The sequence below is a fragment of the Desulfonatronovibrio hydrogenovorans DSM 9292 genome, from assembly GCF_000686525.1.
In the GTDB taxonomy this organism is placed as follows: Bacteria; Desulfobacterota; Desulfovibrionia; order Desulfovibrionales; family Desulfonatronovibrionaceae; genus Desulfonatronovibrio; species Desulfonatronovibrio hydrogenovorans.
Map to the genome: position 1 here is coordinate 402368 of NZ_JMKT01000008.1, position 334790 is coordinate 737157.

Annotated in this window: 322 protein-coding genes, 4 tRNA genes, 1 other RNA gene and 1 pseudogene (1 of these 328 cut by a window edge); 161 read left to right on the forward strand and 167 right to left on the reverse strand. The window is 50.4% G+C overall.

Features of this window, described 5'->3' with window-relative positions; genetic code table 11:
* From P771_RS0103240 to P771_RS0103335, 20 genes are all read right to left on the reverse strand, one after another.
* A protein-coding gene (locus P771_RS0103240; RefSeq protein WP_028574000.1) for an ATP-binding protein crosses the window boundary here: on the reverse strand, positions 1-1881 show its 5' portion. The gene continues 204 nt to the left of window position 1, outside the view; only the first 1881 of its 2085 coding nucleotides appear in the window; its start codon is at positions 1879-1881; the stop codon falls past the left edge of the window.
* Positions 1874-2794: a phosphate/phosphite/phosphonate ABC transporter substrate-binding protein gene (locus P771_RS0103245; RefSeq protein ID WP_028574001.1), complete on the reverse strand. Its 921-nt coding sequence runs from the start codon at positions 2792-2794 to the stop codon at positions 1874-1876. Before P771_RS0103245 ends, P771_RS0103240 begins: the two co-directional genes overlap by 8 nt.
* Before the next feature lie 42 nt (positions 2795-2836).
* Positions 2837-4456, reverse strand: coding sequence for an FmdE family protein (locus P771_RS0103250; RefSeq protein ID WP_028574002.1), 1620 nt, complete (start codon positions 4454-4456; stop codon positions 2837-2839).
* A gap of 4 nt (positions 4457-4460) precedes the next feature.
* Positions 4461-5102: a hypothetical protein gene (locus P771_RS0103255; RefSeq protein WP_028574003.1), complete on the reverse strand. Its 642-nt coding sequence runs from the start codon at positions 5100-5102 to the stop codon at positions 4461-4463.
* Between the two features lie 153 nt (positions 5103-5255).
* A complete protein-coding gene (locus tag P771_RS0103260) occupies positions 5256-6419 on the reverse strand; it encodes a sulfite exporter TauE/SafE family protein (RefSeq protein WP_028574004.1) in 1164 nt (387 codons plus the stop codon).
* A gap of 464 nt (positions 6420-6883) precedes the next feature.
* Positions 6884-8038 (reverse strand): sulfite exporter TauE/SafE family protein, encoded by a 1155-nt coding sequence (locus P771_RS0103265; RefSeq protein ID WP_028574005.1) that lies wholly within the window; start codon positions 8036-8038, stop codon positions 6884-6886.
* A 28-nt stretch (positions 8039-8066) separates the two neighbouring features.
* Positions 8067-8582: a 4Fe-4S dicluster domain-containing protein gene (locus tag P771_RS0103270; protein WP_028574006.1), complete on the reverse strand. Its 516-nt coding sequence runs from the start codon at positions 8580-8582 to the stop codon at positions 8067-8069.
* Between the two features lie 73 nt (positions 8583-8655).
* Complete coding sequence (locus P771_RS0103275; RefSeq protein WP_035243930.1) at positions 8656-10029, reverse strand: NADH-quinone oxidoreductase subunit N; 1374 nt, start codon at positions 10027-10029, stop codon at positions 8656-8658.
* Between the two features lie 114 nt (positions 10030-10143).
* Entirely contained in the window at positions 10144-11688 is a 1545-nt protein-coding gene (locus P771_RS0103280) for a complex I subunit 4 family protein (RefSeq protein ID WP_028574008.1), read from the reverse strand.
* Between the two features lie 59 nt (positions 11689-11747).
* Positions 11748-13526 carry a Na(+)/H(+) antiporter subunit D gene (locus P771_RS0103285; protein WP_028574009.1) on the reverse strand — a complete coding sequence of 593 codons (1779 nt, stop codon included), beginning with the start codon at positions 13524-13526 and terminating at the stop codon, positions 11748-11750.
* Complete coding sequence (locus P771_RS0103290) at positions 13516-13770, reverse strand: hypothetical protein (RefSeq protein WP_028574010.1); 255 nt, start codon at positions 13768-13770, stop codon at positions 13516-13518. Before P771_RS0103290 ends, P771_RS0103285 begins: the two co-directional genes overlap by 11 nt.
* A 36-nt stretch (positions 13771-13806) precedes the next feature.
* The gene (locus P771_RS0103295; RefSeq protein ID WP_028574011.1) at positions 13807-15288 is read right to left on the reverse strand and encodes a monovalent cation/H+ antiporter subunit D family protein; all 1482 of its coding nucleotides are present in this window, start codon (positions 15286-15288) and stop codon (positions 13807-13809) included.
* A 2-nt stretch (positions 15289-15290) separates the two neighbouring features.
* Positions 15291-15599 carry an NADH-quinone oxidoreductase subunit NuoK gene (gene nuoK / locus P771_RS0103300; RefSeq protein ID WP_028574012.1) on the reverse strand — a complete coding sequence of 103 codons (309 nt, stop codon included), beginning with the start codon at positions 15597-15599 and terminating at the stop codon, positions 15291-15293.
* Entirely contained in the window at positions 15596-16105 is a 510-nt protein-coding gene (locus tag P771_RS0103305; protein WP_028574013.1) for an NADH-quinone oxidoreductase subunit J family protein, read from the reverse strand. Before P771_RS0103305 ends, nuoK begins: the two co-directional genes overlap by 4 nt.
* Positions 16106-16645 carry a 4Fe-4S binding protein gene (locus tag P771_RS0103310; protein ID WP_035243840.1) on the reverse strand — a complete coding sequence of 180 codons (540 nt, stop codon included), beginning with the start codon at positions 16643-16645 and terminating at the stop codon, positions 16106-16108.
* The gene (nuoH, locus tag P771_RS0103315) at positions 16642-17616 is read right to left on the reverse strand and encodes an NADH-quinone oxidoreductase subunit NuoH (RefSeq protein ID WP_028574015.1); all 975 of its coding nucleotides are present in this window, start codon (positions 17614-17616) and stop codon (positions 16642-16644) included. Before nuoH ends, P771_RS0103310 begins: the two co-directional genes overlap by 4 nt.
* Entirely contained in the window at positions 17613-18773 is a 1161-nt protein-coding gene (locus tag P771_RS0103320; RefSeq protein WP_028574016.1) for an NADH-quinone oxidoreductase subunit D, read from the reverse strand. The genes nuoH and P771_RS0103320 overlap by 4 nt, the downstream gene beginning before the upstream one ends.
* A 14-nt stretch (positions 18774-18787) precedes the next feature.
* On the reverse strand, positions 18788-19312 hold the full coding sequence (locus P771_RS16305; RefSeq protein ID WP_051617078.1) for an NADH-quinone oxidoreductase subunit C: 525 nt from the start codon (positions 19310-19312) through the stop codon (positions 18788-18790).
* A gap of 2 nt (positions 19313-19314) precedes the next feature.
* Positions 19315-19851, reverse strand: a complete 537-nt coding sequence (locus tag P771_RS0103330) for an NADH-quinone oxidoreductase subunit B (RefSeq protein ID WP_028574017.1) — start codon at positions 19849-19851, stop codon at positions 19315-19317.
* On the reverse strand, positions 19827-20207 hold the full coding sequence (locus tag P771_RS0103335) for an NADH-quinone oxidoreductase subunit A (RefSeq protein ID WP_028574018.1): 381 nt from the start codon (positions 20205-20207) through the stop codon (positions 19827-19829). The genes P771_RS0103330 and P771_RS0103335 overlap by 25 nt, the downstream gene beginning before the upstream one ends.
* A gap of 191 nt (positions 20208-20398) precedes the next feature.
* Here P771_RS0103335 and P771_RS0103340 point away from each other — a divergent pair, with 191 nt between their 5' ends.
* Complete coding sequence (locus tag P771_RS0103340; RefSeq protein ID WP_028574019.1) at positions 20399-22483, forward strand: molybdopterin-dependent oxidoreductase; 2085 nt, start codon at positions 20399-20401, stop codon at positions 22481-22483.
* 133 nt (positions 22484-22616) lie between these two features.
* Here P771_RS0103340 and P771_RS0103350 read toward each other — a convergent pair whose 3' ends face one another.
* Together P771_RS0103350 and P771_RS0103355 are read right to left on the reverse strand one after the other, a co-directional pair.
* Entirely contained in the window at positions 22617-26969 is a 4353-nt protein-coding gene (locus tag P771_RS0103350; RefSeq protein WP_028574020.1) for a translocation/assembly module TamB domain-containing protein, read from the reverse strand.
* A 5-nt stretch (positions 26970-26974) separates the two neighbouring features.
* Positions 26975-28780 (reverse strand): autotransporter assembly complex protein TamA, encoded by a 1806-nt coding sequence (locus P771_RS0103355; protein WP_028574021.1) that lies wholly within the window; start codon positions 28778-28780, stop codon positions 26975-26977.
* 337 nt (positions 28781-29117) lie between these two features.
* On the opposite strand from P771_RS0103355, the gene P771_RS0103365 reads away from it, so the two are divergent.
* On the forward strand, positions 29118-29729 hold the full coding sequence (locus P771_RS0103365; protein ID WP_028574022.1) for an FmdE family protein: 612 nt from the start codon (positions 29118-29120) through the stop codon (positions 29727-29729).
* A 20-nt stretch (positions 29730-29749) separates the two neighbouring features.
* Positions 29750-30547, forward strand: coding sequence for a sirohydrochlorin cobaltochelatase (locus tag P771_RS16310; protein WP_161635938.1), 798 nt, complete (start codon positions 29750-29752; stop codon positions 30545-30547).
* 13 nt (positions 30548-30560) lie between these two features.
* Here the strand turns inward: P771_RS16310 and fliQ are convergent, their stop codons facing one another.
* The 11 genes from fliQ to P771_RS16315 form a co-directional block, all read right to left on the reverse strand.
* A complete protein-coding gene (gene fliQ, locus P771_RS0103375; RefSeq protein ID WP_028574023.1) occupies positions 30561-30830 on the reverse strand; it encodes a flagellar biosynthesis protein FliQ in 270 nt (89 codons plus the stop codon).
* Between the two features lie 96 nt (positions 30831-30926).
* The gene (gene fliP / locus P771_RS0103380) at positions 30927-31586 is read right to left on the reverse strand and encodes a flagellar type III secretion system pore protein FliP (protein ID WP_244147292.1); all 660 of its coding nucleotides are present in this window, start codon (positions 31584-31586) and stop codon (positions 30927-30929) included.
* A gap of 61 nt (positions 31587-31647) precedes the next feature.
* Positions 31648-31998, reverse strand: coding sequence for a flagellar biosynthetic protein FliO (fliO, locus tag P771_RS0103385; protein ID WP_028574025.1), 351 nt, complete (start codon positions 31996-31998; stop codon positions 31648-31650).
* Entirely contained in the window at positions 31991-32545 is a 555-nt protein-coding gene (gene fliN, locus P771_RS0103390; protein WP_028574026.1) for a flagellar motor switch protein FliN, read from the reverse strand. Before fliN ends, fliO begins: the two co-directional genes overlap by 8 nt.
* A gap of 13 nt (positions 32546-32558) precedes the next feature.
* Positions 32559-33536: a flagellar motor switch protein FliM gene (fliM, locus tag P771_RS0103395; protein ID WP_028574027.1), complete on the reverse strand. Its 978-nt coding sequence runs from the start codon at positions 33534-33536 to the stop codon at positions 32559-32561.
* Between the two features lie 37 nt (positions 33537-33573).
* The gene (locus tag P771_RS0103400; RefSeq protein ID WP_028574028.1) at positions 33574-34077 is read right to left on the reverse strand and encodes a flagellar basal body-associated FliL family protein; all 504 of its coding nucleotides are present in this window, start codon (positions 34075-34077) and stop codon (positions 33574-33576) included.
* Positions 34078-34155: 78 nt separating this feature from the next.
* Positions 34156-34878: an OmpA/MotB family protein gene (locus tag P771_RS0103405; RefSeq protein ID WP_028574029.1), complete on the reverse strand. Its 723-nt coding sequence runs from the start codon at positions 34876-34878 to the stop codon at positions 34156-34158.
* 84 nt (positions 34879-34962) lie between these two features.
* The gene (locus P771_RS0103410; RefSeq protein ID WP_028574030.1) at positions 34963-35793 is read right to left on the reverse strand and encodes an OmpA/MotB family protein; all 831 of its coding nucleotides are present in this window, start codon (positions 35791-35793) and stop codon (positions 34963-34965) included.
* Between the two features lies 1 nt (position 35794).
* Positions 35795-36556 (reverse strand): motility protein A, encoded by a 762-nt coding sequence (locus P771_RS0103415; protein WP_028574031.1) that lies wholly within the window; start codon positions 36554-36556, stop codon positions 35795-35797.
* 176 nt (positions 36557-36732) lie between these two features.
* Complete coding sequence (locus tag P771_RS0103420) at positions 36733-37476, reverse strand: YggS family pyridoxal phosphate-dependent enzyme (protein WP_035243842.1); 744 nt, start codon at positions 37474-37476, stop codon at positions 36733-36735.
* Positions 37463-38287: a tRNA (adenine-N1)-methyltransferase gene (locus P771_RS16315; RefSeq protein WP_084301633.1), complete on the reverse strand. Its 825-nt coding sequence runs from the start codon at positions 38285-38287 to the stop codon at positions 37463-37465. The genes P771_RS0103420 and P771_RS16315 overlap by 14 nt, the downstream gene beginning before the upstream one ends.
* A 186-nt stretch (positions 38288-38473) precedes the next feature.
* On the opposite strand from P771_RS16315, the gene P771_RS0103430 reads away from it, so the two are divergent.
* The 6 genes from P771_RS0103430 to P771_RS0103455 all read left to right on the forward strand — a co-directional run bounded on the left by P771_RS0103430 (position 38474) and on the right by P771_RS0103455 (position 45031).
* On the forward strand, positions 38474-39415 hold the full coding sequence (locus tag P771_RS0103430) for a radical SAM protein (protein WP_028574033.1): 942 nt from the start codon (positions 38474-38476) through the stop codon (positions 39413-39415).
* 84 nt (positions 39416-39499) lie between these two features.
* Positions 39500-40960, forward strand: a complete 1461-nt coding sequence (locus P771_RS0103435) for an Rne/Rng family ribonuclease (RefSeq protein ID WP_035243935.1) — start codon at positions 39500-39502, stop codon at positions 40958-40960.
* Positions 40926-41531 carry an epoxyqueuosine reductase QueH gene (locus P771_RS0103440; protein WP_244147283.1) on the forward strand — a complete coding sequence of 202 codons (606 nt, stop codon included), beginning with the start codon at positions 40926-40928 and terminating at the stop codon, positions 41529-41531. Before P771_RS0103435 ends, P771_RS0103440 begins: the two co-directional genes overlap by 35 nt.
* Before the next feature lie 28 nt (positions 41532-41559).
* The gene (gene hemW / locus P771_RS0103445; RefSeq protein WP_028574036.1) at positions 41560-42687 is read left to right on the forward strand and encodes a radical SAM family heme chaperone HemW; all 1128 of its coding nucleotides are present in this window, start codon (positions 41560-41562) and stop codon (positions 42685-42687) included.
* Between the two features lie 102 nt (positions 42688-42789).
* Entirely contained in the window at positions 42790-43263 is a 474-nt protein-coding gene (gene rfaE2 / locus P771_RS0103450) for a D-glycero-beta-D-manno-heptose 1-phosphate adenylyltransferase (protein ID WP_028574037.1), read from the forward strand.
* Positions 43256-45031: a GspE/PulE family protein gene (locus P771_RS0103455; RefSeq protein WP_035243844.1), complete on the forward strand. Its 1776-nt coding sequence runs from the start codon at positions 43256-43258 to the stop codon at positions 45029-45031. The genes rfaE2 and P771_RS0103455 overlap by 8 nt, the downstream gene beginning before the upstream one ends.
* A 71-nt stretch (positions 45032-45102) precedes the next feature.
* Here the strand turns inward: P771_RS0103455 and cobM are convergent, their stop codons facing one another.
* The 8 genes from cobM to flgB all read right to left on the reverse strand — a co-directional run bounded on the left by cobM (position 45103) and on the right by flgB (position 51845).
* On the reverse strand, positions 45103-45876 hold the full coding sequence (gene cobM, locus P771_RS0103460) for a precorrin-4 C(11)-methyltransferase (RefSeq protein ID WP_028574039.1): 774 nt from the start codon (positions 45874-45876) through the stop codon (positions 45103-45105).
* 4 nt (positions 45877-45880) lie between these two features.
* The gene (locus tag P771_RS0103465) at positions 45881-47206 is read right to left on the reverse strand and encodes a FliI/YscN family ATPase (protein ID WP_028574040.1); all 1326 of its coding nucleotides are present in this window, start codon (positions 47204-47206) and stop codon (positions 45881-45883) included.
* Positions 47203-47931, reverse strand: a complete 729-nt coding sequence (locus P771_RS0103470; protein ID WP_028574041.1) for a FliH/SctL family protein — start codon at positions 47929-47931, stop codon at positions 47203-47205. Before P771_RS0103470 ends, P771_RS0103465 begins: the two co-directional genes overlap by 4 nt.
* Positions 47918-48928, reverse strand: a complete 1011-nt coding sequence (fliG, locus tag P771_RS0103475; protein WP_028574042.1) for a flagellar motor switch protein FliG — start codon at positions 48926-48928, stop codon at positions 47918-47920. Before fliG ends, P771_RS0103470 begins: the two co-directional genes overlap by 14 nt.
* Entirely contained in the window at positions 48929-50527 is a 1599-nt protein-coding gene (gene fliF, locus P771_RS0103480) for a flagellar basal-body MS-ring/collar protein FliF (protein WP_028574043.1), read from the reverse strand.
* 61 nt (positions 50528-50588) lie between these two features.
* The gene (gene fliE, locus P771_RS0103485) at positions 50589-50900 is read right to left on the reverse strand and encodes a flagellar hook-basal body complex protein FliE (protein ID WP_028574044.1); all 312 of its coding nucleotides are present in this window, start codon (positions 50898-50900) and stop codon (positions 50589-50591) included.
* A 97-nt stretch (positions 50901-50997) separates the two neighbouring features.
* Complete coding sequence (gene flgC / locus P771_RS0103490; protein ID WP_028574045.1) at positions 50998-51435, reverse strand: flagellar basal body rod protein FlgC; 438 nt, start codon at positions 51433-51435, stop codon at positions 50998-51000.
* Complete coding sequence (gene flgB, locus P771_RS0103495) at positions 51435-51845, reverse strand: flagellar basal body rod protein FlgB (protein WP_028574046.1); 411 nt, start codon at positions 51843-51845, stop codon at positions 51435-51437. Before flgB ends, flgC begins: the two co-directional genes overlap by 1 nt.
* Before the next feature lie 188 nt (positions 51846-52033).
* Here flgB and P771_RS0103500 point away from each other — a divergent pair, with 188 nt between their 5' ends.
* The 3 genes from P771_RS0103500 to hflX all read left to right on the forward strand — a co-directional run bounded on the left by P771_RS0103500 (position 52034) and on the right by hflX (position 54996).
* Positions 52034-52594 carry a tetratricopeptide repeat protein gene (locus tag P771_RS0103500; RefSeq protein WP_028574047.1) on the forward strand — a complete coding sequence of 187 codons (561 nt, stop codon included), beginning with the start codon at positions 52034-52036 and terminating at the stop codon, positions 52592-52594.
* Positions 52595-52721: 127 nt separating this feature from the next.
* Positions 52722-53312 carry an IMP cyclohydrolase gene (locus P771_RS0103505; protein WP_028574048.1) on the forward strand — a complete coding sequence of 197 codons (591 nt, stop codon included), beginning with the start codon at positions 52722-52724 and terminating at the stop codon, positions 53310-53312.
* 67 nt (positions 53313-53379) lie between these two features.
* Entirely contained in the window at positions 53380-54996 is a 1617-nt protein-coding gene (hflX, locus tag P771_RS16320; protein ID WP_150112119.1) for a GTPase HflX, read from the forward strand.
* Between the two features lie 111 nt (positions 54997-55107).
* On the opposite strand, the gene plsY is transcribed toward hflX, so the two are convergent.
* Positions 55108-55704: a glycerol-3-phosphate 1-O-acyltransferase PlsY gene (gene plsY, locus P771_RS0103515; protein ID WP_028574049.1), complete on the reverse strand. Its 597-nt coding sequence runs from the start codon at positions 55702-55704 to the stop codon at positions 55108-55110.
* A 259-nt stretch (positions 55705-55963) separates the two neighbouring features.
* Here plsY and P771_RS0103525 point away from each other — a divergent pair.
* Positions 55964-56039, forward strand: a tRNA-Phe gene (locus P771_RS0103525).
* Positions 56040-56235: 196 nt separating this feature from the next.
* Positions 56236-56793 (forward strand): chemotaxis protein CheD, encoded by a 558-nt coding sequence (locus P771_RS0103530; RefSeq protein WP_028574050.1) that lies wholly within the window; start codon positions 56236-56238, stop codon positions 56791-56793.
* Positions 56794-56803: 10 nt separating this feature from the next.
* On the opposite strand, the gene P771_RS0103535 is transcribed toward P771_RS0103530, so the two are convergent.
* The 3 genes from P771_RS0103535 to P771_RS0103545 all read right to left on the reverse strand — a co-directional run bounded on the left by P771_RS0103535 (position 56804) and on the right by P771_RS0103545 (position 59740).
* Positions 56804-59110 (reverse strand): PAS domain S-box protein, encoded by a 2307-nt coding sequence (locus P771_RS0103535; protein WP_028574051.1) that lies wholly within the window; start codon positions 59108-59110, stop codon positions 56804-56806.
* Positions 59111-59244: 134 nt separating this feature from the next.
* The gene (locus tag P771_RS0103540) at positions 59245-59622 is read right to left on the reverse strand and encodes a DUF2628 domain-containing protein (RefSeq protein ID WP_028574052.1); all 378 of its coding nucleotides are present in this window, start codon (positions 59620-59622) and stop codon (positions 59245-59247) included.
* A gap of 41 nt (positions 59623-59663) precedes the next feature.
* Positions 59664-59740 (reverse strand) — tRNA-Arg (locus P771_RS0103545).
* A 480-nt stretch (positions 59741-60220) separates the two neighbouring features.
* Here P771_RS0103545 and P771_RS0103555 point away from each other — a divergent pair.
* From P771_RS0103555 to P771_RS0103565, 3 genes are read left to right on the forward strand one after another with little or no spacing between them, the layout of a single operon-like run.
* Positions 60221-61501 carry a TolC family protein gene (locus P771_RS0103555; RefSeq protein ID WP_051617082.1) on the forward strand — a complete coding sequence of 427 codons (1281 nt, stop codon included), beginning with the start codon at positions 60221-60223 and terminating at the stop codon, positions 61499-61501.
* Positions 61502-61544: 43 nt separating this feature from the next.
* Positions 61545-62807 carry an efflux RND transporter periplasmic adaptor subunit gene (locus P771_RS0103560; RefSeq protein WP_028574054.1) on the forward strand — a complete coding sequence of 421 codons (1263 nt, stop codon included), beginning with the start codon at positions 61545-61547 and terminating at the stop codon, positions 62805-62807.
* A gap of 49 nt (positions 62808-62856) precedes the next feature.
* On the forward strand, positions 62857-65916 hold the full coding sequence (locus tag P771_RS0103565; RefSeq protein ID WP_028574055.1) for an efflux RND transporter permease subunit: 3060 nt from the start codon (positions 62857-62859) through the stop codon (positions 65914-65916).
* 78 nt (positions 65917-65994) lie between these two features.
* Here P771_RS0103565 and P771_RS0103570 read toward each other — a convergent pair whose 3' ends face one another.
* A complete protein-coding gene (locus tag P771_RS0103570) occupies positions 65995-68418 on the reverse strand; it encodes a Lon protease family protein (RefSeq protein ID WP_028574056.1) in 2424 nt (807 codons plus the stop codon).
* Positions 68419-68659: 241 nt separating this feature from the next.
* On the opposite strand from P771_RS0103570, the gene P771_RS0103580 reads away from it, so the two are divergent.
* The 14 genes from P771_RS0103580 to P771_RS0103650 all read left to right on the forward strand — a co-directional run bounded on the left by P771_RS0103580 (position 68660) and on the right by P771_RS0103650 (position 78730).
* On the forward strand, positions 68660-68926 hold the full coding sequence (locus tag P771_RS0103580; protein ID WP_028574057.1) for an AtpZ/AtpI family protein: 267 nt from the start codon (positions 68660-68662) through the stop codon (positions 68924-68926).
* On the forward strand, positions 68910-69320 hold the full coding sequence (locus tag P771_RS0103585) for an ATP synthase subunit I (RefSeq protein ID WP_035243847.1): 411 nt from the start codon (positions 68910-68912) through the stop codon (positions 69318-69320). Before P771_RS0103580 ends, P771_RS0103585 begins: the two co-directional genes overlap by 17 nt.
* Positions 69321-69344: 24 nt before the next feature.
* The gene (gene atpB / locus P771_RS0103590) at positions 69345-70004 is read left to right on the forward strand and encodes a F0F1 ATP synthase subunit A (RefSeq protein ID WP_028574058.1); all 660 of its coding nucleotides are present in this window, start codon (positions 69345-69347) and stop codon (positions 70002-70004) included.
* 55 nt (positions 70005-70059) lie between these two features.
* The gene (atpE, locus tag P771_RS0103595; RefSeq protein ID WP_028574059.1) at positions 70060-70380 is read left to right on the forward strand and encodes an ATP synthase F0 subunit C; all 321 of its coding nucleotides are present in this window, start codon (positions 70060-70062) and stop codon (positions 70378-70380) included.
* Positions 70381-70451: 71 nt separating this feature from the next.
* The gene (locus P771_RS0103600; protein ID WP_028574060.1) at positions 70452-71105 is read left to right on the forward strand and encodes a redox-sensing transcriptional repressor Rex; all 654 of its coding nucleotides are present in this window, start codon (positions 70452-70454) and stop codon (positions 71103-71105) included.
* 111 nt (positions 71106-71216) lie between these two features.
* On the forward strand, positions 71217-71609 hold the full coding sequence (locus P771_RS18150) for a rhodanese-like domain-containing protein (RefSeq protein ID WP_161635939.1): 393 nt from the start codon (positions 71217-71219) through the stop codon (positions 71607-71609).
* An 80-nt stretch (positions 71610-71689) separates the two neighbouring features.
* Positions 71690-73084, forward strand: coding sequence for a sigma-54 interaction domain-containing protein (locus P771_RS0103610; RefSeq protein WP_028574062.1), 1395 nt, complete (start codon positions 71690-71692; stop codon positions 73082-73084).
* Positions 73085-73570: 486 nt separating this feature from the next.
* Positions 73571-74197, forward strand: coding sequence for a NifB/NifX family molybdenum-iron cluster-binding protein (locus P771_RS16325; RefSeq protein ID WP_150112120.1), 627 nt, complete (start codon positions 73571-73573; stop codon positions 74195-74197).
* A gap of 96 nt (positions 74198-74293) precedes the next feature.
* Positions 74294-74647: a NifB/NifX family molybdenum-iron cluster-binding protein gene (locus P771_RS0103620; RefSeq protein WP_028574063.1), complete on the forward strand. Its 354-nt coding sequence runs from the start codon at positions 74294-74296 to the stop codon at positions 74645-74647.
* A gap of 80 nt (positions 74648-74727) precedes the next feature.
* Positions 74728-75594, forward strand: coding sequence for a nucleotide-binding protein (locus P771_RS0103625; protein WP_028574064.1), 867 nt, complete (start codon positions 74728-74730; stop codon positions 75592-75594).
* Positions 75587-76465 carry an ATP-binding protein gene (locus P771_RS0103630; protein WP_028574065.1) on the forward strand — a complete coding sequence of 293 codons (879 nt, stop codon included), beginning with the start codon at positions 75587-75589 and terminating at the stop codon, positions 76463-76465. Before P771_RS0103625 ends, P771_RS0103630 begins: the two co-directional genes overlap by 8 nt.
* Positions 76466-76556: 91 nt before the next feature.
* Positions 76557-76937 carry a NifB/NifX family molybdenum-iron cluster-binding protein gene (locus P771_RS0103635; protein ID WP_028574066.1) on the forward strand — a complete coding sequence of 127 codons (381 nt, stop codon included), beginning with the start codon at positions 76557-76559 and terminating at the stop codon, positions 76935-76937.
* Positions 76938-76967: 30 nt separating this feature from the next.
* Entirely contained in the window at positions 76968-77339 is a 372-nt protein-coding gene (locus P771_RS16330; protein ID WP_051617085.1) for a response regulator, read from the forward strand.
* A gap of 173 nt (positions 77340-77512) precedes the next feature.
* Positions 77513-78730 carry a M24 family metallopeptidase gene (locus P771_RS0103650; RefSeq protein WP_028574067.1) on the forward strand — a complete coding sequence of 406 codons (1218 nt, stop codon included), beginning with the start codon at positions 77513-77515 and terminating at the stop codon, positions 78728-78730.
* Here P771_RS0103650 and P771_RS0103655 read toward each other — a convergent pair.
* On the reverse strand, positions 78720-80582 hold the full coding sequence (locus tag P771_RS0103655) for a protein-disulfide reductase DsbD family protein (RefSeq protein WP_028574068.1): 1863 nt from the start codon (positions 80580-80582) through the stop codon (positions 78720-78722). The genes P771_RS0103650 and P771_RS0103655 overlap by 11 nt on opposite strands.
* A 77-nt stretch (positions 80583-80659) precedes the next feature.
* On the opposite strand from P771_RS0103655, the gene P771_RS0103660 reads away from it, so the two are divergent.
* From P771_RS0103660 to P771_RS0103680, 5 genes are all read left to right on the forward strand, one after another.
* Positions 80660-80735 (forward strand) — tRNA-Lys (locus tag P771_RS0103660).
* A gap of 332 nt (positions 80736-81067) precedes the next feature.
* A complete protein-coding gene (locus tag P771_RS0103665; RefSeq protein ID WP_028574069.1) occupies positions 81068-81613 on the forward strand; it encodes a hypothetical protein in 546 nt (181 codons plus the stop codon).
* 119 nt (positions 81614-81732) lie between these two features.
* Positions 81733-82998, forward strand: coding sequence for an efflux RND transporter periplasmic adaptor subunit (locus P771_RS16335; protein ID WP_161635940.1), 1266 nt, complete (start codon positions 81733-81735; stop codon positions 82996-82998).
* Positions 82995-86060: an efflux RND transporter permease subunit gene (locus P771_RS0103675; RefSeq protein WP_028574070.1), complete on the forward strand. Its 3066-nt coding sequence runs from the start codon at positions 82995-82997 to the stop codon at positions 86058-86060. The genes P771_RS16335 and P771_RS0103675 overlap by 4 nt, the downstream gene beginning before the upstream one ends.
* Positions 86061-86148: 88 nt before the next feature.
* On the forward strand, positions 86149-86445 hold the full coding sequence (locus P771_RS0103680; protein WP_028574071.1) for a PG0541 family transporter-associated protein: 297 nt from the start codon (positions 86149-86151) through the stop codon (positions 86443-86445).
* Position 86446: 1 nt separating this feature from the next.
* Here the strand turns inward: P771_RS0103680 and P771_RS0103685 are convergent, their stop codons facing one another.
* The 13 genes from P771_RS0103685 to pyrG all read right to left on the reverse strand — a co-directional run bounded on the left by P771_RS0103685 (position 86447) and on the right by pyrG (position 96714).
* Positions 86447-87133, reverse strand: coding sequence for a PTS sugar transporter subunit IIC (locus tag P771_RS0103685; RefSeq protein ID WP_084301641.1), 687 nt, complete (start codon positions 87131-87133; stop codon positions 86447-86449).
* Positions 87134-87143: 10 nt separating this feature from the next.
* On the reverse strand, positions 87144-87608 hold the full coding sequence (locus tag P771_RS0103690) for a PTS sugar transporter subunit IIB (RefSeq protein WP_028574073.1): 465 nt from the start codon (positions 87606-87608) through the stop codon (positions 87144-87146).
* A 3-nt stretch (positions 87609-87611) separates the two neighbouring features.
* Positions 87612-88037, reverse strand: a complete 426-nt coding sequence (locus tag P771_RS0103695) for a PTS sugar transporter subunit IIA (RefSeq protein ID WP_028574074.1) — start codon at positions 88035-88037, stop codon at positions 87612-87614.
* A gap of 29 nt (positions 88038-88066) precedes the next feature.
* Positions 88067-88996 (reverse strand): RNase adapter RapZ, encoded by a 930-nt coding sequence (gene rapZ / locus P771_RS0103700; protein WP_084301643.1) that lies wholly within the window; start codon positions 88994-88996, stop codon positions 88067-88069.
* Entirely contained in the window at positions 88972-89421 is a 450-nt protein-coding gene (locus P771_RS0103705; protein ID WP_028574076.1) for a PTS sugar transporter subunit IIA, read from the reverse strand. The genes rapZ and P771_RS0103705 overlap by 25 nt, the downstream gene beginning before the upstream one ends.
* A 110-nt stretch (positions 89422-89531) precedes the next feature.
* Positions 89532-90077 carry a ribosome hibernation-promoting factor, HPF/YfiA family gene (hpf, locus tag P771_RS0103710; protein WP_028574077.1) on the reverse strand — a complete coding sequence of 182 codons (546 nt, stop codon included), beginning with the start codon at positions 90075-90077 and terminating at the stop codon, positions 89532-89534.
* Between the two features lie 33 nt (positions 90078-90110).
* On the reverse strand, positions 90111-91553 hold the full coding sequence (rpoN, locus tag P771_RS0103715) for an RNA polymerase factor sigma-54 (protein WP_028574078.1): 1443 nt from the start codon (positions 91551-91553) through the stop codon (positions 90111-90113).
* 115 nt (positions 91554-91668) lie between these two features.
* A complete protein-coding gene (gene lptB, locus P771_RS0103720; protein ID WP_028574079.1) occupies positions 91669-92406 on the reverse strand; it encodes an LPS export ABC transporter ATP-binding protein in 738 nt (245 codons plus the stop codon).
* Positions 92399-92911: an LptA/OstA family protein gene (locus P771_RS0103725; RefSeq protein ID WP_028574080.1), complete on the reverse strand. Its 513-nt coding sequence runs from the start codon at positions 92909-92911 to the stop codon at positions 92399-92401. The genes lptB and P771_RS0103725 overlap by 8 nt, the downstream gene beginning before the upstream one ends.
* Before the next feature lie 111 nt (positions 92912-93022).
* Entirely contained in the window at positions 93023-93559 is a 537-nt protein-coding gene (gene lptC / locus P771_RS18155) for an LPS export ABC transporter periplasmic protein LptC (protein ID WP_028574081.1), read from the reverse strand.
* Positions 93552-94091: a KdsC family phosphatase gene (locus P771_RS0103740; protein WP_028574082.1), complete on the reverse strand. Its 540-nt coding sequence runs from the start codon at positions 94089-94091 to the stop codon at positions 93552-93554. Before P771_RS0103740 ends, lptC begins: the two co-directional genes overlap by 8 nt.
* 66 nt (positions 94092-94157) lie before the next feature.
* Complete coding sequence (gene kdsA, locus P771_RS0103745; RefSeq protein WP_028574083.1) at positions 94158-94961, reverse strand: 3-deoxy-8-phosphooctulonate synthase; 804 nt, start codon at positions 94959-94961, stop codon at positions 94158-94160.
* A 112-nt stretch (positions 94962-95073) separates the two neighbouring features.
* On the reverse strand, positions 95074-96714 hold the full coding sequence (gene pyrG / locus P771_RS0103750) for a CTP synthase (RefSeq protein ID WP_028574084.1): 1641 nt from the start codon (positions 96712-96714) through the stop codon (positions 95074-95076).
* Positions 96715-97104: 390 nt separating this feature from the next.
* Between pyrG and P771_RS0103755 the strand changes: the two genes are divergently transcribed.
* Positions 97105-97776, forward strand: a complete 672-nt coding sequence (locus P771_RS0103755) for an adenylate kinase (protein WP_028574085.1) — start codon at positions 97105-97107, stop codon at positions 97774-97776.
* Positions 97777-97850: 74 nt separating this feature from the next.
* Positions 97851-98336: a hypothetical protein gene (locus tag P771_RS0103760; RefSeq protein ID WP_028574086.1), complete on the forward strand. Its 486-nt coding sequence runs from the start codon at positions 97851-97853 to the stop codon at positions 98334-98336.
* A gap of 118 nt (positions 98337-98454) precedes the next feature.
* On the opposite strand, the gene aat is transcribed toward P771_RS0103760, so the two are convergent.
* The 5 genes from aat to mnmL all read right to left on the reverse strand — a co-directional run bounded on the left by aat (position 98455) and on the right by mnmL (position 103458).
* Positions 98455-99141: a leucyl/phenylalanyl-tRNA--protein transferase gene (aat, locus tag P771_RS0103765; RefSeq protein ID WP_028574087.1), complete on the reverse strand. Its 687-nt coding sequence runs from the start codon at positions 99139-99141 to the stop codon at positions 98455-98457.
* A complete protein-coding gene (gene clpA / locus P771_RS0103770; protein WP_028574088.1) occupies positions 99138-101369 on the reverse strand; it encodes an ATP-dependent Clp protease ATP-binding subunit ClpA in 2232 nt (743 codons plus the stop codon). Before clpA ends, aat begins: the two co-directional genes overlap by 4 nt.
* On the reverse strand, positions 101370-101684 hold the full coding sequence (clpS, locus tag P771_RS0103775) for an ATP-dependent Clp protease adapter ClpS (RefSeq protein WP_028574089.1): 315 nt from the start codon (positions 101682-101684) through the stop codon (positions 101370-101372).
* 71 nt (positions 101685-101755) lie between these two features.
* Positions 101756-102520: a tRNA pseudouridine(38-40) synthase TruA gene (gene truA, locus P771_RS0103780; RefSeq protein ID WP_035243854.1), complete on the reverse strand. Its 765-nt coding sequence runs from the start codon at positions 102518-102520 to the stop codon at positions 101756-101758.
* The gene (mnmL, locus tag P771_RS16345; RefSeq protein ID WP_051617087.1) at positions 102517-103458 is read right to left on the reverse strand and encodes a tRNA modification radical SAM protein MnmL/YtqA; all 942 of its coding nucleotides are present in this window, start codon (positions 103456-103458) and stop codon (positions 102517-102519) included. Before mnmL ends, truA begins: the two co-directional genes overlap by 4 nt.
* A 98-nt stretch (positions 103459-103556) precedes the next feature.
* Between mnmL and P771_RS0103790 the strand changes: the two genes are divergently transcribed.
* The 21 genes from P771_RS0103790 to thrC all read left to right on the forward strand — a co-directional run bounded on the left by P771_RS0103790 (position 103557) and on the right by thrC (position 123015).
* Entirely contained in the window at positions 103557-104597 is a 1041-nt protein-coding gene (locus tag P771_RS0103790) for a rod shape-determining protein (protein ID WP_028574091.1), read from the forward strand.
* Between the two features lie 7 nt (positions 104598-104604).
* The gene (gene mreC / locus P771_RS16350; RefSeq protein WP_051617088.1) at positions 104605-105453 is read left to right on the forward strand and encodes a rod shape-determining protein MreC; all 849 of its coding nucleotides are present in this window, start codon (positions 104605-104607) and stop codon (positions 105451-105453) included.
* Positions 105454-105459: 6 nt separating this feature from the next.
* The gene (locus P771_RS18160) at positions 105460-105930 is read left to right on the forward strand and encodes a hypothetical protein (RefSeq protein ID WP_051617089.1); all 471 of its coding nucleotides are present in this window, start codon (positions 105460-105462) and stop codon (positions 105928-105930) included.
* Positions 105908-107701, forward strand: a complete 1794-nt coding sequence (gene mrdA, locus P771_RS0103805; RefSeq protein WP_028574092.1) for a penicillin-binding protein 2 — start codon at positions 105908-105910, stop codon at positions 107699-107701. Before P771_RS18160 ends, mrdA begins: the two co-directional genes overlap by 23 nt.
* A 103-nt stretch (positions 107702-107804) precedes the next feature.
* Entirely contained in the window at positions 107805-108911 is a 1107-nt protein-coding gene (gene rodA, locus P771_RS0103810; protein ID WP_028574093.1) for a rod shape-determining protein RodA, read from the forward strand.
* 50 nt (positions 108912-108961) lie between these two features.
* Positions 108962-109306 carry a bactofilin family protein gene (locus P771_RS0103815; RefSeq protein WP_028574094.1) on the forward strand — a complete coding sequence of 115 codons (345 nt, stop codon included), beginning with the start codon at positions 108962-108964 and terminating at the stop codon, positions 109304-109306.
* Positions 109307-109523: 217 nt separating this feature from the next.
* Complete coding sequence (locus P771_RS0103820) at positions 109524-109946, forward strand: F0F1 ATP synthase subunit B (RefSeq protein WP_028574095.1); 423 nt, start codon at positions 109524-109526, stop codon at positions 109944-109946.
* A gap of 28 nt (positions 109947-109974) precedes the next feature.
* A complete protein-coding gene (locus P771_RS0103825) occupies positions 109975-110544 on the forward strand; it encodes a F0F1 ATP synthase subunit B (protein WP_244147284.1) in 570 nt (189 codons plus the stop codon).
* Positions 110541-111092 carry an ATP synthase F1 subunit delta gene (gene atpH / locus P771_RS0103830; RefSeq protein WP_028574097.1) on the forward strand — a complete coding sequence of 184 codons (552 nt, stop codon included), beginning with the start codon at positions 110541-110543 and terminating at the stop codon, positions 111090-111092. Before P771_RS0103825 ends, atpH begins: the two co-directional genes overlap by 4 nt.
* Positions 111093-111096: 4 nt before the next feature.
* Positions 111097-112605, forward strand: coding sequence for a F0F1 ATP synthase subunit alpha (gene atpA, locus P771_RS0103835; RefSeq protein ID WP_028574098.1), 1509 nt, complete (start codon positions 111097-111099; stop codon positions 112603-112605).
* Between the two features lie 12 nt (positions 112606-112617).
* Positions 112618-113493 carry a F0F1 ATP synthase subunit gamma gene (locus P771_RS0103840; RefSeq protein ID WP_028574099.1) on the forward strand — a complete coding sequence of 292 codons (876 nt, stop codon included), beginning with the start codon at positions 112618-112620 and terminating at the stop codon, positions 113491-113493.
* A 16-nt stretch (positions 113494-113509) separates the two neighbouring features.
* On the forward strand, positions 113510-114919 hold the full coding sequence (gene atpD / locus P771_RS0103845; protein WP_028574100.1) for a F0F1 ATP synthase subunit beta: 1410 nt from the start codon (positions 113510-113512) through the stop codon (positions 114917-114919).
* Between the two features lie 23 nt (positions 114920-114942).
* Positions 114943-115371, forward strand: a complete 429-nt coding sequence (locus tag P771_RS0103850) for a F0F1 ATP synthase subunit epsilon (RefSeq protein WP_028574101.1) — start codon at positions 114943-114945, stop codon at positions 115369-115371.
* Between the two features lie 116 nt (positions 115372-115487).
* Positions 115488-116870: a bifunctional UDP-N-acetylglucosamine diphosphorylase/glucosamine-1-phosphate N-acetyltransferase GlmU gene (gene glmU, locus P771_RS0103855; RefSeq protein ID WP_150112132.1), complete on the forward strand. Its 1383-nt coding sequence runs from the start codon at positions 115488-115490 to the stop codon at positions 116868-116870.
* A gap of 22 nt (positions 116871-116892) precedes the next feature.
* A complete protein-coding gene (locus P771_RS0103860; protein WP_028574103.1) occupies positions 116893-117072 on the forward strand; it encodes a hypothetical protein in 180 nt (59 codons plus the stop codon).
* Positions 117072-117344: a cell division protein ZapA gene (locus tag P771_RS0103865; protein WP_028574104.1), complete on the forward strand. Its 273-nt coding sequence runs from the start codon at positions 117072-117074 to the stop codon at positions 117342-117344. Before P771_RS0103860 ends, P771_RS0103865 begins: the two co-directional genes overlap by 1 nt.
* Positions 117345-117368: 24 nt before the next feature.
* Positions 117369-117552: non-coding RNA, 6S RNA (gene ssrS, locus P771_RS18630), on the forward strand.
* A 210-nt stretch (positions 117553-117762) separates the two neighbouring features.
* Positions 117763-119322 carry a ribonuclease Y gene (rny, locus tag P771_RS0103880; RefSeq protein WP_028574105.1) on the forward strand — a complete coding sequence of 520 codons (1560 nt, stop codon included), beginning with the start codon at positions 117763-117765 and terminating at the stop codon, positions 119320-119322.
* Between the two features lie 25 nt (positions 119323-119347).
* Positions 119348-120547 (forward strand): tyrosine--tRNA ligase, encoded by a 1200-nt coding sequence (gene tyrS, locus P771_RS0103885; RefSeq protein ID WP_028574106.1) that lies wholly within the window; start codon positions 119348-119350, stop codon positions 120545-120547.
* A 9-nt stretch (positions 120548-120556) separates the two neighbouring features.
* Positions 120557-121423, forward strand: coding sequence for a 4-hydroxybenzoate octaprenyltransferase (locus P771_RS0103890; protein ID WP_028574107.1), 867 nt, complete (start codon positions 120557-120559; stop codon positions 121421-121423).
* Positions 121424-121563: 140 nt separating this feature from the next.
* Positions 121564-123015 (forward strand): threonine synthase, encoded by a 1452-nt coding sequence (gene thrC / locus P771_RS0103895; RefSeq protein ID WP_028574108.1) that lies wholly within the window; start codon positions 121564-121566, stop codon positions 123013-123015.
* Here the strand turns inward: thrC and P771_RS16360 are convergent.
* On the reverse strand, positions 123012-124061 hold the full coding sequence (locus tag P771_RS16360) for an elongator complex protein 3 (RefSeq protein WP_051617090.1): 1050 nt from the start codon (positions 124059-124061) through the stop codon (positions 123012-123014). The two genes, thrC and P771_RS16360, sit on opposite strands and share 4 nt — an antisense overlap.
* 106 nt (positions 124062-124167) lie before the next feature.
* Here P771_RS16360 and P771_RS0103905 point away from each other — a divergent pair, with 106 nt between their 5' ends.
* Positions 124168-124578, forward strand: a complete 411-nt coding sequence (locus P771_RS0103905) for an HIT family protein (protein ID WP_028574109.1) — start codon at positions 124168-124170, stop codon at positions 124576-124578.
* Positions 124579-124676: 98 nt separating this feature from the next.
* Positions 124677-124967: an HU family DNA-binding protein gene (locus P771_RS0103910; protein ID WP_035243857.1), complete on the forward strand. Its 291-nt coding sequence runs from the start codon at positions 124677-124679 to the stop codon at positions 124965-124967.
* Here P771_RS0103910 and P771_RS0103915 read toward each other — a convergent pair.
* Positions 124954-125718 (reverse strand): septal ring lytic transglycosylase RlpA family protein, encoded by a 765-nt coding sequence (locus P771_RS0103915; protein ID WP_244147285.1) that lies wholly within the window; start codon positions 125716-125718, stop codon positions 124954-124956. The genes P771_RS0103910 and P771_RS0103915 overlap by 14 nt on opposite strands.
* Positions 125719-126153: 435 nt before the next feature.
* Here P771_RS0103915 and P771_RS0103925 point away from each other — a divergent pair, with 435 nt between their 5' ends.
* The 9 genes from P771_RS0103925 to P771_RS0103975 all read left to right on the forward strand — a co-directional run bounded on the left by P771_RS0103925 (position 126154) and on the right by P771_RS0103975 (position 137680).
* Positions 126154-129231 (forward strand): FAD-dependent oxidoreductase, encoded by a 3078-nt coding sequence (locus tag P771_RS0103925; protein WP_150112121.1) that lies wholly within the window; start codon positions 126154-126156, stop codon positions 129229-129231.
* A 19-nt stretch (positions 129232-129250) separates the two neighbouring features.
* Positions 129251-129685: a hydrogenase iron-sulfur subunit gene (locus P771_RS19045; RefSeq protein WP_150112122.1), complete on the forward strand. Its 435-nt coding sequence runs from the start codon at positions 129251-129253 to the stop codon at positions 129683-129685.
* 45 nt (positions 129686-129730) lie between these two features.
* Positions 129731-130663: an NADH-quinone oxidoreductase subunit B family protein gene (locus tag P771_RS0103935; RefSeq protein WP_028574114.1), complete on the forward strand. Its 933-nt coding sequence runs from the start codon at positions 129731-129733 to the stop codon at positions 130661-130663.
* A 9-nt stretch (positions 130664-130672) separates the two neighbouring features.
* Positions 130673-132025, forward strand: a complete 1353-nt coding sequence (locus P771_RS0103940) for a Ni/Fe hydrogenase subunit alpha (RefSeq protein WP_028574115.1) — start codon at positions 130673-130675, stop codon at positions 132023-132025.
* A 268-nt stretch (positions 132026-132293) separates the two neighbouring features.
* The gene (locus P771_RS0103950) at positions 132294-132785 is read left to right on the forward strand and encodes a hydrogenase maturation protease (RefSeq protein WP_028574116.1); all 492 of its coding nucleotides are present in this window, start codon (positions 132294-132296) and stop codon (positions 132783-132785) included.
* A gap of 79 nt (positions 132786-132864) precedes the next feature.
* Positions 132865-134667 carry a translation elongation factor 4 gene (lepA, locus tag P771_RS0103955; protein ID WP_028574117.1) on the forward strand — a complete coding sequence of 601 codons (1803 nt, stop codon included), beginning with the start codon at positions 132865-132867 and terminating at the stop codon, positions 134665-134667.
* 157 nt (positions 134668-134824) lie between these two features.
* A complete protein-coding gene (gene lepB / locus P771_RS0103965) occupies positions 134825-135424 on the forward strand; it encodes a signal peptidase I (protein ID WP_028574118.1) in 600 nt (199 codons plus the stop codon).
* Between the two features lie 66 nt (positions 135425-135490).
* Entirely contained in the window at positions 135491-137035 is a 1545-nt protein-coding gene (locus P771_RS0103970) for a YifB family Mg chelatase-like AAA ATPase (RefSeq protein WP_028574119.1), read from the forward strand.
* A gap of 69 nt (positions 137036-137104) precedes the next feature.
* Positions 137105-137680 (forward strand): flavodoxin family protein, encoded by a 576-nt coding sequence (locus P771_RS0103975; protein WP_028574120.1) that lies wholly within the window; start codon positions 137105-137107, stop codon positions 137678-137680.
* A gap of 83 nt (positions 137681-137763) precedes the next feature.
* On the opposite strand, the gene P771_RS18165 is transcribed toward P771_RS0103975, so the two are convergent.
* Positions 137764-138495 carry a zinc dependent phospholipase C family protein gene (locus P771_RS18165; protein ID WP_051617091.1) on the reverse strand — a complete coding sequence of 244 codons (732 nt, stop codon included), beginning with the start codon at positions 138493-138495 and terminating at the stop codon, positions 137764-137766.
* A gap of 384 nt (positions 138496-138879) precedes the next feature.
* On the opposite strand from P771_RS18165, the gene P771_RS0103990 reads away from it, so the two are divergent.
* The 3 genes from P771_RS0103990 to P771_RS0104000 all read left to right on the forward strand — a co-directional run bounded on the left by P771_RS0103990 (position 138880) and on the right by P771_RS0104000 (position 140603).
* Positions 138880-139344 (forward strand): periplasmic heavy metal sensor, encoded by a 465-nt coding sequence (locus P771_RS0103990; protein ID WP_028574121.1) that lies wholly within the window; start codon positions 138880-138882, stop codon positions 139342-139344.
* Between the two features lie 616 nt (positions 139345-139960).
* The gene (locus P771_RS18170) at positions 139961-140359 is read left to right on the forward strand and encodes a DUF4168 domain-containing protein (RefSeq protein ID WP_051617092.1); all 399 of its coding nucleotides are present in this window, start codon (positions 139961-139963) and stop codon (positions 140357-140359) included.
* 25 nt (positions 140360-140384) lie between these two features.
* The gene (locus P771_RS0104000; RefSeq protein WP_028574122.1) at positions 140385-140603 is read left to right on the forward strand and encodes a hypothetical protein; all 219 of its coding nucleotides are present in this window, start codon (positions 140385-140387) and stop codon (positions 140601-140603) included.
* Between the two features lie 82 nt (positions 140604-140685).
* On the opposite strand, the gene selD is transcribed toward P771_RS0104000, so the two are convergent.
* From selD to P771_RS19100, 3 genes are all read right to left on the reverse strand, one after another.
* Complete coding sequence (gene selD, locus P771_RS0104005; protein WP_150112123.1) at positions 140686-141735, reverse strand: selenide, water dikinase SelD; 1050 nt, start codon at positions 141733-141735, stop codon at positions 140686-140688.
* Positions 141736-141906: 171 nt separating this feature from the next.
* Positions 141907-144357 carry an endopeptidase La gene (gene lon / locus P771_RS0104010; protein ID WP_035243860.1) on the reverse strand — a complete coding sequence of 817 codons (2451 nt, stop codon included), beginning with the start codon at positions 144355-144357 and terminating at the stop codon, positions 141907-141909.
* A gap of 84 nt (positions 144358-144441) precedes the next feature.
* Positions 144442-144990: a methylated-DNA--[protein]-cysteine S-methyltransferase gene (locus tag P771_RS19100; protein WP_051617093.1), complete on the reverse strand. Its 549-nt coding sequence runs from the start codon at positions 144988-144990 to the stop codon at positions 144442-144444.
* A gap of 306 nt (positions 144991-145296) precedes the next feature.
* Here P771_RS19100 and P771_RS0104025 point away from each other — a divergent pair, with 306 nt between their 5' ends.
* Positions 145297-147003, forward strand: a complete 1707-nt coding sequence (locus P771_RS0104025) for an FAD-dependent oxidoreductase (protein WP_028574125.1) — start codon at positions 145297-145299, stop codon at positions 147001-147003.
* 81 nt (positions 147004-147084) lie between these two features.
* Here the strand turns inward: P771_RS0104025 and P771_RS0104030 are convergent, their stop codons facing one another.
* The 16 genes from P771_RS0104030 to P771_RS0104110 form a co-directional block, all read right to left on the reverse strand.
* Positions 147085-147537 (reverse strand): SoxR reducing system RseC family protein, encoded by a 453-nt coding sequence (locus P771_RS0104030; RefSeq protein ID WP_028574126.1) that lies wholly within the window; start codon positions 147535-147537, stop codon positions 147085-147087.
* Positions 147534-148007, reverse strand: a complete 474-nt coding sequence (locus tag P771_RS0104035; protein ID WP_028574127.1) for a universal stress protein — start codon at positions 148005-148007, stop codon at positions 147534-147536. Before P771_RS0104035 ends, P771_RS0104030 begins: the two co-directional genes overlap by 4 nt.
* 84 nt (positions 148008-148091) lie before the next feature.
* Entirely contained in the window at positions 148092-148889 is a 798-nt protein-coding gene (locus P771_RS0104040; protein WP_028574128.1) for an RnfABCDGE type electron transport complex subunit B, read from the reverse strand.
* A gap of 66 nt (positions 148890-148955) precedes the next feature.
* Complete coding sequence (locus tag P771_RS0104050; RefSeq protein ID WP_028574129.1) at positions 148956-149534, reverse strand: electron transport complex protein RnfA; 579 nt, start codon at positions 149532-149534, stop codon at positions 148956-148958.
* Positions 149535-149537: 3 nt separating this feature from the next.
* Complete coding sequence (gene rsxE / locus P771_RS0104055; protein ID WP_028574130.1) at positions 149538-150164, reverse strand: electron transport complex subunit RsxE; 627 nt, start codon at positions 150162-150164, stop codon at positions 149538-149540.
* Positions 150165-150175: 11 nt separating this feature from the next.
* Positions 150176-150772 (reverse strand): RnfABCDGE type electron transport complex subunit G, encoded by a 597-nt coding sequence (locus P771_RS0104060; protein ID WP_051617094.1) that lies wholly within the window; start codon positions 150770-150772, stop codon positions 150176-150178.
* 139 nt (positions 150773-150911) lie between these two features.
* Positions 150912-151892, reverse strand: coding sequence for an RnfABCDGE type electron transport complex subunit D (locus P771_RS0104065; RefSeq protein WP_028574132.1), 981 nt, complete (start codon positions 151890-151892; stop codon positions 150912-150914).
* Positions 151889-153184 carry an RnfABCDGE type electron transport complex subunit C gene (locus tag P771_RS0104070; RefSeq protein ID WP_028574133.1) on the reverse strand — a complete coding sequence of 432 codons (1296 nt, stop codon included), beginning with the start codon at positions 153182-153184 and terminating at the stop codon, positions 151889-151891. Before P771_RS0104070 ends, P771_RS0104065 begins: the two co-directional genes overlap by 4 nt.
* Before the next feature lie 310 nt (positions 153185-153494).
* A complete protein-coding gene (locus P771_RS16385; protein ID WP_051617095.1) occupies positions 153495-154511 on the reverse strand; it encodes an FAD:protein FMN transferase in 1017 nt (338 codons plus the stop codon).
* A complete protein-coding gene (locus P771_RS16390; RefSeq protein WP_051617096.1) occupies positions 154486-154977 on the reverse strand; it encodes a hypothetical protein in 492 nt (163 codons plus the stop codon). The genes P771_RS16385 and P771_RS16390 overlap by 26 nt, the downstream gene beginning before the upstream one ends.
* A 4-nt stretch (positions 154978-154981) precedes the next feature.
* Complete coding sequence (locus P771_RS0104085; protein ID WP_028574134.1) at positions 154982-156085, reverse strand: NADH:ubiquinone reductase (Na(+)-transporting) subunit F; 1104 nt, start codon at positions 156083-156085, stop codon at positions 154982-154984.
* A gap of 12 nt (positions 156086-156097) precedes the next feature.
* Positions 156098-156706 (reverse strand): electron transport complex protein RnfA, encoded by a 609-nt coding sequence (locus P771_RS0104090; RefSeq protein WP_051617097.1) that lies wholly within the window; start codon positions 156704-156706, stop codon positions 156098-156100.
* On the reverse strand, positions 156707-157312 hold the full coding sequence (locus tag P771_RS0104095; protein ID WP_028574136.1) for an Rnf-Nqr domain containing protein: 606 nt from the start codon (positions 157310-157312) through the stop codon (positions 156707-156709). It abuts the gene before it with no gap.
* A 2-nt stretch (positions 157313-157314) separates the two neighbouring features.
* Entirely contained in the window at positions 157315-157956 is a 642-nt protein-coding gene (locus P771_RS18180) for an FMN-binding protein (RefSeq protein WP_051617098.1), read from the reverse strand.
* Positions 157953-158978, reverse strand: coding sequence for an RnfABCDGE type electron transport complex subunit D (locus P771_RS0104105; RefSeq protein WP_028574137.1), 1026 nt, complete (start codon positions 158976-158978; stop codon positions 157953-157955). The genes P771_RS18180 and P771_RS0104105 overlap by 4 nt, the downstream gene beginning before the upstream one ends.
* A 151-nt stretch (positions 158979-159129) precedes the next feature.
* Positions 159130-159582: a metal-dependent hydrolase gene (locus tag P771_RS0104110; RefSeq protein ID WP_028574138.1), complete on the reverse strand. Its 453-nt coding sequence runs from the start codon at positions 159580-159582 to the stop codon at positions 159130-159132.
* 169 nt (positions 159583-159751) lie between these two features.
* On the opposite strand from P771_RS0104110, the gene P771_RS0104115 reads away from it, so the two are divergent.
* On the forward strand, positions 159752-161125 hold the full coding sequence (locus tag P771_RS0104115) for a sensor histidine kinase (protein ID WP_028574139.1): 1374 nt from the start codon (positions 159752-159754) through the stop codon (positions 161123-161125).
* Between the two features lie 107 nt (positions 161126-161232).
* On the forward strand, positions 161233-164865 hold the full coding sequence (locus P771_RS18185; RefSeq protein ID WP_051617099.1) for a response regulator: 3633 nt from the start codon (positions 161233-161235) through the stop codon (positions 164863-164865).
* A gap of 52 nt (positions 164866-164917) precedes the next feature.
* Here P771_RS18185 and P771_RS0104125 read toward each other — a convergent pair whose 3' ends face one another.
* The 14 genes from P771_RS0104125 to P771_RS16410 all read right to left on the reverse strand — a co-directional run bounded on the left by P771_RS0104125 (position 164918) and on the right by P771_RS16410 (position 174356).
* Positions 164918-165202, reverse strand: a complete 285-nt coding sequence (locus P771_RS0104125) for a GYD domain-containing protein (RefSeq protein ID WP_028574140.1) — start codon at positions 165200-165202, stop codon at positions 164918-164920.
* A gap of 85 nt (positions 165203-165287) precedes the next feature.
* Positions 165288-165929 (reverse strand): thiamine phosphate synthase, encoded by a 642-nt coding sequence (gene thiE, locus P771_RS0104130; RefSeq protein ID WP_028574141.1) that lies wholly within the window; start codon positions 165927-165929, stop codon positions 165288-165290.
* 252 nt (positions 165930-166181) lie between these two features.
* On the reverse strand, positions 166182-166706 hold the full coding sequence (locus P771_RS0104135; protein ID WP_028574142.1) for a type 1 glutamine amidotransferase domain-containing protein: 525 nt from the start codon (positions 166704-166706) through the stop codon (positions 166182-166184).
* Between the two features lie 131 nt (positions 166707-166837).
* Positions 166838-168553 carry a Na(+)/H(+) antiporter subunit D gene (locus tag P771_RS0104140; RefSeq protein WP_028574143.1) on the reverse strand — a complete coding sequence of 572 codons (1716 nt, stop codon included), beginning with the start codon at positions 168551-168553 and terminating at the stop codon, positions 166838-166840.
* On the reverse strand, positions 168546-168764 hold the full coding sequence (locus P771_RS16405) for a hypothetical protein (RefSeq protein WP_035243863.1): 219 nt from the start codon (positions 168762-168764) through the stop codon (positions 168546-168548). Before P771_RS16405 ends, P771_RS0104140 begins: the two co-directional genes overlap by 8 nt.
* The gene (locus P771_RS0104150; RefSeq protein ID WP_028574144.1) at positions 168761-170287 is read right to left on the reverse strand and encodes a monovalent cation/H+ antiporter subunit D family protein; all 1527 of its coding nucleotides are present in this window, start codon (positions 170285-170287) and stop codon (positions 168761-168763) included. Before P771_RS0104150 ends, P771_RS16405 begins: the two co-directional genes overlap by 4 nt.
* A gap of 8 nt (positions 170288-170295) precedes the next feature.
* Positions 170296-171804, reverse strand: coding sequence for a proton-conducting transporter transmembrane domain-containing protein (locus tag P771_RS0104155; RefSeq protein WP_028574145.1), 1509 nt, complete (start codon positions 171802-171804; stop codon positions 170296-170298).
* Positions 171801-172169 (reverse strand): cation:proton antiporter subunit C, encoded by a 369-nt coding sequence (locus tag P771_RS0104160; protein WP_028574146.1) that lies wholly within the window; start codon positions 172167-172169, stop codon positions 171801-171803. Before P771_RS0104160 ends, P771_RS0104155 begins: the two co-directional genes overlap by 4 nt.
* Positions 172170-172173: 4 nt before the next feature.
* A complete protein-coding gene (locus P771_RS0104165) occupies positions 172174-172602 on the reverse strand; it encodes an MnhB domain-containing protein (protein ID WP_028574147.1) in 429 nt (142 codons plus the stop codon).
* Positions 172599-172892 (reverse strand): hydrogen gas-evolving membrane-bound hydrogenase subunit E, encoded by a 294-nt coding sequence (gene mbhE, locus P771_RS0104170; protein ID WP_028574148.1) that lies wholly within the window; start codon positions 172890-172892, stop codon positions 172599-172601. The genes P771_RS0104165 and mbhE overlap by 4 nt, the downstream gene beginning before the upstream one ends.
* A complete protein-coding gene (locus tag P771_RS0104175; RefSeq protein WP_028574149.1) occupies positions 172889-173134 on the reverse strand; it encodes a Na(+)/H(+) antiporter subunit B in 246 nt (81 codons plus the stop codon). The genes mbhE and P771_RS0104175 overlap by 4 nt, the downstream gene beginning before the upstream one ends.
* A 2-nt stretch (positions 173135-173136) precedes the next feature.
* The gene (mnhG, locus tag P771_RS0104180; RefSeq protein WP_028574150.1) at positions 173137-173454 is read right to left on the reverse strand and encodes a monovalent cation/H(+) antiporter subunit G; all 318 of its coding nucleotides are present in this window, start codon (positions 173452-173454) and stop codon (positions 173137-173139) included.
* Between the two features lie 3 nt (positions 173455-173457).
* Positions 173458-173724: an MrpF/PhaF family protein gene (locus tag P771_RS0104185; RefSeq protein ID WP_028574151.1), complete on the reverse strand. Its 267-nt coding sequence runs from the start codon at positions 173722-173724 to the stop codon at positions 173458-173460.
* A gap of 2 nt (positions 173725-173726) precedes the next feature.
* Entirely contained in the window at positions 173727-174356 is a 630-nt protein-coding gene (locus tag P771_RS16410; RefSeq protein ID WP_051617101.1) for a Na+/H+ antiporter subunit E, read from the reverse strand.
* A gap of 295 nt (positions 174357-174651) precedes the next feature.
* On the opposite strand from P771_RS16410, the gene P771_RS16415 reads away from it, so the two are divergent.
* The 19 genes from P771_RS16415 (at position 174652) to P771_RS16430 (ending at position 191240) form a co-directional block, all read left to right on the forward strand.
* Complete coding sequence (locus P771_RS16415; protein WP_035243865.1) at positions 174652-175575, forward strand: M14 family murein peptide amidase A; 924 nt, start codon at positions 174652-174654, stop codon at positions 175573-175575.
* Positions 175576-175774: 199 nt separating this feature from the next.
* Positions 175775-176296, forward strand: coding sequence for a ferritin-like domain-containing protein (locus tag P771_RS0104200; RefSeq protein ID WP_028574152.1), 522 nt, complete (start codon positions 175775-175777; stop codon positions 176294-176296).
* 13 nt (positions 176297-176309) lie between these two features.
* On the forward strand, positions 176310-177986 hold the full coding sequence (locus P771_RS0104205; RefSeq protein WP_028574153.1) for a 2-oxoacid:acceptor oxidoreductase subunit alpha: 1677 nt from the start codon (positions 176310-176312) through the stop codon (positions 177984-177986).
* Positions 177987-178067: 81 nt separating this feature from the next.
* Positions 178068-178916 (forward strand): 2-oxoacid:ferredoxin oxidoreductase subunit beta, encoded by an 849-nt coding sequence (locus P771_RS0104215; RefSeq protein ID WP_028574154.1) that lies wholly within the window; start codon positions 178068-178070, stop codon positions 178914-178916.
* Positions 178903-179502 (forward strand): peroxiredoxin family protein, encoded by a 600-nt coding sequence (locus tag P771_RS16420; RefSeq protein WP_084301659.1) that lies wholly within the window; start codon positions 178903-178905, stop codon positions 179500-179502. Before P771_RS0104215 ends, P771_RS16420 begins: the two co-directional genes overlap by 14 nt.
* A 17-nt stretch (positions 179503-179519) precedes the next feature.
* A complete protein-coding gene (locus P771_RS0104225) occupies positions 179520-180107 on the forward strand; it encodes a peroxiredoxin (RefSeq protein WP_028574155.1) in 588 nt (195 codons plus the stop codon).
* A 67-nt stretch (positions 180108-180174) separates the two neighbouring features.
* The gene (locus P771_RS0104230) at positions 180175-180669 is read left to right on the forward strand and encodes a DUF2062 domain-containing protein (protein ID WP_244147286.1); all 495 of its coding nucleotides are present in this window, start codon (positions 180175-180177) and stop codon (positions 180667-180669) included.
* Positions 180666-181442 carry a 16S rRNA (adenine(1518)-N(6)/adenine(1519)-N(6))-dimethyltransferase RsmA gene (gene rsmA, locus P771_RS0104235; protein WP_028574157.1) on the forward strand — a complete coding sequence of 259 codons (777 nt, stop codon included), beginning with the start codon at positions 180666-180668 and terminating at the stop codon, positions 181440-181442. Before P771_RS0104230 ends, rsmA begins: the two co-directional genes overlap by 4 nt.
* Before the next feature lie 213 nt (positions 181443-181655).
* Positions 181656-181928 (forward strand): HU family DNA-binding protein, encoded by a 273-nt coding sequence (locus P771_RS0104240; RefSeq protein ID WP_028574158.1) that lies wholly within the window; start codon positions 181656-181658, stop codon positions 181926-181928.
* A gap of 46 nt (positions 181929-181974) precedes the next feature.
* Positions 181975-182157 (forward strand): hypothetical protein, encoded by a 183-nt coding sequence (locus tag P771_RS0104245; protein WP_028574159.1) that lies wholly within the window; start codon positions 181975-181977, stop codon positions 182155-182157.
* Between the two features lie 182 nt (positions 182158-182339).
* Positions 182340-182540, forward strand: coding sequence for a 30S ribosomal protein S21 (gene rpsU / locus P771_RS0104250; protein ID WP_028574160.1), 201 nt, complete (start codon positions 182340-182342; stop codon positions 182538-182540).
* A 2-nt stretch (positions 182541-182542) separates the two neighbouring features.
* The gene (locus P771_RS0104255; protein ID WP_028574161.1) at positions 182543-182992 is read left to right on the forward strand and encodes a GatB/YqeY domain-containing protein; all 450 of its coding nucleotides are present in this window, start codon (positions 182543-182545) and stop codon (positions 182990-182992) included.
* Between the two features lie 127 nt (positions 182993-183119).
* A complete protein-coding gene (locus tag P771_RS0104260) occupies positions 183120-185426 on the forward strand; it encodes an endonuclease MutS2 (RefSeq protein WP_028574162.1) in 2307 nt (768 codons plus the stop codon).
* A 129-nt stretch (positions 185427-185555) separates the two neighbouring features.
* Positions 185556-187253, forward strand: a complete 1698-nt coding sequence (gene dnaG, locus P771_RS16425) for a DNA primase (RefSeq protein ID WP_035243866.1) — start codon at positions 185556-185558, stop codon at positions 187251-187253.
* A gap of 54 nt (positions 187254-187307) precedes the next feature.
* Positions 187308-189074, forward strand: coding sequence for an RNA polymerase sigma factor RpoD (gene rpoD, locus P771_RS0104270; RefSeq protein WP_028574163.1), 1767 nt, complete (start codon positions 187308-187310; stop codon positions 189072-189074).
* 112 nt (positions 189075-189186) lie between these two features.
* Entirely contained in the window at positions 189187-189837 is a 651-nt protein-coding gene (locus P771_RS0104275; RefSeq protein ID WP_051617103.1) for a thermonuclease family protein, read from the forward strand.
* Positions 189838-189932: 95 nt separating this feature from the next.
* Positions 189933-190118, forward strand: a complete 186-nt coding sequence (locus P771_RS0104280) for a hypothetical protein (protein WP_028574165.1) — start codon at positions 189933-189935, stop codon at positions 190116-190118.
* A gap of 7 nt (positions 190119-190125) precedes the next feature.
* Positions 190126-190461 (forward strand): SHOCT domain-containing protein, encoded by a 336-nt coding sequence (locus P771_RS0104285; RefSeq protein WP_035243867.1) that lies wholly within the window; start codon positions 190126-190128, stop codon positions 190459-190461.
* The gene (locus tag P771_RS16430; protein ID WP_051617104.1) at positions 190458-191240 is read left to right on the forward strand and encodes an HD domain-containing protein; all 783 of its coding nucleotides are present in this window, start codon (positions 190458-190460) and stop codon (positions 191238-191240) included. Before P771_RS0104285 ends, P771_RS16430 begins: the two co-directional genes overlap by 4 nt.
* On the opposite strand, the gene P771_RS0104295 is transcribed toward P771_RS16430, so the two are convergent.
* The 3 genes from P771_RS0104295 to metX are packed head-to-tail and all read right to left on the reverse strand — an operon-like array spanning position 191207 to position 194334.
* On the reverse strand, positions 191207-192472 hold the full coding sequence (locus tag P771_RS0104295) for a BPL-N domain-containing protein (protein WP_028574167.1): 1266 nt from the start codon (positions 192470-192472) through the stop codon (positions 191207-191209). The genes P771_RS16430 and P771_RS0104295 overlap by 34 nt on opposite strands.
* Before the next feature lie 30 nt (positions 192473-192502).
* A complete protein-coding gene (gene metW, locus P771_RS0104300) occupies positions 192503-193165 on the reverse strand; it encodes a methionine biosynthesis protein MetW (RefSeq protein WP_051617106.1) in 663 nt (220 codons plus the stop codon).
* Entirely contained in the window at positions 193162-194334 is a 1173-nt protein-coding gene (gene metX, locus P771_RS0104305; protein WP_028574169.1) for a homoserine O-acetyltransferase MetX, read from the reverse strand. Before metX ends, metW begins: the two co-directional genes overlap by 4 nt.
* 521 nt (positions 194335-194855) lie before the next feature.
* On the opposite strand from metX, the gene P771_RS0104315 reads away from it, so the two are divergent.
* Both P771_RS0104315 and fdhD read left to right on the forward strand, forming a co-directional pair.
* A complete protein-coding gene (locus tag P771_RS0104315) occupies positions 194856-196166 on the forward strand; it encodes an O-acetylhomoserine aminocarboxypropyltransferase/cysteine synthase family protein (RefSeq protein ID WP_051617107.1) in 1311 nt (436 codons plus the stop codon).
* A gap of 164 nt (positions 196167-196330) precedes the next feature.
* On the forward strand, positions 196331-197092 hold the full coding sequence (gene fdhD, locus P771_RS0104320) for a formate dehydrogenase accessory sulfurtransferase FdhD (protein ID WP_028574171.1): 762 nt from the start codon (positions 196331-196333) through the stop codon (positions 197090-197092).
* Between the two features lie 6 nt (positions 197093-197098).
* Here fdhD and P771_RS0104325 read toward each other — a convergent pair whose 3' ends face one another.
* Together P771_RS0104325 and P771_RS0104330 are read right to left on the reverse strand one after the other, a co-directional pair.
* Complete coding sequence (locus tag P771_RS0104325; protein ID WP_028574172.1) at positions 197099-198370, reverse strand: dihydroorotase; 1272 nt, start codon at positions 198368-198370, stop codon at positions 197099-197101.
* Positions 198371-199318 (reverse strand): aspartate carbamoyltransferase catalytic subunit, encoded by a 948-nt coding sequence (locus P771_RS0104330; RefSeq protein WP_028574173.1) that lies wholly within the window; start codon positions 199316-199318, stop codon positions 198371-198373.
* Between the two features lie 409 nt (positions 199319-199727).
* Between P771_RS0104330 and P771_RS0104340 the strand changes: the two genes are divergently transcribed.
* From P771_RS0104340 to P771_RS19005, 11 genes are all read left to right on the forward strand, one after another.
* Entirely contained in the window at positions 199728-200870 is a 1143-nt protein-coding gene (locus P771_RS0104340; protein ID WP_028574174.1) for an ABC transporter substrate-binding protein, read from the forward strand.
* 47 nt (positions 200871-200917) lie between these two features.
* Positions 200918-201799 carry a branched-chain amino acid ABC transporter permease gene (locus P771_RS0104345; protein WP_028574175.1) on the forward strand — a complete coding sequence of 294 codons (882 nt, stop codon included), beginning with the start codon at positions 200918-200920 and terminating at the stop codon, positions 201797-201799.
* Positions 201800-201801: 2 nt separating this feature from the next.
* Positions 201802-202773: a branched-chain amino acid ABC transporter permease gene (locus tag P771_RS16435; protein WP_035243868.1), complete on the forward strand. Its 972-nt coding sequence runs from the start codon at positions 201802-201804 to the stop codon at positions 202771-202773.
* Entirely contained in the window at positions 202766-203542 is a 777-nt protein-coding gene (locus tag P771_RS0104355; protein ID WP_035243869.1) for an ABC transporter ATP-binding protein, read from the forward strand. The genes P771_RS16435 and P771_RS0104355 overlap by 8 nt, the downstream gene beginning before the upstream one ends.
* Before the next feature lie 94 nt (positions 203543-203636).
* Complete coding sequence (locus tag P771_RS0104360; protein ID WP_028574177.1) at positions 203637-204371, forward strand: ABC transporter ATP-binding protein; 735 nt, start codon at positions 203637-203639, stop codon at positions 204369-204371.
* Between the two features lie 59 nt (positions 204372-204430).
* The gene (locus P771_RS0104365) at positions 204431-205726 is read left to right on the forward strand and encodes a phenylacetate--CoA ligase family protein (RefSeq protein ID WP_028574178.1); all 1296 of its coding nucleotides are present in this window, start codon (positions 204431-204433) and stop codon (positions 205724-205726) included.
* 5 nt (positions 205727-205731) lie between these two features.
* A complete protein-coding gene (gene rimO / locus P771_RS0104370) occupies positions 205732-207036 on the forward strand; it encodes a 30S ribosomal protein S12 methylthiotransferase RimO (RefSeq protein ID WP_028574179.1) in 1305 nt (434 codons plus the stop codon).
* A 228-nt stretch (positions 207037-207264) separates the two neighbouring features.
* Complete coding sequence (locus tag P771_RS0104380; protein ID WP_028574180.1) at positions 207265-209013, forward strand: 30S ribosomal protein S1; 1749 nt, start codon at positions 207265-207267, stop codon at positions 209011-209013.
* Positions 208991-209887, forward strand: coding sequence for a signal peptide peptidase SppA (sppA, locus tag P771_RS0104385; RefSeq protein ID WP_035243870.1), 897 nt, complete (start codon positions 208991-208993; stop codon positions 209885-209887). The genes P771_RS0104380 and sppA overlap by 23 nt, the downstream gene beginning before the upstream one ends.
* On the forward strand, positions 209880-210962 hold the full coding sequence (mqnE, locus tag P771_RS0104390) for an aminofutalosine synthase MqnE (RefSeq protein WP_028574182.1): 1083 nt from the start codon (positions 209880-209882) through the stop codon (positions 210960-210962). The genes sppA and mqnE overlap by 8 nt, the downstream gene beginning before the upstream one ends.
* Positions 210963-211104: 142 nt before the next feature.
* The gene (locus P771_RS19005; RefSeq protein WP_162832163.1) at positions 211105-211248 is read left to right on the forward strand and encodes a hypothetical protein; all 144 of its coding nucleotides are present in this window, start codon (positions 211105-211107) and stop codon (positions 211246-211248) included.
* A 168-nt stretch (positions 211249-211416) separates the two neighbouring features.
* Here P771_RS19005 and P771_RS0104400 read toward each other — a convergent pair whose 3' ends face one another.
* The 11 genes from P771_RS0104400 to P771_RS18655 form a co-directional block, all read right to left on the reverse strand.
* On the reverse strand, positions 211417-211755 hold the full coding sequence (locus P771_RS0104400) for a cupin domain-containing protein (RefSeq protein ID WP_028574183.1): 339 nt from the start codon (positions 211753-211755) through the stop codon (positions 211417-211419).
* A gap of 54 nt (positions 211756-211809) precedes the next feature.
* A complete protein-coding gene (locus tag P771_RS0104405) occupies positions 211810-212604 on the reverse strand; it encodes a PhzF family phenazine biosynthesis protein (protein WP_028574184.1) in 795 nt (264 codons plus the stop codon).
* Positions 212605-212756: 152 nt separating this feature from the next.
* The gene (locus P771_RS0104410) at positions 212757-213935 is read right to left on the reverse strand and encodes an ATP-grasp domain-containing protein (RefSeq protein ID WP_028574185.1); all 1179 of its coding nucleotides are present in this window, start codon (positions 213933-213935) and stop codon (positions 212757-212759) included.
* A gap of 357 nt (positions 213936-214292) precedes the next feature.
* Positions 214293-215027 carry a M48 family metallopeptidase gene (locus P771_RS0104415; RefSeq protein WP_035243871.1) on the reverse strand — a complete coding sequence of 245 codons (735 nt, stop codon included), beginning with the start codon at positions 215025-215027 and terminating at the stop codon, positions 214293-214295.
* A gap of 324 nt (positions 215028-215351) precedes the next feature.
* The gene (locus tag P771_RS0104425) at positions 215352-216512 is read right to left on the reverse strand and encodes an ATP-binding protein (RefSeq protein ID WP_028574187.1); all 1161 of its coding nucleotides are present in this window, start codon (positions 216510-216512) and stop codon (positions 215352-215354) included.
* 597 nt (positions 216513-217109) lie between these two features.
* Positions 217110-217511 (reverse strand): type II toxin-antitoxin system HicB family antitoxin, encoded by a 402-nt coding sequence (locus P771_RS0104435; RefSeq protein WP_028574188.1) that lies wholly within the window; start codon positions 217509-217511, stop codon positions 217110-217112.
* 4 nt (positions 217512-217515) lie between these two features.
* Entirely contained in the window at positions 217516-217704 is a 189-nt protein-coding gene (locus tag P771_RS18645) for a type II toxin-antitoxin system HicA family toxin (protein ID WP_084301665.1), read from the reverse strand.
* 133 nt (positions 217705-217837) lie between these two features.
* Positions 217838-218884, reverse strand: a complete 1047-nt coding sequence (locus tag P771_RS0104440) for a virulence RhuM family protein (protein ID WP_028574189.1) — start codon at positions 218882-218884, stop codon at positions 217838-217840.
* Between the two features lie 167 nt (positions 218885-219051).
* On the reverse strand, positions 219052-220023 hold the full coding sequence (locus P771_RS0104445) for a hypothetical protein (RefSeq protein ID WP_028574190.1): 972 nt from the start codon (positions 220021-220023) through the stop codon (positions 219052-219054).
* 85 nt (positions 220024-220108) lie between these two features.
* Positions 220109-220447 (reverse strand): HigA family addiction module antitoxin, encoded by a 339-nt coding sequence (locus P771_RS18650; protein ID WP_422614945.1) that lies wholly within the window; start codon positions 220445-220447, stop codon positions 220109-220111.
* Positions 220437-220730, reverse strand: coding sequence for a type II toxin-antitoxin system RelE/ParE family toxin (locus P771_RS18655; RefSeq protein WP_084301667.1), 294 nt, complete (start codon positions 220728-220730; stop codon positions 220437-220439). Before P771_RS18655 ends, P771_RS18650 begins: the two co-directional genes overlap by 11 nt.
* Before the next feature lie 805 nt (positions 220731-221535).
* On the opposite strand from P771_RS18655, the gene P771_RS16445 reads away from it, so the two are divergent.
* The gene (locus tag P771_RS16445) at positions 221536-222309 is read left to right on the forward strand and encodes an ATP-binding protein (protein WP_035243873.1); all 774 of its coding nucleotides are present in this window, start codon (positions 221536-221538) and stop codon (positions 222307-222309) included.
* Here P771_RS16445 and P771_RS0104465 read toward each other — a convergent pair.
* The 5 genes from P771_RS0104465 to P771_RS0104485 all read right to left on the reverse strand — a co-directional run bounded on the left by P771_RS0104465 (position 222269) and on the right by P771_RS0104485 (position 226098).
* Positions 222269-222769: a phosphatidylglycerophosphatase A family protein gene (locus P771_RS0104465; protein ID WP_028574192.1), complete on the reverse strand. Its 501-nt coding sequence runs from the start codon at positions 222767-222769 to the stop codon at positions 222269-222271. The two genes, P771_RS16445 and P771_RS0104465, sit on opposite strands and share 41 nt — an antisense overlap.
* Positions 222769-223425, reverse strand: a complete 657-nt coding sequence (locus P771_RS0104470; RefSeq protein ID WP_084301669.1) for a Maf family protein — start codon at positions 223423-223425, stop codon at positions 222769-222771. The genes P771_RS0104465 and P771_RS0104470 overlap by 1 nt, the downstream gene beginning before the upstream one ends.
* A gap of 17 nt (positions 223426-223442) precedes the next feature.
* Positions 223443-224096 carry a class I SAM-dependent methyltransferase gene (locus P771_RS0104475; protein ID WP_028574194.1) on the reverse strand — a complete coding sequence of 218 codons (654 nt, stop codon included), beginning with the start codon at positions 224094-224096 and terminating at the stop codon, positions 223443-223445.
* Positions 224093-224710, reverse strand: a complete 618-nt coding sequence (locus tag P771_RS0104480) for an HAD family hydrolase (protein ID WP_028574195.1) — start codon at positions 224708-224710, stop codon at positions 224093-224095. The genes P771_RS0104475 and P771_RS0104480 overlap by 4 nt, the downstream gene beginning before the upstream one ends.
* 215 nt (positions 224711-224925) lie before the next feature.
* On the reverse strand, positions 224926-226098 hold the full coding sequence (locus P771_RS0104485) for an aminotransferase class I/II-fold pyridoxal phosphate-dependent enzyme (RefSeq protein ID WP_051617108.1): 1173 nt from the start codon (positions 226096-226098) through the stop codon (positions 224926-224928).
* A 45-nt stretch (positions 226099-226143) separates the two neighbouring features.
* Between P771_RS0104485 and rfbC the strand changes: the two genes are divergently transcribed.
* The 6 genes from rfbC to P771_RS16450 all read left to right on the forward strand — a co-directional run bounded on the left by rfbC (position 226144) and on the right by P771_RS16450 (position 233184).
* Complete coding sequence (gene rfbC / locus P771_RS0104490; protein WP_028574197.1) at positions 226144-226695, forward strand: dTDP-4-dehydrorhamnose 3,5-epimerase; 552 nt, start codon at positions 226144-226146, stop codon at positions 226693-226695.
* A gap of 262 nt (positions 226696-226957) precedes the next feature.
* On the forward strand, positions 226958-227512 hold the full coding sequence (qrcA, locus tag P771_RS0104500; protein WP_028574198.1) for a menaquinone reductase multiheme cytochrome c subunit QrcA: 555 nt from the start codon (positions 226958-226960) through the stop codon (positions 227510-227512).
* 13 nt (positions 227513-227525) lie between these two features.
* Positions 227526-229577 (forward strand): menaquinone reductase molybdopterin-binding-like subunit QrcB, encoded by a 2052-nt coding sequence (gene qrcB / locus P771_RS0104505; protein WP_028574199.1) that lies wholly within the window; start codon positions 227526-227528, stop codon positions 229575-229577.
* A gap of 36 nt (positions 229578-229613) precedes the next feature.
* Positions 229614-230384, forward strand: coding sequence for a menaquinone reductase iron-sulfur cluster-binding subunit QrcC (gene qrcC, locus P771_RS0104510; RefSeq protein ID WP_161635944.1), 771 nt, complete (start codon positions 229614-229616; stop codon positions 230382-230384).
* 3 nt (positions 230385-230387) lie between these two features.
* Positions 230388-231617 carry a menaquinone reductase integral membrane subunit QrcD gene (qrcD, locus tag P771_RS0104515; RefSeq protein WP_028574201.1) on the forward strand — a complete coding sequence of 410 codons (1230 nt, stop codon included), beginning with the start codon at positions 230388-230390 and terminating at the stop codon, positions 231615-231617.
* Between the two features lie 175 nt (positions 231618-231792).
* Positions 231793-233184: a UDP-glucose dehydrogenase family protein gene (locus P771_RS16450; RefSeq protein ID WP_051617109.1), complete on the forward strand. Its 1392-nt coding sequence runs from the start codon at positions 231793-231795 to the stop codon at positions 233182-233184.
* A gap of 1 nt (position 233185) precedes the next feature.
* Here P771_RS16450 and P771_RS0104525 read toward each other — a convergent pair.
* A tRNA-Pro gene (locus tag P771_RS0104525) sits at positions 233186-233262 on the reverse strand.
* Positions 233263-233510: 248 nt separating this feature from the next.
* Between P771_RS0104525 and P771_RS0104535 the strand changes: the two genes are divergently transcribed.
* The 10 genes from P771_RS0104535 (at position 233511) to P771_RS18195 (ending at position 244689) form a co-directional block, all read left to right on the forward strand.
* The gene (locus tag P771_RS0104535; protein WP_028574202.1) at positions 233511-235019 is read left to right on the forward strand and encodes an HD domain-containing phosphohydrolase; all 1509 of its coding nucleotides are present in this window, start codon (positions 233511-233513) and stop codon (positions 235017-235019) included.
* A 78-nt stretch (positions 235020-235097) separates the two neighbouring features.
* Complete coding sequence (locus P771_RS0104540) at positions 235098-236174, forward strand: protein-glutamate methylesterase/protein-glutamine glutaminase (protein ID WP_028574203.1); 1077 nt, start codon at positions 235098-235100, stop codon at positions 236172-236174.
* Positions 236175-236209: 35 nt separating this feature from the next.
* Complete coding sequence (locus P771_RS0104545) at positions 236210-238138, forward strand: HEAT repeat domain-containing protein (protein WP_244147288.1); 1929 nt, start codon at positions 236210-236212, stop codon at positions 238136-238138.
* Positions 238139-238141: 3 nt separating this feature from the next.
* On the forward strand, positions 238142-239023 hold the full coding sequence (locus P771_RS0104550; protein ID WP_028574205.1) for a CheR family methyltransferase: 882 nt from the start codon (positions 238142-238144) through the stop codon (positions 239021-239023).
* A gap of 4 nt (positions 239024-239027) precedes the next feature.
* Positions 239028-239426 (forward strand): PilZ domain-containing protein, encoded by a 399-nt coding sequence (locus tag P771_RS0104555; protein ID WP_028574206.1) that lies wholly within the window; start codon positions 239028-239030, stop codon positions 239424-239426.
* Between the two features lie 20 nt (positions 239427-239446).
* Entirely contained in the window at positions 239447-240223 is a 777-nt protein-coding gene (locus P771_RS0104560) for a ParA family protein (protein WP_028574207.1), read from the forward strand.
* A gap of 2 nt (positions 240224-240225) precedes the next feature.
* The gene (locus P771_RS0104565; protein ID WP_028574208.1) at positions 240226-240939 is read left to right on the forward strand and encodes a chemotaxis protein CheW; all 714 of its coding nucleotides are present in this window, start codon (positions 240226-240228) and stop codon (positions 240937-240939) included.
* 53 nt (positions 240940-240992) lie between these two features.
* On the forward strand, positions 240993-241361 hold the full coding sequence (locus P771_RS0104570; protein WP_028574209.1) for a response regulator: 369 nt from the start codon (positions 240993-240995) through the stop codon (positions 241359-241361).
* Between the two features lie 43 nt (positions 241362-241404).
* Positions 241405-244092 (forward strand): chemotaxis protein CheA, encoded by a 2688-nt coding sequence (locus P771_RS0104575; RefSeq protein WP_028574210.1) that lies wholly within the window; start codon positions 241405-241407, stop codon positions 244090-244092.
* Between the two features lie 78 nt (positions 244093-244170).
* Positions 244171-244689 carry a tetratricopeptide repeat protein gene (locus tag P771_RS18195; RefSeq protein ID WP_028574211.1) on the forward strand — a complete coding sequence of 173 codons (519 nt, stop codon included), beginning with the start codon at positions 244171-244173 and terminating at the stop codon, positions 244687-244689.
* 45 nt (positions 244690-244734) lie between these two features.
* Here P771_RS18195 and P771_RS16465 read toward each other — a convergent pair whose 3' ends face one another.
* Positions 244735-245226 (reverse strand): hypothetical protein, encoded by a 492-nt coding sequence (locus P771_RS16465; protein ID WP_051617110.1) that lies wholly within the window; start codon positions 245224-245226, stop codon positions 244735-244737.
* Positions 245227-245605: 379 nt separating this feature from the next.
* Between P771_RS16465 and P771_RS0104590 the strand changes: the two genes are divergently transcribed.
* Positions 245606-246001, forward strand: coding sequence for a Ros/MucR family transcriptional regulator (locus tag P771_RS0104590; protein WP_028574212.1), 396 nt, complete (start codon positions 245606-245608; stop codon positions 245999-246001).
* A gap of 58 nt (positions 246002-246059) precedes the next feature.
* Here P771_RS0104590 and P771_RS0104595 read toward each other — a convergent pair whose 3' ends face one another.
* The 8 genes from P771_RS0104595 to P771_RS0104630 all read right to left on the reverse strand — a co-directional run bounded on the left by P771_RS0104595 (position 246060) and on the right by P771_RS0104630 (position 256888).
* The gene (locus tag P771_RS0104595; RefSeq protein ID WP_028574213.1) at positions 246060-246257 is read right to left on the reverse strand and encodes a heavy-metal-associated domain-containing protein; all 198 of its coding nucleotides are present in this window, start codon (positions 246255-246257) and stop codon (positions 246060-246062) included.
* Positions 246254-248263, reverse strand: coding sequence for a PAS domain-containing hybrid sensor histidine kinase/response regulator (locus P771_RS16470; protein WP_051617111.1), 2010 nt, complete (start codon positions 248261-248263; stop codon positions 246254-246256). Before P771_RS16470 ends, P771_RS0104595 begins: the two co-directional genes overlap by 4 nt.
* Positions 248232-249395: an alcohol dehydrogenase-like regulatory protein ErcA gene (ercA, locus tag P771_RS0104605; protein WP_028574214.1), complete on the reverse strand. Its 1164-nt coding sequence runs from the start codon at positions 249393-249395 to the stop codon at positions 248232-248234. Before ercA ends, P771_RS16470 begins: the two co-directional genes overlap by 32 nt.
* A gap of 226 nt (positions 249396-249621) precedes the next feature.
* Positions 249622-254487: a pilus assembly protein gene (locus P771_RS18200; RefSeq protein ID WP_051617112.1), complete on the reverse strand. Its 4866-nt coding sequence runs from the start codon at positions 254485-254487 to the stop codon at positions 249622-249624.
* A 17-nt stretch (positions 254488-254504) separates the two neighbouring features.
* On the reverse strand, positions 254505-255056 hold the full coding sequence (locus P771_RS0104615) for a pilus assembly PilX family protein (protein ID WP_028574215.1): 552 nt from the start codon (positions 255054-255056) through the stop codon (positions 254505-254507).
* Positions 255057-255058: 2 nt separating this feature from the next.
* Positions 255059-255475, reverse strand: a complete 417-nt coding sequence (locus P771_RS0104620) for a type IV pilus modification PilV family protein (protein WP_028574216.1) — start codon at positions 255473-255475, stop codon at positions 255059-255061.
* Positions 255465-256463 carry a PilW family protein gene (locus tag P771_RS0104625; RefSeq protein ID WP_028574217.1) on the reverse strand — a complete coding sequence of 333 codons (999 nt, stop codon included), beginning with the start codon at positions 256461-256463 and terminating at the stop codon, positions 255465-255467. Before P771_RS0104625 ends, P771_RS0104620 begins: the two co-directional genes overlap by 11 nt.
* Positions 256445-256888: a GspH/FimT family pseudopilin gene (locus P771_RS0104630; RefSeq protein ID WP_028574218.1), complete on the reverse strand. Its 444-nt coding sequence runs from the start codon at positions 256886-256888 to the stop codon at positions 256445-256447. The genes P771_RS0104625 and P771_RS0104630 overlap by 19 nt, the downstream gene beginning before the upstream one ends.
* Positions 256889-257270: 382 nt before the next feature.
* On the opposite strand from P771_RS0104630, the gene P771_RS0104640 reads away from it, so the two are divergent.
* The 8 genes from P771_RS0104640 (at position 257271) to P771_RS0104680 (ending at position 265362) form a co-directional block, all read left to right on the forward strand.
* Complete coding sequence (locus tag P771_RS0104640; protein WP_028574220.1) at positions 257271-257996, forward strand: pyridoxine 5'-phosphate synthase; 726 nt, start codon at positions 257271-257273, stop codon at positions 257994-257996.
* A gap of 47 nt (positions 257997-258043) precedes the next feature.
* Complete coding sequence (locus tag P771_RS0104645) at positions 258044-258424, forward strand: holo-[acyl-carrier-protein] synthase (protein ID WP_028574221.1); 381 nt, start codon at positions 258044-258046, stop codon at positions 258422-258424.
* Between the two features lie 27 nt (positions 258425-258451).
* Positions 258452-260029, forward strand: a complete 1578-nt coding sequence (locus tag P771_RS0104650) for a bifunctional ADP-dependent NAD(P)H-hydrate dehydratase/NAD(P)H-hydrate epimerase (RefSeq protein WP_028574222.1) — start codon at positions 258452-258454, stop codon at positions 260027-260029.
* Between the two features lie 79 nt (positions 260030-260108).
* Positions 260109-260564, forward strand: coding sequence for a CBS domain-containing protein (locus tag P771_RS0104655; RefSeq protein ID WP_028574223.1), 456 nt, complete (start codon positions 260109-260111; stop codon positions 260562-260564).
* 43 nt (positions 260565-260607) lie between these two features.
* A complete protein-coding gene (gene tsaE, locus P771_RS16480) occupies positions 260608-261084 on the forward strand; it encodes a tRNA (adenosine(37)-N6)-threonylcarbamoyltransferase complex ATPase subunit type 1 TsaE (RefSeq protein ID WP_244147290.1) in 477 nt (158 codons plus the stop codon).
* A 59-nt stretch (positions 261085-261143) separates the two neighbouring features.
* Positions 261144-262379: an aspartate kinase gene (locus P771_RS0104665; RefSeq protein WP_028574224.1), complete on the forward strand. Its 1236-nt coding sequence runs from the start codon at positions 261144-261146 to the stop codon at positions 262377-262379.
* 60 nt (positions 262380-262439) lie between these two features.
* A complete protein-coding gene (gene cimA, locus P771_RS0104670; RefSeq protein ID WP_028574225.1) occupies positions 262440-264065 on the forward strand; it encodes a citramalate synthase in 1626 nt (541 codons plus the stop codon).
* A 94-nt stretch (positions 264066-264159) separates the two neighbouring features.
* Positions 264160-265362, forward strand: coding sequence for a replication-associated recombination protein A (locus P771_RS0104680; RefSeq protein ID WP_028574226.1), 1203 nt, complete (start codon positions 264160-264162; stop codon positions 265360-265362).
* A gap of 81 nt (positions 265363-265443) precedes the next feature.
* On the opposite strand, the gene radA is transcribed toward P771_RS0104680, so the two are convergent.
* From radA to P771_RS0104715, 6 genes are all read right to left on the reverse strand, one after another.
* The gene (gene radA, locus P771_RS0104685; RefSeq protein WP_028574227.1) at positions 265444-266772 is read right to left on the reverse strand and encodes a DNA repair protein RadA; all 1329 of its coding nucleotides are present in this window, start codon (positions 266770-266772) and stop codon (positions 265444-265446) included.
* A 6-nt stretch (positions 266773-266778) separates the two neighbouring features.
* The gene (locus P771_RS0104690; RefSeq protein ID WP_028574228.1) at positions 266779-267609 is read right to left on the reverse strand and encodes a DUF3426 domain-containing protein; all 831 of its coding nucleotides are present in this window, start codon (positions 267607-267609) and stop codon (positions 266779-266781) included.
* Positions 267610-267730: 121 nt separating this feature from the next.
* Complete coding sequence (gene hpt, locus P771_RS0104700; RefSeq protein WP_028574229.1) at positions 267731-268249, reverse strand: hypoxanthine phosphoribosyltransferase; 519 nt, start codon at positions 268247-268249, stop codon at positions 267731-267733.
* Between the two features lie 53 nt (positions 268250-268302).
* Positions 268303-268770: an N-acetyltransferase gene (locus tag P771_RS0104705; protein WP_028574230.1), complete on the reverse strand. Its 468-nt coding sequence runs from the start codon at positions 268768-268770 to the stop codon at positions 268303-268305.
* A 2-nt stretch (positions 268771-268772) separates the two neighbouring features.
* On the reverse strand, positions 268773-269240 hold the full coding sequence (locus P771_RS16485; protein ID WP_051617114.1) for a TlpA family protein disulfide reductase: 468 nt from the start codon (positions 269238-269240) through the stop codon (positions 268773-268775).
* Positions 269237-271648, reverse strand: coding sequence for a homocysteine S-methyltransferase family protein (locus P771_RS0104715; RefSeq protein ID WP_028574231.1), 2412 nt, complete (start codon positions 271646-271648; stop codon positions 269237-269239). Before P771_RS0104715 ends, P771_RS16485 begins: the two co-directional genes overlap by 4 nt.
* 297 nt (positions 271649-271945) lie before the next feature.
* Here P771_RS0104715 and P771_RS16490 point away from each other — a divergent pair, with 297 nt between their 5' ends.
* The 7 genes from P771_RS16490 (at position 271946) to tkt (ending at position 279302) form a co-directional block, all read left to right on the forward strand.
* Positions 271946-272905, forward strand: coding sequence for a sigma-70 family RNA polymerase sigma factor (locus P771_RS16490; RefSeq protein ID WP_051617115.1), 960 nt, complete (start codon positions 271946-271948; stop codon positions 272903-272905).
* The gene (locus P771_RS16495; protein WP_051617116.1) at positions 272898-273671 is read left to right on the forward strand and encodes an HD domain-containing protein; all 774 of its coding nucleotides are present in this window, start codon (positions 272898-272900) and stop codon (positions 273669-273671) included. Before P771_RS16490 ends, P771_RS16495 begins: the two co-directional genes overlap by 8 nt.
* Before the next feature lie 98 nt (positions 273672-273769).
* Positions 273770-275476 carry a tetratricopeptide repeat protein gene (locus tag P771_RS0104735; RefSeq protein ID WP_028574232.1) on the forward strand — a complete coding sequence of 569 codons (1707 nt, stop codon included), beginning with the start codon at positions 273770-273772 and terminating at the stop codon, positions 275474-275476.
* Positions 275473-276243: a hypothetical protein gene (locus tag P771_RS0104740; RefSeq protein ID WP_028574233.1), complete on the forward strand. Its 771-nt coding sequence runs from the start codon at positions 275473-275475 to the stop codon at positions 276241-276243. The genes P771_RS0104735 and P771_RS0104740 overlap by 4 nt, the downstream gene beginning before the upstream one ends.
* Positions 276244-276405: 162 nt before the next feature.
* Positions 276406-276780, forward strand: coding sequence for a hypothetical protein (locus tag P771_RS0104750; protein WP_150112125.1), 375 nt, complete (start codon positions 276406-276408; stop codon positions 276778-276780).
* Between the two features lie 16 nt (positions 276781-276796).
* Complete coding sequence (gene rpiB / locus P771_RS0104755) at positions 276797-277240, forward strand: ribose 5-phosphate isomerase B (protein WP_028574235.1); 444 nt, start codon at positions 276797-276799, stop codon at positions 277238-277240.
* Positions 277241-277325: 85 nt separating this feature from the next.
* Positions 277326-279302: a transketolase gene (tkt, locus tag P771_RS0104760; protein ID WP_028574236.1), complete on the forward strand. Its 1977-nt coding sequence runs from the start codon at positions 277326-277328 to the stop codon at positions 279300-279302.
* Between the two features lie 112 nt (positions 279303-279414).
* Here tkt and ahbA read toward each other — a convergent pair whose 3' ends face one another.
* The 18 genes from ahbA to rpsB all read right to left on the reverse strand — a co-directional run bounded on the left by ahbA (position 279415) and on the right by rpsB (position 295171).
* Positions 279415-279888 (reverse strand): siroheme decarboxylase subunit alpha, encoded by a 474-nt coding sequence (gene ahbA, locus P771_RS0104765; RefSeq protein WP_028574237.1) that lies wholly within the window; start codon positions 279886-279888, stop codon positions 279415-279417.
* Positions 279889-279891: 3 nt separating this feature from the next.
* Positions 279892-280974, reverse strand: coding sequence for a heme b synthase (gene ahbD, locus P771_RS16500; protein ID WP_035243875.1), 1083 nt, complete (start codon positions 280972-280974; stop codon positions 279892-279894).
* On the reverse strand, positions 280975-281958 hold the full coding sequence (gene hemB / locus P771_RS0104775; RefSeq protein WP_028574238.1) for a porphobilinogen synthase: 984 nt from the start codon (positions 281956-281958) through the stop codon (positions 280975-280977).
* A gap of 2 nt (positions 281959-281960) precedes the next feature.
* The gene (ahbC, locus tag P771_RS0104780; RefSeq protein WP_028574239.1) at positions 281961-283145 is read right to left on the reverse strand and encodes a 12,18-didecarboxysiroheme deacetylase; all 1185 of its coding nucleotides are present in this window, start codon (positions 283143-283145) and stop codon (positions 281961-281963) included.
* 32 nt (positions 283146-283177) lie between these two features.
* A complete protein-coding gene (locus P771_RS0104785; protein WP_028574240.1) occupies positions 283178-283513 on the reverse strand; it encodes a hypothetical protein in 336 nt (111 codons plus the stop codon).
* Positions 283514-283546: 33 nt separating this feature from the next.
* Positions 283547-284434, reverse strand: a complete 888-nt coding sequence (locus P771_RS0104790; RefSeq protein ID WP_028574241.1) for a YIP1 family protein — start codon at positions 284432-284434, stop codon at positions 283547-283549.
* 188 nt (positions 284435-284622) lie between these two features.
* A complete protein-coding gene (gene fliS / locus P771_RS16505) occupies positions 284623-285003 on the reverse strand; it encodes a flagellar export chaperone FliS (RefSeq protein ID WP_035243876.1) in 381 nt (126 codons plus the stop codon).
* 97 nt (positions 285004-285100) lie between these two features.
* Positions 285101-286783, reverse strand: coding sequence for a flagellar filament capping protein FliD (fliD, locus tag P771_RS0104800; RefSeq protein WP_028574242.1), 1683 nt, complete (start codon positions 286781-286783; stop codon positions 285101-285103).
* A 146-nt stretch (positions 286784-286929) separates the two neighbouring features.
* Positions 286930-287856 carry a flagellin N-terminal helical domain-containing protein gene (locus tag P771_RS0104805; RefSeq protein ID WP_028574243.1) on the reverse strand — a complete coding sequence of 309 codons (927 nt, stop codon included), beginning with the start codon at positions 287854-287856 and terminating at the stop codon, positions 286930-286932.
* Positions 287857-287941: 85 nt separating this feature from the next.
* Complete coding sequence (tsaB, locus tag P771_RS0104810) at positions 287942-288661, reverse strand: tRNA (adenosine(37)-N6)-threonylcarbamoyltransferase complex dimerization subunit type 1 TsaB (protein ID WP_028574244.1); 720 nt, start codon at positions 288659-288661, stop codon at positions 287942-287944.
* Complete coding sequence (rseP, locus tag P771_RS0104815) at positions 288662-289729, reverse strand: RIP metalloprotease RseP (RefSeq protein WP_028574245.1); 1068 nt, start codon at positions 289727-289729, stop codon at positions 288662-288664.
* 4 nt (positions 289730-289733) lie between these two features.
* The gene (locus P771_RS0104820) at positions 289734-290936 is read right to left on the reverse strand and encodes a 1-deoxy-D-xylulose-5-phosphate reductoisomerase (protein WP_028574246.1); all 1203 of its coding nucleotides are present in this window, start codon (positions 290934-290936) and stop codon (positions 289734-289736) included.
* Between the two features lie 9 nt (positions 290937-290945).
* Positions 290946-291749 carry a phosphatidate cytidylyltransferase gene (locus tag P771_RS0104825; protein ID WP_028574247.1) on the reverse strand — a complete coding sequence of 268 codons (804 nt, stop codon included), beginning with the start codon at positions 291747-291749 and terminating at the stop codon, positions 290946-290948.
* Positions 291746-292435, reverse strand: coding sequence for a polyprenyl diphosphate synthase (gene uppS, locus P771_RS0104830; RefSeq protein ID WP_422614944.1), 690 nt, complete (start codon positions 292433-292435; stop codon positions 291746-291748). The genes P771_RS0104825 and uppS overlap by 4 nt, the downstream gene beginning before the upstream one ends.
* Positions 292436-292448: 13 nt before the next feature.
* Entirely contained in the window at positions 292449-293003 is a 555-nt protein-coding gene (gene frr / locus P771_RS0104835) for a ribosome recycling factor (protein ID WP_028574249.1), read from the reverse strand.
* A 1-nt stretch (position 293004) separates the two neighbouring features.
* The gene (gene pyrH, locus P771_RS0104840) at positions 293005-293727 is read right to left on the reverse strand and encodes a UMP kinase (RefSeq protein WP_035243877.1); all 723 of its coding nucleotides are present in this window, start codon (positions 293725-293727) and stop codon (positions 293005-293007) included.
* Between the two features lie 56 nt (positions 293728-293783).
* Entirely contained in the window at positions 293784-294380 is a 597-nt protein-coding gene (tsf, locus tag P771_RS0104845) for a translation elongation factor Ts (RefSeq protein WP_028574251.1), read from the reverse strand.
* A 2-nt stretch (positions 294381-294382) separates the two neighbouring features.
* On the reverse strand, positions 294383-295171 hold the full coding sequence (rpsB, locus tag P771_RS0104850) for a 30S ribosomal protein S2 (protein WP_028574252.1): 789 nt from the start codon (positions 295169-295171) through the stop codon (positions 294383-294385).
* A 262-nt stretch (positions 295172-295433) separates the two neighbouring features.
* Here rpsB and rpmE point away from each other — a divergent pair, with 262 nt between their 5' ends.
* The 11 genes from rpmE (at position 295434) to P771_RS0104905 (ending at position 304573) form a co-directional block, all read left to right on the forward strand.
* Positions 295434-295661, forward strand: coding sequence for a 50S ribosomal protein L31 (gene rpmE, locus P771_RS0104855; RefSeq protein ID WP_028574253.1), 228 nt, complete (start codon positions 295434-295436; stop codon positions 295659-295661).
* Between the two features lie 3 nt (positions 295662-295664).
* The gene (prfA, locus tag P771_RS0104860; protein ID WP_028574254.1) at positions 295665-296732 is read left to right on the forward strand and encodes a peptide chain release factor 1; all 1068 of its coding nucleotides are present in this window, start codon (positions 295665-295667) and stop codon (positions 296730-296732) included.
* A 28-nt stretch (positions 296733-296760) separates the two neighbouring features.
* Positions 296761-297582 (forward strand): peptide chain release factor N(5)-glutamine methyltransferase, encoded by an 822-nt coding sequence (gene prmC / locus P771_RS0104865; RefSeq protein WP_028574255.1) that lies wholly within the window; start codon positions 296761-296763, stop codon positions 297580-297582.
* A 209-nt stretch (positions 297583-297791) separates the two neighbouring features.
* The gene (lpxC, locus tag P771_RS0104870; RefSeq protein WP_028574256.1) at positions 297792-298715 is read left to right on the forward strand and encodes a UDP-3-O-acyl-N-acetylglucosamine deacetylase; all 924 of its coding nucleotides are present in this window, start codon (positions 297792-297794) and stop codon (positions 298713-298715) included.
* A gap of 173 nt (positions 298716-298888) precedes the next feature.
* A complete protein-coding gene (locus tag P771_RS0104875) occupies positions 298889-299566 on the forward strand; it encodes a DUF554 domain-containing protein (protein WP_028574257.1) in 678 nt (225 codons plus the stop codon).
* 149 nt (positions 299567-299715) lie between these two features.
* Positions 299716-301026: a BPG-independent phosphoglycerate mutase family protein gene (locus P771_RS0104880; RefSeq protein ID WP_028574258.1), complete on the forward strand. Its 1311-nt coding sequence runs from the start codon at positions 299716-299718 to the stop codon at positions 301024-301026.
* 69 nt (positions 301027-301095) lie between these two features.
* A complete protein-coding gene (gene era, locus P771_RS0104885) occupies positions 301096-302031 on the forward strand; it encodes a GTPase Era (RefSeq protein WP_279614507.1) in 936 nt (311 codons plus the stop codon).
* A gap of 1 nt (position 302032) precedes the next feature.
* Positions 302033-303100 carry a M24 family metallopeptidase gene (locus tag P771_RS0104890; RefSeq protein ID WP_028574260.1) on the forward strand — a complete coding sequence of 356 codons (1068 nt, stop codon included), beginning with the start codon at positions 302033-302035 and terminating at the stop codon, positions 303098-303100.
* Complete coding sequence (locus P771_RS16510; RefSeq protein ID WP_051617117.1) at positions 303100-303372, forward strand: DUF4911 domain-containing protein; 273 nt, start codon at positions 303100-303102, stop codon at positions 303370-303372. Before P771_RS0104890 ends, P771_RS16510 begins: the two co-directional genes overlap by 1 nt.
* A gap of 47 nt (positions 303373-303419) precedes the next feature.
* Positions 303420-303818 carry a hypothetical protein gene (locus tag P771_RS0104900; protein ID WP_028574261.1) on the forward strand — a complete coding sequence of 133 codons (399 nt, stop codon included), beginning with the start codon at positions 303420-303422 and terminating at the stop codon, positions 303816-303818.
* Positions 303818-304573 (forward strand): cyclic nucleotide-binding domain-containing protein, encoded by a 756-nt coding sequence (locus P771_RS0104905; RefSeq protein ID WP_028574262.1) that lies wholly within the window; start codon positions 303818-303820, stop codon positions 304571-304573. The genes P771_RS0104900 and P771_RS0104905 overlap by 1 nt, the downstream gene beginning before the upstream one ends.
* Here the strand turns inward: P771_RS0104905 and P771_RS0104910 are convergent, their stop codons facing one another.
* From P771_RS0104910 to carB, 7 genes are all read right to left on the reverse strand, one after another.
* Positions 304574-305428 carry a TatD family hydrolase gene (locus P771_RS0104910; RefSeq protein WP_028574263.1) on the reverse strand — a complete coding sequence of 285 codons (855 nt, stop codon included), beginning with the start codon at positions 305426-305428 and terminating at the stop codon, positions 304574-304576. It abuts the gene before it with no gap.
* Position 305429: 1 nt separating this feature from the next.
* Positions 305430-305630 (reverse strand): Trm112 family protein, encoded by a 201-nt coding sequence (locus P771_RS0104915; RefSeq protein WP_028574264.1) that lies wholly within the window; start codon positions 305628-305630, stop codon positions 305430-305432.
* A complete protein-coding gene (locus tag P771_RS16515; RefSeq protein ID WP_035243878.1) occupies positions 305627-306616 on the reverse strand; it encodes a hypothetical protein in 990 nt (329 codons plus the stop codon). Before P771_RS16515 ends, P771_RS0104915 begins: the two co-directional genes overlap by 4 nt.
* The gene (locus P771_RS0104925; RefSeq protein WP_028574265.1) at positions 306616-308964 is read right to left on the reverse strand and encodes a penicillin-binding protein 1A; all 2349 of its coding nucleotides are present in this window, start codon (positions 308962-308964) and stop codon (positions 306616-306618) included. The genes P771_RS16515 and P771_RS0104925 overlap by 1 nt, the downstream gene beginning before the upstream one ends.
* A gap of 539 nt (positions 308965-309503) precedes the next feature.
* Positions 309504-310502 (reverse strand): KpsF/GutQ family sugar-phosphate isomerase, encoded by a 999-nt coding sequence (locus P771_RS0104935; protein ID WP_028574266.1) that lies wholly within the window; start codon positions 310500-310502, stop codon positions 309504-309506.
* Between the two features lies 1 nt (position 310503).
* The gene (gene purF / locus P771_RS0104940; protein ID WP_028574267.1) at positions 310504-311889 is read right to left on the reverse strand and encodes an amidophosphoribosyltransferase; all 1386 of its coding nucleotides are present in this window, start codon (positions 311887-311889) and stop codon (positions 310504-310506) included.
* A complete protein-coding gene (gene carB, locus P771_RS0104945; protein WP_028574268.1) occupies positions 311886-315137 on the reverse strand; it encodes a carbamoyl-phosphate synthase large subunit in 3252 nt (1083 codons plus the stop codon). Before carB ends, purF begins: the two co-directional genes overlap by 4 nt.
* A gap of 422 nt (positions 315138-315559) precedes the next feature.
* On the opposite strand from carB, the gene P771_RS0104955 reads away from it, so the two are divergent.
* The 7 genes from P771_RS0104955 (at position 315560) to P771_RS0104995 (ending at position 326369) form a co-directional block, all read left to right on the forward strand.
* Positions 315560-317209 (forward strand): NAD+ synthase, encoded by a 1650-nt coding sequence (locus P771_RS0104955; RefSeq protein ID WP_028574269.1) that lies wholly within the window; start codon positions 315560-315562, stop codon positions 317207-317209.
* Between the two features lie 167 nt (positions 317210-317376).
* The gene (locus tag P771_RS0104960) at positions 317377-318507 is read left to right on the forward strand and encodes a class II glutamine amidotransferase domain-containing protein (RefSeq protein ID WP_028574270.1); all 1131 of its coding nucleotides are present in this window, start codon (positions 317377-317379) and stop codon (positions 318505-318507) included.
* Positions 318471-320108: a glutamate synthase-related protein gene (locus P771_RS0104965; RefSeq protein ID WP_028574271.1), complete on the forward strand. Its 1638-nt coding sequence runs from the start codon at positions 318471-318473 to the stop codon at positions 320106-320108. Before P771_RS0104960 ends, P771_RS0104965 begins: the two co-directional genes overlap by 37 nt.
* Before the next feature lie 256 nt (positions 320109-320364).
* A complete protein-coding gene (locus P771_RS0104975) occupies positions 320365-322734 on the forward strand; it encodes an FAD-dependent oxidoreductase (RefSeq protein ID WP_028574272.1) in 2370 nt (789 codons plus the stop codon).
* Positions 322735-323135: 401 nt separating this feature from the next.
* Positions 323136-323930, forward strand: coding sequence for a universal stress protein (locus P771_RS0104980; RefSeq protein WP_028574273.1), 795 nt, complete (start codon positions 323136-323138; stop codon positions 323928-323930).
* Between the two features lie 111 nt (positions 323931-324041).
* Positions 324042-325538, forward strand: coding sequence for a glycine betaine uptake BCCT transporter (locus tag P771_RS0104985; protein ID WP_028574274.1), 1497 nt, complete (start codon positions 324042-324044; stop codon positions 325536-325538).
* Positions 325539-325760: 222 nt separating this feature from the next.
* Positions 325761-326369: a nitroreductase family protein gene (locus P771_RS0104995; RefSeq protein WP_028574276.1), complete on the forward strand. Its 609-nt coding sequence runs from the start codon at positions 325761-325763 to the stop codon at positions 326367-326369.
* 216 nt (positions 326370-326585) lie between these two features.
* On the opposite strand, the gene P771_RS0105005 is transcribed toward P771_RS0104995, so the two are convergent.
* On the reverse strand, positions 326586-328424 hold the full coding sequence (locus P771_RS0105005) for a methyl-accepting chemotaxis protein (protein WP_028574277.1): 1839 nt from the start codon (positions 328422-328424) through the stop codon (positions 326586-326588).
* A 465-nt stretch (positions 328425-328889) separates the two neighbouring features.
* Between P771_RS0105005 and P771_RS0105020 the strand changes: the two genes are divergently transcribed.
* Together P771_RS0105020 and P771_RS16525 are read left to right on the forward strand one after the other, a co-directional pair.
* Positions 328890-330434 (forward strand): sigma-54-dependent Fis family transcriptional regulator, encoded by a 1545-nt coding sequence (locus tag P771_RS0105020; RefSeq protein WP_028574278.1) that lies wholly within the window; start codon positions 328890-328892, stop codon positions 330432-330434.
* 8 nt (positions 330435-330442) lie between these two features.
* Entirely contained in the window at positions 330443-332200 is a 1758-nt protein-coding gene (locus P771_RS16525) for a methyl-accepting chemotaxis protein (protein ID WP_084301673.1), read from the forward strand.
* On the opposite strand, the gene trkA is transcribed toward P771_RS16525, so the two are convergent.
* The 3 genes and pseudogenes from trkA to P771_RS19105 form a co-directional block, all read right to left on the reverse strand.
* Positions 332145-333521 carry a Trk system potassium transporter TrkA gene (gene trkA / locus P771_RS0105030; RefSeq protein WP_028574279.1) on the reverse strand — a complete coding sequence of 459 codons (1377 nt, stop codon included), beginning with the start codon at positions 333519-333521 and terminating at the stop codon, positions 332145-332147. The two genes, P771_RS16525 and trkA, sit on opposite strands and share 56 nt — an antisense overlap.
* Before the next feature lie 374 nt (positions 333522-333895).
* Positions 333896-334450, reverse strand: a complete 555-nt coding sequence (locus tag P771_RS16530; protein ID WP_337833570.1) for a cation:proton antiporter — start codon at positions 334448-334450, stop codon at positions 333896-333898.
* A gap of 43 nt (positions 334451-334493) precedes the next feature.
* Positions 334494-334790: pseudogene (locus tag P771_RS19105) on the reverse strand (IS3 family transposase); the annotation flags it as partial.

Genomic DNA, 334790 nt, shown 5'->3' on the forward strand with positions numbered 1-334790 from the left:
AAGGCCGGTTCCTTTGCCCACTTGCTTGGTGGTGAAAAAGGGATCAAATATCTTGCTTAAATTTTCATCCTCAATGCCCTTGCCGGTGTCAGCGATGCTGACCACCAGTCTCTGTCTGTGGGCACAGAGCTTGGATTTGATGTAGATGGCACCATCCTGTCCTATGGCATCGGCTGCATTATTGAGCATGTTGAGCCAGACCTGCTTGAGACGTTCCTTGTCTCCGGTCAGGGGGGGGATGTGTCTGTCCAGGTCGTTAAGGATTTTGATATGGTTGAGGGAAAAGATGTGTTCCACCAGCTTTATGACTTCCTGGATGGATTCATTGACATCCACGGTTTCTGTGGCTGACTGGGAATATCTGGAAAAGCCAAGGAGATCAGCCACGATCTTGCGGCAGACCTTGGTCTGTTTTTCAATTATTTTCAGGTCATCCAAAAGGTCTTCATCTTCAATGTCTTCCATGAGCAGCTGGGCGTAGCCGAGGATGATTCCAAGGGGAGTATTGATTTCGTGGGCCACACCCCCGGCCAGACGGCCCAGGTCCTCCATCTTCTGGGACTGGATGAGCTGTTCCTGATATTTTTTAAGCATGGTTATGTCCCGGGCAGTCAGCAGCAGCCCGATAATGCTCTCATCCTGATCATATACCGGGACCTTGATCACATGCAGCCATTTCCGGCCTTCGGGACGATCAAAGGTTATTTCTTTGGACAGGGCCTGTCCGGTAATGAGGATCTGCATATCCTCATGATAGTTGAGGTCAGCCTGTTGTCCGGAAAAGATATCAAAATCGGTCTTGCCCACCACCTCGTTTTCCTTGAGGTGAAAATAATCGCAAAAGGCCTTGCTGGCGAACTTGTACCTCAAGTCTTTGTCCTGCAGGGTGATAAAATCCGGGGTTACATTCATGATGGTCTTTAAAAGCCCCTGCTGCCTGGCAATGGTCTTTTCCCGCTCAGTCAACTCCTCAATATGGGTTTTTATGGTGATGGCCATTACGTCAAAGGCCTCGGCCAGATCCTGGATCTCATCTCCAAAATTATGCTTGTACACTGGACAGGACCTGCACGAATCCATCTTATACGGGTATTCACGGTCCTTGCAGTCCGGGCAAAGGGTCCCGGCCAGATACCAGCAGCGGCGCTTGACATCTCCATAGGCCGGACATTCTTTGCGCTGGCAATTCATGATTTGCCAGCAGTTTTGATCAAGATTGAACCCGGCCTGGACATCAAGGTTGCCCATGACCACTTCTTCGGCCGACTCCCTCAGTCTGTTCAGACGATAAGTAACTGTGCGGGAAAACCAGGAAGCCAGAAGAACTCCAAGGCCCACCACTCCCAGGGTGCTGAACAGGCTGGTAAGTCTTTGACGGTGGATCTGGGCGTCCATTTCACTCCTGGACAGGCCCAGCCGGACCGTACCAAGGTTCCTCTCTCCCAAGGCCACTTTGGCGTTAAAGTCATAAATCAGCCCCTGTTCAGTGGACAAAAGAACCGGCTGGGTCTCGTTACCGTCCAGGTTGACAGTGAGCAGATCAGTGGGAAACCCACCGGAAAAAGTGTGAGACAGGATGTTGTCGCTGGCATCGGTCAGAAATACGTAAACAACGTCCTCATACTGGCCATGGACATTGTCGATGAGATTCTTCATCTGCAGGAAGTCCATGGCCAGTATGGGTTCAGCCATGCGGAAGGCCAGCCCGGAAGTCAGGGCCATGCCTCTTTTTCTGCCTTCCTCCAGAAGGGCTTTAGAAGACATGTTGGACAGGATGATACCAATGCCCAGTCCGCAGAAAACCAGCATGCCTGCCACACCCAGGGTAATTTTGGTCCTGAATTTCAGACCATGCAGAAAGTCGGGCAATAGTCTAGTCAAGTTCCAGTCCTACTTTTTGGCTCAGTTCTCTGACCGGATCAAAATCCTGATCATCAGAGGGAATAAAGCCGATAAATCTGGCAGCCTCCAGAATGGCTCTGTGTTCGTGGTCATGCTCGTAGTCCAGGTTGAGCATGGCGTCCCTGATCTGCTGGACAATCTCTTCAGGAAGCCAGGGACTGTAGGCGTAGACCCATCCGGGGTAAGACCTGGTGTTGTCGATGATTTTAATCTGGTTGATGTCAATTTTATCCTCAACAACGCTCAAGGAACCTTCCCTGATGGACCCAATATCGTGGAGTCCGGCCAGTACGCCCAGGATCACATTTTCCTGCCTTCCACCTGCAAAGACTACTTCTCTGAAATCATTTAGTTCTATGCCGTGGTCCACAAAATGCCCTAGAGGGAACAGATAGCCGCCTGCTGACGAAGGATCAACAGCAACCCATGATTTACCCCGGCAGTCTTCAATGGTGTTGATGTCATGGTTGTCAGCCCGGGCAATAATCTGCCCCCGGAATTCCGCCTGTCCGTCTTCTTCGATGATTCTGGTCATGGCTCTGGCTCCGAACCGGTTGGCCAGCTTGACGTAAATAAATGGGTTGGAATAGGAGATATCGATCTTTCCCTGACCGAACATATTGATATGATCGTCAAAGGTGTCTGGAAAAACCTGCCTGATGGGCAGCCCGGTCTGTTCTGACAGGTATTCCACCAGCCGGTGATGGCGCTGAAAGGATTCGGTATGGGAGTACTGGGGGAGATAGGCATAGGTCAGAGCCGGGAGTTGGGGCCTGAAAGTAATCTCCTCTCTTTTTTCCAGAGACACCTTGGTTGCCTCTTCCCTGTCCGTGCAGGAAGAAAAGATGAAGACAGACAGGAGGATAAAAAAATACGGCAGCTTGCCGGGCATGGTGATCCCCATCTGGGTTTTGAGTTTTTCCCTGGTTTAGACCTATTTTCCGAACGGACACTTGGGGTATGTGCAGGACTTGCAGGCCAGGCACAGTCCACCGTCCGCCATCTGAGCCAGATCCAGCCTGGTTAATTTGATTCCGGCCAATATCCTGGGCAAAAGCAGGTCAAAGCTGGTCGTCTTGAAATAAAGGGCACAGGCCGGAACCCCAATGACAGGCACAGAGTCTATCCTGGTAAGCATGGTCATGGCTCCGGGCAGGATGGGCGCACCGTAAAGGATATCCTGGGCTCCTGCATCTTCAATCCCTTTCCTGGTCACGTCATCAGGGTCCACTGACAGGCCGGCTGTGGTGACAATGAGTTCAGATCCAAAAGCAAGAAGATCCTTGATGGAATCTTTGATCTTTTCCCGGTTGTCAGGGCAGATGACGGTTTTGATTACTTCTGAACCCAGCTTCTGGACCTTGTCTGTGATGATGGGTTCAAACCGGTCCTTGATGATGCCTTCATATACTTCTGTCCCGGTTATGAGCAGCCCAGCCTTGACTGAGGGCAGGGGCAGGACCTGAAGCAGGGGCCCGGCTTCAAGGACCTGCATTGCCTTTTCATAGCTGGATCTGGAAAGATACAAGGGAATTGCCCTGGTCCCTGCAATGACAGTATCCTTATTGACCATGACATGGTTTTGTCTTGAAGCGCAGATGACCTGAGGAACCAGGTTAAAGGCCAGGAGGTTGTCCTTATTTATAACCAGCAGTCCGTTCTTTTCTGCCTTGAAATCAATCTTGCCTTCCCTGGGAGGCAGATCATAGACAACACCGGGTCCAGCCATGGCCCGGGCAAACCCCATGGCTGCCTGGTCTTCATGAATCCATTTTTCCTGGTCTGGAGGAGGGCCGGAGAATATGTTCTGCCTGCCAATCTGCTGCAGCCTGCACATGTCGCCGATACTTATCTCCTGTCCTCTCTTGATGACCGGCCCTTTAAAGTCTGCTTCCGGATCAATGCCGGTCATGTCATGGACTGCTTCCCGGCCGACAGCCTTTTCCAGGGGGATTTTTTCCAGGTCAGGCTCGGGAGGGCATTCCATCTGCTCCAGGTAGGGACTGTCTCCGTGGCATCCTCTGCAGGCGGCACCATCGTTGCCGGGAAAGGGCTCTTGGCAGATGGGGCAGATGACGATACCAGCCATCTTCTTCCTGGAAAGCTGGTCTAGGTCCACCTGGACGGGGCTGGCTGAAAACATGCCCTGACCAGCCTCTTTGATCTGAGACATGAGCTGGTCAAAGTCCTGATCTTTCTTGGGCTTCAATTTCAGGAGCCAGGCATGTATTTCAGGCCATTTTTTCAGTTTTTCCAGGTCAATGTAAACCCGGATCCCTTTTCCATTGTACTTGTCGTAAAAAGTCAGGGCGTATCTTCCCAGATTGATGATCTTCAGCCAGCCGTTGCCGATGGTGCACAGGGTCAAAATCTGGATGGCGTCGGGCAGACATTTGGGGGTCTCGGCAATGGCATCGAAAATGGTGTCCGGGGGGAGGTTTTCCCGGGCCATGTCCACCATCATCCCGCCAATGATTATCCCTGGAGCCGGGCTTCCGTGAAAGTTTCTGACAACCTCAATAAATTCATCAAAATTATAAGTTCCGATCTGCATCTGGTTACCTTTTGTTTAGTTCGGGTTTATCCTGATTCTGCCAGAATCTTTCAGGCAGGCCCCGGTATTTATTAATGTCTTCCCACTTGATCATTTCTTCTTCGCCCTGATCCAGACCTATTCCCGGGTCCTTGTTGAAAAAGAACAGATGCGGCTTGAGCTTGCCCCAGAATATCCGGCACAGGATATACATGGGAATAAGTACAGCAGCGAAACCAACTGTGTTTCCAATAAGAGGAAGGCTGAAGAGCAGTTCGAATTCAACCCCGGTAAACCTGGTGGCCATCCAGCCCAGGGCAAAGGGGACCGGCCATAAGAAAGCCGCTCCCTGGGTAATCATGTTAAAGAAATATTTGCCAAATGCTTCATTGGCTTCCTTGTTGCAAGCTCGGAAATTATCCTTGTCCTTGAGGACGATGGCCTTGATGGACAGGTTGTGCATTCTGACGGCCTGAGCACGCAGCCTGTTCATATAAGAACTGTTGACCAAGGCTGCCAGTCTAAAGGTCAGCTCTCCAAGGAGGATGCACCAGATGCAGAGGATCAAGGTTCCGAAATAAAAACCCAATATCGGGATCTCAAAGACCCTGAACGGGGCAATGAGCATGGAGTCGATCCAGACGTAGAGCTGATTCCAAATGTCCATATCTGTTCCCTGTAAAAAAAGGTTTTGGTCCCTGAAGCAGCAGGTGGCTGATCATTTCTGAATTATTTTATTATAATTGATAGTCTCTCAAATTAAAAGGGGCAACCCCACAGTTTGTGGAGTCGCCCCTGATTGATCAGGGATCAGGCTGACTCAGCCGAAGATGAGGCCGATGATATCTTTACCCAGAAAGCCTCTGGCCATGTAGTTCAGGCCGACATAAAAGGCCAGAATTATAAAGATTCTGGTCAGGATTTTGTCTGGAATGTATTGGGATGTCCTGGGTCCGACCATGGAGCCTGCAACAATGCCCACCAGCTGAGTTCCGATAAGGGGCCAATGGACCATCACTCCCTGCAGCATGTAGCTGGTGATGCTGGTCAGCATGCCAATGAGAACGGCCATGGCTGATGTACCTGCAGCCAGATACATGGGCAGGCCTGCTACACTGGTTAAAAAAGGCACCAGGATGAAACCTCCGCCCACTCCGAGAAAAGCTGCAATGGAGGCAATGGCAAAGCCTCCCATTACCGGAAGCAGCGGATTAAAGGAAAATTCAACTCCAAAGAAAGTAAAGACAATCTTTTTCAGGTTCATGCTCATGACCTTGACTCCTAGTTCTTTGGTGTCAATGGTCTGACCGGATCTTTTCTTTTTCATGGTTGCTTCAAAGGCCTGGGCAGCCTGTTTGGCCTTTTTCTTTCTCTTCTGACCGGAAGGAGTTGTTTCGTAAAGCATCCAGCAACCGAGAAGAAGGACAAAAAGTCCGAAATATCCTATATAGTCCCTGAAGGACACTTTGCCTGCAGTCAGGGTGGGCACAAGGTAGCTTCCGAGGATGGAGCCCAGGGCCAGAGCCAGGCCAACCGGCCAGACCAGCCTTCCCAGCTTTAGGTAATTTATGGTTGAGACCAAAGCTGACAATCCTCCCATGAATTGGTTTGAGACCCTGATGGAATCGGTGATGGTTCTGTTCAGGCCGGGAGATGTATTTCTGAAGCTGTCAGCATAGTTGCCAAGCCCATATATGGTTATATGCCCTATGCCGGCCATGATTCCGCCAAAGGCTCCCACCGTGGAAAATATCCAGCCAACCCAGATGGCCCAGAAAAAAGCCAGAATCAGGTTGACCTGAGGCCCACCGGGAATCCCAAGATAACCTGGCTCTGCTTTTGGATCAATCTGTCCTGGCCCGGTTCCAGATGGTGTCTCCAGTATGGCCTGGGTTAGTGCATCGGCATTAACCATGTCCGGAACAGCAATAATAGATAAAGCCATTAGAATAACAGCAGCTGCAGTTGCTGAAAGTAAGCGCATGAGTCCTCCAGAGTTGGCTATAATTTTTTAAAAATAAAGTACTTACTAATTTGAGTTGTCCAGGACTTCCTGGAAATGTCACAGGAAGGGATTTTTCCGATTCGTTATTTGAGACATTCCTTGAAGGTGGTAATAACAATTACAATCAGACTATGCCATTAACTTTCCTGTGCTAAGTGATTACTGAGTGATCACAAAGGATATCAGGAAGGCCTTCTCAGTGAAGGCTGACGGAAGATTGCCATTTAAACTTATAAAAAAAGACTTGACCGTCACCTTGACTGGGGAGTCATGCTTTGCCAGAGGTAGCGGCCAAGTCCATTTTTATTTAAGCATTTATTTAGTATAATTTTCAAAAAAAAGGACTGTTGTCCATTTTGGGCTGGGGCGGCCAAATGGTCGCCCCAGCCTTGATTATAAGTTAAGATACCCTTGTAAAGACAGTTTTTTTACTAGGGGCTTTGTTAGCCTCCGGTAATGAGCTGGATAAGGTCCTTGCCGATGAAACCTCTGGCCATGAAGTTAAGACCTACGTAAAAGGCCAGAACTATGAAGATCCTGGTCAGGACCTTGTCAGGGATATACTGAGAGGTCCTGGGGCCAATCATGGACCCGACCACAATGCCCACCAGCTGGGTTCCGATTAGGGGCCAGTGAACCAGAACCCCGGCCACCATATAGCTCAGGATACTGGTTATCATGCCGATGAGAACGGCCATGGCTGATGTGCCTGCAGCCAGATACATGGGCAGACCGGCAATGCTGGTCAGAAACGGCACCAGCATGAACCCGCCGCCGACACCCAGAAAGGCTGCAATGGCAGCGATGATAAATCCGCCCACAATGGGAAAAATAGGATTAAAAGAGAATTCAACACCGTAAAAGGTGAAGGCGACCTTTTTCAGGTTCATGGAAATTACTTTCACGCCGAGTTCAGTGGTATCTACGGCTTCGCCGGCCCTCTTTTTCTTCATTGTGGCTTCAAAGGCCTGGGCTGCTTCCTTGGCTTTTTTCTTTCTCTTCTGACCGGCCGGAGTGGTTTCATAAAGCATATAGATACCAAGGACCAGGACAAAAATACCGAAGTACCCGACGTACTCTCTGAAGGAAATTCTGCCAGCAGTAAGGGTGGGGATCAGCCAGCTGCCCAGGATTGACCCGGCTGCCAGAAAGATACCCACAGGCCAGACCAGCCGGCCGAGTTTGAGGTAGTTAAAAGTGGAAACCAGGGCGCTCAAGCCCACCATGAACTGGTTGGAAACCCGGATGGAGTCTGTAACCGACCTGTTAAGGGTGGGAGCGGTTTCTCTGAAGCCCTGAGCATAGTTGCCCAGTCCGTAAATGGTGATGTGTCCGATACCGGCCATGATTCCGCCAAAGGCTCCCACAGTGGAGAATATCCAGCCAACCCAGATGGCCCACAAAAAAGCCAGAATCAGGTTGATCTGGGGACCTCCAGGGATACCCAGATAGCCGGGTTCATCCCCTGGGTTGACAACACCAGAGGCAATTCCCTGGTTGATGCCTTCAGTCAGCCGGTCGGCCAGGGCTGTTCCACCCAAGGCCAGGGTAAGCATTACGAGCACGAGAAAGCTGATTAAAAAAAGTTTTTTGGGCATGACTCCCTCCTTAATAAGATGTGAATGATTAACCTCTTTCCTGTTCAGACAAAAGAATCTGGGTGGCATAATCCAGTCGGGTCTGGGACGATGCCTCATTGGGCTTGATAAAAGAAAGGGCGTGAGTGGTGCAGCCGGTTACGCATGCAGGCTTTAACCCCTGGTCCACCCGGTCCCGGCAGTAGTCGCACTTGATGGCCCGGCCGTTGACCTCGTCCCATTGAGGTATTTTCCAGGGACAGGCTACTATACAGGCCTTGCAGCCCACGCAGAGCTCCTGGTTGACAAAAACAATTCCGTCCTGTTCTCGCTTGGTCATAGCGCCGGTGGGGCAGGCAGATACGCACCAGGGGTTCTCACAATGAAAACAGGGCATGAACAGGGTCAGATACCTGGGCTGATCCTTTTTTTTGACCGGACCTACTGAAATCAACTGGCCAAACCTTGCTCCTGCAGGAACCTTGTTCTTGGCCTTGCAGTGCACTTCACAGGCCTTGCAGCTGATGCACCTTTTCTGATCGATTTTAATGAAATAGTTACTCATGGTTACCTCCTGATTACCCCTCTTTTATGTAAAGATCAATTAGCATCACAAAAAAATGCACTCCCTGGGCAGGTCAATAAAGAAGAAAATTGCCGGCCCGTAAAAGCAGGTTAAAGATGTTCTGGGGGAGCAGACCCAGGTACAGAACTCCAAGGGCCAGAGCCATGGCAATGGAGGTTCCGGCCGGAGAAATGTTTATTTTTGCTGGTACAACCTGATCCAGGGTGTAGGCGTGACGGACCAGATTGAGATAATAGTATATGGCCAATGCAGTATTGATGGCTGCCACAATGACCAGCCAGTAAAAACCTTCGCCCCAGGCTGAATTAAGCAGGAAGAGTTTGCCGGTAAACCCAGCAGTAGGCGGCAGGCCTACCAGGGCAAAGGCAGCCACTGCCAGAACAAAGGCCAGGACCGGTGAACTTTTATACAGTCCCCTGAGATCGTTGACATATACGTTGCGTCCATTGTCCGAAAGTCTGGTTATGACCCAGAAAATGGTCAGATTCATTATCATGTAGACCAGGGCGTAATAAGAGGCCGCAGCCAGGCCGTAACTCCCTCCGGCCACCAGGCCCATCATGACGAAACCGGCGTGGGACACACTGGAATAGCCGAGAAGTCTTTTGATGTCCCTCTGGTTCAGGGCGGCCAGGTTGCCAATGGTCATGGAAAGAGCTGCAAAGATGGCCAGCATTGTCTTGACTTCCATTCCAGGGTTAAAGGCCATGAGCCTGACCAGGACAATAATGGCCCCCAGTTTGGGCAGGGTGGCGGCAAAAGCAGCGGTTTCATTGCTGGCACCCTGGTAGACGTCGGCAGCCCAGAAATGAAAGGGGAAAAGGGCCAGTTTATACACAAAGGCCAGCAGAAACATTCCCAGTCCGATCAAAGCCATGGGCTGTTCAGAAAAGGACCAGCTCATGGTGGCCAAAGCATGAATGTAAGTGGTGTGCTGTCCGGCAATGATATAGGAGATTCCGTAAAGTCCTATGGCTGTAGCAACGGCTCCGAAAAGGGCGTATTTTATGGTGCCTTCCACTGCTCTGGGATCGCTGTTGCGTAAAGGCAGAAGAATATACAGGCTGAATGAAGCCAGTTCCAGAGAAATGTATATGGTGAAAAGTTCAACAGTGCTGGAAAGGAGAAGCAGGCCAAAGGAGCTCATGAACATGAAAAAGAAGTAGTCGGCCCGGTTGGCCTTGCCCATGGACTGGTTTTTTATGGCGTTGGCACTGCAGATGGCTAGGCCCAGAAAAATCATGAACTTGAAGAACTGGGAAAGACCGTCAATTTTATAGGAGTGATAGAACATGAAGTCTGACTGGCCAAAGGAGAACAAGGCAATGAACGCACCTGCAAAAGCTGCATAGGGCACCCACTCGGTCTTGTCCTTTAGTCTTTGGCTTATACTCTGCACAAACAGGATGCTCAGCAGCCCGACCATGTACAGTTCTGGAATTATGAGTTGGGGGTTGAAATTCAGCAAGGTCTTTCTCCTTTTATCCTTCTGAGATCATTATATTCCCTGTGTCTTTAAGGCGGATTCGGCCCAAAGAGTTCACTCTTTTAGGCTCAAGTTTTTTTCCTCCAGCAATCCGGCCAGACTTGTCTGATGCTCTGCTTCCAAGGTAATATTATCATTGCTGGCCTGGATGTAGCCCAGGACTTTTTCAATGGACGGAGTCATAGTCTTGAGGGCCAGGGTCGGAGCCAGACCGATGTACAGGACCAGTACACCCAGGGGAAGCAGATAGGCCCACTCCCTGAAGTTCAGGTCTTTCCATTGTCTGGCTTTTTCCACCACTGGTTCTCCATAAGCCAGTTTTTGCAGTAGCCTCAGCATGTAGGCTGCAGCCAGAAGGGCTCCAGGCACCGCTAAAAGCCCAATGATCAGGCTGTGTTCAAAGGCTCCAATCAGGACCAATGCTTCACCTACGAAGCTGTTGGTTCCTGGAAAGGCCAGGGAGGACAGGGAAAACAATCCAAAAAAGAAGATATAGGCTGGCAGAAACCTGGCTATGCCCATGTTATCCTTTATCTCCCGGCTGTGGCTGCGTTCGTATATGGCTCCCACCAGCATGAACAGTGCTCCGGTGGTAATGCCATGGTTGATCATCTGGATAACCGCGCCTTCCAGCCCGCGGACGTTGAGGACAAATATGCCTAGAGTTACGAACCCCATATGGGCGACTGATGAATAAGCAATGAGCTTTTTCATGTCGTTCTGTCCCAGGGCCACCAAGCCGCCGTAAATAATGGAGGCAATGGAGATCCCGATCATGAGGGGGGCAAAGTAGACGCTGGCATCAGGGGTCATGGACAGACAGAACCTGATGAATCCATAGGTTCCCATTTTCAGCAGAACAGAGGCCAGAAGGACTGAGCCGGCTGTGGGAGCCTGGACGTGAGCTGCCGGCAGCCAGGTGTGGAATGGAAACATGGGTACTTTGATGGCAAAGGCCAGGGCCATGGCCAGAAAGGTCCAGGCCTGAAACCTGAATGAAAAGTCCTTGGCAATTAGTTCAGGAATGGAGAAGGTGCCTCCTGCCACGTAAAAGGCGACAATGGCTACCAGCAGAAGAGTACTTCCGGCCAGGGTGTAGATGAAGAATTTCAGAGAAGCGTATTTCTTTTCCGGGCCGCCCCACACTGCTATCAGCAGGAACATGGGGACCAGCATCACTTCCCAAAAGATGTAGAACAGGACAAAATCCAGGGCAACAAAGACTCCGATACAGGCTGCAGTCATGAGCAGCATGCAGATGTGGAATTCTTTGACCCGCTGTCCAATGTAAGTCCAGGAGCAGAGTACACAAAAGGGCAAAAGCAGGACGGTCAGCAGGACCATAAGGAAGCTTATGCCGTCAATCCCGATATGGTAGTTTATATTCCAATGGGGTATCCAGGAATATAGCTCCACAAACTGGAAGTCTGCATATCCCAGCCTGAATTTCAATAGTGGCAGGGCCAGGAGAATTTGCACAAAGGCCACTGCCAGCGACACCTGGCGGACTGCCAGTTCCCTGCGGATGAACACCAGAAGAACTGATGCAGCCAGGGGGAAGAAAATCAAGGTGCTGAGTACCGGCCAGCTTGAATTCATTGGTAACGGCTCCAAGTTTAAGGTATGTTGATCAGTCCATTAAACATTGATCATGATTGTTATAAAAAGAAAACAAAGGCAGCCACAATAAGGGCCAGAAATACGGCAATGCCTAGATATTCCTGAATATATCCGGTCTGGGTCCTGTTAATGTTTTTCCCTATCCTCAAAACTCCATAAGCGGTCCCGTCAACAACCCGGTCAATATCATCCCGGTCAAACTGGGATGAACCTTTGGCCAGGCCCATAAGGCCAGCCAGCCCGATCTTTCTATATACCTCTGACCAGACAGAGTCGGTGGAAGCTACCGGCTTGTTGGCCAACCCTATGAACTTTCTGGAACCGATCCTGTAGAACCAGTCCAGGTCAATGCTGATGGTTGGTTCAGGGGCCAGTTTTTTGATGAGCAGGAAAAATCCCAGGGCCGTGAAAAGCAGGATCTGCATCACTTCCATGAAGTGGTACATGGTGTACGGCTGGAAATCGATCCCGTAGGGAAGCATGTTATAGAGATAAGGGGTGTAAATACCGATGAAAATGCAGAGCACTGAGGCGATAGCCATGGCTGCGTTCATGTTCCATGATGGATCCTTGGCTTTTTCCCAGGTTTCCTTGCTGCAATTGTTTTTACCGAACCAGATGAAATAAGGAACCTTGAGTCCGGTATGCAGGAAGGTCCCAGCCGAGGCCAGGGTCAGCAGAAATGCAGCCCAGTAGATGTGTTCATCAAAACTTGCAGCAACGATTATGGATTTGCTGACAAACCCGCTGAACAGTGGAAATGCGGATATGGACAGCCCGCCGATCAGGGTGAAGACAAAGGTCCAGGGCATCTTTTTGTACAGACCGCCCAGGTCAGAGAATTTGCTCTTGCCTGTCATGTGCAGGACCGCGCCGCAACCCATGAACAGAAGTCCTTTGTACAGGATATGGGCAAAGGCGTGGGCTACGGTTCCATTGATGGCCAGCTGGGTCCCTATTCCCACTCCTGCGACCATGTACCCCACCTGGCTGATTACATGGTAAGCCAGCAGCCGGCGGCAGTCATTTTCCAGAACAGCATAAACAACTCCGTACAAGGCCATGATTACGCCCAGAGGAATCAGAATTTCCATGCCAGCAAAACCTCTGGCCAGGGCGTAGACCGCAGTTTTGGTGGTGAAGGCGCACATGAAAACCGATCCCATCACAGTGGCTTCGCCGTAGGCGTCAGGCAGCCAGGCATGCAAGGGGGGAACAGCAGCGTTGAGGATGAATCCGATCATGATCAGATAAATGGCCAGGTTGGGTTCAGCCACGTTGAGATGAACAAAGGAGAGGTCTCCGGTGTTCTGATAGTGGATGACTATCCCGGCCAGAAGGACCACGCCGCCGAATCCGTGAACCAGCAGATACCTGAATCCTGAAGCCAGAGCAGAATCGGTTTTTCGGTACCAGACCAGGAAGACCGAAGAAAAAGCCATGACTTCCCAGAACAGGAACAGGCTCAAAAAATCGCCGCAGAAAATCACCCCAAGGGAACCTGCCACGTAAAGCCAGGCAGTTATATGCTGACCGTTGTCTTTGACATGCAGCCCGTACAGGGTGCCGATGATACACATGAGGGTCATGATATAGCCAAAGACCAGGCTGAGCCGATCCACCCGGCCAAACACGACTTCCCATTGCATGTAGTGAAATATGCCGTAAGTTCCCTGGCTCATGGAGAGGACTGCGCCAAAGGCCAGGATGGGAACGGCCAGCAGAAACACTGATCTGGCCTGGCCTTTGAACAGAGGGAGGAGCAGAGCACCCAGGCCGAGGATCACAGCCGGGTGAACAAAGATCTCACTTGTCATAGTAGTCCTCCCTGGTCATGATCCCCAGATGACCGTACCATTTGGAAAGAATTATTATCAGCACACAGGCAACAAAACCAAAAATCGACCAGAAGCCGGGCAGCTTTTCCATCCATGTGTGCGCCTTGGCCTTGTCCAGGAACAAGGCGTCAAAAACCACCAGCAACCCCAGTACTGCATAGGATATTCTGATCAGGGTTTTTTGCCTGTCTCTCAGATAGTCGATCAGTTTGACCAGATCCATGTCATTAAACTCCCTTGTGAATTTTCTTTCCAGAGTCTAGCCGCCCAGCAAAGCGATAAACTGGTGAAATATTTGTGGGTAGACACCCAGGATGACTGAGATAGTCGCAGTCAGACAAAGGGGAACCACCATGGTCATGGGGGCTTCACGATATTCATCCAGGTTGACCCCAGACACCGGCTTTTCAAAGAAAGCCTTATAGATGATGGGCCCGAAATAAGCAGCATTAAGAACAGTGCTGGCCATCAGGGCAAAAACGATAATGATCTGTCCTGCTCCCATGGCTCCTGTGATCAGGTACCATTTTGAGGCAAATCCAGCCACAGGCGGGACCCCGATCATGCTAAGGGCGGCTATGCCAAAGGCACCGAAAGTCCATGGCATTTTCCTGCCAAGTCCCGACATCATGCTGATTTTTTTATGATGGGTAGCTACATATATGGCCCCAGCTCCAAAAAAGAGGGTGATCTTGCTGAATGCGTGGTGGGCAATGTGCATGGTTCCACCGGCAACAGCCAGGGGAGTGAGAAGGGCAACCCCCAAAACCACATAGGAGAGCTGACTGACGGTTGAATAGGCAAGCCTGGCTTTAAGGTCATCCTTGGTTAAGGCTATGATGGATGCGACCACAATGGTGAATGCAGCCACGTATGCAGTGGGAATGCCCAGGTACAAGGAATCCATGGTTTCCAGACCGAAGCCGGAAAGGATGACCCTGCAGATGGAGAAGACACCAGCCTTGACAACTGCTACAGCGTGCAGCAGGGCGGATACTGGAGTAGGTGCAACCATGGCCGAGGGAAGCCAGTTGTGCAGGGGAATGATGGCAGCCTTGGCCAGTCCTGCTATGTAGAGGATATAGGTCAGGACGACCCAATGAGCAGGAGCGTCATCAGGGAAAATACCCTGCACCATATCGCCCAGGTGGAAATCCAGTGTTCCGCACAGGACATAAGTCATAATCATGGCCGGCAACAGGAAAAGCTTGGAGGTACCCATGAGATAGACCAGATATTTTCTGGCCCCACTGTAAGCCTCTTTATCCTGATGATGGGCGACCAGGGGGTAGGTGAAGACAGTGATGATTTCGTAGAAAAGATAAAGGGTGAAGATGTTGGCACTGAAGGCCACGCCCATGGCGCCGAAAATGGCCACAGCAAAACAGAAATAATATCTGGTCTGGGCGTGTTCGTTCAGGGAGCGCATGTATCCGATGTTGTAGCTTGTGGCAAATATCCACAAAAAGGAAGCAACCAGGGCGAAAATCAGGGCCAGTCCGTCAGCTGCAAAGGATACGGTTATCCCTGGAAGAATGGTGAACAGGGTGTAGGTATATATGTTTCCGGCCAGAACCTTGGGGACAAGATACAGAACAGAAAGAAAAGTTGCTGCACCGGCAATGAAGGATACCGACTCCCTGTGGTTGATGTTCGTTCTGAAGTACCAGACGGCAAAAGGAGCAATCAGGGTGATCAGCAGCGGGAGAAGCACATAGGAAGATGAGCTAATCTCAGTCATTACTATCCTCTCATGGTGGTTAGTTTTGCAGCCTCGACACTCTTGAACCGTTTGGAAACCACCAGCAGTATGGCCAGGAGCAGGGTGGCCTCTGCAGCTGCTATACCCATTACCAGAAGGGTTCCGATCTGACCGATTTCATTTGGTGTTGGGGTGAGCTGGGCAGAAGCCATGATGCTTAAGCCTGCTCCGTTGAGCATAAGTTCAATTCCCAGGATCATGCCCACCAGAGTCCTTCTGTACATTATTCCGAACAGTCCCAGGCAAAGCAGGAAAATCGCAACAAGGTGATAGATGGTCATGGGGCTCATCTTTGTTTCCTCCTCTCAAAGCCGAGGATGACTGCGCCGGCCATGGCCACTGTTAGAAGCAGGGAAATAAGCTCAAAGGGCAGGATATAGGGTTCCAAGAGAAAGCGTCCCAGTAATTTTACATCGGTTTCTTCAGGAGTAAAAATTGATGGCGGAGATGTCCTAAGAACTGCCATGCCCAGAAATACGGCAGGAGCTATGGCCCCCATCAGGGCGTAGACAAAAGTCTTTCTGGATTTTGGTTTGGCTTCGTCTCCGCCTGACCAGGCCTGGGTGAGCATGATGGCAAAGAAAATCAGGACACTGACTGCCCCCACATAGATAAGTATCTGCATGAGTCCGATAAACGGGGCGGCCATGAGGAAGTAAAGTCCGGCAACACCAAACAAAGTCATGATAAGCCCCAGCAGGGCCCGGACAAGACTCTGGGCCAGCACCGTCATAAACCCGCCGACAACAATGAATGTTATGTGTCCGAAAAGGACTATGTAGGCCAGGTTTTCCATTTAATTCTCCTTTTTTTGGGCCTGATACCGTAATCTGGCCAGAAGATCGTATTCAAATTCCTGCCTGCTGTATCCGGCCAGGTAGACGTCACTGGAAAAACGCAGGGCATTGGCCGGGCAGTTCTGGACACACAGGCCGCACAGACTGCAGTAGTTGTAATCCAGGTGAAAGGACTCCGGTTCCCGGACCACTTCATGGGGATGGATGAATTTCTGCTTTAGTTCCAGAGGCAGAAAAGCCATGTCCGGGTGAGGAGGAAGCATCTGCTTTGATCCTGAAGGCTGCTGCCTGGTTCGCAGGTTGATGCAGCTTGAAGGACAAAGCTGGTAGCAGGTCCCGCAGGCAATGCATTTAGTGGCAGCGGGATCATCATCTTTAGGAACCAGTTCAATGTGTCCCCTGTATCCTTCAAGAGATTCAACAGTTTTTCTTGGATAGTGAACTGTGATCTGGGGCTGAAAGAAGTTTTTTCCGGTGATCTTGAGTCCTACCAGCATGCTCCAAACGCCGGTCAGGGCCTCACGCAGAGTTTTGATCATAAAGCCACCACCAGGGCTGTAATTAGAAGGTTGATGACTGTCAGGGGGATCAGCCATTTCCAGCAGAGATTCAGAAGCTGGTCAAAGCGGACCCTGGGATAGGTCCATCTGAACCACATCATGACCAGGAGCAGCAGGTAAACCTTGGCCAGGAACCACCACCATCCCGAGATTACCGGTCCGTTCCACCCACCCAGAAAAAGGGCGGTTGCCAGGCTGCAGGCGATGATCATATATGCATATTCAGCCAGAAAGAATACTCCAAATCCCATTCCCGAGTATTCAGTATGAAATCCGGCTGTAAGCTCACTTTCAGCCTCGGGCAGATCAAAGGGAGCCCTGTTGGTTTCTGCTAAGGCACAGATGAAAAAGATCACAAAGGCCAGAGGCTGGGTGAAGACGTGCCATTGCCAGGGCCATGAACCCTGTCCGGCTGATATTTCGTACAGATTGAATGTGCCGGTCATAAAAACAATGGGCAGGACTGAAAGAAGGAGCGGGATTTCATAAGCAACGGACTGTGAAATATCCCTGGCCGCGCCGAGCAGGGCGTATTTGTTCTGGGAGGCCCATCCGGCCAGACAAAGGGCCAGGACATTTATGCCGGTAAAGGCCAGGATCAGGATCAGTCCGACGTTGAGATCACTGAAAATGGCCAGGTGCGGACCAAAGGGAATGGCCAGAAAGCAGACCAATACCGGGGCCATGGACAGCATGGGTGCCAGCCAGTAAAGGAAGCTGTCCGCTCCAGAGGGAGTGAACATCTGTTTGCCCACCAGTTTGAGACCGTCTGCCAGGGGTTGAAGAAGGCCGTATGGTCCTACCTCGTATGGTCCTGGCCTTCGTTGGATGAATCCGGCGACCTTTCTTTCCAGGTAGACCAGGACCAGCCCGTTGAGCCCGATGAAGGCCATGATGGCGGCCAGACCTACAGCAATGATAATCAGCTGGGTTGGAATTAACTCAATCATCTGTCTATCTCCGGGATGACCAAATCCAGGCTTCCGAGTATGGACACGGCATCCGACAGAAGGGTGCCTGCAGACACCTCGGCAAAGAGGCTCAAATTGGAAAAGCTCGGAGCCCGGAGTTTCAGGCGATAAGGTGATTCGCCGCCATGGCTGACCAGGTGGATTCCCACCTTGCCTCGTCCGCTTTCAACTGCAAAATATATATCCCCTTTTGGTGGACAGGGTCTTCTGGGGGCCAGAGGGTTGATGTGCTGGCCCTGGGGCAGGGCGTCCAGAGCTTGGGTAATGATGTTGATGCTTTCCTCTATCTCTTCCATCCGGACCATGTATCTGGCCATGGCATCGCCTTCATCGTAAGTCGGTACTTTGAAGTCAAAACGGTGGTAAACCGAATAGGGTTCGGCTCTCCTGATGTCGTATTCAATACCAGACCCTCGAAGGACCGGACCTGTTGCTCCGTATAGTCTGCAGGTCTCAGCATCGATGTGGCCGATATCCTCCACCCGTTTACGCAGAATGATGTTGTCAGTGACCAGGGATTTGAAAAGTTTGAGCCTTTCTTCCATATCCAGACAGAATTCCCGGACCTCGGTAATAAACCGGTCATCAATGTCGGCTGAGACCCCTCCGAACCTGTAGTAACAGTATGTTAGTCTGGCTCCGGTAATCCGCTGAAGGATATCCATGACCCTTTCCCGGTCGGCAAAGGCATACATGATGGGGGTGAAGGCCCCCAGATCCAGAAGGTAGGCTCCCCACCACAGCAGATGAGAGTTGATTCGGTTAAGTTCACAGGTAATGACCCTGATGAACTCGGCCCGTTCCGGGACATCGATCCCCATAAGTCTTTCCACGGCCCCTACATAGGCCCAGTTCCAGGCCAGGGCGTGGAGGTAGTCAGCCCGGCCCATGTTGGGCAGATACTGGACATATGTCCGGACCTCGGCCATTTTTTCGTGCATGCGGTGGATATATCCCAGTACAGGCTCGGCCCGGACAATGTACTCACCGTCAATTTCCAGCAGTACCCGCAGAACTCCGTGGGTGGATGGGTGTTGAGGGCCCATGTTCAGGATGAGGGTGTCCTCTCGCTGAGTGGGCTGAAATTTTCTTGCGTAGTAATCTCCGCTGGTGTTTAAACGCAGATCCAGATTCATTACACTATCCTGTTTTAGGGCGTTGTTGAAGTTTTGCTTATGGCCTGGGCGAACTCCTCACTGTCCGGCTGCACAGGGGTTCCTGTCCATCCAGGGAAGAGCTGAAACATATCCTTTCTTTTGGCTTCAGTTTTTATCAGGGGGGGAGGACCGTCGTGATCCGGATCCAGCAGCAGGGGGATCAGATTTGGGTGGCCTTTAAAGGTGATCCCAAAAAAATCATAACACTCCCGTTCATGCCAGTCAGCACCAGGAAAAATCGATGCAATGGATGAGATTTCCGGGTTACTCCGGCTGATCATGACCCTCAGGCAGATCCTGCCTGGCTTGTCGTAGCGGTCAAAATGATAGACCACCTGAAACCCTTCCTTCATGTCCAGACAGGAAACATCCTCCAGAAAAAAGCCTGAGTCTCTTATCTTTGCTGCGGCATCAGTCAGGTCGTCAGGGGCCAGAAAGAGATTTTCCCTGTATCCTGTGTTGCTCTGGCCGCCAAGTCCGCAACATGCTTCCATAAGATCCGGATTAACAGCTGCCATGCCTATGACTCTCCTCCCTGGGGCAAGGGCCACCAGCGTTTATTGGTAATCTTTTTCTGGAGTTGAAAGAGTCCTTCCAGAAGACCTTCGGGTCTTGGCGGGCAGCCTGGAACATAGACATCAACAGGTATAAGCCTGTCGATGCCTTCCACGATACCATACTGGTCCTTGTACCGGAAAGGTCCCCCGGATATGGCACAGTTGCCCATGGCGATGACCCACTTGGGAGCAGGCATCTGTTCATAAAGTCGGACAATCATGGGGGCCATTTTTCTGGACACAGTGCCGGCAACAATCATGAGGTCGGACTGTCTGGGGGAAGGTCGGAAAACTTCAGCACCAAATCTGGCCACATCAAACCTGGCCATGCCAATGGCCATCATTTCTATGGCGCAACAGGCAAGACCAAAGGTCATGGGCCATAAGGACATTGATCGGCAGAGGTCAACATACTTCCGGACCAGCGTCATGTTGACTATGGGCTGGTCTATTTCTGTGTCAGCCGGTTTAAGTCCTAGAATTTGATTCTCTTGGGCCATGAAAAAACTCCTTTCTTCCAGAAATAGATAACAGATGCAAAGAGTATTACAATAAAGATTAAGAGCTTGATAAAAGGCACCATGCCTGAACTGTCTGCATAATATGTCGCTACAGGAAACAGATACAGTACATCAACATCAAATGCTAAGAACAGTAATGCGTAAAAGTAATAATTTATTCCAAACTTGACCCAGGCCGAACCATATGGCGACATTCCACATTCATACGGCATGGCTAGTTCTTTAGATTTAACTCTTGGAGATACAAGAATAGACAGTATGAATGGTGCAGCAGCAAAGATAATACCATGAATAAAGAAAAGGATTATCGCAAAGTGCAGCCAGGACAAGCTCATGACGGACCACTTCCTTAGAAATAGGTTTAGCAACATGAAATAAAAGGATATTTAAATTGTGTAGGAGTATAAACCCTATTTGCAAGTTTATGTCAAGAAGAAAAATGCTTGATATTTTTTTCCCAAATAATTTTTTTGCTTGTCATAAAAATTTAGCTTTGGTAACAGGAAAAAAAAATCGGGAGGAATCTATGGCCACCAAAAGTATTTTCAGTGTCTGCGGAATGTGTACGGTCAGATGTCCCATCCAGGTGGATCTGGATGGAGATGATCTGAAATTTATACAAGGCAACCCGCACTCCCCGCTCAAGGGAGCCCTGTGCGCCAGGGGTGCGGCAGGACCGGGCCTGTTAAAGGATTCCGACCGGATTCGCCATCCTCTCATCAGGGAAGGAGAAAGGGGGGAAGGCAAATGGCGCAAGGTCACCTGGGACGAGGCTTTTGACTATGTTGCTGAAAGACTGCAGGCCATTACCCAGGAGTACGGAGCCAAATCAATTCTCTGGTCGGACCGGTCGGGTCCCTTTGCTGATCTGCATAAGGCCTTTGTAAAAGGAATGGGCTCAGTCAATTACTGCAACCATGACGTAACCTGCGGTCGAAACGTCCATCACGCTGCCCAGTCCCTCATGGGCCTGGGTCGGAAGGGAACTGTATATGACTATAAGAATGCCAAGCATGTTATCCTTCAAACAAGAAATATTTTTGAAGCCATCAATGTCAAGGAAGTCAATGATCTGCTTGATGGAATGGCTGCCGGGACAAAGCTGACCGTCATCGATATCAGGGCGACAATAACAGCTGGTAAGGCTGACCGGTTTTTCCAGATCAGGCCGGGAACTGATTATGCTTTTAACCTGGCAGTGATAAATGAGCTGATTAATAAGAATCTGTATGACTCAGAATATGTAAAAAAATACGTGGACGGTTTTGACAAACTCAAGAGTTTTGTCAGCGATTACACTCCAGAATGGGCAGAGGAAAAGACCGGAGCCAGGGCCAGAGACATAAGGGCTTTTGTGGCTGAGCTGGGTAAGGCTGCTCCTGGTGTTATCTGGCATCCTGGATGGATGTCCGCCAGGTATGATGATTCGTTTTACGTTGCCAGGACAGCCTATATCATCAATGCCCTCCTGGGCAGTATCGGCACCAAAGGCGGACTGCCTCTTTTGGCCAAGCCCGGTGATTGTGATCGCAAGGGCTTGAACTCTCTGGCCGGGCAGTTTCCAAAACCCGAGGACAAGAGGGCCGACGGAGTGGGATGGAAATACCCTCATCTTGATGCAGGCCCGGGTTTGCTGAATCTGGCCTTTAAGGCCATTGAGACCGGAGACCCTTATCCGGTCAAAGCCTATATTGTTCACCGCCATGACCCTATGATGGCCCTGCCTGATCCTGAAGCCATGAAAAAGATTTTTGCCAACCTGGATCTCATGGTCTCAATTACTTTTTCGTGGTCCACCACGGCCTGGAATTCCGATGTGGTCCTGCCCATGTCGCCCTATCTTGAAAGGGAGAGCATCATGGCCTGTAAGAATGGTCTTAAGCCCTTCTTTTTCGTACGCAAAAGGGCAATGGAACCATCCCTGGATACCAAGGCCGACTGGGAAATCCTGACCGGGATCGCCAAAAAGATGGGCATAGATAAACTGGCTTTTGATTCGATTGAAGATATCTGGAAATTCCAATTGGAAGGCACTGGAGTAAGCCCAGAAGATTTTGATGCCACCGGAATGGTCGGACTTACGGACAAGCCCATTTACTTTGACCGGGATAATCTCAAATTCAAGACCCCTTCAGGCAAGATTGAGATTATTTCCGCCAAATGGGAGGAAAATGGCATTCCATCTCTGAAGCCTTATGAGGATAAGCCGGTCCCTGAGGAAGGAAAGTTCCGGATCGCCTTTGGCAGATGTGGAGTCCACACCCAGGGTCATACCATGAATAATCCGATCTTGCATGAGCAGATGCCGGAAAATGTGGTCTGGATCAACAAGGACAAGGCTCAGGAGCTGGGTATTCAAAATGGGGATACAGTTGTGGTGTCCGGTACAAACGGCTATTCTGGAAAGACCAGGGCCTTTGTGACGGAGTTCATTCATCCTGAAGCCGCCTTCATGGTCCATGGCTTTAATAGCGGTGTACCTGCTGAAACCAGGGCCAGGGAAAAAGGAGTGGCCGACCACAGACTCATGGTGGGAGGACTGGAGAAGTGGAGCAAAGCTGGAGGAGGCCTTTCTCTGCAGGAACATTTTGTGACAATTGAAAAGGTCTGACAGGACAGGAACGAAAATAAAACTTAATAAGAGCAGACAGCCAGCATGCCATGCTGATCAAAAAGGCCGGTCAGATTGTTGACCGGCCTTTGCTTTTGGTTTCAGGATCCCTGGGATTAAAAGAGATCAATGGTCAATAGTCATGTTTCCAGAAAATGCCGATGCCTCCTTCACTGTCCGAGTCAACATTGCTTTCCAGACTGATGCGCGGGGAAAGTTCCACTTCCACTGATACGGAATCAGTCCCAGGTGCAGTTCCTTTTTTTACCTGGACATAGACCCTTTCATGGACATATTTTCCCAGGCCGAACTGGGTATAGCCCTCTTCCGGGTCCCTGGTGATGTCGATGTCATCCACTCCAATGATAGTCCTGACTTCGCCCATCAGGTCCGGACCGGTCTGGCCCAGGGCTAGAACCCTGGCTGCATTGGCCAGCTGGATGGCCTGAAAAGGAGTCAGGGTACTGAGGTCTCTGCCAAACAGTGTCCAGGCCAGGATTTCATCCTGGGGCATTGGGGGATCTGAGGAGAGCAGGAGTTCGGGATTAAGGGCCGGCCCGAACACCCGGACATTGATGATCCGGTCCCGTTGCCGGTATTCAGCGCTGATGTCAATATTGGGATCCGGCGGAAAAGAACCGTCGAGGTTGACATAGGATTCCCGGACCAGATTGAACCGGCGGTCCAGGAGCATGAGCCTGCCCCGGACAACATTCAGGCTGCCCCGGACGGATGGAGAAGAGGTCTGACCGGTGATCCTCAGATTGCCTTCCCATTCAGAATCCAGGCCCCGTCCCCGGACAAATACTCTGGAAGGAAAGATCAGGTCCAGGTCCAGGCTGATGGGATAGCCAGGCTGAACTGCACTCCTGGTAACAGGGTGTTCCTGGTCAGGAAGATTGATTTCAGTCACGTCCAGATCCACCACCCCCGGAGGGGCCTGGTCTGGCAGGGAAGCTTCCACACTGCTGAAAACGATCCTTCCGGCCAGGTCGGCCTCTGACTTGTCCCCGGATATTTTCAGGGCAGCGCTGGACACCGTCACTACAGCCAGGCTGTGGTTGGCAACCCTGGCATTCTCAACGGCCAGTTCCATCTGCCAGGGCATGTTTCCTTCAGGAGCGAACTCCAGGTAGCCGGAACCATTGATCCGTCCGCCTGCACCGTCAGATCCCCTTAGAATGTCCAGGTCGATCCGGTTTTGATGGGTTTCAGCCCGGATGTCCAGGTCGGTCAGGAAGAGTCCGGTATCAATATGCTCAAAGGAGGCACTGGTAATGTTTAGCATACCCTTTAACTCCGGAGCCTGGAGAGAGCCGGCAATGCTCAGGTCGGCTGTTAGTTCTCCGGTCAGGATCTGATCAGGAGGCAAGGCAATGGCAGAGACACTTTCCAGGTCCAGACCGGCTGTAAAGCTGCCGGACAATGGAACAGGCTGGTCCAGACTTAAGCTCAGCGGGACAATTGAAAACGAAACAGGCAGCTCAAGATTAAGCACTGCCAGACTGGCAGGTTCCTGTTCCAGGTCCGCCTGGAGTTGAAGCCGGCCAGATGAGGAAAGAACAGAGGCTGTTAAAATCATTGGGTCAAAATATTCCAGATCAGGCCCGACAGGAGTCAGTCCGTTCAGCTGCAGCCGGGCTTCCAAAGCCGGTTCATCAGATCTTCCAGAGATTTCCAGGTCCATACTGACCGTCCCCTTGATTCTCTCTGAAACGGCCAGTGGAATTTCCCTGGCTGAAACATTATCAAGGTTGAAGTTCATCTGAACCAGATCCTGGTTCAGATGAACACTGGTCCGGAGAGTACCAGAGCCAACTGAGAGCTCCAGCTGGTCAAGGAAAAGAAGATCAGGAGCATACTCAAGGCTTGCAGGCTTGTTAAGCAGGAATTCTTCATAGGCATAGAAGCCGGAAAAAGTATTAAGACTGAGGATGTGCGTCAGGTCCTGCCGAGTGTACTCTCCTTCCAGGACCACCTCAACAGGATGGACAGCCTTACCCTTAAGGTCGCTTTTGAACTGCACATGGTCTGGAGTTCCCAGGATGTCCATTCTGGCTGTTTGCAGAACAGCCCCGGGTGTCCTGACCCCGGACAGTTCCAGGGAACCCTGGAAAGAAGGGCTGGTAAAAGCCTGATCCACCTCTCCAGATATGTTCAATCCGGCCACGGTCAAATCCTGGATGACAAGATCCCGGCCGGACAGATAAGCCTCTACATACTGCTGGCCCGCATGGGGTCGGAGATGGATCCGGGAAGAGATTGAGCCGGAAAGGTCAAGATCAAAAAGTTTCCCCAGTCTGTCCAGTTCATTAAGGTCGGTTTTAATTTCTCCCTGAATGATATTCTGGGCAAAACGGTAATCCATTTCTCCGGCCATGGTCAGGCCGGGACCTGCTGCCCTCAGCTCTTTGACCAGAATTTTTTCGGAATCAACAGCAAAGTCCGAGGTCAGGTTCAGGTGGATGCCGTTCCGGACTACTGCCAGATCAAGATCACCAGTGGGAAGCCCCTGTTCCAGAACAGCCTCTGCTCTGAGGTGGGCGCTCAAAGCGTTAATGCCTTCCCACTGTAACTCTGGGATCTGGGCAACCAGATAAATTTGCGGAGCTTTCAAATCCCCATGAGCTTCAAAGTCCACTGAGGCAGTCCCGGATATTTTCTGGCCAACGGCCAGACCGGCATTGACTAGGCCATGAATGTCCAGCAGAGCTTCAGCATCCAGGTCCCCGGTCCTCAGACCTATGCGGCCTGAGCCATCCAGATTGAATTCACCGGCCACGACCTCTGCCTCAAGGATCTGCAGATCAAGGTGTTCATCAAGGCTGATTTTGGCATTCAGCCGGGGATTTGGTCCAAGCAAAACAGCCACAATTTCCTGATTAGAATTCAGCTCGGACAGGGAGATATTTGCCTTGGCAAAATGCGAGTGATGCTGGACACTCCCATGGGCTTCAATGTGTGCTGCAAGATGGGACTTGAAAAAAGGATCTTCCGGTCCAGGGATGAAGTTCTGGACGTCATTAACACTTATTTCCAGTTCTGCAGCGTAGTCGAGGGTCTCTGGGTCAAAATAACCCTGCAGGTCTGCATTTAGGTCCTGGCTGGTCAGAGTGGCTACATCAGCCAGGAGGATTTTTTCAGATGTATAGGAAAGGTTAAGATCGATCCCGAATTCCTGAGGCAGCTCCTGGTATTGTTCCAGTTCAGCACCGCGTACTTTCAGACTGGCCAGAAGACTGGCCGGAAGGCTTGATTCATGACCCAGGCTGAGATGACTTGTAAGGTCTAATTCATCCAGGGACAGGCCGTGTCCGGAAATTCCACCCAGACGGGCCTGGGTATTGACGGCCAAACGGGTTGCCGGTCCTTTAGCAGCTGCAGAAAGGACCAGGGGCTGAGAAGAAGTGAAGTCGGTATGCTGAAGAAAAGGATTTATGTCCTGTAACTCCAGGTCAAGGTCGGCCCGAAGCTCCATGTCGGATATGGCAAGATCAGCCGAAGCTGCCAGCTTGATGGCAGGAGAGGTTATGTCCAGCCGGTCCAGGATGATGCGTTCACCAGATTTAAATCCAGTCTTGAAGTCCAGCTTCATTGCATTCCCTGTTAAATCAAAGCCATGCATTGGAACGAGTTCCGGGTTGACATAGACCTCGCCCAGGCCGGTGAGGAAATAGAGATCTTCTTTTTCCAGGCTGAGCCCCAGATCAGCATGAAAGGCATCTTGCCCGTCCAGGAAAAGATGAGCTTCCCATGTATCCACAGGACCTGATCCCGCCAGGGTCAGCTCCACTTGATGGGGCCATCCCGGGATGTCCAAAAAAGAATTCAGGGTTCCAGCATCAAAAATATGCAGATCAAGGTCCAGGTAGTAAGGATCCCTTGTCAGGGCAGCCTTGAGCTTTACCAGGGTGACAGGCTGATCTGTTCTGTTCAGCTCAAGACCGGCCAGGGAGAATCCCTGACTGTCGGCCACAAGCTCAGCCTCAAGGTTGAGGGACATTTGTTCATCCAGAATGCTGTCTGAAATCAGTATTTCTTCCAGGTAAAGCCTTTCCATGGTCAGAGGGGGCAGAGGCCAGGTCCACCTGGGTATTTCCGGAGACCAAGGCTCTCTTTCCCTTTCCACAGGAGAAGGTGATCTTTTCAGGTCGATCCAGGCGGCCCCTGCCTCATGGATATGAATGCTACCCTTGAGCAGCTGCCAAAGGGACCATCTGAGACGGGTCTGGCTGATGGAAAGCCAGGTACCCTGGTCGTCTTTGACCTCGATTTTGTCAACAGAAAGGTCAAATGGTATCCGTCCGGAGATCCCAGTGACAACCACCTGGACCGGCTCCCGGTCCAGAGCCCTGTTCAGGGTATTCTCCAGAATCTTCTGACCTGGTCCGGTCTGGATCAGGATGAGCACAAGGCAAAACAGGGTCACCAGCAGGGCGACTCCTGTTGCAAAGAAGATAAGAATGGGGCGGATGGATCTGATCATGGCCTTTAAAATGCCTGTCCAAGACTGATATATATTTGAAAGCTGTCGTCAATGCCTTTTCTTCGGTTCAAGGGAAAAGCCACATCAGCCCGGATAGGGCCGAAATCGGTATAAAACCTGTAGCCAAGCCCCCAGCCCCAGTAAAACCTTTCGTCAAAGTCGGGATAAGTACTTTCGTAGGCCCGTCCACCATCCAAAAAAGCTACCAGTCCGGATCTTCTGGTCATTTTAAGCCTCAATTCACTGTTTATCTCTGCCATGGACAACCCTCCCACAGGATTGTCGTCTTCCAGAGGACCAACGGATTGATAGGAATATCCCCGGATCGAGCCTCCTCCTCCTGTATAGTATCTTTCATCAGGAGGGACTTTTGATTTGCTTTCAGCATTTATGGTGCCTATTGCCGCCCTGTTGGCCAGGACCACCCTTTTGTCCGGAACGAGTTCAAGGTAGGTGTTAAGGGAGGCATAGGTTTTCAAAAACCTGGTTTCAGTGTCAAGGGTGTCAAAAAAAGGAATGAGTCTTACATTCAGCCTGATTCCTGTACCCGGATCAAGGATATCGTCCCGTCCGTCCCAGGTTAGATCGGTGGGGAAAAAAAGCAGTCCCAGGTCGCTTTTTTTATCCAGCTGTTCCACCCTGGCCAGACGATATCCTACTCCGGCGGCCACGGAAAGTTCGTTGGTAAGGATACGTTCAAGCATGGCCGTTGTGAAAAGACTCTTGGAATCATAAGCATCCTGTTCTTCCTGGACAAGCCCGGCCTTTAAGCGAAGGTTTTGATCAGGCCGGATGAAGCCGGGAATAGTGTAGCTTCCTTCAAGGGACTTTAAAGTGTCGGACAGGCCAAGATCAAACTCCAGGGTTTCTCCCTTTCCAAGCAGATTTCGATGGGTCCAGCCCAGTTTCAGTTCCGGCCCGATATCGGTCTGGTATCCCAGGCCGGCCCGGACTGTCCGGGGCTTTCTTTCGGTGACCACAACCTGCATGGGCAGAAAATCTTCATCCAGAATCTCGTGCCCGTGGTTGACTTCAACCACAGAAAAGAGTCCGCCAGCTGTCAGACTTCTTCGCAGGTCATCCATAAGAGGGGCCTTAAAGGGGTCACCTTTTTCCCAGGTCAGACGGTCCAGTACATATTCTGGCCTGACCCTTGAAAGGCCGGATATTTCTGTGTCTCCAAACCGGGCCGATGGACCAGGATCTACTGCATAGCTGATGGAAGCAGAATGGTCCTGGTGGTCGATTATTACCTGGCTTATTTCCACCAATGGAAATGGATAACCCTTGGCCCGCATGTCTCTGACAATGGTCTGGCGGGCTTCCAGGACCCGGGCAGAACGAATTCTTTGGCCTGGCTCAAGGTTAAGGTCTGCCGGCTCCGGCATGGCCACCCGTTGTTGAGACACAGGGCAAATATTTACAACTGAAACCTCCCGGATCAGGTAGGCAGGGCCGGTGTTCACGGTAAAGGTCACCCTGATGGGGGTGATGTCCTGATCAATGGCATAGCTGATGTTCGGAGAATAGTAGCCAAAGGACCTCAGGGCTCTGCTGAACTCTGCCGTGTCAGACCTTATCCTCCGAACCAGCTGAGCCATGGTCATGGGAGGGCGGTTTTGCAGACTCACAGTATCGGACATGGCAATCAGGGTCTGGCGAAGATTTGTGTCCAGATCTCCGGTGACTGTAGTCTGGTAGACCATGGCAGAGCTGGTTCCGGCCTGTTCACCTTCCTGTCCGGGGACCTGATCGGGGAAGGCAAGGACCAGAATAATTAGGATGAAAAATATATATAAATTTGAGCGCATAACAGGTCTTTTTTGGAGATGACTATTAATCTTTTGTTGCAGATTATTCTGATGGTCACTGGGAACAAATGCAAATTGGTGCACCAGACCAAAGTTAATGCCTGGATTAGCGCTTTAAAGACAGATAAAGACTTGGGCCAGAATTTCCACTTTGGTATTGCAGGGACAAGCCCTGCCTGACGAATTGGGTTGCGGACAAAGGAATGTGCTCATCCGGATCAGGCCCGGTCTGGTTCGAACCTTAGTCCGCCCTCAAGGCAGTTCTCTTTACCTGCAGGTGCAAAAAAGTTATAAATTTTTTTTTAACTGCCAACAATCAGTTTATAAAGGAGAACATATGTCCTGCTCAATTGATCCCCATGTTATTGAAGATACTATCTTATTTCATGGCCATAACTGCCCCGGGCTGAGTATCGGGATCAGGGCTTCAGAAATGGCTCTGCAGAGCCTTGGACGCCAAAAGGGCGACCAGCTGACTGTGGTGGCTGAAACAGACATGTGCGCCGTCGATGCCATTCAGTTTTTAACCGGATGCACCTTGGGCAAAGGCAATCTCATTCACAGGGATTATGGAAAAGTTGCCTTTTCTTTTTTTGATCCTCTTGGCCAGCGGGCAGTCAGGCTGACTCTCAAGGCCGGCTGCTTCGGACCTGGTCGAGAAGAAATGCGTTCGCTTATGAAAAAGTCCCAGGCTGCCATGTTTTCTGCACAGGAGAAGGAAAGGCTGGTAACCCTCAGGCAGGATCAGATCAGAGAAATTATGACCAAAGAGCTTACAGATCTTTTTGAATTGACCGAACTGGACCAGTCCCCCCCGAAAGGTGCAAAAATCCTGGACAGCCATGAGTGCTCATCCTGCAAGGAGTCGACCATGGAGTCAAGGGTGAGGCTTTATGACGGACAAACCTACTGCATCCCGTGCTTTGAATTGATTGATCAGAAAAAATAAACATTAAACGGAGTATGAATGTGAATAAGGACGGAAATTCAGCTATTCTTCTGGCTGCATTCGGGACCTCTGTGCCTGGAGCAGACCAGGTTTATGCAGACATGGAGAAAAAGGTCCGGGCCGATTTCCCCGGATTAGAAATATACTGGGCGTATACTTCCAAAGTCATTCGGGAAAAGCTGGCCAGACAGGGTAGGACCTTTCTTTCTCCTGTCCAGGCCCTTGGTCTGATGGCTGAGCATGGCTTGGCCAGGGTGGCCATGCAGTCCCTGCTGATAATCCCCGGTCTTGAACATCATGACCTGATCAGGACCAGGGCCTCGCTGCAGGGCCTTCCCAAGGGTATTGAGAAGATCAGCCTTGGTGCTCCGCTTTTGAATTCAAGTCTTGATATCCAAAGATTCACCCGGGCAATGCTGGACAATGTTCAAAGCCAAAGGAGTCCTGAGGAAGCAGTCATCTTCATGGGACACGGCAGTACCCATCCGGCCAATGTGTTTTATGCAGGTCTTCAGTATCAATTCTGGCTTCATGATGAAAATATTTTTGTTGGAGCAGTTGAAGGCACTCCAGCCCTTGAAGACATTCTGCCCCTGCTCAAAAAAAGAGGAGTGTCAAAAGCTCTGCTGTTGCCCCTGATGGTGGTGGCCGGAGATCACGCCATTAATGACATGGCTGGAAAGCAGACCGGATCCTGGATGTCTACTTTGGAAGACAATGGCGTTGAAGCCCGGGTCCTGATGCAGGGCCTGGGGTCTTTCGACAATGTCGTGGACATCTGGATGGACCATTTAAAGGAAGCAGTGGCTTCCCTCTGACCCCGGACAGACCCTACCCGATATAGTTGGGAAGGTTTATGAATATCTGGGTGGTGAAGTTGATCATTTTGTTCATGATCCAGGGGAAGGCAAAAAGCAGGACCAGGAAAATGGAGATGATCTTGGGCACAATGGTCAGGGTCATTTCCTGAATCTGAGTTGCTGCCTGGATGATACTGACAGTCACCCCGACCAGCATTCCAACTCCAAGCATGGGCAGTGCAATCATCAGGGTGGTCTCAATGGCCTGTCTGGCAAATCCGATGACAAAGTCGGGGGTCATGTTTTCTCCTGGTCAAACTATCGATTTATCTTGATGAACTGGTCCTGGTAAGGGGCATCATCAGTATTAACTGCCGGCAGTGTTCCCGGGCCTGGGTCAGGCAAAACTGTTTACCAGGGACCCCACCAACAGATTCCAGCCGTCAACCATTACAAACAGCAGCACCTTGAAAGGCATCGAGATCATGACCGGTGGAAGCATCATCATGCCCATGGACAAAAGGATGCTGGCTACCACCATATCCAGGATAAGAAACGGAATATAGATCATGAATCCGATTTGAAAGGCAGTCTTGAGTTCACTGATCACAAAGGCCGGGATCAAGAGCATGGTTGGGACGTCCTCCCGGGTTTCAGGACGGTCTTTGCCAGTAATGGAATAAAAGATGGACAGGTCTTTTTCCCTGGTGTGCTTGAAGAGGAATTCACGCATGGGTTCTTCAGCATTGGCCAGGGCTTCCCGGTAGTCAATATCCTCGTTGAGGTAAGGCTGCAGGGCTTCGTCATTTATCTGTTTGCCTATGGGAGCCATAATGGCCACAGTCAGAAAAATGGCTAGGGCGGCAAGGACCTGGTTTGGAGGCATCTGCTGGGTGCCCATGGCGTGGCGGATGAATGAAAAAACTATAATGAGCCTGGTAAAACAGGTTGCTGTCAAAACTATGGCCGGGGCTACCGACAGCACTGTCAAGAGAAAGATGATTTCCAGGGTCACAGCCACCTTTTCAGGTTCAGCCTGACTTCCTGAGAATTGCATGGAAAGGGTGGGAATTATTGGTTCCTGGGCCAGGACGATTCCCGGGATCAGAACAACAAGGCTAGGAACTGCTGTCCATATCAGCTTTTTTAGCCAGGACCCGGGCAAATTTCTGGTCGCTTTCTTCATCAACCTGTATCTCCGTCAAGAGGTTTATCCGGGAGTCGGTGACCCCCAGTACCAGGTCTTTATTCAAAAAGCGGACCACTACGATGCTCTTTTTGGGACCAATACCCAGGGTGGCCACGATCTTGAGCATGTTTCCCGAGCCCATTCCCAGGCCAGCCTTATGGCCGAAGCGCTTGAGCAGATAAAAGCCTAAGAAGATAAGGCCCAGGATAATGAGCAGGGCAGAGGCCATCTTGACCCCGGCCAGGCCCATATCCAGGGAACTGTTGACTGCGTTATCCAAGCTGCTTGATCCTCTCAATGGGGCTGATGATGTCTGTTAATCTGACCCCGAATTTTTCATTTATGACAACAGCTTCTCCCCTGGCCACCAGTTTTCCGTTGACATGAATCTCCAGGGGCTCTCCAGCCAGCTTGTTGAGTTCAATGACCGAACCCTGGCCCAGTTGCAAAAGCTCATTGATCAAAAGCTGAGTGCTTCCCAACTGGGCAGTGACAGTCAGCGGGATATCCAGAATGAACTCCAGGTCTCTTTTGGTTCCTTCTGGTTTTTTCTTAGCCTCAGCTGTCATGTCTTTGAACTGGGGCTCTTTGCTTTGGGCGGAAATGGACTGCTGGGTCTTTTCATCCTTGATCTTTTCTTCTTCCTCAGCTGCCAAGGCTTTGGCCCATTCATCGGCAAGATTGTCGTCCTCGGCCTCTTCTTCTGACTGCTGGTCAACCTCGGCCAAGTCCTCCTGGGGGTCTTCCTGATCGCCGAGGGCAGCAGCCCATTCTTCAGCCAGCTTATCCTGATCTTCAGTTTCTTTTTTTTCGCGTTCTTGGTTCATGTCAGCATCCTTGCTAAAAATTTGTTTCTTCTTCCTTGATCACCTGAAAGGCCTTATTTCCTTTTACAAATCCTGGAATTCCATGAAATTTGACCACACCCTGGACCTGGGCCTTGAGTAGATCTTCTTCGTCTGTGTCCAGAACCAGGATATCCCCTACCTCGAGGTTTAAAAGCTGGCGTCCGGTTATCTGGCTGTGTCCAAGGGTTATATTGACGTCAACAGGTATCTCCATGAGTCGCTCCTTGAACCTGGTCAGCCAGGCGTGGTCTACTTCCAGCCTTTCTGACTGGTAGGCTGCGTAAAGTTTAGAGCGGATGGGTTCAATGGTGGCGTATGGGAGGCAGATGACCAGGGAGCCAATGGCATTTTCCAGTTCCACCTCAAAACTGACCACAACTACAACATCGCTGGGCGGGACTATGGTGGCGAACTGGGGATTAACCTCGGAACGACTGAGTTCTATTCCCACCTCATGAACCGGCCGCCACGCATCTTCCAGGTTGTCCAGAAGCATCTTGGCCACCTTGGTAACAATGCTTTGCTCTATGGGGGTGAAATCCCGGCCCTCGATTTTGGGCTGGGAGCCGGCACCACCGAAAAAATTTTCCACCAGTGCAAAAACCAGTCTGGTGTCGATGATCATCAGGGCGTTCCCCCTGAGAGGGTCAATTTTAAAAATATTGATGCTGGTGGGTACTGGAAGTGACCGCATGAAATCGCCAAACTTGGACATGTCAATGGAAATGGGATTGACATCCACTCTTTTGCGCATGGAATTGGCCATGGCATTGGTGGAAAGCCTGGCAAAACGGTCATTGATGATTTCCAGGACCGGCATTCGACCCCGGATGATCCGGTCCTGGTTGGAGATGTCGAAGTCAACCACACCGGAGTCATCCTCCATGATGTCGGTTTCAGTTTCGATCTCCCCACCGGTGAGTCCCCGAAGCAGGGCATCAACTTCGTTCTGGTCGAGTATTTTGTTCATATCTGCCTGGTGATGGTTTTTGTGGTCTTAAATATGCTTACTGGACCACGAATTCGGAAAAATAAACCTTAACCACCCTGCCGGGTCCGATAATCTGATTCAAGCGTTCCACTATCTCGTTGCGCAACTGGATCTTTTTCTCCATTGTATCCAGGTCGGAGTAGGCCTTGCTGGACAGCAAAAGCAGGATAGCGTCCCGGACCCTGGCCATGTGGTTTTCCACATCCCTGGCTGCCCGGCGGTCAATAACATCCACCTGCAGGGTGGTCCTGAGATATCTGCGGCCCAGGGGGTCGGCCAGGTTAACCACAAAGGGATCAAGGGGGACTACAACGGTGGAACCCAGATCTACTTGCTGTTCTCTGGGTGCTGTAGGATCTTCTGCTTCTCCGTTATCCGGCCCCAAAAAATAATTATAGCCAAAATACCCTGCTCCAGATAATAGGGCCAGGATTAACAGCAAGATGATCCACTTCAGAATCCCTGATTTTTTTTTGACTTCTTCAGTGTTTTTTTCCTGGTCTTTTTTCTTGGGGGGCATTTGTAATCTCCGATGATAGTAATGTATTGTTGGAGCCGGATTATATCATATCGGCTGCTTTATCAATGTTTCATATCTTCAGATATAAGCTCCGGCCTTGGTTTTCAATAATATTTCCACCCTTCGGTTCTGAGATCTGCCCTGTTCGGTCTCATTGGACGCCACAGGGAAGTGAGGTCCGTACGCGGAAATGGAGAGCCGTTCATCAGGAACTCCGTTTATGATCAGGTATTCCATGACAGCCGTGGCCCTTTCTGCTGCAAACTCATAGTTATCTTTGTGTATCCCTGGAATGTCGTCGGTATAACCTGCAATATTCACGGCTGACGGCCAGGCCATGACCAGGGGGACTATCTGGGCCAGGACCTGCCTGGCTGCAGGATTCAGAGTGGTCTGACCAAAGGGAAAGAGCAGCTCATCGGTCAGCATGAGGGCTATGCCTTCAGGTCTGGCCAGCACCCTTAAATTTTCCTGCAGGGTACTTTTACTGATTTCCGGGGGCAGAACGTCATCTGGAAAGAGAAGATCCTTGATGCGATTTTCTTTTTCCAGTATTTCCCAGGGTTTTTCCAACAGGTCCTCGAATATCAGGAACCGGTCTGGAACTCTGCCGGCCGATCTTGGCGAAATAAAGGCAATGTCTTCCTGAAAAACCGTTATGACCTCCCGGATGATTTCCCTGTCAAGGGAAGCCATGCTTAAAAGCAGGATGAAAAAAGTCAACAGGATGGTGACCATGTCGGCAAAGGTGACCATCCACAGGGCTTCAATGGGTTTTCGCTGTTTTTTTTTCCTGGCCAAGACGTTCTCCTGCTGTCTTCAGGCAGTCATCCCTTTATCCGGACCTGCTTACCGGGACTCCTGAAAAAATGACAGTGAAAAGGCTCACCGCTCAGGACGGGGCCCGATATCAAAAATGAAATCCCGGTATATAAAGCCTTCTTCATCCCTGGGTGCCGGCATAACAGCCTCATCCACCCTGGCGTGGGTCCATTCAGGATTTCGTCTGTCCAGAACGATTTCCACTCTGCGATTGTTTCTCCTTCCGTCATCTGTCCTGTTGCTGTATCTGGGCCAGAATTTGCCAAAGGCTTCAAGCCTGATCATGTCTGGATCAACTCCGGATTCTAAAATATATCTGTAAACATTGAGCACCCGGTGTAAAGACAGCTGCCAGGACGGGTTTATGATTTCCCTGTCCCTGAGGGCTTCGTGTTCAAGGCCGAATTCATCCCGGAGCGGAGAGGTATGCCCGGTAATAAGAACAGGGTATTCAAGCTGCTGCAGAACAGGAATTACCTGGTCCAGCAGATTTTCACCGGCCGGAGTCAGATTTACCTGTCCGGGATGATACAGGATGTCGGTGTTGATGGAAAAAATCTGGACAAACCTGTTTTCCACAAAGTTGAGATCATCGGTCTTGTCGTCCCATAGTAGAGGCTTGAGCTGCTGCAGATCTCCTTCGTCCGGCATTGGGCCAGGTTCAAGGACCCAATCCCGCTCTGTCCGGCTAAGGACATCCTGTTTGGCCGTACCTACGCCAAATGTGCCGGTTATGGAGCCCAGAACCAGCTTGACCCGTCTTGGATCAATGAATGAAGCAAAGGTGATGATCAAGACGAAAAAGGTCAGCAGCAGGGTCATGATGTCAGTAAAGGTCACCAGCCAGGGTGCAAGGCCGCTTCTGAACTTTTTTTCTTTTTTCTGCCGGGGCATGTCAGTCTGTGATCCGCCTTATTTTTGGAGGCAGATAACTGTTGAGTTTTTCTTCGATTATCCTTGGGTTCTCTCCTTTGGAGATGCAGAGAATTCCTTCCAGCATCATTTCTTTGGCCAGAATTTCTTCCTTGCTCCTGGCCCGTAATTTGCCGGACATGGGATTGAAGACCAGGTTTGCCAGAAGGGCGCCGTAAAAAGTGGTGATCAGCGCCACGGCCATGGCAGGCCCGATGGCGCTGGGATCGTCTAAGGCCTGGAGCATCTGGACCAGCCCGATGACCGTCCCGATCATGCCCATGGCCGGGGCAAATGACCCCATGATTCCCAGAATCTCAGCACCTGTCTCGTGCCGTTCCTCAAGATAAGATATCTCTGTTTCCATTATTTCCTGGATGGTCTGGGGTTCCAGCCCGTCCACTGTCAGCTGCAGCCCTTTTTTCAGGTACTGGTCGTCTATGTTTTTGAGCATGGGCTCCAGAGACAGGATCCCCTCCCTTCTGGCCTTGTTGGCATAATCCATGAATTGCTCAATGATCCTGGAGGGGTTGTCCACTTTGGTCATGAAGGTATTTTTTACAATTCCGATCACCCCGAGGACATGGCCCATGGGATAGTTGACCAGAGTGGCTCCGATGGTTCCGCCCAGAACAATAAGGGCTGAAGGGGCGTTCAAGAAGATCAGCGGACTGCCCCCGAATAGGATGGCCGCACTAACCAGTCCAAAAGCGATGACCAGGCCGAGTATGGTTGCCAGATCCATTTACATATCCTGAATGTTTTATTGGTGCAGATGTATTGAATGTTATCGGCAACAAAGGCCGGGATGTTTAATCTTTCCGGCCAGGACAAACCAGGCAGCCCTTAGCAGGTCTTAACACCAAAAATTCCGGGCTGCAGTGAAAAGACAGCATGTTGGCCTGAATCAGGAAAGACGGTTTATCCCTGGACTTTGCACTCCGGCCTTGGTCCGAACAGGGCTGTGCCCAGCCTGATCAGTGTCGCCCCTTCTTTAATGGCAGCTTCAAAGTCTCCGGACATGCCCATGGAGAGATGAGGCAGTTTAACCCCTAAACGTTTTTTCAGCAGATCTCGTTCACTTCTCAGTGCGGCAAAATAAGGCCTTGATCTTTCCGGGTCATCAAAAAAAGGGGGCATGGTCATCAGTCCTTCCAGCCGAAGATGGTTCATGGCCAGGATCTTTTCAGCCAGATCCGGAAGCTGCCCTGGTGAGGTTCCGGATTTCTGGCTTTCACCGGCCAAGTTGACCTGAATGAGCACAGGCTGGATTATATCCAGACTCTTGGCTTTATTATGCAAGCCCTGAGCCAGTTTTTCAGAGTCAACAGAATGGATCAGGCTGAACCTGCCGCTGACGTATTTGGCCTTGTTGGACTGAAGTCCTCCAATAAAGTGCCACTTTAGGTCCTGGTGGGCCAGCTTTTCCATTTTGGGAAGTGCTTCCTGGACATAATTTTCTCCAAAATTCAGGTGGCCGGCCCGGGCCAGGGCATCAATTTTTTCCAGAGGCTGCTTTTTGGATACGGCAATCAGGGTGACCAGCCGGTCCGGGCTGCCAGCAGCGGCCAGGGCCTTGCGGATTTTTTGGTTTAGTTCATCCAGGTTCTTCAGCAGCCTGGATTCCAGGCTGCCAGCAGCAGATTGTCCTTCAGCAGGGGTCACATTCGTCTCCCAGACAGTCATCTTCTTCAGGATAAGAAGCCATGGGTCCATCAACAGCCAGTCTGGCAAAAACCAGATATCCGGTGTGAGCCACCATTCTGTCGTCAGGTCTGAGTCTTTCGGGTACGGGCTTGTATCTTCGGACCAGTATCTCCAGGACCTCGACAGAGGTGAAAGGTCCACGTTCCAGAGCATCCAGCAGGGTGCTGACCTGATTGGCGGTGGGCAGCAAAAAGCCTATGGGCCCTCCGGCTAATAGGGTACCGGGGATATGTTCAAGATAATCCCACGGAGTCCGTACATCTAGAAATAGCGCATCAACATTATTCTGGTCAAATCCCAGGGAGATATCCCTGGCAATATTTTCAACCCTGGCTGCCAGGCCGTTTTTCTCCAGGTTGGATCGGCAAAGGGTGGCAAATTCTTCTCTTCTTTCGTATGAATAGACCCTTCCTTCATTACCAACAAACCAGGCCAGGGCTGTAGTCATGGCACCTGATCCTGACCCGGATTCAATCACTCTGGAACCGGGTCCGATACCCAGTTTGACAATGATGTAGCCTATATCCTTGGGGTAGATGATCTGAGTCCTGCGTTTTACTGACTTGATGAGGTCGTAAAGAGTGGGCTTGAGAACAGTGTAGGTCCTGCCCAGATGAGTGTCGATACGACTGCCGAAACCCCTTTCCATGACTTTTTGCATTTGAAGCTGTCCGTCATTGGTGTTAATGGTCTCCTCAGGGTTGGAAATCCTAAAGTAACGCTTGCCCTTTGGACTGACCAGCATTACCAATTGTCCAGGGTTTATCATAATTATGCTTTCTCCTTGACCGGTTGGAGCTGAAGCTTTCCGGCTTTAGGGGATTAACAGATGGTTGCAGGGAAATCGATTCCAATTGTCTGGTCCCGGGGCAAATAAGCCGGGGTTTTCTTGCCAATCAATTTTCTTAAGGGTTTTTATACAAGCAGTAAAGAGGCAGATAAACGGTACTGGTTAATGTTTGAATTCATATTCGGACCTGTCTGGTCCTCAAGGCTCGGATCTTCCCTGGGCATTGATCTGCTGGGAAGCAAAACATGCAGTTTTGACTGTCTATACTGTGAGTCCGGGAAGACCGAAGCAAAGACAGTGGCTAGAAAGCCTTACGTTCCCCTGGAAAAAGTTGAACAGGAGCTGACACGGTGGTTCAGCTGTGATCTCCAGATTCCTGACCACATCACTCTGGGCGGGGAGGGAGAACCCTGTCTGAACAGTGAGCTGGGCACCATACTGGATATCGTTAAGAAGCTCAGACCAGACATACCTGCAGCTGTCTTGACAAACTCATCATTGTTGAACGATCCCGGAGTCAGAAAGGAGCTTTTAAAGGCGGATGTGGTCCTTCCATCCCTGGACTCCATGGTAGAGGAGGAGTTTCTCAGGATTAACCGCCCCCATCCCGGTATTAAGCTGAAACAGATCATTCAGGGCCTGATGGACTTCAGGCAGGAATTCAGTGGGAAATTGTTTCTGGAGGTCCTGATTCTGCCGGGAATCAATGATTCCCTCAGGAACCGGGAACTGTTGCTGGATTTTTGTACTGTACTTAAGCCGGACCGGGTGGATCTGACGACCATGACCAGGCCTGGAGCCCACATCGGCCCGGATATGCCTGACAAATTGTTTCTTGAAGCCTGGAACAGGGATTTCAGGGCTTCTTCCAAACAAGAAGTTACAAGGGCAAGTCAGGCATGCATAACCGGACCAGCTGTGGAGCAGAGAATAAGGGCTTCTGTCCAGAGAAGACCACAGACCATGGAACAGCTGGTCCAGGCTCTGGGGATTCACAAGGAAGAAGCACTGGCTGCCCTGGCAAGTCTGGAGTCCTCAGGGAAAATCAGGGCTCTGACCGATCAGGCTCAAAGCCAAATATTTTATGCTGAGGCGGACCGATCATGAGTGGAAAGGGAAGATACCTTTTCAGAGACAGTTTTTGAGCGGTCCACTTCAAAAGAAACTTTTTTAAAATATCAAGAGGAAAGAATGGCGGTTAAGAAAAGAAGAAGAAAGATGTTCATCAGTGTTCTGCCTGGAGAACAGATCGAGCTGATTCTGGCCCTGGACGGGGTAATCCAGGAGTACTATGTTGAAATGTTAAATCAGTCCAAGACCAAAGGAAATATCTACAAGGCCAAGATCCACAACATTGATCAGGCCCTGCAGGCTGCTTTCATCAATTACGGGGCTTCCAAGAACGGCTTTCTCCAGGTGGATGAAATCCATCCGGAATACTATCAGAGCGACATCAAGCCGCTTAGAGGAAACAAGTATCCTCCCCTGCAGAGGGTGCTCAAGCCCGGACAGGAACTTCTGGTTCAGGTGGTCAAAGAGCCCACGGGCAATAAGGGGGCTTTTTTGACCACTTACCTGTCTTTTCCGGGTCGGTACTTCGTGCTTACCCCGGGCCGGGAACAACTGGGCATATCCAGGAAGATCGAGGATGAAAAAGAGCGGGAGCGGTTGAAGTCCATAGTTCAGGAACTGAAGCTTGATGAGGGGCTGGGAGTGATTGTCAGGACTGTGAGTGAGGCCCGCAACAAGACCTGTCTGTCCAGGGATCTCCAGTTTCTTAAGAGGTTATGGAAGGAGGTCCGGAAAAAGGGCATGGCTGAAAAGGCCCCCTCCCTGGTTTACGAGGAAAAGGACCTGGCTTTCAGGGCGATCAGGGATTACCTGACCGAGGATGTCTCTGAGGTCTGGGTGGACCATGAACAGACCGCTGCCCAGGTCCAGGAGTTTGCAGCCCTGGTTTTCCCGAGACGCAAGAAAATGGTACGCATTCACTCTGATCCTGAGCGGACTCTTTTGGAAAGGTTTAATCTGGAAAAGCAGTTGAGCCAGATATTCTCCAGAGAGGTTGATCTGCCCAGCGGAGGGCAGCTGGTCTTTGACCAGGCCGAGGCCCTTATGGCCGTGGACATCAATTCTGGTAAAATCGGCGGAGAAAAAGACTTCAAAGAAATGGCCTTCAGAACCAACCTGGAAGCGGCCAGGAGCATTCCGCATCAGTTGATGCTCAGGGATGTTGGCGGCCAGGTGGTCATTGATTTTATTGAGATGAAGGATAAAAAACATGTCAATGAAGTGGAAAAGGCCCTGAAGACTGCAGTCAAGGCGGACAAGGCCAGGACCGACGTTAACAAGATGTCCAGGTTCGGCCTTGTGGAGATGGTCAGACAGAGGCTGGGCACCTCAGCCCTTTCAGTGACCATGCGCAGCTGTCCGGTTTGTGAAGGAACCGGAATGGTCCGGAACATGGAGTGGCAGGCCCTCCAGTCCCTGAAGGAAATCTACCGGCTGCTGAGGAGGAAGAATTGTCCTTCACCCCTGGAATATACGGTGGACAAGGAATTGGCTGTTTATCTTCTGAATAGGAAGCGGGACAAGCTTTTCAAGTTGGAAGAAAAGTTTGACCGTCAGATATTCATTGTTCCCCATGAATAAAACCGGTCCGGCCAGAGTGCTGGTTCATATCTGCTGTGCTCCTTGCGCCCTGTATCCTCTGGAACTCCTGAAAAAAAGAGGATATGAAATAATGGGACTTTTTTTTAATCCTAACATCCATCCCTTGAGGGAATATCTGAAAAGACGACAAGCAGTTGCCGAGGCAGCCAGGGCTCTGGAGATTGAAGTTGTTTATCTGGACAGGGAGTACGATTTGACCACCCATATGCGGAGGATGGTGTTCCGGGAAGACCAGAGATGTTTTCTCTGTTACCATCTAAGGCTGGAAAGGACCCGGAATATAGCCCTGAATGGAAGGTTTAACTATTTCACATCCACTCTTTTGTACAGCAAAAGACAGAAGCACCAGCTTATCAGTAAGGCTGGCGAGTCATTGAGTCTGGAAAAGTGCTCGTTCATGTATGAGGATTTCCGTCAGGGATGGAATCAGGGGCAGGAAAAAGCTGAGGCAATGGGCGTTTACAGGCAGGACTATTGCGGGTGCATCTACAGCGAGTTTGAGAGGAACAGAGCTGATCTGGAAAGGCTGATAAAACAGGCTGATAAGTAGTTGCTGGTGGTAACAGATCTTTTGGAACATGCTGCTCTACATTCATATTCCATTTTGCATCCGCAAATGCCATTATTGTGCTTTTTCTTCCCAGGAGCATATTCCAGACCTTGAATATCTGTATCTCGAGGTGCTCAAAGAAGAAGCGCAGCGCAGAAAGGCCCTGGCTGAGGACAGGGTTATTACCAGTGTTTTTCTAGGCGGTGGCACGCCAACGCTTTTTTCCACATCATCTATAGCCAGAATCACGAGCATCATTGCTCGGAACTTTTCCCTGGCCTCTGGGGCCGAGTTCACCATTGAGGCCAATCCGGAAACCATAATTGAAAAGACATATCCCAGTGCTTTAAAATCCCTTGGAGTTAACCGGATAAGCCTTGGCGTTCAAAGTCTTGACGATGAAGTCCTGGCCAGTATCGGAAGGGAGCATGATTCAGGACAGGCTCTGAAAGCAATGAGACTGATCCGGGAAGCTGGCTTTGAAAACTTTGGTCTGGACATGATCTGGGGCCTGCCCGGCCAGACCCTTAAGGGGTGGCTTGATGGTCTGAAGGTTCTGACCAGGTACAGACCCAAGCATGTTTCATGCTACGGTCTGACTCTGGAGCCGGGAACCAAAATGCAGGGCTGGGTGAGTAGCGGAGAGATGTTCCTCCCGGAGGAAGAGGTGCAGGCCAAGATGTATATCTATGGTGCCGAGTATCTGGAATCCGAGGGAATTCTTCAATACGAGGTTTCCAATTTTGCCAGGATGGGCTACGCATGTCTGCATAATACTGGTTATTGGGAAGGAATGGATTTTCTCGGCCTTGGGCCGTCGGCTGTAAGCTCCATGGATGGCCAGAGGTGGCGTAATCCTGTTTCGGTCCGGGACTATGCACAGATGGTCAAGGGATCTTTCAGAGATCTTGAATTTGAGAACCTGAATTCCAGAGACACCATTAATGAAAGGGTCATGCTTGCCCTCAGGACCTCAAGAGGGCTTAATCTCAAAGACTACAGAGAGCTTACAGGTCAGGACTTCTGCTCCAGGTACAGATCTGTTATTGGAGTTCTGCACAAGAACAACCTGATCAGACTTGCCAACGGCTATTTGCGTCTGACTAAAAACGGGATGCTGGTGAGTAATTCCATTATTGAACAGTTTATTTTCTGACCCAGGGCAGCCGGGTGAAGACCGGGCCGTCTTAATGAATGGATGGGTGAGCTTAAAAGAGAGTTGCACAAAAATAGTCAGGTCATCACCAGGAACAGTTATATGGACACACGGGACAAAATTTTGAATGTTGAGGATTTTGTCCAGATCCGAAGTAACCGGGATCTGGGCAGGATAGTCTTTACCAATGGCTGCTTTGACATCCTCCACCCTGGACACGTGGACTATCTGGAAAGGGCTTCATCCCTGGGGGATACGCTGGTGGTGGGCCTGAACAGTGATAAGTCAGTCTCCAGACTCAAAGGACCCAAGCGTCCTGTTAATCCAGCCAGGGACCGGACCAGGGTCCTTGCCGGCCTGGCGTGTGTGGGATTTGTACTGGTCTTTGAAGAAGACACTCCCTATGAGCTTATTTGCAAGGTCCGGCCTCATGTCCTGGTCAAGGGAGGAGACTGGCCAGTGGAAAAGATAGTGGGACGGGACATCGTGGAAGAGACGGGTGGAATGGTTTTGAGCCTCGAACTTACTCCGGGACATTCAACATCCAGGATCATTGACAGGATCAGCAATGGCTGAGCAGAAAGTGTATCAGCACAAAAGACTAGACTATACCCTGGATGAACTGCTGGAAATCCTGGGAAGGGAAGGGGTGCTGTCCCTGGATCAAATCGGATGGATCAGATCCAGATACAGGCTGTCCCGGCCTGAACAGGGAAAAGATCTTGATTTCATCATCTCTCTGGGGCTTAAGATCCAGGGGGACAGCCATGAGTTCAAGCTTGATGAAGAGAGGATCCTCAGAACCCTGGCTGACCACTTCAAAATGGAGTTCAAGCGGGTCGATCCGGTGGAGTCGGATATTGAGGTCACCACCAGGACCATTTCCGAAGGATTCGCCAGACAGAACATGCTGGTTCCATTGCGGGTCCTGAACGGCTGTCTTGAGGTCCTGGCCTTCAACCCTTTTCAGCCGGAAATTTGGGAGGATATGGAAAAGGTATCCAGCCTTCCGTGCAAGGTTTTTTTAGGGACCAGACATGATATTCTCAGGCTGATCGATGATTTTTATCAATTCAGATTGTCGATTCTTGAAGCAGAAAAGGAGTTTGCATCAGGACGGGGACCTGGCAACCTGGAGGGTCGGGTCAGAATATCCGACAAGATTGATCCTACATCCCAAAGACATATAATAAAGGCCGTGGATTACCTTATGCGTTCCGGCCTCAGGGAACGGGCCAGTGATATCCACATGGAACCCAGGCGAAACCATTGCCAGGTCAGGTTTCGTATTGACGGAGTTCTGCACAGCCTGTACCGGCTGCCACCCATGGTTCACCAGGCCATGCTCAGTCGGATTAAGGGTTTGTCCGGCATGGACATAGCTGAAAAGAGGAGGCCCCAGGACGGCAGGATCCAGCTGGTTCTGGACCAAATTCCTACTGATGTTCGAGTGTCCACGGTTCCAGTGGCTTTTGGCGAGAAAATGGTTTTAAGGCTCCTGTCCGGGGAAACCACCCTGAAAAAGCTTGATCAACTGGGCATGGACAATGATCAGCTGAATATATTTCGATCCTTCATAAGCAGGCAGAACGGTCTAATCCTGGTAACAGGGCCGACTGGCAGCGGTAAATCCACTACCCTTTACTCCACTTTGAAGGAGCTGGTTCATCCGGGCATAAACTTGGTTACCCTTGAAGACCCCATAGAGATGGTTACTGAAGACTTTAATCAGATCGGAATCCGGCCCAGGATAGGCGTGGATTTTGCGGGTATGCTCAAATATGTTCTCCGCCAGGACCCGGATATCATCATGGTGGGCGAGATGCGGGACTCAGAAACCGCCCATCACGCTGTTCAGGCCGCACTGACCGGACACCTTGTTTTGTCCACCCTGCACACCACAGATGCCTCTTCCTCCCTGACCAGGCTTCTGGATATGGGCCTGGAGTCTTACCTCATCAATGCCGCAGTGGTGGGCACAGTTGCCCAGCGTCTTGTAAGAACCATATGCCCCCATTGCCGGGAAAAAAGAGAATTGCCCCTGGATGAGAAAAGGGGACTGGGGCTTGAACACGAGCTTGCAGGACTTGGGGAACTGCATGAGGGTAGTGGTTGTGAATACTGCCGCAAAACAGGATACTTGGGGCGGATGGGAATTTATGAAATAGTTGGTTTTGACCAGGAACTGAAGGAAATGATCAGAACCGGACAGGACCTGGGGGCCATAAGGGAAAAGGTCCGGCAGCAGGGCGTGCCCAGTCTGTTCCAGGCCGGAATCAATGCGGTCAGGCGTGGTCAGACAACGATCGAAGAAGTGTTGAGAGTGGTGGGTGTTGAGCAGTAATCTGAAGCAGGGAATATAAAGCGGAAGATGGTGGCGGTTTCGAAGTTCAGGTTTGCGCTGAATGTTTTGGTTCAGGCCGGATCATGATTCTTGCTTCTGAAGCCATGGCTGAAATTTGGATGATAAAGTCTTGATCTTCTGGCCTGCTCCGTTGCTGGCAGGATCAGAAACACTGCCTGGCCGGTAATGTTGCGCTCAGATACTGTCTGTTCAAGTTTCTCCAGGTCGGTCCAGATGATCTGTTCGTCACTCCAGCCTACTTTCCAGCCTATTGCTATCAGGGTGTTGGGGGGCAGTCCTGCCTCAAGCAGATCAGCTCTGATCTTTCCGGACAGCCCGGCTGAAAGATAGATTGCCATGGAGCTTTTGGAAGCAGCAAGCTTCTTGATTTCCTGACTGGAGGGAACTTTTGTCCGGCCTGAGACCCGGGTGATGATGAGGGTCTGGTTTGTTTCGGGCTGGGTAAAGGATATCCCGGCCTTGGCTGCCCCAGCAAAGGCTGCAGTTACGCCTGGAATGATTTCATAAGGGATTCCCTGTTGCTCTAAAAGAAAGGTCTGCTCCTGGATGGTCCCGAAAATGGAGGGATCACCGGTATGGACTCTGGCCACTGTGTTCCCGGCCTGAAACCCTTCAGTCATAATGGTGTGAGTCTGCTCCAGGGTCAGTCCTGCACTGTCGATTATTGATGAAGCTGATGAATTTTTAAAGAGCGCTGCTGGAACCAGAGAGCCGGCATAGATGATCAGATCAGCTTTATTGATGATGTTCAGACCCTTGACAGTAATCAGTTCCGGATCTCCTGGACCAGCCCCGACAAAATAAATCTTTCCCGTTGAACTCATTGGGCTATTTTTCCTTTTTAAGGATGGAACTCATCAGGGAAAAACTCTGGTTCAAAGTGAATTTTTCAGAAATGTCCTGACGCAGAAAATCGTTGATGGGCTTGATGAGTTTAATGGCCTGGTCTATTTCGGGATTGCTGCCCTTGACGTAGGCTCCGATATTGATCATGTCTGCAACCCGGTTGTAGGCAGCCAGCAGTCTGATGATTTTCTGGCCGTGCTTGATGCTGTCTTGTGGAGCCACATCGCTTTTAAGTCTGCTGACGCTTTTGAGGACATCAATGGAAGGGTAGTGTCCCTGGTCAGCCAGTTCCCTGGTCAGGACAATATGCCCATCCAGAATTGATCTGACCGCATCGGCAATGGGTTCATTGAAGTCGTCTCCTTCGACGAGAACCGTGTAGATGCCGGTGATGCTGCCGGTGCTGTTCTTGCCGGTTCTTTCCAGTAATCTGGGCAGCTGGGTGAACACGGTGGGGGTATATCCCCTGGTGGTAGGCGGCTCACCCGCGGCCAGTCCAACCTCTCTGGCTGCCATGGCAAAGCGGGTGACTGAATCCATCATGAGCAAAACATCTTTGCCCTGATCCCGGAAATATTCTGCCACTGCAGTGGCAGCAAAGGCAGCCCGCATCCTGATCAGGGGCCCCTGGTCAGAAGTGGCTACCACCAGAACTGATTTGGCCAACCCGTCAGGGCCAAGGTCCTTTTCAATAAATTCAACAACTTCCCTGCCGCGCTCACCAACCAGAGCAATGACATTGACATCGGCTTCGGTATATCTGGCCATCATGCCCATAAGGGTGCTTTTGCCCACACCTGACCCGGCCATGATGCCCACCCTCTGTCCTTTACCCAGGGTAAGAAGGGAGTTGATGGCCTTGACCCCTACATCCAGAGGTTCATTTATCCTTGGTCTGTCCAGAGGGTTGATGGGCTCGGCATATAAGGGATAATATTTTTGAGGAACCAGGGGGGCTTCTTTTTGCAGCGGCTGACCAAAGGCGTTGATGGCCTGGCCGAGGTATTTTTTCCCCACCGGGATCAAGGGGGGCATGGAGGTGTTTTTGATGAGAGTGCCTGGCTTGATGCCGCGCATGTCTTCATAGGGCATGAACAGGACTGATCCGTTTCTGAATCCCACCACCTCCGCATTGATGGAATTGTTGTGATTATTTTCATCTGGCAGGAGTCTGCAGATGGAGCCTAAAGGTGCCTTGATGCCCTGTCCTTCCACAACCAGCCCGATGACCTTGGATACTTTGCCGTAAGTAAGGACCGGGTCCATATCGGAGAGAAGCTCCAGGCAGGTCTTGGCGTCCAGGGTCATGATTCGTCCTCATCCAAAGATATCCGATCCACTATCTCCTTGACCTGTTTATATCGACTGTCCAGGGTATTATCAGCTACTCCGCTGCCGTTTTCCAGGATCAGGCCGCCTTTTTTAATTTTTTCCGAAACCTTGACCCGGCAATTTCCAATGTCTGGATGCTTTTCCCTGGCTCTTTCCATCAATTCTTCAATAAGTTCCTGATCCTTTGGACTTACAGTGAGGCTGAGTTCCTTTCCCCTTTCAACCAGTTCCAAAGCTTGGTCCATGAGAATGCCAAGGATTTCAGCCCTGTTTTTCTCTATCTCTATCCCCAGGATCCTTTCCAGAGAGGTCCTGAGCACCAGAACCATATCCTGGCGGTACCTGGTCCATATTTTATGTTTTTCCTGTTTTAAATTGGCAAATATCCGGGCCACGTCCTTGCTCAGGCTTTCCTTGACAGTGTCAATTTCCCGGCGGGATTTGGAAAGGCCCTGCTCAAAGCCTTGTTCAGAGGCTTTTTGTTTGATCTCTTTGGCCTCAGCCATGGCTTTACTGATTATTTCCGAGGCTTTCTGTCCGGCTCGTTCCCTGACCCGTTCCAGGAATTTCTCCTCTGTTTCGGGAGTAGCCAGGCGAATCGAGTTCCTGGCTTCTAGATCCATTTCATCCAGGGCTCTGGACTGGAGGCCTATGATCACTCTGCCTCCCTTGAATTTAGGGGAAGCATCAGACAAGGACATCGCCACCTCCCTTGCCAGTGATAATAATCCGGCCTTCGGCTTCCAGCCGGCGGATTATCTTGACTACATTCTGCTGGGCACCTTCAACGTCACTTAATCTTACCGGCCCCATTATTTCCAGGTCTTCCCTGATCATGTTGGCAGCACGTTCAGACAGGTTTTTGAAGAATTTCTCCTGAAGGTCTTCAGTGGCCGTCTTCAGGGCAAGGGTGAGGTCCTCATTGCTGATTTCTTTCAGAACCTCGCGCACAGCCCGATCGTCAAGTTCCTGAATGTCCTCGAATACAAACATGAGCTGTCTGATTTCATCAGCCAGCTGGGTGGATTCCTCTTCAATATCGGATAGTACCTCTTCCTCAATGCTTCTTTCTACAGCATTCAGAATCTCAGCAACCGACTGGACTCCACCGACTTTACGTCCTTCCTTGGCACCCATGGCTATGAGCTGATTCTGCAGGACCTTGTCCACTTCCATCAGCATGTCTTCGGGAACAGCTTCCAGCTTGGCCAGACGCATGAGCACTTCAGCCCGGATTCCCGGAGGCAGGTTCTGAAGAAGTTCTCCAGCGCTTTCCGGAGGCAGGTGGCCGGCTATGAGAGAAAGGGTCTGGGGATGTTCGTTGCGCAGGATCTGGGCCAGGATCTTGGGACTGACATTGATCAGTTCTTTGAATGGCGTTGGCCCGGTTTCCATGTCCAGGGCCTCCATTACGTACTTGGCAGTGTCAGGATCCAGGAGCTTGGTCAGGAGCCGCTTGACCTGATCAGGTCCACCCATGAGCATTTCTTTGCCCAGGAGCAGGGTCTGGTTGAACTCTTTAAGAACCTCTTCAGCGGTCTCCTTGGGTACGCTCTCCATCTCCAGCATGGCTTTGGAGATCTTGGTGATCTCATTTTTATCCAGTTTCTTGAAGACATCTGATGTAAAGTTGTCTCCAAGGGCCAGCAAAAGAATGGCTGTTTTCTGGACGCCGCTCAGTCTACCGGGTGCAGCCACTTACGCCTTCTCCTCTTTAAGCCATTTTTTGACCACTGCAAAGGCCTGGTCAAAGTTTTCCTCAACCAGCTGGGCGGCAAAAGCCTTGATGTCCTCAATCCGTTTCTGGGCCTGCATACCTTCCAGTTCTTCTTCACTCATGGATGCGCCGATGGCCTCTCGTTCCTCACCCTGGGGCAGGCCGGCCATTTCCTCGTCTTCCTCGGCAACCTTGGGCTTAAGGATGGCCATGACTATAGGTCTTACCACCAGGAGAAGGAAAAGTAAAACCAGCAGGGCGTTAAGCAGGGGTTTGCCTATGGTCTGGAAGTAGTCACCCATAGTGTCCATGAAAGTTGGGGTGGGTTCAGGATCCGGGATTCCAAAGGAGATGTTGCTGACTTCGATATTGTCGCCTCTGGCGTTGTCAAAGCCCACGGCCCGTTCAACCAGCTGTCTGATTCTTTCCATTTCTTCCTGGCTGAGGGCTTCGTATACCATCTCGCCGGCCTCGTTGGGGACATATTTACCGTCCACAAGAACAGCCACGTTCAGTCGACTGACGTCACCCACGGAGCCGATTATATTCTGTTCTTCCCGGCTGATTTCAAAATTGGTGGTCCTGGTTTCCCTGGATGTTTCCTGAGATGTGGCCGGACCTGTGTATCCATCTCCGTGAAACGGGGCTTCTGGAACACCGGCTTCCATATGGGTTTCGCCTCGACTTTGCTCCTCTGAACGCTGCTCACTGCGAACCACGGAGCTGTCGGGATCGAACAGTTCCTTTCGGATGGTTCGGCGATTAAAGTCCAGATCTGCGTTGACTTTGGCTATAACCCGTCCCGGACCGGTAATGGGTGTAAGCATGTGTTCGATTCGGCGTTCAAGATTCTGTTGAAAAGCAAGCTGATACTCCAGCTGAGTGCTGCTCAACCCCTCCAGAGTGTCTGCCCTGGGCTGATAGAGCACTCTTCCCCGGGTGTCTGAGATGGTAACCCGGTCTGGGTCCATTCCTTCAACCCCGGTAGTGATCAGGTTGACAATGCTCTGGACCTGTCTGGAATCAAGGGTGCGTCCTGATCTGAGCTGCAGGACAATAGAAGCTGAGGGAGGGGTCTGTTCTTCTATGAACAGACTGCGGCTGGGAAGAACAAGATGGACCCTGGCCTGCTCCACTTCTTCGAACTCAGCAATGGTTCGAGACAACTCCCCCTGGAGAGCGCGTTGATAATTAATCCTCTGGACAAAATCGGTCTGGCCGATTCTGCTTTCATCAAACAGTTCAAATCCTATTCCGGAGCCGTGGAGAACACCCTCTCCGGCCACCACCAGCCTGAGTCGATGGACATCGTCTTTGGGAACCATCACGGTAGTCCCTCCATCAGTCAGACGATACCTGGAACCTTCCCTGTCCAGGATATTCATTACCCTTGAGGCGTCTTCGGTGTGTAGGTTGGCATACAATACCTGGTAATCAGGCCTGGCCAGGAAAAACATGAGCAGAATAAAAGTCAGGATGACTGATGCTCCCAGTCCGGCCATAAGAATTTTCTGAGGCAGAGAGCTTCCCGTCCAGACGCTGGTGACCTTGGCCGTAATATTATCTAAGAATGGAGGCATGTTCGACCCCGTTTAAAAAGTTTTATTTTTTCAAGGAATTACCAAAATATCCCATATTTGACTAAAACGGCATGTGCATGAGTTCCTTATATGCCTCCATGACTTTTCCCCGGACTGCTGTGGTCATCTGCATGGCCACTCCAGCTTTCTGCATGGCAATCATCAGTTCATGGACGTTCTGATTTTCGCCTGAAGCAAAGGCCTTGATCATCTGGTTTTTTTCCGTCTGCATGGAGTTGACCTTGTTCAGGGATTTTTTCAGGGTGTCCGTAAAGTCATCATAGACCATGTTCTTTTTCTGGGACTCCTTGAGTTCGTTGCCTGATTCAAGGGCGCTGGTATAAGCTTTGATGGCCATGGGGGATATGCTCATTGGTAATGCTCCTTAAAAGAAAGATTCCGGTAGCTGACTTTGCTCAGGTAAAAAAAGAGCCGGCTATTAAACAGGTTATATGGCTGATGGTTTTAGATCAGCGGCCAATTTCAAGGGCCTTGTTATACATGCTCTTGGTAGTTGTTATGGCTGAAACATTGGCTTCATAGGTCCGCATGGCTGTAAGCATATTGGCCATTTCCTCGACCACGTTGATGTCAGGCAGGCTGACATAGCCCTCCTGGTTTGCATCAGGGTGGCCCGGGTCATAGACCTGTTTAAATGGCCTGTTATCGTTGAGGACAGCCTTGGCCTTGACGCCGCGAAGCTCTCTTTCAAGTTCGGTCTGCATGGCTTTGGCAAAAGGAGTTTCCACTGGCACGGCCTTGAATAATACGGTCTTGCGTTTATACGGTCCCCCCTCTGGTGTGCGGGTGGTGTTGACGTTGGCCAGATTCATGGAAATGGTATTCAGGTGGGTTCTTTCAGCACTTAAGGCTGAAGCTCCGATATCAAGGGATTTCATAAAGCTCATTATCTTCCTCCTTCAGTGATGGCCGTTTTCAGGCCTTCGAAGTTTTTCTGCATCACCTGGGTAAGGGCATTATACATCAGGGTATTCTTGGCCATGATGGCCATTTCCTTATCCAGATCCACAGCATCTTCCCCCTGGTAGACCCTGGGTTCAATGCTTTTGAAAAAGTCCGGGCCAAAAGTGTTGGGATCAAACTTGGCTGGGAGATGCATTTTGTCGGTCCTGGTGACCCTTCCTTTGGAATCCAGGTCCAGAGCGGCCTGGAGACGCTCCTCGAATTCCACCCGCCTGGCCTTGTAGCCCGGTGTTTTGACATTGGCCAGGTTGGACGAGACAACATTTTGACGTTTGAGACGCATATCCAGAACCCTGCCGGTCAGGTGGATATGGGTTCCAAATAATGATTTCATGCTTTACTCCTGATATGTTTTGATCTGGTCGCTATTTTTGTTTTTAATACCCTAGCAACTCCTGTTCCATGTCCGGAGGATAAAGGGATAAGGCGACGAATTTCAGGATAAAAAATGTACATAGGGATGTGGCATGTTTGTTGCTTCTGCCTATGCAGAATGTAATTGATAACTTGCGGAGGAGAATTATGAGCAACAGTCTTGATTATGAAATCAACAAGGAACTTGGAGAATGCTATCTGTTCATGGGTGAGCTGGACAAGGCCGAACAGTATTATCAGAAGGCTGCCGGATCCAACGGGGTTCATGCCGATCCATTTATCGGACTGGCCACTATAGCGGTTCAAAAGGGTGAGTTAAAAAAGGCAGGAACCTTATATGAGAAGGCCTCAAAGGTCGAACCCAATGACAAGGCTTTTGCCGGGCTTGGGCTTATCGAGTCTGAGATCGGTTCCAAAGAGCGGGCCTATGGGCTGTTTGAGGAATCTCTGAAGCTTAATCCCGGTAATCTCATTGCTCTGTACGGCCTTGTTCAGGTCGGGCACTCCCTGGGGAGGATTGAGTCAGTCATTGAATATCTGGAAAGAGCTCTGGAAATGGACCCTGGAAAGATAGATGTTCGCTTTTCTCTGGCTGGTTGTCTTAAAAGCCTTGGAAGGATCCAGAATGCCAGAGAGCATATTGAAATAATTCTGGAAGCTGATCCGGAAAATCAGGCAGCCAAAGAGCTCCTGGCTGAAATTTCCTGACAGAACTCTCCTCCCGGTAAACAGCCGGTCCGGGCATCAGCCTGAAACCGGACCGGCTGAAATTGCCTGAAATATCTTGCCAGGCAAGATATTTTTTGGCATTTTTTTGTCTTCAGGGAGGAAGACGATGCAAATTTTGCCTGTTAAAAGAGCTTTGATCAGCGTGACCCATAAGGACGGTCTTGCAAAACTGGCCCGGTTTCTGGATGAGAAGGGTGTTGAGATTGTCTCTACCGGGGGCACTGCCAGACTTTTGCAGGAGCAAGGCATAGCTGTGACCAGAGTAAGCGATGTTACCGGATTCCCGGAAATTCTGGGCGGCAGGGTCAAGACTCTGCACCCTCATATTCACGCCGGCATCCTTGCTGACAAGGATGATCCGGATCATTCCGGAACCATGAAGGAACTGGGGATTAATTTTTTTGATCTGGTTTGCGTCAACCTGTACGATTTTGCCCGAGCAGTTGCTGATGATGCTGATGCCAGAGAAGCAGTGGAAAAGATCGACATAGGCGGCCCTGCCTTGCTGCGGGCCTCGGCCAAGAATTTTCACAGTGTATGCGTTCTTCCAGATCCAGGTTTTTATGATCCGTTCATGGAGATGGTTCAGAAGAAAGACGGTGTTGATCTTGCCTTCAGGCAGGAAACTGCTGCATATACCTTTGAAATGACCTCCAGCTATGATCAGATGATATCAAGGTATCTGCGAAAAAAATAGCTGGCAGGGAGGATTATCCATAGCTAAAAAACCTCATGGGAACCTGACCGGCCTGAAACCGAGCCAGGTGAAAGCGTTATCCAGGCTTTACTTCAGGGTCTATCCCTCCTGTCCCGGATTTACCCCTGAGCAGTTGTACGAGCTGGCAGGGATATCCCACCAGCTTAAGAGACAGGTCGGTCTGCTTATAGATCGTCGGGGTCATGTACTCATGGTCCTGGTGGGTGACCATGAAGGGATTCTCATCCCCAGGCTGGAAAGATTTCGTCAAAGTTCCGGCAGGCTCCGAGGGATAAGGCTCATTCATACCCACATCAATTCGTCTCCCCTGACCAGGGAAGATCTCATGGACATGGTCTTTCTGCGTCTGGATTCAGTTTCTCTTCTGACCCTGGACCGGAACGGAGAGCCAGACCTGTTTCAATGGGCTCACTTATTGCCCCCTAACCCCAAAAATGATCCCTATCTGGTGCATGATCCGGTTCATTGGACCATGGTGGACTTTGATTTCCGGGAAAACGCCGACTCTCTGGAAAAAGAGCTGGACCGGACTGGTGCAGTCCTTGCTCCTGGGTCCGGAGGCGAGGGCCGGGCCATTCTGGTTAGCGTGGACACTGCTCCCAGGAAGGAGCAGGAAAAGTCACTGGCTGAGCTGGCGGCTTTGGCTCAAACCGCAGGGCTTGAGGTTGGAGAAACCATGATTCAGAGGGTCCCCAGGATTAACCCCAGGTTTATAATGGGCAAGGGCAAACTTTCGGAACTGGAGGTCATGGCCCTCCAGCACGGTGCCTCCATAATCGTGTTTGACCAGGAACTTACTCCTTCCCAGCTCCGGAACATTGTTCAGGTTACTGATCGTAAGGTTCTGGACCGGACTCAGCTTATCCTTGACATATTTGCCCAGCATGCCACCACTAAGGCCGGCAAGCTGCAGGTGGAAATGGCCCAGCTCAAATACACGCTGCCAAGACTCATCAAACAGGACAGGGCGTTGAGCAGACTGGCCGGAGGGATTGGTGGCCGGGGTCCGGGCGAAACCAAGCTGGAGTTGGACAGACGGAAGATCAGAGACAGGATTAAAAAAATCAAGGATGATCTCAGAGCCCTGAGAAAGCACAGGCAGAACACTAGATCAAAAAGACAGCAGGCTGATGTTCCGGTGGTGTCCCTGGTTGGCTACACCAATGCAGGCAAGTCCACCCTGCTCAACACCCTCACCCACAGCCATATCCCGGCTGAGGACAAACTTTTTGCCACCCTTGACCCCACCAGCCGGAGGATTCGTTTTCCAGAAGACATGGAGGTGATTCTGACCGACACTGTTGGGTTTATCAGGGATCTGCCCCAGGATCTGCAGGAGGCGTTCATGGCCACTTTAGAAGAGCTTTCTCAGGCCAGGGTGCTTATCCATGTGGCAGATGCCTCCCATGCTGATGTCCAGGAACAGACTCTAGCCGTAGAAAAGATCCTTGAAAGCCTGGATCTGGATTCCAAAGATCTGATTCTGGCCTTGAACAAATGGGACCAGGTCAGTCCTGAACAGCGTATTGCTCTGTTAAGGAACCATCCTCAGGGGATACCGGTTTCAGCCCTGGACAGAGCCAGCCTGACTCCTCTGGTGGAGGCTGTGTCCAGGCTGATAAAGACCGGACCGGATATTTCTGGTAAACAAGAGGTGAATTAATAGTTATTTTATGGTTAAATAAACTGATCAGAAAGTTGAATGGTTATCAGCCACAAAAAAAGGACCCCTCTTAAGAGGAGTCCTTTTTTATTTATTTGGGTGGAAAAGGCGCTATTCTTCAGTTTGAGTGCGACGCCAATTGCTTTCTTCACCGCTCAGAAGACGATGGATATTCTCTTCATGTCTCCAGAATACCAGGCCAAGAATTATCAGGGAAACCAGAATATAGGCAAAGTTGCCTGTAATAAGAAACAGGACCGGAGCCGAGCTGACCAGTGCCAGGGAACCGAGAGATACAAAGCCGGTCAGGTAGATTACAGCCAGACAGATTCCAATGGCCCAGACTGCGGCACCCGGAGCAAGGGCCAGGAATACTCCAACGGTCGTGGCCACGCCCTTCCCGCCTTTGCCATACAGGAATACGGAGTACATATGTCCAATGATAACAGCTAAGGCTGTCAGGGAGATGAAAATGGCCGAGGAACTGAACTTATAGGCTATCATGATGGGCATGTAACCTTTGAAGATGTCCAGCAGCAGTACGGCGAATCCGTATTTGAACCCGCACAGCCTGGCCACATTGGTAGCACCGATGTTTTTGCTGCCTTGCTGGCGGGGATCGATTTTGCAGAAGGACTGGGCTATCAGGATGCCGAAGGGCAGGGAACCAAGGATGTAGCATAAGCCAAGCCAGATTATGGTTACCATTATTTACTCCTTGTTATTTTAGCTGTGATCAGCGATTTATGTTTACTGATGGTCATGCTGCCAGGAAAAGAAACTTGCCATTGTCTCAGAATCAATGTGTAATAATGATTACTGTCAGTTCAGTCCCGGCAGTTGGATGATTTGCAAAATCCCATAAAATATAACCGGAGCAGTCGAAAAAGTAAAATTTATTTTTTCGGGAAAAACTTCTTGCCAATTTCATGACCCTCATATATAAGCCTTTACTCGTGCTTAGTCAGCCGAGGTAGCTCAGTCGGTAGAGCAGGGGACTGAAAATCCCCGTGTCGGCGGTTCAATTCCGTCCCTCGGCACCATGAATTTTTAAAAAGCCTGTACCTTTGTGGTGCAGGCTTTTTTTTGGGCTGCTTTAGGGGTTCTGGATTTATGGCCATTCGATGCATTACCGGCTAGATTAGTTGAGGTGGTTTTAAAAGTAGGATACTGATAACCTGGCAAAGGCAGCCACTTTTAAGGCTGCAGGCATTTTTTTGCTGAGGCGGTCAGGGACTCATGAGAAAACATATTCACATCCATATCGGTGAATGCAGAGCCAGCAGAGAGCCGGCTGTTCTTCACACCATCCTTGGATCCTGCGTGGCTGTCTGCCTGTTTGACTCTGTCCGTCGGATCGGAGGGATGAATCACATCCTTTTGCCGGGCAAGGCCGATCTGAAAAAATTTGACGTATCCGCCAGGTACGGGGTCAATGCCATGGAGATACTCATCAACGAGATGATGAAGCTGGGGGCGGCGCGAAAGGACTTTATTGCCAAGGCTTTTGGAGGGGCGCACATGATTCCTTCCATATCCAGGGACAATGGCGTGGGCAGGAAGATCGCATCCTTTGTCCTGGAGTTTTTGCGAAATGAGCATATCAGAATAGTGAGCAGTGATTTGGGAGGTGTTGAGTCCAGGAAGATACTCTTCTATACTGACACTGGAGAGGTTTTTCTCAAAAGGGTTCCTTCCGGCTATGTCAGCAGACTGGCTCAAAGGGAACAGGCCGAGTCAGCCCGGATCAGGCAGGAGTCTCAGCAGGCAGGGGATATTACCCTGTTTGATAAGTAACTGAGTCAACTTAATTGTCAAAGCTGGTTTCGAGCACTTTTTGCAGTTTGCTGAGCAGATCCTGGAAAGAATATGGTTTCTGGAGGTATCCTTTGATTCTGGTTGAGTCGAGGCGCATTTCCTTATCCGGGTTATAGCCGCTGGAGATGATCACCTTGACTGCAGGGTCAAGTTTTGACAGGCGGCTGTAGGTTTCAATTCCATCCATCCTGGGCATGGTCAGGTCAAGAAGCACGCAGGCAATATTCTGGCCGTACTTCTGGTAGGCGGAAATGGCTTCTATGCCGTCAACAGCAGTGATGACCTGGTAGCCGGCATCCCTTAGCAGTTCAGCAGTAACCTGTCTGATGCCCTCTTCATCATCCACCACCAGGATGGTCTCTCCTCCATCCTGCCTGGCTGCTGGATACTCTACTTTCTGGGCCGGAGTCTTGGGGTCGGGTATCTGGTCCGGCAGGGGAATGAGGAGCCGGACTGTTGAGCCCCTTTCCGGGCTGCTGCTGATGGTCAGGGTACCATTATGCTTGCGGGCAATGGTTTTGACTGCAGCCATGTCCAGCCCTCTACCCTCGGCTTTGGTGGAGAAAAAAGGGTCAAAAATTTTTTCCCGGCACTCTCCATCCATGCCTGCACCATTATCCTCAACCTGAATAAAGGCATAATGGCCCGGACCAGCTGGACTGGCAGAAAAGCTGGCTGATTCTCCCCCGGAAGAATGCAGGTAAAGTCCTGTACTGATCCGGATAAAACCATCAGGATGCTTTATAGCTTCACAAGCGTTGGAAAAGATGCTCTTTATTGCCTGTCGAAGCAAATCCCTGTCCGCCCGGATCCAGGGGATGGACTGGTCCAAATCAAGATCCAGCCGGCAGTTTGAACCGCACATTTGGAGCAAAACATCCTTGAGTTCAATAATTGTCCGGTTCAGATTAATAAGTTTTGGAAAGAATTTGCCTCTTCCTGAAAAACTAAGCATTTTTCCGGTCAGCTTTGAAGCCCGTTCAACAGCTTTTTCAGCCTGTCTGACTATGGTAGCCAGGTCTTGGGGGATGTGGCCAGCCTGAAGACAGGCATCCAGGTTGTTCCTGATAACCTGAAGCAGATTGCTGAACTCGTGGGCTATTCCTCCAGTCAGGACTTCAAGGCTTTGCCGGGAGGTGGAGTGCTGAATGTCCTGCTGTGCCTCGTCTCTTTTTTCGTTGTCTGAGTGTCTGCGGTGTGTAATATCTCTGACTATGACAAAAAAGCTTTCATGCGTTCCGATAAAGCCAAGTCTTATGCTGACCTCCACCCAGAATAGAGAGCCGTCTTTTTTTCTGGCCTGCCACTCCAGGGTGGTGAACTTTTCCTGCCTGACCCTGTCCATGAGTTTTTGGAGCATGGCTGGATTGTATGGGGGGATGCCTGAACTGAGGTTGGTCACAGAAAGGCTCAGCATTTCTTCCTTTGAATAACCATACATTTCACATGCCCGTTCATTGGCGTCCAGAATCCTGAAGGTCGGGCCATCATGGAGGATGACTCCGTCGTGAACCATGTCAAATATGGTTTTCAGGTACTCCTTGCTCTGCTGCAGCTTTTCCTGGGTATCTTTCCGGCGCAGGCACTCTACTTCCAGCTGTCTGACGGTTTTTGACAATTCCTGGGTTCGCTGAAGGACATATTCTTCCAGCTGATGCTGATTTGTGATCAATGATCCTTCCAGGGCCCGACTTTCGGTTATGTCCAGGATGATTCCACAGACCTGAGTTATTTCCCCTGACGAATCCCTGAAAATATCCAGGTGCTGTATTGCGGTCCTGAGACGGCGATCCCTGGTGGTAAACATGAATTCCACATCAGCGACTATTTTTCCGGCGCAGGCCCTGGAGATCTGTTTTTTCAGGGATTGAACTGAGGTTGAAGAGACATGGCTCAGGAAGAAGTCAAAGTCGGGTTCAATGGAAAAAGAGGGGTATCCCAGGAGATTGTACAGGTTGCAGGACCAAAGGTATGAGCCGGTGGCCAGATCTTTTTCCCAGAGGCCTTTCCAGGTGACGTGTCTGGTCCAGTCCAGGGATGTTTTGATGCTGGCTGAAAATTCCGGGTCCTGGGGGATGGGAGCTTTTGCAGAGGTAAAAAGGAAGAGTGAGGCTGGCTCGGTGTTTAACGCCCGACAAATTTTATGGATTACCTTAAATGACGGTGAGGAGATGCCTCGTTCAATTCTACCCAGGTACTGAAGGGAAATGCCGGCCTTTTCAGCCAAAACCGCCTGGGTCATGTTTTTGATGGAGCGCAAGAATTTCAGGCGGTTGCCGAATTCCATGGTCAGCATGCACATCTCCTGGTATGGTATCCTTTAGTCCTTAAAAAGCATAACCAGGAAATGTTTAAAACAACCTTTAAGGTTTCATTTTGCCTCCCAAAGGCATGCAGTAAATGGGACAGGAAGAAGGTGGTGAAGAATCGTCAGGATGATTGACCGGCCTGTTGGGCTTGGTCCGGGGTAGAGGCTTTAACGGTTTTTTCCAGGACGTAACCCTTTTCAAGAAGTCTTGTCTGTCTCCAGGAGTTGCCCTTGAATGCCGGAATGAGCATTATGAGCAGGTAGCCCATGAGGATCATTATGTCATAGGTGGCCTTCATGCCGGAATCAACGCCACCTGATTTGACTGCATTCTCAACAAAGGCCAGGGTGATGTAAATGGCGAACCATATCCCTGCGTACTTCCATAATTTTTTGTAGACCATCCAGATGATGCCAAAGAAAAAAGCCGGCCAGGAAAAGCCTTCCTTGACCGCTTCTAGGCCCAGTTCAGGATGTCTGTACAGATTGAAAGTCTTCATGCTGGTGTCATCTTGGCAGGTGGATTAAATATTCATAAAGATGGCGCGCCCGGAGGGATTCGAACCCCCGGCCTGCGGATTCGAAGTCCGACGCTCTATCCGGCTGAGCTACGGGCGCCCGGTGGGCCAGACGGCTTGGCAAACCTTTCAACTATCCCGGCCCAACAGTGTGAAAGACTTAATGATTGTTGTTTTCCTTGTGCGGGCCGTGTTCGCTGTGGAAACCTTTAAGAATCAGGCCCAGTACAATTAAAGCCAGAGCCAGGATAAAACCTTCAAACATAATGCCTCCCCTGGTAAATTTTTATGCTGCATGGTTAAGACGTATCAGGCAAGTTAATTATTTTTGCATTGTTATGCAACAGTTTTTTATTTGGGCCGATTTGGTTTTTTAATGGTACGTAAATTGAAAAATCTTGAGCTTGAGTACATTGTGGGTTAAGAATTTCAGAACAGGTCTGGTTGGGGAGCATATATCTTTTGTTTTATAGTGCAGCTTTTGGCAGGGCTCCCGACCTGTCCAACAGTTTATTCACGGGGGATTTTTGTGCGATTTATCAATGTATTTCATATAATTTTATTGACTGGGCTGCTATGGATGCCTTTTAGCAAAGTTTCGGCCCAGGAGATCATTGATCTTGAGGATGCGGTCATAATGGGACTTGAACGAAATCAGTCCATTCAGGCGGTGCGCGAAGCCCTTAAAGGGTCAGAGTATGGAGTAAAGTCTGCCCGGGGGGCTTTCGGTCCAAGGTTCAGTACCAGTTATGCCTATACAAGACTGGATGAACACCCGTCAGGAAGAGATCCGGTTACCCAGAGAACCATCCGGGACTCCAGGGATGTCTGGACGTTGAATTTTAACATCCATCAGCCCCTCTTCACTGGATTCAACATTCTCAGCAGCTACCAGAAGGCCAGGCTGGGCAATGAACAGGCTGAATCCCAGCTGGATCGGGCTGAGCTGGCGCTGGTCCTGGAAGTGCAGAGTACCTTTCTGGATCTGCTGGCAGCCAGGGAATCGGTCCGGGTGGCCAAGGATTCCCTGACCCGGCTGAAATCTCATCTCCAGGTCAGTCAGTCCTATTATGAAGTCGGGCTAGTACCTAGACTTGACGTGCTTCAGGCCCAGGTGGACGTGGCCCAGGCAGAGCAGGATCTTATTTCTGCAGAAAACAGTGTGGACAATCTCACTGCCAGGTTGAACATGCTTCTTCATCTTCCTCTGGAACAAGAAGTCTTTTATCAGGGTGAACTGGAGTATATTCCTTTTGTCCTGGACCTGGAACAATGCAGGCAAAGAGCCCTTGCAGCCAGGCCGGATATCTTTATTGCTGATAAAAGCGTCCAGATGGCTTTAAGGGACGAGAAAATCACGGCCAGTTCGTTTTATCCCCAGGTGGGAGCCAATTTTGACTATTACCGGCGAGGAGATGATCCATCAGTCAGCGGAAGCACTCTTCAGGACCGCAGCGAGTGGAGGGCTGGAGTTCAGATGCAGTGGACTCTCTTTGAATGGGGCAAGACCTATTATGCCCACAAGCAGGCCGGACAATACACAAAGCAGCTCATGGCTGAATATGAACACCTGCTGAAAAGTGTGGTTTTTGAGGTGAAATCTGCTTATCTCCAGATTGGCGAGAGCCGTAAAAGGATTGCTGTTGCCAGGCAGGCCCTGGAGGAAGCCAGAGAAAGCTATCGGATGGCTGTGGCCAGGTATGAAGCCCAGGTGGGTACTAACACCGACGTCCTGGATGGCCAGGCCAGACTTTCCAGTGCTGAGGGCAATCTGATCAGAGCCAATGCCGACTATCTCAAGGCCCTGGCTTCCATCTACAATGCCATGGGAGAGAAGAATATCTCATTGGCAGGCCATTAATTCTTCCTGCTGTGCTTTGTTAAAATCAGAAAAAGGCGGGCTTATGTTTGAGTACGTGTTGAAAATGGTAGCAATAGCTATTTTGCTGGTTGTTTCAGGCTGCCAGCAGCCCGGAGAGGTTGAAGAAGTGCTGAGGCCGGTCAGGATAATGGAGGTTTCAACAGCCCAACAGGCTTACTCCAGGGTTTTTCCAGGTAAGATGAGCCCAGTTCAGGAGGTTGATCTTTCCTTCAGGGTTTCCAACCAGCTGCGTGGCTTCCCGGTGAAAGAGGGGCAGTATTTGCGTAAAGGCGAGGTTATTGCCACCCTGGATTCCAGGGACTTTGAAATAGCTGTCAGAAATATTTCAGGCAGGCTGGACGAAGCCAGAGCCAATCTGAGGGCCATGCTTGCCGGGGCCAGGGAGGAAGACGTGAAAGCCCTTGAGTCTCAGGTTCAGGCGGCCAGGGTGGCTTATGAAGAGGCTGTCCTTCAGTATGAACGACATGTCAGGCTTTACGAAATGGGGGCAGTGGCCAGAGCCATGCTGGACAATGTCCGCAGCAGCAAGGAAAGCGCACGCAGCAAGGTCCGTTCTCTGGAGATGGAGTTGGAAAAAGCCCTTGTAGGGGCCAGGCCGGAAGATATTGAGGCAGCAAGGGCCAGGATTGCTTCCCTTGAAGCCGGTCTGGACGAGGCCAGATCTGCTCTTGAAGATTCGATCCTGAGAGCCCCCTTTGATGGACATATAGCTGAAAGATATGTTGAGGATCATGAAAATATTGCAGCTGGACAGCCAGTGGTCAGGTTCCAGGACAGCACCAGAATGGAGGTGACCATAGGGCTGCCTGAGCAGCTCCTGGTTCAGAAAAATCTGATCAAGAGCATCCATGTCCGGCTGGAAACTTTTCCCAGACATTATCTTCCGGCCAGGATCAAGGAGATCAGCACTGCTGCATCGCCCATGACCCTGAGTTACAGGTTGACTGCTGTTCTGGACAGGCCCGCTGATATTCCTGTGTATCCCTCTATGGCTGCGGATGTTTACATAGCCTTTGGATTACCCCGGGAATATTCAGGATTTGTCTTTATTCCCGAAACAGCTCTTGTTCCCGGAGAAGGTTTTGAAAATAAGGTCTGGATCTTTGATTCTTCTACAAAAGAGGTCAGGTCCAGAAGGGTGACCCCGGGTCAGATAAGTGGACAGGGCATTCAGATTCTTGATGGTCTCGTGCCTGGGGAGATGATTATTGTTGCAGGAGCCGAATTTCTTGAAGAAGGACAGCAGGTCAGGCCAGTAAATAATTATGTTCAAAAAGGAATCTGAAACCAGGGGAGATTTTGCCCAAACCCGGAAGCCAAGTTGATTTTAGCCTATGAATATTGCTGAATTCTGTATCAGAAAAAAAACCTTTTTCATTTTTATCTCCGTGGTTCTGGCGGTGTCCGGAGTGGTTTCCTATTTCAAAATGGGCAAGCTGGAGGACCCCGAGTTCACCATTAAGACCGCCATTGTGGTAACCCCTTATGCCGGAGCTTCTCCCCTGCAGGTGGAAGAAGAGGTTAGTGAGAAGATTGAAAAGGCTGTTCAGAAGTTGGATCGCCTTAAATACGTTCAGACTGAATCCCGGGCTGGTCTTTCAGTTGCCCATGTCCATCTCCAGGAAAATGTGCCTTCCAGGGATGTGCCCCAGGAGTGGGACCACCTTCGCCGCAGGATTAGTGATGTTCAGGCAGACCTGCCCCCAGGGGCAGGTCCATCTGTGGTCAAGGATGATTTCGGAGATGTGTTCGGAGTTATAGTCGCCCTTACCGGTCCGGGCTATTCTTATGAGGAACTGCGCAACCAGGCTGATCTGATCCAGAAAGAACTTCTTCTGGTGGACCAGGTGTCCAGGGTTGAACTCTGGGGTGAGCAGACTGAGTGCGTGTATGTGGATATCTCCAGATCCAGGCTGGCAAAGATGGGGATTCCACTGGGAAGGGTGCTTGCCCTGCTGGAACAGCAGAATATGGTGACTGATGCAGGCAGTGCAGATCTGGGCAGAGAAAGGGTCAGGTTCGCCTTGAGGGGTGAATTTTCACAGGTTGAAGATATCGGGAGTGTGGTCCTGGGGGGGATTGATCCTGTCAGCGGCCAGGAGCAGACTATTTTACTGAGAGATGTAGCCAGCATCAGTCAGGGCATTTTGGAGCCGCCCACAAACATGATGCGGTTCAACGGCCAGCAGGCCTTGGGAATAGCCATTTCCACCGTTAAAGGAGGAAATGTCATTGAGATGGGTCGCGGAGTTACAAAGAAGCTTGAAGATATCAAAGAAATGCTTCCTCCAGGCATTGAGACCCATTACCTGGCCTTTGAGCCGGACCAGGTTGACCAGGCCATTAATTCCTTCATGCTCAACCTGATGCAGGCAGTCAGTATAGTGGTCGTCCTTCTCCTTTTATTCATGGGGTTCAGGAGTGGGTTGATCATCGGCAAAGGCCTGGTGCTGACCATCCTGATCACCTTTGCTCTGATGCGTTACCTGGGCATGGATCTGGACCGGGTATCCCTGGGAGCGCTGATCATTGCCCTGGGCATGCTGGTGGACAATGCCATAGTCATTACCGAGGGCATGCTGGTCAAAATGCAGACCGGAATAAAGAAAATGGAAGCAGCCAGGCAGACCGTGAAGGAAACCGCCTGGCCCCTGCTGGGGGCGACTCTGGTGGCCATATTTGCTTTCATGCCTATTGTCCTGGCCGGGGACGACACCGGGGAATACACCAGGGGATTGTTTCTGGTCATTGCTGTTTCTTTGCTGACCAGCTGGTTTCTGGCAATGACCGTCACCCCTCTCTGGGGATACATGTTTCTGGGCAAGGACCTGGATGAAAAGGGGGGCAATAAAGATCCCCATTCTGCAAAGGTATTTGGCATGTACCGCAGTCTACTGGACTGGAGCATGAATAAAAAAATCCTTGTCTTGTCTGTGATGGGCGGTCTGTTTGTTATTTCCTTGGCAGGATTTACCCAGGTCAACAAATCTTTTTTCCCGCCATCAACCAGGCCCCAGCTCAAGCTGGATTACTGGCTGCCTGAGGGTTCCAGGATAGAGTCATTATCCAAGGATATGGCCCGGATTGAGGAGAAACTCCTGGAACACCCCAATGTGGTGTCAGTAGGTTCATTCATCGGTGAGGGAGCGCCCAGGTTTTATCTGCCCATGGAGCCCCGTTTTCCAAACAGGAGTTTCGGCCAGATGATCATTAATATTGACGATGCCTCTAACCTGGACAGGGTTAGGGAATTTTCCCAAGGATACCTGGCACAGGACTTTGCTTATGCTGAACCAAGGGTTCGGAAGTTTCCCATGGGGCCTCCGGTGGAATTTTCCGTGGAGGTCCGGTTCAGCGGCCATGACCGGGAAGTGCTTCGATCACTGGCTGACCGGGCCAAGCAAATCCTGAAGGCTGATCCCGACTCCAGAGAAGTGCGGGATGACTGGCGGCAGATGGTCAAGATTCAGACCCTGGAGTATTCCCAGGCCAGGGGTATCCGGGCCGGAGTGGATCGTCAGGACGTGGCCAGGGCTCTGAAATTGAATTTTGACGGTATAAGTATTGGAATGTACCGGGAAGGGGACAAACTCATGCCCATTATTCTCAGGCCGCCCCTGGAGCAGAGACAGCGGCTTGAAGATATTTACTCCGTTGACGTGCGTCCCCTGGGAGCTGAAAGAGGGGTGCCCCTGGGGCAGGCAGTTGTCGGAGGCTCTCTTGAGTGGGAGGATTCCATCATCATCAGAAGGGATCGGCTCCGGACCATCACAGTCCAGGCGGAAACCGCAAGCGGGACTGCCCAGGACATGATGTCCAGGATTCGAAATGAAATGGAGATGATGGAGCTTCCTCCGGGATACAGGATGGAGTGGGGAGGGGAATATGAAAAATCCAGGGATTCTCAGGCAGAAGTCTTTGCTGGAGTACCCATCAGCTTTATGCTTATGGCCATTGTTGTTGCAGGCCTGTTCAGTACCTTAAAACAGCCGTTGATCATTACCATGGTCCTGCCCCTGGCCATGATCGGGATTACAGCCGGCCTTCTGCTTACAGGTCAGCCCTTTGGCTTCCTGGCTCTGCTGGGCGCCTTGAGCCTGTCTGGCATGCTCATAAAAAACGTAGTGGTTCTCATCGATCAGATAGATATGTACATTGAGTCGGGCAAGGAGAGATATCAGGCTCTTATGGATGCATCGGTCAGCAGGCTGAGACCGGTAATGATGGCCACCCTGTCCACGGTCATGGGCATGACCCCGCTTCTTTTTGACGATTTCTGGGTTTCCATGGCCATAACCATTGTGTTTGGCCTGACCTTTGCCACAGTCCTGACTCTGGTGGTGGCACCTATTCTCTACAGTATTTTATTCAGAATCAAGGCCCCTGGTCAGTAAAGTCTATTCCGGCCAGTTTCCTTGGCCCCGGTCCTGTCTTAAAAGATAATGGCCCCGGGGAAATGCAGCAGGAAAACCTTACTTTTTTTTCCTGACGCAGGACCGCCTGACTTTCTGATCGGCCAGGTGGGCCAGCTGGCGCAACCTTTCGTTGGCTTTGTGATAAATGGAGCCTGGAGAAAAGCCTCCATTGGCAAGCTTTTTCCCGGCCCGGATACCGGTAAGGATTTCCAAAGCCTGTTCAATGTTTTCTACTGCAAAAATATGAAAGCTGCCCTGTCTGGCAGCCTGGACTACTGCATCACTGAGCATGAGGTGAGTCACATTGTCTACAGGGATGATCACCCCCTGGTTACCGGTCAATCCTTTTCTCCTGCACACCTCAAAGTATCCTTCAACTTTTCTGGTTACCTCGCCCACGGCCATGATCGCCCCGGACTGGCTTACTGCACCGGTGAAGGCGTAGGAGAGGTTGATGGGGACTGAGGAAAGGGCTGAGAGAAGAGCGGCCAGTTCAGCGCCTGAAGCTGAGTCACCATCAATGTGGGCGTAACTCTGTTCAAAGCAGAGGCTTCCTGAAAGGACAAGGGGTTTGTCCTGGGCAAAAAGGTTCTGCAGGTAGCCTTTGATGATCATCATGCCCTTGGTGTGGATGGGGCCCCCAAGTTCGGCCTCCCGTTCCAGATCCATGATCCCGCCGTGGCCCACCCCGGTGGTGCAGGAAATCTGGTGCGGCAGAGCCAGGATATAGTCGCCATAGGCAGAGACCGACAGACCGTTGGCTCTGCCTATGGCATGTCCCTGGGTCTGAACTTTGATGGCTTCCCGTTCGTATTCGGCCAGGAATTCATCTTCATAAAGGTTAAGGCGATACTTCCTGGCTTCCAGGGCCTGGTGAACGGATTGAGCAGCGACCATTTCACTTTTGGCCATGGAGGCAAAGGCGTCAGCCTCTACCATAAGCTCGGCTAGCAGAGAAAATTTCAGGGACAGCTTCTGCTGGTCCCCGGCCAGCCTGGATGAGTGATCAATAAGAGCAGCAACTGCTTCCCGGTGAAAGCTTCGCAAATCGTTGTCCCTGGCCATGGCAGCCAGGATCAGGCTCTGTTCCCGGACTGAATCATTGTTCCTGGGCATGGACTCCTGCATATGGGCTTTGATCTTAAAGAGCTTTGCAAATCTTTCATCAGCATCCAGGAGGATCTCATAAACCTCATCTGAACCGATAATTATGATCTTGATATCCAGGACAATGGGCTCAGGACGGATGGTCCTGGTCCGGACAGTGTCATAGTGATCAGAGGGATCATCAATCTCAGCCCGGCCTGACCGCAGACACCTCAGGAGTCCTTCCCAGGACTGAGGCTGAGACAGGATGTCTTCGGCCCTTAGAACCAGAAAGCCTCCGTTGGCCTTGTGCAGGCTGCCGGCTTTGAGCAGAGTAAAGTCAGTGTAATAAGTGCCCATTTCAGATTCGCGTTCTATACAGCCCAGCAGGTTGAAATAGACTGGATTATCTTCAATGAGTACCGGAGCTCCTTTTCTGGAGGAATTGTCTACAAATATATTGACCTCATACCTGGAAAAAAAACCCTCATGACCAGCGCCGAAAAGGTCGGCCGGATTGTCCTGGGGCTGCTCTCTGGGCTTGAAGTGTTCCAGGTTGTCCAGGACGTCGTTTTTTAAATCCTCCACAAACTGGCTGATCCTGGGTATACCGGAATATTTAGCAATGATTTCCTTGAGGCAGGAGTCGACTTTTTCTGCGGCAACTTCGCGATCCAGCTGTTTTTCGTTTTCCCGAAGGTCCTGTTCCTTCTTGCTTATCTGTCTGGACAGGCCAAGGAGGGCCTCCATAATCCTTGAGCTTTCATCCTTAAGACTCCTGCGGAGATCAGGATTTAACTTTTCAAACTCTTCCGGGGTCAGGACCTTGCCCTCCACCAGAGGAAAAAGAGTCAGAGAGCCGCTCTCATCCACGTTGAGGCTGAAGCCGTTTTTGTGGGCCTGATTCTCCATCCTGCTGAGAAGGCTTTCTCTGGCGTCATTATAATCCTTGATAAGATCGCCGTGTTTTCTGACATAGAAGTCCTGCTCAAATCCTGAAGGAATTGATTCCCGGATTCTTTTCACAGCAGCAGCCAAATCCCGCTTGAAGCCCTTGGCCTGGCCAGGGGGCAGAGAAATGGCCAGGGGCTGGTCAGGGTCCTGGAAGTTGTTGACATAAACCCAGTCGCTGGGGGGCTTCTTGGAAGCAGCCCTGGGATCAAGGAAATCCCTGACAAACCTGGTCCTGCCCAGGCCTTTTTCGCCTGAAAGATAGACATTATAGCCGGGACGCTCTATGGTCAGAGCCAGTTCCAGGGCCTCGTAAGCCCTTTCCTGACACTTTTTGAAGTCAACTGATCCAAAACGAACAGATCCGGAATGGGAAAAGCCGAGCCTTGACGGAGCAAGGGATACGCTGAGTCTCGAAGCAGGCAGCGCTTTCACTTTTTTCATTGTTTCCTCTGATAAGAATCTTTGATGACAGAATTTATTATTCTATCTTCAAGCAAATCCAATGGCAAGGATGTACTTTGCAGGGCAGTTCATGGGACAAGTCATTACTCAGGGAAAAAACTTTTTCATTATCAATAAATTCAGACAGGGATATGGATTGACTTGGAACAAGAGTGTGTGATAGTCAACTTTGACATTGTGAATGATTGCACGAACTCAAGCGGGAACAGATTTAAAGCCGATGTTTTTCAGATCCAAAAAAAAACAGGCCCTATGGGGCGACCTGGGGAAAGCCAGCCTTTTAGGGATCCATCTGGTATCCTGCACTTTTGTGGGCTTTGCCATTGGTTACTTTTTGGACAAATGGCTTGGAACCCAACCTTGGTTTCTAATCAGTTTTCTGTTTTTTGGGATTGCAGCCGGATTCAAAAACATGTATCTGGAAGCCAAGAAAATTCACGAGGAAGAAAAAAGGAAAGATAAAGGGGTTGATGAACAAAAGGGTTGAAGCTTTCCTCTATCGCAGAGGACTGGTCCTGCCGCAGGTGCGTCTGCTGGTTCGCAATCAGATCTACCTGAGTGTTCTGGGCTCCATCTTTTTTTTAGTAATTTTTTCCGGGCCGGTTCTGACGGGGTTTTTGACAGGTGCGATTCTAGGGACCTTAAATTTTTATTTTCTGGCCAAGCTCATTCAAGAACTGGTGCATATTAAAAAGGGTGCAGTTACACCTTTGCTTTTCAGCTTTTATATCAGGCTGGGCCTGATCGGCCTGGTTTTATATTTTGCCATAGTCCATTGGGGAGCAAGCATTTATTCTTTATTAATCGGTTTAAGTATTGTTTTGCTGAATGTTTTTATATTTGGCGTCACTCTGGTTGGTCAAAAACTCAAGGAGGCTTAATTAATGGAAGATCTATATCAATGGATGTTTTTAAAGGAGTTTTTCTACTATATTGGGTTGCCCATGCCCCAACATGTTCTCTACTCCTGGTTTTTCATTATCCTGCTGTTGTTGCTGGCGTGGACGGCTACCCGGAGGATGACCCTGGTGCCCAGAGGAGTTCAGAATTTTTTTGAGTTTTTGATCAAGGCGGTTGAGGATTTTGTTGTAGCCAACATGGGTGAGCCCGGGCGGAAGGTGTTCCCGGTTCTGTTCACCCTGCTCATATATATTTGGGTACTCAACGTGTCTGGATTGATCCCCAGTATTGACGCTCCAACAGCAAACATAAACACCACTGCCAGTATGGCTATTTTTGTGTTTTTGTACTATAATTACTGGGGATTCAAGTTGCATGGCCTGAAATACATAAAACACTTCATGGGACCCTACTGGTGGCTGGCTCCGATCATGTTTCCCATTGAAATCGTCAGCCATCTGGCCAGGCCGCTGTCATTGACCCTCAGGCTTTTTGGAAACATCAGGGGAGAGGAAATCGTTATCGCACTCATGTTCCTCCTTGCTCCTCTGCTCGGGTCTTTGCCCATCTTTATTTTGTTCCTGCTCATGAAGACAATGCAGGCTTTTGTCTTCTTCATGCTGTCCATGATGTATCTCAAGGGCGCTTTTGAAGAAGCTCATTAATTTAGGGGGAAATGGTCTTTTGACCAAATAAATAACACTTTAGGAGGTTTTTGTAATGCGTAAGACTTTTTTGGTGCTCCTGAACACAGTTCTGTTGGTTGGCCTGGCCAGTGTCGCTTTTGCCGCTGAAGTTGCTCCAGAGGTAATTTCCAATATCGCCCTGGCAACCGCCATTGGTATGGGTATTGCCGCCTTTGGCACAGGTATCGGACAGGGCCTGGGTCTTAAGGGTGCTTGTGAAGGTACAGCCCGTAATCCTGAAGCAAGCGGCAAGATCACCGTAACCATGCTTATCGGTCTGGCCATGATCGAATCCCTGGCCATTTACGCCCTGGTTATCAACCTGATCCTTCTGTTCGCCAACCCGTTCATCTAGTTTTACTCAACCAAAAAGGGGGGGAGAAATCCCTCCCTTTTTTAAAGACGGATATTGTTAATAATTTCACTATGAGCCACCATAAATACGACCGTATTCCCAGAGCCACCATCTCCAGGCTGGCAATATATGTCCAGGAGCTGGAAGGCATGGAACAACAGGGCGTAAAGGTGGTTTCCTCAGAAAAGCTTGCCGTGTCCTGCGGCGTGAATCCTTCTCAAATTCGTAAAGATCTTGCTTACTTCGGCGAATTCGGTGTTCGTGGTGTCGGTTATTATGTCTTTGAGCTGAAAGAAGCCATCAAGCAGAGCCTTGGTCTGGACCGGACCTGGAATGTGGTTCTGGTCGGGGTTGGAAACCTGGGACGGGCTTTGTTGAGGCACGGTGTCTTGAGAAAGCGGGGCTTCATCATTGTCGGAGCCTTTGACTGCGACCCTTTCAAAATCGGGGAAGAAATCGCCGGTCTGGAAGTAATCTGCTCAAGCAAACTGCCGGACAAGACCAAAGAACTCTCAGTTGAAATCGGTATTATAACTACACCGCCTGAAAGGGCTCAAAGGGCTGCCAATTACCTGCTGGAAGCAGGCATCAAGGGCATTGTCAACTTTGCTCCAGCTCGCATTAACACCCCTCCCAACGTGTCAGTAGAATACGTTGATTTCATCCACCATCTCTTTTCTGTTGCCTTTAACATCAGCCAGAATCAAGCCAAGGGCCTCATATAGCACCCTGTCTGGATCCGGCTTTTTGAGAACAAGCAGGTTCAGGCAAAGAAGGATCTGGTGGCGGATGACCTGTCCTTGTATTTCATGACTGGTTCTAATAAAGAGACTCTGATGTACTTCAAAAGCATCGTGAGCATTATGTCGGTAATTTTGCTCCTTATCTCCTGTACTGCTGGGGATGACGGGCCCTTTATTGATCAGGACGGGCTGGAAAAACTGCTACTCAGCCATGATGATCTGATAATAATTGATGTACGCGAAGTCTTTGAAAGGACTGGTCCTTTGGGAAAGATCAGAGGTTCGATGAACATCCCCCTGGCAGAGATCAGGCAGACTTTGCCGGATGCAGGATTCAGCAAAAACAAGCCCATTGTCCTCCTGTGCAGGACTCAGAACAGGAGCATGGCTGCCTATAACATGCTGCAGGAAATGGGGTATACCAGGGTCTATGTGCTCATGGGCGGGATGGCCGATTATGAGCATCAAAGAACTTCTGGTTATTGAAAGGGCCAGGCCCGGGTCATTCCTTGAACCAGGGTCAAGTTCCAGTGCAACTCAAGATGATAAAAGCATGAATGGGTGCCATGGGTAAGAAAGATAAATCAAAACCCTTTACTATTTCCGGCGGAACAGAAGCCATTCTGGAAAGCATTTCCGACGGAGTGTTTACCGTTGACCTTGAGTGGAAAGTTACCTCATTCAACAGGGCTGCTGAAGTCATTACAGGCATTAGCAGGGATGAAGCCCTGGGCAGGCCATGTTCAGACGTGTTTCGTTCCAGTATGTGTGAAACTGGATGCGCTCTGCAGGAGACCCTCAGATCTGGCAAGCCGGTTATCAACAGATCCGGCTATATCATTAATGCCCAAGGAACAAGCATACCCATAAGCGTGTCCACTGCTGTTCTCAGGGACGAGCATGGCAGAATCACTGGAGGAGCTGAAACATTCAGGGATCTGACCGAGGTTGAGGGGCTGAGGAAAGAGCTGGAGAGCAGATTCAGTATCGGGGATCTAGCCAGTCGCAGTCCGTTGATGGAGAACATTTTTCAGGTCATGTCAGCAGTGGCGGACAGCCCAAGCACTGCCCTGGTGCTGGGTGAGACTGGTACTGGCAAAGAACTGGTGGCCAGGACTATTCATGCTTTGAGCCCGTGGGCAGAAGGTCCTTTTGTTGCCATTAATTGTGGCGCTCTGCCTGACAATCTGCTTGAGTCTGAACTTTTTGGCTACAAGACAGGAGCTTTCACTGGAGCGCTCAAAGACAAACCTGGTCGTTTGTCCGCGGCAAGAAACGGTACGATATTCCTGGATGAAATCGGTGAAGTAAGCCAGGCAATGCAGGTACGCTTGTTGCGTGTGATCCAGGAGAGGACTTTTGAGCCCCTGGGGGCGACTGGGTCTGAAAAGCTTGAGGCCAGGATCATTGCCGCTACCAATAGAAACCTTGAAGAACTTGTGGAGCAGAATATCTTTCGCCGTGATCTCTATTATAGAATAAATGTGGTCAGGCTGGAGATTCCTCCCCTTAGGAAGCGTAAAGAAGATATACCCCTGTTGGTAGACAGTTTCATCAAAAGGTTCAACAGGATCCAGAAGAGGAATATCACCGGTATGGACACTCAGGCCCTTTCACTTCTTATGGCCCACGACTGGCCGGGAAATATCAGAGAGCTGGAGAACGTTATTGAACGGTCTTTTATTATGTGCAGATCCGGATTGATAGGCTTGGAACATCTTCCTCCTGAACTAACCATGAGTGGCCAAAAAACAGGCCAGGCCCAGGACATGCGAAGCGTCAGAAAACAAATGGAAGCCCAGGCCATCCTGGGGGCCATCCAGCGTCATAAGGGCAACAGGCAGTCTGCAGCCAGGGAGCTGGGAATACATAAGAGCACCTTGTTCAGAAAGGTCAAAGATCTGGGCATCCTGCTGCCAGAAGAGGACGGCAGATCCAAGCAAAAAGGCGAGTTGCATTGATCCGTCAATATTGTCCTGGCTGATAGGTTAAAGATCCTGGCTATTAGCGTCTCATATTCGACACCCCGCATTTCGACACCGTCTTATATCTAAGACGGAACTGCTGGTGTTCACCAGCTCTCATTTTCAGTTAAATCCATTTATTCAAGGCAGTTGTTTTGGCAAAACGGCCTAGGCTGAAAGGTGGCCCAAAGGTTGCTAATGGAGGACTGCAGGCTGCCTGGGTCTGAGCCGGCACCAGCCTGTAGATCAAGAGCTTTGAAAGATAACATCCGGAACAGTCCGTAGCTTCAGTCTGCTGTTTTACTCACTGGGTTAAGCTGGGGCAGGAGACCTGTCCTATATTGCAGGCTGAAATAATGTGCTGCTTGGTTGAGCACAGGCAGTTGGGCAGTTGCAGGATGATGCATTGCAGAAGGCTGATTAGTGGGGGCGATGTTTTAAAGGTTATGGCCTCTAAATTTGGAATGGCTTTTGGTTCTTGTTATGATTGCAGCATTTTCAACCTGGAGAAAACGGATTGCTCCGGTATTTGACGTGTCCAGGGAGGTACGCCTGGTTGAGGTTTGCCCGGACAGAAAAACCCTGGACCAGAGTTTGAAAAAAATTCCTGGGCCAACTAGGGACAGATGCTTGTGGCTTGCAGGAGAAAAAGTACAAGTCCTGGTCTGCGGGGCTATTTCCAAAGTCCTGCAAAAAAAACTCGAATTGATGAAGATTCAAGTTGTGCCTTTTGTGGCCGGACAGGAAGCTGCTGTTATCCAGGCCTGGCTGGAAAACAGACTGATTAATGAGAATTTTATTATGCCGGGCTGTTGCTGCCGGATACAGGGAGCACTCAGGCTGGATAAGGAGGTGACTCAAGTGAGAAACAAAAATTTGAAACAGTCCTGCTGCAAAGGAGCAGGCAGGAGTCAGCAGGGACAAGGTCAGGGTTCAGATGAAAAATTTAATGGTATAAATCGACCTGTAAAAAAAGGTAGCTCAACCAAAGACAATTCTTCCTGGTGTACCTGCCCCAGTTGCGGATGCCAGGTAAATCATGAAAAGGGAACTCCCTGCAGGGACAAAGAGTGTCCTGAGTGCGGTCAAACCATGCGGGGCAGGACCTGATTCATTAAGATAACTATGAAGGCCGGGGAGCAGCTGTGATGTTTTTTCTGGAATTATCCTGCTGCCTAAGAAGAACCAACTTAAAAAGGATTAAAGATGAACAAGATTGCAATAACCAGTGAGGGCCCAACCCTAAAAGACAGAGTTGATCCAAGATTTGGCCGGGCAGCAGGTTTTATCATTATTGATCCTGAAACAGAGAAACATGAATACGTTGACAATGGAAGTTCCCAGACCATGGCGCACGGGGCTGGGATTCAGGCTGCCCAGCAGATAGCCGATAAAGGTGCAGCTGTCCTTTTGACCGGGTACGTCGGCCCCAAGGCCTTCCAGGCATTACAATCAGCTGGGGTCAAGATAGTCCAGCATTTGGACAACATGAGTGTGCAGGAAGCTCTGGACAGGTATCTGGCGGGCGGTCTGGACTACGCTGATGAGGCCAACAAATAAATATTCAGGCAATCTAGTCCGGCAGAGGTGTCGCAGTGATGAGCTGGCTTCTGTAATCTGAAAAACAACAGGCGGATAAAGTGATAATCTCTGTTGCCAGCGGCAAAGGTGGAACAGGAAAAACAACAGTAGCCTCATCATTGGCGTCTGTGTGGAAAAAGCCGGTCATGGCTGCAGACCTCGATGTTGAAGAGCCAAATCTTCACCTTTTTATAAAGCCGGTCATCAGTCACAGAAAAAAGGCTTTTCTTGGTGTTCCTCTGGCTGATGAAGCCAAATGCACCCTGTGTCGGATGTGCTCGGATCTCTGCCAGTTCAAGGCCATTAATGTGCTTGGTTCAAATTTAATTACCTTTCCAGAGATGTGCCACAGCTGCGGTGGTTGCGTGGCTGTCTGCCCGGAAGGAGCCCTTTCCTGGGGAAAGCGGGAACTCGGAGAGATAGTAACTGGCACGTCGGGCAATATCAGCTTTATCATGGGCAGGCTCAGAGTTGGGGAGGCCATGAGTCCACCTTTGATGAACATGGTCAAGCAAGAAATATGTCAGGTGATGAAACAAGGAAGTATTGACGTGATCGTAGATTCCCCTCCGGGGGTGAGTTGCCCGGCTGTTTGCGCGGTTATGGACAGCGATCTGATAGTTCTGGTTACTGAGCCCACACCTTTTGGGTTTCACGATTTCAAACTGGCTTGGGAGGCTTTTTCCCCGCTGAAGAAACCGGTTGTTGTGGTCATAAACAGGTCCGGCCTTGGAGACGGAAGGGTTTATGAATTCTGTCGGGATAAGAGGCTGCCAGTTATTTCTTCTATACCGTTTAATGATGACATAGCCAAAGCATACTCCAAAGGCCAGCTAGTGTCCGGCTTGAATCCCGGTTTGAGGAGAATCTTTTCCGACTTGGCCAGGGCAGTTCAGGAATATAGACCAGAGGGCATCCATGCGTGAGGTAGTGATAATCAGCGGGAAGGGAGGTACTGGCAAGACTTCATTGACCGGAGCCTTTGCCCATGTCTCAGAAAACAAAATAATCTGTGATCTTGATGTAGATGCTCCAGACCTTCACATTCTTCTTGATCCGATTAATGGACAGACCCATGATTTTTACTCAGGTCACCTGGCGGTCATTGATAATTCAAGGTGCCGGGATTGCGGGATCTGTCTTGATATGTGCAGGTACAAGGCAATCCTTTACCAGGAAGACAGGTATGTGGTTGATGGCTTGCGCTGTGAAGGATGCAAGGTCTGCGTGAGTTTCTGTCCTGATCAGGCCATTGATTTTCCAGCCAGACATTGCGGACACTGGTTTGTGAGCTCAACCAGGTTCGGAACCATGGTTCATGCCCAGCTAACCCCTGGAGCTGAGAATTCTGGACGCCTGGTCAGCCTGCTCAGGCAAAAGGCCAGAGAAAAAGCTGAGCTGGAGAGAAGCAAGCTGATACTGTGCGATGGAGCGCCAGGCATTGGATGTCCGGTGATCAGCTCCCTGTCAGGAACCGACCTGGCAGTAATTGTTGCCGAACCAACTCTGTCTGGAGTTCATGACCTGAAAAGGGTGGCCAGTCTGTGCACTCATTTTAAGATAAAGACAGCGGTTTTGGTTAACAAATTCGATCTGAACCTTGAGCAATTTCAAAACATCAGGGAATATTGCCTGAAAAACAGCTATGTATTCCTGGGCGGTCTAGTCCATGATCCAGCTGTAACCAGGTCCATGGTGGAGAGAAAAGTAATAACCGAGTGTAATGAATCACCAATGGCAGGGGCTGTCAGGCAGGTCTGGAAAAGGATTGAAGATCTTTTGCAGGAGAGCAGATAAGAAATCCTGAAAGGTAGTTCAGAAAGGACCGTCCTGAGACTGACAATACAGAAATGGTATCTTTGCTATGACGAAAAAGGAGAAATAGTTTATGGAAAAGACAAGGATTGCTGTGCCGTCCACTCATCCAGGCGGTATGGATTCAGAACTTGGACAGCACTTTGGACATTGTGATCTGTATACCATCGTTGACGTGGAAAATGGTCATATCACCCAGGTTGGGACCCTGCCTAATGTTCCACATGTCCAGGGTGGGTGTATGGCTCCTGTCAACCACTTAGCTGGTAATCAGGTCCAGGTGCTTATTGCCGGCGGCATGGGCATGAGACCTTTAATGGGATTCAGCCAGGTTGGGATTGACGTGTTTTTTGGAGGTAACTCCGGGAAAGTATCAGACGCAGTCAGTGCTTTTCTGCAGGGAAGGCTGACCAGGTTTAGTGCAGAGAATACTTGTGGTGGCGGACAGATATAGTTGTCATTTAGAAACGGTCTGGAGGTGAACGTGAGGATATTGATTGCCAGCCCTGAACCTGCCTGGCAGGAAATTCTTGCTTCAAGTCCGGGACAGTCCGGATGGGTGGTTAGATCGGCTGAGTCTGGAAGTCAGGTTATGGAAATGCTGAAGGACACCAGGCCGGATTTGCTTATTGTTGATGAAAGACTTCCAGATTGCAGCTCCCTGGAACTGATCAGAAAGGTCGTCCTGGCCAACCCCATGATCAACACCGCTGTTGTCACCGATATGAACAGGAAAGAGCTTCATGAAAAGTTTGAAGGTCTAGGAGTGCTGGCAGCACTGTCTCATGATCCGGGGCCTGATGAAGCAGCTGAACTGTTAATGGCCCTGAACAGGGTCCTGGCCTCATCTGACTGATTTTTGCAGGGTCAATAATACCCCCATAAGGACCCGGCTAGCAGCGACAGACCAGATCGCCTGCTGCCGGGTCCTTATGGTTTGGGGTCTAGACAGGCCCGGAAGCAAGGGCAGCTTGTTTGATTTTACCTTGGAAGGAAGGTATGTTTTTAAAAAAATGAAAGGAGCAATGCATGTTTGAGAGTCTGGAAAGGCTGCCGGCCCTGGAGATGGAAAAAAGACTGGTCTCATTCAGGTCCAGGGTTGTGGAAGCCGGTATTGATTGTGATGCGGTTCTGATCTTTTCCCGGTTGAATATATATTACTTTACTGGATCTCTTGGTAACGGAGTCCTATGGATACCCATGGATGATGACCCTGTCTTCATGTGCAGAAAGGGAATGGAAAGGTTTAAGCTGGAATCTCCTGTCAGGCGGATTGCTCCATTCAGATCATATGGAGATATTCCAGGAATACTGAGTGAATTCGGCCAGAGCTTTCCACAGGTTATTGGAGTGGAGAAGACAGGCATCAACTGGGCCCTGGCCGACAACCTCAAGAAGAGATTGTCCGGAATCGAGTTTGTCCCGGTTGACCAGGCAATCTCCAGAACAAGGATGGTCAAGACCGGGTGGGAGGCAGATAAGATCCTGATCTGCGGAAAAAGGCATCATGAGGCCCTGTACGGAGTTTTGCCCGAGCTTATTTATCCCGGCATGACCGAAAGGGAGATAAGCATCAAAATCTGGGACTGTTTTTTTTCCCTTGGTCATCAGGGAATGATGCGCATGCAGAATTATGGGGAAGAGGTTTTTCTAGGTCATGTATCCGCAGGTGACAGCGCCAACTATCCCAGTGTGTTCAACGGGCCAGTGGGATTGAGAGGAGAGCATCCAGCCATCACCCAGATGGGATATTCCGGCAGGGTCTGGCAGGACAAGGACCCCTTGACTGTGGACTGCGGATTTGCCCTGGAGGGATATGTCACTGATAAGACTCAGGTTTATTTTCCTGCTGCTGCAAGAGTTCCAGATAGTGTCCAGAAGGCTCATGACCTGTGTATTGAAATTCAGGCCCGGGCTGCTGAACAACTTAGGCCAGGCGTTCTGGCAGAGGAAATCTATGAAAAGGCACTGGCTAAGGCAAAGAAGGCTGGTTTTGCCGACGGCTTTATGGGGCTTGATGGGAATCAGGTCCCTTTTCTGGGTCACGGCATTGGCCTGGCAGTGGATGAGTACCCCCCATTGGCCAGAGGTTTTAAGGAGCCACTGCAGAATAATATGTTCCTTGCTTTGGAACCCAAGATCGGGATCAGGGGGGTTGGCATGGTTGGCGTTGAAAACACTTTCCAGGTTAGTGATGGCGGGGGAGTATGCGTTACTGGAGACGCATTTGATATGGTCAGGGTTTAGAGGACCGGAATTCGTTGTCCAGGGCGTTCAGCAACTGGTTTCTGGTGAAAAGGTCCCTGAGGATAAGGGGACTGTGGGGCTCATCCTTCCTGAATATGGCCACCAGAGGAATACTCATGCTGTCCAGGGCTCTTAGCATTTCTTCTCCTGCCGGATTCTTATAGGTGAGATCCACCTTGAGAAAAACCAAGTCGTAGTCCTGACCGATTCTGTCCAGAAACGGGGGAGTGAGTACTGTTTTTTCCAGGAATTTGCAATTGGGACACCAGTCTGCAGTGAATTCAATTAAAAAATTTTCTTCCCCCCAGACCTGGTGAAACTTCTGTTCATCAAAGGCCATCCAGATCGCCGGGTAATAGGTTCTGGGCTTGAACAGAAAAAAGGCGGCCAGAATCATCATGGATATGGCAATGCCCCGGATCAAGCCTCTTTTGAGTCTGGTCTGGCTTAAGCTGGTCCATTTGCCCCACATCCAGGCGCCTAAGCCAATAATCCAGAACATTATCAGGGTTTGCATGATCAAGGTTTCCGGAAGCAGGGCAATCAGATAGATGCAGGTGGCCATGAGCAGGAAACCCAGTCCTTTTTCCAGGTAAAGGGTCCAATTACCGGGTTTGGGCAGAAATTTGACCATGAAGGGGAAAAAAAACATTAGAATGTAAGGTGAAGCCATGCCAAGGCCTACACACAAAAGGACAAAAGCGATGGTGGCCGGAGGCTGGGTCAGAGCCCAGGCAAGTACGCCGCCTAGAAAAGGTCCGCTGCACGGAGTAGCCAGCAGAGTAGCCAGCATGCCTGTGGACAGGGCTTCCAGATTAGGGTTTTTCTTTGGGGAACTGCTTCCGGCTTTCAGGTCGATGATCGGGAGGTCGTAAAGTCCAAAAAGGCTGAGACCCAGACCAAAGACGACAGCGGCCAGAATAACGATGGCAATGGGATTCTGAAAGACCTGTCCCCAGGCCATACCTGTCAGGGAGATGATTACGGACAGGATTGAAAAGAATAAAAGCATGCCCAGAGCGAAAAAAAGGTTATGAATCCGAAAAGCTTTTCTTTTAGCTGCTGCATCCTGGTCATGGGCGCTGTCCGGGATCATACCCCGCAGCTTGAGGCTGATGACAGGCAGGACGCAGGGCATGAAGTTCAGGATAAGCCCAGCCAGAATGGCCAGCAAAGCCGCTTTGGCTGCACTGCTCACCTCAAGGCCTGGAGTAAAAGACCTTGTTTCAAAAAGAAATCCTTCTTCCAGCAGGGGGGCTGCTGGTTCACTGTTCCCGGTCCAGGGTGCCGGAGATTCTTTTTCACCGGGAACTGATGCAACCCACCTCGGCCACCATGATTCTTCTTCAGGATTGGGCAGGGATTCCAGGGCAAGCCTGTCAAGATCGTACTGGACTTCTTTACTGACCGGCCAGCAATTGCGGTCTGAGCAGAGTAGGAAGGAAGCCCTGGCCTCAAGGGTCTGGCCGGAAGTCAGGTCTTCCGGGACAGGAATGAAAACAGGGGTCGGACCAAGGTACAGGGATGAAAGTTCCTGGGGTTCAAAGGGGTCAGGCAGCATTTTCCCGGGAGGATAATAAACCGTAAGTTCCTCGGAAAGAACCCCGAGTATCTCCAGCGCAGTGGGATAACCGCCTGGACCTGGATCATGTGAATAGGTGTAAATATCCTGGTCCGGGATAATCCAGAAAATCAGGAGGCCCTGGTATCCAGGTCTGTGATCAGATGGGAGTTCAAAGGCCTGCCAATGGGTCCGGGCTGGCGGGCCTGATGCTGATGAATGTCCCGGCAGCACACAGCAGCACCCGGCTACAACCAGGAAAATCAGGATCTTCAGAAGATGTTTTTTCATGTCCAGGGCGGTATTCTTTTGACTTGACAATTGCGTCTTGTAAGCATTAAAAAGGCAATCTTCTTGTTGTTGAACATGGGCCACTAGCTCAATTGGCAGAGCAGCGGACTCTTAATCCGGAGGTTCAAGGTTCGATTCCTTGGTGGCCCACCAAATATTTCAGGGTCGCGTTATGCGCGACCCTATTTTTTTGTCTTTGGTCAGCCCTCCGGCAATACAGACATACCCTGTCTATTTATACCTACTATTGCAGCCCAGAGCAAGGATAATATCTTAATGTCTGCTATAATGTTGAGCAGGTATAGGGCAGTGGTGGAGAACAGCTTTACTTTCACTTAAGGTTGGCTTTAAGATAAACGGGAACCATTGGTCTATTGCTGAGAGCAGAGTTTTGGGAAAGGCTTTCAGGTCAATGGGCCTCTTGTCAATGACAGAGCATCACTTTAAAGTAATTATAAACAAACATGAATGAAGAGGAGGGAGATATGAAGCCTGAGAATTTTATTTTGTACAGTGGCGGAGCCAGAGGTGCTGAAGCATGTTTTGGAAGTCTGGCTGAAAAGAACGGTCTGGACGAAGTCAATTACAGCTTTGAGGGGCATTCCATTGAAAGGTCCAGGGGAGTGCGCTACCTGACCAACGAGGAGCTGGCCAGAAAAGACGTGAGCATCACCTATGTCTCCAATCTTATGCATAGGAGTTATTCCAGGGCTCCAATCTTCCGCAAGGTTCTGCAGACCATTTGCTGGCAGGTTTCCAGCGGCATGGAGATATTCGTAGTTGGCGAGATTCTTGAAGACATGACTGTCAAGGGAGGAACCGGCTGGGGGGCTGAGTACGCTAAGATCTGCAACAAGCCTCTTTTTGTCTTTGACCAGGTCCGGGACGGCTGGTTCAGGTGGACCGAAGGCAGCTGGCAGGAGGTGAAAGCTCCGATGATCACCAAGCAGCATTTCACAGGAACTGGAACAAGGTTTTTGGCTGATAACGGCCAGAAAGCCCTTGAAGATCTCTTTAAAAGATCATTTTAAGGCCGGGTCCACAAGATGCTGTTCAGCCTGGCCTATGAGCCATCAGTACGTTTGGATCTGAATGCATTGACAGGGCCGGCCTGATATTTTTCAGTCTTGGCCCCTGCATGGGAGAAGAAATGCACCGGGAAGACAATAATCAGCCTCTTATTTCAGAAAAAAATAAGGGTCTTTTTCAGAAAATTATCAACCCCTGGTCGATTTTTATCGCACTGGTGGCGGCAGGGCTGCTTTATTTTGTTAACACATCCAGGCAGGTTCAGGATGGGGAACAAGAGGTCCAGCGTCCGGCAACAGCTGTAGAGGTGGCCCCGGTTGTTTCCATGACCCTGATGGATACGGTCAGAGGACTGGGTACTTTGAGACCTGTTCAGGAAGTGGACCTTAAGCCTGAAGTAGACGGAAGGATAAAGGCGGTTCATTTCCAGGAGGGAGGTTTTGTAAGCAAGAATCAACTGCTCTTTGAAATTGAGGAACAAAAGCACCTGCGCCGTCTTTCTTCAAGCAGGGCTGCTCTGGAAGAAGCCAGGGCAAGACAGGCAAATATCCAGCGTAACCATGACCGGTTTGCACTTCTGTTTGAACAGAGTGTTGTTTCTGAAAATGAGTTTGACCGGGTCAAAACAGATCTTGAGGCTGCTCAGGCAGAAGTCAGAAGGCTTGTTGCCCAGGTGGAGCTGGTCAAGGAAGAACTGGCTGATACTGTGATCCGGGCTCCTTTTTCAGGCTATGTGTCAAGACGGTTGATGGATCCCGGAGCCTTTGTAACCACAGGGCAGATCCTGGCCAGTATTTACCAGACAGAGTTCCTGGAAATATTGTTCATGGTTCCTGAAAAGTATTCGGCCCGGGTCAAAATGGGACAAACGGTTATAGTTGAAACCGCTGCTCATGAAGATGGAGTATTCAGGGGCAAGGTCAGTTTTGTGAGTCCGTCGGTGGAAGAGTCCACCAGGAAACTTGAAGTCAAGGCGTCCATTGATAACAGTGACAACGGACTGAAGCCCGGATCCTTTGCTCCAGCTGTTCTTGTCCTTGGCCTGCTGGAAGACACCATGGTCATCCCGGAAAGGGCTTTGGTGGCTACCAGAGATGGATATCTGGTTTTTGTTGTGGACGGACAACAAGAGCAGGTCGAAAGCAGGAAGATCAGTTCCGGGCAGCGTAGACCCGGACTTGTCGAAGTCCTTGAAGGGCTTGAGCCAGGCGAGAAGGTAGTTGTTTCCGGGCATATGAACCTGAATCACGGCTCCAGGATCAGGGTGGTGGAGGATCTGGGTCCTGACTGGACAGGATCAGATCTTGGTAATGACGCAGCCTTTCTTCATTATTCTGAGCACAATGATCACAGTAGATCCGGAGCTTTGAGGAGTGGCCAGCAGTGATCTGGAATCTTTGCATTCGACGACCTGTACTGACCATTGTCATTTTTCTGGTCTTCGCCATCTTTGGCGGATACGGTTATCTGCAGATGCCTGTACAGGAGAACCCGGATGTGGAGTTCCCGGTCATCAGTGTTTCAGTTGTCCTTGCCGGGGCTGCGCCAGAGATTATTGAACAGGAGATAATCGACCCGCTGGAAGCAGAGATCAATGCTATAGAAGGGCTTAAGGAACTGGTGTCAACAGCAGGTGATGGTCTTGGTCAGGTAGTGGCTGAATTTGAACTCTGGCGGGATCAGGATCTGGCGGCTCAGGATGTGCGGGATGCAGTAGAGCGGGCCAGAAGAATGCTTCCCCAGGATGCGGAATCCCCAATAGTCAGAAAGCTTTCCATTGATTCCCAGGCCATAATGTGGATAGCCTTGGTTGGTGATGAGCGCTGGGATGAAGTCCGTTTAACCGAGTATGCGGACAATATCCTGAAACCCCAGCTGGAAACTCTGCGCGGGGTCGGGCAGGTTATGGTTGGAGGGGCCAGAAACTATGCCGTCCGGATCAGGATAGATCCGGAAAAGCTGGCTGCCCGTGATTTGGTGGTTCAAGATGTTGTGGATGCGGTTCAAAGGGAGAATGTTGATATACCCTCAGGCAGGATTGAGGGTGTTTCCAGGGAATTCCTGATCAGAACCAGAGGTCAGTTTTCCGAGGCTGCCCCGTTCAACGACCTGATCATTGCCTATCAGGACGGCTCTCCGGTCAGGCTTTCGGATGTAGGTCAGGCTGTGGACGATGTTGAGAGTGACCGGCAGATAGCAAGATTCTCAGGAGAGCCGTCAGTTGGTCTGGGCATTGTCAAACAGACCGGAGCCAATACGGTAGCCCTGGCTGACCTGGTTCGGGACAGGGTCCAAGAGCTGTCCGCCAACTTTCCGCCCGGCCTGGAATACCGCCAGGCCATGGATGCTTCCGTCTACATCAAGGAAAACATCAGGGACCTGCAGGTCACGATCCTGATAGCAGCTTTTCTGGTGATTTTTGTTGTTCTGGCCTTTCTGCGCAGCGGACGGGGCACCATTGTGGTGGCCCTGGCCATCCCGACTTCCCTGCTGATCGGACTGGCCTTTATCAATGTCATGGGATTCAGTATAAACGTGCTGACCATGCTGGGCCTTATTCTGGTCATCGGCATCGTGGTTGATGACGCCATTGTGGTCCTTGAACGCAGTTTTTATCACATGGAGAACGGGGCTGACGCAATGCCTGCAGCCAGAGTCGGGACTACCGAGGTTGCTTTTCCGGCCCTGGCCAATTCCCTTTCCCTGGCCGCGGTCTTCATTCCAGTGGCCTTTACCGGTGGGATTGTGGGTCGGTTCTTTTTTGAATTCGGACTGACCGTAGCGGTTACAGTCTTTGCTTCAACCTTTGTGGCCCTGACCCTTACCCCCATGCTCTGCTCCAGGCTGCTCAGATACAAGAAACGCCGTAGTTTTCTTTTTGATCTGTCCGAGCGTCATCTCAAACGTTTTGAGTCAATTTATGTATGGATACTGAAAGGGGCCTTTAAGAGAAGAGGCTTGGTGGTGGTCATTGCTCTGATGGCCTTTGGTCTGGGAGTGGCCGCCTTGATGAGCATACCTCAGGAATTTCAGGCAGACGAGGACAGATCCAGATTCATGCTGGTTTTTGAAACCCCTGAAGGTTCCACCATCAGAGAAACCGATAGATTTGCCAGAAAAATCGAGGCTGAACTGGCCAGGGATCCTGATGTAAGCCATCAGTTCCTGGCCGTGGGTATGGGACCGGCAGGGCCGGGCCAGCCCAGCAGGGGTATTTCCTTTGTCACCCTTACTCCCAGGCAGGACAGGGAGCTGCATCAAAGCGAAGTCATGCAGAAATTCAGGGGGATATTGAGTTCAATACCTGATGGTCGAGCTTTTGTACTGGAACTCACCCCGGGCGGGGTTGGAGGTTCTCCCATCGAAATAGTATTGAAGAATCCGGATCTGGTGGAACTGGATCAGCTGCAGGATCAGGTTATGGGATGGATGCGTCAGAAACCGGAGTGGTTCGTAGGGGTGAGGACTAACCTTGAACTCAATAAGCCTCAGATCGACGTCAGGATTGACCGGGAACGAGCTGCTGAAATGGGAGTTTCTGTAACTCAGATTTCCAATACCCTCCGGTATCTCCTGGGTGAAGTTGACATTTCCAAAATTGAGAGGATGGCTGAGCGGTATGATGTCATCACCGATGTCCTTGGACGGGGAAGCATGAGTCCAGATTTTCTGCGAAGCATTTATGTCCGCAACAGCAGCCACCAGCTGGTCTCTTTGGATAGCTTGATCAGCTATGAAGAGACCGTTGGCCCCAGCGAGATTCACAGATTCAACAGAATCAGGTCGGCCACGATTTCCGCATCCACGCCTCCTGGCGTTGCCATGGGCGATGCAGTCAACCTTTTGTCCGGCTATCTTGATCAGGAACTCCCTCCCCAGGCTGACTATGAACTGGCAGGCATGTCTCAGGTGTTTGAGGAATCATTTTACTATTTGACCATTACCATTATTTTTTCCATTATCTTCATATACCTGGTCCTGGCGGCCCAGTTTGAATCCTTTATCTACCCCCTGACCATCATGACCTCTCTGCCCCTGGCCACGGTCGGAGCATTTGGTTCTCTATGGCTTATGGGCATGAATTTCAATGTTTATGCCTTTATCGGACTGATAATGCTCATGGGGCTGGTGACCAAGAACTCCATCCTGCTGATTGACTATACCAACATTCTGGTGGCCAGAGGAAGGAAACCCTTTGACGCTGCTCAGGAGGCTGCCAGGGAGAGGTTCAGGCCGGTGCTGATGACTGCCTGTTCTACCATTCTTGGAATGATGCCCATTGCCATGGGTTTTGGAACCGGTGGAGAAGCCAGAGCACCTCTGGGGATTTCAATCGTGGCCGGTTTGTTTACTTCCACGGCCCTGACCCTGATAGTCATCCCGGTAGTCTATACCCTCTATGATCAGCTCCAGAATTTCCTGCTGGGGAAAATGGGCAGAAAGGCATGAGCTTGTGCTGGTCAGATATCCTTGGCCGAAAATTATGGCTTGAGTCCGAGCCTGATGGCCGCAACCCGGCAGTAAAGGAAGGATGGTTGTGAAGCTGGTTCAGATAAGCTTTCGCTTTGAATATACCGACGTTATTGAAGCCATTCTGGATGAATGTGATGTCCAGGATTACATCCGCTATCCCATGGTGGAGGGCAAAGGGTCAGATGGAAAGCACTTTGGGACTCAGGTTTTTCCAGGCAGTTTTACAGTGGTCCAGGCCAGAGTTGACAACGAAGAGATTGAAGGCCTGCTAAAAACACTTCAGGCATTCAGGCTGGAAAAAAAAGCTCATCACCATGTTCGAGCCATGGTAATTGCTGTTGAAGATGGTCTGGGCTTCTGAATCAGGCCAGGAATATCTGCCAGGCAAGATAGCCTGATACCAAGGTCAGCCCCAGCACCAGCGAGAAGTAGGCCTTTCTGATGCGCAGGGCGGCCAGGGCGCTGATGGAGGCCATGAGCAGCAGAAGGGGCCAGGAGAGGTAGTCCCTGTGGACCAGGTATGGGCTCAAATGCTCATAAATAAAGACCAGGCCGTATATCGCAGCAGTTCCCACGGTCAGATAAATCAGCAACAGCTGGATCAAGGATGAATTGATCATTGACTGGGGATTATAGCGCGCAGCAGTCTTTCTACTCTGCTGGAGAATGATATTGTAGTTCTTGTTCTGGGCTTTACGCTGTTTGCCTTCAAGAATTGAGAACAGGATGGCCACGGGTATGGTCATGACCATGATCGGGAATATCTGAGAAGTGTCTGACAGGCTGTATATTTCCACCACCACCATGGTGGCTGCCACGCAGAAAATGGCATTGGGAGGAATAAAAGTTCCGGCCGGGATCAGGTCAATCCAGAGCAGTTCAAAAAAGGCTGCCACATACATGGTCGGAAAGATTTGACCTGTTAGCAGGATTATGAAAAAACCCACCACCAGAGGCCGGTCCAGGAAGCCTAAGTTTAATGAAAATCTGGTCAGGGAAAACAGAGCAAAAAAAAACCGCTCAGAAATATCGTCCAGTGGGGGCCTAATACTTCATAATCTACCATTCATCCACCTGGATCTGTTTATGGGGTACACATCTGAAATCAAGTTTAACCCCCTTTTTGCTGAAGAATTTCAGGCAGGAGGAGTCGTCCCGGCTCAAAGCGATATGGGAACATATTTGTTTTTTGCCTGGTCCGTAATGAAGATTGCCGATGTTGATGGAAGAGAACATGAGCCCCTTTTCAAAGGCTTGTCTGGCATCGGAACACTTGGAAAAAAGAATGAACAGCGAGGACATCCTGTCATTGAATTCTTTTCTGATCAAGTCAATGGACTCATTAACCTGGGCAAAGATAATCTCAACCCCCTGAGGAACTGCCAAACCCATTATTTCCTGTCTGATCGGGTCTGAAGCTAATTCGTCATTAACTACCAACAGGCTTTTGGTCCTGGTGAAAGGGATCCAGGTTTCAATAACCTGTCCATGAATGAGACGATTGTCTATGCGGACCCAGAACATGACTCATCCGGCCTTTTTGGCTGTCCCTGGGATCTGACGTTTCAAGACGTCACCTGCCACCAGGATGCCCTGTTTGCCGGCTCCTTTTATTTCCTGAGCCAGGTCCTGCAGTTTTCTGGTCCTTCCGCCCAGAGCCTTCAGGAGCATGGGCAAGTTGACCCCGGTAATGACCTCTGTTTGTCCGTGGCTTAAAAGAGACAGGCTGATATTGGTAGGGGTTCCGCCAAACATATCGGTTAGAATGAGGACTCCATCACCCCTGTCCAGTTCCCTGACTTTTTTCTTTAATTCTTCAATGATTTCGTCCATGGGTCTGGAAACGTCCACACCAAGGGCATGGCAGCTTTCTTTGTCCCCCATGATCATTGAAGCGGCACTGAGCAGACTTTCACCGAAATTGCCGTGTGTAACCAGAATTATCCCGATCATATCCTTTCCAGAAAAGATTATCCGGCACGTCAGCCCAGGTTGAGATGCCGGTGTTCGATGGAAACCAGATATCCAAGATTCTTGAGAAAAGGGGAAAGAGCTTCGACCACAGCCACTGAGCGATGTCTTCCTCCTGTACAGCCCATGGATATGGTAAGCCTGTATCTTCCTTCATCAGCGAACATGGGCACAAGGAAATTCAGATACTCCTTGGTCCTGGTCAGATATTCCGCTCCAGGGTTCCGGGCCAAAACATATTCTGCGATGTTTATGTCCTTACCTGACATGGGCCGCAGGTCTTTGTCAAAAAAAGGGTTTGGAAGAAATCGGAGATCAAAAACCATATCTGCCTCTGAAGGGACTCCGTATTTGAAGCCAAATGAGATGAGATGGACCCTCATTCCTGCAAAGCTCTGATCAAGACACTCCCATTTTTCCTGGATAACCCGGCGCAGATCATGGATGGAGAATCCGGAAGTGTCAATGACTAGATGGGCATCGTTACGCATCAGCTCCAAGACATCTCTTTCCTGATCCAGGGCCTGCTCAAGGCCAATATTTCTGGACTCTAAAGGATGTGGGCGCCTGGTGGTGGCGTATCTCCTGACCAGGACGCTGGCCGAGGCTTCAAGAAAGATGATCTGAAGGCAGGTCCCGGCGTGGTCCAATTCCTGTCTGACCTTTATCCAATCTGTGGCAAAGTCAGGTTGACGCAGATCCATTCCAAGGGCAAGTCCCCGGTAATTTTTGGGATTCTCCCGGGCAAAAAGAGCAAGGATGGACGGAACAAGACTGACTGGCAGACCGTCCACAGTGAAAAATCCCAGGTCTTCAAAGACATTGAGGGCAGTGCTTTTGCCGGCCCCGGACAGCCCGGTGACAATGAGCAAAGGATATTGGCCAACAACAGACGTTTGCTGCAGGCCGGGCTGAGTCATGCCTTGGTTATCAGATTCCATAGCTCTTCCCTGTCTTGAGCCCGCATAAAGGACTCTTTGAAAGTCGGATCCTGCAAAAGTCTTGATATGTAGGCCAGGATTTTCAGATGCTTGCCAGCGCTTTTTTCAGGAGCCAGGACCATGAAAAAAATGTGGACCGGTTTATGGTCAAGGGCTGAAAAATTCACTCCCCTGAGGCTTCTTCCAGCCACCAGCAGGACCTCTTCCAGGTCGTCAAGCTTGCCGTGCGGTATTGCTACGCCTTCTCCAATACCGGTAGTACCAAGATTTTCCCTGGTCAGCAGGACATCATACACCTTGTCCAGGCTTAAAAAGTCATATTTCTGGACAAGCGGGGCTATCAGCTCGGCCAGGATCTCGTTTTTGGAGCCAGACGATAGTTCCGGGATGATCTGGTCTATATGGATGTATTTATCTAAGTTCATTTATATCTCAATAAGCTATGCGCCTGTCGCAGACCATTTGTCTGCGACAGGCGAACTGTTGGGATGATGGTTGACTGGTCTGGTCAAGACAGAAGGCGTCCTTGATTCTTTTATGCCCCGGGATCAATAAAGCCGAAATCACCGTTTTTGCGCCTGTACACCACATTGATCCTGTCTGTATCAGAATTGAGGAATACCAGGAATTCGTAGTTAAGGGATTCCAGCTGCATGGCCGCTTCATCCAGAGACATGGGTTTGGGCTCGTAGTGATCAGTTGCCACTATGCTGGGTTCTCTTTTGCCGCTGTCAACCGGGCCGAAACTGACAATGTCCATTCGGACCTGCTTTTCCCTGGCCTTTTTCTTTTTGTCTTTGACTTTGCCCCGCTGTTTTCTAAGCTGGGCCTCAAGCTTGTCCAGGCTCAGGTCAACGGTTGAATACATGTCTTCAGTATCTTCAGTGGCTGAAATATGGATGTCCTTGGCTGTGAGGATTACCTCAGCGATGTGTCTGAATTTTTCTACCTCAAGGTTGACCTGAAGCTCCGCAGTATTGATCTCGCTCAGGTACTTGGACAACTTGTCATATCTTTCACGAGCGTATTTTTTCAGATGTTCAGAAGGCTCAAAATTCTTGAAGTTGAATTTGATCTGCATGCTGATCCTCCTTTCTGTATGGATTGATAAAAATCAGAAAAATTTTTTTCGTCTGGAAGATGAAGGGATTTTCAGGGCAGCCCGGTACTTGGCCACGGTCCTTCTGGCAATATTCACATCCAGTTCTTTTTTAAGATTGGTGGCAATGGCATCATCGCTCAGGGGCTTTTTGGGATCCTCCGAAGCCACCATTTTCTTGATGGCAGCCTTGACGCTCTCTGAACCTACTGTTCCGCCACTATCCATGCTCAGGGCACTGTTGAAGAAAAACTTGAGCTCAAACAGGCCAAAAGGGGTGGACACATACTTGCTGGTGGTGATCCTGCTTACAGTGGATTCGTGCATACTGATATCTTCGGCCACTTCCTTAAGGATCAACGGTTTGAGCCTGGTGACTCCGTGAACAAAGAATTCTTTCTGAAATTTGAGGATGCTTTCCATAACCTTGTAAAGAGTTCTTTGACGCTGGTGCAGGCTTTTCATCAACCATATGGCTGAGCGGGTTTTTTCCTGGAAGTAGTCGATTTCCTTTTTGTTCTTCCGGTCTTTTGGGGCCTGGTTCAATGACTCGTAAAAAGGGCTGAGCTGGATTGATGGAAGGCCGTCCTCATTAAGGACAATTACAAAGTCGTCCTCGTATTTGTATACATAGATATCAGGGCTGATATATATTACATCTTCGCTTCCGTAACTTGAGCCAGGGAAGGGATCCAAACTCTGCAGGACTTCAATGTACTCCTTCATGAGTTCCTTGCTGATCCGGAATTTCTTCAGCAGGGGAGCCAGACGGTTCCTTTCAATGTCTTCCAGGTGTTCGGTAACAAGCTCGATAAGAATCGGGTCAGTTTCATTTAAGGCTTTGAGCTGAATAATCAGACATTCCCTGAGATCCCTTGCCGCAACCCCAACCGGGTCAAAATTCTGGACCTTGGCCAGGACTTGATCCACCAGAGATTCCTGAACACTGCAGGACCGGCCGATTTCCTCGACAGTGGCCTTCAGATAGCCCCTGGAGTCAATGTTGCCGATAATTTCCTCTCCGATCCTGGTTTCATCAGGAGTCAGGTTCTGGAGATGAAGCTGCCACATGAGATGACCCTCAAGGGATGGTTTGGCAGAGTACCTTGCTTCATAGCTCTGCATTTCCTCTGGTACTTCCCATTCCCTTGAACCGGACTGCTTGGAGGTACTGGAAAATTCTCCCAGATAATCTTCCCAGTCAGCGTTATTAATGATCTCTTTTTCTTCGCTGGTCAGCTTGGCTCCCTGGTCCTTGTCGTTGAGGGCCTGTCTTTCCTGCTCTTCCTCGGAAACTGGCTGTAATTCTTCCAGCATGGGATTTTCCAGCAGTTCCTGCTGGACAACCTCCAGCAGTTCCAGCCTGGAAAGCTGTAAAAGTTTGATGGCCTGCTGGAGCTGGGGAGTCATGACCAGCTGCTGAGTGAGCTTGAGGTTTTGTCTTAGTTCCAGGGCCATAGATTCATCCGGAAAATAAAAGGTTGATTAGTGATCCGCTTCTGGTTCTTTAGGATATGTTCAGGCATCAAGAGGCCGGCGGAATAATTATATATTATGATGATCCATCTTGGAATTACAAGCAAAAAGATTCCCCCAGGTAAATGCTTCTGGCCCTGGTATCGGCAATGATTTCTTCAGGCACTCCATCCAGAATGACCTGCCCGTCATGTACGATGGAGGCTCTGTCGCAGATGCGCAGGGTTTCCCTGACGTTGTGATCGGAAATGAGGATGCCGATATTCTTTTCTTTCAGCCGGAGGATTATTTTCTGAATGTCGTCCACTGCAATGGGGTCGATACCGGCAAAAGGTTCGTCAAGCAGAATAAATTTCGGGTCCTTGATCAGGGCCCTGGCGATTTCCAGACGCCTGCGCTCCCCGCCGGATAAAAAGGAGGCTTTTTGATGGGCAAGTTTAGAGATTCCCAATTCATTCATCAGTTCTTCAGCTTTTTCTGTCCGTTTTTTTTTATCCTTGTGAGTGTATTCAAGAATCAGCATCAGGTTCTCCTGCACAGTCAATTTCTTGAAAATGGAGCTTTCCTGGGGCAGATAACTGATGCCAAGGCCGGATCTCCTGGACAGCGAAAGATTGGTTATGTTTTCTTTGTCAAAAACAACCGAACCCTTGCTGGGGGAAATAATGCCCACCAGCATGTAAAACGTCGTTGTCTTGCCAGCTCCGTTCGGGCCCAAAAGGCCGACTATCTGACCCCGTTTAATGTCAAGGGAAATTCCTTTGACCACCAGTCTCTTGCCGTATTGCTTGTGAACGTCAACAGCTCTGTAACTATGAGCCTGATTCTTATTCATCATTATCTGAACCCGAGTGAAAAATAACCCTGACCCTTCTGGACGGCCCACTGAGTACTTCTGATGTATTGTCTTGCATGTTGAGGATGATGACTTCACCTTCAACACTGTTCTGGTTCTCCAGCAGAACCGGATTTCCTTCCAGTCTGGCTGTTTCGTGGTCTGGGTGATAAGTCAGGGTCTGGCTTCGGCCCTCCCTGTTTTCGCTTTTAATGAGCACATCTCCCTTGGCAATTATCTTTTCAATATTGTCCTGCTGGTCATCTCCAGCCTGGCCCGAATCCTGGTCAGGCTTTAGAAAAACGTGCAGCTCGTTGGACCAGAGTTCGAAGTCGGGTCTGACAACATGAACATTGCCACTGAAGATCACAATGTTTTCCTGACCGGCGTAGGTCATCTTGTCCGATGTTATGTCGGTGGCAGATCTTTGCTCAGCCATGGCCGGAAGTGCAAATAAAAAACTGGTTAGACCTGTGATGAGCAGAAATAAAAAATTTTTTTTCATTGGATTTCCTGAACAAGCCGGACAAGATCCGGTTTTCAGCCGCTGCAGGGAAGCTGCATCAGTCTGATGCCTTAATGTTTAGGATATTGGAGAAGTTTTTGCAACAGGTCATCAGTGCAGGCGGGTGCTGACCCCACCCAGAGCAATTACCCGGTCCTCATCCAAAAAGACGTGCGCCACAGGACTTTCCATCATGATTCCTCTTCCTCTGAACTTTACGTTGTTTTCCAGAAGGATAAAACTGTCATCAGCCCGGTAGGTGGCCTTGTCTGAATCCACAACCATACCATGATGCTCGGCCCGGACACTTTCCCTCAGATGGATCACCTCTTCTGTCTGGTCGTACCGCCCATGAACAGCCCTGATAACTAGAGGCCCATCATCATTTCCGGCAAAATAAGTTATCTCCGGGCTGGTAAGGATCAAAACATCTTCATCCCTGAGATAGCCGGCTTCAGCAGAAACCAGTTCCCAAAGGGACTTTCCCTGTTCACCCCGGACCAGATGAAGATCAAGGATATTCAGGTCAACCTCCATCTGTCTGCTGATGTCAGTGATTCTTGGTCCTGGTCCCTGCTGCCAGAAGAGCACAAAAAGAAAGAACAGGACCCCAATGCTGAAAATGGCAGGCGCAATTTTTTTAATCATGAAATGATATCCAGTTCTGCCATTGGTTTTCAAGGTCGCCCCGAGATTCAAGGATGAACATGATTGCCTCCCTGACTGCTCCGTTTCCTCCTGGAGCCGAACTGATCCATGCTGCCAGGTTTTTTATTTCCGGCTGGGCATTGGCCACAGCCATGGGCAAACCAACTTCCAGCATGGGGGAAGCATCTACCCAGTCATCGCCGAGATAGGCCATTTCATTGCAGGAAATGCCTGTATCCCTGGCCAGGTTTTGAATCAAAGGGAGTTTTCTAGTGAATCCGTGAAAGTAGTGTTCAATGCCCAGTTCCCTGACCCTGGTTTCCACGGCTGAGGAACTGAGGCCGGTCATTACAGCCAAGCCCAATCCGGCCGACTGCGCAAGCTTTATTCCCAGTCCGTCCTGGACGTTGAAACGTTTGGTAATCTTGCCCTGGTGGTCATAATAAAGACCTCCATCGGTCATGACCCCGTCCACATCCAGGATCAGGATCTTTATTCTGGCTGCAACAGCCCTGATGCCCTGTTTGGTCATAGGTTTCCTGTTCCGGCACTGTTTTGATCAACCGGACTCCGTAAAAGTCTGTTTTTGGTGACAACCTCAGGATTGAGCAGCATGCCTTATGTTGAGCAAAGTTTTGACCAAAGGTTTCAGACGGTCCAGGGGCCATGAATTTGGTCCATCGCACAAAGCCTGATCTGGATCGGGATGGACTTCCATGAAGATCCCCCTGGCCCCGGCAGCAGCAGCTGCCTTGGCCAGAACCGGAACAAATTCCCTCTGACCGCCAGAGGAACTGCCTTTGCCCCCTGGAATCTGGACTGAATGGGTGGCATCGAAAATCACAGGAAATCCCAGGTCCTCCATAATCTTCAGGGACCTGAAGTCCACCACCAGGTTGTTGTATCCAAAGCAGGTTCCCCTTTCTGTGAGCCAGATCCGCTGGTTCCCGGCAGAACTGATCTTGTCCACAGCCTGACTCATATCCCATGGCGCCAGGAATTGTCCTTTTTTAATGTTGATGATTTTTCCGGTCCTGGCAGCAGCCAGCAGGATATCGGTCTGCCTGCATAAAAAGGCCGGGATCTGGATTATATCTGCAACCTGGGCTACAGGCTCAGCCTGGTCCGGTGAATGGATGTCAGTTATTACTGGCAGCCCGGTTTTGGATCTGATCTTTGAAAGCCACTCCAGTCCCTGGTTTATTCCGGGACCGCGAAAGCTCTGTCCTGAGGTCCGGTTGGCCTTGTCAAAGGAACTCTTAAATACAACCGGTACCTGCAGGCTCCGGCTGACTTCAGCAATGGTCTGGGCTATGTCCAGGGCTTTTTCCAGGCCTTCCAGGACACACGGTCCCAGGATCAGGAAAAAGTTTCTCCGGCTGGCAGTGAAAATATCAAGCATATCGTGGTTCACCTCAATTTATCCGGGCTATGAACGGGATACTTCCCAGCTTTGTTGTCGATATTGTCAGATGCAGGGCTTGAGGCTTGGTTCATTGGTCCTGCAAGGGGTCTTAGCCAGCCTTGCCAGTCAGACTTGAGGCCCGGACAAATTCCCTGAATAAAGGATGAGCATGCATGGGATTGGACTTGAATTCCGGATGAAACTGGCAGCCCAGAAACCATGGATGATCCTTAAGTTCAATTATCTCCACTAGGCACTCATCTGGAGACTGGCCGCTGAAAACCATCCCATGTTCCTCAAGCCTTGAAGCATACTCTTTATTGAATTCGTATCGATGCCTGTGTCTTTCCATAATATGATCGGTCTGATACGCTTCAAAGGCCCTGGTATCCGGTTTGATTACACAGGGGTATGCTCCCAGACGCATGGTACCGCCTTTTTCGCTCTTTTCACATCTTTTCTGGAGGACATTGTTCCTGAAATCGAACCATTCTTTAATCAGATAAATGACCGGATGAGGGGTGACAGGATCAAACTCCTGGGAATTGGCCAAGTCCAGCCCGAGCACGTTGCGGGCATATTCAATAACTGCGCACTGCATGCCCAGGCAGATTCCGAAAAATGGGATCTTGTTTTCCCTGGCGTAACGGATGGTCAGGATCTTTCCTTCAACTCCCCTGGATCCAAATCCTCCGGGGACCAGTACTCCCTGCAGTCCTGCCAGTTGATCAGCAACATTTTCCGGGGTGATGCCATCTGAGTTGACATATCTGAGCACCACCTCCCGCTGATTCTCCAGTCCGGCATGTACCAGGGATTCGTGCAGACTCTTGTATGATTCCTTGAGGTCTACATATTTCCCGACAATAGCTATGTTTACCTTGGGACCGGGGTTGTGCAGGCGAAGCACAATATCCTCCCATTTCTGGAGGTTTGGATTTTTAGCTGGCAACTTGAGCATGATGGCTATCTTCTGGTCAATTCCCTCTTCATAAAAAGCCATGGGGACTTCATAGATGCTCTTAACGTCTTTGGCTGTAAACACGGCATCCCGGTCCACATTGCAAAACAGGGCGATCTTGGATTTTATGTCTTGATCCAGGTCCACTTCTGACCGGCAGAGGATTATATCGGCCTGGATTCCGATGCTTCTCAGTTCTTTGACGCTGTGCTGGGTGGGCTTGGTTTTAAGTTCCCCGGCGGCCTTGATGTAAGGGACCAGAGTCAGGTGGATGTACAGTACATTTTCTTTTCCCAATTCCCCCCGCAGTTGCCTGATGGCCTCCAGAAACGGAAGGCCTTCAATGTCTCCGACAGTACCTCCGATTTCAATGATGGCCACGTCTTCACCGTTCTGGGCTACGCTCTTGATGGCATCTTTGATTTCATCGGTCACATGGGGGATGACCTGGACAGTGCCGCCCAGATAGTCGCCCCTGCGTTCTTTGGTGATGACCGAGTGGTAGATGCGGCCGGAGGTGAAATTGTTAATCTGGCCCATGGGCTGATCCAGGTAGCGTTCGTAATGGCCCAGATCCAGATCGGTTTCAGCTCCGTCATCGGTGACGTAGACTTCTCCGTGCTGGAAAGGATTCATGGTTCCAGGATCGACATTGATGTAGGGATCAAGCTTCTGAATGGTGACCTTGAGCCCCCTGGCCTTAAGCAGGGCTCCGATGGAAGCCGCAGCCAGTCCTTTGCCCAATGAAGAAAGAACCCCTCCAGTAACAAAAATAAATTTGGTTTTCATCAGCTCACTCCACCTTTAACTTGAAAGTTGTTTCTGACTATATTTTAGATGCTGAGTCGTAAAATAAATTAGTCCAGATCAGAATCAGGCTGCACTCAAGTCCGATATTGCAGGGCTGAGCCTGGCTCGGCCGTATCTGATATGGCTGGCTGGTTGTTATCAACGGCTGGTTGAAGCAGGAAGTCCGCAGGAAATCATGCTCTTGTTCCCGGCCCGGGCAATGAATAATTAAAACACCCAGCGACCGGAATTCTTTTTATCCCAACAGGAACTAATTGCCAAGCACGAGATTTTCAAGGGTAAAGTAAAAAATGAAAACTATGGTGTTTATTGACAGACAAGCCTGCAGCAGGTACCTTTTGTGAAATTTTTTTCAAGGAGGTTTTTACATTGAACATTCTAATTTTTGGTCCCAATGGAAGCGGCAAAGGCACACAAGGATCCCTGGTCAAACAGAAGTACGATCTGGCCCATATTGAGTCCGGAGCGATATTCAGACAGCATATCGGTCAGGGAACCGAGCTGGGCAAGAAAGCCAAAGAATACATTGATAGAGGCGAACTGGTGCCGGACGACATTACCATCCCCATGGTCCTGGCGACTCTCCAGGAAAAAGGGAAGGGCGGCTGGCTTTTGGACGGATTTCCCAGAAATATCGTTCAGGCCCAGAAACTCTGGGAGGCTCTGGCTGAAGCCGGAATGAAGCTTAATTATGTGATTGAGATTCTGCTGCCCAGGGAAGTTGCCAAGAACAGGATTATGGGACGCAGACTCTGCGCTAATGATCCCAATCACCCCAACAATATCTTTATCGACGCTATCAAGCCCGACGGAGACAAGTGCCGGGTTTGCGGTGGAGAACTCAAGTCAAGATCAGATGACCAGGATGAGCAGGCCATCGATAAGAGACATGGTATTTATTATGATGCCAAGACCGGTACTCTGGCGGCATCATACTTTTACAAGGACCTGGCTCCCAAGGAAGGCTTTAAATACATTGAACTGGACGGAGAAGGAACCATTGATTCCATCAAGGACACCCTCCTGGCCCAGCTTGACTAGTGTACCCAACTGATTTTTGAGAAAGGGTCCTGTTTTCTGCGGGGCGCCATGGCGCCCCTTTTACCGGAGATTCCATGAAAAAAAATATTGCTGCTGCCAGGAAGACTCTGCCTCTGGATCGGGCCTATGTTGTAAGCGTGGTGATCAAGTCCTTCAAGGGAAGGAGAAATGTGGAAGTACATCTTTACCGGCCGACATGGAAAAGATCCGAGGAGGACAGCTGTAATTGGGAACTCATCCTGGGCGGATCTCTTCAAGGCAAAGAATCTGATCTGTCCAAGTCCAGAAAGGTAGTGATGGAATCTTTTACCGAGGAAGAACGTGATATCCTTGTGGATTACCTGGAAGGCCGATATTCGGCCAAGCTGGCCGCAATCAACAGCATGCCCCTGTCATTTCCGGTTCCTCCAGGTCTGAATCCCTTGTCCGGGATGCCGGAAAACGAAAATCTTGGAAGAATCAGGTTTGACCAGATTCCCAACTATCCTCTTTCCTTTGCTGTGCATGGGGTTTATGATTTGAGCATGCACTCGCCAATCCTGACCAGCGAAGAAGTTTAACCTCCTTTTTTCTGCGAATCCAGTGAACAGCTACGATTGAGGCAGGTTAAGGCCTTTTTTTGCGATGGACCATAGTTGTATATGGTTCAGCAGTGGTTGAGAAGTTTGGCGCAAAAAATCAGGCTCGATATGACCATTTGCCGGGAGCAGGATTCTTGATGATGGCTTGACCGAGTAAGGTGAGAAAATCGTTTCTAGGAATTTCCTTTGCCCCGAATCTGAGCATGTGTTCAGTGGTCTGCTGACAATCCATAAAATGAAATCCCAAGGCTTCAAGAAACCGGACAAGATGGATCAGGGCAACCTTGGAAGCATTGGATTCCAGATAAAACATGGATTCGCCAAAAAAGGCCCGGCCCAGAGCGACCCCGTACACCCCGCCCACCAGTCTGGACCCATTCCAGGCTTCAAAAGAGTGGGCAATTCCGGCCCGGTGCAGGCCGACATAGGCGCTAATCATTTCAGGAACCAGCCATGTGCCGTGTCCGTCGGATCTGGGGACAACTGCACAGGATTGAATGACCTCTTGAAATGATGTGTCCGCGGTAATGCTGAATTTGCAGGAATTAAGAGTCCGGCGCAGGCTTCTGGGAATGTGGATTTTGTCGGGGTACAGGATCAGTCTTGGGTCTGGAGACCACCACAATACTGGCGAATCAGGGCCATACCAGGGAAAGATTCCCTTGGAATAAGCAGCCACCAGTCGAACAGGGCTTAAGTCCCCGCCAATGGCCAGAAGGCCGTCAGCATCTGCCAGGCATGGATGTGGAAAGGTCGGATCCCTGGAAAGAAAAAATACACTCACTTGATTTTCAGCCGATGATTCTTTCGGTCCATTTCCACTTTGATGGTGGATTTTTTCTTGATGCTTTCTAAAAGCAGTCTTTCGGCCAGAACATCCTTGATTTCCTCTTGGATAACCCTGGACAGAGGTCTGGCCCCGAAAATCGGATCAAACCCTTTTTTGGCCAGCCAGGTTCTGGCCGGTCCGGAAAGACTCAGAGTGACCTTTTTCCCCTTTAGTTGGGCATTGAGCTCATCAATGCTCTTGTCAACAATAAGCTCCATTACCTTGAGACTCAGAGGTTCAAAAGGTACTATGGCATCCAGGCGATTCCTGAATTCCGGGCTGAAAAGCTTTTCCACGGCCAAAAGGCCTTTGGCTGTCAAATCTTCCCTGCCTTCTTTGCCAAATCCGATATTTTTGGAACTCATCTCCCTGGCACCGGCATTGGATGTCATCAAGAGAGTAACGTGCCTGAAGTCGGCCTTTCTGCCGTTATTGTCCGTCAGAGTGGCGTAATCCATAATCTGCAAAAGGATATTGAACATGTCGGGATGGGCTTTTTCAATTTCGTCCAGGAGCAGAACGCAGTAGGGACTTTTACGGACAGCCTCAGTGAGGAGCCCTCCCTGGTCAAAGCCTATGTAACCCGGAGGAGCACCAATAAGCCTGGCAACAGCATGTTTTTCCATGTATTCGCTCATGTCAAAGCGAAGAAATTTGATGCCCAGGACCTGGGCCAGCTGTTTGGAAAGCTCGGTTTTACCCACTCCTGTGGGGCCGATCATGAGGAAATTACCAACAGGTTTGTTTGGTTCCCGTAATCCGGCCCTGGAGCGTTTGATGGCCTTGGAAAGCATCTCCACTGCCCGGTCCTGGCCGAAGATGACCTTTTTTAGCTCCTGGTCAAGCTCCAAAAGCCGGTCTTTGTCTGAGGCTGATATCTGTCGGGCCGGTATCCTGGCTATGCTTGCAATGACCTTTTCGATATCTTTGGGTGTGACCTGTTTTTTTCCCTTTGAAGCCCCTTCAAGGACATGGATGGATCCGGCTTCATCCATCACATCAATGGCCTTGTCAGGGAGAAAGCGGTCATTGATGAATCTAGCAGACAGGTCTACAGCAGCCTCAATTGCTGAAGGCATATATTTAACCTGATGAAATTCTTCATAATATGGCTTGAGTCCTTTCAGGATGTCGATACTTTCCCTGATCCCTGGTTCCGGGAGTTCGATTTTTTGAAAGCGTCTGGAAAGGGCCTTGTCTTTTTCAAGGTGGTTTTTGTATTCTTCATAGGTGGTGGATCCAATGCACCGGATTTCTCCTGAAGCCAGCACAGGCTTCAGGATATTGGACGCATCCATTGACCCGCCGCTGGTGGCCCCGGCCCCGACAATGGTATGGATCTCGTCAATGAAAAGGATGGCCCCATCTATCCCTTTGAGTTCGTTGATTACGCCCTTAAGTCTGGCTTCAAAATCTCCCCTGAATTTGGTTCCGGCCAACAGGGCACCCATGTCCAGGGCAAAAATTCTGGTCTCCAGAAAAGAAGGCGGAACCTTGCGACTGGAAATTTGAAGGGCGAGTCCCTCAGCCATTGCAGTTTTTCCCACTCCTGGATCTCCGACAAAGATGGGATTGTTTTTTCTGCGGCGCAGCAAAACCTGGATGACCCGCTTCATTTCCTTTTCCCGGCCTACAAGGGGATCGATCAATCCCTTGCCAGCCTTTTCAACCAAGTCTTCAGTATACTTGGCCAGGAAGTTTTTTTCACTCTTTTCCTTGGGCTTGCATCCCGGGCAGGAGGATCCAGGCTGATCAGACTCCATTTCATGGGAAATATATTCCAGAACATCCAGGCGGGTCAGTCCCTGGGTGCGAAGATAGTATACGGCAAAGGCCTCCTCCTCTTCAAACATGACCGCAAGAAGGTCTCCCACCTGGATCATATTTTTTCCGGCCGACTGAACATGACCCAGGGCTTTGTGCATAACTCGCTGGACACCAATGGTCTGAACAATTTCCCTGTCTCCAGATGGAGGCATGACCTCAAGGTGATCCAGGAAGAACCGCTCAAGCTGATTTTTGAGCTTGAACATGTCAATTCCGCAACCGGTCAAGACCTCTTTGCCCTTGTCATCCAGAAGGTATGCATAAAGGATGTGTTCAAGGGTCAAATATTCGTGATGCCTGACCTTGACCTCGCGGATGGCCCTGGCGATTATTCTCTCTAGTTCCTTGCTTAACATTTAAACCTCTTCCATTGTGCATTTCAAAGGGTAACCCTCTTTTCTGGCCATGTTTTTAACCGCAACAACCTTGGTTTCAGCCACTTCGGCCGTGTATACTCCACAGACTCCGATTCCGTTTTTATGGACATTGAGCATGATCTGGACAGCTTCGCCTTCGGTCTTGTTAAAGACCGTCTTCAGGACATGAATCACGAAGTCCATGGTAGTGTAATCGTCGTTGTGCAGTAAAACCTTATACCTGCGGGGCTGGGCTATTTCGTCTTCAGAGGTTGTGTCCGGCGATGTTCCGGCCTCGGTGATCTCTTTAGTCATGGTAAGAAAGCGTAATATTTTTTGGGAAAAAGTCAATGTGAAGCCGGGGCATGGAGTGCAGGTCAGACAGGTCAAGTTTTCTTTTTCTGGTGGGCGGGAGGGTACTCAACTCTTTCCAGGCAGAGGCCCCTGGCCGGAGCTGTGGGAGGAGCAAGGGACCTGTTTCTGAAGTCCAGAATTTCTGCCATATGTTCAGGGGGAAATTTGCCCCGGCCTATGGCCACTAGAGATCCAACGATATTTCTTACCATCTGTTTTAAAAAACCGTCTGCTTTGATCATGAATACAAGCTCACAGGGATGAAAACCCTCGCAGAGCCCGGCACTGAAGACCCTCCGTCTGGTGTTTGCAACCGGTGTCCCGGCATTCATGAAAGATTTGAAGTCGTGGATGCCTGTTATATGGCGGCAGGCCAGAGTCATGGCCTCCATGTCCAGCGGACCGGTCTTCCAGACATATCTTCTTCTATGGGGATAAACAAAATCCTGTTCAGTCCACAAAGTGTAGGAATAAGTCTTGGAAAGGGCACTGAACCGGGCGTGGAACTCTCTGTCAACCTGGCAGGATTTCACTACCCGGACTGATTCAGGAAGAACCGAGTTCAAAGCTCGTTGCCAGGGAATGTGGGCCTTGCTGTCCGGAGGGTCAAAGTGGGCAACCTGACCTAAGGCATGGGTGCCGGCATCAGTGCGTCCGGATCCATGGACCCTGATCTTGTGATCACAGATTTTTGCCAAAGCCTGTTCAACAACCTCCTGGATGGTCATTGTGTCTTTCTGAAGCTGCCATCCATGATACCGGGTGCCTTCATAGGCCAAAACGAGCTTGATTCTCATGGCTGATCAGTCACAGGCCAGCCGAGTTGGCTGACTGGCAGGAGACTGCCCTGCCAGAGACCGTCCCTGACCATGCTCTGGTTTATCTTATTCAGGATAAGATTTTTTTGAACAGCCCAGTCCGGAGCCAGGAGTTCACCCTTGGCCGGATCACCGGTAAGCCGGTGGATGACCAGGTCCGGCCTGAGAAAACATATGGCCCTGACTATCCAGGAAACATACTGATCAAGGGTCAAAGGGGTGTATTCTTTTTTCGACCAGATTCGGGCAAGCTCAGTTTTCTTGCATACATATAGATTGTGGAACTTGATGCCGTTAACCGGCAGGTTGTTCAAAAAGGCGATGGTTTCCAGGAAGTCCTTGAGGTCTTCCTCAGGAAGCCCGGCAATGACATGGGCACAGACCTTAATGTCTAGCTGATGAGCCAGGTGGCAGGCCCTGGAGAAATCTTCGGCTAGGTGTCCTCGGTTTATAAACCTGAGAGTGGTTTCCTTGGAACTTTGGAGTCCCAGGTCGAGCCAGATTTCCCGGCATGGAAACGAAGCGATTATACGGAGCTTTTCTTTATCCAGACAATCAGGTCTTGTCCCTATACAAAGTACATCCAGGTCAGGAAGTTCTTTGAGCTGGTCCAGAATGTCCTGCAGCCTGTCCGAATCACAGTGGGTATTGGTAAAGGATTGCAGGTAGGCGGCGAACCTGATGGGTCCATATTTCTGGAGCAGCTTTTTTCTGAATAGATTATATTGATCTTTCAAAGAGACGGAATTACGTTGAAGGCCTGTTCCTGACCCCTGTTCGTTACAAAAGATGCAGCCTTTGTATGAAATAGTACCATCCCTGTTGGGACAGCTCAAACCTGCATCCAGAGGAATCCTCTGGATTCTTGTTCCAAATTTTTTTTTCCAGTATCTGGAAAGGGATAGATATGGGTGCATGAAAAATTGGCCTCATGCCATGTTGCTTGGGCGCTATTAATCTGATATTATTTTAAGATTGATCGTGGTAGATATTTTAACATTAATAAGAGGAAAGTATGCCTAGAATACTGGACAAGATATTCGGCGCGGTTTCCAATGACCTGGCCATTGACCTTGGTACAGCCAATACCTGTGTTTATGTCAAAGGTAAAGGGATTGTCTTAAGGGAACCCTCGGTGGTTGCGGTCAAAAGGGATTCCCGCGGCAACAACAAGGTTCTGGCCGTTGGCAGCGAGGCCAAGAAGATGCTGGGAAGGACCCCGGGCAATATTACCGCCATCAGGCCCATGAAGGATGGAGTTATTGCTGACTTCGAGGTGACCGAAGCCATGCTCAGACATTTCATCACCAAAGTTCACAACAGTCGAAGGCTGGTCAGACCCCGGATTATTATCTGTGTTCCCACCGGTATTACCCAGGTTGAAAAAAGAGCGGTCAAGGAGTCTGCCCAGAGTGCCGGAGCTAGAGAGGTCTACCTTATTGAAGAACCGATGGCAGCGGCTATTGGTGCCAATCTGCCCATTACCGAGCCCACATCAAACATGGTGGTGGACATTGGGGGCGGAACCACTGAAGTTGCTGTGATTTCCCTGTCCGGGATTGTCTACAGCCGTTCGGTCCGGGTAGGAGGAGATAAGATGGATGACGCCATCCGCCACCATGTCAAGCGCAAGTACAACATGCTCATTGGAGAAGGCAGTGCCGAACTCATCAAGACCACTATTGCTTCAGCCTATCCAATGGAAGAGGAGCAGGAGATGGTAGTCAAGGGACGGGACCTGGTGTCAGGCATACCTCAGAATATCACCATTACTTCCGAGGAGGTCCGCAAGGCCATTTCCGAACAGGTGGACAGTATTGTTCAGGGTGTCAGGGTTGCTCTAGAGCAGACCCCGCCGGAGCTGGCTGCTGACATTGTTGACAGAGGAATTGTGCTGACCGGAGGCGGAGCCCTTTTAAAGGGGCTGGACCAGTTGCTCAGGGATGAGACTTCACTGCCCATCACCGTTGTCGACGACCCCCTGTCCACGGTTGTGATAGGATCCGGCAAGGTCCTGGACAGTCTGGATGTTCTTAAGGAGGTAACAATAGATTAGCCTTGAAGTGACTCCCAAGAAAATTCTGGGGCTTTTTTTCATCTTTATTGTTTTCTATCTGAGCCTCTATACCTGGAATTCCCGAACCCATTTCCTGGATCAACTGGCCACTTCAACCGGGCTTGAGTTTGTGGGCTGGACTGTTAAGCCTGGTAAGCTGATTCATTCAGGTGTCAGGGATTTCTGGGACAGGTACGTACAGCTGATGGAGGTACATACAGAAAACCAGACCCTGAGGCAGCAGGTGGAAGATCTCCAGGCCAGAGTAACCGAGTTGAATGAGCGGTCTGCCCAGGCTGACCGTCTGGAGCGGTTGCTGGACTTTTCTCCTCCACCCCGCTGGAATGGACAAGGGGCTAGAGTTGTGGCTCATGATTTCGGCCCATTAGGAGCCCTTAACTCCATCGTCATTGATAAAGGCAAGTTTCAGGGTGTCACTCCCAATCTGCCCGTGGTTACTCCAGACAGCGTTGTTGGCCGGACCTTTAAAACCGGACTGAATTTTTCTACAGTCCTACTCACATCGGATCCCAACAGTCGGATTCCAGTGATAAGTTCTGAAACCAGGGTGCCTGGAATCCTTGCCGGACAGGGCTACAGCAAGCCTTTTTCAGTTCAATACGTGCATCTGAATTCCCCCCTGCAAAGTGGCGAACTGCTGGTGACTTCCGGCCTGGCCGGTATTTATCCTAAAGGCCTTCCTGTGGCCAGAGTCAGCGGAATACTTCGTTCCGAAATATCCCTGTTCCTGCTGGTGGAGGCAGAACCCCTTGCAGATTTCAGAACCAAGGAAGAGGTCATGATTCTGGAGAATAATTCCTTTCTCAAAATTGAAAAGCTGGGCTTCGAGGAATAGCCTAAATTGAAAAAGGCTTTTTTTCTGCTTATATACACTGTTCTGGGTGTCTGGGGACAATTTGCCCTTCCCTCGGTGGATTTTTTGACTCCAGCTTTGGTTGTGCTTCTGCAGCTGGGCTTTTTCAGTTATGCTTTCTGGGCAGGACTGTTCTGGATGCTCATTCAGGAGGGTGCCGGTGACCTGGCTTTTGGTACAGCCATTCTTTTTTATTCAGGCTTGCTGATCTTCTTTTTTACAGGCGGGGCTTTTTTTGAAGTCAGCAATATCTTGTTTTCATTATTTCTTTTTTTATTCCTGTCAATTTACAAGCCGTGGATAGTCACGGTGATGGCTTCACTCCAGGATCTGTCCCTGACAGGGCAGTACAGCTTGCAGGGCATGGCGATTCAATGGGGCGTATATTTCTGCCTTTGGTGTCTAACTTATAATTTATGCAAAAAGTATTTTGTCAATGAGTCTGTTCAAGGGAAATAGTCATTTTCATGAAAGATTCGGCCCGTATTTTCTGCTGTTTCTTATTGTTTCTCTGTTCTGCGTTTTTTCGATCAGACTCTGGTACCTTCAGGTTTACCGGGGTGAATACTTTTCCCAAAAGGCGCAAGATAACCTGCAGCGCAGGCAGCCCATCTATGCCCCCAGGGGGCTTTTTCTGGACAGAAACGGAGAGCTGCTGGCCGTAAACGAACCTTCCTACAGCCTGGCACTGATTCGTGAGGATTGTCCGGATATTCCGTCTACCCTTGATCAGATCAGCAAATGGACAGGCATCCCGTCTGAAGAGATTCATGGAGAGTTTCAAAGAGGGCGAAGCATGGTCAGGTCCTTTGAGAACCAGATCATAGTTTCCAACCTTACCTTTGATACATTGACCAGGGTGGAAACTGAGGCTCCTCACTGGCCAGGGGTCAAGGTTGTTGTTCAGCCCAGAAGGAAATATCTTCAGGGTGAAATTCTTTCCCATGTCCTGGGTTACGTGGCAAGGGCCAACGAAGAGGAGCTCAAGGCTGATCCTGATCTCAGGCTGGGCGATAACGTTGGCAAGCAGGGCCTGGAGTTCACCCTGGAAAGAATTTTAAGAGGCAGCAGAGGGCTAAGGCGGATGGAGGTAGACGCTTCTGGCAGGGTGTTGCACCAGGAAGTCCTTGTTAAGCCTCAGTCCGGCCAAAATGTTCAGCTCAGCATCGACCTGGGTATGCAAAGCAAAGCTTACGAGCTTATGCAGGGCAGGTCCGGGTCTGTGGTGGTCCTTGAGGCTGACACAGGACAGATCCTGGCCATGGTCAGTGCTCCCGGCTATGACAACAACAAGTTTGTATTTGGGTTGTCCCACGCCCGCTGGCAGGAGCTTTTGAACAATCCCCACCACCCGCTGCAGAACAGAAGTATTCAGAGCACCTACCCTCCCGGATCGGTATTCAAGCTGGTAATGGCGGGCATGGCCCATATGGATCCGGACATTCGGGAGTCGGACAGGGTTTTCTGTCCTGGTTCCTTCAGGCTGGGCAATAGAGTCTTCAGGTGCTGGAAGGGTCATGGCTGGGTTGATATGACCAAGTCCCTGGTTGAGTCCTGTGACGTTTACTATTATCAGCTGGGAGACAGGCTGGGTGTGGACAGGATAAGTGAATTCGCCATTAAAAGCGGATTTGGACGCTTGACCGGCATAGACCTGCCCCACGAAAGGGCTGGCTTGATTCCCACCAGGGAGTGGAAGAGGCAGCGTTTCAATGAAGGATGGCGTGGTGGAGACAACCTCAATCTTTCCATTGGCCAGGGCTTCACCCTGGTCACTCCCTTGCAGACTGCCAGATTTGTGGCGGCCCTGATCAATGACGGGCATCTCTATAAGCCTTCACTTCTTTTGGGAGAAGATCAAGTTGACCCTTTGCCTCTGCCCTGGAGCAAGGCAGCAAGGGATTTTGTTTATCAAACAATGATCGAGACCGTTGAAGGAGAAAGGGGTACTGCCAGGAGACTGCGCAAGCCCGGAGTTGTGGTTGGAGGAAAAACAGGCACAGCCCAGGTGGTCAGGCTTTTGCCCGAACACATGGAGGACGATGTCGAGGCAGTTGAATACTGGCTCAGACACCATGGTTGGATGGCCGGTTTCGCCCATGCTGGTGATCAAAAATACGCCATTGTGGCCCTGGTGGAGCATGGAGGCTCGGGCAGCGCAGCAGCTGGTCCGGTGGTCAGGGGAATGATCGACTATATCTTTGACGAAACCCAGGAAAAAGGGCAGTGATTGCAGATAATAATTCATCAAGCTTTTCAAGTGCCCCTGAAGTCTTATCCGGTCTGAATGGATTTTGATCCAGATACGTCTCAAGGGAACAGTAATACTTTTTATGATTGATCGGCAGCTTTTTCTTTATATCAACTGGCCCATGCTGGCGGTGATTTTTCTGTTATTTTCAGCCGGGGTGCTGAACCTTTATTCGGCCAGCGCCTTCAGAGTAGGTGATGGCACAGCTTTGACCTCGTTTTACAACAGGCAGATCATCTGGGGCGGGATTAGCCTGACAGCCATGATCGTGGTTATGGCCTTTGATTACAGACACCTTAAAACCGGATCCTGGACAGTGTACGGACTGTCTCTGGTTTTTCTAGTGGCTGTAATTTTCTGGGGCAAGTCTATTTATGGTGCCCAGAGATGGCTGGATCTGGGCTTCTTCAGTTTTCAGCCCAGTGAGGTCGCCAAAATAGGAGTTCTGCTTATGGCTGCGGCTTTCCTGGCCAAAATCGCTCCTCCACTTGGACTCAAAGATTTGCTTAAAACCCTTTTGGTGGCTCTGGTCCCAGCTTTTCTTATTGCCAGGCAGCCGGATCTGGGTTCGGCTCTTCTTCTGGTTTTTCTGGTTGCCGGTATGGTTATTTATCATGGCATCAGGAAAAATGTATTCAAAGGTCTTGTTGTGACAGTACCGCTACTTCTGCCTGCGGGCTGGTTTTTTTTGAAGGATTACCAGAAGACCAGGCTGCTGACTTTTTTGAATCCGGGTCAGGACCCCCTGGGGTCGGGCTATCATGTCATACAATCCCAGATAGCAATCGGATCCGGGGGATTCTGGGGAAAGGGTTTCATGGAGGGTACCCAGAGCCAGTTGCGATTTCTGCCTGAAAAACATACAGATTTTGCCTTCTCTGTATTTGGTGAAGAGTGGGGATTTTTCGGGGCAATAATTCTTTTATTTCTTTTCTGTCTGTTTTTATACCAGATATTCATTTGTTCCAGGGAGGCCAAGGACAGGTTTGGCTCGTTGCTCTGCGTAGGAGTATTTTTTTACTTTTTCTGGCAGATCCTCATCAACATGGGCATGGTTCTTGGGTTGATGCCGGTCGTGGGTATTCCGCTTCCATTCATCAGTTACGGTGGAACCTCGCTGCTTGTAAACTTTATCATGATCGGGCTGGTGCTGAACGTGTCCATGCGCAGATTCATGTTCAAAGGATGATGGACATGTCTAGTCTATTTGAAAGACTGTTAAAATCAAAAGGAGAGAAAATGGCTAAAGATGAAATAAACGCATTCATGGGCATGGGTACCACTTATCAGGGAAAATTAGTTTTCAAGGGGACTGTGCGCATCGATGGCGAGTTTGAAGGTGAAATTGAATCGGACGGGACCCTGATAGTGGGCAATGAAGCCCATGTCAGGGGCACTATTAATGTTGGACAGCTGGTTCTCAGCGGAGCCCTTGAGGGTGATCTCAAGGCCCAGGCCAAGGTTGTCCTTTATAAGCAGGCCAATATCAGTGGCAAAATTACAACTCCGACTCTGGTGGTGGAGGAGGGTGCTGTGGTCAAGGGAGAGATCAATATGAGTCCGGAAACGCCAGAAGTTGAGTAACAACGTTATGCTGAGGGGTCATGGTCCGATAAATCCATAAAAACTTAGCCAGTCAAACAATGTGAAAACATTAACAAACCAGGTTTCGTCATGTTTGGTTCTGGTAAAAAATGGTAAAAAGGTTTTGACACAAACTCTTAAATTGGCTAAATGCTCAGTGTCCTTAACCATCAAACCGCAACTTTGAACAAAATTTCACATTCTCTCGGGAGGCGCCATGATTGATATTAATGTCACTTTTTTTATTCAACTTGTTAATTTTCTGATCATCCTGTTGCTGCTGAACCTGATTTTGTACAAGCCCATCCGCGGAATGCTGAAGAAGCGGGCTGAAATCATGTCCCAAAAGGTCGATGAGATTGAGGAATTCACCAAGTCTTCCCAGGATAAGATGCAGGCTTACAGACTGGAGCTGGACAAGGCAAGGGTCCAGGCCCAGGAGATCAGGTCCGAGTTCAAAGAAGCAGGTTATCATGAGGAAAGGAAGATAATAGATGCTGCTTCAGAAGAAGCCGGAGGCATTGTCAAAAGCGCCAGGGAAGGGGTGTCCAAAGACAAGCAGTCTGCAATTTCGATTCTGAAGAAGGAAGTTGAGAAGTTTGCTGCCAAGGCAACGGACAAGATTCTGAGCAAGGCATAATCATAAATATTTCTTTAAGGAGGGCTGTGTGTTGAAAGGAAACAAGACCGTGCCGCTTATTTTGGCGCTCCTGCTGGTTGCCGCTGGAATTTTTACCATGGTTGACCCCATTGGGATGCATCCGGATCTCAAGAATCAGGCCTGGAGGGTGATCAACTTTGTAATATTCCTGGCCATCCTCTACTATGCCGGCGGTAAAAAACTGTTCACGTTTTTCCCTGGTCGGAGCAAGGAAATTGAGACAGAGCTCAGCGATCTTGATGCCAGGCGCAAGCAGGCAGAACAAAAACTGGCTGAAGTGGAGCAGAGCATTGCCGACCTTGAGAATGAAAAACAGGCGATTCTTGCCCAGGCCAAGGCCCAGGGTGACGCCCTCAAGGCCGAAATTATTGCCAAGGCTGAGTCGGCTGCTGTGATGATCAAACAGCAGGCCAAGGTCAGTGCTGAGCAGGAGGCAAAACTGGCCCTTGATGAAATCAGGACGGAACTTGCCGAAAGCGTGACTCAGGCTGCTGAAGCCATGATCAAGAAGAAGTTGAAGGCCGAGGACCATAAAGCTTTGATCAACGATAGTCTAACAAGGGTGGTGCTAAATTGATAGGAAATATTGTTGCCCGAAGGTATGCCCGGGCTCTGTTCGCCCTTGGCCAGAAGCAAGGGGATAAGGAGCTGAAGGCTTATGGGGAGGATCTGGCAAAGATCATCAGTGCACTGGAAGGCACGCCCGAGCTGGTCAGGGTATTCAGGAATCCCATCTTTACGGTTGCTGAAAAGAAGGGGATCCTGAAACAGATTCTGGCCAAGCTCAAACCCGGACCAGTGATTAGTAACTTTTGTTACCTGCTGGCTGATAAGGGCAGGCTGGATTGTCTACCAGAGATTCAGGTCTATTATTCCAAGCTTCTTGATGAATTCGAGGGTATTGTCAGGGGTGAGATTGTCACAGCCGTCAAGCTGGCTGACAATATGAAGCAGGAAATTGCCGGAAAGCTGGAAAAGCAGTCGGGCCGGAAAGTCGTCATGGACTACAACGTAGACCAGGACATCATTGGCGGTCTCATGCTGAAGGTTGGTGATAAGGTTTTGGATGCCAGTATCAGGGCGCAACTTCAAATTCTCAAAGAAAACATAAAGAGGGGTGAGTAGGGCTATGCAGATAAAAGCAGAAGAAATCAGCCAGATCATTGAGGGTCAGATCAAGAATTACGAAAAACGCGTTGAGATGAGTGAAACCGGTGTGGTGCTGTCGGTAGGTGACGGTATTGCCCGTGTTTACGGCGTTGAAAACGTAATGGCCATGGAACTCCTGGAATTCCCCGGCGGGGTAATGGGGATGGTGCTCAACCTTGAAGAAGACAGCGTCGGCTGCGCCCTTCTTGGTGAAGATACAGAGATTAAGGAAGGAGACCTGGTAAAAAGGACCGGTAAGATCGTCCAGGTGCCAGTGGGTGAGGGAGTCCGCGGACGGGTAATCGATCCTCTAGGAAGGCCTCTGGATGGACAGGGTCCGATCCAGGGTTCCGAGACCAGGCTGGTTGAAATCAAGGCTCCAGGTATTGTTGAGAGAAAGTCGGTTCACGAGCCCATGTATACCGGTCTTAAGGCTGTTGACGCCATGACACCCATCGGACGGGGCCAGCGTGAACTGATTATCGGTGACCGGCAGGTGGGCAAGACCGCCATCTGCGTTGATGCCATCCTTGCTCAGAAAGAAAGCGATGTTCATTGCATATATGTGGCCGTAGGTCAGAAAAAGTCTACTGTTGCCCAGGTTGTTGACGTACTTAAGCAGCATGGAGCCATGGAATACACCACCGTTGTTTCAGCTACTGCTTCTGATCCGGCATCTTTGCAGTTCATTGCTGCCTATTCAGGCTGCACCATGGGCGAATACTACCGTGACAGCGGTAAGCACGCCCTGATCATTTATGATGATCTTTCCAAGCAGGCCGTTTCTTACAGGCAGATGTCCCTGCTCCTGAGGCGCCCCCCGGGACGTGAGGCCTTTCCTGGAGACGTTTTCTATCTTCATTCCAGACTGCTTGAACGTGCAGCCAAGATGAGCGATGATCAGGGTGCGGGTTCACTGACAGCTCTGCCTATCATTGAGACTCAGGCCGGTGACGTTTCCGCTTACATCCCGACCAACGTTATTTCCATTACCGACGGCCAGGTTTACCTTGAGCCCAACCTCTTTTACGCTGGTGTGCGCCCGGCCATCAACGTCGGCCTCTCAGTATCCAGAGTTGGTGGGGCAGCCCAGATTAAGGCCATGAAAAAAGTTGCAGGGACCCTGCGTCTTGATCTGGCCCAGTATCGTGAACTTGCCGCATTCGCCCAGTTTGGCTCGGACCTGGACAAAGGTACTCAGCGGCGTCTGACCCGCGGTGAGCGTCTGGTTGAGCTTTTGAAACAGCCTCAGTACCAGCCCATGAGCGCAGAAGAACAGGTTATTTCCCTTTATTGCGGAACCAAGGGTTATCTTGATGACATCCCAGTGGATGCCGTAGCCAAATTTGAGTCTGAAATTCTTGAGTTCATGCGCAGCCAGAAGTCTGAAATTCTCAAGGAAATCAAGGAAAAGCAAGATCTGGACAGTGATCTGGACAGCAAGATTGCAGCCGCCATTGATGAATTTAAAAAGACTTTTAAGGCCTAACGGGAGAGTTAAATGGCATCATTAAGGGACATACAAAGAAAAATCGGCGCGGTCAAAAAGACCAAGCAGATAACCAAGGCCATGAACATGGTGGCCTCGGCCAAATTGCGCAATGCTCAGCAACGAATCGAGCGCTTCCGTCCCTATGCAGAAAAATATACCGAAGTCCTTTCTGACCTGGCTTCCAGGGTGGACTCGGGTGTGCATCCACTTCTTGAGAAAAGAGAGGAGATTAAGGCTGTGGGGATCATTCTGGTCACCTCGGACAAGGGCCTTTGCGGCAGCTTTAATGTAAATCTCTGTCAGACGGCTTTTAAGCTGGCTAATAAAAAGAAGGAGGAGGGCAAAGAGGTCAAGTTTGTTTGCATAGGCAAAAAAGGACGGGACTTTATCAGCAAGCGCGGTTTTGAAATTCTGAAAAGCTATCCGGACGTCATGAACACCTTTGACTTTCAGCTTGCCAATGAAACGGGCACCATGGTCATTGACAAATATTTAGAGGGTGAACTTGACGAGGTCCAGATCGTTTTCGGGCAGTTTGAATCCATGGTCAAGCAGCTACCCATAGCCAGCCAGGTCCTTCCTGTTGAACAAGAACAGACAGAGGCCCAGCCCGGCGGTTCCGGCGAGTACATCTTCGAGCCTTCCATAGAAGGGCTGTTAACTGAGCTCTTGCCCAGGTATGTCAAAGTGCAGATGTACAGGGGAATGCTTGATACCTCTGCCAGTGAGCACGCAGCCAGGATGACAGCTATGGATAATGCTACAAAGAACTGCGACGACCTGGTCGGACAATTGACCCTAGTTTACAACAAGGCCAGACAGGCAACAATCACTACTGAACTAATGGATATAGTAGGCGGTGCAGAAGCACTGAAACAAGGATAATAGGGGGCGATAAAACATGAGTGCACAGAACACAGGAAAAATCGTTCAGGTCATCGGACCTGTTGTTGACCTTGAATTTCCGGAAGGTAAACTTCCCAACATTTTTAATGCCGTCACCATCTCCAACCCGACCATTTCCGATGAAAAGGACAATCTGGTGGTTGAAGTAGCCCAGCATCTGGGGAACAATGTAGTTCGCTGCATATCAATGGATTCCACCGATGGTCTGGTCAGGGGCATGGAAGGTAAAGACACTGGTCAGGCCATTTCTGTTCCCGTTGGAAAGCCCTCTCTGGGAAGAATCCTTAATGTTGTCGGCAAGCCTGTTGATCAGAAAGGTCCTGTTAAAGCGGACAAGTACTATCCCATTCACCGGCCTGCACCTTCTTTTGTTGAGCAGAGCACCAAGATTGAGCTTTTGGAAACCGGCGTAAAAGTTATTGACCTGCTGGTTCCCTTTCCCAAGGGCGGAAAAATGGGCATGTTTGGCGGTGCCGGTGTTGGAAAGACAGTTGTTCTTATGGAAATGATCAACAATATCGGAAAGGAACACGGCGGTATTTCCGTGTTCGCCGGTGTTGGCGAAAGGACTCGTGAGGGTAACGACCTTTACCATGAAATGATTGACGCAGGAGTTATTGACAAGGCCGCTCTTATTTACGGTCAGATGAACGAGCCTCCAGGAGCCCGGGCCAGAGTTGGCCTTACTGCTCTGACTTGCGCAGAGTACTTCCGGGATGAGGAAAACCAGGACGTTCTGCTCTTCATCGACAATATCTTCCGTTTCACCCAGGCCGGATCAGAAGTTTCCGCGCTTCTGGGGCGGATGCCGTCAGCTGTTGGATATCAGCCCACTCTGGGAACAGACCTTGGCGCGCTGCAGGAAAGAATCACATCAACCACCAAGGGCTCCATCACATCGGTCCAGGCTGTTTACGTGCCTGCTGATGACTTGACCGACCCTGCTCCTGCCACCACCTTCTCGCATCTGGACGGAACCATTGTTTTATCCCGTCAGATTGCAGAGCTTGGAATATACCCTGCGGTTGATCCCCTTGACTCCACATCCAGGATTCTCGACCCCAATATTCTGGGGGAGGATCACTATATGGTAGCCCGTGAAGTTCAGATGATCCTTCAGAAGTACAAGGATCTTCAGGACATCATCGCCATTCTGGGTATGGACGAGCTTTCAGACGAGGACAAGATCACCGTATCCAGGGCCAGAAAGATTCAGCGTTTTCTGTCTCAGCCCTTCCACGTGGCCGAGCAGTTTACAGGAAAGCCGGGACGTTATGTAAAGCTTGAAGACACAATTCGCGGATTCAAGGAAGTAATCGAAGGCAAGCACGACGACGTACCGGAAGGAGCGTTTTATATGGTAGGCGGAATAGACGAAGTTCTTGAGAATGCCAAAAAAGATTAATACTCAAGCTATAAGGTGAAATTATGGCTAATTTGATTAAGCTGGAAATTGTAACTCCGGACCGTAATCTGCTCAGCGAAGATGTTGAGTATGTTGGCGCACCCGGGGTACAGGGTGAGTTTGGGGTAATGCCCAGCCACATCCCCTTTCTTTCCGCCTTAGGTATAGGCAGCTTGTTTTATAAGCAAAACGGGAAAAAATATTTTGTATTTATTTCCGGTGGGTTTGCCGAGGTCACTCCTACTAAAGTGACTGTCCTGGCCGAGGTTGCGGAAAAAGCGGATGAGATCAGTGTGGAAAGGGCCAGAAAGGCCAGAGAAAAGGCAGAGCAGAGGGTCAGTCAGCAAAAAGATCAGGTTGACTATGCCAAGGCCAAGGCGGCAATGGCTAGAGCCATGCACAGAATGAAATGCAGGGAAAGCGCAGTAAGTGCCGGAACCTGCTCCATGTAATTGAAAATGGTTTAGATCTAAAAAAAGCCCCGCCAACGCGGGGCTTTTTTTATGTAGACAGGACCTGGAGATTAAATTATTTTTTAGTCAAACCAAGGAAGAAGATGCATAAGTCCATTGTTGGGAACACCTGCGCCCTTGTTCTAGCTGCAGGCAAGGGAACCCGAATGAGATCGGAGCTGCCCAAGGTCCTGCATGAGTTGCTGGGCAAGCCTATGCTCTGGTACCTCCTTAGCACTTTAGAAAGAGTGAAATTCAAAAATAAATTCCTGGTGGTCGGCCACGGACGGGAACATCTGGCTGAGGCCTTTCCCAGGGAAGAAGAAAACTTTGTTTTTCAGGAGTATCAACAAGGTACTGGACATGCCCTGCAAATTGCATGGGAGCGAATCAGAGCTTCCGGCTCAAAGTGGCTTTTGGTCGCCAACGGCGATACTCCTCTGGTCAGTCAGGTGCAGCTGGAGATGCTCATATCCGCAGTATCTTCGGAAAATGCCGATATAGCACTGCTAACCCTGAATCTGGATGATTCATCCGACTATGGCCGTCTGGTCAGGGACGGGGCAGGAAGAATATGTGCAGTTGTGGAGGCCAAGGATTACAGGCCTGAACTGCATGGTCCATGCACCGGTGAAGTTAATTCAGGGATTTATATGTTCCGGGTCGAGGCCCTGGAAGACATTCTGTTTAATCTGGACCGGAATAACAAGCAGGGAGAACTCTATATTACCCAGCTCATTTCTCTTGGGGCTGCATATAATATGAAGATAGTGGGGGTTGCGGCCGGGAACTGCCCGGAGTTGCTTGGCATTAATACTCCAGGGCAGCTAGTGGTTCAGGAGGAGTTCCTGGTCAGAAAGAGGATCGATCATCTTATAGATAAAGGGGTAATCATCAGGAACCGCCAGCAGGTCAGGATAGGGCCTGAAGTGGAATTGGAAGCTGGAGTGGATATAACCGGACCATGCGAGATCTACGGCAAATCATACATTGGCCAGGGCACAGTAATAGACTCGCACTGTGTAATCAGGAGCAGCAGGCTGTCAGGATGTAAAGTGTTATCATTTTCGCATATCGAGAATTCTGATATTTCTAATGATGCAGTAGTTGGCCCGTTTTCAAGGCTCCGGCCAGGAACGGTTCTTGAGCGTGAAAGCAGAATTGGAAATTTTGTGGAAATCAAAAATTCCCGGGTGGGGCAGGGCAGTAAGGCCAGTCACCTGTCATACATAGGTGATACCTTGATGGGCAACAAGGTCAACGTGGGTGCCGGTACCATCACATGTAACTATGATGGCAGGAAAAAGCATAAGACCATTATTGAAGACGGAGTATTCATCGGCAGCAATTCAGCCCTGGTAGCTCCGGTGAAGCTCAAGCAGGGGAGCCTGATCGGTGCGGGGTCAACTATTACCATGGACGTGCCGGAAGAGTCATTGGCTGTGGCAAGAACAAGGCAGAAAAACCTTCCTGGGAAAAATCCCTTGAAAAAAAATTAGATTAAAATTAGAAGTAAAAATAATGGACGCAATAGAACAGCTATCCCTTAAAATTGACGATTTGCTGGAAATCAAGCATAAGCTTGAACAGGAAAACCTGGTTCTTAAAAAGGATTTGGAGAGCGAACGTCATAAAAACAACCTGGTTTTGGGGAAAGTTAACGATCTGTTGCAAAAGATCGACGATGAAACAGCATCTTAATGCCTGGATATAATATAAATATTTTGGGGCTTGATTTAACTTTCAGGACTGATGCCGGACCTGAAAGGGTTGAACAGGCGAGCAAATTGCTGGAGGAGCGTTTTGCCGAGCTTGAAAAAAGAGGAAGTAAGCTGAGCAAAGAACGGCTTCTGGTCTTTCTGGCCCTCAGCCTAGCCGATGATTATCTGCATTCCGACCAGAGGCTTGCCGAGTTGCAGGCCAAAGTTGATGAACAACTACGGAAAATTGACCGGCTTGAGACCAAAAAGTGATAAAGACAGAGATGTTTATCAAGATAATTCCTGGCAGGTTCGTGATGAAGGCAATTTATTTTGAGCCAACACTAACCTCATGGGAGCCGTTGCGCGGTCCTGGTGTGCATACCCTGGTTACCCCAGGGGAGCCTGAAGGGACTGCTTTGGCGCCCACCTATAATTACGAGGTTCAAAATAAGTTCCCACACGGCCTGCTGGGGAACTTTCACCCGTCTCAACTCAGACCAGCCGGGTCTCATCAGTTTCCTTTTCCGGATTCAAGGTAATCCTCAAGGCCCTCCTCTCCCATCAGGTTCAAGGATTCAAAGACCTTTTGCATGCTGATTATCAGTGCCTCAATTTCCCATGGCGGTCATGCTGTACTATGATTTGTCATGTGCAAGGGAAAATAACATATAATTAAGGAGAAACTGCCATGTGGAGCGCCGTTGTCATAACCGCCTTTATCGCCATTGGCGTTGGAGCCGTCATTGGATTTGCAGCGCAGAAATATTTCATCAACAAAGAGTTGCGCGATAACCAGGAACTGGCCAGCAAAATACTGGAAGAGGCCAGAAAAGAAGCAGCTGCTCAGAAAAAAGAGCTTCTGCTTCAGGCCAAGGACGAAATCTTCAAACAGAAGAAAGAGTTGGAAAGAGAGGCCAGAGAAAGGGAAAAAGAGCTGAAAAGGCAAGAGCAGAGGCTGCAGGAAAAAGAGGAACGCCTGGAGAGAAAGCTGGAAAAAGTGGCTCAGAAGGAGAGCGAGGTCGTATCCTGGGAAAACAGGGTGGCCAAGCAGGAAAGGGCCCTGGAAGACAAGGAACAGCAGCTAAAGACCATAATTGAAAAAGAGACTTCAAAGTTAGAGGAGATTTCTGGGTTGACCAGAGAAGAGGCCAAGGCCAGGCTGGTTGCGGATATTGAGAGCCGGACTAGGCATGAGGCTGCAAAGATGATTCGCCAGATTGAAATGGAGGCCCAGGAAGCAGCCTCTAAAAAGTCCAAGGAGATCCTGGCACTGGCCATTCAGAGATATGCCGGAGACTATGTGTCAGAGCATACTGTTTCTACAGTGGAATTGCCCAGTGAAGATATGAAGGGCAGAATAATAGGCAGAGAAGGAAGAAATATCAGGGCTATTGAGGCTGCCACAGGCGTAGACCTGATTATTGATGACACCCCTGAGACAGTTGTCCTGTCGGCCTTCAGTCCTCTTCGCAGGGAAGTAGCCAAACAATCCCTGGAACGTCTGATCAGTGACGGACGAATTCACCCAGCCCGGATTGAAGATATTGTAGAAAAAGTCAAGCAGGAAATGGACGTGAAGTTGCGTGACATCGGGGAACAGTCAACCTTTGATGTGGGGGTCCACGGCATCCATCCGGAACTGATCCGCCTGCTGGGGCATCTGCATTATCGGACCAGCTTTTCCCAGAATGTCCTGCAGCATTCCATTGAAGTGGCCTTTCTCTGTGGGATAATGGCGGCTGAACTGGGCATTGACCAGAAAAAGGCCAAGCGGGCAGGGCTGCTTCATGATCTAGGTAAGGCTGTGGACCATGAAGTAGAAGGTCCCCATGCTGTGATTGGGGCTGATTTGGCTAAAAAATACAGTGAATCAAAAGAAATAGTCCATGCCATTGCAGCCCATCATGAGGATGTTCAGCCGTCCTCCATACTGGCGGTTCTGGTCCAGGCAGCGGATGGATTATCCGGTGCAAGACCTGGAGCCAGAAAGGAGCTTTTGGAGAATTACGTCAACAGACTTGAGGACCTGGAGAAGATCGCCACGGGTTTTGACGGGGTAAACAGGTCTTTTGCCATCCAGGCCGGACGGGAAGTGCGGGTGATGGTGGACTGCGACCAGGTGGATGACGACAAGACCCATCTTCTTTGTAAGGATATAGCCAGAAAGATCGAAGAGAACATGACCTACCCAGGACAGATCAAGGTCACGGTGATCAGGGAAAAACGGGCCGTGGGATACGCTAAATAGTCAATGTCAAGGAAATACTGTAAAAATGGGATCTGATCTTAATAAATCACTGGAGCTCATCAGGCGGGGAAGCGCTGAGATCATAGATGAGCAGGAATTGGCCCACAAGCTGCAAAAAAAGACACCACTCAGGGTCAAGGCCGGCTTTGACCCTACTGCCCCGGATCTTCATCTGGGACATACCGTCCTGATTCAAAAGCTTAAACATTTTCAGGACCTGGGGCACAAGATCGTTTTTCTGATCGGCGATTTTACCGGAATGATCGGTGATCCTTCAGGTAAATCCGAAACAAGAAAGAAATTGACCCGTGAGCAGGTGATGCAGAACGCTGAAACCTATAAGCGGCAGATCTTCAAAATTCTGGATCCTGATAAAACCGAACTTGCTTTTAACTCATCCTGGATGGACAAGTTCGGGGCTGCAGACTTTATTGAACTGTGTTCCAGGTACACAGTTGCCAGAATGATGGAACGGGACGATTTTGAGAAGAGGTACAAGGACAACCGGCCCATTGCCATCCATGAATTTTTGTACCCTCTGGTCCAGGGATATGATTCCGTGGCTCTGCAGGCTGATGTAGAGCTGGGCGGAACCGACCAGAAATTCAATCTGCTCATGGGCAGGGTCCTGCAGAGAGAATACGGACAGGAGCCCCAGGTCATTTTGACCATGCCGATTCTGGAGGGAACCGACGGTATCCAGAAGATGAGCAAGTCTCTGGGAAATTATATAGGCATAGATGAGTCGCCCAAAGACATGTTTGGCAAGCTTATGTCCATCTCTGACGACCTCATGTGGCGTTACTATGAGCTGCTTTCCGATCTGGAAATGTCAGAGGTGTTGAAACTCAGGGCAGATGTGGAGTCAGGCGTTCTTCACCCCAAGGTCTGCAAGGAAGATCTGGCCCAGGAGATAACAGCCCGGTTCCATGGTCTGGAGGCTGGCCAGCGGGAACGGGACAACTTTAATCAGGTCTTTTCCAGACACAATGTTCCCCTGGATCTGCCGGAGTTTTCTGCTCGATCCAAAGAGATCAGGCTTGCTGATATTCTTGTCCAAAGTGGACTCTGCTCTTCTAAAGGAGAAGCCAAAAGGCTCTGCAGGCAAAATGCAGTCGGCCATCATGATGGTGAAAAAATAACGGATCCGGACCATGTTTTTGAGCCTGGTGTCCATGTTCTCAAGGTAGGTAAAAAAAGATTTTTAAAAGTCAAAGTGGATTAGGGACCAGTCATGAAAAAAAAGTTCTGGGATAAGACCAGGAAATGGGCCGCCATGATCAAGATTGAACACTCGGTGTTTGCTCTTCCCTTTGCCTACATGGGGGCATTCTGGGCTGCCCAGGGATGGCCTGGCTGGAAAGTCTTCTTTTTCCTGACACTGGCCATGGTGGCGGTCCGTTCCTTTGCCATGACCTTCAACCGGATTGCTGATCTTGAATATGACCGGGAAAACTCCAGGACCAAAAACAGACCCCTGGTCACGGGGGAGATAGCCCTCAAGGACGCATACTTTTTTCTGGGGATCACAGCCGTATTGTTTATTGTTTCCTGTGCATTCCTGAATGTCCTGTGCTTTTTCCTGTCTTTTCCTGCCCTGGCTTGGTCAGCCTTTTACAGTTATACAAAACGGTTTACCAGTTCCTGTCATTTTTTCCTGGGTTCAGTGCTGGGGCTGGCTCCCCTGGCCGGATGGATAGCATATGACCCAAGTTTTAACCTGGTGCCCTTTCTGCTTTTCCTGGGTGTTCTCTTCTGGGTGGCCGGGTTTGACATCTTATACTCAAGTCAGGATGTAGGTTTTGACCAGGAAAAAAAACTGCATTCCATACCGGGCAGGCATGGTCTGAGAACAGCCTTTGCATTGGCGGGTTTCAGCCATCTCAACGCAGCCCTGTTTTTCGGCCTGGCCGGGATAGCAGCTGGTGCATCCTGGCCTTACTTTGCAGCCTGGATGATAGTGTCCGGTGTTTTGTTTGCCGAACACCGGATAATTTCGCCCGATAATCTGCACAGGCTCAATGTTTCTTTTTTTACTCTGAACGGTGTTGTGGCGGTGATACTCCTGGCAGGGGTCCTGGCAGACATTGCTGTAGCCTAGGCAGGAGAGGTCAACCCGGGATTTAAACCGACCGGGAATCAGCAGCTAAGGTCTTCCAAGCAGAAGTCAGTCTTATGGGCCGCACTTCCAGCCCGGCGTCATTACTGCTTCTATCTGCGCTGAATTGTTTTGAGGTAAAGATGAAAAATGAAAATTTTCCTGTATACAGGGGAAGTCTCGAGTACTCCTGTCTGGGATGCGGTAAAAGGTTTTCCATTGAAAAGCTTCATTATACCTGTCCTGAGTGCAGGGGGGTCTTTTTACTGAGGAATAGTTCTTTTGATGACCTGAAAAAAACACCCGGTTCAAAATGGCGGGAAATATTTGATGCCAGGGCAGCCCTCAAAGTTCCAGAGCTGCGGGGCATATTCAGGTTTTATGAGCTTATGGCCCCAGTGCTGGAGCAGCAGGACATTGTCTACCTGGGTGAAGGCAATACCCCGGTGATCCCGGCCAGCAGAGATCTGCAGTCCAGGCTGGGCCAGAAGTTCTCCTTTAAGAATGATGGTCAGAATCCCAGCGCATCTTTTAAGGACAGGGGCATGGCCTGTGCTTTCAGTTATTTGAAAAAGCTGGTCAGAGAAAAGGGGTGGGACCAGGTCCTGACCATCTGCGCTTCTACAGGAGATACTTCGGCTGCTGCTGCCCTGTATGGAGCCTACATTGGCCCTCCCATCAAGTCGGTGGTTATTCTTCCCCAGGGCCGGGTCACCAGTCAGCAGCTTTCCCAGCCTCTTGGCAGTGGAGCCTGGGTGATAGAGTTGCCCGGGGTCTTTGATGATTGCATGAAGGTAGTTGAGTATCTGGCGGATAATTTCAGGGTAGCCCTGCTCAACTCGAAAAATGCCTGGAGGATTCTGGGCCAGGAGAGCTATGCCTTTGAAGTGGCTCAGTGGTATGATTGGGATATGTCTGGCAAATCTCTGTTCGTTCCCATAGGCAATGCAGGAAATATTACCGCTATAATGGGCGGGTTTCTCAAGTTAATGGACCTGGGCATTATAGATTCACTTCCCAGGATCTTCGGAGTCCAGTCCAGCCATGCTGATCCGGTTTTTCAATATTATCAGGCTAATCCGGAAAAAAGAAGTTTTTCGCCGGTCAAAGTCAAGGCCAGTGTGGCCCAGGCAGCCATGATCGGCAATCCTGTATCTTTTCCCAGGGTCAGGGCCCTGGCTGAGGAGTACCAGAAAAAACAGGGCTCGGGCAGTTTTCAGGTAGTCCAGGTCAGTGAGCAGGCCATTATGGAGGGCATGCTTCTGGCCAACCGTAACGGACATATTGCCTGCACCCAGGGTGGTGAGTGCCTGGCCGGGATGATCAGGGCCAAGGAGATGGGCATTCTGGACAAGGATGAAACAGCAGTGCTGGATGCCACCGCTCATGCCCTTAAATTCAGCGGTTTTCAGGAGATGTACTTTGCCGACAGTTTTTCCCGGGAGTATGGTATTACTCCTAGAAAAGAATACATTAACCTGCCGGTCCAGATACTCAATCAGCAGGACCGGGAAGGGATGTCTGAGGAAGAATTCACCAGAGCTGCCGCGGACAGGATAGTTGAGACTCTGGGACTGGACCGGGAAATGTTTTAGTCTGCAAAGAAGATCTGAAAGTAGTCTTTTTTCCAAGGGGTAACCATGGATCTGGCTATCTCCTGGCGGGCATAGAAGATACTGTTTCTGCCCTTGTATCCCCAGAAATCGCTGGCGTACCTTGACGGAATATAAACTTGCCGCACTTTTTTACCTGCCTTGGCCAGATTCCAGGCAATGTAAGTCTTTAATGCTTCAGATCTGCAAATTGAGCCCAGAGCCGGATGCCATGGACCCGCCAGGATGCTATTTATAAGGGAAGGTTCCGGGGCGAGTCCGGTTCGAATGACCTGAATTCCGTTCTGCCACAGGGTCAGCAATGCCCTGGACAGCAATGCTATGCTGCTTTTCAGGCTCCATGGCCTGTACCTTCCTTTTGCCAGCATCTCCTCAAGTAAGGTCCCTTTCAGTACCAGGCATGGATAGAGCCGGACGACGTCCGGAACTATATTTGCAGTTTGCTTTATATCCCTGAGATATTGGGATGGCCCGGAACCTGGCAGACCAGGCATGAGCTGGATTCCGAGTTCAAACTTCCGGGATTTGACAAGCGAGCAGGCCTTAAGTGCGGAGTCTGATGAATATCCTCTTGCCGAGGCTCTGAGGACGTCATCCTGAAAGCTCTGTACTCCCAGTTCAAGCATATCCAGGCCATAATACTCAAGGATGTCCAGTACTTCCTGGCCCAAACAGTCCGGCCTGGTGGAGCATCGAATGTGATTCACAGCTCCGGCTTTTTTGAGGGAACAGGCCTGGTCAAGAAAAACCAGTATGTCCTTGAGAGGCATGGCCGTAAACGTCCCACCGAAAAAACCAAGAGATACCGGCTGACCGGTCTTATTAAATCGCTCCAGGATTCTTCGACTCATGCTTTGTGCTGTCTGGCTGGGGGAGCTGCCCCTCTGGCCGGTCTGGACGTACTGAGAGCAGTAGACACATTTGAAAGGACAGCCGGCAAAAGGAAGAAAGACTGGCCAGACAGGGCTTGCAGACCTTTTTGGTTCGGGATGGGTAAATCTGATGGACAAAAGGCGGTCTGATCTCATATGAATAAAAAAATCCGGGGGTTGCAAAATTATTCAAGGTTAGATAAAAGATTTTCTACCATCGTATTTTTTCCAGCTGCAACGAAATCTTTTGGAGGCCAAAGCAGTGAAGGATTGTATTTTTTGTCGAATAGTGGCGGGTGAGATCCCCTGCACCAAGGTTTATGAGACTTCCAACGTGCTGGCTTTTCTGGATATAAATCCAGTGATCAAAGGTCATACCCTGGTAATACCTAAAGAGCATGTGGTCAATATAATGGATATCCCGGATGACTTGGCTTCTGAGCTGCAACAGGCCCTGCGCAGGATCGGCAATGGCTTGCTTCAGGGTTTGGACGCGGACGGATTCAACCTTGGGATGAATAATTTCGAATCAGCTGGTCAGCTGGTCATGCATGCCCATTATCATTTGATTCCCAGATACAAGGGGGATGGACTCAAGCTCTGGGCTCAGGGCTCCTATGAAAGCAATGAACAGATGCAGGATATCGCCGGAAAGATTAAGTCGGCAGTATAGTCGTTCTTAATGGCCGGTTATTATGTCTTGTTTTTCAGTCTGCCCGGCGTTGCCAGTGCAACTATTTGCAATTTTACCAAACTAAAAGGGGGAGGGAAATGATCAACACTCTTACCAAGGCACATCTGGTTGATAAGATTTATGAGAAAAGCGAACGAAAGAGATCTGAGGTAAAGGATCAGGTTGAGCACCTGCTGGCTCTGGTTAAAAAGGCCATAAAAAAAGACCACGCCTTGCTGGTCAGCGGGTTTGGAAAATTTGAAACGTACGAAAAAAAGCCCAGAAAGGGGAGAAACCCCCAGACCAGCGAAACCATTATCCTCCCAGGCAGGAAAGTTGTTGTTTTCAGACTGTCCAGAAAGTTCAGGGCGGATATCAATCAGCAATAATGAATGCTCCGGGAATCTCTTCCAAAAGGGTGTCATGGGCCTTTTCTGCAGCCAGAACATTGGTGAAAGTTCCAGCCTGAACCCGCCAGAGTTTCTGGTCATCCCTGAAGAATTCCTGGAGCCTTGATTCCTTATAACCCTTACTTTGCATTTTCTGTTTGAGTTTGGTTGCGTTTTCTTTTGAAGAAAACGATCCCACCTGAACATAGAAGATTCCAGTCAATTCCTCTTTGGGAACTGCGCCAAGGGCTTCCACCCGTACTCTGGCGGTTCCCGGACCGATCATGTCGATTTCTCTGGCAGCTGCAAAAGAGAGGTCGATGATTCTGTTGCCCACAAAAGGCCCACGGTCGTTGATCCTGAGGTCAATCTCCTTGCCATTGTCCAGGTTGGTGACCCTGACAATTGTATTCATGGGCAGGAGTTTATGGGCAGCTGTCTTCTCATACATGTTAAATATTTCTCCATTGGAAGTCCTTTGACCGTGAAATTTTGGACCGTACCACGAGGCAACTCCCTCTTCAGCATAGCCCTCGTGGGTGCTCATTGGGGTGTAGGTCTGACCCATGACTGAATACTGCCTCTGGGTGGCTGGTTCAGGTCTTGAAACCTGGGGGGTGAGAGCTGGTGGATGACTGACCGCCGGTTCTCTGGGCTTGGCCGGAGGAGGATGGATTGTCTTGGTGCAACCGGATATGCCCATAAGAGCCAGCAGGAAGAATGTTGTTATATAGGTTAAAGGATTCCTCATAATGTACCTGTCCTCCGGGTAGGTGCCGGGCCAGATAAGTGTCCTGGCCCGGCAGAGTTTAGCAGAAGCTTTTAAAGCACGATTCATAACGGGTAGTCAATATCCGTAACAGCCCGCCCTGCTTACTATGCTTTTCCAGGTATTCACAAAGGTCTTGACTTGTCTTGTCTTAGTCAGTCTGAATCTTGAATGTGAACTGTACGTGTTACTAATTCTCTAAAATTGCTATCATTTTTTTCAAATTTCAAACTATAAGTACTAGCAATTTTTTTGAACTTGAGCTATTAATTCAATAAATAACATGTGCGGTGAATTGCATTATTTTTTTGGTTTTTGAACTGTAATACCTTTGTACTTTAGGCGAGTCCCGGTCCCTGCAACAGGCCGGGCAGTTAAGGGCAAACCTTTTATTACCATTTGGCAAAGGGGGTCAATATGTCACAAGAAAAAGTAGGCGCAGTCATGGTTGTCGGCGGAGGTATTGCCGGCATTCAATCCGCTCTGGATTTGGCTGATGCCGGCTATTATGTCTATCTTGTGGAGAAGTCATCCGGTATTGGAGGGGTCATGTCTCAGTTGGACAAGACTTTTCCCACCAATGACTGCTCCATGTGAATTATCTCGCCAAAACTGGTCGAGTGCGGTCGGCACTTGAATATCGAGCTTTTGACTTTGGCCGAGGTAGAGAACATCAGCGGCAGTGAAGGCAATTTTACTGTAAAGGTTCGGCAGAGGCCCAGGATTGTGGACATGGAAAAGTGCATAGCGTGTGACCTTTGCGCACAGAAGTGTCCCAAGAAAGTGCCTGATGAGTATAACGAAGGGCTGGTGCCCAGGAAGTCGGCCTATATTAAATACGGCCAGACCGTTCCCCTCAAGTATGCCATTGAGCAGGAAAGCTGTATCTTTTTTGTCAAGGGAGGCAACAAGGGAAAAAAGGGCGGTGGAAAATGCCGGGCCTGTGAAAAGTACTGTCCTACAGGGGCCATAGATTTTGATCAGGAGTTCAAGGATGAGATCAAGGAGGTCAATGTCGGTTCGGTCATTCTTACTCCTGGATTCAAGTCCTTTGATCCCTCGGTTTTTGATTATTATGAATATAAAGATAATAAAGATGTTGTAACCGGCCTTGAATACGAAAGGCTTCTGTCATCCAACGGTCCCTGCATGGGGCACCTGACCAGGCCGTCCGATGGGAAGGAGCCCAAGAAGATCGCCTGGCTGCAGTGCGTAGGATCCAGAAATATCAATAAATGCGATAATGGATATTGTTCATCGGTTTGCTGCATGTACGCCATTAAGCAGGCCATTGTGACTGCTGAACACACCACCGGCGACATTGAACAGACTATTTTTTACATGGATATCCGTACCCATGGCAAGGAATTTGAAAAGTATTATGAACTAGCCAAGGAAAAGGGCATCAAGTTCATTCCAAGCAGGATTCACAGTGCCAGCCCAGTCAAGGAAGGCGGAGTCGAAGTCGAGTACTTTGATGAGGAATCAGGCAAGAGAAAAACAGATACCTATGACATGCTTGTCCTTTCAACGGGTCTGGAGGTCAGCAAGGGCGTCCAGGAGCTTGCCGGTAATCTTGGTGTAAAGCTGGACAAATATAAATTTGCAGACAGCTCAAGCTTCACCCCCTCAGCCACCTCAGTTCCAGGCGTCTTTGCCAGCGGGTGCTTCCAGAGCCCCAAGGATATTCCTCAGTCGGTCACGGATGCTTCTGCAGCAGCAGCTTCGGCATCCATCGCTCTGAGCAGTAAGCGGGGAACTCTGGCCAAAGAAAGGACCTTCCCGGCGGAAAAGGATGTTGCAGCTGAGGAACCCAGAGTGGGCGTTTTCGTCTGTTCATGCGGGATAAACATAGCCGGGACCATTGATGTCAAGGAGCTTGCCGAATACGCCAAGGACCTTCCCAATGTGGTCTTTGTGGACAACAACCTGTTCTCCTGCTCTCAGGATACTCAGGTATTGCTTAAAGAGAAGATTGCCGAGCATAACCTGAACCGGGTGGTTGTGGCTGCCTGCACCCCCAGGACTCACGAACCTCTTTTCAGAGAAACCATGAAGGATGCCGGCCTGAACGAGTATCTTTTTGAGATGGCCAACATCCGTAATCAGAACAGCTGGGTCCACTCCAAGGAGCCGGAAAAAGCTCTGGACAAGGCCAAGGATCAGCTGAAGATGGCCGTGGTCAAGGCTTCCATGCTGACTCCCCTGGAACACTTGTCAGTCAATGTCAATCAGACTGCACTGGTGATCGGTGGTGGTATATCCGGAATGGTTACGGCCTTGGGTTTGGCTGACCAAGGTTTTGAAACCATTCTTCTGGAAAAGACCGACAGGCTGGGTGGAAACGCCTGGAGCTTGGCTTCCACCTGGCGGGGTGAAGCTGTAAAGCCTTACCTTGAGGACCTGATTTCCAAGGTTGAAAACCATTCCAATATCAAGCTCTTCAAGAATGCTCAACTCAAGACCAGTAAGGGTGCAGTGGGCGATTTTGTGAGCGAGGTGGAGATCGGTGGCGAGAAAAGGGCCATAAAGTATGGAATTGCCGTGGTCTGTACCGGGGCCAAGGAATTCAAGCCTGCCGAGTATCTCTACGGTGAAGATGAAAGGGTCTTTACCCATCTTGAATTTGATAAAGAACTCATCGAGCACAAGCCTGCCCTGGAAAAGGCCAAAGGGGCGGTATTTATTCAGTGTGTGGGATCAAGGGAGCCGGAAAGACCATACTGCAGCCGGGTCTGCTGTACCCATACCATGCATTCAGCCATTGAACTGAAAAAGGCCAACCCCAAGATGCCGGTATTCGTGCTTTACCGTGATATTAGAACTTATGGTGCACGGGAAGACCTGTACCGGGAAGCCAGGGAAAAAGGCGTACTTTTCATCAAGTTCAGCCTTGAAAACAAGCCCAGAGTGACCAAAGACGGTGCTGACATCGTGGTCACGGTCAAAGACCATGTTCTGCAAAGGGATGTTGAGATCAGGCCTGGTTACCTGGTTCTGGCTTCAGCCATTGTCCCTGGCCAGAACAAAGACTTGGTTGAGCTGTACAAGTGCGGTCTCAATAGTGAAGGGTTCCTGCAGGAAGCCCATGCCAAGCTTCGTCCGGTAGATCTCAGCGTGGACGGGATGTTTCTGGCTGGACTTTGTCACTATCCCAAGCCCATTGATGAGGCCATTGCCCAGGCTCAGGCCGCTGTTTCCAGAGCCACCACTATCCTTTCAAGGGCGGTCATGCCGCTGGATTCCATCAAGTCCTATGCCACTGAAAATTGTGACGGCTGCGCCATATGCGTGGACACATGTCCCTACGGCGCCATCACCTTGACAGGCTATGAAGAGGACGGTGTGGCTCACAAGAAGATCGAAACCAATAAGGCCCTGTGCAAAGGGTGTGGAATATGCGAGGCGACCTGCCCCAAACAGGGTGTCTATGTGCATGGCTTCACCAACGAACAACTCAAGGCCCAGTTGTATGTGGCTTTGGAAAATGTTTAAAGTATAAGGAGAAATTTCGATGGCTGAAAAATACGAACCCGTCATTGTCGGATTTCTCTGTAATTGGTGCGCATATGCCGGAGCTGACTTGGCCGGCGTTTCTCGCCTGCAGTATCCGACTAATATGCGCGCAATCAGAGTAATGTGTTCCGGGATGGTTCATCCCAATTTGGTTGTTGAGGCACTGGAAAAGGGCGCTGACGGCGTCCTTGTGCTTGGCTGACACCTTGGTGAATGTCATTACCTGGATGGTAATCACAAAGCATTTGCCAGGGCTCAAGCCATTAAGCTGGTATTGGAAGATTTGGGAATTGATCCTGAGAGGTTTAAGCTCGACTGGGTTTCTTCTGCAGAAGCCCCGAGGTTTGCCAAAGTCGTGACTGAATTTACTGAAAAAATCAGGTCACTTGGCCCCAATCCCGTAAAAGCCCCGAAAGAGGCTGTCAACGCCTAATGGCAGCGGGAGCGGGTCGCTCCCGCACCTAATGGAGGTGCTTATATGACCAAGGTAACAGTAGCCGAAGAGTGGTTGAATGCCTGTGCCGGGTGTGAGATCGCTATTTTGAATGTTGGAGACGTCCTGGTGGACCTGCTGGTCAATAACCTGGACTTTGTTCATATACCGGTGTTGATAGATAAGAAGTACTTCGGTCAAACCGGTGAAGAGAAAGAATTGAGCATTCCCGAAGCTGTGGTGGGCATAGTGTCCGGTGGTGTGCGCAACGAGGAGCATAAAGAAGTACTCCTTGAGATGCGCAAGAAGTGCCAGATTCTCATTGCCCTGGGGACCTGCGCTACGGACGGAGGAATCCCTGCCCTGATCAACATGTATTCAGATGAAGACCTGAAGCAGTTCTACTACAAGGACTCACCTACTACAGATCCAGCGGATTATCCCACTGAACACATTCCGCCTCTTTTGGATAGATGTTATGCCCTTGATGAATTTGTCAAGGTGGATCTGTCCCTGCCTGGCTGTCCCCCTCACCCTGATTGGATAGCCGGGGCGATTCTGGCCCTTCTGGATGGCAAGACCGAATTCAAGATGCCGGAAAGATCGGTTTGTGATGCCTGTCCCACAGTAAGGGAAAGCAAAAAAGGCATTGAAGATATCAAGCGCCTGTATGAGGCCGCTGAATACGACCCAGAGAAACCCCTTAACGAGATGCGCTGTCTGCTGGAGCAGGGCCTGTTGTGCCTTGGCCCGGTAACCGGCGTTGGATGCGGCGGGACCAAGGGGGCTCCCAGGTGTATTTCAGCCCGGGTCCCTTGCCGGGGTTGCTATGGCCCCATCAGGAAGGGTGCTAAGCCTCTGGTTGATTATATGGGAGCTTTGGCTTCAGTTGGCTTTGATCCGAACAAGATGCTCGATCGCCGCGGGTATCTGGCCCGTTTTTCCGGTGCTCACGGCGTACTTAAAAAGATCGGTTAGGAGGATAATATGGGAAAGACTCTGAATATAGCTCCCATTACCCGCATTGAGGGACATGCAAGTGTGGCCATCCATCTGGATGATTCCGGTAATGTATCAGACGCCAAGATGCATGTCCTGTCCCTGCGCGGTTTTGAGCAGTTTGTACTGGGGAGGCCAGTGGAAGAAGTACCACGCATTGTGCCTCGTATTTGCGGAATTTGCCCGTGGCACCACCATCTGGCTTCCAACAAGGCTGCGGATGCCTGTTTAGGAGTTGAACTTCCACCTACTGGAAGAAAGCTGCGCGAACTCTGCCAGATGATGGCCTATATCCCGGATAAGATCCTGCATTTTTACTTTCTGGCTGCTCCAGATTTTGTCCTGGGACCGGATGCTGATTATTCGGTTCGTAATGTGGTCGGGATAGTCGGAGCTAACCCGGAACTGGCCAAAAAAGTGGTGCACATGCGCTACAAAGGCCAGATGTTGCTGGAAAAATTTGCCGGTAAGGTGATCCATCCCATTGCCGGTGTTGTGGGAGGCTTTTCCAAGCCCCTTCTGGAAGATGAACGCAAGGAGATCCTGGCCGGAATCCAGGAACTCAAGGATTTCTGCGTGTTCACCATTAAATTCGCCCGGGAGGAAGTATTTCCTAAATATCTTGATGCCGTCAAAATCCTGGGTGTATTTCCATCCGGGTACCTCGGAACAGTCAGGCCGTCCGATGGAGCCCTGGAGCTTTATGACGGTGAACTGAGGATGATGGACAAGGACGGCAATTTTGATCAGTTCACCTATCCTGAATATGTGGACCATATCGGTGAGCACACTGAACCCTGGTCATACCTCAAGTTCCCTTATGCCAAAAAGCATGGAGCCTTGAAGTTGGATGAGAATGATCCGGTGGGTGTTTACAGGGCGAACTGCCTGGCTAGGATCAATGTCTGTGACAAGATGGCCACGCCACTGGCTCAGGAGGAGCTGGACATATTCCGTAAGGAATTCGGCCGTCCCACTCATCTGACCCTTTTGTATCACTGGGCCAGGCTTATTGAGCTTGTTCAGGCCTGTGAAAAGGCAGAAGAGCTGCTCAATGACCCAGAGATCACCGGGCGCGAACATCGGGCCAAGAATATCCAGCCTAGAGCAGGCGATGGTGTCGGATGCGTTGAAGCCCCCAGAGGGACTTTGATTCATCACTACAAGACCGACGACAATGGCCTGGTAACCATGGCTAATTTGATTGTGGGCACCACCCACAACAATGCCCCCATGAATTTGTCTGTGAAGCAGGCTGCCAAGGCCCTGATCAAGGACGGCAAGTACGACCAGGGAATCCTGAACCGGGTGGAGATGGCCATACGCGCCTATGACCCGTGAATGAGCTGCGCTACACACCGCCTGGATGGCGGCATCAATGTTAAGCTCAGCATCTATGATTCCCAGGGTAACGTCATTGACACCATGGGCGAATAGATTAGACAGTTATAAAGAAATAGTTTAAAACAGGCCGTCTCCGGTGAAAGGGAGACGGCCTTGTTTTTTAGTTATGGTAAGCTAAAAAAAGTGAACCTGGACAGGCATAAGGTTAAGATTTTTAAGATGTGCCTTCAAAAAATAGTTTTGTCAGATGCAGGATGGAGATGATATGGAATGGTCTCAAATGTTCAGTTCCAGGGTGGTGGTGTTCGGATGTGGAAACACCCTTTTCGGAGATGACGGCCTGGGGCCTAAAGTGATAGAAGTTCTGCAAAAGGAGGGTTCACTTGGGGACGATGTGGCCCTGATTGATGCTGGCACTTCCATCAGGCCCCTTTTATTTGATCTGATTTTGAGCGACAGACAGCCTGAGCAGATAATAGTGGTTGATATTTCCACGGATCAGGACATCGAACCCGGTGAGGTCAAGGAGATCAATGTTGACCAGGTTGATCCCAAAAAGATTGCTGACTTTTCCATGCACCAGTTTCCTACCACCAATCTTCTGAAAGAACTTCAAGACACAACCAGCATTAAGCTGCACATTCTGGTGTCCAGGCCTGTTAATGTTCCCGAACTGATGGAAGAGGGTCTGAGTCCAGAAGTATCCAAGGCTGTTGACAGGATTGTCAGCAAAATTAAAGAAATATGCAGGACATAAGCCTGCCTGCCAAACTTGTCTGGTCCATGGCCGCCTTAATAATAATTCGACAACAAATATGACCGGTAAATCATAATTAATGATTGATCAGAAAAAAATACGAAATTTCAGCATAATAGCTCATATTGATCATGGTAAGTCCACCCTGGCTGATCGGATCCTGGAGATTACCGGTCTTTTGGGAGACCGGGATAAAAAGGACCAATACCTGGACAGACTGGAGCTTGAGCGGGAGAGGGGTATTACCATCAAGGCCCAGACCGTCCGTATTCCGTATAAGGCCGGCAATGGACAGGAATACACTTTGAATCTCATTGATACACCAGGACATGTGGATTTTTCCTATGAAGTTTCCAGAAGTCTGGCAGCGTGCGACGGAGCGCTGCTGGTGGTGGATGCCACCCAGGGAGTGGAAGCCCAGACCCTGGCCAATGTTTACCTGGCACTGGACCATGACCTGGAAGTGATTCCGGTGCTAAACAAGATCGACCTGCCCAGTAGCGAACCGGGGCGGATAGCCCGTGAGATTGAGGAGATTATTGGTCTTGACTGTACTGATGTCCTGGAGGTCAGTGCCAAGACCGGTCAGGGTGTGGCTGATCTCATGGAAAGGATAGTCAGCCTGATTCCTCCGCCCGGAGGGAATCCAGACAATCCTCTAAGGGCCCTGATATTTGACTCATGGTATGACTCCTACCTGGGAGTTGTTGTCCTGTTTCGGATCCTGGACGGAAGGATCAGGATGGGCCAGGAAATCATGATGTTCTCCAATAAAAAGAAGTTTGAGATCACCAAGTTGGGTGTGTTTTCTCCTGAACCCAGGGAAATTGACATGATGGGGCCCGGGGAAGTGGGCTTTTTGTGCTCAGGGGTCAAGGATCTCAAGGATGCCAGAGTCGGAGATACCATTACTTCAGGGGATCGTCCCACTGACGCTCCCTTTCCTGGGTTTAAGAAGATAAAGCCCATGGTTTTCTGCGGACTTTATCCGGTTGAGTCAGCAGAATATGAGGACTTGAAAAACGCTCTGGAAAAACTCCAGCTCAATGATGCAGCCCTGGACTACGAACCTGAAACTTCCCAGGCCCTGGGTTTTGGATTCAGGTGCGGTTTCCTGGGTCTCCTGCATATGGACGTAATTCAGGAAAGGCTGGAAAGGGAGTTCAAGGTCAATATCATTGCCACTGCCCCCTCGGTAATTTATAAAGTGGTAAATCTTGAAGGGGTGGAAACCGATATTGACAACCCTGCCAAGCTGCCGTCTGCTCAGGAAATTTCCTGTATTAAAGAGCCGTTTGTGAAAATGGAGATTCATGTGCCCAATGAATATGTGGGCAATGTGCTTGGGCTTTGCGAAGAAAAAAGAGGGATGCAGAAGGATATGCGCTACCTGTCCTCGACCCGGGTGATTATTACCTATGAACTTCCCTTTGCCGAGATAGTTTTTGATTTCTTCGACAGGCTCAAATCAGTGACCAGAGGATTTGCTTCCCTGGATTATGAGGTCATGGACTTCAGGGAGTCCGATCTGGTTAAACTGGACATCATGATCAATTCCGAGCCGGTTGACGCAATGTCGGTCATCGTGCACAGGGATAAGGCTTACCACAAAGGACGGGCTCTGGCTCTTAAACTGAAAAGGGCTATTCCCAGACAGCTCTTTGAAGTGGTGATTCAGGCGGCCATCGGCAACAAGATCGTGGCCAGGGAAAGGACTGCTCCTTTGAGGAAGAATGTCACTGCCAAGTGTTACGGCGGGGACATTACCAGAAAGAGAAAGCTTCTGGAAAAACAGAAGGAAGGAAAGAGACGCATGAAAAGGATGGGCAGCGTGGAGATTCCTCAGGAAGCATTTCTGGCTGCTCTTCAAACCGGTGACTAGATCTTCAGAGACAGGTTGAAACAGGTCTTTTGACTTTTATTGTGTAAACCAGGACCAGTTCAACCGGTCTGCTTCTTCCAAAATTTCCAAAATTCGGGTGGCCAGGCAGGCCCATGAAAATCATAACTTAAACGAGCAACAAGGACGGAAGACATAAATGAATCCACGCTGGCAAACCATGCTCAAAGAGTATGCCGAGGCTTTGATCATCGCCTTGGTACTGGCTCTTTTCATCAGGACATTTGTGGTCCAGGCCTTTAAAATACCATCAGGGTCAATGCTTCAGACTCTCCAGATCGGAGACCATCTTTTGGTGAACAAGTTCAAGTACGGCATTCAGATGCCTTTCATGGACAGATATATTTTCCAGTTTGACGGACCAGAGCTTCAGGACATTATTGTATTTGAATTCCCAGAGGATCCCTCCAAAGATTTTATTAAAAGAGTTGTGGGCACACCCGGGGACGTAATTGAAGTCAGGGACAAAGTGTTTTACCGTAACGGTGAACCAGTGCATGAAGAATACATCCAGCATACAGACGAGAGGGTGGCTGACCGAAGAGATAACTTTGGCCCTTATACAGTACCGGAGAACAGTTATTTCGTCCTTGGCGACAACAGGGACGAATCCTATGATTCTCGGTTCTGGGGAGTGGTGGAAAGGGAGAAAATCTTAGGCAAAGCCTGGATAATATACTGGTCCTGGGAAGGATTCTCCAATGTCAGATGGAGCAGGATAGGTAACAGGATCAATTGACTGGCTGCTGCCCAAGGCTTTTCAGGTTCTTTTGGTCAGCAGGACCCGGGATGAGCGGGGTATGCTATGATCGCCAAAGTAACAACAGCAGCGCTTCTTGGAATTGACGCCTTCAGGATTGAATTGGAGGTGGACTATTCCAGGAGCGGCCTTCCTGCTTTCACTATGGTTGGGTTGGCTGAGGGAGCTGTCCGGGAAAGCAAGGAACGGGTATTTTCTGCCCTGAAAAACAGCGGGTACAAGCTTCCTCCGGCCAGGATAACTATAAACCTGGCTCCAGCTGATGTACGCAAGGAAGGTTCAAGTTATGATCTGCCTCTGGCCCTGGGCCTTTTGAGTGCTTCAGGAGTTATCCCACAGCGCAGACTGGAAAAAGTTTTTCTGGCTGGCGAACTTTCTCTGACCGGCGAGCTCAAGCCCATCAACGGTGCCTTGCCTCTAGCCATAAAAGCCAGAAATGAACAGGCAGGTATGGTCATGGTTCCTTATCAGAATGCTCAGGAAGCTGCAGTGGTCAAAGAGATGCAGGTTTTCGGCATCAAAACCCTTGGTCAGGCCGTAGAATTTCTTCTGGGCGATGAAGAGCTTGAGCCGGTCCAATTCGACCTGGACGAGTTGTGGCGCCAAGGCAGGAATTTTTTCAGTGATTTTTCAGAGGTCAAAGGCCAGGATCATGCCAAGAGGGCCATTGAGATTTCAGCTGGCGGGTCACACAATCTGCTGTTAATCGGACCGCCAGGAAGCGGCAAGACCATGCTTGCCCAGAGAATACCCACTGTTTTGCCCCCTCTTAGCTTTGAAGAGGCCCTGGAAGTAACCAAGGTCTACAGCGTGTCCGGACATCTTAAGCCGGGTCAGGCCATGGTTGTCCAGAGGAACTACAGGAGCCCTCACCACACCATTTCCGATGCCGGCCTCATCGGAGGAGGCCACTACCCAAGGCCTGGGGAAGTCTCTCTGGCCCATCGGGGGGTGCTTTTTCTTGACGAGCTGCCTGAGTTTAAGAAGCATGTCCTGGAAGTGTTAAGACAGCCTCTGGAAGACGGAGAGGTGACAATATCCAGGGCAGCCATGTCCTTAAAGTACCCTGCCAGCTTCATGCTTGTAGCAGCCATGAACCCCTGCCCGTGTGGCTACCTGACTCATGACCAGCATCCCTGCGTATGCACTCCGGCCCAGATCCAGCGTTACAGATCCAGACTGTCCGGTCCCCTGCTGGACAGAATTGATCTTCATGTCGAGGTGCCGGCTGTACCCTATAATGAACTCAAGAAAAAGAAAAGTGGTATTGATTCGGCTGTTATGAGTCAGAATATTGCCAGGGCCAGGGAGATCCAGCAAAACCGCTATCAGGACCTGCCTTTTTTTACCAACAGCCAGCTGTCTGGCAAGTGGCTGAATAATTTTTGCGCTCTGGGCAGCAAAGAACATGCTTTTCTGGAAACAGCCGTGACCAGTCTGGGGCTTTCAGCCAGGGCCCATGTGCGTATTCTGCGCCTGGCCAGGACAATAGCCGACCTGGAAGGTTCGGGAGAGATTTCCGTAGACCATTTATCCGAAGCAGTTAACTATAGGTGCCTGGATCGTCAGGATCAGGCTCTCGGGTTTTGAGAGAAAATGGCTAACCGGGTAAACGATACCCGTTCATACGAAATAAGCAGCAGTCAGGAGGTTATGCAGATGAAGGTAGTGGCATTTAACGGTAGCGCCAGAAAGGACGGAAATACGGCCGGGTTGATCAGACATGTTTTAGCCGGGCTGGAGGCCGAGGATATTGCCACAGAACACGTTCAGCTGGGAGGCCGACAGATCCAGGGATGTATAGCCTGTTACAAGTGTTTCAAGAACCAGGATAGGCAGTGTTCAGTGAAAAAGGACATCCTCAATGAATGCATTGATAAGATGCTTGAAGCTGACGGAATTATCCTTGGTTCACCCACTTATTTTGCCAATGTCAGCACCAATATCAAGTCCCTCATCGACCGGGCCGGACTGGTAGCCAAGGCCAACAGCGATATGTTCGCCCGGAAGACCGGTGCTGCAGTAGTGGCTGTTCGCAGGGCAGGGGCTATCCATGTGTTTAATTCCATTAACCATTTTTATTTCATCAGCCAGATGGTGGTACCCGGCTCCAGTTACTGGAACATCGGCCAAGGTCTTAACCCTGGGGATGTTGAAAAGGATGACGAAGGACTGACAACCATGCAGAATCTTGGCAAAAATATGGCATGGCTCATGAAGAAGCTGTACTTGTAAGAGGGGAGTGGTCTGCTCCAAACAAAAAAGGCTGGCCTGAGGCCAGCCTTTTTTGTTTGGGTTCTGGAAATGTCAAAACAGCTTCAGGCCAGGATATTCTGGAGCCTGGCGGAAAACTTCCGGCCCTTTTTAATGTTCGGATCATGATGGACAAACTTGCTGTCCTCTTTCTTGTTGATCACGTCTATGGCTCTGATTACTGACATTCTGTGGTAGCCAGCAAAGTCCTCCTTGTAAAAATTGGTCCACCTCCTGGAATTCAGCACTGACATGTGGATGCTCATCCTGTAGATCTGCTGAAATCCCCTGGATCTGCAGGCCTGAGGATCAATGACAAGCCTGGCCAGTCGATCGTTGGATTTGAGCCGGTCCTTGTCAAGACCTACCACGGCTTTCCAGCACGATTTGGCCATGAGGCTGTCTGACTCCATTTCTATCCAGGCATGCCCGAGCTTGCTCTTGGCACCCAGATCCATCTGGCCATGAGCAACTGTATCGGCTGCCAGGTGGGTCAGAAAACCGTAGGCAAAAGCAGCATCGGTATTTTTCCTGGCATGGCTCAGAAGCAGGAAGCCTGTTTCCCAGTCATGAGGATTTTTGTGTCCAGGCTTGCCCAGGAAGTTGTCGGCTGCAATGGATCCGTAGATGAAGTTGGTGGAATAAGCAGTCAAAAGAGTATAAACTGAAGCGGACAGCAGGCTGGCCGCTCTGAGAACCTCATGGGCAAAGTAAGTATGGGTCATGGGACCCCAGGCAAAACAGACGTCTGGTATGCCGAAAAAAATGATTCCGAACAAGATGAAGATTTTTTTCATATTAAACTGGTCCAGCCTTTTGAAAGAGTAAACCTACTTATACAGCAAAAGTATGTCTAGTCAATAAAGAATATGTTAAAATCTGATCAAGCGCAAAAGGCCACCACGAAAAGCAAGGCTGGGTCAGCAAGATCAGGCCATGCCAGGAAATGAACTGTCAAGATGTGAGTACGGCCTGATGATATTTCCTGCAGCAACCATCAGGGCGGTCCAGGAGCAGGCAGGACACCTGGCATTCTTTGCACATCAAGTGCAGATGGTTGCACTTTAAGGAATGAGGGTTTGCTGGTTTTTTTGATAACATGCTTGTTTTTAAGTTTATTTTCTTTGGCATGCTGATTGCTTATTATATGCCAACGACCACAAACATAATAGGAGGTTATCATGAAAAAAATTACTATTATCGGCTTGAGTGCAGCTTTGGTTTCGATCCTGATCTTTGCTTCGCTGGCTATGGCCAGGGGAGGAGGTCCGGGATTTCAGGGCGGTCCCAGAGACCAGGGATGCCCTGTTTTTTCAGGGATGACAGAAGAGCAGCAACAGGAAGTTCTGGGGCTGATCCGCAGCCACAGGGAAGAGATTTATCCAAAGATGCAGCTGATGATTGCAAGGGGGGCAGAACTTAATGCCCTGCTGGCCACTGATGGGCCTGATTCTGCCGAGCTGGAAAGGATAAGGGGGGAGATGTCTTCCTTGAACCAGGAGATATTTGAAGCCAGGCTGAATCAGAGGATTGAACTGAACCGCAAGTATGGTATTCAATCCGGAAAAGGCATGTTTGGGGAAAGAAAAGGTTCTGCTGGTTTTGAGAGGCGTTCAGGCAGGGATTGTCCTAGATTTGCCAGGTAAGAGTATGGGTTGACTTTTCCAGGCAAACTACTTTGAAGGCCGATGTCCGCTAGCGGACATCGGCCTTTTATCTGGAATCTATGTTGGCATTGGTGAAGCTGGTCAAGCTGAACAGCTTTTTGGTCTACAGCTGACCGGGCAGCTTGTTCAGTTTCAGATGCTGTCCAGCTCTGTCTTTACATCTGAGTTCGACTTAAACACTGCTCTTCAGGCTCTTTTCTGCTGTTATTTCTTTATCATTTCCTTTGTCTAAGCTCCTCTGTGATCATCAAAGATCTCCTAACCGGTAGGCGCAAGGAACGATAACTTGCTCGTCAGTCTAGGCCTGTTGCACTCAAAGTATGAAAAAAAACGCTCAGGGACATAGTCCTGGATCAGCCTGTTCCCATTCTGGAAGATTATAGATGGGTCGTTAAGGTCCTATGTGTCTGTATGACACGGTTTTTTTGCTTGATCAGACACGCTGTGGTCTGTCAGTGAATTCCAGGAAAGTGCGGCAAGACTGCAGCGGCGGGCTATAAACCGGATATGGGTACCTTTCGGCACGCATGATGCTAAGAAGTAAGTCAAGGCTTATTTTGGTATTGAATAATCAAAACGTAACCGGAGGTATTAAATGAATTACCCAAAAACTTTAAAAATTTTCTTTACCCTTTTGCTGGGCCTCATACTGGCAGGGGCAGTTTCAGGGGGCCAGGCTCAGGAAGGTTATTACGAGGAAGAAATGATGCAGCAGCCTGATGCCGGAATTGAGGTCAGCGATGCAGAACTGGATAAGGTGGCTCAGGCTTATATTGATATATCCGAGATCAGGGAGAATTTCCAGGAGTCTCTGGTTGAGGTGTCAGATCCTGAAATGGCTCAGCAGCTTCAGGAACAGGCTGGCGAAGCCATGGTTGAAGCAGTGCAGAACAACGGCCTGGATGTCCAGACTTACAATGAAGTAATGGAAGCTGCCCAGGTGGACGAGGAGCTGAGACAACAGCTGCTGACTCGCCTGGAAGAACTTCAGTAAATAGCTTAAATAAGGAGGAGTGCATATGAAGATGAAGAGTCTGATTGTTACATTAGCTGCTGTATTGATGCTTGGTATGACCATGGCCTGCGATCCTCCTGAGGATCAGCAACAGGTCCCGCCTCCAGCACCAGGTGAAGCTCCTGGTGGAGGATATGAACAGCCAGGTTCTCCAGGTACTCCTGGTGAAGAAGGAGGGTTTGGAGAACAGCCCGGCCAGGATCAGCAGCCAGGTGGATTCTAAAAGGCTAAGCCCAGCTGACTTCCTTCCATAGCGGTTTGGTTGAAAAGACCGAATAAAAAAGCCCCCAGCACTGGGGGCTTTTTTATTCGAGAAATATTTTTTCTTCAGAATTACTGGTTACCATTCCAATATTCCTGGCCTGATCAAGACCTCTGGACTTGAGATCAGCCAAAAGTGCCCCGGCCTGGTCTTCAGAACAGCAGATGAGCAGCCCTCCGGATGTCTGGGGATCAAAAAAAATATCATTTGTCACATTGGAGACATTGGAAGAAGCCTGAACCATGCATTGCCTGAACTGGCGATTTTTATGGGTACCCGCCGGGACAAGGCCCATGGAGGCGAACTCAATGGCTTCAGTCAGGACAGGAACGTTATTGCTGTTGATGATGACGCTTTTACCGGATCCCTGAACCATCTCAGCCAGATGGCCCAAAAGGCCGAATCCAGTGATGTCGGTGCAGGCGTGCACTTCATATTCGGCCATGACCAGGGCCGGTATCCTATTCAACTCTGCCATAATCCGGCTGATGCGGTCAATGGTTGCCGGAGAAGCAAGTCCTCCTTTGACTGCAGTATTGATGATGCCGGTTCCCAGGGGTTTGGTCAGGATCAGGCAATCCCCGGTCTGGAGGTTCTTTTTGGTCAGAACCCTGGACGGATGAATAAATCCGGTAACAGAAAGGCCGTATTTTAGCTCCCTGTCCTCCACGCTGTGCCCGCCCACAAGGATCACCCCGGCTTCGTTAATCTTGTCCAGACCCCCCTGGATGATTTTTCGCAGCACCGAGATATCCATTTCTCCCAGAGGAAACCCTACCAGGTTCATGGCGGTCTTTGGTGTGCCGCCCATGGCATAGACATCGCTTAGAGCATTTGCTGCGGCTATTTGGCCGAACCAATAGGGATCATCCACAATCGGCGTGAAGAAATCAACGGTCTGAATCAAAGCCAGGTCTTCAGAAACTTTGTAAACTCCGGCATCATCAGCCCGGTCAAGCCCGACCAGGAGATTTTCATCAACAGGGAATTTGATTCCCTGTAAGGCTCTGTCCAGGTCCCCTGGAGAAAGCTTGGAAGCTCAGCCTGCGCCTTTGACGGTCTCAGTCAGGCGCATGGTATTTAATTTTTTCATAAGTTAGATTGTGCAATGGGCTGGTTTAAAAATCCAATAGAAATTACCTATGGTTATCTTAAGAATCAATTAAATTTTTCAATAAAAGGGCCAGGTGTGGTCTTAAATGCAAAAAAGCCCGGGAAAACCCGGGCTTTTTCAAGTGAGAAGCTATTGCTCTGATTTTCCGGATTACTGAGTCTGGGCTCGGTATTCGTCCTTGATGAGCTTGGCAGATACTGGAAGGCAGCTCTCCCGTCCGCAGAAGAGTTCTTCGGGAGTCGTGCCCAATAGAGCCTTGGACAAGACATCATCCATGTTTTTAACCGGAATAATCTCCAGGCCCTTAAGCACATTGTCCGGAACCTCTTCCAGGTCTTTTTCATTGCCCTCGGGGATGATCACGGTGTTGATCATGGCCCTTCTGGCAGCCAGCAGCTTTTCCCGCAGTCCTCCTATGGGCAGAACCCTGCCCCTGAGAGTGATTTCACCGGTCATGGCCACATCATTGCGTACCGGAAGGTTCAGCAGGGCAGAGATTAGGCTCGTGCCCAGGGTGACTCCAGCGGAAGGTCCATCTTTGGGCGTGGCTCCTTCTGGGACATGGACATGAATGTCAATTTCTTTGTAAAAATCCGGCTTCAAGCCGAAGATTTCGGATCTTGAACGGAGATAACTCAAGGCAGCTCTGGCACTTTCCTGCATGACATCTCCGAGTTTGCCGGTTATTTCTACTTTACCTGTACCCGGCATGAGGGCTACTTCCACCAACAGAATTTCACCTCCCACCTCTGTCCAGGCCAGGCCGGTGGTCACTCCGACCAGTGGTTTTTCCTCGCGTTCACCGTGTCTGATCTTGGGCACTCCAAGGTATGAGGGAATGCTGGTCTTGGTAATTGAGACTTTCTTATCCTGTCCCTGGTCCTTTTCCACCAGCCTCTTGGCCACCTTACGGCAGATGGAAGCTATTTCCCGTTCCAGATTTCTGACTCCGGCCTCCCTAGTGTAGAGTCTTATGATTTCAGTAATGGCTCCCTCGGAAATGGATACTTTTTCTGGATCGAGCCCGTGAAACTCCAACTGTTTGGGACACAGATAATCCTTGGCGATCTTAGATTTCTCAGTTTCCAGATACCCGGGAAGTTTGATTATCTCCATCCTGTCCTGGAGGGGCAGGGGGATAGTGTGCAGATAATTGGCCGTGGTTATGAAGAATATGTTGGAGAGATCATAATCCAAATCTAGGTAGTGATCGTTAAATGCATAGTTCTGTTCCGGGTCAAGGACTTCCAGCAGGGCTGAGGATGGATCCCCCCTGAAATCAGTGCTCATTTTGTCCACCTCGTCCAGGCAGAAGACAGGGTTGTTGGTTTTGACCCGCTTAAGGCTCTGGATAATTTTCCCGGGCATGGCCCCAACATACGTTCTCCTGTGCCCCCTTATCTCAGCCTCATCCCGGACCCCCCCCAGGGAGAGTCTGATGAATTCTCTTCCAGTGGCCCTGGCAACGGACTTGGCCAGGGAGGTCTTGCCTACGCCAGGAGGTCCCACCAGACAGAGGATGGGGCCGCGCATTTTCTCCACCAGACTCTGGACAGCCAGATATTCAAGTATCCTCTGTTTAGGCTTTTCCAGGCCGTAGTGATCATCATCCAGTATTTTTCGAGCTGCATTGATGTCAATGTCCGAACGCTTGAGCTCGGTCCAGGGCAGGGCCAGGACCCAGTCTATATAGTTCAAAAGAACGCTGTATTCCCCGGCATTGGGAGGCATGGTCCGGAGCTTTTTCAGCTCTTCAAAGGCCTTGTCCTTGGCCTGCTGGGGCATGTTTTTCTGGTCAATTTTTTCCTGGAGATGGTCAAGTTCGGCCTTGGGATCGTTGTCCCGCCCCATCTCTTTGTGGATAGCTTTGAGCTGTTCAGACAGGTAATATTCACGCTGATTCTTCTCCATCTGTTTTTTAACTCGGGACTTAATCTTCTTTTCCAGGGAAAAGACCTCGATCTCTCCCTGCAGATGCGCATAAGCCATCTGCAGCCTTTTAAATGGGTCCAGCTGTTCCAAAACGCTCTGCTTATCCTGAAAGTCGACCTTGAGGTGAGGCATTACAGCATCAGCAATGGCTCCTGGCTTGTTCAGGCTCAGGATGGAAAGGACTGTTTCCTTGGCCATCCTGGTATTTACTTTACCATACTCGTCCAGGGCCTGGTGGACCGCCCGGATCAGGGCCTCTGATTCAGGACTGGAAACATCATTCTCCACCAGGGTCTGGGTGAAAACAACGGGCACTTCAACTGAAAAGTCCACTGACTCAGGTTCAACTGCACCCCGGTGCAGTCCCTCGAATAGGACCTTGATGGTGCCGTCAGGAAGACGGAACATCTGAAGTATCCTTGCCACACAGCCAAAGCTGTAGATGCTTTCCTGGGTGGGAACCTCCAGTTTTGGTTCGTTCTGAGTCACCAGGAATATTTTTTTGTCAAATTTGTTCAGGGCGAATTCAATTGCTTTGATGGATGCATCTCTGCCCACCAGCAGAGGTATGATGGCCTTGGGAAACATAACCACTTCCCTTAAGGTCATCAGGGGAAGTTCCACTCCCTGGGAAATAAAATTTTTCGGATATTTTTTTTTGTTTATCATTAAATTTACCTCATATTATTTGGGAAGAAGCCTGGCAAAACCTTTGCCTGAGCAGATTTTAACTAGAATTTATGATTAATCATTTCATAGACGCTTGGCAACAGACTCTGAGAAAAACCATCCTTCCAGACCAAGCAGAGCGGTTTTGATCTCTGTTCCGGATGAAAAACCGCCTATGGTTTTTCTGGCAGTCAGAACCCGGTGGCATGGAATTATCAGGGGCCAGGGATTTGTGGCCATGGCCCTGCCCACTGCCCTGGCCGCTCTGGGACTGCCGGACAGTGCAGCCAGTTTTCCATAGGATATGGTTTGGCCGAACCCGACCTGTTCTACAAGAGTTGTCAGGACTTTTTTATGGAATGTAGAAGTTATTATCGACCAGTCAAGGGGAGGATCGGGCCAGGAGAAAACGGTTTTTTTCTCGTACAGGACCATGGCCTGGTTAATTATCCTGGAATATGGACGGGACTTTGAGCTAACGTGGCCGACCTGACCTGGGCCAAGGCTGATGTGGTGGATAAGATCGTCTCTCCAGGCCACGGTCAGGGAAAAATATCTGTTGGCGAAATATTCATCCTCCAGGTCAATCCGGGTCTTTTTTTCATTATTTTTTGATGAAACAGAATCAAGCATAGTTATTGGTAATTACTTTTGGGTCGGAAGTAAATATCCACCAGACCCATTCATATGAGGAGACTGAAGCAGGCAGGCAGGGTAGAATAGAATCTTCTGACTGGTATATTAAATTTGGGCAGCCACCGAAGAGTTACTTTTGTTTTGACCTGAAAAAGTATAGGTAAGGGCAGAGATTGTGGCAGGGTTGCCGGGGCATGCTATTCCCGGCCAGTTTTTATTCGTGGTTTCCTGGATCAAGGCTGTTTTTTCAAAACAGGTCTGGGCAGGGAAGGACCGAGGTTCATTACTTATCCGGAGCAAATAATGGCAAAACAGGTAGTGGTTATCGGGGCCGTGGCCCTGGGCCCCAAGGCAGCGTGCAGATTCAAAAGGCTGGAGCCTGAGTCTTCAGTGATCATGATTGATGAATCCAGGATTATTTCCTATGGAGGATGCGGAATTCCATATTATATTTCCGGAGATGTGAGTGACGCCAGGGAACTCCAGTCCACCACCTTTCACATGGTCCGGGATGCCCGTTTTTTCGAGCAGGTCAAGGGAGTTCATGTCCTGACCCGGACAAGAGCACTGGAGATCGACCGGGCAGCCAGGCAGGTCCTGATCAAAGACCTGGAAAGCGGCAAAGAGGATCGGCTGAATTATGACAAGCTTGTTCTGGCCACTGGAAGCAGCCCCAGAAAAATTTCTCTGCCAGGCAGCAATCTGGAAAATGTGTTTACAGTCTCAGGCCTGGAAGAGGCGGTAAAGATCAAGGACAGTATCAGCCGGGGCTCTATAAACAGAGCAGTGGTCATCGGAGCGGGATTTATTGGTTTGGAAATGGCTGAAGCCCTGATCGATCTGTGGGGAATTGATACCACGGTTGTTGAGATAGCCCCCCAGATCCTGCCGGGATTCACAAGCATGGCCATGTCCAGGATGGCCAAAAAGGTCATGGAGGACAATGGAGTCAGGTTTCTGCTTAATGAAAAGGTGCTGGAACTTGCAGGAGAAAACTCAGTATCCGGGGTGGTGACTGACAAAAGAGAGCTGGAGGCAGATCTGGTGGTCATGGCTGTGGGAGTTCAGCCCAATTCCGAACTTGCTCGCCAGGCCGGACTGAAGATTTCAAATCAGGGTGCGATCATTGTGGATGAATACATGCGCACTTCTGATCCGGACATATATGCCGGAGGAGACTGCGTGGAAATTGCAAACCTGGTCACTGGGAAGGCTGGATATTTCCCTTTGGGTTCCATGGCCAACAGACAGGGCCGGGTCATTGGGACCAACCTTGCCGGTGGGCAAGATGTCTTTCCTGGTGCAGTGGGTTCCTTTGCAGTGAAGCTGTTTGACCACGGAGTTGTTGGAACCGGTCTTAGCCTGGAAAAGGCTCGGGAAGAAGGTTATGATGCTTTAAGCACCTTTGTGGTCCAGTTTGACAAGTCCCACTTTTACCCGGACAATGATTTAATCTACCTGGAGCTTGTCTTTGAGAACAACACCGGGCGGATACTTGGCCTTCAGGGGATCAGTACCAACAAGGACGGCCTGAAGGGCAGAGTTGATGCAGTGGCTGTTCTGCTCCCTCACCAGCCCACCACCAAGGATATCAGCAACCTTGAACTGGCTTATTCTCCACCATTCAGCTCGGCCATGGACGCTTTGAACAATCTGGGGCACACAGCAGAGAACGTCCTTCAGGGCAGAAACAAAGAGATAGGGCCAGAGGATTTTGTCCGTCTCTGGGAGACCAGAGACCAGCAAGACATTATTTTTCTTGACTGCAGGGATCTGGAGAATGCAGCTGAATACCTGCAGAAGTATCCAGACAAGTGGAGAAATGTATCCAATGAATCCATGAGCTCCAACCTTGACAAGGTGCCCAGGGCTGAGACCATTGTTCTGGTCTGCAACACCGGGGGGCGATCCTACGAGTCCCAGCTCCGGCTCAGAAAAATCGGCATTGATAACACCCTTAATGTTTCCGGAGGAATGAAGCTTCTGAAAAAATGGGGGCTGGATATCTAGACTCTCGGAGAATGCCCTGCATGACCTGTCTGACCAGGATTAACAGCAGGCTTTGGAAAGGTCCCTGGTTCTGAACTGGTCCTATGTCTCCTGATGATCTCTGGCAAGGATCTCCTGGATAACGGGTGTGAAGCTCTTGAGATTTTGGTATTTTTTTCTGGAATAGGCCCTGATGACCAGATAAGTCAGACAAAGCAGACCGAACCCGCCTGTCACTGAAGACAGATCCTGATTGTCCAGGGGATCAAGCCAGGCCCCGGCTACGGCTCCAAGAATCAGGCTGAACAGGGGGATGATATACAGGATGAAGGAAGCTTTTAATTCGTCTTCCATTTCATAGGTGACAACCACTTCCTGTCCCTGGCTGGCCCCGGCCATGTTTCTGGCTTCAATGACCATCCAGTCTTTACCGAAAGGGCTGCAGATCCCTGCACACGAGCAGGTTGCGCAGGAACTGGTTCTTTTGACCCTGACTCTGGCCAGGCCATGGTCTGTTGATATCACTTGTCCGGTTTTTCGGTCAAAGATGCTCATTGCTTGTCAATGACCCAGACTGAACAGTTTTTTATGGATTTAACAATCTTGTTGGAGATGCTGCCCAGAAAAAGTTTTTCCATTCCAGAAACCCCTCTTCTGCCCATAACCAGGGTGTCGTACTGACCTTCCTTGGCTTCGGAGATGATGTCCTTGGCAGTGCCTTCTCTGGTTTTGAGGATTCTGGTCTGAATGTTTTCACCAGGAATGCCGGCCTGGGTAAGTATGCTACAGTAGTCACAAAGTACCTGCTCCATCAGTTTGAGCTGAGTTCCGCTCTGTCCCCGTAATTCCTGCAGCTTGCTTTTAAAGAACGGATGAATGGTGGGCTGTTTTTCCAAATCAGGCGGAGTGTCCAGGATGTTGAGCAGGGTTATTGTAACGTTGTCCGGCCTGACAATATTGGCCACATACTGGACGGCACTCAGAGAATTCCTTGATTCATCAACCGCAATTAATACTCTGTGCATGTTGCCCCCCTCCCTGTAAAAAAGCGTAAAAATAAAACGGCTTCCCTTATGCAGGATAACCACCAGAAATTAGCTCAAAAAAAATCAAATCACAAGCTTATGTATAACTCCAGTAGGGCATTTTTCATAACATATGCCGCATCCAGTGCACTTGGCCGGATCGACCACAGCCAGGGAGTCAACCATGTTTATGGCGTCTTCCGGGCATACTTTTTTGCACAGTGAACACCCGATGCACCCGACTGAACAGATTTTATTAACCACCTTTCCTGGATCATGGGATTGGCAGAAGCAGACGCTTTTCTGACTTATGGGCACCAGTTTGGGAATTCCCTTGGGGCACACCTTGACACAGTTTCCGCAGGCAGTGCATTTTTTTGCTTCAACAATAGGCAGACCGCTCTTGAGCATGGTTATGGCACCAAAAGCGCAGACTTTTTCACAGGTTCCCAGGCCCAGGCAGCCGTAGCTGCAGGACTTGTCCCCGCCTGAAACCAGTTCAGCGGCCCGGCAGTCGTGAATGCCGGTATAGATGAATTTGTGATCGGAAGAGTGCTTGGTCCCGCTACAGAACATCTGGGCCACCATCTGCTCATCTGCATCAACTTCCACCCCCAGTATCTTTGAGATCAGGGCCAGGGTTTCGCTCCCACCGGCCTTACAGGCTTTGGGTTCAGCATGACCGGATACAATGGCCGTGGCCAGGTCCGAGCATCCAGCCAGGCCGCATGCTCCGCAGTTTGCCCCGGGCAGAGCGTCGTTTATCCTGGCTATCCTTGCATCAACCGGGACATAAAAGGCCCTGGCCGTAATCCCTAGAATCAGGCTCAGGAGCAGTCCGATTATGCCCATGGCTGCAATGGCTATTATGATCTGTTCCATGGCGTTATCCTCAAGTCTTTTTAATGAAAAAAGAAAATACAGTCCTGGAAACAGGGAGAGTCATTTTTAATCAAGCCCCAGTAGACCGGCAAAACTAAGGGCCATAATGCCGGCTGTAATCAAGGTAATGGGAACTCCCTGTAAGACTCCTGGCACTCTGGCAGTGGCGGCCATCCGTTCTCTAATGGCAGCCAGGATTATCAGGACAACAGCAAAGCCCATGGCTGCTGAGACCGAATATACCAGGGTCTCCATAAAGCTCCTCTCAGCCTGGATGTTGAGCAGAGAAATTCCGAACACCATGCAGTTGGTGGTGATGAGGGGAAGATATATCCCAAGGGCTCTGTACAGGGGAGGGGAGACCTTCTGGACTACCATTTCAGTGATCTGGACATTGGAGGCGATGACCAGGATGAAAACCAGGGTCTGCAGATATTCCAGATTAAAGACTTCAAGTACGGCCTTTTGAATTATCCAGCAGGTGGTTCCAGCCAGGGTGGTGACGAAAATAACGGCAAAGGACATCCCCACTGCACTGCTCATGGAGCTGGACACCCCTACTATGGGACAATTACCCATGAATCTTATCAGGGCAATATTATTGATGAACATGGCTGAGACCATCATCAACAGATAATCTTCCATGATCTAACCCATCCTTTTTTTGATTTTATTGTCTTCGATCTTTGATGAAATAAGGTTCATCCCGGCCAGGACAAGGCCAAAGACCAGAAAGGCCCCAGCCGGCCGAAGAAGATAATCGAATCCGGGATAACCTTGGGGCATGATCATGAATCCGAGCCAAGTCCCGTTTCCCAGCACTTCTCTGATGGAAGAAATGACCACCAGGGACATGGTGAATCCCAGGCCCATGCCCACGGCGTCGGCCAGGGACAGGTGGACTGGATTCTTTCGGGCAAAGGCCTCTGCCCGGCCAAGGACCAGGCAATTTACTACTATCAGAGGGATCCAGATGCCCAGGACCAGGAACAGAGGATAAAAATAGGCCTGCATCACCAGTTCTACAATAACCACCCCGGTTGCGATGATACTGATGAAGACTGCAATCCGGACTTTGTCCGGAACAATGTTGCGGATGGCGGAAACCAGACCGTTACTGAGAAGCAGTACGAAAAGCACTGCCATGCCCATGCCCAGGGCACTTTCCACATTGGTGGAAACAGCCAGGGCCGGGCAGATTCCCAGGGCGAAACGCAGAGGGGCCACTTCTTTCCACAGCCCCCGGGAAAAGACTTTGAGGATGGAATCAGCCATGATCAACTCCTTTAATCCAGTTCCAGGTGCTCTTTGATTTCGTCGAACAAGGACACCCCTTTGTGCACGGCATTGGCCATGGCAGCAGCTGAAACAGTGGCCCCGGTGATTCCCTGGATGGTCCCTCCATCGGAGCGCAGCCTGAAATCCTGGTCCAGGGGTCTGTCTTGAAACTGGAGGCCGAAACTTGGCACATCAATAATCCTTGTTCCCAGGCCTGGTGTTTCCGAGTGGGTGGTCACGGCAGCTCCCTGCAGTTCGTTTCCCACTGGATCAATGGCCAGCATCACCCCTACAGGCCCTGCGTATCCAGGGGCAAAGCTTTCAAAGGCCACTGATATAACTTTGCCTGCCCTTTTTGCAGTGAAAACCGTGAGTTCGCCATTGTTTTCCCGGATATTCAAAGGGATGGTCAGCCGGTCGGAAATGGGGTCGTTATCATAATCCAAAGGAAGGATCCTGTTCAGGGCCGGTTCCTTGATGAATCTGATCTGCTGGTATTCAATCTGGTCCCTGGTGGTCATTTTGACCATGGCCAAGGCTCCGCCGCACATGGAGGTTACCAGGGTCATGATGAAAATCATTCGGATAAGGTCTTTTCTGGTCACGAATATCTCTCCTGTAGCAAGCCGCTTCCATGCTTTCTGAAAGGAGCTTTCCATTGCTGAACGCAGTGAACAGAGTTAGAAAAATCAATCGATCCGGAAAGGTCTCCTGAATCCCAGGGCATCTCTTTTGGGTCCACCGTCATCGTCTGGTTGGTATTTTAAAGAATTTTTTCTTGCCAAAGACTGCCGGTCTGATCTTATCCATAAGAGGAGTCAGGAGACTGGCCATAAAAACAGCAAAATAAACTCCTTCGGTCCATTGGGACCAGGTCCTGAGGATAACAGTCAGGATTCCGGCAAAGATTCCAAAGGCCACCATGCCCGGTTTGGTTACCGGAGAGGAGCTGAAATCCGTGGCCAGGAAAAACGCAGCAATGAATGTCCCTCCAGCCAGGAGATGAAACATGGGAGAAGGGTACTCGTGGGGGTTCAACTGCCAGAATACCGCTGAAAAGGCAGCCACCCCGGCGAACATGGCCAAGGGTAAGTGCCAGAATATGGTCCTGGTGACAATGAGCCAGATCCCGCCGATAAGCAGAGCCAGCTTGGATGTTTCTCCAATGGGCCCGATGACGTCCAGCCCCAAAAAAAGAGTGCTCAAGGGGTAAAACTCCTCAACCATGAACAGTCCGTCATACCTCAGAATGTCCAGGGCAGGCATATCTGCAAACAGGTCCCTGTCAGGAAAGGGCCAGTCCTCCATGGCCATGGGGTATGATATTTTCAGAGCCACCCATGCAATTAAAACTCCGTTAAAGGGATTACACCCCAGTCCTCCATAAATTTCCTTGCCCAGGAAAATCATCATAAAGGTTCCAACGACAATCATCCACCAGGGCAGGGTAGGAGGCAGCAGAAGAGCCAGCAGCAGGCCTCCGGCCACGGCGCTCAAATCGGCGATGGCAATCCTTCGCTTAAACAGTCTTTGTAAAAGGACTTCCCAGGCCACTGCTGAGGTAATGGTAATGGCCAGGAGCCTTACCGCCTGCATTTCGTAAAGGTATACTCCCACCATGGTCACCGGAATCAGGGCGATGATCAGGTTGAGCATCATCCTGGATATGGAGTTTCCACTGTGGATATGGGGACTTGCTGCGGCGACCATCCGGGAAGTGTTCACAGCTTGCTCCTTTGTTTGAAGATTTCAAATTTTCCAAATTGAATCCAATGCAGCAAAGGTATGTTGGATGGACAGACATAAGTGCAGCATCCGCACTCAAAACAGGATGAAAGCTGGTACTTCTGGGCCTGGTCATATTCAGCATTTTCCACTGAGCCTGAGATCATGAATGGCATTAGTCTGGCCGGACAGACATCCACGCAAAGGCCGCATTTGATGCAGGTCCCGGGTTGGGATTGAATAATATGTTTTTTGTCCAGAATAAAGATTCCCTGCAGGTCTTTGGTCACCGGCATCATGGGATCGGCCAGGGTCTGGCCCATCATGGGACCGCCGGCAACGATCCTGGATTCGGGGTCCAGTTGGTAGGAGCAGGTTTCAAGAATCTTGTTAACAGGTGTCCCTATCTGGACCTGGACGTTTTCATCCAGCCGTCCGGAAGAATCCCGAACGGTTATGACCCGTTCCGTTGAAATGAGTCTTGAGCCCAGAGAGGCCAGGGTATCAACGGATAGCACCAGTCCGTCTATGTCCTGACTGTGCATGATGTCCCGGCAGGGAATGGTGCACATGACCTCTTTTCCCAGGACCGCCTTGACTAAAAGATAGTCAATGGCCTGGGGATATTTGTACTTGAGGGGAACCAGGATTACATCGCCCAGATTCCGGATTTGATGGTCAGATATAAGACCACCGAGTTCCTGGTCAAAAACAATAAAAACCTGTTTGATGTTCAGAAAATCCCTGACAGTTTTGATGCCAGCCAGGACGTCATGGAGTCTTTCGGTTAAGACCCTGATTCGGCTGGAAAAAAAAGGTTCAACATCCATGGCGTTGACGATAAGGCTGTCCACGTGATTGAGTTTGGCCTCATCAAGTTTGATGGGGAGGGGCACGGTGTCTTTGTCGAAATCGACCAGACCTCCCAAGAAAAGTGATCCCAAAAGGTCGTCACCATCAGCCCTTCTGGCTTTGTTTGTAGGGCCATCCTTGGCCAGGATTACCGCAGACATCCGTTTTCCTGAAAAATGAATAAAGGACTTGGTCACGTTAATGACTTTGCCCGAAACAGGAGCATGCAGACAGGCTCCGTGCTCCAGTGGGCTTTTGCCGATGAGTTCTCCTGCCTGGACCATCTGCTTCTTTTTTACCACAGGCTCACATTCAGGCCCTAGATCCTGCTTCATGGGAACTACCACCTGTTCACCAGGGGGAACCGGGATTATGGGCCTGCCGGAACCGGGTCCGGTGACTGGAAGCTTCAGCCCCCCTTTAAAACTAACCGTGTTCATAGGAGTCCTTCTTGGAAGTCATGGTTCAGTGGTTCGATAGACTTTGGTGTTCAGGGTCCAGTATGTTTATTTTTAAATCCAGAGATGATATATCCTCATTAATCATATCTCAACCAGAAACTAAAGCGTCAACGAAGAACATTTTTTCACAAACTGCCAAGCCAGTTCTGTTTCTGATTCTAGAAAAATGGAATATGCATTATTGAACTTGGAATAACTGCTGGCAAGTATAAACATGATTTCGCCAAATGGACATTATCAGTCTGTATGCGGAAGAGGATAGGCAGGAGCAGCCTGATCTGACCGGGATTTAAAAAGCTTGGCTGAAGTGCAGGGAAAAGTTCAGGTCTTGGTCCTGTTCAATCAGCATGGTCTCGAACAGTTCTGATTCCCGGGCAAGATCCAGGGCTGCGTCCCTGGTCATGACCAGCATGGCCGTTGCCAGGGCATCAGCCAGGACACAGGTTTTTGCCTTGACCGTGGCACTGACCGTACCTGTACGCACTGGATAACCTGTGTCTGGATCAATAATATGACTGAATTTTCGCCCCCCTAGTTCCAGATAGTTGCGATAGTCTCCGCTGGTGGCCACGGCCTGGTCGGTCAGTTCAAGGACATGGACCAGGTCGTCAGGCGCAGCCCCGGGTGAGGGCACACTGACCCCTATCCTCCAGGCAGACTGGTCCATCTTTTTGCCTGAGGCAAAGATGTCACCGCCTATGTCCACCAGAAATGTGTTCAGGCCCTGGTCGGTCAATAGCCTTTTGATTTCATCCACACCAAACCCCTTGGCTACCCCTGACAGATTTAACCGGGTATCAGGGTGTGTTTTTTTCAGACAACCCTGTTCGTCCATGACAATGTTGTCCAGTCCCACTCCGGACATGGCTCTGGCTATCGCTTCATGATCAGGCTCATCCAGGGGCCTGGCACTGACCCCGAATCCCCAGAGATCGATCACCGGTCCCAGGGTGGGATCAAAGGCCCCGCTGGTCAGCTCATGGACTTGGAAGGAAACCCGCATTATCTCCTGAAATTCAGGGGCAACACAGAGTGTTTGACCTGCTTTTAGAGCATTGAACTGGGATACTTGGCTGTCAGGAATGAACACCGAAAGAATCCTGTTGATTTCTCCAAATCTGGACAGAATTTTTTCTTCCAGCTCCACAACCTGTTGTTCGTTATTGCTCAAAATGGTCACCCGGAAGTAGGTGCCCATGGTCTGGCCGGACAGGACATGGTAATCATATGTATTGCCCGAGCAGGATAAAAGGCTCAGGCCCAGGCTTATCAAGCCCAAACTAATCTTTATTTTTCTGATGGTCATGGCGGGCCTTCTGAGTTCGAAGCAGGATATGAGCAACAATTTCCGGGTCAATGCGGAAAGGTGACCCTTTGCCCTGGAAAAAACCATGTCTGCGGATAAGATGGATGGACAGAGGAGTTATGTAGAAAAAACCTCCATCCATGAAGGTCACTTTGACTGGACTTTTGGCAAAGGTGCCTTCCCCGGGGAAGGGGGAAGGAATTCTTCCGCGGCACTCCAGGTAGGCAGCACTAATTCCCGGGGCTATTTCCACAGGGGCTCCCAGTTTCCTGCCTGCCTCCAGGTAGATCGATTCCAGCTTTCCGGCCAGAGTCTCCCGGTCAAGCTCGTGGCTGGCCAGAGTCCTGGCGTCAGCAGAGATGATTTCCTCAATCTCCCTTGGGTCATTGCCCAGAAATCCCGGGGCAGAAAACCTGGAAGACTCGAGACATTCAAGAGTGCTTTGTTCCTGGGGTGCTCTTTTCACTGTTCTACTCGAATTTATCAAAGTACATTTTTTCATCCTTGAGGCCCAGCCGGGAAAGTCCAGCGCAACAGGCCTCAATCAAGGCTGACGATCCGCACAAATAAGCCTCATATTCAGAGGCATCGGGAATATATCTGGGAAGTACTTCCGGAATCCTCTGTCTTTCTCCGGTCCAGCCAGAATCTTCCGGCTCCCTGGTAAGACAGGGGATGTACTTGAAATCCGGAAGTGTTTTTTCCAAAGCCCGAAGCTCGTCAGTAAAGAAAAGGTCATCAAAGGTCCGGCCACTGAAAAAATATATGGATTTTTTGGATATTTTTCTCTCCTGCATGTCACGCAGGATACTCCAGATAGGAGCCATGCCGCTTCCACCTGCAATAAACACAGCCGGAGCCTTGGTATTCTGAAGTTTGAACTCTCCATATGGGCCGCTGAAAAAGATCCGCTCTCCAGCTTCCAGGTGGTCGAAGGCCCAGGTGGTGCATATCCCTTCAGGAACCCTGCGCATGATCAGTTCGATCCGGTTCTGATCTGAGGGCAAAGAGGAAATTGAATAGGCCCTGATGACTGAATCCCGGCCCTTATAAGGGGCTGACTCCAGCTGAATATATTGACCGGCCTTAAAATCGATCTGCCCGGGTTCCTTAAGATCCAGCCCCAGTTCCATGGTATCATAGGTGAGCATTTTTTTGGAAGACGCAACTGCTTGGAATCGTTTGGCCTTGAAAAGTTCATCCGGGATTTCAACTTTGATGTCCTGTCTGACCTTGACCTGACAGGACAGCCTGACTTTATCCTTTATTTCCTGATCGCTCAGGTAAGGACTTTCAATGGGACTTACAGGGCCTCCGCCATTCAGGACTTTGACCTTGCAGTAAGCGCAGCTCCCTCGGCCACCGCAGGCAGAGGGGATGAATATTTCGTTTTCAGCTAAAGAACCCAGCAGGCTGGATCCGCCCAGGACGTCCAGTTTTTTTTGACCGTTGTTAACATCGATGGAGCATGGACCATAATTAAGGATCCATTTTTCAGCCAGGACCAGCAGCAGAGACAGAGTCAGGGTGGTGCAGGTCAGAAACAGGAGGGCAACGGCAATGGAACTTAGCATAGGCTGAGGATCTCAGATGGTTATCATTCCGGAAAAACCCACAAAGGCCAGGGACATGATTCCGATGATTATCAGGGTTATGCCTGGTCCGGCCAGACCTCTGGGCAGGGCGTTTTCATTGATTTTTTCCCTGATGCCACCGATGATCATGATGGCCAGAAACCATCCGAATCCGCTTCCAGCACCAAAGGCCAGGGCCTGGGAAAAGGTATAAGGCTGACCGAGCATGAACAGGGAAACTCCCAGAATGGCGCAGTTGACGGTTATCAGGGGCAGAAATATGCCCAGGGAGTTATAAAGAACCAGGGACACCCGCTCAATGATCATTTCCACCAGCTGGACAAAAGAGGCAATGACCACAATAAAGGTGATGAGTCTCAGGTATTCCAGATCCAGAGGGATGAGAAGGTAGTTGTAAACAAGATAATTGATGCCCGAAGTACAGGTGGTAACAAAGATCACTGCAGCCCCAAGTCCCATACTGGTGTCCACTTTTTTGGACACTCCAAGGACCGAGCACATTCCCAGAAACCTGGCCAGAAGAATGTTGTTGGTAAAGGCGGCCGACAGAAAGATCAGCAAGAGGGCAGTGAAAAATCCGCTTTCCAGTGTTGTTTCCATTTAATTATCCTTGTCCAGTCTGGCCCTGGCCATCCAGGTCAGGATCCCCAGCATGAAAAAGGCCCCTGGCGGCATGACCATAATGGTCCACTGATACCACCAGATATCCCTTCCCGGCAGATCAACACCCAGGATGGTTCCAAAACCAAGGGGCTCTCTTACCAGGGCAATGGCGATCAAGACCAGTGAATAGCCCAGTCCAGCAGCCAGGCCATCCAGAAATGAGGGCCAGGGGCGATTCTGGGAAGCAAAGGCCTCTGCCCGGCCCATGATGATGCAGTTAGTTATGATCAGACCTACGTATGGACCGATAAACCTGTGAATGTCAGGATTGGTGGCTTTGATGGCCACATCCACCATCATGACGTATCCGGCTATGATCAAAACCTGGGTGATCATTCTGACCCTTTTGGGAATATGGTTGCGAAGCACGGAAACAGTCACGTTGGACATGATGGTGGTGAAGATGACACCCACACACATGAACAGGGTATTGGCCAGAAGGTTGGTCACGGCCAGGGCTGAACATATTCCCAGAACCTGGCGGTAGACGGCGTTTTCTGAAAACACGCCCTGGACAAGTATATTTTTGGGGGTGTCTGCCATAATCAATCCAGAAAACCGGTTTCACGGGTCAGCCGTTTAAATCCATCCAATTCCCTGTTCAAGGACTCCATCAGAGCCGTTGAGGTCTGGGTGGCTCCTGTAATGGCATCCACCTGGTTGACAGGATCGGGATCCGGCGAAGGGCCGATGATGATTCTCTGATGAAGGGGTTTGTCCCAAGCAATCCTTAATCCCTGGAATTCCGCTTTGAACCATTCCTCTTCAATCCTGGCACCCAGCCCAGGTGTTTCATGCTGTTCAAGGAACTCAAGGGTCCTGATGTGCTCAAGGTCCTTATCCAGAACCAGAATTCCGGTGATCACGTCCCAGACTCCCCGGCCCTGAAACTTGAAGCCAATCAGATGCTGTTCTTCATCTCTGGGGATATAAACCGTCCATTCCCTGTTTTCCAAAGACTGGGTTTGCACGTTCAGGCCGGACTCCACCGCTTGGATATAGTCTGAAGCAGCCGGGCCGGAAACTTCCAAAGAAAAGGCCTTAGCAAGTACCCGGTTGTGGTGCAGGAGTTCATTCTCTGCCAGCATGTCCTTGGTCAGGTGGTGAACCAGGGATACTCCGGTCCCGAAGACCAGAGTCAGGGTGGTGATAAAAAAGACCGTATATGACGTGCTGTTTTTATTCATACTTTTTCCCGGTTTGCCCTGATTCTCTTCATCCACATATCAAGGGACGGAGCCAGCATGTTGCCCAGGAGTATTGAAAAGGCCACAGCTCCGGTAAAGATCCCCTTGTATCTCAAAAGAACGATCATGGCTCCGATGAACAGTCCATAAATCCACTGGGTCCGAGGACTCTTGGGTGCGGTGACCGGCTCAGTGACCATGAAGACCGCGGCAAAGAGAAGCCCGCCGGAAAGGATTACAAAAAGGGGATCAGGTACGGTATCGACTCCGGCCACGTGCTTCAAGAGCAGGGCAGTGAATAGGGCTCCCAGAATGGGTGAGAGCATGAGTCTTGGCTGGGCTGCTCTGGTGTACAAAAGCCAGGCACCTCCCAGGAGAATGGCCAGGGCGCTTACTTCGCCCATGGAACCAGCCCCCAGGACAATGGGATGGCCTTCTACCTGGATCAGACCGGAAATGTTTCCCAAAAAAAGAGCCCCAAGATCAGTGAATTGTCCATAGGTTTTGGCTGCGAACATGGGGGTGGCGGAAGTCAGGGCGTCCAGCCCGGCCCTGAGCAGGTAACCGGGCTGTTCCTGGGAGGAAATCATGCTCCATTGAGCAAACCCTCCGGGAAAGCCGGAAAATGAAGGCACGAATTTTGATGTCATATCCACTGGAAAGCAGATCCAGACAAAGGCCCGGCCCACAATGGCCGGGTTGAAAACGTTTTTTCCGAACCCGCCAAAGACCTCTTTGCCGAAAAGGATGCCTACAACAATGCCTACTGCAGCAATCCAGAAAGGTACAGTGGGTGGAAGGATCAGACAGTAGATCAGGGCTGTGACAAGACAGGCCTGAGTTACTTTGGCCTTTCTTCTGGAGGCAGTGATCCATTCGGTGATCAAGGCGAAGATTATGCATATCAGGACCAGAGCCAGGACCCTGAGACCGAAAAAGTATACAGCGCAGATAGTTGGAGGGATCAGGGCCACAAGAACCTTCTGCATGGGTTTTTGTTTCTGGAAACCTGGCTTGATCATGTTAATCCGAAAGAGTTGTAAAATGTTACAGAACAGCCTGGTTCAGGTAGAGCAGAACCGGGTTCTTCAGTCTATCTATGGATCTTATCCTTTTCCCACCGGTCCTTGTCAAGGAGTGATAAATAGCTGACACAGGACAATGGGCAACGGGTCAGACAAATTTCCGGTCCAGGAGAAGATGGGTGAAATACCCGAAAACCGAAGCAAGATAAAAGGGCAAGAGGTTTTTCCAGGGGACCTCGTAAAAAACTATGGGAATTATGAATATGGCCATGGGGATGAGAAACATGGCCCACCATGTGTGAATCCAGCCCCTGTGTCTGGCCACCACCGGTAAAAGGGCGCAAAAACCCAGCACTGCCGCCCATTTGTAGTGTCCTAGAATCATCAGAGTTAAATTGATAATTGCCAGCAGGGAGTAAAACAGTTTCTGGCCTATGGAATCCGTGTCCACATCTGGAAATAAAGCTCCCAAAACTACAAAACCCATCAGCAGCACTGCTGTTCCGGGATCAGGTCCGTACCATCCCAGCCAGTTGGCTGCGGCCAGAGTACCGGCCCCCATGAGCAGAGCTCCTGCAGCGTGTCCCTTGTACCCGGGCATGTTCTGCCTCCTGCGTGAATCAGTAACGCCTCCAACAAGAGGCTGCGGATGCTGGTGTAAACCGGCAAAGTTCCATTTTTTTTGACTTGTTAAAAGATGCAGTGTAAAAATAAATATGCTTATGTCAACTGCTTAGTTCAAGGTTGATTAAATTTCACGGGGAAGAACCATGGACGACCAGATACCAGTGATTGACGTGTCAATGAAATGCCTGGACAAAAAAAGGTCCTTCCGGGTCCAGAAGAGAATGCACGAAAAGATAGACGACTATGCTGAATATGATTTTACCTCCATTCAGAGCAGCGCCCTAAATGTCTTTTTCGATCTTTCCCAGGAGTTTGATTCCTTTGAAGACCTTCTTTCCATAATTGTGCTCATTCCCAAGGTCTTTTTTGATCTTGAATGCAGCCTGTATCTGCTCCGGGAGGGCCAGGCCGACAAGGTGGCCACCTGCTTTGATGCATGCCCATTGCCAAACCGCGATCCGGACAGCCTGGTTTTTTTTTCTACCCCCAAGCTGAGGGACAACTCCCTGTATCTTCCCATTAAAGGCAATAAACAGCTGATTGACCAAATCCCCTTTAATCCTCCCCATGGTCTTATGGGCGTACTGGAGATAATGCCAGCCCAGGACCTTTCCAGACATGAAAGGCTTTTTTTTGAAAAGTTTGCCAACAGGGTTGGTTTTCAGCTGCACATGCGGATGATCAGTAAAAAGAACCGTGAGCATCTGCAGTTTATCAAAACTCTGGTCAAGGACATTGGGCATAACGTCATTGTTCCTAATATGTTTTTCAAGCTGTTTTATCGCAGACTGGAAGCCAATATAAAAGCCCTGGGAGAGTTGAAAAATGAGTTGCAGGCAGCTTATGCCCTTAATGAAGATCAGCAGATAATGGCCAAAATGGAGTACATCCACAATGGACTTCAAGAGCATTATGCTGAAATCTATAGACACTATGAACAGACCAGCCTTTTTCTGGAGACACTGCTCAGGAGAAGTCATTTTGAGCAGGGTAAATATGTGCTGGAAAGAAAGGCCTGCAATTTTAAAAGCCAGATTATTGACCCCCAGGTCCAGAGGTACAGCCATGAGTTCAAGGAAAAGGGGATTGAGATCGCCCTGGCAGGAGTGCCAGACCAGGAAATTGAAGTGGTGGCTGATCCGGGACTCATCAGCCAAGTTTATGCCAACCTGTTTTCCAATGCAGCAAAGTATACCAGGGAAGTTGATGATTTTGCCGGCAACAGGGTAAAGTTCATTTCTTACGGATGGGAGCACAAGCCTGATTACTTCGGGCCTGACAGACACGGCATAAAATTGAATGTTTTCAGCACAGGGTCCCATATTCAGCCTGAAGACAGGGAAGGCCTGTTCCGGGAAGGATTTCGAGCTGGAAATATTGGAAAAGAACAGGGGACCGGTCACGGCCTTTTTTTTATCAGGGAAATCGTTGAACTGCACGGGGGAGTGGTGGGATATGAACCTACTCCTTTGGGCAATAATTTTTACTTTGTCCTGCCCCTGACTGGTCAGGCCTGATGATTAAGAAGCCTGGATCTGGAATTGAACTGTTCAGCTGCACTCCCCCGAGCAATTTGCATGATATTGAGCAATCCTGATCCCGACTGGTTCGGATGTTGGTTCCGATGAAAATCAAGCAAAAAATGTTTCTGCCCCTTCTGGCTCTGATTCTGATCCTGGCGGTCCTTGGGCTGTTCATGGCAGACAGACAGGCCAGCAGACTTAAAGAATCCTTTATTACCAAGCTTGGCTGGGAAAAGCAGCAAAAGGTGTATCAGTTCATGGACACTGTAGCCATGAAAAACATGGAACAGGCTGCTGTCTTTGCCATGCTTCCCCAGGTTATGACCGCCTATGAAAAGGCACTGTCCGGTAATATTGACGATCCCTTAGATCCCATGGTCCAGGAGGCCAGAGAGGATATAAGGGCGGCCCTGGGCGGACATCTTCTGGGCCAGTCCCTGGTTCATGGTTCCGGGGAGGTGCTGAGACTGCATTTTCACCTTCCCAATGGATACAGCTTTGTCAGAATGTGGCGGGAAAAAAATGTTTTTCAGGATGGATCCTACCTGGATATGTCCGAAGATCTCAGACAGTTTCGGGATACCATAAACTGGGTCATGGATAAAAGGGAGCCGATCTACGGTTTTGAAGCTGGAAGAGGAGGTCCTGCCCTTCGAGGTGTCCTGCCCATCCATTCGCCGGCAGGAAAGTATCTGGGCTCGGTGGAAGTTCTCTCTGATTTCAATTCTCTCTGGGAATTACTCGATCTCAAGGAGGGACACCGGCTTCATCTATTTATGGGCCGGGACCTGGCAGGTGTAATTCAGGAGTGGAATGACGGACAGACAGGGATTGATTGGGAGCAGGACTATGTCCTGGTGGCCGGACAGGATCACAGGTGGGCAGCATCCATCACTGGTCAGGATCTGGATAGGGGCATCCAGGATTTATATGTTCGGATTCAGGGGAGAGAGGCTCTTGCGGCTTTCCCGCTGCCCGATTTCAGTGGGCAGGATATGGGCGTGGTGGTCCTAATGATGGACATTACTCAGGAACAGGCTGTGCTGAATACCCAGCGTGTCGTTCTCTGGGCGTTTCTGGCTTCCGTTATGGTGATGTTCTTTTTTTTCAGCAGACATTTTCTGCAACGAAGCGTTCTTGATCCCATCAGCCGGATGAGGACCCAGATGCGGGCCATTCAGGCTGGAAGCAATGATCCCGGAGCAAGGCTCAAGGAATCGGGAAGTGACGAGATTGCTGATCTGGCCAGAGACTTTAATGGGCTTATTGACAGCTTCTACCAGGTTATGAACATGAACAGGATAGTTCTTAACGCCATTCCTGATCCGGTCTTTGTGGTTGGGCCTGACTTCAAGTTCATCCAGGGAAACCATGCAACCAAGAATCTGGCCGGGATCAGGGAAACCAGGGACCTTCAGAAACTGACCTGCAGCGAAGTGTTCAAGGCCGACTGTTGTGACAGCGATTTATGCCCGGTGGAAATCCTGAAAAGAGGCCAGAGGGTTGATCCAGACAAGATCATCCGCTGGGAGCGTGAGGACGGCCAAGCAATCTATATAAGGCCAGTGGCCAGAAAGCTGAAGGATCGCAGTGGTAATGTGGTGGGTTACCTGGAGCTGGCTCAGGACGTCACCAGGCATGTGCTCAGGGAGAAGGACCTGGAGCAGAAAAATCGTCTCCTGGAAGAGCTTAATGAGCGCCTTGAAGATACTATGCGCAAGTACATGGTTGCGGCAGCCGCATCTGAAATCGCCAACAGGACCAAGAGTGAATTTCTGGCCAATATGAGCCATGAAATCAGAACTCCCATGAACGGGATAATGGGCATGACTGAGCTGGCCCTGAACACTGAACTCACCCCGGAGCAGCGTGAATACCTGTCCATAACCAAGACCTCGGCGGAATCTCTGCTCAGCCTGATTGATGATATTCTTGACTTTTCAAAAATTGAGGCCGGCAGGCTGGATATTGACCACGTCAGTTTCAAGCTCAGGGATACTGTTGATGACTCCATCAGGACCCTGGCTGTTCAAGCCCATGCCAAGGGACTGGATCTGAATGTGAGGATTCAGCCATCCTTGGAAGACATGTACCTTGGAGATCCGGACAGATTGAGACAGATCCTGATCAATCTGGTGTCCAATGCCATAAAATTCACTCAAAAAGGTGAAGTAGAGATTAAAGTTCAGGAAGCCCGGGAAAGAAAGGGCCAGATGGATCTGCCTCAAGGCCATGGGCCAGCAAAGCTGATCCATTTCACGGTTTCTGATTCTGGAATGGGCATTGCTCATGAAGATCAAAAAAGGATATTTGAAACCTTTGTGCAGCTGGATGGGAGTTCCACCCGCAAGCAGGGCGGGACAGGACTCGGACTGGCAATCTGCAAAAATCTGATTTCCTTGATGAATGGAACGATCTGGGTTGAAAGTGAGCCTGACAGTGGAAGCAGTTTTCATTTTGTCCTTCCCCTTGAGCCGGCCAAGGATCTTCCCTTAAGCAATATATTTGGAGACATTTCCCAGCTAAAGGGAGTCAGGGTTCTGGTTGTAGATGATAATGCCACCAACAGGAAGATACTAGAGGAAATCCTGAGCTACTGGGGAATGGATCCTGTATCAGCTGAAAACGGGGCGCAGGCTCTGGATACCCTTGAAAGGGAAGAAAAGGAAAACAGTGGGCCGGGATTCGGCCTGATGATTCTGGATATTCATATGCCGGGCATGGATGGCTTTGAAGTCCTGGAAAGAATGACCAGGGCAGGCCTGGCCAGGGAAACCCAGGTGATTGTTCTGACATCTGGAGCAGGGAAAAGGGATACTGCCAGACTAAAGGGTGTTGATGTCTTCAGCTTCATGATGAAACCCGTGAAACAGTCGGAACTTTTGTCGACCATTATCAATGCCTTGAACATAAACACTCAACAGGATCATGACCTGAATCTGGAGCAGGAGGATATGCTCCTGCCAGTACCTTCAGAGTTGAATATCCTTCTGGCCGAGGACAATGAAATCAATCAGAAGCTGGCTGTTCACCTTCTGAAAAGGCGCGGACACAATGTTGTGGCGGTGTCCAACGGCAGGGATGTCTTGCAGGTGCTTGATGAGAAAAGTTTTGACCTGATCCTTATGGATGTACAGATGCCGGAAATGGACGGCCTGGAAGCAGCCAGAAGAATACGCAAAACCGAGAACAGGACCGGCAGACGGATTCCCATAATTGCAGTTACTGCTCATGCCTTGAAAGGGGATCGGGACCGCTGCCTTGAGGCTGGTATGGACAGTTATGTTCAGAAGCCCATGCGTGAGGAAGAGTTGTTCAGGGAAATAGCCAGAGTGCTCAATGAAATGGCCAGGGTTTCTCCAGCCCGGTCTGAAAAAGAGGACCTGACTGGCCCGGTTAATTTAGAAGCTGCTTTGGCCAGGATCGGAAATGATGTTCAGCTGATGGCCGAACTAGGAAGGAATTTTCTGCAAACCTGCCCAGGCTATGTTCAGGAATTGGAGAAGGCTTTTGAGAACGCAGACCATGAAAAACTTGCTTTGAACGCCCATACCCTCAAAGGAATGCTGGGGGTTTTTGCTGCTGAAACAGCTTTAGGTACAGCCAGGAAACTGGAATTAATGGGCAGGAACACAGACATGGACGGAGCGCAGGCTCTTCTGGTTAGGCTCAGAGAGGAGATCAAGGCTGTGGAAACCGTTATCAGGGATTTTATCAGAGATCCCCAGGGGTGACAGAGGAAAGGCAGTCCCGGTCAGAATGATCCAGACCAGGACTGCCCTGGAATCAGACTGTTTTTTTTACAAACTCGTCGATTTTCATGGCCGGGAGGCTCAAGAGCTGGACAGAACCCCTTGAACCCAGCTCCACGGACATTTTCAGGATGGTCTCGTTGTCCGGAGCTTGAACAATGTTTACAAAATCATATTGACCAAGTACGGCAAACTGCTCCAGGACCTTGACTCCCATCTGTTCAAGCTCCTTGTTCACCTCCATGATCCGGCCGGGATTTTTTTTCAGGGTCTTTCGGCCTTCATCCGTGAGTTTGCTGAGAATCACGTAATGTGCCATGGCTCCCTCCTAAAAGCTTAAGGGTTATCAGAAGTTACTGCTATGATAACCTGGCAGAAGGTTAATGGCAAGGAAAAAGGAAAATTCAGATGGTCTGCCGGGACTGTCTGATTAGGTCCATCAGCTGGCGGGCAGCCTTTTCAGGAGAAGGTGCGCTGCATACTGCAGATACCAGAGCTACTCCATCCACTCCTGTTGCCATAACTTCCTTAATATTTTCAGGCTTGATTCCGCCGATAGTGATAAGGGGTTTTGAGGTCATTTTTCTGGCCTTTTCAAGGCCTTTTAAACCAAAGGGTGCTGAAGTATCGGTTTTGGTCGGGGTTGGGAACACCGGACTCATGCTGAAATAATCCACAAGGTCACTGGACTGGCTAAGCTGGTCAAAGGAGTTGATGGAGATTCCCAGGATTTTGTCCGGTCCCATGATCTCCCTGACCCTTGGAAAGGGCATATCACTCTGGCCAACATGTACTCCGTCGGCATCAGCTGCAAGGGCCACGTCAACCCGATCATTTATGATCAGGGGGATATTTTTTGGGGCCAGGTTTTTTCTCATGGCCACGGCCAGTTCATAAAAAGCTTTGGCCGAGGTATTCTTTTCCCTGATCTGGACAATGGTCACCCCTCCTTGCACTGCCTCCAGGACCACATCCATAATTTTTCGCCCAAGGCAGAGGGCCTGGTCTGTGACCAAATATAATGAGTAATCAACTTGTCTGGTCATGATTTAAATATAGGGCATCAAGCCATACCAGGCAAGCATAAATAGCAGCGTAAGCTGGTTTTAGCCGACAGACTTAAAAAATGAACCAGTCAATCCTCTTCTGACCCTGACAGGCCCGGAAGCAATTCCATTTCACAGTCTGGTCAGACCATGAATGGCCAGAGGGGGCAAGTGCCGCCAGGGTACCTCTTCACATAAAAAGCGCACCCGGAAATCCGGGTGCGCCAAATCAGTTCCGGTCACTGACCAGGATCATAATTCCCGGGTTCTGGCTATTACGGTACGCATGAATGCAGGCAGGTCATCCGGAGTCCGGCTGGTGATTAGGTTGCCGTCAACCACAACCTCTTCATCCACCCATTGCGCTCCAGCGTGGATCAGGTCGTCTTTTATGGCAAAGAAGGAAGTCATTTTTTTGCCTTTTAATATTCCGGCTGAGGCAGGCAACCAGCCAGCATGGCAAATGGCTGCGATGATTTTGCCCTGCCCGTACATTTCACGGACCAGATCGACCATGGCCCTGTGTCTGCGCATGTGATCCGGTGCATAGCCGCCTGGAATGACCATGACCGAGAAAGCTTGGGGATCGGCCTGAGCAGCAGACAGGTTTGAGCTGGCTTGAGTTCCTTCTTTACCCGGGTATTTTTTATCGGCTTCAGGACCGACAACATAAGTTTCAGCTCCGGATTCCAATAGACGGTAGTATGGATAAATGAATTCATAATCGTTGTACATCTGCTCCACAAGGATCATGGCTTTTTTTCCTTTGAGTTCCATATGAACCTCCTTTTTAAAACAGATGGTATCAGCCCTTGGCTTTTTAAGCAAGGCACCCCCATTTTTGGAATAAAAAAAGGGACGGTGGAACCGTCCCTTGATAGATGCTTGAAAAACCTATGCCAGGATAATCACCAGATAACTAGAATGAACACCAGCACAGTAACCAGAATGGTCAGGAACATGGATGAAGACAGGGGCTGCCGGTCCAGATTTTCATCGTAATCCCTGGATGGATACTTGAAGGTCCTCAGGACCTGAACCGGATGTCTGGCCAGTCTTGATACGTTATGGGCAAGATCAAAGGCTTTGACTTCACAGACCTCGTATATTCTGTTGATACCGCCAACAAAAACCAGTCTGGCTCCCGGAGCAGCCTTGCGGTAGAACCAGTCCACGTCCAGGGAGATCTTGTTTTTGGGGGTCAGTTTGGCCCTGACCATCCAGAAGGCCAGGAAGGTCATGATTAGTATTTGTATTACCTCCACCAGGTGTGGAATGGTGAAGGGATTGTAATCCATAACATAGGGAAGTTCCACATACAAAGCCTTGGGAAATATCCCGTAGAATATGCACAAAAAGGAGGTGACGGCCATGGCCACCATCATGCCTTTGGGAACAGGCTTGACCGTATGTTCTTTTTTGGGAGTGTGGAACCAGGTATAGTAGGGAAGCTTGATGCCAACAGAAAGAAATGTACCCACAGAGGCCAGAATAAGAAGCATTTTGGCCAGATAAAGATGACTCTGACCAGCTGCTTCAACAATAATGGCCTTGCTGATGAAGCCGTTGAACAAAGGCGCTCCGGAAATTGACAGGGCGGCAACCATATAAAATATCAGGACCCATTTCATTCGGGAGGCTAGCGCACCTAATTCGTGAAGTTTGGTGGTGCCTACACTGTAAAGGACTGCTCCGGTGCCCATGAAAAGCAAAGCCTTGTAGAGAATATGGCTGAAGGCATGGGCTGTGGTCCCGTTTATGGCCAGTTCAGTACCTATGCCCACTCCAGCCACCATGTATCCCACCTGACTCATAATGTGGTAGGCCAGGATCTCACGAATGTCATTGGCCAGAAAAGCAAAAGTGACTCCGTAAAGGGTCATGGTCACCCCAAGGACAAGCAGAATGGGCCAGCCTGGAAAGAGTGAGGCCAGGACATACACCGCGGTTTTAGTGGTAAAGGCGCTTAAAAAGACCGATCCGGTGACAGTTGCTTTTGGGTAACTGTCAGGCAGCCAGGCATGCAGGGGAAACACGGCTGCATTAAGGCCAACACCAGCCAGAATGAACCAGGCGGCCATGGATTCACCTGGTGCAAAATCCGTCAGCAGGATAGAACCTGAAGAGTGGATTTGCATGATGATCCCGGCCAGAAGGAGACTGCCCCCAAAGAGATGCATGAGCAGATATCTCATTCCAGCCTTGTCTGAGGCAACAGTTCGTCTGGCCCAGATAAGATAGGTCGAGCCAATAGCCATGAGTTCCCAGAACACGAACAGGGTGAAAAAATCACCGCAAAAGGTCACGCCCAGGGCACCGCCGGCATATATCAGTGCAGCTGCCTGCTGACCGGTTTCCTTCATGTGCATGGAATAAATTCCGCCCAGAAATGCAATAAGGGCGAAAATGATCCCAAAGACACGGCTGAGCTGGGTTATCTTGAAAATGATAAACTCATACCCGAAAATATTCAGGGTTTTTTCCGTGCCCACTGGCGTGGTCAGGATGATGGCCAGGGCCAGGAAAGGAAAAAGGATGAACGCTTTGGGCCTAATATCCCTGGGAAGAAAGGGCAGAATTATCAGTCCAAGCCACATGACCAGGACAGGAGGCAGCTCAAACATCAGTCTCCTCCTTGTAGTAATCAGGTTTGTGGCTTACCATGACATGTCCCAGAAGCTTGGCAACAAACATCAAAAGCAGACATCCCACAAATCCGAAGATGGCAAAAAATCCCAGAATTCTTTCCCACCAGTAATATGGATCAGTCAGGATCTGGGCAACAAGGGTCATGACCAGAACAGCGATCAGGGTTATCCAGTGAATGGTCTTCATATGCCTCTACCGGTTAGTATCACTTGAGGATTAATATTCATAACACTTTGAGTTATTCCCTGGGCCAGGTCGAACATGTTGAAGAACAGGTTGGGATACAGACCAAGGGCCAGGGACAGGAAAGCAACTATGCAGATGGGGATGACCATCATCAGGGAAGCTTCACCGTGTTTTTCCAGGTCTTTTCCGCCCGGCCTGAAGAATGCCCGGTGGATAATGGGGAAAAAGTAGGCTGCGTTTAACAGTCCGCTGGTAATAAATATGAACAAAATGATTATCTTGTCCGCTTCCAGGGAGCCCATGCACAGGAACCACTTGCTGATAAAGCCGTTTATGGGAGGGACTCCTGCCAATCCCAGAGCTCCAATGGTAAAGGCACCCATGGTCCAGGGCATGACCTTGCCTATGCCGTCCAGCTGAGAAATTTCAGTCTTGTGCAGATTGACGTATATTGCCCCGGCACAGAAAAAGAGGGTGATCTTCATGGTGGCGTGGTTGGCCAGGTGCAATAGTCCGCCAGTAAAGGCTTCTGGTGATATTAAGGCCAGACCCAGGACAATATAGGACAGATGCCCCACTGTTGAATAGGCCAGCCGGGCTTTGAGGTTGTCCTGCTTCATGGCAATGATGGAGGCCAGAAGAATGGTTCCGCCGGCAAAGATGGCCAGAATTAGATCCAATCCGAAAATCTGCATATTTTCAGGTCCCATGGTGTAGCCGACCACTCTGACCACACCAAAAACACCTGACTTAACAACAGCTACAGCATGGAGCAGAGCACTGACAGGCGTAGGAGCGACCATGGCTGCAGGCAGCCAGCTGTGCAGAGGCATGATGCCCGCCTTGACCCCGACTCCGGCTATGAACAGAATAAATATGGTCTTGGCCACCCACGGGTCATTAATCAGCCCGTCCAAGAGGCCTCCAGGTTTGAAATCAAGGGTGCCGGCCAGCATATAGGTCCAGCCTATGGCGGCAATAAGCACCAGGCCGGCGGTCAGAGCGTAAGTCAGGTACTGCCGACCAGAGCGGATTGCCTCCTTGTTTTCCTTATGGATGACCAAAGGATAGGTGGCAATGGAGAGGATTTCGTAAAAAATCAAGAAAGTTAAAAGGTTGGCTGAGAAAGCTATGCCTATGGTGGCTGAAAGGCAGACAGCAAAGCTGGCAAAGTACCTTGTCTGCTTTTTTTCATTGCTGCCGCGGACATAACCTATGGAGTAGAAGCAGGTTAAGATCCAGAGGCCTGATGCAATGAGGGCGAAGAAAATGCCTACAGGATCAGCTTTGAGTTCCAGGGCTATGCCTGGTGAAATTTCAATGATGGTGAACTGGGCAACTTTGCCGGCAAAGGCGTCAGGCAAAAGGGAAAGAACCAGAGGAAATTTGATGAAGGCTGCAGCCAGGGTCCAGAATTCCCTAAGGTTGGGCTTTTTGGAAGACAACAGAATCAGGGGGACCGCTGCCAAAGATACGATTACCGCCAGAAACGGGATTGATGATGTATAAACTTCAGGGCTCATGGTTCCTGCTATAATCCTATGGGTATCATAAATTCAATGAAGTTGGACACGATCCAGACGTTAAATACTCCCAGCACAAGGAGGGAAACCGCCAGCAGCATAACAGGGCCGAGCATGGACCAGGGGGCCTCTTTGCGACCCCAGGTGGGGGACTCAGCCTGTTCCTGGGCCTTGATCATTTCCTCGCTCTGGGGCCTGATGTACATTTTCTCTATGATCCGGAAGAAATATACTGCATTCAGCAGACTGCTCACCAGGAGAACCACCAGGAAAATCCAGGCTCCCTGTTCTATGCTGCCCAAAGCCAGATACCACTTGCTGAAGAAACCGGCAGTGGGGGGCAGGCCGATCATGGAGATGGCTGCCACCACAAAGGCCACTGCTGTCCAGGGCATAGTGATGCGCAGGGAATCTTCAAACTTAGGAATCCAGGAATGGCCCAGACGAAAACGCAGACAGCCACTGATGAGAAACAGACAGGCCTTCATGCAGGCATGATTGAGGATGTGCAGGACCGCCCCGATAAAGCCAAGGGGAGAAGCCAGGCCGATCCCTATTCCAATGTAGCCCACCTGGGCAACCGAGCTGTAGGCCAGCATGGTTTTCAATTCCTTCTGGCAGATGGCCAGGATGGAACCCCAGATGACTCCGATGGCACCAAGGTAGCCGACAATCTGAGCCAGGGGAAGTTCACCGGCGGAATAACCTGGCTCAAACACATCGAACATGATGCGCAAAAGGACATAAGCTGAGACCTTGGTTCCAATGGGAGCGATCAGGGCAGTTGCTGCTGATGAGGCGTAGGAATACGCATCCGGCATCCAGGCATGCATGGGAAACAGAGCCATTTTCAAACCAGTTCCCAGGACAATCAGGCTTAAGCCGATCATGACCGGCACAGTGTGGTCTACTAGGTGAATGACCGAGGCTACGTCGGCCATATTCAGAGTGCCGGTACTGATGAAAATGAATGAAACACCCAGGAGGTAAAAAGCAGCACCGGCCGTACCCAGGGTCAGATATTTGAAGGCCGCCACCGGAGCCCTTTTGTCGCCGATGGCCACAAGGGCGTAACCAGCCAGGGCGCTGATCTCCAGGAAAACATAAAGGTTGAAGAAATCTCCGGTCATGACCATACCGGTCAGGCCCATCAGCAGGAGCATGGCCAGGGCGTAAAAAGGCATCTCCTTGTCCGGAGTTTCGAATTTTACGATTTTTCTTGAGAAGAATAAAACCACAGTGGTCACTGCTGTGATCACCAGGCAGATGAAAGCGGATAATGGATCAAGAACATACTCGATTCCAATGGGTGGAACCCAGCCCGAAAGGTGGTAGCTCACTGCTCCGTGTTCAATGGTGTGCATGAGGCCGGATGCAGAATACCAGGCAGCCAGCAGAGATGCCAGGAGAGCGGGATAAATGGAAAGAGACCGCTTCCAGAGGCCCACCATGGGGACCGCCAGGGCAGCAAACATGAAAACTGCCGGTATGAGGACAGGAATATTTGAAGTGTTCATTTCATCCGCTTCAGTATGGTTGGTTCGTCAAGGGATTTGAAGTTTCTGTAAATGGATACGACCAGGGCAAATGAGACTCCCAGGGTGACTACAGCCACAACAATGGCTGTAAGCATCAGGGTGTGGGGCAGCGGGTTTATGTACAGATCCGGGTTGTCCACCGGGATGGACTTGTCCATGATGGGAACTGTCCCGCCATGTTTATAGGCAGCTACAATCCAGACCATGATGGTTGCGCTCTGCACCATGGACATGCCCATGATCTTTTTCATGAAGTTTTTTTTCATCATCATGGCATAAAGTCCGATGACAAAGAGAAGCATCAAAAAGAAATAAGCGTAATGACCTTGAATTAATTCCAACATATTATCAGGACCCCAATAAGTCGTCATAGATTGATATCAGCGCAGTCATGACAGCCATGGTTACACCGACTTCAATAAAGAGGATGGCGTAGTAGCGCAGGTCTGCAGCCTCAAATCCCGGCACAGGAAGATAAGCGTAGTCCATGAAATTGCCGCCAAACATCAGAGCCACAAGTCCGGTGCCGGCAAAAATCAGGGCACCAATGGCGCACAGGAGGATGGTCTTTCTGGAGGGCAGCTGAAGCTGACTGTTATCAAATCCAATGGACATCCTGAGCAGAAGTACCCCTGCTGCCAGCAGCACTCCCCCCTGGAATCCACCACCAGGTCCATAGTGTCCATGGAAAAAAACATAGATCCCGATGAGTTGGATCACCGGAGCCAGTCCTCTGGCCGCAACTTCGATTATCGGGCTTTCAGTCTGGGATTTCATGGTCTTCTCCTTAAGACGAAAAAGCAGCCGATGGCTCCAGCAAAGACAACGATAACCTCACCCAGAGTATCAAAGGCCCGGTAGTCGGCCAGGACTACGGCCACGATGTTGGGTGTGTGGGTGTCCTTGTAGGCCTGTTCAATGTAATGAGCCCCAGCAACAGGAGTACCGGCCGGATTGATTTTCTGCTGGACCGGAGCCCCGATGTCTCCCCGGGGGGGCAGTTCAGCCACGGCCACGAACAGAAAACCTGCCATGACCAATAGTATGAGGTATTGTAACGGCTTCAATCGCAACTCTTCCTTGATGTTTTGAATATGGCTACAACGTTGAATATCCCTACCACTCCAGCTCCGACCACAGCTTCGGTAAAGCCCACGTCCAGGGCGCCCATGGAGATCATTATCAGGGCGGCCATGAAGCTGAAAATGGTCAGGGTGACCACTGCGGCCAGAAGGTTTCTGATGCCCAGGGCAACCAGAGCGGCAACAATCAGGATGATGAAAAGGAGAAATTCTATCTGCCACTGCATGATTATTCTCCTCCTTTTTCCCTAGTCCAGGGCTTGACTCCAAAGACCAGGGCCCGTCTGGCCAGAGCATGGGCTGCCACAGGGCTGGTCATGGCAACAAAAACAGCGATGAGCAGAAGCTTCAAGCTGATGAGGTTGAACCCTTCAAAAAACATCAGGCCCAGGATGAAGAGCATTATGCCCAGGGTATCGACTTTTCCAGAGGCATGAGCTCTGGTGTAGAAATCAGGGAACCTGTTTACACCAATGCTTCCCACCAGCATGAAAAACGCTCCGAGAAGAACAAAGACTATGGCAAAAAAGTTGGCTATTGTTTCCATGAATTAATGCCTTTTGGATGCCTTGAAATATTTGGCCATGGCAATGGCACCGACAAAGTTGAGGATTGCATAGCCTAGGGCTATGTCAACAAACATGTCCAGACGATCATAAACCAAGCCGAAAAGAAGAACCAGGGTTATGGTCTTGGCTCCAACTGCTGCGGCCCCGAGCAGCCGGTCAAAAACAGTGGGCCCTTTATATACTCGGTAGAACGGAATGAGTAGCACCAAGGCCAAAATAGCGGCTATGACAACAAAAAAATCATGCATGACTATTTGCGCTCTCTTATTTGAATTTGATCTTTAGCCTCGCGAAATGACTTGAGGATGGCAATATCGGTGCACATCTGCTCTGGGGTGCAGTGGTCCAGGTAAAGTCTTCCCACCCTGGCTTCCATGTCGCCGCTGACCAGTTCCTCTTCAGTGTCATCAATAAGGGCGTGAACTGTAAAAAAATCATCTCTGATGTCCACGGTCAGGGTACCGGGGGTCAGGGTAATTGAGTTACCCAGGATGACCTTGGCCAGGGGATTAGGCAGACTGCTTCTGAATCTGACAATCATGGGATTGATGGGCATTCTGGGATGCAGGGTCAGGTAGGCTACAAAGGTTCCAGACTTGACGATCTGAATGACCAGCCAGAAAAGGTAAAGAATCAGACGGTGAACAATTATACAGCTTCCAGAAAGACAGTCTCCGTTGCTCATGGGGATGTGCCTGACCCGGTAGTTAAGCCAGACAACAAGAGCTACAGAAAGGGCTCCGTATATGATATGCTCAAGGTCGAAATGCCCGCTCAGGATGAGCCATAAGGCCATGAGGAGGAAGGCCTGAAAGATAATGCCCCTGAATCGTTTGAAAAAGCCTGACTGTACCTGTTCCGCAGTTGTTGGTTGAGACATGTTTTCAATTCCGGAAGTTAGAATTAATGTACAAGGCAACGATAGTCTGAGGCTTTTAGTTTTATTTGCCTGAGCTGTCAAGAAAAAAACTTAAATATGTTTCATATCAGGCCGTTAGGCCGGCATTGACTGGTTCTGAATGAAACAGAATGGCACATTTCTGTCTGTTTGGTTTGCCTGATGATCTGGGTGAAGGATTATTGACGCTTAGTAATAAAAGGAATAATCTATGCAGATGCTTTTTGGATTGAGGCTGCTGGTCACTCAACCCTAACCACGCCCTGAGAGTTTTTTCATGATGGTTATTTTGGGCAGGAGTTTGTTTTTTCTTGCGTTTGGCATTGTGCTCTTTTCCTTCCCGGTCCAGGCAATGCAAAGCCCTCCCAGCTGGACTAAGGAAGAGACATGCCGTTCCATATCCGGCAGGCTGGCCAGTGTCGGATTAAGGGACTGCCTTGAAGGTGGCTTGATTAGTTCCGGGTGGCATTCGGTCAACAACGTCCCGATTCTTGTCAAGGAATATCCCCCTCTGGAAACCAGGCAGCCTCAGAGCCGCGTCCTGGTAGTAGGCGGCACTCACGGGGATGAGTACTCATCCATAAGTATAGTTTTTAAGTGGATGCAGATCCTGGATATCCACCATTCCGGTCTTTTTCACTGGATATTCATTCCTCTGCTCAATCCCGACGGCCTGTTTTCGGATGGCGCCACCCGGACCAATGCCTCAGGCGTTGACATAAACAGGAATTTCCCTGGTCCGCTTTGGCGTGAGGTTGGATATGACCGGTGGAAGACCTACACCAATGAAAACCCTAGGTACTATCCTGGGCCGTATCCCATGAGCGAGCCCGAGACTGGATTTTTGGTCCACCTGATTCGTGAATTCCGGCCTGACGCAATCATATCCGTCCATTCTCCCCTTGATCTGGTCGATTATGATGGACCAGGCAGGCCCCCTTCATCCATTGGCGGACTGGGTCTCCGGCGGCTGGGCAACTTTCCTGGAACCCTTGGTAATTTTGCCGGGATTCAGCTGGGTATTCCAGTAGTAACCCTTGAGCTGGCCTCGTCGGTGAGGATGCCCGGAGATGGTGAAATATCCTCCATGTGGAGGGATCTGGTCCGGTGGCTGATCAACAATACCCCGGTCCGCAAGGACCCCGGACAGCTCCAGGCTGTCGACGATCTTGAACTCCAAAAAGAATTTTTTGGAAAATAGTCTGATTTCCCTGCCCCGCATCCTTAAAGCCTAGTCTCCATGCTCAGCCCTGTTTTTTCAGGGTTGTCTTTGGACATCCTTGTGATTATGGATAGATCATAATGGATATTCCCCTGAAAATAAGTGGATAAATACAGCCTGTTCAGATATCTTCTAGATACCAGGTGGATTTTAAACCCCCTACCCTTAGGAGTTGGTCATGAATACCGATAATTTTAAAAAATGGGTATGTACGGCAATAGAGATGGAAGAAAAGGGCCGGAAGTTTTACGCAGAAGCAGCAAAACAGTGTGTTCCGGGGCTTGGAAAAGATATTTTTTCCATGCTCAGGGATGACGAAGTCAGGCATGTTCAGCGGATCAGGGAGATTGAAAAGGCCCTGAGCAGTGGAGATGATCCGGAAGAAGCCTGTGTCCTGCCGGACCAGCCCATGGATGCCGGAAAAGTTTTTAAAGAGATGGCAGCCAGGTCGGAAACTTCCAAAGCCTGTGCCGGGACTCTCAAAGCCTTGAATACAGGGATTGATTTTGAGCTGGCTCTGGTTAAGTTTTACGAAGATGCCCTTGAAAGGGCTCAGGGAGAAATTGAAAAAGAATTTTTGAAGAAGATGATCCAGGAGGAAAAGAGTCACTATATCCTTTTAACTGATCTGAACTACTATTATGAGGACCCTGAAGGCTGGTCCATGGGACAGGACAGGGCAGGGCTGGATGGTGCATAAGTCCGGAGGTGAGATGCGCAGAGAATTGAATATTCTGATAGGTGGAGAGGCAGGCCAGGGCCTGGTTACTGTTGGAGAGCTGCTGACCAAGGCCCTGATAAGGTCTGGATATAATGTTCATGTTTGTCAGGGATACATGTCCAGGATCAGAGGAGGACACAACACCTTTGCTGTCAGGGCTGGAGTGGAAAGGGTCCTGGGCCCTGTTTCCAAGATAGACATCCTTGTGGCTCTGAACCAGGAGACCATAACTCTCCATAAAGGACAGATGAGGGAAGACGGTCTGGTTTTAAAGGACAAGGAGATTGAAATGGAAGGGGACGGGCTGCTGGAGATTCCATTTAAGGAACTGGCCCCCAGCCCCCTTTTTGAAAACGTGGTGGGACTGGGTTTTTTAAGTGCTTTGCTGGGGTTGGACAAGGCTGTGCCTCAGGGATGCATCAAGGACATATTCGGCAAGAAAAAGCCCGAGGTGGTGGAAAAGAACCTGGACGTTCTGGAGGCAGCCTACTCCTTTGCCCGGAAACAGGGCATCCAGTCCCACAATCTTGCCCGGACCGACCAGAAACCCGGGCTTATGCTCACTGGCAATGACGGGGTCATCCTCGGGGCCATGGCTGCAGGAGTGAATTTCTGCTCATACTATCCTATGACTCCCTCCACCGGCATTCCCATGACCCTCAATGCCAAGGGCAAGTCTTTGGGAATCGTGGTGGAGCAGGCAGAAGACGAAATAGCAGCCATCAACATGGCCATTGGAGCGTCCTATGCCGGGGCCAGGTCCATGGTGGCCACCTCTGGCGGTGGATTTGCCCTGATGTGTGAAGGGGTCAGCCTGGCCGGGATGACCGAAACGCCCATAGTCATTGTTGTCGGACAGAGACCCGGTCCTGCAACAGGTCTGCCCACCAGGACTGAGCAGGGAGATCTGAACCTTGTCCTGTACTCAGGACACGGCGAGTTTCCAAGGGCCATCTTTGCTCCGGGCAACCCTGAGCAGGGCTTTGACCTGACTGTCAGGGCTTTTGACCTGGCTGAAAGATCCCAGGGTCCGGTTTTTGTGCTCACGGATCAGTATCTGGCTGATTCCTACCGAAACGTGCCCCCTTTTGACCTTTCAAGGGTGAAAGGACCAGCCAGTCCCGGGGATTCCTGGCCGGATCCCCAGACCTACCAGAGATACGCCCTGACTGATGACGGGGTTTCCCCACGGCTCGTTCCCACTCTGGGACCATACCTGGTGGTGGCGGACAGTGATGAGCATTATCCGGACGGGCATATCACCGAGGACCTGGAGGTCAGAACAGCGATGACCGAAAAAAGGTTGAGCAAGGAAAAGATTATCAAACAGGATGTGGTACCTCCTGACTATTACGGTCCCGACCAGGTGCAGACACTTCTGGTCTGCTGGGGATCTACCCTGGGACCGGCCCTGGAAGCACAGGGCAAGGCTGGGAAAAATAAAGTCGGAGTCCTGCATTTTACCCAGGTCTGGCCGCTTGACCAGGACCATTTCAGGGAGAGGATGGGTTCTGCCGGCAGGGTTGTCTTTGTGGAATCCAATGCCACGGCTCAGTTTGCCAGGCTGCTGGAGAGGGAGGTGGTGCCGGACTCAAAAAATTACATCCTCAGGTATGACGGCCTGCCCCTGGATGCCGAATACATTCTGGCCAGGCTGGACCTTTCTTGACCGGGGACCGGATCAAGACGACCATCATCTGGATGGTCACGGCCTTCTGGCTCAACAAAAAACAAGTTCCGGAGTAATTATATGGTTTCAGTTGATGATTATGGAGATTTTGAAACAGCCTGGTGTCCCGGGTGTGGAAATCATTCCATTCTAAAGGCAGTGAAAAAAGCCCTGGCCTCCATGGGGCTTGAACCCCATGAGTCGATCTTTGTTTCAGGTATTGGCCAGGCAGCCAAGTCTCCCCACTATCTCAAGGCCAACGTGTTCAACGGTCTTCATGGCCGGGCCCTGCCTGCTGCCACTGGCATCAAGCTGGCCAATCCCAGGGCCAATGTCATTGTTCAAAGCGGAGACGGGTGCAATTACGGAGAGGGAGGCAACCATTTTCTGGCTGCCATCCGCAGAAATATCGGCCTCACCCTGCTGGCCCATGACAACCAGATTTACGGACTGACCAAGGGCCAGGCCAGCCCTACCACCACCCAGGGACATGCCACCAAGGCTCAGCCCGGAGGTAACCCGTCAGCCCCTTTCAATCCAGTGGCCGTTGCTGTAACCATGCAGGCCAATTTTGTTGCCAGGGGTTTTTCTGGCATGATTGACCATCTGGCCGATCTTATAGTCCAGGCCATAAATCATCCCGGGTTCAGCCTGATTGATATAATGCAGCCCTGTGTCACCTTCAACAAGGTCAATACCTTTGCCTGGTACAAGGAGCGCTGTTACGAGCCTCAGGGGCATGACCCGGAAGACTGGGAACAGGCCATCAGGCTTGCAAACCAATGGGGTGACAGGATCCCGGTGGGAGTAATCTACAGGGGCACCAGGCCGGCCTTTGAACAGACCCTGCCTCATCCCACCAATGACCTGCTCTACAAGAACCGTCCTGCCAGGGATGTCCTGAAGGAGATCATGAATGTCTACTCTTAAGATGGGCAGGTCTGACCTGCCGAGCCTGAAAAGGGTACTGATATGCGTGCCGGTAATTTTGGCAGTATGCCTGCTGATCTGGAACAGACCGGGTTTTGCTGCAAATATTTTTCCGGACCTGGAACTTCCGGTTCCTGACAGTCCTGGCCAGGTCGAGTACCTGGGTTTTTCCGACAGGATGGAAAAGACATTCATCCTGAAGGATATCAATGCTCAGCTGGCCCTGGTCCAGATCTTCAGCATGTATTGTCCGGTCTGCCAGCGGGAAGCCGAGACTGTGAACAGGCTTTGTCATCTTATTGCTGAGCAGGGGCTGGAGGGACAGATCAAGGTCTTGGGGATAGCCCCGGGCAACTCGGAATTCGAGGTGAGTGTGTTTCAGGATAATTACCAGATTCCCTTTCCACTTTTTCCAGATCCGGATTTTGAGTGGCATAAGCTGATCGGGGAAGTGGGCACACCATACTTCTTGACTGTCAGGATTTCAGACGGACAGATACTCAAGACCCACAAAGGACCATTTGGCCCTCCCCAGGAATTTCTGGAGTTCCTGAAAAAATTACTGGATGGTGCTGACCCGGCTTAAACTTCAAGGAAGTGAGCATGAGAATTCTGATTTCAGCCAAAATACTGGTGTTGACTGTTGGACTGCTTTTTCCTTTAACTGCAGCGTCCTTTATTGATGGTGTATATCGGTCACCAGAGCAGAAACCTGTTGACAGTCAGCTCAAGGTGCAGGTAGGTGATGTGTCCCCGGATTTCACCCTGCCCTGTATTTGCGGGGAGGACATCACCCTGTCCCAATACCGGGGCCGGAAAAATGTGATGCTTTCCTTTGTGCCGGCTGCCTGGACTCCGGTCTGTTCTGACCAGTGGCCTGGATACAATATTGTTGAAGATTATTTTGCCAGGCATGATGCAATTATTCTGGGCATAAGCGTGGACAGCGTTCCCACCCTTTATTCGTGGATGCAGGCCATGGGCGGGCTCTGGTTTCCAGTGCTTTCCGATTTCTGGCCTCATGGAGAGGTTGCTGAAAAGTTCGGGGTCCTTAGAACCGACGGTACCGCTGAACGGGCTGTAGTCCTGATTGATAAACAAGGGGTCATCCGGTTCGTCCATGTTGAGGACATTAATGTCAGGCCCAGACTGGAACTTCTGATAAATGCCCTGGAAGATCTCCCAGGGTAACCTGTCAGACCAGTCATTTTTTTATTGCAGCTGCCTCATATATATTGATTCAGACGAGACAATTTTCTTGAATATACCTTTCAGATTCAGTCTGAAACGCTTTACCCGCTACTGGTACCTAAAGCTGTCCAGAATTCGCGAGAGTCCCCATTCCGTGGCCATGGGGCTGTCTGTAGGGGTATTTGTAGGCTGCCTGCCCATCATACCTTTTCAGACCGTGGTGGCCCTGGGCCTGGCTTTTGCTTTCAGATGCAATAAGATTGCCGCTGCCCTGGGCACCTGGGTTACCAATCCTCTGTATGCCCCTTTTGTATATTATGGTCTTTACCTGGTGGGCAAAATGATCATCCCTGTGGGGCGAAAGGAGTTTGATCCAGAAGATCTGACCCTGATGAACATAGTCGGAATAGGGTGGGATTTTTTCGGGTTGATGCTTTTCGGGGGGATTGTTGTGGGCTTGGTCCTTTCCATGTCCACCTACCTGGCTTCTGTCAGGATTATCCGTTCATACCATGACCGGCGGGCCCGGATAAGACGGGAAAAAAGGCTGAAAAGGATATGAGTTTTTTGCCGGCCAAGAGGAGCCTTGGTCAGAATTTCCTTGTTGACCCTAATATCTGCAGGAAGATAGTTGACGCTCTGGAAATTCTTCCGGGTCAGACGATTCTGGAAATCGGTCCAGGTCGAGGAGCCCTGACAGGGCTGCTGATTCAGACAGGTGGCCCGGTCTTTGCTCTGGAAAAGGACTGGGAACTCTGCTGTTCAGTCCGGGCCGGATTTCCCGGGACAGAGGTGGTTTGCGCTGACGCCCTGCACTTTGACTGGTCCAGGTTGAGCTTCAGACCGGGAATAAAGGTAGTGGGAAATCTTCCCTATAACATTGCATCAAGGATTTTGTGGGACTTGGCCCATCAGGTCCGGGGTCTTGAAAGGGCAGTCTTCATGGTTCAGAAGGAGGTCGGCCAGAGGATCGTTGCCAGCCCCGGAAACAGGACCTACGGTGCATTGTCGGTCTGGATAAGATCCTTTTTAAAGCCCCAGCTGCTTTTTAATGTTCCTCCGCAGGTTTTCAGGCCAAGGCCAAAGGTCGACTCTGCAGTTTTGAGTTTTTTTCCTTTGGAGGAGGCAAAAAAAAATTTTTCCAGCACCAGTCTTTCCAGGCTGATCAGAATCATGTTTCAGAGCAGGCGGAAGCAGGTGGGCAAGATACTTAAAACATACTGGAATGACAGAATAAATATCGTGTTTGACGAAATGGGTATCGACCTGAGAGCACGGCCTGAAGATCTCTCTCCAGAGGTTTTTCAGAGGCTTTCCAAGGTGATTTTCAGGTAAAAAAAATAAATTTTGGCTTGACTTGAGCCGGGAAATTTTGTTTGTCCTATTTAACTTGCTTGCAATAAGGCTTCGATCTTTGTATGAAATTTCCTAGTCCGACGGATGATTGGCCATCTCTTTTTCAGGTTTGGTTGCTCTTTAAAGTAGTTTTTGCTTAAGTTGAGTGAAATGGCATATTTGGTATTAAACTTTTGAAGGAGGAAGTTACGAATGACAAAAGCCGATTTGGTATCCAAGATTGCGGAAAAAGCGGGTCTGACCAAGGCCGATTCTGAGAAGGCATTGAATGCTTTTCTGGGGTCTGTACAGGACACTTTGGTTGGCGAAGGCAAGCTGACCCTGACCGGTTTCGGTACTTTTGCAGTGGAAGAAAGAAAGGCCCGCAACGGTCGAAATCCCCGCACCGGCGAGGAAATCAAGATACCAGCCTGCAAGGTAGTAAAGTTCAGGCCCGGTAAGATCCTCAAGGACGCCGTTAAGTAACTTTTGAGGCTGGAGGTCCCTAATGATTGACCTTAAATGGAAGACCATGATTCCCGGCGAAACCATCCAAAGTATGCTTCCTCAAGACATACCCTGGTGGATGGCCGACCATTTCGTCTTTTTCAGCGTATTGTATCTTGTCTTGCTGACCATCGGACTTGGAGTTGGAGTGGTGGTTGTGCAGTCCATAAGCGACACCCTGGCTGAAAAGAAAAAACTGGCCCAGTAGATCTGAGCGGTTTTAAGGAATTGAAAAGAGGGCTTAATCAAGCCCTCTTTTTTTTCTTGCATTATTTTTGTTTGAGAGATAGGTATACACTCTTGGCCTGAGGGATGCATGTTCAGATGCACCCGGGCCGCTGGAGCCCAGCAAGCAGGGCTTGGTAATGAAAAGTAAGGAGGTGAGTCTTAGTGCCGGGAGTTATTCTTGGAGAAAATGACAACTTTGACTATGCGTTGCGCAAGTTCAAAAAACAGGTTGAAAAGGCCGGTATCCTTTCTGAACTGAAGAAAAGGCAGCATTATGAAAAGCCCAGTATTCAGAAGAAGAAAAAAGAAGCCGCAGCCAGAAAAAGATTGATGAAAAAAATGCGCAAGATGCAGATGATGTAGTTATGCGGATAACTGATCAGATTGAAAAAGACTTTATCCTTGCTTACAAAAACAAAGAAAATGAAAAAGTGGCTGTCTTGCGCCTGATCAAGGCAGCCTTTAAAAATCGACAGGTTGAGCTAAAAAGGGAATTATCCGACGCCGAAGCTCTGGACGTTCTGATCAGAGAAGTCAAGCAGAGGCAGGAGTCGGTTCGCCAGTACAGCCAGGCCGGACGGGAAGATTTGAGCAGCAAGGAGTCGGCTGAAATCGAGATGATCAATGCTTATCTGCCGGCTAAACTCACCACCGAGGAAATGAAAGAAGTCGCCCTGGAAACGATAAACCGGCTTCAGGTCCGGGATCTCAAGGGGATGGGCCAGGTGATGAAGGTCATAGGCCAGAAATATCCGGGCCGAACCGATGGCCGGGAATTGAGTGTAATTGTCCGAGGGCTTCTTTCTCCCCAATAGGTATTTTTATTCAACCGGTTTCAAGTCCGGATGTCCCCATTCCTTTATTCCTTCTTGATTTCTTTTCTTGAAATCTTTGGCAGCAGATTAAAAAACAGTCCCTCAGGGGGCAAATCAACAGGATGCCATGGAATCTAGAACCATCAAGCTGTTAGAGTTTTCCAAAGTTCTTCAGTACCTGAGTCAGGAGGCTGTTTCTGATCCTGGAAGGCGTATTTGTCTCCAAACTGCGGTTTATCAGGATCCCCAGCAGCTGGATACCCAGATCCGTCTGCTGCAGGAAGCGGTTTCTTTTCACAGGGAGCATCGACCCTCGCTCAATTCTTTTCCAGATTTGGACCCGCTCATTGCTCGAGGGGCTCGGGCTGAACCAGATCTGACTATAGAAGATTTCTGGTCTTTTCTTTCTTTTCTCGGAGAGCTCAGCAGGTTTTTTGCAGTTATGGAAAAGATCGATCCCCAGAGATATCCTCTGTTGAAAGGGATGAGCCAGGATCTCATGATCCCGGATAAGTTTCTGGCTGCCCTGAAGAGATGTATCGGTCCTTCCGGTGAGATCCGGGATGAAAGTTCACCAGACCTGTATGCGGTTAGAAAGGAAATCAGGGGCATCCGGGAGATGTGTGCCAAAAAAGTCAATGAATCCCTTACCCACTCCAATATTTCCCACTATCTTCAGGATGAGTACCTGACCATATCTTCGGACCGGTATGTCCTGGCCCTCAAGGCCAATTTCAAAGGAAAGCTTGAAGGCATCATCCATGATTATTCCCAGACCGGAGAAACATGTTATTTTGAGCCTCTTTTCCTGATGGATCTTAATAACAGCCTGCAAAGACTAAGGCATAGAGAAAAGGATGAACTGCACAAGGTCCTGACATACCTGACTGGTCTGTGCAGGGAATCCCTTGATCTGATTCGAAATTCCTTTGAATGGCTGATTTCAATGGATTACATCCTGGCCAAGGCCAAGTTTGCCCAGAGGTTAAAAGCCGGCCCTTTGCATGTATCATCATCAGGCCGGCTGCATTTAAAAAATATCCGTCATCCTCTGCTGGCCCTGGGAGGATTTCAGGTTGTTCCCATGGATATCAAGCTGGAGCCAGGCCAGCATGTCCTGGTGGTGTCCGGCGGGAACGCCGGAGGCAAGACCGTGTGTCTTAAAACTCTCGGACTGGCCGCATTAATGGCCCTGTGCGCTTTGCCCGTGCCTGCGGATGAGGGCAGTTCGATTCCATTTTGGGACAAGATTTTTGTGTCCATGGTTTCCGAACAGAGTGTTGAGGAAAGCCTGAGTACTTTTACAGCCCAGCTGCACCATTTCACCCGGTTCTGGCAAAGCACCGATGAAAATACGCTGGTTATCCTGGACGAGTTTGGTGTGGGAACTGATCCCAGTCAGGGGGCCGCCCTGGCCCAGGCAGTGGTGGACGGTCTTATGCAGCGGGGGACATGGGTGGCTACAGCCACTCATTTTCCGGCCTTAAAGGCCTACTCACTGTCCAGACCCGAAGTCAGAGCAGCTTCAGTCCTCTTTGACGACCGGACCGGCAGGCCCATGTATCAGCTGGCCTATGATCAGGTGGGTTCCAGCCTGGCCTTGAGCGTGGCCAGGGAACAGGGTTTTCCAGCAGAGATTATTGCCGGAGCTGAGAAATATCTGCTGGTGGAAGGAAGGGATCAGGAGCAATTGTTTGAGAGGTTGAACCATCTGGCTGCGCAAAGGGAAAAGGAACTCAAACGGCTTGAAAAAAAAGAAGCCCTTTTGGATGAGAAGTATCAGAAAAGACAGATGGAACTGGTTAATGAGAAGAACAGGCTTTTTTCCGAGATCCGTAAGACCTCCCAGGAAATAGTCCGAAAATGGCAGGAGCAGAAAATAGGGCGGAAAAAGGCCTTGAAAGACCTGGCTCAGCTCAGAAAGCAGCTTGGATCCTCCCTGGAGGATGGCAGCAGATCAGTTGAAGCTAATGACGGGCTGACCTGGGAGGATATTTCTGCAGGCGCTCTTCTGGTCTATAAGCCATGGAACAGGAAGGGGCTTATCCTGGAAAAGGATGATAAAAAAAAGCAGATCAAGATTGATATGGGCGGTATTTCCATCTGGGTTGACCCCAAGACCCTTGAAGAGGCAGGGACCAGGAACAGCATATCCAGCTCTAAAACAAGCTTTGAAAGGTCCGGGCCGTCTGTATCCATGAAACTTGATCTGCGGGGAAATTTTGCAGACGAGGCCCTGGCCAGGCTGGAACAGTATATTGACCAGGCAGTGCTTGCCGGGCAAAAAAGACTGGAGATCGTGCATGGCAAAGGCACTGGAGCGCTGAGGGCGGCTGTGCACAAGTATCTTGAGTCAAATTCGGCTGTAGCCGGGTTCAGTTCAGCTTCTGAGGAGTCCGGGGGGTGGGGGATGACCGAGGTGGAGCTAAGGTAACTGGTCTGGCCGGTCTGGCTTGCAGATGCTAAACAGGAGATCAGATTTTCAGACGCGGACTGGACAAAACAAATCCTTGTCTTAATAGAACCATAGTGCTGTTCAGGGAGAGCATTTTCAGGTGGCTTGATGGGGACCATTGATTCCAGATGCATTGCTGAAATAAAGTCCAGACTGTCCCTGGTCGATATAGTGAACAGGTTTGTTGAACTAAGGCCTGTCGGAGACAGATGGACTGCGCCCTGTCCCTTTCACCAGGAAACAAAACCCTCTTTTTCGGTCAGCCCGGATAAGGGTTTTTATTACTGCTTTGGATGCCAGGCATCAGGTGACCTGATTGAGTTTTATAAAAATATAAATGGGCTGGACTTTGCCGAGGCAGTAAGACAGCTGGCTGATGAAGCTGGGGTGGTAATCAGCGTTGAGGACAGCCGGAAAAACAGAAAAGACCAAAGCGAAGTAACCACTGCCCAGGAAGTCAATTCCCTGGCAGGTAAGTTTTTTCTGGACCAGCTGTGGTCCTCTCAGGGTGATGAGGCCAGAAAATACCTTCATTCCAGAGGAATGACCAAGAAAATTGTCCAGGATTTTCGCCTGGGATGGAGTCCGGATGGCTGGCAGTCTCTGGGAGACTTTCTCAGAGAAAAAGGGCACTCAGCCGATGACGGGGTCCTGGCCGGGGTGCTCAGCCAAAACCAAAAGGGCAGGATATACGACCGGTTCAGGTCCAGGCTGATTTTTCCGATTATCAGCCTTTCAGGTATGGTGGTTGCCTTTGGCGGCCGGATCCTGGACCATGGTGAGCCCAAATACCTGAACAGCAGCGAAAGTCCGGTATATAAAAAGGGAGAGCATCTTTACGGCCTGTTTCAGGCCAGAAAGCACATTACTCAAACCAGGAAGGTCCTGCTGACCGAAGGCTACCTGGATGTGATGGCTCTGCACCAGCACGGATTTGCCAACAGCTGCGGAGTGCTGGGTACGGCCTTGACTCCGGCTCAGGTCAAGAGACTGGGGGGGCTGGCCAGAGAGGCGATCCTTCTTTTTGACGGAGATCAGGCTGGCCGGAATGCCGCCTTGAGAAGTGCTGAAATGTTTCTGGCTGCAGGCATGAACTGCCGGGTTGTTCTATTTCCTGAAGGAGAAGATGCCCACAGTCTGCTTTTTTCCCAAGGCGCAGAGGCCCTTGAAAGGCTTTTGTCTGGTGCTGATTCAGGGCTTAATTATTGCCTTAAGATGGTCAAAGATCAGAAATCACCCAGAGAGGTCATGGCCTGGGTGGTCAGCTTCCTGGGGAAGCTGGAGGATTTTTCCCTTAAGACCTACTATATTCCGAAGCTGGCCGGAAGTCTTGGATTGACCGAGGTTGAGCTGAGAAAAGGGCTCCAGGGCAAGGGTTCTATTGCCGGACCAGCTGCGGATTCAGGAGACAAGAAGAATCAGCCTGAACAGAGGGATAAAGAGATCCTGACCTTTGCAGTCTGCTGCCCGGAATTCAGAGAGAGTCTGGATCAGTTGAATCTTGACCCAGTTCTGAGATCTGACTGGGCCAGGACCTTTTGGAGCAAGATCAAGCATGGAAGCGGCCGGGATGAAGACCTGAAGCTTGATCACCATGAATCTGATTTTTACGTCAGGGCCAGGATGGAGCAGGATCAGATCCGGGAAAACAGACTTCAGATATTTAAAGAGCTTGAGGAATTCATCATTCAGAAGGCCGGACAAGTGACCAAGAAGAATCTGAAGCAGGCCCTGGTCAGGGCGCAGCAGAACCAGGATCATAACGAAGTCAAAAGAATTCTGAGTCTTATGCAGAACAGTCTATAACGGTTTATTTTAAGCTATTTCAGCCAGATATAACATTATCTCAGGGGGAGGGTAATGCGCAGCATCAAGGATGTTCAACAGATCAAGACACTCATTGCCGAAGGAAAGAAAAAGGGGTTTCTGACCTTTGAAGAAATAAACAAGGCCCTGCCTTCGGATGTGACCACGCCTGAGCAGATTGAAGAGATCATCTCCATATTTGATCAGCTGGACATAGCCATAGTGGACGGGAAGCTGGGCAAGCCCCTGACAGTGGTGCCCGAGGATTCAGATTCACTGGCCGAGACTCTGGCCATCAACCTGGAGAAGCTGGAAGATGTTTCTGATACTCTATCCAGAAGCAGCGATCCGGTCCGCATGTACCTGAGGGAGATGGGAGCAGTAGGTCTTTTGGACCGGGACGGGGAAGTGGTCATAGCCAAGAAGATCGAAGCCGGAGAAATGGAAGTCCTGTACTCCCTTGTTGAAGTGCCGGTGGCAGTGGAGGAGCTTATCTTTGTTGGGGAAGACCTGAAAAAGGAAAAAGTTAAACTCAAGGATGTAGTTAAGACCATTGAAGAGGATGATCCGTCTGAAGAAGAGATGAATCAGCGCGAAAGGGTGATTTCTCTGCTGGAAGAAATCAAGAATATCTATCGTAAACGGAAAGGCGTCTACGACAAAATGAATGATTGCGCCAGGACGGATCGGAGGGTCTACGGAATCCAGAAGAAGATCATGGAGTACAAGGAAGAGGTTGTGGAGTGTCTTCGCAACATCAAGCTTGAAAAGACCCTCATTGACAGAATTATTGAAACCGTTGGCGATTATGTCCGCCAGATGCATAACTGTCAGAGAGACCTGAGTGCCTACATCCTGTCCCTGGGACTTTCCAATGAGGAACTGTTCACCCTTCTGGAGAAGCTGGACAAGAGAGAGGTCAATCCAGTGGCAGCTGCTGACCAGCTGGACATGACCATTGAGGAACTTTTTTCCTTCAAGGAGATGATCTACGGTAAGACCGAAATCCTCCAGAGACTGGAGCAGAAATGCCAACACAATGTCCATGAGCTGGAAGAAATTCTGTGGAGGATAAGAAAAGGCAATGAGGATGCCCTCAAGGCCAAGCAGGAACTCATCCGGGCCAATCTCCGTCTGGTGGTCAGCATTGCCAAGAAATACACCAACCGGGGTCTGCAGTTTCTGGATCTGATCCAGGAAGGGAACATCGGCCTGATGAAGGCGGTGGATAAATTTGAATATCAGCGCGGCTATAAGTTTTCCACTTATGCCACCTGGTGGATCAGGCAGGCCATAACCCGGGCTATTGCAGATCAGGCCAGGACCATCCGCATTCCTGTGCATATGATTGAAACCATTAATAAGCTGGTTCGGACTTCCCGCTATTTGGTCCAGGAACTGGGCCGTGATCCTAGTCCTGAAGAGATTGCCGAACGTATGGATTATCCTCTGGAAAAGGTGAAAAAAGTCCTGAAAATAGCCAAAGAACCCATTTCCCTGGAAACACCCATTGGTGACGAAGAAGATTCCAGTCTTGGAGATTTCATTGAGGATAAGAAGGCCGTGGCTCCTGCAGAAGAAGTGGTTAATTCCAAGCTTTCAGAGCAGATCGCCAAGGTTCTGGCGGAACTCACACCCAGGGAGGAACAGGTCCTGCGCAAACGTTTCGGCATCGGGGAAAAGTCCGACCACACTCTGGAAGAGGTGGGCAAGCTGTTCAATGTGACCAGGGAAAGGATCAGGCAGATCGAGGCCAAGGCCCTGCGCAAACTCAGGCATCCTGTGCGCAGTTCCTGCCTTAAGACTTATTATGAGACATAGAGTTCCTGGGCTTTTCAGCTGACAGGGGGACCTGGGTGAGAATGGATCCATGCTGAGGATTTCCTGTCCTGATCTGAACAAGCCATAAAATCCCAACTTGCTGGCGGATAAAATGAAATTTGCAGCAAAACTGTTTATTGGCTCTTTATTCGTTTTTCTGCTGATGGGGACTGTTGATGCCGGCCAGGTCAGGGTGGCCTGGGTGCCGGACGGTGACACCCTGATTCTGGAAAACCGGGATGTGGTCAGGCTTAAAGGCATAGATGCTCCTGAGACAGGATACAATGGAGGACCTGCCCAGTATTTTGCCCTTGAAGCTGCCCAGAGACTGCAGGAGCTGGTCAGGGGCAATGTAATCACCCTTGAACCGGGAGAGCCTCCCCAGGACCGGTATGGACGGATCCTAGCCTATGCATATCTTCCGACAGGGGAGAACATTAATGTTCTTCTGGTCAGAGAAGGGTATGCCTTTTATTTCCCCCATCAGAACCAGAACCAGGAAATCTCAAGCCAAATCCTGGCTGCCCAGCAGAAGGCCATGGAAGAGGGAAGGGGATTCTGGCCCGGGGTTCTGGCTGTTGACAAGCCCGGAAAAGAGTATGTGGGCAACACCAGAAGCAAGCGTTTTCATGTGCTGGACTGCGGTTATGGTCAGAGGATATCCAGGGCCAACCAAAGATTTTTTTCTTCTCTTTACCAAGCCTTTTATGAAGGATTCGCACCCTGTCGAAGATGTACTCCCTGGCCGGATGAAAAGAGGTAGCCCTGGGGCTGTTATGGACTAGGCACCGGGCTTGCCTCAAGGACAAAGAGAGGATAAAGGGAGTCATCAGTTTTATTACACCAAGGAGAATCAATATGGACGACTGGGTAGTTGTGGCTGTTTTTGATGAAATGAACGATGCAGTGCAAAAAGAAAAGGCCAGAATAGAAGATATCGCCCTGGATGTGGGGCTTATGCCGGAAAAGGTGATCAGGGTGGAGGATAAAGGTAAAATCGAAATCCTAGTTCACCCAGAATTCTATACATACTACGAGGGATAGCCCGGCAATGATCCAGGAAGTTTTTCTGATTCAATTTTTGTCCGTGTTCAGTTTCAGTGATGTGGACTGGAGCTACTGGCCCTTTGGGGAGGGCATGACCGGAAGCTGGATACTGACCCTGACCAAATTCATTTTCATCGGGGTGATCCTGGCTGTGATCCTTGGTTTTTTAAGGGTGCTATTCGGTCCTAAAGGTTTTTTCCGTGACGAGGAAATGGACCGGGAGGCTGAAGAGGAACGGCAAAGGGTCAGGGAAGCGGTGGATGTGCTCCGGCAGCGCTTGGCCAACGGTGAGATAACCGAAGACGAGTTTCAGCGCAGGAAATGGCTGTTGGAGAAATGAGGGATTTTGCCTGGCATGAATCCCTGTTCTCTTCCTACTGTCAAAGTTTTTCTGGGCTGATTTCTGACAAAGATCCCAACCTCATCCTCAAAAAAAACCATTCCAGCAATGTTTCTTTGCAGGCCCGGCTTCTGGCTGAATATGAAGGCTTTGGAGACGGGCTTGTTTTTTTGACCCGCCTGTCCGGTCTGCTTCACGACATGGGACGGTTTGAACAGTATGCCAGGTACAGGACTTTCAAAGACACCGAATCAGTGGACCACGCTGGCCTGGGCTTCAGGATTCTGGGGCACCATCCTGTGCTGGCTCCTTTGTCCGGACAGGAGAAACGCTGCGTCCGGCTGGCGGTGCTGTTCCACAACAGGATGAAGCTGCCCAGGGGGCTGCCCCGGGATATCGAGATGGTGGCCAGGGCAGTGCGTGATGCGGACAAACTGGATATCTTTCCCATAATGCTCTCCCATCTCGAGCCGGGCTGCCCGGAAAACAGGGTGGTCACCCTGGGTCTGGATGATGAAGACTGCATAACTCCTGAAATATTCTGTCAGGTCCGGAAGGGCCATTTGGGTGAATATTCAAGGATGCGTTACCTCAATGATTTCAAGCTGCTTTTATGCTCCTGGGCCTATGATCTGAACTATGCCTACTCCAGCAGGATTGTCCTGGATAAGGGCTACATTGCCAGGCTGTTTAAAATGCTGCCGGAAAAACCTGAGCTGATAGAGCTGGAGGACCGGATCACCGGTTATCTGGAAGGCTTTTCCGCCAAAGTCAGGTAGACCAGCCGGTCCAGATCTCTGATCAGTCTGCCGTACCTTCCTCCATACCCGGGAAACGAGCCGAACAGGTCTGTTTTCTGTTTCTGGAGCAGTCCATCTGAACTGGCTTCCGGTGAAGACTGGCTCATGGTCAGGGCCAGCCTTTCATGGCCCAGGTATTCCTTAAGCTCTGCAACAAAACCGTTCATTTCCAGGTCAAATTGATCAGCTGCAGTTTCCCAGAATTCTGCTGCCTGGGGAGAGGGCAGCCTGGACATGGCCTGGCAGGACAGGGCGTACAAAAAATTTATGGGTGAGCCTGGAATGCCTCTTCTCCATCCCAGAAGCCATGAGTTTCTCCAGAACAGGAGAAACTGGCTTTTTCCCAGCTCTATGACCTGGTCCAAACCCTGTCTGGACCTGACCAGAACCGGATGGTTCCAGGCCGGCACGGTGTTTTTCAGATCCCAGGATAAAGGTCTGGAAGTTTTTCCCTTTAAGCTTCGGCCCAGCCACTGCTCAAGGATGTCTTGCAAAAGGGAGTTGGCAGGGCTTGAGCCGGGAGTTTCAAGGTGGGAGTAGCTTAGAATGTATTTGCCCTGACCATAGTCTCCCATGATAATGCATGGCTCTTGGGTGAGCAAGGCAGGATCCAGGTTTATCCCATATACAGACTCCCATTTTTTCAAATCAGCAGGGTCCACCAGAGACAGGTTCAGATCTGAGCTCCAAAAGTCCTGTCCGGGTCTCAGATAGCTGGCCAGGATTTTGACACTTTGGTCCTCAGGACAGGGCTCAAACTGGGAAGGCCACCATACCGGCAGGAAGAGTTCCTGTTTCTGGTCCAGGTTCAGTCCTGTCACCCTGCAAAGGACGTGACCGCTGAAATTGGGTAGACGTTCCTTAAAGGGCTTTCTCTGCCAGGAGCAAAGGTCTAGGCAGGAGGTTCTGGATGTTGATTTCAGTGCAAGCCCGGCTCCACCGCAGAAGCCCAGATACTTTCCTCCGGAGTCCACATAGTCTCTGATGTTCTGCAGGCCCGATTTCCCCAGACGTTCAGCCTTGAGCCTGGCCCATCCTCCGGGCACCAGCAGGCCGGCTGGAGGGGCATGGTCCAGAATTCCTGATCTGATTTCTGAAGCATCCACAATTTTGAGCGGTGTACCCATCTGTGCCAGGGCCTGCCAGAGCATGACACCCCAGAGATGAGATTCGTCCCATAAAAGATAGAAAAATCCTTGTGAATCAGACATGGTTTCTCTTAGCAGCAAGCCGGTGCCCGTTCAAGGGGAATCCGTTCCATCCGACAGGCAGAACAGAGCCAGGGAGCTCCTGAGATTTGGCAGCAGGGTAATGGGGCTGAACTGCTTTCGTGGTCCCTGACCGGCAAAATGCTTATGAGTGATGTCGGCCCTGATTTGTTTACACAGGGCAGTGAAGTCATCCACTGTGGCCAGCCTGATGTTGGGGGTTTCATGCCATTCATAGGGCAGGTCCCTGTTGACCGGCAATCTGCCCTTGAACAGGATCTGCATCCTGACTCGCCAGTGGGCAAAGTTGGGAAAAGTGACAGCCACCTTTCTGCCTATGCGCAGGCTGTGCCGCAAAAGCTGCAGTGGGCTGGCAACGCTCAGCAGGACCTGGTTCAGGATGACCAGATCGAAATGATTGTACCCGAAGTCAGCCACACTTTCTTCAAGATCCCCCTGGATCACCCGGAGTCCCCTGGACAGACAGTCAGCCACATATTCTGAATCCAGTTCAATCCCGAGTTCATTGATTTGTTTGTGTCGTTTAAGTTCAAGGAGGAGCTCTCCCCGCCCGCAGCCGAGGTCCAGGACCTGGTCCTGAGGTTTGGCCAGTTTCAGGATAAATGGGTCAAAATACCTGTCTCGGTCCAGGCTTTTTGACCAGTCAATGCTAAAGCCTTTGGTTGAACTTTTCATAAGTTGACCTCATTCTCCAGCCTGGTCAGAAAACCTGAAATCACCTCGCCCATGCGGTTTCCAGGAAGCAGAAAAGCATCGTGCCCCTGGTCACTGCCAATATTGCAGTAAGAGACGTTTTTTCCGGCGGTCCTGAGGGCCTTGACCAGTTCCTGGGAGCAGGAAGGAGGAAAGAGCCAGTCACTGGTAAAGGAAATAACCAGAAACGAGCACTGGCAATGGCTGAAAGCTTTTTCCAGGTTGCCATAATCGCTCGGCAGATCGAAATAATCCATGGCCCTGGTGATGTAGAGATAGGTATTGGCATCAAACCGGTTCACAAAGGTGCTGCCCTGGTGGTGCAGGTAGCTTTCCACCTGGAAGTCGGCTTCAAGCTTGTAGCCCCGCTGGCTGCCGTTAATGAATCGTCTGGAAAATTTTCTGAGCATGGCTTCTTGTGAAAGATAGGTAATATGACCGATCATCCTGGCCAGAGCCAGGCCTGAGGCTGGTTGATGCTCGGGCTGATAAAGTCCGAAATTCCACTGGGGATCGCTCATGATAGCCTGTCTGGCAACCTCGTTGAAGGCGATGGCCTGGGGGGACATGCGTGCGGTTGTGGCAATGGGCAGTGCTCCGACCACCATTTCCGGAAAGGTAATGGCCCACTGGAGGACCTGCATCCCGCCCAGAGATCCGCCGATGACTGCCAGAAGCCTTTTGACGCCAAGATGGTCCAAAAGCCATTTCTGGACCTTGACCATGTCTTTGACAGTGTAAAATGGGAAATGAAGCCCATATGGTTTTCCTGTGGCCGGATTGATTTCTGCCGGACCAGTGGTCCCCTTGCATCCTCCCAGGAAATTGCTGCAGATTACAAAGTAGCGCCGGGTGTCCAGGGGTTTGCCGGGACCAATAAGCATGTCCCACCAGCCGGGCTTTTCCTTGGGGTCATGGGTATGCCGGCCTGCGGCATGGGCGTCACCGGTCAGGGCGTGGCAGACCAGGACTGCATTGTCTCTGTCTCTGGACAGCTGGCCATAGGTTTCATAGGCTACGGTTACGGGTGAAAGAGTCTTTCCTGATTCTAGTTTTAATATGAAGTTGTCACCCTGAAAGGTGACCCTGTTGGTTTCCACCAGGCCTGCACTCTCCTGATAAGCAGGTTTGGAAGTGGATTCTGGTTTCATTGGTCACTCCTGAAGACATTTTGAATGAGAATCATGAACAAAGGGGCCGGGATCAAGGCAGTCGTCCAGGCAGGACAGATGATCCTGGTATATGCAGTAGATTCTTCTATGTGGTCTAATTTGAGTCAAACAAGCATGGACGGGGCGGCCTAGCCGCAAATTTTGAGTAAACTGATCTGAAGGCCGGACTGCGACCATCAGATCCCTGGCATGCAGCATAGGCATAAATCTCCCATCTGCATCAGCGACTGGCGGAGAAAAGAGTCGATATGATTCATGACTTTGGCTCAATCAAACAAGGCATGCATTTAAAAATCCCGAGCTTGACCGGCTCTGCAGGTGTCTCGGGGTCTGGGACTTTTCCATTGGAGCAGGGATGATTCCCTGAAGATCCTTTTCTTGTCAAGGGCCTTTCGGCCTGATAATTTCGGGGATCAATGGTTTAACCAAATAATTCTTGACCAGTCTGGGAAAACATAGCAACTAATTTATTAGTGACAGACAAAATAAGGAGGTATGATATGGATGTCAAGCAGAACGGATTCATGACCAAGGTCCTGCATGCCGGTCATCATCCTGACCAGGAAACCGGTTCAAGGGCTGTTCCTATATACCAGACCACCAGCTACATGTTCAGGGACAGCAATCACGCAGCCGACCTTTTTGCCTTGAAGGAGCCGGGATACATATACACAAGGATCATGAACCCCACCACCGAGGTCCTGGAAAAAAGACTTGCAGCCCTCCATAACGGATGCGGAAGTCTGGCCGTGGCATCGGGCATGGCTGCAATATTTTATGCAGTGACCAATATCGCCGGGGTTGGACAGAATATTGTTTCAGGCAGCAATCTTTATGGAGGGACCCATACCCTGTTCAGCCATACCCTGAAAAGATTCGGCATAGAAGTCAGATTTGTGGATTCGAGTGACCCTGGCAACTTTGCCCGGTCCACTGATCAGAACACCAGGCTTTTGTTCACCGAGTCTGTTGGCAATCCCAGATGCAACATTGACGATCTTGAAGCCATGGCCAGGGTGGCTCATGACCATGGCCTGCCTCTGGTTGTTGACAACACTTCCACGCCTCCTCCCCTGTTCAATCCATTTGACTGGGGAGCGGACATTCTGGTCTATTCTCTGACCAAGATGGTCGGAGGTCATGGGACCTGCATCGGAGGAGCCATAGTGGAAAAAGGCGGGTTTCCCTGGGAAAGTCATGGCAGGTATCCTGAAATGACCGGACCCGATTCTTCCTATCATGACCTGAATATGTGGGAAGCTATGGGGTGTGACAAGAAAGGGAAACAGGAGTGTCCGATTTTTACCCTTAAGGCCAGAACCGGCCTGCTTCGGGACACTGGTGCAGCCTTGTCCCCCATGAACAGCTTTCTGATCCTCCAGGGACTTGAAACTTTACCCCTTCGGGCTGCAGTTCATGCTGAAAATGCACTCAAGGTGGCTGAGCATCTGGAAAAGCATCCCCTGGTCAGCTGGGTTAATTATGCGGGTCTTCCTTCTCATCCTGATCATGAAAGGGCCCGGAGGATGTTTCCCCGGGGTTGCGGGGCTGTGTTCGGGTTCAGAATAAAAGGCGGCCTGGAAGCTGCAAGAAAATTTGTTGAATCAGTCCGGTTATGTTCTCATCTGGCCAATATCCTGGATGCCAGGACATTGGTGATCCACCCGGCCGGAACAACCCATCAGCAGCTTTCACCAGAGGAACAGGCTGCAGCCGGAGTCAGCCAGGACATGATCAGGATTTCAGTGGGGCTGGAAGACATTGAAGATATCCTGGCTGATCTGGACCAGGCTCTGGAAAAAACTCAATAGTTAAGATTCAGCCTGATCCAGGGTATAAGGACTGTTCACATTCAGAACCAAATGGGCTATCCATTCCAGGTTACTGAACAGCTCCGACCAGGGCCGGCCACGGCCTCTGATCCAAACCAGAAAAGGCAGCTCTTAGGCTGAATCGAGAATGACAAGGGTGAATCATGCCAACTATTGACTGTTCCACCATCCTGATGACCCCCGCCGGATCGAGTGTTCTGGAGGAAAAGGTTTTGGATGAACGCCCCTATACTGTTACCCTTAATGATGAAACCATAGGCTCGGCTATGGTTCTGGCCAGGGATCTGAAAGAGTTTGCAGCCGGCTATCTTTTTGGTCAGGGTCACCTGGAAAAAGATACCCGGATTTTTCAGATCGAGGTCTGCCCCGATGGAAGGGTGGATGTCTATGCAGATGTCCAGGTTCAAAAGGATCAGGACATGATCACCACGTCCGGGTGCGGAGGGTCGGGTAAAATCGCCCGGAAGCTGCTGGAAGGAAACTATCCGGAGCTGTCCCATTTTGTCATGAACTTCAGCCGGATCAGTGAGCTGGTCCGAAGGACGCTCTCCAATTCCAGCTTGCAGCAGGAAACCCATTGCGTCCATGGCTGCGGTTATTTGACTGAAAATGGTTTTGAAGCCTGTTTTGAGGATGTGGGACGGCACAATGCTGTAGATAAGGTCATGGGAGCCATTCTTCTGGGCAGGTTTCCCAGGGCAGGGGCAGTTTATACTACCGGGCGGCTGACTTCGGACATGGTTCTGAAATGTGCCAGGATGGGCATTCCCGTTGTCCTTTCCAGAACGGCCCCCTCATCTTTGGGTATTGAAATCGCCCGGCAGGCCGGGATTACTCTTGGGGCCTACGTCAGACCGGGCCGGGTCAATGTCTTTAATGCTCCGGAAAGGATCATCAACGACTGACAGGGCTCAGATCCGGCTGAAGATCTCTTTTCCAGCCATGAAATGGGCCATTACCCTGCCCTGGAGCATGTCTCCCTGACAGGGAGTGTTTTTGCCCTTGGAGAGCATGGTTTGAGCATTGACAGGCCATTGGTGTTCAGGATCCACCAGGATGAAATCAGCCGGGTCACCGGGCTGAAAGCTGTTGGCTGGAAGGCCGAATATCTTACCCGGGGAAGAGGCCATAAGTCTGGCCAGGTCTTTGAGTTCAAATACATTTTTCCGGACCAGTCCCAGGCAGAGGGACAGGGCCGTATCCAGGCCGGAGATACCGTTGGGAGCCTGGGCAAAAGGGACCTGTTTTTCAAAGTCGGCATGGGGGGCATGGTCAGTGGCTATGATGTCAATCACTCCCTGTCGCAGGGCATCCTGAAGGGCGGATGTATCCTGCCTGGTCCTGAGGGGAGGATTGACTTTGGCCATGGTGTTGTATCCCTGGACCTGTTCTTCGTCCCAGACCAGGTAATGAGGACAGGTTTCCGCAGTGACCGGTATGGACTTCTGTTTTGCCCAGGCGATCAGCTCCACTGATTTTCCAGAGCTGATATGGGCCAGATGCACAGGTGTGTCCAGCTGGGCGGCCAGCAGAATGTCCCTGGCGACCTGCAAAGTTTCAGCTGTGTCCGGAATTCCCTTCAGTCCCAGATAGCTTGAGATTTTTCCTTCATTCATTACCCCGTCTCCGGCCAGACAGGGATCTTCACAATGGTCAATAACCACCATTTCCAGGTCTGAGGCATATTCCAAAGCCCGGCGGAACAGCTCATTATCCCTGACTGGAAGGCCGTCATTGGAAAATGCACGGCATCCGGCCTCCTTGAGTTCAGCCAGAGGGGCAAGTTCTTTTCCTTCAAGGTTTCTGGTCAAAGCACCAACTGGATGCACAAAAGGGCCGTGAGGATGGTGCCAGCTGGCCTTTTCCAGCATCAGCCGGGTAACAGATGCATTGTCATTGACCGGATTTGTATTGGCCATGGCCAGGACCTGGCCAAACCCTCCTCCTGCTGCTGCTTTCAAGCCGGAATTAATGTCTTCCTTGTATTCAAAACCAGGTTCGCGCAAATGGACGTGTACGTCGATCAGGCTGGGCAGAAGGTGATATCCCCGGCCATCATATAATTTACAGGAAGAAGAGTCCCCGGGTTCTCCTTCCTGGAAGGCCATGATCCTGTCATCTTCCAGCAAAAGAAAGCCTTTCTTCTGGTTCAGGACCGTATTTCTGATGATCATGCGTGCCATTTAGCCCTCCGGAAGTTCCTGTTCAGTTTTGGAGCCGGCCAGATAAAGGTAAAGCAGGGCCATGCGAACGGCCACGCCCGACTCAACCTGGTCCAGGATGAGACTGTCCCGGGAGTCGGCCAGGTCAGATGCTATTTCAATACCCCGGTTCATTGGTCCGGGATGCATGATTTTAACCCCAGGTGCAGCCAGCTCAACATGCCTCCGGCTCAGGCAGAAGCGGGCAGCGTATTCACGGATGTCCGGCAGGAGCCCGGCTTTTTGACGCTCCAGCTGGAGTCTCAGGCTGATTATCGCATCCACCTCCCGGCAGGCCTGATTCAGATCATTGAAGACTTTTACAGGCCATGTTTCCGCCCTGGCAGGCAGAAGAGTTCTTGGAGCACAGATGCGGACCGTGCAGCCCAGCCTGGAAAAAAGTTTTATGTCTGATCTGGCCACCCGGCTGTGGGCAATATCGCCCAAAATGAGGATGGTCTTTCCGCTGAAATCCTCCCAGATCCGGTTCAGGGTAAAGCCATCCAGCAGGGCCTGAGTTGGATGGGCGTGCCATCCGTCACCGGCATTTATGACGCTGCACTGGAGATGTTCTGCAACAAAAGCAGCTGAACCGCTCAGACTGTGGCGGATGACTATGGCGTCGGGCTTCATGGCCTCCAGGGTCAGAACCGTGTCCTTAAGGCTTTCACCTTTTTTCAGGCTGCTTCCGCTGGTGGCCAGGGAGAAGCTGTCAGCTGACAGGCGTTTGGCAGCCATGTCAAAAGAGGTCTTGGTCCTGGTTGATGGCTCGGCAAAAAAAAGGACAACACTCTTGCCCTTGAGGATTGGAACTTTTTTTATACTGCGGGAGTTGATTTCGATAAATCTGGAAGAAGTGCTGAAAATATGCCTGATCTCATGGTCTGACAAGGATTCAATGTCCAGAAGGTCCTTGTGTTTCCAGTTCATGGTCCACCTTTTTGGGCTCTTGGGTTAATGAACAAGCGGCAGGGATATTTGCGACCGGGCACACGAATAAATTCTAATGCAATAAAATAAGATGCGCAAGGGCATAATTAAGAGCACAGCCCGGCGACCCCTGGCAGGGGAAAACTGGCCATCCGCCGTTTTGGTAATGAAAAAGCATGCTTTTTCATTACCATATCTACAGGCTGGTTGATTTCTGCCTGGTTTGGATCAGTACAGGACTGAACTCCGGATACCGGCCAGGCAAAATAGGCTCAGTGGCTACTTCACCTTGACCTCGGGCCGATAAAAAGTCAAAAAAAGGAGTTGCCACGGTTTTTTATAATCCGGATTTTGAAGACTTTTGCCTTGCAGGGTCCTGGGGCAGGCAGGGTAAAAAGGGGGGAAAGAGATGAAAAAGATATTGGCTGGACTTATTGTAGCGTTGCTTTGTTTTTCTGCTGGCCAGGCTTTTGCCGGGGAGTCCATCAGAATCGGAGCAGTCGTTTCCGTTACCGGAGCTGCGTCTTTTCTGGGTGAACCAGAGCGTAACACCCTGATCATGCTTGAGGATCAGATAAATGCTTCAGGAGGGATCCTGGGCAAGAAGCTGGAAATAATTATTTATGATGATGAAACCGAGGTGAACAAGGCTGTTCTGGCTGCTGACCGGCTCATCCGCAGGGATAGAGTTCAGGCCGGAATCGGGGGGACTACCTCTGGAAACACCCTGGCCATCATGAACAACTTTGCCCGGGCCGGAGTCCCGCTGGTGTCCATGGCAGCTGCCGAAAGGATAGTCAATCCCATCAATCCCTGGATATTCAAGACCCCCCAGTCGGACCGCCACGCAGTTACAAGGATCTTGAAACATGCTAGAGAGCAGGGGCATGAGCGTATCGCCATTATCACTGTGTCCGACGGTTTTGGTCAGGCCGGTCGGGAAGTGTTGAGGGAGCTGGTCCCGGAGATGGGCTTCACCCTGGTTGCTGATGAGATTTTTGGTCCCAGGGATACGGATATGACTTCCCAGCTGACCCGGATCAGAAATCAGAGTCCCGATGCTGTGATCTGCTGGGGAACCAATCCAGGGCCGGCGGTCATAGCCCGCAACAGGCAGCAGCTCAGGCTTGATGTCCCCCTGTACATGAGCCACGGAGTCGCTTCCAGAAGATTCATCGAGCTGGCCGGCAGTTCTGCCGAAGGTCTGCTTCTTCCATTGGGAAGGCTTTCAGTGGCTGAGCAGATTCCTGAAGATCATCCCCAAAAGGAACTTCTGACCAATTACATTAATGATTATGAATCCAGGTTCAATGCCCCGGTATCATCTTTTGGAGGATACGCCTGGGATGCCTTGATGCTCATTAAGGAGGCTATAGAAATGGGACAGTCAGCCGAACCCAGGGATATACGGGACAACCTGGAAAAAATTCAGGGATTTGTCGGAACCGGTGGGATATTCAACCTGTCTCCCCAGGATCATAATGGCCTTGATGAATCATCTTTTGTCATGGCCGAGATACGGGACCAGGACTGGATAATCGTATCAGAGTGATTTCCAGGGCAGTTCACCCCTGAATACTTTTTACCCAATAAAAAAACATGGATCTAGGCAGTATTCTTCAATATCTCATATCCGGCCTGACCGTTGGCAGTACTTATGGTCTGACTGCTCTGGGCTTCACCATTATTTTCAATGCCACCAGGGTCATAAATTTTGCCCAGGGCGAGTTCGTCATGATGGGCGGAATGCTTGCGGTTTTTTTCATGGCCTCTCTGGAAGTTGGCCTGTTCCCGGCCATTTTTCTGGCTGTGGCCTGCACCACCCTGACCGGAGTACTTATGGAGAGGCTGGCCATTCGGCCGGTCCAGGGAGCCAACGTCATCAATATCATCATCATCACCATCGGGGTATCCATCTTTATCCGGGGGGTGGTGATGATTTTTCTGGGCAAGGACACCTTTGTTCTGCCGCCGTTCTTTGGAACTGAGGCCATTGAGTTTCTGGGGGCAGCTGTAATTCCTCAGAGCATATGGATTCTGCTCATTACCATGTTCGTTCTGGCCGGGCTCAGGTTCTTTTTCAATAATACCATTTTCGGCAAAGCCATGCTTGCCTGTTCCTTTGAACAGAAGGCTGCCCATCTGGTGGGGATAAGCGTGGACAGGATGGTCATGATTTCATTTGCTATTTCCGCCCTGGTGGGCTCCATCGGAGGTGTGATTCTGACGCCCGTAACCCTTACTTCCTATGACGTTGGCATCCTGCTTGGACTTAAAGGTTTTGCCGCCTGCATTCTTGGAGGACTGGGCAACCCCTTTGGTGCTGCAGCCGGTGGATTGATCATCGGAGTACTGGAATCCTTTGGAGCCGGGTTTATCTCTTCGGCCTTCAAGGATGCCTTTGCCTTCATCATTTTGCTGGTCATTCTCTTTGTCAAACCCTCGGGCATTTTCGGCCGGGCCGAGATTGAGAGGGTCTAGCCATGGAAGGCAGGAAGAGTCTTATCTCCCTTGTTTTATTCATGGTCATCACCTATGGCTTTCCCTGGGTCCTGACCAATGACTATTACCTGAGCATTCTGATTCTGTCCGGAATTACGGCCATTGGAGTGGTGGGCCTGAACCTCCTGCTCGGTTTTGCCGGACAGATATCAATAGGCCATGCTGCATTTTTCGGAATATCAGCATATACTTCAGCAATCTTGACCACAAATTACGGATTTCCGGTTCTGGCCGGGGTTGTCTGCGGTGTTCTCCTGGCATCGACCATCGCCCTTATCATTGGTATCCCGGCGCTGAAGCTTAAAGCCCTGTCTCTGGCCATGGCCACCCTGGGCTTCGGGCTGATTGTGTATATTGTGCTGAACGAAACCATTACCCTGACCGGTGGCCCGTCCGGGTTCGTGGGCATCCCCAGGTTCAATGCCTTTGGATATGATTTTTACTCGGACCTGGCCTATTACTACCTGGTTGCAGGCGTTCTCACCATGGTCATCATTATTTCGCTGAACGTCATTAACTCCAGGGCCGGCCGGGCCCTCAAAGCCATTCACTCCAGTGAAAAGGCTGCTCAGGTCATGGGAGTCAATGTTCAGAGATACAAGTTGTTTGTATTTGTTCTGTCCGCAGTGTTCGCCGCTGTGGCCGGGGGGCTCTATGCCCATTATCTCAGTTTTGTCGCTCCTTCTTCCTTTGACTTTCACTTTTCCATCAAGATGATCGTCATGGCGGTGCTGGGGGGGATGTCCAGTGTCTGGGGCGGGGTGATCGGGGCTCTGTTTCTGACTTCCATGCCGGAGTTTCTGCGCATGTACGAGGAACTGGAAACCATTCTTTACGGCCTGATCCTGATTTTGTGCATGATGTTCATGCCCCATGGCCTGGTGGGCGGCATGAGCAGATTAGCGGGTTATATGTCTGGAAAACTGTTTCGAGGTGGGGTGAAAGATGAATAATGATTCCACCTTGCTTTGGTGCGAGGAAATATATGTCCGTTTCGGCGGGGTAATGGCCCTGGCCGGAGTCAATTTCCAGGCAGCCAGAGGAACTATTTCAGCCCTGATCGGCCCCAACGGTGCAGGCAAGACAACCCTGCTCAACGTGATCTCCGGAATGGTGGACCAGACCGAGGGGCGGATTTTTTTCGGGACCAGCGACTTATCAAGTGTCCCAGCCCATGCCAGGTCCATGGCCGGAATGGTCAGAACTTTCCAGAACCTGGAAATTTTTGCTCATATGACGGTTTTGGAAAACGTCATGACCGGGGCTCATAACCTCTACAGCTACTCCATGCTGGACGGCATATTCAAGACCCCAAAATATTTTGCCATGGAAAGGAAGTGCCGGGATGCAGCCATGGAAAAGCTCGAATTTGTCGGGCTGGAGAACGAAGCTGATCTGCCTGCCCAGGATCTGCCCTATGGCAAGCAGAGACTTCTTGAACTGGCCAGGGCCGTATGCGGTGAGCCGGAGCTTGTTCTGCTTGATGAACCGGCAGCAGGACTCAACCCCAAGGAAACCAGTGCGCTGGCTGAGATCATTGCTTCCATCAAGGAGAAGCTGGGCATCACCATAGTCCTGGTGGAGCATGATATGGATCTGGTCATGAGCATCAGCGACCAGATCACGGTCCTTAATTTCGGGCAGGTTATTGCAAAGGGGACTTCCAGGGACATTCAGAGTGATCCCGAAGTGATCAGGGCGTATCTGGGCAGCGAAGAATAAGGCCATTTCAGGGGATTAACCGTGGGAGCATGGGGTGTCCGGTGGTGACAGCGAGCTGTACTTTCACAAGAATTTGAGGTCCGGAAAGAAAAGTATGCTGGTTTTAAAGAATATAGATGTTTTTTACGGAAGCGTGCATGCAGTCAAGAAAGTTTCCATGCACGTTAACCAGGGGGAGATCGTGGCCCTGATCGGGGGTAACGGTGCTGGCAAGACTACTCTTCTGAGTACGATATCCGGACTGATCAGAGCCAGAAGCGGACAGATCATCTTCAATGGCCGGGAGATTAATAAGAGCAAGCCTGACAGGATCGTCAGGGCAGGTATTTCTCAGGTTCCTGAAAGAAGACTTGTCTTCAAACCCCTGTCAGTGGAGGACAATCTTGTCCTGGGTTCATATCACCGCTATCGCCCTGGCCGGGTCTCGACTATCATGCAGGAGGTGGAGGAGATTTATGCCATGTTTCCGGTACTGGGTGAGCGGCGCAGTCAAGCAGCCGGGACCCTGTCCGGAGGAGAACAGCAGATGCTGGCCATTGGCCGGGCCCTGATGGCCAAGCCGGAACTGCTCCTCCTGGATGAACCCGGCATGGGGCTTGCCCCGGCTGTATCCCAGATGATTTTCAGGCATGTTGCCAAGCTCAGGGACGAGTTGGGGGTCACTGTGCTTCTTGTGGAGCAGAATGCCAGGAGTGCCCTGAAGATCTCTGACAGGGGCTATGTCCTTGAAACCGGCCGGGTCATTGTTCAGGGAACTTCCAGAGAACTTGCCCAGAATAACGACGTTCAGAGGGCTTATCTGGGAAGAGAAGCCAAAGACCGGGACTAAAGAGACATTGAGAAGCTGTTTCAGAAATAAAAGCCAATTGTCTTTAAGGGGGATTTCCCATGTATTTTGATCCGAAGTATGAATGCATGAATCGCGAGGATCTCGACCAGCTCAAGCTGGAAAGACTCCAGGCAGCATTGACCAGGATATCCAAGAATGTGCCGTTCTATCGGAAAAAATTTGAAGAACTGGGCATTGACCCCTATGATTTTGACTCCCTCAACGATGTGTCCAGGCTTCCTCTGACCACCAAGTCTGATCTGGCAGGCCATGCCCCTTACGGACTTTTTGCTGTCCCCTTGAGGGAAGTGGTCAGGCTGCACGGTACCTACGGCCTGAAGGGAAAATCAGTTGTGGTTGGTTACACCATCAACGATATCCACCGCTGGTCCGGTCTGGCCGCCAGGGTACTCATGGCCGCTGGAGTAACCAAGGACGATGTGATCCAGGTGGCTTTCAACTATGGACTGTCCACCAGTGGATTCGGAATTCATTACGGAGCCGAGGAAATGGGAGCAGCAGTGGTCCCGGCTTCCAGTGGAAACGTGAACCGCCAGATCAGTATTATCCAGGATTATAACGTGACCACCCTGGTCTGCATTCCCAGCTATGCCCTTTATCTTGCGGATCGTCTTGAGGAACTGGGGATAAACATCAATGCCCTGGCCCTGCGGACCGGCCTCTTTGGAGAAGAGGCCTGGTCTGAAAAAACAAGAGCAGAAATTCAGGACAGACTGAAGATCACCGCAGTGGACAGCTATGGTCTGAGCGAGGTCATGGGGCCGGGTATTGCCGGAGAATGTCTGGAAAGAAACGGGATGCACATAAATGAGGACCATTTTCTGGCTGAAGTCATAGATCCCAGGACTCTGGAGCCGGTGCTTCCGGGACAGACCGGAGAGCTGGTCATTACCACCCTGACCAAGGAAGCCCTGCCCCTGGTCCGGTTCAGGACAGGGGACCTGACCAGGCTTATCCATGATCCCTGCCCGTGCGGAAGGACTTTTGTCCGGATGCAGCGTATCCAGGGGCGATGTGACGACATGCTTATCATCCAGGGAATCAATGTTTTTCCGGAACAGGTCAGCCTTATCCTGTCTGAAACAGGGGACAGGATTCCAAACTACCAGATAGTTCTTGAGCGGGAGGGCCGGCTGGACAAGGCCACTGTGCTGGTGGAGGCTGATGTTCTGGTGCCGGATAAAATCAAGGAACAGCAGAGGTTCATTGAAAGGGTCAAGCAGCGCCTGGCCATGGACCTGGGTGTATTTTTTGAGGTCAGGCTGGTGGAACTCAAGAGCATGCAGTTTGAAGACGACCGAATCGTTCCAGTGGTTGACAAGAGGAAGTTTTAAGCGGTTTGGTACAAAAAATCAGAGTCTTTACCAGAAGTCTGGGATGTCCCAAGAATCTGGTTGACACCGAGACCATCCTGGGCGGACTGGGGCAGGTTTATGAACCTGTGGAAGACATCTCCCGGTCTCAGGTGGTGCTCATCAATACCTGCGCATTCATCCGGCCTGCTGTGGAAGAGTCCCTGGACGTGATTTTTTCCACTCACCAGGAAATCAAAGAGTTGGAGAAGAGACCTCTTCTTGTGGTTACTGGCTGCCTGCCGGCCAGATACGGGCCGGGTCTTTCCCTGGAAATTCCTGAAGTGGATGTATTTACAGGAATAAAGGATCAGGCAGAGCTGCCCGGACTGATCTTAAAAAAGCTGGGACTTCCCAGTGAGGGTTCCCGGTCCTGGAGAAAGGTCAGCACGGCCCCAGGTTATGCTTACCTTAAAATCAGCGAAGGCTGTAATAACAGGTGCTCGTTTTGCACTATCCCGTCCATCCGGGGCAGGCATAAGTCCAGGCCCCTGGACGAGGTCATTGCTGAGGCCGGTCATCTCCTGGCCATGGGAGTCAGAGAGCTGATCGTGGTGGCCCAGGACAGTACAGCCTATGGCCGGGATCTGGGTTATAAACATGGCCTGGCTGAGCTGACAAAGGAGCTGTCAGGTCTGTCCGGACTTGACCGGCTGAGACTGATGTATCTCTACCCTTCCGGGCTCAGCCAGAAACTTCTGGAAAGCATGGCCCGGATCAGGGGACCCCTTGTTCCTTATTTTGACGTCCCCTTTCAGCATTCTCATCCGGATATTCTCAGAAAAATGGGCCGTCCGTTCAGGGAGGACCCTGAAATCATTATCCGGAGAATCCGCCAGATTTTTCCAGAGACAGCCATCAGGTCGACCCTGATCACCGGATACCCAGGTGAAAGCGAGGAACATTTTCAGCACCTGCTCTCTTTTGTCAAAAAAAACAGGCTGCAGCATCTGGGGGTCTTTCCCTATCACCCAGAGGAAGGGACCAGGGCGGCAGGATTTCCCGGTCAGATACCGGACCAGGTCAAGGCTAAAAGGGTGAAGAAGATCATGCTGACCCAGAAAAAAATCAGCAGGTCCCTGCTCAAGTCATTTGAGGGGCAGTATCTGGATGTCCTGGTGGATGAACCGCATGCTGAATGGCCGGGTCTTTACACCGGACGGACCTGGTTTCAGGCCCCGGAGGTGGATGGAATCACCTATGTCAGCGGAGACGATGTCCGTCCGGGCAATGTAATCCGGGCAAAAATTCAGGAAACCAGGGATTATGACCTGGTTGCCCTGCAGGATTGACCAGCACCAGGCCTGGAAAATCCAGGATTTTCCAGGCCATGCAGCGGCTGCGGACAAACCAGGGCCTGTTTTCAGCTCCGGTGTTTCTGTCCTCTAAAAAAGGTCCAGATTCTTTTTTCTGATGCAGGACAACAGCATTAAATTTTTGAAATAACCATTATTCTTGTTGTCAATATGCCCAGTATCTGATACTTGTGCTCAAATTTATTTGTGTGTTAGGGGGTTTTTATGCAAAACACAAACAACATGACCGATTCTCAAGAAAACTTGGACGCTGACCTGGATTTTGAATCCGCACTGGAAGATTATCTTAATGCGGATTTTGGAGAGGTGCAGGAAGGCGGCATAGTGACCGGGGAAGTGGTCAAGGTTGAAAAAGATTACATCCTGGTGGATGTATGTTTCAAGTCCGAAGGTCAGATTTCTGTTTCCGAGTTTACCGACAGCGAAGGCAACGTTACTGTCAAGGAAGGGGACAAGATTGATGTCTTCGTGACTCATAAAGATGAAAAGGAAGGGGTGATCACCCTTTCCAGGGAAAAGGCCAAAAGGGTCAAGCTCCTGGATGATCTGGAAGAAATCCTGGAAAACGAATCCACCATCAAAGGCCGGATCGTCAAGAGGATCAAGGGCGGCTACAATGTTGATCTGGACGGTCTGGAAGCCTTTCTGCCCGGATCTCATGTAGATCTTCGTCCGGTTCCGGACATGGATGCCCTGGTGGGTCAGGAGTTCGACTTCAGGATCCTGAAAATCAACCGCAGACGCAGCAATGTTATTATTTCCCGCCGGGTCCTTCTGGAAGAAGAAAGGGAATCCATGCGCGAGGAGCTGCTCAATTCCATAGAAGAAGGCCAGACTGTCACCGGCAGGGTCAAGAATGTCACTGAATATGGTGTATTTGTTGATCTGGGCGGACTTGACGGTCTTTTGCATATTACGGACATGTCCTGGAAGAGGATCAGGCATCCCAAAGAGATGGTTCAGATCGGAGACGAGCTGGAACTCAAGGTCCTGGGTTTTGATCCTGAGGAGAAAAAGGTCTCTCTGGGTCTGAAGCAGCTTGTGGCCGATCCCTGGGAAGATATCCATACCAAATACCCAGAAGGTGAAAAAATCACCGGTAAAGTCACCAACCTGGCAGACTACGGCGCTTTTGTAGAGCTGGGAGACGGGGTCGAGGGACTTGTGCATATCTCTGAAATGTCCTGGACCAGGAAACTCAGGCATCCATCCCAGATGGTCAAACCCGGCGACGAGGTTGATGTGGTCATCCTGGGCATTGATTCCGAACGCAAGCGCATCTCCCTGGGCATGAAGCAGGTCAATCCCAATCCTTGGGATGTGGTGGCAGAAAAATATCCTGAAGGAACCATTCTAGAAGCCCCCATCAAGAATATCACTGAATTCGGTCTGTTCATCGGCATTGAGGACGGTATTGACGGCCTGATTCATGTTTCGGACATGTCCTGGACCAAAAAAGTCCGCCATCCTTCTGAAATGTTCAAAAACGGAGAACTGGTCCGGGCTAAGGTCCTGGTGGTGGACAAGGAAAACGAGAAATTCACCCTGGGTATCAAACAGCTTACTGACGATCCCTGGCTGGATGTTCCCAATCACTATCCAGTGGGTACCAATGTAACCGGGAAGATCACCAACATCACTGATTTCGGCTTGTTTGTTGAGGTGGAAGAGGGGATTGAGGGTCTTGTTCATGTGTCTGAAATGAGCCGCAAGAAGATCAAGAGCCCCAAGGAGTCCTTTGAAGAAGGCCAGGAGATTCAGGCCAAGGTCATCCATGTCAGTGCTGATGAAAGGCGTCTTGGTCTTTCCATCAAGCAGCAGCAGGAAGAAGAGGACAGAAAGAGGGGTGGTGAACAGCGGGCTAAAGCTGGTCCGGCTAGTGCCGGGAGCAATCTTGGCGATTTGATCAGGCAAAAGCTGGAAGCTGAGGATGGAGAAAACCAGTCAGAATAAGTTCAGCCAGAGACATCCCCTGATCTTTGGTTTCATGTTGATAATAGCGGCTGTAGTCATCTTTATGATGGCTATGGCCGTTTTTAATTTTCTGTTCCTGGAAGACAGATCCCGGTTCAGAACTGGAGAAAAGATCGGAGTGGTCAATATCAGCGGACTGATCACCGACTCCAGGGAGATCGTGGACTGGATCAATGAGCTGAAAAGAAATGAATCGGTCAAAGGGGTTGTCCTGCGGATCAATTCCCCAGGCGGTGTGGTGGGTCCTTCCCAGGAAGTCTATGCAGCCGTGCAGGACCTGGCCCGGACCAGGACTGTAGTTGCCTCCATGGGAGCCATGGCTGCGTCGGGAGGGTATTATGTGGCCAGCCCGGCCCACCAGATTGTGGCCAACCCAGGGACCCTGACCGCCAGCATCGGGGTCAAGGCGACCCTGACCAATATGCAGGAACTGATGCGCAAGATCGGAATCCAGGATCAGGCCATTTACAGCGGTGAATTCAAAGATGCCGGTACAGTCATGCGGCCCATGACCGACAGGGAAAAAGAATACTTCCAGGCTCTTATTGATGACATGCATGATCAGTTCGTTCAGGATGTGGCCCAGGGCCGGAACATGGCTCTGGAAGAAGTCATTGCCCTGGCTGATGGGCGGGCCATGACCGGAAGGCAGGCTTACCAGACCGGCTTAGTGGATGTCCTGGGCGGAATGAACGAGGCTTTGGAGCTGCTTCGGGAATTGACCGGGATAAAAGAGAGTGCCGGGCTGCTGGAGGGTCCTGTTCAAAAAGTTTCCCTTGTAAGAAGGATTCTGGGCGAGTTTTCCCTGACCCCTGACTTTGCCGGTCCCAGATGGATTTTTACTTATGAATAGTTCTTATCCAGTCATAAAAAAAGTTCTGGACAGCAAAAGAATCAACCGGGAGGAGGCCCTTGAACTGGCCTTCAGTGCTTCCATCCATGACCTGGGGCAGGCTGCCCATGATGTCCGGACCCGTTTGTACGGGGATAAGGCCTTTTTCGTCTACAATCAGCATCTGAATTTCACCAATATCTGCGCCAATGCCTGCCGTTTCTGTGCTTTCAGCAAAAAAAACGGGCAAGAAGGAGCCTTCACCATGAGCATCGCCCAGGTGGAGGACGCTGTCCGGTCCAGGATAACCGAGCCCATAGACGAGATCCATGTTGTGGGCGGGCTGAATCCTGAGCTGGAATATGGCTATTACCTGGACATGTTGAAGGCTGTGCGCAGACTGAGACCTGATGCCGGGATCAAGGCCTTTACAGCTGTGGAGATTGCATTTCTGGCTGACAAGTACGGGTATTCTGTTGAAAAGATCCTGGCTGATTTTGCCGGAGCAGGTCTGGACGCCCTTCCCGGGGGGGGAGCTGAGGTCTTTTCCCCGGAACTCAGGCAAAAGCTTTGTCCGGAAAAAGTTTCTGCCCAGAGGTGGCTGGATATCCACGAAACTGCTCATAAAATGTCCATACCCACCAATTGTACCCTGCTTTTTGGCCATGTGGAGACCTGGGAGGACCGGATAGATCATCTTCTGGCCTTAAGGGAACTGCAGGACAGGACAGGCGGGTTTTTATGCTTTATTCCCCTTGCTTATCAGCCAGGGCACAATGATTTAAAGGCCACTGGTCCGGATGGAATTGATTTCTTCAAGATGACTGCTGTTTCCAGGATAGTCCTGGACAATATCCCTCATATCAAGGCCTACTGGGCTTTTTCCGGAATCAAGGCGGCCCAGCTTGGGCTGTGGTTCGGGGCTGATGATTTTGACGGGACCATTGTTGAAGAAAAAATCGGTCATGCAGCCGGGGCAGACACCCCCAAGGGATTAACCATTGAACGGCTCAAGGCCTGTATCAAGGCGGCCGGGTTTGATCCGGGACAAAGGGATTCTTTTTTTCAAAGGCCCTTGCGGCTGAGAATATCCTGAGATCAGAGCAGGTAACGGCTGTGAATGTAACAGGATTTACCTGCCGGAGTTTTTTCTGAAACGCATCCAGGTCTTGACAAGATATGATTTTTTGGTTTTTAATTAGTGAAATATTTAACAACACATCTTTCAGGAGGCCGGTATGCTTGTGGAGCTTTTAAGGGATATGTTCAGCAGCACCACCCAGGGGTATTTCGGAGTTACAGGAATTTATGTCTATTTCGTAGCCATAGTGGCTGCGGCTATTTATCGGATCAAGGAAGGCATGAAAGAGGGGCATCATTAATTTCCCAACCCCGTTCATCCGGACCTGAAATGCTGTCAGACTAAGCCGCACTTCCTGGTTCCAGATGCGCCTCCTTTTTATTGTTTAAAAGCCTGATCACCGGCCAGGGCCGGTGATCAGGCTTTTTTTGGTTTTTTTTAACGGTCCTGATCAGGGGGAGGAGCAGACTTATTTCTGTTTAGCAGAGTATCTGTCTGGTTCATGGAAAAAGGTAATGTCTGCATAACCGGCATGAATCTTTCCGGAATGGAGCACTCCAGCCGGAATATGGTATATATCGCCGGTGGTGAAGGTCTTTTTTTGCCCGGCTATGGTCATATCGATACGTCCCTTGAGGACGAATCCGACCTGGGCTGCGTGACAGTGCTCAGGCAGGTCAGTATCCTCAGTAAATTCCATGAAAAGTATCTGGTGCTCTTTAGACTGGGACAGGTAGGCTTTGAGCCCGTTAATGGGTATGTCAGCCTGGGGAAGGTCTTTGATGGGATCTGGGAAAAATTTGCTCATATGGTCCTCCAAATATCCGGGCCTGACATGGATGCAGGGACCGGGCCAAGGGGATTAATTGTCTGGCAGAAAAATTTCCCCCCGAAGATACAGGGCGGCCCGGCCTGATATCAGCACCCTTTGCCCTTTGTGTTGACAGAAAAGTTCGCCCCTGCGGTTTGAGATCTGCAAGGCGTGCAAAGAGGTTTTATTAAGTTTTTCAGCCCAGTACGGAACAAGTACACAATGGGCTGATCCGGTCACCGGGTCCTCGTTGATACCCACCCTGGGTCCGAAGAACCTGGAGACAAAGTCGCACTTTTCACCCTGAGCCGTAATGATCACTCCCCGGCAATCAACCTGGCCCAGCAGTGCAAAGTCCGGACTGACCCGGCTCACGGTCTGTTCGCTGTCCAAAACCACCAGCATATCCTCATCTGAACCGTATATTTCCAGGGGTTCAACCTCCAGGGCCTGGATCAGCCCTTTAGGCGGGGACTGGCTGAAAATCGGAATAGCTGGAAAATCCATTTTCAGCAGATCTCCCTGCCTGGAAACGGACAGCAGGCCCCTGTGCCTGGTCTGAAAATGAACAGTATCATCCGGATGATGATAAAAATTGAACAGAACAAAGGCGGTGGCCAGGGTGGCATGTCCGCACAGGGTCACTTCAATGGTCGGAGTGAACCACCTGAGCTCGAATATGTCCTCATTTTTTACGATAAAGGCGGTTTCAGACAGGTTGTTTTCCGCGGCAATATTCTGGAGGAGGTGATCATCAAGCCACTTGTCCAGGATGCAGACGGCTGCCGGATTGCCTGCAAAGACCCTGGAAGTAAAGGCATCAACCTGAAAAATGGGGATATTCATAAGGCAGCTCCTTTGGATGCTGAGGTGATAAAATAGTGCCAGGCAATAATCAGGGTTAATGGATTTCAGTCAGCTTTTGTCCGGGACTGGTTGCAGTCTGAGGAGCTAAAAATTTGTTTTAATCTCAGAGCAGCAGGTAAAAATAAATAATATCAGCCTGTTTTGGTCTCTGAAAATTCCTTAAGATCAGAATTAAGAATATATTCCAGCTCGTGGAAGTTTTCTTCTCTGGTCTCGGCAAACAGAAATCCGAATACCGGGTAGCAGCGATAATCGATTTTTCTGAGTTCCAATGGTTTTTCAAAGCCAGCCAGGACCTGGTCGTAGTTGAAGCTGGTGATGTTTTTTCCATCTATTCCGGTGGAGTTGTCCAGAACAATTATGCTGAACAGTTTGCCGTCCTTGTCCTGCAAGGCACTATCCCAGTCCGGCCTTTTCTGTTCATAATAGTAGAGATAAGGGTTAAACCCCCAGGCCTTGCAGGTCATGTCTGGTGTTGTGCACCAGCCTCCAAAGCGCAGGGGATTGATTTCTATGGGCAGTATCTGGCCGTCCTGCTGCCGTCTGAGTTCCATATGGACCGGAAAGTTCTTTACCCCGGCAGCCTTGCCGATTTTTGAGGCGAATTCAGTGAATTCCCTGAGGTTGTTCTGTATAATATCCTTGGAGGTGGTGTAGACCCGGTCGCTGACATCAGCGTCCGAGGAAAAGATGTGCTTGAAGATTGACAAGATAACAGGCTCGCCAGAAAAATCGTAATAGGCGTCAACAGCGAACTCCTCCCCCAAGATGCACTGCTCGATTACGAACCGGTCAGCATCCATGACCTCCCGGGGATAGATGCCCTGCACCATTTTCATCTCAGCCTGAATCGCTGCAAGGGTTTCCTGCCATTGCTGCCGGTCATCGACCCTGTGTACTCCCATGCTGAAAAATCCCAGGGCAGGCTTTATGATGCAAGGCACACAAAGTTCTTCTGTCTTGAAGTCTTTCAGGTCCTCAGCTGTAACTCCCTGAAAGTAAAAATCCGGGAATAAATGCCTGGTCAGCTCCCTGAACCCGAGCTTGTCCTTGAACTGGCTGATTTGCCGGGGCAGGGAGGTCTCATGAAGATACTTTGAGATCCAGCCCAGGGAATTTTCCGATGATGAGTAAACTGGCAGGCCGTTTGATTTTCTGGCCATTTCAACAGCTTCTTTTTCATCCACGATATTTGTTCCTGGCAAAAGGTCGAGTTCTTTTGCCGCTTTTGTGCCCACCACCGGAATCTGATGGTCTTTTAAAGTCTCTTTAAAGAAATCTGAAATATATGGTTTGTCTACGAAAAACATGAACAGCAATCCTTTTTACTTTTGTGTTTAGCAGGTATTATATTTATTGAATATTAATATTAAGATCAAGGTGATAAGGGTCGTTTTTTCCATTTGCCTGGCGCTGGGTTTTGTAGATCATTGATCCAGGCATAGATGATGATCTAGAAGCAGAGTCGTAGCGGAAGAAGAAGTGTGCTTTCATAAATATTCTGACAAGTTTACCAGGGGGGTATTGGCAAGTTATGTTGTGGAGAGCAGTCAGGGGATACTTTCCTCAGCAAAGAACCTGCTTAATGGAACTATCCTGTATGTGATTTTAGTCATGAGTAGAGTCAGAAACAGTCTAAAATATTTTGGGACATTTTCTGCCCTGAATCAAGGAGTTGATCCGGACCGACCCGGAAAACCCTTGTACCCGGCAGGGGTAGCCAGCATCCTTCTGTAGTCCGGCCATCCAGGCAAAAACTTATCCATCAGAGCCTTGAACCGGCCATTATGACTCGGCTCCAGCAGGTGGGCCAGTTCATGGACAACAACGTATTCCAGACATTCCAGGGGTTGTTCGGCCAGGTTGGTGTTCAGCCTGATGGTCCTTTTACGGGTGTTGCAGCTTCCCCACCTGGTCTTCATGCGCCTGATAAATAGTTTTTCCACTTCAACGCCCATGACTTTTTCCCATTTTCTGATCAAGCCAGGGGCTGCCTGTCTGATTTGATCCCTGTACCACTTTTCCACCACTGCCCGTCTTTTGTCCCGATCAGCTCCTGAGCGTATTTTCAGCACCATCCGGTCATGCTCAAGCATGACCCCTGAAGCTTTCTCACTGCTTTGCAGGGTCAGGAGATAGGGTTTCCCCCAGACATAATGAATTTCCCCTGCCAGATATTCACAGCAAGCTGAATTGTTCCGGGCCTGGATCATGCCTGTCTGTTTTCTGATCCAGCCCAGCCTGGCCTGGATAAAGTCTCTGACTTCAGTTGTCTTCAGATGCTTTGGTGCGGAGACCTGGACTCTGCCGTCCGGAGATTTCACCCTCAGATAGACGTGTTTGATTTTCTTAAACCTTACGTCCACCTTTATATCATCAACGCCTATCAGCACTCCCGGCATGAGAAGTTATTTCCTGTCCCAGGCGGATTTGGCATGGTTTTCAAGTAGTCTTCCTCGTTTCTGTTCACCACATTTCTCTACTTTCAGATAAAGCCTGCATCCTGATTTGTTTTCGCCATTGCTGCTTGTTTGACCAGCCATGAGCCCGTTAGTCAAAATCATGGACAAGAAAAACCTCAGGGCTACTTGAATAAATTAATGGTTTTGACTTACGGGCTCATGCTGGGAGTTTGCAGCAACTGAAAACAAATCAGGATGCAGGCTTACATCGCAGCATGGTGAATAGTTACCCTTCCTCTTCAAAAAGCTTGCCTGTGTAAAGTGTCATCGCCCGCGAAAAAGGGCTGCTACTGGTATCAGACGGACATCTTCCACGGTTTGGTATTCTTCTCCAAGATAGAACAGAAACCGTTTTACCTTCAGATTTTTTTTCGGTTTAAAGTTCATCAGGCTGGTAATGTCGCTTCTTCCTGGATGCCTGGTGGATTTGACCTCAATTGCGTACAAACAGTCCCTGGTTTCAAAGATCAGGTCGATTTCGTGCCCTGAAGCGCTTTTGTAGTAGCAGAATTCGTCAGTGGAAATAAATCCCAGCTTGCGACGCTTTTCCAGTTCGGAAATGACGAAGTTTTCCAGAAGGGCGCCCGGCCCGGCCTGCGTCCTGAGACTGAAGATGATGCCGTTATCTGCAAAATATGTTTTGGTTGCTTTAATATAACGCTTTGCAGGCCCGAAATTGTATCCCCTCAATTGAAAGGTCAGCTGGGCCTGGTTCAGGGAGTTCAGATATTTTTTCGCGGTTGGATGGCTGACTCCGGATTCCCTGGCAAAATTGGACACTTCAAGGTGGGATCCAAGGCAGTGGACCAGGTTGTGCAGAATCCCCAGCAGACCCTCAAGGTTTTCAATGTTGGACAGCTGCATGAGATCCCTGGTGAAGTAAGTATTCTTGTAGCGGATCAGTATCTTTGCCTTCCCATCTTCATTCTTCTGTTCAGCCACTTCCGGAAATCCGCCGAAGGTTACGGCCTGATCCAGCATTCTTGCCCCCTGCCTGAGCTGAACATGGTTTGCTTCTTCAATGAAAACATTATGGGTTGGGCGACCCAGTTCCTCCCCCCAGCAAAGTGCAGGCAAAGACAGAATTTCAATCCTTCCGGCCATGGTGTCTGCTGCAGCATCCAGCAGCCCGATTGAACTGGAGCTGGTCATAAAAACTTTTGCATCCCTCTGATCAATGGCATGCTTGACCGCAATGGTCAGCCTGGGGGCGCGCTGAATTTCATCTATTATGCAGGAATTACCCAGGTCCTGGACAAAACCTTTTGGATCGCGTTCAGCCCAGTCCAGATAATCCAGGTCATCCAGGGTGGTGTAGTTGAAATCAGGGAACAATCCCCTGAGAAGGGTTGTCTTGCCAGACCGGCGGGGGCCGATGAGCAGACAGCTTTTGTCTGAAGGAATGGTCATCCATCTTGAAAACATAGATTTAAGATAGCCTGGATATTTTAAAAGTCAAGTTTAAAAATATCCAGGCTGAATTGAAACTTAAGCTGATAATCCAGAATGCCTCTATCCATTAGTCACATAATGTCCGATTATTTCTCATCTTTGCTCAGCCTTGCCTGGGTCCGACCTAATAAAGAAACTCAAAAACCTGCAGAAGCTTTCTTAAATATTCCGGCAAGCTTGTTTACTATGGCTATTGGCAAGTTATGTTGTAAGAACCAGTCAGGGAACACTTTCTTCCGCAAAGAACCTGCTTAATGGAACTGTCCTGAATTTGATTTTAATCATGAGTAAAGCCAGAAACAGTCCAAAATACTCATGCAAGCTTTTGCTGATAAGCTCAACAGGAGTCTGTCCCATATTTCTTATTGGACAGCATCTGTACTAAAAAATGAAGCCTCTGACCGGAAAAACTGATTTTTCCGCTTGAAACAGTTGATTTTATTGAGTCAGTACGTCAATTTTTAAATTGTTTTGGACAGCAGTGACATGACCTCAAGAAACACAACGGCGGGCATTCAGCAGCCGCGGCTGTTTGCGGTCTGCTGAATGCCCTTGTTCGCCGATTTGATTTTATTGATGTGATGACATGTATTCAGTAACGGCTTGACTCAAAAGCCCTGAACGTGTTTCTCCATGCTTTTTGGCAAAAGAATCTACAGAATTCAATAACCTTTCCGGCATGGTGATATTGATTCTTTTTGATTTAAGGGACAATTTACTTAGATCGACGTCAACGATTGCCCAGATACCGTTTTGAAATTCTTTTTTGTTTTTATGCTTTTCAATGATGGTGGCAACTGGGATAGGCTCAGAATCAAGTAGAATACCCTCGATATGGCATTCTGCCGCTTCTTGGGCATTTGCTAAAGCCTCTTCAATTGTGTCACCTGCAGAAAAACAGCCCGGTAAGTCAGGAAAAGTAACACCATAATCTGAATTTTTGTCTTTATGGATTACAACTGGGAATTTCATAGTTTTACCTCCATTGCCAACCAGCCTGTCGGTAAATATTTCGAAGGGTCCCAACAGGAAGGTCTTTCCTGGGGTGGGGAACAGTGACCTTACCCGGCCTTTCCGGATGTTTAAACTGATGATGGTCTCCCTTTGTATGATGGAGAACCCAGCCGTCACTTTTGAGCCTTTGTATTACCTCCCCACTTTTCATGATGTGTATTATACACACCAAATTGGCTGCTTGTCAATAATTTAATAGGACATATCGTATTATGGCGAACGTAAAAATCACCGGTTTATCCGGTATATTTTCTGGTTAGAATTAAGTATCATGACCCCGGAATTCAATCTGTTTCCTTGTCTTTGCCTTCAAACTCCAATTGCTTTATCACCCGGTCGAAGTCACTCTCAAATAGGCGGTCCTGAACGATGCGGTATTTTTCGAATTCACTCTCGGCATGCGCCCTGGCCAGCTTGGCTGTTGCGTTACCGGAATCCTGCAGAATCTCACGGTCGTCGAATTCCAGAAACATATCCAGCCGCTTGGCCCAATCTTCCATGGTCATCGGGATTTTCCGTTTGGCTCGTTCTTCTGCCAAATCCAGATAGGCGTTGACAATTCGTCCCAGCGATTCCAACTCATCCCTGGCCAGATAGTTTTTAGCCACCGACACATCGGATTTCACAATCTTACCCTGCGGAGCCTTTTCCCATGTAGTCAGCCCCATATTGGTTTTAGTGCTATCGGCTCGCTGCATAATCAGCTCGGCGGCGGTGTTGCCGTGGACAGCAAAATGCAGTTTGTTCTGTACCTTGGCAAAGAACGCTTTGGTTGTCGGAGCGTCCTTGTTGTAGTCGAGGCTGGTGGCATAAATGTCGGTGATTTTCTGGTAAAAGCGGCGCTCACTGAGCCGTATTTCCCGAATCTCTTCAAGCAGGTGCTCAAAATAGTCCTCACCCAGAAAGGACCCGTTTTCCATGCGCTTTTTGTCCAGCACATAACCCTTTATGGCAAATTCACGCAGAACCTGGGTGGCCCACTGGCGGAACTGCGTCGCCCGAACGGAGTTTACCCGGTAACCGACTGAAATAATGGCGTCGAGATTATAATGCTTTGTAGTGTAGGATTTGCTGTCTGCCGCAGTTATTCGGAATTTCCTAATAACTGAATCCGGGTCAAGTTCACCTGAATCAAAGATATTTTTTAAATGTTCGTTTATTGTTGGAATGGATACACTGAACAGTTCTGCGATGAGTTTCTGGGTCAGCCAAATCGTTTCGTCCTCATACCGGGCCTCAATGCTCTGTTCACCCGCTTGCCCGGTAAAGATCAGGAACTCGGCCGTACTATTGCGTATCAGCTGTTTTCCTTTGTCTTTATCCTGTTTCATGATGAATCCTCAGATATCAAATTCCGTGCGGGACATGCTCTCACTGCCCGGATTCGGGACACCTTGCTTACTATCCTCTGCCCCAACAATCCGAATGCGAAGCCACCGTTCGTCGCTAACGTTGCCATAAGCCGCGCGAGGTACGAGCGTCGAATTTGATGGCTTTGTTATACCTTTTCTTGGTAATCGTCATCTATTTCTTTTGCTATCTGTTCAAAATGATTATGCTGTTCACGAACATAAAAGTGATAAATCCTAGCGTCAGCATCAGACATACTTGAATCATCGCCTTTTAAATAGCTTTCTAATTTGTTCAATGCATGATTGTATTCATCAAGGTCATACTTGATGTACTCATTGAGATCTCCTCTTTCTGATAAGGAAGATTCAAATCTCTGATATGTTTCCTGAATAGAATTTAGCATTGATAAAGCAAAGACAGCATTGCTGCCGTGAAGTGAATGAATTCCCTCTGCCACTTTGCTGATGGTATAACTTATTGATGAGTGAAATATGTCTACCAGCAAATTGTCTTTGTATTTTTCTCTATGCACACGATCGGCCTCTTTTAGCTTTTCATCCAATAGCTTGTAGCTTGCTTCAATGTCTTTGAGTTGATCATGAATTAGTGAGTAAAGATCAACATCAACAAACTCATTGCTTCCCTGATCGTAGCTTCGCATTAATGTAAAGCCTGCCTTGGATAGCGTGATCCTTGAAATGTAGTTGTAGTACGTTGAACCTTTGGTTTTGTTTTTTGTTGGATGGCCAATTGAAGCATTTCGTAAAGATCGAATTTCCTTCAGGCGATCAGTTAATTCAAACTTTATTCCAAATGCCTCAGACAAGTGATTCATTGCGTCTTGTTGAATAAAGAGCGATTGCAAAAGACCATAAGTAAAAATGTATTTCAGGCCAACGCTGGCGGGGTATTCTTCATCTAAATAATCCTGCTGTGAATACAGTGTATCCCCTATGGTATCTAACGAGCTACATATTTGATTCCAATTATCCGAGTCACTTAGGAGGTCATTCTGATAGCGCGTGGTATTAATATATTTCCGGACAGATTCCTCAAGATCACCTATCCGTTTCATCATTTCATTAATGCTATCAGTCCTTCCATTGCTTTCTGGCAACTCTCTTCACTCCTTAGCGGTATAACGTATTTCTCACTTGCAGGTGTGGAGCGGCAGCGGACTACCTGTCAAGTGCAGAAAATGGTTATGCAAAAGAATGTTGATCTCTAGAAATTGGTTTCAGCCGATTGATCTGATTTGCTTCAGGACTGTTCATCGCATGCCAAAGATCCCAGTCCTGTTGCAAGCCCAGCCAGAAATCCGCGGACATACCCAAAACACGGGAAAGCCGCAAGGCCGTATTCGGAGTGACCGAACGCCTGCCTTTAACAATTTCGTTCAGACGAGGGTAAGAAACACCCAGGCAACGAGCGAGTTCTGCTTGTGTAAGGTCAAGCGGCTTGACGAATTCCTCGAAAAGCATCTCCCCAGGATGCGTCGGGGGGCGATTTCGAGGCAGTCGCCTCCCAACATCAGTGGTAATCTGTGATTTCGATCTCGTAGGCATGGCCTTCCTCCCATGTAAAACAAATTCTATATTGTTGATTAATGCGGATACTGTATTGATTCTCCCGGTCGCCTTTCAAGCGTTCCAATCGATTTCCAGGAGGCACTTTAAGTTCATTGATCTCCCGAACTCTGTTGATTTGATCCAATTTCCGCCTAGCAGCCGGCCAAATAGATTGAGGGCAGCATCTTCGAGCTGCTTGTGATGCCACACCATCAAAAATATCCTCTGTGCCAGCAGATTTAAAGGTTCTTATCATGGGTCATGTTATAATGGGGTCCATTGTAGGTGTCAACCAATTTTAAAAGTGTGCATAACGGCGGCCGCCAATGAGAGCTAGTGCTTCCAAAGACTTGCCTTAAAGGTGGTTTTTGTTCGTTTTCTACCGACAGTTCAAAACCCGGGTGCCCTGACCCCATGTGTCAGGATAGATGTCGTCTTGGATGAAATTTGAGGGAGGGCCAAGAGGAGCCCCTCAAATTGCTTTTTGTTGATGGCACCAAATACCGTTCCCTCTGCCTCGAAGCGGGCAAATCTATTGCTCAAAGTATGCATTGCATAGTAGGTGTAAGAACGGCTACCTGACTTGTGGCGAACTGCGGCAACGTCTCTGCCGACGCAGCATCGTTCGATAGCCATGTTGATATCCCCGACTGGTGCACGGATACTGACCAAAGTGTCGCCATGATCAGCGAGTCGCTGTGGCGCCGTTATTATTATTTACTGCCATTTATGCCTTCTTTTGTGGGTAATAGTGAATCTTGCTGAGGATGCTCGTTAACCTGACACAACCTCTCCAGAGCCGGGGTGATGTACCTGGTAGAGATGTCACGTTCGGAAAGGGATTGTTTGCTCATGATGAATTGTTCAAGCTGTTGGGATTTCCGGCCAGGTCCTTTTATATCCAACCAATGGGGATGTAAGCATTTATCAGTGTGGATGACAAGGAAAAACAGCCTGAAGAACCGGCGGGGTAAGATGATTTAATTATCATATATTGACTCAGGTCAAGGCATGACTGGCCGACCATGGGTACACCCTGAAAAAAACAATGGAGGTAGATCATGGTCAGAAGAAAAATTATCCATATTGACGAGGACCTGTGTAACGGCTGCGGGGAGTGCATTGTCAACTGCGCTGAAGCAGCCCTGGAGATCATCAACGGCAAGGCTAAGGTGGTGGCGGACAAGTTCTGCGACGGCCTGGGCGCATGCATGGGCCACTGCCCAACTGGAGCCTTGAGCATGATCGAGCGCGAAGCTGATCCCTTTGATGAAGATGCTGTGCATGAGCGGGTCAAGATGCTGGAAAAACAGGAGGCAGCTCTTCAAACTCCTGTGTCAGCAGCAGGTTGTCCCTCTGCTGGACCCATGAGTTTTGGAGGATGCCCGGGCAAGCAGGCCATGGTCCAGAACGAAGCAGGGGCAGTGTTGCCCAACTGGCCGGTCAAACTGAGGCTGATCCCGGAGAACGCAGATTTTTTAAAAGACTCCCATCTCCTGCTGGGAGCGGACTGCGTACCTGCAGCCATAAGCGGTCTGGCCCCGCATCTGAAAACCAAGCCCAGCGTGGCCCTGGCCTGCCCCAAGTTTGAGGATTATTTTCAGCTGACTGCCAAACTTTCCAGGATGATAGGCAGCAATAACATAAAAGAGATCAGTGTTATGGAAATGGAAGTACCGTGCTGCTCGCCCCTGCACCAGATGGCTCTGCAGGCTGTGGAAATGTCCGGCCAAGACCTTGCGGTGAACAGGGTGGTGGTCAGCCGCCAGGGCAGGATTATCAGCAGGGAGACCTTTACAGGAGCCCGGGCAGAAAAGGCTGTCCAACCAGCTTAAGAAGCAGCATCAGGGTAATCAGGGCATAGATTCCGGCCAAAAGGTCGTCCAGCATGACTGAATAGCCGTCCGGCAGCCAGGTTTCTGAGTGCCTGATGGGAAATGGCTTGAGGATGTCAAAGATCCGGAACAGGATAAACCCCAGGGCCAGGGTAAAGACTGAGGCTGAAGTTATGAACAGAAACACGGTCCACTGGCCCAGGACTTCGTCGATGACGGCCTGGGACGGGTCTTTGCGCTGAAAGGTCTGTTCCGCAGCCTTGCAGGCCCAGGCTCCGGCAAAAAACAGCAGGGCCAGTATGACCAGCTTGATCCCCAGGGAAAAGGGGATAAATACAAAGGGGGCCAGTCCGGCAGCCACCAGGGACCCCCAGGTCCCGGGCATCTTTGGTAAATGGCCAACAGGGCCCAGGGTGGCCAGGCTGGTCATGAGAGAGTCAAAAGAGTTATTCTGGTTCATCACTGATGATCTCCTGGCAGCTTGATGCCCCCTAATCGGAAAAGGGCAGTCCAGACTTCAGCCAGGGGCAGGCCCACCACATTTGTATATGATCCTGAAATTGATTTGACCAGAAATCCACCCACACCCTGGATGGCATAGGCACCAGCCTTGTCTTCTGGTTCACCGGTCCTGATATATTCCATGAGCAGGTCATCTGGTGCCGGGACCATCTCCACCAGGGTCTTGACTGCAAAGGACTCATTGATTTTCCGGTCCAGGCTGATCATGCTGACTGCGGTGATGACCTGGTGAGTGTTTCCCTGGAGTTGCCTGAGCATTTCCAGGGCATGGTCCTGGTTCCCAGGCTTGCCCATGATGTTGTCCTCCATGACAACTATGGTGTCGGCCCCCAGAACCAGGCTGGATGGAAATCCTTTGGCCACTTCGCCAGCCTTTTTCCTGGCCAGGAAAAGGGCGTAGTCTGCAGGCAGCTGGCCTGTTTCAGGCAGAGGTTCCTTGAACCGGGCAGGCAGCACATCGAAAAAAAGGCCCAGGGAGGCCAGCAGGGCCTGGCGCCTGGGCGAGGCAGAGGCCAGGACGATGTTTGAATTTGGTCTGAAGGGTCCCTGGACCTCAGGCAACTGGGGCCAGTTAAGATAAAAGCTGTGATCCATGACTCAGTTGATTCTCCTTAATAGCCTTTTGGGCTGGGTGTTGTCTTGATCCTGGCCAGGCAGAGCCACAGGCCTCCAAAAAAGTATTTTTGTTCCCTGATCATGTCCAGTTCCATCCTGGAAGAGACAAGCCCCTGCAGTCCTCCGTTGTTCATGAAGGAAAGGTAGTTTCTGAAGTGGCGTCTCCCGGCCAGGCGTTCAGGTATGCAGGACAGGTAATGGGCTATCCTGGTGGAAAGCCCTTCAATCCGTCCGTGATCAAGCAGAGCTATAACACCGGCAGGCTTGATAATGCGAAGGGCCTCGTCCAGGATTTTCTCCTGGAGTGCTGTCTGGTGTTCATGCAGGGCAAGACTGATAAGGGCGCAGTCAAAAACATGGTCAGCAAAGCCGGTATTGGTGATGTCTTTCAGGTGGTACTCAATATCTTCAGGGGTCTGCTTTCCGGCTATCTGGAGCATGGATGGGGATCTGTCCACTCCATGCGCCTTGATTCCATATTTATGCAAAAAAGCGCACTGGCGGCCGGTTCCACAGCCCAGGTCCACGACATTGCGGATGCCGCTGGAAAAAAGCAGCCTGCAGATGTCCCTGCGAACAGAATCCAGCAGGGGGTTCAGGACCAGGTCATAGACCCGGGATATGGTCTGATAGTCATCAGCAGGGTTCATGGATGGTCCTGGTAAAAGCTGGAGAATTCCTGAAAAAAAGATTCTTTGTCAGTGTAATGGATGGCGTGGATTCCCCTGGACCTGGCCCGGAGCACGTGGGGGAGGTGGTCGTCAATAAAGACGATATCCTCTGGCCGGGCCTTGATCCATTTGGTCAGCTTTTCAAAGATTACCGGATCATTTTTGCTGAGGCCAAGATGAAAGCTGTTAAAGACATGGTCGAAGTGTCCGAAAAAATTATCCCGCTCATTCAGTTCATCCAGCCAGTTGACCTGATCGCTCAAGATGGCGGTTTTGACTTTCTGGTTCCGGAGTCTGACAACAAGCTCCAGCATCCAGGGCCGGAGGACAAAACCTGACAGAATCATGTTTTTCAGCTGAATATTGTTACCCTTGATTCTGGTCTGCCATTTGAATTCCTTCCAGAAATCATCTTCTGATGCCTTGCCTACAAGATAGCCGGAGGAAAGGATGATTTCCCTGGCAGTTTCAAACACTTGATCCCGGCTAAGGGAGGCTTGCTCAGCCATGGCGTGGAGACCGGCCACAAAGCCCTCTTCAGCCAGAACTCCGCCATAATCAAATACAGCCCATTTTATTATCCAGTGGTTCATTTTGACCTTCCCTGAAAATCTTTTTTTTAGCTAAGGGTTGCGTGGGAAAACTGAGCTTTCAGCACCGGGTTAGCCGACTGCTGAAGATCTGTCAGCTGGCTGCCTTGGGGCCAAGTGTTCCAGCCTGCACCTGCTCACAGCCCGCGCTCCTGAACTGCTCATTCCTCTGTACAACAGCCATAACAATGGCCAGTAGTTTGCCTGGCTGATGATTTCTATGGGTCAGAAAGTGGATTCTGGGCCAGAGAAGCAAAAGCCTGCCTGGTCAGATTAAGATCCTGGTCACTCATGTCCGCCCTTAAGGACAACCTGAGCCTGGCCGATCCGGCAGGAACCGTAGGGGGTCTGACCGCACCTGCAAATAAACCCATGGTAACCAGCTTTTGCTGCGCTTTGATGACAATGGGGCTGTCTTTTAAAATTACCGGAATGATCTGAGTGGAGCTCTGGCCGGTGTCAAAGCCTGCTTCATCCAGAAAGCCTTTCATATTCCCGGCCATATTGATGAGGCTGTTTCCTGGTGGCCGGCTGATTATTTCATCCAGAGCAGCCAGGCTGGCTCCGACAGCGGCCGGGGGAAGGGCAGTGGAATAGATGAAGGCCCGTCCTCTGTTGATTATCAGGTCAATAATTGTCCGGCTGGAAGCAATGTATCCGCCGTATGAGCCAAGGGCCTTGCTAAAGGTCCCCATGTGCACATCTATTTCCTTTTCCAGGCCCAGCTCATGGGCCAGCCCCCGGCCCTGTCCGAGAATTCCTGTGGCATGAGACTCGTCCACAACCACCAATACTTTGTTCTTCTTGCATAATCCGACTATTTCCTCTAAAGGAGCCCTATCTCCGTCCATGCTGAAAACCGAGTCTGTGACCAGGATTTTGGCTGGATGCTCCCTGTGTTTTGTCAGCAGGTAGCCAAGGTGATCCATATCAGTGTGGCGATAGCGGACCTGCCTGGACCTGGACAGCACTGTGGCGTCAATAATGGAAGCATGATTAAGGCGATCAGAAAAGACCAGGGTGTCCCGACCGGCCAGAGCACCAAGAATGCACAGGTTGGCTGCATAGCCTGAGCCCGCCACCAGGGCCTTTTCCTGTTTTTTGAACCGGGCCAGAGTGGTTTCCAGTTCATTGTATATATGGTAGTTTCCGGTTATCAGCCTGGAGGCAGAACCGGACGTGCCATATTTTTCAACGGCCCTGATGGAAGCCTGCTTCAATGTTTCTGTGCCAGAGAGTCCCAGGTAATTGTTGGAGGCCAGGTTGAGCAGTTTTTGACCGTTTAGCTCAAGGTAAAGGTCTGCACCGTAGTCTATGCCGGGTATGGCCCTCAGGTCCTGTCCGGCAGCCAGCCTGTTCAGGTCCCGGGAGAATCTGTCGGTTTTCTGCATCAGGCTGATCTCTGTTGAATAATGTTTTGCCAGGGGTGAATTTTCATGAAGTTGAGTCCCACATCCTTTCCCGGTCTTTTTGTTGTTTTGCCCAAAGTGTTCCAGGACCACCGGGGTTTTTTCATGGAGTTCTACAGTAAAAAAACTTATGCGGACCAGGGCCTTGACCTGGATTTTGTTCAGGACAATCATGCCCTGTCAAGTTCCAAAGGAGTCCTGAGAGGGCTTCACTTCCAGGTCCCTCCCATGGATCAGGCCAAACTGGTCCGGGTAACCAGGGGGGCGGTCCAGGATGTGGTGGTTGATCTGAGGTCTGATTCTCCCACCTATGGCAAATGGTTTTCCATAGAGCTTTCAGCCTCAAATTTCAAGCAGCTTCTCATCCCCAGGGGGTTTGCGCATGGATATCTGACCCTGGAGGAAAATACTGAGTTCCAGTACAAGGTTGATGCCTTTTATGATCCGGAGTGCGAAAGAGGGATTCGCTATGACGATCCCGGCCTGAAAATAAACTGGCTTGAGAAAACACCGATTTTGTCGGACAAGGACAGGAATCTGCCCGGCTTAAATGAGTTTGAAAGTCCGTTCAGACTTTAGGGTCAAAGACAATGCAGAGAAACCAGTCAAAAATCCTACGGTTTTTTGGGAAACTGGTTCTGTTTTTTTGCTCCCAGGGTCCTGGAACAGCCAGAATTGTTTTGTGAATTTTTTCTTTTGCTCTTGACACCCAAGGCCTGTCTTGCATAGTGTGGCTGAAATATTTCGTCGAAAAAATGGCTCAATATCTGCGCAGAGTCCTTGAGATTGTTTCAAAGGGCTTTAATGATATTTTGATATAAATTTCTAATACAGGGACGGAATGGAGGAAAAAGTGGCGGAAAAAAAGAAAAGCTATTTGTTGCTCCCCTTTGTAGTGGGCTTTATCGGCGCGCTCGTAATTGGATGGGGCATTTTTCCCAAGCTGCTGTTCAGTGAAAAACAGCAGCCTTTCTGGTTCAGTCACGTCTCTCATGTAGAAGTGGTGGGCATGGACTGTTATGACTGTCACTACTACTATGAAGACGGTTCATTTTCCGGAATCCCGACTACTGAAGAGTGTTCAGTCTGTCACATGGACGTGATGTTCGACGATCCTGATGAGATTGTATTTGTGGAAGAGTACGTCTGGGAGGAGAAAGAGGTCCCCTGGCTGATTTATCAGAAGCAGCCGGACAATGTTTATTTTTCTCATATTGCCCATGAAATGTACGACTGCACAACTTGTCATCCTGATGTGGCGACCGCTGAAAGCTGGCCCAAGTACTATGAGAACAGGCTGACCAAGTACAGCAGAGACACCATGAAGATGTGGGAGTGTGAGCGCTGCCATGCTGAAACGGGTACCAGCAACGCTTGCTATGTATGTCACAAATAAAAAGGGGTAAAAGATGGCACTTGATAGAAGAAGTTTTATTACCTTTGTAGTCGGCGGAGCTGCCGGGACACTATTTACCCCGGTGCCCTGGAAACTGACGGATGATGTATCCATTTGGACCCAGAACTGGCCCTGGATTCCCCAGCTGGAGTATGGTGAACTCTACACCCTGAAGTCCACCTGTAAACTTTGTCCGGCCGGATGCGGACTGGATATCCAGACCGTGGCCGGAAGACCGGTTACAGCCAAGGGCGATCCTGAGCATCCGTTAAGCCAGGGCGGTGTCTGTCCTTTGGGCGGGTGTTCAGTACAACTCCTTTACAGTCCTGCCAGGGTCAAAGGACCCATGAAAAAGACCGGTCCGGGAAGGTTTGAGTCCATAAGCTGGGAAGAAGCCAGGCAGATGGTGGTTGAAAAACTTTCCAACATTAAAGGGACCAATGGTCTGGCATTGATCAGCGGGGATGAAAACGGCACGATCAACCAAGTCCTGTCCGGGTTTGTCGCTTCCATGGGCGGCACCGGGTTTTATCAGATGCCCGGAGATGCTGCAGATGCAGACAGGGCCTGGAAGCTGATGAACGGTCAGGGTCGGATCGGCTATGACCTGGAAAACTCCGATTACGTCCTGATGCTGGGAGCAGATGTTCTGTCCAGCTGGGGAACTGTTGTCCGCAATCAAAAGGCCTTTGGTGCAAAAACAGGCAAATATGTTTATGCTGGTCCCATCCAGACTGGATCGGCAGCGGTTTCGGACCAATGGGTCCCGGTCAGACCCGGTCAGGAACAGTCCCTTGCCCTGGGCATCTGCTATCATCTCCTTGCCGAAGGAAGAGGGCTTGAAGCTTATCCTGGTTTTGGCGCAGTCCGCAGAAACATTATGGCCAATTATGATCCGGCCAAGGTCAGTGCGGCCACTGGTCTGCCTGCAGAAGAGATCAGGAATATCGCCATGGAACTGCTGAGGGCGAACAAACCTTTGGTAATATCCGGTTCGGATTTTGGTCAGGGATCAGGAGCCATGGGTGTAGCTTCAGGCGTCCTGGTGAACATGCTTCTGGGCAATTTCAACCAGGAAGGCGGTCTGGTCGCTCTTCCTGAATCCCCCAAGGTCATTGAGTCAGCCCTTGCCCCGGAGCAGGTGGCGGCCAACAGCCTGGTCAAGCTGATGAGCGATATCAATGCCGGACAAAACGTTCCAGAAGCTGTCCTGGTTTACGAGGCCAACCCTGTTTACGCACTGCCTCAGGCTGAACAGGCTGCCAAGGCCTATGAGGCGATTCCCTTCAAGGTCAGCTTCAGTACCTTTATGGATGAAACTGCCAAGCTGTCTGATCTGGTGCTTCCCAATTCTCATTACCTGGAAAGGCTGGACGATGCATATACTCCTTATGGATCAGGCCGGATGGTTTACAGTGCTGCCAGACCGGTCATTGACCCCATATTCGACACCAAGGAGACAGCTGAGTTCATCTTTGAGCTGGCCTCTCAGCTGGATATCAGCCTGGGCTTCAATTCCCTGGAAAGAGTGATGCAGGCCAAGGCTTCAGCCCTTGGCGGCAACTGGAGAAACATATCCAGAGGCGAAGTCCTTTCCCAGCCAGCCAGGGTGGACCAGGACCAGCTTTCTCTGCCTCAGACCCTGGGAGCAGCAGCTGAAAACGGAAACGGGGAGTATCCTCTTTATCTGGCTCCCCAGGCCAAGATGCGGATTGGAAACGAAAGAATAGCCATTCCTCCCTTTGCAACAGTCACCATTAAGGAAAGTGAGCTTTCTGCCAAGGGATTTTATGTCCAGATGAACAGTGCCACTGCCTTTAAACACAACCTCAGGCAGGGGCAGGCCGTAACTCTGGCCTCGGAAGCTGGAACCTGCAGGGCCCTGGTCAATATTACGGAAGCTGTCATGGATGACGTTGTAGCGGTGCTTATGGGCTTTGGCCACACGGCCTGGGACGAGTTCAGCCAGGGTAAGGGCGACAATGTCTTTAAGCTGCTGACCGTAACTTCCGAGCGTGGCACAGATATACCGGTCTGGAACAGAACCAGAGTAAGGATCGCTTAAATTCGTCTCTAAAGATACAAGAGGTAAAAAATGGCAATATATAAGTTGAAAGAGTTTAAAATCAAATGGGGGATGGTCATTGATCTGGACAAGTGCACCGGATGCGGGGCATGCATGATCTCCTGCCAGGCCGAAAACAATATGGCCCCCATGCCTGATGCCACGGACAAGATGTATTCTCTGACCTGGATGCTGGTGTACAGGCTGACCAATGGCAAGTCCTTCCCGGACCATGACGTGGCCTATCTTCCTAGGCCCTGTGTCCAGTGCGGCAATCCCAATTGTGTCCCGGTCTGTCCGGTCATTGCCACCACCAAGGATGAAGAGGGCGGGATTGTAAGCCAGATTTCTCCCCGGTGTATCGGCTGCAGATACTGCATGGCTGCCTGTCCTTACCATTCAAGGTATTTCAACTGGCATGATCCGGTCTGGCCCCAAGGCATGGAAAAGACCCTGACTCCTTTTACTTCAACCAGGCCCAGAGGTGTGGTGGAAAAATGTCATTACTGCCATCACCGGTTCAAGGCTGCCAAGGAAAAAGCCAGATACGACGGTCGCGACCCCATGAAACTTGGTGAGGACGACTACATTCCAGCCTGCGCTGAGAATTGTCCGACAGGCGCGATAACCTTCGGCGATCTGAAAAATCCTGAACACAAAGTTGCCCAGCTGGCCAAAAGCCCTTACGCCTTCAGGCTTCTGGAAAGGCTTGGAACCGATCCCCAGCTTTATTACATGAGCAAGCGGGAATGGGTGCGCAGGCAGGGCGATAACTACCTTGAACATGAACCGACCAAAGGAGTGTAAGCAATGTTTGATAAAGAATGGCTTCCCGAAGGCGTCGAAAGATGCTCTTTTGGCAAATTTGTGGTCTGGATCGGCTTCCTGGTTGTATTCGTGCTTATGGGTGTATACGCTTCCTACGTAGTCTGGAGCCAGGGCCTGATTACAACCGGTCTGAATAATTATTTCGCCTTTGGCCTGTGGATCGTCTTTGACCTGGCAGTAATCGCCCTGGGAGCCGGAGCCTTTTTCTCAGGCTTTTTGACCTACATCCTGAGGATAGATCAGCTCAAGAACATCATCAACCTGGCTGTGATAGTGGGGTTTGTGTGTTATTCAGGAGCCATGATCATCCTGACTCTGGAAGTTGGTCAGCCCCTGAGGGCCTGGTTCGGCTACTGGCACCCCAACGTCCACTCCATGCTGACCGAAGTAATATTCTGCATCACCTGTTACCTGATTGTTCTGATTATTGAATTCATTCCATTAATCCTGGAGAACAGAAAATTGAACAAGGTCAGATTCCTGCACCATCTGGCCCATAATTTCCATGTATACATGCCTTTATTTGCAGGCATCGGAACCTTTCTTTCCTTTTTCCATCAGGGTTCCCTGGGCGGCATGTACGGTGTCCTGTTCAGCCAGCCTTTTGCCTATCGAGAAGGCTTCTTCATCTGGCCCTGGACATTTTTCCTGTTTGTTGCCTCAGCCATAGCATCAGGCCCGGCATTCACCATGCTGGTGGCTACTTCCATGGAAAAGATCACCGGCCGCAAGCTGGTGGACTTTAAGACCAAGGCCCTCCTTGGAAAAATTGCCGGATCCCTTCTGGTTTTCTATCTGTTCTTCAAGATTCTGGATACCTGGCACTGGGCCATGCAGACCCTGCCCAGAATGGGGCTGACCTTCAGTCAGGTATACAATGAAGTTTACGGAACATGGCTCCTTTGGCTTGAGCTGGGCATCTGCGGCGTCATTCCAGCTGTTCTGCTGGTGGTGCCCAAGTTTCGCAACCAGCCTGGGCTCCTTTACCTGGGAGCCATCCTGGCCTGCATCGGCGTAGTGGTCAACAGATTCGTATTCACGGTTCAGACCCTGGCCCATCCGGTCATGCCCTTTGATACCTGGCAGGTTTATGTGCCTGCCTGGACCGAATGGATGACCTGCATAGAGGTTACAGCCTATTGCATCCTGATTATCAGCCTGTCTTACCGGTATCTGCCGGTCTTTCCCCAGGAAAGAAGGCTTAATGGCTGATAGTTTCTGAAATACATACTCCAAAACTGGGGCATCCTTTAGGGTGCCCCTTTTTTTTGGCCCAGGCTCATGGAGTGGTTTGGAAAAAAGCTTGTTGAAAGTATTGGTAAAATAAAATATATATTATGAATATTTTAAAAAATATACTTTGCCCGGAATAAAGCGAGGAAGATTGATGGACGTGTGCATAGTTGGGACAGGATATGTCGGCCTTGTTTCGGCTGCCTGTTTTGCTGAAATGGGAAACAGGGTCTTTTGCGTGGATGTCAACCCCAAGGTGGTTGAAAGCCTGAACAGCGGCAAAATCCATATTTTTGAACCAGGACTTGAAGAGCTGGTCCAGCGTAATCACAAGCAGGGCAGGCTTTTTTTTACCACAGACTTGAAGGAAGGCCTCTCAGGAAGCCTCTTTGTGTTCATTTGCGTAGGCACACCTCCGGGTGATGGCGGGCGGGCTGATATGTCCTATGTTTATCAGGTGGCCAGGGAGGTGGGCAAAACCATGGAAGATTACAAAATCATTGTGGACAAATCCACGGTTCCTGTTGGTACTGCAGACAGGGTCAGGTCGCTGGTTCAGGAGGAACTGGACCGAAGAGGAGAGAATTTTGAATTCGACGTGGTGTCCAATCCGGAGTTTCTCAAGGAAGGTGACGCTGTTTCTGATTTTATGAAGCCGGACAGAGTCATTGTAGGAACGGATAACATCCGGACCGCAGAACTGCTCAAGGCTCTATACTCTCCCTTTGCCAGGAGCAGGGATAAACTCATTGTAATGTCTGTCCGCAGTGCAGAGATGACCAAATACGCTGCCAACTGCATGCTGGCCACTAAAATCTCTTTTATTAATGAAATGGCCAACATCTGTGAAAAGGTTGGCGCAGATATCGGCGACGTCCGGGCAGGCATCGGATCTGACCACCGCATTGGCTACCATTTTATCTATCCTGGAGTTGGATACGGGGGCTCGTGCTTTCCCAAGGATGTCAAGGCACTCATTGGTACGGCCCATGACTATGGCTATAAACCCAGGGTGCTGGAAGCGGTGGACAGTCTGAACCAGGACCAGAAGAGGCTCCTGGCTGAAAAGATCATTGACTACTTCGAGTCCCAGGGAGGAGTGTCTGGCAGGCGTCTGGCTCTTTGGGGGCTTGCATTCAAGGCCAACACCGATGACATCAGAGAAGCTCCGTCCATGGAACTGATCCGGGAGCTGACCGGAAAAGGGATGAAAATCAGAGCCTACGACCCGGAGGCAGGTCAAAAGGCCGCTGAAGAACTGGCCGGCAATAATCTGGTTGAGATATGTAATGATCAGTACGAGGCTCTGGCAGGGGCTCATGCCTTGGCTGTGGCTACTGAATGGAATCAGTTCAGAAATCCTGATTTCGCCAGAATCAGAGGTGACCTTGTCCAGCCAGTGATTTTTGATGGCCGAAATCTTTATTCCCCCAGGCTGGTCAGTGACCTGGGTTTTGCCTATTTTTGCGTAGGCAGATGCCCGGTATTACCGGGGCAGGAAATGGATGCAGGTGAAAAGCTGGCAGTGGGAAGCGGGAGAAGTTGAATGGTCGGGATGCGGGGATTCGAACCCCGGGCCTCAGCGTCCCGAACGCTGCGCTCTACCAAGCTGAGCCACATCCCGACAAGATTTTTGACCTTTAGTCCAGAGCGGCCCAAAAATCAATATAAAAAGAACTGGATCATGTTGACCGATTTCAGTTTTACTGGATCCGGTGATGGGCGGCTACTGGAGATCCTTGCAGAAATTTTGGCACTCAGTTCTGCCTGGATTGCCAGAGGTACAGCCCTGCTGTATGGCGTCGAGGCCTGAGGATGGCCCATGAAGCAGACTCATTTTGATTATATTTTGTCCCACAAGGAACTGTGCTGATGGAAGTTAAGAATGACGCGGTGAAAATTCTGGTTGTTGATGACGAAGAAAGTCTCAGGGAGATCTGCAAGGACGCCCTTGTAGATGAGGGCTATCAGGTCCTCCAGGCTGAAGATGGTCGAGAGGCGTTGAGTATTCTGGCCGCCAATGATGACATCGACCTGATAGTCTCGGATCTGAGAATGCCGGTTATGAACGGGCTGGAGCTGCTGGAAAAGATCAAGGAAGTGAACCTGGATATAGATTTCCTGGTCATGACCGGTTTCGCCACCATTGAAACTGCGGTGGAATGCATGAAAATGGGGGCTGCTGACTATCTTCCCAAGCCTTTTAACATTAATCACCTGCTGGTCAAAGTCAGCAAGGTGGTCAAGGCCAGGAGGGCGAAGCAGGAACGGAAAAGGCTGAGCAATATTGTCCGCATGCTCAACTTAAGCAACGCCCTCAATGCCCAGCTGGACCTGAAGTCCATATGTTATGAGTTTGTGCTCCAGGTTCAGAGAAATTTTTCACCAGAAAGTGCGGTTTTGTTTATCCAGAAAGATCAGGGAAACAGCCTGGGCAAGGCCGTTGTCCGGGGAAGGCTTTTCAGAGAAGACCCTGACTTTTTTGCCAGGGTTCAAAAGCTGGCCCAGGACTCATTGGAGAATGGATCGTCCTATCTGCTGGACAAGACCAGGGCTCAGGAACTGGCTATGTTTTCCGGACAGGAGTTCCCCTATTCAATGCTTGTGGTCCCTCTTTTTTCCAGGATGAAAAAAGTCGGGGTGATAGTCCTGATTCGCAGAGACACTCAGCTGTTCACCAATGACGACCTCCAGCTTTTGAGTGTTTTTGCCGCTCATGTGGCCACAGCCATTCAGAACGCCAAAATGTACACCCGAATGCGGGATCAGAATATTGACATCATCAGATCCTACGCCAAAGCGGTTGAAGCCAAGGATTACTATACCAAGGGACATTCAGAGAGGGTCGCAGTCTACGCCATCAAACTGGGGAGTTATTTAAAGCTCGATACCAAGGAACTGGAAGCCCTTTATACCTCAGGTGTGCTTCACGACATCGGAAAGATAGGTATCCCGGATCATATTTTAAACAAGCCGTCCAGACTGGACGAGGAAGAATTCGAAGTCATGAAGTCCCACCCCAGCATTGCAAGGGACATTCTTTCACAGGTATGGTCCTTGAAGCATACCCTGCCGGTAGTTTATCACCACCATGAAAGGATCGACGGCAAGGGGTATCCGGATGGGATAATGAATGGCCAGATACCTTTCCTGGCCAAGGTGATCAGCGTGGTGGACGCATTTGAGGCCATGACCTCTGACCGGGCTTACCGCAGGGCTCTGGACTGGGAAAAGGCCCGGGATATTCTGCTCCAGGGCAGCGGGACCCAGTGGGAAAGCGATTTGGTGGACAGGTGGGTCAAACTGGTTTCTGAAATCGGATTTGACAATATTCAGAACGATACCCAGGACAATACCCTGCATTTTCACAGGAGTCATTAGCAGGATTTTTGGGGGCGGTCTTTTGATCGAGGTATGTTTTAATGGATACAGGCAACTAATTTTGGAAAAATTATGAATATTATCAAGGTGGTTGTGGTTGATGATTCGGCCTTTATGCGCAAGGCCATAAGCACCATGCTCAAAAAAGATCCGGGCATCGAAGTGGTGGGAATAGCCAGGAACGGCCAGGAAGGCCTGGACATGGTTCGAAAGCTGGATCCGGATGTGGTGACTATGGACATTGAGATGCCGGTTATGGACGGACTGACTGCTCTCCGGCATATCATGATGGAAATGCCCAGGCCAGTGATCATGGTCAGCTCCCTGACTACTGAAGGGGCTGAGGCAACTCTTAAGGCCATGGATTACGGGGCAGTGGATTTTATCTCCAAGCAGCTTTCCAAGGTCAGCCTGGATATCGTTAAAATTGAAAAGGATTTACAGTCCAAAGTCAGGGCGGTGGCCAGGAAGCGGACCCAGATGACCCGTCTGGCTGCACTGCAGCGCCCCAGAAAGTTCAAAAAGCCGGTCAAGGAGATCACGCCAGCATCTGGAAGACTGATCCGGGATATTGTCGCCATAGGGGTGTCCACAGGCGGTCCTCCTGCCGTGCAAAAGGTATTGTCTGACCTGCCCGAGAACTTTCCAGGTTCAATACTTGTTGCCCAGCATATGCCAGGGGCGTTTACTGGACCCTTTGCCAAGCGCCTCAACGACTCCACAGGGCTAAATGTCAAGGAAGCTGAAAACGGGGATCAGATTAGACCTGGCTGGGTTTACATCGCTCCTGGAGGAAGCCATCTGAAGATAAATCAGAAGGTCTCCAGGATTGATGTTTTGGTTTCATCCGAGCCGGCCGATGCTCTGTACAAGCCTTCGGTCAATGTCTTGTTCTCATCCGTGGCTGATGGAGTGGGTAAACGTGCCCTTGGAGTAGTGCTCACCGGCATGGGAAGCGACGGTCTCCTGGGAGCCAGGGACTTGAAGGCCAGGGGCGGTTTGCTTTTGGCTCAGAGCGAGGATTCCTGTGTTGTATATGGAATGCCCAAGGCTGTTGTTGAGGACGGGCTGGTGGACCAGGTGGTGGACCTGGAGGATATGTCCGTAATGATCAATGCCTGCTTGTATGAAAGCAATATTCAGCAGGCCGGGTAAGGGTGCCTGAAACCAGGTAAACAAGGCGGTTGCTTATGTATGAAATGACCTCGACTCAGGTACTTGCGGCTTTGGAGAGCAGTGATCCTGAAAAACAAAGGGAGGGCGCCTTTGCAGCCAGGGATCTTAATCTGGTGGAGGCGGTTCCCCTTCTGGTCGGTCTTCTGGAAAGCACGAGCCTGGGAGCCCAGGAAGCAGCTGACATGGCTCTGAGGAAGATCGGGGGCCAGGAGAGCGTTCAGGCCCTGATACCCCTTTTGCGAAGCGATTCGGCCCAGATCCGGAACCTGGCCATGGACATCCTCAGACATGTTGGCAGTCAGGACATTGATTCCCTGATTGAGCTTTTGAACGATGATGATCCGGACATGCGGATCTTTGCATCTGATATCCTGGGCGCAACAAAGTCATATCTTGGAGTAAACCCCCTCTGCCAAGTCCTGCTCCATGACCCGGAGGTCAATGTCCGGTATCAGGCTGCAGTCAGTCTTGGTGAGCTGGGCCGGCCTGAGGCATCCCAATGCCTGAACAGGGCTTTTCAGGATGAGGAATGGGTCCAGTATTCAGTAGTGGAAGCCCTTTCCAAGTTGAGGGACGAGTCCTCCACTAATGCTTTGATTAAAGCCTTGAAGGATTGTTCAGAGCTGGTCTGCTCCATGATTGTGGACGCCCTTGGAGAAATGGGCAATGTCAAAGCTGTGCCCATGCTCCTGAAGAGGATGGAGTCTTCACCAACAGCCCTGACAAACAAGATCGCCAAGGCTGTGATCAAGATCCTGGGGGCCAAAGTTGCAGTATTTATGAGTGATGCGGAAAAGGATAGATTAAAGGACTATCTGTTGGCTGCTCTGGAAGACGATGATGTGGATACCCAGGATGTGGCTGTTGTGGGGCTGGGCTATGTGGGGAATGAAAAGGCTTCGGCCAGGATTCTGAAGTTAGCTTCCAGCTTTGATCCAGATATGGATACAGATCGGCTGAACAGGGCTGAGGCAGCTCTGGTGTCCATCGGCTATACCGATTCTCTGGCTCTGGGGCTCATGTCGGATAATGAAGCCAAGGCCATGGTGGCTGTCAGGGCCCTTGGGAAGATCAGCAGTCCTCAGGCAGTTGAACGCCTGATGGAAGCCTTTGACAAGAAAAACCGGGATGTGCAGCGGGAAATCACCCGGGAGCTGTACAGATCAGCCGGATCTGAAGCAGCTGATTTTTTTGCCCGGATCCTCAGGACCCATGATGACGGGGATGTCCTGAAAAACAGTTTAAGGTTCATAGGCAACAAGCTCAGGGATGAAAACCGGGTTCAGGATATTATGAATTTTCTGGAGCACCCCTGGGATGATGTTAAAGAGGTGGCCCTTGATTCGGTACTGACTATTGGCGGAGAAAAAGTACTGCAGGAATTTTTACCCATGTTCGAAAGCAGGGACCCTTTGAAAAGGCTTATGGCGGTGTACGCCTTTGGACGACTTGGAGCGACGGAGAATATAGCTTTGCTCAAGAAGGCTCTGGGTGATGAGCACCCTGATGTCAGGAAGATGGCCATTGAATCCATGACCAATGTCTGCCCCGAAGACCGGGAGGTTATTTCCCTGGTCCAAAGACTCCTTCAGGACCAGAACAGGGAAGTCCGCCTTGCACTGGTGGAGTTTTTCAGCAAGTGCCCCCATCCGGAAACCACTGATCACCTTATCCAAATCCTTGACGACCCTGATGAGTGGGTCAGGATAAGAGCCATTGAGGCCCTGGGTGAAAGAAAGGCCTCCCAAGTGGTACCCAGGATCATATCCCTTTGGGACGAGAGTTCCAAGCTGCAAAAAATCAAGATTGTCGAATCACTGGGCGGGATCGGAGGAGCCAGCTCATTCAGGGCACTGCTGGACATCCTTGATGATCCGGATCCGGAGATCCAGGATGCAGCTGAAAGGACCCTGGACAGGCTGCAGGAACAGGATATGGAGTAACCCTTGATGAACTTGTTTTCTAAGAGCATAACCCTTCGAAAAGACTTGAAGATCGGGGATGAAGAGTTTGTCCAGTTGCGGGATTTCATCTACGGGCAAAGCGGAATATTCATTGGCGACAACCGCAAGTACCTGTTGGAAAACCGTCTGGCCAACAGGCTCAAGGAAAATAACCTTAAAAGCTTTGGCGAGTATTATTATTTTCTGCGTTATGATCCCGGCCGTAAAGCTGAGTTGAACAAGCTGTTTGAAGTCATAACCACCAATGAAACCAGTTTTTTCCGTAATCCGCCTCAGATCAAGGTATTTCAGGATGTGGTACTGAAAAAGATCCTGCAGGAAAAAAGGACAAAATCACAGAGAAATCTGCATATCTGGTCAGCAGGATGCTCAACCGGGGAAGAGCCTTATACCCTGTCCATAGTCCTGCACGAAGTGCTCAAGAATGAACTGGAACAGTGGAGGATCAGGATAACGGCCAACGACCTGTCTGCTGGGGTGCTGGCTGCGGCAAAAAGGGCTGTATATTCCCAGTACAGCCTCAGGACCACTCCGCCGGAGATCACCAAAAGATACTTTGCTGAAGAAAGTCCGGGCAGATTCATACTGCAGGACCGGGTCAAGAGACTTGTGGAGTTCGGACAGATAAATCTGAGTGACCGGTTTCAGCTGAAAAGGGTACCCAGATCCGACGTAGTTTTTTGTCGAAATGTGATCATCTATTTTGATGATGAAATGAAGAAAAACGTGATCAGTTCATTTTACGACAACCTCTTGCCAGGGGGTTACCTTTTAATCGGTCATTCCGAATCTCTGCATAATATTTCCAGGGCGTTTCGGCCGATTCACCATCCGGGAGCCATTGTGTATCTAAAGGAGGGATAGGCTTATCAAAGAGGATCAAGACAGACGGGAATATACCAGGATCCCCAAGAAGTTCAGGGTGGAAATCCAGGAACTGCTTTTTCCCTTAAGCAGTCAAAAAAAGACCCGGGTTGAATCGGCTGACATAAGCGAAGGCGGGCTCAGGGTCAGTTGTAACAGACGATTCAGCAACAACCAGAAGGTTCAGGTCAAGGTTTTCATTCCAAGTCTGAACAAATACCATCCCGGCTTTTTCAAGGTTTTTGAAAGTGATACTGGACAGTTTCTCCAGGCTGTGGCTGAAGTGGCCTGGGCCAGGGAAGTGGTTCCTCTGGTCAAATATGAACTGGGGCTGAGGTTTGTCGATGTATATGAAGACGACTGGCAGGCGTTGCGAAAACTTATTCTGAAGTTCAAGCCGTAAGTCATACAAAGGGGTTTGGTTTGCCGGGTTACACAATCGCAGTGGCCAATCAAAAAGGTGGAGTTGGAAAGACCACCACCGCCCTGAGTCTTGGATCGTCTTTTGCCCTGATGGGGAAAAAGACCCTGGTCCTGGATCTTGACCCCCATGCCTGTGCTTCCATTCATCTTGCCTTTTTCCCGGAAAAGACCCAGCGTACGGCCCTGGATATATTCAAAGCCCATTCTGATATTTCTGCAGTGGGCAAGGGCCCGGTTTATCAGGACCGCACAAGATCCAGCTTTGACTTTGTGCCCAGCAGCATCCACCTGGCCGAACTGGACGCGGATCTCAAGGATGTGCCCGGCAAGGGGCTTATTTTAAAAAAATGGCTGGGCCAGGTAAAAAAAGACTATGATGTTGTTATTATCGACTGTCCTCCCCAGATGGGAGTTATCCTGGTCAATGCCCTGGTGGCCTCGGATCTGGTGATTATTCCTACTCAGACCGATTTTCTGGCCCTGCACGGATTCAAATTGATTTTCGATACCATGCGTCTGCTAAACAAAGCTCTGGAAAAACCGATAAAATATAAAGTGCTGGCCACCATGTATGATCGACGGGCAGGGGCCTGCAGGCGAATATTGAATATTCTCAGAAAAAAGATGGGTCCGAGGTTTTTTGAAACGGTCATCAATACTGATACCAAGTTCAGGGAGTCCAGCGCCAAGGGAAAGGTAATCCATGAATATGCTCCCAAATCCAGGGGTGCTCTGGAATACCTGCTGCTGGCCAAGGAAATAGCAAAAGGCTTGTAAGAATGAAGACACCGGAACAGTACTTTGAAGAACAGGAATTTGACCTGGAAGCTTCCCCAGTTGAAAGTGAGCCATCCCCCAAAGAGAAGTTATTCATTCAGAAATACCTTGGGGGAGAGTCTGAGCAGACTAGGGCATCGCTGGCCCAAGCCGACGATTCCGAGTCATTGCAGGTTCCACAGGCCCCGGTTTTATCCCGGGAATCCGGCTTCAAAGAAAGACAGGCTGTCCCTAAGGCAAAGACCGGTACTGACAGGAGCGATCTGGCCAGACTCAGGGGGCTGGACGAAGTTCAGCTGGTCAGTTTTTTCCTGGATGAACAGGAATACGCATTGCCCATCGAAACGGTAAAGGAAGTCATCAAGTTTATCCAGCCCACCAGGCTGCCTGCCGCGCCCAGTTATCTTGAAGGTGTTGTCAATCTTCGGCAGAAGGTGACGCCCATAGTCAGGCTGGCTTATCTTCTCAATCCGAGCAGGGAGCATCATCCTCAAAGCAAATTTATTGTGGTCTGCCATCAGGAAGGCTTCCAGGTCGGCCTTTTGGTTGAGAGCATCGCCACCATGTACAGGATGCCGGGTAAGGATATTGAATGGAATGTCGAGTCAGTCCTTGGGATGAGCTCCAGCTACGTATCAGCATTGATTAAAAACCGGGAAAAGATTATTTCAATTCTGTCCATTGACAGGATCGTTGATCATCTCCTGTCAGAGTAGTTTTGAACAGCAAAAGACGGCTGCCGATTTAAGACATTTAGTTGGGAGGAGCTATGCCCAAGCATATAATGGTCGTGGATGATTCCAAGACAGTGGTCAATCTGATCGCCTTCATTGTTAAAAAAGAAGGGTTCCAGGTAACCACGGCCGAGGACGGCCTGGACGCCCTGGAAAAACTTTATTCCACGCCTGGAATTGATCTGATTATTTCTGATGTTAACATGCCAAGGATGGATGGGTTTACTTTTGTCAAGAATCTCAGAGAACAGGAAGCCTTCAGAGATACACCAATAATCATTCTTTCCACTGAAGGACAGGAAAAAGATATTCAGCAAGGCCTGGGATTGGGTGCCAATCTTTACATGGTCAAACCGGCCCAGCCCGACATGCTGGTTAAAAATGTTAAAATGCTTTTGGGATGATCATCAGATTTCCTCCAAATAACTTTCAATTATCAGGACTAACATGAGTCAAGATTTTTTCGACCCTGAAGTATACTCAGATTTTGTCATAGAAGCCAGGGAGCATCTTGAAACCATTGAGCCCAAGCTTCTGGAACTGGAAAAGAATCCTGATAACCTGTCTCTGCTTGACGATATTTTTAGGCCCATGCACTCTTTGAAGGGGGCCTCTGGTTTCCTGGGTCTCCTGGAAATGAATTCCCTGGCCCATAAGGGTGAGAATATCCTGGACGAGCTTCGCAAGGGAAGGATCAAGGTCACCGCAGGGATTATGGACCTGATCCTTGAGGCTACTGACGCCCTCAGGGAGATGGTGGAGAATCTGGAGGCCCTGGGAAATGAAGGGAACGTTGATACTCAGCATATCATAAAGCATATTGATGATTTTCTGGAAAAAGGCGAGGAGGCAACATCTCCATCCAAGACCGGGAGCGGTCAGTCAGGCAAGCCTTCTTCAGTCCCTCCGGGTGGAGTTTATGCCCTGACCATGGTCAGTCAGGACCATTTGAGTGATTTTCTGGAAGAAGTCAGGGAGATTCTGGCTGAAGTCGGCTCCATTCTGCTTTCCCTGGAAAAAGACCCCAAGGGCAGTCAGGAATCAATAAATGATCTGTTCAGGCATTTCCATAACATCAAAGGCAACAGTGCCATAATCGGTTTTAAGGAGATCAACGAACTGACCCATGAAGTTGAAACTCTGCTCAACAGAGTCAGAAACGGGGAGGTGGAGATCCACAACCAACTCGTGGACATGCTCCTGGCTGTAACAGATACTGTTGAATCAGCCCTGAATAATGTGGACAGGGAAAAGGCCGAGGTCAGATCCATTGATATTTCTGAAATTCTCAGTCAGGTCCGCAGCGTTCTGGATTCCGGCGGCGGGTCAGGAGGCGAGGCTCAGGATTCATCGGCTCAGCCCGTGGTCCTGAATGATCCGGAAACAGGCCAAAAGGATGCTCCTGTTCTGAGTGGTGAACAGGAACTGGATATTGATCCCGAAGATCTGCAGATCTTTGAGCAGGCAGTGGCCCAGCAATTCGAGAATATCAAATATGCCCTGGAAAAAATAACTGCTGGAGATTTTGACAAAGAACTTGTGGACGGATTGTACAGATCCCTGGTTACAGTCCAGAACTCCACAGGGTATATGGGCTTTGATGAGTTGAAAACCTATGCCCAGCGTACAGCCGATCTGGTGGATCAGGGTCGGAAATCCGACCTGGACTTTGCTCTCATGGCTGACATCCTGAAGCAGGAAGTCGGGATACTGGAATCCATGGTCAAGTCCAAGCTCCAAAGTATCTATCATCCACAGGAAAAATCCGTGGATGCCCAGGTCCAGGAGGCCGGGCCCCAGGCCCAGGAGCAGGGAACAGAAGATTGCGATCCACCAAGAGATGAGCCTGCCCTGGACGGCTCCCAAGATGCTCAGACAGGCCAGGACCAAGAATCTCAGATGATCATGGATCAGTCCGATGCCAAGGACAAGTCAAAGCCTGCGATCGCCTCAACAATCAGAGTGGATCACTCCAAACTTGATGATCTTATGAATCTTATTGGTGAGCTGATCATCAACCGCAACAGGTTTGCCATGCTTTCCAAGTCCCTGGAAGAAGGCCATGATGTTGTTGAGATAGCACAACAGCTGACTGAGACCACTAATTCCATGGCCCGAATTTCCGACGACCTGCAGGTCACCATCATGAATGTGCGCATGGTACCTGTTAAGTCTGTTTTTACCAAGTTTCCCAGGCTGGTCCGGGATTTGAGCAGAAAGAGCAATAAAAAGGTTCAGTTGATTACCGAGGGTGAGGAGACTGAACTGGATAAAAGTGTTGTTGAACTCATTGGAGATCCTCTGGTCCATTTGATCAGGAATTCCGTAGATCACGGTCTGGAGCCAGAAAAAGAACGCATGGACGCAGGCAAAGAACCTACAGGTACAGTCTGGCTCAGGGCAGCCCATAGAGGGAATTCCGTGGTTATCGAGGTGGAAGACGACGGCCGGGGAATCAACCCGGAAAAAATGAAGAATAAAGCCGTAGAAAAGGGGATCATCACCCAGGAAGAGGCCCAGAACATGGAGGATCAGGAAGCTATTGACCTGATCTTTGCCCCTGGCTTTTCCACGGCAGAAAAAGTCACAGACATTTCCGGCCGCGGGGTGGGCATGGATGTTGTCAAGAACAATATCAAGAATCTCAAGGGAAATGTCGTGGTCAATTCAAACCTTGGCAAGGGCACAAGGTTCTTCATTACCCTGCCCTTGACCCTGGCCATTATTGACGCCCTTATGGTCCGGTCCGGCGGGCAGACTTATGCCATTCCCCTGGATGCTGTTTCTGAAACAACCAAGATCGAAGCGGCCAGGTTAAGCGAAATCAACAACCGCAAGGCAGTGACTTTGCGGGGAGAAGTACTGGGACTGGCTGATCTTGATGCTTTGCTGGACTTACCTTCAACCGGTGCAGGCCGGGAAGTCCTTCCTGTTGTCATAATCACTGTGGGAGACCGAAGGCTTGGACTGGTGGTGGATACCTTGCTGGAAAGACAGGAAGTGGTTATCAAATCCCTTGGCGAATATATGGGTGACCAGCCGGGCATTTCCGGAGCCACCATCATGGGAGACGGCAGCGTGGTCCTCATCCTGGACCCCCATGAGGTTTACAAAATGGCTACCAGCAAGATATAGCAGGTCTACGGATATTGGATGTCCGGTTTGGCAGGGTGCTGAGACCACAATTTTTTTGCTGGTGCAGACAAGTTTTTAATGGAACAAAGAAGATCAAAAATAATTTCCCGCCGGGACCTGTTTATGGGGTTTATGAGCCGGGTCCGGGGGCAGGCAATGGAAGATCAGGCTTCTGGAATTGATCCGGAGGTGTTTGAGGCGGACAGGCTTTTACGGGAAAAAAGATATGCAGAAGCAGCAGAGAGCTTCGCAGCCTGCCTGAAAAAAGAACCAGCCCATGAAGAGGCCCTGCGTAAGCTGGGCTACTGCAAATTAAAGCTTAAAGAGACCCGGGAGGCCAGAGAAGTCTGGGAAAGACTGATGCAGTTGAGGCCTAGGGATCACTTTGCAGTTCTCTATACCGGACTGAGCCATGCCATGGACAGGGATGTCCACCAGGCAGTGCAGATCTGGAAATCCTATTTTAATATCAAACAGCCGCACATTCAGAGGGAGATCAACCTGATTCTTGCTCTGCACGAGAAGGGGGATGAGCTGGACCCGGTCGAACTGGTCGATTCAGTGGAACAGGCCATAGCCAGACAGAAGCAGGGCTAATGGGGACTGGCCTGGAGTTGGTCAGCTTCAGGATGTCCTCCCGGTCTAATTGGTCTTGTCAGATCCTGGCTGCTGCATCTCGCTGGTGCTGAAAGACAAAGCTATTTTCTGGGCGTTTTCCGTTTTTTTCCATTCGTCATAGAGTTCCTTCCACTTTTCAAAGTCCAGAACATTTTTTTCCAATTGATCCTCATGCAGATGAGCCCAGGTGTTGAATAGCTGGATTTCCGCCTTGAACACGGCCATGTCCAGAAGCTTGGGGATAAATCCGATTTCATATTTTTTTCCGTCAAACTCATCCAGAATGTGTTCGACGATGGCCTTTTGACAAGTCAGGGGGTTGAGTTCGGTTTTGTTTATCTCTGCAGCCAGCCTGGACAGGTGGCCATATTCCTGCTCAAACTTGCTGATCACCTGATCATCAAGATTGATCTGTAGCTTGTCGTCCTTTTCTTCAACAAAATAGAACCTGAGCCAAAGATCAAACTTGAAAACTTCAGCAATGTCCTTCAGGGCCTCAAGAGTCTTTTCCTGCATCTTTCACTCCAGATTTGGATTTAATATAAAGGTTTATTTCATAGGTTGATTCGGTTAGGATTGCAACCTCAAATCTTTTCAGCTGGAATTGACATTCATGGTTGTTTTGCTTAACTATAAATTATAATTTGAATATGCAGGATTGAATTGATTACATTCATGATTTCGCGTAATGCAAAATGAATTGAATTGAAAACTGTTGTTAAGCAGTTAGAAAGGTTGTTTTTAGATCAGGCCTCTGCGTTTCTTGGTTTAATTTATATTTTAAATGGTCTTTTATGATTCGCAGGCTGATGAAATTGTATTGAGTGATTGCAGGTACTTTGTCACTGCTGACACTTAAGAACTGCAATCGCCAAATTGTCAACTGGAGGAAAGTATGGACGATTACTTGAAGCAGGCTTTGGAGATAGTTAAGGCTCAGGCTAGTGTTCGCAATATGACAGAGGAAGAGATCAATTCCATGATCATGACCCTGAGCCAGGGGATCAAATCGGCCATGGAAGGAACTGCTCCTGGTCAGGATCAGGATGTCCCTGCAGTGGATCCCAGGAAATCCATCCGGGAAAAAACAGTGGTATGTCTTGAATGCAGTAAGTCATTCAAGGTGTTGACCAAAAGACATCTGGCCTCCCATGGACTCACTCCTGAGGAATACAAGGAAAAATGGGGTTTTAAAAAGAACACTTCTCTGGTGGCTAAAGGTCTGGCCAGGGAAAGGCGTAAAAAAATGCAGGACATGCGCCTGTGGGAAAAGAGATCGCCCAAAAAATAGCACAAAAATCAGGCCCGGACCTGTTGCTGAGGCCGGGCCTTGATTTATTTTTTAGCTTTTAGACTACCTTGAATCCTTCCTTTTCAACGGCCTTTTTCACCTTTTCCATATCAAAACCCTGAGGGGCCTCAAATGAGGCTTGTTTTTCTTCCAGGCTCACCTGTACGTTGGAAACCCCATCCAGTCGGGACAGGGCCTCTGTTACGGCCCGGACACAATGCTGGCAGGACATGCCGTGGATATTAACCTTGATCATTCTACCTCCTCATCTTTATCTGGTTTCTGGCTTAGGCACTTCTGAATCAGCTGATCCAGTTCCTCGATCCGGTAAGGTTTGACTATCCCTGCTGAAAAACCATGTGCCTTATAATCTGACATGACCGGATCATTGGCATAGCCACTGGAGACAATAGCTCTGAGCCTGGGATCGATCTGTTTCAGTTTTTGCACGGTCTGTTTGCCGCCCATGCCTCCGGGTATGGTCAGGTCGGCCACTATAACGTCAAAGGGATGATTTTTTTTCACTGATTCGAGGTGGGCATCAATGGCTTCCTGGCCGTTCTGCACACTGGTCACGGAGTATCCCATGCTGGCCAGGTATTCAGAGGTTACTTCCAGGATGTCAGTCTCGTCATCCATGAGCAGGACCCGGGCTCCTGCCCTGGCCTGACCGAGTTCCACCTTGTTTGTGCAAGGCTTTTCAGTTGAAGCCTGGAGGATGATGGTGAATTCGGAACCTTCTCCTATGGCTGAGTCAACCTGAATATAGCCGCCATGTTTTTTGATGATGGAATAAACAACAGCCAGTCCCAGGCCGTGTCCTTTTTGTTTAGTGGTAAAATAAGGATCAAATATTTTGGTCAGGTCCTGTTTTCTGATGCCTATGCCATTGTCCTTGAACCTCAGTCGGACGTAGTTCCCCGGGGGCAGGGAAAAGGGGTTGCCCGGTCCGAGATGGATGTTTTTTGCATCAACCTTGAATACTCCTCCATCAGGCATGGCCTGGTCTGCGTTCATGGCCAGGTTCTGGATGACTTGGGATATCTGTCCCTGGTCCGCAAAAATCGGGTTCAGGCCAGGGGCAATGGAGAATGACACCTTGGAGGCTGATCCGCTCAGGGCGAAATTAACTGTTTCCTTGAGCAGCTGACCAAGATTCAGGGTTTTTTTGATGGGTTCGCCACCCTTGGCAAAGGTCAGAAGCTGCTGAGTTAGGTCTTTGGCCCTGATGGAGGCATTTTCAATGCGTTGCAGGCTTTCCTGGACGGAGTCATTCTTGGCGATCTGGATTCTGCTCAAGGAGATATTGCCTAGAATTGCCGAGAGGATGTTGTTGAAGTCATGGGCTATCCCCCCGGCTAAAAGAGATATGGACTCCAGTTTTTGCTGCCTTGCCATGTCCTGCTCTGCCCTGATTTTTTCGGTCTGATCCGAAAAAGTGGTGAAAAGTCCCTGGAACTGTCCTCCAAAAGAAACCGGAAAGCAGATTATCTCAACGTCTAGAATTTGGCCCGTACTGGTATGTCTTCTGGTCTCAAGACTGATGGTTTCTCCCCTTGAAACAGAATCGCTGATTAACTGTTTTTCATAGTTGAGATCAGGAGGTAAAATAAAGTCATCAAGGTCCTGTCCAGCCAGATCACTGATGGTGTAACCGAAAAGATGGGTGAAACTTTTGTTGATGTCCACAGCAGAGAAATGTTCATCGCAAAGAGCTATGGCTTTAGGGGAGTTGTCAAAAAGCTGCCTGAAAAGGGTTCGCTGCAACTCGATTTCTTGCCTGGCCTTTTCCTGATCGGTTATGTTTCTGGCGATCAAGACTCCATATCCATTGGGCTTGATCCGGACGATCTTGCAATTGATCTCCACAGGAATGGTTTTATGCTTTCTGGTGATGAGGTGGGTACGGATCAGTTGGGAACAGATCTTTTTCTGTTTGAAAAAGTTGGATATTTTTTCGGCTTCATGGTGATCCATGAATCTGGACAGGGGTTCTCCCAATATTTGTGCTGACTCAAAGTCAAGCAGAGATGCAGTGGCCTTGTTGACATCGATGATCAGGCCGGTGGGCACGTCAATAAGAATTATCAGGTCGTTGATGTTGTCCAGGAGGGTTCTGAACCTGGTCAGTTCGTCCAGCTTTGCTTTCAGTTCAGGATAGTAGCTTTTCTGCATGGACTTGGGACCAAGCCCGATAAGCTTTTCCAAGGGGCTGCCATGTCTTTCAGGATCAGATGGAGCTGAGGAGGATTTTCTGGACATCTGACTCGCTCATGGTTTTGGGATTTGTCAGCATGCAGGGGTCATTCAGCGCATTTCTGGCCAGTTCTGGAATGAATTCTTTTTTCAGTCCCATCTCACCAAGGGGTCTGGTCAGCCCGGCCTGGAAGTGGAGATCCACGATCTCATCACAAAGGCTGTCCCGGATGTGCTCCTTTTTCAGGCCAGAGGTTTGAATGCCCATGGCCCTGGCGATGTCAACGTACCGGTCAGCCGAGCTGTCAAAATTGAACCTGACCACATGTGATAATAATAAAGCATTGCACATTCCATGGGGAAAGTCCATAAGCCCGCCCAAGCTGTGAGCCAGGGCATGGACAGCTCCAAGAATGGCATTGGAAAAAGCCAGTCCGGCATGCAGGCTTCCCAGCATGAGTTTGTCCCTGTATTCAGGATTTCCAGGGGCTTTGACCGATTTCAGGATATTCTTCCTGACCAGGCTGATGGCCTGCAGGGCATGGGTGTCGGTAATGGAAAAGGCGGCCCTGGAGACATAGGCCTCGACAGCATGCGTCAGGGCGTCCATGGCAGTGGCTGCAGTCAGCTCAGGGTCCATACTTAAGGTTGTCTCCGGATCGATGAGGGCCATATCAGGAACAACAGCCTTGCTGACAATGGCTATCTTGATCTTTCTTTTGGAGTCATTGATGATGGCGAATTGCGATACATCAGCAGAGCTGCCTGCAGTGGTGGGAATACAGACCAGAGGAGGAGAAGGGATTTCCACCTGATCGATGCCCTCAAAGTCCAGGACATGCCGGTTGTTGGAAACAACAATGCCTACGCCCTTGGCCAGATCCATGGGGCTTCCTCCGCCCACGGCAACTATGGCCTCACAGTGTTCCCGGCGGTAAATTTCAGCTCCAAGCATGACCTGGTAATCTCTGGGATTGGGAGATACTTCATCAAAATAGATGTAGCTTACCTGCGCTTTACTTAGACTGGCCAGGATGCCATCCACCCATCCTGCTTTCTGCACTCCCGGGTCAGATACCACCATGACTTTGTTCACGCCCAGCCTGGCAATGAAGTTTCCGGCCAATGACCTGGCCCCGGGACCGTAGATGAATTCAGGAGCAACAAACTTTCGCAGGTTCATCAAGTCCTCAGCCATGGTCCCTCCCTGGTTGATAAGCATAGGCCGGTTTTGGATTATTGGTTTTAGAAAACCATAATTTAAAGGGCATATCAAGGGGAAAAACTGTTTAGACAGGCTGATATGACTACCTGGGAAATTCCACAACGTCTTCCAAATCAGAAATGGGGCATGGTTAGCCCAGGCTGCAGCCCGGGCTGGGCAAGCGGATCAAAAAGGCCGAGAAAACCTGATAAAATGGAAACTAGTTTTCCTGCATGTGCCACGAACTGCGACCACTTCGAATGTTTTTAATGGGCAGTTCGGGCTGGTCGATTTCAATTATTTCTCCGGTGCTGGTCTGAACAAACACCTTAGCTCCTTCTTGTTTGCCTAGATGCAGGCTCGGGGTGATAGTCATTCCTGGACCCAATGATCTTGTGAATACAACATATCCATCGGGGTTTTGCTGGCCAAATACGTTTCTGATCCAAGAGGTTCCTGTAAGATAGTAGAGGCTATAAAGCATGCTTTCTCCTTCACTGTCGCAAACATCATCAACTCCACCCGGACTGTATGTGGTAAAGTTAAGCAGTCCGCCCAGAAGAGTAGGCTGTCCAAGCACCCTTTCACCTGGAGAGAGATCTCTGTACCAACCATCCTTGTATTGGGTGATATGCCGTCTTAGGTCGAAAAAGTTATTGACTTCAAAGTGCGGGTTATTCGGTATGCATCCGGTTCCACCGCCAGCACAAAGAAGGGCGTAGCTGGACTCATCAATGAGGATGTCAGTAACGTCCACTAAGCCGGACTTTGCTACCTGACTGAAATTGTAGGCATTGGAATTTGTCTGTTTGGGTTCGTTAAGTCCGTAGATTGTTTGAACATCATCATTTAGTTTGTCACTAACTGTCCAGAATTTTCCAGATCCGAAATAAACCCACACGTCATTTCCGTGCCAGCCAATATTGGGGGCACCACTGACCGGTTCTCTGGCATCAAACATGGATTTGAATTCCCAGTTTTTTGGGTCCACATCATTTTCAACCTTCAGCCTCTGCATGCCTCCACCCAGCCGGTTTCCCTGTCTTTCTGTGGTGCCAAAGTAGAGAATGTCTGAGAAAAAATCAAAGTCATAGTCAACGCTTACGAATCCTGAAGAGATAAATGACTGGTTGCTGGGAAGCTCTTTTACGCCGGCCTGGTCAGCTGAAGGGGCCTTATTGGGGATGCGCAAAGCCTTTCTGGGAGAGGTTGTCAGATAATTTTTTGCGGGTATGACCACAACCTTACCTTTTTGAGAGCTCTGGATGATGATTTCATCACTGTCCGGGCCAGTCCCGACTACCAGATACCAGGCCACCTCCATAGTGTTATTGTCCCGAATAGGAACAAGGGTTGGAGTGGAGACAGTGTAGCCGAAATTAACGCAACTGCTGTTTCCTGCGCAGGCATGGTGACCAGTGTCAATGGTTGTTTCGCCTAAAAGTGTAGGTGGCTGTTCCGGGTCAGTGATATCCAGGATGAAATATGATGAACTGAATTCACGGCCAGTGCCTGAATCCTGCATATAACCTCCGCCCAGGCGCATTCCACCGACAAGAATGGTTCCCCATCCTCCTGGATGGGTGCTTGAAGGCTCAAAGATCTTAGCGTCAAATATTCTTGGCTGAAGATCAACATAGTACTGGTGGGCATAATTGGGACTGGTCAAACATTCCAGATGGGGGAGGATGTTATATGGAACATATGCCCACATTTCAGCCCCGAGTTTGGGGCCGGATTCCACGCAAGATGGAGTTCTGCAGAACGACTTGTTCAGGTGGTTGTAAAATCCTGCATTGACAGCATGGAGCATGCCGTCATTGGCCCCGAAATAGACCATGAGTCTGCGGTTTCTGTATTGTTTGTAAAATTGACTGTAAGTTATGTCACCCCAGAAAAGATCATAGTTTTCAGATGGTGGACCTACCACCATGGGTGATGAATGGACCACGTCCCCCAAGCGCCAAGTCACAGTAGTGTCCAGGTTTCCGTCTTTACTGGTGTCCACCCGTATTTGTCTGCTGCGCATTCCTTCTTGATCCAGCCCCCTGATCCAGTCAATGATCTCTGCATCAACAAAAGGGATATCCGGGGCATTGCCTGTAATGAAAGGCACAACTTCATCATCATGAACAGCCCCGTCACCTGCCTTGTCATTCCAGGTGAAGATATATCTGAAATCAGAGTCTGAATTATAAAATGAGCGGTTGGTGGGAATAAAGGAGTCAGAAATATTATTCAACCATTCCGCAGCTGACCAGAGATACTTTATTTCATCAAGCTCTCTCAATTGTCCGGTACAATGGCCGTTGACAATCTCTCCATCTACACAAGCACGGGTTTTCTTCTCGGACTGATCAAAGAAGTAGATGAGTCTTTTATCAAAAATATCCAGCTTATTGTTGGAGTTGGTGTCTTCATAGAGCCTCCCATAATCATCAACCAGGATGGCATGGACATCCCCGGTCCAGGTGACATGGTTGTTCTGATCATCCACCCGGTCAGGCCAGAACACTGCCTGGTAAAGAGCTCCAGCACCGCTTCTGGAAGTGGAAATCACTGAAGCCGCAGAACCGGAAGCCTGCCGGGTGAGCATCAGCCTGAAGGCCCGGTTGAGCTGCTGTTCAAGACGTAACGGGTTGGCAACGTAAAAATAGTGATCAGGGACACCGTCACCGGATTGATCCCAATCCCGTCCATGTTCGTAGCCACCCCACTTGGCTGCGTACCAGAGGGGATCCTTGAGCAAAGTTGCGGCAGGTGTGGTGCTGGGAGTGAATGTCCTTGTGGCTGACAAGGGCAATCTTGTACCGCCTGGATCTTCCCATCTCCGGTTGCTGGTAACATCTCCATAAAAAAAACTATCCGGTGGATTTTCCGGATCCAGAAAATATATTACATCTGTTTGAGCAGTATTATGAGGATTGTTGTAGATATTTGATACATCCAGATAGGTTCCATCAGTAGTTGTTCCTGATATTATGTACCCTAAATGCTGAACAATGCTGCCTGCAGCATATTCTGAAGTCAGGGTTATGCTAACGGTATTGTCTGGGTTTACCTGATATTCATAAATCACTATGGCATCCATGTCGTGATCAGCAGCCTGCTCCACATCTTCAAAGTTGATCCTGAATCTGCCGGAAGTGGGAGTGATCTCCTCAACAAAAAAGTCCACTATGGCGTTGGTCGGCTGAAAGGCTCCATAGGAAGGGTCAATATTGGAGAGTTCATTGGACAGAGAAGCGTCTACGGATTTTCCAAATGGAACAATGGTCACAACCTGGTCCTGAACAGGTATTTCAATTCTTGGTAATGGAGACGACAGGGCAACCGTAAAAGTGGACACTTTTTGAGTATCAGGCAGGTCTGGCTGCAAATCAATATTTCGGCCATAGTGAGCAATTGCGCCTGCGTAATATCCTCCCTGCTTGGTTGGCTCATCCGGGCACAGTCCCCGGACCTTTCCCAACCCTTGAATTTCCTTAGGCGTACAGGAACTGTCGAAGTCTCCATTACTCTGGCCTATGAAATACTGTCCGGTAATACTGGATGAAAGGGAGGCAAGCCTGTTTTGAACATCGAGATTTCCGCCGCCAAGGGGCCTTCCTTCGGACCATCCTGATGCAGCAAAGGCGCTGCCAGGCAACTGATCGGAATCAAAGGAAGGGTGTATATCGCTGATGACCAGTATGATGGGTTTTGCACAATAAGGGTAATTTTCAAAAGGGTCCTCCCAGGCCGGGGCAGGTAAGCCCAGATCCGAATCCGGAGATGTCCCGCTGTAAACATATTCAGGAGTTGGCTCTTTGGCTCCGGAAAAATAGCGCAGTCCTTCATACATCATTTCTGCAACTGGATTGCCCCAGTCAGGAAACTCCCCCTCATTCATAGGGCGGTTGGTTACCCAGGAACCTGGCCAGCCTGGCTGATAACTGTGGTCGCTGTATCTGAATCCATAGATGCGGAGTTTGTTAATGGTCTGGATGATGCCCTTGACACTTGTGAACTGACCTGTGATGGGATTTATTTCATCAGTAATACTGGAGATGTTTTTTCTCAGCACTCCCCCGGACATGTTTTTGGCATACGATCCGGTAATCAATCCAAAGTACATGTCGTCGCCTTCACCGTATTTCTGAAGAAGCCCGGTGGGCTTGAACACTTCATCAGAACCATCCCCAACCTGACCCGGGTAAAGGCGGCAATTAGCCTCTGGCATATCGGGATGACAGACCTGGACTCGGACATGGTAATCTACATGAAGTAAATAGCCCTGATTGCCTGCTTCTTGTCTTAATTCTGCAATAGTTCGTCTCGTATCTCCAATGCCATCCTTTGTTCCAGACAGCTGATTTCCAGCCACAGGTCTTTCAATGGCCACCCAATTCCAGATTCGCATTTCATGGTCACCGCTCCATGGGCCGACATCTTCCAGTACCCTTAACAGTGGAGGATGGTTGACAGATCCTAGGGTTGTTGAAGCAAAAAGGTGACGCCTTCCGCTCATGGGCTGACTGAGCGGAGTGTAGTCGGTTATGTTGTAGTCATCGTCAGCTGAATATTCCTTGCCCCAGGAATGCGCGTCCTGAGGGATAAAAACTCTTTCCAGCACCGTATCACTAGCGGTATCAACTTTTCTGTAGCCTCCATAAAGTACCTTGCGAATGGTATCCATGCGGGACATGGTCAGGTAGTTGAGGAAGTCGCCGCTCCAGCCTCCGCTTACGCTGGAACATTTCTTGTTTTCAGTAACAGCCCGGGGCTCAAAACGATTGTTGACTGCACTGTAATCATAGCATTTGAAAGAATCAAAGTAACCGTAATAATCGATTTTGTTCGGTTGGTATCCGACATCGAGCTGGCCGTCGCCGTTAAGGTCGGAAGCATCGTTGTAGGCTTCATAATAAAGTTTGTGATCCCGTCCCATGACCAGCATGACCAGGGGAGGGACAGAGCCCTGAAGAAAGGGTGGATCCATGGCATACAGCCCGCAGACTCCTGCCCCGGATCTGGCTGGAAGCATGAACGAAGTCAAAAATAAGACCAGACAACAAGTCAGGGCAAAAATATATTGTTTTTTCATCAGTTTTACACCTCTAACTACCTGAGCACATGGCGGTACATGGTATTGATATCCTGGCGGCTGTTATGTCTCTCAAATCCCCTGCCTCCAAGCTGAAAATAGCTGTGCAGGCCGCCGGAGGAACCTGCTCCCTTGCCTATTCCTTCATAGCCGGCCGCAATAATGATTGATCCCCCTTCTCCAGGTCGAGATCCCATGTATTGGACATCCACCTCTGCAAGCAGGTCCTGTCCTGATGCTATTGTGATTTTAGCTTTATTGGTCAAAAAGAGAGGACCGTCAGTTACCTGGCCAAGATAGCTGTTGTGGATAAGGAAGTCTTGAGGCTCTTCTCCTCTGGTGTCCATGGAGTAGGCAACAAGTTCTTCAGAAACTTCAAGTCCGGTCTCGGCCCAATTAAAGGCCTGGTTTTTAAGCTGCAGGTTGCGGGAAATTTTGAGGTCCAGGTCAACGTCTGTGGAAAAGCCAATGATAATTATGCTTAAGACAAGCATGATCAGCAGTGCCATCACCAGAGCGGCACCGTGCTGTCCATCTCCCTGGATGGGTATGAAATCTGTCTTGTACATTTCTATTTCTCCAGTACAATCCTTTCTGCAAGGAGGCTTTTTGGTCCCTTGTAATCCCATTCTGCTGCGACTTGAATTTTCCAGAATGGTCTGCTGTCAGGAACTGGCTCATCGTTTTCGTCTTGAAGCGACTGTCTTAACAGATTCCATTCCAGGATATATTCAAAACCGCCAATGGAGTAAGCAGTTTGTCCTGAACAGGAATCATCAGGATCACAGACGTCATCTGTCTTTATGGACAGTTCTTCGATTTTACCCTGGGCAAGCTCAGTTGCTACGGTCATGCTTCTGCTTAGCCCCCGGTTAAGAACCGCAGATTGCTGTGTGCTGACCCAGGCCAGTATTCCTACTGCCAGGATGACTACAGCTATCAGCACCTCAACAAGGGTGAAGCCGGAATTACTTTGCCTACATTGCATTGCGCAGCACCACCTCTCCTCGGCTCAACATTCGCAAGTGCCCATCGTTAAAGGGACCGACTCTGTAGAAAATGCACTGCTCGCCCTCTTCCTTGGATACCAGCTCCACGCACTTTGAAGGATCACCCATGTTTTCTTTAAGATCTGCCAGTTCGTACTGCCGGGAGGAGGCGTCTCTGACTGGCTTTGAGCTTCTTCCCAAAAGCCAGAAGCGAATTTTCTGGATCTGATGCAGATTTGAGAGGTCAACCTGATCCCACCAGGTCTTGCCATCAAGTGAATATTGAAAATGCATGTCCTCGATGTTTTGGGCAATTTCCCAATGTAATGACGAAGTATAGGCATAATTCCTGAATCTGAGTTTGTATTCCACCAGCTGGATCTCAACCGGGACCACCAGAAAAACACTTGCTCCTTCAACAGTAATGCCTTCAACGTCAACATCAAGACCGACCTCACTGTTTCCATCGTAACCTTCAATGGTAAAAAAGGAATTTCCTTCAAAGTTTGGAAAGAAAGTCAGGTGATTTCTAAATGCTGCAGTGCCGATAGCAAGAGATGGTTTGTCTGACAGGCTGACAGTGCTTCCTGCAATGGATTCGATGGTGACCGGACCAGGTGGTGATTTTGAGTCTCTCAGGGGAAAGGCAGATATTATGATAACTGAATCGGGATTTGTGTCATCGGAAGCCGAGTTATTGTTTGCTATGTCGGATACCGGCCTGGAGAAACCTTCGAGATTTTTCCCCTGGAGAAAGGAGTCATTGCTGCCGAATCCGGCATGGCTGAGCAGAGTGGAAAGCCTATCTGTGGCCACCCTGAGGTTCATCTGGAGATCTACAAGCTCTTCTTCTGACACAGACATTCTGCTTTGAGACATGAATACCATGGTCAGTCCACCAATGATCACCACCATGCCAACCATGGTGATAAGCATTTCAACGAGGGTCAGGCCCATCTGAGCGGGCTTTAGTTTCTTTCCAGCCATATCCTGCCTACTGAATTCATTCTGATGCTGATTGTCTCTCCGGACTGGTTTGATAAATGGTAATGACTGTTCGGAGTAGTGCCTGATGGAGAAAACCTTAAAGTGTATCCTCCATCAGGCAGGCTTCCTCCACCGGAAAAGGCCAGTGTTAATCCCTGGGCTTGCAGATCCACTACTACTCCTGAGCTGTCTTCGTATTTTCCGGTCCAGATTTTGACTGTAGCAGATTGATTCGTTTTTACAGCCAGCATCCGGGCCTGAGAAAGTGCAGATCTTAAGTTCCTGGCTTCAGAGTTTAAACGGAAGCTGTCAGAATTGATATATACCAGGGCGATACCCGATAATATTGAAATAATGGCCAAGGTCAGCAGGGCTTCGATTATGGTCAGTCCATGGCAGGAAGCAGATTTTTTTTTGTTGAGCATAGCTTGTAGGGCCGGTTGTTTTATGAGGTTTAATAAATGATAAGCAAATTAAACGCCAAGGTTGATGAGAAATCATCTTGATTTCTAGTCAGGTTCCGGCTGAATCCATCTGGACACAGGTAGTTGTCTGTTCGTCTGGAGTAACCTGCTGCTGGTTCAGGTTAATCAGCCACTGTCTGTCCAGGATAAATTTCAATTTGGTAACCAATGTTACCATCTGGTTAGAAAGAGGGCAAGGAGATTGAGTTTTTTGTGCCGGCCTGATTTGACTGATAATCAAAGCCAGGCCGGATCTGCCAGAGGAGACAGCATCCCCGGCCCTTGACTTTTTATTTTCCATGAGAGAAAAGTTTTAAATTTATCACAAGTTGAGGAGAAGGCAATGCCGGTACTGGTTGTAAACGTCGATCATATAGCCACCATCAGACAGGCCAGAATGGGGGTCGAGCCGGATCCGGTTACAGGAGCCCATCTGGCAGAAATGGCCGGAGCCAGAGGAATAATTGTTCATTTGCGTGAGGACCGCAGGCACATCCAGGACAGGGATGTGCAACTGTTACGGGAAACTCTCAAGACCAACCTGCATTTCGAAATGGCTGCCACAGGAGAAATGCAGAGAATTGCTTTGAAGACCAAGCCTTATATGGTCTGCCTTGTCCCGGAGAAACGCGAAGAGTTGACCACAGAAGGCGGTCTGGACTGCGTGGGCAGGGAAAAAATACTGTCTGATTTTCTGACACCTTTCCATGAATCGGGGGTAAGGAGCAGTCTGTTCATTGATGCCGACCCCAGGCAAATAGATGCTGCGGCCAGGGCGGGTGCCGAGTATGTGGAGATCCATACCGGGCATTATGCTGATGCAGCCGGGCACAAAGAGAGGCAGCAGGAACTGGAAAAGATAGTCTCAGGAATCCGCCATGCCCAGGGGCTCGGTTTGAAGGTCAACCTTGGTCACGGTCTTAATTACCATAATATTTTCGGATTTTCCAAAGTCAGCGGTATCCATGAGTTTTCAATTGGCCACAGTATTATTTCCAGGGCCGTGTTTACCGGGATGGCCGAGGCAGTGAAGGCCATGTCTGACATTATTCAGAATTTTGTGGAGTAACAGAGTTATCAGATATCCTGTCCTGGACAGGATATCCACAGGTTGAAATGATAGTAGGATTAGGCCTGGATGTGGTGGAAATCAGCAGAGTGGATTCTGTGTTCAAGAAATTCAGAGGCCGTTTTGTTTCCAGGATCCTTACACCCAATGAGTCGGAAAAACTTCCTCCTGTTGACCCTGTTTTCTATCTCGCCTCAAGATTCGCTGCCAAAGAGGCCGGAGTAAAGGCTCTGGGCACCGGGTTTTCCAGAGGAATCACCCTGCAGCACCTGGAAATTTCGAACAACAGCTTGGGAGCACCAGAGCTTATGTTTGCCGGTCCCGCTCTTGAGCGGGCCAGAGAACTCGGGGCTGACAGGATTCACTTGTCCATGAGTCATGGCCGGAACACTGCGGCTGCTGTGGTCATTCTTGAAAGATTAACATAATATCCAAACGACCTGGGGGTGGTCATAATGTATTTACCTTTACCGATTCCTGAAGAAATGGCTGAGTGGGACAGGCTGACCATGGATGAGCTGGGGATTTTGCCTGAAATACTCATGGAAAACGCCAGTCGGGAGGCATTGAACACCATCAAGTTCAGGTTTGAAAATTTCCGGGGAGGATCAGCCCTGGTCTTTGCCGGATCAGGAAACAACGGTGGTGATGCCTTTGCCTTGGCCCGGCATTTGTGGAATCATGACGTAAAGGTGATGATCCTTCATTCCAAAAGGCTCAAGGAATATGCCGGGGCTGCTGCCTATCATCTTTCCCTGGTCCGAAGCCTTGATATTCCTTTGATGTACCTGCATGAGTACAATCTTGATTTTCTAAAAGGAGTGGACATTATAGTTGACGGTCTTTTGGGAACCGGATTTTCCGGTCAGCTGCGGGACAGCTACATTGAATGGATCAAGGCTATAAACAAACTGGCCAAAAAGAGCTACGTAATATCCCTGGACATACCCTCGGGTATTGATGGTATTACGGGTAAGCCCAGTCCGGTTGCGGTCAGGGCCGACGACACCATAACCTTTGAAGAGGCCAAGCTGGGTCTTCTCCAGCCTGATGCAAGGGAGTACGTGGGCTGCCTTTCGGTGGGGAAGATTGGAATCCCCAAAAAAATTAAACGGGACAACCCTCCTCAGCATTTTGCCCTGAATATCCAGGTTCTGGACCAGGTGGCTTTTCCCAAGAAAACCATGCACAAGGGCGAAGGCGGTCATGTCCTTGTGGTGGGTGGCTCAAGCGGTCTTTCCGGGGCTGCAGTGCTCTCGGCCCTGGGAGCTTTGCGGGCCGGTGCAGGACTGGTGACCATTGCCTGTCCCGGTGCCCTGGCCCGGGAGATAAGGGCTGGATGGCCGGAGATTATGGTCCTTCCCCTGGGTGATTCCCAGGACTGGCATAAAGGGCTGATGCAGGACCTGGTTCCCTGGTTGCCTAAGTTCAGCTCGGTCATAGTAGGTCCTGGCATGGGACGTTCTTCAGACACTGCCGGTTTTATCAAGGCCTACCTTGATAATATACATCCCAGGTCACTCTTTGATGCCGATGCTCTCTACTTTTTTGCCAGGGATAAGAATCTGTTCAAGAAGATGGCCAAGGCCGAGGATGTAATTTTTACCCCGCATCCCGGGGAAATGGCCAGGTTTTTTGATACCACAGCCACTGAAGTAAACAGAGACAGGACGCACTTTGCCAGGGAATTCATCCGTCAGTTCGGAGGGAATCTGGTCCTGAAGGGGGCGTGTACCATTATTGCCGGAAAGGAGTCCCCATTCTACGTGTCACCTTTTGCCGTGCCCAACCTGGCTGTGGGCGGAGCCGGGGACGTTCTGGCCGGGGTTATTGGAAGCCTTATGGGCCAGAATCTTGAACCTGTGGATGCCGCTAATATCGGGGTCTACTGGCATGGTCTGGCCGGCAAAGAGCTGGCTAAGGCCTATCCCTTCAGGGGCAACCTGGCCAGGGAAATTGCTGATGCTCTTCCAGGAATTCTGGCCAAGGTCAGAAGCAAGGAAACCGAATGCTGTCCTGATTCGTTATTCTGATCTATAATGAATTCATTACTCCTGGCTGGGTGTTTCCAGCCCCTCTGATGAAATAATAATTACAAAGGAATTGAAAATAATGATTACTGCCAAGGATATAATGACCAAAAACCCCATCGTGGTCCGGCCGGAAACCGAGATCCCCGAGGCAGCAAAGCTGCTTCTGGAGAAAAATATAAACGGGATTCCGGTTGTCAACGATCAGAATGAACTAGTGGGAATCATCTGTCAGAGTGATCTGGTGGCCATGCAGAGAAAGATTCCTGTTCCTTCCTTATTTACTCTTTTTGACAGTCTCCTCCCTCTTGGCTCTACTTCGAAAATGGACAGGGAGATCAAAAAAATCGCTGCGGCCAGGGTGGAGGATGCCATGACCCCGTCTCCTGTACATGTAGGCGAAGACACAGGCCTTGAGGATCTGGCTGAAATAATGGTCAATAAAAAGTTTCACACCCTGCCTGTGGTGGAAAATGGCAGGCTGGTGGGAGTTGTGGGCAAGGCTGATGTGCTCAAGACCCTGATGAAGGAAAAATAGATTGTCTGGCGGCAGTTGAACTGTTGATGTGAGATGCTGTTCAGTGGGCAGAATTGAAAAAATCTGTTTTGATCTGAAAGACCAGGAAGCCACCCTTGATTTTGGTCAAAAGCTGGCCCGGCTCTTGATGAGGAGTGCAGAATATCCAACCGTGATGTTCAGGGGACCTCTGGGTGCGGGCAAAACGACCATGATCAGGGGGATCGTGTCTGGTCTGCCTGGAGGTGCTGAAGCTGAGGTGAGCAGCCCCAGCTTTAATATCCTGAATATTTATCCCACTACACCTGAGACGGCCCATTTTGATTTATACAGGCTGGAAGGTGCTGGTCTTGATCCGGAAAGTGAAGATATCCTGTTTGAAGGAAACAGGCTGGTCCTGGTGGAGTGGAGCGAGCTGCTTCCTGCTCGGCTGATGCCGGAGCAGGCCCTAGTTCTTGAAATACAGATTAAAAAGGATCATAGGGTGGTTCAGTTAAGTTCAGTTGGGCAAGTCCAGCTGGACCTGGAATCAATTGGATAGCGCAACTTTCTCAACCCAGTCTTTATGGTTGGGATTGATTTAATAAGGAGATGATCCGGATGCGGATTCTGGTGCAAAAGTTTGGCGGGACCTCGGTGGCTGACCTTGAGTGTATGCACAAGGTCAGGGAGAAGGTTTTAAAGGCCCTGGACAACGGTTATAAGGTCGTGGTTGTTCTCTCGGCCATGTCCGGAGTAACTAATCGACTTTTAGACATGGCTCATTCCTGGTCCAAAAGTCCTGATCCCTGTGAGATGGATGTCCTTCTGGCTACAGGGGAGCAGACTTCGGTCGCCCTGTTCAGCATGATTCTCAAGGATTGCGGGATTAAGGCCAGGTCTTTTCTTGGTTTCCAGATACCCATCAGGACTGACAAGAGTTTTGGCAGGGCCAGGATACTGGATATCGACAAAGAAATCGTCCAGGATGTGTTGACCAGATACGACGTGCTGGTGGTGGCTGGATTTCAGGGGTGCGACTGTGAGCAGCGCATAACCACCCTGGGACGGGGAGGGTCTGATACCTCGGCGGTGGCCATGGCAGCCGCCCTGGGCGCTGAAGTTTGTGAGATCTACACTGATGTTGACGGGGTATACACCACTGATCCGAATATCTGCCCCCAGGCCAGGAAGATCAAGAAGATAGCCTATGATGAGATGCTGGAAATGGCCAGCATGGGGGCCAAAGTCCTGCAGATCAGGTCGGTGGAATTCGCCAAAAAATTCAATGTTCCGGTCCATGTGCGATCCACCTTCAGCCATGAGCCCGGAACTTTAGTCGTTCAGGAGGATAAGAGCATGGAATCGGCAATGGTTTCAGGGGTAGCCTATGATAAGGATCAGGCCAGGATCACCTTGGCTGGGGTATATGATGAACCCGGAGTAGCGGCCAAGATATTCGAGCCCATTTCCGGAGCCAATATTGTTGTGGATATGATTGTTCAGAATCCCAGCAGGGAAGGCAAAACCGATATGACTTTCACCGTACCCAAAGGTAATATCAAGGAAACCATCAAGATCCTGGAGAGGATCAAGGGTGAAATCGGGGCAAAAGACGTCCTGTACGATGCTGATGTGGCCAAAGTTTCGGTTATTGGAGTAGGTATGCGCAACCATGCCGGAGTGGCGGCCATTGCTTTTTCTGCTCTGAAAAATGAGAATATCAATATTATGATAATCAGCACTTCGGAGATCAAGATTTCCTGCCTCATTGAAGAGAAATACACTGAACTGGCTGTGCGTACTCTGCACGAGGCCTTTGGCCTGGATCATGAGGCAGTCAGGACCACCTGTTAATTTTTTTAAAGAAAATCTGAGCGGATCAGGATCCATCCTTTTAGATTTGACCAGGACATCATGAGTACAATAAAAATATATGACACTACTCTGCGCGACGGTTCCCAGGCCGAGGACGTTCACTTTTCAACCGAAGACAAGGTAAGAATAGCCTGCAAACTAGATGAACTGGGAATCCACTACATCGAAGGCGGCTGGCCAGCATCCAATCCCACTGATCAGAAGTTTTTCAGGGAGATCAAGAATTACGCCCTTAAGAACTCCAGGATCGCTGCCTTTGGCAGCACCCATCCTGCTAAAAAAACTCCGGAAACAGATTCCAACCTGGCAGCCCTGATTGCTGCTGAGACTGATGTGGTTACGATATTCGGCAAGACCTGGGACGTACATGTCCATGATGCCTTAAGAACCACTCTGGAAAGAAACCTTGAGCTGATTTACAATTCTCTGGCCTATTTAAGGCCCAGGGTCAGAGAGCTTTTTTTTGATGCAGAACACTTTTTCGACGGGTTCAAGGCCAACAGGGACTACGCTGTTTCCTGCCTGGAAAAAGCCCTTGAGGGGGGGGCTGATGTTGTGATCCTGTGTGACACCAACGGGGGGTCCACACCCACTGAAATCAGCGAAATAGTCAGGGAAGTGAAAAGCAGGATTCCGGATATGCCCTTTGGCATCCACACCCACAATGACTCTGAACTGGCTGTGGCCAATTCCCTCATGGCTGCGGAGCTTGGAGCTGTCCAGGTCCAGGGGACCATTAATGGCTACGGCGAGCGGTGCGGTAATGCAAATCTCTGTTCCATCATCCCCTGCCTGCAGCTCAAGATGGGGGTAAAATGCCTGCCTGAGAAAAAGCTGAGTCTGTTGTCTTCTACTGCCCATTATGTGGCCGAAATAGCCAACCTGGGCGCTTTTCATCGTCAGCCATTTGTGGGAAGGTCGGCATTCGCCCATAAAGGGGGGATTCATGTGAGCGCTGTACGTCGTAATGCCAGGACTTATGAGCATATTGTGCCGGAGCTGGTGGGCAACAAACAGCGCATCCTTCTGTCAGACCTGGCCGGCCAGAGCAACATCCTGTTTAAAGCCAAAAGATACGGGTTTCACCTGGACAAGGATGATCCTTTTGTCCTGGATCTTTTATCCAAACTCAAGAACCTGGAGAGTCAGGGTTACGAATACTCAGCTGCAGAGGCTTCTTTTGAGCTTTTGCTTAACAGGACCCTGGGGCGGGCCAGGAAATATTTCACCCTGGACTCATACAGGGTCCTGGAATCCAAGCGGGATAAAGATGAAGAGCCCTTTTCCGAGGCTACGGTCATGGTCCGGGTGGGGGGAATGCTTGAGCACACGGCAGCCACCGGTAAAGGGCCGGTCAATGCTCTGGATAACTCCCTGCGCAAGGCCCTGGAAAAGTTCTATCCGTCCCTGTCTGAAATGCACTTGGCTGACTTCAAGGTCAGGGTGTTTTCGGTGAACAATACCAACAACTATTCAGGAACCGCTTCCAGGGTCAGGGTGCTTATTGAGTCTGCAGACCATACTTCCCAATGGGTGACTGTGGGAGTTTCATTCAATATAATTGAGGCGAGCCGCCAGGCATTGGTGGATTCCTTGAACTACAAGCTGTTCAAGGATGACCAGCAGAAACTGACCAAGGCCATCAAGGAGGCCGAAAAAGACTAGCTGTTTCAGAGACAGGAAAAATAACTGGTATCAGTTTTGAAACAGCTGTGCTGGTTTTTCATGACCTGCTTCAGCCAGGAGTTCAGCACCCTAGATGCAAAAGCCACTTGCCGAACAGATCCGGCCCGGATCCCTAGAAGAATTTGTCGGGCAAAGTCATTTAAAAACCAGAATCAAGGCCATGATCCAGGGAACTCGATTACAGAGCACCCTTTTTTTTGGCCCTCCTGGATGTGGGAAATCCACTTTGGCCCTGATCATCGCCGCAGGTCAGGGAAAAAAACATATCCGGCTGAGCGCCCCTGAAGTGGGTCTGGCAGAGCTGCGGAAAAGGATTTCCGGCATCGAGATTCTCATCCTGGATGAGCTCCACCGTTTTTCCAAGGCCCAGCAGGATTTTTTTCTTCCTCTGCTGGAAACCGGAGAGATAATCCTCCTGGCCACAACCACTGAAAATCCATCATTCAGCGTGACCCGTCAGCTTTTGTCCAGGATGAACATATTAAGGCTCAGGAGCCTCAGCCGGGTTGAGCTGCTGGAGATTGCAGCCAGAGCGCAAAAGGTCATTGATCACCCGATTCCGGATAGCAGCCAGGAGCTGCTGGCTGCCCTGGCCGGCGGTGATGCCAGGATTTTTCTGAACCTTCTGGAATATGTCCGGGATCTTGATCCAAAAGACCTTGAGCCTGACCGGCTCAAAACAGCCTTGCCTGATGCGGTCATCAGGGGGGACCGAGACGGAGACAGTCACTACGAACTGGCCTCGGCCCTGATCAAGTCCATCAGGGGAAGCGATCCAGATGCAGCCCTTTATTATCTGGCCTGCTTGCTGGAGTCAGGGGAGGATCCAAGATTTGTCTGCCGCAGACTGGTCCTGTCTGCTTCTGAAGATGTCGGACTGGCCGAGCCCATGGCCTTGCCAGTGGCTGTGTCCTGCCAGCATGCGGTGGAATTTGTGGGAATGCCCGAGGGATTCATTCCGCTGGCTGAAACTGTTGTCTACCTCGCTCTGGCTCCCAAGTCCAATTCATCCTATGCCGGCTATCTGGCCGCTCAGAAAGAGGTCCGTTTAAACGGACCCAGGCCTGTGCCCCTGCATTTGAGAAATCCTTCCACCAGCCTGCACAAGGAGTGGGGATATGGCCAGGGCTACAGGTACCCTCACGCCTACCCTGAAGCCTGGATAAGTCAGGAATATCTCCCGGCTGATCTGGCTGGCAGAAAATTCTATACCCCCAAGGCCCAGGGTCACGAGCCAAGGCTTCTGGCCTGGCTGAAAAAAAGAAAAAAGCTATAGACAGCGCTGTCCCAGGGATTACAGACAGATCCTGGAAATCAGGCTGTTTCTGGCGGCAGTCAAACCCAGGGCAGGGTTGTATCAGTTAAAAAGAAGATCCTGCAGTTCCATGATGGTGGCCAGCCCTGTCCTGCAATTGGGGGACTTGGGGCAGAATACGGGTTTGTAGCCCAGCTTTAGAGCCTGCTTCATCCTCAGATCCTGGGCCAGGACCGGCCTGACCTGACCATTGAGGTCGATTTCCCCCCAGAAAACAGAGCGTTCAGGCAGACTCTGGTTGTGAAAGGAAGACAAAACAGCTGCCACCAGCCCCAGATCCATGCCAGGGTCTCCGAGCCTCAGACCTCCGCCAATTTTTCCATAGATGTCTGACTGGGCCAGATTAAGATTAAGTTTTTTTTCCATCACCGCCAGGAGGAGATGCAGTCTATTCAGGTCGAATCCCAGGGCGGTCCTTCGAGGGATGGCCAGAAAACTCGAGCTGGCCAGGGCCTGGACTTCCACGGCAAAGGGTTTTTGTCCGTCCACGGCCATGACCACGGCCGAACCGCTCAAAGCAGGGTCCCTGGCCTGAAGGAAAAAAGTTGATGGATCATTGACTATATTCAGTCCTGTACCGGTCATTTCAAACATGACCAGTTCATTGGCCGGTCCGAATCTGTTCTTGACCACCCGCAGTATCCTGAACAGATGCTCTTTGTCTCCTTCAAGGTAAAGGACGGTGTCAACCATATGTTCCAGCATTTTGGGACCGGCTATCTGCCCTTCTTTGGTCACGTGGCCCACAAGGATTATACAGGTATCCGTCTCCTTGGCTTTCTGGATGAGCATTGATGATACAGCCCTGATCTGGGAAGGGGTGCCTGGAATGGAATCAAGGTCTGGACTGACCAGGGTTTGAACCGAGTCAATGACCATGAGCCTGAAGTTCAGATCAGAGGTAAAGGTGTTCAGGACGTCTTCCAGAGAATTTGTGGAAACAGCCTGGATCTTATTTTCCAGAAGGCCCAGCCGTTGAGCTCTGGACCTGATCTGGGGCAGAGATTCCTCACCGCTGACATAAAGGGAAGGGCTGTCTTTTCCTGCCATGGCGGCGCAAAGCTGGAGCAGGAGGGTTGATTTTCCTATCCCGGGTTCTCCCCCAAGAAGGATAACCGAACCTGGAACTATGCCCCCGCCCAGGAGGTCATCCAGTTCGGACATTGAGGTGCTGATGGAGTCAGCAAAAGCAGTATCCACTGACTTGATGTCTACCGGCTGAGCTCCTGAAGACGGGTCTTGACCAGGTCTGTCCTGCCGGGATCGACCCGGCTCCAGAGTGTTCCATTCACCACATCTTGGGCACTGGCCCTGCCAGCGGGGAGAAGGGGCCTTGCATATTGTGCAGAAGTAAGTGATTTTGCCTTTCATTAAAGATCAGGGAGCAGGGTCATGGGCCTCAATTACTTCCAGGCCGAACTCCTGGACTTCTTCGGGCGGGTTATAGAATACCACCATAAAGGGAGTGTAGCCCCCGGGCTCGATGAATTTATTGGTGGTAAGAATGCCAAGCCTGGCTTGGAGGGTTGATTCAAGCTCTTCCTGGGAAGAGACCTGGAGCTGAAACAGGGAAGCCACATTGCCGCACAGGAAGTCTTTGCTGACCTCCTGGTTCCCTTGGGCATTGTAAAGGGTGGCCCGCAGTTTTATCATGGATTTGGGCACATCAAAATTGTTCACAGCCTGTCCCTCGATGACAAAGAGCTGCCCGATCTTGTCATTGCTGACAAAGTACTGGCGAATGTTGTCCAGGGAGATGTCCTTGACGTCTTCTTCTGTAAACTCCTTATCAGTCTCTTCCTCCTTGGGGGGCTGACTGTCCAGAAAAGATATGCTCAGGCTGTTGTCCATCCTGGGCAAGACATAATACAGCCCAAGTCCGATGAGGGCAATGACAGCCAGAGAAATCAGCCCTGACCTGATGGCTTTGCGCCGTTCCAGTTTTTTGTTGACCGGGGGGACAAGATCCACGTTCAGGTCATTGGGGTCCCATTGGGGGGTTTCTTCAGCCTCTTTCTTTTTCCTGCTTTTTTTGGTCCCCAGAGAAAAATCAGCATCAGTGTCCTGGAACTGGGAATCATCTTTATCATCAAGGGGTGACACCTTGAACACATGTTTACATCTTGTGCAGCGAACCTTGACTGAGTCACTGAGACTGGAATCGTCGAAATTGTACTTGGTATTGCAGTTGGGACACTGGACTATCATAGCTGATCTCCGGTTGGAATGAGCAGTATGTTTAATGCTTTTTTACCGGGCTATCCTGACAAGCCATGGACAGGGTTTTTCCGGAATTTTCATTAAGAAAATCAGGAAAGCCTGCTGTCAACTAGTCAGGAACTATTTCAAAAACACCAGGTAGATTCCTGTATTTTTCTGCATAGTCTAGCCCGTAACCCACAATAAATCCCCTTTGCAAGGCAAAACCCGCATAGTCGACTTTCACGTCCACTTCCCGTCGTTCGTGTTTGTCGATAAGGGCGCAGACACTGATGGACTGGGGACCACGGGCTTCAAGGACCCTTCTGAGATACGACACCGAACGTCCCGTATCCACAATATCCTCAACGATCAGGACATGTTTTCCCTTGATGGGGATTTCCATATCCTTGGAAAAAATCACCTTGCCCGAAGAGGAAGTCTGATCACCATAGCTGGACATCCGGACAAAGTCCATTTCAGGATCAATGGACATGGACCGGACCAGATCGGCATAGAAAATAAAAGCACCCTTAAGCACGCATACCGTTACCAGAGGTTTGTCCTGGAAGTCAGAAGAAATGTCTTTGGCCATTTCCTCTATTCTCTTCCGGATGACATCTTGTCCGAAAACTTCCTTTAGATGCATTGGCTAAATCCTGTTTTTTTTATGGCTGGTGATTCTGCAGAACATGCAGGACATTACATTTCCATGAGCATGGCTGTTTCGTCGCAATCGGGAAACTTAGGGCAGCGCAGGCAGTCAGCCCAGACCTTCTGAGGCAGAACGTCCTTGGAGATCTCAACAAAACCCAGTCTGGAAAAAAAGGCTGACTGGTAAGTCAGGGTGAATACTTTGTATATGCCAAGGGTTATGGCCTCGCTCAGACAGGACTCAACCAGCTTTCGGCCCCAGCCCATTCCTCTTAGTTCCGAAACAATAGCCAGGGACCTGATTTCTGCCAGACTCTCCCAAACAATGCTCAGGGCGCAGCAGCCCAGGACATCCGGGCCATGATCCCTGGCAATGACATAGTAATCCCGTAAATGCCCGTACAAGTCGCTGTAAGATCGGGGCAGGAGCAGCCCTTGTTTTGAGCAGTCCATCAAGATGGTGTGAATGGACTTGACATCGCTGATTCGCGCCTTGCGCAGAAAATATTTATCCAATTTTATTCCCGGGTCAGCTCGTCAATTATTTCCAGCAGAATTTCAGTTTCAACAAGTTCAAAAAACTCATGAGCCAGATTCCCATCGCGTTTGAATATCTGGGTGTAGGGGATGCTGTCTATCTCCATGCTGCTCATGACCTGATCAGTGGCATGCATAACCGGATAGTTCATGTCCATTCTTTCCATGAAGGCAGGGATCATCCCGGGGTCAAAATCCAGGGACAGACCAATTATGGACAGGTCATCAGGGGAATATGCCTCTCTGATTTTGACCAGCTCCCGGATTTCCGCTCTGCACGGCGCACACCATGTAGCCCAGAAGTTCAATAGCAGGACCCGGCCCTGTTCCTGGCGGATGACCTCTTCAATGTCCTGGGGGTTGACCGTTGGTATGTCCTGGGCCTGAACCGGCTGGACAGGCATGATAAATAAAAGAAAAAGGGTTAAAGTAAAAAAAAGGTTTTTCATGATTCTCCCTGTCCAGGACGGCTAAGCTGCTGGGCAAGTTTGACGGCTGCCACAGCATCTTCTGCGTAGCCGTCGGCCCTGATGCGGTCAGCAAAGGCCTGAGTGACCACTGCTCCTCCGACCATGACTCTGCAATTCAGGCTTTTTTGCCTGACCAGGGCAATGGTTTCCTCCATCTTGACCATAGTTGTGGTCATGAGGGCGGACAGTCCAATAACCTTTGCCTTAAGTCTTTCTGCTGTGTCAACTATCTCTCCGGCCTGAACATCCTTACCCAGGTCCACCACGTTGAAGCCGTAATTTCTGAGCATCAGGGAGACGATATTTTTTCCGATATCGTGAATATCGCCTTCAACCGTGGCCATTACTACTGTCGGACCCTGATCTTCCTCGTTTTTTTTCAGCATGGGCTTCAGGAATTCAAAGCCTGTTTTCATGGTTTCTGCACTAAGAATGAGCTGAGGAAGAAAGTATTCCCTTTTTTCGTATTTTTCGCCCACAATATTGATGGCTGGAATCATTTCCTGGCTGACAATCTCAAAGGGGCCTCGTCCGTTCTTGATTTCATCCTTTATCAGGCGGACAATGGATTCTTTTTTTCCTTTTATTACGGCTTCCTGCAGGGATGAGGCAAAAACGGATTTTTCGCGGGCAGAAGCCCTGTTCAAAACTCCGGAAGGTTTCCATGATGAGTAGTTCTGGATAAAGTCCTGGGCCATGGGATCATGCCCCAGGACTACTCTGGCTGCAGAAAGGGTTTCCATGAGTCTGGCCGATCCAGGATTGGCAATGAGTGAACTCATGCCTGAACAAAGGCACATGGCCAGAAAGGTTGAGTTGACCAGTTCCCTGGCTGGAAGACCAAAGGAAATATTGGAAAGCCCCATTATGGTTCCCAGCCCCAATTCATCACGACAGTGTCTGATTACCGTCAGACAGTCCTTGGCTGCACCGCCATGGGAGGACAGGGTCAGGGCCAGTGCATCAACCAGGATCAAACGTTTGGGGATGTTCAGGTCCAGGGCCTTTTCAAGGAGTCTGTTGATTATTTTGATCCGCTGGCCAGCAGTGGCAGGAAGTTTATTTCCTTCCAGAGGCAGCAGGATAAAGGGCGCGCCCATGTCCCGGCATAAAGGTCCCAGTAAATCCATCTTGTCCTGCTCTCCGCTTATGGAATTGACCAGGGGACTTCCAGGATATTCCAGCAGGGCGTTTTTTATGGCCTGGATACTGCTGGAATCAATACATAAAGGAAAGTCGAACTTTGAGACCAGTTCCCTGGTCAAGGCCGGGAGAAGCGCAGGCTCATCCACCATGGGAGCACCCACATTCACATCCAGGACCTGAGCGCCCTGCTCCATCTGTTCTTCTGCCAGCTCCAAAGCCCTTGTCAGTTCAAAACCCTGGAGCTGCTTTATCAAATCATTTTTTCCGGTTGGATTTATCCTTTCGCCCACCAGGACCGGATCATGGCTGAATCCAAAGGGAACACTCCTGCTTCTGGAAGTTAGAATGATACAGGGATTGTCCTCAGGCTCGGGTTTGTGCCATAGGTAGTCCCGGACCATGGATGACAAAGCCTTGATGTGGTCCGGGGTGGTGCCGCAGCATCCTCCCAGAAACTTGACCCCCATCTTGAGAAAAGGAAAAAGTCTCTGAGCAAAATCTTCAGGGCCCAGCTTGAACACGGTCTGCCCGTTTTCCAGGACCGGCAGGCCGGCATTGGGTTGGATCAGCAACGGGGTTTCCAGCCGGGGCAGCATGGATTTGACCAGGGGAATGAAGTCTTCAGGACCTGAACTGCAGTTAATGGCTATGATGTCCACGCCAAGATTCTGCATTGTGTCGAGAAATACTGAAGGGGGAGTCCCGGTCAGGCTCTGTCCCTTTTCAAAAGTCATGGATACAGCTACAGGGAGATCGCATACTTCTCTGGCAGCGATGACCACTGCCCTGGCTTCGGCCAGGTCAAAGTGAGTCTCGGCCAGGATAAGGTCTGCCCCGCCCAAAGCCAGTCCCTTGATTTGTTCCTTAAAGGCAGTCAGTAGTTCTGGAAAGGAAATATCTCCCAGGGGGGCCAGTATTTTCCCGGTCGGACCAACACTCCCGGCTACAATAGCCCGGCCTTCAGCAGCCAGGACAGCAATTTCTGCCATTTTTCTGTTGAAGTCCAATGGGTCCACGTCTGGACGCAATTTGTACCTGGTGCCGCCGAAGGTGTTGGCAGTGATTATTCTGGAGCCTGCCGAGATGTACAGGCTGTGGATCTCCCTGATGATTTCAGGGCGAGCCAGGCCCAAATCTTCAGGAGACTGGCCGGGTTTGAGTCCTCTGGATTGGAGAAGGGTCCCCATGCCTCCATCAAAGATGATTATCCGGTCATTGTTCAGCAGTTGTGAAAAGCGCATGAAAAAGCCTGCAACTCCTGGCGGGTGGTAGTTTGGCGCTTCGGATGTACCGGAGGCCTTCTTGACTATTTGATAAATCGTAAAGAAAACGGCATACTGAAATTTATTGAAAAGGACAAACAAAAACTATAAGCTCAAAAATCCCTGGTTCAGCCTTGACAGGGCATCCAGACTGCATCCTGCTGGTTGATTTAGAGCTGACCGGGCCTTTTTTGATTTGGCCCTGACTCTTTTCCGGACCAGGGGGATGGAGCCTTGCTTATTTTGAACTGAGAATAACATCCGTGGATTGTCTCAATGACCATAAAAGACAAAAATACTTCTGGAAAGTCCAAGCCGGATCAGCAGAAAAAAAATAAAGATATTAAAGATATCTGTGCGAACAAGGGTTCAACTCCGTGTGTGACTGATCCGCTGAAAATTTATTTGCGTGAGCTGGGTCGCTTCCCTCCTTTGTCGGCTGAAGAAGAATTTGAACTGGCCAGGAAGTACAGAGAAGATGGGGATCGTGAATCAGCCCTGAAGCTGGTCACTTCCAACCTGCGCCTGGTGGTGAAGATAGCCATGGAGTTCCAGCGCAAGTGGATGAAAAATGTCCTGGATCTGATCCAGGAAGGCAACGTGGGGCTTATGAAAGCCCTGAAAAAGTTTGATCCAGACAAGGGGATCAAATTTTCCTATTACGCTTCTTTCTGGATCAGGGCCTACATACTCAAGTTTATTATGGACAACTGGAGGATGGTCAAGGTGGGGACCACCCAGGCCCAGCGCAAGCTGTTCTATAACCTGGGCAAGGAAAAGCAGCGTCTGGAATCTCTGGGCATTACTCCAGACGCGGACACCATTTCTCAGAATCTGGATGTTTCCCAGGCCGACGTGGTGGAAATGGGACAGCGACTTGGTCAGCACGACCTTTCCCTGGACATGCCTTACAGTGATGACTCGGAAATAACTCCTATGAACGTGATCCCGGCCATTGGCGATGGGGCAGAGGAGATCCTGCTTCAGGAAGAGACAGCCGGAATTTTGAATCAGAATATACAGGAATTGCTGCCCAAACTCAATGAAAAGGAAAGGGACATCATTGAGTTGAGGTTGCTGGCAGAATCACCCATTACTTTAAGGGAGATAGGAGAAAAGTACGGCATTACCCGAGAAAGGGTCAGGCAGATTGAAGCCAGGTTGCTGGAAAAAATCAAGAGCCAGATTACTGAAAATGTAACTGATTTTTCCAGGGAGTGGATTGACGATGCATGACAAGCTGGTCCGGGTAAGGAATAAGGCGGGGATGATAGCCCGGCAGTGCAATCTTGAATTTTATTCTCAGTTTTCTTCAGAATATGCCCTTTCCAGGGATATATTTTTCAGTCACCCCATGATTCTGCGGCTCAGGGAGGATGTCCTGCCCTTTCTCAATGATGGGTTCGGTCATGGTATTGAACATTCCAAAAAGGTGGCCATTGACGCCGGCATGCTGGCCATCATAGAAACCAGGGCCTGGGAAAAGCCTGCTGAAAGCAAGAAGACATGCATTCTGGCCCAGATGTGTGGACTGCTTCATGATGTCTGCCGCCAGGATGAAGACCACGCCCGCAAAGGGGCAGAATTTTCTCTGTTGATCCTGAATAATTATCCTCTTTCCAGTAAAGACAAAGAAGACATCGCCTTTGCCGTAAGCAACCATGAAGCCTTTAAGGATGCTGAACGTGCAGATTCCCAAAGGCAGCAGATTCTAAGCGATGTTCTTTATGACGCTGACAAGTTTCGCTGGGGGCCGGACAATTTCATCACCACTCTCTGGGAAATATGCTGTTTTGAAGAGTGGTCGCTGGAAGAGATCATTGAGCGTTTTCCCAAGGGGCTTAAGTTTATTGAAAGTGTCGGTGAAACCTTCAGGACTGAGACCGGCCGCATGTACGGGCCGGAATTCATTAAATGCGGCCTTGAAGTCGGTTCAAAGGTCTACAGACTTCTCAGGGAGGATTGCGGCCCAGACCTGGAAGCTGGATGCAGGCTGGATTAGCCGGTCTTCAGGGTTGGAAGTCTGACTGGAACTAGTCAGGTTTCAAGGATGAACCGATAATTATTCAGACTTGGGCTGGTTGCTGCGATATTAATGATATGCTGATCAAAAATACCATATTTATTCTGGGGTTCCTTGTCCTGCTTTGCGGATGCGCTGTCAAACCAGGTCCTGGGCCTGGAGCTCCGGTTCAGGACCTGGGTGTTGAAGCAAGGCTCATCTATAACTACCTGAGAGCCCAGGACCATCTGGCCAGGGGGAATTTTCTGGAAGGGGCCGCTCATCTGGAGGAAATGGTCCGGATCAGACCTTCGGCCGAGCTGCTGATGGAGCTTGCCAGGTCCTACTGGAATGGACGGGATCAGGACAGGGCTGTTGAGTCTGCTCAAAAGGCGGCTGACCTGTTTCCTGGTGAGCCTGACCTGCTTTTTTTCCAGGCTGAACTGCTGCTGGCCGCCGGCAGGCAGGATGAAGCTGTGGAAGTTCTTGAACAGTACAGGGAAAAGGCTCCCCACGACCTGGGGGTGCTGCTGGATCTGGCCTCTTTTTATCTGGAGGCGGGAGATCATCCCAAGGTTATGGACATCCTGGATCAGGTTCCGGAAGGACAAAGGACGCCAGAGATATACTACTATATGGGCAGGGCTGCAGCTGAACTGGGAGACCGCAGAAAAGCGGTCATATTCATGAGACGGGCCGTAGATGAAGACCCGATGTTTCTGCAGGCCTGGGCTGAACTGGCTTTTATCTATGAACAGGACCGGGACTATCTCCAGGCTGAAAAGATTTATGAAAAACTCCTTGGTTTTGGAGAAACCAATCCTGATTTGATCCTGCGGATCATAGAACTGAACCTTAAACTGAACAATCCGGACAAGGCCCTGGATTTTCTTGAAAGAGGCCCGGTTGATGTCCAGTTCAGGCTGGACGGAGCCAATCAGTTCATAAGGAACAGTTTTTATGATCATGCCTATGAGATCCTGGATCAGATAAGGCTCAGGGGGGCTTATCCTCCAACAGTCTACTTTTATCTGGCCCTGATAGCCTATGAGGGTTGGTCTGATCCAGATGAAGCTCTGGATCAGCTTCACAATATTCCAGAAGATGATTTTTATTACCTTCAGTCCCTGTCCTTCATGATCCAGATTCATTATGAACAGAAGAACTATGGGCAGGCCCTGGATCTGGCCAGGTTGGGCAGGGCGGCTCAAACTCCGGAGGTCAGGTTCTTTCTTTTTGAATCGGTGCTGCTTGAGATCCTTGACGATCACCAGGCCGCCTTGGATGTCATTGAGCTGGGACTGGAAAAATGGCCTCTGAACAGCGATCTTTTGTTCAGAAAAGGGGTTGTTCTGGACAAAATGGGCCAAAGGGAAATGTCCTTGACTGTCATGGAAGAAATAATCTCCGTAGACCAGGATCATCATGAGGCCCTGAATTATGTGGGCTATACCCTGGCTGATGACAACAAGGACCTGGACAGGGCTTTGGTACTGATAAAAAGAGCTTTGAGCCTGGACCCTTATAATGGCTATTACATTGATTCTCTGGCCTGGGTTTATTACCGGCAGAGCAATTATTCCCTGGCCTGGAAGGAAATCCAGCGGGCAGTAGAGCTTGTCGATACTGATCCTGTAATATGGGAACACTATGGAGACATTGCCAGGGTCATGAGCATGCCCGATCTGGCCCTTTTCGGGTATAAAAATGCTCTTGCCCATGACCCTGAAGATCCTGACAGAATTCTGGACAAGCTCCAGACGGTTCAGGACGAACTGCAGGAAAAGGCAACAGGTCCGGAATGATAGGAAGCTTTTTTATCCGGTCCCTGGTATGCATGCTGATTTTTCTTGGACTAGCCGGATGCGCCCCCAAAAAGATTCCTCTGGAAAGGCCCCCTGAAACGGTCTGGGCTGATTTTCTGTCCGGGATTTCTGAAATACCCCCTGGACAGCCTTTTCTCATCAACGCTTCTGTCAGTTATATTACTCCTGGTCAGAGGAACCGGATCAGGTCGGTTTTGTGGGGAAGGATCAATTATCCTATCCGCATGGATTTAAGTGCCGGATTCGGCCAGACCATAGCCATGTGGTATGAAGACGACCTGGTGTGGCAGGCGTATTTTCCCGGGGAAAACACAACGTACGTCCATCACGACGGAAGCCTCGGGGCCAGCATGCTTGGCTATCCCAGTCCTCTGGACCTCAGGGCAACGGTCATGGTCCTTCTTGGAGCTTTCGGTGAGCTGGTCCCGGAAACTTATCACCGGGCAATAATTTATAATGGCCGCTGGAAGTATGAAGTCAAAGACCATCTGGTCCAGGAGGTGGTCCTGGCCCAGGATGGAACGGTTCATTCCATGGCTGGTCAGGGATGGCAGGTGGTGCTGGGGGACAGGACCGAAAACGGTGAGTTCAGTTATTATTCCAGGTTGGACATGGAGCTGTCAGATAGTGACAGGGCTCTGGTCCGGATCAGGTCGGTCAGTTTTAACGGAGAAGGCTGGGAAGATGATCAGCTTATCCTGGAAACACCTCCCGGGGCTGGCGTGGTTTATCTTCCCGATTTTTAAGATTTTCGCAGCCTGCCGGGTACTTTGGCAGGCAATTTAAGGGGGTTGACCAGGGGCTTGACAGGCCCGGGCAAGTCAACCATTCTCTGCCGGTCTGGATTTTAGACCTGGATTCGCAGGCCGGAAGTCATGTCAAGTTTCAACGAGCAAGAGGCAGAAACCATGAAATCTTCAACTGACCGGTGTTTGCAGGATCACGCCCTGAAGAGCGGGCTTGGTCCTTTTGAGTTGTTCCGGGCTGGATGGATCGTGATTTTCACCGAGATCGGCTGGTCCTTCAAAAACCTGTGCGTCAGCTGGGAAATCAGCCAGCTGAAAAAAAGAATTGTCCAGGAAAAGATCAGGCTGGCCGACCTGGTGGTGGAGGAGACGAAAAAGTCCGGATCTGAAGTAAGTTTCAAGTCACCTGAGCTGGACCTTGTCCTGGGGCAGATGGGACTTTTGAATGAGGAGATCCTGTACCTGGAAAAAGAACTGCTGGCCAGGAGGCAGATGTTTGTTGAAAAGCGAAGAAAAAGAATTTTTAAAAAAAGATAGAGAAGTAAGCAGCAACATGAAGAAAAAAATTGTTTTTGGTTCGGATCACGCCGGGATGAATCTCAAAGAGACCCTGATGGATCACCTTGGCCATGGGTATGACATCATGGATGTGGGACCTTCAGAAAAGACAAGTTGTGATTATCCGGTTTATGCAAAAAAGCTCTGCACCAAGGTCCTGGAACTCGGGTGCCCGGGCATACTCATCTGTGGATCAGGGATTGGAATGTCCATTGCAGCCAATCGCATTCCCGGGATTAGGGCAGCCCTGTGCTCCAATGAATACATGGCCAGAATGTCCAGGATGCATAACAATGCCAATGTCCTCTGCCTGGGGGAAAGAATTATCGGGGTTGACCTGGCCAGAAGTATTATGGACGCTTTCCTCTGCTCTTCCTTTGAAGGAGGAAGGCACCTTCAACGGATCGAGCTGATGGAAAATATGGTCCAGTCCTGCTGATCCTCTCCTAATAATGAGGAGGCACCTGACGCAGGGCTGTTATTACAATCACATGCTAAACCAGAAGTCTGAAACGGGATTTCAAATGACAAAAGAACTCGATTACAAAGTAGTCAACATTATCAAGGGACTGATCATGGATGGCACCAGAAAGGCTGATTCCGGCCATCCTGGTGGGGCCATGTCTTCAGCCGATTATTTATATATTCTGTTCAGGGAATTCCTTGATTTCAATCCTGAGGATGACCAGTGGTTTAACCGGGACAGGTTTGTTCTGTCAGCAGGGCATGAATCCATGCTTCTTTACAGTGTGCTGTGCATGAGCGGCTTTCTGACCCTGGACGACCTGAAGTCCTTCAGGCAGTGGGGCAGCCGGACTCCGGGGCATCCCGAACACCATATGACTCCGGGAGTCGAAGCCACCACCGGGCCCCTGGGACAGGGGGTGGGAATGTCCGTAGGCATGGCTGTTGCCGAGTCTTTTTTACGGGCCAACCTGGGATCTGAGATCTGCAATCATTTTACGTATGTCCTGGCATCAGATGGAGACCTGCAGGAACCTATTTCTCTGGGCAGTGCTGCTCTGGCTGGAGGATGGGGGCTTGGCAAGCTCATTGTTTACTACGACAGCAATAAGATTCAGCTGGCTGGACCAACAGACCGGGCTGACTGCTCTGATTATAAAAAAATATTTGAGGCCTTCTGCTGGCAGGTCATAGAGATAGACGGACATGACCACGACCAGATCCGAAAGGCCATTACAGCTGCAAAGACCGAAGAACAGAGGCCGACCTTGATCATCGGTCATACTGTTATGGCCAAGGGCAGTGCAAGTTTAGAGGGCAGTGAAAAAACCCACGGGGCTCCCTTTTCTCCAGAGGAAATATCTCAAACCAAAGCAAGACTCAGCCTTCCCCAGGACAAGGAATTCTACCTTCCCCAGGACGCCCTGGACCATTTCCAGGACAGGTTTTCATCCCTGATTCAGAAAGCGGATCACTGGAAACACAGGCTTGATGAGGTGCTGCGCAGCTCTGAAGAAAAGACCAGGTTTTGGAATTTCATCCATGCTGCACCTGAGTCCAGACATCTTGATTTTCCAGACTTTGAGCCCGGGCAGAACATTGCAACCCGCAAGGCATTTGGTTCCTGTTTGAATGCCTTGATGGATCAGCTGCCTAATTTTCTAGGTGGATCAGCAGACCTTGACCCTTCTAACCAGACTGTAAAATTCAGGGAAGGGACCGGAATTTTTCATAACGTCACCAACCCGTCCGGAAGGTACCTGCCGTTTGGAGTAAGGGAGTTCCCCATGGGAGCAATCTTGAACGGCATGGCTCTTCATGGGGGAGTAATCGGCTTTGGAGCAACCTTCCTTGTTTTTTCCGACTACGAGAGAAACGCCCTGCGCATGGCTGCGCTGCAGAAGCTTCCGGTGCTCCATATATTCACCCATGATTCGTTCTATGTCGGGGAAGACGGTCCCACCCACCAGCCCATAGAACACATCAGTTCCTTGCGGCTTATCCCGGATTTTTATGTGTTCAGACCGGCAGATGCCGTGGAGACGAAACTATCCCTGGGAATAGCCTTGGCCCAGACCAAAACTCCCAGTGCCTTAATGCTGACCAGACAGGGAGTGCCGGTTCTGGATCTTGACAAGTTTCCCCAGGTCGCAACCGGGGTGGAAAAAGGGGCATACATACTCAAGGACGTTCAGGACCCGGAAATAATCATCATTGCTTCGGGTTCCGAAGTTCACATCGCCATGGAGGCTGCTTCAATTCTTGCCCCGTCCAGGATCAGGGTGGTCAGCGCCCCGTGTCTGGAGTTGTTTGAAGCCCAGGACGATGAGTATAAGGAAACCATCCTGCCTGGGCATGTCAGGAAGAGGTTCGCCATTGAAGCTGGTAGAAAAGACATCTGGTACAGGTATGTGGGGCTGGATGGATACGTCTATGGGCTGGACAGATTTGGAGAGTCAGCCCCAGGCAAGGTCCTGGCTGAGAAATTCGGTTTTACTGCCAAACAGTTTGCTGAATTCGTCAAAAAGAGGATCTAGAAGCATCTGTTCAACCGGGCCCCATATATTTCAGGCCTTCCTGTAAGGGGTCCGGTTTTTCTTGAGCCGTCCGGGATTTGTCCCGGCTTTTTGCTGCCTCAGATCAACCAGTTCAGCCTCTATCCTCCATTGGAAAGTCCACTTTTATCTTAAACATGCTTTTGGCAGGCAGGTTCAGGATCTCTATGCCGGTCTTGCGGGTTATTTCCTGAAGGGCATTCCTGACAGCTTCTTCAGAAGGGCCGATGTAGGTAAACCATATATTCTGCCTGTGTCTGCGCAGATAATTGTGGGTCACCCCGGGATGGCTGTTAACCTCGGCCACAAACTCCTCAATCTTGTCCTGGGGAACACAGGCCGCACACAAGGTGCTGTGCCATCCCAGCTTTTTGGACTGAAAGTTGGCCCCGATTCTCCTGATGACTCCTTTTTGCTTGAGCCTTCTGACCCGGCTGAGGGTTTCAGCCTCAGTCAGGCCGATTTTGGCTCCGATAACAGCGTAAGGCCTTGATTCCAGAGGAAAATCAGTCTGAATGATGTCCAGGATTTTTCTATCTTCCCGGGATAAGTCTGGTTGAGTTGACATGCCTTAATCCTTTTTTGTCCTGGCCGGTTCATAAGTGCAAAGAGGCTCCGGGGCAAGGTGATCCTTTTCCATGGTAAAGGCCCTGGCCCTGCATCCCCCGCAGACCCGGTGATATTCGCAGATTCCGCATTTTCCTTTATACTGATTTATGTCCCTTAATTCCAGGAACCTGGATGAGCCTTTCCAGATCTCGGGAAAAGGCTGCTTTCTGATATTTCCGCAATCAAGTTCGAGGTAGCCGCAGGGCTGGACCTGCCCGGTATGGGAAATAAAACAAAACCCTATACCGCCCAGGCAGCCCCTGGACATGGCATCCAGGCCAAAGTTCTCCTTGGTTACAGCAATATTGTCCTGTCTGGCCCTCTGACGCATAATCCTGTAATAGTGGGGGGCGCAGGTGGCCTTGAGATGCATATCTGTGGTTTTGCGGAAATCATAAAACCAGTTCAAGACTTCTTCATATTCCCTGGCAGAAATAGCCTGGTCAGAGATTTCAGATCCTCTCCCAGTGGGAACCAGCATGAAGATATGCCAGGCAACAGCGCCAAGGTTGTGGGCCAGCTGGAAAATATCCTTGAATTTGTCCAGGTTGTCCCTGGTAACAGTAGTATTGATCTGAAAAGGGATCCCAGCTCTTTTGAGATGTTCGATCCCGGTCATGGCTTGGTCAAAAGCGCCTGGAACCCCTCTGAAAAGATCATGTTCTGGCGCTGTTGGTCCGTCAATGGAGATGCTGCATCGCTGGATTCCGGACTGCTTCATGAGTCCGGCATTTTCCCGGGTGATAAGGGTGCCGTTGGGAGCCATTACGCAGCGAAGTCCAAGGCTGGATGCATAAGCAACCAGATCAAACACATCGGGCCTGAGCAAGGGTTCGCCTCCGGTAAAGATAACCACCGGGTCCCCGGTTGCCGGGAAAGTATCAATCAGGTCCATGGCTTCTTTTGTTGTCAGTTCGCCTGCAAATGGTTCAGGATGGGCTTCGGCCCGGCAATGCTTGCAGGCCAGATTACAGGACCGGGTTATTTCCCAGGCCACAAGGCGTAAAGGGAGTGTCTTGGTCGAATGATTGTGGTTAGGATGCATCTACTGGTTTTCCTTGAGCCAGGACAGGATCTCCCGGGCATAGTAGGTGATAATGATCTCAGCGCCTGCTCTTTTGATGGAAGTCATTGATTCCATCACGATTTTTTTCTCATCAATATGCCCCAGACCTGCTCCGGCTTTGATCAGGCTGTACTCTCCACTGACATGATAAGCAGCAACAGGCAGGGTGAAATTGTGGCGCAGGTCTCTGATTATGTCCAGATAGGGCAGGGCAGGCTTGACCATGAGGATGTCGGCCCCTTCGTTGATATCGGCCTGGGCCTCGCGCATGGCTTCCCTGGAGTTGGCCGGATCCATCTGATAGGTTTTCCGGTCACCGAATGCCGGAGCGCTGTGAGCGGCATCTCTAAAGGGGCCGTAATAGGCTGAGGCATATTTTACTGCATAGGACATGATTGGCAGGTCAAGAAAACCTTCCTGGTCCAGCACCTTCCGGATGTGACTTACCCGGCCGTCCATCATGTCTGACGGGGCGACCATGTCTGCCCCTGCCCGGGCGTGGGACAGGGCTGTACTGCCAAGAAGCTCCAGGCTTTGATCGTTGAGGACCTTACCCTTCTCTATGATTCCACAATGGCCGTGATCCATGTACTCGCAAAGGCAGACGTCTGTAATCACCACCAGATCAGGAAAGTCGGACTTGAGTTCAGCCACGGCCTTCTGGATGATTCCGTCCGGGGCGTAGCCCTGGGATGCTGTGCCGTCCTTATGTTCTGGGATCCCGAACAGGATGACTGCGGTCAGGCCCAGGTTGACATCCTTGGCCACGCGTTTTTTCAGGCTGGCCAGACCCAGCTGGGACTGACCAGGCATTGATGCAATAGGCTTTTCAAAATCCGGCTCAACCCCGTCCAGTACAAAGTACGGCTGAACCAGATCTTTTGGATTGATCAGGTTTTCTCTGACCAGGCCCCTGATGGCGGGGGTTTTGCGAAGTCTTCGACCCCTAAAAAATAAAGACAAGGCTAATCTCCTTTTATTTCCTGGTCAGTAAGGTAGCAGGCCGGATCCTGGGCCCATATGTCGCCATAAAAAGCTTCAGCCCTGGCCCTGAAGTTCCCGGCACAGACCTTCAGGAATCTGCACTCTGCACACCTTCCGCCAACATATCTTTTCTTATCCTTGAGCTTTGCCAGAAGATCTATTGAGGGATCATCCCAGATCTCAGAAAACGGACGCTCCAGCACATTTCCAAAGGTGTGGTTGCGCCAGAATTGATCGGGATGGACACTGCCATCCCAGGATATACAGCCTATACCCCGTCCCGAATTATTACCTTCGTTGAACTGCAGGAGTTCAAACACCTCCCTGGCTCTGTCAGGGTTTTCCTTTAAAAGACGGAGATAAATATAGGGACCGTCAGCATGATTGTCCACAGTCAGGACTTCTTTGGGCAGTCCGGATTCATAGAGGTCTCTGGTCTGATCAATGATCAGGTCCACCAGTTCTCTGGTACCCTGATGAGTCAGGTCTTCCTTGATGAGCTGGGAGCCACGTCCAGAGTAGACCAGATGGTAAAAACAGACTCTGGGGATTTCCATGTCCCTGAGGATGTTGAATATCTTTGGAACTTCGGCAATGTTCCGCCGGTTGACCGTAAAACGCAGCCCCACTTTGAGTCCCTCGGCCTGGCAGTTCTCAACTCCCTGCATTGCCTTTTTAAATGAGCCGGGTACCCCTCTGAACAGGTCATGGACTTTCTGGTCTCCGTCAATGGAGATGCCCACGTAGGAAAGACCGACCTGTTTGAGTTCCCTGGCCTTGGCCTTGGTGATAAGAGTGCCATTGGTGGATATGACCGCCCGCATCCCTTGGTTCACGGCGTGGCTGGCCAGCTCTGCCAGATCATTCCGGACCAGGGGTTCACCCCCGGAGAAAAGCATGACCGGAGCTCCGTACTCTGCCAAGTCATTAATAATTTCCTTGCCCCTGGAAGTGTCTATTTCGTCATGTCCGGACACCTCACTGGCCTGGGCGTAACAGTGGACACATTTCAAATTGCAGCGTTTGGTCATGTTCCAGACCACAACTGGTTTTTTGTCTTTGGAAAACTGGAGCAGATGGGAAGGAAGCTTTCCAGCCTCGCGGCCATAGCGCAAAGCATCAGATGGTTCAATAGAGGCACAATAGAGTTTTGATATTCCTATCATTTTTTATCCTTGATTAAGTTTTTTCCCGTGCATTATTGCAGGATATCAGTGGGTGGAGGAGCATGGTGGATGCTTTCAACAACCTGCCTGCGGGAAGCCAGGATGCTTTCTTTAAGTTCCTGCCTGGTTTCCGGCGGAATCTTTAAAAAGTCCCTGCTGTCAACAAGCTGGGAAAGGGTCTCCATCTCCTGTTTGATTTTCCTGAGTTTTTCCGTAGTGCTGTCCTGTTCAGGGGCAATTCTGGCCGCTATTTCAGCCAGGTACATGAGTTCCCTGGCCAGATCCTGGAATTCCCTGGCCTTGATCTGGCTGTGCAGGCGTCTTTTAGAAAAAAGCGCCTGAAAAAAAGTTTTGACTTTGGCCAACATTGTCTGATCACACCTTCAATTTTGACTGTATTTTCAGTACATGAAGACAGCCAGAACCATGATCACCACCAGAGGGGTGAGCATGGCCATGACAACCCTGACAAAGGACGTCTCATGAATCTGCTTATAACCAATAATGGTCACACCCAGAGACCACAAGGCCCCGATCAGGGGACCTAAAAACGGCAGCAGTCCCAGGATCATGGGAGCACTTCCATAGGCCGTGGCTCTGAAAGTTCCTTCAAAGCCGGATTTTCCGGCCTGGAAAAAAGTGAGAAACAGGTGGGTCACGCCTGAAGCGATGAACAGCCACAAGCCCATGAACAGGGGATAAACTATGACGATAAAGAATGAACCAAGGCCCATCATGCCCATACCCAGGCCCCCGGCTCCGTGGTGAGCGGTTGTGGGAAAAAAACCAGCCATATTCCAGATGAATGTCGCCATGGCCTGCAGGACTGAAATAATCAGGAAGAAGGCCAAGGGCATGACCAGACCTTTGAAGGGCATTTTATAGAAGAAATGGGACGGAGCCAGCATCACCCTTTTTACAGTCTCAATAAAACCCGGAAAAAAACCCGTCTGTTCAAGGTTCTCCCATGGGACTTCATACCCCTGACTCTGGACAGACTCTGGTTCAGGATGATCGGATTCACCCAAGTCCTCCAGGCTGGACCAGATAGAGTCATTTTCCTGGCCATCCTGTTGGGCTGAACCTGGTTGATCAGATTCGGTTTGCGGGGATGAAATTTTCTGTTCTGGCGGAGATGGAACCTCTTCCAGTACAAAGTCCTGTGGTTCCAGCGTCCTGAATCTGAACTTTTCTCCGCACTTGGGGCAAGTGGCCTTTTCCGCTTTGGGCGGTATTTTTTCGTCAGGTACATTCTGCAGAAATTGGCATTTAGGGCAGATAATCCGCATCAGGCTATCCTTGAGGTGCTGGGTGAATCCGGCAGACAACTGCCGGATTCGGATTTTGATCCATTATTTAGGCATTAATCACTGGTCAGACAAGTCTATCCAGATAAAAGAGTGGAATCAAGTTCATAAATCAGGGCCAAAAAAAAGGGGTCCATGGGGACCCCTTGAGTGGTGAATTTTGAAGAAAATCACTTTAACTTGCTGGATTGAATTATTTCTGCAAAGGCGGAACCGATTTTTTTGAGCATGGTGATGACTTCGTCGATGATTTCAGTATCCATTTTAAGGTTGGCCATGAGCAGCCTGGACTGGCAGAACAGATAAAGGGCATGGAGGTTCTGGGCCAGTTCTCCGCCTTTTTCCGCATTAAGGCTGGCATCAAGTTCAGCGATTACATCCAGGGCCTTGGAAATGAGGTTGCCTTTTTCCTGGAAGTCCTTTTCCTGGATTTTTATTTTGGATTGCTCCAGGAATTTTATGGCTGCTTCAAAGAGCAAAACCACTATCTCTTCCTGGCTTGTGGTGTTGACCTTGGTCTTGAAATACGCCTTGGCTGCGCTGCTGTACATCAGGAATGTCTCCCTTTTGATTCAAATGTGCTTTCCCTGTCCGGGTCAGTATAATTATCGGACAAAAGGATGTTCACTTAAGTAAAAATGATTGCGGCTAATCCTGGCTCAGCATATTAAGCTGAGCGTTCATGGAGTTCTGCAGGCCGTCATAAAAACCAAGAAGCTCCTCCAGTCTGGCGAACTGCATACGCAGGTTCCTTTCGTATCTTTCAAGCCGCGTCTGTTCAAATTCAATTTTTTTGTCAATGTTCTTGATGATATCATTATAGTTTTTTTCGATTATGTTCAGGGTGCCGTTGCTGGGATCGGTCAATACTTTAAGGGCGTCCTGCAGCTCGTTGGCCTTGCCGGATTTCAGACGGACATTTCCTGAGTATTGTCCAGGGGTGAGGTTATCCACTTGAATGGAAAGACCTCTGGAGCCACCTTCTGTGGAAGTAATATAATTTCCGTCGATATTAGCCTTTTTGCCGTCAATGAATGCAGTTCCGGGAATTATGTTTCCGTCTGCTCCGACTTCGTATTCAACTTGGTAGTTTCCAGGCTGGGTGATGCCCCGGACCAGAGAGCCGATCCGGAAATCGCTGCTGCTGACCGAGGGGGCCAGGTCTGCACTGAAAAGTTCGGCCACTGCCTGGGGATTGCTGGCCAGGGCCTTGTCCAGCTCTGCCTCGTCAATTTTCAGGAGGCCAAAGGTTGGAGAGCCTCTGTCAACATCGGTGGTGATGCCCACAGTTGAAAAGGATGGATAGGGATCTCCCCCGGCCTGCCGGTCAAAGCCGATCCCAATGGAAGACAGGATGCTCTTGATCTGGCCCTGGACCATCTGGAGGCCGTAGTTGCCGGTCAGGACTGATCCGTCTCCTGATTCGCTGACTTTGCCCAGGTTATTCATGAGTGACAGCACTTCATTAACCTGATCGATAAAGGAATATATCTGCTCTTTAACGGCTTCAGGGTCATTGGCAACCGATATCTGGGCGCTACCTTCATTATAGAGGTTAAAGGTGATGCCCTGGATCACATCACTGATGGAGTTGGTGGACCTTTCGATCCAGCTGTCTTCCCCCTGAGGCCAGCCATTGACTTTAAGCTGAGCGTTCTGGGCTGTCTGGGAGGTGATAAAATTTGCCCCGCCGTCATAAAAAGCAGTTATGGTGGTTGAGTCATTAATGGTTACAGCCTTGTCCGCTCCAAGATCCATTCCCCTGATTTGCAGGAAATGCTGGCTTCCGTCGTTGACCAGGCTGGCCTTGATCCCTGGATTGTTAGGGTCAGTGTTGATGATATTAACGAAATTATCCAGGGTGGTGTTGTCAGGGATGTGAACACTGATCTCTTTGCCGGCATAGGTGTAGGAAAAAGTGTTTTCTCCCGGGCTGTTGACAGTGGCGTCTTTGCCTGAAAAACCCTGGCTGGAAAACATGATATGGTTCTGGGCCAGCTGTCCCACCTCAATATTATGGGTTCCCTCCTCAGCATTGTTCCCGGCAGAAGCGGTCAATACCCCTTCATTGGAAGAAGTAGTGCTTTTGACAAAGAATTTGTCAATGGAGTTCATTCCGGCCAGACTGGTCTGCAGGGAAACCATGGCCGTGTTCAGCTCACGAAGTCCTTCGTTTTTGTTTTCCCAGTCTTTTTTCCAAAGTTCAAGCCTGGCCACTCTGCGGTTTTCAATCTGAACCAGCTTGTCGATCATTTCATTGAAGTCGGTTCCTGATCCAAGACCTGTAAAGTGAATCCCGCCTGAGATCAGATTTTCAGTCAGTTCCGGCATTTTTGACTCCCTGGGAATAATTTTCCTGAAAAAACTTCTGGCAAAACTGAAGCAAAATTAATGCCTGTGAATAAAAAAGGGGCTGGTTCGCCCGGTGCGACCCAGCCCCTGTAAACGCAGGGCGTTTCCAGTCAGGTTAAAAGGGATTAACCACCGATGAGCTGCATGGCCATTCTGGGCAGGTTGTTGGCCTGGGAAAGCATGGCAACTGCAGACTGTGACAGGATCTGCTGACGGACGAATTCGGTCATCTCAGTGGCCACATCCACATCGGAGATCCGGGATTCAGCAGCCTGGATGTTCTCAGCCTGAATCTGCAGGTTGGTGATGGTGTTTTCCAGCCTGTTCTGCAGAGCACCAAGGTCGGCCCTCATTTTGTCCTTGGAAATGATGGCCTGTTCAATGGCGTCCAGGGCTTTCTGGGCATTGGCCTGGGTGGAGATGTTGTGTCCGTCCGCAGTGCTGGCGGCCTGGTTACCCACGCCCAGGGCCGAGGCAGTGGAGGTGCCAATGGCAATGTAGTAGTAGTCTTCCTTGAGGTCATTGCCGGTTCCAAAATGGATCTTCAATGGACCAGTGGAAGCAAGGCCGCTGCCATCATGATCAGTCCTCCATTCAGCCGGGTTGCCGGTGGCTGAGGAGGAGGAGAGATTGCCATTCAGCAGGTAGATGCCGTTGAACTTGGTGGCATTGGCAATACGGGTGATTTCCGAAGCCATGGCCTGATACTCGGAGTCAATGATCAGTCTCTGGTCCGAATTGTAAGTTCCAGTGGCTGCCTGTTCAGCCAGTTCTTTCATCCGGATGAGCTTTTCGTCGATGACCTGGAGAGCGCCGTCAGCGGTCTGGACCAGGGAGATGCCATCGTTGGCATTGCGGATGCCCTGATTCAGAGCGGCAATATCCGCCCGCATCAGCTCGCGAATGGCCAGTCCAGCAGCATCGTCAGCTGCTGTTCCCACCCTGAGTCCCGAAGAAAGCCTTCTGGTTGAGACACCAAGGTTTCCGTATGCCTGGGACAGGTTGCGGGCCGCATTCATGGCCATCATGTTAGTGTTGATTACTAATGACATGTTATTCCTCCTTGAAGTTTGGAAACGGCTTCCCTGCCGTTCCTCTTTTGATTTGATCTATATATCGACGTTGAGGAGGATTACTTTAGGATCTGGAGGAAATTTTATGCAGATTCTCTTCTGCATCGGACGGCCGCAGATATTCAGGACAGAGGGGATGGAGGTGCCAGGCAGACTCGGCGCATAACTCCAGAAGGATCTCGGGTCTTGGGAGGTCCCAGTATTCAGGCAGGATATTCCAGGATTCCGGAAAAAAAAGGTCCGGGTTTCTGCGAAGTCCACTTCCAAAGACGTGGATGTTTTTTTGGCTTTCAAGATCTGCCAGCTGGTCAAGATCCTCAAGGCTCATGTTTCGGGGAAGATGAGTAAGGGTCAGATCGGGCAGGGAGTAGCCGGCCAAATAAACCTGTCTGCGCCTGGAATGGATCAGAATCAGGGCTTTGCCGGTCATGATCCTTCCCGGCCCCCTGATCAGGGCCTCAAAATAGGAAATGGTGGACATGGGGATTCGGGTGGCCAGAGACAATCCCTGGGCATGGGCAAAAGCCATCCTGATGCCGGTAAAGCTTCCCGGACCACCAACGCAGGATACTCCGGCCAGATTCCCGGCCGGCAGACTGATGAAGTCCAGACCGGCCTTGATCATGGGGGCGATATGCCTCATGGCCCGTCCTGGGGTCAGGGCCTGTTGCGACCACAGAACCCGCTCCACTGTTCCAAAGACCACCTGGACGGTTTCTTCAGCACAGTTCAGGACCAGGTATATGGGCTGAGCAGATTCTGAATCAGGTCCCTGGAGCGACATTTACCTGAATATCCGCCAGAGGTCATTGAATATGGCCAGAGCCATCAAGGCCAGGAGCAGAGAGATACCGACCCTGGTGGCCATCTGCTTCATCCGTTCGTTAAGAGGCTTGCCCGTAATCATCTCTGCAGTGTAAAACACAATGTGTCCTCCATCTAGAACAGGTATGGGCAGAAGGTTGATAAGGCCCAGGTTGATACTGATCAGGGCTGTCAAGGCCAGGAGGTTGACCAGACCTTCATGGGTCTGTTCGCTGACCAGCTGGGCGATCATTATCGGGCCGCCTATGGTATCCAGGGGGATTATCCGCTCAATGAGCTTAATGATGCCCTGGACAGTGAGCTTCATGAGCATCCAGGTCTGGGCTGCTCCCTGGCCTGCAGCACTGAACATGCTCAGGGGGATGCTGACTGTTTCCCCGGATGCAATCACCCCGACCTGCGGGGTCTGAATATCCTCCCCGAAAATGTTCTGGCGGGTCACTATTTCCGGAACAAGACTGAAAGCAAGAACAGTCGAATTTCTTTGGATTTCGATCTGAAGTGGCTCTCCCCGGCTTTCCTGGATGTACATGACCATGTCATCCCAGTACACGACTTCATTGCCGTTGACTGATACTACTTTGTCTCCGGGCTGCAGTCCGGCCTGGTAGGCAGGACTTTCTTCGGCCACCTGACCGATTTCAGCTATGAGTTCCATCTGGCCATGAGCCCAGAAAAGTCCCCAGTATATAAACCAGGCCAGGACAAAGTTGAAAACCGGCCCAGCTGCAACTACCAGGATCCTCTGCCAGGGAGGGCGCTTGGCAAAGCTTTCCTGGGGGGTGAACTTATCCGGAAGGTTGTCATCTTCAGCCTCTCCCACCAGACTGACATATCCTCCAAGGGGGATTGCAGAAAGTCTGTACTCGGTCTTGCCAAAAACAAAGCTGAAAAGTTTTGGGCCAAATCCAAGGGAGAAGACTGAAACCCCGATCCCAAACAGTCTGGCCACCAGAAAATGCCCCAGTTCATGAAAGAAGATCAGCGCCCCAAGGACGAGAATTATGGCCAACGCACTTTCAAACATAATCTTAAGCCTCTATCCAGTCCTGGACCGTTTTTCTGGTCCGGGCGTCAAGGTTCAGGATCTCTTCAAGGGTTGTCATGGCTGATCCGCGGTGTTCATTCAGGGCCTTTTCATTCAAGGCAGGTATATCCATAAAGCCGATATGGCCGGCCAGAAATTTTTCAACGCATATTTCGTTGGCTGCATTGAGAACAACAGCGTGACTCGGCCCCTTTTCCAGAGCTGAAACTGCTAAGCCAAGGCACGGAAATACCTTGCTGTCCGGTCTGAAAAAGCTCAGATTTTCAATTGTCGACAGATCAAGAGCCTCAAGATCCACGTTTAACCGGTCTGGATAACCAAGACAGTGGGCAATGGGGATCTGCATGTCAGGCATGCCCATATGGGCCAGGAGGGAACCATCGGAATAAGCCACCAGGGAGTGAACAATGCTCTGGGGATGGACCAGAACTCTGATTTTTTCTACAGGCAGCCCGAACAGATGATGGGCTTCAATAATCTCCAGACCCTTGTTCATCATTGTGGCCGAGTCAATGCTTATTTTGGCCCCCATGGACCAGTTGGGGTGGGCCAGGGCCTGATCAGGAGTTACCTTGTGCATGAATCCAGGATCCTTGTCTCTGAAGGGGCCTCCTGAGGCAGTAATGATGATGGAGTCCACTTCAGAAAAATTATGCCCCTGCAAGGCCTGAAAAACTGCATTATGTTCGGAATCGACCGGAAGGATGAGGCCACCGGAAGCAGCGCATTCCTGCCGGATGAGGTGCCCGGCCAGAACCAGGGACTCCTTGTTGGCCAGCAGAACTGCTTTTCCTGCCCTGATCGCGGCCATGGTCGGCACAAGTCCGGCTGCTCCGACCATGGCTGAGAGGACCATGCCGGCACTGTCCATGGAGGCCATACCAGCATACCCGTCAGGACCGTAAACTATTTCCGGACTATATCCTTTATCCAGCAGAAGCCTGAGGCTCTGAGCCAGCTCTGAGTCCAGGACCCCCAGGACCGGCGGTCTGAACTCATTGGCCTGCTTTGCCAGCAGGAAGATGTTTCTGGCTCCGGCCAGTCCCGAAATCCTGAATTTCTGAAAGTTTTTGCGGACCACTTCAAGGGCACTGGTTCCTATGGATCCGGTGGAGCCCAGGATTACCAGAGACCGTTCTGCAGGAACGACCCGGGATATGTCTAGAGAGGATATGTAGGATATCAATTCAGTTTATTAAAAAATTTTAAATATTGTGTTGAATAAAACATAAACCGGCAAAAGCAAGAGCAGACTGTCAATACGGTCCAGTATCCCACCGTGTCCCGGGAGTATCTGTCCAGAATCCTTGACTTTATTCCATCTCTTTAAGGATGATTGAAAGAAATCCCCCAGCTGGGCAGCCATATTGAGAACCAGGCCCAGGACCAGATAGTGTTTCCAGGACCCCTGTCCAAACAAAGCTCCGGTGACAAGACAGACCGCAAGGCACAGGATCAGGCCACCAAAACTTCCTGACCATGTTTTTTTGGGGCTTATTACCGGCCAGATTTTTTTGCCTCCCAGCCAGGATCCAGTGTAGTATGCTCCTGTGTCCGATGCAAAGGTGGCTGCCAGAACCAGGATGATTTCCACACCAGATAAATTAAAGAACAGACTCAACACCAGAGGCACATAAAACAGTCCACCGATCACGATTATATAGTCCCTGAACTCAGCCTGATCTTTATTTCTTGAGTATTCAACAAGAAAAACAAGCCAGATCGCCCAGAACAAAAGGACCAGGAAAAGGACAGGGTTGTGGGTCCATCCAAGCCCGGAGTCAAGGATGAATAAAGTACCTCCGAAAACGCCCAGACTCTTTAAAACAGCCCGGCGCCGGCCTGGCCAGAAAAGACCGTAGAATTCCCACAGCCCGAGAAGTCCCAGCAGAGCAATGACAGCGGCCTTAACCATACCCCCGGCGTAAAGGGCTCCACCCAGCACCGGTAAAAGAAGCAGGGCTGTCAGAATTCGTTTGTGGTGAGAGGTGAGATTCATGCCGGTTCAACCCTGCCAAGTCTGCGTTGCCGATGGGCATAGTCCTCCAGGGCCCTCCACAGTTCCTGAGGCGTAAAGTCGGGCCAGAGGGTTTTGGTGAAATAGAGTTCAGAGTATGCGCACTGGTATAGGAGGTAGTTACTTATTCTGAGTTCTCCGCTGGTACGGATGATGAGATCCGGGTCAGGCTGGCCGGCAGTATACAAAAAGTCCTTGAATCCCTCTTCAGTGATCCGGTCCGGGTCCAGTCCTTTTTGAACAATCAGTCTGCATGCCCTGATGATTTCACATCGGCCCGAATAATTCAGGGCCAGATTAAGGGTCATGCTCTTGTTGGTTTTGGTTTTGGTGCAGGCGTGTTCCAGGACCTTTCTGGTGGCCAGGGGCAGGTCCCCGGGCTCTCCAAGGATATTCAGCCGGATGTCCTGTTTGATAAGGCTCTGCAGTTCTTTTTGCAGGAACCTGGATAACAGGCTGAATAGAAAAGATACTTCTTCTTTTGGCCTGGCCCAGTTTTCCTTGGAAAAGGCGTACAGGGTCAGATGAGGAATGCCAAGGCGCCTTGATTCCTCGACAATGGCCCTGGCGGTTTTTGTGCCCTGATTATGTCCTTCGCTCCGGGGAAGATTTTTTTGACGGGCCCACCTCCCGTTGCCGTCCATGATGATGGCCAGATGGCCGGGCAATCTCTCCAGCAGGTTAAATCTCCATGATCTCTTTTTCTTTTGTTTCCAGGACCTGGTCTGTTTTTTCAACAAATGAGTCGGTCAGCTTCTGGACTTCGTCCTGGCCTTTATGCATCTCATCCTCTGTCAGCTCTTTGCTGTTCTTCATCTTTTTCAGGGATTCGTTGGCGTCTCTTCGAATGTTCCTGATGGCTACCTTGGCATCCTCAGTGTATCTTTTGGCCAGTTTGGCCAGTTCCTTGCGTCGTTCTTCAGTCAGTGGCGGTATGCTGATGCGGATGATTTTGCCATCATTAACAGGATTGAGGCCCAGGTCAGACTTCATGATGGCTTTTTCCACCGAGCCAAAGGCATTTCTGTCCCAGGGCTGGATGGTGATGGTTCTGCTGTCGGGCACAGATATTGATGCCAGCTGGTTAAGGGGGGTCATGGTGCCGTAATAGTCAACGGCAATGTCTTCAAGGATTCCTGTAGATGCCCTGCCTGTGCGGAGTTTGGAAAATTCTTTTTCCAGGCTTGATACTGCCTTCTCCATTTTATTCCGACAATCCTTGAGTACAGAATCCATATCATCCTCCTTGAACAATTGTACCGATTTCTTCGCCTTTTATGACCCGGCTGATACTGTTTTTCTGAAATAGATTAAAGACATTTATGGGCATGTTGTTGTCCATGCACAGAGAAATAGCAGCCGAGTCCATGACCTTCAACTGTTTTTTGAGCACATCCAGATAGGTCAGGCTGTTGTACATTTTGGCATCCTCATTGGTGACCGGATCCTTGTCATAGACTCCATCAACCTTGGTAGCCTTGAGGATGGCATCTGTTTTCAGTTCCATGGCCCGGAGGGCTGCAGCAGTGTCAGTGGTGAAAAAAGGATTTCCAGTGCCGGCAGCACATATGACAATCCGTTTTTTTTCCAGATGTCTGATGGCTCTGCGTCTGATGTATGGCTCGGCAACCTCGTGCATTGATATGGCGGTCATGACCCGGGTGTCAGCTCCCATTTTTTCCAGTACGTCCTGGACCGCCAGAGCATTCATGACTGTGGCCAGCATGCCCATGTAATCGGCCGAGGCCCGGTCCATGCCCTTGGAGGAGACCGTGACTCCCCGGAAGATATTGCCTCCGCCAATGACCATGGCTATTTCAGCTCCCAGGTCAATGGTTTTGACGATTTCCCTGGAGATGGAGGAGACGGTATCCGGATCTATTCCAAAACCCTGATTCCCTGCCAGGGCTTCTCCGCTCAATTTGAGCAGCACTCTTTGGTATTTTATTTGTCTGGTCATGAAGAGCCTTGATGGTTTGGGTCAAAAAAAAGGGCCTTAATCGGCCCTTTTTGAAGCTAGTTGTCTTGGCCCAGGGCCAGGCGGGTGAACCGCCCGATCTGGATGTTTTCTCCGAGAACAGCAACAGCCTCATTGATGAGGTCGGCAATGGTCTTGGAGTCGTCCTTGATGAAAGGCTGCTCAATGAGACAGACTTCCTTGTAATACTTCTTGATTCTTCCTTCAACGATCTTTTCAGCAATATTTTCGGGTTTGCCCTCATCCTTGGCCTGGTTGAGATAGATCTGCCTTTCCTTTTCCAGAAGATCCTGAGGGAGCTGGTCCGGAGAAACGCAAACAGGTGAAGTGGCTGCAACCTGCATGGACAGATCCTTGGCCAGTTCCTGGAATTTATCGCTTTTGGCCACAAAATCGGTCTCGCATTTCAGTTCCACCAGAACGGCGATTTTTCCGTTGGAGTGGATATAGGAGCCGATCCAGCCCTCTGATGTGGATCGGCCGGCCCTCTTCTGGGCCTTGGCCAGCCCCTTTTCCCTGAGCCAGACCATTGCTTTTTCCTCGTCTCCACCAGTGGATTCAAGGGCCTTTTTGCAGTCCATCATGCCAGCGCCTGTTTTGTCGCGCAGGTTTTTTACCATCTGTGCATTTATCATTCTTATTTTTCCTCCTGAGCTTCCTGCTGTTCTACCTGGCCTTGCTCCTGGGAATCGGCCTGGGGAGCTTCCTGTGTCATGTCCTGTTCAAGGCCGTCCCTCTCTTGGGACCTGGCTTCGCCTTCAAGGCAGGCATCAGCCATGGCTGCGGAAAACAGCTTAATAGCCCTGATGGCATCATCGTTTCCAGGTATGACAAAGTCGATCATGTCCGGATCGCAATTGGTATCCACTACTGCTACGATGGGGATTCCAAGCTTGCGGCATTCCTTTACTGCGATATCTTCTTTTTTGGGATCAATGATAAAGGCGGCACCGGGAAGATCTTCCATGTCCTTTATTCCGCCAAGGTCAGCATTAAGCTTTTTTACTTCACGCTGCATCATGACAACTTCTTTTTTCAGAAATCTGGACACACTTCCGTCTTCAAACATTTTTTCCAGACTTTTCAACCGTTCGATACTGCCCTTGATGGTCTGAAAGTTGGTAAGAGTTCCTCCCAGCCAGCGGTTGGTGACATGGAACATCCCTGCCCTTTCAGCCTCGGTTCTGACAACTTCCCTTGCCTGACGCTTAGTCCCGACAAAAAGTACTTTTTTGCCTGAGGCCACCACATCGACAATAAAGTCGTGGGCTTTCTGATACAGCTTGACTGTCTGTTGAAGGTCGATAATGTGGATGCCCTTTCTTGAGCCAAAAATATATGGCTTCATCTTGGGGTTCCAGCGCCGGGTCTGGTGACCGAAGTGAACTCCGGTTTCCAGCATCTGTTTCATTCCTACGTATCCCATGTTTCCTCCTTGGGTTTGACCTCCGCCCGCAAAAAACACTGCCCAAAAGATCCTGTTCAAAGAACCGGAACCTGGAAAGCACCCAACGGGTCATGCGAGCGTGTGATTTAAGAACAGTGTTCTGTATTTCAAAATCAGCAGTTATGCAAGAGTAAAATTAGGCAAATTTTCCGGATTCAGAAAATAGTCAGACGATTTGACTTGCCAATTGGCCAGCCTTGATATATTAAATCGGGTCCTTAAATATTTTCGGAGGTATGTCATGAAAAAAGATTTGCATCCCAACCTGCACGAGACCAAGGTGACCTGCTCATGCGGCTATGAGTTTGATTCCAAGTCCAGTGTCGGCGACAAGATCCATGTGGAGATCTGCTCTCAGTGTCACCCCTTTTATACTGGACAGCAGAAGTTTATCGATACTGCCGGACGCATTGACCGGTTCAAGAGAAAATACGCCCAGGCCGGATCTCAGAAGGGGCAGGCACAGTAAGGCATGTTTGCCAAGTTGGACGCTCTTGAACAGGAGTATCTGCAGGTCGAGAGCGACCTGAGCGATCCCGAGGTTTACGGGGATCAGGATAAGTATCGACGCCTTTCCAAGTCCCATGCCGATCTGGCCCCCATAGTCAACGCCTTTCGGGAGTACAGGAGCATTGTTTCTGAACTCGATGAAAACCGCGAACTGCTTAAAGACAGCGATCCCGAGATTCGGGAACTGGCCGAAGTCGAGCTGGAAAAGCTGGCCGGGGCCAAGGTTGACCTTGAGGAAAAGCTTAAGATCCTGCTCCTTCCCAAAGATCCGATGGATGAGAAGAGCATCATCCTGGAGATCAGGGCCGGGACCGGGGGAGAAGAGGCTTCGTTGTTTGCTGCTGACCTTTTTCGGATGTATTCGAGATATGCTGAAAACAACGGCTGGAAGGTGGAGCTCCTGACTGTCCATGAAACCGGGACAGGGGGGTTCAAGGAAGTCATTGCCTCCATTTCAGGCAATCATGTATACAGCAGGCTCAAATATGAATCCGGAGTGCACAGGGTGCAGCGGGTGCCTGAGACAGAGTCCCAGGGCCGGATTCACACTTCCGCTGTTACGGTGGCTATTCTGCCTGAGGCTGAAGAAGTCGATCTCAAAATTGATCCCAACGAGATCAGGGTGGATGTTTTCAGATCGTCAGGCCCTGGGGGGCAGAGCGTCAATACCACTGACTCGGCTGTGCGGATAACCCATATTCCCACTGGGATCGTAGTTTCCTGTCAAGATGAAAAATCACAGCATAAAAACAGGGCCAAGGCTCTGAAGGTGCTGCGGTCCAGGCTTTTGAGCATGATGGAAGAGGAGCGGAAAAGCGAGCTGGACGCCAACCGCAGGGCCCAGGTGGGTTCTGGTGACCGTTCGGAACGGATCAGGACCTATAATTATCCTCAGGGCCGGGTAAGCGACCACAGGATAAATCTCACCCTGTACAGCCTGGACTCCATTCTTGAAGGAAAACTGGATGAGGTGGTGGATCCCCTGATTCAGCACTTCCAGACCCAGGCCCTTAAGCAGGCCCAGTCATGATTAGCTTCAGGTGTATACTTCCTCTCAATTGATCAACGAAGGCGCCGCTGCCCTTGAGGAATCCGGCGTAGACTCGCCCCGCCTTTCGTCCAGACTGTTAATGGCCCATGTTCTTGGATGCTCTCAGGAAAGGCTGTTGGCAGGTCCCCATACCTGTCTGTCTCCGGACCAGGCTTTTGCCTTCAGAGCTTTCCTGGCCAGGCGACTGGCCGGTGAACCTGTTGCCTATATCCTGGGTTATAAAGAATTTTACGGACTTGACTTCAAGGTGGATGGCAGGGTGCTGATACCCAGGCCGGAAACCGAACTACTGGTAGACCTGGCCAGGGACTTCAGCAGGGGAGGAAGTGAGCTGTTTGCAGACCTTGGCACCGGCAGTGGAGCCCTGGCTGTGTCCATTGCCCGGGAATTGCCCATGTCCTTTGGTCTGGCCTGTGACATCTGCCCGGGAGCCATTGCTGTAGCCAGGCAGAATGCTCTGCTGCACGGTGTTGGCCAGAGAGTCATGTTTTTTATTTCTGATATGGGGATGGGAATAAAACCCGGCTGTCTTGATTTTATTTTTTCCAATCCTCCATACCTGTCAGAATCGGAGCTGCTCCGGGTCAGCCGGGAAGTATCCCGGTACGAACCCCGTCAGGCCCTTGTTTCCGGCTGCAGCGGACTGGAACATATCCAGCGCCTGGAAACAGTATCTCGAGTTCTTCTGAAGAGTGGAGGGATGATTTTTCTGGAAATGGGGTCCAATCAGAGCCGGGCAGTCCAGGATATCTTTTCTGACTGGACCAGGGTGAGCATCCATAAGGACCTGGCCGGGCATGAGCGGATACTCAAAGGAACCAGACCCTGAAGCTGGGTCTGGTTTGGTCCTTTTAGACAGCCTGGGGCTGTGCCTGGAAGACTGACTCTGGTCACAACCATGTAACAAAAAAACAATTTTTGTTAAAAAAACACAGTAGGTTCGTGTTGCTTTAAAAAAAACATCAAGCATATAAGCATGTTGCGTGTGGATAATTATGGAATGTTTCTTGCTTGCGTCTTGGGCACGGGAGGATGTTGATGAAGCAACAGACCATTAAAAAAGAAATCAGATGTTCCGGAATAGGACTTCACAGCGGACAGAGGGTGTCCCTGATCCTGAGGCCTGCGGATGAGGACTCGGGAATTGTTTTTTCCCATAATGGCCCCCAGGGCAGACGACTTATCCATCTCAGTCCCGGAAATGTCAGTTCCACTGAGCTGGCCACCACCATAGGCAACGGCAGGGTGCGTATTTCCACTGTAGAGCATCTTTTAGCCGCCCTGAGCGGGCTGGGCGTGGACAATATACTTGTAGAGGTTGAAGGAGACGAGCTGCCCATTATGGACGGCAGCGCTGCCTCCTTTGTCTTCCTGATCCGTTCGGTGGGAATAAGAAGACAGCGCAAAGCCAGGAAAATCCTTGCCTTTAAAAAATCAATAATGTTCAAGGAAGATAACCGCTGGATAAGGGTGACTCCTTACAGGGGGATGAAGATCAAGTACACCATTGACTTTGATCATCCCATGATCGGCAAGCAGTTTTTCAGGTTCGAGCAAGAGCCCCAGCAGTTTATCAAGTCCGTGGCCAAGGCCAGGACTTTCGGTTTTTTGCGGGATGTGGAAAAGCTGCAGAGCATGGGGCTTGCCCTGGGCGGATCTCTGGAGAACGCTGTAGTTCTGGATGAATACGGTGTGGTCAATCCCGGAGGCATGCGCTTTAATGACGAGCTTGTCCGGCATAAAGTCCTGGATTTCATTGGAGACATGTCTTTACTTGGGACCAGCCTGTGGGGTTCATTTGAGGTCCATTGTTCCGGTCATGCCTTTAACAATTCATTTTTGCGCTTTCTGGATAAAAACCAAAACGATTATCTTGAACCGGTTGACTTTGATCTGCAGGGCAGGGAGCAGGAATTGCCCCAGCCAGAAGCTGTGCCCCAGGCTCAACCGGTCATGGCCTAGATTCTGCTTTTATTTCTGGAAACAACAAAGCGCTCCTAGCCGGAGCGCTTTTTTTTGTGGAAATCACCTTGATTTCTGTCCTGTGATGCTCGATAAATCCGGCTGGACACGAATGTATTTAACAGCCTTACTGCCAGGACTCTGGATTTTTTGCAGAGGAATCCACTACCAAAATGCCCATTGCCACCCTGATCAACGCACTTGCCATAATTCTGGGCACCCTTGTGGGAGTTTTGCTCCGGCGCAATTTTCCGGATAGAATCAGAAGCATAGTCTACCAGGGCATCGGTCTGAGCGTTCTGGTCATAGGCCTGGACATGGCCCTTAAGTTCGACAATATAATCTTTGTTGTCTTTGCCATGCTTCTGGGCGGCATTACCGGAGAGCTGCTGCAGCTGGAAAAGAGGATGTCTGATCTGGGAAACTGGTTCAAGGCCAGAATCAGGTCCAAGGACGCCGGGTTTACCGATGGCTTTGTCACGGCATCTCTGATTTTCTGCATCGGTTCCATGGCGATCCTGGGAGCCATTGATGAGGGTATCCGAGGAGACAGAACAATCCTCTTGACCAAGTCAATCCTGGACGGATTCATAAGCATTCCTCTGGCATCAACTTACGGGATCGGGGTTATGCTCTCGGCCCTGCCCATTATCATTTATCAGGGTTCCATCACCATTGCCGCTTCCCAGTCTCAGGCCTTTTTTACTCCAGTAATAATCACTCAGATCACTTCAGTGGGAGGTATCCTGATCATGGGCATCGGAATAACCCTGCTGGATTTCAAAAAGATTAACGTGACCAACCTTCTTCCATCCATCGGGTACGTGGTGCTGTTTACGGTGCTGTTTTAGTCAGGCGGATTTTTACCTCTATCCGTCAGCAGTTCCTTCTCAGTGGAAGGAAAAAACGACTCACATCCAATGCCTGGCTGAAAAGGACGGTTCAGTCTGCATCTGGTTTTGGATCAAACAGTGGATAAAGGAGTTTACAGGTAGAGCCAATGTCTGGGAAATTCGTCTTGATTCTCTTAGATGGCCTTGGAGATCGCTCTTATCATGAGCTGGATAACATGACCCCGCTCCAGGCCGCTCATACGCCCTTTCTGGACAGTCTGGCCGCAGAAGGGAGCAACGGTCTTTTTCACGCATCATTGCAGGGACAGGCCCTGCCCAGTGAAAACGCACATTTTGCCATGTTTGGTTATGATGGATCAGATTTTCCTGGTCGAGGACCCCTGGAAGCTCTGGGGGCGGGCATAAAACTGGGAAAGGATGATGTGGCGGTTCTGGCTCACTTTGCCAGTGCCCGAGAAGAAAGGGGCCTTTTAAGACTTGTTCGGGATAAGGTTGAATCCAGCCCGTCTGATATTGCCAGGGCCTATGACCTGGTCAGCCGGTTTGAGTCTCAGGGAATAAAGGTTGAACTTTTTCCGGTCAAAGGACTTTTCGGAGTACTGATCCTGCGGGGAAAGGTTGCGCCGTACATTACCGACTGCAATCCTATTTTGGATCATGAGTTCATGACCATGGTCAAGCCGTGGGCAAGTCACGCAGCTGATCCGGAGTGTCTGAATACGGCCAGGGTGGTCCAGAAGTATCTTTCCTGGGTTTTCAGGAAGCTTGATCAGGCCGGGTTCAACAGGAAAAGACTGGAACAGGGGATGCTGCCCTTGAACTGTCTGGTCATCCAGCGGGCCGGCAGGTTGAAGAAAGTGCCTTTGTTCAGGGAAAAGTTCGGCCTCAGAGGAGCCTCTATTTCTTCAGGAGTAGTTTATGCAGGTCTTTGCAGGTATCTGGGAATGGATGTCTTGATTGCCCCGGATCTGGATGATCCGGGCAGGGAAATAATGGACAGAGTCATTATGGCCAGAGATGCCTTGAAGGATTACGACTTCATGCATATTCATTCCAAAGCCCCGGACCAGGCAGGTCATCAAAAAGATCCCCTGCTTAAGAAAAAGGTTATTGAGCAGCTGGACAGGGGGCTCGGGCGAGCCCTTCCCGGTCTTTTGCAAGATGAAAATATTGTCTTGGCTGTAACTGCGGACCATTCCACTCCCAGCAAAGGGTCAATGGTCCACTCAGGGGAACCGGTCCCATTGACCATCAGAGGCAGGGGGGTCAGGATTGACAGGGTCCGGAAATTTGATGAAGTTTCTGTGGCTGGAGGATGCCTGGGCTTTGTCCGGGGAGCTGAATTCATGTACATGGTTTTGAACTGCCTTGATAAGGGCAAGCTGGCCGGACTGATGGACACCCCCCATGATCAGCCGTACTGGCCAGGAAACGCTGAACCCTTCAGGCTGGATTGAACTGGTCTCTACCCGCAGGCCCTGCACTGGCCAAAGGGGAGTCTTAAAACATAGAATGGAGAATATTAGTTGGAATCAACCAGAGATATTGAAACTGATGGCTGGGCCCGGTTCAGGTTCGGCACCATGGCCCTTGTGGGCCTGCCTAATGCAGGCAAGTCGACCCTGATGAACACCCTGGTCGGGGAGAAGGTGGCCATTGTCACACCCAGACCCCAGACAACCCGTAATCGGATCACCGGGATTCTGACCGGAGATCATTTTCAGGTTGTTTTTCTGGATACTCCCGGAATCAACAGGGCTGGAGGAAGAATGAATGATCTTTTGAACAGGGCGGCCATGGAAGGCCTGATGTCGGCTGATGTAGTGATCCTCCTGGTTGACGCCAGTCGGTATGCAGGCAGGCCCGGTCTTCTTCATAAGGAACTGGCCCTTATCAGGGACAGGATCGGTAATTTTTCCAGTGTACTTATTGCCGCCAACAAGGTGGACAGGATCCGGGACAAGAAAAACATGCTCCCGGTTATGGAAGAGCTGGCCGGACTTTTTCCGGAAAGGGAAATTATGCCTGTTTCTGCCCTGACAGGAGAAGGATGCCCCTTTCTCCTGGACAGGGCAGTCAACCTGCTGCCCTGGGGAGAGGCCCTTTATCCCGAGGATCAGATTTCCACCCTGCCCATGCGGTTCATGGTGGCAGAGGTAGTAAGGGAAAAACTCTTCATGCATACCAGACAGGAGGTACCATATGGACTGGCAGTTGAAATAGAATCCTGGGATGAAGAGGAAAATTTGATCAGAATAGGAGCCCTGGTCTATGTCCTCAAAAATACCCACAAGTCCATTGTCATCGGGAAAAAGGGCCGGATCCTGAAGGAGGTGGGCATTGAGGCACGAAAGGAGATAGAATCTCTGACCGGCAAGAAAGTCTTTCTGGAAACCTGGGTCAAGGTCAGGCCCGGGTGGACTGAAAACCAGGGTATTCTTTCATCTCTGGGACTGGGGTAGAATGATGGATCATCAATACCTTAGCCGGATGCAAAAATTAAGGGCAAAGATGCAGGACCAGGGCATTGATTTTTTTCTGGTTCAGAGCCCGGCCAACAGGTTCTACCTGAGCGGGTTCGAGCTGTTTGATCCCCAGTGCAATGAAAGTGCCGGATGCCTTCTTGTGTCCCTGGACAGGACAGTGCTGATGACTGACCCGCGCTATCTGGAAGCAGGAAAAGAGTTTTTTTCTGCTGAAGACATCTTTGTATATTCTGGCAGCAAGTTTGACCGGATAAATGAATATTTAATCGAATGCGGTGTCCAGGACCTGGCTTTTGAGCCCCAGTGGATGGCTTATGATTTTTTTGAAAGTCTGAAAAAGAAATTCAGACTCAGGCCGTGCAAGGGGCTGATGGAGGACCTGCGTCTGATCAAGGATGCTCAGGAAATTGAGCTGATGCGTCAGTCGTGCAGCTTGAACCATAAGGTTTTCAGCCTGATTGAAAAAAAACTGGAGCCGGGCATGACCGAAATCCAGGTGGCCTGGGAGGTTGAGCGGATGTTCAGGGAGAATGGTGCCTCTGGCCTGAGCTTTCCCACCATTGCTGCCTCCGGCCCCAGAGCTGCCCTGCCCCACGCCATCCCTCTGGATGTTCCCATCCGGAATAATGATGTCCTGCTTCTGGACATGGGCTGTCGACTCAATGATTATTGTTCTGACCAGACCAGGACTTTCTGGATAGGCGATCATCCCGGACCGGAGTTCATTAAGACCAGGGAGCTGGTCCTGGAAGCTCAAACCCTGGCCATTGACAATATTGAGCCTGGGATGCCGGTCAGAGAGGCCTACAATCTGGTTCGGTCCTTTTTTGAGAAAAAGGGGGTGCATGATCATTTCACCCATGCCCTGGGACACGGGATCGGTCTGGAAACCCATGAGCCTCCCGGCATAGGTCCCAATGCTGATCTGGAATTCAGCCCCGGAATGGTCATTACAGTGGAGCCAGGTCTGTATTATCCTGAGTGGGGAGGGGTGCGCTGGGAGTATATGGTCCTGATTACCAGTGACGGTGCAGAGATTCTTTGATGGGTCAGCAGGTTTTTTCGCAAAGAATTTATGTCCAGATCAGCAGGAGGGACATAGCTTTATTCAAGTTTTTGCTTGAGTCCTGGGATAATCTGGCATACCTTACTGTTATTGATAAATATAAAGCAGTGGTCCAGGTGGTTTTCGGTTATGGATTTGAAGGTGAGCTGGAATCCTTTTTGAAATGCGCTGAAAAGGAAATGATTTTAAAGGTGGTTTTTCAGGGCAGCTCCAAGGGGGCTGAGGGCCAGTCGGCTTTTATTTCCGCCTGAAGTTTTTTAGTAATTCAAATGGCTATTTAACCCTTTAAGAGAGAGACATGATCAAGAAGCTGATTCTTTTAATGGTGCTCGGCTTTTTATGCATGGGGATGGCTGGAACCGGTGGAACCGGTCCGGGCATGTCCGAGACGGACAGACTTTTCCGAGCCACTGTCATTGACGGGTCCGACAATAGTTATCAGGTCCAGAACCTGTCTGTGGACGGGTCAACCTATCTTCCGGCCAAGGTGGGAAGTGCTGATGCAAACATTGATTTTGGAAAGGTCAAAAAAGTCCTTTTTTATGTCCAGGATGAACAGGTCCTGGCCAGGGTCCAGTTTGTCAATGACGACCAGATGGATTTTTTTATTCAGCCCCAAACCAGATTCCTTGGCCAGACCGACTGGGGAAGGATCAGCTTTCAGGCCAGGGATATCAAGGAAATTAGTTTCAGGTAATGAATCCTGACCAGCTCCAGGCACCCCTGGACTCGACAGTTGTTATGGAGGAAGGCAGAGAGCTTCTGGTCCAGGACAGGCTTGCGGACTGCTTGTACCTGATTCTTTCCGGCCGGATAGATCTGTTCAGGGACAGGGACAAAGTCCTGCAGCTGGGTCCAGGATCAGTTGTGGGGGCAGAGCCTCTTTTCTGCAGGTCCCGGAGCTATACCTATTCTGCGGTGTGTGTCGGCACTGTCCGGGCTTCCAGGTATTACTACTCTCAGATCCTGGATCAGCTCGGGCTGGCTCCTGAACCTGTCAGGGGAATTCTGGACTCCCTTGGCCACCAGCTGGATTTTTTCTGGACCGCGGGCAGAGATTCAGACCTGTCCAGAGAGCATTTTCTGGGCCAGATTCGGACCTATGATCCGGGGCAGTGGATAATCCGGGAAGGAAATATTGACACTGATATCTACCGGATCGTCTCCACTGATGGCGGACTTGAAGTTTCAAAGGATGGACGAGAACTGGCCAGACTGGACGCCCCTGGTGAGTTCTTCGGGGAGATGGCCTGGATTCTGGGAGAAAAAAGGACCGCCAGCGTCAGGGCCCTGGGCAGGACCGTGCTGGAAGTCCATCCCGGAGAGCAGCTGGAAAGCATTGTTTCCCAGTATCCCCAACTGGCCATGAGGATCATTACGGCCCTGTCCGGACGGCTGGCCAGGACATCCAGAGAGCTGGCCGGGGACAGGGGCGATTTTGTGGAAGGCTGATCAGATGCCTGGCTGGCCAGCCGTATTTTGAGGCTGGTCCACATTGAAGAATTTCCGACAGTTGTCACCGCATTTCAACCATACCTCATCCACATCAATCCCTTTGACCTGGGCGATCTTCAAGGCTGTAAAGCCGAGCAGGGCAGGCTCGTTGGTTTTTCCCCTGTAGGGTTCAGGAGTCAGGAACGGACAATCAGTTTCAATGAGCAGCCTGTCCTCAGGAATGATTTTGACCGCCTGCTGCAGGGCAAGGCTTTTATTGAAAGTTACGCTTCCCGGCACAGAGATGTGCCAGCCAGAGGACAGGATCTTTTTGGCCTCTTCCGGCCCAAGGCCGAAACAATGCCAGAGTAGAGGTCTGTCTTTGAATCCAGATCTGGTCAGGATGTTGATGGTCTGTTCAAATGCGTCCCTGGAATGAATGACCACCGGCAGATCAAGTTCCTTTGCCAGATCCAGCTGGGCCTTAAATGCCTTTTCCTGGCTGGACCTGGGGCTGTGGTCGTAAAAAAAATCCAGACCTGTCTCTCCCACGGCCTTGACCCGGGGATCATTTTCAGCAATCCGGTTCAGTTCCTGACCAGTCCTGGCCGTGAACTCCCTGGCCTCATGAGGATGGACCCCGATGATGAAAAACACCTGGGAGTAGTTGCCAAAAAGTCCATGTTCCCGGTCATAGGCTTCAGGGCCCAGGAAGACATTTCCCAGCAGGGATACCCCGCAGTCCTGGGCTCTGGTCAGGACCCGGTCCAGGTTCCCGGAAAGATTTCCCATGTTCAGGTGGGCATGGCTGTCAGCTCCGCCCAGGGGAAGGCCAAGGTCTTCAGGCAACGGCCTTGGCTTTTTTCGTCCCATGCTATTTTTTTTCCCTCACGCCCTTATCCCAGTCCTGAACCGGAATTGCTTCATCAATGAGCATGACCGGGATCTCTTCCCTGATGGGGTAGACCAGAGCGCATCCGGCACATTTAAGGCCGTCTTTATTGCCCACCAGATCAAGATCTCCCTTGCATTTGGGACAGGCCAGGATATCTAGCAGTTCTTGGTTCAGAGTCATGTTTTCACCTCGGCTTTACTTACTGGATACAGGTATTTGTCAATGCATTTTTCCGGGAGCACAGCCCAGATTTTGACCATAATGAATATCAGAAAAATGGAAAACAAAAGCCGGATAAACAGGATTCCGGAAATATGGGCTCCCAGAAGCATCATCAAAAGGGTATCTTCAATGAGGCTGTGGGCAATGCCCATCAGGCTCAGGGAAAAAAAAATGTCCTGTTTTTTTATTTTGTTGGACCTGGCTTCCTTGATGATCAGTGCACCACCGTAAGCCAGGCCCATGGTCAGCCCGACAATGGTGATGGACGTGGCTTCCCTGCCTATGCCCAGGAGTCTGAAGATGGGGGCCATAATCCTGATAAACAGTTCAGTGGCCCGGATGTGGTCCATGAACCGGATCAAGGTCATGAGGGCCAGGATGATCAGATAAATAATTCCCAGATTCCTGATCTGGGAAAGGACCCAGTATATGGCTCCATCAGGTTGAGGGTCAGGCCGCCAGAGAACTGTGTTGGAGTGTTGAAGCCATCCACCCAGCTCGTAAAACAGGTTCAGGAGAATACCCAGGATCAGGGCAGCGCCAACCCGAAAAAGGCCCTGGAAGATGAGCCTGGTCCCTGCTTTCTGGACTATTCTGAGTTCTATGGGCAGGGCATGGGCCATAAGGATGGCAGTGGACAGGACAGTCACCTGAGCCACGGTGAGTTCAAAACTTTCCGGCAGGGACACGAATACGATCATGGCACTGTAGATATTATTGAACATGGCTGTGGCCCAGACCAGCCCCATAATGCCAGGCAGCCCCATCAGGTGCATCAGGGGTTCAAGGGCTGAGGCCAGGTACTTTAACAAGTCCAGTTCGGCGATTATCTTGACGGCAATAATGATGGGAATCATTATTTTCAAGAGTTCGGACCAGGCCTTGAATGAGTCAACGGCCAGGGAGAAGATTACTCCCGGAAAACCCGGCTGTCTGGACTGCATCAGAAGGTCTGCCTGAGAAGGTCTTCTTCTGAAGAGGTATCAGCTCCGGTACCGGTCTGTTCATCGGCCCGGACGCTCATGCGGGTTGGTTCTGTGCCCTGGACAAAAGGGAGAAAATAACTGTCAGATGCATTTGAAGGGGCCAGCAGACCGGTGACCGGATCAATTCTGGCCATGGTGATCCCAGGGGGCCTGGTGAAGTCCTGGACAGGATAGTCAGACTCCACCTGCTGTCTGTAATTGACCCAGATGGGTGAAGCTGCCCTGGCTCCGGTTTCGTACTTACCCATGGGAGTCAGCTGATCAAAGCCGACATAGACTCCGGTTATCAGGTACGGGGAGTAACCTATGTACCAGGCATCGTTCTGATCATTGGTGGTTCCGGTTTTACCGGCTACTGGCCGGTTCAGCACCCTGGCCCTCCAGCCGGTTCCATCCCGGACCACTTCCTGGAGCATATTGGTGATGATATAGGCATTTTCAGGGGAAGTGGCCTGAACAGGCTGGTCTTCATTAAGGTACAGCTCCTTGCCCCAGGAGTCAGAAACCCTGTTGATCAGGCGCAGGGGCATGTAGGAACCGTCTCTGGCAAAAGCCGAATAAGACTGGCAAAGATCCATGAGGCTGACCGGGACCGATCCCAGGCTTATGGACAGATCCCTGGGAAATTCCTGCTGAAAGCCGAAGTCCTTGAATCTGTTGATCATGTTGCCGATGCCGATGCGCTGGGCAACCCTTATGGTGACCAGGTTCCTTGATCTGACCAGAGCAGTGCGCAGCAGGGTTGGTCCGTGGAAAATGCCCTCAAAATTTTTGGGCCTCCAGGTGGTCATGGTCTGGTAGTCATCATAGACAATGGGTGCGTCCAGAACAATTGAGGCCGGAGTGAAGCCGTTTTCCAGGGCCACGGAATAGACAAAAGGCTTGAAAGCCGATCCAGGCTGACGTCTGGCCTGGGTAGCCCGGTTGAAGTGGCTGCGGTTAAAGCTGTAGCCACCGGCCAGGGCCAGGACTTCCCCGGTTTGGGGATCAGCTGAAAGAATGGCTCCTTCCACAATGGGTTCCTGCTCCAGAGCCAGGGCCCAGCTGGATTCAGGGTCTTTTTTTTCAATCACTGATGCCCAGACAACATCGCCTGAACTCAAGATCCTGCGGGCATCCCTGACCGGCCTGACCTCTTCCGGAGCCCTGGAAGGGTCAGGGGTCCTGGCCCAGGACATGGTGGAAACATTCAGTTCTCCCCTGAAGGGGCCGAACCGGACTTTAGCTCCGGATTCCTGGACATCAGTGACCAGGACCCTGAGCCATTTGCCCGGCTCCATTTCTTCAGGGTCAACAACCATGGTCAGCAGAAAATCCTCCTGATTTTCAGGGGGAATGTTTTCAAGGGCTCCCTGCCAGCCTCTTCTCTTGGAGGATTCAATGAGGCCCTGCCTGAGAGCTGTCTGGGCCGCTTCAAGATGTTTCAGGTCAGCCCCGGTGGATACAATCAACCCGCCCTGGTAGACCTTTTCCTCACCGAACATGCGGATCAGCTGCCGTCTGACCTCTTCAAGATAATATGGTCCGATCTGCCACGAGGGATCAGCCATCCTTTGATAGTCAAGGGGTTCGGCCGCAGCCTCCTGGTACTCCTCCTCAGAGATCCATTGCAGGTCCCTCAGCCTGGACAGGACATAGAGCTGCCTGTGCCTGGCACCCTGGGGATTGCGCCAGGGGTTGAGCCTGGAAGGGGCCTTGGGCAGGGCTGCAATAAGGGCTGACTCGGCAAGGGTCAGGTCTCTGGCGTTTTTGCCAAAGTAATCCCTGGCTGCGGCTTCAACTCCATAGGCTCCGGCACCGAGAAATATCTGGTTCAGATAGATGGTCAGGATCTCGTCTTTGGTCAGGTGTTTTTCCAGTCTGTAAGCCAGGATGGCTTCCCTGATTTTTCTTGTATAGCTGCGTTCAGGTGAAAGGAGAAGGGACTTGATTACCTGCTGGGTGATGGTGCTCCCTCCCTGGACGATTTCTCCGGCTTTGACATTTTGAATGGCTGCCCGGACAATGCCCATGAATTCAACACCTTCATGTTCGTAAAAGCCGGCATCCTCTGCAGCCAGAAAGGATTTGACAATCCAGGGAGACATTTCAGCCAGGGATATGAGAAACCGTTTCTCTTTGAAGAAATGTCCCAGGATTTCCCCGTCTCTGGTCAGAACCTTGGTGACCAGAGGAGGATTGTAATCAGTAATGTCTTTGTAGTCGGGCAGGTCCTGAGAGGCCCATTTGTAGATTCCTATGCCTGCACCTGTCAGGGCAAGGGCCATCACGATCAGCAATATGGAAAGAATTTTTATGAATTTCATGGCAACTGGATCCCGGTAGGGGAGATATCGATCATTATTTTGATGTTAGGTCATCAAGCAATGTGTTGAAAGTTTTCTGGAGCTTCTCAGGAGACACCCCAAAAAGCCTGACCAGTCCTTGAACGGACTTTTCCCTGTCCTGGGCCAGACAGAGTCGATCTTTTATATAAGTGAGCTTCTGATGCTGAAACCAGAACGGATAAAGCCGACAATAGGCGGGCCGAATTTCTGCAGGAAGTACACATCCGTCTTTGCCCAGCAGCACACAGGAACCCTCTGTATTAGTTTTGAGTCGGCTGTGAAAATTGTCAAGGGCGAAGACCTGGTAAACTTCTTTTCGGGACAGCGGAATCAATCTGGTCATTCTGGATATGAAATCCGGATTATTTTTTTCATCTACACTAAAGTGATCTGACTGTAAATAACTGCTTATCAGAGTTTTATCAGACCCTGAAAGGGGAAAACAGAATTTTTCCATGCCCGGACTCAGGCGGCAGCAGGTGGGATTGACCCTGCTGCATTGGAGGCAGATATAGTCATCACTGGTCGGCATTGTTGGAAAACTTGTATTTGCCTTTGCCCAAAAGGTCATGCAGGTGGATAAGCCCCAGGATTTTTTGGGAATCGTCAATAATGGGCAGAACAGTCACGGCATTCTCTTCCATAATATCCAGGACCGCCCCGGCTGAGGCCCCTGGATTCACCTTGAGCGGGTTTGGAATCATGTAGTCCCTGGCCGGATCCTGAAGGTCAAATTTTTTCCCGCAAACCATCCTGCGTACGTCGCCATCAGTGATTATTCCAGCCAGCCTGCGACTGGAATCTGTCAGAAACACCACTCCAAATCCTCCCTGGTTGAGGACGATCAGGGCCTTTTCAAGGCTTGCTCCAGCATCAGCCAAGGGCAGGTGCCGGGTATGCATCAGTTCCAGGATGTTCATTTTGAGCCTCTGGCCCAGGACCCCCCCGGGATGGTATTTTTTAAAGTCCTTTTGCTTAAAATGTTTGCACTCCATGAGGCAGACGGCCAGGGCATCGCCCACAGCCAGGGCCGCTGTGGTACTGGCGGTGGGAGCAAGCCCCAGAGTGCAGGCTTCCCGGGGTACCCTGACCTTAAGGACTAGGTCTGACAATTTGGCCATGGTGGAGTCAGGATTGGAGGTCATAACGATTATTTTCAGGCCCAGCGCACTGAGGCTGGGGATTATGGCGTTTAATTCGTCAGTTTCACCACTGTTGGATATGGCCAGGACCAGGTCATCCCTGGTCAGCATGCCCATGTCGCCATGGGCGCCTTCCACAGGATGCAGAAAAAATGCAGGTGAGCCGGTGCTGCTCAGGGTGGCTGCAATTTTCCGGCTGATGAGGCCTGATTTTCCAATGCCGGTTATGACGATTCTCCCCTTGCACCCGGCCATTGCCTCAACAGCCAGATCAAAGCTCAGTCCCAGGTCATTCTTTACAGCCTGGATCCCTTCAATTTCAATATCCAGGACTCTTCGGGCCACTTCCAGCCAGCTGTCTCGAGATCTGGTCATTTTACCATTCAAAGCAGAGTTTGTTGCAGTTGGGGCTGTAGGGAACCGGGTAGTCCTCGTTAAAGCAGGCCAGACAGAAGCCCTGGCCATTGTCAATGGAGGCCATGAGGCCCTCAATGGACAGATAATGCAGGGAATCCAGGCCGATATACCTGGCAATATCCTCTACGCTGTGGTTGGCTGCTATGAGTTCACCCTTGGAGGAAAAGTCAATTCCGTAAAAACAAGGATATCTGATGGGCGGGCAGCTTACCCGCATATGAATTTCTCTTGCCCCCAGCTCCCTGAGTTTCTTGACCCTGGTTTTGATGGTGGTTCCACGGACAATGGAATCCTCCACTATTAGCAGCCTGCGGTTCCTGATCATGCTCTTGGCCGGGTTGAGCTTAACCCGGACTCCAAAATCCCTCATGTCCTGGGTGGGCTGGATAAAGGTCCGGCCGACATAGTGGTTTCTGATCATGGCCATTTCAAAGGGCAGTCCGGACTCCTGGGCATATCCCACACCGGCATACATGCCCGAGTCTGGAAAGGGCATGACAAAGTCAGCTTCAACTGGGGCTTCCCTGGCCAGGACCATGCCCATCCTTTTTCTGGCCTGGTAAACTTCCTGGTTGAAGACCATGGAGTCGGGTCTGGCAAAATATATCAGTTCAAAGGCGCAGGCAGAAACCCGGCTGGGTTCGGCAAATCTTGAACTGTAAAGTTTGCCTTTGTCGATGGTGATCATTTCGCCCGGTTCCACACATCGTAAAAATTCAGCTTCCAGCAGGTCAAAGGCACAGGTTTCCGAGGCAAAGACATAGGAATCTCCAACCCGGCCGATGGACAGGGGGCGAAATCCGTGGGGGTCGCGGATGGCTATGAGCTTGTCATTGGCCAGTATGAGCAGACTGTAGGCCCCTTTGATTCTGGACATGGCCTTGATCAGGGCCTCCTCAAAGCTGTTGCCATTCATGTGTCTGGCAATAAGATGGACAATTATTTCGCTGTCCATGGTGGTCTGAAATATGGCCCCCTGTTCTTCAAGCTCCCGGCGCAGTTCATACGTGTTGACCAGATTACCGTTATGGCCGATGGCAATGGACATGTCCTTGAACCGGACCAGGAACGGCTGGGCATTGCGGATCAGTGAGGCTCCTGTGGTGGAATATCTGATGTGCCCCATGGAAATGTCGCCCTTGAGCTGATGTCCCAGATGATGTTCACTGAACACATCGGCCACCAGGCCCATTCCTTTCTGCTCCCTGATTTTCCGGCCATCCCAGGTCACGATTCCAGCGCTCTCCTGTCCCCGGTGCTGAAGAGCGTAAAGGCCGAAGTAGGCCATTCTGGCTGCTTCAGGGTGACCGTAAATACCGAATAGACCGCAGTACTCTTTTTTCATTTTTTATCTGCCTGGTTGGATAGGTAATATTCCTGAAGACTTTTGACCTTCAGGCCAAGGTTGGTTTTTTCCTTGATGGCCAGGGCCAGGGCCTTGGCTGCTGAGACGGTTGTTGTGTAAGGAATTCTATACAGAACAGCGGCCTGGCGCAGAGAGGATGAGTCACTGACTGTTCTTTTTCCTGAGGAGGTGTTGATGACCAGGTTGATTTCTTTGTTCTTGATCTGATCCAGGACATTGGGGCGGCCTTCAAAGACCTTGTTGACCACCCTGGCCTTGATCCCGTTTTGCTCCAGAAAAGAGGCCGTACCCCTGGTGGCAATGATGTCGAAACCGAGTTCAATGAATGTTTCTGCCGGCTTCAGACAATGGGGCTTGTCATAGTCATTGACTGAAATAAATACGCAGCCCTTGTCCGGCAGCATCTGCCCGGCCCCCATCTGGCTTTTCATAAATGCCAGCCCCAGGTTGTCGTCGATGCCCATGACTTCGCCGGTGGAGCGCATTTCAGGTCCCAGAAGCACATCCACCCCAGGATACCGGTTAAAGGGCAGGACAGCCTCTTTGACCGAATAGTAGCCGGTCTTGGCCATGGACCAGGGGTCAAGATTTCTGATTTTTTCACCCATCATCACCCTGGTGGCCAGCTTGGCCAGGGGCACTCCGGTGGCCTTGCTCACAAAGGGTGAAGTCCTGGATGCCCTGGGATTCACTTCCAGAATATAGACCTGACCGTCCTTGACAGCGAATTGGATGTTCAGCAGACCCACAACATTGAGTTCCCGGGCCAGCTGCTCAGTCTGACTTTTAATTTCTTCAACAATGGCCTGGTCAATGGTGTGGGGAGGCAGGACACAGGCTGAGTCACCCGAATGAACCCCGGCTTCCTCAATATGTTCCATTATCCCGGCGACATAAGTGTCCTGTCCGTCACTCAGGGCGTCAACGTCGATCTCAATGGCGTGTTCCAGGAATTTGTCGATGAGGATGGGATGGTCTGGGGATGCCAGTACAGTCTGTTTGAAGTAAGACCGGAGCTGGTCTTCGTCGTAGACGATTTCCATGGCCCGTCCTCCCAGGACATAGGATGGTCTTACTACCACCGGATAGCCGATTTCCCCGGCCACAGCTGTGGCTCCTTCCAGTGACCTGGCCGTGCCGTTGGCCGGCTGCAGCAGCCCCAGCTTGTTTATCAGAGCCTGAAACCGTTCCCTGTCTTCGGCCCGGTCAATGCTGTCCGGTGAAGTGCCAAGAATGGGGACTCCAGCCTTCATCAAGGGAACAGCCAGATTCAGGGGGGTCTGGCCGCCGAACTGGACTATGACACCGTCCGGCCTTTCAAAATCAATGATGTTCATGACATCTTCAAAGGTAAGGGGCTCAAAGTACAGGAAGTCCGAGGTGTCGTAGTCCGTACTGACGGTTTCAGGATTGGAGTTGACCATGATGGACTGGATTCCCATTTCCTTGAGGGAATATGCAGCATGAACACAGCAATAGTCGAACTCAATTCCCTGACCGATGCGGTTGGGGCCACCGCCGAGGATCATTACTTTTCTGGCCCTGGACGGGATAAGTTCCTTGCCTGATTCATATGTGGAGTAGAAATAAGGAGTATAGGCCTCAAATTCGCCGGCACAGGTATCAACAAGATAGTAGGTTGGGGCAATACCCATTTTTTTCCGGGTATCCCGGATTTCCTGCTCGGTCTTATTCCATATCAGGGCCAGTTGTTTGTCTGAAAAGCCAAGCTTTTTGGCTTCAGCCAAAAGGACGGACAGCTCAGGATTGTCCGGGCTCAGGGATTGGCTGGAGTTGAACTCCAGAAGTTTTCCTTCAAAGGAGACCAGCTCAATGAACTGACGGATAAACCATGGATCTATGGCGGTAAGTTCATAGATTTCATTACTGGTCAGGCCGGACAGGATGGCCTGGCGCAAGGCATAGATGCGCTGGGAGTTAGGCACCCTCAGGGCTGCCCTGATGTCCTCGGCCGGAGGCAGGTCTTCGTTGAAACTGGAAGCCAGGCCCAGGTTGCCGGTTTCCAGGGATCTAAGGCCCTTTTGCATGGCTTCCTTAAAGGTCCGGCCAATGGCCATGGTTTCGCCGACACTCTTCATGGAAGTGCCAAGGATGTCTTTGGCACCGTAAAATTTTTCAAAGGTGAATCGGGGTATTTTGACTACGCAATAATCAATGGTGGGCTCAAAGGAGGCCATGGTTTCCCTGGTAATGTCATTGGGTATTTCATCCAGAGTGTAGCCCACGGCCAGTTTGGCTGCAATCTTTGCAATGGGAAAGCCTGTGGCTTTGGAGGCCAGGGCTGATGATCTGGAAACTCTGGGGTTCATTTCAATGACCACCATTTCGCCGTTTTCAGGGTTAAGGGCGAACTGAACATTGGAACCTCCGGTTTCAACCCCGATTTCCCGCATGATGTCCAGAGAAGCATTGCGCATGAGCTGATATTCCCGGTCAGTCAGGGTCTGGGCCGGGGCCACAGTGATGGAGTCGCCGGTGTGAACGCCCATGGGGTCAAGGTTCTCTATGGGGCAGATTATTACGCAGTTGTCGTTTTTATCCCGCATGACTTCCAGTTCGAATTCCTTCCAGCCAAGGACCGATTCTTCAAGCATGATTTCACTGGTCAGGCTGGCTGACAGCCCCTGAGAAGAGATTTCTTCCAGATCTTCCATGTTGTAGGCGATTCCGCCCCCGGTTCCTCCAAGGGTGTAGGCTGGTCGGATAATAATGGGAAAGGGAAAGGATTTGCCCAGTTCCCTGACCTGGTCCATGCTCCTGGCGATTTCGCTTTTAGGGACTTTAAGTCCGATATTGGCCATGGCCTGACGAAACTGCTGTCTGGACTCAGCCTTCTGAATAGCAGGCAGTGAAGCACCGATCAGCTCAACATTGTATTTATCAAGGGTTCCGTTTTCAGCCAGGGCCACGGCCGTATTAAGGCCGGTCTGTCCGCCCAGGGTGGGCAGGAGAGCGTCAGGTCTTTCTCTGGCGATTATTTTGGCCACTGTTTCAGGTTCAATGGGCTCAATATAGGTTTTGTCGGCCAGTTCCGGGTCAGTCATGATGGTGGCAGGATTGGAGTTGACCAAAACCACTTCATAGCCTTCTTCTTTCAGGGCCTTGAGGGCCTGGGTGCCTGAGTAATCGAATTCGCAGGCCTGGCCGATGACAATGGGTCCGGAGCCGATGAGCATGATTTTCTTAATGTCTTCTCTTTTGGGCATAGTAGTTGGGTGTGTTAGGGGTTTTCAGTTGCAGGATCTTAAGTCTGCACTTGGGAAAAAAAGTGCATTGTCCAGATGTGAAATTTAAGTTGTTTACTTGTAATAGCTCATGAGGTCAATATGAATAAAGGGCTGGATTTCGGCTGTTCATGCAGGCCTGGTGATGTTTTTCTGATAATGTTCAGCCAGTTGGGCAAGGCCCTGGAGGATGGCAGAAGATTGGACAGCAGCCCGAAACATGCATATTGCCCAGGTATCTATTTTGGATTACTCTTTTTCGGCTGCTAGCCATTCAAGGGACATGCTTTGCTTTCTGGCTGTTTTGGGCTGACTATGCAACAAAATTGTAATTTTCAGCCCTTGGAACGGAAGGTTTTTTTACAATATTGTATCAATGATCAGCCCAAGCTAAAGAGATTATTATGCGTCTGGCACTTTTGCAATTGAATTTTACAATCTGCGACCTCAAAGGCAACTCAGACCGGATTATCAAGGCTGCGGAAAGGGCTTTTGGTCAGGGAGCGGACATCTGCATCACGCCGGAACTGGCTGTTTGCGGATATCCACCCAGGGACCTGCTTTTCAGCCAGAGTTTTGTTGCCGGATGTCTGGAGGCTGTGGAGGAGGTGGCTGGAGGGGTTGCAGACCTGGGGCCTGTTCTGGTGGGTACTCCTTTCCCAGGTAAGGGTGGTGTGCTGCACAACGGGGCATGCCTGGTAATGAATGGAAAGCCGGTCAGGTATTTTGGCAAGACCCTGCTTCCGAATTACGATGTTTTTGACGAACAGCGCTACTTTGGATCCTTTAAGGAGCCTGAGGTCTTTGAATTCAAGGGCCGTACCATCGGGGTGAGCGTGTGCGAGGACATCTGGAATGACAAGGATTTCTGGGAAGTACGCAGGTATGGCCAGGATCCTGTGGAAGTGCTGGTGGATAAAGGGGCAGAGATCATTGTTAATCTGTCTGCATCGCCATTTTCTCTGGGCAAGCAGAAGATCAGGTCAGCCATGCTTGCTTCCCTGGCAGCCAAGTATGGCCTGCCTGTATTGTTCTGTAACCAGGTGGGGGGCAATGACGACCTGATCTTTGCCGGTCGGAGCATGGCCGTGGATGAAAAGGGGGCTCTCCTGGCATCTGGCAGAGAGTTTAAAGAAGATATGGTCATCGTGGACTTGAGAAACAGGGGGAGCAACCAGGTTCGGACCCATGACCTCAGCCGGGAATCTGAAGCCTGGAACGGCCTGGTCCTGGGTCTTGGGGATTATGTGCGCAAGTGCGGGTTCAGGGAGGTTGTTCTGGGGCTTTCAGGGGGCATAGACTCGGCCCTGGTGGCTGCTGCAGCAGCCAGAGCCCTGGGTCCCCAAAGGGTGACCGGAGTGCTCATGCCTTCTCCCTATTCCAGCCGGGGCAGCATTGATGACTCCCTGGAGCTGGCCGGGAATCTGGGCATCAAGACCAGGACCATCCCCATTCATGAACTGATGGAGTCCTATGACAGGGCTTTGGCACCTTGTTTTGCAGGCCTGGAAAAGGATGTGACCGAGGAGAATATCCAGGCCAGAATCAGGGGGAATCTGCTCATGGCCCTGTCCAACAAACTGGGAGCCCTGGTCCTGGCTACTGGAAACAAGTCCGAGCTGGCTGTGGGATACAGCACCATATATGGGGACATGGCCGGTGGGCTGGCACCCATTTCTGATGTTCCCAAGACCCTGGTCTATGCCATAGCCCGCTGGCTCAACACTGGAAAGAGGCCTGTGATACCTTTGCAGATTCTGACTAAACCGCCGTCGGCAGAGCTCCGGCCGAATCAGAAAGATCAGGATACTCTGCCTGATTATGAAATTCTGGACCAGATCCTGCATTTTCATATCCAGAACTTTTTTGGTGTCCGGGAGATCCAGGCCAGAGGGTTTGAACCTGAACTTGTGGATCGGGTTCTGAAAATGGTTTCCAGGGCTGAATTCAAGCGCAGGCAGTGTCCTCCCGGCTTGAAGATTACTGACACGGCATTTGGCACGGGATGGCGGATGCCCCTGGCAGCCAGGTGCTCGTTTGTTACAAAAAAGTGATTTTCTTTGTAAGAGCTATGCCTGGCATTGAGCATTAAAATGCTGCTCATTTCCGGGCAGGGGGCGCCTGAGTCAACCAGGGGCCCAGAGCATGACCTGACAGGATGATCCTGGTTACAGATCAGTAGAAATTTTCACTATTAAAACTTTACAGAGGGCAAATAATCATGTGTCGACTGTTTTCTTTGACCAGCACCGAACCCATGTCACCCATGAAGGCCATAGAAGCGCTGGATATGATGAAGGAGGGTCATGACGGTTCAGGGATCGGTCTCTTTCTGAGCGACCTGGACGGCCCGTTCAGCAAATTCAAGGACCTGCCCATCCTTTCCGGCATTTTTACCAGAGACGGTCTCAGACGTCTTGAAGAATTCATGTCGGGCCAGGGCTTTATCCCCAAACACATGCTCACCCTGGATGCCAAAAATGATCCTCCCCCCGGAACCCCCAGGAGGGAGACTTATCTGGTCCAGGTTTACGAACCTCCGGCCAGCTGGCAATACCTGGATCAGTCGGTCCAGGAAAAAAAACTGACCGGGATCAGGCTCAAGCTCCGGCACATGGGCGAGGCCGAGGGAGACATGGTGGTCTTCAGCTTCTGGCCGGATGTGATCATGATCAAAGAGGTGGGCGATCCCATGGAGATCGGAACCTATCTCGGCCTGGACCGAGAAGAGATTTACGCCCGCCGAATCCTGGCTCAGGGCAGGCAGAATACCAACTACGGGATCAACCTTTATGCCTGCCATCCCTTCTTTATTCAGGGCGTGTCCACCATGACCAATGGTGAAAACACGGCTTTTGTCCCCATCAAGGAATATCTGAGCAGCCAGGGGGTGGTGGGGTACGAAGGCTATCAGTCCGACTCAGAGGTGTTCACCCATATTCTGCATTTCACTCTCAAGGAGCTGGGACTGGGCATTGAGGCCTATAAACATGTCATCACCCCGTTACAGGAGTCGGACCTGGCAGCTCATCCTGACCGGGATTTTCTGCATAAACTGAGACAGTCCTGTCGGAGACTGATCATTGACGGCCCCAATTGTGTCATCGGCTGTCTTCCGGACAAGACCATGTTCATGGTTCAGGACCGCAAGAAACTTAGGCCCGGAATAGTGGGAGGCAGGTCAGGTCTGTTTGCCTTTTCCTCGGAAGCCTGCGGTCTTGATGCCGTGGTTCCTGACCGGGACAAAACAAAGGATTTTCAGCCCATGCATCTTGATACGGTAATTGTTTCACCAGATTGCAAGGAGGTAAGGACATGCAGGCAAACGCAGCCGTTACCCCTTCAACATTAAGCGTTCAGGATCTGCCCTGGCAGATCCATTGGGACAGGTATACCTGCACTCTTTGCGGCAGGTGTACATCGGTGTGTCCGGTCAATGCCATAGAACTGGGAGTGTTCCGGAAACGGGAAATTGCAACTCCGCCATTTGGACTCCAGGAAAAGCCATCATCCGGATTCAACATATATTATGGAATCCGGCAGCGCACTGATCCCGGGTATGCCTGCATTGGGTGCTCCATGTGCAATATGGTCTGTCCCAACAATGCCATCAGGACCGTTAAATCTGAAACAGCTGATCTGCTCAGGTTTCATCGGGACAGGGGGGGGCAGCCCAGGACCAGAGGAGGCCGTCGCAACAACCAGCAAAGCGTTCTGGATCAGATCAAGTTCATCCGGATATCCATGCTCACAGATCCGGCCCTGGATGCAGGCAGGCACGAGTTTGAGCTGAAGACCCTTATCGGCCGGATTCTTTCGCCGGCCAAGGCCATCAAGGCCCAGCAGGAAAAAGGGTGGATGCCCCCGGTCAGGGAGGTCTATCCCCTGCTCATCGGAGGGATGAGTTTTGGAGCCCTTTCTCCGAACATGTGGGAAGGTCTGCAGATGGGTGTGGCATATCTGAATGAAGAGCTGAAAATGCCGGTCCGGATGTGTACTGGTGAAGGCGGGTGTCCCCCGAGGCTTCTGCGTTCCCGTTTTCTCAAGTATGTGATTCTGCAGATAGCCAGCGGTTACTTCGGCTGGGACGAGATTGTTCACGCTATTCCCGAAATGAAGGAAGACCCATGCGCTGTGGAGATCAAGTACGGCCAGGGAGCCAAGCCGGGTGATGGCGGGCTGCTGCAATGGCATAAGGTCAACCAGCTCATTGCAGCCATTCGCGGAGTTCCTCCTGGAGTGAGCCTGCCCAGTCCTCCCACCCATCAGACCAAGTACTCCATTGAAGAGGCAGTGGCCAAAATGATCCAGTCCATGTCCATGGCCTGGGGGTTCAGAGTTCCGGTCTATCCCAAGATTTCCGCCACCAGCACTTCCCTGGCTGTGCTGAATAACCTGACCAGGAATCCTTATGCAGCAGGCCTGGCCATTGACGGTGAAGACGGAGGAACCGGGGCGGCCTACAATGTATCCATGAATCATATGGGCCATCCCATCGCCTCCAATGTCAGGGACTGTTACCTGAATCTGGTCAAGCTGGGCATGCAGAATGAATTGCCCATCATTGCCGGAGGGGGAACCGGCAAGAACGGAAACCTGGCTGCCAATGCCGCTGCATTGATCATGCTTGGAGCCAGTGCCGTCCAGATCGGAAAATACATTATGCAGGCAGCTGCCGGATGCCTGGGAACCGAGGGTGACCGGTGCAATATCTGTAACATCGGCCGTTGTCCCAAGGGCATAACCTCCCAGGATCCGCGCCTTTACCGGCGTCTGGATCCGGAAAAGGTGGCTGAACGGGTGGTTGATGTTTATGTCAGTTTTGACATTGAGCTGAAGAAAATAGTTGCCCCCCTGGGAAGGTCTACATCCCTGCCCATTGGCATGTCCGATGCTCTGGGCATTGCAGACAGGGCTGCTGCAGACAGGCTGCAGATAAAGTATGTGGTTTAATCTGCAGATAAAAGGATCATTAGTAATAGTAACAAATATGCTCTGCAGGCAGGGTGATTCTGAGGTCCGGTATTGATTTCTGTGGATATTGAACCCGGAACAGGCTGTCCAGCTGCTGGCTGAGAAATCACTGCCTGCCGGGTTTTCAGCCAGCAGAACAGGTGAAATGCAGATTCAGGTAATGCTGAAAGCAATGCAAAATATAAAGGGATTATTGGGCATGAACCAAAGAACCAAATTCTGGAGATGTAAATAAATGAGCAGAACCAAGTCTATCAGCCTGCAGGGAAAAAGCCCGTCAGGCCGGGTGCCCTCCAGGATCCTGGAAGAACGTGTCCAGGAAGCGGTCAGGTCCGGAGTCAGAAAAGTTGAGATCCAGGCCTTTGGTCAGCACGGGCTGGGAGGCAGGGTTTTCCAGGCCGGGGACAATCCGGTCAAATTCATAGTGACAGGTTCGTCCGGACAGCGGGTCGGGGCTATGGGTACACCCGGGACGTCCATTGAAGTTTTCGGCCCGGTTTCCGACGATGTCGGCTGGCTCAACGCAGGGGCGGAAATTGTTGTTCATGGTTACGCATCCAACGGGGTGGGCAATGCCATGGCCCAGGGCAAGATCTTTGTTGCCGGAAACATCGGGTCCAGAGGCATGACCATGACCAAGTACAATCCCAGGTTTGATCCTCCGGAACTTTGGGTGCTGGGTTCGGCCGGAGATTATTTTGCCGAATTCATGGCCGGAGGCATTGCCGTGATCTGTGGACATGAGCCTCAAGAGCCATCCAATGTACTGGGATACCGGCCGTGTGTGGGTATGGTGGGTGGAAAGATTTTTTTTCGCGGCCCCATTGACGGCTTCAGCCAGGCAGATGCCAGAATGGTGCCGGTTTCCGACCAGGACTGGGAATGGCTCCAGGAAAATCTGGCCTTGTTCCTGGGCAGGATCAAACGGAGAAAACTGCTCAAAAAAATGTCCAGAAGACAGGACTGGGGCTGCATAATAGCTCGTACTCCTACAGATAAGGCAGGTCCCGGGACCAGGTCCATGAAGGAGTTCAGGAATGAGGTCTGGGACAGCGAGCTGGGCAGGGGCGGGCTGATCGGAGACCTGACCAGCCTGGATCGAAGCCCGATTCCTCTGATCACCACCGGTGATCTCAGGCGTTACGTCCCGGTCTGGGAACATCAGAAATACATGGCCCCCTGCCAGGCGGCCTGTCCTACAGGCATGCCGGTCCAGGAGCGCTGGAGGCTGGTCAGGGAAGGCAAAGTGGATGAGGCTGTTGACGTTGCCCTGGCTTTTACTCCGTTTCCAGCATCCATCTGCGGATATCTGTGTCCTAATCTGTGCATGCAGGGCTGCACCAAGAACCTGGGCCGTCTCAAGCCTGTGGATATAACCATCCTGGGTAAAAAAGGGGTGGATTCAAGGGCTCCTGAGCTTCCGCCCGTAAGTGGAGTCAGGGTTGCCGTCATCGGCGGAGGCCCGGCCGGAATTTCCATGGCCTGGCAATTGAGGCTCATGGGGCATGATCCGGTGATTTACGACCGGGAAAAGATCCTGGGTGGAAAAATGTCAACAGCCATTCCTGACCACCGTATCCCCCAGGAGGTCCTGGGGGCTGAACTTGACCGGGTGCGCAAGGTCCTTTCCCATGTCCACCTGGAAGAAAATCTTTCCAGAAAAGAATTTGAAAGACTGAAAAATGATTTTGAATATGTAGTCATTGCCACAGGCGCCAACAGGCCCAGAACCATTCCCATTCCCGGATCAGAAAGGATGATTCCGGCCCTGACTTTTTTGAAAAATGCCAAGCAGAACCAGCAGAAAACAGGTAAAAGACTGGTGGTCATAGGTGCAGGTAATGTGGGTTGTGACGTGGCTACTGAAGCCCATCGCCTGGGGGCCAGGGAGATCACCCTGATAGACATTCAGGAGCCAGCCTCATTTGGCAAGGAACGTGAGGAAGCGGAAAAGGTCGGGGCAAAATTTCGCTACCCCTGCTTTACCAGAGAGATAACTGCTGACGGGGTGGTCCTGACTACGGGTGAAATCATTCCGGCTGATACAGTGGTTATCTCCATCGGCGATGCTCCTGATTTAGGATTTCTGCCGGATAATATCACCACTGACCGCGGGTTTATCAGGGTGGACGAGGTCAACCGGACTTCAGATCCGAGAGTTTTTGCTGTGGGCGATGCAGTCAAACCGGGTCTGCTCACCGATGCCATTGGTGCAGGCAGAAAGGCTGCTTTGGAGATTCATTCCCTGGCTTCGGGCAGACCATCAGCAGACAGGGACACCTGGCTTGACCGTTATTCCATTGACTACAGCGAGACATCCGAGAGAATAGACTATTCCCGGATGACCCTGGAATATTTTGATCCCAGGGTGACGGAATATAACGATTTGAGCGTCTGCGGCACCCAGTGCTCCTCCTGCGGGTCATGCATGGACTGCGGCCTGTGCGAGGCAATCTGCCCAGCCGGAGCCATATCCCGCCGGACCCTGGACAACAAAAAGTTTGAAAGAACAGTTGACCCGGACAGGTGCATTGGCTGCGGTTTCTGCGGCAAGTGCTGCCCGTGCGGGGTCTGGGATCTGGTGGAGAATTTTCCCGTGGGCTGATCCTGTTTAGATCTGGACCTGGACCAGAAACTGAAAAGCTCTGCATTTTTAATGTGGAGCTTTTTTTGTGTTTGATCAAAAATGGTGGACAATCCAGGATTTCATGGGCTAGGAAATATATTCCTGGAAACAGGCCGGGAAAATATAATAGGCACTTCACGTAGCCTGTGGATTGTGAAAATATATTAATTACAGTTAATTTTATACTTCCTGTTCATGAACAGAAAATCCACAGGTTGCGTCAATGGACCATAAAGTAACATGGGTTTCGTTTTTTGCCGTGGAATTTCAGCGCAAAAAAATGAATGAGCAGACTACCTTGGCGTAGATGGATCAATGGCTGTGACTCCATAGATTATGTCTCAGAACCTTAAGGGATTATTCGCAGGGAAAGGAAATAAATGTTTAAACGAATTCTTCAGCCCGTGGATCTGAGTGAATCCATGTCCGAAATAAAAATAAGGTCTTCGTTTATCGACAGATTCGGAGGAGAAGAGATCATCCTGATTCACGTGACCAACCCTGGTCTTGGGGAAGGCAAGGCAGAATCCAGACTCAGGCATCTGGTTCTGGAACTTGAGAATATCGGCATCAAGGCCAAACAAGTGCTGGCAGCAGGCAGTGTGGCTTCGGAAATAGCAGCTGCAGCAGACAATGAACAGGCAGATCTGGTCTATATGCCTGCCAGCAGGAAAAATATTCTTGTTTCTACACTCATGGGCAGTGTGACCGATGATGTGGTCCGGCTGTCCAGGGTTCCGGTTTTTGTCCACAAACAGCGCCCCATTTTGAAAAAGACAGAAGACGTGGACCGGGTGATTTATGCCACGGATTTCGGCGAGGCAGCCAAAAGGGCCAGACCCTTTGTGGCCATGCTTGGGGAGCACGTTCCAGAACTGATTATCCTGCATGTGGGCGACCGGGCATCTGACCCGTATACTGAGCAGCTCAGACGGGAAAGTGTTGCAGCCAGACTGGAAGAGCTGGAAGAGAAATACAAAGATGATTTCAAGCAGATAAAGCATTATGCCAGGATTGGTTCTCCGGCCAAGCATATTATTGACGTGGCTGAAGATACCGAGGCCGATCTGGTGGTCCTTGGCCGGATTAATGAACCTTTTCCGTCCAATGTCCTGGGTTCGACCAGTTCCAGGGTGGCGTCCAGGGTCAAAAGTTCAGTCCTGCTTATCCCATGATCCCGGTGCTGACCGGACTCCATGGCCTGCAGAGGCAGGTCAGGCTGATCTGCACCTTCCCATTTTTTTGAGAGTAAACATTAATAATTCCATGTAGCCGGAGCTGTTCAGGTGTTCAAAAACAGGGTATTTGTGATTTCTTTGGCCATTGTGGCCGCTTTTGTCCTGGCTGGAGTCCTGGATCCGGCAATGCTGGACCGGTTTTCAACAGCCCTGCACAGCGGGATTATTGCCCATTTTGGCTGGGCATACATGCTTTCAGGGTTCTTTTTCCTGGGTTTCTGCGTGGTTCTGGCCTTGAGTAAATACGGGGACATCAAGCTGGGCAAGGATCATGAGCAGCCCGAATACACTTATTTCGGCTGGTTCAGCATGCTTTTTGCCGCTGGCATGGGCATCGGCCTGATATTCTGGGGAGTGGCTGAGCCGTTAAGCCATTTCATGGACCCGCCTGAATATATTGATGCCCAGACCGGACAGGCAGCCACTTTTGCCATGCGCTACAGTTTTTTTCACTGGGGCCTGCATCCCTGGGCCATCTACATTGTCATGAGTCTGAGCATTGCCTATTTTTCCTTTCGCCGGGGCATGCCGCCCCTGATCAGTTCCTGCTTTTACCCCCTGCTTGGCAACCGAATTTATGGTCCCTTTGGCCATCTCATTGACATCCTGGCCGTGTTTGCCACTATTTTCGGCATAGCCACCTCCCTGGGCCTGGGGGCCATGCAGATCAATAGCGGACTTGAACATCTGTACGGGATTCCGGCATCAGATTCAGCCACCCTGGTTATTATCCTGATTACCACGGTTCTGTTCATGATTTCAGCGGCAGTAGGCCTGGACAAGGGAATCCAGACCCTGAGCAAGACGAATATCTTTCTGGCTTTTTTGCTTCTTCTGTTCATGCTGGGATTCGGGCCGACATCCTATATCTTCAGCGTGTTCACCGATACCATGGGCGGATACATGGGCAATATTCTGGAAATGAGTCTGACAGTGAACCCTTTTCTGGGATACGATTGGTATAAGAACTGGACTCTGTTCTACTGGGCATGGTGGATCGCCTGGTCCCCTTTTGTGGGCATTTTTGTGGCCAGGATTTCCAGGGGCAGGACCATCCGGGAGTTTGTCAGCGGGGCTCTTCTTGTTCCGACCTTGCTGACTTTTGTCTGGTTCAGCGTATTTGGGGGGGCTTCTCTTTTTCTGGAACTTGAGCAGGGCGCAGACATAGGTTTGGCGGTTCAGGAGGATGTCTCCACAGCCCTGTTCGTGGTTTTTGATCATTTTCCAGGGGCCATGATCCTGTCCAACGTGGCCATTCTGCTTCTGGTGGTATTTTTCGTGACTTCAGCTGACTCAGCTACTTTTGTGCTGGGGATAATGACCAGCAGGGGCTCACCCAACCCCAGTCTGTCCAAGAAGCTGACCTGGGGCATTACCCAGTCTTCTGTGGCAGCCATCCTTCTGGTTTCCGGCGGACTGGCAGCCCTGCAGCAGATGGCCATTGCTGCTGCCCTGCCCTTTACTTTCGTGCTCCTGCTCATGTGCTATAATCTGTGGAAAGGTCTGGCAGCCGAGTCCGGGGAAAGTCTGCTCAAAAGGTATTGATGGATCATTCCCCCATTGAATGATCCATCCAGAGTGCTGGAGCCCAGCAGGCTGTTCCCGGACCTGACTGAAACTGCTCAGCTGCGGCTCACTGCAGCAGGAAGACTTTCTGGCATCCAGTTTTTTTGGGCACCAGGTTCTTTTTTCTCAGTCCAGGACATTATACTGGGGGCAAATCCAGTCCCTGAAATTTTTAGTTAAGCCGCTAACAAGGAGGCAGCCATGAATGTATCCCAAGCCATTAAAGCCAGACGGAGCATAAGAAAGTATACTGACCAGGAGGTGACAGCCGGGCAGATAGGGGAAATGCTGGAAGCGGCCAGGCTGGCCCCGTCAGGGCTCAATGCCCAGCCCTGGAGGTTCAAAGTCATCCAGGATCAAAAGGAAATAGCCTGGATATCCAGTGAAGCTTCCAAGGGCCAGCGCTGGGTAGGTCGGGCCAAGGCTGTTTTTTTGTGCTGCGTTGACCTGGGCAGGTATATGGAGGATGCCAGGGCCAGTGTGCGTTTTTTAAAGGACAGCGGGGTATTGCCTCCTGAGATGCAGGCCGGCATCGAGGAGTATGTGCAGAAGGCAGCTGGTGCCCCTCCAGAAGTACTGCGCTATGCAGCTGCCACCAATTGTTCCATTGCCATCACCCAGATGATGCTCCAGGCTGTGGAACTGGGCCTGGGGACCTGCTGGATAGGCATGTTCGACGAGCAGAGCATTAAAGACAGATTCAGCCTGCCGGACCAGATGGCAGTAGTGGCCATGCTGGCTGTGGGCCATCCTGCTGAAGATCCGGGCCCGAGGCCCAGGAAGGAATTGGAGGAGATTGTTTTAAGCTGACCCGGTTCAACCGGTCGGTCTCACCCATTATCAGGGGTGAAACCTGCCAGGATGAACAGGGTTGTGATTCTTAACAGCCATCTGGCTGGGCTGGTTTCAGCTGCACTCAATCCTGGTCAGGGGGTGTGCAGGCCAAAAGTAGACATAAAAAAGCCCCTGGGTCAGGATAAACCGACCCAGGGGCTTTTTTTTCGGTTGTAATTCAGGCTGGCCGGTCTATGCTTCTTCTTTCATCTCCCGGACAAGTTCCTGAAGCATGTGTACCTGTTTGAGAAGCTGACTGATGGCCATTTCCGACCTGTTCATGACCTCGGCAGTGTCTGATGAAAGACGGCTGATTTCTTCAAGGCTCACGTTGATCTGGTCGCTGGAAGCGGACTGCTCTTCAGTGGCCGTGGCAATGGACCGGACATCATCAGCTGCAGCACTGACCAGAGTGACGATCTCCTCCAGGGCCTGACCGGATTTTCTGGCCAGGTCGGTTGCCTCTTGAACCGCCAGCACCGCACCCTCCATGGCCTGGATATTGGACTTGGTCCCGGCCTGGATGGAGGAAATGGCTTCGCTGACCTCCTTGGTGGCGTTCATGGTCTTTTCAGCCAGTTTTCTGACTTCATCAGCCACCACGGCAAAACCCCGTCCGGCTTCACCGGCTCTGGCCGCTTCAATGGCCGCATTCAGAGCCAGGAGATTGGTCTGGTCGGCAATATCGTCAATGACGTTCATGATCTTGCTGATGCCCTCAGCTTCATCTCCCAGACCTCCCAGGTTGGTGCGCAGGGAATCAGCCTGTTTCTGGACTTTCATAATGGCTTCTACAGCCTGTTGTACGATTTCTGAGCCGTTCAGGGCCTTTTCTCTGGATTCGTCAGCTCGTTCAGCTACGTTGGATGCATTCCTGGAGACCTCCAGAACTGTGGCGTTCATCTGTTCCATGGCAGTTGAGCTTTCAGCCACCCGTTCATTCTGGGACTGGGCGCTGCTGGCTGAATGCTTGACCTGGGAAGATAGCTCCTGCAGGGAGCCGGTCAGGTTATCCACAATATTTTCCACACTTCCTGCGGCATGGTTCATACCTTCAACTCTGGCCTGTTCAGCCCTGCGCTTGGACTCCTGAGCCTCTTCAACAGCCTTCATGGCTCGCTGAGATTCGGTTTCAGCTTCCCTGGACTTGTCTTCAGCCTCCCTGATCTTTTCCTTGAGCTTCTGGACCATACCCTGGACTGCGGCCTTGAGGGAAGCCAGTTCACCCCGGAAAGTTCCCTTGATTTCCGTGTCCAGACTGCCCTGTTCAACAGCCAGGGTGTAGGACCTGAGCCGGCCCAGAGGGTTGCTGATCATCTTGGAGAACAGAAGATAAACCGCCAGGATTATGGTCATCAGCCCAACAGCTCCCAGGACAAACAGAAACTGGTTGGCGTTTTTGATGGTGGCGTAGATGGAGGACATGGGAATGTATACCACCTCAGCAGTTTCAACCCGGTTTTCAAGCCTGGGAGGATAATCAAAAGAGTATCTCTGCTGCATGGACAGAGGGGCATCTTCGGGCTGGGAATGGCAGGGCAGGCAGCTGGCCCTGTTCACCGCTCCCTGGGCAATGATGTAGTGGTCCACACCATCCACGCTTCTGATTCCTCTCCACTCCAGATCCTTGTCACCGCTTCTGTGCATCCCATCCAAGATCCTGATCAGTTCCTCCTCCACCGGGGTTGCCCTGTTGCCCGGATTCATCGGCTTGGTTGACGGAGTCCTGAAGACGATCTCGTATTTCCGATCATCAGGCATGGCGTCAAAGACCCGGTTGGCAGCATAGGAGGTTGACTGGAGTTCCACCACGAAGTCGTCAGGGTCCAGCAATTTGGTTGCCTCTGGGCGGACTACAGAGCCGATGTGGCTGCGGACAGCCTTCATGCTGAATAAAAGCATGTCTGCCTTTTCTTCATATTGAGTGGTGATTTCTCTTTCCATTATCCTGTTTATGCTCAGGATGAGTACTGCCATGGCCAAAAAGCATATCCCTGCGGCAATGGCTATAAAGACCCTGCTAAGTTTCATATCTGGTTTCCTCCATGGAACAAAATTTTAGCTTGATCTCTGTTAGCAAAAAACAGGCCCGCCCCCAGGAGCTGTCAGAGAAAAAAGGGTTTTCTGTAACCATTCAGAAATGAATAACTAATTAAAAAGGGTTGACCTGTGATTGTGATTCTGATGCAAACTCAGGTTTACTATTGGCAAACCCGAGTTTGCACCCGGGAGATGGGCTGAAAAAATGAGGCTGGTTCTCATGGTCAGCTTGAAAAGAGTCCTGAAAAACAAATTGGACCGGGAAGGCCAGCCCCTTTTTCTTTATTGTGAAAACATTTAATTACTTTTTGACAATTTTGAATAAGAACCAGAGTGCCAGGATGGCCTCTCCAGGGCGGAACTAAGGGTGTTTAAATAAATTATCAACTAATAAAGATGGTTATCAAAAAAAGATCCGCAATGGTCTCCAGGTATGCTCCTTGCTTTATGTCAGGCATGAAACACCTAACCGAGTCCAAGCTCAAGGTCCTTTATGAGATCAGCCGGATAATCGGTCAGGCATTGCAGCTGGACAGGTCTCTGGAAAGCATCCTGGCTGTCCTGGCTGATTCCTTGTGCATGAACAGGGGCACGGTGACCATTCTGGATGACGAGACCGGGCTTCTGAACATCAGGGCTTCCCACGGCCTGTCCGGAAGTGAAAGGAAAAAAGGGATATACCGCCTGGGTGAAGGGGTGACCGGAAGGATATTTGCAACTGGGCAGCCGTTTATTGTCCCGGACATTTCCAAGGAGCCCCTGTTTCTGGACAAGACCGGGGCCAGGAGCATGGAAAAGGACCGGGTGTCCTTTATTGGCGTACCCATAGTTCTTCAGGGGGTTCCAGTGGGGGTGCTCACTGTTGACCGGCTGTTTGAGCAGGAAATATCCTTTGAAGAGGACATCAGGTTCTTGACCATAGTGGCTGCCCTGGTGGCCCAGTTCGTCAGCCTTAACAGGCAGGTCCGGGCCAGGGAAGAGGATTTGCGCCGGGAAAATCAGAGCCTCAAGACAAAATTGTCGAAAAGTGTTCAGAGGTTCTTTATAGTAGGTAAGAGCCGGGCCATGACCATGGTTCATCAGATGATTGAAAAAGTTGCCCCAACAAGGGCTACAGTGCTTTTTCTGGGCGAATCAGGTACTGGCAAGACCCTGACCGCCAGGATTATCCATGAACTGAGTGAACGGACCAACTATCCTTTTATCAAGGTGAACTGTGCTTCCCTTCCGGAGAACCTGCTGGAGTCGGAGCTTTTCGGTTATGAAAAAGGAGCCTTTACCGGGGCTGTAGGTTCCAAGCCGGGACGGTTTGAAGAAGCCCATAAAGGAACCATTTTTCTGGATGAAATCGGGGAGATGCCCCACGGAATCCAGGCCAAGCTGCTGCGTTTCCTCCAGGAAAGAGAGTTTGAACGCCTGGGAGGAACCAGGACCATCCGGGTTGATGTCCGGATAATTGCGGCAACCAACAAGGACCTGGCCGGTGCGGTCAGACAGGCCAGGTTCAGGGATGATCTGTTTTACCGGCTGAATGTCTTCCCCATCACTGTTCCGGCCCTGAGGGATCGAAAAGAGGATATCCCGGCCCTGCTGAATCATTTTCTGAATAATATTGCCAAGGAATACGGCCGTCGGCTGTACTTCACTCAGGCCTGTCTGGATTTTATGGTCAACTATGAGTGGCCGGGCAACATCAGGGAGATGGAAAACCTTGTGGAGCAGGTTTCAATTATGGCGGAAGGCAACAGAATTGATCTGATGGATCTGCCTTTGTACCTGATGGAAGGATCAAGGCCCAGCTCCGGAGGTCCTTTGGAAAACCGGACCCTGGAGCATGTTGAAAAAAAAGAGATCCTTTCGGCTCTGGAACGCAACTCCTGGATTCAGTCCAGAGCTGCCAGAGATCTGGGAATCACCCAGCGCCAGATGGGTTACAAGGTGCTCAAGTTCGGGCTCAAAGAACATATTGCTGAAAAAAAGACCCTGATCAGGGAGGAGTAAAGAGGATAATGAAGTTACAATATGCATTGGTCCTGTCCCAGGTGGCGGCTTTGCTGCTCTTGTTTGGATTATCCCTTACGCCTGAAGCACTGGTGAAGACTGCCGGGATGACAGGACTGCAATGGGCTATGGTTGCCGGCTGTTTTGCTGTAGGTGGGCTAGGTTTTGGCTGTATAGCAGCCCAGAATAAGCAGCTGGAGAAGGTCAGAAAGTATTTGAGGCTTATCAGCGTGGACCATGCCCGGATCCCGGGGCTGGACAGGATGGAAAGGATGAATGGTCTGGCACCCCACTTTAAGGAAGTAATCCAAAAGCTTGAAAGCCTTCATCAGCAGGCAGAGGGGGCAGAGGTCAAGGCTGCGTTCTGGCAGGACACGGCCGGCAAAAGTCGTGATTTTCAGGAAAACTACGCAACCCAGGCTGAGCAGGCCAGGTGCCGGACCATCATGTCAGCAGTGGACACCCTGAAGGATTCCATTTCCGGGATCATCCAGGAGTCGGCCCAGTTGGGCAGAGCTGTGACTGAGGCAGATCAGGGGGCCAGGGAACAGCAGCATTGTACTGATGAAGCAGCATCAGCCATGGAAGAGATGAATGCCTCCATCCTTGAATCCTCCAGACACGCAGCTCAGGCCTCAGAGTATTCTTCCCAGGCCAGCTCCAGGGCAGAAGCCGGTTCCAGAATCGTTCTGGAAACCATTGAGGCAGTGTCTGCAGTTTCAGAAAAGAGCAGGGACCTTTCCCAGTCCATATCCAGACTGGGCAGTCAGGCTGAGGCCATTGACAGGATAATCGAAGTCATCTCGGATATTGCTGACCAGACCAACCTCCTGGCTCTGAATGCGGCCATTGAAGCGGCCAGGGCCGGTGAAGCCGGACGGGGTTTTGCCGTGGTGGCTGATGAGGTCAGAAAACTGGCTGAAAAGACCATGCAGGCAACCCGGGATGTCAGTACGGAGATCGGTTCAATCCAGTCTCTGGTCAATGATTCCACCACAGAGGCCGGAGAGACCATCCGGCTGGTGGCTGAAAGCGCAGCCCTGGCCAGGCAGTCCGGAAAATCCCTGGAAGAAATCGTGACCCTGTCCAGGGAGTCTTCAAGCCGGAGCAGTTCCATAGCCGTGGCTGTTGAGCAGCAGTCCAAGGCCAGCGACGAGATTGCCAGGACCCTGAGCCGGGTCAGCTCTATTTCTTCTGCCACACATCAGAATATGTCCGAATCTGTGGCTGGGCTGGCAGGACTAGAAGAACAGGTCCAGAAGCTGACCACCCTGAACAGGGCCTTTGAACTCATTGGTCAGGGCCAGGTCCAGGACCTGGTTCGAAAGCTGGGGACATCGGAACTGATTCTGTCCATGGATCGGGAGAAACAGGAGCAGGCCCTGAGAGAGGTCATGGCCGGATTTGATTGCCTGGAATTGTTATATCTCACCGATGCCCAGGGGGTGCAGGTGATCAGCAATATATCCAGGCCTGGAGAAGAGTCTGAGGCTGACCATCAGGTTTTTGGTAAAGACTGGAGCAACAGGCCCTGGTTTGTGCAGGCAATGCAAAGCGAGCTGCCTCATATCTCCCAGGTCTATGTTTCCAGGGCCTCAGGCCGGGAATGCATAACAATCTCCGGGATGATCAAGGATGATCAAGGTCATCCCATCCTGGTCCTGGGCGCAGACGTGCGCATTGATGGAAGCTCAGAAAAACAGGCAGAGATCAGTTTTTCTGGTCCTGGCAGGCAAAGAAGCGGTCCAGTCCGGAACAGACATTAGGCATGGCAAAGATGATCAGATGATCACCAGCCTCAAGCCTGGTGTCACCGCTGGGGATGACAACCTCCTGGTTTCGGACAATGGTCCCGATGAGCAGACCTTTGGGAAAGCCTGTCTCAGCGATTTTTTTACCCACAACCTCGGCCTTGTCCGGCAGGACCAGTTCCATGATTTCAGCTGCCTCATCTTTGAGCAGGGAAAGGGTCAGGACTTCTTCCCACCTGGTGAATTTGAGGATCCGTGAAGCCGTGATCAAGTGAGGATTTATGGTTTCAGTAATACCAACAGCATTATAAGTCGAAGCATAACCAACCCTGGTTACTTCCGAGATAACCTTGTGCACGCCCAGCTTCAGGCCCATGACTGATGCAACCATGTTGGTCCGGTCATCTCCAGTGGCGGCAACCAGGACATCAGCTTCTGCGATTTCCTCTTCATTGAAATAGGAAAGGTCGGTTCCGTCTCCCTGAAGAACAATGGTCTTGCTCAAGGTCCTGTTGAGATGGTCCACTCGGTCTTCATCCTTTTCCAGGATCTTGCAGATGAAGGAGTGCTGCTTGTGCCCTTCCAGAATGGCAGCCAGATAATAACCGATCATGCCTCCGCCCAGAATGATGACCCGGTTGACTCTGGTCTCCCTGCGGTGCAGAAACCAGCTGGCCTCGCGCATGACCTCGGCGCTGCCGATCAGGTAAACCTTGTCTCCGGCACTGATCCTGTCTTTACCTCCAGGGAGAATAAAATCACCGTCAGGTTTCTTGATGCCAACCACGATACAGCCCCTGGGCAGGGTAAGATTCTGCAGGGGCTGGTTGGTGATCTCTGTTTTTTCAGCCACATTGACCGCCATGAGCATGACCTTGCCACCGGCATAATACTCCAGTTCAACAGCATCGGGAAAATGGATGATCTTGGCTATTTCCTGGGCCACGGTCTTTTCCGGGCTGATGATCATATCAATGCCCACCTGGGCCTGGCTAAGTCCTCCGGTGTCCACGTCGATGCTGCCTGCGCTTTCAGGGTTGCGCACCCTGGCCACGGTGTGTCTGACCTTGAAGGTCTTGGCGATCATGCAGGCGATTATGTTTACTTCATCGGATTCGGTCACGGCAATGAGCATGTCTGCGGATTTTATTTTGGCCTTTTGCAGGATGTCCAGGTTGGCTCCGTTGCCTTTGATCACCAGAAGGTCCAGGTCCTGGCTCAAGCTCTTGACCTTTTCAGGGTTCTTGTCCACCACCACGATGCTCTGATGCTTGAGGGACAGATTCTGGGCCAGTTCTCTGCCCACGTCTCCTCCGCCGATGATGATTATGTGCATACTGTACAGACCTCCACGGGCTCCATGAATTAAAAAATGGATCTTCGACGTTAGGCGCGGAATTGCTGCTCACTGTTTTTTGTTTGCCCCGCTTTTGGCCGGGATTTTTCTAATATCCGCCCAAGGGGGATATCTGCCCCCTCCGGACTCTTAACTATTTGGTTTGAGGAGTTATGCGTATATTTTTTGATTGTAAGAGTATATGGAGAAACCAACCTGTTTTGCGGTCCGGTTTCCCCCTGTTTGGCGTATCTAAGAAAACTCACCAGCCTGACGCTCTTGGCATACAAAAAAAGTGAGCAGCTTGTTTTTAAAAGAATCCACTTGAAACGTCGGGGAACCTAAAAAATGAGTTATAATAATTCAGAAGCAGGCTAAATCCAGCCCCTGTTTTTCAGGGTCCGGCTCAGATGGTCGGCCATAACCGGAGCTTTGCGAAAAAGATATACCCCAATGAACGCAGTGACAACTATGTATATTCCCAGGAAGACCCGGAGGGCAGCTTCAGCCAGGGCTGCAATGACCACTGAGAATTCCCCCCTGGGAACCAGGGAAAAGGCCGCCCTGAGGGCGCTTTTGAATGACAGTCCGTATAACCTGCCGCCCCAGAAGCCCACAGCTATTTTTGCAGCAATAGCCCAGATGATCAAGACGATCAGAGCTGTGGGAGAAACGATTCCCGTGCCAAAGGTTATGGATGTCCCGAACCAGAAAAAGAAAAAAGGCAGGCTCAAGTCCTTGATGGGGGTGATGATCTTGCCCATTTCCCTGGACGTGCCGGTTTCAGAGAGCATGACCCCGGCCAGAAAGGCCCCCAGGAGTTTGGAAAGATCCATGGCTTCAGCAATGCCGGCAAAAATCAGGGCAATGGCAATGGCAAACAGGGGCATAAAATCCCTGGTAATATAGCGGCCGATAAAAACATCCAGCCTCGGAACGTGTCAATGAAAGTGAGACACATTTCACAATAGTTTAAGCAACATTCTCTTTAGTACTGGGTTTGTTGATCCAAACCTCAGAAGGAAGCTGGGAATGTTGCGGTTGTCTGTATTTGAACCTCATGGGATTTTTCATATACGCCTTGTTCAGAACTTGATTTCTGGAGGAGATAACCTGTTCAGCCTGACCATAGTGGACTTGAGCCGGGGTTAAAAGGCTTATGCCCACATGTTTATGTTCATGGTTATACCAGGAGAAGAAATCACGGCCAAAAGAGCGTGCATCCTGAAGACAGCCAAATCTCTCAGGAAACCTGGGGCAATATTTCAC

Excerpts from the sequence above, each read along its gene's own strand:
- P771_RS0103245 (WP_028574001.1), bottom strand. The coding sequence starts at position 2,794 with ATGCCCGGCAAGCTGCCGTATTTTTTTATCCTCCTGTCTGTCTTCATC.
- P771_RS0103250 (WP_028574002.1), bottom strand. The coding sequence starts at position 4,456 with ATGCAGATCGGAACTTATAATTTTGATGAATTTATTGAGGTTGTCAGA.
- P771_RS0103255 (WP_028574003.1), bottom strand. The coding sequence starts at position 5,102 with ATGGACATTTGGAATCAGCTCTACGTCTGGATCGACTCCATGCTCATT.
- P771_RS0103260 (WP_028574004.1), bottom strand. The coding sequence starts at position 6,419 with ATGCGCTTACTTTCAGCAACTGCAGCTGCTGTTATTCTAATGGCTTTA.
- P771_RS0103265 (WP_028574005.1), bottom strand. The coding sequence starts at position 8,038 with ATGCCCAAAAAACTTTTTTTAATCAGCTTTCTCGTGCTCGTAATGCTT.
- P771_RS0103270 (WP_028574006.1), bottom strand. The coding sequence starts at position 8,582 with ATGAGTAACTATTTCATTAAAATCGATCAGAAAAGGTGCATCAGCTGC.
- P771_RS0103275 (WP_035243930.1), bottom strand. The coding sequence starts at position 10,029 with ATGGTCGGGCTGCTGAGCATCCTGTTTGTGCAGAGTATAAGCCAAAGA.
- P771_RS0103280 (WP_028574008.1), bottom strand. The coding sequence starts at position 11,688 with ATGAATTCAAGCTGGCCGGTACTCAGCACCTTGATTTTCTTCCCCCTG.
- P771_RS0103285 (WP_028574009.1), bottom strand. The coding sequence starts at position 13,526 with ATGACAAGTGAGATCTTTGTTCACCCGGCTGTGATCCTCGGCCTGGGT.
- P771_RS0103290 (WP_028574010.1), bottom strand. The coding sequence starts at position 13,770 with ATGGATCTGGTCAAACTGATCGACTATCTGAGAGACAGGCAAAAAACC.
- P771_RS0103295 (WP_028574011.1), bottom strand. The coding sequence starts at position 15,288 with ATGACTGAGATTAGCTCATCTTCCTATGTGCTTCTCCCGCTGCTGATC.
- nuoK (WP_028574012.1), bottom strand. The coding sequence starts at position 15,599 with ATGAGCCCCATGACCATCTATCACCTTGTTGCGATTTTCCTGCTTTGC.
- P771_RS0103305 (WP_028574013.1), bottom strand. The coding sequence starts at position 16,105 with ATGGAAAACCTGGCCTACATAGTCCTTTTCGGACACATAACATTCATT.
- P771_RS0103310 (WP_035243840.1), bottom strand. The coding sequence starts at position 16,645 with ATGATCAAAACTCTGCGTGAGGCCCTGACCGGCGTTTGGAGCATGCTG.
- nuoH (WP_028574015.1), bottom strand. The coding sequence starts at position 17,616 with ATGATTGAGTTAATTCCAACCCAGCTGATTATCATTGCTGTAGGTCTG.
- P771_RS0103320 (WP_028574016.1), bottom strand. The coding sequence starts at position 18,773 with ATGAATCTGGATCTGCGTTTAAACACCAGCGGAGATTACTACGCAAGA.
- P771_RS16305 (WP_051617078.1), bottom strand. The coding sequence starts at position 19,312 with ATGGCAGCTGTTAATCCGGATCTTATGGAAGCATGTTGCGGACTTGGC.
- P771_RS0103330 (WP_028574017.1), bottom strand. The coding sequence starts at position 19,851 with ATGGCCCAAGAGAATCAAATTCTAGGACTTAAACCGGCTGACACAGAA.
- P771_RS0103335 (WP_028574018.1), bottom strand. The coding sequence starts at position 20,207 with ATGAGCTTGTCCTGGCTGCACTTTGCGATAATCCTTTTCTTTATTCAT.
- P771_RS0103340 (WP_028574019.1), top strand. The coding sequence starts at position 20,399 with ATGGCCACCAAAAGTATTTTCAGTGTCTGCGGAATGTGTACGGTCAGA.
- P771_RS0103350 (WP_028574020.1), bottom strand. The coding sequence starts at position 26,969 with ATGATCAGATCCATCCGCCCCATTCTTATCTTCTTTGCAACAGGAGTC.
- P771_RS0103355 (WP_028574021.1), bottom strand. The coding sequence starts at position 28,780 with ATGCGCTCAAATTTATATATATTTTTCATCCTAATTATTCTGGTCCTT.
- P771_RS0103365 (WP_028574022.1), top strand. The coding sequence starts at position 29,118 with ATGTCCTGCTCAATTGATCCCCATGTTATTGAAGATACTATCTTATTT.
- fliQ (WP_028574023.1), bottom strand. The coding sequence starts at position 30,830 with ATGACCCCCGACTTTGTCATCGGATTTGCCAGACAGGCCATTGAGACC.
- fliP (WP_244147292.1), bottom strand. The coding sequence starts at position 31,586 with ATGCAATTCTCAGGAAGTCAGGCTGAACCTGAAAAGGTGGCTGTGACC.
- fliN (WP_028574026.1), bottom strand. The coding sequence starts at position 32,545 with ATGAACCAAGAACGCGAAAAAAAAGAAACTGAAGATCAGGATAAGCTG.
- fliM (WP_028574027.1), bottom strand. The coding sequence starts at position 33,536 with ATGAACAAAATACTCGACCAGAACGAAGTTGATGCCCTGCTTCGGGGA.
- P771_RS0103400 (WP_028574028.1), bottom strand. The coding sequence starts at position 34,077 with ATGCCCCCCAAGAAAAAAGACCAGGAAAAAAACACTGAAGAAGTCAAA.
- P771_RS0103410 (WP_028574030.1), bottom strand. The coding sequence starts at position 35,793 with ATGCCCCGGCAGAAAAAAGAAAAAAAGTTCAGAAGCGGCCTTGCACCC.
- P771_RS0103415 (WP_028574031.1), bottom strand. The coding sequence starts at position 36,556 with ATGGATCTGGCAACCATACTCGGCCTGGTCATCGCTTTTGGACTGGTT.
- P771_RS16315 (WP_084301633.1), bottom strand. The coding sequence starts at position 38,287 with ATGATAAACCCTGGACAATTGGTAATGCTGGTCAGTCCAAAGGGCAAG.
- P771_RS0103430 (WP_028574033.1), top strand. The coding sequence starts at position 38,474 with ATGTTTGAATTCATATTCGGACCTGTCTGGTCCTCAAGGCTCGGATCT.
- P771_RS0103435 (WP_035243935.1), top strand. The coding sequence starts at position 39,500 with ATGGCGGTTAAGAAAAGAAGAAGAAAGATGTTCATCAGTGTTCTGCCT.
- hemW (WP_028574036.1), top strand. The coding sequence starts at position 41,560 with ATGCTGCTCTACATTCATATTCCATTTTGCATCCGCAAATGCCATTAT.
- rfaE2 (WP_028574037.1), top strand. The coding sequence starts at position 42,790 with ATGGACACACGGGACAAAATTTTGAATGTTGAGGATTTTGTCCAGATC.
- P771_RS0103455 (WP_035243844.1), top strand. The coding sequence starts at position 43,256 with ATGGCTGAGCAGAAAGTGTATCAGCACAAAAGACTAGACTATACCCTG.
- cobM (WP_028574039.1), bottom strand. The coding sequence starts at position 45,876 with ATGAGTTCAACGGGAAAGATTTATTTTGTCGGGGCTGGTCCAGGAGAT.
- P771_RS0103465 (WP_028574040.1), bottom strand. The coding sequence starts at position 47,206 with ATGACCCTGGACGCCAAGACCTGCCTGGAGCTTCTCTCCGATATGGAC.
- P771_RS0103470 (WP_028574041.1), bottom strand. The coding sequence starts at position 47,931 with ATGTCCTTGTCTGATGCTTCCCCTAAATTCAAGGGAGGCAGAGTGATC.
- fliF (WP_028574043.1), bottom strand. The coding sequence starts at position 50,527 with ATGCCTCCATTCTTAGATAATATTACGGCCAAGGTCACCAGCGTCTGG.
- fliE (WP_028574044.1), bottom strand. The coding sequence starts at position 50,900 with ATGAGCATATCCCCCATGGCCATCAAAGCTTATACCAGCGCCCTTGAA.
- flgC (WP_028574045.1), bottom strand. The coding sequence starts at position 51,435 with ATGAGCTTTATGAAATCCCTTGATATCGGAGCTTCAGCCTTAAGTGCT.
- flgB (WP_028574046.1), bottom strand. The coding sequence starts at position 51,845 with ATGAAATCATTATTTGGAACCCATATCCACCTGACCGGCAGGGTTCTG.
- P771_RS0103500 (WP_028574047.1), top strand. The coding sequence starts at position 52,034 with ATGAGCAACAGTCTTGATTATGAAATCAACAAGGAACTTGGAGAATGC.
- P771_RS0103505 (WP_028574048.1), top strand. The coding sequence starts at position 52,722 with ATGCAAATTTTGCCTGTTAAAAGAGCTTTGATCAGCGTGACCCATAAG.
- plsY (WP_028574049.1), bottom strand. The coding sequence starts at position 55,704 with ATGGTAACCATAATCTGGCTTGGCTTATGCTACATCCTTGGTTCCCTG.
- P771_RS0103530 (WP_028574050.1), top strand. The coding sequence starts at position 56,236 with ATGAGAAAACATATTCACATCCATATCGGTGAATGCAGAGCCAGCAGA.
- P771_RS0103535 (WP_028574051.1), bottom strand. The coding sequence starts at position 59,110 with ATGCTGACCATGGAATTCGGCAACCGCCTGAAATTCTTGCGCTCCATC.
- P771_RS0103540 (WP_028574052.1), bottom strand. The coding sequence starts at position 59,622 with ATGAAGACTTTCAATCTGTACAGACATCCTGAACTGGGCCTAGAAGCG.
- P771_RS0103555 (WP_051617082.1), top strand. The coding sequence starts at position 60,221 with ATGCCTTTTAGCAAAGTTTCGGCCCAGGAGATCATTGATCTTGAGGAT.
- P771_RS0103560 (WP_028574054.1), top strand. The coding sequence starts at position 61,545 with ATGTTTGAGTACGTGTTGAAAATGGTAGCAATAGCTATTTTGCTGGTT.
- P771_RS0103565 (WP_028574055.1), top strand. The coding sequence starts at position 62,857 with ATGAATATTGCTGAATTCTGTATCAGAAAAAAAACCTTTTTCATTTTT.
- P771_RS0103570 (WP_028574056.1), bottom strand. The coding sequence starts at position 68,418 with ATGAAAAAAGTGAAAGCGCTGCCTGCTTCGAGACTCAGCGTATCCCTT.
- P771_RS0103580 (WP_028574057.1), top strand. The coding sequence starts at position 68,660 with ATGTTTTTCAGATCCAAAAAAAAACAGGCCCTATGGGGCGACCTGGGG.
- P771_RS0103585 (WP_035243847.1), top strand. The coding sequence starts at position 68,910 with ATGAACAAAAGGGTTGAAGCTTTCCTCTATCGCAGAGGACTGGTCCTG.
- atpB (WP_028574058.1), top strand. The coding sequence starts at position 69,345 with ATGTTTTTAAAGGAGTTTTTCTACTATATTGGGTTGCCCATGCCCCAA.
- atpE (WP_028574059.1), top strand. The coding sequence starts at position 70,060 with ATGCGTAAGACTTTTTTGGTGCTCCTGAACACAGTTCTGTTGGTTGGC.
- P771_RS0103600 (WP_028574060.1), top strand. The coding sequence starts at position 70,452 with ATGAGCCACCATAAATACGACCGTATTCCCAGAGCCACCATCTCCAGG.
- P771_RS18150 (WP_161635939.1), top strand. The coding sequence starts at position 71,217 with ATGTACTTCAAAAGCATCGTGAGCATTATGTCGGTAATTTTGCTCCTT.
- P771_RS0103610 (WP_028574062.1), top strand. The coding sequence starts at position 71,690 with ATGGGTAAGAAAGATAAATCAAAACCCTTTACTATTTCCGGCGGAACA.
- P771_RS16325 (WP_150112120.1), top strand. The coding sequence starts at position 73,571 with ATGATTGCAGCATTTTCAACCTGGAGAAAACGGATTGCTCCGGTATTT.
- P771_RS0103620 (WP_028574063.1), top strand. The coding sequence starts at position 74,294 with ATGAACAAGATTGCAATAACCAGTGAGGGCCCAACCCTAAAAGACAGA.
- P771_RS0103630 (WP_028574065.1), top strand. The coding sequence starts at position 75,587 with ATGCGTGAGGTAGTGATAATCAGCGGGAAGGGAGGTACTGGCAAGACT.
- P771_RS0103635 (WP_028574066.1), top strand. The coding sequence starts at position 76,557 with ATGGAAAAGACAAGGATTGCTGTGCCGTCCACTCATCCAGGCGGTATG.
- P771_RS0103650 (WP_028574067.1), top strand. The coding sequence starts at position 77,513 with ATGTTTGAGAGTCTGGAAAGGCTGCCGGCCCTGGAGATGGAAAAAAGA.
- P771_RS0103655 (WP_028574068.1), bottom strand. The coding sequence starts at position 80,582 with ATGAAAAAACATCTTCTGAAGATCCTGATTTTCCTGGTTGTAGCCGGG.
- P771_RS0103665 (WP_028574069.1), top strand. The coding sequence starts at position 81,068 with ATGAAGCCTGAGAATTTTATTTTGTACAGTGGCGGAGCCAGAGGTGCT.
- P771_RS16335 (WP_161635940.1), top strand. The coding sequence starts at position 81,733 with ATGCACCGGGAAGACAATAATCAGCCTCTTATTTCAGAAAAAAATAAG.
- P771_RS0103690 (WP_028574073.1), bottom strand. The coding sequence starts at position 87,608 with ATGTTCTGGGTCCGCATAGACAATCGTCTCATTCATGGACAGGTTATT.
- P771_RS0103695 (WP_028574074.1), bottom strand. The coding sequence starts at position 88,037 with ATGATCGGGATAATTCTGGTTACACACGGCAATTTCGGTGAAAGTCTG.
- rapZ (WP_084301643.1), bottom strand. The coding sequence starts at position 88,996 with ATGGAATCTGATAACCAAGGCATGACTCAGCCCGGCCTGCAGCAAACG.
- P771_RS0103705 (WP_028574076.1), bottom strand. The coding sequence starts at position 89,421 with ATGAACTTAGATAAATACATCCATATAGACCAGATCATCCCGGAACTA.
- hpf (WP_028574077.1), bottom strand. The coding sequence starts at position 90,077 with ATGCAGATCAAATTCAACTTCAAGAATTTTGAGCCTTCTGAACATCTG.
- rpoN (WP_028574078.1), bottom strand. The coding sequence starts at position 91,553 with ATGGCCCTGGAACTAAGACAAAACCTCAAGCTCACTCAGCAGCTGGTC.
- lptB (WP_028574079.1), bottom strand. The coding sequence starts at position 92,406 with ATGAATAAGAATCAGGCTCATAGTTACAGAGCTGTTGACGTTCACAAG.
- P771_RS0103725 (WP_028574080.1), bottom strand. The coding sequence starts at position 92,911 with ATGAAAAAAAATTTTTTATTTCTGCTCATCACAGGTCTAACCAGTTTT.
- lptC (WP_028574081.1), bottom strand. The coding sequence starts at position 93,559 with ATGATTAAAAAAATTGCGCCTGCCATTTTCAGCATTGGGGTCCTGTTC.
- P771_RS0103740 (WP_028574082.1), bottom strand. The coding sequence starts at position 94,091 with ATGACCAAACAGGGCATCAGGGCTGTTGCAGCCAGAATAAAGATCCTG.
- kdsA (WP_028574083.1), bottom strand. The coding sequence starts at position 94,961 with ATGCTTGATATTTTCACTGCCAGCCGGAGAAACTTTTTCCTGATCCTG.
- pyrG (WP_028574084.1), bottom strand. The coding sequence starts at position 96,714 with ATGAAAACCAAATTTATTTTTGTTACTGGAGGGGTTCTTTCTTCATTG.
- P771_RS0103760 (WP_028574086.1), top strand. The coding sequence starts at position 97,851 with ATGAAAAAAAATATTGCTGCTGCCAGGAAGACTCTGCCTCTGGATCGG.
- clpA (WP_028574088.1), bottom strand. The coding sequence starts at position 101,369 with ATGTTAAGCAAGGAACTAGAGAGAATAATCGCCAGGGCCATCCGCGAG.
- clpS (WP_028574089.1), bottom strand. The coding sequence starts at position 101,684 with ATGACTAAAGAGATCACCGAGGCCGGAACATCGCCGGACACAACCTCT.
- truA (WP_035243854.1), bottom strand. The coding sequence starts at position 102,520 with ATGAGAATCAAGCTCGTTTTGGCCTATGAAGGCACCCGGTATCATGGA.
- mnmL (WP_051617087.1), bottom strand. The coding sequence starts at position 103,458 with ATGCACCCATATCTATCCCTTTCCAGATACTGGAAAAAAAAATTTGGA.
- P771_RS0103790 (WP_028574091.1), top strand. The coding sequence starts at position 103,557 with ATGCCTAGAATACTGGACAAGATATTCGGCGCGGTTTCCAATGACCTG.
- mrdA (WP_028574092.1), top strand. The coding sequence starts at position 105,908 with ATGAGTCTGTTCAAGGGAAATAGTCATTTTCATGAAAGATTCGGCCCG.
- rodA (WP_028574093.1), top strand. The coding sequence starts at position 107,805 with ATGATTGATCGGCAGCTTTTTCTTTATATCAACTGGCCCATGCTGGCG.
- P771_RS0103815 (WP_028574094.1), top strand. The coding sequence starts at position 108,962 with ATGGCTAAAGATGAAATAAACGCATTCATGGGCATGGGTACCACTTAT.
- P771_RS0103820 (WP_028574095.1), top strand. The coding sequence starts at position 109,524 with ATGATTGATATTAATGTCACTTTTTTTATTCAACTTGTTAATTTTCTG.
- atpA (WP_028574098.1), top strand. The coding sequence starts at position 111,097 with ATGCAGATAAAAGCAGAAGAAATCAGCCAGATCATTGAGGGTCAGATC.
- P771_RS0103840 (WP_028574099.1), top strand. The coding sequence starts at position 112,618 with ATGGCATCATTAAGGGACATACAAAGAAAAATCGGCGCGGTCAAAAAG.
- atpD (WP_028574100.1), top strand. The coding sequence starts at position 113,510 with ATGAGTGCACAGAACACAGGAAAAATCGTTCAGGTCATCGGACCTGTT.
- P771_RS0103850 (WP_028574101.1), top strand. The coding sequence starts at position 114,943 with ATGGCTAATTTGATTAAGCTGGAAATTGTAACTCCGGACCGTAATCTG.
- P771_RS0103860 (WP_028574103.1), top strand. The coding sequence starts at position 116,893 with ATGGACGCAATAGAACAGCTATCCCTTAAAATTGACGATTTGCTGGAA.
- P771_RS0103865 (WP_028574104.1), top strand. The coding sequence starts at position 117,072 with ATGCCTGGATATAATATAAATATTTTGGGGCTTGATTTAACTTTCAGG.
- rny (WP_028574105.1), top strand. The coding sequence starts at position 117,763 with ATGTGGAGCGCCGTTGTCATAACCGCCTTTATCGCCATTGGCGTTGGA.
- tyrS (WP_028574106.1), top strand. The coding sequence starts at position 119,348 with ATGGGATCTGATCTTAATAAATCACTGGAGCTCATCAGGCGGGGAAGC.
- P771_RS0103890 (WP_028574107.1), top strand. The coding sequence starts at position 120,557 with ATGAAAAAAAAGTTCTGGGATAAGACCAGGAAATGGGCCGCCATGATC.
- thrC (WP_028574108.1), top strand. The coding sequence starts at position 121,564 with ATGAAAAATGAAAATTTTCCTGTATACAGGGGAAGTCTCGAGTACTCC.
- P771_RS16360 (WP_051617090.1), bottom strand. The coding sequence starts at position 124,061 with ATGAGATCAGACCGCCTTTTGTCCATCAGATTTACCCATCCCGAACCA.
- P771_RS0103910 (WP_035243857.1), top strand. The coding sequence starts at position 124,677 with ATGATCAACACTCTTACCAAGGCACATCTGGTTGATAAGATTTATGAG.
- P771_RS0103915 (WP_244147285.1), bottom strand. The coding sequence starts at position 125,718 with ATGAGGAATCCTTTAACCTATATAACAACATTCTTCCTGCTGGCTCTT.
- P771_RS0103935 (WP_028574114.1), top strand. The coding sequence starts at position 129,731 with ATGACCAAGGTAACAGTAGCCGAAGAGTGGTTGAATGCCTGTGCCGGG.
- P771_RS0103940 (WP_028574115.1), top strand. The coding sequence starts at position 130,673 with ATGGGAAAGACTCTGAATATAGCTCCCATTACCCGCATTGAGGGACAT.
- P771_RS0103950 (WP_028574116.1), top strand. The coding sequence starts at position 132,294 with ATGGAATGGTCTCAAATGTTCAGTTCCAGGGTGGTGGTGTTCGGATGT.
- lepA (WP_028574117.1), top strand. The coding sequence starts at position 132,865 with ATGATTGATCAGAAAAAAATACGAAATTTCAGCATAATAGCTCATATT.
- lepB (WP_028574118.1), top strand. The coding sequence starts at position 134,825 with ATGAATCCACGCTGGCAAACCATGCTCAAAGAGTATGCCGAGGCTTTG.
- P771_RS0103970 (WP_028574119.1), top strand. The coding sequence starts at position 135,491 with ATGATCGCCAAAGTAACAACAGCAGCGCTTCTTGGAATTGACGCCTTC.
- P771_RS0103975 (WP_028574120.1), top strand. The coding sequence starts at position 137,105 with ATGAAGGTAGTGGCATTTAACGGTAGCGCCAGAAAGGACGGAAATACG.
- P771_RS18165 (WP_051617091.1), bottom strand. The coding sequence starts at position 138,495 with ATGAAAAAAATCTTCATCTTGTTCGGAATCATTTTTTTCGGCATACCA.
- P771_RS0103990 (WP_028574121.1), top strand. The coding sequence starts at position 138,880 with ATGAAAAAAATTACTATTATCGGCTTGAGTGCAGCTTTGGTTTCGATC.
- P771_RS18170 (WP_051617092.1), top strand. The coding sequence starts at position 139,961 with ATGAATTACCCAAAAACTTTAAAAATTTTCTTTACCCTTTTGCTGGGC.
- P771_RS0104000 (WP_028574122.1), top strand. The coding sequence starts at position 140,385 with ATGAAGATGAAGAGTCTGATTGTTACATTAGCTGCTGTATTGATGCTT.
- lon (WP_035243860.1), bottom strand. The coding sequence starts at position 144,357 with ATGATAAACAAAAAAAAATATCCGAAAAATTTTATTTCCCAGGGAGTG.
- P771_RS19100 (WP_051617093.1), bottom strand. The coding sequence starts at position 144,990 with ATGCTTGATTCTGTTTCATCAAAAAATAATGAAAAAAAGACCCGGATT.
- P771_RS0104025 (WP_028574125.1), top strand. The coding sequence starts at position 145,297 with ATGGCAAAACAGGTAGTGGTTATCGGGGCCGTGGCCCTGGGCCCCAAG.
- P771_RS0104030 (WP_028574126.1), bottom strand. The coding sequence starts at position 147,537 with ATGAGCATCTTTGACCGAAAAACCGGACAAGTGATATCAACAGACCAT.
- P771_RS0104035 (WP_028574127.1), bottom strand. The coding sequence starts at position 148,007 with ATGCACAGAGTATTAATTGCGGTTGATGAATCAAGGAATTCTCTGAGT.
- P771_RS0104040 (WP_028574128.1), bottom strand. The coding sequence starts at position 148,889 with ATGGAACAGATCATAATAGCCATTGCAGCCATGGGCATAATCGGACTG.
- P771_RS0104050 (WP_028574129.1), bottom strand. The coding sequence starts at position 149,534 with ATGGAAGATTATCTGTTGATGATGGTCTCAGCCATGTTCATCAATAAT.
- rsxE (WP_028574130.1), bottom strand. The coding sequence starts at position 150,164 with ATGGCTGATTCCATCCTCAAAGTCTTTTCCCGGGGGCTGTGGAAAGAA.
- P771_RS0104070 (WP_028574133.1), bottom strand. The coding sequence starts at position 153,184 with ATGAACACGGTTAGTTTTAAAGGGGGGCTGAAGCTTCCAGTCACCGGA.
- P771_RS16385 (WP_051617095.1), bottom strand. The coding sequence starts at position 154,511 with ATGACCATCAGAAAAATAAAGATTAGTTTGGGCTTGATAAGCCTGGGC.
- P771_RS0104085 (WP_028574134.1), bottom strand. The coding sequence starts at position 156,085 with ATGCTAAGTTCCATTGCCGTTGCCCTCCTGTTTCTGACCTGCACCACC.
- P771_RS0104090 (WP_051617097.1), bottom strand. The coding sequence starts at position 156,706 with ATGGAAACAACACTGGAAAGCGGATTTTTCACTGCCCTCTTGCTGATC.
- P771_RS0104095 (WP_028574136.1), bottom strand. The coding sequence starts at position 157,312 with ATGGCAGACACCCCCAAAAATATACTTGTCCAGGGCGTGTTTTCAGAA.
- P771_RS18180 (WP_051617098.1), bottom strand. The coding sequence starts at position 157,956 with ATGAATAAAAACAGCACGTCATATACGGTCTTTTTTATCACCACCCTG.
- P771_RS0104105 (WP_028574137.1), bottom strand. The coding sequence starts at position 158,978 with ATGATCAAGCCAGGTTTCCAGAAACAAAAACCCATGCAGAAGGTTCTT.
- P771_RS0104110 (WP_028574138.1), bottom strand. The coding sequence starts at position 159,582 with ATGCCCGGGTACAAGGGACACGCTGCAGGAGCTCTGCTCATGGGGGCC.
- P771_RS0104115 (WP_028574139.1), top strand. The coding sequence starts at position 159,752 with ATGGACGACCAGATACCAGTGATTGACGTGTCAATGAAATGCCTGGAC.
- P771_RS18185 (WP_051617099.1), top strand. The coding sequence starts at position 161,233 with ATGAAAATCAAGCAAAAAATGTTTCTGCCCCTTCTGGCTCTGATTCTG.
- P771_RS0104125 (WP_028574140.1), bottom strand. The coding sequence starts at position 165,202 with ATGGCACATTACGTGATTCTCAGCAAACTCACGGATGAAGGCCGAAAG.
- thiE (WP_028574141.1), bottom strand. The coding sequence starts at position 165,929 with ATGACCAGACAAGTTGATTACTCATTATATTTGGTCACAGACCAGGCC.
- P771_RS0104135 (WP_028574142.1), bottom strand. The coding sequence starts at position 166,706 with ATGGAACTCAAAGGAAAAAAAGCCATGATCCTTGTGGAGCAGATGTAC.
- P771_RS0104140 (WP_028574143.1), bottom strand. The coding sequence starts at position 168,553 with ATGTTTGAGCTGCCTCCTGTCCTGGTCATGTGGCTTGGACTGATAATT.
- P771_RS16405 (WP_035243863.1), bottom strand. The coding sequence starts at position 168,764 with ATGAAGACCATTCACTGGATAACCCTGATCGCTGTTCTGGTCATGACC.
- P771_RS0104150 (WP_028574144.1), bottom strand. The coding sequence starts at position 170,287 with ATGAGCCCTGAAGTTTATACATCATCAATCCCGTTTCTGGCGGTAATC.
- P771_RS0104155 (WP_028574145.1), bottom strand. The coding sequence starts at position 171,804 with ATGAACACTTCAAATATTCCTGTCCTCATACCGGCAGTTTTCATGTTT.
- P771_RS0104160 (WP_028574146.1), bottom strand. The coding sequence starts at position 172,169 with ATGTTGGAATTAATTCAAGGTCATTACGCTTATTTCTTTTTGATGCTT.
- P771_RS0104165 (WP_028574147.1), bottom strand. The coding sequence starts at position 172,602 with ATGAAATCCCAGACTGAAAGCCCGATAATCGAAGTTGCGGCCAGAGGA.
- P771_RS0104175 (WP_028574149.1), bottom strand. The coding sequence starts at position 173,134 with ATGCAGTGGCAGATAGAATTTCTCCTTTTCATCATCCTGATTGTTGCC.
- mnhG (WP_028574150.1), bottom strand. The coding sequence starts at position 173,454 with ATGGAAACAATAGCCAACTTTTTTGCCATAGTCTTTGTTCTTCTCGGA.
- P771_RS0104185 (WP_028574151.1), bottom strand. The coding sequence starts at position 173,724 with ATGCATGATTTTTTTGTTGTCATAGCCGCTATTTTGGCCTTGGTGCTA.
- P771_RS16410 (WP_051617101.1), bottom strand. The coding sequence starts at position 174,356 with ATGTCTCAACCAACAACTGCGGAACAGGTACAGTCAGGCTTTTTCAAA.
- P771_RS16415 (WP_035243865.1), top strand. The coding sequence starts at position 174,652 with ATGATGGTTATTTTGGGCAGGAGTTTGTTTTTTCTTGCGTTTGGCATT.
- P771_RS0104200 (WP_028574152.1), top strand. The coding sequence starts at position 175,775 with ATGAATACCGATAATTTTAAAAAATGGGTATGTACGGCAATAGAGATG.
- P771_RS0104205 (WP_028574153.1), top strand. The coding sequence starts at position 176,310 with ATGCGCAGAGAATTGAATATTCTGATAGGTGGAGAGGCAGGCCAGGGC.
- P771_RS0104215 (WP_028574154.1), top strand. The coding sequence starts at position 178,068 with ATGGTTTCAGTTGATGATTATGGAGATTTTGAAACAGCCTGGTGTCCC.
- P771_RS16420 (WP_084301659.1), top strand. The coding sequence starts at position 178,903 with ATGTCTACTCTTAAGATGGGCAGGTCTGACCTGCCGAGCCTGAAAAGG.
- P771_RS0104225 (WP_028574155.1), top strand. The coding sequence starts at position 179,520 with ATGAGAATTCTGATTTCAGCCAAAATACTGGTGTTGACTGTTGGACTG.
- rsmA (WP_028574157.1), top strand. The coding sequence starts at position 180,666 with ATGAGTTTTTTGCCGGCCAAGAGGAGCCTTGGTCAGAATTTCCTTGTT.
- P771_RS0104240 (WP_028574158.1), top strand. The coding sequence starts at position 181,656 with ATGACAAAAGCCGATTTGGTATCCAAGATTGCGGAAAAAGCGGGTCTG.
- P771_RS0104245 (WP_028574159.1), top strand. The coding sequence starts at position 181,975 with ATGATTCCCGGCGAAACCATCCAAAGTATGCTTCCTCAAGACATACCC.
- P771_RS0104255 (WP_028574161.1), top strand. The coding sequence starts at position 182,543 with ATGCGGATAACTGATCAGATTGAAAAAGACTTTATCCTTGCTTACAAA.
- P771_RS0104260 (WP_028574162.1), top strand. The coding sequence starts at position 183,120 with ATGGAATCTAGAACCATCAAGCTGTTAGAGTTTTCCAAAGTTCTTCAG.
- dnaG (WP_035243866.1), top strand. The coding sequence starts at position 185,556 with ATGGGGACCATTGATTCCAGATGCATTGCTGAAATAAAGTCCAGACTG.
- rpoD (WP_028574163.1), top strand. The coding sequence starts at position 187,308 with ATGCGCAGCATCAAGGATGTTCAACAGATCAAGACACTCATTGCCGAA.
- P771_RS0104275 (WP_051617103.1), top strand. The coding sequence starts at position 189,187 with ATGAAATTTGCAGCAAAACTGTTTATTGGCTCTTTATTCGTTTTTCTG.
- P771_RS0104280 (WP_028574165.1), top strand. The coding sequence starts at position 189,933 with ATGGACGACTGGGTAGTTGTGGCTGTTTTTGATGAAATGAACGATGCA.
- P771_RS0104285 (WP_035243867.1), top strand. The coding sequence starts at position 190,126 with ATGATCCAGGAAGTTTTTCTGATTCAATTTTTGTCCGTGTTCAGTTTC.
- P771_RS16430 (WP_051617104.1), top strand. The coding sequence starts at position 190,458 with ATGAGGGATTTTGCCTGGCATGAATCCCTGTTCTCTTCCTACTGTCAA.
- P771_RS0104295 (WP_028574167.1), bottom strand. The coding sequence starts at position 192,472 with ATGTCTGATTCACAAGGATTTTTCTATCTTTTATGGGACGAATCTCAT.
- metW (WP_051617106.1), bottom strand. The coding sequence starts at position 193,165 with ATGAAAAGTTCAACCAAAGGCTTTAGCATTGACTGGTCAAAAAGCCTG.
- metX (WP_028574169.1), bottom strand. The coding sequence starts at position 194,334 with ATGAAACCAGAATCCACTTCCAAACCTGCTTATCAGGAGAGTGCAGGC.
- P771_RS0104315 (WP_051617107.1), top strand. The coding sequence starts at position 194,856 with ATGGATGTCAAGCAGAACGGATTCATGACCAAGGTCCTGCATGCCGGT.
- fdhD (WP_028574171.1), top strand. The coding sequence starts at position 196,331 with ATGCCAACTATTGACTGTTCCACCATCCTGATGACCCCCGCCGGATCG.
- P771_RS0104325 (WP_028574172.1), bottom strand. The coding sequence starts at position 198,370 with ATGGCACGCATGATCATCAGAAATACGGTCCTGAACCAGAAGAAAGGC.
- P771_RS0104330 (WP_028574173.1), bottom strand. The coding sequence starts at position 199,318 with ATGAACTGGAAACACAAGGACCTTCTGGACATTGAATCCTTGTCAGAC.
- P771_RS0104340 (WP_028574174.1), top strand. The coding sequence starts at position 199,728 with ATGAAAAAGATATTGGCTGGACTTATTGTAGCGTTGCTTTGTTTTTCT.
- P771_RS0104345 (WP_028574175.1), top strand. The coding sequence starts at position 200,918 with ATGGATCTAGGCAGTATTCTTCAATATCTCATATCCGGCCTGACCGTT.
- P771_RS16435 (WP_035243868.1), top strand. The coding sequence starts at position 201,802 with ATGGAAGGCAGGAAGAGTCTTATCTCCCTTGTTTTATTCATGGTCATC.
- P771_RS0104355 (WP_035243869.1), top strand. The coding sequence starts at position 202,766 with ATGAATAATGATTCCACCTTGCTTTGGTGCGAGGAAATATATGTCCGT.
- P771_RS0104360 (WP_028574177.1), top strand. The coding sequence starts at position 203,637 with ATGCTGGTTTTAAAGAATATAGATGTTTTTTACGGAAGCGTGCATGCA.
- P771_RS0104365 (WP_028574178.1), top strand. The coding sequence starts at position 204,431 with ATGTATTTTGATCCGAAGTATGAATGCATGAATCGCGAGGATCTCGAC.
- P771_RS0104380 (WP_028574180.1), top strand. The coding sequence starts at position 207,265 with ATGCAAAACACAAACAACATGACCGATTCTCAAGAAAACTTGGACGCT.
- sppA (WP_035243870.1), top strand. The coding sequence starts at position 208,991 with ATGGAGAAAACCAGTCAGAATAAGTTCAGCCAGAGACATCCCCTGATC.
- mqnE (WP_028574182.1), top strand. The coding sequence starts at position 209,880 with ATGAATAGTTCTTATCCAGTCATAAAAAAAGTTCTGGACAGCAAAAGA.
- P771_RS19005 (WP_162832163.1), top strand. The coding sequence starts at position 211,105 with ATGCTTGTGGAGCTTTTAAGGGATATGTTCAGCAGCACCACCCAGGGG.
- P771_RS0104400 (WP_028574183.1), bottom strand. The coding sequence starts at position 211,755 with ATGAGCAAATTTTTCCCAGATCCCATCAAAGACCTTCCCCAGGCTGAC.
- P771_RS0104405 (WP_028574184.1), bottom strand. The coding sequence starts at position 212,604 with ATGAATATCCCCATTTTTCAGGTTGATGCCTTTACTTCCAGGGTCTTT.
- P771_RS0104410 (WP_028574185.1), bottom strand. The coding sequence starts at position 213,935 with ATGTTTTTCGTAGACAAACCATATATTTCAGATTTCTTTAAAGAGACT.
- P771_RS0104415 (WP_035243871.1), bottom strand. The coding sequence starts at position 215,027 with ATGCCGGGAGTGCTGATAGGCGTTGATGATATAAAGGTGGACGTAAGG.
- P771_RS0104425 (WP_028574187.1), bottom strand. The coding sequence starts at position 216,512 with ATGTTTTCAAGATGGATGACCATTCCTTCAGACAAAAGCTGTCTGCTC.
- P771_RS0104435 (WP_028574188.1), bottom strand. The coding sequence starts at position 217,511 with ATGAAATTCCCAGTTGTAATCCATAAAGACAAAAATTCAGATTATGGT.
- P771_RS18645 (WP_084301665.1), bottom strand. The coding sequence starts at position 217,704 with ATGAAAAGTGGGGAGGTAATACAAAGGCTCAAAAGTGACGGCTGGGTT.
- P771_RS0104440 (WP_028574189.1), bottom strand. The coding sequence starts at position 218,884 with ATGAAACAGGATAAAGACAAAGGAAAACAGCTGATACGCAATAGTACG.
- P771_RS18655 (WP_084301667.1), bottom strand. The coding sequence starts at position 220,730 with ATGATAAGAACCTTTAAATCTGCTGGCACAGAGGATATTTTTGATGGT.
- P771_RS16445 (WP_035243873.1), top strand. The coding sequence starts at position 221,536 with ATGGTCAGAAGAAAAATTATCCATATTGACGAGGACCTGTGTAACGGC.
- P771_RS0104465 (WP_028574192.1), bottom strand. The coding sequence starts at position 222,769 with ATGAACCAGAATAACTCTTTTGACTCTCTCATGACCAGCCTGGCCACC.
- P771_RS0104470 (WP_084301669.1), bottom strand. The coding sequence starts at position 223,425 with ATGGATCACAGCTTTTATCTTAACTGGCCCCAGTTGCCTGAGGTCCAG.
- P771_RS0104475 (WP_028574194.1), bottom strand. The coding sequence starts at position 224,096 with ATGAACCCTGCTGATGACTATCAGACCATATCCCGGGTCTATGACCTG.
- P771_RS0104480 (WP_028574195.1), bottom strand. The coding sequence starts at position 224,710 with ATGAACCACTGGATAATAAAATGGGCTGTATTTGATTATGGCGGAGTT.
- P771_RS0104485 (WP_051617108.1), bottom strand. The coding sequence starts at position 226,098 with ATGCAGAAAACCGACAGATTCTCCCGGGACCTGAACAGGCTGGCTGCC.
- rfbC (WP_028574197.1), top strand. The coding sequence starts at position 226,144 with ATGAAGTTGAGTCCCACATCCTTTCCCGGTCTTTTTGTTGTTTTGCCC.
- qrcA (WP_028574198.1), top strand. The coding sequence starts at position 226,958 with ATGGAGGAAAAAGTGGCGGAAAAAAAGAAAAGCTATTTGTTGCTCCCC.
- qrcB (WP_028574199.1), top strand. The coding sequence starts at position 227,526 with ATGGCACTTGATAGAAGAAGTTTTATTACCTTTGTAGTCGGCGGAGCT.
- qrcD (WP_028574201.1), top strand. The coding sequence starts at position 230,388 with ATGTTTGATAAAGAATGGCTTCCCGAAGGCGTCGAAAGATGCTCTTTT.
- P771_RS16450 (WP_051617109.1), top strand. The coding sequence starts at position 231,793 with ATGGACGTGTGCATAGTTGGGACAGGATATGTCGGCCTTGTTTCGGCT.
- P771_RS0104535 (WP_028574202.1), top strand. The coding sequence starts at position 233,511 with ATGGAAGTTAAGAATGACGCGGTGAAAATTCTGGTTGTTGATGACGAA.
- P771_RS0104545 (WP_244147288.1), top strand. The coding sequence starts at position 236,210 with ATGTATGAAATGACCTCGACTCAGGTACTTGCGGCTTTGGAGAGCAGT.
- P771_RS0104565 (WP_028574208.1), top strand. The coding sequence starts at position 240,226 with ATGAAGACACCGGAACAGTACTTTGAAGAACAGGAATTTGACCTGGAA.
- P771_RS0104570 (WP_028574209.1), top strand. The coding sequence starts at position 240,993 with ATGCCCAAGCATATAATGGTCGTGGATGATTCCAAGACAGTGGTCAAT.
- P771_RS0104575 (WP_028574210.1), top strand. The coding sequence starts at position 241,405 with ATGAGTCAAGATTTTTTCGACCCTGAAGTATACTCAGATTTTGTCATA.
- P771_RS18195 (WP_028574211.1), top strand. The coding sequence starts at position 244,171 with ATGGAACAAAGAAGATCAAAAATAATTTCCCGCCGGGACCTGTTTATG.
- P771_RS16465 (WP_051617110.1), bottom strand. The coding sequence starts at position 245,226 with ATGCAGGAAAAGACTCTTGAGGCCCTGAAGGACATTGCTGAAGTTTTC.
- P771_RS0104590 (WP_028574212.1), top strand. The coding sequence starts at position 245,606 with ATGGACGATTACTTGAAGCAGGCTTTGGAGATAGTTAAGGCTCAGGCT.
- P771_RS0104595 (WP_028574213.1), bottom strand. The coding sequence starts at position 246,257 with ATGATCAAGGTTAATATCCACGGCATGTCCTGCCAGCATTGTGTCCGG.
- P771_RS16470 (WP_051617111.1), bottom strand. The coding sequence starts at position 248,263 with ATGTCCAGAAAATCCTCCTCAGCTCCATCTGATCCTGAAAGACATGGC.
- ercA (WP_028574214.1), bottom strand. The coding sequence starts at position 249,395 with ATGGCTGAGGACTTGATGAACCTGCGAAAGTTTGTTGCTCCTGAATTC.
- P771_RS18200 (WP_051617112.1), bottom strand. The coding sequence starts at position 254,487 with ATGAAAAAACAATATATTTTTGCCCTGACTTGTTGTCTGGTCTTATTT.
- P771_RS0104615 (WP_028574215.1), bottom strand. The coding sequence starts at position 255,056 with ATGTACAAGACAGATTTCATACCCATCCAGGGAGATGGACAGCACGGT.
- P771_RS0104620 (WP_028574216.1), bottom strand. The coding sequence starts at position 255,475 with ATGCAATGTAGGCAAAGTAATTCCGGCTTCACCCTTGTTGAGGTGCTG.
- P771_RS0104625 (WP_028574217.1), bottom strand. The coding sequence starts at position 256,463 with ATGGCTGGAAAGAAACTAAAGCCCGCTCAGATGGGCCTGACCCTCGTT.
- P771_RS0104630 (WP_028574218.1), bottom strand. The coding sequence starts at position 256,888 with ATGCTCAACAAAAAAAAATCTGCTTCCTGCCATGGACTGACCATAATC.
- P771_RS0104640 (WP_028574220.1), top strand. The coding sequence starts at position 257,271 with ATGCCGGTACTGGTTGTAAACGTCGATCATATAGCCACCATCAGACAG.
- P771_RS0104645 (WP_028574221.1), top strand. The coding sequence starts at position 258,044 with ATGATAGTAGGATTAGGCCTGGATGTGGTGGAAATCAGCAGAGTGGAT.
- P771_RS0104650 (WP_028574222.1), top strand. The coding sequence starts at position 258,452 with ATGTATTTACCTTTACCGATTCCTGAAGAAATGGCTGAGTGGGACAGG.
- P771_RS0104655 (WP_028574223.1), top strand. The coding sequence starts at position 260,109 with ATGATTACTGCCAAGGATATAATGACCAAAAACCCCATCGTGGTCCGG.
- P771_RS0104665 (WP_028574224.1), top strand. The coding sequence starts at position 261,144 with ATGCGGATTCTGGTGCAAAAGTTTGGCGGGACCTCGGTGGCTGACCTT.
- cimA (WP_028574225.1), top strand. The coding sequence starts at position 262,440 with ATGAGTACAATAAAAATATATGACACTACTCTGCGCGACGGTTCCCAG.
- P771_RS0104680 (WP_028574226.1), top strand. The coding sequence starts at position 264,160 with ATGCAAAAGCCACTTGCCGAACAGATCCGGCCCGGATCCCTAGAAGAA.
- radA (WP_028574227.1), bottom strand. The coding sequence starts at position 266,772 with ATGAAAGGCAAAATCACTTACTTCTGCACAATATGCAAGGCCCCTTCT.
- P771_RS0104690 (WP_028574228.1), bottom strand. The coding sequence starts at position 267,609 with ATGATAGTCCAGTGTCCCAACTGCAATACCAAGTACAATTTCGACGAT.
- hpt (WP_028574229.1), bottom strand. The coding sequence starts at position 268,249 with ATGCATCTAAAGGAAGTTTTCGGACAAGATGTCATCCGGAAGAGAATA.
- P771_RS16485 (WP_051617114.1), bottom strand. The coding sequence starts at position 269,240 with ATGAAAAACCTTTTTTTTACTTTAACCCTTTTTCTTTTATTTATCATG.
- P771_RS0104715 (WP_028574231.1), bottom strand. The coding sequence starts at position 271,648 with ATGCGCTTTTCACAACTGCTGAACAATGACCGGATAATCATCTTTGAT.
- P771_RS16490 (WP_051617115.1), top strand. The coding sequence starts at position 271,946 with ATGACCATAAAAGACAAAAATACTTCTGGAAAGTCCAAGCCGGATCAG.
- P771_RS16495 (WP_051617116.1), top strand. The coding sequence starts at position 272,898 with ATGCATGACAAGCTGGTCCGGGTAAGGAATAAGGCGGGGATGATAGCC.
- P771_RS0104735 (WP_028574232.1), top strand. The coding sequence starts at position 273,770 with ATGCTGATCAAAAATACCATATTTATTCTGGGGTTCCTTGTCCTGCTT.
- P771_RS0104740 (WP_028574233.1), top strand. The coding sequence starts at position 275,473 with ATGATAGGAAGCTTTTTTATCCGGTCCCTGGTATGCATGCTGATTTTT.
- P771_RS0104750 (WP_150112125.1), top strand. The coding sequence starts at position 276,406 with ATGAAATCTTCAACTGACCGGTGTTTGCAGGATCACGCCCTGAAGAGC.
- rpiB (WP_028574235.1), top strand. The coding sequence starts at position 276,797 with ATGAAGAAAAAAATTGTTTTTGGTTCGGATCACGCCGGGATGAATCTC.
- tkt (WP_028574236.1), top strand. The coding sequence starts at position 277,326 with ATGACAAAAGAACTCGATTACAAAGTAGTCAACATTATCAAGGGACTG.
- ahbA (WP_028574237.1), bottom strand. The coding sequence starts at position 279,888 with ATGTCAACTCAACCAGACTTATCCCGGGAAGATAGAAAAATCCTGGAC.
- ahbD (WP_035243875.1), bottom strand. The coding sequence starts at position 280,974 with ATGCATCCTAACCACAATCATTCGACCAAGACACTCCCTTTACGCCTT.
- ahbC (WP_028574239.1), bottom strand. The coding sequence starts at position 283,145 with ATGATAGGAATATCAAAACTCTATTGTGCCTCTATTGAACCATCTGAT.
- P771_RS0104785 (WP_028574240.1), bottom strand. The coding sequence starts at position 283,513 with ATGTTGGCCAAAGTCAAAACTTTTTTTCAGGCGCTTTTTTCTAAAAGA.
- P771_RS0104790 (WP_028574241.1), bottom strand. The coding sequence starts at position 284,434 with ATGCGGATTATCTGCCCTAAATGCCAATTTCTGCAGAATGTACCTGAC.
- fliS (WP_035243876.1), bottom strand. The coding sequence starts at position 285,003 with ATGTACAGCAGCGCAGCCAAGGCGTATTTCAAGACCAAGGTCAACACC.
- fliD (WP_028574242.1), bottom strand. The coding sequence starts at position 286,783 with ATGCCGGAACTGACTGAAAATCTGATCTCAGGCGGGATTCACTTTACA.
- P771_RS0104805 (WP_028574243.1), bottom strand. The coding sequence starts at position 287,856 with ATGTCATTAGTAATCAACACTAACATGATGGCCATGAATGCGGCCCGC.
- tsaB (WP_028574244.1), bottom strand. The coding sequence starts at position 288,661 with ATGTCGCTCCAGGGACCTGATTCAGAATCTGCTCAGCCCATATACCTG.
- rseP (WP_028574245.1), bottom strand. The coding sequence starts at position 289,729 with ATGTTTGAAAGTGCGTTGGCCATAATTCTCGTCCTTGGGGCGCTGATC.
- P771_RS0104825 (WP_028574247.1), bottom strand. The coding sequence starts at position 291,749 with ATGAATCTCACCTCTCACCACAAACGAATTCTGACAGCCCTGCTTCTT.
- frr (WP_028574249.1), bottom strand. The coding sequence starts at position 293,003 with ATGGATTCTGTACTCAAGGATTGTCGGAATAAAATGGAGAAGGCAGTA.
- pyrH (WP_035243877.1), bottom strand. The coding sequence starts at position 293,727 with ATGACCAGACAAATAAAATACCAAAGAGTGCTGCTCAAATTGAGCGGA.
- tsf (WP_028574251.1), bottom strand. The coding sequence starts at position 294,380 with ATGATAAATGCACAGATGGTAAAAAACCTGCGCGACAAAACAGGCGCT.
- rpsB (WP_028574252.1), bottom strand. The coding sequence starts at position 295,171 with ATGGGATACGTAGGAATGAAACAGATGCTGGAAACCGGAGTTCACTTC.
- rpmE (WP_028574253.1), top strand. The coding sequence starts at position 295,434 with ATGAAAAAAGATTTGCATCCCAACCTGCACGAGACCAAGGTGACCTGC.
- prfA (WP_028574254.1), top strand. The coding sequence starts at position 295,665 with ATGTTTGCCAAGTTGGACGCTCTTGAACAGGAGTATCTGCAGGTCGAG.
- lpxC (WP_028574256.1), top strand. The coding sequence starts at position 297,792 with ATGAAGCAACAGACCATTAAAAAAGAAATCAGATGTTCCGGAATAGGA.
- P771_RS0104875 (WP_028574257.1), top strand. The coding sequence starts at position 298,889 with ATGCCCATTGCCACCCTGATCAACGCACTTGCCATAATTCTGGGCACC.
- P771_RS0104880 (WP_028574258.1), top strand. The coding sequence starts at position 299,716 with ATGTCTGGGAAATTCGTCTTGATTCTCTTAGATGGCCTTGGAGATCGC.
- P771_RS0104890 (WP_028574260.1), top strand. The coding sequence starts at position 302,033 with ATGATGGATCATCAATACCTTAGCCGGATGCAAAAATTAAGGGCAAAG.
- P771_RS16510 (WP_051617117.1), top strand. The coding sequence starts at position 303,100 with ATGGGTCAGCAGGTTTTTTCGCAAAGAATTTATGTCCAGATCAGCAGG.
- P771_RS0104900 (WP_028574261.1), top strand. The coding sequence starts at position 303,420 with ATGATCAAGAAGCTGATTCTTTTAATGGTGCTCGGCTTTTTATGCATG.
- P771_RS0104905 (WP_028574262.1), top strand. The coding sequence starts at position 303,818 with ATGAATCCTGACCAGCTCCAGGCACCCCTGGACTCGACAGTTGTTATG.
- P771_RS0104910 (WP_028574263.1), bottom strand. The coding sequence starts at position 305,428 with ATGGGACGAAAAAAGCCAAGGCCGTTGCCTGAAGACCTTGGCCTTCCC.
- P771_RS0104915 (WP_028574264.1), bottom strand. The coding sequence starts at position 305,630 with ATGACTCTGAACCAAGAACTGCTAGATATCCTGGCCTGTCCCAAATGC.
- P771_RS16515 (WP_035243878.1), bottom strand. The coding sequence starts at position 306,616 with ATGCAGTCCAGACAGCCGGGTTTTCCGGGAGTAATCTTCTCCCTGGCC.
- P771_RS0104925 (WP_028574265.1), bottom strand. The coding sequence starts at position 308,964 with ATGAAATTCATAAAAATTCTTTCCATATTGCTGATCGTGATGGCCCTT.
- P771_RS0104935 (WP_028574266.1), bottom strand. The coding sequence starts at position 310,502 with ATGACCAGATCTCGAGACAGCTGGCTGGAAGTGGCCCGAAGAGTCCTG.
- purF (WP_028574267.1), bottom strand. The coding sequence starts at position 311,889 with ATGAAAAAAGAGTACTGCGGTCTATTCGGTATTTACGGTCACCCTGAA.
- carB (WP_028574268.1), bottom strand. The coding sequence starts at position 315,137 with ATGCCCAAAAGAGAAGACATTAAGAAAATCATGCTCATCGGCTCCGGA.
- P771_RS0104955 (WP_028574269.1), top strand. The coding sequence starts at position 315,560 with ATGCGTCTGGCACTTTTGCAATTGAATTTTACAATCTGCGACCTCAAA.
- P771_RS0104960 (WP_028574270.1), top strand. The coding sequence starts at position 317,377 with ATGTGTCGACTGTTTTCTTTGACCAGCACCGAACCCATGTCACCCATG.
- P771_RS0104965 (WP_028574271.1), top strand. The coding sequence starts at position 318,471 with ATGCAGGCAAACGCAGCCGTTACCCCTTCAACATTAAGCGTTCAGGAT.
- P771_RS0104975 (WP_028574272.1), top strand. The coding sequence starts at position 320,365 with ATGAGCAGAACCAAGTCTATCAGCCTGCAGGGAAAAAGCCCGTCAGGC.
- P771_RS0104980 (WP_028574273.1), top strand. The coding sequence starts at position 323,136 with ATGTTTAAACGAATTCTTCAGCCCGTGGATCTGAGTGAATCCATGTCC.
- P771_RS0104995 (WP_028574276.1), top strand. The coding sequence starts at position 325,761 with ATGAATGTATCCCAAGCCATTAAAGCCAGACGGAGCATAAGAAAGTAT.
- P771_RS0105005 (WP_028574277.1), bottom strand. The coding sequence starts at position 328,424 with ATGAAACTTAGCAGGGTCTTTATAGCCATTGCCGCAGGGATATGCTTT.
- P771_RS0105020 (WP_028574278.1), top strand. The coding sequence starts at position 328,890 with ATGAAACACCTAACCGAGTCCAAGCTCAAGGTCCTTTATGAGATCAGC.
- P771_RS16525 (WP_084301673.1), top strand. The coding sequence starts at position 330,443 with ATGAAGTTACAATATGCATTGGTCCTGTCCCAGGTGGCGGCTTTGCTG.
- trkA (WP_028574279.1), bottom strand. The coding sequence starts at position 333,521 with ATGCACATAATCATCATCGGCGGAGGAGACGTGGGCAGAGAACTGGCC.